The sequence below is a fragment of the Streptosporangium saharense genome, from assembly GCF_014203715.1.
GTDB lineage: Bacteria > Actinomycetota > Actinomycetes > Streptosporangiales > Streptosporangiaceae > Streptosporangium > Streptosporangium saharense.
The window spans coordinates 854746-1316118 of sequence record NZ_JACHJP010000002.1; the positions used below are offsets into that span (position 1 = coordinate 854746).

Annotated in this window: 411 protein-coding genes, 2 tRNA genes, 2 pseudogenes and 5 riboswitches (2 of these 420 cut by a window edge); of the genes and pseudogenes, 174 read left to right on the forward strand and 241 right to left on the reverse strand. The window is 71.2% G+C overall.

Going from position 1 to position 461373, the window contains the following annotated elements:
• The 10 genes from FHS44_RS12780 to FHS44_RS12825 form a co-directional block, all read left to right on the forward strand.
• Nucleotides 1-124, forward strand: the final stretch of a protein-coding gene (locus FHS44_RS12780) for an oxidoreductase (RefSeq protein WP_184714179.1). It extends 758 nt beyond the left edge of the window; only the last 124 of its 882 coding nucleotides appear in the window; its start codon lies beyond the left edge, outside the window; its stop codon occupies nt 122-124.
• A gap of 386 nt (nt 125-510) precedes the next feature.
• Nucleotides 511-647: riboswitch (cyclic di-AMP (ydaO/yuaA leader) on the forward strand.
• Between the two features lie 15 nt (nt 648-662).
• Nucleotides 663-1355, forward strand: a complete 693-nt coding sequence (locus tag FHS44_RS12785; RefSeq protein ID WP_184714180.1) for a CHAP domain-containing protein — start codon at nt 663-665, stop codon at nt 1353-1355.
• A gap of 407 nt (nt 1356-1762) precedes the next feature.
• On the forward strand, nt 1763-3097 hold the full coding sequence (locus FHS44_RS12790) for an ABC transporter substrate-binding protein (RefSeq protein WP_184714181.1): 1335 nt from the start codon (nt 1763-1765) through the stop codon (nt 3095-3097).
• A gap of 69 nt (nt 3098-3166) precedes the next feature.
• Entirely contained in the window at nt 3167-4123 is a 957-nt protein-coding gene (locus FHS44_RS12795; protein WP_184714182.1) for a carbohydrate ABC transporter permease, read from the forward strand.
• The gene (locus FHS44_RS12800; RefSeq protein WP_184714183.1) at nt 4120-4953 is read left to right on the forward strand and encodes a carbohydrate ABC transporter permease; all 834 of its coding nucleotides are present in this window, start codon (nt 4120-4122) and stop codon (nt 4951-4953) included. The genes FHS44_RS12795 and FHS44_RS12800 overlap by 4 nt, the downstream gene beginning before the upstream one ends.
• Nucleotides 4950-6368, forward strand: coding sequence for a GH1 family beta-glucosidase (locus FHS44_RS12805; protein WP_184714184.1), 1419 nt, complete (start codon nt 4950-4952; stop codon nt 6366-6368). The genes FHS44_RS12800 and FHS44_RS12805 overlap by 4 nt, the downstream gene beginning before the upstream one ends.
• Before the next feature lie 32 nt (nt 6369-6400).
• Nucleotides 6401-7408 carry a LacI family DNA-binding transcriptional regulator gene (locus tag FHS44_RS12810; protein WP_184714185.1) on the forward strand — a complete coding sequence of 336 codons (1008 nt, stop codon included), beginning with the start codon at nt 6401-6403 and terminating at the stop codon, nt 7406-7408.
• Between the two features lie 21 nt (nt 7409-7429).
• A complete protein-coding gene (locus tag FHS44_RS12815; RefSeq protein WP_312863631.1) occupies nt 7430-8311 on the forward strand; it encodes an aldose 1-epimerase family protein in 882 nt (293 codons plus the stop codon).
• 83 nt (nt 8312-8394) lie between these two features.
• Nucleotides 8395-9597, forward strand: a complete 1203-nt coding sequence (locus FHS44_RS12820) for an FAD-dependent oxidoreductase (RefSeq protein ID WP_184714186.1) — start codon at nt 8395-8397, stop codon at nt 9595-9597.
• 135 nt (nt 9598-9732) lie between these two features.
• Complete coding sequence (locus FHS44_RS12825; protein WP_184714187.1) at nt 9733-11064, forward strand: class II 3-deoxy-7-phosphoheptulonate synthase; 1332 nt, start codon at nt 9733-9735, stop codon at nt 11062-11064.
• A gap of 89 nt (nt 11065-11153) precedes the next feature.
• Here the strand turns inward: FHS44_RS12825 and trxA are convergent, their stop codons facing one another.
• The gene (trxA, locus tag FHS44_RS12830) at nt 11154-11525 is read right to left on the reverse strand and encodes a thioredoxin (RefSeq protein ID WP_184714188.1); all 372 of its coding nucleotides are present in this window, start codon (nt 11523-11525) and stop codon (nt 11154-11156) included.
• A 339-nt stretch (nt 11526-11864) separates the two neighbouring features.
• Nucleotides 11865-14213 (reverse strand): ExeM/NucH family extracellular endonuclease, encoded by a 2349-nt coding sequence (locus FHS44_RS12835; protein WP_184714189.1) that lies wholly within the window; start codon nt 14211-14213, stop codon nt 11865-11867.
• Between the two features lie 161 nt (nt 14214-14374).
• On the opposite strand from FHS44_RS12835, the gene FHS44_RS12840 reads away from it, so the two are divergent.
• Nucleotides 14375-15799, forward strand: a complete 1425-nt coding sequence (locus FHS44_RS12840) for a pentapeptide repeat-containing protein (RefSeq protein ID WP_184714190.1) — start codon at nt 14375-14377, stop codon at nt 15797-15799.
• Nucleotides 15800-15943: 144 nt separating this feature from the next.
• Nucleotides 15944-16624, forward strand: coding sequence for a permease prefix domain 1-containing protein (locus FHS44_RS12845; RefSeq protein ID WP_184714191.1), 681 nt, complete (start codon nt 15944-15946; stop codon nt 16622-16624).
• 13 nt (nt 16625-16637) lie between these two features.
• Here FHS44_RS12845 and FHS44_RS12850 read toward each other — a convergent pair whose 3' ends face one another.
• Nucleotides 16638-16982 carry a PadR family transcriptional regulator gene (locus tag FHS44_RS12850; RefSeq protein WP_184714192.1) on the reverse strand — a complete coding sequence of 115 codons (345 nt, stop codon included), beginning with the start codon at nt 16980-16982 and terminating at the stop codon, nt 16638-16640.
• A gap of 155 nt (nt 16983-17137) precedes the next feature.
• On the opposite strand from FHS44_RS12850, the gene FHS44_RS12855 reads away from it, so the two are divergent.
• From FHS44_RS12855 to cydC, 4 genes are read left to right on the forward strand one after another with little or no spacing between them, the layout of a single operon-like run.
• Nucleotides 17138-18316 carry a cytochrome ubiquinol oxidase subunit I gene (locus FHS44_RS12855; RefSeq protein ID WP_184714193.1) on the forward strand — a complete coding sequence of 393 codons (1179 nt, stop codon included), beginning with the start codon at nt 17138-17140 and terminating at the stop codon, nt 18314-18316.
• Between the two features lie 29 nt (nt 18317-18345).
• The gene (locus tag FHS44_RS12860; protein ID WP_184714194.1) at nt 18346-19113 is read left to right on the forward strand and encodes a cytochrome d ubiquinol oxidase subunit II; all 768 of its coding nucleotides are present in this window, start codon (nt 18346-18348) and stop codon (nt 19111-19113) included.
• A gap of 16 nt (nt 19114-19129) precedes the next feature.
• Nucleotides 19130-20791, forward strand: a complete 1662-nt coding sequence (gene cydD / locus FHS44_RS12865; RefSeq protein ID WP_184714195.1) for a thiol reductant ABC exporter subunit CydD — start codon at nt 19130-19132, stop codon at nt 20789-20791.
• Nucleotides 20788-22494 (forward strand): thiol reductant ABC exporter subunit CydC, encoded by a 1707-nt coding sequence (cydC, locus tag FHS44_RS12870; protein ID WP_246435411.1) that lies wholly within the window; start codon nt 20788-20790, stop codon nt 22492-22494. Before cydD ends, cydC begins: the two co-directional genes overlap by 4 nt.
• A 316-nt stretch (nt 22495-22810) precedes the next feature.
• Here the strand turns inward: cydC and FHS44_RS12875 are convergent, their stop codons facing one another.
• Entirely contained in the window at nt 22811-24136 is a 1326-nt protein-coding gene (locus tag FHS44_RS12875; RefSeq protein ID WP_184714196.1) for a S1C family serine protease, read from the reverse strand.
• A 359-nt stretch (nt 24137-24495) separates the two neighbouring features.
• Between FHS44_RS12875 and FHS44_RS12880 the strand changes: the two genes are divergently transcribed.
• The 4 genes from FHS44_RS12880 to FHS44_RS12895 all read left to right on the forward strand — a co-directional run bounded on the left by FHS44_RS12880 (nt 24496) and on the right by FHS44_RS12895 (nt 26552).
• Nucleotides 24496-24693: a hypothetical protein gene (locus FHS44_RS12880; RefSeq protein ID WP_184714197.1), complete on the forward strand. Its 198-nt coding sequence runs from the start codon at nt 24496-24498 to the stop codon at nt 24691-24693.
• A 2-nt stretch (nt 24694-24695) separates the two neighbouring features.
• Nucleotides 24696-25214: a DUF6879 family protein gene (locus FHS44_RS12885; protein ID WP_184714198.1), complete on the forward strand. Its 519-nt coding sequence runs from the start codon at nt 24696-24698 to the stop codon at nt 25212-25214.
• A complete protein-coding gene (locus tag FHS44_RS12890; RefSeq protein ID WP_184714199.1) occupies nt 25211-26059 on the forward strand; it encodes a helix-turn-helix domain-containing protein in 849 nt (282 codons plus the stop codon). The genes FHS44_RS12885 and FHS44_RS12890 overlap by 4 nt, the downstream gene beginning before the upstream one ends.
• Before the next feature lie 253 nt (nt 26060-26312).
• Nucleotides 26313-26552 carry a hypothetical protein gene (locus tag FHS44_RS12895; RefSeq protein ID WP_184714200.1) on the forward strand — a complete coding sequence of 80 codons (240 nt, stop codon included), beginning with the start codon at nt 26313-26315 and terminating at the stop codon, nt 26550-26552.
• A 105-nt stretch (nt 26553-26657) separates the two neighbouring features.
• On the opposite strand, the gene FHS44_RS12900 is transcribed toward FHS44_RS12895, so the two are convergent.
• From FHS44_RS12900 to lon, 8 genes are all read right to left on the reverse strand, one after another.
• On the reverse strand, nt 26658-26885 hold the full coding sequence (locus tag FHS44_RS12900; protein ID WP_184714201.1) for a hypothetical protein: 228 nt from the start codon (nt 26883-26885) through the stop codon (nt 26658-26660).
• 119 nt (nt 26886-27004) lie between these two features.
• Complete coding sequence (locus FHS44_RS42315) at nt 27005-27847, reverse strand: DUF732 domain-containing protein (RefSeq protein ID WP_184714202.1); 843 nt, start codon at nt 27845-27847, stop codon at nt 27005-27007.
• 78 nt (nt 27848-27925) lie between these two features.
• Nucleotides 27926-28051 carry a hypothetical protein gene (locus FHS44_RS41720; protein WP_281401376.1) on the reverse strand — a complete coding sequence of 42 codons (126 nt, stop codon included), beginning with the start codon at nt 28049-28051 and terminating at the stop codon, nt 27926-27928.
• Between the two features lie 163 nt (nt 28052-28214).
• Entirely contained in the window at nt 28215-28433 is a 219-nt protein-coding gene (locus FHS44_RS12910) for a hypothetical protein (protein WP_184714203.1), read from the reverse strand.
• An 87-nt stretch (nt 28434-28520) separates the two neighbouring features.
• Nucleotides 28521-29369 (reverse strand): MetQ/NlpA family ABC transporter substrate-binding protein, encoded by an 849-nt coding sequence (locus FHS44_RS12915; protein ID WP_184714204.1) that lies wholly within the window; start codon nt 29367-29369, stop codon nt 28521-28523.
• 71 nt (nt 29370-29440) lie between these two features.
• Nucleotides 29441-30097, reverse strand: coding sequence for a methionine ABC transporter permease (locus FHS44_RS12920; protein ID WP_184714205.1), 657 nt, complete (start codon nt 30095-30097; stop codon nt 29441-29443).
• 46 nt (nt 30098-30143) lie between these two features.
• Nucleotides 30144-31106, reverse strand: a complete 963-nt coding sequence (locus FHS44_RS12925) for a methionine ABC transporter ATP-binding protein (RefSeq protein WP_184714206.1) — start codon at nt 31104-31106, stop codon at nt 30144-30146.
• Between the two features lie 428 nt (nt 31107-31534).
• Nucleotides 31535-33904: an endopeptidase La gene (gene lon / locus FHS44_RS12930; protein ID WP_184714207.1), complete on the reverse strand. Its 2370-nt coding sequence runs from the start codon at nt 33902-33904 to the stop codon at nt 31535-31537.
• A gap of 187 nt (nt 33905-34091) precedes the next feature.
• On the opposite strand from lon, the gene FHS44_RS41725 reads away from it, so the two are divergent.
• The 6 genes from FHS44_RS41725 (at nt 34092) to FHS44_RS12960 (ending at nt 39328) form a co-directional block, all read left to right on the forward strand.
• A complete protein-coding gene (locus FHS44_RS41725; RefSeq protein WP_184714208.1) occupies nt 34092-35369 on the forward strand; it encodes a sensor histidine kinase in 1278 nt (425 codons plus the stop codon).
• Nucleotides 35366-36019 carry a response regulator gene (locus FHS44_RS12940; protein WP_184714209.1) on the forward strand — a complete coding sequence of 218 codons (654 nt, stop codon included), beginning with the start codon at nt 35366-35368 and terminating at the stop codon, nt 36017-36019. The genes FHS44_RS41725 and FHS44_RS12940 overlap by 4 nt, the downstream gene beginning before the upstream one ends.
• Before the next feature lie 105 nt (nt 36020-36124).
• Nucleotides 36125-36865, forward strand: coding sequence for an alpha/beta hydrolase (locus tag FHS44_RS12945; protein WP_184714210.1), 741 nt, complete (start codon nt 36125-36127; stop codon nt 36863-36865).
• Nucleotides 36858-37949, forward strand: a complete 1092-nt coding sequence (locus tag FHS44_RS12950; RefSeq protein ID WP_184714211.1) for an acyltransferase family protein — start codon at nt 36858-36860, stop codon at nt 37947-37949. Before FHS44_RS12945 ends, FHS44_RS12950 begins: the two co-directional genes overlap by 8 nt.
• Before the next feature lie 91 nt (nt 37950-38040).
• Nucleotides 38041-38694: a biliverdin-producing heme oxygenase gene (locus FHS44_RS12955; RefSeq protein WP_184714212.1), complete on the forward strand. Its 654-nt coding sequence runs from the start codon at nt 38041-38043 to the stop codon at nt 38692-38694.
• Between the two features lie 31 nt (nt 38695-38725).
• Nucleotides 38726-39328: a TetR/AcrR family transcriptional regulator gene (locus FHS44_RS12960; protein ID WP_184714213.1), complete on the forward strand. Its 603-nt coding sequence runs from the start codon at nt 38726-38728 to the stop codon at nt 39326-39328.
• Here the strand turns inward: FHS44_RS12960 and FHS44_RS12965 are convergent.
• Complete coding sequence (locus FHS44_RS12965; RefSeq protein WP_184714214.1) at nt 39318-40475, reverse strand: low temperature requirement protein A; 1158 nt, start codon at nt 40473-40475, stop codon at nt 39318-39320. The two genes, FHS44_RS12960 and FHS44_RS12965, sit on opposite strands and share 11 nt — an antisense overlap.
• 106 nt (nt 40476-40581) lie before the next feature.
• Between FHS44_RS12965 and FHS44_RS12970 the strand changes: the two genes are divergently transcribed.
• Both FHS44_RS12970 and FHS44_RS12975 read left to right on the forward strand, forming a co-directional pair.
• The gene (locus tag FHS44_RS12970) at nt 40582-40908 is read left to right on the forward strand and encodes a DUF8820 family protein (protein WP_184714215.1); all 327 of its coding nucleotides are present in this window, start codon (nt 40582-40584) and stop codon (nt 40906-40908) included.
• A gap of 23 nt (nt 40909-40931) precedes the next feature.
• Nucleotides 40932-41978 (forward strand): DUF6745 domain-containing protein, encoded by a 1047-nt coding sequence (locus FHS44_RS12975; protein WP_184714216.1) that lies wholly within the window; start codon nt 40932-40934, stop codon nt 41976-41978.
• On the opposite strand, the gene FHS44_RS12980 is transcribed toward FHS44_RS12975, so the two are convergent.
• From FHS44_RS12980 to FHS44_RS13000, 5 genes are read right to left on the reverse strand one after another with little or no spacing between them, the layout of a single operon-like run.
• A complete protein-coding gene (locus FHS44_RS12980; RefSeq protein ID WP_184714217.1) occupies nt 41954-42829 on the reverse strand; it encodes an STM4011 family radical SAM protein in 876 nt (291 codons plus the stop codon). The genes FHS44_RS12975 and FHS44_RS12980 overlap by 25 nt on opposite strands.
• Complete coding sequence (locus tag FHS44_RS12985) at nt 42826-44133, reverse strand: STM4012 family radical SAM protein (RefSeq protein WP_312863633.1); 1308 nt, start codon at nt 44131-44133, stop codon at nt 42826-42828. The genes FHS44_RS12980 and FHS44_RS12985 overlap by 4 nt, the downstream gene beginning before the upstream one ends.
• Nucleotides 44130-44933, reverse strand: a complete 804-nt coding sequence (locus tag FHS44_RS12990; protein ID WP_184714219.1) for an STM4013/SEN3800 family hydrolase — start codon at nt 44931-44933, stop codon at nt 44130-44132. The genes FHS44_RS12985 and FHS44_RS12990 overlap by 4 nt, the downstream gene beginning before the upstream one ends.
• Before the next feature lies 1 nt (nt 44934).
• Entirely contained in the window at nt 44935-46047 is a 1113-nt protein-coding gene (locus FHS44_RS12995) for an STM4014 family protein (RefSeq protein ID WP_184714220.1), read from the reverse strand.
• Nucleotides 46044-46994, reverse strand: coding sequence for an STM4015 family protein (locus tag FHS44_RS13000; RefSeq protein ID WP_184714221.1), 951 nt, complete (start codon nt 46992-46994; stop codon nt 46044-46046). The genes FHS44_RS12995 and FHS44_RS13000 overlap by 4 nt, the downstream gene beginning before the upstream one ends.
• A 115-nt stretch (nt 46995-47109) precedes the next feature.
• On the opposite strand from FHS44_RS13000, the gene FHS44_RS13005 reads away from it, so the two are divergent.
• Together FHS44_RS13005 and FHS44_RS13010 are read left to right on the forward strand one after the other, a co-directional pair.
• Nucleotides 47110-48543 (forward strand): MFS transporter, encoded by a 1434-nt coding sequence (locus tag FHS44_RS13005; RefSeq protein ID WP_246435412.1) that lies wholly within the window; start codon nt 47110-47112, stop codon nt 48541-48543.
• 263 nt (nt 48544-48806) lie between these two features.
• Nucleotides 48807-49526: a hypothetical protein gene (locus FHS44_RS13010; protein ID WP_184714223.1), complete on the forward strand. Its 720-nt coding sequence runs from the start codon at nt 48807-48809 to the stop codon at nt 49524-49526.
• A gap of 42 nt (nt 49527-49568) precedes the next feature.
• Here FHS44_RS13010 and FHS44_RS13015 read toward each other — a convergent pair whose 3' ends face one another.
• The 4 genes from FHS44_RS13015 to FHS44_RS13030 form a co-directional block, all read right to left on the reverse strand.
• Nucleotides 49569-50798: a cytochrome P450 gene (locus tag FHS44_RS13015; RefSeq protein ID WP_184714224.1), complete on the reverse strand. Its 1230-nt coding sequence runs from the start codon at nt 50796-50798 to the stop codon at nt 49569-49571.
• 87 nt (nt 50799-50885) lie between these two features.
• Nucleotides 50886-51404 carry a hypothetical protein gene (locus tag FHS44_RS13020; RefSeq protein ID WP_184714225.1) on the reverse strand — a complete coding sequence of 173 codons (519 nt, stop codon included), beginning with the start codon at nt 51402-51404 and terminating at the stop codon, nt 50886-50888.
• Between the two features lie 40 nt (nt 51405-51444).
• On the reverse strand, nt 51445-52998 hold the full coding sequence (locus FHS44_RS13025) for an alkaline phosphatase D family protein (RefSeq protein WP_184714226.1): 1554 nt from the start codon (nt 52996-52998) through the stop codon (nt 51445-51447).
• An 87-nt stretch (nt 52999-53085) separates the two neighbouring features.
• On the reverse strand, nt 53086-53922 hold the full coding sequence (locus FHS44_RS13030; RefSeq protein ID WP_184714227.1) for a hypothetical protein: 837 nt from the start codon (nt 53920-53922) through the stop codon (nt 53086-53088).
• A 206-nt stretch (nt 53923-54128) separates the two neighbouring features.
• On the opposite strand from FHS44_RS13030, the gene arfB reads away from it, so the two are divergent.
• Both arfB and FHS44_RS13040 read left to right on the forward strand, forming a co-directional pair.
• Nucleotides 54129-54551 carry an alternative ribosome rescue aminoacyl-tRNA hydrolase ArfB gene (gene arfB, locus FHS44_RS13035; RefSeq protein ID WP_184714228.1) on the forward strand — a complete coding sequence of 141 codons (423 nt, stop codon included), beginning with the start codon at nt 54129-54131 and terminating at the stop codon, nt 54549-54551.
• 31 nt (nt 54552-54582) lie between these two features.
• The gene (locus tag FHS44_RS13040) at nt 54583-55026 is read left to right on the forward strand and encodes an NUDIX hydrolase (protein ID WP_184714229.1); all 444 of its coding nucleotides are present in this window, start codon (nt 54583-54585) and stop codon (nt 55024-55026) included.
• 2 nt (nt 55027-55028) lie between these two features.
• Here the strand turns inward: FHS44_RS13040 and tsaD are convergent, their stop codons facing one another.
• A complete protein-coding gene (gene tsaD / locus FHS44_RS13045) occupies nt 55029-56042 on the reverse strand; it encodes a tRNA (adenosine(37)-N6)-threonylcarbamoyltransferase complex transferase subunit TsaD (RefSeq protein WP_184714230.1) in 1014 nt (337 codons plus the stop codon).
• A gap of 98 nt (nt 56043-56140) precedes the next feature.
• Nucleotides 56141-56319: riboswitch (cobalamin riboswitch) on the forward strand.
• A 129-nt stretch (nt 56320-56448) separates the two neighbouring features.
• Here tsaD and FHS44_RS13050 point away from each other — a divergent pair.
• From FHS44_RS13050 to FHS44_RS13070, 5 genes are read left to right on the forward strand one after another with little or no spacing between them, the layout of a single operon-like run.
• Nucleotides 56449-57948 (forward strand): CoA-acylating methylmalonate-semialdehyde dehydrogenase, encoded by a 1500-nt coding sequence (locus FHS44_RS13050; protein ID WP_184714231.1) that lies wholly within the window; start codon nt 56449-56451, stop codon nt 57946-57948.
• A gap of 5 nt (nt 57949-57953) precedes the next feature.
• Nucleotides 57954-59093, forward strand: a complete 1140-nt coding sequence (locus tag FHS44_RS13055; RefSeq protein WP_221460671.1) for an acyl-CoA dehydrogenase family protein — start codon at nt 57954-57956, stop codon at nt 59091-59093.
• Nucleotides 59093-60151, forward strand: coding sequence for an enoyl-CoA hydratase/isomerase family protein (locus FHS44_RS13060; RefSeq protein WP_184714232.1), 1059 nt, complete (start codon nt 59093-59095; stop codon nt 60149-60151). Before FHS44_RS13055 ends, FHS44_RS13060 begins: the two co-directional genes overlap by 1 nt.
• Nucleotides 60148-61026 carry a 3-hydroxyisobutyrate dehydrogenase gene (mmsB, locus tag FHS44_RS13065; protein ID WP_184714233.1) on the forward strand — a complete coding sequence of 293 codons (879 nt, stop codon included), beginning with the start codon at nt 60148-60150 and terminating at the stop codon, nt 61024-61026. Before FHS44_RS13060 ends, mmsB begins: the two co-directional genes overlap by 4 nt.
• Nucleotides 61023-61799: an enoyl-CoA hydratase gene (locus FHS44_RS13070; protein WP_312863635.1), complete on the forward strand. Its 777-nt coding sequence runs from the start codon at nt 61023-61025 to the stop codon at nt 61797-61799. Before mmsB ends, FHS44_RS13070 begins: the two co-directional genes overlap by 4 nt.
• Here the strand turns inward: FHS44_RS13070 and FHS44_RS13075 are convergent.
• The 3 genes from FHS44_RS13075 to relB form a co-directional block, all read right to left on the reverse strand.
• Nucleotides 61789-62145, reverse strand: a complete 357-nt coding sequence (locus FHS44_RS13075; RefSeq protein ID WP_221460672.1) for a hypothetical protein — start codon at nt 62143-62145, stop codon at nt 61789-61791. The genes FHS44_RS13070 and FHS44_RS13075 overlap by 11 nt on opposite strands.
• Nucleotides 62142-62936 carry a (2Fe-2S)-binding protein gene (locus tag FHS44_RS13080; protein ID WP_184715297.1) on the reverse strand — a complete coding sequence of 265 codons (795 nt, stop codon included), beginning with the start codon at nt 62934-62936 and terminating at the stop codon, nt 62142-62144. The genes FHS44_RS13075 and FHS44_RS13080 overlap by 4 nt, the downstream gene beginning before the upstream one ends.
• Nucleotides 62937-62977: 41 nt before the next feature.
• Nucleotides 62978-63126: riboswitch (cobalamin riboswitch) on the reverse strand.
• Nucleotides 63112-64581, reverse strand: a complete 1470-nt coding sequence (gene relB / locus FHS44_RS13085; protein WP_184714234.1) for a type II toxin-antitoxin system RelB family anti-toxin — start codon at nt 64579-64581, stop codon at nt 63112-63114. (Overlaps the previous riboswitch by 15 nt.)
• A 171-nt stretch (nt 64582-64752) precedes the next feature.
• Between relB and FHS44_RS13090 the strand changes: the two genes are divergently transcribed.
• From FHS44_RS13090 to cobF, 4 genes are read left to right on the forward strand one after another with little or no spacing between them, the layout of a single operon-like run.
• On the forward strand, nt 64753-66279 hold the full coding sequence (locus FHS44_RS13090; RefSeq protein WP_184714235.1) for an MmgE/PrpD family protein: 1527 nt from the start codon (nt 64753-64755) through the stop codon (nt 66277-66279).
• Nucleotides 66280-67185 carry a methylisocitrate lyase gene (gene prpB, locus FHS44_RS13095; protein ID WP_184714236.1) on the forward strand — a complete coding sequence of 302 codons (906 nt, stop codon included), beginning with the start codon at nt 66280-66282 and terminating at the stop codon, nt 67183-67185.
• Between the two features lie 10 nt (nt 67186-67195).
• Entirely contained in the window at nt 67196-68338 is a 1143-nt protein-coding gene (locus tag FHS44_RS13100) for a bifunctional 2-methylcitrate synthase/citrate synthase (protein ID WP_184714237.1), read from the forward strand.
• Entirely contained in the window at nt 68335-69099 is a 765-nt protein-coding gene (gene cobF / locus FHS44_RS13105; RefSeq protein WP_221460674.1) for a precorrin-6A synthase (deacetylating), read from the forward strand. The genes FHS44_RS13100 and cobF overlap by 4 nt, the downstream gene beginning before the upstream one ends.
• 5 nt (nt 69100-69104) lie before the next feature.
• Here the strand turns inward: cobF and FHS44_RS13110 are convergent, their stop codons facing one another.
• The 6 genes from FHS44_RS13110 to FHS44_RS13135 all read right to left on the reverse strand — a co-directional run bounded on the left by FHS44_RS13110 (nt 69105) and on the right by FHS44_RS13135 (nt 73798).
• Entirely contained in the window at nt 69105-70151 is a 1047-nt protein-coding gene (locus tag FHS44_RS13110; RefSeq protein ID WP_184714238.1) for a FecCD family ABC transporter permease, read from the reverse strand.
• Nucleotides 70148-71212: a FecCD family ABC transporter permease gene (locus FHS44_RS13115; protein WP_184714239.1), complete on the reverse strand. Its 1065-nt coding sequence runs from the start codon at nt 71210-71212 to the stop codon at nt 70148-70150. Before FHS44_RS13115 ends, FHS44_RS13110 begins: the two co-directional genes overlap by 4 nt.
• Before the next feature lie 46 nt (nt 71213-71258).
• Nucleotides 71259-72257 (reverse strand): ABC transporter substrate-binding protein, encoded by a 999-nt coding sequence (locus tag FHS44_RS13120; protein WP_184714240.1) that lies wholly within the window; start codon nt 72255-72257, stop codon nt 71259-71261.
• 325 nt (nt 72258-72582) lie between these two features.
• Nucleotides 72583-73128, reverse strand: a complete 546-nt coding sequence (locus tag FHS44_RS13125) for a hypothetical protein (protein WP_184714241.1) — start codon at nt 73126-73128, stop codon at nt 72583-72585.
• Nucleotides 73125-73409, reverse strand: coding sequence for a DUF211 domain-containing protein (locus tag FHS44_RS13130; protein ID WP_184714242.1), 285 nt, complete (start codon nt 73407-73409; stop codon nt 73125-73127). Before FHS44_RS13130 ends, FHS44_RS13125 begins: the two co-directional genes overlap by 4 nt.
• Nucleotides 73406-73798 (reverse strand): putative PII-like signaling protein, encoded by a 393-nt coding sequence (locus FHS44_RS13135; protein WP_184714243.1) that lies wholly within the window; start codon nt 73796-73798, stop codon nt 73406-73408. The genes FHS44_RS13130 and FHS44_RS13135 overlap by 4 nt, the downstream gene beginning before the upstream one ends.
• 399 nt (nt 73799-74197) lie before the next feature.
• Here FHS44_RS13135 and crcB (FHS44_RS13140) point away from each other — a divergent pair, with 399 nt between their 5' ends.
• Genes crcB (FHS44_RS13140) through crcB (FHS44_RS13150) form a run of 3 tightly spaced genes read left to right on the forward strand, consistent with a single transcriptional unit; the run spans nt 74198 to nt 75392 of the window.
• On the forward strand, nt 74198-74677 hold the full coding sequence (gene crcB, locus FHS44_RS13140; RefSeq protein ID WP_312863636.1) for a fluoride efflux transporter CrcB: 480 nt from the start codon (nt 74198-74200) through the stop codon (nt 74675-74677).
• Complete coding sequence (locus FHS44_RS13145; RefSeq protein ID WP_184714245.1) at nt 74674-75021, forward strand: putative PII-like signaling protein; 348 nt, start codon at nt 74674-74676, stop codon at nt 75019-75021. Before crcB (FHS44_RS13140) ends, FHS44_RS13145 begins: the two co-directional genes overlap by 4 nt.
• The gene (gene crcB / locus FHS44_RS13150) at nt 75018-75392 is read left to right on the forward strand and encodes a fluoride efflux transporter CrcB (RefSeq protein ID WP_184714246.1); all 375 of its coding nucleotides are present in this window, start codon (nt 75018-75020) and stop codon (nt 75390-75392) included. Before FHS44_RS13145 ends, crcB (FHS44_RS13150) begins: the two co-directional genes overlap by 4 nt.
• Before the next feature lie 20 nt (nt 75393-75412).
• Here crcB (FHS44_RS13150) and FHS44_RS13155 read toward each other — a convergent pair whose 3' ends face one another.
• Genes FHS44_RS13155 through FHS44_RS13170 form a run of 4 tightly spaced genes read right to left on the reverse strand, consistent with a single transcriptional unit; the run spans nt 75413 to nt 80275 of the window.
• Nucleotides 75413-76093 carry a TetR/AcrR family transcriptional regulator gene (locus FHS44_RS13155; protein WP_184714247.1) on the reverse strand — a complete coding sequence of 227 codons (681 nt, stop codon included), beginning with the start codon at nt 76091-76093 and terminating at the stop codon, nt 75413-75415.
• Between the two features lie 26 nt (nt 76094-76119).
• Nucleotides 76120-77856 (reverse strand): ABC transporter ATP-binding protein, encoded by a 1737-nt coding sequence (locus tag FHS44_RS13160; protein WP_184714248.1) that lies wholly within the window; start codon nt 77854-77856, stop codon nt 76120-76122.
• Nucleotides 77853-79580 carry an ABC transporter ATP-binding protein gene (locus tag FHS44_RS13165; protein ID WP_184714249.1) on the reverse strand — a complete coding sequence of 576 codons (1728 nt, stop codon included), beginning with the start codon at nt 79578-79580 and terminating at the stop codon, nt 77853-77855. The genes FHS44_RS13160 and FHS44_RS13165 overlap by 4 nt, the downstream gene beginning before the upstream one ends.
• Entirely contained in the window at nt 79580-80275 is a 696-nt protein-coding gene (locus FHS44_RS13170) for a siderophore-interacting protein (protein WP_246435526.1), read from the reverse strand. The genes FHS44_RS13165 and FHS44_RS13170 overlap by 1 nt, the downstream gene beginning before the upstream one ends.
• Nucleotides 80276-80592: 317 nt before the next feature.
• Between FHS44_RS13170 and FHS44_RS13175 the strand changes: the two genes are divergently transcribed.
• Together FHS44_RS13175 and FHS44_RS13180 are read left to right on the forward strand one after the other, a co-directional pair.
• Complete coding sequence (locus FHS44_RS13175) at nt 80593-80922, forward strand: hypothetical protein (protein WP_184714251.1); 330 nt, start codon at nt 80593-80595, stop codon at nt 80920-80922.
• A 58-nt stretch (nt 80923-80980) separates the two neighbouring features.
• Entirely contained in the window at nt 80981-81826 is an 846-nt protein-coding gene (locus tag FHS44_RS13180; RefSeq protein WP_184714252.1) for a hypothetical protein, read from the forward strand.
• Nucleotides 81827-81864: 38 nt separating this feature from the next.
• Here the strand turns inward: FHS44_RS13180 and FHS44_RS13185 are convergent, their stop codons facing one another.
• The 3 genes from FHS44_RS13185 to FHS44_RS13195 are packed head-to-tail and all read right to left on the reverse strand — an operon-like array spanning nt 81865 to nt 84088.
• Nucleotides 81865-82656 (reverse strand): neutral zinc metallopeptidase, encoded by a 792-nt coding sequence (locus tag FHS44_RS13185; protein WP_184714253.1) that lies wholly within the window; start codon nt 82654-82656, stop codon nt 81865-81867.
• Nucleotides 82657-82692: 36 nt separating this feature from the next.
• The gene (locus FHS44_RS13190; RefSeq protein WP_184714254.1) at nt 82693-83322 is read right to left on the reverse strand and encodes a CoA transferase subunit B; all 630 of its coding nucleotides are present in this window, start codon (nt 83320-83322) and stop codon (nt 82693-82695) included.
• 16 nt (nt 83323-83338) lie between these two features.
• Nucleotides 83339-84088: a CoA transferase subunit A gene (locus FHS44_RS13195; RefSeq protein ID WP_184714255.1), complete on the reverse strand. Its 750-nt coding sequence runs from the start codon at nt 84086-84088 to the stop codon at nt 83339-83341.
• A 118-nt stretch (nt 84089-84206) separates the two neighbouring features.
• On the opposite strand from FHS44_RS13195, the gene FHS44_RS42320 reads away from it, so the two are divergent.
• On the forward strand, nt 84207-85712 hold the full coding sequence (locus FHS44_RS42320; protein ID WP_184714256.1) for an IclR family transcriptional regulator domain-containing protein: 1506 nt from the start codon (nt 84207-84209) through the stop codon (nt 85710-85712).
• Here the strand turns inward: FHS44_RS42320 and FHS44_RS13205 are convergent.
• Together FHS44_RS13205 and FHS44_RS13210 are read right to left on the reverse strand one after the other, a co-directional pair.
• Nucleotides 85667-86341, reverse strand: a complete 675-nt coding sequence (locus FHS44_RS13205) for a response regulator (protein ID WP_184714257.1) — start codon at nt 86339-86341, stop codon at nt 85667-85669. The two genes, FHS44_RS42320 and FHS44_RS13205, sit on opposite strands and share 46 nt — an antisense overlap.
• Complete coding sequence (locus tag FHS44_RS13210; protein WP_312863637.1) at nt 86338-87519, reverse strand: sensor histidine kinase; 1182 nt, start codon at nt 87517-87519, stop codon at nt 86338-86340. Before FHS44_RS13210 ends, FHS44_RS13205 begins: the two co-directional genes overlap by 4 nt.
• A gap of 366 nt (nt 87520-87885) precedes the next feature.
• On the opposite strand from FHS44_RS13210, the gene FHS44_RS13215 reads away from it, so the two are divergent.
• The gene (locus FHS44_RS13215; RefSeq protein WP_184714258.1) at nt 87886-89121 is read left to right on the forward strand and encodes an alpha/beta hydrolase family protein; all 1236 of its coding nucleotides are present in this window, start codon (nt 87886-87888) and stop codon (nt 89119-89121) included.
• 6 nt (nt 89122-89127) lie between these two features.
• Here FHS44_RS13215 and FHS44_RS13220 read toward each other — a convergent pair whose 3' ends face one another.
• Nucleotides 89128-90018, reverse strand: a complete 891-nt coding sequence (locus tag FHS44_RS13220; RefSeq protein WP_184714259.1) for a hypothetical protein — start codon at nt 90016-90018, stop codon at nt 89128-89130.
• Between the two features lie 2 nt (nt 90019-90020).
• A complete protein-coding gene (locus FHS44_RS13225) occupies nt 90021-92627 on the reverse strand; it encodes a DUF7824 domain-containing protein (RefSeq protein WP_184714260.1) in 2607 nt (868 codons plus the stop codon).
• Between the two features lie 577 nt (nt 92628-93204).
• On the opposite strand from FHS44_RS13225, the gene FHS44_RS13230 reads away from it, so the two are divergent.
• The 11 genes from FHS44_RS13230 to FHS44_RS13280 all read left to right on the forward strand — a co-directional run bounded on the left by FHS44_RS13230 (nt 93205) and on the right by FHS44_RS13280 (nt 107607).
• Complete coding sequence (locus FHS44_RS13230; protein ID WP_184714261.1) at nt 93205-93696, forward strand: hypothetical protein; 492 nt, start codon at nt 93205-93207, stop codon at nt 93694-93696.
• Between the two features lie 407 nt (nt 93697-94103).
• Complete coding sequence (locus FHS44_RS13235) at nt 94104-94688, forward strand: carbonic anhydrase (protein WP_184714262.1); 585 nt, start codon at nt 94104-94106, stop codon at nt 94686-94688.
• A gap of 11 nt (nt 94689-94699) precedes the next feature.
• Nucleotides 94700-96184: a SulP family inorganic anion transporter gene (locus FHS44_RS13240; protein WP_184714263.1), complete on the forward strand. Its 1485-nt coding sequence runs from the start codon at nt 94700-94702 to the stop codon at nt 96182-96184.
• Nucleotides 96185-96255: 71 nt separating this feature from the next.
• Nucleotides 96256-97053 (forward strand): helical backbone metal receptor, encoded by a 798-nt coding sequence (locus FHS44_RS13245; RefSeq protein ID WP_184714264.1) that lies wholly within the window; start codon nt 96256-96258, stop codon nt 97051-97053.
• 119 nt (nt 97054-97172) lie between these two features.
• Entirely contained in the window at nt 97173-97688 is a 516-nt protein-coding gene (locus FHS44_RS13250) for a lytic polysaccharide monooxygenase auxiliary activity family 9 protein (protein WP_184714265.1), read from the forward strand.
• Nucleotides 97689-97962: 274 nt separating this feature from the next.
• A complete protein-coding gene (locus FHS44_RS13255; protein ID WP_184714266.1) occupies nt 97963-101652 on the forward strand; it encodes a nitrate reductase subunit alpha in 3690 nt (1229 codons plus the stop codon).
• Entirely contained in the window at nt 101652-103277 is a 1626-nt protein-coding gene (gene narH / locus FHS44_RS13260; protein WP_184714267.1) for a nitrate reductase subunit beta, read from the forward strand. The genes FHS44_RS13255 and narH overlap by 1 nt, the downstream gene beginning before the upstream one ends.
• Nucleotides 103274-103903: a nitrate reductase molybdenum cofactor assembly chaperone gene (gene narJ, locus FHS44_RS13265; protein ID WP_184714268.1), complete on the forward strand. Its 630-nt coding sequence runs from the start codon at nt 103274-103276 to the stop codon at nt 103901-103903. The genes narH and narJ overlap by 4 nt, the downstream gene beginning before the upstream one ends.
• On the forward strand, nt 103900-104652 hold the full coding sequence (narI, locus tag FHS44_RS13270; RefSeq protein WP_184714269.1) for a respiratory nitrate reductase subunit gamma: 753 nt from the start codon (nt 103900-103902) through the stop codon (nt 104650-104652). Before narJ ends, narI begins: the two co-directional genes overlap by 4 nt.
• Nucleotides 104625-105701, forward strand: coding sequence for a tellurite resistance/C4-dicarboxylate transporter family protein (locus tag FHS44_RS13275; protein ID WP_221460675.1), 1077 nt, complete (start codon nt 104625-104627; stop codon nt 105699-105701). Before narI ends, FHS44_RS13275 begins: the two co-directional genes overlap by 28 nt.
• Nucleotides 105702-106116: 415 nt before the next feature.
• The gene (locus tag FHS44_RS13280) at nt 106117-107607 is read left to right on the forward strand and encodes an alpha/beta fold hydrolase (RefSeq protein WP_221460676.1); all 1491 of its coding nucleotides are present in this window, start codon (nt 106117-106119) and stop codon (nt 107605-107607) included.
• Between the two features lie 5 nt (nt 107608-107612).
• Here the strand turns inward: FHS44_RS13280 and FHS44_RS13285 are convergent, their stop codons facing one another.
• Complete coding sequence (locus tag FHS44_RS13285) at nt 107613-107855, reverse strand: PLDc N-terminal domain-containing protein (RefSeq protein ID WP_184714270.1); 243 nt, start codon at nt 107853-107855, stop codon at nt 107613-107615.
• Between the two features lie 70 nt (nt 107856-107925).
• Nucleotides 107926-108474, reverse strand: coding sequence for a hypothetical protein (locus tag FHS44_RS13290; RefSeq protein WP_184714271.1), 549 nt, complete (start codon nt 108472-108474; stop codon nt 107926-107928).
• A 181-nt stretch (nt 108475-108655) separates the two neighbouring features.
• Here FHS44_RS13290 and FHS44_RS13295 point away from each other — a divergent pair, with 181 nt between their 5' ends.
• Complete coding sequence (locus tag FHS44_RS13295; RefSeq protein ID WP_184714272.1) at nt 108656-109291, forward strand: CBS domain-containing protein; 636 nt, start codon at nt 108656-108658, stop codon at nt 109289-109291.
• Nucleotides 109292-109371: 80 nt separating this feature from the next.
• Nucleotides 109372-111306, forward strand: coding sequence for an ATP-dependent zinc metalloprotease FtsH (gene ftsH / locus FHS44_RS13300; RefSeq protein ID WP_184714273.1), 1935 nt, complete (start codon nt 109372-109374; stop codon nt 111304-111306).
• A gap of 52 nt (nt 111307-111358) precedes the next feature.
• On the opposite strand, the gene FHS44_RS13305 is transcribed toward ftsH, so the two are convergent.
• On the reverse strand, nt 111359-111796 hold the full coding sequence (locus FHS44_RS13305; protein WP_184714274.1) for an Hsp20/alpha crystallin family protein: 438 nt from the start codon (nt 111794-111796) through the stop codon (nt 111359-111361).
• Nucleotides 111797-111949: 153 nt separating this feature from the next.
• Complete coding sequence (locus FHS44_RS13310) at nt 111950-114283, reverse strand: phosphoketolase family protein (protein ID WP_246435532.1); 2334 nt, start codon at nt 114281-114283, stop codon at nt 111950-111952.
• A 309-nt stretch (nt 114284-114592) separates the two neighbouring features.
• Here FHS44_RS13310 and FHS44_RS13315 point away from each other — a divergent pair, with 309 nt between their 5' ends.
• Complete coding sequence (locus FHS44_RS13315; RefSeq protein ID WP_184714276.1) at nt 114593-115264, forward strand: helix-turn-helix domain-containing protein; 672 nt, start codon at nt 114593-114595, stop codon at nt 115262-115264.
• Here the strand turns inward: FHS44_RS13315 and FHS44_RS13320 are convergent.
• From FHS44_RS13320 to FHS44_RS13385, 14 genes are all read right to left on the reverse strand, one after another.
• Complete coding sequence (locus FHS44_RS13320) at nt 115261-116586, reverse strand: condensation domain-containing protein (protein ID WP_184714277.1); 1326 nt, start codon at nt 116584-116586, stop codon at nt 115261-115263. The two genes, FHS44_RS13315 and FHS44_RS13320, sit on opposite strands and share 4 nt — an antisense overlap.
• A complete protein-coding gene (locus FHS44_RS42325; protein ID WP_184714278.1) occupies nt 116583-117044 on the reverse strand; it encodes a PaaI family thioesterase in 462 nt (153 codons plus the stop codon). The genes FHS44_RS13320 and FHS44_RS42325 overlap by 4 nt, the downstream gene beginning before the upstream one ends.
• Nucleotides 117041-118696 (reverse strand): beta-ketoacyl synthase N-terminal-like domain-containing protein, encoded by a 1656-nt coding sequence (locus FHS44_RS13330; RefSeq protein WP_221460677.1) that lies wholly within the window; start codon nt 118694-118696, stop codon nt 117041-117043. Before FHS44_RS13330 ends, FHS44_RS42325 begins: the two co-directional genes overlap by 4 nt.
• Before the next feature lie 2 nt (nt 118697-118698).
• Entirely contained in the window at nt 118699-119784 is a 1086-nt protein-coding gene (locus FHS44_RS13335) for a branched-chain amino acid aminotransferase (protein WP_184714279.1), read from the reverse strand.
• 24 nt (nt 119785-119808) lie between these two features.
• Entirely contained in the window at nt 119809-121056 is a 1248-nt protein-coding gene (locus FHS44_RS13340) for a beta-ketoacyl-[acyl-carrier-protein] synthase family protein (protein ID WP_184714280.1), read from the reverse strand.
• The gene (locus FHS44_RS13345) at nt 121049-123109 is read right to left on the reverse strand and encodes an oxidoreductase (protein ID WP_184714281.1); all 2061 of its coding nucleotides are present in this window, start codon (nt 123107-123109) and stop codon (nt 121049-121051) included. Before FHS44_RS13345 ends, FHS44_RS13340 begins: the two co-directional genes overlap by 8 nt.
• A complete protein-coding gene (locus FHS44_RS13350) occupies nt 123102-123905 on the reverse strand; it encodes an SDR family oxidoreductase (RefSeq protein ID WP_184714282.1) in 804 nt (267 codons plus the stop codon). The genes FHS44_RS13345 and FHS44_RS13350 overlap by 8 nt, the downstream gene beginning before the upstream one ends.
• On the reverse strand, nt 123902-125047 hold the full coding sequence (locus FHS44_RS13355) for an acyl-CoA dehydrogenase family protein (RefSeq protein ID WP_184714283.1): 1146 nt from the start codon (nt 125045-125047) through the stop codon (nt 123902-123904). The genes FHS44_RS13350 and FHS44_RS13355 overlap by 4 nt, the downstream gene beginning before the upstream one ends.
• Nucleotides 125047-128013, reverse strand: a complete 2967-nt coding sequence (gene aroA / locus FHS44_RS13360; RefSeq protein WP_184714284.1) for a 3-phosphoshikimate 1-carboxyvinyltransferase — start codon at nt 128011-128013, stop codon at nt 125047-125049. The genes FHS44_RS13355 and aroA overlap by 1 nt, the downstream gene beginning before the upstream one ends.
• 62 nt (nt 128014-128075) lie before the next feature.
• On the reverse strand, nt 128076-128882 hold the full coding sequence (locus tag FHS44_RS13365; RefSeq protein ID WP_221460678.1) for an SDR family oxidoreductase: 807 nt from the start codon (nt 128880-128882) through the stop codon (nt 128076-128078).
• Between the two features lie 45 nt (nt 128883-128927).
• Entirely contained in the window at nt 128928-129212 is a 285-nt protein-coding gene (locus FHS44_RS13370; RefSeq protein ID WP_184714286.1) for an acyl carrier protein, read from the reverse strand.
• A gap of 19 nt (nt 129213-129231) precedes the next feature.
• The gene (locus tag FHS44_RS13375; RefSeq protein WP_184714287.1) at nt 129232-130380 is read right to left on the reverse strand and encodes a radical SAM family protein; all 1149 of its coding nucleotides are present in this window, start codon (nt 130378-130380) and stop codon (nt 129232-129234) included.
• 2 nt (nt 130381-130382) lie between these two features.
• Nucleotides 130383-131120 (reverse strand): Phenylacetic acid catabolic protein, encoded by a 738-nt coding sequence (locus FHS44_RS42330; RefSeq protein ID WP_221460679.1) that lies wholly within the window; start codon nt 131118-131120, stop codon nt 130383-130385.
• Nucleotides 131121-131504: 384 nt separating this feature from the next.
• Nucleotides 131505-132722 carry a cytochrome P450 gene (locus FHS44_RS13385; protein ID WP_184714288.1) on the reverse strand — a complete coding sequence of 406 codons (1218 nt, stop codon included), beginning with the start codon at nt 132720-132722 and terminating at the stop codon, nt 131505-131507.
• Between the two features lie 338 nt (nt 132723-133060).
• Here FHS44_RS13385 and FHS44_RS13390 point away from each other — a divergent pair, with 338 nt between their 5' ends.
• The gene (locus FHS44_RS13390) at nt 133061-134881 is read left to right on the forward strand and encodes an AMP-binding protein (protein WP_184714289.1); all 1821 of its coding nucleotides are present in this window, start codon (nt 133061-133063) and stop codon (nt 134879-134881) included.
• A gap of 48 nt (nt 134882-134929) precedes the next feature.
• On the opposite strand, the gene metE is transcribed toward FHS44_RS13390, so the two are convergent.
• The gene (gene metE / locus FHS44_RS13395; RefSeq protein WP_184714290.1) at nt 134930-137224 is read right to left on the reverse strand and encodes a 5-methyltetrahydropteroyltriglutamate--homocysteine S-methyltransferase; all 2295 of its coding nucleotides are present in this window, start codon (nt 137222-137224) and stop codon (nt 134930-134932) included.
• Between the two features lie 126 nt (nt 137225-137350).
• Nucleotides 137351-137579: riboswitch (cobalamin riboswitch) on the reverse strand.
• Nucleotides 137580-137952: 373 nt separating this feature from the next.
• Between metE and FHS44_RS13400 the strand changes: the two genes are divergently transcribed.
• The 3 genes from FHS44_RS13400 (at nt 137953) to FHS44_RS13410 (ending at nt 139998) form a co-directional block, all read left to right on the forward strand.
• A complete protein-coding gene (locus tag FHS44_RS13400; RefSeq protein ID WP_184714291.1) occupies nt 137953-138384 on the forward strand; it encodes a hypothetical protein in 432 nt (143 codons plus the stop codon).
• Between the two features lie 195 nt (nt 138385-138579).
• Nucleotides 138580-139182 (forward strand): TetR/AcrR family transcriptional regulator, encoded by a 603-nt coding sequence (locus FHS44_RS13405; RefSeq protein WP_184714292.1) that lies wholly within the window; start codon nt 138580-138582, stop codon nt 139180-139182.
• A 558-nt stretch (nt 139183-139740) separates the two neighbouring features.
• Nucleotides 139741-139998, forward strand: coding sequence for a DUF1876 domain-containing protein (locus FHS44_RS13410; protein WP_184714293.1), 258 nt, complete (start codon nt 139741-139743; stop codon nt 139996-139998).
• 66 nt (nt 139999-140064) lie between these two features.
• On the opposite strand, the gene FHS44_RS13415 is transcribed toward FHS44_RS13410, so the two are convergent.
• Entirely contained in the window at nt 140065-140499 is a 435-nt protein-coding gene (locus tag FHS44_RS13415; RefSeq protein WP_184714294.1) for a CBS domain-containing protein, read from the reverse strand.
• A gap of 136 nt (nt 140500-140635) precedes the next feature.
• Between FHS44_RS13415 and FHS44_RS13420 the strand changes: the two genes are divergently transcribed.
• The 3 genes from FHS44_RS13420 (at nt 140636) to FHS44_RS13430 (ending at nt 143265) form a co-directional block, all read left to right on the forward strand.
• Nucleotides 140636-141184: a hypothetical protein gene (locus FHS44_RS13420; protein ID WP_221460680.1), complete on the forward strand. Its 549-nt coding sequence runs from the start codon at nt 140636-140638 to the stop codon at nt 141182-141184.
• A 313-nt stretch (nt 141185-141497) separates the two neighbouring features.
• A complete protein-coding gene (locus tag FHS44_RS13425) occupies nt 141498-142196 on the forward strand; it encodes a sigma-70 family RNA polymerase sigma factor (RefSeq protein WP_184714296.1) in 699 nt (232 codons plus the stop codon).
• A gap of 250 nt (nt 142197-142446) precedes the next feature.
• Nucleotides 142447-143265 carry a phosphotransferase family protein gene (locus FHS44_RS13430; protein WP_184714297.1) on the forward strand — a complete coding sequence of 273 codons (819 nt, stop codon included), beginning with the start codon at nt 142447-142449 and terminating at the stop codon, nt 143263-143265.
• Nucleotides 143266-143352: 87 nt separating this feature from the next.
• On the opposite strand, the gene FHS44_RS13435 is transcribed toward FHS44_RS13430, so the two are convergent.
• The 12 genes from FHS44_RS13435 to FHS44_RS13490 form a co-directional block, all read right to left on the reverse strand.
• Nucleotides 143353-144432, reverse strand: a complete 1080-nt coding sequence (locus tag FHS44_RS13435) for a FecCD family ABC transporter permease (protein WP_184714298.1) — start codon at nt 144430-144432, stop codon at nt 143353-143355.
• Entirely contained in the window at nt 144429-145493 is a 1065-nt protein-coding gene (locus tag FHS44_RS13440) for a FecCD family ABC transporter permease (RefSeq protein ID WP_246435413.1), read from the reverse strand. The genes FHS44_RS13435 and FHS44_RS13440 overlap by 4 nt, the downstream gene beginning before the upstream one ends.
• Before the next feature lie 73 nt (nt 145494-145566).
• A complete protein-coding gene (locus FHS44_RS13445) occupies nt 145567-146841 on the reverse strand; it encodes a cation:proton antiporter (protein ID WP_184714299.1) in 1275 nt (424 codons plus the stop codon).
• A complete protein-coding gene (locus FHS44_RS13450) occupies nt 146842-147654 on the reverse strand; it encodes a siderophore-interacting protein (RefSeq protein ID WP_184714300.1) in 813 nt (270 codons plus the stop codon). It lies immediately after the preceding gene.
• Between the two features lie 8 nt (nt 147655-147662).
• Nucleotides 147663-148637: an ABC transporter substrate-binding protein gene (locus FHS44_RS13455; protein ID WP_184714301.1), complete on the reverse strand. Its 975-nt coding sequence runs from the start codon at nt 148635-148637 to the stop codon at nt 147663-147665.
• Between the two features lie 262 nt (nt 148638-148899).
• Nucleotides 148900-150576, reverse strand: coding sequence for an ABC transporter ATP-binding protein (locus tag FHS44_RS13460; protein ID WP_184714302.1), 1677 nt, complete (start codon nt 150574-150576; stop codon nt 148900-148902).
• Nucleotides 150569-152224: an ABC transporter ATP-binding protein gene (locus FHS44_RS13465; protein ID WP_221460681.1), complete on the reverse strand. Its 1656-nt coding sequence runs from the start codon at nt 152222-152224 to the stop codon at nt 150569-150571. Before FHS44_RS13465 ends, FHS44_RS13460 begins: the two co-directional genes overlap by 8 nt.
• Before the next feature lie 2 nt (nt 152225-152226).
• Complete coding sequence (locus FHS44_RS13470; RefSeq protein ID WP_184714303.1) at nt 152227-152436, reverse strand: MbtH family protein; 210 nt, start codon at nt 152434-152436, stop codon at nt 152227-152229.
• Nucleotides 152433-167840 (reverse strand): non-ribosomal peptide synthetase, encoded by a 15408-nt coding sequence (locus FHS44_RS40955; RefSeq protein ID WP_184714304.1) that lies wholly within the window; start codon nt 167838-167840, stop codon nt 152433-152435. The genes FHS44_RS13470 and FHS44_RS40955 overlap by 4 nt, the downstream gene beginning before the upstream one ends.
• A gap of 78 nt (nt 167841-167918) precedes the next feature.
• Complete coding sequence (locus tag FHS44_RS13480) at nt 167919-169379, reverse strand: tryptophan 7-halogenase (RefSeq protein ID WP_184714305.1); 1461 nt, start codon at nt 169377-169379, stop codon at nt 167919-167921.
• Nucleotides 169376-169618 (reverse strand): phosphopantetheine-binding protein, encoded by a 243-nt coding sequence (locus FHS44_RS13485; protein ID WP_184714306.1) that lies wholly within the window; start codon nt 169616-169618, stop codon nt 169376-169378. The genes FHS44_RS13480 and FHS44_RS13485 overlap by 4 nt, the downstream gene beginning before the upstream one ends.
• Nucleotides 169619-169659: 41 nt before the next feature.
• Complete coding sequence (locus FHS44_RS13490) at nt 169660-171000, reverse strand: lysine N(6)-hydroxylase/L-ornithine N(5)-oxygenase family protein (protein WP_184714307.1); 1341 nt, start codon at nt 170998-171000, stop codon at nt 169660-169662.
• Nucleotides 171001-171257: 257 nt separating this feature from the next.
• Between FHS44_RS13490 and FHS44_RS13495 the strand changes: the two genes are divergently transcribed.
• Genes FHS44_RS13495 through FHS44_RS13510 form a run of 4 tightly spaced genes read left to right on the forward strand, consistent with a single transcriptional unit; the run spans nt 171258 to nt 175437 of the window.
• Nucleotides 171258-172007, forward strand: a complete 750-nt coding sequence (locus FHS44_RS13495) for a 2,3-dihydro-2,3-dihydroxybenzoate dehydrogenase (protein WP_184714308.1) — start codon at nt 171258-171260, stop codon at nt 172005-172007.
• Nucleotides 172008-172028: 21 nt separating this feature from the next.
• Complete coding sequence (locus tag FHS44_RS13500; RefSeq protein WP_184714309.1) at nt 172029-173177, forward strand: isochorismate synthase; 1149 nt, start codon at nt 172029-172031, stop codon at nt 173175-173177.
• Nucleotides 173178-173188: 11 nt separating this feature from the next.
• Nucleotides 173189-174751, forward strand: a complete 1563-nt coding sequence (locus FHS44_RS13505; RefSeq protein ID WP_184714310.1) for a (2,3-dihydroxybenzoyl)adenylate synthase — start codon at nt 173189-173191, stop codon at nt 174749-174751.
• A 29-nt stretch (nt 174752-174780) separates the two neighbouring features.
• Nucleotides 174781-175437, forward strand: coding sequence for an isochorismatase family protein (locus FHS44_RS13510; protein WP_184715306.1), 657 nt, complete (start codon nt 174781-174783; stop codon nt 175435-175437).
• 81 nt (nt 175438-175518) lie between these two features.
• Here the strand turns inward: FHS44_RS13510 and FHS44_RS13515 are convergent, their stop codons facing one another.
• The 4 genes from FHS44_RS13515 to FHS44_RS13530 form a co-directional block, all read right to left on the reverse strand.
• A complete protein-coding gene (locus FHS44_RS13515) occupies nt 175519-176322 on the reverse strand; it encodes a DUF1028 domain-containing protein (protein ID WP_184714311.1) in 804 nt (267 codons plus the stop codon).
• 64 nt (nt 176323-176386) lie between these two features.
• Nucleotides 176387-177040, reverse strand: coding sequence for a class I SAM-dependent methyltransferase (locus FHS44_RS13520; RefSeq protein WP_184714312.1), 654 nt, complete (start codon nt 177038-177040; stop codon nt 176387-176389).
• A gap of 427 nt (nt 177041-177467) precedes the next feature.
• Nucleotides 177468-178019 carry a hypothetical protein gene (locus tag FHS44_RS13525; protein ID WP_184714313.1) on the reverse strand — a complete coding sequence of 184 codons (552 nt, stop codon included), beginning with the start codon at nt 178017-178019 and terminating at the stop codon, nt 177468-177470.
• A 56-nt stretch (nt 178020-178075) separates the two neighbouring features.
• On the reverse strand, nt 178076-178828 hold the full coding sequence (locus FHS44_RS13530) for a lysophospholipid acyltransferase family protein (RefSeq protein WP_184714314.1): 753 nt from the start codon (nt 178826-178828) through the stop codon (nt 178076-178078).
• 106 nt (nt 178829-178934) lie between these two features.
• On the opposite strand from FHS44_RS13530, the gene dhaK reads away from it, so the two are divergent.
• From dhaK to FHS44_RS13545, 3 genes are read left to right on the forward strand one after another with little or no spacing between them, the layout of a single operon-like run.
• The gene (dhaK, locus tag FHS44_RS13535) at nt 178935-179927 is read left to right on the forward strand and encodes a dihydroxyacetone kinase subunit DhaK (protein ID WP_184715307.1); all 993 of its coding nucleotides are present in this window, start codon (nt 178935-178937) and stop codon (nt 179925-179927) included.
• On the forward strand, nt 179927-180568 hold the full coding sequence (gene dhaL, locus FHS44_RS13540; protein ID WP_184714315.1) for a dihydroxyacetone kinase subunit DhaL: 642 nt from the start codon (nt 179927-179929) through the stop codon (nt 180566-180568). The genes dhaK and dhaL overlap by 1 nt, the downstream gene beginning before the upstream one ends.
• Before the next feature lie 6 nt (nt 180569-180574).
• Nucleotides 180575-180946 carry a PTS-dependent dihydroxyacetone kinase phosphotransferase subunit DhaM gene (locus tag FHS44_RS13545; RefSeq protein WP_184714316.1) on the forward strand — a complete coding sequence of 124 codons (372 nt, stop codon included), beginning with the start codon at nt 180575-180577 and terminating at the stop codon, nt 180944-180946.
• 51 nt (nt 180947-180997) lie between these two features.
• On the opposite strand, the gene FHS44_RS13550 is transcribed toward FHS44_RS13545, so the two are convergent.
• Nucleotides 180998-181489 carry a hypothetical protein gene (locus tag FHS44_RS13550; protein WP_184714317.1) on the reverse strand — a complete coding sequence of 164 codons (492 nt, stop codon included), beginning with the start codon at nt 181487-181489 and terminating at the stop codon, nt 180998-181000.
• A gap of 275 nt (nt 181490-181764) precedes the next feature.
• Between FHS44_RS13550 and FHS44_RS13555 the strand changes: the two genes are divergently transcribed.
• The 3 genes from FHS44_RS13555 (at nt 181765) to FHS44_RS13565 (ending at nt 183677) form a co-directional block, all read left to right on the forward strand.
• A complete protein-coding gene (locus FHS44_RS13555; RefSeq protein ID WP_184714318.1) occupies nt 181765-182721 on the forward strand; it encodes an NAD-dependent epimerase/dehydratase family protein in 957 nt (318 codons plus the stop codon).
• 242 nt (nt 182722-182963) lie between these two features.
• Entirely contained in the window at nt 182964-183362 is a 399-nt protein-coding gene (locus tag FHS44_RS13560) for a DUF6461 domain-containing protein (RefSeq protein ID WP_184714319.1), read from the forward strand.
• Between the two features lie 96 nt (nt 183363-183458).
• A complete protein-coding gene (locus FHS44_RS13565) occupies nt 183459-183677 on the forward strand; it encodes a hypothetical protein (protein ID WP_184714320.1) in 219 nt (72 codons plus the stop codon).
• Between the two features lie 140 nt (nt 183678-183817).
• Here FHS44_RS13565 and FHS44_RS13570 read toward each other — a convergent pair whose 3' ends face one another.
• Nucleotides 183818-184180, reverse strand: a complete 363-nt coding sequence (locus FHS44_RS13570) for a hypothetical protein (protein WP_184714321.1) — start codon at nt 184178-184180, stop codon at nt 183818-183820.
• A 78-nt stretch (nt 184181-184258) separates the two neighbouring features.
• Between FHS44_RS13570 and FHS44_RS13575 the strand changes: the two genes are divergently transcribed.
• The gene (locus FHS44_RS13575; protein WP_184714322.1) at nt 184259-184519 is read left to right on the forward strand and encodes a hypothetical protein; all 261 of its coding nucleotides are present in this window, start codon (nt 184259-184261) and stop codon (nt 184517-184519) included.
• A 5-nt stretch (nt 184520-184524) separates the two neighbouring features.
• Here FHS44_RS13575 and FHS44_RS13580 read toward each other — a convergent pair.
• Nucleotides 184525-184601: transfer RNA gene (locus tag FHS44_RS13580), tRNA-Pro, on the reverse strand.
• Between the two features lie 225 nt (nt 184602-184826).
• Between FHS44_RS13580 and FHS44_RS13585 the strand changes: the two genes are divergently transcribed.
• The 3 genes from FHS44_RS13585 (at nt 184827) to FHS44_RS13595 (ending at nt 187788) form a co-directional block, all read left to right on the forward strand.
• Nucleotides 184827-185306, forward strand: a complete 480-nt coding sequence (locus FHS44_RS13585; protein ID WP_184714323.1) for an RrF2 family transcriptional regulator — start codon at nt 184827-184829, stop codon at nt 185304-185306.
• 65 nt (nt 185307-185371) lie between these two features.
• Nucleotides 185372-186574, forward strand: a complete 1203-nt coding sequence (locus FHS44_RS13590) for an MFS transporter (protein ID WP_184714324.1) — start codon at nt 185372-185374, stop codon at nt 186572-186574.
• Nucleotides 186575-186798: 224 nt separating this feature from the next.
• Complete coding sequence (locus FHS44_RS13595) at nt 186799-187788, forward strand: DUF389 domain-containing protein (RefSeq protein ID WP_184714325.1); 990 nt, start codon at nt 186799-186801, stop codon at nt 187786-187788.
• Between the two features lie 482 nt (nt 187789-188270).
• Here the strand turns inward: FHS44_RS13595 and FHS44_RS13600 are convergent, their stop codons facing one another.
• Nucleotides 188271-188810: a hypothetical protein gene (locus FHS44_RS13600; protein WP_184714326.1), complete on the reverse strand. Its 540-nt coding sequence runs from the start codon at nt 188808-188810 to the stop codon at nt 188271-188273.
• 336 nt (nt 188811-189146) lie between these two features.
• Between FHS44_RS13600 and FHS44_RS13605 the strand changes: the two genes are divergently transcribed.
• Nucleotides 189147-189446, forward strand: coding sequence for an NUDIX hydrolase (locus tag FHS44_RS13605; protein WP_246435415.1), 300 nt, complete (start codon nt 189147-189149; stop codon nt 189444-189446).
• Nucleotides 189447-189449: 3 nt separating this feature from the next.
• On the opposite strand, the gene FHS44_RS13610 is transcribed toward FHS44_RS13605, so the two are convergent.
• Nucleotides 189450-191375: an AfsR/SARP family transcriptional regulator gene (locus FHS44_RS13610; protein ID WP_184714327.1), complete on the reverse strand. Its 1926-nt coding sequence runs from the start codon at nt 191373-191375 to the stop codon at nt 189450-189452.
• A 180-nt stretch (nt 191376-191555) separates the two neighbouring features.
• On the opposite strand from FHS44_RS13610, the gene FHS44_RS13615 reads away from it, so the two are divergent.
• The 14 genes from FHS44_RS13615 to FHS44_RS13680 all read left to right on the forward strand — a co-directional run bounded on the left by FHS44_RS13615 (nt 191556) and on the right by FHS44_RS13680 (nt 209425).
• Nucleotides 191556-193049 carry an amino acid adenylation domain-containing protein gene (locus FHS44_RS13615; protein ID WP_221460683.1) on the forward strand — a complete coding sequence of 498 codons (1494 nt, stop codon included), beginning with the start codon at nt 191556-191558 and terminating at the stop codon, nt 193047-193049.
• Nucleotides 193050-193065: 16 nt separating this feature from the next.
• Complete coding sequence (locus tag FHS44_RS13620) at nt 193066-193284, forward strand: phosphopantetheine-binding protein (RefSeq protein WP_184714329.1); 219 nt, start codon at nt 193066-193068, stop codon at nt 193282-193284.
• Complete coding sequence (locus FHS44_RS13625; protein WP_184714330.1) at nt 193281-194651, forward strand: flavin monoamine oxidase family protein; 1371 nt, start codon at nt 193281-193283, stop codon at nt 194649-194651. The genes FHS44_RS13620 and FHS44_RS13625 overlap by 4 nt, the downstream gene beginning before the upstream one ends.
• On the forward strand, nt 194644-196347 hold the full coding sequence (locus FHS44_RS13630) for a class I adenylate-forming enzyme family protein (protein ID WP_184714331.1): 1704 nt from the start codon (nt 194644-194646) through the stop codon (nt 196345-196347). Before FHS44_RS13625 ends, FHS44_RS13630 begins: the two co-directional genes overlap by 8 nt.
• Before the next feature lie 8 nt (nt 196348-196355).
• Nucleotides 196356-197690, forward strand: coding sequence for a KamA family radical SAM protein (locus FHS44_RS13635; RefSeq protein ID WP_184714332.1), 1335 nt, complete (start codon nt 196356-196358; stop codon nt 197688-197690).
• The gene (locus tag FHS44_RS13640) at nt 197687-198703 is read left to right on the forward strand and encodes an ATP-grasp domain-containing protein (protein WP_184714333.1); all 1017 of its coding nucleotides are present in this window, start codon (nt 197687-197689) and stop codon (nt 198701-198703) included. The genes FHS44_RS13635 and FHS44_RS13640 overlap by 4 nt, the downstream gene beginning before the upstream one ends.
• A gap of 4 nt (nt 198704-198707) precedes the next feature.
• A complete protein-coding gene (locus FHS44_RS13645) occupies nt 198708-199937 on the forward strand; it encodes a phenylacetate--CoA ligase family protein (protein WP_184714334.1) in 1230 nt (409 codons plus the stop codon).
• Nucleotides 199934-201205 carry an MFS transporter gene (locus FHS44_RS13650; RefSeq protein WP_184714335.1) on the forward strand — a complete coding sequence of 424 codons (1272 nt, stop codon included), beginning with the start codon at nt 199934-199936 and terminating at the stop codon, nt 201203-201205. The genes FHS44_RS13645 and FHS44_RS13650 overlap by 4 nt, the downstream gene beginning before the upstream one ends.
• Nucleotides 201202-202077, forward strand: coding sequence for an SDR family NAD(P)-dependent oxidoreductase (locus FHS44_RS13655; RefSeq protein ID WP_184714336.1), 876 nt, complete (start codon nt 201202-201204; stop codon nt 202075-202077). Before FHS44_RS13650 ends, FHS44_RS13655 begins: the two co-directional genes overlap by 4 nt.
• Nucleotides 202074-202529 (forward strand): hydroxyphenylacetyl-CoA thioesterase PaaI, encoded by a 456-nt coding sequence (paaI, locus tag FHS44_RS13660; protein WP_312863642.1) that lies wholly within the window; start codon nt 202074-202076, stop codon nt 202527-202529. The genes FHS44_RS13655 and paaI overlap by 4 nt, the downstream gene beginning before the upstream one ends.
• Complete coding sequence (locus FHS44_RS13665) at nt 202526-204640, forward strand: molybdopterin oxidoreductase family protein (protein WP_376771588.1); 2115 nt, start codon at nt 202526-202528, stop codon at nt 204638-204640. The genes paaI and FHS44_RS13665 overlap by 4 nt, the downstream gene beginning before the upstream one ends.
• 361 nt (nt 204641-205001) lie before the next feature.
• Nucleotides 205002-206450, forward strand: coding sequence for an FAD-dependent oxidoreductase (locus tag FHS44_RS42335; RefSeq protein WP_184714337.1), 1449 nt, complete (start codon nt 205002-205004; stop codon nt 206448-206450).
• Complete coding sequence (locus tag FHS44_RS13675; protein ID WP_184714338.1) at nt 206447-207796, forward strand: MFS transporter; 1350 nt, start codon at nt 206447-206449, stop codon at nt 207794-207796. Before FHS44_RS42335 ends, FHS44_RS13675 begins: the two co-directional genes overlap by 4 nt.
• A gap of 372 nt (nt 207797-208168) precedes the next feature.
• Nucleotides 208169-209425, forward strand: coding sequence for a phenylacetate--CoA ligase family protein (locus tag FHS44_RS13680; RefSeq protein WP_184714339.1), 1257 nt, complete (start codon nt 208169-208171; stop codon nt 209423-209425).
• A 258-nt stretch (nt 209426-209683) separates the two neighbouring features.
• Here FHS44_RS13680 and FHS44_RS13685 read toward each other — a convergent pair whose 3' ends face one another.
• The 6 genes from FHS44_RS13685 to FHS44_RS13710 all read right to left on the reverse strand — a co-directional run bounded on the left by FHS44_RS13685 (nt 209684) and on the right by FHS44_RS13710 (nt 213785).
• Nucleotides 209684-209932, reverse strand: coding sequence for a hypothetical protein (locus FHS44_RS13685; RefSeq protein ID WP_184714340.1), 249 nt, complete (start codon nt 209930-209932; stop codon nt 209684-209686).
• 1138 nt (nt 209933-211070) lie between these two features.
• A complete protein-coding gene (locus FHS44_RS13690; RefSeq protein ID WP_184714341.1) occupies nt 211071-211913 on the reverse strand; it encodes a DUF5753 domain-containing protein in 843 nt (280 codons plus the stop codon).
• Entirely contained in the window at nt 211888-212427 is a 540-nt protein-coding gene (locus FHS44_RS13695; RefSeq protein WP_184714342.1) for a DUF6879 family protein, read from the reverse strand. Before FHS44_RS13695 ends, FHS44_RS13690 begins: the two co-directional genes overlap by 26 nt.
• A 1-nt stretch (nt 212428) precedes the next feature.
• Nucleotides 212429-212629 carry a hypothetical protein gene (locus FHS44_RS13700; protein ID WP_184714343.1) on the reverse strand — a complete coding sequence of 67 codons (201 nt, stop codon included), beginning with the start codon at nt 212627-212629 and terminating at the stop codon, nt 212429-212431.
• Between the two features lie 96 nt (nt 212630-212725).
• On the reverse strand, nt 212726-213166 hold the full coding sequence (locus FHS44_RS13705; RefSeq protein ID WP_184714344.1) for a hypothetical protein: 441 nt from the start codon (nt 213164-213166) through the stop codon (nt 212726-212728).
• 364 nt (nt 213167-213530) lie between these two features.
• Nucleotides 213531-213785 (reverse strand): Smr/MutS family protein, encoded by a 255-nt coding sequence (locus tag FHS44_RS13710; RefSeq protein WP_184714345.1) that lies wholly within the window; start codon nt 213783-213785, stop codon nt 213531-213533.
• A gap of 349 nt (nt 213786-214134) precedes the next feature.
• Between FHS44_RS13710 and FHS44_RS41745 the strand changes: the two genes are divergently transcribed.
• Nucleotides 214135-217479, forward strand: a complete 3345-nt coding sequence (locus FHS44_RS41745; protein WP_281401380.1) for a S8 family serine peptidase — start codon at nt 214135-214137, stop codon at nt 217477-217479.
• Between the two features lie 42 nt (nt 217480-217521).
• Here the strand turns inward: FHS44_RS41745 and FHS44_RS13720 are convergent, their stop codons facing one another.
• Nucleotides 217522-217950, reverse strand: a complete 429-nt coding sequence (locus tag FHS44_RS13720; protein ID WP_184714346.1) for a CBS domain-containing protein — start codon at nt 217948-217950, stop codon at nt 217522-217524.
• Nucleotides 217951-218126: 176 nt separating this feature from the next.
• Between FHS44_RS13720 and FHS44_RS13725 the strand changes: the two genes are divergently transcribed.
• Together FHS44_RS13725 and FHS44_RS13730 are read left to right on the forward strand one after the other, a co-directional pair.
• Nucleotides 218127-219545 carry an aminopeptidase P family protein gene (locus tag FHS44_RS13725; RefSeq protein ID WP_184714347.1) on the forward strand — a complete coding sequence of 473 codons (1419 nt, stop codon included), beginning with the start codon at nt 218127-218129 and terminating at the stop codon, nt 219543-219545.
• Nucleotides 219546-219582: 37 nt separating this feature from the next.
• Nucleotides 219583-220260: a 4'-phosphopantetheinyl transferase family protein gene (locus FHS44_RS13730; protein ID WP_184714348.1), complete on the forward strand. Its 678-nt coding sequence runs from the start codon at nt 219583-219585 to the stop codon at nt 220258-220260.
• Here the strand turns inward: FHS44_RS13730 and FHS44_RS13735 are convergent.
• Entirely contained in the window at nt 220177-221163 is a 987-nt protein-coding gene (locus FHS44_RS13735) for a cation diffusion facilitator family transporter (protein ID WP_312863643.1), read from the reverse strand. The two genes, FHS44_RS13730 and FHS44_RS13735, sit on opposite strands and share 84 nt — an antisense overlap.
• Nucleotides 221164-221291: 128 nt before the next feature.
• On the opposite strand from FHS44_RS13735, the gene FHS44_RS13740 reads away from it, so the two are divergent.
• Nucleotides 221292-221882, forward strand: a complete 591-nt coding sequence (locus FHS44_RS13740) for a malonic semialdehyde reductase (protein WP_184714349.1) — start codon at nt 221292-221294, stop codon at nt 221880-221882.
• 93 nt (nt 221883-221975) lie between these two features.
• On the forward strand, nt 221976-222452 hold the full coding sequence (locus FHS44_RS13745) for a MarR family winged helix-turn-helix transcriptional regulator (RefSeq protein WP_312863644.1): 477 nt from the start codon (nt 221976-221978) through the stop codon (nt 222450-222452).
• A gap of 42 nt (nt 222453-222494) precedes the next feature.
• Here the strand turns inward: FHS44_RS13745 and der are convergent, their stop codons facing one another.
• From der to pyrG, 11 genes are all read right to left on the reverse strand, one after another.
• Entirely contained in the window at nt 222495-223919 is a 1425-nt protein-coding gene (gene der, locus FHS44_RS13750) for a ribosome biogenesis GTPase Der (RefSeq protein WP_184714350.1), read from the reverse strand.
• Nucleotides 223916-224551, reverse strand: coding sequence for a (d)CMP kinase (gene cmk, locus FHS44_RS13755; RefSeq protein WP_184715317.1), 636 nt, complete (start codon nt 224549-224551; stop codon nt 223916-223918). The genes der and cmk overlap by 4 nt, the downstream gene beginning before the upstream one ends.
• 134 nt (nt 224552-224685) lie before the next feature.
• Nucleotides 224686-225795 carry a prephenate dehydrogenase gene (locus FHS44_RS13760; protein ID WP_184714351.1) on the reverse strand — a complete coding sequence of 370 codons (1110 nt, stop codon included), beginning with the start codon at nt 225793-225795 and terminating at the stop codon, nt 224686-224688.
• 7 nt (nt 225796-225802) lie between these two features.
• On the reverse strand, nt 225803-226162 hold the full coding sequence (gene aroH, locus FHS44_RS13765; protein ID WP_184714352.1) for a chorismate mutase: 360 nt from the start codon (nt 226160-226162) through the stop codon (nt 225803-225805).
• Between the two features lie 65 nt (nt 226163-226227).
• On the reverse strand, nt 226228-228147 hold the full coding sequence (locus FHS44_RS42340; protein WP_184714353.1) for a pseudouridine synthase: 1920 nt from the start codon (nt 228145-228147) through the stop codon (nt 226228-226230).
• Nucleotides 228144-228704 (reverse strand): SMC-Scp complex subunit ScpB, encoded by a 561-nt coding sequence (gene scpB / locus FHS44_RS13775; RefSeq protein WP_184714354.1) that lies wholly within the window; start codon nt 228702-228704, stop codon nt 228144-228146. The genes FHS44_RS42340 and scpB overlap by 4 nt, the downstream gene beginning before the upstream one ends.
• On the reverse strand, nt 228694-229521 hold the full coding sequence (locus FHS44_RS13780; RefSeq protein ID WP_184714355.1) for a segregation and condensation protein A: 828 nt from the start codon (nt 229519-229521) through the stop codon (nt 228694-228696). The genes scpB and FHS44_RS13780 overlap by 11 nt, the downstream gene beginning before the upstream one ends.
• A 49-nt stretch (nt 229522-229570) precedes the next feature.
• Entirely contained in the window at nt 229571-230512 is a 942-nt protein-coding gene (locus tag FHS44_RS13785) for a ParA family protein (RefSeq protein ID WP_184714356.1), read from the reverse strand.
• 99 nt (nt 230513-230611) lie between these two features.
• A complete protein-coding gene (locus FHS44_RS13790) occupies nt 230612-231541 on the reverse strand; it encodes a site-specific tyrosine recombinase XerD (RefSeq protein ID WP_184715319.1) in 930 nt (309 codons plus the stop codon).
• A 12-nt stretch (nt 231542-231553) separates the two neighbouring features.
• Nucleotides 231554-232180 carry an NUDIX domain-containing protein gene (locus FHS44_RS13795; protein WP_184714357.1) on the reverse strand — a complete coding sequence of 209 codons (627 nt, stop codon included), beginning with the start codon at nt 232178-232180 and terminating at the stop codon, nt 231554-231556.
• Complete coding sequence (gene pyrG, locus FHS44_RS13800) at nt 232177-233847, reverse strand: CTP synthase (RefSeq protein ID WP_281401383.1); 1671 nt, start codon at nt 233845-233847, stop codon at nt 232177-232179. Before pyrG ends, FHS44_RS13795 begins: the two co-directional genes overlap by 4 nt.
• Before the next feature lie 156 nt (nt 233848-234003).
• Between pyrG and FHS44_RS13805 the strand changes: the two genes are divergently transcribed.
• On the forward strand, nt 234004-234729 hold the full coding sequence (locus FHS44_RS13805; RefSeq protein ID WP_184714359.1) for an acyltransferase: 726 nt from the start codon (nt 234004-234006) through the stop codon (nt 234727-234729).
• Here FHS44_RS13805 and FHS44_RS13810 read toward each other — a convergent pair.
• Genes FHS44_RS13810 through FHS44_RS13820 form a run of 3 tightly spaced genes read right to left on the reverse strand, consistent with a single transcriptional unit; the run spans nt 234689 to nt 236773 of the window.
• Nucleotides 234689-235537 carry an ABC transporter permease gene (locus tag FHS44_RS13810; protein ID WP_184714360.1) on the reverse strand — a complete coding sequence of 283 codons (849 nt, stop codon included), beginning with the start codon at nt 235535-235537 and terminating at the stop codon, nt 234689-234691. The genes FHS44_RS13805 and FHS44_RS13810 overlap by 41 nt on opposite strands.
• A complete protein-coding gene (locus tag FHS44_RS13815; RefSeq protein ID WP_184714361.1) occupies nt 235497-236321 on the reverse strand; it encodes an ABC transporter ATP-binding protein in 825 nt (274 codons plus the stop codon). Before FHS44_RS13815 ends, FHS44_RS13810 begins: the two co-directional genes overlap by 41 nt.
• The gene (locus tag FHS44_RS13820) at nt 236318-236773 is read right to left on the reverse strand and encodes a MarR family winged helix-turn-helix transcriptional regulator (protein WP_184714362.1); all 456 of its coding nucleotides are present in this window, start codon (nt 236771-236773) and stop codon (nt 236318-236320) included. The genes FHS44_RS13815 and FHS44_RS13820 overlap by 4 nt, the downstream gene beginning before the upstream one ends.
• A 272-nt stretch (nt 236774-237045) precedes the next feature.
• Here FHS44_RS13820 and FHS44_RS13825 point away from each other — a divergent pair, with 272 nt between their 5' ends.
• From FHS44_RS13825 to FHS44_RS13835, 3 genes are all read left to right on the forward strand, one after another.
• Entirely contained in the window at nt 237046-238203 is a 1158-nt protein-coding gene (locus FHS44_RS13825) for a ScyD/ScyE family protein (protein ID WP_184714363.1), read from the forward strand.
• Nucleotides 238204-238307: 104 nt separating this feature from the next.
• Nucleotides 238308-238901 (forward strand): DUF4126 domain-containing protein, encoded by a 594-nt coding sequence (locus FHS44_RS13830; protein WP_246435417.1) that lies wholly within the window; start codon nt 238308-238310, stop codon nt 238899-238901.
• A gap of 130 nt (nt 238902-239031) precedes the next feature.
• Entirely contained in the window at nt 239032-239616 is a 585-nt protein-coding gene (locus tag FHS44_RS13835) for a hypothetical protein (RefSeq protein WP_312863646.1), read from the forward strand.
• A 77-nt stretch (nt 239617-239693) separates the two neighbouring features.
• Here the strand turns inward: FHS44_RS13835 and uvrB are convergent, their stop codons facing one another.
• Nucleotides 239694-241805, reverse strand: a complete 2112-nt coding sequence (uvrB, locus tag FHS44_RS13840; RefSeq protein WP_184714365.1) for an excinuclease ABC subunit UvrB — start codon at nt 241803-241805, stop codon at nt 239694-239696.
• Nucleotides 241806-241997: 192 nt separating this feature from the next.
• Between uvrB and FHS44_RS13845 the strand changes: the two genes are divergently transcribed.
• The 3 genes from FHS44_RS13845 to FHS44_RS13855 are packed head-to-tail and all read left to right on the forward strand — an operon-like array spanning nt 241998 to nt 245673.
• Entirely contained in the window at nt 241998-243605 is a 1608-nt protein-coding gene (locus tag FHS44_RS13845) for an SPFH domain-containing protein (RefSeq protein WP_184714366.1), read from the forward strand.
• A 2-nt stretch (nt 243606-243607) separates the two neighbouring features.
• Complete coding sequence (locus FHS44_RS13850; RefSeq protein WP_184714367.1) at nt 243608-244867, forward strand: SPFH domain-containing protein; 1260 nt, start codon at nt 243608-243610, stop codon at nt 244865-244867.
• A 32-nt stretch (nt 244868-244899) separates the two neighbouring features.
• Nucleotides 244900-245673, forward strand: coding sequence for a sporulation protein (locus FHS44_RS13855; RefSeq protein ID WP_184714368.1), 774 nt, complete (start codon nt 244900-244902; stop codon nt 245671-245673).
• Between the two features lie 102 nt (nt 245674-245775).
• Here the strand turns inward: FHS44_RS13855 and FHS44_RS13860 are convergent, their stop codons facing one another.
• The 6 genes from FHS44_RS13860 to polA form a co-directional block, all read right to left on the reverse strand.
• Nucleotides 245776-246642, reverse strand: a complete 867-nt coding sequence (locus FHS44_RS13860; protein ID WP_184714369.1) for a PIG-L family deacetylase — start codon at nt 246640-246642, stop codon at nt 245776-245778.
• A gap of 183 nt (nt 246643-246825) precedes the next feature.
• Entirely contained in the window at nt 246826-247425 is a 600-nt protein-coding gene (gene coaE / locus FHS44_RS13865) for a dephospho-CoA kinase (RefSeq protein ID WP_184714370.1), read from the reverse strand.
• 20 nt (nt 247426-247445) lie between these two features.
• Entirely contained in the window at nt 247446-247901 is a 456-nt protein-coding gene (locus FHS44_RS13870; RefSeq protein ID WP_184714371.1) for a GNAT family N-acetyltransferase, read from the reverse strand.
• Nucleotides 247902-248013: 112 nt separating this feature from the next.
• Nucleotides 248014-249498, reverse strand: a complete 1485-nt coding sequence (rpsA, locus tag FHS44_RS13875) for a 30S ribosomal protein S1 (RefSeq protein ID WP_184714372.1) — start codon at nt 249496-249498, stop codon at nt 248014-248016.
• A 217-nt stretch (nt 249499-249715) separates the two neighbouring features.
• Nucleotides 249716-250831 carry a polysaccharide deacetylase family protein gene (locus FHS44_RS13880; RefSeq protein WP_184714373.1) on the reverse strand — a complete coding sequence of 372 codons (1116 nt, stop codon included), beginning with the start codon at nt 250829-250831 and terminating at the stop codon, nt 249716-249718.
• 209 nt (nt 250832-251040) lie between these two features.
• Entirely contained in the window at nt 251041-253734 is a 2694-nt protein-coding gene (gene polA, locus FHS44_RS13885) for a DNA polymerase I (protein WP_184714374.1), read from the reverse strand.
• 68 nt (nt 253735-253802) lie between these two features.
• On the opposite strand from polA, the gene FHS44_RS13890 reads away from it, so the two are divergent.
• Nucleotides 253803-254222 carry a PaaI family thioesterase gene (locus FHS44_RS13890; protein ID WP_184714375.1) on the forward strand — a complete coding sequence of 140 codons (420 nt, stop codon included), beginning with the start codon at nt 253803-253805 and terminating at the stop codon, nt 254220-254222.
• A gap of 223 nt (nt 254223-254445) precedes the next feature.
• Here FHS44_RS13890 and FHS44_RS13895 read toward each other — a convergent pair whose 3' ends face one another.
• Genes FHS44_RS13895 through FHS44_RS13905 form a run of 3 tightly spaced genes read right to left on the reverse strand, consistent with a single transcriptional unit; the run spans nt 254446 to nt 256916 of the window.
• A complete protein-coding gene (locus FHS44_RS13895; protein ID WP_184714376.1) occupies nt 254446-255219 on the reverse strand; it encodes an amino acid ABC transporter ATP-binding protein in 774 nt (257 codons plus the stop codon).
• Nucleotides 255216-256070, reverse strand: a complete 855-nt coding sequence (locus FHS44_RS13900; protein WP_184714377.1) for an amino acid ABC transporter permease — start codon at nt 256068-256070, stop codon at nt 255216-255218. Before FHS44_RS13900 ends, FHS44_RS13895 begins: the two co-directional genes overlap by 4 nt.
• A gap of 3 nt (nt 256071-256073) precedes the next feature.
• The gene (locus tag FHS44_RS13905; protein WP_184714378.1) at nt 256074-256916 is read right to left on the reverse strand and encodes an ABC transporter substrate-binding protein; all 843 of its coding nucleotides are present in this window, start codon (nt 256914-256916) and stop codon (nt 256074-256076) included.
• 331 nt (nt 256917-257247) lie between these two features.
• On the opposite strand from FHS44_RS13905, the gene FHS44_RS13910 reads away from it, so the two are divergent.
• Complete coding sequence (locus tag FHS44_RS13910) at nt 257248-257796, forward strand: DUF4352 domain-containing protein (protein WP_312863647.1); 549 nt, start codon at nt 257248-257250, stop codon at nt 257794-257796.
• Nucleotides 257797-257841: 45 nt separating this feature from the next.
• On the opposite strand, the gene FHS44_RS13915 is transcribed toward FHS44_RS13910, so the two are convergent.
• From FHS44_RS13915 to FHS44_RS13940, 6 genes are all read right to left on the reverse strand, one after another.
• The gene (locus tag FHS44_RS13915) at nt 257842-258588 is read right to left on the reverse strand and encodes an ABC transporter ATP-binding protein (RefSeq protein WP_184714379.1); all 747 of its coding nucleotides are present in this window, start codon (nt 258586-258588) and stop codon (nt 257842-257844) included.
• Nucleotides 258578-259390, reverse strand: coding sequence for an ABC transporter ATP-binding protein (locus FHS44_RS13920; protein ID WP_221460685.1), 813 nt, complete (start codon nt 259388-259390; stop codon nt 258578-258580). Before FHS44_RS13920 ends, FHS44_RS13915 begins: the two co-directional genes overlap by 11 nt.
• Nucleotides 259387-260532: a branched-chain amino acid ABC transporter permease gene (locus tag FHS44_RS13925; protein WP_184714380.1), complete on the reverse strand. Its 1146-nt coding sequence runs from the start codon at nt 260530-260532 to the stop codon at nt 259387-259389. Before FHS44_RS13925 ends, FHS44_RS13920 begins: the two co-directional genes overlap by 4 nt.
• Nucleotides 260529-261497 (reverse strand): branched-chain amino acid ABC transporter permease, encoded by a 969-nt coding sequence (locus FHS44_RS13930; protein WP_184714381.1) that lies wholly within the window; start codon nt 261495-261497, stop codon nt 260529-260531. The genes FHS44_RS13925 and FHS44_RS13930 overlap by 4 nt, the downstream gene beginning before the upstream one ends.
• Before the next feature lie 160 nt (nt 261498-261657).
• A complete protein-coding gene (locus FHS44_RS13935; RefSeq protein ID WP_184714382.1) occupies nt 261658-262818 on the reverse strand; it encodes a branched-chain amino acid ABC transporter substrate-binding protein in 1161 nt (386 codons plus the stop codon).
• A gap of 375 nt (nt 262819-263193) precedes the next feature.
• Nucleotides 263194-263793: an ANTAR domain-containing response regulator gene (locus FHS44_RS13940; RefSeq protein WP_376771589.1), complete on the reverse strand. Its 600-nt coding sequence runs from the start codon at nt 263791-263793 to the stop codon at nt 263194-263196.
• A 111-nt stretch (nt 263794-263904) separates the two neighbouring features.
• Here FHS44_RS13940 and FHS44_RS13945 point away from each other — a divergent pair.
• From FHS44_RS13945 to FHS44_RS13955, 3 genes are all read left to right on the forward strand, one after another.
• A tRNA-Leu gene (locus FHS44_RS13945) sits at nt 263905-263980 on the forward strand.
• Between the two features lie 60 nt (nt 263981-264040).
• Complete coding sequence (locus FHS44_RS13950; RefSeq protein ID WP_184714383.1) at nt 264041-264811, forward strand: helix-turn-helix domain-containing protein; 771 nt, start codon at nt 264041-264043, stop codon at nt 264809-264811.
• An 80-nt stretch (nt 264812-264891) separates the two neighbouring features.
• Nucleotides 264892-265437 carry a GNAT family N-acetyltransferase gene (locus tag FHS44_RS13955; RefSeq protein WP_184714384.1) on the forward strand — a complete coding sequence of 182 codons (546 nt, stop codon included), beginning with the start codon at nt 264892-264894 and terminating at the stop codon, nt 265435-265437.
• Nucleotides 265438-265501: 64 nt separating this feature from the next.
• Here FHS44_RS13955 and pyk read toward each other — a convergent pair whose 3' ends face one another.
• Nucleotides 265502-266932: a pyruvate kinase gene (pyk, locus tag FHS44_RS13960; RefSeq protein WP_184714385.1), complete on the reverse strand. Its 1431-nt coding sequence runs from the start codon at nt 266930-266932 to the stop codon at nt 265502-265504.
• Between the two features lie 162 nt (nt 266933-267094).
• Here pyk and FHS44_RS13965 point away from each other — a divergent pair, with 162 nt between their 5' ends.
• Nucleotides 267095-268999: an ArnT family glycosyltransferase gene (locus FHS44_RS13965; RefSeq protein WP_184714386.1), complete on the forward strand. Its 1905-nt coding sequence runs from the start codon at nt 267095-267097 to the stop codon at nt 268997-268999.
• Here the strand turns inward: FHS44_RS13965 and FHS44_RS13970 are convergent.
• The 3 genes from FHS44_RS13970 to gltB form a co-directional block, all read right to left on the reverse strand.
• Entirely contained in the window at nt 268989-270626 is a 1638-nt protein-coding gene (locus tag FHS44_RS13970; RefSeq protein WP_184714387.1) for a S8 family peptidase, read from the reverse strand. The two genes, FHS44_RS13965 and FHS44_RS13970, sit on opposite strands and share 11 nt — an antisense overlap.
• A gap of 118 nt (nt 270627-270744) precedes the next feature.
• Entirely contained in the window at nt 270745-272223 is a 1479-nt protein-coding gene (locus tag FHS44_RS13975; RefSeq protein ID WP_184714388.1) for a glutamate synthase subunit beta, read from the reverse strand.
• A gap of 15 nt (nt 272224-272238) precedes the next feature.
• A complete protein-coding gene (gene gltB, locus FHS44_RS13980; RefSeq protein ID WP_184714389.1) occupies nt 272239-276744 on the reverse strand; it encodes a glutamate synthase large subunit in 4506 nt (1501 codons plus the stop codon).
• A gap of 284 nt (nt 276745-277028) precedes the next feature.
• Between gltB and FHS44_RS13985 the strand changes: the two genes are divergently transcribed.
• Nucleotides 277029-278564 (forward strand): bis-aminopropyl spermidine synthase family protein, encoded by a 1536-nt coding sequence (locus FHS44_RS13985; RefSeq protein ID WP_184714390.1) that lies wholly within the window; start codon nt 277029-277031, stop codon nt 278562-278564.
• Between the two features lie 3 nt (nt 278565-278567).
• On the opposite strand, the gene FHS44_RS13990 is transcribed toward FHS44_RS13985, so the two are convergent.
• The 14 genes from FHS44_RS13990 to ppk2 form a co-directional block, all read right to left on the reverse strand.
• A complete protein-coding gene (locus FHS44_RS13990; RefSeq protein ID WP_184714391.1) occupies nt 278568-279182 on the reverse strand; it encodes a hypothetical protein in 615 nt (204 codons plus the stop codon).
• A 26-nt stretch (nt 279183-279208) separates the two neighbouring features.
• Nucleotides 279209-280093, reverse strand: coding sequence for a hypothetical protein (locus FHS44_RS13995; RefSeq protein ID WP_184714392.1), 885 nt, complete (start codon nt 280091-280093; stop codon nt 279209-279211).
• Nucleotides 280090-280809, reverse strand: a complete 720-nt coding sequence (locus FHS44_RS14000) for a VIT1/CCC1 transporter family protein (RefSeq protein ID WP_184714393.1) — start codon at nt 280807-280809, stop codon at nt 280090-280092. Before FHS44_RS14000 ends, FHS44_RS13995 begins: the two co-directional genes overlap by 4 nt.
• A 44-nt stretch (nt 280810-280853) precedes the next feature.
• Complete coding sequence (gene lgt / locus FHS44_RS14005) at nt 280854-281936, reverse strand: prolipoprotein diacylglyceryl transferase (protein WP_184714394.1); 1083 nt, start codon at nt 281934-281936, stop codon at nt 280854-280856.
• A 26-nt stretch (nt 281937-281962) separates the two neighbouring features.
• Nucleotides 281963-282727 (reverse strand): DsbA family protein, encoded by a 765-nt coding sequence (locus FHS44_RS14010; protein ID WP_184714395.1) that lies wholly within the window; start codon nt 282725-282727, stop codon nt 281963-281965.
• Complete coding sequence (locus tag FHS44_RS14015) at nt 282727-283293, reverse strand: DoxX family protein (RefSeq protein WP_312863648.1); 567 nt, start codon at nt 283291-283293, stop codon at nt 282727-282729. Before FHS44_RS14015 ends, FHS44_RS14010 begins: the two co-directional genes overlap by 1 nt.
• 627 nt (nt 283294-283920) lie before the next feature.
• Entirely contained in the window at nt 283921-284715 is a 795-nt protein-coding gene (gene trpA / locus FHS44_RS14020) for a tryptophan synthase subunit alpha (RefSeq protein ID WP_184714396.1), read from the reverse strand.
• Nucleotides 284716-284781: 66 nt separating this feature from the next.
• Nucleotides 284782-286005 (reverse strand): tryptophan synthase subunit beta, encoded by a 1224-nt coding sequence (trpB, locus tag FHS44_RS14025; protein ID WP_312863673.1) that lies wholly within the window; start codon nt 286003-286005, stop codon nt 284782-284784.
• A gap of 22 nt (nt 286006-286027) precedes the next feature.
• Nucleotides 286028-286837, reverse strand: a complete 810-nt coding sequence (gene trpC / locus FHS44_RS14030) for an indole-3-glycerol phosphate synthase TrpC (protein WP_184714398.1) — start codon at nt 286835-286837, stop codon at nt 286028-286030.
• A gap of 168 nt (nt 286838-287005) precedes the next feature.
• Nucleotides 287006-287485 (reverse strand): DUF2752 domain-containing protein, encoded by a 480-nt coding sequence (locus FHS44_RS14035; protein ID WP_312863649.1) that lies wholly within the window; start codon nt 287483-287485, stop codon nt 287006-287008.
• 55 nt (nt 287486-287540) lie between these two features.
• Complete coding sequence (locus FHS44_RS14040) at nt 287541-287927, reverse strand: DUF4190 domain-containing protein (protein ID WP_184714399.1); 387 nt, start codon at nt 287925-287927, stop codon at nt 287541-287543.
• A gap of 105 nt (nt 287928-288032) precedes the next feature.
• On the reverse strand, nt 288033-288629 hold the full coding sequence (locus tag FHS44_RS14045) for a Trp biosynthesis-associated membrane protein (protein ID WP_184714400.1): 597 nt from the start codon (nt 288627-288629) through the stop codon (nt 288033-288035).
• Nucleotides 288626-288973, reverse strand: coding sequence for a phosphoribosyl-AMP cyclohydrolase (gene hisI, locus FHS44_RS14050; RefSeq protein ID WP_184714401.1), 348 nt, complete (start codon nt 288971-288973; stop codon nt 288626-288628). Before hisI ends, FHS44_RS14045 begins: the two co-directional genes overlap by 4 nt.
• A 44-nt stretch (nt 288974-289017) precedes the next feature.
• The gene (ppk2, locus tag FHS44_RS14055) at nt 289018-289929 is read right to left on the reverse strand and encodes a polyphosphate kinase 2 (protein WP_312863650.1); all 912 of its coding nucleotides are present in this window, start codon (nt 289927-289929) and stop codon (nt 289018-289020) included.
• A gap of 480 nt (nt 289930-290409) precedes the next feature.
• Between ppk2 and FHS44_RS14060 the strand changes: the two genes are divergently transcribed.
• Genes FHS44_RS14060 through FHS44_RS14080 form a run of 5 tightly spaced genes read left to right on the forward strand, consistent with a single transcriptional unit; the run spans nt 290410 to nt 294746 of the window.
• On the forward strand, nt 290410-291537 hold the full coding sequence (locus FHS44_RS14060) for an LLM class flavin-dependent oxidoreductase (RefSeq protein ID WP_184714403.1): 1128 nt from the start codon (nt 290410-290412) through the stop codon (nt 291535-291537).
• Nucleotides 291534-292421, forward strand: a complete 888-nt coding sequence (locus FHS44_RS14065) for an amino acid ABC transporter permease (RefSeq protein ID WP_312863651.1) — start codon at nt 291534-291536, stop codon at nt 292419-292421. Before FHS44_RS14060 ends, FHS44_RS14065 begins: the two co-directional genes overlap by 4 nt.
• Nucleotides 292418-293182 (forward strand): amino acid ABC transporter ATP-binding protein, encoded by a 765-nt coding sequence (locus FHS44_RS14070; protein WP_281401391.1) that lies wholly within the window; start codon nt 292418-292420, stop codon nt 293180-293182. Before FHS44_RS14065 ends, FHS44_RS14070 begins: the two co-directional genes overlap by 4 nt.
• A gap of 59 nt (nt 293183-293241) precedes the next feature.
• Entirely contained in the window at nt 293242-294252 is a 1011-nt protein-coding gene (locus FHS44_RS14075; RefSeq protein WP_184714404.1) for an ABC transporter substrate-binding protein, read from the forward strand.
• Entirely contained in the window at nt 294249-294746 is a 498-nt protein-coding gene (locus FHS44_RS14080; RefSeq protein ID WP_184714405.1) for a GNAT family N-acetyltransferase, read from the forward strand. The genes FHS44_RS14075 and FHS44_RS14080 overlap by 4 nt, the downstream gene beginning before the upstream one ends.
• 61 nt (nt 294747-294807) lie before the next feature.
• Here the strand turns inward: FHS44_RS14080 and FHS44_RS14085 are convergent, their stop codons facing one another.
• Nucleotides 294808-296580: an ABC transporter ATP-binding protein gene (locus FHS44_RS14085; RefSeq protein ID WP_184714406.1), complete on the reverse strand. Its 1773-nt coding sequence runs from the start codon at nt 296578-296580 to the stop codon at nt 294808-294810.
• A complete protein-coding gene (locus FHS44_RS14090; RefSeq protein WP_184714407.1) occupies nt 296577-298358 on the reverse strand; it encodes an ABC transporter ATP-binding protein in 1782 nt (593 codons plus the stop codon). The genes FHS44_RS14085 and FHS44_RS14090 overlap by 4 nt, the downstream gene beginning before the upstream one ends.
• 244 nt (nt 298359-298602) lie before the next feature.
• Between FHS44_RS14090 and FHS44_RS14095 the strand changes: the two genes are divergently transcribed.
• On the forward strand, nt 298603-299235 hold the full coding sequence (locus tag FHS44_RS14095; RefSeq protein ID WP_184714408.1) for a TIGR03085 family metal-binding protein: 633 nt from the start codon (nt 298603-298605) through the stop codon (nt 299233-299235).
• Between the two features lie 26 nt (nt 299236-299261).
• On the opposite strand, the gene FHS44_RS14100 is transcribed toward FHS44_RS14095, so the two are convergent.
• Both FHS44_RS14100 and FHS44_RS14105 read right to left on the reverse strand, forming a co-directional pair.
• The gene (locus FHS44_RS14100; protein ID WP_184714409.1) at nt 299262-300173 is read right to left on the reverse strand and encodes a hypothetical protein; all 912 of its coding nucleotides are present in this window, start codon (nt 300171-300173) and stop codon (nt 299262-299264) included.
• 500 nt (nt 300174-300673) lie between these two features.
• A complete protein-coding gene (locus FHS44_RS14105; protein ID WP_221460687.1) occupies nt 300674-301393 on the reverse strand; it encodes a MerR family transcriptional regulator in 720 nt (239 codons plus the stop codon).
• Between the two features lie 87 nt (nt 301394-301480).
• Here FHS44_RS14105 and FHS44_RS14110 point away from each other — a divergent pair, with 87 nt between their 5' ends.
• From FHS44_RS14110 to FHS44_RS14120, 3 genes are all read left to right on the forward strand, one after another.
• Complete coding sequence (locus FHS44_RS14110; RefSeq protein ID WP_184714413.1) at nt 301481-302428, forward strand: hypothetical protein; 948 nt, start codon at nt 301481-301483, stop codon at nt 302426-302428.
• A 319-nt stretch (nt 302429-302747) separates the two neighbouring features.
• Nucleotides 302748-302909, forward strand: a complete 162-nt coding sequence (locus FHS44_RS14115) for a hypothetical protein (RefSeq protein WP_184714415.1) — start codon at nt 302748-302750, stop codon at nt 302907-302909.
• A 139-nt stretch (nt 302910-303048) separates the two neighbouring features.
• Nucleotides 303049-304443: a glutamine synthetase family protein gene (locus FHS44_RS14120; RefSeq protein ID WP_184714417.1), complete on the forward strand. Its 1395-nt coding sequence runs from the start codon at nt 303049-303051 to the stop codon at nt 304441-304443.
• A 4-nt stretch (nt 304444-304447) separates the two neighbouring features.
• On the opposite strand, the gene FHS44_RS14125 is transcribed toward FHS44_RS14120, so the two are convergent.
• Nucleotides 304448-305866 (reverse strand): MFS transporter, encoded by a 1419-nt coding sequence (locus FHS44_RS14125; protein WP_184714419.1) that lies wholly within the window; start codon nt 305864-305866, stop codon nt 304448-304450.
• A 76-nt stretch (nt 305867-305942) separates the two neighbouring features.
• Complete coding sequence (locus FHS44_RS14130) at nt 305943-306431, reverse strand: MarR family winged helix-turn-helix transcriptional regulator (RefSeq protein ID WP_184714421.1); 489 nt, start codon at nt 306429-306431, stop codon at nt 305943-305945.
• Between the two features lie 105 nt (nt 306432-306536).
• Between FHS44_RS14130 and FHS44_RS14135 the strand changes: the two genes are divergently transcribed.
• Nucleotides 306537-306695, forward strand: a complete 159-nt coding sequence (locus tag FHS44_RS14135) for a hypothetical protein (RefSeq protein WP_221460688.1) — start codon at nt 306537-306539, stop codon at nt 306693-306695.
• An 88-nt stretch (nt 306696-306783) separates the two neighbouring features.
• Here the strand turns inward: FHS44_RS14135 and hisF are convergent, their stop codons facing one another.
• The 8 genes from hisF to hisD are packed head-to-tail and all read right to left on the reverse strand — an operon-like array spanning nt 306784 to nt 312407.
• On the reverse strand, nt 306784-307554 hold the full coding sequence (gene hisF / locus FHS44_RS14140) for an imidazole glycerol phosphate synthase subunit HisF (RefSeq protein ID WP_184714422.1): 771 nt from the start codon (nt 307552-307554) through the stop codon (nt 306784-306786).
• Nucleotides 307551-308270: a bifunctional 1-(5-phosphoribosyl)-5-((5-phosphoribosylamino)methylideneamino)imidazole-4-carboxamide isomerase/phosphoribosylanthranilate isomerase PriA gene (gene priA / locus FHS44_RS14145; RefSeq protein ID WP_184714424.1), complete on the reverse strand. Its 720-nt coding sequence runs from the start codon at nt 308268-308270 to the stop codon at nt 307551-307553. The genes hisF and priA overlap by 4 nt, the downstream gene beginning before the upstream one ends.
• Before the next feature lie 4 nt (nt 308271-308274).
• A complete protein-coding gene (locus FHS44_RS14150) occupies nt 308275-308616 on the reverse strand; it encodes a hypothetical protein (RefSeq protein ID WP_184714428.1) in 342 nt (113 codons plus the stop codon).
• A 22-nt stretch (nt 308617-308638) separates the two neighbouring features.
• Nucleotides 308639-309268, reverse strand: coding sequence for an imidazole glycerol phosphate synthase subunit HisH (gene hisH / locus FHS44_RS14155; protein ID WP_221460689.1), 630 nt, complete (start codon nt 309266-309268; stop codon nt 308639-308641).
• A complete protein-coding gene (locus tag FHS44_RS14160) occupies nt 309265-309420 on the reverse strand; it encodes a CG2302 family histidine operon protein (protein ID WP_184714432.1) in 156 nt (51 codons plus the stop codon). Before FHS44_RS14160 ends, hisH begins: the two co-directional genes overlap by 4 nt.
• Nucleotides 309417-310037 carry an imidazoleglycerol-phosphate dehydratase HisB gene (hisB, locus tag FHS44_RS14165; protein ID WP_184714434.1) on the reverse strand — a complete coding sequence of 207 codons (621 nt, stop codon included), beginning with the start codon at nt 310035-310037 and terminating at the stop codon, nt 309417-309419. The genes FHS44_RS14160 and hisB overlap by 4 nt, the downstream gene beginning before the upstream one ends.
• On the reverse strand, nt 310034-311104 hold the full coding sequence (locus FHS44_RS14170; RefSeq protein WP_184714436.1) for a histidinol-phosphate transaminase: 1071 nt from the start codon (nt 311102-311104) through the stop codon (nt 310034-310036). The genes hisB and FHS44_RS14170 overlap by 4 nt, the downstream gene beginning before the upstream one ends.
• Nucleotides 311094-312407, reverse strand: a complete 1314-nt coding sequence (gene hisD, locus FHS44_RS14175; protein ID WP_184714438.1) for a histidinol dehydrogenase — start codon at nt 312405-312407, stop codon at nt 311094-311096. Before hisD ends, FHS44_RS14170 begins: the two co-directional genes overlap by 11 nt.
• Nucleotides 312408-312507: 100 nt before the next feature.
• Here hisD and ybaK point away from each other — a divergent pair, with 100 nt between their 5' ends.
• Together ybaK and FHS44_RS14185 are read left to right on the forward strand one after the other, a co-directional pair.
• Nucleotides 312508-313008 (forward strand): Cys-tRNA(Pro) deacylase, encoded by a 501-nt coding sequence (ybaK, locus tag FHS44_RS14180; protein ID WP_184714440.1) that lies wholly within the window; start codon nt 312508-312510, stop codon nt 313006-313008.
• The gene (locus tag FHS44_RS14185; RefSeq protein ID WP_184714442.1) at nt 313008-314399 is read left to right on the forward strand and encodes an amidase; all 1392 of its coding nucleotides are present in this window, start codon (nt 313008-313010) and stop codon (nt 314397-314399) included. Before ybaK ends, FHS44_RS14185 begins: the two co-directional genes overlap by 1 nt.
• A 9-nt stretch (nt 314400-314408) precedes the next feature.
• Here FHS44_RS14185 and FHS44_RS14190 read toward each other — a convergent pair whose 3' ends face one another.
• A complete protein-coding gene (locus tag FHS44_RS14190; protein WP_184714444.1) occupies nt 314409-314774 on the reverse strand; it encodes a hypothetical protein in 366 nt (121 codons plus the stop codon).
• A gap of 84 nt (nt 314775-314858) precedes the next feature.
• Nucleotides 314859-315407, reverse strand: coding sequence for a hypothetical protein (locus FHS44_RS14195; protein ID WP_184714446.1), 549 nt, complete (start codon nt 315405-315407; stop codon nt 314859-314861).
• A 106-nt stretch (nt 315408-315513) separates the two neighbouring features.
• Between FHS44_RS14195 and murA the strand changes: the two genes are divergently transcribed.
• The gene (murA, locus tag FHS44_RS14200; RefSeq protein WP_184714448.1) at nt 315514-316830 is read left to right on the forward strand and encodes a UDP-N-acetylglucosamine 1-carboxyvinyltransferase; all 1317 of its coding nucleotides are present in this window, start codon (nt 315514-315516) and stop codon (nt 316828-316830) included.
• Between the two features lie 52 nt (nt 316831-316882).
• Nucleotides 316883-319186, forward strand: coding sequence for a transglycosylase domain-containing protein (locus tag FHS44_RS14205; RefSeq protein ID WP_184714450.1), 2304 nt, complete (start codon nt 316883-316885; stop codon nt 319184-319186).
• Nucleotides 319187-319189: 3 nt separating this feature from the next.
• Here the strand turns inward: FHS44_RS14205 and FHS44_RS14210 are convergent, their stop codons facing one another.
• Nucleotides 319190-320446: a serine hydrolase domain-containing protein gene (locus FHS44_RS14210; RefSeq protein WP_312863652.1), complete on the reverse strand. Its 1257-nt coding sequence runs from the start codon at nt 320444-320446 to the stop codon at nt 319190-319192.
• Nucleotides 320447-320605: 159 nt separating this feature from the next.
• On the opposite strand from FHS44_RS14210, the gene FHS44_RS14215 reads away from it, so the two are divergent.
• Complete coding sequence (locus tag FHS44_RS14215; RefSeq protein WP_184714451.1) at nt 320606-321175, forward strand: class IV adenylate cyclase; 570 nt, start codon at nt 320606-320608, stop codon at nt 321173-321175.
• 3 nt (nt 321176-321178) lie between these two features.
• On the opposite strand, the gene dnaE is transcribed toward FHS44_RS14215, so the two are convergent.
• Complete coding sequence (gene dnaE, locus FHS44_RS14220) at nt 321179-324700, reverse strand: DNA polymerase III subunit alpha (protein ID WP_184714453.1); 3522 nt, start codon at nt 324698-324700, stop codon at nt 321179-321181.
• A 148-nt stretch (nt 324701-324848) separates the two neighbouring features.
• On the opposite strand from dnaE, the gene FHS44_RS14225 reads away from it, so the two are divergent.
• Nucleotides 324849-326237 carry an amino acid permease gene (locus tag FHS44_RS14225; RefSeq protein WP_184714455.1) on the forward strand — a complete coding sequence of 463 codons (1389 nt, stop codon included), beginning with the start codon at nt 324849-324851 and terminating at the stop codon, nt 326235-326237.
• 24 nt (nt 326238-326261) lie between these two features.
• Nucleotides 326262-326588 (forward strand): PadR family transcriptional regulator, encoded by a 327-nt coding sequence (locus FHS44_RS14230; protein WP_184714457.1) that lies wholly within the window; start codon nt 326262-326264, stop codon nt 326586-326588.
• A 12-nt stretch (nt 326589-326600) separates the two neighbouring features.
• On the opposite strand, the gene FHS44_RS40975 is transcribed toward FHS44_RS14230, so the two are convergent.
• On the reverse strand, nt 326601-326906 hold the full coding sequence (locus FHS44_RS40975) for a chorismate mutase (protein ID WP_312863674.1): 306 nt from the start codon (nt 326904-326906) through the stop codon (nt 326601-326603).
• A 171-nt stretch (nt 326907-327077) separates the two neighbouring features.
• Nucleotides 327078-327539: pseudogene (locus FHS44_RS40980) on the reverse strand (hypothetical protein); the annotation flags it as partial.
• A gap of 307 nt (nt 327540-327846) precedes the next feature.
• On the opposite strand from FHS44_RS40980, the gene FHS44_RS14240 reads away from it, so the two are divergent.
• The 6 genes from FHS44_RS14240 (at nt 327847) to FHS44_RS14265 (ending at nt 335421) form a co-directional block, all read left to right on the forward strand.
• Nucleotides 327847-329952, forward strand: a complete 2106-nt coding sequence (locus FHS44_RS14240) for a serine/threonine-protein kinase (protein WP_184714459.1) — start codon at nt 327847-327849, stop codon at nt 329950-329952.
• A gap of 51 nt (nt 329953-330003) precedes the next feature.
• The gene (locus tag FHS44_RS14245; protein ID WP_184714461.1) at nt 330004-331971 is read left to right on the forward strand and encodes a serine/threonine-protein kinase; all 1968 of its coding nucleotides are present in this window, start codon (nt 330004-330006) and stop codon (nt 331969-331971) included.
• Nucleotides 331968-332849: an AraC family transcriptional regulator gene (locus FHS44_RS14250; RefSeq protein WP_312863653.1), complete on the forward strand. Its 882-nt coding sequence runs from the start codon at nt 331968-331970 to the stop codon at nt 332847-332849. The genes FHS44_RS14245 and FHS44_RS14250 overlap by 4 nt, the downstream gene beginning before the upstream one ends.
• A gap of 10 nt (nt 332850-332859) precedes the next feature.
• Entirely contained in the window at nt 332860-333540 is a 681-nt protein-coding gene (locus tag FHS44_RS14255) for an AzlC family ABC transporter permease (RefSeq protein WP_184714463.1), read from the forward strand.
• Complete coding sequence (locus FHS44_RS14260) at nt 333537-333851, forward strand: branched-chain amino acid transport AzlD family protein (RefSeq protein ID WP_184714465.1); 315 nt, start codon at nt 333537-333539, stop codon at nt 333849-333851. Before FHS44_RS14255 ends, FHS44_RS14260 begins: the two co-directional genes overlap by 4 nt.
• Before the next feature lie 97 nt (nt 333852-333948).
• Nucleotides 333949-335421 (forward strand): serine/threonine-protein kinase, encoded by a 1473-nt coding sequence (locus tag FHS44_RS14265; RefSeq protein WP_184714467.1) that lies wholly within the window; start codon nt 333949-333951, stop codon nt 335419-335421.
• Between the two features lie 12 nt (nt 335422-335433).
• On the opposite strand, the gene FHS44_RS14270 is transcribed toward FHS44_RS14265, so the two are convergent.
• Genes FHS44_RS14270 through FHS44_RS14280 form a run of 3 tightly spaced genes read right to left on the reverse strand, consistent with a single transcriptional unit; the run spans nt 335434 to nt 337392 of the window.
• Entirely contained in the window at nt 335434-336366 is a 933-nt protein-coding gene (locus FHS44_RS14270; protein WP_184714469.1) for an RluA family pseudouridine synthase, read from the reverse strand.
• Nucleotides 336359-337009 carry a signal peptidase II gene (gene lspA / locus FHS44_RS14275; RefSeq protein ID WP_184714471.1) on the reverse strand — a complete coding sequence of 217 codons (651 nt, stop codon included), beginning with the start codon at nt 337007-337009 and terminating at the stop codon, nt 336359-336361. Before lspA ends, FHS44_RS14270 begins: the two co-directional genes overlap by 8 nt.
• Nucleotides 336973-337392: a TraR/DksA family transcriptional regulator gene (locus FHS44_RS14280; RefSeq protein WP_184714473.1), complete on the reverse strand. Its 420-nt coding sequence runs from the start codon at nt 337390-337392 to the stop codon at nt 336973-336975. Before FHS44_RS14280 ends, lspA begins: the two co-directional genes overlap by 37 nt.
• 472 nt (nt 337393-337864) lie before the next feature.
• Between FHS44_RS14280 and ileS the strand changes: the two genes are divergently transcribed.
• Complete coding sequence (gene ileS, locus FHS44_RS14285; protein ID WP_184714476.1) at nt 337865-341029, forward strand: isoleucine--tRNA ligase; 3165 nt, start codon at nt 337865-337867, stop codon at nt 341027-341029.
• 56 nt (nt 341030-341085) lie between these two features.
• Here ileS and FHS44_RS14290 read toward each other — a convergent pair whose 3' ends face one another.
• Entirely contained in the window at nt 341086-341388 is a 303-nt protein-coding gene (locus FHS44_RS14290; RefSeq protein ID WP_184714478.1) for an ArsR/SmtB family transcription factor, read from the reverse strand.
• 124 nt (nt 341389-341512) lie between these two features.
• Here FHS44_RS14290 and FHS44_RS14295 point away from each other — a divergent pair, with 124 nt between their 5' ends.
• A complete protein-coding gene (locus FHS44_RS14295) occupies nt 341513-342430 on the forward strand; it encodes an alpha/beta fold hydrolase (RefSeq protein ID WP_312863654.1) in 918 nt (305 codons plus the stop codon).
• A 3-nt stretch (nt 342431-342433) separates the two neighbouring features.
• Here FHS44_RS14295 and FHS44_RS14300 read toward each other — a convergent pair whose 3' ends face one another.
• From FHS44_RS14300 to mraZ, 18 genes are all read right to left on the reverse strand, one after another.
• Nucleotides 342434-343828: a hypothetical protein gene (locus FHS44_RS14300; protein ID WP_184714480.1), complete on the reverse strand. Its 1395-nt coding sequence runs from the start codon at nt 343826-343828 to the stop codon at nt 342434-342436.
• A gap of 58 nt (nt 343829-343886) precedes the next feature.
• Complete coding sequence (locus FHS44_RS14305) at nt 343887-344744, reverse strand: DivIVA domain-containing protein (RefSeq protein ID WP_184714482.1); 858 nt, start codon at nt 344742-344744, stop codon at nt 343887-343889.
• Nucleotides 344745-344792: 48 nt separating this feature from the next.
• Nucleotides 344793-345080 carry a YggT family protein gene (locus FHS44_RS14310; protein WP_184714484.1) on the reverse strand — a complete coding sequence of 96 codons (288 nt, stop codon included), beginning with the start codon at nt 345078-345080 and terminating at the stop codon, nt 344793-344795.
• A gap of 85 nt (nt 345081-345165) precedes the next feature.
• The gene (locus FHS44_RS14315) at nt 345166-345669 is read right to left on the reverse strand and encodes a cell division protein SepF (protein ID WP_184714486.1); all 504 of its coding nucleotides are present in this window, start codon (nt 345667-345669) and stop codon (nt 345166-345168) included.
• A 120-nt stretch (nt 345670-345789) separates the two neighbouring features.
• The gene (locus FHS44_RS14320; RefSeq protein WP_184714488.1) at nt 345790-346494 is read right to left on the reverse strand and encodes a YggS family pyridoxal phosphate-dependent enzyme; all 705 of its coding nucleotides are present in this window, start codon (nt 346492-346494) and stop codon (nt 345790-345792) included.
• Nucleotides 346495-346584: 90 nt separating this feature from the next.
• On the reverse strand, nt 346585-348006 hold the full coding sequence (ftsZ, locus tag FHS44_RS14325) for a cell division protein FtsZ (RefSeq protein ID WP_184714490.1): 1422 nt from the start codon (nt 348004-348006) through the stop codon (nt 346585-346587).
• Nucleotides 348007-348229: 223 nt separating this feature from the next.
• Nucleotides 348230-348916 (reverse strand): cell division protein FtsQ/DivIB, encoded by a 687-nt coding sequence (locus FHS44_RS14330; protein ID WP_312863655.1) that lies wholly within the window; start codon nt 348914-348916, stop codon nt 348230-348232.
• A 61-nt stretch (nt 348917-348977) separates the two neighbouring features.
• Nucleotides 348978-350384 (reverse strand): UDP-N-acetylmuramate--L-alanine ligase, encoded by a 1407-nt coding sequence (gene murC, locus FHS44_RS14335; protein ID WP_184714492.1) that lies wholly within the window; start codon nt 350382-350384, stop codon nt 348978-348980.
• Nucleotides 350385-350463: 79 nt separating this feature from the next.
• Nucleotides 350464-351552: an undecaprenyldiphospho-muramoylpentapeptide beta-N-acetylglucosaminyltransferase gene (murG, locus tag FHS44_RS14340; RefSeq protein ID WP_184714494.1), complete on the reverse strand. Its 1089-nt coding sequence runs from the start codon at nt 351550-351552 to the stop codon at nt 350464-350466.
• Nucleotides 351553-351566: 14 nt separating this feature from the next.
• Entirely contained in the window at nt 351567-352877 is a 1311-nt protein-coding gene (gene ftsW, locus FHS44_RS14345) for a putative lipid II flippase FtsW (RefSeq protein WP_312863656.1), read from the reverse strand.
• Nucleotides 352874-354280: a UDP-N-acetylmuramoyl-L-alanine--D-glutamate ligase gene (gene murD / locus FHS44_RS14350; protein WP_184714496.1), complete on the reverse strand. Its 1407-nt coding sequence runs from the start codon at nt 354278-354280 to the stop codon at nt 352874-352876. Before murD ends, ftsW begins: the two co-directional genes overlap by 4 nt.
• A complete protein-coding gene (mraY, locus tag FHS44_RS14355; RefSeq protein WP_184714498.1) occupies nt 354262-355320 on the reverse strand; it encodes a phospho-N-acetylmuramoyl-pentapeptide-transferase in 1059 nt (352 codons plus the stop codon). Before mraY ends, murD begins: the two co-directional genes overlap by 19 nt.
• Nucleotides 355317-356753: a UDP-N-acetylmuramoyl-tripeptide--D-alanyl-D-alanine ligase gene (locus FHS44_RS14360; RefSeq protein WP_184714500.1), complete on the reverse strand. Its 1437-nt coding sequence runs from the start codon at nt 356751-356753 to the stop codon at nt 355317-355319. Before FHS44_RS14360 ends, mraY begins: the two co-directional genes overlap by 4 nt.
• Nucleotides 356754-356765: 12 nt before the next feature.
• Nucleotides 356766-358310 carry a UDP-N-acetylmuramoyl-L-alanyl-D-glutamate--2,6-diaminopimelate ligase gene (locus FHS44_RS14365; RefSeq protein ID WP_184715349.1) on the reverse strand — a complete coding sequence of 515 codons (1545 nt, stop codon included), beginning with the start codon at nt 358308-358310 and terminating at the stop codon, nt 356766-356768.
• Between the two features lie 40 nt (nt 358311-358350).
• Nucleotides 358351-360030 carry a peptidoglycan D,D-transpeptidase FtsI family protein gene (locus FHS44_RS42825; RefSeq protein ID WP_246435563.1) on the reverse strand — a complete coding sequence of 560 codons (1680 nt, stop codon included), beginning with the start codon at nt 360028-360030 and terminating at the stop codon, nt 358351-358353.
• A gap of 902 nt (nt 360031-360932) precedes the next feature.
• Nucleotides 360933-361472 (reverse strand): cell division protein FtsL, encoded by a 540-nt coding sequence (ftsL, locus tag FHS44_RS14375; RefSeq protein ID WP_184714502.1) that lies wholly within the window; start codon nt 361470-361472, stop codon nt 360933-360935.
• On the reverse strand, nt 361450-362442 hold the full coding sequence (gene rsmH, locus FHS44_RS14380; RefSeq protein WP_184714504.1) for a 16S rRNA (cytosine(1402)-N(4))-methyltransferase RsmH: 993 nt from the start codon (nt 362440-362442) through the stop codon (nt 361450-361452). The genes ftsL and rsmH overlap by 23 nt, the downstream gene beginning before the upstream one ends.
• 215 nt (nt 362443-362657) lie before the next feature.
• On the reverse strand, nt 362658-363089 hold the full coding sequence (gene mraZ / locus FHS44_RS14385) for a division/cell wall cluster transcriptional repressor MraZ (protein WP_184715353.1): 432 nt from the start codon (nt 363087-363089) through the stop codon (nt 362658-362660).
• 511 nt (nt 363090-363600) lie between these two features.
• On the opposite strand from mraZ, the gene FHS44_RS14390 reads away from it, so the two are divergent.
• The 3 genes from FHS44_RS14390 to FHS44_RS14400 are packed head-to-tail and all read left to right on the forward strand — an operon-like array spanning nt 363601 to nt 368236.
• Nucleotides 363601-364578, forward strand: coding sequence for an AAA family ATPase (locus tag FHS44_RS14390; protein ID WP_184714506.1), 978 nt, complete (start codon nt 363601-363603; stop codon nt 364576-364578).
• Nucleotides 364575-365831: a DUF58 domain-containing protein gene (locus FHS44_RS14395; protein WP_184714508.1), complete on the forward strand. Its 1257-nt coding sequence runs from the start codon at nt 364575-364577 to the stop codon at nt 365829-365831. The genes FHS44_RS14390 and FHS44_RS14395 overlap by 4 nt, the downstream gene beginning before the upstream one ends.
• The gene (locus FHS44_RS14400; RefSeq protein WP_184714510.1) at nt 365828-368236 is read left to right on the forward strand and encodes a transglutaminase TgpA family protein; all 2409 of its coding nucleotides are present in this window, start codon (nt 365828-365830) and stop codon (nt 368234-368236) included. Before FHS44_RS14395 ends, FHS44_RS14400 begins: the two co-directional genes overlap by 4 nt.
• A gap of 162 nt (nt 368237-368398) precedes the next feature.
• Here the strand turns inward: FHS44_RS14400 and FHS44_RS14405 are convergent, their stop codons facing one another.
• From FHS44_RS14405 to FHS44_RS14440, 8 genes are all read right to left on the reverse strand, one after another.
• Complete coding sequence (locus FHS44_RS14405) at nt 368399-368794, reverse strand: SCO2097 family morphological protein (protein WP_184714527.1); 396 nt, start codon at nt 368792-368794, stop codon at nt 368399-368401.
• Between the two features lie 147 nt (nt 368795-368941).
• Nucleotides 368942-370180, reverse strand: coding sequence for a DNA polymerase IV (locus FHS44_RS14410; RefSeq protein ID WP_376771590.1), 1239 nt, complete (start codon nt 370178-370180; stop codon nt 368942-368944).
• A gap of 46 nt (nt 370181-370226) precedes the next feature.
• On the reverse strand, nt 370227-370985 hold the full coding sequence (locus FHS44_RS14415) for a class I SAM-dependent methyltransferase (RefSeq protein WP_184714529.1): 759 nt from the start codon (nt 370983-370985) through the stop codon (nt 370227-370229).
• Between the two features lie 193 nt (nt 370986-371178).
• Entirely contained in the window at nt 371179-371589 is a 411-nt protein-coding gene (gene nusB / locus FHS44_RS14420) for a transcription antitermination factor NusB (protein WP_184714531.1), read from the reverse strand.
• Entirely contained in the window at nt 371589-372149 is a 561-nt protein-coding gene (gene efp / locus FHS44_RS14425; protein ID WP_184714533.1) for an elongation factor P, read from the reverse strand. Before efp ends, nusB begins: the two co-directional genes overlap by 1 nt.
• A 25-nt stretch (nt 372150-372174) precedes the next feature.
• Entirely contained in the window at nt 372175-373245 is a 1071-nt protein-coding gene (locus FHS44_RS14430; RefSeq protein ID WP_184714535.1) for a M24 family metallopeptidase, read from the reverse strand.
• 84 nt (nt 373246-373329) lie between these two features.
• Nucleotides 373330-374625, reverse strand: coding sequence for a dicarboxylate/amino acid:cation symporter (locus tag FHS44_RS14435; RefSeq protein ID WP_184714537.1), 1296 nt, complete (start codon nt 374623-374625; stop codon nt 373330-373332).
• A gap of 235 nt (nt 374626-374860) precedes the next feature.
• Nucleotides 374861-375901 (reverse strand): LLM class F420-dependent oxidoreductase, encoded by a 1041-nt coding sequence (locus tag FHS44_RS14440; RefSeq protein WP_184714539.1) that lies wholly within the window; start codon nt 375899-375901, stop codon nt 374861-374863.
• Nucleotides 375902-376070: 169 nt separating this feature from the next.
• Between FHS44_RS14440 and FHS44_RS14445 the strand changes: the two genes are divergently transcribed.
• Nucleotides 376071-376967 (forward strand): endonuclease/exonuclease/phosphatase family protein, encoded by an 897-nt coding sequence (locus FHS44_RS14445; RefSeq protein ID WP_312863658.1) that lies wholly within the window; start codon nt 376071-376073, stop codon nt 376965-376967.
• A gap of 1 nt (nt 376968) precedes the next feature.
• Here FHS44_RS14445 and FHS44_RS14450 read toward each other — a convergent pair whose 3' ends face one another.
• Genes FHS44_RS14450 through FHS44_RS14465 form a run of 4 tightly spaced genes read right to left on the reverse strand, consistent with a single transcriptional unit; the run spans nt 376969 to nt 380626 of the window.
• The gene (locus FHS44_RS14450) at nt 376969-377544 is read right to left on the reverse strand and encodes a nucleotidyltransferase family protein (RefSeq protein WP_184714541.1); all 576 of its coding nucleotides are present in this window, start codon (nt 377542-377544) and stop codon (nt 376969-376971) included.
• The gene (locus FHS44_RS14455; protein WP_184714542.1) at nt 377541-378647 is read right to left on the reverse strand and encodes an XdhC family protein; all 1107 of its coding nucleotides are present in this window, start codon (nt 378645-378647) and stop codon (nt 377541-377543) included. The genes FHS44_RS14450 and FHS44_RS14455 overlap by 4 nt, the downstream gene beginning before the upstream one ends.
• Nucleotides 378640-379746 carry a vWA domain-containing protein gene (locus FHS44_RS14460; protein ID WP_184714544.1) on the reverse strand — a complete coding sequence of 369 codons (1107 nt, stop codon included), beginning with the start codon at nt 379744-379746 and terminating at the stop codon, nt 378640-378642. Before FHS44_RS14460 ends, FHS44_RS14455 begins: the two co-directional genes overlap by 8 nt.
• Nucleotides 379739-380626 carry an AAA family ATPase gene (locus tag FHS44_RS14465; RefSeq protein ID WP_184714546.1) on the reverse strand — a complete coding sequence of 296 codons (888 nt, stop codon included), beginning with the start codon at nt 380624-380626 and terminating at the stop codon, nt 379739-379741. Before FHS44_RS14465 ends, FHS44_RS14460 begins: the two co-directional genes overlap by 8 nt.
• A 77-nt stretch (nt 380627-380703) precedes the next feature.
• On the opposite strand from FHS44_RS14465, the gene FHS44_RS14470 reads away from it, so the two are divergent.
• Nucleotides 380704-382044 carry a TrkH family potassium uptake protein gene (locus FHS44_RS14470; protein ID WP_184714548.1) on the forward strand — a complete coding sequence of 447 codons (1341 nt, stop codon included), beginning with the start codon at nt 380704-380706 and terminating at the stop codon, nt 382042-382044.
• The gene (locus tag FHS44_RS14475; RefSeq protein WP_184714550.1) at nt 382037-382705 is read left to right on the forward strand and encodes a potassium channel family protein; all 669 of its coding nucleotides are present in this window, start codon (nt 382037-382039) and stop codon (nt 382703-382705) included. Before FHS44_RS14470 ends, FHS44_RS14475 begins: the two co-directional genes overlap by 8 nt.
• A gap of 1 nt (nt 382706) precedes the next feature.
• Here the strand turns inward: FHS44_RS14475 and FHS44_RS14480 are convergent, their stop codons facing one another.
• The 5 genes from FHS44_RS14480 to FHS44_RS14500 form a co-directional block, all read right to left on the reverse strand.
• Nucleotides 382707-383165 (reverse strand): PH domain-containing protein, encoded by a 459-nt coding sequence (locus FHS44_RS14480; RefSeq protein WP_184714552.1) that lies wholly within the window; start codon nt 383163-383165, stop codon nt 382707-382709.
• An 86-nt stretch (nt 383166-383251) separates the two neighbouring features.
• Nucleotides 383252-383725: a 6,7-dimethyl-8-ribityllumazine synthase gene (gene ribH / locus FHS44_RS14485; protein ID WP_184714555.1), complete on the reverse strand. Its 474-nt coding sequence runs from the start codon at nt 383723-383725 to the stop codon at nt 383252-383254.
• A complete protein-coding gene (locus tag FHS44_RS14490) occupies nt 383722-384936 on the reverse strand; it encodes a bifunctional 3,4-dihydroxy-2-butanone-4-phosphate synthase/GTP cyclohydrolase II (protein WP_184714557.1) in 1215 nt (404 codons plus the stop codon). The genes ribH and FHS44_RS14490 overlap by 4 nt, the downstream gene beginning before the upstream one ends.
• Nucleotides 384933-385595 (reverse strand): nicotinamide mononucleotide transporter family protein, encoded by a 663-nt coding sequence (locus FHS44_RS14495; protein ID WP_184714559.1) that lies wholly within the window; start codon nt 385593-385595, stop codon nt 384933-384935. The genes FHS44_RS14490 and FHS44_RS14495 overlap by 4 nt, the downstream gene beginning before the upstream one ends.
• Nucleotides 385592-386200 (reverse strand): riboflavin synthase, encoded by a 609-nt coding sequence (locus tag FHS44_RS14500; protein ID WP_184714561.1) that lies wholly within the window; start codon nt 386198-386200, stop codon nt 385592-385594. The genes FHS44_RS14495 and FHS44_RS14500 overlap by 4 nt, the downstream gene beginning before the upstream one ends.
• A 346-nt stretch (nt 386201-386546) precedes the next feature.
• A riboswitch (FMN riboswitch) is annotated at nt 386547-386677 on the reverse strand.
• Nucleotides 386678-387181: 504 nt separating this feature from the next.
• On the opposite strand from FHS44_RS14500, the gene FHS44_RS14505 reads away from it, so the two are divergent.
• The 5 genes from FHS44_RS14505 (at nt 387182) to FHS44_RS14525 (ending at nt 393196) form a co-directional block, all read left to right on the forward strand.
• Entirely contained in the window at nt 387182-388183 is a 1002-nt protein-coding gene (locus FHS44_RS14505; protein ID WP_184714563.1) for an ABC transporter permease, read from the forward strand.
• 34 nt (nt 388184-388217) lie between these two features.
• Entirely contained in the window at nt 388218-390005 is a 1788-nt protein-coding gene (locus FHS44_RS14510; RefSeq protein ID WP_184714565.1) for an ABC transporter substrate-binding protein, read from the forward strand.
• 100 nt (nt 390006-390105) lie between these two features.
• A complete protein-coding gene (locus tag FHS44_RS14515) occupies nt 390106-391086 on the forward strand; it encodes an ABC transporter permease (RefSeq protein ID WP_184714567.1) in 981 nt (326 codons plus the stop codon).
• A gap of 12 nt (nt 391087-391098) precedes the next feature.
• Complete coding sequence (locus tag FHS44_RS14520) at nt 391099-392100, forward strand: ABC transporter ATP-binding protein (RefSeq protein ID WP_184714569.1); 1002 nt, start codon at nt 391099-391101, stop codon at nt 392098-392100.
• A gap of 61 nt (nt 392101-392161) precedes the next feature.
• Nucleotides 392162-393196 (forward strand): ABC transporter ATP-binding protein, encoded by a 1035-nt coding sequence (locus FHS44_RS14525; RefSeq protein WP_312863659.1) that lies wholly within the window; start codon nt 392162-392164, stop codon nt 393194-393196.
• A 170-nt stretch (nt 393197-393366) separates the two neighbouring features.
• Here FHS44_RS14525 and rpe read toward each other — a convergent pair whose 3' ends face one another.
• From rpe to pyrR, 24 genes are all read right to left on the reverse strand, one after another.
• Nucleotides 393367-394023: a ribulose-phosphate 3-epimerase gene (rpe, locus tag FHS44_RS14530; protein ID WP_184714579.1), complete on the reverse strand. Its 657-nt coding sequence runs from the start codon at nt 394021-394023 to the stop codon at nt 393367-393369.
• Nucleotides 394024-394079: 56 nt separating this feature from the next.
• Nucleotides 394080-395930: an asparagine synthase (glutamine-hydrolyzing) gene (gene asnB, locus FHS44_RS14535; protein WP_184714581.1), complete on the reverse strand. Its 1851-nt coding sequence runs from the start codon at nt 395928-395930 to the stop codon at nt 394080-394082.
• A gap of 136 nt (nt 395931-396066) precedes the next feature.
• Nucleotides 396067-397527, reverse strand: a complete 1461-nt coding sequence (locus FHS44_RS14540) for an RsmB/NOP family class I SAM-dependent RNA methyltransferase (protein WP_184714583.1) — start codon at nt 397525-397527, stop codon at nt 396067-396069.
• 3 nt (nt 397528-397530) lie between these two features.
• Nucleotides 397531-398460, reverse strand: a complete 930-nt coding sequence (fmt, locus tag FHS44_RS14545; protein WP_184714585.1) for a methionyl-tRNA formyltransferase — start codon at nt 398458-398460, stop codon at nt 397531-397533.
• Nucleotides 398461-398465: 5 nt separating this feature from the next.
• A complete protein-coding gene (def, locus tag FHS44_RS14550; RefSeq protein ID WP_184714587.1) occupies nt 398466-399014 on the reverse strand; it encodes a peptide deformylase in 549 nt (182 codons plus the stop codon).
• Nucleotides 399015-399505: 491 nt separating this feature from the next.
• The gene (locus FHS44_RS14555) at nt 399506-400894 is read right to left on the reverse strand and encodes a hypothetical protein (protein WP_184714589.1); all 1389 of its coding nucleotides are present in this window, start codon (nt 400892-400894) and stop codon (nt 399506-399508) included.
• A 39-nt stretch (nt 400895-400933) separates the two neighbouring features.
• Entirely contained in the window at nt 400934-402613 is a 1680-nt protein-coding gene (locus FHS44_RS14560) for a hypothetical protein (RefSeq protein ID WP_312863660.1), read from the reverse strand.
• A 49-nt stretch (nt 402614-402662) separates the two neighbouring features.
• On the reverse strand, nt 402663-404729 hold the full coding sequence (locus tag FHS44_RS14565; protein ID WP_184714591.1) for a primosomal protein N': 2067 nt from the start codon (nt 404727-404729) through the stop codon (nt 402663-402665).
• Between the two features lie 220 nt (nt 404730-404949).
• On the reverse strand, nt 404950-406203 hold the full coding sequence (locus FHS44_RS14570) for a helix-turn-helix transcriptional regulator (RefSeq protein ID WP_184714593.1): 1254 nt from the start codon (nt 406201-406203) through the stop codon (nt 404950-404952).
• Between the two features lie 208 nt (nt 406204-406411).
• Nucleotides 406412-408682, reverse strand: a complete 2271-nt coding sequence (locus tag FHS44_RS42350; RefSeq protein WP_221460693.1) for an ATP-binding protein — start codon at nt 408680-408682, stop codon at nt 406412-406414.
• Nucleotides 408683-408957: 275 nt separating this feature from the next.
• On the reverse strand, nt 408958-410145 hold the full coding sequence (gene metK / locus FHS44_RS14580; RefSeq protein ID WP_184714595.1) for a methionine adenosyltransferase: 1188 nt from the start codon (nt 410143-410145) through the stop codon (nt 408958-408960).
• Between the two features lie 224 nt (nt 410146-410369).
• Nucleotides 410370-410738, reverse strand: a complete 369-nt coding sequence (locus FHS44_RS14585; RefSeq protein WP_184714597.1) for a hypothetical protein — start codon at nt 410736-410738, stop codon at nt 410370-410372.
• Nucleotides 410739-410818: 80 nt separating this feature from the next.
• Complete coding sequence (gene coaBC / locus FHS44_RS14590; RefSeq protein ID WP_184714599.1) at nt 410819-412099, reverse strand: bifunctional phosphopantothenoylcysteine decarboxylase/phosphopantothenate--cysteine ligase CoaBC; 1281 nt, start codon at nt 412097-412099, stop codon at nt 410819-410821.
• A gap of 8 nt (nt 412100-412107) precedes the next feature.
• Complete coding sequence (gene rpoZ / locus FHS44_RS14595; protein WP_012889517.1) at nt 412108-412371, reverse strand: DNA-directed RNA polymerase subunit omega; 264 nt, start codon at nt 412369-412371, stop codon at nt 412108-412110.
• 13 nt (nt 412372-412384) lie between these two features.
• The gene (gmk, locus tag FHS44_RS14600) at nt 412385-413017 is read right to left on the reverse strand and encodes a guanylate kinase (RefSeq protein WP_184714601.1); all 633 of its coding nucleotides are present in this window, start codon (nt 413015-413017) and stop codon (nt 412385-412387) included.
• A gap of 138 nt (nt 413018-413155) precedes the next feature.
• A complete protein-coding gene (gene mihF / locus FHS44_RS14605) occupies nt 413156-413479 on the reverse strand; it encodes an integration host factor, actinobacterial type (RefSeq protein WP_184714603.1) in 324 nt (107 codons plus the stop codon).
• A gap of 199 nt (nt 413480-413678) precedes the next feature.
• Nucleotides 413679-414392 carry an orotidine-5'-phosphate decarboxylase gene (gene pyrF / locus FHS44_RS14610; RefSeq protein WP_184714605.1) on the reverse strand — a complete coding sequence of 238 codons (714 nt, stop codon included), beginning with the start codon at nt 414390-414392 and terminating at the stop codon, nt 413679-413681.
• A complete protein-coding gene (locus FHS44_RS14615) occupies nt 414389-415363 on the reverse strand; it encodes a dihydroorotate dehydrogenase (protein ID WP_184714607.1) in 975 nt (324 codons plus the stop codon). Before FHS44_RS14615 ends, pyrF begins: the two co-directional genes overlap by 4 nt.
• Entirely contained in the window at nt 415353-416204 is an 852-nt protein-coding gene (locus FHS44_RS14620) for a dihydroorotate dehydrogenase electron transfer subunit (RefSeq protein ID WP_184715363.1), read from the reverse strand. The genes FHS44_RS14615 and FHS44_RS14620 overlap by 11 nt, the downstream gene beginning before the upstream one ends.
• Before the next feature lie 197 nt (nt 416205-416401).
• Complete coding sequence (gene carB / locus FHS44_RS14625) at nt 416402-419695, reverse strand: carbamoyl-phosphate synthase large subunit (protein ID WP_184714609.1); 3294 nt, start codon at nt 419693-419695, stop codon at nt 416402-416404.
• Nucleotides 419688-420824: a glutamine-hydrolyzing carbamoyl-phosphate synthase small subunit gene (carA, locus tag FHS44_RS14630; RefSeq protein ID WP_184714611.1), complete on the reverse strand. Its 1137-nt coding sequence runs from the start codon at nt 420822-420824 to the stop codon at nt 419688-419690. Before carA ends, carB begins: the two co-directional genes overlap by 8 nt.
• A gap of 149 nt (nt 420825-420973) precedes the next feature.
• On the reverse strand, nt 420974-422269 hold the full coding sequence (locus FHS44_RS14635; RefSeq protein ID WP_184714613.1) for a dihydroorotase: 1296 nt from the start codon (nt 422267-422269) through the stop codon (nt 420974-420976).
• On the reverse strand, nt 422266-423198 hold the full coding sequence (locus FHS44_RS14640) for an aspartate carbamoyltransferase catalytic subunit (protein ID WP_184714615.1): 933 nt from the start codon (nt 423196-423198) through the stop codon (nt 422266-422268). The genes FHS44_RS14635 and FHS44_RS14640 overlap by 4 nt, the downstream gene beginning before the upstream one ends.
• Nucleotides 423195-423764: a bifunctional pyr operon transcriptional regulator/uracil phosphoribosyltransferase PyrR gene (gene pyrR / locus FHS44_RS14645; protein ID WP_221460696.1), complete on the reverse strand. Its 570-nt coding sequence runs from the start codon at nt 423762-423764 to the stop codon at nt 423195-423197. Before pyrR ends, FHS44_RS14640 begins: the two co-directional genes overlap by 4 nt.
• Nucleotides 423765-424007: 243 nt before the next feature.
• Between pyrR and FHS44_RS14650 the strand changes: the two genes are divergently transcribed.
• The 10 genes from FHS44_RS14650 (at nt 424008) to FHS44_RS14695 (ending at nt 434528) form a co-directional block, all read left to right on the forward strand.
• Nucleotides 424008-424922, forward strand: a complete 915-nt coding sequence (locus FHS44_RS14650; protein ID WP_184714619.1) for a F0F1 ATP synthase subunit gamma — start codon at nt 424008-424010, stop codon at nt 424920-424922.
• A gap of 93 nt (nt 424923-425015) precedes the next feature.
• A complete protein-coding gene (locus FHS44_RS14655) occupies nt 425016-425291 on the forward strand; it encodes a DUF3040 domain-containing protein (RefSeq protein ID WP_184714621.1) in 276 nt (91 codons plus the stop codon).
• Nucleotides 425292-425377: 86 nt separating this feature from the next.
• Complete coding sequence (locus FHS44_RS14660) at nt 425378-426826, forward strand: amino acid permease (RefSeq protein ID WP_184714623.1); 1449 nt, start codon at nt 425378-425380, stop codon at nt 426824-426826.
• A complete protein-coding gene (locus tag FHS44_RS14665; RefSeq protein ID WP_184714625.1) occupies nt 426823-428067 on the forward strand; it encodes an arginine deiminase in 1245 nt (414 codons plus the stop codon). The genes FHS44_RS14660 and FHS44_RS14665 overlap by 4 nt, the downstream gene beginning before the upstream one ends.
• 21 nt (nt 428068-428088) lie before the next feature.
• A complete protein-coding gene (gene argF, locus FHS44_RS14670) occupies nt 428089-429093 on the forward strand; it encodes an ornithine carbamoyltransferase (RefSeq protein WP_184714627.1) in 1005 nt (334 codons plus the stop codon).
• A gap of 2 nt (nt 429094-429095) precedes the next feature.
• Nucleotides 429096-430031, forward strand: coding sequence for a carbamate kinase (gene arcC / locus FHS44_RS14675; RefSeq protein ID WP_184714629.1), 936 nt, complete (start codon nt 429096-429098; stop codon nt 430029-430031).
• Between the two features lie 24 nt (nt 430032-430055).
• Nucleotides 430056-431480 (forward strand): amino acid permease, encoded by a 1425-nt coding sequence (locus FHS44_RS14680; protein WP_184714631.1) that lies wholly within the window; start codon nt 430056-430058, stop codon nt 431478-431480.
• Entirely contained in the window at nt 431477-432385 is a 909-nt protein-coding gene (locus tag FHS44_RS14685) for a universal stress protein (protein WP_184714633.1), read from the forward strand. The genes FHS44_RS14680 and FHS44_RS14685 overlap by 4 nt, the downstream gene beginning before the upstream one ends.
• A gap of 269 nt (nt 432386-432654) precedes the next feature.
• Complete coding sequence (bldD, locus tag FHS44_RS14690) at nt 432655-433149, forward strand: transcriptional regulator BldD (protein ID WP_184714635.1); 495 nt, start codon at nt 432655-432657, stop codon at nt 433147-433149.
• Nucleotides 433150-433301: 152 nt separating this feature from the next.
• Nucleotides 433302-434528 carry a PP2C family protein-serine/threonine phosphatase gene (locus tag FHS44_RS14695; RefSeq protein WP_184714637.1) on the forward strand — a complete coding sequence of 409 codons (1227 nt, stop codon included), beginning with the start codon at nt 433302-433304 and terminating at the stop codon, nt 434526-434528.
• A gap of 17 nt (nt 434529-434545) precedes the next feature.
• Here FHS44_RS14695 and FHS44_RS14700 read toward each other — a convergent pair whose 3' ends face one another.
• The gene (locus FHS44_RS14700; RefSeq protein ID WP_184714639.1) at nt 434546-434992 is read right to left on the reverse strand and encodes an SAV_6107 family HEPN domain-containing protein; all 447 of its coding nucleotides are present in this window, start codon (nt 434990-434992) and stop codon (nt 434546-434548) included.
• A gap of 666 nt (nt 434993-435658) precedes the next feature.
• Complete coding sequence (locus tag FHS44_RS14705) at nt 435659-436444, reverse strand: L,D-transpeptidase family protein (protein ID WP_246435420.1); 786 nt, start codon at nt 436442-436444, stop codon at nt 435659-435661.
• Nucleotides 436445-436568: 124 nt separating this feature from the next.
• Between FHS44_RS14705 and FHS44_RS14710 the strand changes: the two genes are divergently transcribed.
• Nucleotides 436569-437048 carry a YbaK/EbsC family protein gene (locus tag FHS44_RS14710; RefSeq protein ID WP_184714643.1) on the forward strand — a complete coding sequence of 160 codons (480 nt, stop codon included), beginning with the start codon at nt 436569-436571 and terminating at the stop codon, nt 437046-437048.
• Nucleotides 437049-437123: 75 nt separating this feature from the next.
• Complete coding sequence (locus FHS44_RS14715; protein WP_312863661.1) at nt 437124-437675, forward strand: GNAT family N-acetyltransferase; 552 nt, start codon at nt 437124-437126, stop codon at nt 437673-437675.
• Here FHS44_RS14715 and metF read toward each other — a convergent pair.
• Nucleotides 437672-438604, reverse strand: a complete 933-nt coding sequence (gene metF, locus FHS44_RS14720) for a methylenetetrahydrofolate reductase [NAD(P)H] (RefSeq protein WP_184714645.1) — start codon at nt 438602-438604, stop codon at nt 437672-437674. The genes FHS44_RS14715 and metF overlap by 4 nt on opposite strands.
• A gap of 142 nt (nt 438605-438746) precedes the next feature.
• Between metF and FHS44_RS14725 the strand changes: the two genes are divergently transcribed.
• Entirely contained in the window at nt 438747-439814 is a 1068-nt protein-coding gene (locus tag FHS44_RS14725; RefSeq protein WP_184714647.1) for a polyprenyl synthetase family protein, read from the forward strand.
• A gap of 12 nt (nt 439815-439826) precedes the next feature.
• Here the strand turns inward: FHS44_RS14725 and thiE are convergent, their stop codons facing one another.
• The 3 genes from thiE to FHS44_RS14740 are packed head-to-tail and all read right to left on the reverse strand — an operon-like array spanning nt 439827 to nt 442047.
• Nucleotides 439827-440471, reverse strand: coding sequence for a thiamine phosphate synthase (gene thiE / locus FHS44_RS14730; protein ID WP_184714649.1), 645 nt, complete (start codon nt 440469-440471; stop codon nt 439827-439829).
• Complete coding sequence (locus FHS44_RS14735; protein WP_184714651.1) at nt 440449-440823, reverse strand: Rv2175c family DNA-binding protein; 375 nt, start codon at nt 440821-440823, stop codon at nt 440449-440451. Before FHS44_RS14735 ends, thiE begins: the two co-directional genes overlap by 23 nt.
• 51 nt (nt 440824-440874) lie before the next feature.
• Complete coding sequence (locus tag FHS44_RS14740) at nt 440875-442047, reverse strand: NAD(P)/FAD-dependent oxidoreductase (protein ID WP_184714653.1); 1173 nt, start codon at nt 442045-442047, stop codon at nt 440875-440877.
• 328 nt (nt 442048-442375) lie between these two features.
• On the opposite strand from FHS44_RS14740, the gene thiO reads away from it, so the two are divergent.
• The 4 genes from thiO to pknB all read left to right on the forward strand — a co-directional run bounded on the left by thiO (nt 442376) and on the right by pknB (nt 446561).
• Nucleotides 442376-443509: a glycine oxidase ThiO gene (thiO, locus tag FHS44_RS14745; RefSeq protein WP_184714656.1), complete on the forward strand. Its 1134-nt coding sequence runs from the start codon at nt 442376-442378 to the stop codon at nt 443507-443509.
• Nucleotides 443506-443706, forward strand: a complete 201-nt coding sequence (thiS, locus tag FHS44_RS14750) for a sulfur carrier protein ThiS (RefSeq protein WP_184714658.1) — start codon at nt 443506-443508, stop codon at nt 443704-443706. The genes thiO and thiS overlap by 4 nt, the downstream gene beginning before the upstream one ends.
• A 5-nt stretch (nt 443707-443711) precedes the next feature.
• Complete coding sequence (locus FHS44_RS14755; protein WP_184714660.1) at nt 443712-444494, forward strand: thiazole synthase; 783 nt, start codon at nt 443712-443714, stop codon at nt 444492-444494.
• Nucleotides 444495-444587: 93 nt separating this feature from the next.
• A complete protein-coding gene (gene pknB, locus FHS44_RS14760) occupies nt 444588-446561 on the forward strand; it encodes a Stk1 family PASTA domain-containing Ser/Thr kinase (protein WP_184714663.1) in 1974 nt (657 codons plus the stop codon).
• 116 nt (nt 446562-446677) lie between these two features.
• On the opposite strand, the gene FHS44_RS14765 is transcribed toward pknB, so the two are convergent.
• Nucleotides 446678-447862, reverse strand: coding sequence for a glycerate kinase (locus FHS44_RS14765; protein WP_184714664.1), 1185 nt, complete (start codon nt 447860-447862; stop codon nt 446678-446680).
• Between the two features lie 128 nt (nt 447863-447990).
• Here FHS44_RS14765 and FHS44_RS14770 point away from each other — a divergent pair, with 128 nt between their 5' ends.
• On the forward strand, nt 447991-448860 hold the full coding sequence (locus FHS44_RS14770; RefSeq protein ID WP_184714666.1) for a deoxyribonuclease IV: 870 nt from the start codon (nt 447991-447993) through the stop codon (nt 448858-448860).
• 394 nt (nt 448861-449254) lie between these two features.
• On the opposite strand, the gene FHS44_RS14775 is transcribed toward FHS44_RS14770, so the two are convergent.
• The 7 genes and pseudogenes from FHS44_RS14775 to FHS44_RS14805 form a co-directional block, all read right to left on the reverse strand.
• Complete coding sequence (locus FHS44_RS14775) at nt 449255-450877, reverse strand: SulP family inorganic anion transporter (RefSeq protein ID WP_184715367.1); 1623 nt, start codon at nt 450875-450877, stop codon at nt 449255-449257.
• Nucleotides 450878-450942: 65 nt separating this feature from the next.
• A complete protein-coding gene (locus tag FHS44_RS14780; protein WP_184714668.1) occupies nt 450943-451290 on the reverse strand; it encodes an ArsR/SmtB family transcription factor in 348 nt (115 codons plus the stop codon).
• Complete coding sequence (locus FHS44_RS14785) at nt 451290-451487, reverse strand: hypothetical protein (protein WP_184714670.1); 198 nt, start codon at nt 451485-451487, stop codon at nt 451290-451292. Before FHS44_RS14785 ends, FHS44_RS14780 begins: the two co-directional genes overlap by 1 nt.
• Nucleotides 451488-451880: 393 nt before the next feature.
• A pseudogene (locus tag FHS44_RS40990) lies at nt 451881-452024 on the reverse strand (ClpX C4-type zinc finger protein); the annotation flags it as partial.
• Nucleotides 452025-452108: 84 nt separating this feature from the next.
• Nucleotides 452109-452867, reverse strand: coding sequence for a LytR/AlgR family response regulator transcription factor (locus tag FHS44_RS14795; RefSeq protein ID WP_184714674.1), 759 nt, complete (start codon nt 452865-452867; stop codon nt 452109-452111).
• A 75-nt stretch (nt 452868-452942) separates the two neighbouring features.
• Complete coding sequence (locus tag FHS44_RS14800; RefSeq protein WP_184714676.1) at nt 452943-454136, reverse strand: histidine kinase; 1194 nt, start codon at nt 454134-454136, stop codon at nt 452943-452945.
• A gap of 48 nt (nt 454137-454184) precedes the next feature.
• Nucleotides 454185-454802: a molybdopterin-dependent oxidoreductase gene (locus FHS44_RS14805; RefSeq protein WP_184714678.1), complete on the reverse strand. Its 618-nt coding sequence runs from the start codon at nt 454800-454802 to the stop codon at nt 454185-454187.
• Nucleotides 454803-455205: 403 nt separating this feature from the next.
• Here FHS44_RS14805 and aroF point away from each other — a divergent pair, with 403 nt between their 5' ends.
• Both aroF and FHS44_RS14815 read left to right on the forward strand, forming a co-directional pair.
• Complete coding sequence (aroF, locus tag FHS44_RS14810; protein WP_184714680.1) at nt 455206-456243, forward strand: 3-deoxy-7-phosphoheptulonate synthase; 1038 nt, start codon at nt 455206-455208, stop codon at nt 456241-456243.
• A 113-nt stretch (nt 456244-456356) separates the two neighbouring features.
• A complete protein-coding gene (locus tag FHS44_RS14815; RefSeq protein WP_184714681.1) occupies nt 456357-456641 on the forward strand; it encodes a YiaA/YiaB family inner membrane protein in 285 nt (94 codons plus the stop codon).
• A gap of 3 nt (nt 456642-456644) precedes the next feature.
• Here FHS44_RS14815 and thiI read toward each other — a convergent pair whose 3' ends face one another.
• From thiI to macS, 3 genes are all read right to left on the reverse strand, one after another.
• Entirely contained in the window at nt 456645-457847 is a 1203-nt protein-coding gene (thiI, locus tag FHS44_RS14820) for a tRNA uracil 4-sulfurtransferase ThiI (RefSeq protein WP_184714684.1), read from the reverse strand.
• Nucleotides 457848-457973: 126 nt separating this feature from the next.
• On the reverse strand, nt 457974-458612 hold the full coding sequence (locus FHS44_RS14825; protein WP_221460869.1) for a response regulator: 639 nt from the start codon (nt 458610-458612) through the stop codon (nt 457974-457976).
• 18 nt (nt 458613-458630) lie between these two features.
• Nucleotides 458631-459743 carry a MacS family sensor histidine kinase gene (gene macS, locus FHS44_RS14830; protein ID WP_184714688.1) on the reverse strand — a complete coding sequence of 371 codons (1113 nt, stop codon included), beginning with the start codon at nt 459741-459743 and terminating at the stop codon, nt 458631-458633.
• Nucleotides 459744-459864: 121 nt separating this feature from the next.
• Here macS and FHS44_RS14835 point away from each other — a divergent pair, with 121 nt between their 5' ends.
• The gene (locus FHS44_RS14835) at nt 459865-460743 is read left to right on the forward strand and encodes an MHYT domain-containing protein (RefSeq protein WP_184714690.1); all 879 of its coding nucleotides are present in this window, start codon (nt 459865-459867) and stop codon (nt 460741-460743) included.
• Nucleotides 460744-460911: 168 nt separating this feature from the next.
• Here the strand turns inward: FHS44_RS14835 and FHS44_RS14840 are convergent, their stop codons facing one another.
• Nucleotides 460912-461373 carry the 3' end of a 6-phosphofructokinase gene (locus FHS44_RS14840; RefSeq protein WP_184714692.1) on the reverse strand. The gene runs 564 nt beyond the window's last position, so 462 of the gene's 1026 nt are visible here — the last part of the coding sequence; its start codon lies beyond the right edge, outside the window; the stop codon is at nt 460912-460914.

Consider the following 461373-nt stretch of genomic DNA (forward strand, 5'->3'; position numbering starts at 1 on the left):
CCCCGGCCCCAGGGTGCTGACGCCCGCCGCGCGGGCCCGCGACGAGGACGTGGCGCGGCGGCTGTGGAACGCCTCAGAGGAGCTCACGGGCGTACGGTTCACCGCCCTCGCGGCACGCCCTTGACCGATCCCTGCCCCGGACCGTGAGCACCCCGGCCGGGAGTAAAGGGACCCCCTCTTGACCCGGCAAAGGGCGGGTCGGCCAAAAGATCTACGTTTACCTGGCACGCGGAGCCCGGCTCCTTACCTTTTACATGACCTGTCATGCCGCGATCCCCTTTCCCGCAAGGGTTTGCGTCATCAAAAGGAAGATCGGCGAGGTCGGGTGAGGGCCCAGTCTTCCCCCTCGTTCGGGGTCCATTCCAAAGCCAAGGCAATGTGTCGGACTTGTAATCGTCTGTCCGGTTCACGTACGTTCAACGAATTCGTGGCGAACGCCTAGACCCTCACAGGTCAACGCATTGCCACCACATTGCCCGACCGTGATCCATCAGGTGGATCCCCATCCGATGGACACGGCCGCCGAATCCGCAAGTTTCGCGGAACCGGGGACCCAAGTTTTTGGGGTGAATCAGCGCATAGGCGCTGTAGGACACTTTCCAGTCCGAACCCGTCAGCTAACCCGGTAGGCGGCATGGAAGCGACGCAAGGAGCAATACCCCATGGCCAAGCACCGCCTTACCTCCACCCCCAAGACGCACTACCTGGCCCGTGTCATCCTCGGCACCACCATCGCTCTCAGCGGTGGGGTCATCGCCGCCCCCGCCTTCGCGGACACCCCCGAGCAGACCTCGGCCACCGTCCAGAACGCGAGCGCCGGCACCGCAAAGACCAGCCTCCAGACCGCGGCCGAGCGCCTGCCCAAGGTGTCCGCCCAGCAGATCCTGGACATCGCCTCCCGTCAGATCGGCGTCAGCGAGAACGCCCAGGGCGGCGGCACCAAGTTCCAGTCCTGGTACATGTCCACCGAGCGCGCCAGGGAGACCACGGCCCGCGACGGCGGCCGGATCCAGGACTACGCCAACGCCCCCTGGTGCGCGATGTTCGTCTCCTGGGTCGGCGAGCAGGCCGGCATCCGCCCCACCATGGGCTGGGACGCCTACACCGTCACCCACGCCAAGTGGTTCAAGGAGAACGGTCACTGGGGCACCGCCCCCAAGCCCGGCGCGGTCGTCTACTTCGACTGGCAGGGCAGCAAGGACATCGACGGGATCGACCACGTCGGCTTCGTGAAGCAGGACAACGGCAACGGCACGATCACCACGATCGAGGGCAACACCGGCAACGGCAAGGTCGAGCAGCGCGTCCGTCCGACCTCCCAGGTCGTCGGCTACGGCTACCCGGTCTACAGCTGACCCTCACCCCCTCCCCCGATCTCCCCTGTACGGCCCCCGCCGTACGACACCCCCCTCCGCGGCGGACACCCCGCCCGCCGCGGCGGTTGATCCCCCACATCCGAAAAGGGTCGCGGCTCCCCCGAGCCGCGGCCCTTTCGGCGTTCCGGTTTCCGGTCGTGGTGGGAGCGCTCCCAAAACACTCTGCGCCCGTTATGGGGTTTTTATGCCCATAAATCCTGAGAAAAGCGGGTGACCGTAACGGTTGCATCTCGGCGTATTGACGCCAGGCCCGCCGTGGGCCACGCTTCGTGGGAGCGCTCCCAGCACGCTGAGGAACCGCCTCGTCGCGGAATCGTATCTGTCGGGGACCGTCCGCGGCGACCACCTCCCACCTATTCGGGCGACCAACCTGAGAGGGGTCCGGAATGTTGAACGACAGGCGGCGTGGCAGGCTCGCCGCGGTCACGACGATGACGGCCGTCGCGCTGGCCTTGACCTCGTGCGGCTCCGGCCAGGCGGACGGCCCCGCGTCCACGGCGGCGGAACCGGTCGTCATCACCGTCCACACCTTCGGCGGCGGCGAGAACTTCGGCTACGACAAGGCCGCGGCGACCTGGAACGCCGCCCACCCCGGCATCCAGATCAGGTACCAGAACCTGACCGACCGCTTCGAGGACGTCTACCTGCCCCAGTTGCTCCAGCGGCTGCAGGCGGGCAGCGGCGCGGCCGACGTGGTCGCCCTGGACGAGGGCGCGATGGGCCTGATGAAGGCCCGGCCGCAGTTCTTCACCGATCTCGGGCAGTACGGCCTCGGCAGCCGCAAGGCCGACTTCCCCCCGGCGAAGTGGGACAACGGCGTCAACGCCGAGGGGAAGCTGTTCGCCCTCGGCACCGACATCGGCGGCATGACCATGTGCTACCGCACCGACCTGTTCGAGAAGGCGGGCCTGCCCACGGACCGCGAGGAGGTCGGCAAACTCTGGCCCGACTGGGCGTCCTTCATGGAGGTCGGCAAGAAGTTCCAGGCCGCCAACCCCGGCAAGGACGACCCGCGCTTCCTCGACGGCCCGAACACCCTCTACAACGTGATCCTCGCCCAGGAGGCGCAGAGGAACGGCGACATCACCTACATCGACAAGGCCAACAAGCTCGTCATCGACACCAACCCCGCTGTGAGGACCGCCTTCGACACGGTCAGGAGCTTCAGCGAGGCCGGGCTGACCGCCAAGCTGGCCTCCTTCACCCCGCCGTGGAACGCCGCTATCAAGAAGGGCGGCTTCGCCACGATGGGCTGCCCCGCCTGGATGCTCGGCGTGGTCTCCGGCGCGGCGGGCGACTCGGGCAAGGGGAAGTGGGACGTCGCGACGGTGCCGGGTGGCGCCGGGAACTGGGGTGGTTCCTACCTCGCAGTCACCAAGCAGTCCAAGCATCCCAAGGAGGCCGCCGAGGTGGTGAACTACCTCACCGGCAAGGAGGGGCAGATCATGGCCTTCCAGGAGGCCGCCGCCTTCCCCAGTTCCCTGCCCGCCCAGCGGGACCCGGCGGTCGGCGACCTGAGGAACCCGTTCTTCAACGACGCGCCGACCGGAAAGATCTTCGGCGCGTCGGTCGAGAACCTGCGGCCGGTCTTCCTCGGCGAGAAGCACGCCCAGGTGAAGACCGCGGTCGAGAAGATCCTTGAGGGCATGGACCAGGGCTCGGTCCCCTACGACCAGGCCTGGCAGAGGTTCCTCGACGCCGGGGTCAAGGCCGCGGGCTGACCCCTGTCCCCCACCGGCCCCGGGGGTTCCGGGGCCGGACCCGTCGAAGGTCCGCTGAAAGGCCGGTCAATGACCCTGCACGCCGAAACCCCGGCCAAGACCGGGTCGCGCGCCGTACGGAGACGGGATGGTGCGCTGTTCACCCGGTTCGACCTGCTGGTCACCCCCTATCTCTTTGTCTCGCCGTACTTCGTGTTGTTCGTCCTCTTCGGGGTCTTCCCGCTCGGCTACACCCTCTGGGTCTCCTTGCACGACTGGGAGCTCGCCGGGAGCAGGACCTTCGTGGGGGCGGGCAACTACCTGTCCCTGGTCGCCGACGAGGCGTTCTGGAACGCGGTGGTCAACACGCTCGGGATGTTCGTCCTCTCGACGGTCCCGCAGCTCGTCCTGGCGCTGCTGCTGGCCAACGCCCTCAACAAGCGCATCCGGGGCAGGCTCGCCCTGCGCATGGGGGTGCTGCTGCCGCTGGTCACCTCGGTCGTCGCGGTCGCCGTCGTCTTCACCCAGCTCTACGGGCGCGACTACGGCATGGTCAACTGGTTCCTCGGCCTGTTCGGGGCCGACGCGGTCAACTGGCAGAACGAGAAGTGGTCCGCGTGGATCGCGATCTCCACGATGGTCGACTGGCGCTGGACCGGCTACAACGCGATCATCCTGCTGGCCGCCATGCAGACCATCCCCAGGGACCTGTACGAGGCGGCCGCCCTCGACGGCGCGAGCGCCAGGCGGCAGTTCTGGCGGATCACCGTCCCGATGCTGCGCCCGACGATCGTCTTCGTCGTGTTCGTCTCGACCATCGGCGGCCTGACGCTGTTCACCGAGCCGGTCATGTTCGACGGCAACCCGACGATGAGCGGCGGCGCGACCGGTCAGTACCAGACGGTGGCGATGTTCGTCGTCAAGGAGGCCTTCCGCGACTTCGACCTCGGGTACGCCGCTGCCGCCGCCTGGCTGCTGTTCGTGCTGATCCTGCTCGGCACGCTCGTCAACCACCTGCTCACCCGCCGGATCGGAGGCGCCCGATGAGCCGCCCAGGGGACGCGGGACCGCTGACGAGGGCCACGCTCGCCCTCGCCGTCGTGGTCTCGGCCTTTCCCGTCTACTACATGTTCGTCATGGCCACCCGGACCAACGAGGAGGCGATCGACGTCCCCCCGCCGCTGCTGCCCGGCGGCCACCTGGGGGAGAACGTCGCCCGGCTGCTCTCGACCGAGGACGCCCACTTCCTCACCGGCCTGGTCAACTCGGCAGTCGTCTCGGTCACCGTGACCGTCTCTGTGGTCCTCATCTCCACGCTGGCCGGGTTCGCCTTCGCCAAGCTGCGTTTCCGGGGCGGGCGGGTGCTGCTCGGGCTGGTCCTGGTGACGATGATGGTCCCGCTCCAGCAGATGGGCGTGGTCCCGCTGTACGAGCTCATGGTCGCCCTCGGCTGGACAGGCCAGCTCAGGGCGGTGATCCTGCCCTTCCTGGTCAACGGGTTCGGGGTCTTCATGATGACCCAGTACGTCTCCCAGGCCGTGCCGGACGAGCTGGTCGAGGCCGCCCGCGTGGACGGCGCCTCGACCGTGGGCGTCTACGCCCGGGTGATCCTGCCCGCCCTCAGGCCGGGCATGGCCGTACTGGCCCTGCTGGTCTTCATGCAGACCTGGAACGAGTTCATGTGGCCGCTGATCGTGCTGGACCCGGACAACCCCGTGGTGCAGACCTCGATCGCCGCGCTCAACCAGGCCCACGGCACCGACTACGTCATGTTGTTCACCGGCACGGCGGTCTCGGTCCTGCCTCTCTTCGTTGTTTTCGTCGTGTTCGGCCGTCAGATCGTCGGCGGTCTCATGGAAGGTGCGGTCAAGGCGTGACCACGCAGCAGAAACAGGGTCAGGAGCTGAGGTTCCCCGCGGACTTCGCCTGGGGGGCGGCCACCTCCGCCTACCAGGTCGAGGGCGCCGCCTTCGAGGACGGGCGCGGCACGTCCATCTGGGACACCTTCGCCCGTCAGCCGGGACGGGTGGTGAACGGCGAGAACGCCGACGTCGCCGCCGACCACTACCACCGCTACCGCGACGACGTCGGGCTGATGGCCAGGCTCGGCCTGGGCGCCTACCGCTTCTCCGTCTCCTGGCCGCGTGTCCAGCCCGACGGCGCCGGGGCGGTCAACCGGCGGGGGCTCGACTTCTACAGCAGGCTGGTCGACGAGCTGCTCGGCCAGGGGATCGACCCGTGGGTGACGCTCTACCACTGGGACCTGCCCCAAGCCCTTGAGGACGCGGGTGGCTGGCCCGAGCGGGACACGGCCCTGCGCTTCGCCGACTACGCGGCGGCCGTACACGACGCGCTCGGGGACCGGGTGCGCAACTGGGCCACGGTCAACGAGCCGTGGTGCGCGGCCTTCCTGGGCTACGCCTCCGGGGAGCACGCCCCGGGACGGCGGGAGCCCGCGCTGGCTGTGCGCGCGGCCCACCACCTGCTGCTCGGCCACGGGCTCGCCATGGCGGCCATGCGCGCCCGGCGGCCGGACAGCAGGATCGGCGGCTGCGTCAACCTCTACGCCGTCTCGGCGCTGTCGCGCTCCCCCGAGGACCTGGACGCCGCCCGCCGCGTCGACGGCCTGCAGAACCGCCTGTTCCTGGACGCCCTGCTCAGGGGGGAGTATCCGGCGGACGTCCTGGCCGACCTCGGGGAGCCCGGCGGGCTGGCGGCGGAGGGGGACATGGAGATCATCTCCGCCCCGATGGACATGCTGCTGATCAACTACTACAGCCGGTTCACCGTCTCCGGGACGTCCGGTGGCGCGGTCTCCGCCGCGGCGGCGCCGACGGGCACCGGCTCGCCCTGGGTGGGCAGCGAGCACGTCTCCTTCGCGGAGAGCGGGCGTCCCGTCACCGGCATGGGCTGGGAGATCGACCACGACGGGCTGCGCGAGGTCCTGCTGCGGGTCGCCAGGGACTATCCGGGGATCCCGCTGGTCGTCTCGGAGAACGGCGCCGCCTTCGACGACGCCCCCGACGCCGACGGCTTCGTGCGCGACCCGGAGCGCAGGGACTACATCGAGGCCCACCTGCGCGCCTGCCACGCGGCGATCACGGACGGGGTGCCGCTGGTCGGCTACTTCGCCTGGTCGCTGCTGGACAACTTCGAGTGGGCCTGGGGATACGGCAAGCGGTTCGGGCTGGTGCGCGTCGACTATCCCACGCAACGCAGAGTTCCCAAGGAGAGCGCTCTTTGGTATGCCGAGACAATCAGGCGTGGAGGCCTGACCGGTCCGACAGAATGAAGTCCGGAGAATCTTTCATGGGGGCGAGAAACATGAACGGCGACCGTCGTCCGACCCTTGAGGCGGTCGCGGCCCTGGCCGGGGTCGGACGTGGCACGGTCTCGCGGGTGATCAACGGTTCGCCGAAGGTGAGTGAGAAGGCCCGCGACGCCGTACAGCAGGCGATCAGGGAGCTCGGCTACGTCCCGAACCGGGCGGCCCGCACGCTGGTCACCCGGCGCACGGACACCGTCGCGCTGGTGGTCTCCGAGTCGGAGCTGCGGGTGTTCGACGAGCCCTACTTCGCCGGGACCATCCGCGGCATCGGCTCGGCGCTGTCGGAGACGGGCCTGCAGCTCATCCTGACGATGGCCCAGTCGCGGCAGGACCACGAGCGCCTTGAGCACTACCTGACGGGCCAGCACGTGGACGGGGTGCTGCTGATCTCGCTGCACGGGGCCGACCCGCTGCCCGGCAGGCTTGAGGAGATGGGGGTGCCGACCGTCATCGGCGGCAAGCCCGTCGGGCTCGACCCCTACTGTTACGTGGACGTGGACAACAGGGCCGGGGCCAGGCAGGCGGTGAAGTACCTCCTGGGCAGGGGCCGTGGGCGGATCGCCACCATCGCGGGCCCGCAGGACATGGGGGTCGGTGTCGACCGGCTCGCGGGCTACCGTGACGCGCTGATCGCCACGGGCATGCCGGAGATCGTGGCCTACGGCGACTTCAGCGAGGAGAGCGGCGCGCGGGCCATGCTGGGGCTCCTGGCCGAGCATCCGGAGCTGGACGCGGTCTTCACGGCCTCCGACCCGATGGCGCTCGGCGCGCTGCGGGTGCTGCGGCAGGAGGGCAGGGACGTGCCCGGCGACGTGGCGGTTGTCGGGTTCGACGACTCGCCCGCCGGGGCCCATTCCTCCCCCCCGCTGACCACCGTGCACCAGCCGACCGAGACGATGGGGCGTCAGATGGCCCAGCTCCTGGTCGCCCGCATCAACGGCGAGCACCTCGACCAGCCGGTGGTGATCCTCGACACGCACCTGGTGGAGCGAGCCTCCGCCTGACCCCCCGGCGAAAGGACAGTTGTGTCCCGGCAGTTCATCCTTCGTGGCGGCGACATGTACGCCGAGGTCAGCCAGTTCGCGGCGGCCGTGCGCGTGCTCAGGCACGACGGTCGCGACCTGGTCGCGGGCTGGCCGCCTGAGGGACCCGTCCCCTTCTACAGCGGCACCCTGCTGGCTCCCTGGCCCAACCGGATCGACGGGGCGCGCTACACCTTCGGCGGCGTGACCCACCACCTCACGATGAACGAGGAGGCCAGGGGCAACGCCCTGCACGGGCTGGTCGCCGACGTCAGGTGGCTGCCCGTCGAGATGGGCCCCTCCCACGTACGGCTGGCGCACACGATCACCCCGTCGCCCGGTTACCCGTTCACCCTGGACCTGCGGGTGCTCCACCACCTGACCCCCGAGGGCCTGACCACCACGCTGACCGCGGAGAACACCGGCGAGCGGGCCGCGCCGTACGGCTGCGCGCCGCATCCCTGGCTGTTCGCGGGCGAGGACGTGGAGGACTACGAGCTCCTGATGCCCGCGGACCGGGTGCTGCTGCCCGACGAGCGGATGCTTCCCGCCTCCCTTGAGGACGTCTCCGGCACGCCGTACGACTTCAGGAAACCGAGGCGGCTCGGCGCCGAGGCTGTCGACCACACCTTCACCGGGCTGCGGGCCGAGGAGGACGGGCTGGTCAGGGTGCGGGTGCGCGGTCCCGAGGGCGGGGTCGAGCTGAGCTGGCGGGCCGCCGAGCTGCCGTGGGCGCAGGTGTGCAGCGGCACCGGGTTCGGCTACCGGGGGCTGGCGGTCGAGCCGATGACCTGCCCGCCCGACGCCTTCAACTCGGGCGTCGACCTGGTCGTGCTCAGGCCCGGCGAGACTGCCGAGACCTCCTGGACGCTGGCGCCGCTCTGAACGCCCGGGGATTCCGCACGGGACACGAGGGGACGGTTTCCTTCGGGACCGGCCTGTGCGAGAATTTCATTGGGTGATGAATTATGAGTCAGAACACATGCGTGATCGCGGGGGGCGGCCCCGCCGGGGCCGTGCTCGCGCTGTTGCTGGCCAGGGCGGGCGTCCAGGTGACGCTGCTGGAGAAGCACTCCGACTTCCTGCGCGACTTCAGGGGTGACACCATCCACCCCTCGACGCTGCAGGTCCTGGACGAGATCGGCCTCGCCGAGGAGTTTCTGCGGCTGCCGCACCACAAGGCCCACACCATGGCCATGCACACCGACGAGGGGACGAGGCCGATCGCCGACCTGTCCAAGTTGAGGGGTGAGTATCGCTACATCGCCTTCGTCCCGCAGTGGGACTTCCTCAACCTGGTGACCGGTGCCGCCGCGCGCTACCCCACCTTCCGGCTCATCATGAACGCCGAGGTGCACGACGTGATCCGGGAGGGCGACGCGGTGCGCGGGGTCCGCTACCGCGACCCCGACGGCGAGCACGAACTGCGCGCGACACTGACCGTCGCCGCCGACGGCCGCCACTCGGACGTACGGCGCGCCGCCGGGCTCGTCCCGGTCGAACACGGCGTGCCGATGGACGTGGTGTGGTTCCGGCTGCCGCGCGAGGAGAGCGACCCGGACGAGACGTTCCTGCGTCTTTCGTCCGGCAGGCTCATGGTGGTGATCGACCGGGGAACCTACTGGCAGCTGGCCTACGCCATCCCCAAGGGCGGCTTCGACGCGCTGCGGGCAGACGGCATCGGGACGCTCAGGCGGCAGGTGGCGGAGCTGCTGCCCTTCCTCGCCGACCGCACCGGGCGGCTGACCGGCTTCGAGGACGTCAGCGTGCTCTCGGTCGCGCTCAACCGGCTGCGCCGCTGGCACCGGCCCGGCCTGCTCGTCATCGGGGACGCCGCGCACGCCATGTCGCCGGTCTTCGGCGTCGGCATCAACCTGGCCGTGCAGGACGCGGTCGCCGCGGCGAACCTGCTGGCCGGACCGCTGGCCTCCGGCGCGGAGATCCCCGAGTCACTGCTGGCCAGGGTGCAGCGTCGCCGTACGGTGCCGACCGTGGTGACCCAGTTCGCCCAGCGGGTGGTGCAGAACCGGCTGATCCGGCCCACGCTGGCCGGGCGAGGCGCCCCCGCGGGGCTGCCGCGTGATCTCGCTCACCTTCCCGTGGCCGGCGCCCTGGCCCGCCGTTTCATCGGTCTCGGCGTCCTTCCCGAACACGTCAAGAGCCCCTCGTGAACCCGCAACGGATCTTCGGCCACCTCACGGCCCCTCACTCGCGGGCCCCCTGACACCTTCAGGGGAACAAAGAGGTTCTCAATCTGTGGACGTTGAGGTGGGTTCGTCCACGAGGTTGCAATAGCCTGGTATGTCGTGAGCAACTACCTCGATTCCTGGCGGGAGCTTCCCGCGGCGCAGCAGCCCGAGTGGCCCGACCGCGGCGAGCTGGACAAGGTCGTCGCCGAACTTTCCGTACTTCCTCCCCTCGTCTTCGCGGGGGAATGTGACAACCTCAAGGCCGAGCTGGCGGCGGTGACGCGTGGCGAGGCCTTCGTGCTGCAGGGTGGCGACTGCGCCGAGACGTTCGCCGGGGCCACCGCCGACGGCGTGCGCAACAAGCTGAAGACGCTGCTGCAGATGGCGATCGTGCTCACCTACGCGGGGAGAGTCCCCGTGGTGAAGATCGGCCGGATAGCGGGGCAGTTCGCCAAGCCCCGCTCGAAGGGGACCGAGGTCCGCAACGGTGTCGAGCTGCCCGCCTACCGGGGCGACATGGTCAACGGCTTCGACTTCACCCCCGAGTCCCGCATCCCGAACCCGGAACGGCTGCTTCGCGCCTACCACTCCTCCGCGGTGACGCTGAACCTGGTCCGCGCCTTCACCAAGGGGGGCTACGCCGACCTGCGGCAGGTGCACGCCTGGAACCAGGACTTCGTGAGCGAGTCCCCCGCGGGCAAGCGCTACGAGCGGCTCGCCAGGGAGATCGACCAGGCGCTGGCGTTCATGCACGCCTGCGGGGCCGACCCGGCCGAGTTCCACGGCGTGGAGTTCTACTCCTCGCACGAGGCGCTCATCCTCGACTACGACAGGGCGCTGACCAGGGTCGACTCCAGGACCGGCGAGCCGTACGACGTGTCGGCGCACATGGTCTGGATCGGCGAGCGCACCCGCCAGCTCGACAGCGCGCACGTGGAGTTCTTCTCCCGCATCCGCAACCCGATCGGCGTGAAGCTCGGCCCGACGACGACTGCCGAGGACGCCCTGGCGCTGGTCGACAAGCTCAACCCCGACAACGAGCCTGGCCGCCTGACGTTCATCACCAGGATGGGCGCCTCCAAGATCCGCGAGCACCTGCCCGCCCTGGTGGAGAAGGTCACCGCGAACGGCGCCCAGATCGCCTGGATCTGCGACCCGATGCACGGCAACACCTTCGAGGCCCCCAGCGGCCACAAGACCCGGCGTCTCGACGACGTGCTCGACGAGGTCGCGGGCTTCTTCGAGGTGCACCGGGAGCTCGGCACGCACCCGGGCGGCATCCACATCGAGTTCACCGGCGACGACGTCACCGAGTGTGTGGGTGGCGCCTACGAGATCGCCGAGGACGACCTGGCGCTGCGCTACGAGACGGCCTGCGACCCTCGGCTGAACCGGAGCCAGTCGCTGGACATGGCCTTCCGGGTCGCGGAGCTCTACCGCTCATCCTGATTTTTCGTGCTTTTTCGTGACATACGAGGGTCCCACGCCGGTGGTGCGGGACCCTTCGCGGCCTTTCGTACCCGTTTAATCCGGGAAGCTCAGTCGTTCTGGGCGCGGAGCTCGTTGGCCAGCTCGGCCCTGATCGCCTCCATGTCGAGCGCCCGGACCTGACCGATGAGGTCCTCAAGGGCGGGCTCGGGAAGCACCCCGGGCTGGGCGAAGACGACGATGCCGTCACGGATGGCCATGACCGTGGGGATCGAGGTGATCTCGAAGCCCTGCGCGAGCCCCTGCTCGGCCTCGGTGTCGATCTTCCCGAACTTGATGTCGTTGTGCTTCTCCGAGGACTTCTCGAAAATCGGACCGAACATGCGGCACGGCGCGCACCAGGACGCCCAGAAGTCCAGCAGGACGATGCCCTCGTCGGCGATTTCGTTGAAGTTCTTCTCGGTTACCTCAATAGTCGCCACCTGTGGCTCCTCTTCTTGTCACGTCTTGTACGGCTCGCATAACCACTTCCCTCCCCCGGACATTCCATCCCGCCGACCCCCCGACGGCGCCGAACCCACCCCATCAAAGATGGCCAGGTCCGGCACCGTGAGCACAGAGTTTTGGCTTGAACTCCCCGGCGCCAAGTGTGAAGGGTTTGGGGTACCGGTGCCGTGCGTGAGGAGTTTCGGCTTGGGCGCGTCGGTGAGCTGGACTGAGGAGCGACGGAGCGCAGCGGAGGAGTGACGAGGGAAGTCACCGACTTCAGGCGCCCAAGCCCGCGACGCCGCCAGGCGTCGCAAAGAGACACAGCGCAAAAGCTACAGAATTAGGCCAACCACCAGGGGATCATGATCCGAAGACCGGAACGCGTCCGGCCGGTAGAGCTGGGGCGGGTTGTACTCGGTGTTGTAGTCGAGGATGCGGCTCTCGTCGGAGTTGACGTGCCAGATCGTCGCCCCCGTCACCCTCCTGAGCAGGTCCCGGCCCGCCATGGCGTGGTCGAGTTCCCCGCTGCGGCCGTCGTAGAGGTAGCTGTAGCGCAGCGGCGCCGGGACGAACCGCTTGCTGAGGCTGGTCAGCCCGCCCGTCTCAAGCGTGTCGATCGGGTCCTCCTCGCCGTAGGCGTTGAGGTCGCCGAGCACCAGCGCGTTGGGCAGCCGCAGGCTCTGGACGAGGTCCAGCGTCGCCTTGGCCTGGCGGACACGTTCGCCGTTGTAGCAGCCCTGGCCGTCGCCCTGGTCGGCGTCGGGACCGGTGGCGGCGGTGTCGCAGCCCTTCGACTTGAAGTGGTTGACGACCACCGTGAACGGCTCGCCGCCCCGGACCCTGCGGAAGGTCTGGATCAGCGGGGGCCGCCTGAAGACCGGGTCGGCCGAGGAGCGGGCGGGGCCGACGGGCGTGAGCTTGGCAGGCTTGTAGATCACCGCGACGTGGATCAGGTCGGTGCCCGGGTTGGGGTGGGTCAGCGCCGCGTAGGTGCCCGCGCCAACTTCGGCGTTGAGCGCGTCGACCAGAGCCTGGACGGCGGTCTGGCCGTTGTTCTGGACCTCCATAAGACCGACCGCGTCGGCGTTCAGGCCCTTGAGCGTGGCGACCAGCTTGGTGAGCTGCCGCCGCTGCTCCTCGGCGGTGTTGGCGCCGCGTGAGCCCAGGGTGGTGAACCAGTTGAGGGTGTTGAGGCTGGCCACCCTGACGTTGCCGAGCACCGGCAGCGGCACGGGCAGGCGGGGGTTGGTCCGCAGGAAGGTGACCGGTTTGGTCGGCTGGAGGCGGTAGACGCCGAAGCCGTACCCCAGGACACCGGTGGCGCCGAGCGTGGTGTCACCGAGGCGGACGACGCGCGGGTCCGTGTAGGGGATGACCGGCGGGTTCTCCCTGGTCGAACCGTCGTCGAGGAGCAGGGCGCGGCGCTGGTTGGCGGCCTCGTCGACGCCGGGCCTGTCGGTCGCCTGGAAGAGGCGCCCTCCTGAGGAGAGGGTGAGTTCGCCGTAGCGGCCCAGGTTGTAGTGGTCGGTGACGGTCAGCGGCCCGGTGACGGTGACGAGCATGCTCTCGACCGGTTCGAGGGTCGAGCCCGCGGGGCGCGGCAGGCTCACCCTGGCCGGGGCGACGGCGCCGGTTCCGCAGACGTCGACGGCGGTGACGGGCGACAGCTCGGTCCAGCCGTTGTACTCGACGACCTTGCCGGTGACCAGCACCCGGTCCCCGGCCTTGACGTCCTTGAACGTGTCGCGGCCGTAGGCGAACAGGCCCTCCGAGGTGGCGGGGTCGGCGTCGGGGGCGGTGTCCTGCAGGAAGAAGCCGCCGAGCTGGTCGGCCCGCTGGAAGTCTCCGGTCACCACGCCCTGGACGCGTACGGTCTGACCCGCCAGCGGGCTGACATCCCCGCTGCCCTGCACCTGGGAGATCCGGTGGGTCGCGGGGCTCTGACACGGCTCCCCGGTCGGCGTGACCGTCGGCGAAACCGTGGGAGTGGGCGTGACCGTGGGAGTGGGCGAAGGGGTGCCGCACGGCGCGGCGGCCGTGGCCCCGTTGCGCGGCGCGGGAGGCGCGCTCACCAGGTCGGTGCCGTTGACGTCGGTGTCGGCGCAGCCGTGGTCCCCGCGCAGGGCCGCCGTCGTCGCGGACAGGGCGGGAGCCGGGACGCCCTCGGCGTAGTTGGCGGTGCCGTACCCGACGAGGTCGGCGATGAGGGCGCTCTGCTCGGGTGAGCAGGGGGTCGAGCCGCCGTTGCAGGCCAGGCCCTGGGCGGAGCGGACCAGGACGACCTTGCCCGAGGTGGCGCTCATGTTGGCCGTCCCGGTGGCGTCCGGGGTGGGCAGCGGGGCACCGGTGCTTCCCCCGGCGAGCTGGACCAGGTGGTAGCGGCCGGGCTCCAGCGTGCCGGACAGCGGCACGACGGGGTTGGCGGCGAAGGTGCCGGTGCCGGTCGCGCTGCCGTACTGGACGGACCAGCCGTCAAGCGTGACCGGCGCGGAGCTCCGGTTGAACAGTTCGACGAAGTCGTTGGCGAGGGGTGCGCCGCTGTTGCCGCCCGCGCCGTAGACCTGGCTGATGACGACGGTTCCCGGGTCGGCGAGGGCGGGGGCCGGGGTGAGGGCGGTGACCGTGGCCGCGGCGACGCCGAGGACGGTCAGAGCGGAGAGGGCTCTGGATAAGGCACGCATGAGGCGGAGCGTAGAACCGGTTTGATCTGCCGACACTTACTTGAAAATGGCTAGATGGTGAAATCAGCGAATCTTGACACTAAGTGCTGACTAAAGGCATCAGTTATAGCTTGCTATGACGTAGATCTCGCGCGAGGCTTCGTCTGGGGTATCACTGTTTTATGAGAACTCTGGACGTGGGTTGGATAACCTGCGCCGCCTCCCCTGAGTGCGCGGGATCGGCCCGGCAGCCGTACGGGCGCTGCCTGGCCCATCTGGAGCATCACGAGCTCGACGAGGTCGTCCGCGGCCTGTCCCCCGGCTCCGCGATCGACCTGCGGGGCACCGTCATCGGCAAGGACCTGCTGGACCGGGTCCTCGCCCCCACCCGTGGCCGTCTCGGCAGAGCCAGGTTCGACCTGGCCGTCTTCCCCGACGACGTCAGGTTCTGCGACGTCGAGTTCGGCGGGGACGTCTCCTTCGACCAGGCCCGTTTCCATCGCCTGGCCTCGTTCGTCGGCGCCCGGTTCGCCGGGAACGTCTCCTTCAGGGAGGTCAGGTTCGTCAGGGAGGTCTCCCTGCACGGCGTCCACGTCACCGGGCACGCGGCCTTCGACCGGGTGTCCACGGGCAGGGACGCCCTGTTCGGCGCGGCGAGGTTCGCGCGGACCGTCTCCTTCGAGGGGGCCGAGTTCCACGACTTCGCCACCTTCGACGGCACCCGTTTCCAGGGTGACGTGACCTTCCGCGGCTGCCGGTTCGGCAGGGCGGTCTCCTTCAGGAAGACGGAGTTCGGCGGTCTCGCCGGGTTCGAGGCGACGCGGTTCTGGGCGGGCGGCTACCTGGCCCCGGCCTCGGTCGGCCGGCGGCTGGCCCTGACGGGGGCGTGGGCGGGCAACGGCCTCGACCTGGCGGCCCGCGACTGCCCCGTCGACCTGCGGCGCATCCGGGTGACCGGCCGCCTGAGCGTGCGCCTCGACGGCGCGGTCGCCGACCTGGAGGGGGCGACGCTACGCGGCCAGGCCACGGTCAGCGGGACCGGCACGGCCTCGGTGACCTCCGTGTGCGGGCTTGAGGCCGAGGCGCTCCAGCTCAGCGCCGTCGATCTCAGCGCCTGCCGGTTCACCGGGATCCGCACCCCCGAGCGGCTCAGGCTGACCGGCTGCGCGTTCGCCACGACCCCGCGCGGGGTGCGGTTCGCGCCGCGCTGGCCGCCGCTGCGCTGGTGGACCCCCCGGCGGACGCTGGCCGACGAGCACGCCTGGCGCGGCTGGTCGGACCCCGGGCAGGACGTGCCCGCTCCGCACCGCCTCGCCGTCCTGTACTCGCGGCTGCGCGCCGGGATCGACGACAAGGCGACCGCGGCCGACTTCGCCTTCGGGGCCATGGAGATGCGCCGCGCCACCAGCCGCTCCTCCGGCCGCTGGCTGCTGTCACTGCACTGGATCATCAGCGGGTACGGCCTGCGGATGGGACGGGTCGTCGGCTGGTTCGCCCTGCTGGCGGCGATCACCGTGGGCAGCCTGCTGATGAGCTCGGCCTCGCACGCCTCGCGCCGGGCGAACGCGCCGAGGGTGCCCCCGCTCTCGGTCCAGCTCTCCCCGTAGCGATCCTCGACCCGGAGAAGGCGCTCGTGGGGGCGCGACGCGGCTGCTCCGGGACATGTCCGGGTTGTCCCGGATGCGCTGGGGCCACCTCCACCCCGACGATGTACGGTGATGTCCGCACAGGAGTTCGGGGGTGGAGGTGGCATGGCCGGAGCCATCGACGACTACGTGGCCAGGCTCGGCCGTACGCTCAGTGGGCCGAGGGGCCCGAGGCTCGACATGATCACCGAGGCCCGCGACAGCCTGCTCGACACCGCGGAGGCACTGGAGCTCGACGGGCTCGGCAGGGCCGAGGCCGAGCGGGCGGCGGTCGAGGAGTTCGGCGACGTCGAGGAGATCGCGCCGGGTTACCAGGCGGCGCTGGCGGTCTCTGCGGGGCGGCGGCTCGCGGCGCTGCTGTTCGTCAGCGTGCCGGTGACCATCATGGCCTGGAGCCTGGTGTGGCGTCTTTCCCCCGGCGATCCGGCCGCCTACACGCGGTGGCCCGAGTGGTTCATGCCGGTCTCCCGGGGCCTGGACTATCTACAGTTGGCGGTCGCCCTGCTCGGCGGGGCCGGGCTGTTCGCGCTCGGCCGGGGGCTGCGCAGGATCAGACGGCCCAGGCTCGTCACCCGGTCGCTGGCGGTGCTGGTGTGGACCATGCTGCCGGTCACGGGCGTGCTCGGACTGATGCTGACCCTCGGCGCGCAGCGCGACGACTTCTTCGACCACCCGCTGAACTTCGGCGTCGAGGCGCTGAGCGTCGGGCTGGCGCTGCTGCAGATGTACTGCGCGGCCCGCTGCATGCGGGTCACCCGCAGGCACCTCCACCCGGCCACCGCCTGACCTTCGGCCAGGTCTAGCCCTCGCGACCCAGCCGCTCCCCGACGGGGTCGAGCACGCTGCCGATCACGCCGGTGAACTCCCGCCAGGCGGCGCGTTCCCCGGCCAGCGCCCGGTGGCCCGACGAGGTCAGCCGGTAGGTGCGCCGCCTGCGCCCGCCGACCGTCGCCCACTCGCTGGCGAGGTATCCCGCCTGTTCGAGCCGCCGCAACGCCGGATAGACCGTGCCCGTCGGCACGCTCAGTGAGCCGCCGCTGCGTGCCTGCAGGGCCTCGATGATCGCGTAGCCGTGCAGGGGTTCCCCTTCGAGCACGGACAGCAGCAGGGCGTCCATGTGCCCGCGAAGCGCGTCGGCGTTCACCTCGCGCCCTCCGTCCGCCGTGCGGCGGCGTGACCGTCATGACCCTCGGCTCGATCGTTCACGCCCTCACCCTACCTTTCGTCAGACAGCCTACATGTAGGCGTTCTACATGTAGAGTGCCTATAGGTAGACAGACACAACAACGGAGGTGAACCGTGGACGTGCTCGACCTGGCGCGGACGCAGTTCGCGGTGACGGGAAGCCTTCACTTCCTGTTCGTCGTGCTGACGCTGGGCCTGGCCCCCCTCATCGCGATCACGCACACCCGGCACGCCGTGACGGGCAGGCCCGAACACGAGCGCGCCACCCGCTTCTGGGGTCAGATCTACGTGACCAACTACGCGCTCGGCATCTTCACCGGCCTGGTGATGGAGTTCCAGTTCGGACTGAGCTGGAGCGGTCTGTCCGAGTACGCGGGGGACGTCTTCGGAGCACCTCTGGCGATCGAGACGCTCGGCGCGTTCTTCCTGGAGTCCACCTTCCTCGGACTGTGGATCTTCGGCTGGAACAGGCTGAACCGGTGGGTCCACCTGGCGTGCATCTGGATGGTGACGCTGACCGCCTACGCCTCCGCCTTCTGGATCATGGCCGCCAACTCGTTCCTGCAGAACCCGGCGGGGGCCGTCGAACGCGGCGGCCGCCTGGTCCTGACCGACTTCGGCGCGCTGCTCGGCAACCCGGCGCTGGTCAACTCGCTCCCCCACGTGGTCGGCGCGGGACTGTGGGCCGCGGGCTTCCTCGTCATGGGGGCCTCCGCCTACCAACTGTTCCGGCGGACCACGGAGCGGGAGTTCTTCACCTCCTCCCTGCGCACGGGCCTGCTCGTCGCCTTCGCCGGGTCACTGGTCACGGTCGGCTTCGGCTACGCCCAGTTCGGCACGCTCGCGCTCTACCAGCCGGACAAGTTCGGCAGCCCACTGGCCGGGACCGCCCTGGGCATCATGATCATCGTGGGGCAGCTCGTCCAGCTCCTCCTGCTCCTGCTGGCGCCCCTGGCCTACTGGCTGCCCCGCTGGCGGTGGGCGCAGCCGTTCCTGATGATCCTCACGCCGCTGCCGTTCCTGCTCGCGATCTGCGGCTGGCTGGCCCGCGAGGTCGGCCGCCAGCCGTGGCTGATCAACGGCAGGCTCACCGTCGCCGACGCCATGTCCCCCGGCCTCACCTCCGGCATGGTCACCGTCTCCCTCGTCGGGTTCACCGGGGTGCTCGGCCTGCTGGCCCTCGCCGACTATCTCCTGATCGCCAGGGCCGTACGGCGCGGCCCCACAGCCGTCGCCCTCGGCGCGGAGGACGAGCCCGCCCCCGCCGTCCGCGAGCCCGCGCTCAGCCACTAGCGGCCCCTGGCCACGGAAGGAAGGAACCCATGGACGTCCTCTGGCTGGGTGTGCTCGCCCTGCTGCTGGTCGGATACTTCGCCCTTGAGGGGTTCGACATCGGCCTCGGCATGCTGCTGCCCGTGCTCGGCCGTACCCAGCGGGACCGCGACACTGTCGTCTCGGCCATGGCCCCGTTCGTGCTGGCCAACGAGGTGTGGCTGGTCGCCGTAGCGGGCGTGCTCTTCGGCGCCTTCCCCGAGGTCGAGGGACGGGTGCTGTACGGCCTCTACCCGCTGGTCGTCACCCTGCTGATCTCGTGGATCCTGCGCGACGCGGGCCTGTGGTTCCGCCGCCGTCTCGACGGGACCGGCTGGCGGGCCGCCTGGGACTGGGCGATCTGCATTGGTTCGTACGGCCTGGCGCTGAGCTGGGGCCTGATCCTGGCCGCCATCGCCCAGGGCCTGCCAGAATCGCCGTCCCCGCTGGCCGGGTTCGGCTACGCGGTAGTCGTCGCCGGGGCCCTCGCCCTGCACGGCTGGACCTTCGCCTCCTGGCTGTTGCCGGGGCGGGTGACCGGGAGGGGACGCACCGGTGGGGCGCTGCTGGCCTCCGCGTGCGCCGCCGCCCTGCCCGCCGCCGTGCCGCTGGCCGTACTGGCACCGTGGCTGCTTGAGCACGCCGCGCCCGGGGGCACACTGGGTGTGCTCAGTCTCATAATCCTGCCTTTGACCCCGGTCATGGCGGGTGCGCAAGTATGGACCTGGCGCACGTTCGGTCCCAGGCGTGCTGCCGGTCGGTTGCCGTCGTTCTTCTAGGGTTTCCAGGGTTCACATGCACAAGGATCTCCTGCGGCTGATCCGCGGGGAGCGGGCGGTCCGCCGCCACCTGGCGGTCTGCCTGGCCGCCGCGGTGCTGGCCGGGCTGCTCGTGCTGGTCCAGGCGGAGGTGCTGTCCGGGGTGCTCTCCGGGCGTTTCGCCCCCGCCGCGCTGGCCGTGCTCGCGCTCGTCGTCGGCGTCCGCGCCCTGCTCGGCCTGGTGCAGGGGGTGGCCGCGGGGCGCACGAGCACGGGAGTGAAGACGGCGCTGCGCCACCGGCTGCTGTCGCGGCTGCGGGACCTCGGCCCCGCCGACCTCGCCTCGCGCCGCTCGGGCGAGCTGGTCACGCTGGCCGGTCGCGGCCTCGACGCCCTCGACCCCTACCTGTCCGGTTACCTGCCCGCCGCCGCGGTCGCGGCCGTCGTGCCGCTGGCCGTGCTCGTGCGGCTGTTCGTGGCCGACCTGACCAGCGCGGTGATCGTGCTCGTCACGCTGCCCCTCATCCCGCTGTTCGGCGCGCTGGTGGGGATGCGCACCAAGGAGGTCACCGAACGGCAGTGGCGGGCGCTGGCCCGTCTCGGCGGGCACTTCCTCGACGTGGTCAGGGGCCTGCCCACGCTGCGCGCCTTCGGCAGGGCCCGCTACCAGGCGGAGGTGATCGGCCGGGTCGCCCAGGAGCACCGGGAGGCCACGATGCGCACGCTGCGGGTGGCCTTCCTGTCGTCGCTGGTGCTGGAGCTGGCCGCCTCGCTGTCCCTGGCGCTGGTCGCGGTCCCGGTCGGCCTGCGGCTGCTGTCCGGGTCGATGGAGCTGCCCACGGCGCTGCTGGTGCTGCTGCTGGCGCCCGAGGCCTACCTGCCGCTGCGCACCATGGGCAACAAGTTCCACGCCGCCATGGAGGGGGTCGCCGCCGCCGACGAGGCCTTCGCCGTACTGGACGCCCAGGGGCGGGGCACCGCCGTACAGGACGTCCCCGCGAGTCCGGCCAGGAGCGGCGCGCCGGAGATCCGGCTGGAGAACGTCACCGTGCGCTACCCGGGCCGGGACGAGGCGGCGCTCGACGACGTCTCGCTGACGATCGCACCGGGCGAGCGGGTCGCGCTGGTCGGCGAGAGCGGGGCGGGCAAGAGCACCCTGCTGCACCTGCTGCTCGGCTTCGTCGCCCCGGACAGCGGGCGCGTCCTGATCGACGGCGTCGCGCTCACCGGTGACGACGCCTGGCGGGCGCGGCTGGCGTTCGTGCCGCAGCGCCCCCACCTGTTCGCCACCTCGGTCGCCGACAACATCCGCCTCGGCTTCCCCGAGGCCACCCTCGACGACGTACGGCGGGCGGCGAAGGCGGCGCACGCCGACGAGTTCGTCACGGCGCTGCCGGAGGGCTACGAGACGGCGCTCGGCGAACGCGGCGCGAACCTCTCGGCGGGGCAGCGGCAGCGGGTCGCGCTCGCCCGCGCCTTCTGCCGCCCCGGCACCGACCTGCTGCTCCTCGACGAGCCGACCGCGCGGCTCGACGGCCGCAGCGAGGCGGCGATCGTGGCCGCGACCGGGGAACTGGCCGAGGGACGTACCGCGGTGATCGTGGCACACCGGCCCGCGATGATCGACCTTGCCGACCGGGTGATCCGGCTGGCCGAGGGACGCGTGGTCTCCGCCGAGCTGATCGGAGAGTCCCGATGACTGATATCACCGGCATGACGGGCATTCGAGACATGCGAGGGCGGCTGGCCCTGGCGATCTCCTCGGGCGCGGCTGCCGAGCTGGCCGGGCTCGGGCTGATCGGCTCCGCGGCCTGGCTGATCACCAGGGCCGCCGAGCACCCGCCGCTGGCCGCGCTGAGCGTGGCGATCGTCGGTGTCAGGGCCTTCGCGACCACCAAGGGCGTCTTCAGGTACGGCGAGCGCCTGGCCGGGCACGATGTCGCGCTGCGGGCGCAGGCGACGACCAGGCAGCGGCTCTACCGGGCGCTCATCCCCACGGGACCGCGCGACCGGCGGGGAGCCGATCTGCTCAGCCGGATGGTCGACGACACCGACGCGGCGCAGGACCTGCTGGTCCGCTGCCTGCTGCCCGCCTGCGCCGCGCTGGTCACCGCGATCGCCGCGGTCACGCTGGGGCTGTTCCTGCTTCCCGCCGCCGCGCTCGCGCTGCTGGCCGGACTGCTGGTCGCCGGGGTGCTCATCCCGCTGGGCACGGCCGCCGCCGCCCGGCGCTGGTCGGCGCGGATCGCGCCCGCGCGGGCGGAACTGGCCGCCAGGGTCGCCGACCTGGTGCACGGCGCGGCCGACCTGGCCGCCTACGGGGCGGGCGGGCGCGCACTGGACGCCTGCGCCGAGGCCGACGCCCGCCTCGGCGCGCTGGAGCGCCGCCAGTCCAGGGCGAACGCCGTCGCCGCCGCCCTGGGCACACTCACCCAGGGCCTGACCGTGCTGGCGGTCGTCTGGATCGCCGGGGGCTCGCAGGCGGGCAGGGTCGCCACGGCGGTGCTCGCGCTGGTCTCGCTGGTCGCCTTCGAGCCGGTGCTGCCGATGGCCGCGGCGGCCGAGCGGCTGACCGGGGTGCTCGCCGCCCTGCGCAGACTGCGGGAGGTCGGCGCGACCCCGCCCGCCGTCGCCGAGCCCGCCAAGCCCGCCCCCGTGCCCGAAGGCCCGCCGACCGTGGAGATCCACGACCTGGTCGTACGGCACGGCCCCGGCCTGCCCGCCGCGCTCGACGGCGTCAGCCTGACCCTCACCCCGGGCAGGCGGGTCGCCCTGGTCGGCCCGAGTGGCGCGGGCAAGAGCACCCTGCTGTCGGCCCTGATGCGGCTGGTCGAACCCGAGTCGGGCACGGTCAGGCTGAACGGCACCGACCTCGGGGACCTTGCCTCCGACGACGTCAGACGGGTCATGACGGGGCTGACCCAGGACCCCTACGTGTTCCAGACGACGCTGCGGGACAACCTGCGCCTGGCGGGCCCCGAGGCGGACCAGGAGGAGCTGACCGAGGCCGTACGGCGCGCCAGGCTCGACCGGTGGGTCGAACGGACCGGCTGGGACACCCAGCTCGGGGAGGACGGGCGGACGGTCTCCGGCGGTCAGCTCCAGCGGCTGGCACTGGCCAGGGCGCTGCTGAACGACCCTCCCGTGCTGCTGCTCGACGAGCCCGCCGAGTCGCTGGACGAACCAACCGCGGACGCGCTCATGGCCGACCTGCTCGACGCCACGCGGGGCCGTACGACACTGCTGGTCACCCACCGCCTGCGCGGCCTCGAAGGGGTCGACGAGATCGTCGTGCTGGAAAATGGGGCGGTGGCCCAGCGGGGCACCCACGAGGAACTGGTCGGAACACCCGGCTACTACCGCGACCTGTGGCATTCGGAGGCCCTGACCGCGGGCCGCTGACCTTCGGGCCGGGGGTTGGGGCACTTGGGCGTGGCTTTCGCGGAAGGCCGCGGCGCTCACTGACCGGGGTTGGTCGAGGGTGTTGAGCCCGGCTTCGGCAGGGCGGGTTGTAGCCGGGCGCTCACTGACCAGGGCGTTGATCGAGGAGCTGTAACCGGGTGCTCGCGACCAGAAGTTCTACCGAGCACTCACGGGGAAGGCCATGGCGTTCGCGGCCAGGGACTTGCGACGGGGAATTCGTGGAGGAACCGGGAGAACAGATGTGCCGCCGGGGGTCCGAGCGTTCCCCCCGGCGGCACATCGGCTCCGGTGCGACCTACTGGTCGGTCTTCTCGACGAGCGTCGCGGTCGCGGTCTGGGTCTTGCCGTCGCGGATGTAGGTGATGGTCACCTTGTCCCCCGGCTTGAGGCCCCTGATCGCGCCGACCACCGTCGCGCCGTCGTCGACCTGGGTCTCGTTGATCTTGGTGATCAGGTCGCCCTGCCTGATCCCGGCCTGGGCGGCCGGGCTGCCGTCGGTGACCTGGTTGACCAGGGCCCCGGTCACGTCGCCGCTCGCGTCGGCGAGGCTGACGCCCAGGAAGGCGTGGGTGACCTTGCCCGTGTCGATGAGCTGCTTGGCGACCTGCTTGGCGGTGTTGATCGGGATGGCGAAGCCGACACCGATGTTGCCCTCGCCGCCGTTGGTGGCGATGGCGCTGTTGATGCCGATCACCTCTCCGGCCGCGTTGACCAGGGCGCCGCCCGAGTTGCCGGGGTTGATCGCCGCGTCGGTCTGGATGGCGCCGCCGATGGTCGTCGATCCGCCGCTCTGCTGTTGCTGCTGCATGCCGCCCCAGCCCGGCGGGAGCTGCTGTTGCTGCTGCTCGCTGCCGACGGTCACCGTGCGGTTCAGGGCGCTGACGATGCCCGCGGTGACCGAGCCGGACAGGCCGAGCGGGCTGCCGATGGCGAGCACCGAGTCGCCGACCCTGACCTTGTCGCTGTCGCCGATCGTGGCCTTGGTGAGGTCGGAGACGTTCTCCGCCTTGATGACGGCCAGGTCGGTCGCCGGGTCGGTGCCGACGACCCTGGCGGAGGCGGTCTTGCCGTCGCTGAACTTGACGGTTATCGGGCTGTTCGTCCCTGCCTGGTCGCCCAGCGTGACCACGTGGTTGTTGGTCAGGATGAGGCCGTCGGCCGAGAGCAGAACGCCCGATCCGTCGCCGCTGCCGTTGGCGCCCCTGACCTCGATGGAGACCACCGAGGGCTGGACCGCCTTGGCCACGTCGGCGACCGTGGCGACGTTGCCGACCTGTCGGACCTCGGCCGAGGAGGAGACGGACGAGGCCGCGACCGTACCGGTCCCGGCGATCGAGGTCGCGATGAAGGCCCCCGCGACTCCACCCCCGACGGCCATCGCGGCCAGCGCCAGCCCGGCTCCCAGCTTCTGCCTGCCGGTGAGCGACCCCCGCTGGGCGGGGATGCGCGGGGGCTCCGTCGCGTCCGGAACCGGATGGATCAGCGTCGGCTGCGGCCCGGTGTCCCGGCCATCCGCGTAACCGCCGACGCGCGGCGGAACCTTGCCGAACTGGCTCCATCCTTCGTTCTCGTGGGTCGCCTCGGCCGGGGTGCTTTCCTGCTCATTCTTGTTCGGGTCCATGTCTTCCCCCACGTCCTGCATCCGCTCGTGGACTGTCGGAGCGGCGACCGGTGGTTCCGGTACACCAGAACAATGCCTGACCCCACGTAAGCCCAGCTTAAGAGGATGATCGGCCCCCCTCGCCTCCCCTCACACCCCCTTTATCCACCGTGCTCAGGGGCGATCCGGCAGCGAAAAAATCATGAAGGAACAGGTCCTGAAGGGCCGCGCACAGGTGATTAACCGAATGACCGAGCCCAGGAGGCTCACACGCGGACACCCCTCACTCGATCACGGCAGGCACTTGACTGAGCACCTCAACTGACCGACGCTCATGGGGTGAGACCAAGAAATCCCTAGCAACCTGGAGGACAGGAACCATGCGTCTGCGGCTTCTTGGTACGAACAGTGAGCAGGGCACGTGCCCGGCCGTCTACGTGACGGACCGTGGCACCTTCGTCGTGCAGGGAAAGATCGTCACGGATCCCGAAGCACTCGGGGACGTGGTGAACCTGGCCGACGACGAGACCCTCGTCGAGATCTCGCCGGAACTCGTCCGTTTCTTCGACAGGGAGTGAGTGTGCTGTCCGAGACCGAACTCGGCGACCTCCTGACCGGTTCCGGGCGGGAGGCGTTCCGCTTCGAGCTGCGCGACCGCTACAACAGCGAGGTCGGCAAGGAGCCGTACCGGAGGTGGCGTACGGGCGAGCCGGACGACCACGCATGGCACCGACCATGGATGGAGAGGGTCAGCGCCGACGTGGCCGCGGGCAAGGCGTGGCGGCGGGTGCGGATCGTGTCCGTCCCGGTGTCGGACTACACCCGATACGGCATCGCGATCGGCCGGTTGAGCGTCCAGGCCGGGGAGGACATCCGCTACCTCGACCGCGCGGGCGCCGAACGGCTCGGCCTGGCACCGTACGACGCGTGGCTCCTCGACGAGACACGGCTCGTGCGTCTGCATTTCGACGATGCCGACGACACCTTCACGGGCGCGGAGGTCGTCACCGACCCCGAGACCGTCACCCGGCACCTGAAGTGGCGGGACCTCGCCTGGCGGTGCGCCGAACCACTCGAAACCTTCGCCGCCTCCCTGTGAACCAACCGCTCCTCGGCAAGCAAGCCGTTCAGGCCCTCGGTATCCGCCTGCGTGACATCCGGCGGGACGCGGGTCTGAGCGGCCGTCAGCTGGCCGAGGCGTGCGGGTGGGGACCGCCGAAGGTCTCGAAGGTGGAGCACGGACGTCAGGCGCCGACCGAGACCGACGTCCGGGACTGGTGCATCGCCTGCGGCGCTCCCAGTGAGATCGCCGACCTGGTCGCCGCGGTGCGATCCATCGACACCCAGTACCTGGACTGGCGGCGGTCGCTGGGAACGGGCACGCGGCGGCGACAGCGGGCCAATGTGAGCGCCTACGAGCGCACCACCCTGTTCCGGGTGTGGGAGCCCGCGGTAATGCCCGGACTGGTGCAGACACACGCGTACGCGCACGAGATCCTGGCCACCGTCATCGACTTCCACGGGATCCCCGACGACGTCGAGGCGGGCGTCCAGGCCCGGATGGAGGCGCAGCGCGTCCTCACTCATGGGGACCGCCGGTTCCTGCTGCTGATCGGCGAGGCGGCGCTCCACACGCGGGTGGGGGACGCCGGGGTGATGCGCGAGCAGTTGGGGCGGCTGGTCGAGGTCGCGCGGATGCCACGTGTCAGCCTCGGCGTGGTGTCGCTGTCCGCGCCGTACACGGTGCCGCGCAACAACGGATTCACGATCTACGACGCGAGGATGGTCACCGTGGCCACCTACACGGCCGAGCTCACGCTGCGGGAGCGCCACGAGGTGACCGTGTACGAGAAGGCGTTCGACAGGCTGGCGGCCCTGGCGGTGCACGGCGTGGCGGCGCGGACGTTGATCGACCGCGCCATTTCTGATCTTGAAGAAATCTGAAGCAATCTCCTTCAGACCGCGAACCCGGCGGTCATAGCTTCCTGCCCATGGACGATGACCTCCAGCTCGACCACGAACCTCGTCGGCGACGGCACCGTACGGACACTCTCATCCACAGAAGAGCGGCCCGGAGACCCATGAATTGGCCAGCTGTTTTCGCACCGTGGTCCGGCGTCCTGAGCCTGTGGGACATGCCCGTTCCCTCTCAGGAGCCCACATCGATGTCCGACGTTCGCGTATGGCCGGAACCCTGGTGAGCCATCTCGACCAGGCGACCTGGCAGAGGTTGTGTGGCCCGTACGACCCGGCGCGCTCCTACCGAGCCCACGTCCCCGACGACCTCACCCAGCTGCCGGACGCCAGGGACTGCGCGCGCTGCGGAAGAAGGATCGTGCCGGTCGATTCAGCCTTTGGGCGGTTGTGGGTGACCTCCGGCGCCGACAGCACCTGCCCGAGGGCGACCGACAGGCTCCACCGGCCCGACACCGACTGACCTGGCTCCCGGCTCCTGTCGTCGCTTGCCGGGAACCGGGATCGGCACCCCTGCCTCCCTGTCCGCCGTACTCAGACCACCTGCCGCTCCGCTCCCCCAGGAGACTCACGAATCGGTCGCGCGAGCCTGGGGTGGGGGTGACATTCGCCTGTAGGAGTCAGGGGCGACACCTGGAAGAGGGGCTCGGCTCATGTTCACGTGTACCGAGCCATACATGGTCTCGAACCGCCAAAGCTCGAACTGGTCCAGATCATGTTCGACGAAGCGCCGCAGCAGGGCCAGGAACGTCTGGAACTCCGTGTCCGACAGCGATCCATCGGTGACGTCGCTCATGCGACCACCGTAGCGGCGGCCAGCACGAGCATCTCCACGGACGACCTTCGTCGGCTCGCCGTACAAAACGGCCTGCGAGGCGCCCTCGCTCCTTTCTGGAGGGAGGACGCCTGAGGGGGTCAGCTCGGGAGTTTGGCGCGGTGTTCTGGGCAGAGGAGGACGACGGCCGCGCCCGCGATGTAGCCGGACGTCTCGGCGCCGAACTCGTCGGTGGCCGGGCTGTTCAGGGTGACCTGGATGAGGCTCTTGCCGGTGTCGAGCGCGCTGCAGACGTCCTTGCCGAGCTGCACCAGCCGGCTGTCGGAGGCGCCGTTCAGCTCGCTGCGCTGCCGTACGGTCTTCAGGAACAGCTCCTCCTTCTCGTCCTGGGAGAAGGAGAAGGACGAGGTCGAGGTCGGAGCCGGGGTCGGCTCGTCGGGCTCGTCCGTGGACGGGTCATCCGTGGAGGGTTCGTCCGTGGGCGTGGAGAAGGACGACTCCGAGGGCCGGGGCGACTCGGAGCCCGTCGAGATCAGCGCGACCGACGTGCTGTCACCCCGGTTCAGCAGATAGACCGCGCCACCGGCCACGACGAGCAGGACCGTGACCACCGCGATCACGGCGATCACCACGCCCTTGCCACCGCCCGAAGGGGGCTGCGGCGGGCCCGGCTGCCAGCCGGGAGGGGGCCCGGCGGGGGGAGGCTGCTGCCAGCCCTGCTGAGGGTAGGGCGCCGTCGGCTGCTGGCCGTATGGCGGACCCTGCTGCGGCCCCGGTTGCGGCCCCTGCTGGCCGTACGGCGGGCCCTGCTGGGGTCCTGGCTGGGATCCCTGCTGGGGTCCTGGCTGGGATCCCTGCTGGGGTCCTGGCTGGGATCCCTGCTGGTACGGAGGTTGAGGCGGCGCCGGAGGCCACTGCTGGGGCCCGCCCTGCGGGTAGGGCTGCGGCCCGCCCTGGGGATACGGCTGCTGCGGAGGATGCACTCGCGCACCATACGTCGTCCCCCTGACATTTCGCCGTGGGATATCGGCGATAGATGCACAAAAGAGACAGCGGCCGGGTCAGAAGGTGAAGCCGTCGTTGGTTCTTCCCTGCCCGAGTGCCCTGTCCAGCTCGGCTCCGAGGCCGGGTACAAGCCGTTCGAGGGCCTCGTGCCACTCACGATGGCGTCCCGGGTGTTCCACCATCGCTCCGCATGTCCTGCACGTGGGGGGCTGGGATTGCGTCATGTCGAGCTCCCTCCGGGGTAGACGTCCGACGCCGCAGAACCGTCATCTGCCCTGACAGAGCGATCCGGAACCACGTTCCGTGAACCGCTGTGCCGTGCCGTACGGCATCGCGGGGGTGGGATCAGAGGTCCACGTCCCGGGAGGCGAGCGCCCCGAGCGGCACCTCGCCGACCGGGGTCACCACGACCCTCCTGCCCGGCTCCTCGTAGCCGTGGTCGGTCAGCCACAGCAGGACGCCGGGCCCCAGGTCGTTGAAGGTGACCGGGGAGTCCGGCGAGAAGATGTCCTCGCCCTGCTGCCCGGCGCTCCCCTCGACGATCGACAGGGTGTACGTGGTCATGGTGGCCCCCCGCTGTGATCCGTCCTTTTCCGGATTCATACCCAGACCGGGGGCGGCGGGAGCCAGAGACTCCCGCCGTCGCCCAGGTCAGTTGGCGGGGATGACCGCCCCCTTGTAGGTCTGCTCGATGAACTGCTTCACCTCCGGACCGGCGAGCAGCTTGGCGAGCTTGACCACCTGCGGGTCCTTCTCGTGCCCCTCGGCGACCACCAGGCCGTTGGCGTAGGGGTTGCCCTGGGCCTTCTCCAGCACCAGCGCGTTCTGCGCGGGGTTGAGACCCGCCTCAAGGGCGTAGTTGCCGTTGATGACGGCGGCGTCCACGTCCTCAAGGGAGCGGGGCAGCTGCGCGGCCTCAAGCGGCTGGAACTTCAGGCCCTTGGGGTTGGCGGTGACGTCGCGCTCCGTCGCGGCGGTGCCGACGCCCTCCTTGAGGGTGATCACGCCGTTGTCGGCGAGCAGCTTCAGCGCCCGGCCGAGGTTGGTCGCGTCGTTGGGGACGGCCACGGTCCCGTTCTGCGGCAGGTCGGCGAGCTTGCCGATCTTCTTGGAGTAGAGGCCGAGGGGCTCCAGGTGGACCGGCTGCAGGAAGACCAGCTTGGTGCCCTTGGAGGCGTTGAAGTCGTCCAGGTAGGGCTTGTGCTGGAAGAAGTTGGCGCCGAGCCGTCCCTCGCTGAGCTGCACGTTCGGCTGGACGTAGTCGGTGAACTCGACGATCTCCAGGTTCAGGCCCTCCTTGGCGGCGAGCTTGTCCTTGACGAACTTCAGGATCTGCGCGTGTGGGACAGGGCTGGCGCCGACCTTGAGCACCTCGGCCGCGGGACTGGACTCCTTGCTCCCCGCTGCCCCCGCGCCCGTGGCGGGCGTGGAGGAGCCGCAGGCGGCCAGTGAGACGACCAGGGCCGTGACGGCCGAGGCGATTCCTATGAACTTACGCATCTTGCGCTCCTTATGGGTGTGAGAAACCAGGGCCCCCGCTCGTGGCGGGGTCCCGGGGGGAGGTGGAGGGATCAGCCGCGTTGCAGGCGGCGGGCGACGGTGTCGCCCAGGGTCTGCACGAGCTGGACGATGACGACCAGCACGACGACGGTGATCACCATGAGGGTGGTCTCGAAACGCTGGTACCCGTAGCGGATGGCCAGGTCACCGAGTCCGCCGCCGCCGATCGCCCCGGCCATCGCCGAGTAGGAGATCAGCGCGACCACGGTCACCGTGAGCCCCGCGACCAGGCCGGGCATCGCCTCGGGAAGCAGGACCTTTCCGATGATCGTCGTACGGCTGGCGCCCATCGCGTGGGCCGCCTGCACCTTGTCGGCGCCGACCTCCCGCAGCGAGGTCTCGACCAGCCTGGCGAAGAACGGCGCGGCCCCCAGGGTGAGGGGGACGACGGTCGCGGCGGTGCCGATGGTCGTGCCCACGATCATCCGGGTGAACGGGATCACCGCGATCATCAGGATGATGAACGGCAGCGAGCGCCCGATGTTGACGACCAGCGCGAGCACGCGGTTCAGCGTCCAGGAGGGGAACAGGCCGCCCCGGTCGGTGACGATGAGGGCGACGCCGAGCGGCAGGCCGAGCAGCGCGGTGAACAGGGTCGACCACAGGACCATCTGGGCGGTCTGCCAGGTGTTCTCCCACAGCAGCGGGGCCATCTCGTCCCAGGTCATGCCTTCTCCTCCGGCGTCACGGGCTTCTTCGACGTAACGGGCAGGCTCATCGGCTCTCCTCGACCAGCAGGCCGCGCTCCGCCAGGTGGGTGAGGGCCGCGGCGCGCTGGGTGCCGCTCAGGCGCAGGCGCAGGCGGCCCGCCGACAGCCCGGCGACCTTCTCCAACGCCCCGCCGAGGATGTTGATGTCCACGTCGAAGGTGCGCGCCACCTGGGAGACCACGGGCTCGTCGGCCTGTCCGGTGAAGGTGATCGTGATGTCGCCCGGCTCCGCCGGGGGCAGCGGGAACAGCTCGGCGGCGAGCCTGGAGCCCGGCTTGGCGAGCAGTTCGGGGATGGTCCCCGACTCCTCGATCCTGCCGTCCCGCATGATCGCGGCCGAGTCGCAGATCGACTTGACGACGTTCATCTCGTGGGTGATCAGCAGGATCGTCAGGCCGAGCTCCTGGTTGAGGCGCTTGAGCAGGGCCAGGATCGACTGGGTGGTGCCCGGGTCGAGCGCGGAGGTGGCCTCGTCGGACAGCAGCACGGCCGGGTTGCCCGCCAGGGCCCTGGCGATGCCGACGCGCTGCTTCTGGCCGCCGGAGAGCTGGGCGGGGTGGGCCTTCGCCTTGTCCGCGAGGCCGACCAGTTCGAGCAGCTCGGTCACCCGCCTGGCGCGCTCGGCCCTGCCGGTGCCCATGACCTCAAGGGGGAAGGCGACGTTGCCCGCGACCGTGCGGGAGGACAGCAGGGCGAAGTGCTGGTGGACCATGCCGATCCGCTGCCTGGCCCGGCGCAGCTGGGCCTCCCCGAGGGCGGTCAGCTCCTGCCCGGCGACGGTGACGGTGCCCTCCGTCGGGCGTTCGAGGAGGTTGACGCAGCGCAGCAGGGTGCTCTTCCCGGCACCGCTCTGGCCGAGCACGCCGAAGATCTCGCCCTCGCGGACGTGGAGGTCGACGCGCTCGACGGCGGTCACCTCGCGGCCCCGGTCGCGGTAGACCTTGCGCAGGCCCAAGACATCAATCACAGCTGTTCCCCAACATGAGCGGGTCGTCGAAGGGTTTCCACGGCGAGAAGGGGAGCTAGCGGGTGCCGGGGTCGAAGGGCAGGTGTCCCAGGCGGCGCAGGACGAGATGGTCCGCGGGGCAGGTCATGGTCTCGGGGCCTTCGTGAGGACGGGCGGGGCGGAGCTAGTGCTTGGAGCGCATACAGCTCAGAACACACATGTGGGGCATTTCGCACATGTGCTCGCCAAGGGAGACGCCCCGGCCCTGCGGGGTCGCGTCTGCCTGGTTCGCCACGTTCACGTCTGCCTCAACACGGGGTCGGCCTACCCGGATTCCCGGCATTTCATGTGATCCCTATCACCCCTGTGGGGGAATTCGCCGCCCGGGAACGGCGAACGGCCCGCCCTTCCACGGGGGAAGGACGGGCCGTCAGGGATGACTCCCCAGGTCAGGCGGCCGCCTGCTCGGCGACCTTGGCCGGGGTGAGCGCGATCTCCAGGACCTCCCGGACGTCGCTGACCGTGTGGACGGTGAGCTCGTCACGGACCGCCTGGGGGACGTCATCCAGGTCGGGCTCGTTGCGGGCCGGGATCAGCACCGTGGTGATGCCCGCCCGGTGGGCGGCCAGCAGCTTCTGCTTGACCCCGCCGATCGGGAGCACCCTGCCGGTCAGGGAGATCTCGCCGGTCATGGCCACATCGCTCCTGACCGTACGGCCCGACAGCAGCGAGGCCAGCGCGGTGGTCAGGGTGACACCCGCGGAGGGGCCGTCCTTCGGCACCGCCCCGGCGGGGAAGTGCACGTGGACCGACCGGTCCTTCAGCGCCGTCACCGGCAGTTCCAGCTCCGCGCCGCGCGAGCGCAGGTAGGACAGGGCGATTCTGGCCGACTCCTTCATGACGTCGCCGAGCTGGCCGGTCAGGGTCAGGCCGGTGTCACCGGTCTCCGGGTCTGCCAGGGACGCCTCGACGTACAGCACGTCTCCGCCCGCCCCGGTGACCGCCAGGCCGGTGGCCACGCCGGGCACCGCCGTACGCTGGCTGGACTCGGGAAGCGACGACTCCGGCACGTGGCGCGGGCGGCCCAGATAGGGAACCAGGTCCCCGACCGTCACGGGCAGCTCGGCCTCGCCGAGGGCGACGCCCGCGGTCACCTTGCGCAGGACCCTGGCGATCGAGCGCTCAAGGGAGCGCACGCCCGCCTCGCGGGTGTACTCGCCCGCGAGCCTGCGCAGGGCCTCCTCGTCGATGGTGACGTCCTCGGCGGTGAGGCCCGCCTTGTCGAGCTGCCGCGGCAGCAGGTGGTCACGGGCGATCGCGACCTTCTCGTCCTCGGTGTAGCCGTCGAGCGTGACGACCTCCATCCGGTCGAGCAGCGGCCCGGGGATGGCCTCCAGGACGTTGGCCGTGGCCAGGAAGAGCACGTCGCTCAGGTCGAGCTCGACCTCCAGGTAGTGGTCGCGGAAGGTGTGGTTCTGCGCCGGGTCGAGGACCTCAAGCAGGGCCGCGGTCGGGTCGCCCCGGTAGTCGGAGCCGACCTTGTCCACCTCGTCGAGCAGCACGACCGGGTTCATCGAGCCCGCCTCGCGGATCGCGCGCACGATCCGTCCCGCCTGGGCGCCGACGTAGGTGCGCCGGTGGCCGCGGATCTCGGCCTCGTCGCGGACGCCGCCGAGGGCGACGCGCACGAACGTACGGCCCATGGCCCTGGCGACGGACTCGCCCAGGGAGGTCTTGCCGACCCCGGGAGGGCCGGCCAGCGCGAGCACGGCGCCGCTGCGGCGCCCGCCGACCACGCCGAGGCCCTTCTCGGCCCTGCGTCCGCGCACCGCGAGGTACTCGATGATGCGGTCCTTGACGTCGTCGAGGCCGGTGTGGTCGGCGTCGAGGACGGCGCGGGCCGCGGCGATGTCGTAGGAGTCCTCGGTCCTGTCGTTCCACGGGATGTCGAGGACCGTGTCCAGCCAGGTGCGGATCCAGCCGACCTCGGGAGACTGGTCGGAGGTCCGCTCCAGCTTGTCGACCTCCTTGAGCGCGGCCTCACGCACCTTCTCCGGCAGGTCGGCCGCCTCGACGCGGGCGCGGTAGTCCTCCTCCTCGGTCTCCGGGGAGGAGCCGTTCAGCTCGGCCAGCTCCTTGCGGACCGCGGCGAGCTGCTGGCGGAGCAGGAACTCGCGCTGCTGCTTCTCCATGCCCTCCTGGACGTCCTTGCGGATCGTCTCGGCCACGTCCAGCTCGGCGAGGTGCTCACGGGCCCACTCGACCAGCCGTTCGAGCCGGTCGGCCGGGTCGGCGGTCTGCAGGATCTCGACCTTGCGCTGGGTCGTCAGCCAGGGGGCGTAGCCGGAGTTGTCGGCAAGCAGCGACGGGTCGTCCATCTTGTTGACCGCGTCCACGACCTGCCAGGCGCCCCGCTTCTGCAGGATCGTCGTGGTCAGCGCCTTGTACTCCCTGGCCAGCTCCTCGGCGCGCTCCCCCGCCTCGGGCACGTCCATCACGCTCGCCTGCACCCACAGGGCCGCACCGGGACCCGTGGTGCCCGAGCCCACACGGACCCGGCCGACACCGCGGACCACGGCGGCGGGCTCGCCACCGGGCAGCCTGCCGACCTGCTCGACGACCGCCCTGACACCCACGGGACCGTACTTGCCGTCGATCCGGGGAACGAGCAGCACCTCGGGCTTGTTGTCTGCGAGTGCCCGAGCGGCGTCGATCGCTGCCCGGATCTCGCCCTCGGAAAGGTCCAGCGGGACCACCATGCCCGGCAGCACGACCTCGTCGTCGAGGGGCAGGACCGGGAGGATCAAGCTCTCACTCATCTGCACTCCAAAGGTTGAGTTATACCGACTCAATTAATGGGAGCCCGAGATTGTTCCCGGAGTTGAGTGTGTTCGCTGTGAGCGATCGTAATCGTGTAATTTCGCCGGGCCGTACCCCTCGGGTGTGAGGCCGGGAGTCACCCCGGGGTACGACGACGGCCCGGCGGCGGACACCTAGGCTGGCCGGGTGAAAGCGCCCCCCGGTCTCGTACGGCTCGCCAGGCCCGTGGTCCTGGCGCTGGTCACCGGGCGGGCCGATCCTCCCTTCCCCCGGGCCTCCTTCCTGCGGGTACGGCTCCCCCGAATGCTGGGGCTGCTGCCGTTCCGCACGCTCGACCTCGTGCTCGTGGCCGACCTGCTGGTCTTCTGGCTTCTCCAGTCGCAGAACCTGGACCAGCTCAGGAGGGGCAACGCGACGCTGGCCTTCCCCTTCGACGAGATGTGGATCTATCTCGGCGCCCTGGCCGCCTCGGCGCCCGTGGTCCTGCGTGAGTACTGGCCGCTGGCCTCGTGGCGGATCGCCATGGCGTCGCTGCTGGTCACCGTCCCGATCCACCACATCGGGGACGACCTGTTCGTCACGTTCAACGAGGCCGTCACCCACCTGCTCGTCGTCTACTCCGTGGCGGTCCGCTGCGACCGCAGGGCCACCGCGGGTGTGCTGGGCGTCTCGGCGCTCGTCCTGTTCGTCTCGCCGGGAAGCGTCAACGACACCCTGCTGGCCGTGATCCTGCTGGGGATCACCGCGCTGCTCGGCCACAACGTCCGTGGCAGGCGGCTGACCACCCGGCGCCTGGCCGAGGAGGAGCAACGCAGCGAGCGAGCCCTGGCGGCGCAGGCCACGCTGGAGGAGAGGGCCAGGATCGCCAGGGAGCTGCACGACGTCGTCGCCCACCACATGTCGGTGATCGCCATCCAGGCCGAGGCCGTACCCCTGCGGGCGTCCGGGGACGCCGAGCGCCTTGAGGAGGGGCTGCGGGAGATCCGCGCGCTGTCGCTGTCCGCCATGACCGAGATGCGCCGGGTGATCGGGGTGCTCAGGGACGCCGAGGGACGCGCGGACACCGCGCCGCAGCCGGGCCTCGGCCGCCTTGACGAGCTGGTCGGCAACGCGCGCTCGGCCGGTCTGACCGTGACGCTCTCCCTGAGCGGCGCCCTGACCGGGCTGCCGGAGGCGGTGAGCCTGTCGGCCTACCGGATCACCCAGGAGGCGCTGAGCAACGCCATGCGGCACGCGCCCGGCTCGGCCGTCTCGGTGCGGATCTCCCACTCCGGCGGGGCGCTGAGCGTCAACGTGACCAACGACGCCGGGCGTCCCGGCTCTCCTGAGCGTACGGCGGGCCCTGGGCACGGCCTGGTCGGGATGCGGGAGCGGGTCACCATGCTCGGCGGGAAACTGTGGGCCGGGCCGGCCGGAACGGGCTTCGCGATCACCGCCATACTGCCGGTCGTGGAGGAGACATGACGATCCGGGTGCTCATCGCCGACGACCAGGGCATGGTCAGGACCGGGTTCACCGTGTTCCTCGGCACGCAGCCGGACATCGAGGTGGTCGGCGAGGCGGCGGACGGCCGCGAGGCAGTGACAGAGGCGGCGCGGCTGCGTCCCGACGTGGTGCTGATGGACGTGCGGATGCCGGTCATGGACGGCCTGTCCGCGACCCGGGAGATCATGGCCGCCCAGGAGCCGCCCAAGGTGCTGATCCTGACCACGTTCGACCTCGACGACTACGTCTACGAGGCCCTGCGCGCCGGGGCCAGCGGTTTCCTGCTCAAGGACGCCTCCGCGCGTCAGCTCGCCGAGGCGGTCAGGGTGGTCGCCTCGGGGGAGGCGCTGCTGGCCCCCTCGGTGACCAGGCGGCTGATCGCGGAGTTCGCCAGGGTCGGCCCGCGCCGCCCCCGGGCCAGGCCGGACGGCATCACCGAGCGCGAGACCGAGGTGCTCGTCCTCGTCGCCCAGGGCCGTTCCAACCAGGAGATCGCCGCGGAGCTGGTCCTGTCCGAGCAGACGGTCAAGACGCATCTAGGCCGGATCCTGGCCAAACTGGACCTGCGCGACCGGGCCCAGGCGATCGTCTACGCCTACGAGACGGGTCTGGTCAGACCGGGCGAGTGAACGTCACCCCGTGGTCGGACCCGGAGCTGCCCTCTTCAGGGTGATGTGAGCGACAAATCATGATTTTTAGCCTCTTGCCGGTTCCCACCCGGTCAGGAGGCCCGAATGCCGCGTCGCACGTCCGCCCTCGCCCTCGCCGCCGTCCTCGGCTACGCGCTCGTCCCCGCCCCGCACGGCGACCGCGTCGTCAGGGTCTACGGCGACCTGAGTACGGCAGGACACGTCGCGGTCCTCGTCCCCGGCTCGGGCACGAGCGCCGCGAACTTCGACGGCGGGCCCAGGCCGTACCGCAGACCGGGAGGTGCGGCCAGGGCGCTGGTCGAGCAGGCGCGGGACCTCGACCCCGGCGGGGACGGCCTGGCGGTGGTCGCGTGGCTCGGCTACGACAGCCCGGCGATCGACAGTCTCGGCGTGCTGACCGAGGGGGCGGCGCTGGAGGGGGGCGCGGCGCTGCGCCGCTACCTCGGGGAGACGCTCGGCGGCAGGCGGGTGAGCCTGCTGTGCCACAGCTACGGATCCGTCGTGTGCGCCAAGGCGCTGCCGGGCTCGGGCGTCACGGACCTGGTGGTCTTCGGCAGCCCGGGACTCGGCGTGTCCTCCACTGCCGAACTGGGTGGGACCCGGGTGTGGGCGGGCAGCGGGACCGGCGACTGGATGCGCCGGGTGCCCAAGCTCAGGCTCGGGCCGCTCGGCTTCGGCCCCGACCCGGCCTCGCCCGCCTTCGGCGCCCGCCCGTTCGCGACGGGGGCGGCCGAGCACGGCGACTACCTGAGGCCCGGGGGGACGTCGCTGCGCAACCTCGCCCTCATCGCCCTCGGCAGGACGGACGAGGTGTCGGGTGGCTGAGGGCACGTGGGCCGAGCGGTCGCGCCGGATCGAGGCGGCGACCCCCTCGGACCGGGACCGGTGGATCGACGCGCTGCGCGCGCTGGCGATCCTCGGGGTCGTGCTGGGGCACTGGCTGGTCACCGCCTGGTACGGCGAGCCCGGCGGGGGTGTGCGGATCACCAGCCCGCTGGCCCACCTGGAGGGGCTCACCCCGCTGTCGTGGGTGCTGCAGACGCTGGCGCTGTTCTTCTTCGCCGGGGGCTACGCGGCGGCCAGGAGCCTGCGCTCGGCGGCCGGGGTCCCGGCCAGGCTGGGGCGGCTGCTGCGGCCCGCGGTGGTGCCCGTGCTGGTCTGGGCGGGCCTGGCCCTCGGCGCCGCGCTGCGCGGCGTGCCCGGCGGAACCATCAGGTCGCTGCTGCTGCCCGCGGCCGGGCCGCTGTGGTTCCTTGCGGTGTTCGCGGCGCTCAACGCGCTCACCCCCGCGCTGGCGCGGATCCGGCCCGCCGTCCTGGCCGCCTGCGCGTTCGCGGTCGTGCTCTGCGTCGACCTGCTCAGGTTCTCCGGGACGGGACCCGGCTGGCCGATGTGGGTGAACCTGGGGGCCGGGTGGCTGGTGCCGTACGCGCTGGGGATCCACCGGGCGCGCGGCGGGCTCGTCGCACGCAGGACGGCACTCCTGCTGCTGGTCGGCGGGATGACCGGGGCGGTGTCGCTGGTGACCTGGTTCGGGTATCCCGTGAGCATGGTCGGCGTGACGGGGGCGAGGGTCTCCAACCTCAGCCCGCCCACGCTCGCGGCGGTCTGCTTCGGCCTCGCCCAGGTGGGGGCGGCGCTGCTGGCGCGCGGGCCGCTGGAGCGGCTGACGCGGCGTCCCCGGGTCTGGGCGGCGGTCGTGACGGTCAACCTGGGCGCCATGACGGTCTTCCTGTGGCACCAGGCCGTGCCGACCGTGGCGGTCCTGGCCGCGCTGCGGTTCGGCGTGGTTCCCGGGCTGCTCGGGGTACCTGACGGATTGTCCTGGCTGCTGTGCCGGCTGGGCTGGATCGTGGTGTTCGCCGCCGTCTTCAGCGCGGTGCTGGCCGTACGGCTCCGCGGGAGGTGATTTTGATGACATGGTGTCATCATCATCTTGACGAGGGGCCGTGGCCTTTGTGACACTGTGTCACATAAGACCCCTTCATCACGGAGTGATCATGAGTGAGCCGTCGTTCTCCGAAGCGCTCAGGAACGCCACCTGGAGTGCCCACGAGTCCGCCGAGGGCGAGGGATACCTCAAGGCCCTGATGGCGGGGCGGCTCAGCGCCGAGGCCTACGGCGAGATGGTCGCCCAGCACTACTTCGCCTATGTCGCCCTCGACGGCGTCTCCCGCGCGCTCGCCGGTGACCCGGTGGCGGGTCCCTTCGTCTTCCCCGAGCTCTACCGCGAGGAGGCACTGGTCCGCGACCTGGAGACGATCTACGGCTCCGGCTGGAGGTCGCGGATCGAGCCCTCCGGGCCGACCGAGGAACTGGTGGCCAGGATCGAGCGGACCGTCTCGTGGCCGGGCGGCTACGTCGCCCACCACTACACCCGCTACATGGGCGACCTGTCCGGCGGCCAGTTCATCCGGATGGAGCTGGAGAAGATCTACGGCTACCGCAAGGACGGCGGCGTCGACTTCTACCGCTTCGACGCGGTCGGCAGCCTGCCCCGGTTCAAGAACGACTACCGCTCCCGGCTCGACGCGCTTCCCGTCGACGAGGCGGAGAAGGCGCGGATCATCGAGGAGACCAGGGTCGCCTACCGGCTCAACACCGAGGTCCTGACCGACCTCGGCAGGCTGGTCCGGGCCGAGCCGGTCGCCTGAGGACCGTCGCGGCCTGTGCGACGATGGGTGCATGCCCCGCATTTCGGCCGCGACGATCGGCGAGCACCGCGCCCAGACGCGTGACCGGATCCTGCAGGCGGTCTCCCGCCTGTCGAGGGACCAGGGCATCGACGCCATCTCGATGACCGACGTGGCGAGCGAGGCGGGCATCACCAGGACCGTCCTGTACAACTACTTCCCCGACAAGGCGGCGCTGCTGCTGGCCTTCACCGAGCGGGTGACGGGCTACTTCATCGACAGCTACGAACGGGAGCTGCCGCCGGGCGCCTCTCCCGCCGAGCGGCTCCGGGTGTTCGTCCGTCTCCAGTTGGCCGGGCTGCTCGCCCATCCCCACCCCGGTCCCGCCGACCTGTCGGCCGCGCTCGGCCCCGACGCCTACCAGCGCCTGGCCGACCACGTCGAGCCGATGCAGCGCATCCTGACCGGCATCATCGAGGGCGGGGTCTCCTCCGGGGCCTTCCGCACCCCCGACGTGACCTCCGCCGCCCGGTTCATCCTCGCCGTCATCGGCGCGGAACGGGTGCCGCTGCTCAGCGGGGAGACCACCGCGGAGGACGCCGAGACCGTGGTCTGTGACTTCGTCCTGCGGGCGCTGGAGGCCCTCACGCCCTGACGCGGGCGCTCACCACGACGAGCAGGGCCATCAGGACCGCGATCGACGGCAGCGGGACCGGCGTCAACGGGGTCGCAAGCACGGCCAACGCCACCACCGGGAAGCCCGCGTTCACCCACGGCCCCCTGCGGTGCGGCCTGACGTGCACCAGCCACACGCTGAGCACGAAGACGGCCACCGGCACCGCGACCGCGGCCCCGGCGGCGAGGGCGCCGATGTGGGCGTGATGCGTGTCGTGGTCGATCACGACGCCGAGCCCGGCGCCGACCGCCGCGGCCGAGGAGAAGACCAGATAGTGGCCGTACCCCCAGCGGAAGGCCGCCCTTCCTGAGACGAGGATGCGGTCCGCGGGCTGCGCGAAGTACACCCACCACATCGAGAAGACGATCACGATCCCGCTGAGGGCGACCGACAGCAGGGCCGTCACGACGATCCCCCGTTCGAGCCCGGCCTGGATCGCGTTCACGGCCGCCAGCACCGACTCACCCAGCACGATCAGCGTGAACAGACCGTAGCGCTCGGCGATGTGGCCCGGGTGCCACGCGGTCCGCCTGGCGCGCTCGGCCCACAGCGGCACCGCCAGCTCGGCCAGGACCAGCACCAGGAACCCGGCGAGCCCCGCCTGCCCCGTCAGCGCCAGCCGGGCGATCCATCCGGCCTGCACGAGGGTGACGCCGACCGCGTAACGCCGCGCGCTGGCGCGTCCCGGGGCGTCCTCCCTGGCGGCCCGCACCCAGAGCCCGACCATCGCCAGGCGCATCACCGCGTATCCCAGCGTGACCAGCCCGAAGTCCCGCTCCCCGAACGCCCTGGGCACCCCAGCCGCCAGGATGAGCACGCCGGTGATCTGCGCCAGCACCAGCAGCCGGTACAGCACGTCGTCGGTGTCGTAGGCCGAGGCGAACCAGGTGAAGTTCATCCACGCCCACCAGATGGCGAAGAAGACCATGGCGTAGCCGAGGACCCCGCTGCCCGGATGCCCCTCGGACAGGGCGTGGTGCAGGCTGGCCGCCGCCTGCGCGACGCCGACGACGAAACACAGGTCGAACAGAAGCTCAAGGGGGGTCGAGGCGCGGTGCCCCTGTGCGGGGTCGCGGCCCGCCATGATCCTGCGCCAGGCGGGCCGTTCCAGGTCGGGTTCGCTCATAGGTGCTCCGGTCTAGCACCCCTTGCCTCGCGGCGGCAAAGAGGCGACCCGGGATTGTCGGTGGCGACCGCTAACTTTCGATCATCCCGATCCGAGGAGCTGTGAGATGTACCGTCAGGGAGACATCCTGATCGTGCCCGTCGCCGAGGAGGCCGTCCCCGCCTCCGTCGTCACCTCGCCGTCCGTGCCGCGTGACGCGCGGGGCCGCCTGGTGCTGGCGCTGGGTGAGGCGACCGGGCACGCCCACGCCGTGGTCGGCCAGGGCACCCTGGTCCGCGGGACGCGTCCCGCCGATCCGGCCTTCCTCAACCTCCCGTCAGGGGGACGGGTCGTCCACGAGGAGCACGCCGCGATCTCCCTGCCCAAGGGGTGGTACCGCGTGCTGCGCCAGCGTGAGTACATCCCCGGCGCCTTCCGCGTCGTCGCCGACTAGAAGATCGCCAGGAGCACCCGAGCATGACCGTCACCAACGAACTCGCCGACACGCTGAGCGCCGCCGCACTCCGCTGGGAGGAGGTGGCCCTCAGGACCGGCCCCGCCGACCGCGCCCGCGCCGAGGCGGGGGTACGGCTGGCCTACCGGATCGGTGGTCTGGCCGAGCCCGAACGGATCATCTGGGTCGCCTCCCCCGTGGAGGGCGCCAGGCTCGCCGCCAACAGGGGCGGCGGCGAGCTTGAGATGGGCCGCTGTGTCCGTGACGAGGTGCGCACCCGGCCGTGGGAGCGGGCCAGGACCGAGGCGCTGGCCAGGCTCGGGGCGGAAGGCTGGCCGCTGGTCTGGTCGCTGACCGGGGGCGTTCTGTGGGACCCGGTGAACCGCCTCGTCAACCGGATCCGCGGTGGCGTCGCCGCCGCCGCGGACTCGGAGGAGGCGGGGGCGCTGCTGCGCGCCTCGACGCTGGACGCCGTGCTCGGCCAGCACGACGCGCCGTGGCTCTCGCTGTTCGAGGCGCTGGGGGCGCCCGAGGTCGAGGGCCTGGTCATGGTCGCCGAGTCCGCGGGCTGGTGGTGGCCCTTCGAGCGGGTCGCGCTGGTCTGTGAGCGCCCGGCCGAGCTGCACCGCGACGAGGCGGGCCGCCCGCACCGCGCCGAGGGGCCCGCGCTGTCCTTCCCCGACGGCTTCGCGCTGTACGCCTGGCACGGCATGCCGGTGCCCGCCGAGTTCGGCGCCTCCATGACGGGCCTGACCCCCCAGCGCATCCGCGCCGAGGAGAACGCCGAGCTGCGCCGGGTGATGCTGGAGCACTTCGGCTACGAGCGCTACCTCGCCGAGTCGGGGGCCACGCCGCTGGACCGCGACGAGACCGGCGTGCTGTGGCGCATCGAGCTGCCCGACGACGAGGCGGTCTCGATGGTCGAGGTGGTCAACTCGACCGCCGAGCCCGACGGCACCTTCCGCACCTACTGGCTGCGGGTCCCGCCGTGGACCCGCACCGCCCGCGAGGGCGTCGCCTGGACGTTCGGCCTGACGGCCAGGGACTACCAGCCGCTCAGAGAGACGTGAGGGATGCGTTCGAGGACTCCCCCGGCGAACACGTCGTAGAGCCCGGTCGGCTCCAGGTGGACGTAGCCGATGTGGCAGTCGCACACCGCCAGCGGGCAGCCCCGGGGACGCAGGGCCTGCCGGAAGGAGCCGTCGTAGAGGTTGCCGAGGACCTCGGGCACGAAGTGGCAGCGCCGTACGGTGCCGTCGCCGTCCACGGAGACCACGCTCTCTCCGGTACGGCACGGCAGCCCGGCGCTGCGGTGCGGGGTCCTGCTGTGGTGGAACAGCGGGTCGAGCGCCGCCCAGGGGGCCGCCTCCTCGTCGGTGTAGAGGTGGCCCTCGGCGGCGTTCACCCACAGGTACACCTCCGGGGGCAGGTCCGCGCGCAGGCGCCTGGCGGCCTGGAGGTGCTCGGGCAGGCCGACGACGCCGACGCTGAAGCGGACACCAAGTGCGTGCAGCTCACGGCATCTGGCGAGGAAGCGCTCGTGGGTGACCTGGCCGGGGTGGTAGGTCACCCACAGGGCGAGCGTGTCCAGGTCGGCCTCGGCCAGCCAGCCGGTGCGGCCGCTGAGGTTGGTCTGGATCGCGACCCTGCGGACGTGCGGGAGGCGGCTCAGCTCGACCATCGTCCCGCGGTACCACGAGCGGACCAGCCCCTCCCCCCACGGGGTGAACAGCACCGAGACGGGGTGGCCGCACTCCGCCGTCCACGCCGTGAACCGTTCGAGCGCCGCCCGGTCCCGCCGCAGCCGCTCGGGGCTGTCGCGGCGCTTGGCGAAGGGGCAGTAGGGGCAGTCGTAGTCGCAGCTGGACAGCGGTCCGCGATACAGGATCGTCAGGTGGGGGTTCACCGAGTCGTCTCTCATCGCTGCTCGTATCCCGCCATCAGCTCCCGTACCGGCGCCGAGAACAGCCACGGGCCGATCGCGTCGGAGTGGGCCAGCCCCTCGGAGGTCAGCCGCAGCCAACGCCCCTCGGGACCGTCGAGCCACCCCCGGTCCGTCAGGATCTCCAGTTCGGCGGAGAAGTCCTCCGTCGCCTCGGTGTCGAAGCGCTTACGGTAGGCGTCCAGGTCCAGTCCCTCCGCCTGCGACAGCGACTGCAGGAGGTGGCGGCGGCGCCGTTCCGCCTCGTCCAGGTGGAAGCCGACGTTGGCGAAGGCGAACTCCTCGGCGGGCAGCCGTACGTAGTCGTCGATGATCCCGCGCACCTGGCGGGCGGCGACCGCGTACTCGTGGGAGTAGTGCAGGCCGGAGGTGTAGGAGCGGGCCCCGCAGCCGAGACCCACCATGCCGTCGCTCTGGCAGGTGTACTCGGTCAGGCCACCGGAGCCCGGCAGCCGGAACATCCGCATCGACACCTGTTCGTACCCTTCGGCCAGCAGGTGGTCACGGCCCTGACGGTAGAGGCCGAGCCGGTGGTCGTCCCAGTCGCCCGCGCGACGGCCGAGCCCGGTCAGCGGGCGGACGTACAGCGGGTACAGGTAGAGCTCCTCGGGCCGCCAGGCGAGCGCGGCGTCCAGCGAGTGGCGCCAGGTCCGCCCGGTCTGCCCGTCGATCCCGTAGATCAGGTCGATGTTGAGCGCCTCGAACCCGGTGTCCCTGATCCGGCCGAGCGCTGCCTCGACCTCCGCCCGCCGCTGCGGTCTGACCGCGGCGCGGGCCTCGGCGTCGAGGAAGCTCTGCACCCCGATGGAGATCCTGGTCGTGCCCCGCTCCGCCAGGACGGCGAGCCGGTCGGCCGTCGCCGTCGCGGGTGAGGTCTCCACCGACAGCGGTACGGCCCGCAGATCGACGCCCATGATCCGTTCGGTGAGGTCGAACAGCCTGGTCAGCTCGGCCGCGCTCAGGTAGGTCGGGGTACCGCCCCCGACGGCCGCGAGCACGAACTCCGGCCCGTCCAGGGCGTCCCGCACGGCCCGCGCCTGGCGTTCCAGCGCGTCGAGGTAGGCGGTGACGAGTTCCTCGGGGGCGCCGGTCCTGGTGAACAGGTTGCAGAACCCGCAGCGCATCTCGCAGAACGGGATGTGCAGGTAGAGAAAGAGGCTTTCGAGCGGCTCCCGCTCCCACACCCGCCGCAGCGTGGGCCGGGGGTCCAGCGGCCGGTAGGCCGTCTTGTGGGGATAGGCGTAGACGTATCCCTGGTAGGGACCCGCGTCCAGATCCGTCACCACTGTCCCCTCTCCAGGACGAACTCCCCGTAGGGCACGGTCCAGACGACCTCGTGGCCGATCCGGTGCCCGACGTGGCCGTCCTCCCCGTAGGCGGTGCCGTGGTCGGAGCAGACGATCGCGAAGGCGGGACGCCTGGCGCTCATCAGCGCGAAGAGCCTGCCGAGGTGCCGGTCCACGTACTCCAGCGCGGCGGCGTGGCTGCGCCGGTCGTCGCCGTGCTCACGGGTGGCGCCGGGCAGGTGGAACCAGTTCGGCTGGTGCAGCGCGGAGACGTTGACGAACAGGAACACCGGCCCTTCCGCCCCGGCGACCGCCCGCTCCGCGCACGCGATCTGCGCCTCGAACGAGGTCGGCGAGGTCACGCCGTACTCCGGCTCCCAGTGGCTCTCGGCGAACAGGCCGGGCAGCGTGGAGCCGAGCGGGGTCAGCTTGTTGAAGAAGCCAACTCCCCCGACGCAGATCGTGTGGTAGCCCACCGCCGCCAGCCCGGTGGGCAGGTCGGGGGCGTCAAACGTCCAGGTGCCCGGGGCCGTCGTCTCGCTGCCGGGGAACGTCGCGGCGAACAGCCGGGGATGCGGCCCAGGAGAGGCCGGGGTCGGCAGGAACCCGGCGAGGATCGCGGCGTGCGCGGCGTAGGTGAAGCTCCCCGGGCTGTGGCGCTTCTCCCACCGGCCGCCGGGCAGCGCCCGCGCCAGGGTGGGCAGGCGCCCCTCGGCCAGCGCCTCCTCCGCCACGTCGTATCTCAGCGTGTCGAGCGTCACCAGCAGCAGGTCGTGGCCGCCCACGATCTCGTTCATGTCACGCACCGGCGCCGGCCCCCACGGGAACGTGACGGCGCGCGATGGCCGCCACCTGGGCCCGGTAGGTGTCCAGCCCCTCGGCCGGGGTGCCGGGCAGGCCGGTGAGCCGGGGCAGCAGGTCGCCGAAGGCGTTGACCTCGGCCACCACGACGTCACGCCACCCGGTTCCGACCATGACGTCCACCCCGGTGGCCAGGCTGCCGGGGAAGCACGCCGCCGCCCGCGCGCAGACGTCCAGCAGCCGCGCCCAGCCGTCGGCCCCGAGCCGGGCCCGCACCGCGCCGAGGTCCCCGCGCTCCCCGCCCAGGTGCAGGTTCGTCATGGGCGTACGGCTGGCACGCACGACCGCGTGGGTCGGCGTGCCCTCGACCGTGACCACCCGCAGGTCGATCGCCCTGTCGCCGAGCGTGGCCTTGGGGAACCACCGCTCGACGTGCAGGCCGTCCGGGGCCAGCAGCTCGACGATCGCCGCGACGTCGCGCTCGTCGTCGTAGGCGCGCACCCGCAGCGAGTTGTACAGCGCCCCACCGGTCAGCTCGGCCGAGGTGACGGCCCTGATCCTGCCGGGGGCGACCTGCAGGGCGACAACGCCCGAGGCGGAGGAGCCGTGGGCGGGCTTGACGAACACCCGGTTCCACCCGGCCCCGGCCATCCGCTCGCGCAGTTCGGCGTAGCCGCCGACGGGTCCCGTCAGCGCGGGCGGCACGGGGACCCCGGCCGCCGACAGCCTCGCGTGGCAGCGCCGCTTGTCGAACATCACCGCGATCTCGCCAGGCTCGGCGAGCAGCCTGGCGCCGGGGGTATCCTCGACGGCTTGGCGGACGCGTTCGATCCCGGCCATGAAGGCGGCGTGCCAGGCGGCCCCGCCGCCCACCCGGGACGGCTCCCCCGGGCCGCGCAGCAGCGCGTCGGTCTCGGCGTCCTCGCCCGGTGACTCGATCCGCACGAGCGTGCCCGGCTCGAACCTGACATTTCGGCTTTTTTCCTGATTTTTCAGGATTTGTGTCCATGGCACGACCCGGGGTTCGGGCAGGCCGTGGGCGGCACAGGCGCTCGCGAACAGGGTGACCCTGCGTTCTCCCGGGGTGCCGACGACCGTCAGCGGGATCATTCGGAGACCGCCACGTAACGCCACTCGTCGTCGGGCTCCTCCTGGTCCGACAGGTCGACCTCGACGCCGAAGACCGCGAAGGCCGCCCTGACCCTGTCGGCCATGGGGTCGGTGAGGTAGTGGTGGTGCAGGTCGAGACGCTTCAGGTGGGTCAGCGGCTGACCGGACAGCAGCGCCTCGGCCCCCTCGTCGCCGAGGGCGCCCATCGACAGCGCCAGCGTCTCCAGGCGGGCCACGACCGGCGCGGAGGCCACGGCCGCGGCGATCTCGTCCTGGATCTCGCTGTCCTGCAGGCCGAGGTGGCGCAGCGCGGGCAGCCGCTCACCGCTCAGGATGCCCTCCATGTCGGCCACGGTCGCGTCCCCGCCGTACTCGCTCACGCCGAGCCACAGCTCCAGGCGCTCAAGGGCGGGGAAGGTGCTCTCTCCGATCCCGCGGACCACGCCCGCGGGCAGGCCACCCGACTCGATCGACAGTTCCCTGAGGCTCTCGTGCCTGACCGGACGCAGCACGAGCCCGGAGCCGCCGCGCACGTCCAGCTGTTCGAGCTTCGGGAAGGCGGTCAGCAGCGGGGTGACGTCGCTCTGCTGGATCCACGAGATCTCGGCCTCCTCCCTGGAGATGTCGCCGAAGTACAGCGTGCGCAGGGCGGGCAGGCGCTCGGCGTGCTCGGTCAGCAGCCGTACGGCCTCGCTGGAGTCCCTCTCGTAGGCGCTTCCCCAGTTTCCGATGGTGAGGGCGGTGACCTTCGTCGTGTCCACCTTGCCGACGAAGCGCAGGAAGAGTTCCTCGAACTCCTCGGCGTCCCCGTCCCAGTCCACGCCGATCCGCCAGTTCGCCGCCTCGGGAGCGGGCAGCTCCCGCGTCTCCTCGTCGCTCCCTGGCACCTCCACGATGGGCAGCCTGCCGGAGGGGCTCTGCACGGGCGCGTCGTCGGCGTAGGTCATTCCAGGGCTCCTGTCAGGCGAAATATGGCAGACCACTTCCTACCAGAGATCGCCGACACTTCATGGCTTGTCAGATAAATCCTGACAAAACAGACAGTGGGTCATCATGGGGAGTATGGACAACGGCCATATCCGGTTCAGCTCGGCCAAGGGGCGGTGGATTCTGCTCACCACGGTGCTCGGGTCGGGGATGGCCATGCTGGACGGCACTGTCGTCAACGTGGCGCTGCCCACGCTCGGCGCCGCCCTCAAGGCCGACATGGCGGGCCTGCAGTGGACGGTCAACGCCTACACGCTGACCCTGGCGGGGCTGATCCTGCTGGGCGGCTCGCTCGGCGACCGGTACGGCAGGCGCAGGATCTTCCTCATCGGCGTCGTCTGGTTCGCCGCGGCCTCCGCCCTGTGCGGCCTCGCGCCGAACATCGGGACGCTGATCTCCGCCCGTGCCCTGCAGGGAGTCGGCGGCGCGCTGCTCACCCCGGGCTCGCTGGCCATCATCCAGGCGTCCTTCGACCGCGAGGACCGACCACGAGCCATCGGGGCCTGGTCCGGGCTCGGCGGGGTCGCCGCGGCCGTCGGGCCGCTGCTCGGCGGCTGGCTGGTCGAGACGGCCGGTTGGCGCTGGGTGTTCCTGCTCAACCTGCCGCTGGCCGCGCTGGTGGTCGCGGTCGCCGTACGGCACGTGCCGGAGAGCAGGGACGTCGAGGCGACCGGTCACTTCGACGTGGCGGGCGCGGCGCTGGCCGCGCTCTCCCTGGCCGGGATCACCTACGGGCTGATCGGCCTGCAGGCCGTTCCGCTGGTCGTTGGCGTGGTGCTCGGCGCGGCGTTCGTCTGGCTGGAGATCAGGCGCTCGCCCGCCGCGCTCGTCCCGGTCGGGCTCTTCTCCTCGAAGGTGTTCACCGCGGTGAACGTGGTCACGCTGATCATGTACGCCGCGATGGGCGTGGTGTTCTTCCTGCTGGTCGTCCAGTTGCAGGTCTCCGCGGGCTTCTCCCCGGTGGTCGCCGGGTCGGCGATGATCCCGGTCACGCTGCTGATGCTGCTGCTCTCGGCCAGGGCGGGGGAGCTGGCCAAACGGATCGGCCCCAGGATCCCGATGACGGCGGGCATCCTGGTCTGCGCCGTCGCCCTGGTGCTGATGTCCCGGATCGGCGCGGGCACGCCGTACGCGACGGGGGTGCTTCTGCCTGTCTCCCTGTTCGGTCTGGGCCTGTCGGCGGCGGTCGCGCCGCTGACCGCGACGGTGCTGGCCACCGCGGACGAGCGCTACGCGGGCGTGGCCAGCGGCGTCAACAACGCCGTCGCCAGGACGGGCGGCCTGCTGGCGGTCGCCGCGATCCCGCCGCTCGCCGGTCTGACCGGCGAGGCCTTCCACTCCCCCACGATCTTCACCGCGGGCTTCCACACCACGATGCTCGTCGCCGCCGCGATGATGACGGCCGCCGCCGCGACCACCTTCCTCACCATCAGACAGAACGTCCTGACCACCTCCCCGGCCCCCCACACGAGCTGCCCCGTGGAGGCCCCCCAGCTCGGCGAGAGGTGACCGGCCGTTCGTCCTCCGTGAGCATCGGACGCGGAAAAGAAATGGCGGACCCAGGAAAGGTGTGAAAAGAGAGAAGCATTCTCGGACGTTTCGTTTCCGGGTTCCACGGCGGACTTTCCTGGGAAGATCGGGAAATGAGATGGAGAAGAACATCCGTTGCCGTTGTCGTCGTGTTACTGGGCGTGGTGTCCGCCCTGGCGGTGACGGGGATGCGAAACGCGACGGCCCCCGAGGACAAGGCGTTCCTCACCCATCTGGAGTTCGTGGCGGGAAACGCGTTCGTGGTGGCCAATCCGGCCCATGACATCGTGCTGAGCGCGATGACGAGGGTCACCGACGACCCCGAGTATCTCTCCCTCCCGCTGAGGATATGGCCTCGGGGTACGGACATCACGGTCACCGACTGGGCCAACGGAATTCCGGAGATCCGTTATTTTCCCTCGACCGGGCATCTGGAACTACCCCACCTGAGCGAGTCACGGCTGAGCCGTGTCCTCGCGGAGTTCGGTGAGAGGAGAACGGAGAAGAAGGCCACCGCGGCACTTCTCAGAGGTCTGGGGACGAGGGTCGAGGTAACCGCGGTGGTCGAGTTCGCGCGGCCGATGACGTCCGTGGCTGACGGCGGAGGGCGGGTTCTCCTCTCGCCGGCACGTGTGGGGAAGTTTCCCCTGTACTGGGACGGTGAGCCGTGCGCGGACAGTGAGGGCTGTGGGGATCTCTCCCCGGTCGAGCGGTTCAGGCGGTGGGTGGACGGCCTGCGGGAGGAGGACAGGGGAACGCTCGACGCGTTCGGCCTCGACCTCGCCGAGCTGCGGAAGGCGGCCGGGGAGGGCAAGGTCTACGGGGAGATCGTGGAAGGCGTCACCCCCGCAGAGCTGGAGAAACTCCTGAAGGACCCAGGAGTCAGATCGGTCAGTGTCGCGGAGGTGGGTCTGCGGTGCGCCTCCAGTCTCAGCACCGAGTGCCTCCCGGTCCCGGCCTGACCACCGTTGACCCGCCGTGCGGGACCCGCCCCAAAAGCGATGTCAGAACGTGAAGGGCTGGGTTCTGATGCTGTTGTCGAAGTTGGAGGGGAGGAGTTCGGGTTCGCCCACGGAGCGGATGTCCGGGAGGCGGGTGAGAAGTTCGCGGAACATGGTTCTGATCTCCTGGCGGGCCAGGTTGGCGCCCAGGCAGAAGTGGGGGCCGGGGCCGCCGAAGCCGACGTGGCCCTTGGTCTCGCGGGTGATGTCGAAGCGGTCGGGGTCGGGGAAGACGTCCTCGTCGCGGTTGGCCGAGCCGTAGAACAGCACGACCTTGTCCCCGGCCTTCAGGTGCAGGCCACGCAGGTCGTAGTCCTGGGTGACCGTGCGGCGGAACTGCATGATGGGCGAGACGTAGCGGACCATCTCCTCGATCGCCCCGCCGATGCGGGCGTCGAAGTCCTCGGCCAGCAGGCGGCGCTGCTCGGGATTGTCGGTGAGCAGCTTGATGCCGTGCGCCATGGTGTTGCGGGCCGTCTCGTTGCCCGCGACCAGCAGCAGCGCGAAGAACGAGCCGAGCTCGCGGTCGGTGAGCCGTTCCCCGTCCACGTTGGCGGTGACCAGGGCGGAGACCAGGTCGCCCTCCGGCGCCGTCGCGCGCTGCTTGCCGAGCTGGATCACCATGCGCTGCAGGGCGAGCAGCGCCAGCATGTTCTGCCCGGCCATCCTGAGCGTCTGGGGCAGGCTCGGCCGTACGCCGGTGTAGGCCGTGGAGACGTCGACGTGCCGGTGGACCTGCTCCCGCATCCCGTCGGGGATGCCCATCATGTCGCAGATGACGTGGATGGGAAGGCGGGCGGCGACCTGGTGGACGAAGTCGCCGGGGCCCTCGGCGACCACGTCGTCGACGATCCCGGCGCAGGCCCTGTCGATGCCGTCCTGCAGCCCGGCGAGCATCCTGGGGCTGAAGGCGCGGGAGACGATGCGGCGCAGGCGGGCGTGGCGGGGGTCGTCCATGTTCACCATGGACTCGCCGAACACGTGCTTGACCCAGCCGGGCGGCTCGGGGTTGGTCACCGCGGGCTCGCTGGAGAAGACCTTGGCGTTGCGGCTGGCCTCGACCACGTCGGCGTGCCGTACCAGGGCGTAGAAGCCCTTGCCCGAGCGCAGCAGCGGCACCCGCCGTTCCGGGAAGAAGACCGGCCGGTCCAGCTCCCTCAGCCGGGCGAACGCCTCGTTGCGCTCCTTGAGGGGGCGGCGCCAGAACCCCAGATCGGCCAGGTCGATGTCCATGGTCCAATCCTGGCACGCCCTTGACCCGCCCCGCCCGGTGCCGGGGATCCGCCGGTGACGGACCCCCGGACAGGGACCCTCAGGGGGTCACAGAATCCTCGACCGCGCGCTGAGACGGCTGCGGATCTCCTTGGCGAGCCTCTTGGCGGAGACGTGCGGGTTGCTGGTCACGGCCGCGCCGAAGCGCACGGTCGCGGTGCCCCTGCGCGGGCCGACCCATCCCCTGAGCTTGAAGGACGTCACGTCCCCCTTGTCGAGGGAGGAGATCAGGCACAGTACGGTCCGCCCCTTGACGGAGCACCTCACGCTGCGCGGCTTCGAGACCACCCTGACCGCGCGGAAGTTCGAGGAGAACTCACCGACGAGCGCCACGTAGTGCTGGCCTCTGACCTTGTTGTTGCGCACCTTGACGGTGTAGGTGAGGTTTCCCCCTCGGTAGGTGTACTTGGGGAAGTAGACCTCGTATCGGAAGGGGGCAACCGTGGTCGCCGTGGAGGCCGCGGCCGCGGGGGCCGCGACCGCCGTGGCGGGCTGGACGAGAAGGGTACCGCCGAGCGCGGCGGCGAGGGCCACGGCGGCGAACCTCCGGGGGAAAAGATCACTCATATGCCGATCATCTAACAAATTTCGGTAATTCCTCACGTTTTTAGACCAAGGCGGAGTGTCCGGCGGGGACGGTGAACCGGGCACCGGTCCTCGCCGGGGCGCCCCGGCGGCTGATGTAGTCCAGGGTCCGGAAGTCTGCGCGCAGTTCCTCCGGAGTGATCCGGCAGACGATGTAACCGCGCCGTTGGTCCAGGTAGGAGATGTGCGGGTTCTCCGCGATCGTCTCGGCGACCCTGGCCTCGTCCCGGTAGCCGTCGCCGTCGCTGGCGATGGAGGAGGTCACCAGTTCGACCCCCACCTTGGGCGAGTCGGGGTCGTCGAAGTCGAGCATGAGATCGGCCGCGTGGTGCATGTGCATGTCACCGGTCAGCACGACGGGGTTGGCCGCGCCCGAGTCGCGGAAGCCGGTCAGCAGCCGGGTGCGCTCGGCGGCGTAGCCGTCCCAGGAGTCCATGTTGACCTCGGTGCCCGGCCCGGCCCGGTAGTCGCGCTGGGCCATCAGGATCTGCTGGGCGACCAGGTTCCAGCGCGCCCGCGAGGAGGAGAGCCCGTCGAGCAGCCAGCGCCGCTGGTCCTCCCCCAGCAGGGTGCGCCGGGTGGAGAGCCGGTCACCGCACCCGGCCCTGAGCCCGTCCTCGCAGGCCTGGTCGTCGCGGAACTGCCGGGTGTCGAGCAGGTGGAAACGGGCCAGCGGCCCCCAGTCGACCCTGCGGTGGATCCGGATCGAACCCCCGTTGGGCACGCTCGTCCCGCGCAGCGGCATGTTCTCGTAGTAGGCCTGGAACGCGTTGGCCCTGCGGCGGGCGAAGTCCGGGTCCCCGGTGCTGGAGACGTTCCCCGCCCAGTTGTTCTCGATCTCGTGGTCGTCGAAGGCGACCAGCCACGGCGCGACCGCGTGCGCGGCCCGCAGGTCGGCGTCGCTCTTGTACTGCGCGTGCCGCGTCCGGTAGTCGGCCAGCGTGGCGCACCTGCCCTCGGTGTGCTTGCGTACGGCCCCGCCCATCGCGGTGTAGCCCTTCGGGGCGTACTCGTACATGTAGTCGCCCAGGTGGACGACCAGGTCGGGATCCTGCTCCGCGAGCCTGCGGTAGGCCGTGTAGTAGCCGTGCTCGTAGTGGGCGCAGGCGGCCACGGCCAGCGTCAGCGGGGAGGGCGCCGCGTCGGCGGCGGGGGCGGTGCGGGTACGGCCCGCGGGCGAGAGGTGTCCCTCGGCGCGGAAGCGGTAGAAGTACTCCCGCCCCGGTTCGAGCCCGTCCAGCTCGACGTGGACGCTGTGCGCCCGTTCCCGCCGCGCGGTCTCCACGCCGGTCCGCACCACCCTGGTGAAGCCCTCGTCGTCGGCGAGCTGCCATTCGACCTCGACGTCTCGGGCGGGCATCCCGCCCAGCCCCTGAAGGCCGAGCGGCTCGGGGGCGAGCCTGGTCCACAGCACGACCCCGTCCGGCGACGGGTCCCCCGAGGCGATCCCCAGGGTGAACGGATCACGGCGAAGAGTCCTGGGGGCCGTGGGAATCCCGGCCCCGGTGAGCAACAGGCCGCCCACACCGGCGGCGGCGACGGAAAGAAACACCCTGCGTGACGGCGTCTGCTCCACGCCACCAGTGCAACCCGCGCATCTTGCCCCGTCCTTGCCCCGTCGTGACCTGCGGCGCACGGCGGGGTGAACAACCGTTCGGCCGGGTCAGTGGAGGTAGGGCTTGAGGTGTTCGTTGAGCGCGCCGCAGCCCAGGTAGTTGCGCACGCTGTGGAAGTCGAGCCAGTCGAGGTTCACCAGCGTCTCCTGGTCGATCCCGGTGAAGCTGCGCCGCAGCTCGGCGGGGATCGCCACGATGTCGTCCTTGTCGGCGATGTTGACCCAGCGCCTGACCGACGGCGGTTTCTTCCCCCTGCCGTTGATCGGGGCGGGCAGCAACCGTTCGAAGATCACGTTCTGCATGCCGAGCGGGCTGCCGAGGGTGAGCAGCAGGTCGATCCGCAGGTCGGGATTGGACCACAGCGTCTCGTAGGTCACCACGCTGCCGAGCGAGTGGGCGATGACCACCTTCGGCTGGTTTCGCCTGATCGTCTGCGCCACCGCCGCGCGTGCCTTCTCCCTGGCGCGGCTTCCCGCGGTCATGTAGGCGGCGACCTCCGGGCAGAAGAGTCCCGCGAGGTCGGCCGCGTTGGCCTGGAGGCGGTTGAGCAGCCAGCCCGTCACGGCGTGCAGCGCGCCGGTCAGCCCCTCCCCCATCCTGGGCAGTTGCTTGGCCCAGGCGACGAAGATCTCCTGGGAGGGCACGTCCATGGCCCGCACCGCCCGCGCGGACGGCTCCTGGGGGTGCTCGCACAGCAGGTGGGCGTAGTAGGCGATGTCGGTGACATAGCGCTCCTTGGTGTACGGCACGCCACCGGTCAGCCCCTTGTGCAGGTAGCGGTCCCATTTCTCGCGTACGGCACTGGCCGCGCCCTCGGCCGAGTTCCCCGCGTCACGGTAGTAGTGGTACTTGCCTATCCCGTGCACGCCGACGATCTTGTCCACGCGCCCGCCTCCCTCGTACGGATCCCCGCGGTGCGGTCCTCCCGGGGTCACTTCGGGGCCACTGTGGCGGAAGGCGAACCGCCCCACAAGGCCGAATCCCCCACACTCCTCCACCCAAATAAGCGGATAAATCAGTTGATCAGGGCGTTTGCTCCGTGGATATCCTGGAATCACAGCCCACAAGAACCCGAAGGAGTTGTCGCTCCATGTCCGATCCGCTGGAGATCAGCGGCTCGCTCTCCATCCCGGAGACCGAGCTTCACTGGCGTTTCTCCCGCTCCTCGGGTCCGGGCGGGCAGGGAGTCAACACCACCGACAGCCGGGTGGAGCTGAGCTTCGACCTGGCCGCGACCGAGGCGCTCGTGCCGCCGCTCAAGGACCGCGCGCTCGAACGGCTCGCCCCCCGGCTCGTCGACGGCGTCATCACCATCGCCGCCTCCGAGTTCCGCTCCCAGCTCCGCAACCGCGAGGCCGCGCGGATCCGGCTCGCCCGGCTGCTGCGGGAGGCCGTCGCCCCGCCGCCGAAGCGACGCCGTCCGACCAAGCCGAGCAGGGGCGCCGTCGAACGGCGGATCACCGCCAAGAAGCACCGCTCCGACCTCAAGCGCCTGCGCAGGGGTGACTTCTGAGGACCAGGACACCGGGTGGCAGAATGGGCGAATGCCCCTCGTCCCCAGCGTCCGCGCGGTGCTCCTCGACGACGACCGGCTCGTGCTGTTCCGCCGCACGGTTCCCGGGCAGGACCTCTACTGGTCGATTCCCGGTGGCCACGTCGAGCCGCAGGACGCCTCCCTTGAGCACACCCTCCACCGCGAGGTGCTTGAGGAGCTTGGCGCGGTCGTCTCCGACGTCACCCCGCTGACCACCCTTGAGTGCGTGCGCGACGACGGCGTCAAGACCCAGCACGTGTACGGCTGCCGCCTGGTCTCGATGGACCCCGCCCTGCGCTGCGGTCCCGAGTTCTCCGACCCCGCCAGGGGCGTCTACGAGGTCGTACGGCTGCCGCTCGACCCCGGGGAGATCACGGCCATCAACATCATCCCGCCGGAGCTCGGCAGCTATCTCGCCGACAACATCACCCGGCTGCCCGAACTGATCGCCTGACCTCAGAGGTGGGCGCGGTTCAGCGGGGCCGAGGGGTCGGCCGCCAGGTGGCGTGAGGAGGGCGGGGCGCCCGAGGCGACCAGGAGGTCCCCGACCGCGGCGATCATCGCGCCGTTGTCGGTGCACAGGCTCGGGGGCGGGATCCGCAGCGTGAGGCCCGCCGTACGGCATCGCTCGGCGGCGAGGTCGCGCAGTCTGCGGTTGGCGGCGACGCCACCGACGATCACGAGGGTGTCCACGCCGTGGGCAAGGCAGGCCTCGACGGCCTTGCGGGTCAGCACGTCGGCGACCGCCTCCTGGAAGGAGGCCGCGACGTCCGGCACGGCGAGGGTGCTTCCGGCCCGTTCCACGTGCCTGGCGACGGCGCTCTTGAGGCCGGAGAAGGAGAAGTCGTAGCCCGCGCCGAGCATCGCGCGGGGGAAGACGACAGCCCCGGGGTCGCCGTCGCGGGCGGCCTCGGCGACGGCGGGGCCGCCGGGGTAGGCGAGGCCGAGGAGCCTGGCGACCTTGTCGAAGGCCTCCCCCGCGGCGTCGTCGCGGGTGTCGCCGAGGTGGACGACCGGGTCGCGGGCCAGGTCGCCGAGCAGCAGCAGCGAGGTGTGCCCACCGGAGACGATCAGCGCGACCGAGCGGGACGGCAGCGGGCCGTTCTCCAGGGTGTCGGCGGCCACGTGCCCGGCCAGGTGGTGCACGCCGTACAGGGGGCGGTCCCAGGCCAGGGCGTAGGCCTTGGCGGCGGCGAGGCCGGTCTGCAGCGCGGTGGCCAGGCCGGGGCCGGAGGTGACCGCGACCGCGTCGATCTCCGAGGGGCCGATCCCTGCCTGCTGGAAGGCGGCCCGCACGCAGGGGACGAGCGACTCCAGGTGGGCGCGGGCGGCGATCTCCGGCACCACCCCGCCGAAGCGCGCGTGCTCCTCCATCGAGGAGGCCAGCGCGGCGCCGAGGAGGCGCCCGTCGGAGACGATGCCGACGCCGGTCTCGTCGCACGAGGTCTCGATCCCCAGGACGACCGCCATGCCACCCCCTTGTTGCAAGTAGTTCGCAACTACGAATGATAGGCAGCAACTCTTCCGAGGGCGAACGCCGTACGCTCTGGACTTAGTAGGACGTCCAACTATATTTTCGAGACGAAGGTCCGCGGTGCAGGGAAGCCGGTGTGAGTCCGGCACGGTCCCGCCACTGTGACCGGGGAGTGCGTCATCGCGTGGAAAAGGCCACTGGCGAGAGCTGGGAAGGCCGGGTGACGTGCGCTGATCCGGGAGTCAGGATACCGGCCGTGGGTTTGTCCGTGTTGTCCACGAGGATGGAGCGAACACGCATGGCATCGACACGCGCTCGCGAGCCCGGCGACGTCCAGGCCGTGGGATGTCCCACGCGCTGACGCCCACCCTCGGATCCCCATCTGGCGAAGGCAGGACGTTCATGGTTCGTGAGCTGACACACTTCATCGGCGGCAAACAGGTCCCCGGGACCTCCGGCGAGTACGGCGACGTCCTCGACCCCAACACCGGGCGGGTCCAGGCCCGCGTCCCGCTGGCCAGCCGGGAGGAGGTCGAGGCGGCGCTCGCCGACGCCGAGGCCGCCCAGCGGGAGTGGGCCGGGTGGAACCCGCAGCGCCGCGCCCGGGTGCTGCTGCGCTTCCTGCGCCTGGCCGACGCCGAACGCGACTCCCTGGCCCGGCTGCTGTCCTCCGAGCACGGCAAGACCATCGCCGACGCCGACGGCGACCTGCAGCGCGGCCTTGAGGTCGTCGAGTTCGCCGCGGGCATCCCGCACCTGCTCAAGGGCGACTTCACCGACAGCGCCGGGACCGGCATCGACGTGTACTCGATGCGCCAGCCGCTGGGGGTGATCGCCGGGATCACCCCGTTCAACTTCCCGGCGATGATTCCGCTGTGGCAGGCCGCGCCCGCCCTAGCCTGCGGGAACGCCTTCGTGCTCAAGCCGTCCGAGCGTGACCCCTCGGTGCCGCTGCGCCTGGCCGAGCTGTTCGTCGAGGCGGGCCTGCCGCCCGGCGTGCTGAACGTGGTCAACGGCGACCGGCTGGCCGTCGAGACGCTGCTGACCGACCCGAGGGTCGGCGGGGTCGGCTTCGTCGGCTCGACCGCGGTGGCCGAGCACGTCTACACCGTCGCCTCCGCGAACGGCAAGCGCGCCCAGTGCTTCGGCGGCGCCAAGAACCACCTGATCGTCATGCCCGACGCCGACCTCGACCAGGCCGCCGACGCGCTGATCGGCGCGGGGTACGGCTCGGCGGGCGAGCGCTGCATGGCCATCTCCGTGGCCGTCCCCGTCGGGGAGGAGACCGCCGAGGCCCTGGTCGCCAAGCTGGTCGAGCGGATCGGCGAGCTGCGGGTCGGCCTGTCCGACGACCCCGCCGCCGACTTCGGGCCGCTGGTCGGCGCGGACGCGCTGGAGCGGGTCCGCGGCTACCTCGACGTCGGCGTCGCCGAGGGCGCCCGCCTGGTGGTCGACGGCCGCCAGGCCGAGCTGCCGGGGAACGGGGACGGCTTCTTCGTCGGCGCCTCGCTCTTCGACCACGTCACCCCGGACATGCGCGTCTACCGGGAGGAGATCTTCGGCCCCGTCCTGTCCGTGGTGCGCGCGGCCTCCTACGAGGAGGCGCTGCGCCTGCCGACCGAGCACGAGTACGGCAACGGCGTGGCCATCTTCACCCGTGACGGCGACACCGCCCGCGACTTCACCCGGCGGGTGAACACCGGCATGGTCGGCGTCAACGTCCCCATCCCGGTCCCGGTCGCCTACCACGGCTTCGGCGGCTGGAAGCGGTCGGCGTTCGGCGACCTCAACCAGTTCGGCACGGACTCGATCCGCTTCTGCACCCGCACCAAGACCGTCACCTCGCGCTGGCCCTCCGGGCTCAGGGAAGGCGCGAGCTTCGTTATTCCCACGATGGGCTGACGCCGATGCTCACTCTCACCGACGAGCAGGCGGCGATCGTCGAGGCGGTCCGCGGCTTCGCCGACGAGCACCTGGCGCCCAACGCCGTCGACTGGGACCGCCGCAAGCACTTCCCGGTCGACGTGCTGGCCAAGGCCGCCGACCTCGGGCTCGGCGGTGTCTACGTCGCCGAGGAGATGGGCGGCTCCGGCCTGTCCAGGACCGACGGGGTGCTGGCCTTCGAGGCACTGGCCACCGGCTGTCCCTCCATCGCGGCCTACACCTCCATCCACAACATGGTCGCCTGGATGATCGACCGCTACGGCACCGGCGACCAGCGCGCCCGCTGGCTGCCCGGTCTGTGCTCGATGCGGGACCTGGCCGCCTACTGCCTCACCGAACCGGGCGCCGGATCCGACGCCGCCGCGCTCGGCACCCGGGCGGTCCTCGACGGCGACCACTACGTCCTCGACGGGGTCAAGCAGTTCATCTCCGGCGCCGGGGCCGCCCAGGTGTACGTGGTGATGGCCCGCACCGGAGGTCCCGGCGCCAAGGGCATCTCGGCGTTCGTCGTCGAGCGCGACGACCCCGGCCTGTCCTTCGGCCCCAACGAGGACAAGATGGGCTGGAACGCCCAGCCGACCCGGCAGGTCATCCTGGACGGGGTACGCGTCCCTGCCTCGCGGCTGCTCGGCGAGGAGGGCGGCGGCTTCCGGATCGCGATGAGCGGCCTGAACGGCGGCCGCCTCGGCATCGCCGCCTGCTCCCTGGGCGGCGCGCAGGCCGCCCTCGACGCCTGCACCTCCTACCTCGCCGACCGGGAGGCCTTCGGCGCCAAGCTGCTGCGCGCCCAGGCGCTGCAGTTCTCCCTGGCCGACATGGCGACCGAACTGGAGGCCGCCAGGGCGTTGGTGTGGCGGGCCGCCGCCGCGCTCGACGCGGGCGACCCCAGGGCGGCCGAGCTGTGCGCGATGGCCAAGCGGTTCGCCACCGACACCGGCTTCACCGTCGCCGACCAGGCCCTGCAACTGCACGGCGGGTACGGCTACCTCACCGAGTACGGCATCGAGAAGATCGTCCGCGACCTGCGGGTGCACCGGATCCTGGAAGGAACGAACGAGATCATGCGCGTCATCGTCGCCAGAGGACTGGTTGGAGCCGCCTGATGAACCCACAGCCGGACGCCGAGGTCGAGACGCTGGTCACCGGCCGTCTCGGGCAGGTCGTCCTCAACCGGCCCCGGGCCCTGAACGCCCTGAACCACGACATGATCCGCCGCATCGACGCCGTCCTGCGCGCCTGGGCGGAGGACGACGCCGTGGCCACCGTGCTCATCAGGGGCGCGGGCGAGCGCGGCCTGTGCGCCGGGGGCGACATCCGCTCCATCTACGAGGACGCCAGGGCCGGGGGCGGGAACTCCCCCGCGTTCTGGCGGGACGAGTACCGCCTCAACGCCCTCGTCGCCCGGTACGGCAAGCCGTACGTGGCGCTGATGGACGGCATCGTGATGGGCGGCGGGGTGGGCGTGTCCGCGCACGGCGGGGTGCGGATCGTCACCGAGCGCACCACCCTGGCCATGCCGGAGACCACGATCGGGTTCGTGCCCGACGTGGGCGGCACCTACCTGCTGTCGCGGGCGCCCGGCGAGCTGGGCACCCACCTGGCGCTGACCGCGGCGGCGATCGGCGCGGGCGACGCTATCGCCTGCGGGCTGGCCGACCACTTCGTGCCCTCCGGCGACCTTGAGGCCCTCACAACCGCGCTGGCCTCGCGGGACGTGGCCGGGGCGGTCACCGCCTTCGCCCGTCCCGTGCCGCCCGGCGAGCTGGCCGGTGAGCGCGGGTGGATCGACGCCTGCTACTCCGCCGACACGGTCGAGGAGATCGTGGAGCGGCTGCTCGACAGCGGTGCGGAGGGGGCCAAGCGGGCGGCCGAGCTGATCTCCGCCAAGTCGCCGACCGCGCTGAAGGCCACCCTGCGCTCCCTGCGCCTGGCCAAAGAGCTCGGCTCCCTTGAGGAGGCGCTCGACCAGGAGTACCGCGTCTCCCTCGGGATGCTGGCCGTACCGGACCTGGTGGAGGGCATCCGCGCCCAGGTGATCGACAAGGACCGCTCCCCCCGCTGGTCGCCCGCCCAGCTCGAAGAGGTGGACGAACGGGACATCGACCGCTTCTTCGCGCCCCTCGGGGAGCGCGAACTCGGACTGTCCGGAGGACCGCGATGACGATCGCCTTCATCGGCCTGGGCAACATGGGCGGTCCGATGGCCGCCAACCTGGTCAAGGCGGGCTACGAGGTGACCGGGTTCGACCTGGTTCCCGAGGCGCTCGAACGGGCCGGGGAGAACGGCGTCCGCCTCGCCGCCTCCGCCACGGAGGCCGTGGACGGCGCCGGGACCGTCGTCACGATGCTGCCCAGCGGGCGGCACGTGCTCGGCTGCTACGACCAGGTGCTGGGGGCCGCCGCGCCGGGAACGCTGTTCGCCGACTGCTCGACCATCGACGTCGCCGACGCCCGCGCCGCGGGACAGGCCGCAGTCGCGGCCGGGCACCGCGCGCTCGACGCCCCGGTCTCCGGGGGCGTGGCCGGGGCGACGGCTGCCACGCTGACCTTCATGGTCGGCGCCGGGGAGGACGACTTCGCCGCCGTCTCCCCGCTGCTGTCCACGATGGGCCGCAGGGTCGTGCACTGCGGCGGTCCCGGCGCCGGGCAGGCCGCGAAGATCTGCAACAACATGATCCTCGGCGCCTCGATGATCGCCGTCAGCGAGGCGTTCGTGCTGGGTGAGAGCCTCGGCCTGTCGCACCAGGCGCTGTTCGACGTGGTCTCGACGGCCTCGGGCCAGTGCTGGGCGCTGACCTCCAACTGCCCGGTCCCCGGCCCGGTCCCGGCGAGTCCCGCCAACCGCGACTACCAGCCGGGCTTCGCCGCCGCGCTCATGGCCAAGGACCTGGGCCTGGCCGCCGAGGCCATCAGGGCGGGTGGCGTGGCCGCGGAACTCGGCCTGCGGGCGGCGGAGATCTACGCCGCCTTCGCCGAGGGGCCGGGCGCGGGTCAGGACTTCTCCGCCATCGTCAACGCCATCAGGGAAAAATCGTGACTCAGTATGAGACCATCCTTCTCGACCGCAAGGGCCGTACCGGCCTGATCACCCTCAACCGCCCGAAGGCGCTCAACGCGCTCAACCTGCGGGTCATGGAGGAGGTCATCGACGCGGCGACCACGCTCGACCGTGACCCGGACGTCGGCTGCATCGTCGTCACCGGCTCGGAGCGGGCCTTCGCCGCGGGGGCCGATATCAAGGAGATGCAGCCCAACGACTACATGGACGTCTACCTGGCCGACTGGTTCTCCGCCTGGGACCGGCTCGGCGAGGTCCGCAAGCCCACGGTCGCGGCGGTGGCGGGCTACGCGCTCGGCGGCGGCTGCGAGCTGGCCATGCTCTGCGACGTGCTCATCGCCGCCGACACCGCGGTCTTCGGCCAGCCGGAGATCAAGCTCGGCGTCATCCCCGGCATCGGCGGCTCCCAGCGGCTGACCCGCGCCGTCGGCAAGGCCAAGGCCATGGAGCTGTGCCTGACCGGGCGCACCATGGACGCCGCCGAGGCCGAGCGGGCCGGGCTGGTCTCCCGGATCGTGCCCGCCGCCGACCTGCTGTCCGAGGCCCTGGCCCTCGCGGAGACCATCGCGAACATGTCCACGCCCATCGCGATGATGGTCAAGGAGAGCGTGAACCGGGCGTTCGAGACCACGCTCGCCGAGGGGGTGCGGTTCGAGCGGCGTGTCTTCCACGCCACCTTCGCCACCGCCGACCAGAAGGAGGGCATGGCCGCCTTCACCGAGAAGCGCCCGCCCTCGTTCGTCAACCGCTGAGGTTCCCCGCCCCGCCGGTCCTGCCCGGCGGGGTGATGGTGTGCAGGGTCAGGATGTCGGGCATCGGCGCGAGGCCGGGGCCGCCGTCCCCGATCCAGGCGGCGATGTCCTTCGCGGCGTCCGGGTGGTTGACCAGCCCGAGCCACACGGGCCGCCCGCCCGCCGCGCGTCCCTCCGGCGAAGGCCGTACGACGACCACGTTGGCCTGCTCGCACACGTCGAGGCAGTCGCTGACGCGCACCTCAGCGATCTCCGACAGCCTGCGCAACTGCTCGTCGTGGTCGAGTCCCGGCACCTTGCGGGCGCTGCCGCAGCAGCAGTCCCGGCAGACGGTGATCCCGCTCACGTGTCTCCCCTCTCTCTCGTACGGCTCGCGAGCCTCTCTCTTGTACGGCTCGCGAGCAGCACGCAGTCGCCGCACTTGCCACCGCCGGGCAGCCGGTAGTACAGGCAGCAGCTGTTCCTGGTGAAGGACGGCCGCCCCGGGACGGGCTCGGCCAGCCCACCGGTGTCCCGCAGCGACCCCGTCCCCAGCAGTTCCCGGCCCAGCGCGACGGCCCGCCCGGCCAGCTCGGGGCGCTGGCGGGCCAGGACGCACACGGCGCCCGCCAGCGCGGAGGCGGTGTTGCCCCACAGCAGGGTGGACGAGATGCCGACGATCTCCCGTACGGCCGACGCCAGCGGTTCGAGCAGCCCGGTCACCACCCCGTGGTACATCGGCCCCGCCGCCTCGGCGGGATCGGCGACCTGCCATCCGCCGGGCCGTACGGCACGCAACGGCAGCGGCCCCGTGGGGGCGGGATACCAGTGCACCCGGGTGGGGGCCAGGTCGAGGAGCAGGCCGTGGGCGGCGAAGGCCCCGACGACCGGTGACCACAGGCGGGCCGCGAGCCCCTGGAACTGGATGGAGGCCGCGACCCTGGTCTGGTCGGTGCCCAGGCGGGTGGCGACCTCGGCGACGCGCCGTGCCAGCAGGGCGCGGTCGGTGAGCAGGTCGGTGAGCGGCCGCCAGCCGGGTTCGGCCTCGCCCGCGTCGAGCTCGAAGTAGCCGCCCACCGTGGAGACCTCGGCCAGCACCGCCGAGACGGTCTCCGGACCGGCGGGCACGATCACCGGGGCACGCCGGACGGGGGGCATGACGATCACCGATCCTCTCCCGGGGAGGTCCGCCCCGAACTCGTTGAGGAGGCGACCGCGTGAGTCTCTGGCTCCCTGGGCCGAACCGCGTGTGCGGTTCGCTCCCCGGTCACAGTGGCGGGACCGCGCCGGACTCGCACCGGCTTCCTCTTCCTCGCCGTCGCCTGCGGCGGCATCATCTCACAGGTGACGGGGGGTTCCCTGTGCCGCCAGTGCCCACCTCCCGGTCGCCGGTCTCCTGGTTGAGGACCGGGTAGGGGACGTGGGTGCGGCGGTTCTCGTCGATCTCCAGGCGGCCTCCCGCCGGGGGCCTGGCCCGCTGCACGCAGTCGCGCCGCTCGCAGATGCGGCAGCCGAGACCGATCGGCACGGCGGCCCCCGGGTCGTCGAGGGCCACGCCCTCGGAGTAGACCAGCCGGTGGGCGTGACGCAGCTCGCAGCCCAGGGCGACCGCGAACGCGGCGCGCGGGGCCCGGTGGCCGTACCCGCCCCGGGTGACGGTGCGGGCGGCCCAGAAGTACCGCTTGCCGTCGGGCATCTCGGCCACCTGGGTGAGGATCCTGCCGGGCGCGGAGAAGGCGTCGTAGACCGTCCACAGCGGGCAGGTGCCGCCGAGCCGGGAGAAGTGGAAGTCGGTAGCCGACTGGCGCTTGGAGATGTTGCCCGCCCGGTCCACCCGCAGGAAGGAGAAGGGCACCCCGCGCAGACCGGGCCGCTGCAGGGTGCTGAGCCGGTGGCAGACGGTCTCGAACCCGACGCCGTAGCGGGCCTGCAGCAGCTCGACGTCGTAGCGCAGCTCCTCGGCGTCGGCGTGGAAGGCGGCGTACGGCATCAGCAGCGCGCCCGCGTAGTAGCTGGCCAGGCCGATGCGGGCCAGCGAGGAGGCGGTCCGCGAGCTGAGCGCCGGGTCCTCGGCCAGGGTCGTCAGCAGCTCGCCGTGTTCGAGGACGGCGAGCTGGGCGGCCATCTGGAAGGCCCGCTGCCCGTCGGTCAGCCAGGGCGACAGGAACAGCACGCCCGAGGCGGCGTCGAACCTGCGGGCGTCCCCGGTCTGCGGGGCGTGCGGCGAGGCCCGGACCGTCCTGACGCCGTGCTCGTCGGCCAGCAGGGCGGCGACGGTCTCCGCGGCCCTGCCGGGGCGCAGGCCGACGCGTCCCGCGGTCCGCTCGGCGACCGCCTCAAGCTCGGCGAAGTGGTTGTGGCGGCTGTAGAAGAAGTCCCTGACCTCGTCGTGGGGGTCGGCGACCGGGTAGTCGCCGGGGCTGCCCAGCGCGGCTACCTGTTCGGCGGCGTCGCGGTAGCGGTGGTGCAGGGCGACCAGCGCCCTGGCCACGCCGGGGTGGTCGCGGGTCACCTCGGTCAGCTCCTCCGCCGACAGCGTCAGCCCGCACACCTCGTCCTGCAGCGCCTCGCGCAGGTCGGCGGCCAGGCGCTCCTCCCCCGCGACGGAGAAGAACTCCGCGTCCACGCCGAGCAGCTCGGTGATCCGCAGCAGCACCGGCACGGTCAGCGGGCGCTGGCTGTGCTCGATCTGGTTGAGGTAGCTCGCCGAGATGCCGAGGCGCCTGGCCAGCTCGACCTGGCTCAGGCCGTGCTCACGGCGCAGCCTGCGCAGCCGGGCGTGGGCGTAGACCTTCTTCTCCACTGCGGCCCCTTCTCAGCTCGGGAGACTGCGAAGATAGCATCCGCAAAATTAGCAAATTTCGCATTTTCCCTGCTTTTGCATGTACATACTTCGCTCATTCCGGTCATCGACTCCCGGCGAGGACAGGACGATCCTGGTACGGCCCAGCGTGCCGACGCCCAGAGGAGTCCCATGATCGACCACCACCTGCGGGTCCACCCCAGCGCCGAGACCCCGCCGAGGACGGAGCAACTGGCCTGGAAACTGGCCGAGATCTCCCGTTCGGCCGCCGAGGTCGGCGCCGACGTGGCCGCGATGGCGGTCAACCGGGTCATCGACAACGCCGCGGTCGCCGTCGCCTCCCTGCGCCGCCGTCCCGTGGCCGTCGCCCGCTCCCAGGCCCTGCCGCACACCGCCGCGCCCGGCGCCCCCGGTGCCCCCGGCGCCTCGGTCTTCGGGGCCGATCCGCTGGCGCGGGTGTCGCCGGAGTGGGCGGCCTGGGCCAACGGCACCGCCGTACGGGAACTCGACTTCCACGACACCTTCCTGGCCGCCGACTACTCCCACCCCGGGGACAACATCCCGCCGCTGCTGGCCGTGGCCCAGCACGCGGGCCGCACCGGGGCCGACCTGCTGCGCGGCGTCGTCGTGGCCTACGAGGTGCACGTCGCCCTGGTGAAGGCCGTGTGCCTGCACAGGCACCGCATCGACCACGTCGCGCACCTGAGCGCCGCCACGGCCTGCGGGATCGGCGCGCTGCTCGGCCTGCCGGTCGAGGTCACCTACCAGGCGGTCCAGCAGGCCGTGCACACCACGACCGCCACCCGCCAGTCCCGCAAGGGCGAGATCTCCAGTTGGAAGGCCTTCGCCCCGGCCTTCGCGGGCAAGGCGGCCGTCGAGGCGGTCGACAGGGCGATGCGCGGCGAGGGCGCGCCCTCCCCGATCTACGAGGGCGAGGACGGTTTCGTCGCCTGGATGCTCGACGGCCCCGGCGCCTCCTACACCGTCCGGCTCCCCGAGCCCGGCGAGCCGCCGCGGGCCATCCTGGAGACCTACACCAAGGAGCACTCCGCCGAGTACCAAGCCCAGGCCGTCATCGACCTGGCCCGCTCGCTGCGGGAGAAGATCGACCCCTCGAAGGTGGAGAGCGTCGTCCTGCACACCAGTCACCACACCCACAACGTGATCGGCTCGGGCTCCGGCGACCCGCAGAAGTACGACCCCACGGCCAGCAGGGAGACGCTCGACCACTCGGTGGCCTACATCATGGCCGTGGCCCTGCAGGACGGCGCCTGGCACCACGAGCGCTCCTACGCGCCCGAACGCGCGGCCCGTCCGGACACCGTACGGCTCTGGCACGCGATCAGCACCGTCGAGGACCCGGAGTGGACCCGCCGCTACCACGATCCGGATCCGGCGGCCAAGGCGTTCGGCGGGCGGGCCGTGGTCACCCTCACCGACGGCACCGTCGTCGAGGAGGAGCTGGCCGTCGCCGACGCCCACCCGCGCGGGGCGCGCCCGTTCGGCCGCGACGGCTACGTCGGCAAGTTCCGTACCCTCGCCGAGGGCGTCGTCGCCCCCGCCGACCAGGACCGCTTCCTGGCCGCCGCCGAGGGGCTGGCCGGGCTGTCCGCGTCCGGCCTCGCCGGACTGTTCCCCGCCGTCGACCACCGCGCCCTGGCCGAGGCCGACGCCGTACTCCCGAAGGGGCTGTTCTAGATGCTGCACACCCGCACGACACCCACCGCCCGGCGCCTGGCCCTGCGCGAGGGGCTGGCCTCAGGCCGCCTGCTGCGGATGCCGGGGGCGATCAACCCGCTGAGCGCCGTGCTCGTCCAGGAGAGCGGCTTCGAGGGCGTCTACGTCTCCGGCGCGGTCATGTCGGCCGAGCTGGCTCTGCCCGACATCGGCCTGACCACGCTCACCGAGGTCGCCGGGCGGGCCGGGCAGATCGCCCGCGTCACCGACCTGCCGACCCTGGTGGACGCCGACACCGGCTTCGGCGAGCCGATGAACGCCGCCCGCACCGTCCAGCTCCTTGAGGACGCCGGGCTGGCGGGCTGCCACCTTGAGGACCAGGTCAACCCGAAGCGCTGCGGCCACCTGGACGGCAAGACGATCACCCCGGCCGACGAGATGGTCCGCAGGGTCAAGGCCGCCGTCGAGGCCCGGCGCGACCCCGCGTTCGTCCTGTGCGCCCGCACCGACGCCCGTACCGTCGAGGGACTCGACGCGGCGATCGAGCGCGCCAGGGCCTACGTGGACGCGGGGGCCGACGTGATCTTCCCCGAGGCTCTGAGGGACGAGCGGGAGTTCGAGGCCTTCCGCGCCGCGATCGACGTGCCGCTCATCGCGAACATGACCGAGTTCGGCAAGGGTCCGCTGTTGAAGGCGACCACCCTGGCCTCCCTGGGCTACAACATCGTGATATATCCGGTCACCCTGCTGCGGCTGGCCATGGGCGCCATCGAGGAGGGGCTGCGCGTCATCGCCGAGGACGGCACCCAGGCGCCGCTCGTGGAGCGCATGCAGACCCGCTCGCGGCTGTACGAACTGCTCGACTACTCCGGCTACACGACCTTCGACGGCGACGTCCACACCTTCTCGCTCCCGCCCGGCGCCTGAGAGGCCTGACATGACCCAGATCCATCGCGGCCTGGCCGGTGTCGTGGTCGACACCACCGGCATCTCCACGGTCGTCACCGAGACCAACTCCCTGACCTACCGCGGTTATCCCGTCCAGGACCTGGCGGCGAGCCGCTCCTTCGAGGAGGTCGCCCACCTGCTGTGGTACGGCGAGCTGCCGACGACGACGCAGCTACGGGAGCTTGAGGCACGTGAGCGGGCGCTGCGCCCCCTCGACCGGGCCGCCGCCGAGATCGTCGCCCGGCTGCCCGCCACCTGCCACCCCATGGACGTGCTGCGCACGGTGATCAGTTACCTCGGCACCCAGGACCTCACCGAGGACGACGGGAGCCTCGCGGCCAACCGCGCCAAGTCGCTGGCGCTGCTGGCCAGGCTGCCCACGGTCGTGGCCGCCGACCAGCGCCGCCGCCGGCGTCTCGACCCGATCCCGCCGGACCCGTCGCTCGGCCTGGCCGAGAACTTCTTCCACATGTGCTTCGGCGCCGTGCCCGCGCCCGAGGTGGTGCGCTGCTTCGAGATCTCGCTGATCCTCTACGCCGAGCACAGCTTCAACGCCTCGACCTTCACCGCCCGGGTGGTCACCTCGACCCTGTCGGACCTCTACAGCGCCGTCACCGCCGCCGTCGGCGCCCTCAAGGGCCCGCTGCACGGCGGGGCCAACGAGGCCGTGATGCACACGCTGAACGAGATCGGCGAGCCGGAGCGGGTCGGGGCGTGGCTGGACCGGGCGCTGGCCGAGAAACGGAAGATCATGGGATTCGGGCACCGGGTCTACAAGCACGGCGACTCACGCGTGCCCATCATGAGCCAGGCCCTCGGACGGCTGGTCGCCGTCAGTGACGACCCCCGTGCGGTACGGCTCGCGGAGCTGCACGCAGCCCTCGAAAAAGCCGTGTTCGACCGCAAGGGCATCCACCCGAACCTGGACTATCCGGCCGGGCTCGCCTACCACCTCATGGGCTTCGACATCCCGCTGTTCACCCCCATCTTCGTGATGAGCCGCATCACCGGCTGGACCGCCCACATCGCCGAGCAACTCCAGGCGAACGTGCTCATCCGGCCGCTGGGCACCTACACGGGACCGGCCCAGCGGGACCTGCCCGTGGCGGGGAGGGCAGACTCTTCCCCGTGAAGCGAATCCTCATCATCGGCATCGGCGCGGGCGACCCCGACCATCTCACCCTCCAGGCGGTCAAGGCCATCGGCCGGGCCGACGCCTTCCTGCTGGTCGACAAGGGTGCCGTCAAACACGACCTGGCCGACCTGCGCCGGGACATGATCGAGGCGCACGGGCGGCAGCCGTACCGGGTGGTCGAGGCCCGTGACCCCGAGCGGGACAGGACCACCCCCGCCTACGCCTCGGCGGTCGAGACGTGGCGTTCGCGGCGCGCCGACCTGTACGAGGCGTTCGTCCGCGACGAGTTGGGCGACGGCGAGACGGGGGCGATCCTGGTCTGGGGCGACCCCGGACTCTACGACAGCACGCTGGCCGGGATCGAGGAGGTCATCGAGCGGGGGACGGTCACCTTCGACCACGAGGTCGTCCCGGGCATCACGAGCGTCTCCGCGCTGACCGCCCGGCACCGTACCAACCTGAACCGGGTCGGCCGCCCGGTGCACGTCACCACGGGCCGCCGCCTGGCGCAGGACGGTCCGACGGCCGACGACGTCGTCGTCATGCTCGACGCGCACTGCGCCTTCGCCGACCTGGGAGAGCTGGGCGAGGAGTTCCACATCTACTGGGGCGCCTACCTGGGCACCCCTGACGAGATCCTGGTCTCAGGCCCGGTGCCCGAGGTGGCCGAGCGCATCCGCGCCCTGCGCGCCCAGGCCCGCGACAGCAAGGGCTGGATCATGGACACCTACCTGCTCAGGCGCCTGCCCCTGACGTGAGCCGCTCAGCCCCCGACTCCCCTGCCCGTTCCCGTACGGCCGGCGCGCCACTCGTGGGCCAGCAGCCAGACGAGGTAGCAGCCGCCCATGACGCCGGTCAGCACGCCGACGGGGAGCTGGGTCGGGGCGAGCAGCCGCTGGGCGGCCAGGTCGGCTCCGGTCAGCATGGCCGCGCCGGTCAGCGCGGAGGCGAGGATCCCGGGTCCCGAGGCCCGGGTCAGCCTCCTGGCGACCTGCGGCGCGGCCAGCGCGACGAAGGCGATCGGCCCGGCCGCGGCGGTCGCGGCGGCGGTGAGCGCGACCCCGACCAGCATCACCCCGGCCCTGACCCGTTCGAGCGGCACCCCGAGGCCGGTCGCGACCTCCTCACCCAGTTCGAGCGCCCGCAGCGGCCTGGCCAGGGCGAGCGCGGCGGGCAGCAGTACGGCCAGCGCCGCGAGCAGCGGCCAGACGTGCTCCCAGCCACGGGCGTTCAGGCTGCCGGTCAGCCACACCGCGGCGCTCTGCGCGTCCCCGAAGGACGCCTTGGCCAGCAGGTAGGCGTTGAACGCGGTCAGCAGCGCGCTGACGCCGATGCCGACGAGCACGAGCCGGTAGCCGCGCACGCCGCCGTTCCAGGTCAGCAGGTAGACGGCGGCGGCGGTGAGCGCGCCTCCCGCGACCGCCCCGCCCGCGACGGTGGCCGGGCCCCCGCCGACGACGAGGACGGCCACCAGCGCGCCCGTCGCGGAGCCCGCGGTGAAGCCGATGACGTCGGGACTGCCCAGCGGGTTGCGGGACAGGCTCTGGAACAGGGCACCCGCCGTACCCATGGCCGCCCCGACCAGGACCGCGACCAGGACGCGGGGCAGGCGCACCTGCGTCACGATGTAGCGCTGCGCGCGCCTGCCCGCCCCGCCGAGGATGCCCAGCACCTCCTGGGGCGACAGCGGGTAGTCGCCGCTGGCGAGCGTGTAGCCCGCCACGAGCGTCACGACGACGGCCAGGGCGAGGCAGACGGCCACCGCGCGGCGCACGGCCCTGGCGCGTGACCGGCCCAGCGAGATACTCATAGCTCCGCGAGCTTCCTGCGCCGCACGAGCGCGATGAACAGGGGGGCGCCGAGGAAGGCCGTCACCACGCCCACCTCGAGCTCCTCCGGGCTGATGACCACCCGGCCCACGATGTCGGCGGCCAGCACCGCGACCGCGCCGAGCAGCGCCGAGTAGGGCAGCGTCCAGCGCATGTCGGGGCCGGTGAGGTGCCGGGCGACGTGCGGTACGGCAAGGCCGACGAAGGTGATGGGACCGGCCGCCGCCGTCGAGGCCCCGCACAGCAGCGTGATGGCCAGCAGGCTCAGCGCGGTCGTGCGGGCCGGGTTCGCGCCGAGGGCGCGGGCGGTGTCGGCGCCGAGGTTCATCGTGTTGAGCGGGCGGGCCAGGGCGAGGGCGAGCAGCGTGCCCACCCCCAGGAAGGGGATCACCTGCGCGGTCACGGCGGCGTCGATCCCGCCGAAGGTGCCGATCTGCCAGAAGCGGAACCGGTTGAGGGTCAGCGGGTCGAGCAGGATGAGGCCGCTGACGAACGAGGTGAGCACCGCCGTGATCGCGGTCCCGGCCAGTGCCAGCCGTACCGGCGTCACGCTGGTGCGGCCGACGCCGCCGAGCAGGTAGACGGCGGCGGAGGCGACGACGGCGCCGAGCAGCGCGAACCACACGTAGGCGGAGAAGGTGCGCAGGTCGAGCAGCGAGGTCGCCCCGGCGACCGCGGCGGCGGCGCCGCCGTTGACGCCGAGCAGCCCGGGGTCGGCCAGCGGGTTGCGGGTCAGGGACTGCATGAGGCACCCGGCCAGCCCGAGCGAGACACCGACGGCGATGCCGAGCAGCGTCCTGGGCAGGCGGGAGGTGTGCACGACGATCCAGTTGTCGTCGGCCGGCGCGTAGGTGAACAGGACGCGCAGCACCTCGGCGGGCGCGACGGACTTGGCGCCGATCGCGATGCCCGCCCCGGCGAGCACCACGAGCACGGCCAGGCAGCAGAGCAGGCCGAGCGCGAGCCAGGGCCGCCTGGCGCGTGCCGTGAACGGCCCACCGGGGGCCGCGGGTCCGGCCGCCACGGGAGCGGGCGGGGTCACCCTGCCACGTGCCGTGGACGGCCTGACGGGAGGGGCGGGCGCACGGCTACAGACCCTTCAGGATGGTCTCGACCTGGTTGAGCACGTCGATCGAGGTGCCGTACCTGTCGGCGGTCGCGTAGGTGAGGGGCAGCACCTTGCCGTTCTTCGCGGCCTTGAGGAGCTTCCAGGCGGGCTTCTCCGTGAGGTCGCGGGTCTCCTGCGGCACCTCGCCGGTGGCGGCCGTCCTCGGCACGAGGATCACGTCGGCGTCGGCCAGCACGCTGATCTTCTCGTCGGAGTAGGTGACCTCGTGCTCCTTGTCCTCGGCGGAGGCGGCGGAGAAGGTGGCTCCGGCGTCGACGAGGATCCGGCCGACCCAGGAGGTGCGGGTGTCGACGAGGAACTCGCCGCCGCCGTAGGAGGAGGCGATGGACCACTTCAGCGTGGACAGCCTGTCGGCGTAGGTGCTCTTGATCCGGGCGGTCCCGGCCTCGTAGTCGGCCTTGAGCTTGGCGAACTCGGTGTCCTTGCCGACGGCGGTGGCGATCTTCCGCTGGGCGTCCAGCAGGTCGACCGGCGTCTTGATCCCGAAGTAGAGGGTCGGCGCGACGCCTTCGAGCTTCTTGACGCCCCAGTCGAAGGCGGTGGCGCCCTCGACGATGATGAGGTCGGGGTCGAGCGAGGCGACCTTCTCGATGTTGACCTCGATGCCGGAGCCGATCGACTCGATCTTCCTGGCGGTCTCGACCTGGGAGGGCAGCAGTTCCATCGGGTTGTTCTCGTCGATGGCGCTGGTGCCGACCGGCAGCACGCCGAGGTCGAGCAGGGCGCCGGTGGCGTAGGAGATCGACACGATACGCTCGACGCCGCCGGGGACGGTGACCTTCCCGTTGGTCGCCTCGACGACCCGGTCGGCGGCTGCGGAGGGCGCCGGTCCCGAGGGGTCGGGGGCGGCCTCAGTGGTGCCGGTGGTGCCGGGGCCGGAACCGCACGCGGTCAGGGCGGCGAGCGTGAAGACGGACAGGCTCGTGGCCAGACGGCGACGCAGCGGGGCCGGGGACATACTACTCCTCATTTAGGCAAGCCTTGCCTAAATTGGCGCATGATCCTCGTGATGTCAATTGACAAATGTCACCTTTAGCTCATGAAGCTAGATCTCCCCTCAAAGCACTCATAAGCGCTGTTTTTCGGGATAAATCATCAATCTCTATGAACCAGATCACAGAGTCCCGTCTTGACAGGGCTCGCCGGGACCTCAAAACTAAGCTTAGCCTTACCTAAGTAACCCAAAGGCTCGTCACGTCTGGACGTGGGCCCCAGACGCGGCGTCCGCCGCATCGTGGTCTCACGCTACGGGGAGACCACGATACGGCCCATCACCCGAAATTTCAGGCGATATCCAGATAAAGGCCGACGATGGCGACGGCCACCCCGCCGACGGTCAGCATGAAGGCCCAGCGGATCCCGCTGCCACCGACCGCCCCGCCCAGCGCGAACCCCAGGACGGCCAGCGCCGCCACGGCCAGGACCACCGGCGCCCACCCCGGACCGGGCAGCAGCGCCCCGGCCGCCAACGGGAACAGCGCCCCCAGGAAGCTCGCCGCACTGGCGACCGCCGCCGCGACGGACGCCTCCCGCGCGACCGCGCGCCCCAGCCTGGTCGTCGCCAGGTGCCCCCGCGAGGCGAGGTTGAGCTGCCGGGAGGCGTGGGCGAGCTGTTCGCGCAGCTCGGCGTACTTGGCCACGTAGACGGCGAACGCCGCGGTCACCAGCGCCGCGACGCCGACCCGCACCCCGAGCAGCGCGTCCGCCCCGCGCCCGCCGCGCAGGAGGGCGCCGCCCGCCAGGACCAGGGCGTTGAGGATGCCGTCGGAGAGCCCGAGGGCCAGCGGCAGCGTCAGGCTGCCGCGCCGTACCCGCCGCGCCCTAGTCATCGTGAGCGCCGTATCCCCTCGATGATCCGGGAGCCGGTCGCCACCTGGTCGATGCTGTGCACGACCGCCCCGGTCTCCTCGATGGCGCCGACGAGCCGCCGCACGTCGATGTCGTCGCCCTCGACGGTGATGTCCATGTCCACGGTCTCCATGTCGATCTCGTTGATCGTGATGTTCACCGCCTCGACCCCGGGGACCCGGTCGACGGCCGAGGCCAGCTCGATCAGGTCGGGGCGCTGGGTGGCCTTGTCCACGTCCATGACGACCCTGCGTACGTTCATGATCCCCCAGGTGGGTGCGGGAACGGCTCACCGGTGCCGGTGGCCGCGAGCCGGGCGGAACTGCCGAGATAGTGGATCGCCTCGACCGGTTCCAGTACGGCGAGCCCCTCGGGGACCAGCTCGTCGAGCTCCGGCAGGAAGGCGCGGATGGCCTCCTCGCTGTCGATGAGCGTGATCTCGACGGGCATCTCCTCGGTGAGGGAGAGGATGCGGACGGTGTGGATGCGCGAGGAGGCGCCGTAGCCCTCGATGCCGCGGACCACGCTGGCGCCCGCCAGGCCGAAGCGGTGGGCGCGGTGCACGATCTCGAAGTACAGGGGCCTGTGGTGCCAGGTGTCGCTCTCGCAGACGAAGACCGTCAGCCGTAGTGCCGGACCTTGGAGCCGCATGATGACCGCCTCCTACCAGGATCTCGTCGAGCCGTCACTGGTAGGGACCGTTGACGAGGAAGTGCCCCGTGGTTGTCCCCGCCCTGGAAGCCCTGGGGCGGAGGCGGCGGGCCCCACCGCCGCAAATCCGGAAAAAGCCGGTCTTACCAGCAATTATACCCTTCACCCCTGTCCGGGAACGATCGACGGCGGAGGCAGGTTAGGCTGTGGGGGAACACCCACGCCGGTCCACGGAGTCCGGCCGGGATGTCTCGCGGCGGTGGGGCCCGCCGTACCCGAACCGCGGTGCACGCGCCACCGCCAACGGTCCCTGCTCGTGACAGCTCGCGCCCGCGGAACACCGGGCGCACGCCACGTGTGGGGAGGATCATGAGCCCGGATGAGGTGAGGCTCACAACGGTGACCGAGCCCGTCGACCACGACGTCGATCCCGCCGAGGTACGGCGCCGCCGCCAGGCACGCCGCTCGCAGCTCCGTGTGCTCGGAGCTGTCGCCGTGGGAGGCGCGCTCGGCGCGGGAGCCCGCTACGGGGCGTCGCTGCTGTGGCCGACCCCCGCCGCCGCGTTCCCGTGGACGACGCTCGGCGTCAACGCGCTCGGCTGCCTGGTGATCGGTGTCTTCCTGGTGACGCTGACCGAGGCCTGGACGGCGCCCGTGTGGGTGCGGCCGTTCTTCGCGACCGGCGTGCTGGGCGGGTTCACCACCTTCTCCACCTACTGCGTCGACATCGAACGTCTGGTCTCGGCGGGACGCGCGGGCCCGGCGCTGACCTACATGGCCGTGACGGTCGTGGCCGCCATGGTGGCGGTGACGGCCGGGGCGTGGACCACCCGCCTGTTCCTGGCGGCGGTGCGAAGGAAGGCAGGGAGGACACGATGATCATGTCTGGGCGAGGGCTGCGGCTTACCGTCTTCCTCGACGACACCGACACCTGGAACCACCGTCCGATGTACACCGAGATCGTGCATCGCGCGCACGCCGCGGGGCTGGCCGGGGCGTCGGTCTTCCGCGGCCTTGAGGGCTTCGGCGCCACGAACGTCGTGCACACCACCCGGCTGCTGTCGATGGCCGACGACCTGCCGGTCGCCGTGGTGATCATCGACACCGAGGAGGCCGTCCGTGCCTTCCTGCCCCAGCTCGACGACCTGCTCATCGAGGGCGTGGCCGTACTCGACCAGGTCGAGATCGTCCACCACCGCGGAGCCGGAAGGGAGGAACCGTGAACTGGCTGCTGGTGCTGGCGGGGGCCGCCGTCGGGGCGCCGATGCGCTACTTGACCGACCGGATGGTCCAGGCCCGGCACGACACGGTCTTCCCGTGGGGCACCTTCACGGTCAACGTGTTCGGCTCCTTCGTCCTCGGCCTGCTGGCCGGGGCGGCGCTGTCCGGCGCGGCGGGCGCGAACGTCCAGCTCCTGGTGGGGACCGGGTTCTGCGGGGCGCTGACCACCTACTCGACGTTCTCCTACGAGACGCTGCAACTGGCCGAGAACGGCGCGCGCTTCTACGCGCTGGCCAACGTCGTCGCCTCGGTGGTCGCGGGGCTCGGCGCGGTGTTCGTCGGCATGGCCTTCGCCCAGGCCGCCTTCGCCTGACAGGTTCGCCAGGAGGTTCCCTAGGAGGGGAGCCGGGTCGCGGCGCCGTCGAGGAAAAGGGCGAGCTTGTCGCGGAACCAGTCGTGGGGGTCGCCGTCGATGATCGTGCGCAGCACGGCGGCGAACGGCACCGCCTCGGGCACGGCGTGCTCCCCCGACCAGGACTCGCGCATCTGCTCGATCCCCGTCACCCGCTCCCCCGAGGCGGTCGCCCGCTCGCGGGACAGGCGCTCCCAGCCCACGTAGACGTCGGCCGCCAGGTCGGTGAGGGTGTCCACGACGAGGACGGCGTCCTGCGGGCCGAAGCCGAAACCGGCCAGCTCACGGGCGGTGGCGTAGAAGACCCTGGTCACGCTGGGCGGGGTGCGGGGCAGGTCCTGGATGAGACCGGCCATGCCCGGGTTGGCGGCGAACAGGTTCCAGACGACGTCGGCGGTCTCCTCAAGGTAGGCGCGCCAGTCGCTCCCCGCCTCCGGCCAGTCGGCGCGCCGTACGGCCAGGTCCATGGCGGCGATCACCAGGTCGTCCCGGCTGGGGACGCGCCGGTAGAGCGAGGAGTGCTTGACCCCGAGCCGGTCGGCGACCGCCGCCATGGTGAGGTCGTGGAAGCCCACGGCCAGCGCGGCCTCGGCGATGTCCCCGAGGCTGAAGCTGGGACGGCGCCCGGGACGGAGACCGGGGCGGGCGGGTGTGGCGCTCATACCCCTCATCATCGCGCGGGCGGTGGTCAACTGGGCAACAGGCGCCACCCCGCGGCCCTGGTGCGCTCCCGCCAGAACGCGGCGTATCTCCCGTCACGGCCCAGCAGGCTCGCGTGGTCGCCGGACTCCACGACCCGCCCGCCGTCCAGGACGACGATCTGGTCGGCGGCCACGACGGTCGAGAGCCGGTGGGCGATCACCAGCAGCGTCCTGTCCTCAGTGAGGGCGCGCAGCGCCTCGGTGACGGCGAACTCGTTCTCCGGGTCGAGCGCGGCGGTCGCCTCGTCCAGCAGCACGATGGGGGCGTCCTTCAGGATGGCGCGGGCGATGGAGACGCGCTGGCGCTCACCGCCCGACAGGGTCGCGCCGCTCTCCCCGACCCTGGTCGCCCACCCGTCGGGCAGCCGCTCGACGATCTCGTCGACACGGGCCAGGGCGGCGGCGTGCCGTACCTCCTCGTCCGTGGCGCCGGGACGGCCGAGCCTGATGTTCTCCTCGATGGTGTCGTCGAACAGGTAGACGTCCTGGAAGACCAGCGAGAGCCGCGACATCAGGTCCTCGGTGGTCAGGTCGCGCACGTCGTGGCCGTCCACCCTGACCGTGCCCGAGTCCACGTCGAAGAAGCGGGCGATGAGCCGGGTCACGGTCGTCTTGCCCGACCCGGAGGAGCCGACCAGGGCGGTCATCGTGCGGGGCGGCACCCGCAGCGAGACCTCCCGCAGCACCGGCGAGCCGTCGTAGCCGAAGGTGACGCGCTCCAGCTCGATCGCGGGTGCCTCGGGCACGGCGGGCCGCGCCTTACCCTCCTCCCCTTCCGCCTCGGGCAGGGCCGGGGTGGCGAGGATCTCGGCGAAGCGGTTCAGGTTGTTGCGGCCGATCCGCACCGCGCCGCCCAGCTCGGCGGCCAGGACCAGCGGCTCGGTGAACCGGGTGGCCAGCGCCAGCAGGGCGACCAGTTCGGCAGCTCCGAGCGGGCCGCCCAGGACCAGGTAGGTGCCGAAGGCCAGCAGCACGGTGTAGACGCCCTGTACGGCCATCGCGTTGAGCCCGAGCCCCGGCACGACCTTGGTGACCAGGCGACGGCCCGCGCGGTACTGCCCGGCCAGCGCCTCCTCAAGCTCGGCGTGCGCCGCCCCGGTACGGCCGAAGCCGCGCAGCACGGTCTGGGCCTGGGCGTACTCGACGACCCTGCCGCCCGCCTCGGCCATGGCCGCGTCCACGCCGTGGTCCAGCCGTTCGGTCAGGGTCGCGGTGTAGCGGTAGGTGAGCACCAGAACCGCCCCGCCGACGGCCAGCGCCGTACCCAGTCGCCAGTCGAAGAACAGGCTCGCGGCGACCACGGTGGCCGGGGTGACGTAGGAGGTGACCAACGGCTGCAGCAGGTGCGCCGGAACGCCCATCACCGCCCGCGCGCCCTGGACGACCAGCTGCCCGATCCTGCCGACCCGGTCGGCCTCGAACCAGCCGAGCGGCAGGGTCGCCAGGTGGTCGCCGAGCCGGTGGTAGAGGCTGCGCGACAGGTCGAGGCCCAGGGAGAAGCCCATCACGGCCTGGCGGTACTGCAGGATCCCGCAGACCGCCGCGGCCACGGCCAGCAGCCCGATCCACGGCCAGGCGGCCGAGGCGTCCCCGGCGAACAGCGCCCGCAGCACGGGCACGATCAGCGTGAACGTCAGCCCCTGCGCCACGGCGAAGGCCACGAGCGTGACGAGATAGCCGCGGACCCGGGCCGTCCCGGTGATCGCCGCCAACTGCCTGATCATCGGCTCTCCTCCTTGACGGCGCCGCGCTCCCACAGCCGCCGGTAGACTCCGTCTTCCTTGAGCAGGTCGTCGTGGCCGCCGCGTTGCACGACCGCTCCGTCCTCCAGCACCACGATCTGGTCGGCGCCGGTGATCGTGTGCAGCCGGTGCGCGATGACCAGCACGGTGCGCCCGGCGACCAGCGTCGAGAGCGCGTCCTGGATCGAGGCCTCGGACTCGGGGTCGGCGTAGGCGGTCGCCTCGTCCAGCACCAGCACGGGCGTGTCGGCCAGCAGCGCGCGGGCGATGCTGACCCGCTGCGCCTCTCCCCCCGACAGACTCGCCACAGCGTCGTAGCCGCCGGGCAGCGCGAGGATGCGCTCGTGGACGCACGCCGCCTTCGCCGCCGCCTCGACCTCGGCGTCGGTCGCCTCGGGACGGCCGAGCCTGATGTTGTCGCGCACGCTCATCCGCAGCAGCCGTACGTCCTGGAAGACCGTGCCGACCAGCCGGTACAGCTCGCCGGACGGGATGTCGCGCACGTCGACGCCGCCGATGCGGACCGTGCCCTGGCCGGGGTCCCAGAACCTGGGCAGCAGCCGGGCGAGCGTGGACTTGCCCGACCCGGAGGGGCCGACCAGCGCGGTCACGGTCCCCGGCCGCAGGGTCAGGCTGACCTCGCGCAGGACGTCGCGCTCGCCGTCGTAGGAGAAGGTCACCCGGTCGAACTCCACGACGTGGCCCTCCGGCACGGCAGGCGCCCCCGCGGGCGGCAGTTCCGGTACGGCCAGCAGGCCCGTGACCCTGGCGGCCGCCTCGCGGGCCTCCTGCATGGCACCCATCCCGAACCCGAGGGTGAGGATCGGCTGGCCCATGCCCAGTCCGAGCAGCGCGAACGGCAGCACGTCGACCGGCGCGAGGGACCCCGAGGAGACCAGGAGGGTGCTCGCGGTCAGGACGAGGAGCAGGACGGACACCGGGGCTATCGCGTTCTGCGCCAGGGCCTCGGTCCTGGTCATCGGCTCGACCCAGCGCCGGAACATCGTGGAGAAGTCGTCGGCCGCCTCGGCGAAGCGCCGGTGCGCCCTGCGTGCCTGGCCGAAGGTCTTGACCACGGCGACGCCGTTGACGAACTCCACGGCGGCGGTGTTGATCCGCGCGGTCGCGGCGTTGATCTCGCCCAGTTTGGCCTGGTAGCCGCGCATCATCGCCGCGTAGGCGGCCAGATAGACCGGCAGCCCCACGGCGGTGACCAGCGCCATCCGCCAGTCCACCCACAGCAGGTAGGCGAAGGTCAGCACCGGGGTGACCACGGCCGAGACCAGGTCGAGCACGGCGTGGCCGACGAGGTGGTGCAGGCTGTGCACATCGTCCTGGACGGCCTTCTTGACCTCGCCTGAGCCGTGCCCGCTGAACCAGCCGAGCGGCACCCTGCCGAGTTTGGCGACGATGTCGCGGCGCAGCCGAAGCTGCAGATCGACGTCGGCCAGGTGGGTGACGGTCGCCGCCGCCCCGGACGCGAGCGTCCGCACGAGCAGGCCGACTGCGGCCAGGACGACGATCGTCCACACCCGGCCCTCGTCGGCCCTCGCCGGGTCGAGCAGCTCTCTCGCCAACTCGGCGAGCATGACGTACGGCACCAGCGCGGCGGCGGAGGCGATGGCCTGCAGCACTCCGGCGACGGTCAGACGGGTACGAACCGGGGCGAGCAGCGTCCCCAGCTCCCCCTTCTCTCTCTTCGCCATCACAGGCCCCGCTTCCCGGTGGCCCAGTACGGCTTGGTGACGACGTCCCTGCGCCGCATGCCGACCCCCGGCGCGCAGAGCAGGACGCGCAGCTCCTGGATGGTCTGGGCGTGCCCGGCCAGGCAGGCGGTGCCGGGGCGGGTGGTCACCCGCTCCCCCAGCCAGCGGGCGAGCGCCCTGCCCGGCTGTTCCTCGGCCTGTAGGACGTCGAGGCGGGGCAGCAGCGCCTGGACCGCCGTCACGTCCGGTTCCGGGACCTCGACGGCCCCCGTCACCTCGGCGTCCTGGCCGAGCGCGGTGTCCAGCGCCTCGAACAGCCCGAGGGTGGTCGCGTCCCCCGCGAACAGGTGCGAGGTTCCCGGCCTGAGCCAGGTCCGCGATCCCGGCCCCAGGACGAGGACCTCGTCCCCGACGGCCAGCCGGCCCGCCCACAGGCCACCCGGCCCCCGGTCGTGCAGCTGGAACAGCACCTCGACCCAGCCCTCCTCCGCGTCGAAGGCCGAGGGGGTGTAGTGGCGGAAGTCGCGTTCCGTGACCCGGAACTCGATCTCGCATCCGGGGCGCCAGGCCCGGTCGCGCAGCGCCTGCCCGGAGAACCGCACCCTGGCCAGCCCCGGCGAGAGCCGTACCGCCTCGGTGACGGTTGCCGGACGACCCATCCACCGCGTCATCGGATCCGCCAGCAGGGCGGGCATCGTGGGCACACCAACTCCCTTGGTTAGGTAAGCCTTGCCTATATGCGACAGCATGTTGCAAAAGCAGCCCAACAGTCAAGGGGAACCTTGGCCGGGCCGTACGGCAGGCTCATCGAGCCGGGCCGGAAGCCTGGCCGGGGCCGGATCGGGGGCGGGCCGGAGGCCGGGTCAAGGGCAGGGCGGGGGTGGGTCGCGGGTAAAAAAAGTGAGCATCATCCTGGATCGCGGAAGAACGGGCCTTTTTCCCGTCGTTACCTCTGTGAGCTGCGGCTATGACGCGGTGTATACACAGGGTTCCAACTTTTGGGGTAGTTCATATGTTCGCGGTGCTCGTCGCGGTGCTCGCGGGAGCCTTCATCTCGGTCCTGCTGGTCGTGGTCACCCTGTCGGCCACCCGAGGCAGCCAAGCCCGTGCCCTGTCCTTCGGCGACGCCTGCCGCGGGATCGAGCGCTGCGCCTCGGCCTGCTGTGCCCCTCTGCGACGTCTGGTGACGTCGCGGACCTGGGCGTCCGCGAGCCGATCTCTTCCCTCGACGCCCGTCCGCTCCGCGCCCTCGCTCCTCAGCTCAGAGACCGACGGCGCCCAGGCCGTTCCTCAGTCCAAGCACCGACGCGCCCAAGCCAAAGCTCTTCGTCCCAGGCAGTGATGGGTTTGTGATCAAGGCCGGGCAGGATTTCCCTTCCGTACCCCCGAAAGGAAGTCCTGTGAAGCGACTGATCGCGAGCATCGCCGCGGCCACGATCACCACCTCCCTGCTCGCGGCCCCCGCCGCCTCGGCCCAGACGACCGCGCCCACGGACCCGGTCAAGGCACTGAAGAGCCGCATCGCCCCGGGCAAAGGCGTGAGATTCACCGACGTCGCCGCCCTGGTCTCCTTCACCGGGAAGACACCTCTCCTACGGCGCACCGGCTCCTTCCAGTACGGCAAGACGGACGTCGTCGCCTCCGACGTCACGGCCAGCCGCAGCACCGACGAGGACCTCGGACCCACGGAGTCCTTCGTGCTGAACATGCTCTCCAGACCCGAGCGGACGATCAGGGTCGGCACCACCAGCTACTACTCCGGCGGCCCCTGGGCGCCCCCGAAGGGCAAGACCTGGGTCAGGCATCCGAACGGCCTGAGCGCGGGCTTCAGCGGCTGGTACGGCCAGCTCGTCAACGCCGCCGAACCCGCGACCCTGAAGGCCCTCCTCGCCAAGGGCAGGAAGGCCGGGAACACCTACTCGGGCACGATCAGCTTCGGCGCGCTGAACAGGATCTCTCCCTGGATACGCCACTCCAGCCTGACCGGGATCGACGGGGAGGAGGAGAAGGCCGTGCTGCGCTTCACCCTCACCCTGGGCCCCGACCAGCTCCCCCGGCGGCTGGTCACCGTCTACCCGAAGTCAACCCACTTCGGCGACCGGGGCGACGTCGAGGACAGGCGGTTCAGCGTCGAGACCCGCTACACCGGCTGGGGAAGCCGACTGACGATCAAGGCGCCCCCGGCGAACACGGTCGTCACCATGGGCAAGCGCAAGCGCCTCGACCGCGGTGGTGGACGGGGCTGAACGCCGCGCGCCGTGTTCCTTCGCCGCCCCAAGCAGGGTTAGGCCACCTTGGTCCGGGGGGCGGTGAAGGTGTTGCAGACGGCGGGGGACCGGGCTTCGAAGCCTCGGCGCAGCCAGTAGAGGCGGTTCTTGTTCGTCCCCAGGCCCGGGGTGTCGCCCTCCATGGTGTGCTCGTTGAGGAAGGACTCGACGCCGCGTGCCTTGAGGTTCTCCAGCGACTCCCAGACGCTGCCGACGAAGGCCCCGGTGAAGCAGATGTTCTGCAGGGCCGTCCTGCTGCTCATCGCGAGCGCCGCGGACCTGGACGACCTCCTGATGACCCGGTCCCCCTCGGCGAGAACGCCGATCAGGTTCTGGACGTGGTAGGCGTAGGCGATGGAGAGGCTCTCCAGCATCTCCGACGACTGGATCACGTCGGCCATGCCGTACTCGTTGGCCAGCAGGTAGACGGTCCTGTTGCGGTGGCAGTACAGGCCGAAGACCTCGGTGGGGCGGTAGACGCCGCAGGCGGTCCTGACGCTGTCCCCGTAGCCGACCGCCACCTTCGGCGTGCGGAACGGGATCCCGGCCCGCTTGAGCTGGGCGCTCCAGGCCCGGTTGAGACAGGCCGAGACGTCGTCGGCGTAGGTCTGGAGGGTCTCGACGTCACCGACCCTCATGGCCGGCTCCTCGCAGGTCTGCGAGACGAACTTGCCGGTCTTGTAGACCGGGTTGCGGGTCAGGGCCCCGGGGCCCGAGGGGACGGAGCCGGACGTGCTCGCGTCCGCCGTCCCGGTGAACACCGCGCCGACGAGGACACCGGCCGTCAACGCGGCGAAAAGGGTACGCATGGCGGAGAACCCTACCGAGGAATCCTCACAGAACGATCAAGACAAGACATCCGCGTCCGTACGGCTCCGCAGGTGCTCGATGTCCACGCCGGGGGCGGTCTCGACGAGTCTCAGGCCCTCCGGGGTGACGTCGAGGACGCCGAGGTCGGTGATGATCCGGTTGACGCAGGCCCTGCCGGTGAGGGGCAGGGAGCAGCGCCGTACGAGCTTCGGGGAGCCGTCCTTGGCGGTGTGGTCCATGATCACGATGACCTTGCGGACGCCGTGGACCAGGTCCATCGCCCCGCCCATGCCCTTGACCAGTTTCCCGGGGACCATCCAGTTGGCCAGGTCTCCCTGGGCGGAGACCTGCATCGCCCCGAGCACCGCCACGTCGATGTGGCCGCCACGGATCATGCCGAACGACAGCGCGGAGTCGAAGAAGGACGCGCCGGGCCGTACGGTGACCGTCTCCTTGCCCGCGTTGACCAGGTCCGGGTCCACCTCTTCCTCGGAGGGGTAGGGGCCGACGCCCAGGATGCCGTTCTCCGAGTGCAGGACGACCTCGACGTCCGGCGGGAGGAAGGAGGGGATGCGGGTGGGCAGCCCGATGCCGAGGTTGACATGGTCGCCGTCGCGCAGCTCTGCCGCCGCCCGCGCGACCATCTCGTCACGGGTCCAGCTCATCGGGGCTCCTCGGAGGTCATGACGTGGTTCGTTTCTCGATGGCCTTGTCGGCGGCCTGCTCGGGGGTGAGCACCAGCACGCGCTGGACGAAGACGCCCGGCAGGTGGACCTCGTCGGGGTCGAGCTCGGTCAGCTCCTCGATCTCGGCGATCGTGACGCGCCCGGCCATCGCGGCCAGCGGGTTGAAGTTCCTGGCGGCCTTGCTGAAGACCAGGTTGCCGTGCCTGTCTCCCTTGGCGGCTCTGACCAGCGCGAAGTCGGTGGTGATGCCGCGTTCGAGCACGTACTGCCCGCCGTCGAACTCGCGGACCTCCTTGGGCGGCGAGGCCACGGCGACCGAGCCGTCGGGGGCGTGACGCAGCGGAAGGCCGCCGTCGGCGATCGGGGTGCCGACTCCGGCGGGGGTGTAGAAGGCCGGGATGCCGCTGCCACCCGCGCGCAGCCGTTCGGCCAGGCTGCCCTGCGGGGTCAGTTCGACCTCGATGTCCCCGGCGAGGTACTGCCGGGCGAACTCCTTGTTCTCGCCGATGTAGGAGGCGGTCACCCTGGCGATGCGCCGGGCGGCCAGCAGGAGGCCGAGGCCGCCGCCGTCGACGCCGCAGTTGTTGGACACCACGGAGACGCCGGTCACCCCGGAGTCGTAGAGGGCCCGGATCAGCACGTTCGGGATGCCGCTGAGGCCGAAGCCGCCGACCGCGAACGACGCCCCGTCGCCGACCCCGGCCAGCGCGTCCGCCGCCGTGGCGACCACCTTGTCTCTCCGCACGTGCGTTTCACCCACCCGAGAGTGTTCGCTGAGTGAACTTTAGTTCACTATTGTGTGTCGAGTATGCGGGCCGGAGCAGTTCCTGTCAAAGTGCCTGCGACGGGCGAGGAGGACATCGATGGAACCGGCCGGAACCCTGGAACGAGGGCTCGGGGTGCTGCGCGCGCTGACCGCGGAGCCGTGGCGGCGGACCCGCGCCACCGACCTGGTCCGCGCGACCGGCCTGGCCAGGTCGACTGTCGATCGCGTCCTGGCCACCCTCGTCCACCTGGGCTATCTCAGGGCCGAGGAGCGCGAGGTGCTGCTCGCCCCGCGCCTGATGGAGCTCGGCGAGGCCTATCTCTCCTGCGCGGGCCTGCGCGATGCCCTCGCCCCGCACGCGGAACGGCTCGCCGCGGAGCTGGACGAGTCGGTCTCGCTCGCCGTACCGGACGGGGACGGGGTGCGTTTCTTCGGCCAGTTCTCCCGGCGGCGCGCCGTCTCCGTCTCCTTCCGGGTCGGGGACCTGCTGCCCGCCGACCGCTGCGCGGCGGGGCTCGCCCTCCACGATCCGGCCGCGCCGTGGGCCGAGGATGACCAGCTCATCGAGCCCGGCCTGATCGCGGTCTCGGTCCCCGTCAGGGACGCCGGGGGTAGGTCGGTCTGCGCGCTGAGCGTGGTCAGCCACACCAGCAGGCACACCATGGCCGGGCTGCGCGACCACGCCGTGACCCGGCTGCGGGAGACGGCCGCCAGGATGGAGGCGGCTCTCGCCACGCCCCCGCCCGGCCTGTCCGCGCCGCCTGTCCCGGCCGTTGACGTCTCACGGCCCGCGAAGGAGGAGCTGGGCGCGGTCTATCTTCAGTCGCTCGCCCGGGGCCTGGCCGTGCTCGTGGCGCTCGGCACGATCCCCGGCGGGCTCTCCCCCGCCGACGTCGCCAGGGCGACCGGGCTGCCCAGGGCCACCGTGGGGCGGGCGCTGCAGACCCTGGAGCGGCTGGGATACGCCAGGACCGAGGGCCCCCGCGCCGTCCTGCTGCCCAGAGTCCTTGAGCTCGGCTACGCCCACCTGTCGGGGCTCACCTTCGGCGAGATCGTCCAGCCGCACCTGGCGGACCTGGCCGCCCAGGTCCACGAGTCGACGTCGGTCGCGGTGCTCGACGGCGACGACGTCGTCTACGTGGCCCGGGTGCCCACGACGAAGATCATGCGGGTGGACATCGTGGTCGGCACCCGCTTCCCCGCCTACGCCACCTCGATGGGCCGGGTGCTGCTGGCCGACCTGCCTCCCGAGCGGCTGGCCTCGATCTCCCTGCGCCCGCTGACCCCCGACACGGTCACCTCCCCCGCCGGGTTCGCCGCAGCCGTACGGCGTGCGGCCGAGGACGGTTACGCCCTGGTCGACCAGGAGCTTGAGGAGGGGGTGCGCTCCATCGCCGTCCCCGTGCGCGGCCGGGACGGACGGGTCGTCGCCGCCGTCAACGTCGCCACCCACGTCGACCGCGCCTCCCCCGCCGTCCTGGTCGAGAAGGTGCTGCCCCTGCTCACCGAGACCGCCGCCAGGATGGAGGCCGACCTGGCCTGCGCCAGGGTTCCCGCTCAGGTGCTGTCGAAGGTGGAGGGGCGGACGATGCCGTTCTCGTAGGCGAAGACCACGACCTGCGCGCGGCTGCGCAGCCCGAGCTTCAGCAGGACGCGGCTGAGGTGCGTCTTCACGGTCGCCTCTGCCAGGTGCAGCGCCACGGCGGCCTCGGCGTTGGACAGCCCGCGCGCCACCTGGACCAGCACCTCGTACTCCCGGGAGGTCAGCTCCGCCAGCCGTTCGTCACGCTCGGGCGCGCCCGGGGTGAGCTGGGAGGCGAACCTCTCCAGCAGGCGGCGGGTGACCCTCGGGGACAGTACGGCCTCGCCCGCCGCGACGTTGCGGATGGCCGACAGCAACTCCACAGGGCGGGTGTTCTTCGGCAGGAAGCCCGCGGCCCCGGCCTTCAGCCCGGCGAAGGCGTACTCGTCCAGGTCGAAGGTGGTCAGGATCAGCACGCGTGAGCGGGGGCAGTCCCTGACGATCCTGCGGGTGGCCTCGATGCCGTCGAGACCGGGCATGCGCACGTCCATCAGCACCACGTCGGGACGCAGCCGCCTGGCCATCGCGGCGGCCTCCTCGCCCTCACCCGCCTCACCGGCCACCTCCATGTCCGGTTCGGCCTCCAGGACCATGCGGAAGGCCAGGCGCAGCAGCGACTCGTCGTCGGCGATCAGCAGCCGGATCGTCACGGCGTCTCCTCACCGTCCAGGTTCAGGCTCGCCGCCACCCGCCAGCCTCCGCCGCGCGCGGGCCCGGCGTCCAGGGTCCCGTCGTGTACGGCGACGCGCTCGCGCATCCCGGTCAGGCCCCGCCCCGGACTCGCCTTGGCCGTACGGTCGGGGCGTCCGGGGCGGCCGTCGTCGGTGACCTCCACCTCGGCGCGGCGCGGGGTCAGGTGGACGCGCACCTCGGCCCTCGCGCCCGGCGCGTGCCTGAGCGTGTTCGTCAGCGCCTCCTGGGCCAGCCGGTAGATGGTGAGCTGGGCGGCGGCGGGGACCAGCTCGGGGTCACCGGCCACCCGCAGGCGGGTCGGCAGCCCGGCCGCGCGCATCCGGTCGGCCAGCGGGCCGAGTTGGGCGATCCCCGGCGCCGGGTGGAGCGGGGCGTCGCCGGGTTCGTCCGCGCTGAGTCCACTGGGGCCCTCCGCGTTGAGGGAGCGGCGCATGTCCTCAAGGGCCCGCCGTCCGATGTCGGCGACCTGCTCCATCACGTCGGCCGCCCGTTCGGGGGCGCGGTGCCGTACGTGGGCGGCGCTGTCGGCCAGGGCCACCATGACCGACAGGTTGTGGGTGACGATGTCGTGCATGTCGCGGGTCATTCTGGCGCGCTCCTCGGCGACCGCGAGCCGCGCCCGCTGCTCCCTGTCGTGCTCCAGCGAGGCGACGTGGGCCAGTCGCGCCCGGGTCCACAGGCCCGTGGTGAGGGCCGCGGCGGCCATCGCGGTCAGCGCGGCCACCGAGAACGGGAACTGGCCAGGTGGCGCCCAGCGCGCCGCGGCCAGCACCACCCCGGCCTCCAGGGCGAGGGCCGCCGCCAGCGCGGGGCGCAACGGGCGGTGGGCGCCGACGGTGTAGAGGGCGACCAGCAGCGCGGCGTCCGCGGGAAGCTGCACGTCGGCGGCCCACTGGACCGCCGCCGCGGCACCGACGACGCAGAAGACCGTCAGCGGCGCGCGGCGCCGCCACACCAGCGGCATTGTCAGGGCCACCTGGAGCAGCAACGGCCCCGGCTCTCCCCGTGGCAGCACCTGACCCGGCCCGAGCGTGACGAGAAAGATCACGGCCGCCAGCAACGCGTCCACGGGCAGGGGCGACCACCGGGCCAGACCCATGAGCCCGGCCGCCGGGCGGTCATCGCGGCGCCTCACGCCGCTCATCACGCGGTACCCGCCGCCCGGGTGATCGCCTCGCCCCATGCCGCTCACCGCGCGGTGCCCGCCGTGCCGATGGCCGCCTCGTTTCGTACCGCTCGTCGCGCGATACCCGTCATACCGACGCCCTCGCCGCCCCGGCGACCGTTTCGACCGCTCAGCGCGCGGTGCCGGGTGGTCGGTTTCATGGGGTTCACCCTAGTTGGCCTGCGGGTTCGCTCCCCATCCTTCTCAGGGATGAGCGTTTCGGCGCCTCACCCGAAAGTCGCAGGTGTGGATCAGCCGTATGCCGCTGGGCCGGGGCCGTACGGCGCTGGCAGCCTCGTCGGGCACAGGAATTCACAGCTCACGAGGAGTCCCACCATGTCCTTCGGAAAGATCACCGCGGCGGTCGCCGGGCTGGCGCTGGCCGTCGTCACCGTGAACACCGTGGCCGCCCCGGCCTCCGCCCAGCGGGCCTCCGGGGGGAGCGGCGTCACGGTGACCCTGCCCGCGCCCGCCGGGCCGTACGGCGTCGGCACCTTCGCGGTGCGGCTGGTCGACCGGTCGCGTCCCGACCCGCTGGTCAAGAAGAAGCCCTACCGGGAGCTGATGGTCAGCCTGTGGTACCCGGCCAAGCAGAGCGGTCAGACGGCCCCGCACATGGCGCCGCTGGCCGCGGCCGACTGGGACCGTCACTCCGCGCCGCCCATGGGCATCCCGAAGGGCGCTGTCGACTGGGCCGCGACGCCCACCCACGCCCGGCTCGGCGCGCCGGTCGATCCCCGGGCGGGCAAGCTGCCCGTCGTGCTGTTCGGCTCGGGGGACGGCGGGCCGCGCACGCTCGGCACCGCCGTGGTTGAGGACCTGGCCTCCCAGGGGTATCTGGTCGTCACCGTGGACCACACCTACGAGGCCGACCAGGTGGAGTTCCCGGGTGGGCGGGTCGTGCGCGCCCTGCCGCTGCCCGCGAAGCTGACCCCGCGCGTCATCGCCAGGCTGCTCGACCGGCACTCACGGGCACGCCTCGCGGACATGCGGTTCGTCCTGGACCGGATCACCGCCCTGGGACGCGGCGGCGACCTCGACAACACCGGGGAAAAGAGCACGCGGCTGCCCGAGGGGCTGCGTGGCGCGCCCGACCTGACCCGGATCGGGGCGCTCGGCCAGTCTCTCGGCGGGTCGGTGGCGGCGCAGCTCGTCCACGACGACCCGCGCGTGGACGCGGGTGTCAACCTCGACGGCGGCTACGTCGGCCCGGTCGCGAAGAGCGGCGTGGCGAGGCCGTTCCTGCAGCTCGCGGCCGAGACGCACACCCGGGAGAGCGAGCCGAGCTGGAAGACCTTCTGGAACGCCTCGACCGGCTGGAAGCGGGAGCTGCGGTTCAAGGGGGCGGCGCACGGCTCGTTCACCGACCTGCAGGCGCTGCTGCCGAAGATCGCGGAGACGGTGCCGAAGGTGCCCGTCGCCGACTTCGTCGGCACGATCGATCCGGTCAGGTCCGTCTCCGCCCAGCGGGCCTACGTCACGGCCTTCTTCGACCTGCACCTGCGCAAGAGGACGACCCCGCTGTTCGAGGCCCCCGACGCCCGCTTCCCCGAGGTGTCCATCATCCCCTGACGCCCGTCACAGGCCGCTCAGGTCGGGCGCCGGGGTGACGGCCCGCAGGACGGCGGACAGGGCGGTGCGCAGGTCGCCGACGGTCTCCTCGGGCAGGTCGAGGTGGATCTCGAAGGCGGTCTCGGTCTCCAGCGTGTCGGCCGTGCGCGGGGACAGCTCCAGCCGGAGCGTCCGGTCGTCCAGAGTGACCGCCCGCAGGCCCTCCCCGCTGCCGCGCATGCCGTGGCGCGACATCCAGAAGGTCTTCCTGTGGTGGGAGAACAGCAGGTGCCCCGCCTGTGGGTCTCCCGGCCTCTCCAGCAGGAAGACCGTCGGCTGGCCGTACTCCCAGGAGTGCTCGAAGGCGCGGGCCGTCATGGTGGCCTCGGGGAGGTAGGACAGCTCGCCGGTGATCGGCAGGGAGGGCGGCGGGGGTTCGTTACGGCGCCAGCGGTCGTAGTCGCCGCCGTAGGAGACGGGGAGCCCGAGGGGCGGAGCGGTCGGCAGCGCGTCCAGCAGCCAGCCGGGCGGCTCGTCGCGGGGGAACAGGGTCAGCTCCGTCAGCGCCGCCTCCGCGGGCACGTGCTCGAAGGGCCTCACGTGGGGGTCGACCTGGCCGGTGTAGCCCCTGCTGCCCGGGACGAACGCCAGCTCGCAGGTGAGCCAGGTGCCCTCCCCCGCCCGGTGGGACAGCTCACGCAGCCGCTGGAACGGCGTGGCGAGATCCTCGGCGAGGTCATCCGTGGTGATCTCGTGGCCGTCGCGCAGGACGGTGGTCCGCGTGTGCGCGCCGACCTGGGCGTGGCGGGCGACGAGCCGTGACCAGCCGGGTTCGGCGGCGGCGCGGACGAGGTCGCCGACCGCCGCCCGCATGCCGCGCCCCTCCTCGTGCCGGGAGCGCCAGTGTTCGGATCCCATGATCATTCCTTCTCGGCGGGGCCGACGGTGAGCAGGTCGTGCAGGGCTCGGACCTCGCGGAGCAGGCCGCTGCCGCCCCTGCGGGCCGCCAGGTCGCGCACCTCGGGGATCTCGCCGCGCGCGCCGCACCATCCGGCGACCGTGGCGGCGAGCGTGACGAACCCGGCCAGACCGGTGCGCGAGCGCTCGCCGGGGGCGGGCAGCAGCGTGGGCAGCGCGGCGGCGGCGATCCGCCACACGCTCTCGTGGGCGCCCAGCCTGGCCGCCGTGTCGAGCGTGGCGGTCAGGTCGGCCACCTTGATCCGGCCCGCGGCCACCAGGACCCCGGCCTGACTGCCGATCTCGGCGACGGGCAGCCCGTCCCGCGCGGCGGCCTCGACGAGCACGTCGGCCGCCTCCGACGTGCGAGGATCGCCGAGGGTCCGGGCGAGCACGGTGGAGAAGGCCTCCCCCACCGGCCCCTCCGCCCTGACGAGGTCACGGGCCTGCTCAAGCCTGACGGTCCTGGTGCCCCAGGAGCCCACGAGCGCGTACGGCACGAGGTGCGCGGCGGCGACCTCGCGGTGCGAGGGCAGCGTCGAGGGCCACCAGTCCAGGTGGCCGTCCCCGTCCCGGCGCCGGGAGGCGCGGAACATCAGGTCGGCCAGCGGCAGGCCGGTGGTCGCGGCCGTGATCACCGGCGTCGGGCCCGGCTCGCCCTGCTCCCGCGGCCGGTCGAACGTGACCTCGGCCTCGGGGCGGGTCCACGCGGCGAGGATGGCGCCCGCGGGGGATGTCAGCCTGGCCGCCCGGGCCGCGGCCTCGGAGTCCGGGTCGCGGGGCAGCCGCAGCAGCGCCTGCTGCAGGTCGGCGGCGAGCGGTCTGGCCCCGGCGGCCTCGACGACCTCCATCCGCCTGACCAGCTCGGCCGCCGCCACGTGTCCCGTGTCGTGCGTCGGCGTGGCCAGCAGCAGCGGCGGCAGGGTGTTCTCCCCTACGGCCAGCATGACCTCGGCCGCGCGGTGCAGCAGGAGGCGGTGCGGAGCGGGCAGGTCCGTCGAGGGCATGAGGGTCCGGCAGAAGCCTTTGCCCGAGGCGGCCGTGACCAGCGCGCGGACGGCACCCCAGAGCCACTGGTCGGTCCGCTCCCAGGTCTCCCCCTGGTGGGGCCAGGCGGACTCGCCGAACAGCCAGGGCGGCCGGCTCGCCCGCCGTTCCCAGGTCTCCCCCCGGCTCGGCCAGATAGAGTCGCCGAGCAGCCAGGGGCGCAGCGCCGCCGTCACCGCCTCCCGGTCCTTGACGACGAGGGTGACGAACCCGGCGAGCAGCCGTTCCCACGACTGCCAGGAGTCGTCCCGCCATTCCAGCAGGTCGGCCAGCTCCCCGGCGGAGGCGGGCGGGGGCTGCAGGGCGCGGGAACGTTCCCGTGGCTCGGGCAGCGGCGGCGGCGCGAACACCGCGAACACGGGGGCCTCGCCGTCGCCGGGGGTGTCCCCGAGCGCGGCGACGGCCCGTTCCGCCAGGTGGGGGGCGAGCTGGGCCGCCGCCTCGCGCACGACGGCGCGTCCCTCCTCGCCCATGGCGGCGGCGTGGGCCAGGGCCAGCTCGACGGCCTTGACCTGGATCTCGACGGACTCGGCGGCGAAGGCGCGGGCGAGCGGCGCGGCGATCACGGCGGCCAGGGCGGGGTCGCGCCGTACGGAACGGTCGAGCCACGCCAGCCCGGCGCGCACCAGCGTGCGCTCCTGGCGGAACAGCAGGCAGTCCCACGCCTCGGCGAGGTCGGCGGCGGCGAGGTCGCACCCGCGCAGGCGCCGTACGGCGAGCGTGGCGACCGGTCCTGGGGAGGCTGCGAGCAGGCGCAGGTAGTCGTCAGCGTGGCGGGCGGCCTCCTCGGGCGAGGGGTCGAGCGCCTCGTGCAGGTTGACGAAGAAGCGCAGGTCGTTCGCCGTGCCGCCGAGCAGGAAGCGGCGCAGGCAGCCCTCGACCAGGGTCTCACGCTCCACCCTGCCGGTCTCGGCGAGGCCGGTCAGCGCGGCCAGCCAGCCCTCGCGCGGGTTCCGCTCGCCCCGCAGGGCCCGGCCGACGCCCTGGGCCTCGAAGAGGCGGGGCAGCAGGTGGCCGAGCAGCGGGTCGGCGGCCAGGCGTGCCGGGCGGCGGCTCACCCAGCCCGCGGCCAGCGGGTCGTGCGCCGGTGGCTCGACGCCGGTCTCGCGCAGCAGGGTCAGGGCGAGCGTCATGCCCCGGTCGTCGGCGGCGCGGGTGCGCAGCGCGAGCCGTTCCGCCAGGTCGGCGCGCCAGGCGGCGGGCCGGTCGGCGATCACCGCGAGGACGAGGTTCACGTCGTTGTCGGGACCCGCCCACTGCGGGGCGAAGTCGCGCCGGTAGAGCCAGGAGGCGACGGCCGCGGCGCCGCCGAGGGTGCCCGCGCCCGCGACCCGCAGCGCGCTTCCACGGCGGACCAGGGAGTCGTCCCACCGGTCGGAGCGGCCCCGCAGCTCCTTCAGCAGGCCGGGCAGCCGGGACGCGACCTCCTTGCGGGCCGCCGCGTCCAGCGTCGTGATCCGCCCGGCGATCCGGTCGGCGCGTCTTTCCTCGACCAGTTTCCTGATCTCTTCCCAGTGATCCACGGCGGGGACACTAGCCAGCCCCACCGACACTTTCGCGCCCGGGCCACCCGCCCCCGCCGGAACCACCGGAACCGTCTGACAAAAACACCAAATGCCTCTTTACACGCTTCTCCCTATGGAAGGGCTTAAAAGGCTATAAGTGCTGGTTAAGCGCCATATATGTGCGTCTTTTTCGGGCGGCGTGGTGTGTGATTTCTATCACATGACGCCCGCCGTACCGGGGAAAAGGACGGTGGACGGAGGCCGTCGGGGGAATCACCGGGGAAATGGGCGGCGACAAAGAGGGGGAAGAAGGTGAACAACCGTTGCCCTTCGGGGGGAACTCCCAGGGGGTATGGGGCCGCGAAACGCCGATAGAGATGAGCAGACCTCGTCTTTTATCTCGGACAGTGCCCCACTTCCCCACCCGGACCCCGTTTCCTCCGAACATCCCGGACATTCTTGGTTACGCTCAGCGTAACCAGTCGGTCACGGAATTATGCCTGCGGTGAATCGTGGGAACGCCTCGTTCTGTCGATTAGCATTTGCGGTGAAAGTCGTCTCAGCGGTGATAACGGTAATGTCATGGAGGTTTGTCGTGGCGCGTCACGTGCCCGCCTGGATCATGGCCGTGGTGACCGCCTTCCTGTTGACGAACATCGTCGTCGCTCCTGACGGCGACCGCAGGACGGCGCCGCCGAGTGCCGTGTCCGCCTTCATGACCATCACCGCCTCTGGCGGCACGGCGCGGGCCGTCAGGGCCTCCGCCGCTCCCTCGGCCGCCTCCGCCGTCGTCCCCGCCGCCGCCTCCAGGGCCCCGGGCCGGGAGGCCGAGCCGAACCCCGACCAGGGCGGCACGGAACCGTCCGCCCGCGGCTGCCGCAACCAGGCGCCCGCGCGGTGGAGCGGGGGCACCTGCCCGCAGTGTCTGTCCCCGCACGGCCGACGGCACCCGTGCGCGGCGACGGCCTCGACGCTCCCGGCGACGGGTGCGTCGGCGTCGGCCACCGCCTCCCGTCCGGGAGCAGGGCGGCGCGAAGCCGCCGTCGCGGCTCCCTCACAGGCCCGGCTGCAGGTGTTCCGCTGCTGACAGGGCCCGCCGTCCCGCGCGTGCCCGCCCCACCTTCCTTCCCCGCCGCCGCCCCGTCAGGACGGGCGCGGACGTGTGAGGTGTGAGCCGGGGCCGTGCGAGACGGCGACGCGGTGCGAAACGCCCCGCTCGATCCATCCGGCGAGGAAGGCGGAACCCGTCCCTCGCCCGTTCTCCCCTGCCGTCCTCCGCGCCTGACCGGCCGGAGCGCGTCAGGAGAGCGAGCCCGGTTCCCTCTCCCCTCCGACCGGGCGAGTGAACCGGCCGACGGGCCCGCACCGCCGTTCGCGAGCACCGGACGTCTGTGTGTCCCGCGTGCCCTCGGGCACGCCCGGTTCCCCGGTCCTCGCGACCACCTCCGCTCAACCGACGTGTCCGTAGCTACGACTGTCCGAAAGGCCTTTCGCATGCACGCATTCATCGAGCACGCCCGTTCCTTCCCCGCCCGCGCCGCGGGCTCCGGGGAGCGCCTCGACCGGCACGCCGCCGGTCAGGCCCCGCTCGCGCTGTTCATCACCTGCTCCGACTCCCGTGTCGTCCCGGCCCTGATCACCGGGGCGCGCCCCGGCGAGCTGTTCGAGCTGCGCACCGCGGGCGGCATCGTGCCCCGCTACGACCTCGACCGCCCCTCGGGTGAGGTCGCGACCATCGAGTTCGCGATCGAGACCCTGGGCATCGGCGACGTCGTGGTCTGCGGGCACTCCCACTGCGCCGCGGTCGGCGCCGTGGTCCGCCGTGACGACCTGGCCGCCGTCCCCGCCATGGGCGGCTGGCTGGCCCACGCCGCCGACTCCCTCGGCGACGAGCGGACCGACCTCGGATCGGCGACGAAGCAGCACATCCTGGCCCAGCTCGACCGGCTGCACGCCTACCCCTCGGTGCGGCGGCGGATCGAGGAGGGCGACGTGCGGTTGCACGGCTGGTTCTACGAGGTGCACACGGGCATGGTGTTCGCCCACCGTCCCGGCCACGACACGTTCCTCCCCCTGTGACGGTGACCGACATGCTGCGAAGAAACCTCGCCTTCCCGCCCACACTGCGTCACGACCTCGCCGCCTCCGTCGTCGTCTTCCTCGTCGCCCTGCCGCTGTGCGTCGGCGTCGCCGTCGCCTCCGGCGTGCCCGCCGAGCTGGGACTGATCACCGGGATCGTCGGCGGCCTGGTCACCGGGCTGCTGCCGGGCAGCAGCCTGCAGGTCAGCGGTCCGGCCGCGGGCCTGACCGTCCTGGTCTTCGAGGCGGTGCGGCTGTACGGCCTGCCCGCCCTCGGCACGCTCGTCCTGGCGGCCGGGCTGCTGCAACTGCTGCTCGGGGCGCTGCGCTTCGGCCGCTGGTTCCGCGCCATCTCCATCGCCGTCGTCGAGGGGATGCTCGCCGGGATCGGGCTGACCATCATCGCCGGGCAGCTGTACGCGATGGCCGGGGTCACGGCCCCGGGCTCCGGCCTCGGCAAGCTCGCGGGCCTGCCCGCGCTGGCCGTCGGCTCCCTGGCCTCACCCACCGTCCTGGCCGCCCTGGCCGTCGGCGTGGGCACCGTCGCGCTGCTCGCGCTGTGGCCGCGGCTGCCCGCGAGGGTCAGGGTGGTCCCCGCGCCGCTCGCCGCGGTCGCGCTGGCCACCGCGGCCGTCTGGTTCCTCGGCCTGCCGGTGGCCAGGCTGGAGGTGAACGGCCTGCTCGACGCGGTCAGGGCGCCCGGCCTCGACGACCTGGCGCGGCTCGCCGAACTCGGCTTCCTCGGCACCATCGTGGCGTTCACCCTGATCTCCTCGGCCGAGAGCCTGTTCAGCGCGGCGGCGGTGGACCGCATGCACGACGGTCCCCGCACCGAGTACGACAAGGAGCTGATGGCCCAGGGAGCGGGCAACGCCATCTGTGGCGCGCTCGGGGCGCTGCCGATGACGGCCGTGATCGTGCGCAGCTCGGCCAACGTCCAGGCGGGCGCGCGGACCAAGGCCTCCCGCGTGCTGCACGGGCTGTGGCTGCTGCTGTTCGCCGCCCTGCTGCCCGCGGCCCTTGAGGTCATCCCGCTGGCCGCGCTCGCGGGCGTCCTGGTGCACACCGGCTGGAAGCTCATCCCGAAGGCGCAGCTGCTCTCGCTGTGGCGGCGGCACCGGGGCGAGGCGGTGATCCTGGTGTGCACGGCGGTCGCGGTGGTCACCCTCAACCTGTTCGAGGGGGTGCTGCTCGGGCTGCTCATGGCGGTGGTCAAGACGGCCTGGGAGACCTCCCACGTCCACCTTGAGGTGGACGACGGCGCTCCCGACGGGCCGATCAGGGTCACGCTCAGCGGCAACGCCACCTTCCTGCGGCTGCCCAAGATGCTCGACACCCTGGAGGCGCTGCCCCGCGACCGGCACATCGAGCTGGAACTGTCGGGGCTGCGGCATCTGGACCACGCCTGCCGTACGGCGTTGACCTCCTGGGCTACGAGGCACAACCAGGAGGGGACACCGGCGGTCTCGGTACCCTCGGCCCTGACAGGCACCTGACAGGACGCGCCCGGATCCCGCCTTCCGGGATCCGGGCGCGACTTCCGGTGAGCGCCCTGGAAAGGACCTCCATGACGACCGACGACCTCGGCACCCCCTTCGTGCCGCGCGAGACCGTGCACCGCGTGGTCTCGCTGGTTCCCTCCCTCACCGAGTCGCTCGCCGCGACGGCCCCCGGGCTGCTGGTGGGGGCGACCGCCTGGTGCGAGCGGCCCACGGACCTCGACGTGACGCGGATCGGCGGCACCAAGAACCCCGACGTGGCCGCGATCGTCGCGCTCGGGCCCGACCTGGTGCTGGCCAACGAGGAGGAGAACCGGCCCGCCGACCTGGACGCGCTCCGGGAGGCGGGGGTGCCGGTCTGGGTGACGAGGGTGCGCACGCTCGACGAGGCGTTCGTCTCGCTGCGCCGGATGTTCGCCCTGGCCTGCGGCCTGCCGGAGCCGCCCTGGCTGGCCGAGGCGGAGCGCGCCTGGCGGGCGGTGCCGCCCTCTCCCGTCGTACGGCGGGCGGTCGTGCCCGTCTGGCGCAAGCCCTGGATGGTCCTGGGGCGCGACACCTTCGCCGGGGACCTGCTGCTTCGGCTCGGCGTCGGCAACCTCTACGCCGGGCATCCCGAGCGCTACCCGAGGGTCGGCCTGCCCGAGCTGCTCGCGGCGGGCGCCGACCTCGTGGTGCTGCCCGACGAGCCATACCGTTTCGGTCCTGAGGACGGCCCCGGGTTCTTCCCCGGGGTGCCCACCGCGCTCGTCAGCGGACGCCATCTGACCTGGTACGGACCCTCTCTCGCCGAGGCGCCCGCCGTCCTGGGAAGGGCCCTGGCGGTGAAACAACAAACAAACTTAACTGACAAGAATCTTAACAGTTAGGCATGGATCGAGTTATGCTGCCGACGGCGTCACCGCCCCTGGCGACGCCGTACACCCCCCGAAGGCACCGACGGCGCGCGCCACAACCCCCCGGGCGCGTCGGCTGAAAGGAGCCCAAGATGAGCATCAGGCAGCGCCTGATCACCGCCCTGTCCGTGCTGCTTGCCGTACCCCTGACGGTGGTCCTGACCACCGCGGCCCCGGCGAGCGCCCACGGCTGGATCACCTCCCCGCCCAGCAGGCAGGACATGTGCGCCAGCAGGCGGGTCACCGGATGCGGTGGACTCGAGTACGAGCCGCAGAGCGTCGAGGCCCCCAAGGGCTCGAAGCAGTGCAGCGGCGGCAGCGGATGGCGTGTCCTCGACAACGAGGGCAAGGGCTGGCCCACGACGTCCGTCTCCAGCACGGTCACCTTCCAGTGGCGGCTGACCGCCGCGCACCGGACCAGCACCTGGCAGTACTACGTCGACGGTGCCCTGTTCAAGACCTTCAACCAGGGCAACACCCAGCCGCCGTCGAACATCTCACACACCATCAGCGGTCTTCCCGGCGGTCGCCACAAGATCCTCGCCGTCTGGAACGTCGCCGACACCGTGAACGCCTTCTACAACTGCGTCGACGTCCAGGTCGGCTGACCCGGACCTGACCCCGTGGGAGGGCGTGCGCCCCGCCCTCCCCTCTCCCCGGAAGTGCCTTTCCACACCCGGAGACCACCCATCTTTCCCGGCGGGAAACGCAAAGGCGGCCCCTTCCCAGAGGCGGCCTCTATATCCACATAAAAGCGATATATCCCCAGGTCAGAACCCCTGCGATGACCCCGGCTATTAGAGCAATTTAATCGCCATATTTCACCCAACGAATCAAACGGCATTGCCTTTCCGGCATATCGTTTCAATTCGGGGTGATCTTATGGCAGAACCGGCGGCTCCTCCGCCGCCCGGCGGCAAGCCGGTCGAGGCGCTGCTGCGCGCCGCGCAGTTCTTCACCGCGGGCACGCCCTCGCGGGACCAGCACGACGTGTACCACGCCGACGGCCGGGGCGCCGAGGAGTTCTACCGCGAGCGCTGGCGCCACGACAAGGTGGTGCGCTCGACCCACGGGGTGAACTGCACCGGGTCGTGCTCCTGGAAGGTCTACGTCAAGGACGGGATCATCACCTGGGAGACCCAGCAGACCGACTACCCCTCGACCGGGGCCGACTCCCCCGAGTACGAGCCGCGCGGCTGCCCGAGAGGCGCGGCGTTCTCCTGGTACACCTACTCCCCCTCCCGGGTGCGCTACCCCTACGTGCGCGGACCCCTGCTGGAGCTGTGGCGGCAGGCGCGCGAGCGGCTCGGCGACCCGGTCCTGGCCTGGGCGGAGATCACCGGCGACCCCGAGAAGGCGGCCCGGTACAAACAGGCGCGGGGAAAGGGCGGGTTCGTCCGCTCCACCTGGTCCGAGGTGAACGAGCTGATCGCCGCGGCCCACGTGCACACCATCAAGGAGTACGGTCCCGACCGGATCGCGGGCTTCTCCCCCATCCCCGGGATGTCGCTGGTGTCCTACACGGCCGGGACGCGCTTCCTGTCGCTGGTCGGCGGCACCATCCTGTCGTTCTACGACTGGTACGCCGACCTGCCCATCGCCTCGCCCCAGGTCTTCGGCGACCAGACCGACGTTCCCGAGTCCGGCGACTGGTGGAACTCCTCCTACCTGATGGTCTGGGGGACGAACCTGCCCATCACCCGCACCCCGGACGCGCACTTCATGACCGAGGCGCGCTACCGGGGACAGAAGGTCGTCGTGGTCTCCCCCGACTTCTCCGACCACACCAAGTTCGCCGACGACTGGCTCGCGGCCAAACCGGGAACCGACGGCGCGCTGGCCATGGCCATGGGGCACGTCGTGCTCTCCGAGTTCTTCCGCGACCGCCAGGTGCCCTACTTCACCGACTACGTCAAGACCTACACCGACCTGCCGTTCCTGGTGACGCTGGACGAGCGCGGCGACGCCCACGTGCCCGGCCGCTTCCTGACCGCCGCCGACCTCGGCGACACCGGCGAGGGGGCCGCGCACAAGCAGGTGCTGCTCGACGCGGCGGACGGCGCGCCGAAGGTGCCCAACGGCTCGCTCGGCTTCCGCTTCGGCGAGGCGGGCAAGGGCCGCTGGAACCTCGACCTCGGCGGGATCGACCCCCTGCTGACCCTGTACGGCGGGCACACCGGCGCCGTGGCCGTGGACCTGCCCCGCTTCGACGCCGGGGCTACCGAGGGCGGCACGAGCGTGCGCCGCGGGGTGCCGGTCACCAGGGTCGGCGGCCACCTGGTCACGACGGTCTTCGACCTGGTGATGGCCCACTACGCCGTACGGCGCGACGGCCTTCCCGGGCGGTGGCCCGAGAGTTACGACGACCCCGAGCCGTTCACCCCCGCCTGGCAGGAGCCGATCACCTCGGTGCCCGCCGCCGCGGCGACCAGGGTGGCCAGGGAGTTCGCCCGCAACGCGGAGGTCTCCCGGGGCCGGTCGATGATCTGCATGGGCGGCGGGACCAACCAGTGGTGCAACTCCGACCAGACCTACCGGGCCTTCCTCACGTTGATCATGCTGTGCGGCTGCCAGGGGGTCAACGGCGGCGGCTGGGCCCACTACGTCGGGCAGGAGAAGATCCGCCCGCTCACCGGCTGGACGCAGCTCGCCTTCGCGCTCGACTGGCAGCGCCCGGCCCGGCAGACGGCCGCGACGCCGTACTGGTACCTGCACACCGACCAGTGGCGCTACGAGACGTTCGGCGCGGGGCAGCTTTCCAGCCCGCTCGGGCGCGGGCTGTTCGAGGGCCGCTCCTTCGCCGACTGCGTCGTGCAGGCCCAGCGGCTCGGCTGGACGTCGGCGGCCCCCGCCTTCGACCGCAACCCGCTCGACCTGGCCGACGAGGCCGCGCGGGCCGGGCGGCCTGTCGCCGACCACGTGGTGGACGAGCTGAGGGCGGGGCGGCTGCGCTTCGCCGCCGAGGATCCCGACGACCCGCGCAACTTCCCGCGTGTCCTGACGGTCTGGCGGGCCAACCTGTTCGGCTCCTCGGGCAAGGGCATGGAGTACTTCATGCGTCACCTGCTCGGCACCGAGGACGCGGTCAGGGCCGAGGAGTCGCCGCCCGCCGTACGGCCCGTGGAGGTGACCTGGCGCGAGGAGGCGCCGCGCGGCAAGCTCGACCTGCTCGTCACCGTGGACTTCAGGATGACCGGGACCTGCACCTACTCGGACGTGGTGCTGCCCGCCGCGACGTGGTACGAGAAGCACGACCTGTCGACCACCGACATGCACCCGTTCATCCACTCCTTCAACCCGGCCATCGCCCCGCCGTGGGAGGCGCGCACCGACTTCGAGGTGTTCACGGGATTCGCCGACGAGGTCTCCAGGCTCGGCGCCGTACACCTGGGCGTCCGCACCGACGTGGTGGCCGCGCCGCTCGCCCACGACACCCCGGACGAGCTGGCCCAGCCGGCCGGTCTGGTGCGCGACTGGAAGGCGGGGCAGTGCGAGCCGGTGCCGGGCGTGACGATGCCGAAGCTGGTCACGATCGAGCGGGACTACGGCGCCGTCGGGGAGAAGATGACGGCGCTCGGCCCGCTCGTCAGCACCCTCGGCACCGCGTGCAAGGGCATCTCCTGGGTGCCGACGGTCGCCGTCGAGCAGCTCGGGCGGGACAACGGCCTGGTGCGCGGCGGTCCCGGCGACGGCCGTCCCCGGCTGGACACCGACGTGAACATGGCCGAGGCCATCATGACGCTCTCGTGCAGCACCAACGGACGGCTCGGCGTCCTGGGCTGGAAGGCGCTCCAGGAGCGCACCGGGGTGAGCTTCGCCGACCTGGCCGAGGAGAACGCCGGGCGGCGCATCAGCTTCACCGACACCCAGGTGCAGCCCAGGGCCGTGTTCGTCTCCCCCGAGTGGTCGGGCCTGGAGAACGGCGGGCGGCGCTACTCGCCGTTCACGATGAACGTCGAACGCCTCAAGCCGTGGCACACGCTGACCGGGCGCATGCACTTCTTCCTCGACCACGACTGGCTCGTCGAGTACGGCGAGACCCTGCCGAACTACCGTCCTCCGCTCAACTACGCCCGGTTGTTCGGCCCCCAGGGGCTCGCGGAGGAGGGCCGTCCCGAGGTGACGGTGCGCTACCTCACCCCGCACTCCAAGTGGTCGATCCACTCCGAGTATCAGGACAACCTGCACATGCTGCGGCTCTTCCGCGGCGGCCCTGTCATCTGGATGAGCCACCGCGACGCCGACCGGATCGGGGTCGCGGACAACGACTGGATCGAGGCCTACAACCGCAACGGCGTGGTCGCCTGCCGGGCCGTGGTCTCCCACCGGATGCCGGAGGGGACGGTCTTCATGTACCACGCCAAGGACCGCAACCTGATGACCCCCTACTCGGAGATCTCGGGCTGGCCCGGAGGCGCGGACAACTCGCTGACCAGGGTGCTCGTCAAGCCGACCCACATGATCGGCGGGTACGGCCAGCTCACGTTCGCCTTCAACTACTACGGCCCGGCGGGGTTCCAGCGGGACGAGTTCGTCGTCATCCGCAGACGGTCTCAGGAGGTGCGGTTCTGATGCGCGTCATGGCGCAGGTCGCGATGGTGATGAACCTCGACAAGTGCATCGGCTGTCACACCTGCTCGGTCACCTGCAAGCAGGTCTGGACCAACCGTCCTGGCCTGGAGTACGTCTACTTCAACAACGTCGAGACCAAACCCGGCGTCGGCTATCCCAGGCGCTACGAGGACCAGCGGCAGTGGCGGGGCGGCTGGAAGCTCGACAGGAAGGGACGGCTCACGCTCAAGGCGGGCGGCAGGCTGCGCCGCCTGCTGCAGATGTACTACAACCCCGACCTGCCCTCGATCGACGACTACGGCGAGCCGTGGACCTACGACTACCGCACCGTCATCGACGCGCCGCTGGGCACGGTCAACCCCAGCGCGCACTCCATCTCCACCCTCACCGGCGAGGACATGCGCATCCGGTGGGGCAGCAACTTCGACGACGACCTCGCGGGCGGCCCCGAGCACGCCCCGGACGACCCCGATCTCGAAGGGCTCCAGGAGCGGGTGCGGATGGAGTTCGAGCAGGTCTTCATGTTCTACCTGCCGCGCATCTGCGAGCACTGCCTCAACCCGTCGTGCGTGGCCTCCTGCCCTTCCGGGGCGATGTACAAGCGCGAGGAGGACGGCATCGTCCTGGTGGACCAGAACCGGTGCCGGGGCTGGCGGTTCTGCGTCTCCGGCTGCCCGTACAAGAAGGTGTACTTCAACTACAAGACCGGCAAGGCCGAGAAGTGCACGTTCTGCTTCCCCAGGATCGAGTCGGGCCAGCCGACGATCTGCTCGGAGACGTGCGTGGGACGGCTGCGCTATCTCGGGCTGCTGCTCTACGACGCCGACGCGGTGCTCGCCGCCGCCTCTACGCCCGACCCGCAGGACCTCTACGAGGCGCAGCTCTCGGTGTTCCTCGACCCGGAGGACCCGCACGTCAGGGCGGAGGCCGCGCGCAGCGGCATCGCGGACGACTGGATCGAGGCGGCCAGGCGCTCCCCGGTCCACGCCCTGGCCGTACGGCACCGCGTGGCGCTGCCGCTGCACCCGGAGTTCCGCACGCTGCCCATGGTCTGGTACATCCCGCCGCTGTCGCCGGTCGCCGATGTCGCGCACGCCGAGGGCTACGACCCGGCCGACCCCGACCGGGTCTTCGCCGCCATCGACGCGCTGCGGGTGCCCGTGGAGTATCTCGCCAACCTCTTCACCGCGGGCAAGGCGGAGACCGTGCGCCTGGTGCTGCGCAGGCTCGCCGCGGTCAGGGCCGTCATGCGGGACGTGCAGCTCGGCAGGGACCCCGGGGAGGAGGTGCCGCGCTCGGTCGGCATGAGCCCCGACGACATCGACGACCTGTACCGGCTGCTGGCCATCGCCAAGTACGAGGACCGCTACGTCATCCCGCAGGTCCACGCCGAGGAGGCCGGGGCGCTGACCGCCCAGCACCAGCAGCTCTTCTGCAGCCTCGACGGCGAGGGCGGCCCCGGCATGGGCGGCCAGGGCTACCCGCCGCCCGCGGGGAGGGCCGCCGCCGGGGAACCGCCGATGTTCCAGGGGCAGGACGGGCGGCTGCACGCCAACCTGCTCGGCTGGGACGGCACCGGCGACCCGTCGCGGCTGTTCCCCGACGCCCAGGGGGAGGCGACGTGAACGCGGCAGAGACGGCGTGCAAGCTGGCCTCGGTGCTGCTGCAGTATCCGCACCCGGCGCTGTTCGAGGGGACGGACCGGCTTGAGGAGACCGCCCGCGCCACTCCCAGGGCGTCGCGGGCGGAGTTCGCCGCCTTCCTGGCCTGGCTGCGGGCCGAACCGCCCGGTGAGGTCGTCAGGCACTACGTGGAGACCTTCGACCTGCGGCACCGCTGCACCCTCTACCTGAGCTACCACCGCCACGGCGACACGCGGGGGCGCGGGATGGCGATGCTCGCCTACAAGGCCGCCTACCGGCGCGCGGGGCTGCTGCCCTCGGAGGACGAGCTTCCCGACTTCCTGCCGCTGGTGCTGGAGTTCGCCGCCCTCCACCCGGAGGGGATGGCGCTGCTGCGGCGCCGCCGTACCGACCTCGACCTGCTCAGGCGGTCGCTCGACGCGGCGGGCACGCCGTACACGCGGGTCGTCGAGGGGGTCTGCGCGCTGCTGCCGGGGTTGCGGCGCGCGGAGCTGAGGGCGGTGCGGACGCTGTGGGAGAGCGGCCCGCCCGCGGAGGAGGTCGGGCTCGAACCGTTCGCGCCCCCGGAGTACCTCTCCGGTCTGGCCGGTGGACAGGAGAGACGATGAACGGCGTCGGCGCCACGGACATCTTCTGGTGGGTCGTCCTGCCCTACGTGGCGATGACCGTCTTCGTGGTCGGCCACGTGTGGCGGTGGCGCTACGACAGGTTCGGCTGGGACTGCTACTCGACCGAGCTGCTGGAGCACCGGCTGCTCAAGTGGGGGGCGCCGCTGTTCCACTACGGGGCCTTCGCCGCGATCCTCGGGCACGTCATGGGCGTCCTCGTGCCGATCTCCTTCACCCAGGCCCTCGGCATCCCCGAGGAGGTCTACCGGTGGTTCTCCGCGGTCGGCGGCGCGCTGGCCGCGGTGGTGGTCGTCGTCGGCATCGCGATCCTGGCCAGCCGCAGGATGCTCGTCTCCCGCGTCAGGGCCACCACGGCGAAGATCGACTACGTCGCGCTGGTGCTGCTGTTGATCATCGTGATCACCGGGGTCATCCCCACCATCTGGCTGAACCTGCTGGGGCCGGGTTACAACTACCGGCTCACCGTCGCCCCGTGGTTCCGCGGCCTGTTCACCGGCTCGCCCGACGTCGAGGCCATGGTGAGCGCTCCCGCCGTCTACCAGATCCACGCCACGGCCGCCTGGGTGCTGTGGGCGGTCTGGCCGTTCAGCCGCCTGGTCCACGCCTGGAGCTTCCCGCTGTGGTACCTGTGGCGGCCGTTCGTCGTCTACCGCAGCCGAGGGATCATCATGCCTCCCGAGCCCGGTACGGCGGGCCGCAGGTGGCGCAAGATCGGCGGTCCCGCCTGAGGGCCCCCGAGGCCGTCCGCGACCTGGAGCCCGCCTACTTCGCCATGGTGATGGCGACGGGCATCATCTCGGTGGACACGCGGACCATGGGCCTGAACGTGCCCTCGGCCGTGCTGCTCTGGGTGGGGATCGCGGGCTACGCCGTACTGCTCGCGCTGTCGGGGTGGCGGTTGCTCGGCTGCCGGGCGGAGATGGCGCGTGACCTGGGCGACCCGGCGAAGGCCTTCGGGTTCTTCACCTTCGTCGCGGCGACCAACCTGCTCGGCACCAGGATCGCCCTGGACGGCCACCTGGGGATCGCGGCGGTGTTCTTCGTGGTCGGCGCGCTCTGCTGGCTCGTCATGGCCTATCTCGTCCCCTGGGCGAGCGTGCTGCGGCGCGAGGGCCTCAGGGACCTGGCGCGGGCCAACGGGACCTGGTTCGTCTGGGTGGTCGGCGGGCAGTCCGTGGCGATCCTGGCCGCGACGCTCGAACACGCCGGGGCCGGGCCGAGGGACGCGCTGGCGCTGTTCGCGGTGGCGATCTGGTCGGTCTCCATGTGGCTCTACCTGCTGGTCGGCGTCGTCGTGGCGTTCCGGCTGATGCTGTTCCAGATGGACCCCGGCGAGCTGACGCCGCCCTACTGGGTCGCGATGGGCGCCAACGCGATCAGCGTGGTCGCGGCGGCGAGGATCGCGGGCATGCGGGAGGCTCCGGCCGCCGAGGTGGTCCACGACTTCGCCCTGCACGTGGGGGTGCTCTTCTGGTCGTTCGCGACCTGGGTGTTCGTCGCGCTGCTCCTGGCGGGCTGGTGGCGGCACGTACGGCGTGGCGTCCCGCTGCGCTACGGGCCGGGGCTGTGGAGCCTGGTCTTCCCCCTCGGCACCTACGCCGCCGCCTCCCACGGTCTCGGCGCGGCGACCGGCCTCGGGCTGGTGACGGCCTTCGGCGACGTGGAGGTGTGGTTCGGGCTGCTGGCGTGGGTGCTCACGTTCTGCGCGATGGTGGTGTACCTGACCCGCGCGTTCACCCGCCCCCGGGCCGGGCGGGAGGGCCCCACGCGCCCCTGAACGAACCGGTCGGTGATCTCCAGGCGGCGGCCCGAGCGTTCCGGCCCTCCAGGCAAACACTCAGAGTGGCGATATATCACTCTAAAATGCCACATATCGCACATGACGTTAATCGCCGGTAGCATCCCAAGAGCCAGAAGATCAACAAGAAACAGGCGTCAACGGCCCGCGGACCGCCTCCCCTGGTCCGGAGGGCCACAGCCATCCGGTGACGAGCCGCCAACGCGGTTCGCGCGGACCCTTCGCGGCTCCGCGCGGCCCCGTGCGGCTCCGGCGTGGTCTTCGCGCGGCCCCCGCGGGGCTCCGTGCGGCGCGGCTCTCGCGGGGCTTCTACGACCCCGCCGCCCGGTGCGGCACGGCCCCGGTGGTGCGCCGTGCGAACGGCCCCCGCCGGCCGGTCGATGATTGGAGCGATTTGCGAAAAAGACTTTCCAAGCTCGTCATCGCCCTCGTGGCGACGGCGACCCTCCTGCCCGCCTCGATGGCGGGGGCGGCCTGCGCGGCGGTCTCCGGAGAGGGCAGGGAGACCACCGCGGGACGCGGCATCAACTGGGGGCCGTGCGAGGAGGACCCGGCCGTCGAGTGCGGCACGCTGACAGTCCCGGTCGACTGGGCCAGGCCGTACGGGAGGACGCTCGACCTGGCCTTGGCCCGACGCAAGGCCACCGACCCCTCGGCACGGATCGGGTCCCTCCTCACCAACCCCGGCGGGCCCGGCGGATCGGGCGTGAACGACGTCCTGCGCGCCCCCAGCTTCAGCGACGAGATCCGGCGGCGCTTCGACATCGTCGGCTACGACCCCAGGGGCGTGGCCCGCAGCAACGCGGTGGTCTGCTCGGCGTCGGTGTACAACCGGATGCCGGACCCGATCATGAGGAGCCAGGCCGACCACGACAGGTGGACCGCCTACGCCAGGGAACTGCGCGCGGACTGCAGGCAGCGCACCGGCCCGGTGTACGACCACGTCGACTCGGCCAGCGTGGCGCGTGACATGGACGCCATCCGCGCCGCCCTCGGGGAGCGCAAGCTCACCTCCTACGGGGTCTCCTACGGCACGCTCGCCCAGCAGATGTACGCCGAACTCTTCCCGCAGCGGGTTCGGGCCATGGTGCTGGACAGCAACATGGATCACAGTCTCGGCGTCAGGGAGTTCCAGGAGAGCGAGGCGGCCACCGTCGAGGACTCCTTCGACGAGTTCGCCGCCTGGTGTGACCGGGACGCGGACTGCGCGCTGCACGGGCGCGACGTCCGGCAGGTGTGGCAGGGGCTGATCGGCAGGGCCGAGCGCGGCGAACTCCACTATCCCGGTGTCACGGATCGCCCGCTGAGCGCCCACAACCTCCTCTGGCTCGGCGTGGTCCTCAACGAGGGACCGGCCTGGCGGCAGTTGGCCCGGACGCTCCTCGCCCTGGACGGCGGGCCGGTGCCTCCGGACCTGCCGCCTCCGCCCGGCAACGGGCCGGTGAGCGGGGAACTGGCCGAGCTGCCGACCGCGGTCCTCTGTGAGGACTACGACCTGTCGGTGCGGAGCTACGCGGAGTACGCCGAGCTGATGCGCGGCGTCAACCGCCTCGCCCCGGACATGCGGTACAACCCGATGCCGATGGGGGACATGCCCATCTGCCAGAACCACCCCGTCGGCAACCCGCAGCACCGGCTGCGGTACACGGGCAGTGCTCCGCTGCTGGTCGGCAACTCCCTGCACGACCCCGACACGCCGTACACGTGGTCGGCCAACGTGGCCCGCCAGCTCGGCCCCAAGGCCGTGCTGCTCACCTACGAGGGCTGGGGCCACGGCGTCTACGGCATGACCGAGTGCACCACGAGGGCGATGGACGACTATCTGATCTCGCTGACCGTGCCCGCGCGGGGATCACGCTGCCCGGCGGAGGAGCCTCAGCGGTAGGGGCCTCAGGTCCTGTCACCTGCCCGCCTGCGGCCGAGCAGAAGATAGAGCAGCGGGCCGAACGGCTGCACGAGCAGGACCGGCCACCACAGCCGCCGGTCGCCCCTGACCCGCTCCGCGGGTGCCCGCCACAGGTCAACCGCGGCGGTCGCGGTGAGGGACAGCTCGACCGACGCCACGACCAGGATCGCCGTGCGCTGCCGGTCCGTCAGGTCCCGCCACCGCTTCTGCTGCCTCTGCCTCTTCATCGCGGTCTCCTCAAGACGCGACGGCGCCCGCCCTTGGGTGGGCGGGCGCCGTACTCGTCACTCGTGGGGGTTACTTCAGGGCGGGCAGGGCGCGGACCAGGGGCGTACGGCCCCACCAGGCGCCGATGCCCAGGGTGTCGCCCGCGTTGGCCAGGGCGAGGGCGATCAGGACGACCGCGTAGACCAGATGGTCGTCCATGAAGGGGTTGGTGTCCAGGGGCAGTTCGGCGGCCCACATGAGCAGCAGCATCAGGGTTCCCGCGACGGCGGCGACACGGATGCCCGCGCCGAGGATCAGGGCGGCGCCGATGCCGAGCAGGCCCAGCATGAACAGCCAGTCGACCCAGCCCTGTCCGGCGAGGCCGGTGAACAGGCCGCCGAGGGCGTTCTCTCCGGTGCCCTTGAGGAAGCCGGTCGTGGGGCTGCCTCCCGCGGTCCAGGCCTTCGCGGCCGGAGTCGCGAAGCCCAGGCCGAAGGTCTTGTCCAGGAAGGCCCACAGGAAGATCCAGCCGATGGCGATCCGCGCGACGGCCAGGGCGTAGTCGGCCGGGCGCCTTCCGGTGGCGGCGGGAGCGGTGGTGGGGGTAGGGGTGACGCGCCGTCCTTCGGTGGTGGCCATGTCCGTTCCTCTCTCGGGGGGTGTCTCCATCACACTCCTTCCCGCCGCCGTTGCGCAGAGCCGTACGGCTCGCGCCTCGCGGGACTTTCGGCCTCCACCCCGCCGCTTTTCGGCCCTCCGTGAGGGAACCTCCTAGGTGAGGACCTCCGCCTCTACCCCTGGCCCGCCGTACCGGACTGGGATGGCGGTTGAGAACACGATGGAGGGACGGGTGATGGTCATGCTGGTCCGGGAGGTGATGACCACGGACGTGGTCACGGTCAGCCCCGACGATCCGGTACGGCGGGCGGTACGCGTCCTGTACGGGCACGACGTCACCGCGGCGCCCGTACTGGACGGCGAGGGCCGCCTGGTGGGGGTCATCAGCGAGATGGACCTGCTGCGCGGCGAGTTCGAGCGTGACCCCCGCTCCAGCGCCAGGATCGTCCTGGGGCACTCCGCGCCCGTGCCGTACACCGTGGCCGACGTGATGACCTCGGAGGTCACGACCGTGACGGAGACGACCGACGTCACCGCGGCGATCGACCTGATGATCTGCAAGCGGGTCAAGAGCCTGCCGGTGACCAGGGGGGACCGGGTGGTCGGCATGCTCAGCCGCCGTGACCTGCTCGCCCTGCTGGCCCGTCCCGACGAGGACATCCGCGCCGACGTGCTGACCGCGCTGGACGAGCAGTACCCCACGGGACCCTCCTGGGAGGTGACGGTGCGTGACGGGATGGTCGAGCTGCGCGGCCGCCACGCCGCCAGCGTCGACGACATCGCCGACCTGCTCGCCCGTACCGTCCCCGGGGTGGTCAGGGTCAGACACCTGGGCTGATTGGGGTCTTTCGGCCCTGCCGTCACCCCTCTCACGGACGGAGACTGGCCGTAAGGGTGGACCCGACATGGAGGCCATGGATGATCACCCCGATGCGGTCGCTCGGCCGGCACCTGACGGGCAAGGCGAAGCCGGGTCCCTCAGGTGACCCGCCGCCCCCGGCGAAGCCACCGCCCGCGGGCGGCTGGCGGAGCTGGCTGCTGCCCATCGGCACGCTGATCGTCCTGGCCTGGCTGCTGATACCGCTGATGTTCGGGGGCGGGTCGCCCGCGCCGTACTCCTACAGCGACTTCATGACCAGGGTGGACGCCGGGCAGGTCAAGACCGTCTCGATCGACGACCAGGGCGCGGTGACCGGCACCCTGAAGGACGGCACCCAGTTCACCAGCCAGATCCCCACCGCGCCCAACGCGAACCAGCTTGAGACCCAGCTTCGCGCCAAGAACGTCCAGACCACGGCGACCCAGTCGGGCGGCTTCCTGTGGTCGGCTTTGATCGGCTTCCTGCCGCTGCTGCTGCTCATCGGCCTGTTCGCCTGGACGGGACGGCAGGCGCAGCAGTCCCTGTCCGGCGGCATCGGCGGGTTCGGCGGCTTCGGCCGCTCCAAGGCGAAGATCATCGAGGCCGAGCGCCCGACCACCAGGTTCGCCGACGTCGCCGGGTACGACGGCGTCAAGCAGGAGATCAGCGAGATGATCGACTTCCTGCGGGCCCCCGAACGCTACGCCGCGGCGGGCGCCAAGCCACCCCGGGGCGTGATCATGGTTGGCCCTCCGGGGACCGGCAAGACGCTCATCGCCAGGGCGGTCGCCGGGGAGGCGGACGTGCCGTTCCTGTCCGTCACCGGCTCGGGGTTCGTGGAGATGTTCGTCGGCGTCGGCGCCTCCCGGGTGCGCGACCTGTTCGACGACGCGCGCAAACGCGCCCCCTCGATCGTGTTCATCGACGAGATCGACGCGATCGGGGGCCGTCGCGGCTCGGGGACGATCACCGGGGGCAACGACGAGCGCGAGCAGACCCTCAACCAGTTGCTCGCGGAGATGGACGGCTTCGACCAGGGCAGCGGGATCGTCGTCCTGGCCGCGACCAACCGGCCCGAGACCCTCGACCCGGCCCTGCTGCGTCCCGGCCGTTTCGACCGGCAGGTGACCGTGCCGCTGCCCAACCAGGCGGAGCGGGCGGCGATCCTGGCCGTCCACACGACGGGCAAGCACTTCACCCCGGACGCCGACCTCGGCGTCGTCGCCCGCGCCACCCCCGGCTTCTCCGGAGCCGACCTGGCCAACCTCGTCAACGAGGCCGCGATCAACGCGGTCAGGGCGGGCCGTACCACCATCACCCCCGACGACCTCGGCGCGGCGCGTGACCGGGTGCTGCTGGGCCGCAGGGAGACCACCAACGCCCTGCTGCCCCAGGAGCGGCACGCGGTCGCGGTCCACGAGTCGGGGCACGCCCTGCTCGCGGCGCTGTGCGAGCACGCCGACCCGGTCGCCAAGGTGACGATCCTGCCCGCGGGGATGACCCTCGGCGTCACCGAGCAGCTTCCCGAGGCCGAGCGGCACCTCTACAGCGAGAGCTACCTGGCCGACCTGCTGGCCGTACGGCTCGGCGGCAGGGCGGCGGAGCTGGTCGTCTTCGGCGAGGGCTCGACCGGCGCCGCGAACGACCTGGCGGGCGCCACCCAGATCGCCACCCGCATGGTGCGCGACTTCGGCCTCTCCCCCGCCCTGGGTCCCGTCGGCTACTCCTCGTCAAGTCCCCAGTACCTCGGCGAGGAGGCCGCCTCCCCGCTGCGCAGGCCGTACTCGGAGCGGACCCAGCAGGTCATCGACGAGGAGGTGTCCCGGCTGCTCGCGGAGGCGGAGAAGCGGGCGGTCGGCCTGCTGCGCGCCCACCGGGGCGCCCTCGACCGGCTGGCGGCGATCCTGCTCGAACAGGAGACCGTCGACGGCGAGGTCGTGGGAGGCGTGCTGCGCGCCGAGCACACGAAGGGCCCACGCGCCCGCGCGTCATAACCGTGCGCGCGGGGGCGGACCGTACGGCGACGGCCCGCCCCGGGGTGTGTGGTCAGCTCTTCTTCTGCTGCCGTGACTGGGACTCGATGGGGATGCGCTTGCCCTCCCGCTCACGCCCGGCGCGTCTGACGCTGACCTCCAGGATCCCCTTGTCGTAGGTGGCCTTGATGTCGTTCTCGTCCGATCCCGGCGGCAGGCTGACCGCGCGGGTGAAGGAGCCGTAGGTGAACTCCGACCTGTGCTGGTCGCGGTGTTCGTCGCGCCGTTCCGCGTGCACGGTCAGAACCCCGTTGGACACCGTGATCTCCACGTCCTTCGCGGGGTCGATCCCCGGCAGCTCGGCCCGTAGGACGTAGCGGTCGTCCTTGATGTAGTCCTCGAACTTGATGGGCTGTGCCGCGGGTGGCCGCAGCGCCGCGAAGGGAAGCTCAAGCCAGTCGAACAGCTCCGGGACGAGGCCTCTCTGCTCACGGCGCATCGGTGTGCTCATGGGTTCCTCCCTGTTCTGGATTCTGTCCCCCCTCTCTCATTTCCCGACATAGGTGGACACAGCGGAAAAAATCCCTAAAGCAAGCGTCTTTCCGGACAGAAACGGCGGAGGGCCGGTCGGGGGAGGTTCCCCGACCGGCCCTCAGGGGACGGCTCAGTACGGCCAGGTCCAGTCGCGCACCTCGGGCAGGTCCTCCCCGTGCTCGCGGGTGTGGGCCCGCGCCCGCAGCCGGGTGTCCACCATCCGCTGGCGCAGCGCCGCGGCCCTGACCGCCAGCCCGGGGACCCGATCGATCACGTCGATGACCAGGTGGTAGCGGTCGATGTCGTTGAGCATCGCCATGTCGAAGGGGGTGGTCGTCGTCCCCTCCTCCTTGTAGCCCCGCACGTGCAGCCCGGCGTGGTTGGTGCGCCGGTAGGTCAGCCGGTGGATCAGCCAGGGGTAGCCGTGGAAGTTGAAGATGACCGGCCTGTCCGGGGTGAACAGCGCGTCGAACTCCGCGTCCTTCATGCCGTGCGGGTGCTCGGACGGCTGCTGCAGGCGCATCAGGTCCACCACGTTGACCACCCTGACCCTCAGCTCGGGCAGGTGCTCGCGCAGCAGCGCGGCCGCGGCCAGCGTCTCCAGGGTGGGCACGTCCCCGGCGCAGGCGAGCACCACGTCGGGTCCCGTCGCGGTCTCGTCGCGGGAGAGGTTCTCCGTGCCCGCCCACTCCAGGATGCCCAGGCCCCTGGTGCAGTGCGCGATCGCCTCGTCCATGGTGAACAGGTCGAGCACCGGCTGCTTGCCCGCGACGACCACGTTCACGTAGTCCCGCGAGCGGAGGCAGTGGTCGCCGACCGAGAGCAGCGTGTTGGCGTCCGGCGGCAGGTAGACCCGGACCACCTCGGCCTTCTTGTTCACGACCACGTCGAGGAAGCCCGGGTCCTGGTGGCTGAACCCGTTGTGGTCCTGACGCCACACGTGCGAGGACAGCAGGTAGTTCAGCGAGGCGACCGGCGCCCGCCAGCCGATCTTCTTCGACGACTCCAGCCACTTGGCGTGCTGGTTGAACATCGCGTCCACGATGTGGATGAACGCCTCGTAGCAGTTGAACAGGCCGTGCCTGCCGGTCAGCAGGTATCCCTCAAGCCAGCCCTGGCACAGGTGCTCGCTGAGCACCTCCATCACCCGTCCACCGGCGGCCAGGTGCTCGTCCGTCGGCAGGACCTCGGCGTCCCAGGCGCGGTCGGTGGTCTCGAACACCGCGGAGAGCCGGTTGGAGGCGGTCTCGTCCGGCCCGAGCAGCCGGAAGGTCTCCGGGTTGGCGGCGATCACGTCGCGCAGCCACGTCCCGAGCACCCTGGTCGGCTCGGAGGACTCGGCGGCCGGGGACTTGACCTGCACCGCGTAGTCACGGAAGTCGGGCAGCGCCAGCGGGCGCAGCAGCACCCCACCGTTGGCGTGCGGGCTGGCGCTCATCCGTCGCTCGCCCTCGGGCACCGTGACGGTGATCTCGGCGACCGGGCGGCCGAGCTCGTCGAACAGCTCCTCGGGGCGGTAGGAACGCATCCACTCCTGGAGCATCTCCCGGTGCCCCGCGTCGTCGCGGACCCCGGCCAGCGGCACCTGGTGGGCCCGCCAGGTGCCCTCGATCGGCACCCCGTCCACGACGGCCGGGCCGGTCCAGCCCTTCGGGGAGCGCAGCACGATCATCGGCAGCCTGCCGCCGTCGCCCTCCTTGTAGGCGGCGATCTGGTCGAACACCGTCTCCAGGGTCTCGGCCATCAGCTCGTGCATGGCGGCCGGTTCGTCACCGGAGACCAGGTGGGGGCGGTAGCCGTACCCCTCAAGCAGCTTGACCAGCTCGTCCTCGGGGATCCTGGCCAGGACCGTGGGGTTGGCGATCTTGTAGCCGTTCAGGTGCAGGATCGGCAGCACGACCCCGTCACGGGCGGGGTCGGTGAACTTGTTGGAGTGCCAGCTCGCCGCGAGCGGGCCGGTCTCGGCCTCGCCGTCCCCGATCACACAGGCGACCACCAGGTCGGGGTTGTCGAACGCCGCGCCGTAGGCGTGGGCCAGGCTGTAGCCCAGCTCACCGCCCTCGTGGATCGAACCGGGCGTCTCGGGGGCGACATGACTGGGGATGCCGCCGGGGAAGGAGAACTGGCGGAACAGCTTCCGCATCCCGGCCGCGTCCCTGGTCACCCCGGGGTAGCGCTCGGTGTAGGTGCCCTCAAGCCAGGCGTGGGCCACCGCCGCCGGGCCACCGTGCCCGGGACCGGCGATGTAGATCATCTCCTGGTCCCTGGCGTTGATGACCCGGTTGAGGTGCGCGAAACAGAAGTTCAGCCCGGGGGTCGTGCCCCAGTGGCCGAGCAACCGGGGTTTGATGTGCTCGGGGGTGAGCGGCTCGGTCAGCAAGGGGTTGTCCAGCAGGTAGATCTGCCCGACCGACAGATAGTTCGCCGCCCGCCAGTACATGTCAACTCTCCGCAGCGTGTCCATGTCCATGAGCATTTCCATCCTTCGTGTGGTCGGCCAGGGACCTTGGTCCCGTCTTCGCCGTCCCTCTCCTCTTCACCCTGACTTCGGGACGGTTTCTGACCTTTTTCTGATGCTGTGTCCGGTCCGCGGGCACGGAACAAGGCGCCCCTACCCCGTGCGCCACCGCCTCATCCCCTGCTTCCCCGATGCCGTACGGCCCCGCCCGGAAGGACCCTTCGGCCCTCGCGCCGTCCCCGTCCCCTACGGTGGAATATGGGGCGGGACACACCGTCCCGCGAACCGCCGTCCACCTCTCATCGGGAGACTTCCATGACCGAACGCATGACGACGCCGGGCGACCTGGGCCGCCGACTGGCCAGGCGGCGTGCGGATCTGGGACTGACCCGCGACCAGTTGGCCGGGCGGGCGGGGATCGACCCGCTGTACCTCGCCTACCTTGAGGAGAACCCCGCCGTCCCGCCCGCGGGGACCGTGCGCAGGCTGGCCACCGCCCTGGAGACCGGGGTCACCGAGCTGCTCGGCGGCACCGTCGACCTGCCGCCAGGCCGGGGCCGTGCCGCCGCCTCCCCCCACCTGGACAAGCTCGACCCCGAGGAGTGCCTGCGGCTGATCGCCCCCGGTGGCGTCGGCAGGGTCGCCTTCAACGAGATCGAGGGGCCGCTCGTCCTGCCGGTCAACTACGCCGTGCACAACGGCGCCGTCGTCTTCCGCACCGCCTTCGGCGGCCCGCTCGACGACAACCTGCGCACCGGGGTGCGGGGCGCCGAGTTCAAGGTCGCCTTCGAGGTCGACCGGATCGACGAGGCGGGCAGGGAGGGCTGGAGCGTGCTCATCCGGGGCGGCGCCCACCACGTGGAGACCGGCGAGGAGCGCGAGGACGCCTCGGCCTCCGGCGTCGAGCCCTGGGCGGGCGGCGAGCGCGAGCTGTACGTCACGATCGTCCCCACCGAGATCAGCGGCCGCCGCATCCGGCACGGCTAGAGACGGCCAAGGGGCCTTCCCTGGTCCCAGTCGCGGGCCCAGCCGGTCAGGACGCGTTCCAGGCTGTCGAGGACGAACCCGGCGTCCGCCTCGTCGTGGACGCCCGGGTGGGCCGCGACCGTGAGGGTCAGCGAGGTGCCGTCGATAATCGGCAGCACGTCGAGGTCGGAGATCCTGCTCTTCTCCGCGGCGAGCGGGGCGAGCGGCCACAGCGGGGTGAAGGAGACATCGGTCCCGAAGGGCGCGGCGGGCGTCGACGGGACGGTGAGGCAGTTGAACATCACCGAGTGCGCCGTCGGCGTCCCGTCCGTCCAGAACCGCCGGTTCAGCGCCTCGGCCATCCCCGTGCCGTACGGCAGCGCCAGCACCCGCCGCAGGCTGTAGGGGCCGGTGAGCATGAGCAGCGCCCGCATCGAGTGCCGGTGGACCTCCGCGACGAACCGTCCCGCCGTCATGTCGCCGGGCGCCGTGACCGGCAGGGGGACGCCCCTGGACAGCAGGCCCGCCCAGTCGGCCTGGCCGCGTTCGCGCCCGGCGCTGACGTCCAGGACCCCGAAGGACTCCCGGCCGAAGTAGGCCCGGACCGCCAGGAACGCCGCCGCCATGACGACCTTCGCCGGGGTCGTCCTGAGCCGCCTGGCCAGGCCGTACAGGGCCACGGTGTCGTCGGCGCCGAGCCGCCGCCCGGCGTGGTGGTAGGAGGTCGCGGGCTCGCTGCCGAACGGGCGGCGGGCGGGCAGGACGGGGACGCCGCCCAGCGAGGACAGGAAGAACTCCCGCTGTCTCGGGGTCAGCTCGTCCCCCTGCGCGCGCTGGTGCCGTACGTAGCGGCGGTAGTGGTCCGCGTCCAGGTCGGGGAGCCTCTCGCCGAGGTAGAGCAGCCGCAGGTCGCGGTTGAGGACGCCGACCGACCAGCCGTCCGCCGCCACGTGCCGGACGGCGAACAGGGCCGCGTGGCCGCCGTCGCCGAGCCGCAGCAGCCGCGCGGTCACCGGCCCCTCCTTCGCCAGGTCCCCCGGCTCGGCGAGGACGCCCTCGAAGAGGCGGGTCAGCTCGGCGTCGTCCGGCGCGCCCGGCAGGAAGGACTCCTCAACCACGAAGCCGCCCGGGGTCGCGATGTCCTGACGCGGCTCCCCGTCGTCCAGGAACATGCGCAGCCGCAGGGCCTGGTGCCTGGCGACGACAGCCTCGAACGCCCGCGTCAGCCGTTCGGGGCGCAGCCCGGCGCCGAACCTGGCGGCGAGGACCGGCACGTTCGTCGCCCTGGCGAACCCCGGCGGCATGTTCTCCGCCTGCTGCAGGGACAGCGGAAACGTCGTCATGCCTGGAAGTCGGGGCTGAGCACCTGCCTTGACGGCAGCGCGAACTGCATCGTCGTCACGGCGACCAGGCCGCCCTTGGCGTCGCTGATCCGCCCGTTCGCCACCGCCATCCTGCGGCCCAGCCTGACGACCTCGATGACGACCGTGAGCGGGCCCGGCTCGGCCGCTTCGAGCAGACTGACGCTGCCGTGCGTCAGCACCCCGGTCAGCACCCGGCCCGCGTAGGCGTTTATCGCGAGAAAAGATGACAGGTCGGCCGCCTTGAAGATCGTCGGGCCGGACAGCGTGCCGCCCGGCCTGCACTCAAGTCCCTCGGCGCCCGCCGTGACGACCACCCGGTGCGGTGAGATCTCCTCGACCCACAGCCCGGAGTCCGGCCAGTACTCGGTGACCAGCCCGCGCACCTCGTCGATCGAGAGGCGGGGACACAGCCCCACCCGTTCCTGCGGCTGTGTCACGACGCCTCTCCCCTGTCTCTCTCGACGACATGCCTGACGTGCTGCCAGGGGTAGGACGGCAGCGTCGCGACCGCCCGCACGGCCTCCGCCACGGACCACGGTGGCGGCTCGTCCTCGGCGAGCGGGCGCACGGCCGGATGGCCGACACCGTGCGCGAGCGCCTCGACGGCCTCGCCCGCCGCCGCCACCGAGCCCGCCTCGATCCACACCGTACGGCTCTGCCGCGTCCTGCCGTGGGTCGCGGTGTGGGCGAAGGCCGGGTAGCCGGTCTCGTCGAGGGCCGCGAGGTGCTTGCCGTACCGGGCGGCGAGTTCCCCGAGCGCGGCCGGGGTTCGGGCGGAGACCGTGAACCCGGGCACCGGACCGCTCACAGGTTCGGCGGCGGGCGCGGCGGACAGCACCGCGTAGGCGTTGGTGCCGCTCATGCCGTAGGAGCAGACCGAGGCCCGCTCCCCCGCCTCGGGTCCCCAGGCCGTGGCCTGGCGCGGGATGACGACGCCGGTCCCCGCCAGGTCGATGCGCGGGTTGAGCGTCTCGAAGCGGGCCTGCGGCGGGATGACCCGGTGTTCGAGGCACAGGACGGCCTTGACCAGCCCCATCACCCCGGCGGCCGACTCGGTGTGGCCGAGGTTGGCCTTGACGGAGCCGACGTGGAGGGTGCGCCCGCCGGTGCGCAGCGCCGTGGTCACGGCCCGCATCTCGACCGGGTCGCCGAGCGGGGTGCCGGTGCCGTGCGCCTCGTGGTAGCCGATGTCCGCCCCGGTCAGGCCGATCCTGGCCAGCAGCGACCCGATGAGCCTGGCCTGGGAGTCGCCGTTGGGGGCGGTGAAGGTGGACGAGTGGCCGTCCTGGTTGATCGCGCTGCCGTCGATCACCGCGTGGACGCGGTCGCGGTCGCGCAGCGCGTCGCCCAGCCGTTTGAGGATGACCACCCCGCACGCCTCGCCGCGCACGAACCCGTTGGCCGCCGCGTCGAAGGGCCGGGAACCGCCGTCGGGGGACAGCGCCCCGGTCCTGCCGACCTCCCTGGTGGTGCGGGGTGACAGGACCAGGTTGACCCCGGCCGCCACGGCGAGGTCGCAGTCGCCCGCGCTGAGGGCACGGCAGGCGGTGTGGACCGCGACGAGGGAGGAGGAGCAGGCCGTGTCCATCGCGAAGGCGGGCCCGCCGAGGCCCAGCGTGTGCGCGATCCGCCCGGCCGAGAAGCTGTGCCCGTTGCCGACCGTCCAGTAGGAGTTGGGCTCCCCCGACAGCCAGTGCCGGTAGTCCTGGCCGGTGATGCCGACGAACACGCCGGTCGTCTCCGCCCCGGACTCCGGCGGGATCGCGGCGTCCTCGAACGCCTCCCAGACGACTTCGAGCAGCAGCCGGTGCTGCGGATCGACCGTGCGGGCCTCGCGCGGCGACATGCCGAAGAACCGCGCGTCGAAGTCGAAAGGATTGTCCAGATAACCACCCCGGGTCACCAGGTCATCCCATTCGGTGCCGAAGGCCGCGCGCCGCTCCGCCGGTAAGTCACCGGTCAGGTCGCGGGCCCGCACAATGGCGTCCCAATATGACGCGGTGTCCGTCACCCCGCCGGGGGCGCGTATTCCGATCCCGACGACGGCGACGCGCTCCCCGATCTGTCCGCCCGATAAACCGGCCGGCACCGCTAAATCACCCGGCGCAGCCAGTTGCGGGTGTCGGGGGCCTGGCCGTACTGGATGTTCAGAATGTGGTTTCTCAAATTCGTCGTCACTTCCCCGGGAATTCCCCCGCCGACGGACTGCTCGTATTCCCTTCCCTTGAATCCGAGAATGGGGGTGATGACCGCGGCGGTTCCCGAGGCGAACAGCTCGGTGATCTCCCCGCTGGCGCAGCCCTCGCGCAACTGGGCGAGGCTGACCTGCCGCTGCGCGGGCTTGAGGCCGTGCTCGGCTGCCAGTTCGAGCACGCTGTCCCTGGTCACGCCGTCGAGGATCGTGCCCAGGCCCGGCGTGACCAGCTCGCCGTCGGCGGTGACCAGGAAGAGGTTCATGGTGCCCGACTCCTCCAGGTAGCGTTCCTCGTCGTCGCTGAGGTAGAGCACCTGGTCGCAGCCGTTCTCCTGGGCCTCGACCTGCGCGGCGAGGCTGGAGGCGTAGTTGCCGCCGCACTTGGCGGCACCGGTGCCGCCCTTGCCCGCTCGGGCGTAGTTCTCGCTGACCCACAGCGTGACGCCGCTGAGGCCGGAGGAGAAGTAGGAGGCGGCAGGGGAGGCGATGACGCCGTAGGTGACCTGCGCGGCCGGGCGCACGCCGAGGAAGGCCTCGGAGCCGAACATGAAGGGCCGGAGATACAGGCTCCGCCCGCCCTCGTGCGGCGGCACCCACGCCTCGTCGGCGCGCACGAGCGCCTCGACGCTCTCGACGAAGAGTTCTTCGGAGAGCACGGGAAGGGCCAGTCTCCGCGCCGAGTTCACAAAACGGCGCGCGTTCAGGTCGGGCCGGAAGAGCCAGATGCTCCCGTCGTCGTGCCGGAACGCCTTGAGGCCCTCGAAAATCTCCTGGGCGTAATGCAGAACGGCGGAACCCGGGTGCAGCGAAATGGGTTCGAGAGCGGTTACCCGAAAGTCGTGCCAGCCGCCTTCCTTCGTCCACGTGGCGGAGGCCATGTGGTCGGTGAAGAAACGGCCGAAACCCGGAGCAGCGAGGATTTCCTCCCGCTCGGCGGCGGGAAGGGGATGTGTTGTGGGAAGGAGCTGGAAACCAGCGTTCATGCATGCCTCCTGTCGGGTGTCGACTTATTCTAGGGCGCTGAACACGGCCACGCAGTTCTGGCCCCCGAAGCCGAAGGCGTTGGTGGCCGCGACACGGACGCCTGTCCGGCGCGCCACGCCGGGGACGTAGTCGAGGTCACAGGCGGGGTCGGGAACCTCCAGGTTGATCGTCGGCGGCACGGTCCCGTCGCGGATCGCCATCGCGCACACCATCGCCCCCAGGGAGCCCGCCGCCCCGATGAGGTGGCCGACCATCGACTTGGGGGCGCTGACGGCGACCCGGTCCGCGGCGGGTCCGAGCGCGGCGCGGATGGCCCTGGTCTCGGTGACGTCGTTGGCGGCGGTCGAGGTGCCGTGCGCGCAGACGTAGTCGAGGTCGCCCGGCTGGACGCCCGCGCGCCGCAGCGCCTGACCGATCGCCTCGGCCGCGTGCCCGCCGTACGGGTCGGGGGCGCTGATGTGGAAGGCGTCGCAGGTCAGCGCGCCGCCCGCTATCGCGGCGTACGGCGTGACCCCGCGTCTGGCGGCGTGCTCGGCCGACTCGACGACCATGATCACGGCCCCCTCCCCGAAGACGAACCCGTCCCGGTCGGCGGAGAAGGGCCTGCTGGCGCCCTGAGGGTCGTCGTTGCGCTCCGACATCGCGCCCATGCCGACCAGGCCCGCGAACATCACCGGGGTGATCGCGGCGTCCGTCCCTCCGCAGACGACCGCGTCGGCCTCCCCGGCGAGGATGAGGCGCCGCGCGTCGAGCAGGGCGTACAGGCCGCTGGCGCAGGCCAGCGCGCTGGCGTTGACCGGGCCGTGCGCGCCGAGGTCGATTGCCGTCTCGCAGGCGGGCATGTTGGTGAGCGAGGACGGCACGAAGTAGCTGTTGGGCGTGACCGGCCCCGAGGGATCGAGCAGTCCCCTGGTCGCCGTCTCGACCGTGTCGAACCCGGCGACGGCGGCGTTGACCACCACCCCGATCCTGGCGGCGTTGTCCTGGCCGATCTCCAGTTTGGCGTCGGCGACGGCCTCGCGCGCCGCGGCGACCGCGAACTGGGAGAAGCGCGCCGAGCGGCGGACCCGTTTGGCGTCGAGGTAGGCGGCCGGGTCGAAGCCCCTGACCTCCGCCGCGATCCTGGTCGGCAGCGCGCTCGCGTCGAACGCGGTGACGGGGCCGACGCCGGAGCGTCCGGCCAGCAGGTTGCGCCAGGTCTCCTCCCTGCCGATGCCGACCGGGGTGACCGCGCCGATCCCGGTGATCACCACCTCGTGCCCGTTACCCATTGACAGTCCCTCCACGGTTTCCGAGACCCGCCGGCTCAGGCGCGCCGGGTCCCCGCTCGTCGAACTCGGCCGCGGCGGCGAACCCCTCGGCGAAGGCCCGCACCGCGTCGAGCCCGTCGGCGTCCCTGGCGCCGCCGACGACGCGGTGCCACACCCCCGCCGCCTCCGCGAGCGCGGGCACCGTCCCGTCGGTGACCTGGCCCGCGGCGACGACGACCGTCTCGGCCTCGACGAGCCGTTCCGTGCCGTCCTGGTCGGTGACCCACACCCCCTCGGGGGTGATCCGCCGGTAGGTCACCCCACGCACGATCCGCACGCCCTGCTCGCGCAGTTCGGCGAGCACCGCCCACCGGGTTGACCTGCCGGTGCGCTCCGCGACGCGGGTGCCGCGCTGCAGGAGGGTGACCTCGGCCCGTACGGTGACCGGCACGGGACCGTCCACGAGACCGTGGCGGCGCAGGAACCGTTCGCCCTCCCCGAGCGGGCCGTGGCCCCTGGTGAGCAGGTGGGCCAGGTCGACGGCGACGCCGCCACCCCCGACGATCGCGACCCTCCCTTCCAAAGGGCATGCGAACGCCTCGGGGTAGGTGAGCACGTGCGGCAGGTCGGCGCCGGGAATGTCCACCCGACGTGGGCGGGCCCCGCTGGCGACGATCACCCCGTCGTAGGAGCGCAGCAGGTCGAGGTCGTCGGCGCCGATCGGGTGGCCGAGGTGGACGCGCACCCCGAGGCTGTCGAGTTCGGCGGCGAAGTAGGCGACCGTCTCGCCGTAGTCGGCCTTGCCGGGCACCTTCCGTGCCATGCGGAACTGGCCGCCGAGGGCGTCGGCGGCCTCGTGGAGTTCGACGCGGTGCCCGGCGAGCGCCGCCCTCCTCGCGGCCTGCAGCCCGGCCGGTCCACCGCCGACGACCGCGACGCGGCGGGGCCGTACGGAACGGACGAGTGTGAGCGTCTCGCGGCCCGCCCTGGGGTTGACCATGCACGAGACCTCGCGCTCGGTCAGTGAGTTGTCGATACACGCCTGGTTGCAGGCCAGGCAGACGTTCACCGGGCGGCCCTGCCTGGTGGCGGCGACCAGGTCGGCGTCGGCGAGGAAGGGACGGGCCATGGAGACCAGGTCGATCGGGGTCCCCGCGAGGATCGCCTCTGCGGTCTCCAGGCGGTTGACCCGGTTGCCCGCGATGACGGGCAGGTCGCCGACCGCCTCCTTCACCCGGACGGCGAACGGCGTCCACACCCCCGGCGGCACGACGGCCTGCACGCTGGGCACCGGGGACTCGTGCCAGCCGATCCCGACGTTGAGCGCGTCCGCCCCGGCCCCGGCGAGCGCGCGGGCGAAGGCGAGCACGTCCTCCTGCGGGGTGCCGCCGTCCATCAGGTCGATCCCGGTGAGGCGGAAGACCACCGGGAACCCCTCCCCCGCCGCCGCGCGGACCGCCCGGGTCACCTCCACGCCGAAGCGCGCCCGCCGTACGGCGTCGCCACCCCACTCGTCGTCGCGGAGGTTGGTCAGCGGCGAGAGGAACTGGTCGACGAGGTATCCCTCGGACCCCATCACCTCCACCGCGTCGAACCCGAGATCCCGCGCGAGCGCGGCGCCCCGCGCGAAGTCCTCGACGGTCTCACGGACCTGTCCAGCGGTCATGGCGTACGGCTCGCGGCCGGAGAAGCGGCTGTACACGGCGGAGGGCGCGACCGGGGGCGGGCCGGAGGGCGCGGGCCGCGCGTAACGGCCCGCGTGGAACAGTTGCAGCGCTATCAGGCCGCCCGCCTCGTGCACCCGGTCGGTGACCCGCCGCAGCCTGGCGTGGAAGGCGGCGTCGCCGAGCACGCCGTAGTCAGGACCTCCGGAGCCCTCGGCGTTCACGGCGGCGCCGCCGGTGACCATCAGCCCGGCGCCGCCCCTGGCCCGCTCGGCGTAGAAGGCGGCCAGCGCGGCGCCGCCGTCGTCGCGGGCCTCGAAGCCGAGGTGCATCGCGCCCATGACGACGCGGTGCGGGAGTTCGAGCCGCCCGATCCGCCCCGGGGACAGGACGTGCCGCAGGTCAGTCATCCCAGGCCAGCGGGGGTGTCAGGTCCTCGTGGAAGGGCGGCGCGACCACCGACAGGCCGCCGTCCACCACGAGGGTCTGCCCGGTGACGTACTCGGAGGCGGGCGAGAGCAGGAACGCGACGCAGTCGGCGACCTCCTGCGCGGTTCCCATCCGCGCCTTGGGGACCTTGGACAGCACGCCGGGCAGCGGCGCCATCCCGGGGAGGTTGTAGAAGTACTCCGAGGAGTCGGACTCGATGATGCCGCCGTTGACCGCGTTGACGTTGACGCCCTTCGGCGCGAACTCCACGGCCATGTAGCGCACCCACGCCTCGATCGCCGCCTTGGCGGCCCCGAGGTTGGCGTAGGTCGGGTAGGCGCGGATGCTGCCGTAGCTCGACAGCGCGACGATCCGCCCGCTCCCGGGCATCAGCCGTACGGCGTGCTGGGCGCCGAGCACGAAGGCGCGCACGTTCATCGCGTAGGAGCGGTCGAGGTGGTGCTGCCTGAGGTCGGCGATGTTCTTGAACGCGCTGGCCGCCGCGTTGCAGACGAAGTAGTCGACCCTGCCGAAGGTGTCGCTGACCGTGCCGAAGAGCCTGTCGATCTCCTCGGGCTGCTCGACGTCTGCCTGCACGGCCAGCGCCCTGCCGCCCGCCTGCTCGATCTCCTTGCAGGTCTGCTCGGCCAGGGCGGTGTTCTTCTTGTAGTTGACCACGACCGTGGCGCCGTCCGCCGCGAGGGTGAGCGCCAGGGCCCGCCCGATGCCGCGTGAGCTTCCGGTGATCACGGCGATCCTGTCCCGGTGGTCGCTCATCGGCCCGCCCCCAGCACGTCCCTGGCGATCACGGTCTTCTGGATCTCGTTGGTGCCCTCCTCGAACCTCTGGGCCCGCGCGTCCCGGTAGACCCGTTCGATGGGACTCGACTCCCAGTAGCCGATGCCGCCGTGCACCTGGAGCGCCTTGTCGGTGACCCGGGTGAGCATGTCGACGGCGGTGAGCTTGGCCATCGACGACAGCGTGCCCGCCCGTCCGTCGCCGTCCTCCCACTGCCGGGCCGCGTACAGGGTGAGCTGCCGGGCTGCCTCGATGTCGGCGGCGTTCTCGGCGAGGGCGAACGAGATCGCCTGCCGGGCGGCCAGCGGCTTGCCGAAGGTGTGGCGTTCTGCGGCGTGTTCTACCGCGAGTTCCTGCGCCCTCCTGGCCAGGCCGACGCAGGTCGTCGCGACCGCGATCCTGCTGGGGGTGAGGAACCCGCCGAGCGCGACCTCCAGGCCCTGGCCCTCCTCGCCGAGCCGGTTGGCGACCGGGACCGGGGTCCTGTCGAAGGTCAGCCTGGCGTGGTCGGTGCCGCGCACGCCCATGGTGTCCGGCATGGCCTCGACCGTCACGCCGGGTGAGCCGCGTTCGACAAGCAGCGCGACCGTCCCCTCCTTGCCTGCGGTGCCCTCAAGCCGCGCGAACAGCAGCCAGTAGTCGCAGCTCACGCCGAAGGTGATCAGGTGTTTCCTGCCGGACAGGAAGTAGGTGTCGCCCTCGCGGGTCACCCTGGCGCGCAGGTCGGCGCCGGTGCCCGCGTCGGGTTCTGTCAGCGTGAAGGCGACCCGGAGGTCCCCGGCGACCTGCGGCAGCACGAACTCCTTGCGCTGTTCCTCGGTGGCGAAGCGGTCCATGGACCGCCACACACCGTTGCACACGTGCACGATCATCCGTACCGAGGCGTGCGACATGGAGACCAGTTCGAGGACTTCCAGGTAGCGGGAGAAGGGCACGCCGTGCCCGCCGTACTCGACGGGGGCGGCCAGGCGCAGCAGGCCACGTCCGCGCAGGTCGTCCCAGAGCCTCGCGGGGACGGCGCGGGTCCGTTCGATCTCGGCCGCGTACTCCTCGCCGGGGCCGCGGACGAACGCCTCGACCTCCTTGAGCAGCGCCGGGAAGGCGCTCTCACCGCTCCACATCACCCATGCACCTCACTGTTGTTGATCAATCGCCTCGCCCGTTCACGCAGCAGAAACTTCTGCACCTTGCCCGCGGGGTTGCGGGGCAGCTCCCCGACGAGTTCGAGCCGTTCCGGCCAGTACTGCTTGGCCACCCGGCGTTCGTCGAGGAAGCGCCGCATCCCGGCGAGGTCGAGGTCGCCGGTCGCCACGACGTAGGCGCAGGCCCGCTCGCCGAGCCGTTCGTCGGGCATCGCGACGATCGCCACGTCGGCGACGGCCGGGTGGGTGTGCAGGAGCTGCTCGATCTCGGCGACCGGCACCTTCTCCCCGCCGCGGTTGATGACGTCCTTGACCCGCCCGGTGATGCGGACGAACCCGGCCTCGTCGATCACGGCGAGGTCGCCGCTGCGGTACCACCCGTCGGGCGTCATGGCCTGCGCGGTCTGCTCCGGCTGGTCGAGGTAGCCCTCGAACAGGCACTTGCCGGTGACCTCGAAGTTGCCCTCCTGGCCGGGGCCGAGCACCCGGCCCGCGTCGTCGGTGACGCGGACGCGCACCCCGGTCAGGGCGCGCCCATCCGTGCCCCACACCAGGGCCTCCTCGTCGCCGGGCGCGGCCAGGGTGCCCAGGCCGGTCTCCGTGGTGCCCCACGCCCCGCACACGGTGGCGCCGAGCGCGCGGGTGGCCCGCTCCGCCAGCGCGCGGGGTACGGCGGCGCCGGTCGCCACGAAGATCCGCAGCGCCTCTGGACGCCGTCCCGTCTCCTCGACCGCGCGCAGCAGGTCGCCGAGGAACGGGGTAGCCGCCTGGGTGAAGGTGCACTTCCAGCGGCGCAGCGCCTCAAGGGCGGCCCGGCCGTCCCAGACGGGTTGCAGGACCTGCGGGACGCCCAGCGCCATCGCCAGCCACATGCCGTAGAGGAACCCGGTCTGGTGGGCCAGCGGGGAGGGGACGAAGACCCGGTCGTCCTCGGTGAGGCCCAGGTGCCTGACCTCCATCATGGCGGCCCTGGTCAGCGCGTCCATCCGGTGCAGCACCCCCTTGGGGGCGCCGGAGGTACCCGAGGTGAACAGCAGTTGCGCCAGGGCGGTGGGCTCCGGCCCACGGGCGTCGATCGCGGCCCGTTCCGGGGGGCGCCCCGCCACGGCTTCCTCGAACCGGTGCCACCTGGTGCCTGTTTCCGTGCTGTACGGCCCCGCACCACCGACGACCACGACGTGGTCGAGTTTGGGCGCGTCCGGCAGCGCGAGCAGCCCGGCGACCTCGGCGGCGTGGTCGCGTCCCCGGAAGCGCTCCGCGACGACGAGGACCCGGGCCCGGGAGGCGCCCAGCATGAACGACATCTCCCGCTCACGGAAGATCGGCATGAGCGGACAGCACAGCGCCCCCACGCGGGCCGTGGCCAGGGCCAGGACGGGGAACTCCGCCCAGTTCGGTAGCTGCCAGGCGACCGGCTCGCCCGGTTCCACGCCGAGGTCGAGCAGCAGCGAGGCGGCGGCGTCGGCGCGCTCGTCCAGCTCCCGCCAGGTGACGACGCGCTCGGGACGGCCCTCGGAGGCGGTCTCGACCAGCGCGGTTCCGTACGGCCGCCGCCTGGCCCAGCGCCGTACGAGCGCGCCGACGGGCGTGGCCGCCGTCCTGCCGGGGGCCGTCCCCGGGGTCCGTGCCGTCCGTGCCCCCCGCTCGGGGGCCTGCACCGACATGGACATGCCGACCGCGTTCATCTCGTTGAGGAAGCGCGGATAGGAGATCCGGTAGGCGTTGGGGTAGGTCAGCCTGCTCTCCCCGTCAGCCCTCGACGCGGCGACCGCGAGCGCCATCAGCACCCGGTGGTCGTTGAAGGACGACAGGTCGGCCGCGGCGAGGCTCTCGACGCCGTGGCACACCAGCCGTTCCCCGCGCAGTTCGAGCCGCGCCCCCATCCGGTTGAGCTGGAGCATCGCCGTCACCCGGTCCGACTCTTTGAGCCGCACGTGGGCCACGTTCTCCAGCACCGAGGTGCCCTCGGCGTGGCAGGCCAGGGCGCTCAGCACCGGCAGCGCGTCCGGCACCGTACGGCAGTCGACCGAGACGGGCGCCAGACGCAGCCCGTCGTGACGCACCCGCACGAAGCCGGTCTCCGGGTCGCGCAGCAGCGGCACCCCCATGCGGGTGAGGACGTCCAGCAGGTCCGCCTCCGGGTGGTCGGTCCCGGCGGCGTTTGTCGTGCGCAGGCCGCGCAGCAGCACGTCGGAGGGGTGCAGCGCGGTGGCCGCGATCCCGAACGCGGCAGAGCCGATGTCCGGCGGCAGGGTGACCGTCGCGGGACGCGCCCGCTGGCCCGGCTCGACGGCGAAGGTGCGGCCGTCGTCGCCGACCTCGACGGCCAGCCCGAAGCACCGCATCATCGACACGGTCAGGTCCACGTAGGAGCGCTCGTTGAACGGCCCGGTGACCTCGATGAGGCTGGGGCCCGTCGCGAAGGGCGCCAGGAGCAGCAGGCCGGAGATCCACTGCGACAGCGTGCCCGGCACGCTCACCCGCCCTCCCGAGGGCCGGTGCGGCAGGACCGAGATGGGCGGGCAGCCCGTCGGCGCCTCGGCGGTCACCCCGAGCGCGGCGAGCGCGTCGAGCAGCGGCCCGATCGGCCTGCGCCGGAAGTAGCGCTGCCCGGTGATCGTGACGGGCGCCTCCGCCAGGCAGGCCAGCGGGGTCAGGAAGTACAGGGTGGTGCCCGAGCTGCCGACCGAGACCACGCCGTCTTCAGGCCGATACGGCCCGCCCTCGACGACGAAGGTGTCCCCCTCGGCCCTGATGGAGGTGCCGAGGCTCCGCAGCGCGGCGATGGTGTGGCGGACGTGCCCGGCGTCGGTCAGGCCGTGGATGCGGCTGGTCCCCGGCGCCAGGGAGGCGAGGATGAGAGCGCGGTGCGCGTGGTACTTCGAGACCGGGATGTCCAGCTCCCCGGCGAGCGGTCCGGCCGTTCCCTTGACGAGGAGACGCATGCCGTCCTCCTTCAACCAGTCGTGGCGGCCGGTCGCCGGGGATGTCGGCCCGTGCGCGGCGCTCACCGTGAGGCGGGGTGGGGGGTGCCGACGCCGCCGGTCACCGCGTGCATGCCGCCGTCGGCGTACAGCACCTGGCCGGTCGTGTATCTGGCGAGGTCGGAGAGCAGGAACAGCACCGCGCCGACCACCCGCGACGGGTCGTTGCGGTCCCAGCCGAGCGGCGCCCACCGCTCGTAGTGGTCGGCCAGGGCCCCGAAGCTGCTCACTCCGGAGGCCGAGACGGTCTCGACGGGACCCGCCGCGACCAGGTTCACCCGGATTCCCGAGGGCCCGAGGTAGAGGGCGAGGTACTGGGCGACCGACTCAAGGGCCGTCTTGTAGACGCCCATCCAGTCGTAGCCGGGCAGTGCCCTGCCGGTGTCCACGGTCATCGCGGCGATGGCGCCGCCGTTCTCCGCCTTGGCGAGCACCGGCGCGAACGCCTGGGCGAGCTGCTGCAGCGAGTAGGCGGAGACGCGGAAACCGTCGAGCGCGCTGGTGGCGGGGGTGGTCAGGAAGGCCGCGCCGAGCGCGTCGGCGGGCGCGTGGGCGACGCTGTGCAGCACGCCGTCGAGGCGGTCCCACCGCGCGGCCTCCTCGGCCACGGCCTGGAAGTGGGTGTCGTCGGTCATGTCCAGTTCGAGGACGTCCGCGGGCGACGGCAGCAGGGCCGCCGCCTTGCGGGTGACGCGCAGGGCACGCCCGAAGGAGGTGAGCACGACGTCGGCGCCCTGTGCCTGCAGCGCGGCGGCGACATGCCAGGCGATGGACTCCTCGTTGAGCACTCCGGTGATGAGGTACTTCCTGCCCGTGAAAAGTCCGGACACCTGCATGTCTCCGTTCGGGGGGTCTACGTCCTCACGCGGTGCGGGTCACTCCGCCTCAGTGGCCTCCGTGGCCTCCTGGGCGCCCGCGGCCCGTTCGGAGACGACGCGTTCGACGAGCTGGCCGAGGGTGATCCCGACCAGGTCGCGCCGGGGGATCACGACGCCGTAGTCGCGTTTGATCGAGGTCATCAGGTCGGCGACGTCGAGGGAGTCGATGTCCAGCTCGTCGAACCTGGCGTCGGCGTCGAGCGCGTCCTCCTCGACCCCGAGGTCGATGAGCTCCTTGTTGATGAAGTCCCGGATGGCGGACGGGGCGACCTCACTGGGCATGCTGTCTTTCCCTTCTGTCTCACTCGGCGGTTGCGGATGCGGTACGGCGCGCGAAGTTCGGCGAGTGACGCTGCGACCAGTACCACTGCCGCCAGTAGGCCTCGGCCAGGTCGACCCACGTCTCCAGTTGCTCGGGGCCGTCCAGGAACCGGTTGAGGCTGACGACCAGCCAGGTGTAGACGGCCTGGCTGTCGCGGCAGCCGCCGCAGTCGCCCGAGGTGCAGCAGAACTGCAGCGTCCGGTAGTCGGCGCCGTAGACCGCGAACCCGTCGATGACCGGGTGGCCGTTGGCGACCCGCGCGGCGTGCTCGGGCAGCTCGACGCTGATGCTGGGGCAGACGTCGTAGCCGAACCGGCCTCCCCAGTGGGTGCGCCCGGTGATGAGGGTCTCGATGAAGTAGGGGTGGGAGACCACGGTCTCGGGGAAGAGCTCCCTGACTCGCAGCGCCTCGGCGAGGGTCCTCTTCTCGTTCTCGATGCGCAGCGGGTTGTCGGTGCCGTGCGCGCTGTAGAAGTTGAAGGTGACCTGGTTGCCGTTGTCGGCGATGGCCCGCACGGTCGGCTCGACGTAGTCCAGGCCGTCCTCCGACAGCGCGAAGACGAACGTCACCCGGGGGTCGTCCCGGTAGTGCCCGAGCGCCTTCTCGAAGAGCCCGGTGAACGTCGAGCCGTTGGGCCGGTGCGCGCGCAGGTCGTCGTCGAGCGGGCCGCCGCCGAAGAGGCTGATCGCCACGGCGACGTTCTCGAACCCCTCCTTCGGCAGCGGCCGCAGCCCGTTGGTGGAGATGGTGATGTACGGCAGGCGCTCCACGAACGGCTGGACCCGGTTCAGCACCAGGGTCGGCTCGCCGCCGATCAGCGTGGCCTGGGTCACCCCCGAGGCGTCGAGCCGTTCGACGAACGCCCTGATCAGGCCGAGGTCGGAGGTCTCGGGCACGGCGGCGTCGAAGCCGCCCTCGAAGTACCAGCACCCCTTGCAGCGGATGTTGCAGGTGGTGGTCAGGTGGACCTCGCAGGCGCGGACCCGGCGGCCCATCTCACGGATGGCCTGGACGCGCTCGGCGAGGTCGGGCCGGTCGGCCAGCAGCTGGCGCAGCCGTACCTTGGCGGTGCGCCGGTCCGGCTCCGGCGGGTTGTAGGGGGCGAGGGTGAGCGGAACCGCGGCCATGGTCAGCCCACCTGCGTCGAGGGCACGCGCAGCCCGAGGTTGACCGCGCGGGCGGAGACGGTCTTGATCCACTGGTCGCGGGCCTCGGCGTTGGTCGTCTGGCGCAGGCCGTACCTGATGGCGAGCTGGGCGCGTTTGGAGTTGGGGTTGCCGAAGACGCCGACGAAGGTGGGCCACAGCCGGTCGAGCGCGGCCTGGAGCTGCTCCCTGCCCTCCTCGGTCGTGGCGAGGTTCCTGCACACCCGGGCGCCGTGGGCGATGTGCACCTTCTCGTCGAGGATGATGGTGCGCACCGCCTCGGCCCACGGTTTGTAGCTGCTGTCGGCGAACTCGCGGATCATCAGCAGCGCCGCCTCCTCGCCGATGTAGGAGAACACGCCGCGTTCGGCCCAGGTGGTGCAGGTGTGCAGCCCCTGGTCGGCGAACAGGTTGCGCTCGTCGAGCGACTGCTGCTCCATGTAGGTCGTGTCGACGCCGATGTCGGCGAGGATGCGCTTGCCGATCTTGTAGTGGTCGTACTCCTCGACCGCGCGCTCGGCGCAGACCTGACGCTCCTCGGCGTTCGGCGCCAGGGGGAGGAAGACCATGGTGTAGTCGTCGCCGCCGGACAGCTCACCCTCGGTGTTGATCATGATCTGGCTGATCAGCATCTTCTGGTAGTCGGCGGGCGCGCGATGGAATTCTTCGGGTGTTCGCACCACAAGCAATTCGTCGTCGAGAACCGCGACTTTCCGGGTCACCGTCACCCTCCAATGCCGAACAGGCCTGATGTTTCTCCAGAAGAAGTGCGCGAGCGGTAATTCTTATGACTCTGCAACCGGACCCGTGGTCCCGGTGCGCCCGTCGTCAACGCGATAAAAGAATCTCTGACAGGTCTTTGGTCGCAGGAATGCTAACACACGGTCAAGACCGATACCAGGGACCGTCCATAACCGCAGCGGGGCGTCCCGCTCTTTCGGTAAATCCCGAATTCTGTTCCGCCACTCTGGTAACACGCGTTTCACAGGTAACACGGAAAATAATGTTTGAAATCGTGGACCGGGTTTCGGACGGCTTTTTATCCGGATATCCGGCGCCGCCGATTCCGGACGGCCGGGGGACCGGAATTCTCCTGTCAGGGAATGTCAGGTGAGGCGCAGCGGCAGCCGCGCGACCCCCCTGAAGGTCGGGCTCCGCACCATGACCCGCTCCCCCGCGGCCTCCATGCCGTCGGTGCGTTCGAGCAGCAGCCGCAGAAACGTCGCGGCCTCAAGGCGGACCAGGGGCGCCCCGACGCAGAAGTGGATGCCGCTGCCGAAGGCCAGGTGCCCGTCGGGCGAACGCTCGATCGAGAAGCGGCCCGGGTCGTCCCAGCGGCGCGGGTCCCGGTTGGCCGCGGCGAAGGACAACTGCACCCGGGAGCCTCGGGGAATGCGCCGCCCGCCGATCTCGACGTCGTCCGTGGCGGTGCGGAAGACGCTCTGGACGGGCGGGTCGTACCTCAGCGTCTCCTCGATCGCCGCCTCCGCGAGCTCGGGGCGCTCGCGCAGCAGGCGGTGCTGGTCCGGGTTGTCCAGCAGCGCGGCGCACAGGTTGCCCAGCAGGTGCGTGGTCGTCTCGTTGCCGCCGACGAGCAGGGCCAGGCACAGCCAGACCAGTTCGTCGTCGCGCAGCTGCTCCTCGTTCGCGGCCAGCAGCTTCGAGATCAGGTCGTCGCCGGAGGGCCGTGCCCGCCGCTCGTCCAGGAGGGTGTGGAAGTAGACCGAGATGCTCGCCACGGCGGACAGCGCCCGCCTGGCGGCCAGCCGCCGCTCCGCGTCCCCCTCCTCGCCCGGGCCGGGTTGCGCCTTGAGCCTGGCGTTGGCGTTGAAGCCCTCGATCACCCCCTCCGACCACGTCTTGAACCGCTCGACGTCGTCGCCGGGGATGCCGAGCAGCGCGGCGATGACGCGCACCGGCAGCGGGACGAGCACCCGCCGGACGAGTTCGACCTCCCCCGCCGCCACGGCCTCCGCGACCAGCTCGGCGCAGATCCGCTCGACGAGCGGGCGCCACGTCCCGGCCGCGCGGGGCGTGAAGTCACGGCTGATCAGCCGGCGCAGCCGGGTGTGGTCCGGCGGATCGACGCCGAAGAGGATCGGCAGCCGCGAGCGGTCGTAGGCGATCCCGTCTGCCGAGGAGAAGCGCTCGTGGTCCTTCACCGCGGCGCGGACGTCGTCGTAGCGGGTCACGACCCACATGTCCCGCCGCGGCAGCCGGACCGGTTCCCCGGTGCGCAGGAGGTCGGCGTAGGCGGGATAAGGATCCGCCATGATCTCCGGTGAGAAGGGGTCGAAATCACTGTCGAGCGGTGTCGTGGTCATTACCCTGCCCTCCAGGGTCGAAATGGTCTCCGTGCCGACCGGCGCCCCTGCTCCCCGGCTGTCCCCGGTCCGGTGGATTCCCGGCAGGCAGAATGCCACGATAACCCGGATCGGCGCTGGGGGAACTGTTCTGTCGTTGACAGCGGGCTGTTTCGGGCGCATTCTCCGAGGGCGGTGTGAGGCCGCCGCGAAGAACCGCAACGCGTGGTCCCGCTTATCCGTTGACCGCCGTGGCGTCACTTCTTGCCGTCTACGGGGCGACGGACGAATATCACCGCGAGAAAAAGGGGACCGCACGGCGGCTGAACGGTCCGTGAATTGAACGGAGGCGTTCTTCGGTGTCCACGACCGATCTTGAGGCACAGGTGACGTCCATCTGCGCCAAGGCCCTCAACCGTTCCCGTCTCGGCCCCGACGACGACCTCATGGAAGCCGGGATGGACTCCCTCGTCGCCGTGGAGATCGTCACGCGCCTCGAACTGTCCTTCGGCGCGGACGTCGTCGACGTCATCTTCGAGACCCCCACGGTCAACCACCTCTGCGCCGCCGTACGGCGTGCCCTGCGTGAGGGCTCGGCGCGGCCCGTCACCCCGCCGGAGCCGGGCCCGGCCACCACCGGGTCCTCCCTCCCGGCCGCGACGACCCTGCTCGGCCTCGTCACCGAGGCCGCCGTGCGGTACGGCACGCGCCCCTACCTGCTGCCCGTCGAGCCGGAGAGCCGCGTCGTGACCTTCGCCGACGTGCTGACCTTCACCAGGGGCTGCGCGAGGCTGCTTGAGGAGCGCGGCGTCCCCGAGGGCGCGCGGGTGGCGATGGTCGCGCACAACTCGTCGCTGGCGGCGCTGCTGTTCCTCGGCGTCATCGCCTCGGGGCGGGTGCTCGTGCCGCTGAACCCGAAGGCCGGGGCCGCCGAACTGGAGACGCTCCTGACGCACTGCGGGCCCGCGCTCGTCCTCGGCCGCGAGGCCACGGCCGCCAAACTGCGCGAACGCCCCGAATGGGTCGGCACCGACGACGAGGAGTCCCTGCTGACCGACCTGCTCGCGCGGGGCGAGGCCCACGGCAACCGGCCGCTGCCGTCGAGGGCGGGCACGGCCGACGCCGAGATCGTCTACACCTCCGGCTCCACCGGCACCCCGAAGGGCGTCGTCCTGTCGCACCGCGCCCTGCTGTCCGGCTCCCGGTCCCTGGCCCGGTGGGCGGAGGCCGACTCCGAGGACGTCTTCCTCAACGTGGACCCGCTCTTCCACGCCGGTGGGCAGGTCTTCCCGACGCTGACCCCGCTGTGGTGCGGCGGCCGTACCGTGTGCGTGCGTTCCGAGGCGGCGATGGCGCGGTTCTGGGCCTACGTGGACCGCTACGACCCCACGTGGACTCTCGTGGTCAACGCCTACCTCGCCCATCTGGTCGAACGGCCGGAGCGACCGGCGAGGAACAGCCTCAAGGGCGTCCTCGCCGGGGGCTCGCCGCTCGCCGTCGAGCTCATCCACCGCTTCGAGGCCACCTTCGGCCTGCCCGTCCACCAGGTGTACGGCATGACCGAGATGGCCTCGATCACCACGGTCGAGCCGCGCGGCCGCGAGAGCGGCGAGCGCAGGAGCGCCGGGCTGCCGCTGGACTGCTCCCGGGTCCGCGTGGTCGGTCAGGACGGGCGTGACGTCGCGCCCGGCGAGAGCGGCGAGGTGCTGCTGACCGGGGAGAACATGTTCACCCGCTACGAGGACGCCCCCGGTCTCACCGAGAGACGACTCGACGACGGCTGGATCCGCACCGGCGACCTGGGGCGGCTGGACGAGCGCGGGGAGCTGTCGATCGTCGACCGCCTCGACAGCATGGTCATCGTCAACGGCGAGAACCTCTACCCCTCGGAGATCGAGGGCGTCGTCCCGCACCTTGGGGGCGTCCAGGACGCGGTGCTGGTGACGCTGCCGCACCCGGTGACGGGGGTGGAGCTGGTGCTCGTCTACACGCTGCTGCCCGGCGCGGGCGCCGACGCCGACGGCTGGCGCGCGACGCTGCTGAAGCACGTCAGCACCTTCAAGGTGCCGCGCAGGTTCGTCCCCGTCGGGGACCTCGGCCTCGACGCCTTCCCGAGGACCCCGCTCGGCAAGATCGTGCGGCCGGAGGTGCAGCGGCTGGCGACCGAGCACCTCTCGTGAGCCACGTCTCCTCCGGGCCCGGGCGCGTGCCGGGCCCGGAGGAGAGGGTCAGCCGACCTCCGCCCTGACCACCCTGGCGGCGGCGACCAGGTTGTCCAGGGAGGAACGGACCTCGGGCCAGCCACGGGTCTTCAGGCCGCAGTCGGGGTTGACCCACAGCCGCTCGGCCGGGATGCCGCCGAGCCCCTTGCGCAGCAGGGAGGCGACCTCCTCGACGTCGGGCACCCGCGGGGAGTGGATGTCGTAGACACCCGGACCCACCTCGCGGGGGTATCCGGCCCCGGCCAGCTCGTGCGCGACCTGCATGTGGGAGCGGGCGGCCTCCAGGCTGATCACGTCGGCGTCGAGGTCGTCGATCGCGGCCAGGATCTCGCCGAACTCGGCGTAGCACATGTGGGTGTGGATCTGGGTGTCGGCCCGCACCCCGCTCGTGGCCAGCCGGAAGGCCTCGGTCGCCCAGGCCAGGTAGGCGGGCCGGTCCGCGGCGCGCAGCGGCAGCGTCTCGCGCAGGGCGGGCTCGTCCACCTGAATGACGGCGGTGCCCGCGGCCTCCAGGTCGGCGACCTCGTCGCGCAGGGCGAGGGCGACCTGGCGGGCGGTCTCGGCCTGCGGCTGGTCGTCGCGGACGAAGGACCAGGCGAGCATGGTGACGGGCCCGGTGAGCATGCCCTTGACCGGGCGCTCCGTCTGGGACTGGGCGTAGGTCGTCCAGCGCAGCGTCATCGGCTTCGGACGGGAGACGTCCCCGGCCAGGATCGGCGGGCGCACGTAGCGGGTGCCGTACGACTGCACCCAGCCCTGCTGGGTGGCCAGGTAGCCGTTGAGCTGCTCGGCGAAGTACTGGACCATGTCGTTGCGCTCCGGCTCGCCATGCACCAGCACGTCGATGCCCGCCCGCTCCTGGAAGATCAGGACGGAGCGGATCTCCGAGGCGATCAGCTCGTCGTAGGCGTCCTGGTCGATCCGCCCGGCGCGCAGGTCGGCGCGGGCCGCCCGCAGCTCGGAGGTCTGCGGGAAGGAGCCGATCGTGGTCGAGGGCAGCGTCGGCAGGCCGAGCCTGGCGCGCTGCGCGACCGCCCGCTCGCCGTACGGCTGGGGCCTGCGGGCGTCGTCGGCGGTGACCGCGGCGGTGCGGGCCCTGACCGCGGGGTCGTGGGTGAGCGCGGAGGCCGCACGCGAGGCCAGGTCGGCCCGGTTGGCGGCCAACTGCCCGTCGATGACTTCGGTCCCCTCGCTCAGACCGGTGGCGAGGGTGACGACCTCGGCGACCTTCTGCCTGGCGAAGGCGAGCCAGCGGCCGACCTGCGGGTCGAGGCCGTTCTCAAGCGCGAGGTCGATGGGAACGTGCAGCAGCGAGCAGGAGGCGGCGACGTCCACCCGGTCGGCCAGGCCGAGCAGGGTGGCCAGGGTCGCCAGCGACCTGCCCAGGTCGTTGATCCACACGTTGCGGCCGTCCACGACACCGGCGACCAGGCGCTTGCCGAACAGCCCGCCCGCGCGGGCGAGGTCGTCGAGGTTGGCCGCGGCGGGGCCGGTGAAGTCGAGTCCCAGGCCCTCGACCGGCGCCTGGGCCAGGACGGGCAGCGCCTCACCGAGCCGGTCGAAGTAGCTGGCGACGAGGATCTTCGGCCGGTCGGTCAGGGCGCCAAGCTCGCGGTAGGCGTGGGCGGCGGCGTCGAGCACCGCCCGGTCGCGGTCCTGGACCAGCGCGGGCTCGTCGAGCTGCACCCACTCGGCACCGGCGGCGCGCAGCGCGGCGAGCACCTCGGCGTAGACGGGCAGCAGCCGGTCGAGCAGGCTGATCGGCTCGAAGTCCGGGTCCACGCCGGGGGCGGGCTTGGCCAGCAGCAGGTAGGTGACGGGGCCGACGAGCACGGGACGCGCGGTGTGCCCGAGCGCGAGGGCCTCACCCAGCTCGCCGACCTGCTTGGACGGGTCGGCGGCGAAGACGGTGTCGGGCCCCAGTTCCGGCACCAGGTAGTGGTAGTTGGTGTCGAACCACTTGGTCATCTCCAGCGGCGCGACGTCCTGGGTGCCACGGGCCATGGCGAAGTAGCCCGCCACGGGGTCCTGCGCGGCGGCCCGGTGGCGCGGGGGGATGGCGCCGACCATGACGGTGGTGTCGAGGACGTGGTCGTAGAGCGAGAAGTCACCGGTCGGCACCTCGCGCACCCCGGCCTCCGCCAGGTGGCGCCAGTTGTCGGCGCGCAGCCCGGCCGCGGTCGCCAGCAGGTCCTGGGCGCTCACCCGGCCCGCCCAGTAGCCCTCGATCGCCTTCTTCAGCTCACGGTCCGGCCCCTGACGCGGGTAGCCGTACACGGTCGCCAGTGAGGTCTCGGTCACGGAACTCTCCTTCGCGAGTCACGAAAGACAACGGAGCCCCGAGGGGAAGCGCGAAGGAGCGGCGGGCGCACCACGCCCGTCCCGTGCCGCCGACCCACCCGCGAGGTCACCGAGGTCACCGCGCGCGGTCGCACGCGGGCAGTGGCAGGTCTTCGGACTCGCGGGCGCGCCGGGGCGTTGAATCGCCCTGACACCTACTGGCCGTCGCTTCCCCGACCCGGTCTGCCGGATCCAGTGCGTTTGACGGCGGTCGTTCCCACTCACCGCTGCGGGGCAGTCCCGGAGTCACACCGGGTTCCCTCTTACGACGCTCCTGCCTGGCGGGCAGGGCGAACCGACTGCGCCCCAAGCCTATGCGCATCCGGCTCTCCAGTGACAGCCAGGCCCTGGCGACGGGAGGACCGTCCCCGTCGGCGCCGTCGGCGATCTCCGGGGAATCGTTCTCCCGTCGCCGGGGACGGCCTGAAACCGTACGGGGGAATTCGCGGTCGGCGGGAAAATCTCCGCCGTCCGGATTTCGAGGCCAAGAAGCGTGACCAAGGCCCCATTTCCCACAATTCCACAAAGAAAAGGGCAGGCTATATTAGACCCGGCAAACCCCCCAGCCATCGGAGTTAACCATGTATCGGACTAACCGGTCATCCGCCTATCAAGGGCTTATACCAAGCGCCCTAACCCGTGTCAAGACGCGTGTCGTCGCCATTCTCCACCGGCGATTCCCGGTCATCATGCGGGGGACGCTGGGCCTGGTGTTCCTGTGGTTCGGCGCGCTGAAGGTGGCGAACGTCAGCCCGGTCAGCGCCCTGGTCGCCGACACCCTGTCCTTCGTGCCGCTGCCCGCCTCGTTCGTCGTGCCCGCCCTTGGCGTGTTCGAGATCGCCGTGGCCCTGGCGCTGATCACCGGCCGGTGGCTGCGCCCGTTCCTGCCCGTGCTCCTGCTCCACCTCGTCGGCACGTTCCTGGTCCTGGCGCTCCACCCCAGCGTGGCCTTCAAGGACGGGAACCCGCTGATGCTCACGATGGAGGGCGAGTTCGTCGTCAAGAACGTCGTCCTGATCGCCGGGACGCTGATGGTCGCCGCCACCCTTCCCCCGCGCGGGACCCCCGAGGAACCGTCGCGGGAGTCCCGCCTCCCGGTCTCCGGCACCGCACGGCACTGAGCGGCGCTGAGCTGGAAAAGCCAGCGGGGACGATTACCCGGGGAAACGGGAAACGGGATCGAACCGTTTCCCGTTTTCCGTCCCGGCGGCCATCACCACGGGTTCCGAACGTTCTGCGGGCCGTACACGACACCGGGAAACAATTACCCTTCACCTGTAGAACGACCGACTGACAATCGCGACAGGGGAACCCAGGTGGCCAACCGCCACGGTGCGAGGAACACCGAGGAACTCATCTACCGGGCGGCCGTCGGGCTGATGGCGGCCCGTGGATACCACGGCACCACGCTGCGCGACGTCGCGCGGGCGGTCAGCCTGCAGATGTCCTCGATCTACTACTACTTCCCCAGCAAACAGGAACTGCTTTTGGCCGTCATGCGCAGGACGACGCGTGACCTGCGAGCCGCCGTCGAGCCACCGATCAGCGCCGCCGGGTCCGTGCGGGAGCGGCTCGGCGCGGGCATCCGCGCCCACGTCCTGTTCCACGCCGACCGCCGCCTGGAGACCCTCGTCACGGACTCGGAGATCCGCGCCCTCGAAGGCGAGGGCCGCGAGGAGATCACCGCGCTGCGCGACGCCTACGGCGACCTGTTCCGCGAGGTGCTGGAGACCGGGCTCCAGGAGGGCGTCTTCTCCTTCGAGGACTCCCACGTCGCGACGAACGCGCTGATGACGATGTGCGCGGGCGTGGCCGTCTGGTACCGGCCGGACGGCCACACGAGCCTGTCCCGAATCGCCGACCAGCTCACCCACCTCTACCTCGACGGCGTCACGGCCTCTCCCCCACGGCAGGCGTGACCCGTCTGGACAGGCTTCGAGGGGTACGGCGACGCGCTGACCGGCCTCGGGGACAGGCCCGGCTCGGGCTGTCAGGGCCGGGACTCTGACTCGGGACTCTGACTCAGGGATCGGGCTCGGGACTCTGGCTCAGGGCTCGGGGCCGGGGCGAAACCGTGCTTCCCGCCGCGAAGCCCGTCCGGCGCCGAAGCCACGCTCGGCGACGGACGCGCTCCAATCGGGACCGGCGAGCGGCCAGACGCTCGACCTGATCCCGGGGAGCCGCGTCCCGTCACGGCGACACCGTTCCTGTCGCCGTTCTGACCGACGGGCGCGGCCTCCCGGGTCTCTCTGCTCGCCGGCGGGGCCGTCCCGTCCCCGTCTGGACGGTACGGCCCCGCCGTCCCCGAGATGACCCCATGTTCTCCGGCCGAGCCGTACCTCCAGTAGGGGAGGCCGTCCCCCAAGGGTGGGACCTTCGTCCCTGATGGTCACGCCGTACCGCTCCGACAATGGAGGTGACGGCTCGCGCCCGGTGAGCGGGCGCCGCCACCGTCACGAAGAACGGGGGTTCAGATCATGCGATCCAAGCAGTGGGACGTACAGGTCTCCATCACCGAGGAAGGCGACGAGACCTTCGCCAGGGCGGTCCTGCCCATCGCGGGCGCCGGGGAACTGGCCGGGGTCGGCCGGGCGCGGCGCAACCCGTCCGACGAGCCGGTGGCCGAGATCGGCGACGAGCTCGCCGTCGCCAGGGCGCTGGCGGACCTGTCGGGCAGGCTGATGAACATCACCACGGCCGACATAGCCCAGTTGACCGGCCCGACCTCGTGGTAGGGGGTTCTTCCGCACGGACCGGCCTGCCCGCCATCCCCTCGCGGGATCCGGCGGGCAGGCCCCGGTTCACATCCGTCCGTAGACCTGGTGGACGAACTCGGCGAGCTTGTCGTCGGGCAGGCCCTTCGCCAGGTCGGCCTCGCTGATCATGCCAACGATGCGGTGGTTCTCGATCACGGGCAGACGCTTGATCCGGTGACGCTCCATCTTGGCCAGCGCCTCGTCGACACTGCCCTCGGCGTCGATCCAGATCAGTCCCTGGGCGAGTTCACTCGCCGTCGTCTCGTCGAGGTTGCCGCCCTCGGCGCAACATCTGACCACGATGTCACGGTCGGTGATGATCCCCTTGAGCCGGTCGTCGCTCCCGCAGACCGGCAGCGCGCCCACGTCCAGGTCGCGCATCATCCGCGCGGCCGTCCGCAGACTGTCGTTCTCACCGACGCACCGCGCGTCCGGGTGCATCAGGTCCCGGACCGTCCTGCCTGTCTCCGCTCTCGTCATCGTCACCCCTCCTGACTGGTGGGTTTGTTGGTCTCCATAGGCCTATGCCCCATAAATCCGGAATCAGTGAGGCCGTATGTGAGGATCCGCGATCACGCCCTTCTCGACGGGCCGGACGGCTGTCAGGATGTCGGGTGTGACCCCCGCGGCGGCTGCGCTTCGCGTGCCACGTGCCATCGTCTTCGCGACGCTGTGCACCGTGGTCTCCGCGGGCGGCCACGCCCTGGCGGGGGGCGGTCTCGTTCCCCCCTTCCTCGGGGTCCTCGGCGTCGTCATCGCCTTCTGCGTCGCCTACCCCCTCGGCGGACGTGAACGCGGCCCCGAGGTGGTCCTCACGGCCACCGGCGGCGTGCAGATCCTGCTGCACGAACTGTTCAGCCGGGCCTCGCACGGACCGCACACCACGATCCTCGGCGAACACGGCCACCCCGCCTCCGGCATGACCGCGGTCCACCTGGCCGTCGCGCTAGGCACCGGCTGGTGGCTGTACCGCGGTGAGAGTGCGGTCTGGCTGATGATCCGCCTGTACGGCCGCCGCCTGCCGGTGATCCGGCTCCTCCTCGTCGTCCCCGCCGAGCCGGTCACCCCCGTCTGGCGCCCGGTCACCACCCCCGAGCCCACCCCGTACGGCGGGCGGGACGTCCTCCCCTCCCTACGCCGCCGCGGCCCACCCCTCCCCCGCTGACTGAGACCTCCCCCAACGGCCGAGGTCCCGTCGCCCTGCCCCGCACCGGCTGATCCGTACTCGCCGGGGTCTCACGAGGATCATCGCCGGAGCGCTCCGTGACCGGACGTTCTCCCCCGGTGCCGCAGGGCTGACATCACCTTCCGCCGGGCCAGACCGTGGCCCGGCCTCCTCGTCGTGCCCGGAGTCGTCCCGGCATGTACTCGGACATCTCCGGCCCAGGCCCTGTCATGCCCTCTCGCGCCGTCGATCCCGCCAGGCGAGCACGCCCCAACCTCGCGCCCCGCCTCGCCCCGCGCCAAAGGAATCTTTCATGCCCCCTGCCACTCCTGCGCCCCGCACCGCCTCCTCTCCCCTGGAGCACTCCGGGCTCGCAGACCCCTGTGATCTTCCAAAACCCTCCAACCTCCCCGAACTCCCGGACCACTCGGATCTCGTCGGCTTCTCCGAACTCACGGAATCTCCCAGGCACCTCGGACTCCCCGACGAGCAGGTGACCGCGCTCGCGCTGGCCGCCCGTACCGGAACCCCCACGACCGTCGAAGCCTTCGTCCGCGCCGTCTATCCGGACGTGCGGCGGTTCGTCACCCACCTGGCCGGGCCCCACGCGGCGGAGGACCTGACGCAGGAGACCTTCGTGCGGGTCCTGCTCGCCCTGCCCCGCTTCGCGGGCCGCTCCTCCGCCAGGACCTGGCTGCTGTCCATCGCCAGGCGGGTCGTCATCGACCGCTTCCGCTCCGCCGCCCGCCGCCCGCTCCTCGCCGACCTCGCCGACTGGCAGTCCGCCGCCGAACGCCACCAGCCCCTCGGGCTCCCCGGCCGCGAGGACGGAGTAGCCCTGGCCGACCTGCTGTCCAGGGTCCCGCGCGAGCGCCGCGAGGCCTTCGTCCTGACCCAACTCGCCGGCGTGCCGTACGGCGAGGCCGCCGAACTGATCGGCTGCCCGATCGGCACCGTACGCTCCCGCGTAGCCCGAGCCAGATCCCAACTAATAGCCTCCCTGACCGCCTGACCTTGAACACACGCGGTGGCCTCTCCGCTTCCTGGAGCGGAGAGGCCACCTCAAGGGAAGCCGAGAGGCCCGGCCCTCCCCCTCTCTTGAGGGGCTCCGAGGAGGGTACGGCGCCCGCACGCCGATGCGCTGGTCCACCGTGGTCCGGCTCACCCGAGCGGGACGGCCTCCCATCTGCTGACCAGCACGTGACGGCCACATCCTCAGGTAGTCTCAACCGCCAGAGACGGAGAGGGCGCACAGCAGACGCATGGCCGACCGGTTCAGCACCCACCATCTGGAGCTTGGCGACAGCGTCGTGACCAAGCGATACGCGTCGTGGGACCGAGGAGAGCCGCACCGGGAATGGGCGGCGTTGACGCTCCTGGCCGAACACGCGCCCGGGCTCGCCCCCCTGCCCGTGGAGGCCGCACTCGACGCCGCCCCTCCGACGATCATGATGAGCAGGTTGCCCGGCCATGTCCTGCGTGGAACGCATGCCACCGACGAGCAGATCGGCGCGTTGGCCACAGCCCTGAACCGACTGCACCGGATTCCGGCCGAGGTGGTGGGGACGCTCCAGCCCGCTCCCTGGGGACCCGTCGTGGCCGTGGCCAAGGTCCGCGCCTGGGTCGCCAAAAAGCCCGACCTCGGCGACGACCCCCTCGTGCGGCACGCCTACCGTGAGGGAGTCGACTGGCTGTCCTCGACCACCCCGGACGAACTCACCACGAACCCGTTCCCACCCGTCATCGGGCTGGCGGACGGCAATCATGCGAACTACCTCTGGGACGGCCACGAGCGCCGGATACGGCTGATCGACTGGGAGGACTCAGGACGCAACGACCGGGCCTTCGAGCTCGGCGAGGTGGCCGAGCACATCTCCCGCCTCGACGGCACCCTCGATGCGGAGAAGCTGCTGGCCCACATCGACCTCACCTCGCAGGAGGCCAGGCGGGTGCATGGCTTCCGCCGCCTCATCGCGTTGATGTGGTTCCTCCAGCTCGGCCCCGGAGGACCGGCGACCCCTCACAACCCGCCGGGCACCCTGAGGCGCCAGGCCGAAAGGGTGCTGTACCTGCTCGGCTGACGATCTCGGCCCAATTCGAGGGTTACCTGTACGGCCCGGGCTTTGGACCCCCAGCCCTGGCACGGGCCGTACAGGAGTATTGGGTGGTCAGCGTTTGCGCCAGCCGGAGACCAGGACCCAGACCAGGTAGACGCCGCCGAGGGAGCCCGTCATCACTCCCACGGGAAGTTGGGTCGGGGCCATCAGGCGTTGGGCGGCCATGTCACCGGCGACCAGTAGCAGGGCGCCCATGAGGCATGACAGGACCAGGACGGGAGCCGCGGACCTGGCGAGTCTGCGGGCGAGCTGGGGGGCGGCGAGAGCGACGAACGGGATGGGGCCCGAGGCTACCGTCGCCACGGCGGTGAGGGCGACGCCGAGCAGCATGAGCCAGAGCCGGGAGCTCTCCACCCGCACGCCGAGGGCCGTCGCCAGTTCGTCGCCGAGCTCCATCAGCTTCAGCCTCCTGCCGAGGGCCAGCGTGACGGGGATGAGGATCACGAGCGTGCTGACGAGCAGGTTCACGTGGCCCCAGCCGCGCCCGTTGAGGTTGCCGGTCATCCAGGTCGCGGCGACGTGGGCGTCGGCGAACTCGGCGCGGGCAATCAGGTAGATGTTGGTCGCCACCAGGCCGCCGTTGATGGCGATGCCGACCAGGATCAGCCGGTAGCCCTGCACCCCGTCCCTGAAGGCGAGGAGATAGACCACGAGGGAGGTCACCAGGCCACCGGTCAGGGCGCCGCCCGCGACGGCGGCCATGCCTCCGCCGAGCACGATGATCTGGATGAGCGCGCCGGTCGCGGCGCCCGTGGTGAAGCCGATGATGTCGGGGCTGCCCAGCGGGTTGCGGGTGAGGCTCTGGAAGACCGCGCCCGCCAGGCCGAGGGCCGCGCCGACGAGCAGTCCGGTCAGCACGCGCGGCAGCCTGAGCGTCTCGACGACGAACATGTGGGCGCGCTGGCCGTTGCCCGCCAGGGCGCGCAGCACGTCCGCGGGGGCGATCGGGTACTGCCCGGTCCCGATGGCCAGGACGGTCAGCGCCGCCACGGCCACCGCGAGGACGGTCCCGGTCAGCACCACCCTGAGGCTGACGCGGAAGGAGACGCCACGCCCGGGCAGGGTGACCGTGAACCCGGGCCTGACGCTCTTCTCAGGGCCGGGGCGCCTCGTGGTGTTGAGCGCGTTCACAGCTGGGCGATCCTCCTGCGGCGGACGAGGGCGAGAAAGACCGGCATGCCGATGAAGGCGGTGACCACACCGGCCTCCAACTCGGCGGGCCACAGCACGAGGCGGCCCACGATGTCGGAGACCAGCAACAGCACGGGGCCGAGCAGCGCCGAGTACAGCAGCACCCAGCGGTTGTCCTGGCCGACGGCCAGCCGGGCGGCCTGCGCCACGATCAGGCCGATGAACCCGATGGGCCCGACGGCCGCGGTCGCCGCGCCGCACAGCAGGGTGACGGCGATGACTCCGAGCACGCGGGTACGGCCTGGCCGTACACCAAGGGCGCGTCCCGCGTCGTCGCCGAGCGCCAGCGCGTTCAGGGAGTTGCCCAGCGACATCGCGATGACCAGGCCGATCGCCATGAAGGGGGCCACCCTGATCACGACCGACAGGTCGTGGCCGCTGAGGGCTCCCGTCCCCCAGTAGCGGTACTGGTTGAAGGCCTCGGGGTCGGTCAGCGCGAACGCCTGCGTCGCCGAGGCCAGGGCCGCGCTCACCGCCGTCCCGGCCAGGGCGAGCCGTACCGGGGTGGCGCCGGAGCGTCCACTTGAGCCGATGAGGTAGACGACGACCGCGGCGGCGGCCGAGCCCGCGAAGGAGAACCAGACGAAGTCCCGCAGGTCGTGCAGTCCGAACAGGCCGATGGCCACCGCGATGGCGACGACGGCGCCCGCCTCGACGCCCAGGATGCCGGGGTCGGCCAGCGGGTTGCGGGTGAGCGCCTGCATGAGCGCGCCCGCCAGGGCCAGGCAGGCGCCCACCCCGATACCGAGCAGGGTCCTGGGGACGCGCAGGTCGTGGATGACGTGGGCCGCGTCCGAGTTGTCCGGATGCAGCAGCAGCCTGAGGACGTCCCCCGGGGGAATGGCCTTCGAGCCGATGGCCAGGCTCGCGAACACCGCCAGGACCAGCAGCAGTACGGCCAGCAGCGCACCCGCCGAGCGCAACGCCGTACCGCGCATCCGTCCCGCCCTGGACACGGCCGTGGGAGGCAGCGGGGCCTTGAGGTCCTGACCGACGGTCATAACGACACCCCCGACAGCGTGCCCGCCGTACCGGACACGGCCATGAGAGACGCCGGGACCCTGGTCTGGGTGGTCATGCCGGTACCTCCACGGGGTCGGGGTTCCTGGCCGGGCGGAGGGCTCGTAGGACCGGGGGTGCCATCACCGTGGTGACGAGGGCCATCAGGACGATCGCGGTGTAGGCGGTCGTGCTCAGGACGCCCGCCTGCAGGCCGACGGTGGCGATGACCACCTCGACCGCGCCCCTGGCGTTGAGGCCCGCGGCGATCATCAGGCCGTCGCGGGTGCCGAGCCGGGCCAGGCGGGCGCCGCCCAGGGCCCCGATCACCTTGGTGAGGACCGCGCAGGCGAGCACGGCGCCCGCCCACAGCAGCGCCTCGGTGCTCGCCAGGGCGGTCAGGTCGAGGCGCAGTCCGGCGGTGGCGAAGAACACCGGCGCCAGGATGGTGACGGTGATGGGTTCGATCTGGTTCCTGAGCTGGGCGGGGAAGAACCGGGAGCGGCCGAGCAGCAGCCCGGCCAGGTAGGCGCCGATCACGGCGTCGGACCCGACGAGGTGGGCCAGGGCGGCGAACACGCCGGTGGCGACGACCGCGACGACGAGCCCGCCGTGCTCGGCTCCCCTGTCCCGTACGGCCCGCAGCGCGGCGTCCGTCAGCCGCTGGCCGACGGTCAGGGCCACGACCAGCAGCAGCACGACGCCGCCGAGCAGGGTGGCGACCATCCCCACCGACAGGGTGCCCGCCCCGGCGAGGGCGGTGACCAGGCCGAGGGCGGCCCAGCCCGCGAGGTCGTTCGTCATGGCCACCGCGATGATCACCTGTCCGGCGTCACTGCGGATGAGGCCGAGTTCGGTGAGGATCCTGGCGATCACCGGCAGGGAGGAGATGCTCAGCGCGATGGCGATGAACAGGACGAAGGCCGTCCTGTTCGCGCCGCTCCCGTGGAAGGACTCGGGCATCAGCGTGCCGAGCCCGATACCCGCGGCGAAGGGCAGGCCGAGGGCGCCGACCGCGATGAGGGTGGAGGCCCTGCCGAGCCTGCGTACCGTCGCGAGGTCGGTCTCCAGGCCGGTCAGCACGAGCAGCAGGGCGACGCCGAGCCAGGCGACGGTGTTGAGCGGCGCCGCCGCCAGCCGGTCGTCGGGGATGACGACCGCGGCGGCGGCGGGCCACAGCCAGCCCAGGATGGACGGGCCGAGCAGCACCCCGGCCAGCAGCTCACCGACGACGCCGGGCTGCCCGATCCGCCGGGCGGCCGCGCCGAGCAGCCGCCCGGCCAGCACGATGACGAGCAGCTGGACCCACATCAGGAGGACGGCGTCGGCCTGCAGCGAGGGGAAGCCCACTCAGTCCTCTTCCTCCTCGTGGTGGTCGAGGTTGACCACTCCACGCTTCCAGTAGCCGTCGACGTCGACGCGTTCCCTGGGCAGGCCGAACTCCTCGCGCAGGTAGCGGCGGATGGGTTTGAGCGTGCCCGCCTCACCCGCGACCCAGGCGAACCCCTCCCCCTTGGGTTTGCGCACGCCCCGGATGGCCTTCTCCAGCAGGTCGGAGGTACCCGGTTCGGCGTCGCCGCGGTACAGCCACGTCAGGTTGACGTCGGCGACGCTGGCGATCTCCTGTTCCTCGCGGGTGTCGGCGACCTCGGCGAAGGCGAACACGGTCGCCCCCGCCGGCAGGAGCTCCAGCCAGCGGGCCAGGGCGGGCAGGGCGGTCTCGTCGGCGCCGAGCACGTACCAGTCGAGGTCGAGCGGCACCATGACCGAGCCACGGGGGCCGAGCACGCCGATCCGCTGGCCCGGCTCCACCTGGTCGGCCCAGGTGGAGCCAGGACCGTGGCCGTGGATGACCATGTCGACGTCGATCTCCAGGTCCTGCGGCCGGTGGTAGCGGATGGTGTAGTCGCGGAAGATCGGCCGGGGGGAGCCGGGCGGCGGCGGTTCGAGACCGTCGGGCCCGAGTGTCGGCATCACCGGCAGGTCGGCGCCGGGCTCGGGGAAGCAGAGCTTGACGTGGTCGGCGGGCGCCGCCTCCTGGAACCCTTCGAGGTCGGGACCGGTCAGGGTGACCCGTACGGTCGACGGGCTGATGCGCCGGACCCGGCTGACCTCAAGCAGGCGTGGCCTGAGGGGATACTCGATGATCGTGACGTCGGACATGGCATCCCCTACGCGAGCTTGGCGAGGATGGCGTCGAGCTGGCCGATGATCTCCAGGACGCCCTTGTAGCTGTACTGGTAGCCGTACTTGAGCGGGTAGACGTGCCCGTCCTTGACCGCGGGCAGCAGCTTCCAGGACCCCTGGTCGAGCAGCTTCTGCGTCGCGGGGTCGGCGTTGCCGTCGGGCTGCGCGCCGTACAGCAGGACGGAGGTGTCCTTGAACTGGGAGATCTGCTCGTAGGAGAGGCGCACGCCGCGGTTGGCGCGTTCGTCGGTGGCGACCTTGGAGAACTTCAGGCCGGCCTCCTCCATGAACAGGCCGGGCCAGGAGACCGGGGAGTTGGCGACGAAGCCCTCGGGGCCGCCCTCGACGTAGTCCCAGGTGGTCTTCTCCAGGACGGCGGAGTACTTGGACTTGATCTCGGCGATCTTCGCCTCGTACTCGGCGATCTTTCCGGCCATCGCGTCCTTCTTGCCCAGCGCGTCGGCGATCTCGGGCAGCGCCTTGCGGACGTCGGCCGGGTTCTCCGTCACGAAGAAGGCGGTCGGCGCGATGGCGCTGAGCTTGTCGTAGCCGAAGTCCTCCTCGCGGCGCTGGGTGCTGACGATGAGGTCGGGCTGGAGCTGGGCGAGCTGCTCGTAGTTGATCGACGTCTCGTCGGACCCGATGACGGGGATGGCCTTGACCTTCGCCCAGTCCTCGGGCGAGTAGTCGTTCTCGGCCTCCTGGATGATCGCGACCGGGGTGATGCCCAGTTCGAGGACGGCCGCGGTGGTGTTGAGGAGGGAGACGACCCGCTTGGGCTCCGCGGGGACCTGGATGGCCCCGTGGGCTGTCTGGACGGTCCTTGTGGTGGCCTGTGCCGCCGCGGAGGGGTCACCCGCGGAGCTCGCGGAAGGGGTGGGGGCGGAGGAACCGCACGCGGCGGTGAGGGCCACCAGTCCGGCGGTGAAGAGGCCGAGAACGGCCCTGGTGAGGTGCATCCCGCGTCTCCTGGATCACTATTATTTAGGTAAGGCAAACCTAAGTAAAGAGATAGGTTTCCGTCACGTCAAGTCGACGACGGAGCCCGGGCTTCGACGGTTCCCCACCGGAACATCCCGTGGGAGACCGAAAACGTTCCACAAAAAGTGGATATAACCGGCATGCCCGGGTACCCGCGCGTCCGTCCCGGCCCTCACGGAGTACCGCGAGGGCCGGGACGGTGTGACGACGGGCGGGGCACCCGGGCATGGGCGGCCCCGGTCAGTTGTCGTACCGGGGGTCGAGGGCGCCGTCGCGCAGTCCGACGAGCCGGGGCAGCAGCTCAATGGTCGCGGGGCGGTGGGCGATGACGATGAGCGCGCGCTCGTCGTGCAGCCGGGCGAGCGCGGTCTCCAGGCTGCGGGCGGTGACCGGGTCCACGTCGGCGGTCGCCTCGTCGAGGATGAGCACGGCCGGGTCGGCCAGCACGGCCCTGACCAGCCCGAGGATCTGCCTCTCCCCCGCCGAAAGCTCCCCGGCCGGGGTGTCCAGGCCCTGCGGCAGCCCCCGCAGGAACGCGCCGATCCCCAGGGTCTCGAAGGCCTTCTCCATCTCGGCCTGTCCCGGCTCGCCCCTGGCGAGGGCCAGGTTGTCGGCGATCGAGCCGGAGACCATGTGGACCTCCTGCGGCACGAGCGCGATGCGTCTGCGCACCTCCTCGGGGGAGGCCTCGCCGAGATCGACGCCGCCGAAGGTGACCCGTCCCGAGTCGGGCCGGTAGAGACCGCACAGGAGCTTGGACAGGGTCGTCTTGCCCGAGCCGGTCTCCCCGACGAGCCCGGCGTGGGCGTTCTCGGCGAAGCGCACCGAGACCCCGCGGAGCACCTCGGTCTCGTCCTCGTAGCGGAAGGTGACCTCCTCGGCCAGCAGCTCCCCCCTCGGGGGCAGCGGCCGGTTCCCGCTGGGCTCGGGGGCGCCCGCGGTCAGCAGGTCGAGCAGGCGGGCCAGCCCGGCCCGCACGGTCTGCACCTCCCCGGCGAGCTGGGACAGGTCGCCGAAGCCCTCGAACAGGTTGCGCCCGGCCAGCACGAAGACGACGGCGGTCGCGACGCTCAGGTGCCCTCCCACGGCCAGCCACGCGCCGAAGGCGAGGAGTACGGCCATCGCTGCCCCCTCGACCAGGCTGATCGCGCCGATCCTGTTCTCCACGACGACCGTGCGCCGCTGGGTGAGGAGGGTGGCCAGGTTGTCCCGGTCGAAGCGGGCGAACCAGGCGGACATGCCCCCCGCGGCGCGCAGTTCCTCACGGGCGTCGAGGGTCTCGGTGAAGGTGCCCGCCATGGTCGCCTCGGCCCCGGCGTGCGCGCCGAACGCGGAGCCCGCGTCCTTGGCGAACCACCGGGTGACCAGCAGCGCCGGGGGCAGGAAGACCGCGATGATCACGAGGGTCAGCGGCCAGGAGTAGCCGAGCAGCATGACGGTGGTGAAGGCCAGCGTCGCGGTGACGCCGAGCAGGTTCGGCAGCGCGGTGCGGACGAACATGGACAGCTCGGCGATCTCCCCGGTGGCGCGCTGCAGCAGCGAGCCGTCCCGGTGCGCCTCGATGAAGCGCAGCGGCGCGTCGGTGAGCCGTTCCGCGGCGCGTTCGCGCAGGCTCCTGGTGACCTGCTCGCCCGCGCCCGCCAGCGTGGTCGCGGCGAACCTGGCCAGCAGCGCCTGCGTCACGACGAGCCCGGCCAGCAGCGCGATGGCCGTGAGCAGCCGGTCGCGGTCGCGGGCGAGCAGCGCGTCGGTGGCCAGGCCGATGAACGGCGCCAGGGCCACCAGCGAGGCGCTCTCGGCCAGGCTGAGCAGCAGCGCGAGCCCGATCCTGCCCGAGTGCGGCCGCAGGTACGGCCAGGCACGCCGCAGCAGCCTTTTGGTCGGCGGGTCGTCGGTCAGCATGACGATCTCAGCCATGGGAGACCTCCGCTCCTGTGAGGTCGAGCACGCGGTCGGCGGCGTCGGCGACCGCGGCCCTGTGGGTCACGAAGACGACGGCGGTCCGCGGCGACCAGCGGCGCAGCCGGTCCAGGACATGCGCCTCCGTCGTCTCGTCGAGGGCGGAGGTGACGTCGTCGAGCAGCAGCACGGCCGGGCGGCCGAGCAGGGCGCGGGCGAGCGCGAGCCGTTTCACCTGCCCACCGGACAGGGCGCCGCCGCGCTCGCCGACCTCGGCGTCGAGGGGCAGGTCGATGGCGGCGGTGTGGCAGGCGGCGCGCAGGTCCTCGTCGTCCAGATCACGGCCGAGCCGTAGGTTGTCGGCGACGGTCCCGGAGACCAGGACGGGCCGCTGGGAGACCAGGACCAGGCTGCGGGCCACCTCGTCCTGGTCGGCGGCGCGCAGATCGACCCCGCCGTAGGAGACGGTCCCCTCCGAGGGGTCGGCGCGACGGCACAGCAGCCGCAGCAGCGTCGACTTGCCCGAGCCGCTCGGGCCGGTGACGGCCAGCAGCTCGCCGGGCCGTACCGACAGGGAGAGCGGGCCGAGCACCCGCCGCCCGTCGCGGTCGAACGTCACGTCCTCGCAGGTGAGCGTGGCGTTCTCGGGCAACGGCAGGGGGTCGTCCGGCTGGTCGAGTGCCGGGCGCAGCGCGAGGACCTCGGCGATGCGGCGGGCGGCGACGACGGCCTGTCCCCGGTCGGCGAAGCGCTCGACGGCCACGCTGACGGCCAGGGTGAGCGTCACCATCCACGAGACGAACGCGACGAGGCCGCCGACGGTGAGGTCTCCGGACAGCACCGCCATGCCGCCGAAGGCGATCCCGGCGACCACCGCCAGGCGCGGGATCATCGGGCCCAGCGCCGACCAGGTCGCCGAGATGCGGGCGGCGCGCATGGTCGCCTCGGTGACGCGGGCGCTGTGCGTGTGGTGGCGGCCGAGCAGGACGTCGGCGCCGCCGAGGCCGCGCAGCGCGCCGCCCACGGTCAGCAGGTCCGCGACGGCGTCGGCGCGGGAGGAGTGGGCGTCGGACAGTTCGGCGAGCGCGGGCTCGAACCTGCGCGGGAACACCACGTTGACCAGGACCAGCGGCGGGATCATGGCGAGCGTCACGTACAGCAGGACGGGTTCGAGCGAGGCCAGGGCGGGCAGCACGACCACGAACGTGGTGGCGATGACCGCCCAGGTGGTCAGCCCGTGCACCCAGATGCGCACCAGGTCCACGTCGCGGGTCACGCGCATGGCCAGGTCGCCCCGGCCGCCCTGCCCGGCCTGGTCGTCGTCGCCGAGCGTGGCGACGTGCCGGACGAGCCGGTGACGCAGGCCGACGCCGACGCGGGCGTCGGCCATGTTCGCCCACCACTGCCAGCCGACCAGCCCGGCCCACTGAATGGCGGCGACGACGAGGACGGCCAGCGCCCAGAAGATCGTGACCCGGAGGTCGGAGCGGGCGATGCCGTCGTCGACGGCGCGCTGCACGCACCAGGGGATGGCCAGCAGCGCGACCTGCCTGACGACGGACGCCGTCACGGCGGCGACCAGGGTGCGCCACTGCGCCATCATGCACTGGCGCAGCAGCGAGGTGGGCCGCCGGGAAGGAGACGAGGAGGGATCGGGGACGGGCAAGCTCAGCCGCCCATCTCTGCGACGAGGCTCAGCGGGCGCATGTCGGTCCAGTTGGCCTCGATGTAGGCCAGGCAGTCGGCGCGGGAGGCCGGGCCGTGGACGCCGTCCCAGCCGCCGGGAACGTCGGCGAAGGCGGGCCACAGCGAGTACTGCCCCTCGGCGTTCACCAGCACCAGGTAGCGGGCGTCGGCGTCTTCGAAGGGATTGGTCATCTGGGGGTCTCCTGTGAGGGTGTTGCGGTCTGGATCTCGTTGAGCGCGCGGTTCACGATGGGGCCGATCACGGTGAGCGCCTTCGGGGTGAGCAGTTCCGCGTGGGTGAAGTCCACGTCGTGGTTGACGATCCTGCCGTCCACGTGGGCCGCCCACTGCAGGTGGTCGCCGGTCTCCACGCGGTCCTTCGTCGCGGTGACGACGAGCAGGTCGCCGTCGTAGCGGGCGTAGTCCGCGCCGAGCAGCAGCCCCATGCAGGCGCGGTGGACTGTCGCGATGGCCCGCACGGTCGCGTCGTCGAAGTCGGCGAGCACGCCCGCCGACTCGCGCAGCCCCTGCAGGAACTCCTCGGTCTCGGCCCGGCTGAGCTCGTCCAGTTCTTCTGAGGTACGGCTCGGCTCCTCCCCGGTGTCCATGGGGAAGGTGTCGAGCACGCCGAGGAAGGCGACCTCCTCGCCCCGCTCGCGCAGCGCCGTCGCGATCGCGTAGGCGACCTGTCCGCCGAAGGACCAGCCGAACAGGTGGTACGGCCCGGCGGGCTGGACGGCGGCGATCCGGTCGGCGTAGGCCCGGCCGAGGTCGCGGATGGTCTCCGGGGAGAAGTCCTCCCCGCTCAGCTGGGGCGCCTGGATGCCGTACAGCGGCCTGCGCGAATCGAGGTGCGGCAGCAGCCCGCCGTACAGCCAGGCGAATCCGGCGGGCGGGTGCGCGCAGAACAGCGGCGGCAGGTCGCCGGTCGTCCGCAGCGGCAGGATCACCTCGAATCCGCCCGGCGCTCCCCCCGCCAGCCGTACGGCCAGCTCGGCGGGGGTCGGGGCGGCCATGACGGTGGCCAGCTTGAGCGGGGTCCCCAGCTCGGCCCTGATCCTCGCGGCGAGCCGCATGGCCAGCAGCGAGTGCCCGCCGAGTTCGAAGAAGCTGTCGTCGATGCCGACCCTGGGCAGGCCGAGCACCTCGGCGAAGACCCGGCACAGCGTGGCCTCGCGCTCGTCGCGCGGCTCCCTTGAGGAGACGGCGGAGGCGAAGTCCGGCGCGGGCAGCGCGCGGCGGTCGAGCTTGCCGTTGATGGTCAGCGGCAGCGCCTCCAGGGTGACGAACGCCGAGGGCACCATGTAGCTCGGCAGTTGTTCCCGCAGGGCCGCCGCGAGGTCGCCGGGGCCGTCCCCGGCAGGCACGACGTAGGCGACCAGGCGGGTGACCGGCCCAGGCTGGGCGATGACCGCGACCTGGGCGACGCCGGGTTCGGCGGCGATGACGGCCTCGATCTCGCCGGGTTCGACCCGGAAACCACGGATCTTCACCTGGTCGTCTGCCCTGCCGAGGAAGTCGAGGTTGCCGTCGCCGCGCCAGCGCACGACGTCGCCGGTGCGGTACATGCGCTCGCCGTCCCTGAAGGGGTCGGCGACGAAGCGCTCCGCGGTCAGGGCGGGCCTGCCGAGGTAGCCGCGGGCAAGGCCGATGCCGGAGACGTACAGCTCGCCCGCGACGCCGACGGGGACCGGGCGCAGCCGGTCGTCCAGCACGTAGACGCGGGTGTTCCAGATCGGGCGGCCGACGATGGGGGTGACGCTGTCGCCGGTGCCGCCGCCGAGGGTGTTGATGGTGTACTCGGTCGGGCCGTACAGGTTGTAGCCGAGTGTCCCCTCGGTGGTGCGCAGCGTCTCCCACAGGGCGTGGCCGACGGCCTCGCCACCGAGCAGCACCAGCGGCGGCACGTGTCCTTCGAGCAGGCCGTGTTCGACGAGCTGCTGGGCGTAGGACGGGGTGACGTTCACGACGTCGACGAGGTGGTCGGCGCAGTAGGTGGTGAGCGACTGCGCGTCGCGGCGCATCTCCTCGTCGAGAACGTGCACCTCGTGTCCCTCGACCAGCCACAGCAGTTCCTCCCACGACATGTCGAAGGAGAAGGAGACGGTGTGCGCGATGCGCAGCCGCCGTCCCGCCGAGGCGACGACCGGGTCGAAGATCTCGCTGCGGTGGTTGAACTGCATGTTGGTCAGGCCCGCGTAGGGCACGACGACGCCCTTCGGCTGCCCGGTGGAGCCGGAGGTGTAGATGACGTAGGCCGGGTGGCTCAGCGGGAAGTCGAGGCCCAGGTCGTCGCCGGACAGCTCGTCCAGGCCCTCCAGGTCGCCGGGGCGCAGCACGCACACCGGGGCGGCGTCGGTGATCATGTGCTCGATCCGGTCGGCCGGGTAGTCCAGGTCGAGCGGCAGGTAGGCGGCGCCGGTCTTGAGCACCGCGAACAGCGCGGCCACCATGTCGGCCGAGCGCGGCAGCGCCAGCCCGACGATCCGCTCCGGTCCGGCGCCCCTGCTGACGAGCATCCTCGCGACGCGGTTGGCGCGGGCGTTGAGCTCGGCGTAGGTGTGGCGTGTCTGACCGAAGACCAGCGCGACGGCGTCCGGGGTACGGGCCGCCTGCTCCTCAAGGAGACGGGCGACGGTCTTGTCGGGCAGCGGGTGGTCGGTGGCGTTCCATTCCTGGAGCACCAGGCGCCGCTCGTCGGGCCCGAGCGGGTCGAGACGGCCTACGGGCACCGTCAGATCCCCGGCGATCTGTTCGAGCAGGCGGGTGAAGCGGGCGAGCATCGCCTCGGCGAGCGGCCTGTCGAACACGTCGGGCCGGTAGGCCAGCGACACCTTCAACCGCTCGTCGGGGGTGACGACGAGGGTCAGCGGGTAGTGGGTGCCGTCCACGCTGTCCATCTCGGCGATGCCGTACGAGGCGGTGATCCGCTGGCGCTCGTCCTCGTCGTCGCCGAAGTTGCGCAGCACGTACAGGGTGTCGAAGAGCTGGCCGAGGCCCGCCGCCCGCTGGATCTCGCCGAGCCCGAGGTGCTCGTGGGCCAGTACGGCTGACCGCCCGCGCTGCAGGCGGGTGAGCAGGGCCAGGAGGGTCTCGTCGGCGTCGAGGGTGACGCGCACGGGGACGGTGTTGAGGAACAGGCCGATGGTGGACTCGACGCCGGGGATCTCGGCGGGCCGTCCGGAGACGGTGCTGCCGAACACGACGTCGGAGCGGCCGGTGACCCCGGCCAGGACCATGCCCCAGGCCGCGGTCAGCAGCGTGCTGAGCGTCAGGCCGTGCCGTCTGGCCTGGGCCACCAGGCTCGGCCCGAACCCGTCGGGCAGTTCGGCCATGACGGCCTCGGGCACGACGGCGGTCAGCTCGCCCCCGGTCGGGGCCAGCAGGGTCGGCTCGGCGAGCCCGGCCAGGGCCTGCTTCCAGGCCTCGAACGCGGCGTCGGTGTCCTGTCGTGACAGCCAGGCCAGGTAGTCGCGGTAGGGGGTGACCCGCTCTGGCTCGCGCCCGTCGTACAGGTCGAACAGCTCCCGCAGGAACAGCCCCTCCGACCAGCCGTCCCACAGGATGTGGTGGTGGATCATGACCAGCAGGTGGTGCTCCGGGGCCAGCCTGACCAGGGTGAAGCGCACCAGCGGCGGATCGGTCAGGTCGAAGCGCGCGGCGCGGTCCTCGGTGAGGATCCGCGCGACCGCGTCCCGCTGTGCCGGGTCGGGCAGGAAGGCGAGGTCGATGCCGTCGGCGTGCGCCTCCTCCCCTTCGAGGGGCCGTCCCGCGAGGCCGGTCAGGTCGATCTCGGTCAGCGGCAGCTCCGCCGCCCCGGGCACGAACTGGACGGCCCGGTCGAGGCCGTCGTACCTGAACCCGGCCAGCAGGTTGGGGTGGCGGGCGGTCAGCAGCCGCCAGGCCTCGCGCAGCCGATCGGCGTCCATCGGGCGGCGCAGTTCGAGGAAGTTCTGCACCGTGTAGACGTCGAGCGCGCCCTCGTCCACGCTGGCGTGGAACAGCAGGCCCTCCTGCAGCGGCGCGAGCGGCAGCACGTCGGTCGTGCCCGGGGGCAGCTCGTCGATCTGCTCCTGGGTGAGGGAGACCAGCGGCAGGTCGGAGGGGGTCAGCGCGTCGTCGAGGGCGCCGGGGGCGCCCAGCTCGGCCAGCGCCGCCGCCCAGCGTCCCGCCAGGCCGCTCAGCTCCTCGCCGCCGAGGGCGGCCGAGGTCCAGGTGACCCGCAGCTGCGGGCCCTCCGGCCTGTCGTGGGTGACGGCGTCCACCTCCAGCCCGTACGGCGAGGCGCCGGGCCCGGTGTCGGGGAGCGCCTCGTCGGCGATGCCCCAGTCCTCGGCGCCGCCGACGCCGAACCTGCCCAGGTAGTTGAACAGGATCTCCGGACGGGGTGAGGCGGCGAGGAAGGCGGCCGTCTGCGGGTTGAGGTGGCGCAGCAGGCCGTAGCCGAGGCCGCCGTCGGGCACCGCGGCCAACTGTTCCCTGATCCGCTTGAACGCCGCGACCGTGCTGACGGTGTTCCCCGGGTCGAGGCGCACCGGGTGGACGGCGGTCAGCCAGCCGGCGGTGCGCGACAGGTCGAGTTCGTCGTGCTCGCGGCCGTGTCCTTCGAGATCGACCAGGGTGGGGCCGTCGCCGGGCAGGGCGAGGGCGAGGGCGGTGAGCAGCAGCGCGTTCATCCCGCCCCTGGCGGACAGCAGGCTCCGGGTGAGCGCGGTGTCCAGGACGGTCTCGTGCACGACGGGAACCGTACCGGGCGCCGGGGGAACCGCCGTGAGGCGGGTGGCGCCGGGGGCGACGGTGGCCAGCCAGTGGTCGAGTTCGGCGAGCCTGCGGGGGGCGTTGGCCTCCTCGCTCAGCCGCCGTGACCAGCGGCGCAGCGAGACCGGGACGGGGGCCGGGTCGCGGCCCTCGACGGCGGCGGCCAGGTCGGGCAGCAGGAAGCGCCAGGAGACGCCGTCAACGACGAGGTGGTGGGCGACGACGAGCAGGCGTCCCGGCTCCTCGCCGAGGTCGAACCAGACGGCCTGGACGACCGCGCCGGTCGCCGGGTCGAGCCGTCCGACGGCGGCGCGGTACTCGGCGTCGAGGTCGGCCAGGCCGGTGACCCGGCGCACCTCGACGGGGACCGCCTCCTGGGCGATCTCCGCCGACCAGATCGCGGGGTGCGGCCTGGCCAGGCGCAGCCGCAGCGCGTCGTGGCGGCGCGCGAGGGCGTCGAAGGCTGCGGTGATCCGCTCGACGCCGAGCGCGGGCGGCACCCGCAGCAGCCTGGCCTGGTGCACGTCCTCGACCGGGACGCCCTGCTCGCGCAGCCAGTGCATGACCGGCAGCAGCGGCAGCGGACCGGCCGCCTCCTCCGCAGGTTCTGCGGCCCCCGTGGTGCTGGCGGGCTCGGCGGACCTGGCGACGGCGGCGAGCCCGGCGACGGTCGGGTGTTCGAAGACGTCCTTCGCGGTGATCGTCAGCCCGGCGGCGCGGGCCCTGGCGACCAGGGTGATGGACATGATGCTGTCGCCGCCGAGGCCGAAGAAGTCCTCGTCCACGCCGACCGTGCCCAGGCCGAGGACCTCGGCGAAGGCGGCGGTCAGGGCGTCCTCCCCCGGCCTGCCCGGCCTGGTGACGGCGGGTGCCTCCGGGGCGGCGGGGACGGGCAGCGCGCGGCGGTCGAGCTTGCCGTTGACCGAGAGCGGCAGCGCGTCGATCGGCACGATCACCGAGGGCACGAGCTGGCCGGGGACCCGCGAGGCCAGCTCGGCGCGCAGCGCGGCCGGGTCGGTCGCGGCCTCCGGGGCGCCGACGACGTAGCCGATCAGGCGGCCCTCGACGGCGAGCGCGGCGGCCTGCCGTACGCCGGGAAGGGCGCGCAGCGCGGCCTCGACCTCGCCGAGCTCGACCCGCTGGCCGCGGATCTTCACCTGGTCGTCGGTGCGGCCGAGGAACTCGACGGTGCCGTCGGGACGCCAGCGGGCCAGATCGCCGGTGCGGTACATGCGCTCGCCGTGCTTGAACGGGTCGGCGACGAACCGCTCAGCGGTCAGGCCTGGCCGGTTCAGGTAGCCACGGGCGAGCTGGACCCCCGACAGGTAGAACTCGCCGGGGACGCCGACCGGCACCGGGCGCAGCGCGGCGTCGAGCACGTAGGTCTCGGTGTTCCACACCGGGCGGCCGATCGGGACCGTGGAGATGCCGGGATCGCCGGTGTACTCCTGGTAGGTGACGTCCACGGCCGCCTCTGTCGGGCCGTACAGGTTGTGCAGCCTCGCGCCGAGCGCCCTCCTGAAGTCGGCGGCGAGGTCGGCGGGCAGCGCCTCGCCGGAGCAGACGACGTGGCGCAGGCTCACGCAGCCGGGCACGCCGGGGTCGGTCAGGAAGGCCCGCAGCATGGACGGCACGAAGTGGGCGACCGTGACGGACCGCTCCCGGATGACCTGGACGAGCCTGGCGGGGTCGCGGTGGTCGCCGGGCGCGGCCAGGACCAGGGCGGCTCCCTCCGACAGCGCCCAGAAGAACTCCCACACCGAGACGTCGAACCCGGCCGGGGTCTTCTGCAGCACCCGGTCATCGGGGGTGAGGCCGTACTCGGCCTGCATCCAGGCCAGGCGGTTGACGATGGCCCGGTGCTCGACCACGACGCCCTTGGGCCGTCCCGTCGAGCCGGAGGTGTAGATCACGTAGGCCGGGCCGCCCGGGGCCGAGGCGTCGGGGAAGGGCCGGTCGTCGCCGCCACCCGAGACGACGTCGTCGGCGGTCAGCAGCCGGACGGGCCGGGCGTCGTCGAGCATCAGCTCACGCCGCCGCGCCGGGTAGTCGGGGTCGATCGGCAGGTAGGCCGCCCCGGTCTTGAGCACGGCCAGCAGCGCGACCATCAGCTCCGCCGAGCGGGGGATGGAGATCGCGACGATCGTCTCCGGCCCGGCGCCGCCCTCGGCCAGCTCCCAGGCCAGCCGGTCGGCGCGCCGTTCCAGCTCGGCGTAGGTCAGCTCAAGCCAGCCGTCCCCCTCGGGCGCGGCCACGGCCAGGGCGTCGGGGGTACGGCGGGCCTGGGCGGCGATGCGGCGGCTGAGCGTGCCGGTTGGCACCTCGTGGCCGGTGGCGTTCCACTCCCCGGTGATCCGGTCGCGCTCGGCCGGGGACAGCACCTCGACCGCCCCCACGGTCAGCGCCGGGTCGGCCAGGACCTGGCGCAGCACGTGGACGAGCCGCTCGCCGAGCAGTTCGGCGCTCGCGTCGTCGAACAGGTCGCGGGCGTAGATGACCGACAGGTGGGTGGCCTCGCCGTCGTCAACGGCGTTGAAGGCCAGGTCGAAGCGGGCGTGCACGCTGAGGTCGGGCTCGACCTCGCCCAGCGCGACGGCGGGCTCGGCCCGGTGGTACTGGGTCATGACCTGGAACAGCGGGTGCCTGGCCAGGGACCTGGTCGGGGCGACGATGTCCACGAGCCGCTCGAACGGCAGGTCCTGGTGGGCGAGCGCGGCCAGCTCCGTCTGGCGGACCCGGCCGAGCAGCGTGTCGAACGACGGGTCGCCCGACAGGTCGGCGCGCAGCACGAGCGTGTTGACGAACAGGCCCATGACGTCGTCGAGGGCCTCGTCGGGACGGCCCGCGACGGGCACGCCGAGCGGGATGTCGTTCCCGCCGCCGAGCCTGCCGAGCAGGAGGGCGACGGCGGCCTGGAGCACCATGAAGGGGGTGGCGCCGCCGCTTCCGGCCAGCGCCGCGACGCCCCGGTGAACGTCGTCGGGCAGGCGCAGCCGTACGGTGCCGCCCCGGTGGGACGGGGTGTGCGGCCTGGGCCGGTCGTAGGGCAGCGCCAGCTCGTCGGGAATCCCGGCGAGCGCCTGCCGCCAGTGGCGTTCGTCCTCCTCGGTCGAGGCGTCCTGACGCCAGAGGGTGTAGTCGGCGTACTGCAGGACCTCGGGCCACTCCGGCTCCCGCCCGGCGAGCCTGGCCTCGTAGGCGGTGGCCAGGTCGCGCAGGAACACCCCCTCCGACCACTGGTCGCTGGCGATGTGGTGGAAGACGGCCGACAGGACGAGCCCGCCGTCGCGCAGGGTGAACAGCGTCCCGCGCAGCGGCGGCTCGGTGGGCAGGTCGAAGCCGTGGTTCTCGGCCTCGGCGAGGTCGTCGGCCAGCCGCCCGGTCGTGCTCACCATGGTCGTCAGCGGCGGCAGGGTGTCCAGCACCACCTGGTACGGCGTGCCCTCCGCGTCCGGGTAGACGGTGCGCAGGATCTCGTGGCGTCCGGCCACGTCACGCCAGGCGGCGCGCAGCGCGGCGGCGTCGGTGCCCTCCGCGAGGCGCAGGCGCAACGGGATGTTGTAGACGGGGCTCGGCCCTTCGAGGTGGTGCAGGAACCACAGCCGCCGTTGGGCGGCCGAGAGCAGCACCCGCTCGGGGCGCGCCGCCCTGGTCAGCGGGGCGCGGGAGGCGCCGCCGAGCCTGGGCATGAGCCTGGCGACGGTGCGGGCCTCGAACAGGTCCCTGATCGCCAGGCCGGTGTCGAGGGCGCGCCTGATGCGGTTGACGGCGCGGGCGGCCAGCAGCGAGTGACCGCCGAGGGCGAAGAAGTCGTCGTCGGCACCGATCGCGGGCACACCGAGCAGGTCGGCGAGCACGCCGCGGACGATCTCCTCCCGCTCGTCCCGTGCCGCGCGCCCCGCCGTACGGCTCGCACCGGGGGCGGGCAGGGCGGCGCGGTCGAGCTTGCCGTGGACGTTCATCGGCAGCGCGTCGAGGGTGACGACGGCGGGGACCATGTAGGCGGGCAGGCCGAGTTCGCCGGGATCGACCGGCCCGTCGGCGACGACGTAGGCCACGAGCCTGTCGTCCCTGACGATCACGGCGGCGCGGGAGACGCCGGGCTGTGCGACGAGCGCGGCCTCGACCTCGCCCAGTTCGATGCGGTAGCCGCGTACCTTCACCTGGTCGTCGGTGCGGCCAAGGAACTCCAGGGTGCCGTCACGGCGCCAGCGGGCCAGGTCCCCGGTGCGGTACATGCGCTCGCCGTACGTCAGGGGGTCGGCGACGAACCGCTCGGCGGTCAGCCCTGGGCGGTTCAGGTAGCCGCGGGCCAGACCGGCCCCGGCGATGTACAGCTCCCCGGGGACGCCGGGCGGCACCGGGCGCAGCCTGTGGTCGAGCACGTAGACGCGGGTGTTGGCGATGGGCCGTCCGACGACCGGCGTGGGGCTCTCGGCGAGGTCGGCGCCGAGGGTGTCCACGGTGTCCTCGGTCGGGCCGTAGTAGTTGTGCGCGATCACCCCGGGGGTCTCGCGCATCCGGCGCCACAGCGCCTCGGGTACGGCCTCGCCGCCGAGCAGCACGAGCAGGGGCCGGTGCTCCCCGTCGAGCAGGCCGCAGTCGAGGAGCTGCTCGGCGAAGGTCGGGGTGACGTCGAGGGTGTCGATGCGCCGCTCGGCGACCAGCGCGACGGTCGCCTCGGCGTCGCGGCGGGTCTCCTCGTCGAAGACGTGCAGCTCGTGGCCGCACAGCAGCCACAGCAGTTGCTCCCAGGAGGAGTCGAAGGAGAAGGACGCGGTGTGCCCGGCGCGCAGCCGCCGCCCGCCCGCCGCCTCGACCGCCTTGGCGAAGACCGTGTCGCGGTGGTCGCGGTAGAGGTTCATCAGGCCGTGGTGGGAGATCTGCACGCCCTTGGGGCGGCCGGTCGAGCCGGAGGTGTAGATGACGAAGGCCTGCTGCCTGGGGTCGCGTTCGACGACGGGGTTGGTCTCGGGGCCGTCGTCGGTCTCGGGGAGCTTGGTCAGGACCAGCACGGGACGGGCGTCGGCGAGCATGAGCCGCCGCCGCTCCTCGGGGTAGTCGAGGTCGATCGGCAGGTAGGCGCCCCCGGTCTTGAGGACGGCCAGCAGCGCGACGACCAGGTCGGCCGAGCGGGGCAGCGCGAGCGCGACCAGTGTCTCCCGCCCGGCGCCGAGCCAGGTCAGGGCGTGCGCGAGCCGGTTGACGCGCCGGTTGAGCTGGTCGAACGTCAGGGTGGTCGTGCCGGAGACCACGGCGGTCGCGTCGGGGGTCGCGGCGACCTGCGCCTCGAAGACGTCCACGACGGTCCCGGCCGGGATCTCGGCCTCGGTGGCGATCCAGTCGCCGAGGACCTGCTCGCGTTCGATCAGCACGTCGATCTCGCCGACGACGGCCTCGGCGGTGAGCTGCGCGAGCACCCGGGCGAAGCGGGCGGCCACGGCGGCGGCCTCGTCGTCGTCGAAGGCGTCGGGCCGGTACTCCAGGACGAAGCGGGGTCCGCCGCCGTCGGGGCCGAGCACCGGGTTGCCCGAGGGCAGCACGAGCAGTGTCAGCGGGTAGTGCGTGTGGCCCCGGTTGCCCGCGCCGGTCACGGTGACCTCGCCACCGGGCACGCCCTGCCCCGCCGGGTAGTTCTCGAAGACCAGCAGCGTGTCGAAGAGCGTCCCCGCCCCGGCCAGGGCCTGGATCTCGGCGAGGCCGATGTACTGGTGGTCGAGCAGCCTCGCCTGCTCCGCCTGGAGCCTGGCGAGCGCGGCGGGCGCCGCCTCCTCGGGGTCGAGCCGCACCCGGACGGGGACGGTGTTGCTGAACAGGCCGATCATGTTCTCCACGCCGTCGAGGTCGGCGGGACGGCCGGAGACGGTCGCGCCGAAGACGACGTCGTCGCGTCCGGTGAGCAGGCCGAGCAGGACGGCCCAGGCTCCCTGGACGACGGTGTTGAGGGTCAGGCCGTGCCGCCTGGCGAACGCGCCGAGCCGTTCCCCGACGTCGGCGGGCAGCTCGACGGGCACCTCGCGCGGCGGGACGGGGGCCCTGCCGGGTTCGGCTCCCCTGACAAGGGTCGGCTCGACAGGCCCGGCCAGCGCCTCGCGCCAGGCCATGGCGTCGACCTCGGTGTCCCTGCGGCCCAGCCAGGCCAGATAGTCCCGGTACGGCGGCGCGGGCTCGGCGGTTCCCGAGACCAGCTCGCGCACGATGAGCGGGGTGGACCAGCCGTCGGCCACGAGGTGATGGCCGGTCAGCAGCAGCCGGTGGTGGCCGGGGCCGAGCCGTACGAGCAGGCAGCGCAGCAGCGGCGAGCGGGTGACGTCGAAGCGGTGGGCCAGCTCGGCGCGCTCGACCTCGTCGAGAAGCTCCGGCTCGCCGGACAGGTCGATCTCCCGCCAGGGCAGCTCGGCCCGCGCGGGGATGACCTGGACGGGCCGGTCGAACCCGTCGGACAGGAAGACCGCGCGCAGGCTGTCGTGCCGGGCGAGCAGCCGTTCCATCCGCTCACGCAGCCCGTCCACCGGGCCGTGGAGCTCCAGGTGGGTCAGCGAGGTGTAGACGTCCAGCTCGTCAGTGCTCGCGTGGAAGAGCAGGCCCTCCTGCAGCGGGGACAGCGGCAGCACGTCGGCGGTGTCCCCGGGCAGGCGGTCGACCTCCCGCTGGGTGAGAGCGACCAGCGGCAGGTCGGAGGGGACGAGCGCGCCGGTGGTGGCGGCCAGCTCGTCGACGGCGGCCTCCCAGCGCGTGCCGAACACGTCCAGGTCGAGCACCCCGGGCGGGGTGGACAGGTGCACGGCCAGCGAAGGCCCCTGCGGCGTCTCGTGCAGGAAGGCGTTGACCTCAAGGGCGTACGGCGTGGGCATCGCGGGGTCGTCGGAGGCGGTGAAGGCGGCGCCCGCGGCGAAACGGCCCAGGTAGTTGAACAGGATCTGCGGCCGCGCCAGCTCGTCGAGCTGCCCGCGCAGGTGACGCAGGACCGCGTAGCCGAGCCCGCCACCGGGCACCGACCTGACGGCCTCCTTGACCCTCCTGAGCGTGTCGGCCGGGGTCGTGGCGCCGTCGAGGCGGACCCGGACGGGGTGCTCGACGGTGAACCAGCCGACGGTGCGCGACAGGTCGAGGTCGTCGAGCAGGTCGCGGCCGTGCCCCTCGGTCTGCACCAGCAGCTCGTCCCCGCCGGTCGCCCTGGCCAGGACGGCCATCAGCAGCTCGTCCATCCCGGCGCGGCAGCGCGCCGCGGCGGCAAGCAGCGGTGCGGTACGGCCCGGCGGCACGGTGACGACGGCCCGTACGGCAGTGCCGACGGTGTCGCCGGGTCCCGGCCTGCGCGCGCCGAGCCTCGGGTCGGGCCGGTCGAGCAGCCCGGTCCAGTACGGCAGTTCGCCGGAGACGTCCAGTTCGGCCACGGTCGTCGCCCAGGTGCGCAGCGAGGTGCCGACCGGTTCGAGCTGCCGTCCTTCGAGGGCGGCCCGCAGGTCGGGCAGCAGGATCCGCCAGGAGACGCCGTCCACGACGAGGTGGTGGACGGTGACGGTGAGCCGTCCCGGCTCGCGGGTGAAGGCGACCATCCGCCCGGCGGCCGGGTCGAGGTCGTCCCCGGTGTTGATGACGTCGGCCGCGGCGACCGCGCCGACAGGCCGGACGTCGAGGGTCCAGTCGGGGTTGAGGCGGGCGCGCAGCGCGTCGTGGTGGTCGAGCAGCGTCTGCACCGCCTGGCGCACCCGCTCCTCGGTCACCTCCTCGGGCAGCTCGACGGAGGCAGTGTGCTTAAAAGCAGTGTGCTTGAACGCCGTGGCCGAGCCGCCGAGGTCGCGCAGCCAGGCGACGATCGGCGTGACCGGGACGGTCCCCACCCCGTCGTCGGGGCGCGTCTGCCGTACGGTCCCCGCGGCGGCGGCCAGACCGGCGACGGTCCGCAGTTCGAAGACCTGGCGGGGCGTCACCGCGAGCCCGGCCTTGCGGGCGCGCCCGCAGACCTGGATGGAGGTGATGCTGTCGCCGCCCAGCTCGAAGAAGTTGTCGTCGATGCCCACCTCGGGCAGGCCGAGAACCTCGGCGAAGATCCCGCAGAGCGTCTCCTCGGTCGCGTCGCGCGGCGGGCGGCCCGTGGCGGTGAACTCGGGGGCGGGCAGGGCGCGCCGGTCGAGCTTGCCGTGCCCGGTCAGCGGCAGGGCCGCGAGCACGACGACGGCGGCGGGCACCATGTAGCCGGGCAGTTGCGCGGCCAGCGCCCCCCTGACCCGGGCGGCCTCAAGGCCGTCGCCGACGACGTAGCCGGTCAGCAGCCCGCCGCGCACGGCGGCCGCGGCCTGGGTGACGCCCGGCACGGCCGCGAGGGCGGCCTCGACCTCGCCCAGCTCGACCCGGTGGCCGCGGATCTTGATCTGGTCGTCGGTGCGGCCGTGGAACTCCAGGGTGCCGTCTGGCCGCCAGCGGGCCATGTCCCCGGTGCGGTACATGCGCTCGCCGAAGCGGAACGGGTCGGCGACGAACCGCTCCGCGGTCAGCCCGGGCCGGTTCAGGTAGCCACGGGCCAGGCCGCCGCCCGCGACGTACAGCTCACCGGTCACACCGGGCGGCACCGGGGCGAGGCGGGCGTCGAGCACGTAGGCCCTGGCGCCGCTGACCGGGCGGCCGACGACCGGCTCGTCGCTGTCGTCGAGCCAGGCCCACAGGGCGTCGACGGTGAACTCGGTCGGGCCGTACAGGTTGTGCGCGCGCACGCCGGGGGTCTCGCGCAGCCGCCGCCACAGCGCGGGCGGCACGGCCTCCCCGCCGAGCAGCACGAGACCGGGGTGACCTGGCCGGTCGAGCATGTCCGCGTCGGCGAGCTGCAGGCAGAAGGACGGGGAGACGTCGATGACGTCGATCCCGGTGAAGGAGGCGGGGTCGCGCCGTTCGTGCTCGTCGAGGACGACCAGCTCGTGCCCGGAGACCATCCACAGGAACGGTCCCCACGCCGAGTCGAAGGAGAAGGCGTAGGAGTGCGCGACCTTCCTGCGGGGCCCGGCGTGCAGGGTGACGCGGTGGTGTTCCCACAGGTTGGCGAGGGTGGCGTGGGTGACGGCGACGGCCTTGGGCAGGCCGGTCGAGCCGGAGGTGTAGAGCACGTACGCCAGCGAGCTGGGCCGTACGGTCACCTCGGGGAGGTCCCCGGCCCCTGTCTCGGCCACAGTCTCGGCCTCGGCCAGGGTCTGCGGGGTGACCACGAGCACCGGGTCGGCGTCGGCCAGCAGGAAGGCGCGCCGCTCCTCGGGCAGGTCGGTGGGCAGCACCAGGTGGGCGGCGCCGGACTTCAGGGCGGCGAGCTGGGCGACGATCGTGCCCGCGCCACGGGGCAGTTCGAGGGCGACGGTCCGCTCGGGAATCGCTCCCCGCCCGATCAGCAGCGCGGCCAGCCGGTCGGAGCGGGCGTCCAGCTCGGCGAAGGTGAGACCGGTGCCCAAGGACAGGTCGCGCACCGCGGCGGCCTCAGGGGTCCTGCGCGCCTGGGCGCGGAAGGCCTCCACGACGGTCGCGCCGGTGACGGGCGTCCCGGTGGCGTTCCAGCCGTCGAGGACGAGGTCGCGCTCCCGCGAGGTGATCAGCGGCAGCTCCGCGATCGGCGTCCGCGGCGCGGTGGCCAGCGCCTCGGCGAAGGCGAGGAAGCGCCGCAGATGGGCCCTGAGGGTCTCGGGCGAGCACTTGCCGGGGTTGCCGTCGAGTTCGACGACCAGCACGTCGGCGGGGCTCTTGTAGAAGGAGAACTCCAGGTCGTCCACCGGGCCCGCGGCGAGGTTGCGGGCGACGCCGTCGATCCCGGCGAAGGAGAGCGCGTAGTCGAAGGCCTTGACGTTGACCGAGGGGCCGTACAGCTTTCGTCCCGAACCGACCAGGTCGAGGTCACGCTGCAGGTCCTCGCCCCGGTAGTGCTGGTGGGCGCGGACGGCGACGATCTCGGCCGCGGCCCGCCGTACGAGGTCGGCGAAGGTCGTCTCCGGCTCGGGGGTGACCCTGACCGGCAGGACGTTGACCGCCATGCCGGGCACGCGCATCGACGCCGCGCCGAACCGTCCGGCGAACGGCATGCCGAGGACGACGTCGGGGGCGCCGGTCATCCGCCAGGTGTAGGCGGCGGTGACGGCGGTCACCGCGTCGGCCCAGGTCCCGCCGACCTCCTTGGCGACGGCGAGCAGGGCCTGCCCGGGGAACTCGGCCCGCTCGCGCAGGAAGCCGTACTCCCCGGTCCCCGGGGTGATCTCCGCGGCCTCGGGCCGGTCGGCGAAGTGCTCGCGCCACCAGTCGCGGTCCTGCTCACGGCGCCCCGAGGCGCGGTAGTCGATCTCCTGCCCGACGATCGCGCCGAGCCTCCCGAACGGGCTGTCCCCGTACGGCCTGCCCCCGGCGAGCGCCGTGTAGATCTGCGCGACCCGCCCGGCCAGCAGCGTGAAGCTGTAGCCGTCCATCAGGATGTGGTGGAAGCGCTGGTACCAGAAGTAACGCTGGGGACCGACCTCGTAGAGGACCTCGGCCAGCAGCGGCCCGGTCAGGATGTCCACCGGGTTCGCGAGGTCCGCCCGCATCGCGCGCAGCGCCTCCTCGGGGTCGCAGCGGACGACGTCGAGGTCCCAGCCGGGGGCCTCGCCGATCACCTGCCACGGCCCGTCGGGACCGTCCACGATCCGCACGTTCAGGGCCTGCGTCTCCCCGACCCCGGTCCGTACGGCCTCGCCGAACAGGTCCAGGTCGAGGGGGCCGCACAGCTCGACGTACTGGCCGACGTTGAAGCTCGGATCGGCGGGGTCGAGACGCTGGGCGTACCAGACGCCAAGCTGGGCGCCGGTCAGCGCGAGCACGTCCGCGGGCAAGGGGAACCTCTTTCTCGGATCTCGTCTTTCCATGGCGGGCCCGGGACGCGGGTACGGCCCGGGCCCGCCGAACCTGGTTCAGGCGCCGTTGAACTCGGCCCAGCCGAGACCGTCGTAGGCGGGCACGAGGCCGCCGTCGAGCAGCGGCGTCTCGGGGGTCTCCTCGCCGAGCACCCCCCTGGCCTGGATCTGGTTCATCTCCTGCATGACGTCGGTGACGACCGGGGTGCCGAACAGGTGGAACATGCGCTCACCCGACTCGGTCTGCATGGTCCCGGTGCGCTCGACCGCCTCGGCGAGGTTGCGCGAGGACAGGGCCAGTTCGCGGGAGTGCACGCCGCCGACGAGGGTGGTGAAGGCCTCCAGGTCGGTGACCTGCATGCCGGTGACCTTGCGCGCCTTCCAGAAGTAGTTGTCCTCGCTGCTCTGCATGTCGTAGAAGGCGGACAGGAACTCGTAGAAGACGGCGTACTCGCGGCGGTAGCGGCCCTCGAACTCGGCGAAGGCGCGCTCCTCGCTGAGCGCCCCGGCCAGGACGCTGTTGATGGAGCGCGCGACGAGCAGCCCGGCGTAGGTGGCCAGGTGCACGCCGGTGGAGAAGACCGGGTCGATGAAGCACGCGGCGTCGCCGACCAGGGCCATGCCCGGCCGCCAGAAGCTGCTGTTGGAGTAGGAGTAGTCCTTGCGGGTGCGGATCTCGCCGTAGACGCCCTCGGTGACGCGGGTGGCCTCCGACAGGAAGTCCTTGACGATGGCGCAGCGGCCGATCAGGTCGAGCAGCGCCTTCTCCTGGTCGCCCTGGATGCGGGCGGCGTGCTCGCGGCTGATGACGACGCCGACGCTGGTGAGGGTCTCGCTGAGCGGGATGTACCAGATCCAGCCCTCGTCGAAGGCGGCGCACAGGATGTTGCCCGCGTCGGGGCCCGGCAGGCGCTTGCCGCCCTCGAAGTAGCCGAACAGCGCGATGTTCTGGAAGAAGTCGGAGTAGTGCCGCTCGCCGCCGCCGCTCTTCCAGATGCGGCTGCGGTTGCCCGAGGCGTCCACGACCCAGTTGGCCTCGACGGTGTGCTCGGTGCCCTCCGCGTCGGTGTAGCGCACGCCGGTGACGCGGTCGCCGTCGGTGAGGACGTCGGTGACCGAGGCGTTCTCCCTGACGTCCACGCCGTTCTTGGCCGCGTTCTGCAGCAGGATGTTGTCGAACTTCATCCGCTCGACCTGGTAGGCGTAGGAGGTGGGGCCGGTCAGCTCGGGGGAGATGGCGAACAGGAAGTTCCACGGCTCGGGGTTGGTCCCCCACCGGAAGCTTCCGCCGCGCTTGAGGGTGAAGCCCGCCTTCTCCATCTCCTCGCTGACGCCGAGCAGGCGGCAGATGCCGTGCACGGTCGCCGGGAGCAGCGACTCACCGATCTGGTAGCGCGGGAAGGTCTCCTTCTCCAGGAGGACGACCCGGTGCCCGCGGCGCGCGACGAGGGTCGCGGCGGTAGAGCCGCCGGGGCCACCGCCGACGACCACGACGTCGGCGTTGTGGGTGGAGCTCATCGGTCGTTCTCCTTCATGCGGTCGCTGATCAGCTGCCACCAGGCGGTGACGGTCGGCCTCTCGGCCAGTTCGATGAACGTGGTGTTGACGCCGGCCGCGCGCCAGCGCTCGACGAGGCTCATCACACGGATCGAGTCGAGTCCGCGATCGAGCAGGTTCTCGTCGTCGGAGATCTCGGCTGGTTGTTCTGACAGGACGTCGGCGACGTCCTCCCGGACTCGCTCATGGGTCAGCGACATGGAACGACCGTTGCTTTCTCGTTCGGTGGTGAGGGGGTGGTTCAACTGAGGGCGGCCACGGACGCGGGGTCCACGCCGGGCACGCCGCTGTCACGGGTGCCGCCCGCGATCGAGCGGACGACGTCCCCCGCTCTGACGGCCACGTTGGACAGCAGGGAGGACGACAGACCGTGGGCGTACTCGGTGCCGCCCTGCAGGTAGATCCCGGCCTTGACGGACGGGTCGGTGAGGACGCGGTAGTCGGCGCCGACCAGCAGCCGTCCCTCGTCGTCGAGGCGGCAGTGCCCGGCGAGGTCGCCGAGCAGTTCGGCCGGGTCGACGGGGCGGTAGCCGGTGGCGAAGACGACGGCGTCGCAGTCGAGGACGGTGCTCGCGCCGGTCGCCAGGTGGTCCACGTGCACGCGCACGCCGTCGGTGACCTCGTCGAGGCCGACGACGCGGGAGACGTTGAGGATGCGCAGGCGCTCGCGCCCGACGACCTTCTCCTGGTAGGCGCGCCGGTAGAGCTCCTCGATGAGCTCCAGGTCGACCACGGAGTAGTTGGTGTTGGCGTGGTAGTCCAGCAGGGACCTGCGGACGTCCTCGGGGGCGGCGTGGAACTCGTCCACGGCCTCCGCGTCGAAGATCCGGTTGGCGAACGGGCTGTCGTCCGCGGGGCTGTAGCCGTACCGGGTGAAGATCGAGTAGACCTCGGCCTCGGGGTAGTTGCGGTGCAGGTGGTCGGTGACCTCGGCGGCGCTCTGTCCCGCGCCGACGACGGCGAAGCGCCGCCGGGTGAGCGGGGGCAGGTCGGCCAGCCTGGTCAGCAGGTCGGCGTTGTGCCAGACGCGTTCGGAGACGTGCACGTCCTTGGGCAGTCTCGGCCGCAGGCCGGGGGCCAGCACCAGGTTGCGGGTCCGGTCGAGGACCTCGCCGTCGTCACCGAGGACCTCGATGTGCCCGGCGTCGCCGTGGGCGTCCCAGACGGGGCGGGCGCCGCGCACCGTGGTGCCGTAGGTGACCTGGTGGGCGAAGAGCGCGGCGACCCACTCCAGGTAGTCGTTGAACTCGACCCGGGTCGGGAACAGCGTCTTGTGGTTGACGAAGTCGGCCAGCCTGCCCTTGGCGTGCAGGTAGAACAGGAAGCCGTACTCGCTGGCGGGGTTGCGAAGGGTCGCGAGGTCCTTGAGGAAGGAGACCTGCAGCGTCGCCCCTTCCAGGAGCATTCCCGGATGCCAGCCGAACCGGTCACGGCGCTCGAAGAAGGCCGCCTCCAGGGTCGTGCCCGTCGTGCTGTGCTCTCGCAACGCCACGGCCAGGGCGAGGTTGGCCGGACCGAATCCGACGCCGACCAGGTCGAGGGGCCGCCGAGACCGTGATCTCTCCGCGGGGGATTCCGACATTCCGCTCCTCGTGTCTGGGCATGGCTGAACCCCCCCTCACGAAAAAGGGCATACGTAGAGGAAGGGCTCAAAATCCACCTAAATTACTTAGGTAAGTCTTACCTAAGATCTATCCCGTCAAGAAGGACGTCAAGGGGCAATCACCTGTGAACCAGATCACATCAGGCGATACCTTGACAGATCTTGAAGGGCCATAGAAAGTAAAGTTAGGCTTACCTAAGTTTAGGCTTACCTAAGTTGATCGGTGGGGCAGAGCAATGAACGAGCCCGGTCTCTCGGGTGCCGTGGCACTCGTGACGGGTGCCGCACGAGGTATCGGGTCGGCCGTGACGGCCGCGCTCGCCCGCGCGGGAGCCGTCGTCGCCGGGATCGACCTCCTTCCCGAACCCTGGGAGGACCGGGGCGAGAAGGTGACCCGGCTGGTCGCGGACGTCACCGATCCCGCCCGGATGGAGACGGTCGTCGAGGAGGTGGAGAACCTCCTCGGCCCGATCGGCGTCCTGGTCAACGTGGCGGGCGTCCTGCGCACCGGCGCGGTGACCGACTTCGCCGAGGACGACTGGAACCGGGTGTTCGCGGTGAACACCTCGGGCGTCTTCCACACCTCACGGGCCGTCGCGCGCAGGATGGTCCCCCGCCGCTCCGGGGCGATCATCACCGTGGCGTCGAACGCCGGCGGCGTGCCCCGGATGGGAATGGCGGCCTACGCGGCCTCCAAGGCCGCCTCCGCCATGTTCACCCGCTGCCTCGGGCTCGAACTCGCCGGGTACGGCATCCGCTGCAACGTGGTCTCCCCCGGTTCGACGGAGACCGTGATGCAGGCCGGGCTCGACCGGCGCGCCGTGCTTGAGGGCGACCCGGCCACCTTCAGGGTCGGCATCCCGCTCGGCCGGGTCGCCGACCCCGCCGACATCGCGGACGCCGTGACCTTCCTCGCCTCCGACCGCGCACGGCACATCACCATGCAGGACCTGTACGTGGACGGCGGCGCCACGCTGCGAGCCTGACTTCTGTAGGAAAGGCTAGTTTTGAGCATCGCATACGAGGCGGTCACCGCCTCCGAGCTGCTGCACGGGTACCGTCCCGGGCTCTCCTCTCTCTTCTCCTCCCCCCAGCACACGCTGCTGGGCCAGGGGTGCGCCGACGTGGTGCCTCCCGCGGCGACGCTGCGCGAGCTGACGGACCGCGTGCGGGAGCGGGCGAGCCTCGTCGTGGGCGCCATCCCGTTCGACGAGCCGGGCGCGGCGCACCTCGTCACGCCCGAACGGGCCCGCTGGGCCGACCCGTTCGTCCCCGACGACCCGCCGGAGGCGGAACCCGGCGATCCCTGGCAGATCGTCGCGGTCCCCAGCCCTGCCGACCACCGCAAGGGGGTACGGCGCGCCCTCGACCTCCTGGAGAGGGGCGCCCTGGACAAGATCGTCCTCGCCCGCTCCCTTGAGCTGACCCGCTCCGAGCCGGTCGACGTCGTGACGATGGTGCGCCGCCTGGCGGGCCGCGACCCGCACGGCCACATCTTCGCGGTGCCGCTGCCCGGCGAAAGGACCCTGGTCGGCGCGAGCCCCGAGCTGCTGGTCTCCCGTAGCGGACCGGCCGTGGTCGCCAACCCCCTGGCGGGCTCCGCGCCGCGCAGCGCCGACCCCGAGGAGGACCGCCGCCGCGCGGCGGCCCTGCTCTGCTCCGCCAAGGACCAGCGGGAGCACGCCGTCGTCGTCGAGGCTGTCGCCGAGGCGCTCGCCCCGCACTGCCGCGCGCTCAGCGTGCCCGCCGAGCCCTCGCTTGTCTGCACCGCCACCATGTGGCACCTGTCCACCAGGGTCACCGGCCGCCTGACCGACCCGGCGACGACCTCGCTCGACCTGGCCGTGGCGCTGCACCCGACCCCGGCCGTCTGCGGCACGCCCACCCCGGCGGCCCGCGCGGCCATCGCCGACATCGAGCCGTTCGACCGCGGCTTCTACACCGGCATGGTCGGCTGGTGCGACGCCTCGGGCGACGGCGAGTGGGCCGTCACCATCCGCTGCGCCGAGGTGTCACGGACCGGGGTCCGCCTGTTCGCCGGTGGCGGGATCGTCGCGGGCTCGGTCCCCGAGGCCGAACTCGACGAGACCTCCGCGAAGTTCCGCACCCTCCTGCACGCCCTCGGCCTCGGCGCGCAGGATTCTGCCCACGACTGACAGGAATTTCCATGAGCGTTGTGCCGTACCCGCCGGAGTTCGCCGAGCGGTACCGCGCCGCCGGTTACTGGCGCGGCGAGACCTTCGGCGGCATGCTCCGCGAACGGGCCGCGGCGCACGGCGACCGCGTCGCCCTGGTCGGCGGCGGCGAGCGGGTGACCTACCGCGAGTTGGACGAGCGCGCCGACGGGCTGGCGGCCGGACTGGTCGGCCTCGGGATCGGCGCCGGTGACCGGGTCGTCGTCCAGCTACCCAACCGGATCTCCTTCTACGAGGTCTGCTTCGCGCTGTTCCGCATCGGGGCGCTGCCGGTGTTCGCGCTCCCGGCCCACCGCTCCTCGGAGATCTCCTACTTCTGCGAGTTCACCGAGGCCGCGGCCTACGTCATCCCCGACGTCAACGACGGGTTCGACCACCGGAGGATCGCCGAGGGACTGAAGGTGCCGCACGTGATCGTGGACGGCGACCCCGGCGAGCACGTCTCCCTCGACTCCCTGCGCGGGAAGCCTGCGGACATCCCCGGTCCCGCTCCCTCCGACGTCGCCTTCCTGCAGTTGTCGGGCGGCAGCACCGGGCTGCCCAAACTCATCCCGCGCACCCACGACGACTACATCTACAGCTTCCGCGCCAGCGCCGAGATCTGCGGACTCGACGAGACGAGCGTCTACCTGTGCGCGCTGCCCGCCGGGCACAACTTCCCGATGAGCTCCCCCGGCGTCTTCGGCACCCTGTACGCCGGGGGGCGCGCGGTGCTGGCCCCCCACCCGGGTCCGGACACCTGCTTCCCGCTGATCGAGGCGGAGGGCGTGACGATCACCGGGCTCGTGCCGCCGCTGGCGCTGCTGTGGGTCGAGGCCGCCCGCCGTACCGAACATGACCTGTCGAGCCTGCGCGTGCTGCAGGTCGGCGGGGCGAAGCTGAGCGAGGAGGCGGCCCGCAGGGTGTCCCCCGCCCTCGGCTGCGCCCTGCAGCAGGTCTTCGGCATGGCGGAGGGGCTGGTCAACTACACCCGCTTCGACGACCCCGAGGAAACCGTCGTCACCACGCAGGGCACCCCGATCTCGCCCGACGACGAGATCCTGATCGTCGACGACTCCGGTTCCCCGGTCGCCCCCGGGGAGACCGGTCACCTTCTCACCCGCGGGCCGTACACGATCCGCGGCTACTACCGTGCCGAGGAGCACAACGCGACAGCCTTCACCCCCGACGGCTTCTACCGGACCGGCGACATCGTACGGCGGACGCCGACCGGCCACCTCGTCGTCGAGGGACGGGCGAAGGACCAAATCAACCGGGGTGGCGAGAAGATCGCGGCCGAGGAGGTCGAGAACCACCTGCTCGCCCACCCCGCCGTCCACGACGTGTCGGTCGTGGCGATCCCCGACGCCTATCTCGGCGAACGGTCCTGCGCCCACGTCGTCACCCGCTCCCCCGTCCGCGTGCCGGAACTGAAGGCCTTCCTGCGGGAGCGGGGCCTCGCCGACTACAAGATTCCCGACCGGATCGAGTTCGTCGAGACCCTGCCGACGACCGCCGTCGGCAAGATCAGCAAAGTCAGGCTCAGAGAACGGTGAGCCCGGTGAGAACCGCAGAAAGGAACGACGTGGCCATTCCCGCCATCTCCCCCTACCCCATGCTGGGCGAGGAGGAGCTGCCCACCAACCGGGTGGAGTGGACGCCGGACCCACGGCGTGCACTGCTGCTCGTGCACGACATGCAGAACTACTTCGTCAGCGCGTTCACCCAGGGGGCGTCGCCGATGTCCGACCTGGTCGCGAGCATCTCCTCGCTCCGCGAGACCGCAGGACGGCTCGGCGTCCCCGTCGTCTACTCGGCGCAACCCGGCGGGCAGACCCGCACCCAGCGCGGCCTGCTGCAGGACTTCTGGGGGTCGGGGATCGGCACCGAACCCGGCGCCCAGGAGATCATCCCGGCCCTGGCCCCCGGTGACGACGACATCCACCTCGTGAAGTGGCGCTACAGCGCCTTCCACCGCACCCGGCTGCGCGAGCTGATGACGGAGACCGGCAGGGACCAGCTCATCATCACCGGGATCTACGCCCACATCGGCTGCCTGATGACCGCCTGCGACGCGTTCATGAGCGACACGCAGGCCTTCCTGGTCGCCGACGCCGTCGCCGACTTCTCCGCCGACCACCACAGGATGGCGCTGACCTACGCCGCCGAACGGTGCGCGATGGTCCTCACCACCCGGCGCCTGAACGAGCTGCTCACCGCGACGACGGCCGGGGTGCGCTGACCCGGCCCGTCGCACCCGGCGAGGTCGCCAGGAGGTTCCGGCGCGGGAACCCTCCGGCGGCCTCGCCCTTTTTCCCGGGGCTCAGACCTCGCCCCTGAGGCGGGCCAGGACGATCGGGTCGATCTTCCCCTCGACCAGCCTGCCCTCCAGGTTCTCCACCCCGGCCCACTGGTCGAGGGTGGCGTGTCCCAGCTCCTTCAGACGGGCCTCGATCTCCTCGGCCAGCTCTCCCTCGATCTCAAGCAGACTGTCCGGGTCGGGCCTGCCGAACAGCAGCTCGTGGACGCCGAGCAGCCTGCGCAGCTCGGTCACCGGGTCGGGATGGTCGTCGACGCGCAGGTCACAGGCGACGTCACCCGCGCCCGCGTAGCCCGCGCCCGCCTCGACCACGTAGACCCCGGCGCTCTGCCTTCCCCGGCTGTCGCCGCCCGCCGCGTCTCCCGCCGCGAGCGCGGCCACCAGCCGTTCGGCCAGGGGCAGCTCGGCGGAGGCCAGCCAGGCGGCCTCCATCTCCCGGACCACCTCGGGACCGGTGAGGATGTTGCCCTGGATGGCGTAGCCGTCGCCGACGACGCCGCCCGCCCAGGAGGGGCACTCGTCCCCGGTGTAGGTGGCGCCGTCACCGTCGGCCCCGACCACCCCGAGCTGGCGCTGGGCCCGCCCCGGGTCGGAGGCGACCAGCCCGGCCACCACGTCCTCGGCCCGCACGCCGGTGCGCAGCAGCGCCAGCCCCTGCGGCCCGAAGGCGATGTTGGCCCACGCCTGGGTCGCCAGTGCCCCGGCGCCCGCCTCGGCGGCGGGCACGACAGCCGCCGCGGCCAGGAACTTGCTCGCCACGGCGACCCCGTGGGCGTCACCGACCCTTGCCACGATCGAAAACGTCACGCGCCGACCGTACCGGGACAGGACAGCGAGGTCCATATCACCCCGATACCGCCAATTCTCGGTCTCAACGCCTGATCGCGATCAGGGCCTTCACCAGACCGGCCATCCACTCGTAGTGAATCTCCGAGTCCGGGAAGTAGTGCCGCATCTCGGTCTTGCTGAGCAGCTCGATCTCGGCCACGGACCGTACGGCGCTCGCCCGGTCCGTGGGGCGGGTGTGCACCAGGGGCCAGCGCCGTACGGTCGCCGCGCGCACCGCCATCGGCAGGAACTGCAGGCCGGGGAAGACGTAGTGCGGCTCGACCGGGAAGTAGCGGTAGGGCGTCTGCACCCAGTGCCGCTCGGCCAGGTCGTAGACAGCCTCGGCGAACTTCTCACGCCTGACGTGGCCGCCGACGTGCTCGATGACGGCGTTGGAGAAGACCAGGTCGTAGCGGCCGTGGGTGGCGGAGCGCAGGTCGCAGGCGTCGCCGTTCTCCACGCTCAGCCACGGGGGCAGGTCGGTCGGCGGGGTCGAGAGGTTGACGATGTGCACCCGCGCGGGCCTGATCGGCGAACGGAGCCAGGCGCTGGCCGTACCGCCCAGATCTATGACCGTCATGTCGCCCACATCGGGGAAGATCCGCGCCAGCCACTGCCAGCGACGCGCGCGGGCCTTGGCGCCCAGGGAGTCGGGGGCGTCCACGAACCTGCTACGCAGAGCGGTCAAACGGCTCATCGGCCATCCATTCTCGGAGTCGAACAATTCACCGGAACAACACCTGAACGTCCGCGACACCGCACCGTCATCGACCGACGGTCCCCGAATTCCCCGTTCGCGACCCAACAGGGAGGCACCCCTTGATTCTCATGAACTCCAGGAAAATTTCCAGAGAAGGATGATCTGTCGTTAGTGCATCGTTATAGTGCTCTATCAGGTGACACGAGTGACTCACGAGACTTATAGCGAAATATCATATTTGACGGACATATCATCTGAACATCGCGGTCGGAAGCGCCGATCTTGCGCTTTCCATGGCGATATCCCCATCCTCATATCATGAAATTTCTGGATATTCGGACGGATCCTAACGAGAGTTCCGGGAACGCTCCAAACACAGCCGCCAATAATTTACGGAACACGAATCCCGTAATACGTCGAAATATCAGGAATAGGCGGCGACGACACCGACGACGATGCCCGCGAGAGAGACGGCCGTCAGCAGACACCCGGCCATCAACGCCGGACGGCGGCCACGCCGTACCCGGAAGACATGGAGCAGCACATAGGGCAGGAAGCCCAGCACCCCCACACCGAGGAAGGGCAGGGTCAGGGCGGCCAGGACGCCCGAGGTGCCCGCGGGGACCGCGCGGTCGCCCTCCGGGGTGAGCTGGGCGCGCCTGACGTCGCCGACCGTCGAGTCGGGCGAGGCGGCGACCGCCACCTTCTCACCGGTACGGTCCAGGACGAAGCTGCCCCTGCAGTCGTAGCGGCCCTTGCCCAGCGAGGCGCACGAGACGACCGTCAGCGTTCCCGGGGAGCCGGTCCTTCCCGTGGCGAGCTTGAGGTCCTCGACCGCGAAGACGAAGGGCGCCACACCGAGCACCACCCACAGGATCATCAGGATGGCCATCCCCACCGGCCCCGGAGAGCGGCCGGGGCCCGGCGAGGGCACCGGCTGGAAGGCGTCGGCGAGGTTGTCGAACACGTCGTTCATGGGACCAGCGTGGACCACGTCACTTGTGGCCCACCTGACACCCGCTTGAGCCGGTTTCAGGGAAGGTCGCGGGCCTGTCTCGCCTCAGCCTCCGCGGCGTCCAGCTTGGCTGCCTCCTCCGGGGTCGGGGCGGTGCCGCCGAGGTGGTGGGGCTGCCACCACACACCCGGCGGGATCTCCGGGTAGGTCCGCTGCGCCCGGTCGAGCAGCTCGGTCATCCGCCCGCGCAGCTCCGCGGTGACCGCGTCGTAGTCGTCACCCCGCTTGGGCTCCAACGGCTCGCCGACCAGGACCGTGATCGGCACGTGCCGCTGCGTCAGCCGCCGGGGCTGCCCCTTGGTCCACAGCCGCTGGGTGCCCCACAGGGCCATCGGGATCAGCGGCACCTTCGCGGCCACGGCCATCCTGACCGCGCCGTTCTTGATCTCCTTGACCGTGAAGGACTGGCTGATCGTGGCCTCGGCGAACACCCCGACGACCTCGCCCGACTTGAGCGCCTTCAGCGACGCGCCGAACGCGGCGGCCCCCGCGTTCCTGTCCACCGGGATGTGGTGCATACCGCGCATCAGCGGACCGGAGATCCGGTGGTCGAAGACATCCTTCTTCGCCATGAAACGGACCAGGCGCTTGGCGGGCAGGGCGGCCAGGCCCGCGAAGATGAAGTCCAGATAGCTGATGTGGTTGCTGGCGAGCACCGCGCCGCCGGTCCTCGGGATCCGCTCCGCGCCCTCGATGTGGATCTTGAGGTCCAGCGCGCGGAACAGGGTCTTCGCCAACCCGATGACCGGGGGGTACACGATCTCAGCCATGGCTGAACCGTACCTCAGTCCTCCCCTCTCCCAGCACTCCCGTCCCGGCGAGAGGTTCGACGCCGCCGTGCTTGCCACCACGCGGGAGCGGGAACAGCTAAGAAACGTGAAGAAGCTCATCAACAGCGCAGAAACGGTCGTCACGGACGCGCTGCGCGGGCTGTCCGCCGCACACCCCGGTCTGCGGGTCGATCCCGACGGCCGGACCGTCTCCCGCTCCGGGGGTCCCACCCCGGGCAAGGTCGGGCTGGTCTCCGGCGGGGGCTCCGGTCACGAACCGCTGCACGCGGGCTTCGTCGGGTACGGCATGCTCGACGCGGCCTGCCCCGGCGAGATCTTCACCTCCCCGGTGCCCGGCCAGATGGTCACCGCGACCGCCGCGGCCGACGGCGGCGCGGGCGTGCTCTACGTCGTGAAGAACTACACCGGGGACGTCCTGAACTTCGAGCTGGCCGCCGACCTGTGCGCCGAGGAGGGCGTCGAGATCGCCAGCGTGCTCGTCGACGACGACGTGGCCGTCCGCGACTCCCTGCACACCGCGGGCCGCAGGGGCACCGGGGCCACCGTCTTCGTGGAGAAGATCGCCGGAGCCGCGGCGGAGGGCGGCGCGTCACTGGCCGAGGTCACGCGGGTCGCAGAGGAGGTCAACGCCAGGAGCCGCTCCTTCGGCGTCGCGCTGAGCGCCTGCACGACCCCCGCCTCCGGCAGGCCGACCTTCGAACTGGGCGAGACCGAGATCGAACTGGGCATCGGCATCCACGGCGAGCCGGGGCGCTCCCGCTCCACCATGCGCGACGCCCGCGAGCTGGCCGCCATCGCGCTCGACGCCGTCGACGAGGACATGCCGCTCTCCGGTGACGCCCTGGTCATGGTGAACGGCATGGGCGCCACCCCGCTCATCGAGCTCTACGTCGTCTTCGCCGAGGTCGCGGAGCAACTGGCGGGCAGGGGCGTGCGGGTCGCGCGCAGCCTGGTCGGCGACTACGTCACCAGCCTCGACATGCGGGGGTTCTCGGTCACGGTCTGCCTGCTGGACGAGGACCTCACCCGCCTGTGGGACGCCCCGGTCGAGACCCCGGCCCTGCGCTGGGGCCGCTGATGGACACCGCCTTCCTCACCCGCTGGATCGCCGGGATCGCCGACGCGGTGCGCGCGGAGCGGGACCGGCTCACCGAACTGGACGCCGCGATCGGCGACGCCGACCACGGCGCCAACCTCGACCGGGGCTTCGGCGCCGCCGTACAGGCCCTGGCCGACGATCCCCCGGCCGCTCCCGGCGCCCTGCTGCGCCTGGTGGGCGGCACCCTGATCAGCAGGGTCGGCGGCGCCTCCGGCCCCCTGTACGGCACGGCGTTCCGCGAGGCGGGCAGATCCCTCGGTTCCTCCGGGGAAGCTTCCGAGGTGTCCCTCGCCGACCTGGCCCGCGCGCTCAGGGCCGGGCTCGACGGGGTCACCCGGCTGGGGTCGGCGGCGGAAGGCGACAAGACCATGGTGGACGCGTTCGCCCCGGCCGTCAGGGCGCTGGAGACTGCCGTGAGCGCCGGGGCCGGGGAGCGGGAGGCGTTCGAGGCGGCGGCCTCTGCGGCCCTCGCGGGCGCGGAGGCCACGGTCCCGATGGTGGCCCGCAAGGGCAGGGCCAGCTATCTCGGTCCCCGCAGCGCGGGCCACGAGGACCCCGGCGCCGCCTCCTGCGCCCTCATCTTCGCCGCCCTGTGCACGGCCGACCAGGGACACGGGTAGGCGCCGATGGTCGGCATCGTCCTCATCTCCCACAGCGGGCCGCTCGCCGTGGAGGTCGCGGCGCTGGCCGCCCAGATCTGCGGCACCGCCGTACCCCTGGCTCCCGCGGGCGGCACACCCGACGGCGGCCTGGGCAACAGCACCGAGCTGGTCGCCGAGGCGATCTCCCGGGTGGATCAGGGAGACGGGGTGATCCTCGTCCCCGACCTCGGCGGCTCGGTCCTGACCGCCCGCCTCTTCGAGGCACCCGAGGTCGTGGTCGCCGACGTGCCGTTCGTCGAGGGCGCCGTGGCGGCAGCCGTCTCAGCCAGCACGGGAGCCCCGCTGCGCGCCGTACTGGCCGCGGCGGAGGAGGCCAGAACCTTCCGCAAGCTGTAGGGCTGTCCGGTGAGGTCCCACGTGGGGGAACGGGACCTCACCGGACTTCTCCTACTTGACGAGCTTGCCGAGTGCTCCCTCGTACTCCTGGGCGTCCATCGGCATCAGCTCCTTCGAGACCCGGACCACGACCGGACCCTTCACGTAGCTGTACTCGGCGAGCGTCGGAACCTTCTCCGCGCTCTCCTTCAGCAGGTTGGCCCGCACCTCCGCGTCCCCGGCCGTGGCGAAGACCTCGACGCTGCCGCCGAGGCTCACGTCACCCTGCTTGGCCCCGGGAACCTTGGTGGCGTCGACCCGCTCGTCGGTGAAGGAGGCCTTCGAGGTGTAACCGTTCGGCTTGCCGAGCAGCTTGTTCGGGTCGTTGGAGGCGGTGTAGGTGACCGTGAGGGTCACGGGCAGACCCTGTCTGGCCAACGCCTCGACCATCTGGGTGGCGTTCATGGTGGTGGTCGGGGCGCTCGTGCAACCCGCGATGGTGAAGATCAGCAACCCGGCGGAGACCGCCGTGCCCATTCGTCGCTTCTGGGGGGTTTTGAACATACCCTTATCTTCGTTTGGAGCGCTCCCCTCATTACACGAACGACATCATCGGTTCCAGAACGTGTCCTTCACCGCTCCGGGAGAACGCTCCCTGGACCTCACAGCGTGGCGGATACTCGGTCGAACCGACTTGCGCACGGCCTTGCCGTTCCTGTGCCGACACGACGGAAGAGCGGCACACGGCGGACCCTCTGACCGAGCCGACGCCGGAAAACGTCCATCTCCTGAAGGAACCAACCCGCGGTCTCCCGGGCCCCTTGGTACCGTCCCCAAATATGCGGATTCTTGTCCTCGGCGGCACACGCTTCGTCGGCCACGCCATCGTGGAAGCCGCTCTGCGCTCCGGCGCCGAGGTGACCCTGTTCGGCCGGGGCAGGACCGGGCCCGGCCTGTTCCCCCACCTGACACGGCTCCTCGGCGACCGTGACACCGATGACTACGCGGCGCTGCGCGACGGCACGTGGGACGCGGTCGTGGACGTCAGCGGCTACGTGCCACGCCACGTCGCGGGGGCGATGGACGCGCTCCGGGACCGCGTCGGCCGCTACCTGTTCATCTCGAGCCACGCGGTCTACCGGCGCACGGGCCTGGGACCGGGCTCGGACGAGGACACCCCGCTCCGGCCGCAGGTGCGCGACACCGAGGAACGCGACGACGACACCTACGGCCCGCTCAAAGTGGCATGTGAGAACGACGTGGTGGCCCAGTACGGCTCGCGGGCGACGATCGTGCGACCGGGAAAGGTCGCCGGACCACACGACCCGTCGGACGCGTTCACGTACTGGGTGCGACGCGCCTCACACGGCGGGCCGGTGGCCCTGCCCGCCGACCCCGCGCAACCGGTGCAGATCATCGACTCACGCGACCTGGCCCACCTGGTCGTACGGCTGCTCGCCGACGAACGCCCCGGCGCGTTCAACGCGGTGGGACCCGCCGAGCCGACCACGCTCGGAGCGCTCATCGAGACCTGCGCGCGGGTGGCGGGCACCGAGGTCGAGATCGTCCCGGTGCCACCCGACACCGCGCCCCCGCTGTTTCCCCTGGTGCGACCGAACTGGCCCACCCAGCAACGCAGCTCGACCCGGGCCCGCGCGGCGGGCATGCCCTCGACCCCGCTGGAGGTCACGGCCACCGACGTCCTGACCTGGGACCGCGACCGCGGCCAACCCCCTCTCCAAGCAGGCTTCTCCCCCACAGAGGAACGCGCCCTCCTCACCCAACAGGGCCGGTAACACCGAACACGTGAAGTTGTCGGACCTCGCTGCCATGATCCTCGCGTTCGTCGCTCTCGCGGGAAGGCAGGAGAATGGGCAACGCCACGGCGGCAACCTATGAATGGCTCTGCCAGGAGTTCAGCGACGACGTCGGAGAGACATGGCTCTTCGCTGGTTTCGTCCGCAACCTGTCCCCGGAAAACGCCCTGCGACGCATCGGCGTCACCCCAGGCCCTCTGGGGGAATCCGGATTCGGCGTCATGGCCTATGCGGCCGACGGCGGAACCGTCCTGATCGAGTACGGCTGGGCCGGTGTCGTCTACAACCGCGATACGCCGTTGTCAGAGGGCACGGCCGCGGCAGCGGTGCGGGCGACCGTGAACAACGACGACTTCACCTACTCTGTCGGCGGCCGCCTGGTCACCACGTTCGGTCTGTACTCCTACCGCTTCCGGGAGGGTTCCGGCCCCGACCTGCTCCAGGCCGACCTTCGGGCGCTTGGCATGAACCTCGACGACGAATGCCCCGAGTTCCCGGATGATCCCGTCTCCAGCGCCCTCGCCCTCGCCGAACGGGCCACAGGCGTCCACCTGTCCCGCGCCCACTACGCCGCCCCCGCCCTGATCGGCCCCACCGACCACCTGTATCCCTCCTGGTGAGGCCCCCGCATGACATTCTTCGTTCACCACACCTGGTGAAGCCGAAATCCTCGGCGCTGTAATCTCGGCCCATCTCTCACATGATGAGGAGCCGCCATGTCCTCCGAAGAGTTGGTCATCCTTTTCGGGATTTCCTACAGGCCCATAGCCGCCTTGCTCATGGGCGTTGGCCTCATTGTCCTCAGCCTCGGCGTCATCTCCGCGCTCCTCCTCGTTCTTTTCACCCTGTGCCGCCGACTTCTCGACCTCAGACGAGGACCCCTGTCGAGGAAAAGCCATGAGCGGAAAGACTTCGTGCTTGAGTGGATGAAGTAGAGACCCCGGCCGTCTGATCAGCGGGACGGTAGTCCACCCACCGGTGCGACGGTGTGCGTTCCGTCGCCTTCACAGCGCCATATGACAGTTCCGTTCTCCGTGTCGGCGTGCAGGCCCAGGTCGTGCGTCGGACAGACAGGTCACACCCGCCAGGTCCTCTCCATGACCGCCTCCTGGGTGGCGTCCGCCACGGACCAGAGGGCATCGTCCTCGGGCCTGATGCAGTTGCCCTGGCACGTGCCCTCGAACTCCACCCATGCCATGCCCATGACGTCCCAGTCGGGAAGGACCATCTGAAGCGTCCCGGCGATCCCCGAGGCGCGGACGTCGCGTTCCACGACCTTCAGCGCCTCCTCGAACGGCGCCAGCAGTCCCGGTTCCATGGCGAAGGTCGACCGGAAGCCGGTTTCGTCAAGAAGCGCTTCACCCAGCCTGACCAGGTCGGCGACCGTCAGTTCGACGGCGAGGCGTTCGAAAAGTTCCCGGGTGGCAGAAGTGGACACACCCCGCTCCTCCATCAAGCAGGCCAACTCGACGAGAAGGTCGGCTTCGAGCCCACCGTCACGCAACGCCGTGTAGACATGGGCACCCAACTCGCCAGCAGCCTGGCGGAGTTCGTCGGTCTGCGCATAGGAATGCATTCCGCAGTGTCTCCTGCCCCACGGATCCCGGCAAGCAATATTTCACTCACCATCGACGAATATCCGCTGATCTCCAGCCGAAATCAGAGAGCCAATGCCCCAGAACTCATCCCTGTTTATACGGGTTGCACTTCGAAAATCAGTATCGTAAAACGCGAAAAGGGTGCCTCCCTTATGGAAGACACCCTCACCGACCAGTGAGAATCTGGTCGGGACGACAGGATTTGAACCTGCGACCCCTTGACCCCCAGTCAAGTGCGCTACCAAGCTGCGCTACGTCCCGGTTGGTTATCCTGCAGAATATTGGAAGAAATTCCAGCGGCATTAATGCTGTAAAACAACCGCCATCCCGATCACTCTGCGGACACCGCTGAAGCCTAGCGTAGATCGGGAGTGAGCGCGAAGCGGTATGACCCACCCCCGGCGCCCGGTCCGCATGCCGTACGGCCCGGCATGGACGCGGGAGCCCACGCCGAAGAGGTGAATCGGGATGTGTAGTATCCCGGTTATGGTGATGGGTGAGGGTGTCGAGTGGGGGTTGCACTGCTGTCTGGTCCTGGCGTGGATGGGGGATCAGGGGCCGGTGGCGACGGGGCGGCTGGCGGAGGTGTTCGAGCTGCCGCCGGAGTACCTGAAGAAGCGCCTCCAGCCGTTGGTGCGGGCGGGGATCCTGTCCTCCTCACCGGGGCCACGCGGCGGTTACGCGCTGGCGCGGGTTCCGGAAGAGATCAGCCTCATGGACGTGGTCGCGGCGATCGAAGGGCGGCAGGACGCGTTCCGGTGCACCGAGATCCGGCAGCGCGGCGCCGGGGCCGAGGCACCGGCATCCGAGTTCGCCCGCCCGTGCGGGGTCGCGCAGGCGATGCGCAGGGCGGAGCTGGCGTGGCGGCGGGAACTGGCCGCGCAGACTCTGGCGGACCTGATCGCGGTGAGCCCCGCGACGGCCCCGGCACGGGTACGCCGTTTCTGCGGGAGCCCCTCCCGCTGACCACATGAATGTCCGCATGAAAACGCCCGGCCGGTCAGCCGGGCTCTCTTGGAGGGTAAATCGGGATGTCTGATGTCTCGATATCGCGGTCGGCCAGCGGAACAGGCACCGGTGGCCTGGGCCAGACCTGGGTCCTGGCGCTGGGGACGTTCTCGGTGGGCACGGACGCGTTCGTGCTGGCCGGGTTCCTGCCGGACGTCGCGGCCTCGTTGCACGTCTCGACGTCGGGCGCGGGGCAGGCGGTGACGGTGTTCGCCGCGACCTACGCGCTCGCGGCGCCCGTGGTGGCCACCGTGACGGCACGGCTGCCGCGCAGGGCGCTGCTGGTGGCGGCGCTGGTGTTGCTCGCGGTGGCGAACGCGGGCTCCGCGCTGGCGCCGGACCTGCCGCTGCTGCTGGTCACCCGGATACTCGCGGCGATCGGCGCGGCGGCCTACACCCCGACCGCCGGGGCGGTCTCGGCGGCGCTGGTCCGTCCTGAGCTTCGAGCCAGGGCGCTGGCCGTGGTCGTCGGCGGGCTGACGGTGGCGACCGCGCTCGGCGTGCCGCTCGGCGGCGCGATCGGGGCGGTGATGGGCTGGCGGACCGCCCTGGGACTGGTGGCGGCGCTGTGCCTGGTGACCGCGCTGGCCGCGGGTGCGTTGACGCCGTCCCTCCCCGGGGCCGCCCCGGTGCCGTTGCGGACCAGGCTGGCGGCGCTGCGTCAGCCGGGGGTGGTCACGGTGCTGCCGCTGACGGCCCTGGGCATGGCCGCCGCCTACACCGCCTACGCCTTCGTCGTCCCGGCGCTGCGCGCCCTGGGTGTCACCGGCTCGGGCACCGTGTGGATGCTGTCCGCCTACGGCCTCGGGGCCGTCGCGGGGAACCTGGCCGCGGGCGTCGCCGCCGACCGGGTCGGCCCGGTCAGGACGTTGACCGTCGGCTACACGTTGATGGCCGTGACCATGGCGGCCTTCGCGCTGCTGGCCGTGACCGGTGCGAGGACGCCCGTGGTGGTCGCGCTGCTGGCGGCGGCGTGGGGCGCGGCGAGCTGGTGCCAGACCCCGCCGCAGCAGCACCGGCTGATCGAGGCGGCGACGGCGCAGGCACCGCTGCTGGTGGCGCTGAACTCCTCGGCCATCTATCTCGGCATCAGCGCGGGTACGGCGGTCGGCGGACTGACCATGCCGATCGGGACGGGGACGACGTTCGTCGTCGCCACGGCGCTGACGTTGGCCGCGCTCACCTGGCTGGCCGTATCTCCACCGTCGCCCACGCCCGCCCGGTGACCTCGCGCATGGGTTCTGGTGCTCGTCCGGCCGGTCTCCAGCCGGGGGATCACTGCCCATGCATAGCTGCAAGAAACGACAAAACTCGGCCCGTGGGCCCGGTCCAGACCTGACCACGGGTCTCGTACGCAGCAGCATGGCCTCCTGACCTTTGGAGGCGTCATGGCAGACCTGGACCCACGGGCCAGGGGCCGTCACCGCGCGGCGATCCCTGGGACGTCCCGATGGTGCTGAGGAAGCGCCTGATCCCGGTGGCGCAGCGCCGCACGATGGAGGAGCTCACCACCGACCTCGACCTCCGTGCGGGTGATCGCCCCTCCGCGTACTCGGCGTTCTGGACGATGCTCGTCCTGTCGTCGGTGATCGCCGCCGCCGGGGTGGTGTCCGACTCCACCGCCACGGTGATCGGGGCCATGGTCATCGCTCCGTTGTCGACGCCCATCATGGGGTTGGCGCTGGGCCTGGTGAAACGGTCGGGCAACGGAGCGGGCTGGTTCGTCCTGGGCGGGGTCTGTGTCGTCGTCACCGTCGGACTGCTGACCTCGCTGGCCGTACCGGACTCCTATGACCTGCTGTCCAACGGTCAGATCTCCGGCCGGACCTCGCCGGGTCTGGCCGACCTGTTCGCCGCGATGGCGGCGGGGCTGGCCGGGGCGATCGCGCTCGCCCGCCGGGACATGGCGGCGGTGCTGCCGGGGGTGGCGATCGCGCTCTCCCTGGTCCCGCCGCTCGTCGTGGTGGGTGTGTGCCTGGGTGACGGGGCCTTCGTCCTCGCGCTCGGCGCGCTGGTGCTCTTCCTGTCCAACCTGGTGTCGCTCGTGTTCGCCGGGACGTTCGTGTTCACCGTTCTCGGTTACACCGAACGCCCTGTCGCGGACAGGGCGCGTACCCGCTCGATCGCCGCGTTCGGTGGGCTCGGTGTGCTGCTCGCGGTGGTGCTGGCCCTGAGCACCGCCCTGCACTACCGCGTCGCCTCCTGGAAGGACCAGGTGGGAAGGCGCGCGGCCGAGTGGCTGACCGCCGCGCCGGGGGCGACGGTCATCGGGGTCCGGCTTGAGTCCACGACCTTCTGGATCGACGTCCGCGCTCCCGGCGACCTGCCACCCGTCGCGGACCTGCGCGCCCGTCTGCGCGGCGCCGTACCCGACGGCTTCCCCGTCGTCGTCGAGGTCACCAGAGGCCGCAGGATCGACGTCGGACGGGTGGGCTCCTGAGATTCCCCGGCGCTCTCAGGCCAGCAGTACGGCGCGGCCACCACCGTGAAGACCAGCCAGAGGAGAGGCTCGCGGCATCGGCCAGCGGTTCCCCAAGCACCCCGCCCGTGCCGCTCCCCCGGTTACGCCTGGCGTACCCTCTTCGAACTGGGATGACGCTTGGGGATCTCGCGGGTCACCCTGGCCACCGACCGGTCGTCAGCGCGATCCGCGACGCGTGGAGCGTCCCGCCGCGGCACCACCGGACGATTCGTTCCAAGTGATGGTCGCGGTGGCCGGAGCGGTGGAGGGAGGTCCAGGCAGCCTCGTACCGCGTCGGCGCTCGAGCTTCTGGTGCCTGAGCTGGCTGGCCGACCTGGAACGCCTGGTGCCGCAGGCGGGGCTCGTAGGTGTCCTGGGCGCTGGCCGTACAGGTGGAATCTCCGGCGGGCGCGGGCAGAGCAGCGGTGAGGGCGGCCGGGAGAACGGGCGAGGTACGGGCTTCATACGGAGGTGATCTCCAGGGTGACCAGGGAGTTGATGCTGGAGACCGTGCCCAGGCCGAGGGTGCACAGTGTGATGTCGGCGGACGGGCCGGTCACGGTCTGCAGTACGGCGTCACCGGCGAACAGGCCGGAGGTGACGGTGCCGGTGAAGGTCACCACCAGGGCGGCGCCGACCACGTTGACGATCTTGCTGACCGAGACGGTGCTGGTCTGGCCGGTGTTCCAGGTGATGGTGAAGGTCTCGGTCCCGGTGGAGAGCAGGCTCAGGCACGAGCGGCTTCCGGTGCCCTGGAAGGTGCGCGACCCGGAGGTCAGGCCAGGCACACCGGCCGAGACGCAGGGTCCGTAGGTGGTGGTGGCGGTGATGGCGACGTTCCGCGGGGTCACGGTCAGCGCGGGGTCGTAGGTGACCAGGTCGCTGCTGGGCGGCACGCAGGTGACGTCCAGGACGACGGCCGACGCGGGCACGGAGACGAACAGGGCGACCAGCAGGACGAGGCTGGAGGGTACGGCCAGCAGACGGGACATTCTCGGCACCAAACGCTCCTTTCGGGGGCGGCGGCATCGGGCCATGACGACATCCCGGGGCCTCCGTCGTCGTTGACACGGCAGACACAACGTCTCCCGGCCGTCACGAAGAGTCAAGGGACGGTCACGGTGAAGAACCGCTGGAAAGACGAACGAGCATGATGACCGTGAACGCGGACCCGCCTGGATTCGGAGAGGGACCGGTGTTGGCTTCGGGGCGCTCATTCTCCTGTGCCGTGGAAAGGACGCGTGTGAGTCAGCAGCCTGGGCAGTCCTCATTTCGGTCCAGGGCGTCGTCCTCGACCCCGAGCGGCGGGTGCTGCTGTTGAAGAACGAGCGCGACGAGTGGGAGAGCTGCCCGGTGGGAGGCTCGAAGTCTCCGAGACCCCGCAGGAGCGGGTGGAGACCGAGATCCACGAGGAGGCGGGGTGGCGGGAGAGCGCCGGGCCGCTGCTGGACACGTGGGTGTACGAACCCCTCCCCGACCGCCGGGTCTTCATCGTCACCTACGGCTGCACCGCCACCGACGCCCACCACCCTCCGGTGATCAGTCACGAACGCAAGGAGATCGACGCGCTCGTGATGCCGCAGGGCTACAAGGACTCCATCGCCCACTGGTACGAGCTCACCGAGGAGACCGCCTGAGTCTCAGGTGACGGCGGTCATGGGTATCGGTATGGCGTCCGTGTGGCAGGCTTCCTCGTCTGCTTCGCGGACGGCGTGGAGGTACCACGTCAGCAGGGCGTCCAGGGCGCGGGCTCGGGAGGGGCCCGGCTCCTCGGCCCAGGCGCGGTCCAGGGCGTACTCGCGGACCAGGTCGTGCAGGACGTAGCGGCCGGGTTCGGTCTCCTCGACGAGCCTGGCGGCGGCGAGGCCGCACAGCAGGCGGTCGGTCTCGCCGGGGGTCGTGCCCGCGAGGGCGGCGGCGGCCTCCAGGGCGAAGACGGGGCCGGGGAGCATGCCGAGCAGCCGGAACAGTCGCCGTGACGGTGGGTCGAGGTGGCGGTAGGACCGGTCGAGCGCGCCCCGCGCCGCCTCGCAGGACTCCCCAGCCGTGCCAAGGGTGGGCATGGACCGCCGGGTGTCGGCGAGCCGACGCGCCCGGCCCGCCGTGTCCCCCGCCGGTCCGCCCGCGATGTCGGCGGCGGCGACGCGCAGCGCGAGCGGCAGGTAGCCGCAGGACCTGGCCAGGTCCCTGGCGGCCTCCGGCTCGGCGGACAGCCGTTCGCCACCCAGCAGTTTGCCGAACAGGGTGACCGCCTCCTCCGAGGCGAGCGCGCCGAGCGGGACCGGGACGGCGCCGTCCCGCACGACGAGGCCCGCCAGGCGTTCCCGGCTGGTGACCACGGTGGCGCAGCGCCTGCCGCCGGGCAGGAGGGGACGGACCTGCTCCACACTGCCCGCGTTGTCCAGCACGACCAGCACCCGGCGGTCGGCGAGCAGGCTGCGGTAGACCGCGCCCGCCTCCTCGACGGTGTCGGGGACCCGGTCCGCGGGGACGCCCAGCGCGCGCAGGAACCGTCCGAGGGCCTCGATCGGGCGCAGTGGCCGTTGGGGTGAGCCGCCGCGCAGGTTGACGTAGAGCTGGCCGTCGGGGAAGCGGGAGCGGATCCGGTGCGCCCAGTGGACGGCCAGGGCCGTCTTGCCGACGCCGCCCGCGCCGGTCACCAGCGAGATCGCCACCGTGTCGCCACGGGTCGCGACCGAGTCGAGCAGGCGCAGTTCGGCGGCGCGGCCGGTGAACTGGCCGGGCTCGGCGGGCAGTTGGGCGGGGACCGTGACCGTCTCCACGGGTGAGGAGAGAACGGTCCCGGCGGCGCGTACGGTGCCGCGCAGGATCCGCTGGTGCAGTTGCCGCAGCTCAGGGCCGGGGTCGAGGCCGAGTTCCTCGACGAGGCGGCGCCGGGTGCGTTCGTATCGCTCCAACGCGTCGGCCCGGCGGCCCGCCCGGCACAGCGCCAGCATGAGCAGGCCGACCAGGCCCTCCCTGAAGGGGTGTTCGGCCACGAGCGCGATCAGTTCGGGGATCAGCACCGTGTCGCGGCCCGCGCGGGTCTCGGTGTTCAGGCACTCCTCGATGACGGAGAGCCGTTCCTCGGCGAGGGTCTCACGCAGCCGGTCGAGCAGTTCCCCGCCCGAGACGCCGCTCAGGGGCTCGCCCCGCCACAGCGCGATGGCGTGTCGCAGGGCGACGGCCCTGGCCTCGTCGGTGTCGAGAGAGCGTGCTCTCGTGACCGAAATCCGGAACTCGTGGACGTCCACCTGCTCGGACGCCAGTTCCAGCAGGTAGCCCTGTGGCGCGTAGGCGATCGTGACGCCCACCCCGGCCAGGGCTGGCCGCAGCCGTGAGACGTATCCCTGGACCAGTCCTCGCGCTCCCGCCGGTGCCCGTTCGCCCCATAAACCTCTGATCAGCCGTTCCATCGGGACCGTACGGCCGGCCTCCAGCGCGAGCAGGGCAAGCACCGCTCGCTGGCGCGGCGGGCCGAGGGGGATCTCCCGGCATTCGCAGCGCGCCTGGACCGCTCCGAGCAGCCCGATTTTCAGAACGTGCTCCAGGCACCTTTCTGACATTTTCGCTCTCCGTCTGTCACGTCGTTGTCACAGGCAGCCATGCGAGAAACACGAGATGTAGTCCAGCCGAAATCCAGGCCGCATCAAGCCCACATCCAGTGCTCCTCGACAGCATGAACGCGATCCCCCCGAATTCACTGCAAAACACCATTTGGCGTGCTAACTCAGAAAGAGGCAAGAGTGCCCTATTCGCACCCTGACGTGATAAGGGCCTTCGCGGACGCGGCCAATCGGCACCCCGATCGGCTCGCCACAGCGGACAACGGCCACCTCCTCACCTACGCCGAACTCGCCGCGTGGGTCCACGCGACAGCCGTACGGCTCGGCCCCCGTCCCGGGACGGTGGGGGTGGTCACCTCGCGCTCGGCGGCGACCGTGGCCGCCCTGCTCGGCGTCCTGGCCGCCGGTGGCACGTACTGCCCCGTCGATCCCGCGCACCCGGAGCCCAGGCGGCGGGCGCTGCTCGCGGCCAGTGGTGCCCGCCTGCTGCTCACCCCCGACCCGGACACTCCCACATCATCCGGGGCAAAAACGCTCCCCATCCCGAAACCTGGCGAAGCCGTACCGGAAGCGGGGAACGACCCGGCGTACATCCTGTTCACCTCCGGCTCAACCGGGGCGCCCAAGCCCGTGGTGACCCCGCGCGGGGCCATCTCCACCGTGACCGGCGAGCTGCGGACCCTGTTCGGGCTGACCCCCGAGGACCGGGTGCTGCAGTTCGCGTCGCTGAACTGGGACACCTGCCTGGAGGAGATCCTCCCCACGCTCACCACGGGGGCGGCGCTGGTCTTCGACGAGCGGGCCCACTCGGGCTCCTTCCCCCGCCTGCTGCGGATGATCGAGACCGAGCGGATCACCCTGCTCGACCTGCCCTCGGCGTTCTGGCACGAGCTGGTGCGCCACCTGACCGAGGAGCGGGCCACGCTGCCCGCGTCCGTGCGGACCGTCGTCGTCGGCGGGGAGGCGGTCAGTCCGGTACGGCTGGCCGACTGGTGCGCGCTCGGCACCGACGAGGTTCGCCTGGTCAACACCTACGGGTGCACGGAGACCACGCTCATCACCCACGCCGTCGACCTGCACGGCCCGCTCGCGCCCCGCAGGACGGAGCCGTGGACGGCCGGGGAGCGGGTGCCGATCGGGCGCCCCCTGCCGCACGTCCGCCAGCACGTCAGCGAGGAGGGCGAGCTGCTCGTCGGTGGCCCGTCGCTGGCGCTGGGCTACCGGGACCTGCCTGAGGCCACCGCGGAGCGGTTCGTCGAGGTGGACCTGGGAGACGGCCCCGAGCGCTGCTTCCGTACCGGCGACCGGGTGAGCCTGGCCCGGGACGGGAGCCTCGTCCACGAGGGGCGGCTCGACCACGAGCTCAAGGTCCGCGGGGTCCGGGTCGATCCGGGCGAGGTGGAGGCCCAGATCTCCGGTCACCCGAGGGTGGGTGCGGTGGCGGTCGCGGGCGCGACCGTCGCCGACCACACGACGCTCGCCGCCTACGTCGTGCCCCGCTCCCCTGCCGACGCCCCGACGCTCGCCGGGGACGTCCTCGACTATCTGCGCGACCGGGTGCCGGGTCATCTGGTGCCCAGCCGAATCACCGTCGTTCCCGAACTCGCCTACACGGCCAGCGGAAAGGTCGATCGGGCGGGTTCGCACCGGCGATACGTGTCCTCTTCCCATTGAAGGAGCAGTGCATTCCATGAACGTAGACGCCGTATCCGACATATTCCGACGCGTGCTGGAAAATGACGAAGTAAGGGCCGATTCTGACTTTTTCGTCATGGGCGGTGACTCCCTTCTCGCCACCCGTGTTCTGAGCGCGGTCGCCCGTTCCTGGGGGGTCGAGCTGGACTTCGACGACTTCATGACCTCCCCCACGCCGGACGCCCTGGCCAAGAAGATCGCGAGCATGGCATGAGCGTCGTCGTGGTCGGGGCGGGCCTGGCCGGGCTCACCGCCGCGACCGACCTGGCCGCGCGGGGCGTCGAGGTCACCGTGGTCGAGGCGCGCGAGCGGGTCGGCGGCCGTCTCCACGGCATCGAGGTCGCGCCGGGAAGCTGGGTGGACGCCGGCGCCGCCTACCTGGGTGAGCGGCACACCGCGCTGACCGCCCTGATGGCCGAGCTGGGCCTGCGGACCACGCCGACCACCATGACCGGCGACAGCCGCTTCGCCCTCCATGGGAACGGCGAAGGCCGTACCAGACCGGGCAGGTTTCCTCCGCTGTCGGCGGTCGCGCTGGGTGAGCTGTTCGACGCGCTGGACGAGCTGACCCGCGCCGTGCGCGCCGACGCGCCCTGGCTGTCGGAGCGGGCCGTACGGCTGGACGCGCTGACCGCCGACGAGTGGGCGCGTGAGCACCTGCGCCACCCCGACGCGCGGCTGTTCTTCCCGCTGTTCCTCGGGGAGATGATGGCCGCCGACCCCCGGGACGTCTCGGTCCTGCACATGGGGTTCTACCTGACCTCCGGCGGCGGGGTCCGCTACCTGAACGCCTTCGCCGGGGGCGCGCAGGAGGACAGGGTCGCCGGTGGCGCGCACCGGCTGTGCGAGCTGCTGGCCGTACGGCTCGGCGGGCGGGTGCGGCTGGGCGAGCCGGTGCGGGCGATCCACCAGGACGGCGAGGGCGTGACCGTGACGACCTCGGCCGGTTCGCTGCGGGCCGACGCCGTGGTGGTCGCGGTGCCGCCGTCGCTCGCCGACGCCATCGACCACCGGCCCGGGCTGCCGGTTCCTCGCTCGGGAGGGCGTACGGCGCCGGGCTGCGCGGTGAAGGTGCACCTGATCTACCCGAGCCCGGCCTGGCGTGAGCAGGGGCTGTCGGGCTGGTCGGTCAACGCGCGGGGGCCGCTGCTGTCCACCGTGGACGACTCGCCGCCCGACGGCGCGGTGGGCGTGCTGACCGGGTTCGTGACCGGCAGGGAGGCGCACGCGTTCGCCCGCCTGTCCCCCGGCGAGCAGCGCGAGCGGGCGTTCGAGCAGGCCGCGCTGCTGTTCCCCGGGCTGCCGGAGCCGACCGCCTTCCACGTGACCGACTGGGTCAACGAGGACTACAGCCGGGGCTGCTACGCGGCCCTGTTCGGCCCCGGGGACTGGACGCGGCTCGGGCCGCACCTGGTCGCCCCGCACGGGCGGGTGCACTGGGCCGGCACCGAGACCAGCACGGAGTTCTTCGGCCTGATGGAGGGCGCCATCCGGTCGGGCCACCGCGTCGCCGCGGAAGTGGCCAAGCGAACGACAACGGAAGTGACCACGACTCACGAAAGGAGAGACGAGCATGTCTGAGACCACCTCGATCGCCCCCCTTGAGGTCAGGCGGCGGCTGATGACCGAGCCGGGACTCGGCGCGGGCAACTTCCTCGACCACGCCCTGGCCGCCAACCCCAACCGGGACGTCCCCTTCGTCTACAGCCACCACAACGACCACCTCGGCCGGGTGGTGCTGCGCGGCCACAGCCTGACCGACCTGGCGGCGCTGCGGGACCGCTACGCCACGTGGTACCGGGCCAACGGCGTACGGCCCGGCGAGCCGGTCGGCGTCGTGGTCGGCGAGGGGCTCGAACCGCTGATCCACTTCCTGGCGCTCACCGCGCTCGGCGCCATCCCGGCGATGGTCAACGACGCCATGCGGCCCGACGTCATGGTCCGCTACCTGGAGCACGTGGGGGCCGTGGGCATCGTCGCCGACGACACGACCCGGCTGCAGGCGGCCTACCGGAGCAACCCGCGCAACCGGCCCCGCTTCCTCGCCCTGTCCTCCGAGGTGCGGGCCCACGACGCCGACCCGGCCGTGCTCGCCGGGGACTACCCCTACCGGCACTCCCCCGACGACGTCGTGGCGCTGATCCACTCCTCCGGCACCACCGGCATCCCCAAGTCGACGATCCTGGGCCACCTGCAGTTCTGGGACGGCAAGCAGCCGAGGATGACGCGTTTCCCGGCCGAGCCGTACGACAGGCTGATGTCGCTCATGCCGCACACGCACGCGGGCGGGCTGAGCTACTTCCTGACCGCGGTGCTGCTGGGGCTGCCGACCGTCGTCATGGCCGACTGGCGGCGCGTGGCCGTCGAGCCGGTCATGGAGGTCTTCCAGCCGACCATGGTGGCCTCCTTTCCCAGGACGTTCGTCGAGCTGGCCACCGGCGACCTGCCCGTCAAGGGCGCGGCGAAGGTGCACTCCTGGTTCAACACCGGCGACAGCGCCCACCACGGGCACATCAGGCGGCTGGTCCAGCTCGGCGAGCGGCCCGCCGGGCTGATCAAGCCGTGGCTGCTGCCCAGCGGCGCCGCCTCCGACGGGCCGCTGCCCGGCTCCCAGTTCGTGGACGGCCTGGGCTCCTCGGAGATGGGGATGGCGCTGTTCGGGCAGGTCACGACGCCGGAGACGCCGAGGAACGACCGCTGCGTGGGCAAGGCGCAGGAGGTGGTGACCCGGGCCGCGGTGCTGGACGAGGACGGCAACGAGGTGCCCGACGGAACCGTCGGCCTGCTGGGCGTCGTCACGCCCTCAAGGACGCCCGGCTACTGGAACGACCCGAGGCTGACCAGCAGCTTCGAGCTCAACGGCTACTGGCTGACCGGGGACGTGGCCCGCAGGGACGGCGAGGGCAACTTCTACCACCTCGACCGGACCGTGGACGTCATCGACACCGCGCAGGGACCGGTCTACAGCCTGCCGATCGAGGAGGTCCTCATCGCCGACTGCGCCGACCTCGTCCAGGACTGCTCGGTCGTCGGCGTGCCGGGACGGCCCGGCGAGGGACAGCGCCCGGTCGCCGTGGTCCTGCCGCAGGCGGAGGCGGCGGGCGTCACCGACGACGAGGCGCTGGAGAGGGCGAACAAGGCCCTGGCCGACGCGGGCCTGACCACGCTCGCCGCGGTGGTCGTCGCCCGGGACGAGGCGGACCTGCCGCTCGGCCCGACCGGCAAGGTCCTCAAGCGCGAGCTGCGCACCCGGCACGCGACACTGCTGGCCGGGTGAGCCTCCGCATGAACGGCGAGGCCTCCCCCGGGCCGTACGCCTACGCGCGGCGGCCGCTCGTGGAACCCGACTGGCGGCGGCTGCCCGGCTGGAGCGGGATCGGCGACGACCGGTGGCGCGACGCCCAGTGGCAGCGCGCCCACTGCGTGAAGAACGCCGCGCAGTTGCGCGCGGTCGTCGGCGACCTGCTCCGGGAGTCCTTCTACGCCGACCTGGCCGCCGACGCCGAACGTTTCGCCACCATGTCCACGCTGCTCACGCCGCAGCTGCTCAACGTGATGGCGCCGGACGCCGTGGACGACCCCGTCTCCTTCACCGAGGCGTTCCTGGCCAACCCGGTCCGCCGCTACATGCTGCCCGTCGCCTCCGACCGGCACCCCGAGTGGCCGAGTCACCCGCTCGCGCAGCGCGACTCGCTGCACGAGGCGGAGATGTGGGCCGTGGAGGGCCTGACCCACCGCTACCCGACCAAGGTGCTGGCCGAGCTGCTGTCCACCTGCCCGCAGTACTGCGGGCACTGCACCCGGATGGACCTGGTCGGCACCTCGACCCCGCAGGTCGTCAAGGCCAAGCTCGCCCTCAGGCCGGTCGACCGGCAGGAGCTGATGCTGGACTACCTCAAGCGCACGCCCGGCGTGCGGGACGTGGTGGTCTCCGGCGGCGACGTGGCCAACGTGCCCTGGCCCCGGCTTGAGGCGTTCCTGCTGCGGCTGCTCGAACTGGAGTCGGTGCGGGACATCCGGCTGGCGACCAAGGCGCTGGTCGGGCTGCCGCAGCACTGGCTCCAGGGGGACGTGGTCGAGGGGGTGGGCCGGGTGGCCGCCGTCGCCCGTGCCCGCGGGGTGAACCTGGCCGTGCACACCCACGCCAACCACGTGCGGTCGGTGACGCCGCTGGTGGCCGAGGCGGCCCGCGCCCTGCTCGACGCGGGGGTGCGGGACGTGCGCAACCAGGGCGTGCTGCTGCGCGGGGTGAACGACACCCAGGCCGACCTGCTCGACCTGTGCTTCGCGCTGCAGGGCGAGGCGGGCGTCCTGCCGTACTACTTCTACCTCTGCGACATGATCCCCAACGCCGAGCACTGGCGGACCCCGCTGCACCAGGCGCGGCGGCTCCAGGAGTCCATCATGGGCTACCTGCCGGGCTACGCGACGCCGCGGATCGTGTGTGACGTGCCCTACCTCGGCAAACGCTGGGTGCACCAGGTCGCCGAGTACGACCGGGAGCGCGGCGTCTCCCACTGGGACGGCGGCGAAGGACGCCGCCTCCCCTTCTACGACCCGATCGACACCTTGCCCGAGCCGGGCCGCCTGTGGTGGGCCCGCGGAGAGGGACGACCATGACCCGACCCCCCGAGAGCACGCTGCGCCGCATGTGCTGGATCTTCCCCGACCGGGAGTCCAGCGGGACGGGCGCGATGTGGCGCCACTACTTCTGGGACATGTACGCCGAGGTCGCCGAGGAGCTCGGCCTGAGCTGGACCAGGCACGCCCCCGAGGCGGTGACCGTGGACGGCCTCGAACCCGGCAAGCCACGTGTCTACGTGGACGACGAGCTCGTCACCCCGCAGGACACGCTCTTCATCACCGCGCTGTACTCGCTGCCCTACCAGGACATGGACGTCTTCAACCAGTACGGCCTGTACGCGGTGCTGGAGCGGGCCGGGTTCTACCTGCCGTTCCCGCCGTGGCTCTCGCCCGTCGCCAACGACAAGCTGGCCACCGTCCTGCACCTGCACGACTCCCCCGTCCCGCCGATCCCCACGATCCGCGTCGGCACCGGGCGGGACGTGGGCAAGCACCGGTACGAGGTGGCGCTGGAGAACCTCACCTACCCGGCCATCGTCAAGCCCGCCGGGTGGTGCGGCGGTGGCGGGGTCAACCTGGCCCGCAGCGCCGAGGACGTCAGGGGCCTGGCCAGCCTGGCGCAGGGCGGCGACACGACCCTCGTGCTCCAGCCCTACCTGGGCGACGGCACGATCGACTACCGGGTCTACGTCGTGGACGGCCGGCCGTACGCCGTGCTGAAGCGGACCCCCGAGGCCGGGTCGCCGGTCGCCAACGCCAGCCGGGGCGGCGCCATGGAGTTCGCGGCCGTGCCGCAGGAGCTGGCGGAGGCGACTGCCTACTTCCACCGCAAACTGCCCATCCCGTTCTTCTGCGTGGACTTCCTGTTCGACGGCGAGCGGTTCTGGTTCTCCGAGCTCGAACCCGACGGGGTGATCGCCCCCGACTTCGACGACCCGGGCCGCGCGGTGCAGCGGGACGTCACCAGGGCGCGCTGGACGGCCTACCGGGACGCCCACACCCGCTGGATGACGCGGGACTCCTCCACGACGACCCACGAAAGCTGGTGACGACATGACCGGATCGTTCTCCCTGCCGCCGGAGGCCGCCGAACCGCGCCTCGACGTCGCGCGACGCTCCCTGGAACGGCTCAGGAGCGTGCCCGCGCTGGCGGAGCGCTACGCCGGGCACGGCAAGGTGCTCACGCTCGACGACCTCGCCGCACTGCCCGCGCTCGTCAAGGACGACCTCAACGTGGCCCTTGCGCACCTGAGGCCCAGGGCGGAGCACGGCGCCACCTGGCTCTTCCAGAGCGGCGGCAGCACCGGCGAGCCCAAGGTCGGCCACGCCCCGACCGGGTTCTACATGGGCGGCGTCCACGAGCGGTGGCAGCCGCTCGGACGCGACGACGTCTTCGTCAACGCCTGGGGCGCGGGCCGGATGTGGGGCGCCCACTTCCTGGCCGCCGCCTTCGCCGACCTGTCCGGCTGCGAGGTCATCGCGCTCGGCTCGGTCTCCGCGCAGGAGTACGGCGACTGGCTGTCGTTCTTCACCGCCAGGGGCGTGACCGCGTTCGGCGGCACCCCGAGCGTGCTGCGGCTGTGGTTCGCGCACGCCAGACAGGCCGGGATCCGCCTGCCCGCGCTGCGCAAGGTGCTCTGGCTCGGCGAGGCCTGGCACCCGCAGCTCGACGACGACCTGGCCGAGGTCGCGCCCAACGCCCGCCGCTGGGGCATGTTCGGCAGCACCGAGACCTGGGTCGCGGGCACCAACACCCCCGACTGCCCCGCCGACGTCTTCCACCTGCTTCCCGAACAGCTCGTCCACGCCGACCAGGACGAACTGCTGGACTTCACCACCCTCAACCCGGACATGCTCAACCCGGTGCTGCGCTACCGGACCGGCGACGCCGGGCGGTTCGTGTCATGCGAGTGCGGCAGGCCCGACCGGGCGCTGCGCGTCCTGGGCCGCCGCGACTCGGTGGTCCAGGTGCGCGGGCTCGGGCTGCACGTGGACGACATCGTCGCTCGGGCCGAACGGGAGCCCGGCGTCCTGCGGGCGCAGGTCCTGGTCAACGAACGGCAGGGCCGCGTCTCCTCGGTCGAGGTGCTGCTGCTCGCCGCCCCCGACGCCCCGCAGGGCCTGGCCGTACGGCTGCGCGAGGACCTGATGGCCTCGACCTTCACCATCAGCACGGCCTTCCAGCACGACCCGCAGTCCTTCGGGGTGACCGTCGCCGACGCGCTGGTCAGCAACGAGCGCACCGGCAAGACCGCCTCCTTCGTGGTGCGGGAGGAGCCGTGAGGCTGAAGGGCTCCCTCGGCCGGGAGTTCAACCTGTTCTGGGGCGGCCAGACGGTCAGCCTCGTCGGGGACCGGATCACGGTGTTCGTCGTGCCCACCCTGATGATCTTCGCGTTGCACGCCACGCCGTTCGAGGTGGGCGTGGTCGCCATGGCGCAGTACCTCGGCATCCCCCTGCTCGGGCCGGTCGCGGGCGTGCTCGTCGACCGCTGGGACCGGCGCAGGACCCTGGTCGCCTGCGACCTCGTACGGCTGGCCGCCGTGGCGGCCATGCCGATCTCCTACTGGCTCGGCGTGCTGTCCACCCCGGTGCTGTTCGTCTGCGTGGCGCTGGTCAGCGGGGCGACGATCTTCTTCAACGTCGGCTATCTCGTCGCGGTGCCCACCACGGTCTCCGAGGACAAGCTGGTCAGGGCCTACTCCAGGCTTGAGGGCAGCAGGACGGTCTCCGAGGTCGCGGGCCCGTCGGTCGCCGCCGGGCTGTACCACGCGCTCGGGGTCGCGGCGCTGCTCGTGGACGCGGCCACCTACCTGATCTCGGCCGCCTGTTTCCGCACCATGCGGCCCTGGGGGGCGGGAACCGTCCAGCCGGGCTCCGTGTGGTCACGTCTGGTCCTGGGGTTCCGGCTCAACTGGTCGGACCCGGTGCTGCGCCGGGTGGTGATCGCCGCGGTGACGCTGAACTCCGGCGGCCCCATCTTCGTCACGGTGCTGCCGGTGCTGGCCTACCAGGGTCTCGGCGTGCCGGTCGGCGTGTTCGGCGCGGCGATGTCGGCCGCCGCCGCGGGCGCGGTGCTCGGCGCGATCGTCGCCCCCAGGATCGGCGCCAGGCTCGGCCTCGGCCGTACGCTCGCCTGGTCGCTGCTGCTGCACTGCCTGGTCGGCCTGGGCATCCTCGCCGCGCCCGCCCTGCCCGCCGCGCCCGTCATCGGGGTGACGTTCGGCTGCTACGGCTTCTTCATGTCGTGCATCAACGTCTGCAGCGCCCCGATCCGCCAGTCGCGGATGACGGCCGACAACCAGGGCGTGACGCACGCGGCCTTCCGCACCGCGACGTGGGGGGTGATCCCGCTGGCCGCGCTCGTGGGCGGCCTGGCGGTCACCCTGCTCACCGACGACCTGGGCGTGCTCAACGCGGCCAAGGTGGTCATGGTCGGCGGCACCCTGCTCGCCGCGCTGTCCTTCGTGCCCGCCGCCGGGGTCCAGTCGCTGCTCGACCGGGCCGCCAGGCAGCAGGAGGAGCCGCAGCTTTCCGGGAGCGCGTCGTGACGCCCCCGCGCGGAGTCCTGCTGGTCACGGGGACCTCGTCGGGCATCGGCCTGGCGACCGCGGTGACCGCGGCGCGGGCCGGGTTCACCGTGGTCGCCACGATGCGCGACCTGAGCCGGGCCGACGAGCTGGACGAGGCCGCCGCCCAGGCGGGCGTCACGCTGGACGTGCGGCGCCTCGACGTCACCGACGCCGACTCCGTCGCCGCCTGCCTGGGTGAGGTACGGCGGGCACACGGCCGCCTGGACGCGCTGGTCAACAACGCCGGGATCTCCAACTCCGACCCGACCATGGAGATGTCCACCCTGGAGGCGCTGCGGGCCAACCTGGAGGTGAACTTCTTCGGCGTCGTCGCCGTCAGCCGGGTCGCGATGCCGCTGCTGCGCGCCAGCAGGGGGCGTCTGCTGACCGTCGGCAGCGTGCACGGCGTCGTCGGCCAGCCCTTCAACGAGGCCTACGCGGCGTCCAAGGCGGCCGTCGAGGGCTTCATGGAGAGCCTGGCCCCGGTCGCCGCCAGGCACGGGGTCCGGGTCGGCGTGGTCGTGCCCGGTTTCGTGCCGGGCACCCGGTTCGGGATCTTCCCCGGCGTCAACAGGGAGACCGTCCGCGCGGCCTCGGGACCGTACGCGGAGACCTTCTCCGACTATCTGGCCTGGGTGACCGGCCAGGGGTGGGAGGGGGCGGGCCAGTCCCGCTGGGAGGTGGCCGAGGTCGTGGTGCGGGCGCTGACCGACGAGGCGCCGCCGTTCCGCATCCCCACCGGCGACTGGGTCACCGCCTACCTGTCCCACAAACTCGCCGACCCGGACGGCTCCGCCGTACAGAAACTGGCCGGAACCTGGGTCGCGGGCCGGGACGGAGCGGCATCGTGAACGCCGGAGACGCCGTGTGCCGGTCCCTGGGCATCGCCGTCGAGGAGGTCGCCGAGGGGCGGGCCAGGCTGCGGATGCGGATCTCCGAGGACATGCTGAACGGCCACGGCCTGGCCCACGGGGGCTACCTGTTCCTGCTGGCCGACGCCGCCTTCGCCCACGCCAGCAACGCCCGTGGCCCGGTCACGCTGGCGCAGAGCGCGCAGGTCACGTTCCTGCGCCCGGCCGAGGCCGGTGAGGAACTGCTGGCCGAGGCCACCGAGCGCGTCCGGTACGGCAGGCACGGCGTCTACGACGTGACCGTACGACGCCCCTGTGGCGAGATCGTCGCCGAGTTCCGCGGCCAGAGCATCACGGTCTCCGGCAGACCGGGATTCTCCGACAGACCGGGCAGACCGGACGGCACGAATTCCGGCAGGCCAGTCTCCAGCGGACCGGGTGGGGCGTCGTGACGAGCGCGGGCACCGGCCCCCGCAGCGGGGTCGGCACCGGGACGCACTGCCCCTACTGCGCGTTGCAGTGCGGGATGACCCTGACCCCGCGTCCCCCCGGGGGCGCGCGGGTCGGTCCCAGGGACTTCCCGGTGAACGAGGGCGCGCTGTGCCAGAAGGGGTGGACGGCGGCGGCTCTGCTCGACACCCCCGACCGGCTCACCCACCCGCTCGTCCGGCACCGCAGGGACGAGCCGCTCCGCCCCGCGACCTGGGAGGAGGCTCTCGACCTGGTCGCCGGGCGGCTGCGGGAGCTGCGCGAACGGCACGGGCCGGACGCGGTCGCCGTCTTCGGCGGCGGTGGCCTCACCAACGAGAAGGCCTACCTGCTGGGCAAGTTCGCCAGGGTCGCCCTGCGCACCTCGCAGATCGACTACAACGGCCGGTTCTGCATGTCGTCGGCCGCGGCGGCGGGCATCCGGGCCTTCGGCCTCGACCGGGGGCTGCCGTTCCCGGTCACCGACCTTCGCGGGGCGGACGCGGTCATGCTGGTCGGGGCCAACGTCGCCGAGACGATGCCGCCGTTCGTCCGGCACCTGCGCCGGGCCAGGGACCGTGGCGGTCTCGTCGTGGTCGATCCCCGGCGCACGGCCACGGCGGAGCTGGCCTCGCTGCACCTGGCGCCGAGACCGGGCACGGACCTGGCGCTGGCACTCGGCATGCTGCACGCGGCCGTCACCGGGGGCCATCTGCGGCGCGACTACGTCGGTACGCGGACCGACGGGTTCACCGAGGCGTGGCGGATCGCCGCGCGCTGGCGTCCCGAGGAGGCCGAACGGGTCACCGGGGTCGCGGGCGCCGACCAGCGCGCCGCCGTCGAACTGCTCGCCGGGGCCCGCGACGCCTACATCCTGACCGGCCGGGGAACCGAGCAGCACTCCCGTGGCGTGGACACGGTCTCCGGCTGGATCAACCTGGCGCTCGCCCTCGGGCTGCCGGGCCGTACGGGGTCCGGGTACGGGTGCCTGACCGGGCAGGGCAACGGGCAGGGCGGGCGCGAGCACGGGCAGAAGGCCGACCAGCTTCCCGGCTACCGGCGTCTCGACGACGAGGCGGCGCGGCGGCACGTGGCCTCCGTGTGGGGCGTCGCCCCCGAGGAGCTGCCGGGGCCCGGCCGCTCCGCCTACGAGCTGCTGGACGCGCTGGGCACCGCGACCGGACCAAGGGCACTGCTGCTGTTCGGCAGCAACCCGGTCGTCTCGGCGCCCAACGCCGCCCACGTGACGCGCAGGCTCGCCGCCCTCGACCTGCTGGTCGTCGCCGACGTCGTCCCCTCGGAGACCGCGCTGCTGGCCGACGTGGTGCTGCCGGTCACCCAGTGGGCCGAGGAGGAGGGCACGATGACGAACCTGGAGGGCCGGGTGCTGCTGCGCCGCCGTGCCGTACCGCCCCCCGAGGGGGTCCGCGGCGACCTGACCGTCCTGCGTGAGCTGGCCGTACGGCTCGGGCAGCCCGCCGAGCGCTTCCCCGACGATCCCGAGGAGGTGTTCGCGGAGCTGGGCCTGGCCTCGCGTGGGGGCGCGGCCGACTACGCGGGGATCAGCCATCGGCGGCTGCGGGCGGGTGAGGCGCTGCACTGGCCCTGCCCCGAGCCCGGCCATCCGGGGACGCCCCGCCTGTTCCTGGACGGCTTCGCCCACCCCGGCGGCCGGGCGCGCTTCACCCCCGTCGAGCACCGGGGACCCGCCGAACCGGCCGACGCCGCCTATCCACTGGTCGCCACGACCGGCCGGACGCTCGCCCACTACCAGTCCGGCGCCCAGACCCGCCGCGTCGCCGAACTGGTCAGGGCGGTGCCCGCGCCGTACGTGGAGGTCCACCCCGACACGGCGCGGCGGGCGGGGCTGGCCGACGGCGACCTGGCACGCGTCGTCTCGCGGCGGGGCACGGTCGAGGCCGAGGTGCGCTGCGTGCCGGGAATCAGGCCGGACACGGTTTTCGTCCCCTTCCACTTCCCCGACACGGGACGAGCCAACCTGATCAGCAACCCGGCCCTCGACCCGATCAGCGGAATGCCCGAATTCAAGGCATGCGCCGTACGGCTCACCCCGGCTAACGAGGAGGGGTCATGAGTCCCTTCAGGGCGATCACCGTCGGCTACGACATGGCCACCGTCGCGTCGGCGGCACAGCTCACCCCGACCCACAAGGAGGGGCCATGAGCCCCCTCAAGGCGATCATCGTCGGCTACGGCAGGCCGACCGCCACAAAAGCACGGCGCGGCTCGCCCCACGAGGAGACGCCGTGAGCCACCTCAAGGTGGTCATCGTCGGCTACGACATGACCGCCATCGCAAAAGCGCGCGCCGTACGGCACATCCCAGCCCACGAGGAGGCGCCGTGAACCCCCTCAGGGTGATCATCGTCGGCTACGACATGGCCACCGCCACAAAGGCACGCGCGGCACGGCTCGCCTCAGCCCACGAGGAGGGACCGTGAACCCCCTCAAGGTGGTGATCGTCGGCTACGGCATGGCCGGAGCCCGGCTGGCCGAGCTGGTCAGGGAGCGCGATCCGGAGGGCGAGCGGGTCGAGCTGACCGTCGTGGGCGCCGAGTCCCGTCCCGCCTACAACCGGGTGCTGCTGTCCGGCGTGCTCGACGGCACGATGACCGCCGACGACATCGCCCTGCACGGACGACAGTGGGCGCGCGACAACCAAGTCAGACTGCTGCTCGGGGCCACCGCCGTACGGCTGGACCGGGTGGCGCGCGTGATCCACCTCGCGGACGGCTCCTCGGTCGGTTACGACGTCCTGGTGCTGGCGACCGGCAGCAGGCCGTGGCTGCCGCCGGTCGGCGGGCTGGCCGACGAGCGGGGCGCGCCCGCGCGGGGCGTGGCCACCCTGCGCGGCCTGGACGACTGCGCCCGGATCGCCGCCCTGACCGGTCCCGGCGTCCCCGTGGCCGTGCTCGGCGGCGGGGTGCTCGGGGTGGAGACCGCGCTCGCGCTGGCCAGGCGCGGCGCGGGGGTCACGCTGGTCCATCCCGCGCCCCACCTGATGGAACGCCACCTGGACCCGACGGCGGGGATGATCCTGGCCGGTCTGTGCCGCGCGGCGGGGGTGCGGGTCGTGACCGGCCTGGCCGCGGTCAGGCACTACCCGGACGAGGGCGTCAAGCTGGAGGACGGCGCGTTCGTCCCCGCCGCGCTGACGGTGGTGACCGCCGGAGTGCGGCCGGAGACGGACCTGGCCGTCGCGGCCGGACTGGGCTCGGCGGAGGGCGTCCCGGTCGACGACCGGCTGCGTACCACCGACCCGCGCGTCCACGCCCTCGGCGACTGCGCCCGGGTCGGTGACGCGCCGTCCGGGCTGCTGCGGCCCGCCTGGGAGCAGGCGGCGGTGCTGGCCGACCTGCTCACCGGCGCGGACCGTACGGCACGCTACCGCCCGAGCCCGGCGGTCACCCGGCTGCGCGCCGGGAACATCGACCTCACCGCGTTCGGCGCCGCACACCTCGGGCTGGACAGCCGGGAGGCCGAGGTGCTCAGCTACGCCGACCCCGCGAGGGGGACCTACGCCAAGGTGGCGCTCGACGGCGACCAGGTGGCCGGGGCTATCGTGCTCGGCCTGCCCGACGCCGGGGCGGCGCTGACCCAGCTGTACGACACCGGACGGCCCGCGCCCACCGACCGGCCCGCCCTGCTGCTCGGCAGGGCGCTGCCCCGGGCCGTCGAGGACGACCCCGCCCACCTGCCCGACTCCACGGTGATCTGCCGCTGCAACTCGGTGACCAAGGCCGACCTGACCCGCGCGGCCCGCGTCACAGGCGGCGGCGTGACCGCTCTGGTCCGCGCGACCAGGGCGAGCACGGGGTGCGGGGACTGCCTGCCGAGAGTACGGCGCCTGGCCGGCCCACACGACACGACAGGGACCCAGACATGACCGACAGAAACCTCAGACCCCGCAGGACCGGGCGTTGGATCGACCACTGGGAGCCGGAGGACCCCGGCTTCTGGGCGGCGACAGGACGCCGCGTCGCCACCAGGAACCTCGTCTTCTCCATCGTCGTCGAACACCTCGGCTTCACGGTGTGGCTGCTGTGGAGCGCCGTCGTCGTCCTGCTGCCCGCCGCGGGCTTCCCCTTCGACGTGGACCAGCTCTTCTGGCTCGTCGCGGTGCCCAACCTGGTCGGGGCCGCGCTGCGGCTGCCGTACACCTTCGCGGTCTCCGCCTTCGGCGGGCGCAACTGGAACGTGGCCAGCGCGCTGCTGCTGCTCGTCCCGGCCGGACTGCTGGCCTGGATGGTCTCCGACCCGCGCACGCCGTACTGGATGTTCCTGGTGGCCGCGGCGACGGCCGGGCTCGGCGGCGGGAACTTCGCCTCCTCGATGGCCAACGTCTCCTACTTCTATCCGGAGCGGAGCAAGGGCTTCGCGCTGGGTGTGAACGCGGCGGGCGGCAATCTCGGGGTGGCCGTGGTGCAGTTGGTGGTCCCGCTCGTCGCGGCCCTCGGCCTGGCCAACGCCGGGCTCGTGTGGGTGGTGCCGATCCTGGCGGCGGCCCTGTGCGCCTACCTGTTCATGGACAACCTGGCCGTGGTGAGGGCCGACTTCGCCTCGCAGAGCAGGGCCTTCCGCCGTGGACACACGTGGATCATGTCCTTCCTCTACATCGGCACCTTCGGCTCCTTCATCGGCTACTCGGCGGCGTTCCCGCTGCTGGTCAGGGCGACGTTCCCGGAGGCCGCGGCCACCTACTCCGCCTTCCTCGGCGCCCTGGTCGGCTCGCTGGCCCGTCCCTTCGGCGGCTGGCTGGCCGACCGCCACGGCGGGGCCAGGGTCACCGCGTGGTCCTTCACCACCATGGCGGCCGGGGTCGTCGGCGCCCTCGCCGGACTCGGCACGCACAGCTTCCCGCTCTTCCTCGGCGCGTTCATGGTGCTGTTCGTCGCCTCGGGGACGGGCAACGGCTCCACCTACCGCATGATCCCGGCGATCTTCACAGCCCAGGCCGAACGCGACGTCGCCGACGGCGTGGGACACGAACAGGCCAGGCTGCGCGCCAGGCGGGAGGCCGCGGCCGCCATCGGCATCGCCTCCGCGATCGGTGCCTTCGGCGGCTTCCTCATCCCCCGCGGCTTCGCCGTCTCCCTCGCCCGGACCGGCTCCGTGGACGTAGCGCTCTACCTGTTCCTGGCCGCCTACGGCGTGTTCCTCGCGACGAACTGGTGGTTCTACCGCCGCCGCGTGCTGGCCCGCATCCCGAGCCTGGCGAACGCCCTGATCTGACCCTCTGTCCGGGCGGTTCCACCACCACCGCCCACGCCCCGAGCCTGCCCTGAGTGCTTCTCCCACCCCCACGCACTTGCCGAACCCCCCGACCCGATCCCTCAGCCCCCACGTCCCGAGCCTGGCCAACGCCCTGCCCTGCTCTCCTCCTGGGTGCCGCGCTCGCCAACCTCCTGACCTGCCCCCGGTCCTGGGTACTTCTCCTCCTCCGCCCACTCGCCGACCCCCTGGGGACCGCGTACTCGCCACCCCCCTGGGGACCGCGTGCTTGTCGGAACCCCAGCCTGACCACCTCCCCGACCTGACGGCACTTCTCCCACCCCCACGCGTCCACCGGCCCCAACCCGAACCCCTGTCCCGGAAGGAGCGGCAATGCCCGCCAAGCCACTGCGTGACCTGATCGACTTCGCCAGGCGCAACTCCCCCTTCTACGCCGACCTGTACCGCGACGTGCCGCACGGCGTCGAGGACCTCACCCTGCTGCCGGTCATCGACCAGACAGCCTTCTGGGCCGCCAACACCTGGCCGGACAACCGCCTGCTGACCGGGCCGCTGACCGACGCCGGGGTCTACACCTCCGGAGGCACCACCGGCGCGCCGAAGTTCTCCCCCTGGACCCGTACCGAGCACACCGACTCCGTCAGCGCCTTCGGGGCGGGCATGGTCAGGTCGGGCCTGCGCCCCGGCCACCGGGTGGCGAACCTGTTCTTCGCCGGTGAGCTGTACGGCGGCTTCCTCTACATCGACAACGCCCTCTACCACGCCCCGGTCGAGAACGTCCGGCTGCCCGTGGCGGGCTCGGCCCCCGACGACTACATCGCCGACCTGATCGCGGCCTTCGACGTCGAGGTGCTCGCGGGACCGCCGATGAAGCTCAGTGGGGTCGCCGACGCCATGAACGCCAGGGGCCTGACGACCGAGTCGGTCGAACTGCTGCTGTTCGGCGGCGACCTCCTCTTCGACGACCTGCGCCCGCACCTGGCCAAGGCCTTCCCCCGCGCGGTGATCGCCTCCCTCGGATACGCCTCCGTGGACGCCGGGCTGGTCGGCGCCCCGGTCCCCGGCCACGACGTACGGGTGCACGAGGCCTTTCCCAACAGGACCCTGGTCGAGCTGGTCGACGAGGTGACCGGCGAGCCGATCACGGTGCCCGGCGTGCCCGGCCGGGTGCTGGTCACCAACCTGTTCCGCACCCTGATGCCGATCATCCGCTACCCGGTCGGCGACCGGGCGGAGTGGGTGGACGACGAGTGCCGCCGCTTCCGGCTGGTCGGCAGGACCACGGAGGGCGCCAGGGTGGCGATGGTGACGATGCGCACCGAGGACGTCCGCGAGGTGATCGTCGCGGCGGACACCGAGCGGGTGCTGGCCGGGATGCAGCTCGTGCAGCGCCGCTGGGACAACAAGGACGGCCTAGTCCTGCGCCTCGCCTACACCGAGGACCCGTCCGAGGCCCTGACCAGGCACTTCATCGAGGCCGTCCACGAGGCCCGCCCGATGTACCCCGAATACGCCGCCAAGGGCTTCGTCCACCCCCTGAGCGTCGAGTGGGTACGGCCCGCAGACCTGGCCACCAACCCCAGAACCGGCAAACTCATCCCCCTCGTGGACGAACGCTCCCACACCTGAGCCGACGCCTTTACAATGTAGATCAAGAACGGCCCCGGCGTCCCCTCTCCAGGACGCACGGGGCCACATCTGCCTAGAAAGGCAAGCCCTCGAACCCGGCGAGACTCAGCGCGACGTGCGAGTCCACCCCCACGGTCCGAGGAGCGGCCTCCAAGGGACGCCATGCCGTACGGCCCGCACGCGAAGCCGGTTCAGACCGTGACCGGCCTGTGGTCGGCGCGCGACGCAGCCGGTCACACACTTGGACGCGCTACGACGTCATGATCCGGTCGCGTCGGTGTGCTCCGCCTGAGCCGCCTCGCGCAGTCCGAGCCCCACCTCGATGACCTCCTCGGTCTCCGCGAGCGGCCGCAGGGAGAGGAGCACCTCGGCGTCCGTCACCTCGCGCCCGAAGATCAGGTAACTGTCATAGCCCGTGGGAACGACCCTGACGGCCTGGCCGTCGGAAGGGGCGTCGAGCTGCCCGCTGTTGGCCACATGGAGCAACAGCCCTCGCGGTACCTCCACGATGGACGGGTTCGTGGTCCTCCACCCCCGCACGAGGTAGGTACCACGATCCGTGTCATACAGCCCCAGACATTCGTCGTCCCGACTCTCCGGATCCTTGCCAAGGAACGTGGCCTTCATGTGACGCCTCCCGAACCGAGCGAAACCTACCCCCGCGAGCATTCCACGCCCCCACCACACGAGGCACAGGATTCACCAAGCGCCTTCTCGTACGGCTACGCGCCCCTCGGCCGACCTCCTCCCGGTCAGGACGTCTCCCCAAGAGAGACTTCCTGGAGGATGAAAGTTCTCCGGGGTCACGGCCCACGCCTACGACCTCATCACCACCCTGCCGGACTTCTTCGTCCGCCCAAGGGGCCGCGTCCACGACGCCGGACGCTCGACCGGCGCCCTCACCGAGCGCCTGCCCCCGCGTCGCCCGGCCACCGAGGTGACCGGGCTGAACATGACCGAGGTCGCCAACGTGGAGGTGGCCGACGCCGCCTCGTACGGCTGACCTGGTCGTGGGGTACCTCGCCTTCCAGTTCACCCCCGTCGAGCAGCGGAGCGCTGATCGTCAAGGCGTTCTCGGGTCCCCCCCTCCAAGAAGACCCGAGAACGCCACCCGGCTCCTGGCAAGCGACGACAGGAGGCCGGGAGTCAGGAGTCAGTCAGCGGGTTGGTGTCCCCCGTCCGGCGACTCCGGGCAGGAGGCCACCGCGTGGGCGCCAACCCACAACCGCCCCCATCCGGAGTCGAACGGCACGACGCGTTTCCCGCAGTGCTTGCGGTCCCGGACACCCGGCACCTTCGCGAGGTCGTCAGGCACAGGAATCCGGAAGCGGGCCGATGGGTCGTACGGGCCACACAGCCTCTGCCACGTCGCCCGATCGAAGCCGCTCACCGGGGCTCGCCCGGCGGCGCGGACTCCCGGGGATGGGGATGGACCGGACCACGGCGCGAAGATGGTCGGCCACCTCTGGCCGTCCGGGAACGTTGCGAGGTCGTGTGTACGGTGTCGACGCCGATGAGTTTTCTGGAGGTCGTCGCCCATGGTCAGGACGCTACGGGTGGGAGTTGACCAGTCTGAAGAACGGTGCAGGAAGATGTGCCCAGAGCCTACGCTTCCGCCGAACCGAGCACATCCACGCACCTTCAATCACTCAGCGGGCGTCAACTCGTCCAATGCCCGCTCGATCACCTCCCGGGCCTGCCGCCCGTGGACGGCCACCTCAGCCAACCGCGCGAAGGTCCTCAGGTAGGTGCCGACCTCGGACGGCTGGGTGACGGCCAGGCTGGCGGTGATGGTCTCCGCCGCGACGTGCCGGTCGTCGAAGAGGTGGAAGCCGTGCACCGGCGCGACCGGGTAGACAACCTCGAAGGGGATGACGCCGAACCGGATGGTGCGCATCGTCGAGGCCACCGCCAGCTTCTCCAACTGGGCGGCCAGCACCTCGGGCGGGCACAGCCGAAGGCGCAGTACGGATTCAGTGATGACGAAGTGGAAGCGCCGACCGGGCGTGTAGAGGACCTGCTGACGCAGCATGCGCGCCGCGACGGCCTCGGTCAGGTCGTCGGCGGCGCCGTCGTACGTGATCGCCTCGGCGAGCCGGTGGCGGGCGTACTCGGCCGTCTGCAGCAGGCCCGGGACGAAACAGGTCTCGAAGTTGCGGACGAAGACCGCCTCGGCCTCGTACTCGGCGAACGTCCGCTGCTGGGAGGCCATCCCGGTGCGGAACATGCGCCGGTACTCGACGTGGTGGCCCTCCAGGGAGTGCAGCGCGGCGACCAGTTCGGGAAGCAGCGTGGGCACCCCGCAGGAGGCCGCCCACGCCTCCAGGTCAGCGACAGACGGCGTCTGCCGCCCTGCTTCGATCTTGGGGATCTTCGTGCGGTGCCATCCGTGGGCCGCGGCGAGTTGCGCGCCGGTCAGGCGTGCCTCTCGCCGCAGCTCACGCAGCCGCAGCCCAAGGGCTTCACGGGCCTTCTGGTAGGTGGACACGGGTGCTGTACTCACTCCAGGGGACGGCGTGGTGACAGGCCACGTCCCGGTAGTAGCAGTGACGGACCACCACGGCAGGATCGGTGACGACATCCGCCCCGAGCAGGATGTCGTCCTCGCCGAACCGCAGCAGGAGCAGGGTCGTGGAGTCGATCAGCCAGAAGTCGTGATCCGGCAGACCAGCGACGACCGGGTGATGGCGGGGCAGGTAGCGGATGTCCTCACCCGCTGCGGTGTTGTACTCGGCGAGCGCGAGTCCGAACCTGGTGTAGTCGCTGTGCGGCTCGGACACCACCCTGACCCGCCCCATCCACTGCCCTTCGGCGATCCGGGGACCGAGTTCCTCCACCCAGTCGGCCATGTAGAAGCCGTCGAGCTCCCCGGTGTCGAGGAAGTGGCGCACGACCTCCGCCTCGGAGGGCTCGTTGTAGCGGTCACGCGCTTCCAGCCGGAACGCGGTGTGCCGGAAGGCGAGGACCAGGTCGGCGAACTCGGAGGGATCGACGAAGGTCACCTCATTCGGGCTTCGGGGCGAGGTCGAACAGGTCGGCGGGAACCTCGACGTAGAACTCGTCGTCTCGCAGGTCGACCAGGTCGGCGATGGCCTCGGGGTCGGTCACATACTTGCCCTGAACGACGAAGGTCCCACGGTCAGTGGCGTACAGAGCGGGACAGCCGGTCTTCCCACTGGAGGTGCCGAGCAGGGTGAGTCTCATGATGGTGCGCCTTCCGTGAGGTTGGTGCGATCGACTTGATGCTCAGTGCTGCTTGAATATGCGTCAAGCTGCATCGCGGTGACAGTGCCAAACGCGTCACTCCACGATCTTGCCGAGCGCCGCCTCGTACGGCTGCGCGTCCGTCGGCGTCAGCTCCCTCGACACCCGGACCAAGACCGAACCCTTCACGTAGTCGTACTCGCCCAGCATCGGCAACTTCTTGCCGATCTCGCCGATGTAGGCGGCCCTCGCCTCCGCCTCATCAGCTGAGGCGAACACCTCGACGCTCCCGCCGAGTTCGACGTCTCCCGGCTTCGCCGCTGACGTCTTCGACGGGTCGACGCGCCGGTCGGTGAACGACGCCTTGGAGGTGTAGCCGTTGGGGCGGCCGAGCAGCTTGTTCGGGTCGTTGGAAGCGTCGTAGGTGACGGTGAGCGTGACGGGCATGCCCTGCTTGGCCAGCGCCTGGATCACACCGGCGGCGTCCAGGTCGGTGGTGGGCACGCCGCAGGCGGTGAGAGCAGAAGCCAGCGTCACAGCCGCGACGAGGGGGACAAGGCGCACAGTAGGCCCTTCATGTGAGGGGGTTGAGGTGCCTGTGGGACGGCTGAGTACGCCTTCTGGTTGCCCAGCCTTCTCCCCTCACACGTTGTCGTACGCGCAACCGCTCGCCCCCGGATGTCTTGGCTGGCGTTCCGGGGGCGGCCCTGAAGGTCAGGCTTGAGCGAGCCGACCGAGGTAGGTCCGAATCCAGGCGGCGCGCGACTGCCGACCTTCAGTTCCCTTTTGATGCGGGAAAAGGGGGCACCCGAGGGCACATCACACCGAGACCAAACGAGACAAGAAATCCCGGTTCAGACCGGGCAATGGCAGATTCCCTCAGGTGGGGAGTCTGCCCTTCTCACTTGTGCCTGAAGTAGACGAACAGGCGGCCGTGGTTCTTGGAGTCCTTGTCTATGCGGTGGTAGAGGGCCTTGATCTCCTTCTGTTCCAGGAAGCGCAGGACCTTCTTCTTGAGCTGACCGGATCCCTTGCCGGGGATGATCTCGACCTCGGTCGCACGCTTTCTGATGGCCTCGTCGATGATGTCGCGCAGTGCACGGTCGATCTCACCGCCGCGGTTGAAGATCGGGTGGAGGTCCAGCTTCAGCTTCACGGGTCCAGCCTCTCATCTCACACGATCGCGGACGAGCCCGCCCGGGACCCGGGCCAGCCATTCCGATGATTGCCGAAATTTCCGTATCTAGGCAAACAAAGGGGCTCTGGCTAGGCTCCCTTCCATGATCAGCCGTCCGTATCGGGCGGCCGTTCCCTCGTTACCCGGTGGGGAGGGCCGAGGCCTCCTCAGCCGTGCCCGGACATGGCGGGTGACCAGGCGTTTCCCGATGGTGTGACGCATCCGCGCCGCCCCCAAGCACGTCCCAAACCCCTCAAGCACATCCCCCGAAAGAAACACGCCCCCACAAGCACATCCCCAGTGCAACGTCCCAGAAGGAGGCCCCCCGTTGTCAAGCACGTCTCCCCCGTCACGGGTACGGCGCCTGGTCGCCGCCGTCGCGGGCGCCGGGCTCGTCGCGGTCATGGTCCCGCCCGCACACGCGGACCCGACCCCCGGTCAGGAGAGCCGGCAGAGATGGACGGCGACCCCGCTGACCGGTGGCGAACCGATGCAGGGCGCGAGGTCGGAGACCGGCAGACTCGCCAGGAGTGACCAGGCGTTGCTGCGCTCCACCTCGGAGGCGGCCGTCAACGTGATGGTCAAGCTCGACTACGACTCCTACGCCGCCTACCGGGGTGGGCTCGACGGCCTGCCCGCGACGAGTCCCGCGGAGACGGGCAGGGCCCTCGACGTCCGGGGCGCCGAGGCCAGGAAGTACGCCGGGCACATCGAGCGGGTCGAGGACGCCTTCCTGACCGCGCTGGCCAGGGAGGTCCCCGGCGCCAGGGCCGGGCAGCGGCTGCGGACCGTCTACGGCGGGATCGCGCTGCGTATCCCGGCCAGCAAGGCGGCCCTCGTCGCCAGGCTCCCCGGGGTCGCCGCCGTGCAGGAGGACAGGCCCGAGCGGCTGCTGACCGACTCAAGCGCCTCCTTCATCGGGGCGCCCACGATCTACGGCAAGCTGGGCGGTGCCCCCTCCTCGGGCAAGGGTGTCATCGTCGGCGTCCTTGACTCCGGCGCCTGGCCCGAGCACCCCCAGTTCGCCGACCCCGGCACGCTGCCCGCCGTACCGCCGACCAAGGACGGGACGCCGCGCGTCTGCGCGTTCGGGGACAATCCGCTGACGCCGCAGGCCGACCCGTTCGCCTGCGACCGCAAGCTGATCGGCGGCGCGGCCTTCCTGGACACCTACAACTCCTCCTATCCCGGGGAGAAGTATCCGGACAGCGCCCGCGACTCCAACGGGCACGGCACGCACACCGCGACCACCGCGGCGGGCGGCCCGGTCGCCGACGCGACCCTGCTCGGCATCAGCCGTGGCCCGCTGCACGGCGTCGCCCCGGCCGCGCACGTGTCGGTCTACAAGGTCTGCGGTCAGCAGGGTTGTTTCCCCTCCGACGCCGCGCAGGCCGTCGGCAGGGCGATCCTCGACGGCGTCCAGGTGATCAACTACTCCGTCTCCGGCGGTGCCTCCCCCTACAGCGACCCGGTCGAGCTGGCCTTCCTCGACGCCTACGCGGCGGGGGTGTTCGTCGCGGCCTCGGCGGGCAACTCGGGGCCGAAGGCGGGGACCGTCAACCACGTCGGCCCGTGGGTGACCACGGTCGCGGCCTCGACGCAGAGCCGTACGTTCCAGTCGGCGATCACGCTGGCGGGGGCGGGCGGGGCGAGCACGACGCTCAAGGGCCAGTCCGTCACGACGGGCCTCGCCTCCCCGTTGCCGGTCGTGCTCGCCTCCGCGCCGCCGTACTCGAACGCCGTGTGCTCGGCTCCCGCGCCCGCGGGCCTGTTCACCGGGAAGATCGTCGCCTGTGAGAGCGTCGGCGACCGGATCGCCAAGGGTTACAACGTACGGCGGGGCGGCGCGGCGGGCCTGATCCTCTACGACGCCAGGGCGCTCGACGCGATGGCCGACAACCACTGGCTCCCGGCGATCCATCTCGGCAAGCCGGAGGCCGACACGATGCTGGCCTTCCTGTCCGCCAACCCCGGCGCGACCGCGACGTTCGCCCAGGGAGCCAAGGCCACCGGGCAGGGCGACGTGATGACCTCCTTCTCCTCGCGGGGTCCCGGCGGCGACTTCCTCAAGCCCGACGTCAGCGCGCCCGGCCTGCACATCCTGGCCGGTCAGACGCCGGTGCTGGAGAGCCCGTCCGGCGGTCCGCCCGGCAACCTGTACCAGGTCATGGCGGGCTCGTCGATGGCGGCGCCGCACGTGGCGGGGGCGGCGGCCCTGCTGTTCGCGCTGCACCCGGGCTGGACGCCGGGGCAGGTCAAGTCGGCGCTGTCGACCACGGCGAGGACGTCGGTCACCAAGCAGGACCGGCTCACCCCTGCCGACCCCTTCGACGTGGGCGCCGGCCGTATCGACCTGACCAGGGCCGGTGATCCCGGGCTGACCATGAGCGAGAGCGCGAGCAACTTCGCCGCCGCGGCGGCCGACGAGCTGAACCGCGCCGACCTGAACCTGCCGTCGGTGAACGCCCCGGTCATGCCGGGTGTCCTCACGGTCAGGCGTACGGTCACCAACGTCACGAACAGGACCCTCCTCTACCGGGCGACGGGCACGACGGTGAGCGGGGCGAGCGTCACGGTGCTGCCGCCGCTTCTGACCGTCGCCCCGGGGAAGAGCGCGAAGCTCAGCGTCGTGATCGCCGCTCCCGAGCTGCCCGACGGCCAGTACTTCGGCCGGGTTGACCTCAAGGAGGTCGGCGGCAGCCGTGACCTGCACCTGCCGGTGGCGTTCTTCCGCAGGCAGGGGGCCGTCCCGGTCGAGCAGAACTGCGCGCCCTCGGACATCAGGCGTGGCACCGACGAGGCCGTCTGCACGGTCACCGTACGCAACGGCACCTTCGCCAGGACCGAGGTGACGGCGGTCAGCACGCTGGACGGCAGGCTGCGCCTGAACGGCGTGAGCGGCGCCACGAAGATCGGCACGCAGATCGCCACGGCCAAGGCGACCCTGGCCGCCAGGCAGCCCGACAGGCCGGGGGTGGCTCCGGGGACCGGGCCCGCGCCGTACATCCCGCTGGACGCCCTCGGGGTACGGCCGACGCCGATCGGCGACGAGCAGGCGCTGAACTTCACAGTCCCGGCGTTCACCTACGCGGGCAGGACCTACACCAGGCTCGGTGTCGTCTCCAACGGCTACACGGTCGCGGGGGGCACCTCGGACCCGGCCGACATCAGTCCCACGCCGCAGGCGCTGCCCGACCCGGCGGCTCCGAACAACGTGCTCGCGCCCTACTGGACCGACCTGGACGGCACGGACGCGCCCGGCGTCTACGTCGGCACGCTGGCCGACGGCCCCAACAGGTGGCTGGTGGTCGAGTGGCGGCTCAACGTCCGCGGCACCTCGGACACCAAGGTCTTCCAGCAGTGGATCGGGCTCAACGGCACCGAGGACATCACCTACACCTACGACCCGGGCAGGCTGCCCGGCTCTCCGTCCGGTGATCTCGGCCTGACCGTGGGCGCGGAGAACGCGGACGGTACGGCGGGCGGCAAGCTCTCAGGGCCGCCTACCGGGGACCTGAGGGTCACCAGCACGCCCGGGGCACCCGGTGGAAGCCTGACCTACACGCTGAGGGTCAAGGGGGTCACCCCGGGGACCGGGACCGTGACGACGGGCACCTCGACGCCGCAGGTCAAGGGCCTGACCGTCGAGGTCGGCAAGGTGACCGTGCGATAGCGGCCGGGGGTGGGGTCCGCTGCGGACCCCACCCCGAAGGGATCAGCGGTGAAGGTAGTCGACGAGGTGGGCCCGCTCGGTCTCCAGCGACTCGATGGAGCTCTTGACCACGTCGCCGATGCTGACGAGCCCGACGAGCCGTCCGCCCGTGACCACCGGGACGTGCCGGATGCGGTGTGTCGTCATGGTCTGGCGCAGGTCGTCGGCGTTGGCGTCCGGCGCGCAGGTGCGGACCTCGGTGGTCATGATGGACGAGACCGGCGCCTGCAGCACGCCGGGCCCACGCTCGTGCAACTGCCGTACGACGTCACGCTCGGACACGATGCCGGCGATCGAGAACCCGTCCTCGGACACCACCGCGGCGCCGATGTTGTGCTCGGCGAGCAGTCCGAGCAGGTCTTTCACCGTCGCCCCGGGGCTGACTGTCGTCACCGCGGATCCCTTGGCCTGCAGAATCTTCCCGATCAGCATGGAAACCACCTCGGTTCGGCCTGGCTGGGGTATCCCTGGGTTTTGCCCTGCCCGGGCCCGCCCTAAGCATGGACCGCGCGGTCCCCGCGACCGTGGTGTCACACACGGTCGCGAGGTGCGCGTCCCACCTCCGATTAGTAACGTGTGAAATACCACAATCTCACCACGGGGAAACGATGACCGAGAAGCTCAACACCGGCAGCCACGACCTGCCGGTCTCCGAGGCCCTCGCCGCGTTCATGGGCACCGGCTGGGCCGACACCCACCGGGACGACCTGACCGCCCTGCCGCAGGCGGCCTACACCGCCAAGCGCCGTGCCGCGCTGGCCGCGCGCTTCCCCGGCGAACGGCTGGTCGTCCCGTCCGGCACGCTCAAGGTCCGCAGCAACGACAGCGACTACCGGTTCAGGGCGCACAGCGCCTTCGCCTACCTGACCGGGGACCAGGAGCCGGACGACATCCTGGTCGTCGAGCCCTCCGGGACCGCCACGCTGTTCCTGCGTCCCCGCTCGCCGCGCTCGGCCCCGGGCCAGGCGGGGCAGGAGTTCTACCGCGACCGCCGCTACGGCGAGTTCTGGGTGGGCAGGCGCCCCGACCTCGCGGAGGCCGAGTCGCTCTACCTGATCGACTGCGCGCCGATCGACAGGCTCGGCGACGCGCTCACCGGGCCCGCCAGGGTGCTGCGCGGGATCGACGCCTCGGTGGACGCCCTGGTCTCCCCGCACGAGGGCGACGCGGAGCTTGAGACGTTCCTGTCCGAGATGCGGCTGACCAAGGACGAGTGGGAGGTCGCCGAGCTCCAGTTCTCCGTCGAGGCGACCGTCCGCGGGTTCGAGGACGTGGTCAGGGCGATCCCCCAGGCGATGACGCACCGGCGTGGCGAACGCTACCTGGAGGGCGTCTTCGGGCTGCGCTCCCGCCTTGAGGGCAACGCCGTCGGCTACGACAGCATCGTGGCCTCCGGCGCGCACGCGTGCGTCCTGCACTGGATCCGCAACGACGGCGCCCTGAACGGCGACGACCTGCTGCTGCTCGACGCGGGGGTCGAGACCGACGCCCTCTACACCGCCGACGTCACCAGGACGCTGCCACTCTCGGGCCGCTTCAGCCCGGTCCAGCGGCAGGTCTACGAGCTGGTCTACCGGGCGCAGGAGGCGGCCATCGCCACGCTGCGTCCCGGCGCCAGGTTCCGTGACTTCCACCTGGCGGCCATGCGGGTCATCGCCGAGGGACTGCACGACTGGGGAGTGCTGAAGATCGGCGCCGACGAGGCGATGGAGCCCGGCAGCGGCCTGTACCGCCGTTACACGCTGTGCAGCAGCGGCCACATGCTCGGCCTCGACGTGCACGACTGCGCGAAGGCCCGTGCCGAGGCCTACCTCGACGGCGTGCTTGAGGAGGGGCAGGTGCTCACGGTCGAGCCCGGCCTCTACCTCCAGCCCGACGACCTGACCCTGCCGCCCGAGCTGCGCGGCATCGGCGTGCGCATCGAGGACGACCTCGTCATCACGACCGACGGCGCCCGTCTGATGTCGTCGGGGCTGCCCCGTCACCCGGACGAGGTCGAGGCGTGGATGGCCCGGCTGCTCCCCTGATCGACATCGAGCGGAGGGATCAGCCTAATCTGGGCGAATGCGTGATTGCCTGGTGCTGGCCGGTCCCACCGACGAGATCTACTCCCCCGCCGCGCTCGACCTGCTCACCGACGTGGAGCGGGAGCGGGCCGCGCGCTTCCTCCACGAGTCCCACCGCCGTGACTTCGTCGCCGCCCACCTTCTCGTACGGCGCTGCGCCGCCCGGCTGACCGGGGTGCCCGAGGACAGGCTGACGCTGCTGCAGCACTGCGACCGCTGCGGTCCCGGGCACGGCAGGCCGTACCTCGCGGAGATCCCGAAGCTCGGCGTCAGCCTCTCCCACACCGGGGGTTACGTGTGCGCGGCGGCGGGTCCGGGTCGGGTCGGGGTGGACGCGGAACGGGTGCCCGGCGGCCCGTTCGAGGAGGCCATCGCGGCGCAGGCGCTGGCCCCCGCGGAGCGGCCCCTGGTGACCGACAACGAGGCGCTGATCCGCCTGTGGGTCCGCAAGGAGGCGCTCATCAAGCGCGGGGAGCTCGCCATGGAGGGGTTGCGCTCGACCGACCTGTCCGCGCTCCCGCTCGACGGCGGCGGGGACGGGCAGCGGCACCTTGAGTGGGAGGGCAGGCACCTGCTGGAGTGGCGCACCGCCTCAGACGTCGCGGTCAGCGTCGTCACCGACCACCCGGCCACGCTTGGCCGCCTCCCCGGGAGTCGGGTCGAGGAAGACCTGTGAGATGGCGGGGAAGCGCTCGACGAGGGTGCGTTCGACCCGGTCAGCGGCGCGTTCGAGGGCGCCTGCCGTGCTCTCGTCGACGAAGTCCACCCGGGCGGCGACCATGATCTCGTCGGGGCCCAGCATCATCGTCAGCAGTTCGACGACCGCCTCGACCTCGGGCATCGCGAGCAGTTCGGCCCTGATCTCCCGCTCGATCCGCACCGGCGCCGCCTGGCCGATCAGCAGGGAGGCGTTGGCACGGATGAGGTTGAGCGCGACGCCGAGGAGCAGCAGGCCGATCACCACGGAGGCGGCGCCGTCCCACCGGGAGTCGCCGGTCGCCTGGTAGGCCAGCAGCCCCGCCGCGGCGACCAGCAGGCCGATCAGCGCGGCGCCGTCCTCGAAGAGCACGGCCTTGAGCGCGGTGTCCGGGGTTCTGGAGACGTAGCGCTGCGGGCTCACCTTCAGCTTCCTCGCCTGCCCGCGCACCTGCGACAGGGCCTTGAGGAAGGAGATCCCCTCGACGACGAACGCGACCGCGAGGACCACGTAGGAGAGCGTCAGGTCGGCCAGTTCCTCGCCGTAGGCGATCTCGTGCACGCCGTGGGTGATCGAGAACCCGGCGCCGCCGATGAGGGTGGCGAAGGCGGCCATCAGCGCCCAGAAGAAGCCCGCCATGCCGTACCCGAAAGGATGACGGGCGTCGGCGGGACGCCCCGCCCTGCGCACCGCGACGAACAGCAGGACCTCGGTGACCGTGTCCGCGGCCGAGTGCATGGCCTCGGACAGCATCGCCGAGGAGCCGCTGACGAGTCCGGCGACGAGCTTGGCGAGGGCGATGACGAGGTTGGCCACCCCCGCGACGATCACCGTGCCGAGGCTCTCCGGCTTGTCCTCCGCCCGTTCCGTCCGGTCGTTCACCCTTTGCCCCCTGCCCTGTCACCCGGTCGTGACGCACGTCTCCTGCCCACCCCGGAATAGTTGAATCTTCATCCATGTTGACAGAGGCAATCCCGAAAAAGGCACAAACGACTCACAAGAGGTGAAAAATGGCACTCACGCTCTCTCCGGAAGCCCAGGACCTGCTCTTCCGCGAGGCTCGTACGGCCAACACCTTCACCACGGAACCGGTGAGCGACGAACAGGTGAGGGCGATCTACGACCTGATCAAGTACGCCCCGACCGCGATGAACCAGCAGCCGCTGCGGATCGTCCTGGTGCGCTCCCTAGAAGCCCGCGAACGCCTGGTCCGCCTGATGTCACCGGGCAACCAGGCCAAGACCGCCGCCGCCCCGCTGGTCGCCATCCTCGCCACCGACCTCGACTTCCACGAGGAGCTGTCCAGGGTCTTCCCGCACCGGCCGGGAGCCAGGGACGCCTTCGACGCCGACGAGGCGCTGCGCACCCGCACCGCGAAGTTCAACGCGGCCCTGCAGGTCGGCTACTTCATCCTCGGGGTGCGCGCGGCGGGCCTCGCCGCGGGCCCGATGGGGGGCTACGACGCCGACGGCATCGACAAGGAGTTCCTCGACGACGCCCACACCGTGCTGGCGGTCGTCAACATCGGCAGGCCCGGCCCGGACGCCTGGTTCGAGCGCCTTCCCCGTCTGGCCTACGAAGAAGTCGTGACCACCGTCTGAGGTAGGTTCTGCTCTATGAGCCAGGAGCGATCGCGGCACGGCGGGCGAAACGGCCAATCCGTGGCGGCCTCCAGCACGACGAGCGAGGAACGGGTGATAGCAGCAGTGAACGACGAGGAGCCCCGCTGGCTCTCCACGATGGAACAGCGGGCATGGCGTGCTCATCTGACCGCGCACAAACTTCTTGAGCACCGCCTCGATCGTGACCTGCAGACCTTCGGACTCTCGGTGAACGACTACGAGATCCTGGTCAACCTCTCGGAGAGCGCCGAGCATCGCATGCGCATGAGCGACCTCGCCGACGCCACGATCCAGTCCCGCAGCCGCCTGTCCCACCAGATCTCCCGGATGGAGGCGGCCGGGCTTGTCGCCAGGGAGACCTGCGTCGACGACAGGCGCGGCACCTTCGCGGTGCTCACCGAGCACGGCTGGGCCACGATCCAGCAGGTCGCCCCGCACCACGTGGCCAGCGTCCGGCAGCACTTCATCGACCTGCTGACCGACGACCAGCTCCGCGAGCTTGAGGCCGCCTACAGCCCGGTGGTCACCCACCTCAAGAGCCTGCGCTGAGCCCCTGCCACCGGTACGGCACCGCCGTACCGGTGGATCGGGTCACTTCTTCTTCTGGCTCTGACGCTTCTCTCTGATCTTCATCGTGACCTCGATCGGGGAGCCCGCGAAGCCGAAGTCCTCGCGGATCCTGCGCTCGATGAAGCGCCGGTAGGTCTCCTCAAGGAAGCCCGAGGTGAACAGCACGAACCTGGGCGGCTCGGTCGTCGCCTGGGTGGCGAAGAGGATCTTGGGCTGCTTGCCGCCCCTGACCGGGGGCGGGGTCGCCGCGACCAGCTCGGTGAGGAAGGCGTTGAGCCGGGCGGTCGGCACCCGGGTCGACCAGGACTCAAGTGCCTTCTCCAGGGCCGGGACAAGCCTGTCCACGTGCCAGCCGGTCTTGGCGGAGATGTTGACCCGCAGCGCCCACGGAACGCGGACGAGCTGACGGTCGATCTCCTTCTCCAGGTAGTAGCGGCGGTCCTCGTCGACCAGGTCCCACTTGTTGAACGCCACGACCATGGCCCGGCCCGACTCGATCACCAGGGAGATGATCCGCAGGTCCTGCTCGGTCAGCGTCTCGCTGGCGTCGATGAGCACGACCGCGATCTCGGAGCGCTCCAGCGCCGACCTGGTCCGCATGCTGGCGTAGAAGTCGGCGCCCTTCAGCTCACGGTCGCGCCTGCGGATGCCCGCGGTGTCCACGAACCGCCAGGTCTTGCCGCCGAGCTGGATCAGCTCGTCGACCGGGTCACGGGTGGTGCCCGCCATCGGGTCCACCAGGACGCGCTCCTCGCCCGCCAGCTTGTTCAGCAGCGAGGACTTGCCCACGTTCGGCTTGCCCAGCAGGGCCACCCTGCGCGGCCCCCGCTCCTCGCCGAAACGCTGCGGCGGCGTCTCCGGCAGGCTGTCGAGGACCACGTCCAGCAGGTCACCGCTCGACCGGCCGTGCAGGGCCGAGACCGGCTGGGGCTCGCCGAGACCCAGCGACCACAGCGCCGCGGCCTCAAGCTCCATCTGCTGGTTGTCGACCTTGTTCGCGGCGAGGATCACCGGCTTGCCGGAGGAGCGCAGCACGTGCCCGACGATCTCGTCGGCGTCGGTGACACCGACCGTCGCGTCGACCACGAACAGGATCACGTCGGCCAGCTCGGCCGCCACCTGCGCCTGCTCGGCGATCTTCAACGCCATGCCGGTCGCGTCCGGGTCCCAGCCGCCGGTGTCGACGACCGTGAAACGCCGCCCACGCCAGGTGGCGTCGTAGGTGACCCGGTCCCGGGTCACACCCGGGACGTCCTCGACGACCGCCTCCCGGCGGCCGATGATCCGGTTGACCAACGTGGACTTGCCCACGTTCGGACGGCCGACCACGGCGACGACCGGCTGAGGGCCGGAATCCTCCCAGCCCTCCCCTGAGCCTTCCCCGGTACCTGCATCGACCGGCCCCGCGTCGATCCAGCCGCTGTCTTCTTCGTATTCCCCGGTCACGTCTTTTCCTTAATCAAACGCAGAATCTCGGCGACGACCTCGTCGAGGTTGAGCGCCGTTGTGTCGAGTTCGACGGCGTCTGCCGCCATCGCGAGCGGGTCCGCCTTGCGGGTGGAGTCCAGGCTGTCGCGCCTGGCCATCGCGGCCTTCTGCGCCTGCACCGTGGTGCCGGCCAGCTCAGCCGTACGGCGCAGCGCCCTGGCGTCGGCGCTCGCGGTCAGATAGATCTTGACTGGGGCGTCGGGGGCGACGACGGTGCCGATGTCACGGCCCTCGACGACGATGCCCCCCGCCCCGATGATCTCGCGCTGCTCGGCCACCAGCCTGCGCCGCACCTCGGGCACCGCGCTGACCGCGGAGACGGCCGCGGTGACCTCGGTGGTGCGGATGGGGCCCGCGGCGTCGGTGCCGTCCACGGCGACCGAGGGGGCGTCCGGGTCGGTGCCGATCGTCAGCACCGGTTCGAGCGCCCTTACGGCGATCGCCTCCTGGTCGGAGAGATCGACGCCCCGCTGGAGCATCCACCACGTGATCGCCCGGTACATCGCCCCGGTGTCGAGATAACGCAGCCCGAGCGCCCGTGCGACCCCGCGCGACGCGCTCGACTTGCCCGACCCCGAAGGACCGTCCATGGCGACGACCAGTCCGGTCACGACGCCTCTCCCTTGCAGCCCGCTTCAGTTGTCCGTACGAGGCTACCGGGAACGGCGAGGCGATCGCGCATCGAACAACCCACGGCCCGCCGTGACGGGCCGTGGGGCTCGCGCTAGGGGAGCTGCCAGCCGCCCGTCCGCAGGGCCTCCGTCAGGGCCGGTACGGCCTCCGGCTGGACCTGCAGCTCGGCGGCGCCAAGCGGCAGCCCCGGGGTGTGCTCAAGGCGGACGTCCTCGATGTTGACACCGGCCGCCTCGGCCACCTGGAACAGCCGGGCCAGCTCTCCGGGACGGTCGCCGATGACGACCTGGACGCTCGCGTAGGCACGCGCGGGCCCACCGTGCTTGCCGGGGATCCTGGTGGTGCCCACGACGCCGCGGCGCAGCAGGCCGGTGACACCGTCCATCCCGGCGGTCCCGTCCTCAGGAGCCGCCGAAGCCCGCAGCGCGGCGGCGGCCGTGGCCAGGTCGTCCGCGATCGCCTCCAGCACGTCGGCGACCGGCAGCGCGTTGCCCGACAGGATGCCGGTCCACAGCGCCGGATCGCCCGCCGCGATGCGGGTGACGTCACGGACCCCCTGACCGGCCAGGCCAAGCGCGGTCCCCGAGGCCTCGGCGAGCCTGGCGGCCACCGCGGAGGCGGCCACGTGCGGGGCGTGCGAGACGACCGCCACGGCCCTGTCGTGCTCGTCAGCGCCGACCTCGACGGCCTCGCCGCCGCAGAGCTTGACCAGGCCGCGCAGGACCTCGACCGCGTCGGGCGAGGTCTCCTCCGTCGGGCACAGCGCCCACGGCCTGCCCAGGAACAGGTCGGCCCTGGCCGCCGCGGGCCCGGAGCGCTCCCGGCCCGCCAGGGGGTGGCCGGGCACGTAGGCGCCCAGGTCGCAGCCGAGGGCCGCGGCCTGCTCGATCGGCAGCCGCTTGACGCTGGCCACGTCGGTGTAGAAACGCGCCGCGCCCTCCCGCTGCAGGCGGGCGATCTGTTCGGCGACGAGATGCGGCGGGACCGCGACGACCGCGAGGCCGACCCGCCGCCCGTCCCACTCGACGCCCGCGCCAAGCTCCCGCGCCAGCCGTACGGCTCCCGCGTCGCGGTCGGCCAGGTGGACGGGGACGTCGTGCCCACGCAGGGCCAAGGCGACCGAGGTGCCGATCAGACCCGTGCCGACGACGAGGACACTCTCAAGGCCGTTCACACGCGCTCCTCCGGCGTGATGATCCATGACAGGATCACTGGGCGATGTCGACCCGCAGGGCCGCGGCGCCGTGCAGGTAGACGTGGTGGATCTCCTGACGCGGCCTGTCGGTCTCCACGTGCGCCATCAGCCGTACGACCAGGGGCAGCGCGCCCGGGACGTCGATCTCCGAGGCGCAGATCAGCGGGACGTCGTGAAAGCCGAGCTTGCGGGCCGCCAGGGCGGGGAACTCGGCGTTCAGGTCGGGCGTCGCAGTGAAGATCACACTGATCACGTCGTCGGTGGTGAGCCTGTTACGTCCCATCACCTCGGTGACCAGCTCGGTCACCCCGGCCAGGATGGCGTCCCTGTCGTTCGCCTCGACCTGGACCGCACCGCGGATCGCCCGCACCATCGTCGTTCCTCCGTGTCCTGAGGGTGTCCTGAAGGTATGTGTTCGGGAAGGTTACCGGCCCCAGGTCACAGACCGACGGCGGCGTAGAGCTCCCCGACCTCCTTGAGGGTCAGCGCGCGGACCGTCCCCGGCTTGAGCCTGCCGAGCTTGACCGGGCCGAACTCGATGCGGGCCAGGTCGATGACCGGGTGCCCGACCTCCTCCAGCATGCGCCGGACGATGTGCTTGCGTCCCTCGTGCAGGACGATCTCCACCAAGGCCTGCTGCCCGTGCTCCTGGACGATGCTGAAGGAGTCGGCCTTGGCCAGGCCGTCCTCAAGCTCGACGCCCTTCTTCAGGCGGCGGCTCAGGTCACGCTCGATCCTGCCCGGCACCTTCGCCCAGTACTTCTTCTGCACGCCGTAGCTCGGGTGGGTGAGCCGGTTGGCCAGTTCCCCGTCGTTGGTGAGCAGGATGAGACCCTCGGTCTCGGTGTCGAGACGGCCCACGTGGAAGAGCCGCTCGGTGCGGTCGGCCACGTAGTCGGCCAGCGAGGGACGGCCGTCGGGGTCGGACATGGTGCTGACGACGCCGAGCGGCTTGTTGATGGCGAGGTAGACGAGGTCCGGCATCGTCGGAAGACGCTTGCCGTCCACGTGGATGACCTGCTTGGCGGGATCGACCCTGGCGCCGAAACGGCGGACGACCTGGCCGTCGACAGTCACCCTGCCCTCGCCGATCATCTCCTCGCACGCCCTGCGGCTGGCCACGCCCGCCTGGGCGAGGACCTTCTGCAGCCGCACGCCGCCCGGCACCTCGGTGGTGTCGCGCTCGTCCACGTAGTCGGCGTCGTAGAAGTCGGCGTCACGCTTGGGCTGGCGGGCGGTCTTGAACCGGTCGTTCGCGATCGCGCCGGGCCGCAGAGCGGCCTTCTGCCCCTGCTGGCCCCTCTGGCCCTTCGCCGAGGCGTCACGGGCGGGCCCGGTACGGCGCTCGCCGTAGGAGTCGGCCCTGCCGCCACTGATCGTGCGGACCTCGGCGCCGCGGTCGTTCCTGCCGTAGCGGCCCCGGGAGCCACCGGCGCCCCGGTTGTCACGCGAGCCGCCCTCCGGCCTGCCGTACCGGCCGCGTGACCCACCACGCTCGGCGCGGAAGCCGTCCCGCTCGGGCCGGGAGCCGTCTCGCTCGTCGCGGCGCGGACCCTCTGAGCGGAAACCACCGCGATCGTCACGACGCGGCGCCTCGGAACGGAAGCCACCGCGCTCCTCGCGGCGCGGGCCATCATTGCGGAAGCCACCACGGTCATCACGACGCGGGCCGTCGGCACGGAAACCACCGCGGTCGTCACGACGCGGGCCGTCTGCACGGAAACCACCGCGGTCGTCACGACGCGGGCCGTCACCGCGGAAGCCGTCGCGCTCTCCCGGGCGGGAAGGTCCGGAACGGAAGCCACGATCGTCGCGGCGAGGCCCCTCAGAGCGGAAACCACCCCGCTCCTCACGGCGCGGCCCATCATTGCGGAAGCCGCCCCGGTCATCGCGGCGCGGCGCCTCAGAACGGAAGCCGCCCCGGTCATCGCGGCGCGGCGCGTCGGAGCGGAAGCCACCGCGCTCCTCATGGCGCGGGCCGTCGTTGCGGAAGCCGCCCTCCGGCCTGCCGTACCGGCCGCGCGATCCACCGCGCTCGGCGCGGAAGTCGCCGCCCTCGCGACGGGGAGACTCCTGCCGGGAGCCGCCTTCCGGCCTGCCGTACTGGCCGCGCGACCCGCCGCGCTCCGCGCGGAAGCCGCCACGGTCGTCCCGGGCACCGCCACGGTCGGCGCGGAAGCCGCCGCGGTCGTCACCCCTGGGACCGCCGCGAGAGGCGCCACGAGAGGGGTCGGAGCGGAAACCGCCCTGCGATCCGCCTCTGGAGTCGCCGCTCCCGCGGAAGTTGCCACCGTGCGGGGCGCCGCCACGGCCTCGACCGCGTCCATCACCGGACGGGGTACTACGCCTGCTGTTCACTGCTTCTGCTCCTCTAGGTTTTCCACGTCGTCTGGCAGGAAGGGCGCGAGTTCGGGAAGCTCTCCGAGCTCCCGCAGGCCCATCCGCTCAAGGAAATATGAAGTCGTCCGGTAGAGCAAAGCCTGCCCCTCCGGATCGGTACCGGCCTCCTCGACCAGCCCCCTGGCCACCAGCGTGCGCATGACGCCGTCGCTGTTGACCCCTCTGATGGCCGCCACCCTGGCCCGGCTGACCGGCTGACGGTAGGCGACCACGGCCAGCGTCTCGAGCGCCGCCTGGGTGAGCCGCGCCTGCTGGCCGTCACGGACGAACCGTTCGACGAGGGTCGCGCACTCGGCCCGCGTGTAGAACCGCCAGCCGCCCGCGACCTCTCTGAGGTCAAAACCCCGTCCCTGCGCCGTGTATTCCGCCGCCAGCTCACGAAGCGCGGCGGAGACCTCGGGAACGGGCCGTTCCAGCACCTGGGCGAGGGAGGTCTCGGCGACCGGCTCGTCGATCACGAGCAGGATCGCCTCAAGTCCCGCGCGCAGGCCGGGGCCGGACGCCTCATCGGTCATCGGAGGGCTCCTTAGGCGCGCTCTCGTCGTAGTCGTCGGCGACGGTCACGTCACCGTCGTCGCTGCCGGTCCAAGTCACATGCAGCTCACCGAGGGGCTCGACCTGCTCGAAGGAGACGGCCGCCTCCCGGTAGAGCTCCAGGACGGCCAGGAAACGAGCGACGACCTCGAAGGTGCCCGCGCAGTCGGAGGTGAGGGCGCGGAAGGTCGCCCGGCGCATGCGCCGAAGCCGCTGGACAAGGATAGCCGCCTGTTCGCGGACATTGGCGAGCGGTTGGTAGATGTGGGCGACGGAGACCGAGGGGGGAACCCTGGGGGCGAAGGCTCGCCGGGCCAGCTCCGCCAGCCGTTCGGGGCCGATTCCGAGGACCAGGGTGGGCAGCAGGTTGGCGAACTCCGCCTCCATCGGCACGATCCTGGGGAAGCGCAGGGCCTCCTCGGCCATCCGCGTCGAGAAGACCTTCACGACCTCCTTGTAGGCGCGGTACTGCAGGAGGCGAGCGAACAGCAGGTCGCGGGCCTCAAGGAGGGCGAGGTCCTCCTCGTCGTCAACCTCTCCCGAGGGCAGCAGCCTGGCCGCCTTGAGGTCGAGCAGGGTCGCGGCGACGAGCAGGAAGTGGCTGGTCTGGTCGAGGTCCCACTCGGGTCCCCTGGCCCGGATGTAGGCGATGAACTCGTCGGTGACCTTGCTGAGCGAGACCTCGGTGATGTCCAGTTTGTGCTTGGAGATCAGACCGAGCAGCAGGTCGAAGGGGCCCTCGAAGACCTCCAGGTGCACTCTGAAGGTGTCGTCGGCCACCTGTGGCTGCTCGGTCATCCCGTCATTGTCCCGCACCGGGACCCCGGTCACCGCCGGTGAGGGGCGGTTACTGGACGTTCCACCTGGCGAGGACCTCGCGGGCCAGCTCCCGGTAGGCGCTGGCGCCGAGCGAGGAGGAGTCGAAGCTGGTGATGGGCTCGCCCGCGACGGTGGCGTCGGGGAAACGGACCGTCCGGTTGATCACCGTGTGATACACCTTGTCGTCGAACGCCTCGACCACCCGGGCGAGCACCTCGCGGCCGTGCAGGGTGCGGGCGTCGTACATGGTGGCGAGGAGGCCCTCGATGACGAGGTCCTCGTTGATGCGCTGCTGGACCTTGATGATGGTGTCCATCAGCAGCGCGACGCCGCGCAGCGCGAAGAACTCGCACTCCAGCGGCACCATGACGCCGTGCGCGCAGGCCAGCGCGTTGATCGTGAGCAGGCCCAGGGAGGGCTGGCAGTCGATCAGGCAGACGTCGTACTCGGGCAGCAGGGGTTTGATCACCCGGCCGAGCACCTGCTCGCGGGCGACCTCGGTGACGAGCTGGACCTCGGCCGCCGACAGGTCGATGTTGCTCGGCAGCAGGTCCATGCCCTCGACGCCGGTCTCCATCAGCACGTCCCTGGCGGTGATCTGCCGCTCCATGAGGAGGTTGTAGACCGTCAGGTCGAGCTGGTGGGGGTTGATGCCGAGGCCGACGGACAGGGCGCCCTGCGGGTCGAAGTCGACGAGCAGCACCTTCAGTCCGGCCTCGGCCAGGGCCGCGCCCAGGTTGATGGTCGTCGTCGTCTTGCCGACGCCGCCCTTCTGGTTGACCATGGCCACGACGCGTGCCGGTCCGTGCACCGTACGAGGGGGTGGGTCGGGGAACACCGGGCGGGGTCGCCCGGTCGGGCCGAGAACGCCCCCGCTCCGAGGGGTGCCGGTGGTCTTGGTGTCCCCCCATGGATTCTCGGGGTTTCCAGGGGCCGTCCCCCGGACAGAACCGTCGGTGGTCACAGTCACCAGTCGAACCTCCCTGACGGCCTCGAACCGGACCGTCCGGACGGACACTATGGCGTCAACACGTATGCGGCAAGGCGGCACGCCCGGACACGACAAAGGTCAATGCCGCGCGCGCGGACGCGCTGCGGCATAGGCCTCACGGAGTTTGTCGACCGTGACCAGGGTGTACACCTGGGTGGTGGTCACCGAGGCGTGGCCGAGTAGTTCCTGAACCACCCTAACGTCCGCACCCCCGTCCAGGAGGTGTGTTGCGAACGAATGTCGCAAGATATGGGGTGAGATTCCCGCCAGCCCTCCCCGTTCCGCCGCGGCCTGCAGGACCTCCCAGGCGCCCTGCCGGGTGAGCCTTCCGCCCCTGGCGTTGAGGAAGAGCCCCGAGCTGCCGCCCCTGCCCTGGGCGGCGATGCCGGGGCGGCCGCGGGCGAGATAGACCCTGAGCGCCTCCCTGGCGAACCGGCCGAGCGGCACCAGGCGGGCCCGTTCGCCCTTGCCCCTCAGCCGGACCCGCTGACCGGCCGGGCTCAGGTCGACGTCCTCGACCGCGAGCCCGACCGCCTCGGAGATGCGGGCGCCCGTGCCGTACAGCAGTTCGAGCAGGGCCCGGTTGCGCATCGTGAGCGGTGAGCCCTCCGGGCCCGAGGCGGCGATCAGGCGTTCCACCTCGTCCACGCTGATCGCCTTGGGCAGGCGCCTGAGCTGGCGCGGCGGGCGGACCCTGCGGGTCGGGTCGTGGTCGCAGACGCCCTGGCGCAGGGCGAAGCGGTGCAGGCCCCGCACCGAGGAGACCGCCCGCGCCGTCGAGCTGGCCACCAGGGCCCGGTGGACCTCGTCGCCCTCCCTCAGTGCGGTGAGGAAGGCGGCGACGTCGGCCTCCGCGACCTCGTCGAAGGCGACGCGGCCGCGGTTTCTCAGGTGCTCCAGGTACCGGAGGAGGTCACGGCGATAGGAGGCCAGGGTGTTGGCTGCCAGGCCCCGCTCCACCGCCAGATGGGCGAGGTAGCTGGCCAGGACGGCCTCCGTCTCGCTCAGGGTCTCCTCCTGTCATGCCTCCGGTGCGTCGGCGGGCCGCAGCGAGGCGAAAGCATCCGCCGAAGCGGCGTATGCGGCGAGAATACCGGCCACGGCTTGGGAATTGTGGATCATTCCCGCCAGGGCACGGCGAACCGCGTCGGACAGGGGAATCCAGACCACCGGCATGTCGGATTCCTCGTGTCGCCTGACGAAGTCGAGCTCCTCCTCGGGGATGACGCTGAGGTCCCTGGCCAGGAAGATCCTGGTCCGCTCCCCCGTCATCCCGGGCGAGGTGAAGGCGTCGACCAGCGTGTGCCAGGTCCGTGCCCGGTAGCCCGCCTCCTCGGCCAGTTCCCTGGCCGCCGTCGCCTGCAGCGGCTCGTCCTCGACGTCCCGCAGGCCCGCGGGCAGCTCCCACAGCAGGTGCCTGGCGGCGTGGCGGTACTGCCTGAGCATCAGCACGCGGTCCTGGTCGTCGAGCGCGAGCACCGCAACGGAGCCGGGGTGGATCGCGTAGTCGCGGTTGACGACCTCCTCGTCCGGCATGAGGACGGCGTCGGTCACCACGGTGATGACGCGTCCGCTGAAGTGCGTGGCCGAGGAGACGACCTTCCACTCCTCGGGGACGTCCACGACGTCCAGAGTGATGTCGCTCACTTGCTCCTGCCCGCCTTGGCCGCGGTGCCGCGAATGTCGGCGTAGGTCAGGGCCGCCCCGATCAGGCCCTTGAACAGCGGGTGCGGACGGGTGGGACGGGAGCGGAACTCGGGGTGCGCCTGGGTGCCGATGAAGAACGGGTGCACGTCAGCGGGCAGCTCGGCGTACTCGACGAGACGGCCGTCGGGCGAGAGACCGGAGAAGACCATGCCGATCTTCTCTAGCTGGTCGCGGTAGGAGTTGTTGACCTCGTAGCGGTGGCGGTGGCGCTCCTCGACCTTGGCCATGCCGTACAGCTGGCGGGCGAGGGAGCCCTCGGTGAGCTTGGCGGGGTAGAGGCCCAGGCGCATCGTGCCGCCCATGTCGCGCTCGCCGGAGACGACGTCCTCCTGGTCGGCCATGGTGGAGATGACCGGGTGGGTGGTCTCCGGGTCGAACTCGGTGCTGCCCGCGTCCTCGACGTCCGCCAGGTTGCGGGCGGCCTCGATGACCATGCACTGCATGCCCAGACAGATGCCGAGCAGCGGGATCTTGGTCTCCCTGGCGTGCCGTACGGCGCCGAGCTTGCCCTCGATGCCGCGCACGCCGAACCCGCCGGGGATCAGCACGCCGTCGACGCCGTCCAGCTCGCGGGCCGCGCCCTCGGGGGTCTCGCAGTCGTCGCTCTTGACCCAGCGGATGTTGACGCGGGCGTCGTTGGCGAAGCCGCCCGCGCGCAGCGCCTCGGTGACGGACAGGTAGGCGTCGGGCAGGTCGATGTACTTGCCGACGAGCGCGATCGTGACCTCCTTGGCCGGGCGGTGCACCCGGCGCAGGAGCTGCTCCCACTCCTTCCAGTCCACGTCGCGGAAGGGCAGGCCGAGGCGGCGCACCACGTAGGCGTCCAGGCCCTCCGAGTGCAGCACCCTGGGGATGTCGTAGATGCTCGCCGCGTCCACGGCGGAGACGACCGCGTCCTCGTCCACGTCGCACATGAGGCTGATCTTGCGCTTGAGGGAGTTGGTGATCGGCCGGTCGGAGCGGCACACGATCGCGTCGGGCTGGATGCCGATGCTGCGCAGCGCGGCCACCGAGTGCTGCGTCGGCTTGGTCTTCAGCTCGCCGCTCGGCCCGATGTACGGCAGCAGCGACACGTGCAGGAAGAAGACGTTGTCCCTGCCGACCTCGTGGCGGACCTGGCGCACGGCCTCAAGGAAGGGCAGCGACTCGATGTCGCCGACGGTGCCGCCGACCTCGGTGATGACCACGTCCACGTCGGGACCGGCCATGGACCGGATGCGGTCCTTGATCTCGTTGGTGATGTGCGGGATGACCTGGACGGTGTCGCCGAGGTACTCGCCGCGGCGCTCCTTGGCGATGACGTTGGAGTAGACCTGGCCGGTGGTGACGTTGGCCGAGCCGTGCAGCTCGGTGTCGAGGAAGCGCTCGTAGTGGCCGATGTCGAGGTCGGTCTCGGCGCCGTCGTCGGTGACGAAGACCTCGCCGTGCTGGAACGGGTTCATCGTCCCGGGGTCAACGTTGAGGTAGGGGTCGAGCTTCTGCATGGTGACCCGCAGGCCCCGCAGCTTCAGGAGGCGGCCGAGGCTTGAGGCTGTCAGGCCCTTGCCGAGGCTGGAGGCGACGCCGCCGGTGACGAACAGATGCTTGGTGTGTGCGGCGCTGCGCAAGGAGTCTCCCGTGGTCGTCATAGATCAGTCGGCGCGTCCTGCTGACGGCCTACATGTCCACGGGCTCTCAGAATATCAAACGGTTACCGTGATCGGCCCGTACATCCCCTGACCCGCATTTCGCCGTCATATGACCTGACGGTAGCTTGGGCCGCTATGTCACTTCGTGGTGCGGTACGGCGTGCCCTGGGCAGCCTTGTGCACCGTGTCTGGTCCGCGGTCCGCGCCGCGGGCGCGGTGAGCGCCACCAGCCCCGCGGGTTACCGCTTCCGCCGTCTCGGCGAGGGTGCTTGCCTGGCCTTCCCCGTGGGGGCCGTCTTCGGCGAGGCCTGGATCGAGATCGGCGCCCACACCCTGGTCGGCGAGCGGGTGTCGATCTCCGCGGGCATGGGCCCCGGCGTCGATCTCGGCCCCACCTCGATCGTGCGGATCGGCGAGAGCTGCTCGATCGGCAGGGGAAGCCACATCGTGGGGCACCAGTCGATCGACATCGGTGACCACGTCTTCACCGGCCCCTACGTCTACATCACCGACCAGAACCACGTCTACGACGACCCGGAGACGCCGATCGGCCGTCAGTGGCCGCGCAACAACCCGGTGGTCATCGGCTCTGGCTCCTGGCTCGGCACCGGCGCGATCATCCTGCCGGGGACCAGGATCGGCAGGCAGTGCGTGGTCGCGGGCGGGGCCGTGGTCCGCGGCGAGTTCCCCGACCACAGCGTGATCGCCGGGGTGCCCGCCCGGGTCGTGCGCCACCACGTGCCGGGGCAGGGGTGGCTGCCGCCCCACCTGGGCGGCGGCCGTACCGAACCCGTGTCGGAGCGCCCGGTGGACCGGGCGGTCACCGCGCCAGCCGCCCCAGCAGGCTCGACGCCGCAGTGATGCCCGCCCCGGCCGCCAGGACGAGGACCGCGAAGTCCAGTGGCAGGTGGGCGGGGGTGCCGAGCAGCAGCCCGCGCAGCGCGTCCACCTGGTAGCTGAGGGGGTTGACCGCGCTGACGGCCCGCAGCCAGTCGGGCATGACGGCCACCGGGTAGAGCGCGTTGGAACCGAAGAAGAGCGGCATCGTGATCGCCTGCCCGATGCCCATCAACCGGTCGCGGGTCAGGACGATCCCGGCGATCGTCACCGACAGGCAGGCGAAGAACGCCGAGCCGAAGATCACCGCGGCGGCCACGCCGAGCAGGCGCAGCGGGTTCCAGGTCATGGCGACGCCGAGCAGCGCGGCGATGACGATGACGACGACCGCCTGGATCAGCGCCTTGATCCCGGCCGCGAACGCCTTGCCGGTGACCAGCGCGGCGCGTGGGGTCGGGGTGACCAGCAGCTTGGTGAGAACGCCGGAGTCGCGTTCCCAGATGATCTGGATGCCGTAGAAGATGGCGATGAACATCGCGGACTGGGCGATGATCCCGGGGGCGAGATAGTCGATGTAGGGGACGCCCCCGGTCGGGATCGCCCTGATGCGGGTGAACGTCTCACCGAAGATCAACAGCCACAGGGCGGGCTGGATCGCCCTGGTGTAGAGCTCGGTGCGGTCGTGGCGCAGTTTCTGCAGTTCGACGGCGCACATGGCGACGATCCTGGCGGGCAGCACGCGCCAGCCCGCGCGGTCCCGTGGCGGGGTTGGCAGCGGGGCTCGCGCGCCGTCAGCCGACGCGGGTGGCGGTGCTGCGGGTACGGCGGACATCGCGGAACTCCCCTCCGTCCTCGACGAGGCCGCTTCCCGCGACCTCCCTGAAGACGTCCTCCAGTGTCGGCGCCGACCCGTCGGCGCGCCGGGCGCGCAGGTCGGCCCTGAGGCTCTCCGGGGTGCCGAGCGCCCGGACCCGTCCCTGGTGCATCAGCGCGACCCGGTCGCAGTACTGGTCGGCCTCGTCCATGTAGTGCGTGGTGACCAGGACCGTCATCCCGGTCGCGGCCCTGACGGCCATGATGTGCTCCCAGACCCCGGTGCGGGCGATGGGGTCGAGTCCGATCGTCGGCTCGTCGAGGATGAGCAGGCGGGGCGCGCTGACCAGCGCCTGGGCGAGTTCGAGGCGGCGCACCATGCCCCCGGAGTACGTCCCGGCCATCCGGTCGGCGGCGTCGGTCAGGCCGACCGCGTCGAGTGCCTGGGCGACGCGCTCCCGGCGCTCGCGGCGGGGGACGTCGAAGACCCGGGCGAACAGCGCGACGTTCTCCCGCGCGGTGAGGCCGGAGTCGGCGGAAAGCTGCTGGGGGACGTAGCCGAGCAGGCGGCGCACGGCCATCCGCTCGGTGGCCGCGTCCCGGCCGAAGACCCGCACCGTGCCCGGCGGGACCGGAAGCAGCGTCGTCACGCAGCGGATGGCCGTGGTCTTGCCCGCGCCGTTCGGGCCGAGCAGGCCGAAGACCTCACCGGAGACGACCGAGAGGTCGAGGCTGTCCACGGCCACGGTGTCCCCGAAGGAGTAACGCAGCCCCTCGCAGACGACGGCTTGCTCGTCGCTCATGCCCCCTCCACCTCCTCGTGCAGGCCCTCGGCGAGCCTGCGCAGCACCGGGAGCGCGGCGGCCAGCGCCGCCCTGTCGTCCTCGCCGAGCCGTTCGACCTGTTCGCGGACGAGCGCGGCGCGCCGCTCCTGCCACAGGCGCAGCCGTTCCCGTGCCTCATCGGTCGGCAGCAGCCGCGCGGACCTGCGGTCGTCCTGGCCGATCTCGCGGCGCAGCAGCCCGGCCTTCGTGAGCTGGTTGACCAGCGTGGACACCGAGTTGCCCGCGAGATAAAGCTCCTTGGCCGCGGCGGAGACGCCGATCCCCGGTCTGGCCACGACCAGGCGCAACAGCTCGACCTGGGCTCCGCGCAGCCGCGGTCCCGTCATGCCGTGGCGCAGCCTGCGCCGGACGAGCCGCTGGACGCCCGCCAGGACGTCGGCCAGAGCCTCGGAGAAGTCCACCTCGCTCATACCGAAATATTAGCTCTTACTACGAGGTAAACAAGTAGACACCCATTTATCGGGATAAATCCAGGCGCTGCGGCAGCCGTACGGCATGGCGGAGGGCTACGGGCGGGGGCGTCCGCCGGGAGGGGGAGGGGCGGTCACCCGCCGGGCGGAAATCGCCGCCGAGCAGGGTGGATTGTGGCCGTTTTCCATTGTGGGCGGCGCGAGGCGGCTCGTAGCTTTCCGGGTGTTCGCCCCCGCCTGACCGACACGGCGGGGATCTGGAGGGGATTGCGTTGAGCGGAGTTCGTATCGGCCGCAGGCTGCTCGCTGCTGCCACAGGAGGGGTCGCGGTGCTGGCCGTGACGGCGGGCCCGGTGTCGGCGGCACGGGCGGACGTCGCCGCGCCCGAGATCGTCGCCAAGGGGCTCGACAGCCCGCGCGGGATCTCCTTCGGCCCCGACGGCGCCCTGTACATCGCCGAGTCCGGCCACGGCGGCAAGGTCAAGTGCGCCACGCCCCCGGCCGCCAAGGGCGAGAAGCCGGAGAAGATGTGCCTCGGCATGACCGGGCGGATCAGCGTCCTCAAGGACGGCAAGACCTCCGTGCTGATCGACCACCTGCCGTCGGCGGCCAGCGGCCCGTTCGCACTCGGCCCGCACGACGTGGCGTTCACCGCCAAGGGCGACCTGCTGGTGACCATCGGCTTCTCCGGTGACACCGCCTTCCGCGCCAAGCTCGGCCCGAAGGCCAGGACCCTGGGCACGCTGCTGACGCTCTCCGCCAAGGGCAGGAGCCTGTCCTTCGCCGACCTCGTCGCCTACGAGACCAGGCACAACCCCGACCGCAAGGACAAGGGCAGCGCCGTGGACTCCTACCCGTTCGGCGTCGCCCCGCTGGCCGGCGGCGGCGCGCTGGTCGCCGACACCGGGGGCAACTCCGTGCTGCGGATCAGCCGCAAGGGGAAGATCAGCACCGAGGCGGTCCTGCACGCCAGGTCCGTCGCCGCTCCCCCGGCGCTCAAGATGCCCAAGGGCAGCAAGATCCCGATGCAGTCGGTGCCGATGGGCATCGCCAAGGGCCCCGACGGCGCCTACTACGTCGCCGAGCACGGCGGCTTCCCCAACCCCGAGGGGGCGGCCCGGGTGCTCCGCGTCAAGAACGGCAAGGTCACCACCGCCGCGCGCGGCTTCACCACGATGGCCGACGTCGCCTTCGACGCCAAGGGACGGCTGATCGTCCTGGGCTCCGTGGGACCGCTGCCCGCCGACGGCATGAGCAAGACCACCGTCTACCGCATCGAGACTGACGGCACCCGTACCGAGCTTCTCAAGCCCGGCACGCTGACGACCCCCCTCGGCGTGGCCGTGGGCCCCGACGGCGCCGTCTACGTGGCTGACAAGGCCATGGCGCCGGGCAAGGGCGAGATCCTCCGGGTCCCCGTCCCGGAGTAGCCCGTGGGAACGGCGGGGGCGCGTCCGTCAAGGGCGCGCCCCCGCTCGGGATCCATCCGTGGCCCCAAGGACGTTGAATGGGGGGATCTGGACACCACGGAGGCATGATGCTCGCGGCACTGACAGGCCTTGGACTCTCCACCGCGGCGGGGCTGAACGCCTACATACCGCTGCTGGTCGTCGGCCTGCTCGCCAACTTCACCGACCAGGTACGGTTGCAGCAGGAGTTCGCCTGGCTGGCCAACGGCTGGGTGCTGGCCATCATCGCCGTGCTGCTGGTGGCCGAGTTCGTCCTGGACAAGGTCCCGGTGGTCGACAGCGTCAACGACATGATCCAGACCGTGATCCGCCCGCTGTCCGGTGGCGTGGTCTTCAGCGCGACCGAGGCCGCGGCCAGGATCGACGGCTCCGACTGGATGGCCCACAACCCCTGGGTCGGCTGGGTGCTCGGCATCGGCATCGCGCTCGCGGTGCACGTGATGAAGGCGACCGCCAGGCCCGTGGTCAACGCCACGACAGCCGGGGTCGGGGCCCCGGTGGTGAGCACGATGGAGGACGCGGGCTCGCTCGCCATGGCCCTGGTCGCGATCTTCCTGCCGGTGCTGGTCGTGGTCGCGGTCGCCGCGCTGGCGGTGCTCGCCTGGTGGACGATCCGTCGCGTACGGCGCCGCCGCGCCCTGCGGCGAAGTCCCGCCTGAGGCACCCCTGGGCTTAGGGAACGAAGCCCGCGCACCTCGCGAACCCCCGTATACACGGGCAGGCGGGCTATGCTCGAAGCACCTGTTTCCCCGCCGGGAGGTGATCGCGATCGGCACTTTCCTCACCATCGTGCTGGTGCTTCTGCTGCTGTTCCTCCTCACCGCGGGCACGGCCGTCTACTTCCTGGTCAAGGTCGGCAGGAAGGCCACGAAGAAGGCCCGCAAGGTGACCGAGCGGGTGGCCTCCCAGATGGCGGCGATGGACCCCGGCCAGGCGGGTGAGACCGAGCGGATGCGCCTGGACCTGCGCAAGGAGGTCTCCCTGACCCGGCAGGCCGTGGACCAGGCGCTGCAGGCCGGTTGGGGGCTCGGCGACCTGCCGAGGCTGGTGGCCGAGATCAGCGTGCACGCCGACCACCTGGACGGCCAGCTCGCGCTCTACGCCCGGCACAGCCGAAGCTCCACCTACGTGGACCACGCCTCCCTCGGCCGGCTGCGCGAGAACCACGCCAAGCTGACCACGTCGTGCGCCAGGATCCGCGCCGACCTGCTCAACGACCAGATGACGCACTCCGCGAACGGCATCGACGACATCCAGAGCCGGACCGACCTGGAGATCGAGGCGCGCCGCCGCGCCCCCGACCCCCTGGACGAGATCGACGAGCTCTACCGGCGCACCGCGGTGCCCCGCTCCCCCCACGACGACCGCCACTGAGGCCGCCGCCCGCCCTCGTGCTCACGCCCGCGGACCGAGCAGCCCCGGGGCAGGCGGGATCTCAGGTAGGGCCTGGGTCAGGAGACCCCCGCCTCACGCATGTCGCGGACCTCGCGCTTGAGCTCCTTGATCTCGTCGCGCAGCCGGGCGGCCACCTCGAACTGCAGGTCGGCCGCCGCCTGGTGCATCTGCTCGGTGAGCGACTCGACCAGGGACTCGAGCTGCGCCCTGGGCATCTCCCCCGCGATCGCCTTGGCGTGCTGACCGGCCTGCCTGGCCGCGAAGCCGGGGACCGGGGCCTTGCCGCGCGACTGCTGACGGCCGCTGCCCCCGAGGAGCTGGGCGGTGTCGGCGTCCTCCCTGTTCAGCGAGTCGAGGATGTCGGCGATCTTCTTGCGGAGCGGCTGGGGGTCGATGCCGTTTGCCTCGTTGTAGGCCATCTGCTTGACCCGGCGCCGGTTGGTCTCCTCGATCGCCCGCTCCATGGAGGGGGTGATCCGGTCGGCGTACATGTGGACCTGGCCGGAGACGTTACGGGCCGCGCGGCCGATGGTCTGGATCAGCGAGGTCTCCGAGCGCAGGAAGCCCTCCTTGTCGGCGTCGAGGATCGCCACCAGCGAGACCTCGGGCAGGTCGAGGCCCTCCCGGAGCAGGTTGATGCCGACCAGCACGTCGAACTCGCCCATCCGCAGCTCGCGCAACAACTCGATGCGGCGCAGCGTGTCGACCTCGCTGTGCAGGTAGCGGACCCTGATGCCCAGTTCGAGCAGGTAGTCGGTGAGGTCCTCCGACATCTTCTTGGTCAGCGTCGTGACCAGGACCCGTTCGTCCTTCTCGGCGCGGGTCCTGATCTCGTGGACCAGGTCGTCGATCTGCGACTTCGTCGGCTTGACGATCACCTCGGGGTCGACCAGACCGGTCGGCCTGATCACCTGCTCGACCACGTCGCCACCGGAGCGGCCGAGCTCGTAGCTGCCGGGGGTCGCCGAGAGGTAGACCGTCTGGTCGATCCGCTCCAGGAACTCCTCCCACTTCAGCGGGCGGTTGTCCATGGCGGAGGGCAGCCGGAAGCCGTGCTCGACGAGCGTGCGCTTGCGGGAGGCGTCCCCCTCGTACATCGCGCCGATCTGCGGGACCGTCTGGTGCGACTCGTCCAGCACCAGCAGGAAGTCCTCGGGGAAGTAGTCGAGCAGGGTGTTGGGCGCGCTGCCGGGGGCGCGGCCGTCCATGTGCCGCGAGTAGTTCTCGATGCCGGAGCAGGTGCCGATCTGGCGCATCATCTCCAGGTCGTAGGTGGTGCGCATGCGCAGCCGCTGGGCCTCAAGGAGCTTGCCCTGGCGCTCCATCCGCTGCAGGCTCTCGGCCAGCTCCGCCTCGATGTCCCGCACGGCCCGGTCCATCCGCTCGGGGCCCGCCACGTAGTGGGAGGCGGGGAAGATGTAGAGCTCCTCGTCCTCGGTGATCACCTCACCGGTCAGCGGGTGCATGGTGGAGAGCTTCTCGATCTCGTCGCCGAACATCTCGATGCGGACGGCGAGCTCCTCGTACTTCGGGATGATCTCGATCGTGTCGCCGCGCACCCGGAAGGTGCCCCTGGTGAAGGCCAGGTCGTTGCGGGTGTAGTGCATGTCGACCAGGCGCCGCAGCAGCGTGTCGCGCTCGATCTCCTGGCCGACCTTGAGCGCGGTCATGCGGTCCACGTACTCCTGGGGGGTGCCCAGGCCGTAGATGCACGAGACCGAGGCCACCACGACCGTGTCGCGGCGGGTCAGCAGCGAGTTGGTCGCCGAGTGCCGCAGCCGCTCGACCTCCTCGTTGATGGAGGAGTCCTTCTCGATGTAGGTGTCGCTTTGCGGGACGTACGCCTCGGGCTGGTAGTAGTCGTAGTAGGAGACGAAATATTCGACCGCGTTGTTGGGCAGCATCTCCCTCAGCTCGTTGGCGAACTGCGCGGCGAGGGTCTTGTTGGGCTGGATGACCAGGGTCGGCCGCTGCAGCCGCTCGATCAGCCAGGCGACCGTGGCCGTCTTGCCCGTGCCCGTCGCGCCCAGCAGGACGTTGTCCTTGTCGCCCGCCCTCACGCGTCGCTCAAGCTCGGCGATCGCGGTCGGCTGGTCGCCGGAGGGGGTCATGTCGGTGACGACCTCGAAGGGGGCCACCTTGCGCTGCAAATCTGTTACCGGCCTCACCTGACCCACTGTAGGACGCCCCACCGACATTCCCGGACCCCGCGTGGCCCGCCGTACGGCACGGCGTTCAATCGTCTGTCAAGCCAACCGCAAGCCACATGTTATTTACTGTTATCGCGTGCAAGTGATCACAAAGCGTGATATATCGGGCTTTCGGAAAAAAGACCAGGAAAAAGGACCCACGGAGGTGTGATGTCGCGGCCAAGAGAGGCCATGCAGGCGGCGGTCGCTGCCGCCCAGGCGTACGGCCAGGGCGGGGACCTGCGCCAGATCGCCGGGCAGGTCGCGGGCCAGCTCACCGGCCAGGCGCAGGGACAGGGCCAAGGCCAGAGCCAGGGCCAGGGCCAGGCGGGAGAACCGGGCTTCGCCCTCAACCCCACCGACTTCCTCGCCGCGCGTGAACAGGGCACGTCCGTCGGCACGCTGATCGAGGCCCGCAGCGCCTCACTGAACGAGGCCGGGGAGATCGTCAACCGCAGCTTCTCCGGCAGCGGCCCGCAGGGCGAGACCGTCCACGTCATCTCCCCCGTGGTGATCCCCAAGGGCACCACGGCCCGGGTCGTCGTTCCCCTTGTCGTCCTGGCGGTGCTCGGCCTGGTCGGACTGGTCGCGACGGGCCTGCCCGAGGGCGCGCGGGTGCTGTTCGGCCCGCACTACTGGGCCGTCCTGGTGCTGGCCGCGGCGTTCCTGTGGTGGCGGCGCAGCGTCGTCATGGTCCCCGAGGGCTGCAAGGCGCTGATCACCAAGTTCGGCAAGCTCGTCCAGATCGCCGAACCCGGCCGGGTGACGCTGCTCAACCCGTGGAAGCGGGTCAGCTACATCGTCAACACCACCCGGGAGTATCCCTTCAACGCCCCCATCCGCGAGGCCCCGACCCAGCAGGGCGTCAAGGCGAGCGTGGACCTCTTCCTGCAGTTCAGGATCGAGGACCCGGCCGAGTTCATCTTCGTCCTCGGCTCGGTCGGCGGTTTCCAGGCCAAGCTGCAGAACGCGATCAGCGAGGTGACCCGCTCCCTCATCTACGCCCAGCGCGCCGAGGACATCTACGACCTGGTCGGCGAGAGCACCCTGGGCATGCTGGACAACCTCAACCAGCAGTTCCTGCCCGCTGTACGGCTCACCGACGTGAACATCACCCACGCCGAGCCCTCCAGCCAGGAGTACCGGATGGACCTGGCGGCGCCGGAGATGATCCGGGTCGCCAAGGAGGCCTACACCTACGAGTACGAGCTTCAGCTGCGCAAGGAGCAGAACGAGGGCGACCTCGTCAAGGAGCTGGCCGGGCTGCAGGAGCAACTGTCGGCCATCCAGGCGGAGATCGCGAGCTACCAGGCGCGGATGGACACCGCGCTCGAACGCGCCTCCCACCAGGCCAAGGCCCAGGCCAGTCAGCGGCTGGTCGAGGCGGAGTCGACCGCCAAGGCCAACGCGGCGCTGCTCGAAGCCCAGGCGCTGGACATCAGGGCGCTGAGCGCGGCCCAGGCGCCGGAGATCCTGGACCACCGCTTCCAGCAGGACCTGCTCGACAGGCTCGAATCCGTCGCCTCCCACCTGCCCCGCGTGGTGCAGGTCGGTGAGAACACGGACATCGACCTGCTGGCCCTGGCCAGGCAACTGGTCGGCGGCGGTGAGGCCCGGCTGTTCTCCGAGGCGGACACCGCCGCGATCCGGGCCAGGATCACCGAGATCAGCCGCCGCGTCGAGGACCGGGAGGCCGAGATCGCCGTCCTACTAGGCCAGAACACCGGCCAGGCCGCCCAGGAGCACGCCGTACCGCCCGCCGCGCAGGAAGACGCCTGAAGATGAGCAGAGAGTTCTCCAAGATCAAGGAATCGCTGGCCTCCTGGTCGGAGATCCGCCAGCTGCTGCGCGGCGGCGAGTCCGGCCAGATCGTCCCCGTCGTGATCCCCAAGGACCGCAGGGGCTTCGCCTGGGTCGCCCTGCTGTTGCTGGCGCTCTACCTCGTGGGCACCGCGCTGCTCGGCGGCGGCGTCCTGTCCCTCCTGGCCGCCGCGGGCGCGGTGTTCTTCCTGCTGACCGCCCTGGTCTGGCTGTGGCGCAGGGCCATCGTCGAGATCGAGGAGGGCACCACCGGCGTGCGCAGCCGGTGGGGGGCGATCGTCGGCACCCTGGCTCCCGGCCGTCACTACCTGTGGCTGCCCTGGGACCGGGTGGACGCGGTCGTGGACACCTCGACCGAGATCCCCTACTCGGCGCCGATCGCGGCCTGCCCGACCGCCGAGAACGTGCCGCTGAAGTCGATCGAGTTCTTCCTGAAGTTCCGCATCGTCGATCCCGTCGCCTTCGTCAGGACGATCGGGGCGGGCAACTTCGACCTCGTGCTCAGCAGCGCCGTACAGGACGCCATCCGTCAGCGCAGCCGCAGGGTCCACACCGAGCGGGCCTACGACCTGCGCGGCTCCGACGTGGGTGACATGCAGGAGCTGCTGACCCGCCAGCTCGGCAGGTACGGCGTGCGCATCACCGGCGCGAACATCCCCGACGTGCAGCTTCCCGACCAGTACCAGCAGCACCTGGCGACGCGGGAGAAGGTCGCCAAGGAGCTGTCGGCCTTCGAGCGGGAGTGGGAGCTGACCCGCAAGCGGCGCATCGACACCCTGCTCATGGAGATCGAGCGGGCCAAGAAGACCAGGGACGCCCGTATCGTCGAGGTCAGGGCCGCCGCGAACACCGCGCGCAAGGACGTCGCCCGCATGCTTGAGGAGCACGAGACGCAGGCCCAGCGGGTGCGCTGGGAGATCGAGGCCAAGGGCAGGGCCGAGCTGACCTCGGCGGAGAACGAGGCCAAGGGACTGCGCAGGCTCGCCGACTCCTACCGCGACAACCGCGCCGTGCTCCAGTACGAGCTGGCCCGCCGCCGTCTCGACGTGGGCGCCAGGCTCGCGGAGAACGCCCCCCGCCCGGTCGTGGTGCGCACCGGCGGCGCCTCGGGAGAGACCTCCCCCCTGGCCACCCTGCTTCTCGCCCAGCTCCTGCCGCAGCTCGCCGCGGAGCACAGCACCGGGAACGGCCAGGTCAGGCCGTCCGTCGAACCTAACTAGAACCCTTTCACAACCCCCGGGAGAGTCCCCCAATGGTGTTCCGTAAACTCATGGCCGCCTTCGGCGCCGGCGTCGAGGTCGACACGGTGCTGCTGAACTCCAACGTCCGCCCCGGCGAGACCCTGCGCGGGCAGGTCAACTTCCGCGGCGGCGGCTCCGACTACCGGGTCGAGGGCATCTTCATCGACTTCACCGCGGTCGTCGAGGTCGAGAGCGGCGACAACGAGTACAAGACCACCTACAGCTTCCTGCGCCAGCAGATCACCGGCTCCTTCCACCTGGCCGCGGGCGCGCCGCAGTCGGCCCCGTTCGAGATCCCCGTCCCGTGGGAGACCCCGATCAGCGCCATCGGCGGCCACCCGCTGCGCGGCATGCAGCTGGGTGTGTCGACCGAGCTGGCGCTGGCCGGGGCGCTGGACAAGGGCGACCTCGACGCGCTGTTCGTCAACCCGCTGCCCGCCCAGGACCACGTGCTGGGCGCGCTCGACCACATGGGCTTCCGCTTCAAGAAGGCCGACCTGGAGCGCGGCACGCTGCGCGGCTCCCGCATGCCGTTCTTCCAGGAGATCGAGTACTACGTGGGCCCCGAGTACTCCCGGCACTTCAGCGAGCTCGAACTGACCTTCATCGCGGGCCCGAGGTCGGTGGACGTCATCCTGGAGGCCGACAAGCGCGGCGGCTTCCTGACCTCAAGCCACGACACCTACAACCGCTTCACGGTCCACTACGACGACCACCCCGGCCAGGTGGAGCAGTCGCTGCGCGCGGGCCTGCACTCCATGGCCCAGCACCGCGGCTGGTTCTAGCCGTTTTTTACGGCCAGGCCCCGGTTGGCGCCTCCCGCCGACCGGGGCCGCTCCCCCGCCCCCCACGCCCCCCGAGCGCCCCACCCCCCGCCGTCACGTCCCTCACGGCGAGCCCCGGTACATCCGCTGGAGCCAGGCGTCGTAGCGGCGCCCCGGGCCCGCCCGGTAGTCGTGGCGCCGGTAGACGGCGAAGGCCTCCCGTTTGGCCTCGTGTTCGGCGGCGGTGAGGTTGGGCGGCAGGGGCAGCGTGGGGTAGCCCCGGTAGACGACCACCCTGACGCCCCTCGGGGCGGCCGCCGCGGCGAAGCGGGCCGCGGCGACGTGGTCGGGATGGTCGGCGACGCCCGGGGGCGGGTCCGGGTCGAGGGTGTTGAGCACCGAGGGCCGGAAGGTCCGCATCAGCACGCGCAGCGCGTCCAGGACGTCGGAGTGGGTCAGGCAGACCGTGGGCCTGGTGAAGGGACGCACACAGGTCGGCCCGCCGGGATCGGCCCACAGGCGGCTCAGGGCGCCGCGTCCGCCGTCCGCCCTGGGGTCGCCGCCGTCGGGCAGCCCGGCGAAGACCAGCTGGACGCGCGGCAGGTCCGTCAGCGTGTCGACCTCGACCCGGGCCCGGCCCACGGTCATGAGGCTGCGCCGCCACCGGTCGCGGACCCCCGCCGCCCAGGCGTAGGCGGCCCTGACCCCCTGCTGCCTGTCGATGCTGTAGCGCCTCGGCGGGTGCCCGTCGCGCAGCCCCGCCACCCCCTCCCCCGCGGTCAGGTAGACCGTGACGGTGCGCGCGCCGCGCGCGAGCAGCCTCAGCAGGTCGGGGCTCATGAACAGCAGGTCGTCGTCCGGGTGGGCGGCGATCTGGAGATAGGCCCCCTCGGGCGCCCCGCCGGACGCCAGGGCCGCGAGCCCGGGCAGGCCGGGTCGCGGCAGCAGCAGGGGCGCGAGGAGAAGGACGACACCCGTCACGGCCGCCATGAATCCGCCCACGCCTCGTACGCCCCGCACGCCGTCCCCCGCCACCGCCGATGAAAGTATCTCGACGGTAGAGGCGCGGACCCCCCGGCCACCTGGGCCGATCGGATGATTTCCTGGGAGACGGCCTCATACGTAAGGCTCGTCCTGTCTCGTCCCCGTGGCGGAGCCTGACGCCCCCGGGGCTCAGGCCTTGGCGCGGGCGGCCAGGTCGGCCCAGAGGGCGTCCACCCGGCCCTCAAGCTCCTCCAGGGGCCCTTCGTTGGGCACCACGATGTCGGCGGCCCTCAGCCGCTCCTCACGGCTCGCCTGGGCGGCGAGCCTGGTCCTGACGTCGGCCTCGGTCATGCCGCGCAGCCTGACCAGCCGTCCGACGCGTGTCTCGTCGGCCGCGTCCACGACGATGACCACGTCGTACATCGGGGCGAGGTTGTTCTCCACCAGCAGCGGCACGTCGTAGACGACGATGGCGTCCTCGTCGGCCTGGCTCTGCAGCTCGGCGACCCGCGCCGCGACCAGCGGGTGCACGATGGCGTTGAGGGAGGCCAGTTTCTCCGAGTCGGCGAAGACGATCGAGCCGAGTTTTCCCCGGTCGAGTGAGCCGTCCTCGCGCAGGATCTCGGGCCCGAACAGGGCGACGATCCGTTCCAGCCCCTCGGTTCCCGGTTCGACCACCTCGCGGGCGATCCTGTCGGCGTCGATCACCACGGCGCCCCTGGCGGCCAGCCGCCGCGACACCTCGCTCTTGCCGGATCCGATTCCTCCGGTGAGCCCCACCTTCAACATGGTCCGCAGAATACGTGCCGCTACAGCTGCCTGCGCAGGTGGACCAGGGTCAGGTGGTCGCTCATCCGCTCCCTGTGGGTCTCGCGGTAGCCGTGGCGCCGGTAGAGCCGCAGGTTGCCCTCCGACAGGTGCCCGGTGAACAGGTCGAACGCCAGGGCCGTGTCCATCTCCCCGTGGAGGCCGTCCAGCAGGGCGCCGCCGACACCCCTGCCCTGCAGGTCGGGTGCGACGACCAGGCGTCCGACCAGGCAGGTGGTGCCCGACAGCCGGCCGCGGACCGCCCCGGCGATCCGCTCGCCCTGCCTGGCGACGAGCACGACGCCCGTCCTTATCGCCCTGTCCACCTGCTCGGCGGACTCGACCAGGGGCGGGATGAACGGGTCGCCGTAGAGCTGGGCCTCGCTCACGTAGGCGGCCCGCTGGACGGTGAGGATCTCGCCCGCGTCCGCGGGGGCCGCCCGCTCGATCTCGGTCACCCGGCAACCCTAGCGCGGGCCGCGGACCCGAGGGTGGGCGCGAAAAAGGGCCCCGCCTTCGGCGGAGCCCTTCCTCGGATCCTCAGATCGCCACATCAACTACCGGGAGAGGTCAGCTCTGACCGCCCGCGAGCTTCTCCCGCAGAGCGGCGAGAGCCTCGTCGGAGGCCAGGGCGCCCGCCGCCGGAGCGGAGGAGCTGGAGCCACCGGCGGCCGGGGTCTCGCCCGAGTAGGAGGTGGGGGCAGCCTCGCCCGCCTCCGCCTCGGCCTTGCGGGCCTCTTCGATCTGACGCCTGTGCGCCTCGAAGCGGGTCTGGGCCTCGGCGTACTGCCGCTCCCACTCCTCGCGCTGGCGGTCGAAGCCCTCAAGCCACTCGCCGGTCTCGGAGTCGAAGCCCTCGGGGTAGATGTAGTTGCCCGAGTCGTCGTAGGTCGCCGCCATGCCGTACAGCGTGGGGTCGAACTCGACGTCGGCGCCCGCGGCGCTCTCGTTGGCCTGCTTGAGCGACAGCGAGATCCTGCGGCGGTCGAGGTCGATGTCGATGATCTTCACGAAGATCTCGTCGCCGACCTGGACGACCTGCTCGGGGATCTCGACGTGGCGCTCGGCCAGCTCGGAGATGTGGACCAGGCCCTCGATGCCCTCCTCGACGCGGACGAACGCGCCGAACGGCACCAGCTTGGTGACGCGGCCCGGCACGACCTGGCCGATCTGGTGGGTGCGGGCGAACTGCTGCCAGGGGTCCTCCTGCGTCGCCTTGAGCGACAGCGAGACCCGCTCGCGCTCCATGTCGACGTCGAGAACCTCGACGGTGACCTCCTGGCCGACCTCGACGACCTCGGAGGGGTGGTCGATGTGCTTCCAGGACAGCTCGGAGACGTGGACGAGTCCGTCGACGCCACCCAGGTCCACGAAGGCACCGAAGTTGACGATCGAGGACACGACGCCCTTGCGGACCTGGCCCTTCTGGAGGGTGTTGAGGAACGTCTGGCGAACCTCGGACTGGGTCTGCTCCAGCCAGGCACGGCGGGACAGGACCACGTTGTTGCGGTTCTTGTCCAGCTCGATGATCTTGGCCTCGAGCTCGCGGCCCACGTAGGGCTGCAGGTCGCGGACCCGGCGCATCTCGACCAGCGACGCGGGCAGGAAGCCGCGCAGACCGATGTCGAGGATCAGGCCGCCCTTGACGACCTCGATGACGGTGCCGGTGACGATGCCGTCCTCGTCCTTGATCTTCTCGATCGTGCCCCAGGCGCGCTCGTACTGGGCGCGCTTCTTGGACAGGATGAGCCGACCCTCCTTGTCCTCCTTCTGGAGAACCAGGGCCTCGACGTGCTCGCCAACCTCGACGACGTCCGCCGGGTCGACATCATGCTTGATCGAGAGCTCACGCGAGGGGATCACACCCTCGGTCTTGTAGCCGATGTCGAGCAAAACTTCGTCTCGATCGACCTTGACGACGGTGCCCTCGACGATGTCGCCGTCGTTGAAGTACTTGATGGTCAGGTCGATCGCTGCGAGGAACTCTTCCTCGGAGCCGATGTCGTTGACCGCTACCTGCGGGGTGCTCGAGGTGGCCTCAGTGCTGCTCGTCATGTGTGGAATTGCTCCGAACGCGGACAGATGTCGATGTGGCGAACACGCGGCAGGCCTCTTATCGTTCAGCCGGGAATCCACCGGCCTGATCGAGCGCGAGCCCACTCCGTCCGAGACACGCGCGAGCCCACAGCGCAGCGATCAGCATATGAGAACAGACGAGCCTGGTCAATCCGGTAGCACGACACACCGATGGTTGAGCCATGGGTCAACGCCGTCAGTAGGCATTGATCCGCTGCTTCCACTGCGGGCTGATATTACCCCGAAGTTCCCGTGGAACGGAGATGCGTTCGGGATCGCCGTCCGCCGTGTATCGCCGGTCGGGGTGCTTGCCCAGCCACTCCAGCCAGTACTGCGAGCACCACTTGCGGCATTCGCCCTTCTTGCCGTTGCTCTGGACCCGCTGGATCGCCCGCCAGTCGTAGCCCTTGGTGAACGGCGAGTCCGACGGCTGCGCACCGGCCAGGAAGACGCCCTTGAAGGCGAAGGACGTGCCGTCCCACTTGCCCGACTGGACGGTCGAGCGCTTGCGCGGCATGGCGCCGAACGGCAGCGCCAGCGTGTCCGGGGTGCCCGCGCCGTACTTGGTCAGCATCCGCTGGACGCGGACGAGCTGCTCGGCGATCTTCTTCTTCGACAGGCCCGGCAGATAGGGGTGGTCCCAGGTGTGGTTGGCCACCTCGAAGCCGTGCGTGGTCAGCCACCGCACCGCGTTCTCCTGGGCGTGCGCGTCCCGGAGTCCGAAAGGCTGATGATTTACCCAAAATGTCGCGACTGGCCGAAACTCTGGGTATTTCTTGGCCACCTGATAGATGATCCCGACCGCGGTGTCCTTGGCCGGGGCACCGGCCTTGTCGAGCGCGAAGTGGCTCGGATGGCCGTCGTCGAAGGTCAGCACGACCGGGTGTTTGCCCGCGGGGATGCGGATGTCGCCGGTGACGAACTCGTGTGCGGTGACCGGCACGTAGCCGTTCCTGGCCAGCTTCTCCATCTCCTGGCGCACCTGGGACGGGGTCCTGTCGATGGAGGCCAGCCGCTTCTTCAAGATCCGGTGGTACATCAGCACCGGGACCATCCCGGCCTCGTTGGCCTTGACCTGCTTGGCGAACTCCGGCGAGGCCACCACCGGCGGCGGCAGCTCGGCGGAGGGCAGCGCGACCACGGGAGAGGGGCCGGGGGACGGTGTGACGGAGGGAGTCTGTGTGGGCGGCGGTGTCGGTGGTGTGCTGATCGGCGACGCCGTACCCGCCAGTGAGACGGAGGTCGGCGACGCCTCGGGGCGCACCAGGAGCACGGTCACCGCGGTGATCACGACCACCACGTTCGCGAGCATGATGATCTGTGTCAGTGGCGCTGAACTCCGCACAAAACTCCCGTATCCATCGAGATATCGACTGGATTACCAACCCTAGAACAGACTCGGGCAGGCCGGGCAAACAACCAAGGATCTACCAGGTCACCACTGCGTGTCTTGAGGGGAACCACAGCGTGACGGCACCCGCCCCGCGGAACATCGCGGGGCGGGTGGTACGAAAGGGGGCCTCAGTGGCCCGCGTCCTCCCAGGTGCGGCCGACGCCGACGGAGACCTCAAGGGGGACGCGCAGCGAGTAGGCCGCGTTCATCCGGTCGACGACCAGCTCACGCAGGGTCTCCAGCTCTCCGGGCGCCACCTCGAACACCAGCTCGTCGTGGACCTGGAGCAGCATCCGCGAGCGCAGCGCCGCCTCCTTGACCGCCTCGTGCACGCCGAGCATGGCGACCTTGATGATGTCGGCCGCGGAGCCCTGGATCGGCGCGTTGAGGGCCATCCGCTCGGCCATCTCCCTGCGCTGCCTGTTGTCGCTGTTGAGGTCGGGCAGGTAGCGGCGCCTGCCCATGATGGTCTCGGTGTAGCCGTCCTGCCTGGCCTGGGTGACGATCGCGTTGAGGAAGTCGCGGACGCCGCCGAACTCCTCGAAGTACTCGTCCTTGAGGGCCCTGGCCTCCTGCACCGGGATGCCGAGCTGCCCGGAGAGCCCGAAGTCGGACAGGCCGTAGGCGAGGCCGTAGTTCATCGCCTTGATCTTGGCCCGCATCTCCCCGTTGACCTGCTGGGGCTCGATGTCGAAGACCCGCGCCGCGGTCGCCTGGTGGAAGTCGTGCCCGGACTCGAAGGCCGCGATCAGTGACGCGTCGCCGGACAGGTGGGCCATGATCCGCAGCTCGATCTGGCTGTAGTCGGCGGTCAGCAGGGTCTCGTAGCCGGGGCCGACCACGAAGCCCTGGCGGATCCTGCGCCCCTCCGCGGTGCGGATCGGGATGTTCTGCAGGTTGGGCTTCTCGGAGCTGAGCCGCCCGGTGGCCGCCATGATCTGGTTGAACGTGGTGTGGATGCGGCCGTCGTCGGCGATCTCCTTGATCAGCCCCTCGACCGTGACGCGCAGCTTGGCCTGGTCGCGGTGCCTGAGCATGATGGCGGGCAGCTCGTGGTCGGTCTGCGTGGCCAGCCACGCCAGCTGCTCGGCGTCGGTGCTGTAACCGGTCTTGATCTTCTTGGTCTTGGGCAGGCCGAGCCTGACGAACAGGATCTCCTGCAGCTGCTTGGGCGAGCCCAGGTTGAACTGCTCCCCCACGGCGGCGTGCGCGGCGTCCACGGCCTGCTTGACCGCGGCGGCGAACTCGGCCTCAAGACCGCTGAGGTAGGGGCCGTCCGCGGCGATCCCGGCCCGTTCGAGCTCGGCCAGGACCGTCACCAGGGGCAGCTCGACGTCGCCCATCAGGTGGGTGCCGCCCTGCGGCTCCAGGAAGGCCTCAAGGGCGTCGGCCAGCTCACGAACGGCCATGGCCCGCAGCCCGAGGTCGTGGGCGGCGTCGGCCTCCTGGTCGTCGAACAGGCTGGCCTGGCCGCCGTTGTCCTCCTCGCCGCGCAGCTCCCTGCTCAGGTAGACCCGCACGAGGTCCTCAAGCGGGAAGGAGCGCTGACCGGGCATCGCCAGGTAGGCCGCCAGCGCCGTGTCGCAGGTCAGGCCGCGCAGGTCGAGCCCCTGGGCCCACAGCGCGAGGATCAGCCCCTTGGCGTCGTGCACGGCCTTCGGCCGGGAGGCGTCGCACAGCCACTCGCGCAGCGCCGCCTCGTCGGCCTCGGTGAGCGTCGTCTGGTCGACGAAGGCCGCGCCCGCGTCGCCGGGCGCGGCGATCGCGATGCTGTCGACCCGCCCGGTGCCGCTGCCGTGGGAGCCCTTGAAGGCCAGGCCCGCCCTGCCCTCGGGCATGGCCCGCAGCCACGGCCCGACCTCGTCGGGGCCGAGCACGACCGTCTCGACCTCGAAGCCCTCGCCCACCTCGGGCTCGGCCGAGGAGAGGGTCTTGAACAGCCGGTCGCGCAGCTCGCCCCTGAACTCCAGCGTGTCGAGGATCTTGTCGATCTCGGCGCGGTCGCCCTGGCCGACCGTCAGCGCCGTGACCTCGACCTCAAGCGGGACGTCACGGGTGAGCTGGGTGAGGCGGCGGTTCAGCAGGACCTGGTCGAGGTGGTCGCGCAGCTTGTCGCCGACCTTGCCCTTGACCTCGTCGACCCGGTTGACCAGCTCCTCAAGCGAGCCGAACTCGCGGATCCACTTGGCGGCGGTCTTCTCGCCGACACCGGGGATGTTCCTGAGGTTGTCGCTGGTGTCGCCCCTGATGGCCGCGAAGTCGGGGTACTGGGTGGGGGTCAGCTCGTACTTCTCCTGCACGGCCTCCGGCGTGAACCTGGTCATGTTGCTGATGCCAACCCTGGTCATCAGCACCGTGACGCGCTCGTCGACCAGCTGGAGGGCGTCGCGGTCGCCGGTGACGACCAGCACGTTCATGCCCTGCGCGGAGGCGCGGGTGGCGAGCGTGGCGATCAGGTCGTCGGCCTCGTATCCGGACAGCGACAGGTGCGGCACACGCAGGGCGTCGAGCATCTCGTGGATGAGGCTCATCTGGCTGCGGAAGCTGTCCGGGCTCGCGCTGCGGTTGGCCTTGTACTCGGGGTACTCCACGTGCCGGAACGTCGGCTCCGACCGGTCGAAACAGACGGCCACGTGCGTGGGCCGCTCGTCACGCAGCACGTTGACCAGCATCGAGGTGAACCCGAAGACGGCGTTTGTCGTCTGTCCCGTCGTGGTGGAGAAGTTCTCCTCGGGCAGGGCATAGAAAGCCCGGTATGCCAGGGAGTGTCCATCCAGCAGGAGCAGGCACGGACGCGAGGGGGTCGCTTCGTTCTTCGGCACAGGGGAAGCCTAGTCTCCTGGTGCGACAGAAAACGCTGGTCCCGCGACAAGGAGACGTCCCCTTGACCATGACAGACCCACAGGAAGTCGCCAGGATCGTCGAGGAGGTCCTCGGCGGCAACGGGGGCGCGCTCGTCGAGCGGATGGGCATCGAGCTGACCGGCGTCTCCGCCGAGCGCGTCACGGGCCGCATGCCCGTCGAGGGCAACACCCAGCCGTACGGCCTGCTGCACGGCGGCGCCTCGTGCGTGCTGGCCGAGACCCTGGGCTCGGTCGGAGCCGTGCTGCACGCGGGCCCCGGGCGGATCGCGGTCGGCATCGAGATCAGCGCCACCCACCACCGCGCCGTCAGCTCCGGCCACGTCGTGGGCGTCGCGACCCTGGTGCACGGCGGCAGGAGCGTGGCGACCTACGAGATCGAGATCACCGACGAGCGGGACCGCAGGGTGTGCAGCTCACGCCTGACCTGCATGCTGCGGGACGCCTGATCCGGAACTCACCTGTTTTCGATCATTAGCCGACCTCCCCTTTTTGCACTCTTGCCACAGGAGTCGCTACGGTGGGTGACATCGATGCCCGTGGGGGGACCGAGTAGAAAACGCGCAGGGTCGGGGAAGTCCTGTGCGGCGCCAAAGGTCTCCCCCGGGCTCGTGTCCTCTCCCCTCAGACGCCCGTACGGCCCGCGGGTGCGGGCCGTACGTCTCGGCGGATTCAGACGTCGGTGTGGGTCGGGTCGAGCACCCTGCGCAGGAAGCTCCTGGTCCGTTCGTGTCTCGGGGAGCCGATCACCTGGTCCGGGGGGCCGTCCTCGACAATCACTCCGCCGTCCATGAAGACCACGCGGTCGGCGACGTCCCTGGCGAAGGCCATCTCGTGGGTGACCACGAGCATCGTCATGCCCTCCTCGGCCAGTTTGCGCATGACCGTGAGCACGTCCCCGACCAGTTCGGGGTCGAGCGCGGAGGTCGGCTCGTCGAAGAGCATCAGCGCGGGGCTCATGGCCAGCGCCCTGGCGATGGCGACCCGCTGCTGCTGGCCGCCGGACAGCTGGGCGGGGTAGAAGGACGCCTTCTCCAGGACGCCGACCTTGGCCAGGTGCTCCCTGGCGATCCGCTCGGCCTCTGAGGCGCGGCGCCTGAGCACCCGCCGCTGGGCGATCATCACGTTCTGCAGCGCCGTCATGTGCGGGAAGAGGTTGAACTGCTGGAAGACCATGCCGACGCGGCGGCGGGCGGCGTCGATGTCGACGTCGGGGTCGGTCAGCTCGACGCCTTCGAGGACGACGCGGCCCGAGGTCGGCTGCTCCAGCAGGTTCACGCAGCGCAGCAGCGTCGACTTGCCCGACCCCGAGGGGCCGATGACGCACACCACCTGGCCGGGATCGACGGCGAAGTCGATGCCCCTGAGCACCTCCAGCCTGCCGAAGCGCTTGTGCAGGTCCCTGATCTCGACCGCGTGCGCCACGGGGGCCACCGGATCCTTCATCGCCGTCCCCTCCCCTGACGCCTCTCCAGCCGGTTCGCGAGATAGCCGAGCGGGATCGTGACGAGCAGGTACGTGATGCCGACGACCAGGATGGGCGTGGCGTTTGCGTGCGTGGAGGCCAGGTCGTTGCCGAACTTGGTGAGTTCGACGTACTCGCTGGTCACCCCGAGGAACAGCACCAGCGAGGAGTCCTTGAGCAGGGAGACGAACTGGTTGGTCGTCGGCGGGATGACGATCCTGACGGCCTGCGGGATGACGATGCTGATCATGGCCCGCGAGTGGGACATGCCCAGCGACCGCGCCGCCTCCGCCTGGCCCTTGGGTACGGCCTGCAGTCCGGCGCGCAGCGTCTCGGCCATGTAGGCGGACCCGACGACCGTCAGGCCCAGGATGCCCTGCCCGTAGGTGTCGCCGGGCACCTGGAAGCCGGGCAGCGCCTGCGGCAGGAACAGGATGAGCAGGAAGATCAACAGCGCGGGCAGCCCACGGAAGATCTCGATGTAGGCGACCGCGAGCCACCGGTAGGGCGGCACCGACGACATCCTCATCAGGGCGAGCAGCAGACCGAACAGGAAGGCGAAGACGAAGCCGCCGACCGAGTAGATGATCGTGTTCTTCAACGCGACCGTGATCACCTCGGGCCAGGCCTCCGCGGCGACCTCCGGCTTGGCGAAGTTCTGCGCCAGGCTGTTCCAGTCGATGCGCAGCACCAGGAACACGGCCACGGCCACCAGCAGGAGGTACTGGAGGGCGCGGCTGACGCGCTGTCTCTTTCGCGGGCTGAGCCGGGTCCTGCGGGCGCGCGGCCCCGCGGGACCCGGCTTCTCAGCCGTCGTTGACTGGTCGGCCATGGGTCAGCCGAGCTCTCCGGGCTTCTTGCCGAACCACTTGACGTAGAGCTTCTCGTAGGTGCCGTCGGCCTTGGCCGTGGTGATCGCCTCGTCGATGGCCTTGAGCAGCGCCGGGTCGGCGTTCTTCTTCAGGCCGATGCCGTACTGCTCACCGGTGTCCAGGCTGGCGAGCAGCTCGAACTTGTCGGCGACCTCCGGCTTCTTCAGCCAGGCCAGCACGACGGGCAGGTCCTGGACGATCACGTCGACCTGACCGGACTGCAGGCCGAGCAGCTCCTTGGGCGAGTCGGCGAACTCCTTGGGGTCGAAGCCCTGCTTCCTGACGTAGTCGAGCCCCGTGGTCGAGGCCTGCGCGCCCAGGCGCAGGTTCTTCGTCTTGACCTCTTCGAGGCTCTTGATGCCGATCCCCTTCTTGCCCAGCAGCGCCTGGGTCGCGTCGAAGTAGGGGACGGAGAAGTCGATGTTGGCCTTGCGCTCCGGCGTGATGGTCATGCCGGCCGCCGCCACGTCGCACTTGCCCGCGGCCATCGCCGCGCCGCTCTTGATGACCGCGAAGTCGATGTCCACGACGTCCTGTGTCAGGCCGAGCTTCTTGGCCGCCAGGTCGACGATGTCGACGTCGAAGCCGACGATCTTGTCCCCCTCCTTGAACTCGAAGGGCTCGTAGGGAAGGTTCGTGCAGGTCGTCAGCTTGCCCGGGTGGACCACCCGTACACCGCCCTCGGAGGGGGCGCTCGCGGAGGAACCGCCGCCGTTGTCGGTGCCGCAGGCCGCGAGGCCGAGCGTGCCGGCGACCACCACCGCCCCCGCCGCGAGCACACGACGGGAAACAAAACTCAGGCCCACAAGGCCTCCTTCGGTCAAAGTCACATCGCGGGCAGTTACCTCCGGGTAATACTGCCCACCTGTACGGACGTATTGATCACCGCTGCAACACGATTCGGACAACAAGCCCTTTCGGCGCAACCATGATCGGTATCATGCCCCACGCGGCTTCTGACACCTTCGGACGCCGGGCGGTCAACTCCCTCCACCGACCAGGGAACCATCAAGCCCCAAAACGGTGCAAATATTCTATATTCGCACTTCAGATGGGGTAAAGGCCGACGCGGAACTCCCGGCGTGGACGGGGACGAGGCATTGAGGAACGGCCCGCCTCTCGGTTACGTTGCCCGATGTGCGCAACCTCCCAAAGCCGTTCACCGGTGCCGCCCTGGCCGCCGCGCTCCTCACCGCCTGCTCGGCGCAACCCTCCCCCGCGCCCGCGGCTCCCACCCCCACCTACCAGCTCACGCCCCGCCCGGTACGGCCCGGCGAACGCCCGGTCACCGCGGCGCCCGTGACGGACGGTGACACCCGTTTCCAGGTGATCGGCCTGCAGACCGGTCTGAGCGAGTTCGTCGGCAGCCACGGCGAGTGGCGGGCGAAGGGCCAGTACGTGGTCGTGCGGATCGTCGCCGACAACCCGGGCCGCACCAACTCCCGCTTCGTCGCGGGCCGCCAGCGGCTGCTCACCGCCGACGGCGCGGCCCACGCCGTGGACAGGTTCGCCCAGGCCATCAAGCGCCAGCCGGACACCATCCCGCTCGGCGCCGAGGTCAGGATCGAGATGGACCTGTGGTTCGACATCCCCAGGGACGCCAAGGTCACCGGCGTCCGCCTGTACGGCGACCCGCCCCTCGGCGTCGGCGGCACCACCCAGGGCGCGACCGTCCCCCTGGCCTGAGCGGGTGTCCCCGCCACGCGGACGCGGCGGGGACACCCGGGACGGCTACTCCGCTGCGGGGGTCTCCTCCGCGGCCTCCTCGTGCCCGAGACCGCCGCCCAGATAGGCGGCCTGCACGTCGGGGTCGTTGAGCAGGTCGGCGGCGGGGGCGCTCTTGACCACCTTGCCGGTCTCCAGGACGTAGGCCCGGTGCGCCAGCTTCAGCGCCTGCTGGGCGTTCTGCTCGACCAGCAGCACCGTGGTCCCGCGACGATTGATCTCCTCGATGATCGAGAAGATCTGCTGCACCATCAGCGGCGCCAGCCCCATCGACGGCTCGTCCAGCAGCAGCACCTTCGGCTTGGCCATCAGCGCGCGCCCGATGGCCAGCATCTGCTGCTCACCGCCGGACATCGTGCCGCCCATCTGCGTCCTGCGCTCGGCCAGCCTCGGGAACAGCTCGTAGACCTCGGCCAGGTCCGCGCCGAAGTCACCGGAACGGGTGTAGGCGCCCATGAGCAGGTTGTCGTGCACCGTCATGCCGGGGAAGACACCCCGGCCCTCCGGCGCCTGCCCGAGACCCGCGATGACCCGCCGGTGACCCGGCAGCTTGCTGATGTCCTGGCCGTTGAAAACGATCTTCCCCGACGTCAGGCCACGCAGACCGGAGATCGTCTTCAGGGTCGTCGTCTTGCCCGCGCCGTTCGCGCCGATGAGCGTGACGATCTCACCCTCGTTCACCTCGACCGAGATGCCCTTGATCGCCGCGATCTTTCCGTAGTGGACGTGGATGTCCTTGACCTCAAGAAGCATCTGCGGGAGCCCCCAAATACGCCTCGACGACCCGGGGGTCGTTCCGCACCTCGTCGGGCAGGCCGTCGGCGATCTTCTGACCGAAGTCAAGCACCGCGATCCGGTCGCTGATGCCCATGATGAGGCTCATGTCGTGTTCGATGATGAGAATCGTCCGGCCCGCGTCACGGATGTCGCGGATCAGCTGCTGCAGGGCGACCTTCTCCGCCGGGTTCATACCGGCGGCGGGCTCGTCGAGCAGCAGCAGCTTCGGGTTGGTCGCCAGCGCCCTGGCGATCTCCAGCCTGCGCTGGTCACCGTAGGGCAGGTTCTTGGCGTGGTCGTTCGCCCGGTGCGAGACCCCGACGAAGTCGAGCAGCTCCATCGCCAGCGCACGGCCCTCACGCTCCGCCTTGCGGTGCGCAGGAAGCCCAAGCGCCACGCTCAGCATGCCCGAGCGGTGGTGCGCGTCCGCGCCCACCATGACGTTCTCGATGGCCGTCATGTTGTGGAACAGCCGGATGTTCTGGAACGTACGGGCGATGCCCCGCTTGGTGATCCTGAAGCGTTTGACGCCGCTGATCCGCTCGCCCTGGAAGAGAACCTGCCCCTCCGTCGGCTGGTAGACCCCGGTCACCACGTTGAAGACCGTGGTCTTGCCCGCGCCGTTCGGGCCGATGAGAGCGAAGATCTCCCCCTCGCCGATGGTCAGGTCGACCTCGCGCAGCGCCGTGACGCCGCCGAACCGCATGACGAGACCCTGCAGTTCCAACAACGCGCGGCCAGTGCGCCCATCGACCGTCCCGCTCACCTCGGTGCTCATCGGGAGGCCACCTCCTCACCCTGCGACTCGGGACCGGGCACCTCAGCGCCGAGGGTTCCCATCCCTCCCGATCCCTCTTGCAGCTCCGCCTTACGCTGGCGCGAGGGCAACAACCCCTCGGGCCGGAAGATCATCAGAGCGACCAGCACCGCGCCGAAGATCAGCATGCGGTAGTCCTGCAGACCACGGAAACGCTCGGGCAGCCACGCCACGACGAACGCGCCCAGGATGACACCCGGCAGGTTGCCTGCACCGCCCATGACCACCGCGGCCAGGATCGTCGCCGACAGCAGGAACTGGAAGTCGTTCGGGTTGATCGAGATCGCCTTCGCCGCCCACAGCACGCCCATCGCGCCGCCGATCGAGGCGCCGATCGCGAAGGCGAGCATCTTGAAGCGGAACGTCGGCACACCCATGACCTCGGCCGCGTCCTCGTCCTCACGGATCGCCGCCCAGGCCCGTCCGACCCTGCTCTTCTCCCACCGCTTCACCAGGACGATCACAATGACCGCCAGCGCGACCAGCAGGTAGTAGTAGGGGCGCGGGTCGAGCACGCCGTACTTGAAGATCTGCACACCGAACAGTTCGATGTCGGGCAGGCTCGGCGGGTGCGGGATGCCGCGGACACCGTTCGGGCCGCCGATCGCGTCGGTGTTACGCGCCGTGATCCGGATGATCTCACCGAAACCCAGCGTGACGATCGCCAGATAGTCACCACGCAACCGCAGCGTCGGGGCGCCCAGCGTGATGCCCGACAGCGCGCACAACCCGATACCGACCACCAGGATCAGCCAGAAGTTCCAGCCGAGCCTGGTGCCGAGCAACGCCATCGCGTAGCCGCCCACCGCGTAGAACGCGACGAACCCCAGGTCGAGCAGGCCCGCCTGACCGACGACCACGTTGAGCCCGATGGCCAGCACCACGTAGGTGCCGATCGGGAAGAACAGGATGCTCGCCCAGTCCGTGTAGGGCGACATGAACGAGCCGATGCTCTCCGAGGGCAGCAGCAGCGCCGCGACGATCAGGACCACATAGACGATCCAGCGCTGCCAGCCCGGCGTGTTCAGCCAGCGTTCGTGTACGGCGTCGCCGTACTGGCTGAACCGATGACGGAAACCTTCCACGGAATTCTTCTGGTTCATGCGCGCGCCTGCTGGAGTGATTCACCGAGGATTCCGGTGGGGCGGAACATCAGGACCAAGACGAGGATGCTGAAGGAGATCACGTGCTTCCAGTCGGAGCCCGCGAAGATCGCCCCGTAGTTCTCCACGAGGCCGAGCACCACACCGCCGACCAGGGCACCGCGCAGGTTGCCGATGCCGCCCAGGACCGCCGCGGTGAACGCCTTGATCCCGAAGAGGAAGCCGATGTAGTAGTACGTGTTCTCGTACGAGATCAGGTACAGCGCCCCGGCCACACCGGCCATGCCGCCGCCGATCAGGAACGTCATCCTGACGATCTTGTTGATGTCGACGCCCATGAGGACCGCCGCCTCGGGATCCTGCGCGGTGGCGCGGATACCACGGCCGATCTTCGTACGGTTGACGAGGGCGTCCAGCGCGATCATCATGCCGACCGCCGCCACGATCACGAGCACCTGGTCCACCCGGACCGAGTGACCGAAGATGGAGAACAGCTCGGTCCGCTCCATCAACCGGGGAAGGCCCATCTGGATGCGGCCCTGCTGCGGACGGTTGAAGACGTTCGGGATCACCAGGAGCGCGAACAGCTCCTGCAGGAAGATCGAGGCGCCGATGGCCGAGATGAGCGCCGCGAGGCGGGAGGCCCCGCGCTTGCGCAACGGCCGGTACGCGATCCGCTCAAGCGCCACCGCGGTCCCCGCGGAGGCGAGCATCCCGGCCACGACCATCAGCAGAATCACTCCGGCCAGCGCGATGCCGGTCAGCGGAGAACTGATGCCGAACACGAACGGGACGAACATCGCACCGAAGGTTCCGATCATGAACACTTCGGAGTGCGCGAAGTTGATCAGACGCAGCACGCCGTACACCATGGTGTAGCCGAGCGCTATGAGGGCGTAGATCGAACCGAAGGCCAGGCCGTCGATTGTGGCCGGCCAGAACTGATTGATGAAGTCATTGAGCACTAGGGTTTACCACTTCTAGCGGGGGTCGCCTGCACTGCCGGTAGCACACCGCTTCCAGCAGAACCTCGTGGACTCTGGTGGAAGTACACGGAAAGCGGGACCGCGCTTCGGCGATCCCGCTCCCCGTGCGCCAACTACCTTCTCTTCTCGCGGTCCGTCCCTAGCCCAGCTTGGCCTCGGTGGCCTTGCCCAGCAGCGTGATGGCGCCGCCCTTCACCTGGTAGATGTAGATGTCCTTGGCGACGACCTCACCGTTGTCGCCGAACTTCACCTGCTTGGAGACACCGGCCAGGTCAACGGTCTTGATGAACTCGTTGATCTTGTCGGTGGTGGTGTTGCCCGCCTTGACCGCCTCGACGAAGACCGTCGCCGCGTCGTAACCCTCGGAGGCGTAGATCGCCGGGTCGGCGTTGAACTTCGCCTTGTAGGAGTCGGCGAAGTTCTTCACCTTCGGGTCGGTGACGTCGGGGGTGGCGATGTAGCAGGGGCAGCCGACGAGGGCACCCTCGGCGTTCTGCGCGCCGGCGCCGTCGATGAGGCCCTTGTCCAGCGAGCCGTCACCGGAGAAGAACTTCGCGTCCTTCACACCCTTGTCACGCAGCTGCTTGAGCAGGTTGCCGCCCGCGGCGTAGTAACCGCCGAAGAAGATCGCGTCGGGCTTGGCCGCCACGACCTTGTTCACCACCGAGGAGAAGTCACTCTCGGCCGGGTCGAGCGAGTCGTTGGTCAGCTTCACACCCTTGGTGCCCAGCTGCCCGCGGACCGCGTCGGCCAGTGGCTTGCCGTACTCCGACTTGTCATCGATGACGAAGACGTTCTTCGCGCCCGCCGCACCCGCGATGAAGTCCGCGATACCGGGGCCCTGGACGCTGTCGTTCGGCAGCACGCGGTGCCAGAACTTCCAGCCGTTCTCGGCGAGCTTGGTGTTCGTCGCCGAGGCCGTGATGCTGGGAATACCCGCCTCTTCGAGCACCGGGGCGACCTGCGCCGACTCACCGGAGAAGGCCGGGCCGATCAGGCCGACGACCTTGTCGTTCTTGATGGCCTGCTGGGCCAGCGCGACGGCCTTGGAGGCGTCACCCTGGCTGTCGTACTTGACCAGCTCGATCTTCGTGGCCGGGTTGGTCTTGTTGTACTCGTCAACGACGAGGTTCGCGCCGTTCCACGGCGGAATGACGATACCCGCGTTGGCGCCGGTCAGGTCACCCATGAAACCGATTTTGACGGTGCTGGCAGCGGGGGTGTCGCTGGCGCCGCCGTCCGACGACTGGGCCTCAGTGCCACCGTTACCACAGGCAGCGAGACCGAGGGTGAGTGCCATACCGGCAGCGAGCACTCCACCGAGGCGAGCAGTCTTGGGCCGCAAGGTTGCCTTCCTTTCGCCCGACCCCTCATAGGGAGCGGGTTCACAGATGCCCTCCCTGGCGGAGTGGCCAGGGGGTTGTGTCGGTTAGTACAGCCAGCGGATGTCACGGGTCGATACAGGACAGGCCACCGTAACTGTTTCGTTATTACACCGATCCTTTTCAGCTATAACCGACAAAAGTCATGGTCACCGCCTGCATCACCACCCTCACATAGATCACTTCAAACACGCAAAAGCCCGCGTCAGACCCGGAACACCGGAGCCGACGCGGGCTCAACAAACAGGAAACCTTCCTAAAGGAAAGAGGGACCCGGCGACCGGGCCCACCCCTCAGCCCTCCTGCGCACCCCCCGCCCCCGACACCCCGTCAACCACGACCTGCGCCACCTGACGCATACTCAACCGGCGATCCATCGACGCCTTCTGAATCCACCGGAACGCCTGCGGCTCACTCCACCCGTGCTCCGCCATCAACAACCCCTTCGCCCGCTCAACCAGCTTGCGCGTCTCCAGCCGATCCGAGAGCGACCCCACCTCCCGCTCAAGCGCCACGATCTCCTCGTGCCTGCTCACCGCCATCTCGATCGCGGGCACCAGATCCGACTTCGTGAACGGCTTCACCAAATACGCCATCGCCCCGGCGTCCCGCGCCCGCTCAACAAGATCACGCTGCGAGAACGCGGTGAGGATCAGACACGGGGCGATCCGCCGCGACACGATCTGCTCGGCGGCGGAGATGCCGTCCAGGATGGGCATCTTCACATCCAGGATCACCAGATCGGGCCGGTGCTCGGCCGCCAGCGCGACAGCGGACTCCCCATCCCCCGCCTCCGCGACGACGGCGTACCCGTCCTCCTCCAGCATCTCCTTGAGGTCGAGGCGGATCAGAGCCTCGTCTTCCGCGATCACCACTCGCCGCTGCGTACTCACGAGCAAGAGAGTACCGATGTCCGCTAGATTAGGACCACGCCGGTGTCCACAGCTGATCCAGTTCTGGGTAAGCTCACCACCGACACGCAATCCGGACAAGTCCGGAAATATGCCCTGATATCCCAACGGCAGAGGAAATGGTCTCAAACACCATCTAGTGTGGGTTCGAATCCCACTCAGGGCACCAAAGGCAGTTCCCGCCGAAGCACCACGCGTTTCTGTCGTACCCTCCTGCGACACTCTCCGCATGTACGACCTCACCGTCCGTCAAAGGGTGCTCCGGCTTCTCGGCTCCGGCCAGACCGTCAGCGCGGTCAGCCGCCAGACAGGCGTCTCGCGGGCGACGGTCAGGCAGTGGCGGGACAATCCCGACCACCTCTCCTCACGGGTGGCCTCCTGCCCCCGGTGCCAGGAGATCCCGCAGCCACCCGCCCCCGGCGACGTCTACGCCTACCTTCTGGGCCTCTATCTCGGGGACGGCTGCATCAGCACCGTCGGAGACCCCGCGAAGCAGGTCTGGTCCCTGCGGATCATGTGCGCGGACGCCTGGCCCGGTCTCCAGGAGGAGTGCGCCCAGGCGCTGGCCGCCCTCAGACCGGGCAACAAGGTCCGCAGGCTCCCCCGCCAGGGGTGCACGGAGATCAACTGCTTCTCCAAACACTGGCCCCACCTCCTCCCCCAGCACGGGCCGGGAAAGAAACACGAACGCCCGATAAAGCTGGAGAACTGGCAACGGAAGATCGTCGAGGCCAATCCCGGCAGCCTCGCCCGCGGCCTGTTCCACTCCGACGGGTGCAGGCTGACCAACCGGGTCCGGCGAGAGTTCGACGGCCGGTCGCAGTTGTACGAATATCCGCGTTATCTCTTCGTGAACGAGTCCCGCGACATTCTCGCCCTCTGCGGGGAAACCCTCGACATGCTCGGTGTCGCCTGGCGACTGCCCAAGCCGAACACCATCTCCGTCGCGCGCCGCGAGGCCGTCGAGCGGCTGGACGAGTTCGTCGGCCCGAAGTACTGACGGCGGGTGGGGCGATTTGCCGCTGGAGGGAAGGATCGGGAAGAGTCGGCGCATCCGGCTCTTCGATCTGAGAGGCAGTCATGACTGGTGGCGTCGTCCCTGGGGAGCTCCGTCTGAGCGGGCACGGCCTGGTGTTGCGTGAGTGGGAGGACGACGACCTGGAGACGATGGTCGGTCTGTTCGACGATCCTCAGGTGGCCTACTGGACGCCGCTGGTCTCCCCGTTCGACCTGGAGGCGGCCCGGCTCTATCTGAAGCGTGCGCGGGAGAGGCGTTCGGCGGGGCAGGCGGTCCAGTTGGCCATCACCGAGGGCGCGGGGGCGGCGCTGGGTGAGGTGCTGCTGATGTGGAGTGAGCCCGGTTCGGAGGTCGCGGAGATCGGTTACAGCGTGGGGGCTGCTCACCGGGGGCGGGGGCTGGCGGTGCGGGCGGTGCGGGTGATGACGGAGTTCGCACGCGGCACGCTGGGGATCGACCGGTTGTTGCTGGAGATCGAGGCGGAGAACGTCGCGAGTGCGGCGGTGGCGGGTGCCGCGGGTTACTCCCTGACGGAGGCGCCGCCGATCCCCGGTGAGGAGAAGGGCAGGAGGCTGCTCCTGCGGACGTGGGAGTTCGACGGGCGTTGACTTTCGGTGCCGGTACGGCGGGCGTCGTGGGCGCCGCCGTACCGGATGGGGTGGGTGGGCCGCGTCAGGCGGGGTGGGAGACGGCGGCGCCGATGGTGTGGACGCGCAGGGCGTTGGTCGAGCCCGCGGTGCCGGGAGGGGATCCGGCGACGATGACGACCTTGTCGCCCTTCTCCAGGCGGGCGTTGGCCAGCAGGGAGGCCTCGACCTGGCGGACCATGTCGTCGGTGTGGTGGACGAAGGGGACCTCGAAGGTCTCCACGCCCCAGGTGAGGGCGAGCTGGTTGCGGACGTGGGGTGCGGAGGTGAAGGCGAGCAGCGGGATGGGTGAGCGGTAGCGGGCCAGGCGGCGGGCGGTCTCGCCGGACATGGTGAAGGCGACGAGGGCCTTGGCGCCGACGATGGCGCCGACCTCGGCCGCGGCGCGGGCGATGGCGCCACCGGTGGTCTCGGGCAGCCGGTCGAGGCTGTGGGTGGCCTGCAGCCAGGTCTTCTCCGCGGTGCCCGCGATGCGGCTCATGGTCTGGACGGTCTCGATGGGGTAGTTGCCGACGGAGGTCTCGCCGGAGAGCATGACGGCGTCGGCGCCTTCCATGACGGCGTAGGCGACGTCGGAGGCCTCGGCGCGGGTGGGCCGGGGGGCGGAGATCATGGAGTCGAGCATCTGGGTGGCGACGATGACCGGTCTGGCCTTCTCGCGGCAGAGTTCGATGGCGCGTTTCTGGACGATCGGCACCTCTTCGAGGGGGAGCTCGACGCCGAGGTCGCCGCGGGCGACCATGATGCCGTCGAAGGCCTCGATGATCTCGGGGAGCCGTTCGACGGCCTGGGGCTTCTCGATCTTGGCGAGCAGCGGGAGGCGGACGGCCTCCTGCTCCATGATGTTGCGGACGACGTCGGCGTCGGAGGGGCGCCGGACGAAGGACAGGGCGATGAGGTCGAAGCCGGTGCGCAGGGCCCAGCGGAGGTCGGCCTCGTCCTTGTCGGTGAGGGCGGGGGCGCTGACGTTGACGCCGGGCAGGTTGAGGCCCTTGTTGTCGGAGATCATGCCGCCGATGATCACGCGTGTGGTCACGCGGGGGCCGTCGATGCGGGTGACCTCCAGGTGGACGCGTCCGTCGTCGACGAGGATGCTGTCGCCGGGGCGGACGTCCTTGTGGAGGCCGAGGTAGGTGGTCGAGACCTGTTCGCGGTCGCCGGGGACGTCTTCCGTGGTGATGGTGAAGACGTCTCCGAAGCCGAGGCGGACCGGGCCCTCCTCGAACTTTCCGACGCGGATCTTGGGGCCCTGCAGGTCGGCGAGCACGCCCACACCGCGGCCGAGTTCGGCGGCGGCCTCCCTCACCCTGTCGTAGACCTCCTTGTGCAGTTCCTGGCTGCCGTGGCTGAGGTTGAAACGAGCCACGTCCATGCCTGCGGCGATGAGTTCGCGGAGGCGTTCAGGGGAGGAGGTGGCGGGGCCGAGGGTACAGACGATTTTTGCGCGACGAGTCACGGGTCCCACCCTAATTGGTACAGACCACTTGGTCGTTACGTTGGCCGGAGCAGGGGTGAAAAACTCGATGACATCGTGTCACCGGCGTGGATCCGGGGGTTCTCATTGGATCCTCATGGGGTGTCAAGGGGTTGTTGAGCCGGCGGCCCGAGGTTGTGGCGCATGGATGTGCGCGGGGAACCACGGTGGTCGAGGTGGTCGCTGGTCGCGGTGTGCGCGGTGGCGGCGGTTCTGTACGGCTGGGCGCCGGGGTCGCTCGGGTACGGCAACTCCTACTACGCGGCGGCCGTCCGGTCGATGGGGGTGAGCTGGTCGAACTTCTTCTTCGGGGCGTTCGATCCGCTGGGGGTCGCCACGGTGGACAAGCCGCCGGGGGCGTTGTGGGTGCAGGCGTTGTCGGCGCGGGTCTTCGGTTATCACGGGTGGGCGTTGATCCTGCCGCAGGTGGTCGAGGGGGTGCTCGCGGTTGTCGTGCTGCATCGGGCGGTGCTGCGCTGGGCGGGTCCGGTGGCGGCGTCGGTCGCGGCGGTCGTGCTGGCGTTGACGCCGATCACGGTGGCGGTGAACCGTAATGACAATCCGGACACGTTGCTGGTTCTGACGTTGGTGTGCGCGGCGTACGCGGTGACGCGGGCGGTGCGGGAGGATCGGGCGCGTTGGCTGGTGGCCGGGGGTGTGTTCGTCGGGCTGGCGTTCACGGTGAAGATGCTGCAGGCGTGGGTGGTCGCTCCGGCGCTGCTGGGGTCGTGGCTGGTGGCGGGGGTCTCGTGGCGGCGGGTGCGGGCGTTGGCGGTCGCGGGCGCGGCGATGGTGGTGACGTCGCTGGCGTGGGTGGTCGCGGTCGAGGTGTGGCCGGGGGCCAGGCCGTACGTGGGGGGCAGCAGGGACGGCGGCGCGTGGGATCTGGTGGTCGGTTACAACGGGTTTGGCCGGTTGCTGGGGACGCGTGACGGGGCGGGGACGGGGCTGGGGAACGCGGGGCCGAGCATGGGCGGTGATCCGGGGTTCGGCCGGTTGTTCAACGACCAGGTGGCGGGGCAGATCAGCTGGTTGTTGCCGTTCTGCGTGGTGGGGGCGGTCGCGGCGGCCGTGACGCTGGCGGCGCGGCGCGGGGAGGCCGCCCGGTCCGGGGAGGTCGCCGGTTGGGTGGTGTGGGGTGGCTGGCTGGTGTCGTGCTGGGCGGTCTTCGGTTTCGCCGAGGGGATCTTCCATCCGTACTACACGACGCAGCTGGCTCCCGCGGTGGCGGCGGTCGCGGGTGCGGGGGCGGTGGCGATGTGGCGGCTGTACCGGCGTCCCGGGGGTTGGGCGTGGGCGCTGCTTCCCGTCGCGGTCTGCGGGTCGGCGCTGTGGGCGCTCGTCGTGGTACGGCGGACGCCCGACTGGTTGCCGTGGCTGGCGCCGTCGGTGGGGGTGGCGGGGGTGCTGGGGGTCGTGGGTCTGCTGGTGGGGCGGTTGTGGGGCAGACCGGGGAGGGTTCTCGCGGTGGTGTTCTCGGTGGTCGCGGTGCTGCTCGCGCCCGCCGCGTGGTCGGTGGCGGAGCCGTTGGAGGGGCCGGGCGGGACGGGCGGGGTGAACCCTGCCGCGGGCCCGGAAACAGGGTCCGGCGGCGGCGCCCGGAGCCGTGGTCCCCGAGGCGGCGGTCCCGGCGGTGGCCCCAACCGGGGGCGGATGAACGGGGGTGGGTTGTCGACGTGGGGGGTGGCGACGGGGACGTTGACGGACGGGCAGCGCCGGGTGCTGGAGTACGTCACCGCCCGGCGGGACGGTGCCAGGATCCTGCTGGCGACGCTGTCGGCCAGCGGGGCGGCGCCGTACATCATCGCGACGGGTGGGGATGTGGTGGCGATGGGCGGCTACAACGCCACGGACCAGGCGGTGGGGCTCGACGAGCTCAAGCGTCTGGTCGCGGCGGGTGACCTGCGGTTCGTCCAGTTGTCGGGGTTCACGGGGCAGGGGGCGGACGCCGATCCGCGGCTGGCGTGGATCGAGGCGAACTGCTCCCCCGTCGCCCTTGAGGGCGTCACCGACCTGCGCCGGTGTGACGCCCTGGACGTCAGGGGGTGATGGTCGCGGCCCTGGCCGCGTCGACGATGCCGTGGCCGTAGAAGCCGTTGTGGGCCTTGGAACCCTGGCAGGTGTGGGCGTTGTCCCCGGTGAAGCCCTGGTAGACGTAGCGCCGGGGGCTCGGGCAGGAGGTCTGGGAGGCGCTGGCGTAGAGCAGTCGTTCGACGTCGGCGGGCCGCATGGTGACGCCGTCCTTGGCGGGCTTGCCGAAGCGGCTGATGATGATGGCGGCGACGCCGGTCACGTGCGGGGCGGCCATGGAGCTGCCCGCGAGGTACTGGTAGTAGGCGCAGGTTCCGCCCTGGCAGTCGCGGACGACGGAGTCGGTGCGCGGTTTGCCGTCGGCGTCGATGAGGCGCCCGGCGCGGAGCACGTTCTCGGGGACCGCGGCGAGGACGGTCCTGGTGATGTCCTGGCCGCCCTTGCCGTCGGGTGAGTCGGCGGCGTCGCCGCCGGGGGCCGCCAGGTCGGTCTGCTCGACGCCGTAGTCGGAGTAGGAGGCCTTGCGCTTGCTGGGGCCGACTGCGGAGACCGAGATGACACCGTTGGACTCGGCGGGGACGCTGAGGCAGGAGTTGTCGATCTCGCGGTTGCGCTGGGTGTCGAGGGGATAGTCGGGGCTGATGGGGTCGATCTTCGGGCTGCCGAGGTCGGTGGCCTCGTTGCCGATGGCGCTGATCAGGGTGACGCCGTGGTCGCGGGCGTAGTCGAGGGCGCGCTGCATGCCGGTGATGACGCCGCGCTGTTCGAGCTGTTCGGCCTTGGAGTCGCTGGGGTTGGCGGTGCAGTTGAACAGCCACGGGTCGATGTAGTAGCTCATGTTGACCACGTCGATGCCGTGGTCGGCGGCGTAGGTGAGGGCGTCGAGGCTGGGTTTGAGGAAGAACACCCCGGAGTCCTGGCCGGCGCGGAGGTTGATGAGGGAGACGCCGGGGGCGACGCCCGCGACGCCCAGCCCGTTGACCGGGGAGGCGATGGTACTGGCCACGTGGGTTCCGTGGCCGTCGTCGTCCCAGTCGGCGGGGTCCTTGCAGCCTTCGAACTCGCAGGGGCCGTCGAGGTCCTTGCCGTTGGGGTCCTTGGGGATGTCGGTGACGAAGTTGCGGCTGAGGTCGCGGTTGAAGTTCGGGGCGATGTCGGGGTGTTTGCCGTCGATGCCGGTGTCGATGACGCCGACCAGCACCTTTTTGTCGCCGGGGGCGGTGAGGTGGGATCCGCCCGCGGTCGCGCCGATCATCTTCATGTCCCACTGCCGGTCGGCGAGGGGCTCGCCTCCGGCGACGGTGAGGCTGCGGATGTCGGAGGCGCTGACGCCGGTCACGGGGACCGAGGCGGCGCGGCCGATCCTGTGGTCGCTGGAGATCCCGGCGACGGAGGGGTCCGTGGCGAGGCTCTCCACGAAGCGGGTCGCGGGGCCCCTGGCGATGACGTATCCGAGCTTGGGCTCGGTGGAGACCGGGGTTCCCCCGGCCGCCTCGATGGCGTCGACGGCTCCGGTGCGCGCGCCGTCGGCGTAGAAGACGAGGTAGTCGCGCGTCGCGGCGGCCTGGTTCACCGGGGTCACGGCGGTGAGGCTCGCGACCACGGCGGCGGTCGCCCCTGCCAGGCGTGTGCGCCAGCGGTTCATCGATCCTCCACATCCGTCAGGGCCAGGAGAATCATCCTCAAGCCATCCAACCCGCAAAGCAAACCGGTGTTCCCGGTACGGCTGGCGGGCAGCCGTACCGGGAACACCGGGTTCGTGGTCAGACCAGCGGCCTGGCGGTCGGCGGGATCGCCACCGGGAGGGCGGTCTGCCCGGTGAGGTGGCGGTCGACGGCGGCCGCGGCGGAGCGGCCCTCGGCGATCGCCCAGACGATCAGCGACTGGCCGCGTCCCATGTCTCCGGCGACGAAGACGCCTTCGACGGAGGTCTGGTAGCCCTTGTCCCTGGCGACGTTGCCGCGGGCGTCGAAGAACTCGCCGTCGGCGCTCTCGGCGAGGTCGTCGAGCAGTCCGGCCTTCTCCGGGCCGACGAAGCCCATGGAGAGGGTGACGAGGTCGGCGGGGATCTCCCGCTCGGTGCCGGGGATGGGCTTGAAGCCGTTGGCGGGGCCCTCGACCTCGACGAGGCGCAGTGCCCTGACGTTGCCATTGGCGTCGCCGACGAACTCGGTGGTCGAGACGGCGTAGACGCGGTCGCCGCCGCCCTCGGCCAGTTCCTCGTGGGCGCTCTCCATCTTGAACAGGATGGGGAAGGTGGGCCAGGGCTGGCTGCCGGGGCGTTCCGCCGGGGGCTGGGGCATGATCTCCAGCTGGGTGACGGAGGCGGCTCCCTGGCGGATGGCGGTGCCGATGCAGTCGGCTCCGGTGTCGCCGCCGCCGATGACGACGACGTGCTTGCCGTTGGCGTCGATCTGCGGGGTGGCGCGGTCGCCCTCCTGGACCTTGTTGGCCAGGGGGAGATACTCCATCGCCTGGTGGACGCCCTTCAGGTCGCGTCCGGCGACCGGCAGGTCACGCCACTTGGTGGCGCCTCCGGCCAGGACGACGGCGTCGAACTGTTCGCGGAGCTGGGCGGCGGTGATGTCGACGCCGACGTTGACGCCGGTGCGGAACTCGGTGCCCTCGGCGCGCATCTGGGCGAGCCTGCGGTCGATGTGCCGCTTCTCCATCTTGAACTCGGGGATGCCGTAGCGCAGCAGGCCGCCGACGCGGTCGGCGCGTTCGAACACGACGACGTCGTGTCCCGCCCTGGTGAGCTGCTGGGCGGCGGCGAGGCCCGCGGGTCCCGAGCCGACGACGGCGACCTTCCTGCCGGTCCTGGCGGTGGGGATCTGGGGGGTGACCCAGCCCTCGTCGAAGGCGCGGTCGATGATCTCGACCTCGACGCGCTTGATCGCCACCGGGTCGGAGTTGATGCCCAGCACGCAGGCGGCCTCGCAGGGCGCCGGGCACAGGCGGCCGGTGAACTCGGGGAAGTTGTTGGTCGCGTGCAGGCGTTCGATGGCCTCGCGCCAGTCGTCGCGGTAGACCAGGTCGTTCCACTCGGGGATGAGGTTGCCCAGGGGGCAGCCGTTGTGGCAGAACGGGATGCCGCAGTCCATGCAGCGGGAGGCCTGCTTGGTCAGGGCGGCCTTGGGGAAGTCCTGGTAGACCTCCTTCCAGTCGCGGATGCGCACGTCGACGGGACGGCGGGCGGGAAGCTCGCGTCCGTGAGTGAGGAAACCCTTCGGGTCAGCCATCGGTGTGTACCCCCCTTATCCCTGCACCGCGGCCGTCATGACCGCCTCGTCGATGTCCCTGCCCTCGCGTCTGGCGGCCTCGGCCGCGCGGAGCACGCGCTTGTAGTCGGTCGGCATGATCTTGCGGAAGCGGGACGGGTCCCAGTCGGCGAGGAGTTCCCTGGCGACGGCCGAACCGGTCTCCGCCAGGTGGGTCTCGACGATCTCCCGCAGCGCGTCGGCGTCGGTCTCGTCCAGGTCCTCGATCTCGACCATCTCGCGGTTGATCCGCGCGGTGTCGGGGTCGAGGAGGTAGGCGACGCCGCCGGACATGCCCGCGGCGAAGTTGCGGCCCGTGGGGCCGAGGACGACGGCCCTGCCGCCGGTCATGTACTCGCAGCCGTGGTCGCCGACGCCCTCGACGACGGCGGTGGCCCCGGAGTTGCGGACGCAGAAGCGTTCGCCGACGACACCGCGGATGTAGGCCTCGCCGGAGGTGGCGCCGTACAGGCCGACGTTTCCGGCGATGATGTGGCCGTCGAGGGGGGCCTCCTCGTAGGGCCTGACGGTGATCCGGCCGCCGGACAGGCCCTTGCCGAGGTAGTCGTTGGCGTCGCCGGTCAGGCGCAGGGTGACGCCCCTGGGCACGAAGGCGCCGAAGGAGTTGCCCGCGGAGCCGGTGAAGCGGACGTCGATGGTGTTGTCGGGCAGGCCCGCGCCGCCGTACCGCTTGGTCACCTCGTGGCCGAGCATGGTGCCGACCGTACGGTTGACGTTGCGGATGGGCAGGTCGAGCGTGACCCTGGTGCCGTTGGCCAGGGCGCCCTCGGCGAGCTGGATCAGGGTGTGGTCCAGGGCCCGCTCCAGGCCGTGGTCCTGCTCGGTGACGCGGCGCAGCGCGGTTCCCTCGGGCAGTTCTGGGCGGTGCAGGATCGGCGTGAGGTCGAGGCCGGACGCCTTCCAGTGCTGCTCGGCGGAGACGGTGTCGAGCAGTTCGGCGTGGCCGATGGCCTCCTCGATGCTGCGGAAGCCGAGGGCGGCGAGATACTCGCGGATCTCCTCGGCGATGAACTCGAAGAAGTTGACGACGAACTCGGGCTTGCCGCTGAAGCGCCTGCGCAGCTCAGGGTTCTGGGTGGCGACGCCGACCGGGCAGGTGTCCAGGTGGCACACGCGCATCATCACGCAGCCGGAGACGACCAGCGGGGCGGTGGCGAAGCCGTACTCCTCGGCGCCGAGCAGGGCGGCGATGACCACGTCGCGGCCGGTCTTGAGCTGGCCGTCCACCTGCACGACGATGCGGTCGCGCAGGCCGTTGAGCAGCAGCGTCTGCTGGGTCTCGGCCAGGCCGAGCTCCCAGGGGGCGCCGGCGTGCTTGAGGGAGGTCAGCGGGGAGGCGCCGGTGCCGCCATCGTGGCCGGAGATGAGCACGACGTCGGCGTGGGCCTTGGACACGCCCGCCGCGACCGTGCCGACGCCGACCTCGGCCACGAGCTTGACGTGCACGCGGGCGGCCGGGTTGGCGTTCTTCAGGTCATGGATGAGCTGGGCGAGGTCCTCGATGGAGTAGATGTCGTGGTGCGGCGGCGGCGAGATGAGGCCGACGCCGGGGGTCGAGTGCCTGGTCTTGGCGATCCAGGGGTAGACCTTGTGGCCGGGAAGCTGGCCGCCCTCGCCGGGCTTGGCGCCCTGGGCCATCTTGATCTGCAGGTCGTCGGCGTTGACGAGGTACTCGGAGGTGACGCCGAAGCGGCCCGAGGCGACCTGCTTGATGGCCGAGCGGCGGGCGGGGTCGTGCAGCCGCTCCGGGTCCTCACCGCCCTCGCCGGTGTTGGACTTGCCGCCGAGGCGGTTCATCGCGATGGCGAGGGTCTCGTGCGCCTCCATCGAGATGGAGCCGTAGGACATGGCGCCGGTCGAGAAGCGCTTGACGATCTCGCTGACCGGCTCGACCTCGTCGATCGGGACGGGCTCGCGCACTCCCTCGCGGAGGGTGAACAGGCCGCGCAGGGTCATGAGCCGCTCGGCCTGGGAGTCGACGAGGGAGGTGTACTCCTTGAAGATCTCGTAGCGGCGGGAACGGGTGGCGTGCTGGAGCTTGAAGACGGTCTCGGGGTTGAACAGGTGCGGTTCGCCCTCGCGGCGCCACTGGTACTCGCCGCCGACCTCAAGGCGGCGGTGGGCGTTCTCGGCCCTGGGGTAGGCGCGGGCGTGGCGCAGCGCGGTCTCCCTGGCCAGGACGTCGAAGCCGACGCCGCCGAGGCGGGAGGTGGTGCCGGTGAAGCAGGTGGCGATGACGTCCTCGCCGAGGCCGAGCGCCTCGAAGATCTGGGCGCCGGTGTAGGAGGCGACTGTGGACACGCCCATCTTGGACATGACCTTCAGGACGCCCTTGCCATACGCCTTGATGAGGTTGCGCACGGCCTTGTCGCGCTCGACCTTCAGGACGCCGGAGGCGATCATGTCCTCGACGGTCTCGATGGCGAGGTAGGGGTTGACCGCTCCGGCGCCGTAGCCGATGAGCAGCGCCATGTGGTGGGCCTCACGCGCCTCGCCGGTCTCGATGACCAGGCCGACCCGGGTGCGGGTCTTCTCGGCGATGAGGTGGTGGTGGACCGCGCCGGTGAGCATCAGCGACGGGATGGGCGCCAGGACGTCGGAGGAGCCCCGGTCGGACAGCACGATGATCCGCGCCCCGCCCTCGATCGCGGCCGAGACCTCGGCGCGGATCTCCTCGATGCGGTGGAGCAGGGCCTCGCCGCCGCCGCGGACCTCGTAGAGGCCGGAGACGACGTGCGGCCGGAAGCCGGGCAGCGCGCCCTCGTCGTTGATGTGGATGATCTTGGCGAGCTCGTCGTTGTCGATCACCGGGTAGGGCAGCACGAGCTGGCGGCAGGAGGAGGGCTCAGGGACGAGCAGGTTGCCCTCCGGGCCGAGCGTGCTGGCCAGGGAGGTGACGAGCTCCTCGCGGATGGCGTCCAGCGGCGGGTTGGTGACCTGCGCGAACAGCTGGCTGAAGTAGTCGAACAGCAGCCTGGGCCGGTCGCTGAGGACGGCGACGGGCGTGTCGGTGCCCATGGAGCCGATGGGCTCGGCGCCCGCGCGGGCCATGGGCGCCAGGATGATCCGCAGTTCTTCCTCGGTGTAGCCGAAGGTCTGCTGCCGCCGGATCAGGGCCTCGTGGGTGGGGATCTCCCGCGAACGGGCGGGCAGTTCCTCGAAGCGGACCAGGCCGGCGTGCAGCCAGTCGCCGTAGGGCAGTTCTGCGGCGAGCTGGGCCTTGATCTCGTCGTCCTCGATGATCTTGCCGCGGGCGGTGTCGACCAGGAACATCCTGCCGGGCTGCAGGCGGCCCTTGCGGACCACGTCCTGCGCGGGGATGTCCAGGACGCCCGCCTCGGAGGCGAGCACGACGAGGCCGTCGGTGGTGACCCAGAACCGGCCGGGACGCAGGCCGTTGCGGTCGAGGACGGCGCCGACGAGGGTGCCGTCGGAGAAGGTGATCGAGGCGGGGCCGTCCCAGGCCTCCATGAGAGTGGAGTGGAACTCGTAGAAGGCCCGCCGCGCGGGGTCCATCTCGGTGTTGTTCTCCCACGCCTCGGGGATCATCATCAGCACGGCGTGGGGCAGTTCGCGTCCGGCGAGGTGGAGCAGTTCGAGCGTCTCGTCGAAGGAGGCGGTGTCGGAGCCCTCGGGGTCGCAGATGGGGAACAGCCGCGACAGGTCGCCGGGCAGGGCGGCGGTGTCCAGCATGGCCTCGCGGGCGCGCATCCAGTTGCGGTTGCCCTTGACCGTGTTGATCTCGCCGTTGTGGGCGACGTAGCGGTAGGGGTGCGCCAGCGGCCAGGAGGGGAAGGTGTTGGTCGAGAAGCGCGAGTGGACCAGCGAGATCGCGCTCTCGTAGCGCTCGTCGCTCAGGTCGGGGAAGAACGGCTCGACCTGGCCGGGGGTGAGCATGCCCTTGTAGACGATCGTCCGCGAGCTGAGCGAGGGGAAGTAGACCTTCGCCTCGTGCTCGGCCCGCTTGCGCAGGCAGAAGGCGAGCCTGTCCAGTTCGAGGCCGCTCTCGCCGCCGGGGGAGCTGACGAACAGTTGCGCGAAGTGCGGCATCGTCGCGCGGGCGCTCGGGCCGGGCAGCGTCGGGTCGGTCGGGACCTCGCGCCAGCCGAGAACCGTCAGGCCCTCCTCGTCCGCGATCCGCTCGATCAGCCGTACCGCGTCGCCGCGGGCCTCGGCGTCGGCGGGCAGGAAGGCCGTACCGGCGGCGTAGGAGCCCGCGTCGGGGAGCGGGAAGCCCGCTTCTGCGCGGAGGAAGGTGTCGGGGATCTGCGTGAGGATTCCGGCACCGTCACCGGTGTCCGGCTCGCTTCCCTGGGCCCCCCGGTGGTCGAGGTTGCACAGGGCCGTCAGCGCCTTCGTGACGATGTCGTGGCTGCGGCGTCCCGCGACGTCGGCGACCATGGCGACGCCACAGGCGTCGTGCTCGTTCGAAGGGTGGTACAGGCCCTGAGGCTCGGGAAAACCGAGGTGGGCAGCAGGCATCGAATCCCTCCCGTCGTCTCACTGCTCTGGATCAAGCCAGGGACGACGTTGGCCCTGCTGCGTGGTGGGTAGACATTACCGTACCCTGCCGGAAACCTACCTACCCGGTCCGCATAGCGACCATTTAGCATAGGTTTGCCCATCTCAACCAACATTCCTGTACGGCCCGGCATTCCCCCTGCCAGTCCCGCCGTCCCCGCCGCGAGAACGCCCGCGTCCACCACGCGGCCCCGGCGCTTCCCAGCACGGCGAAGGTCCCGGCGAACACGCCCTAAGGTTGGCGCATGGACGCGATCGCGGATCTCCTCACCCGGGCGGGAGTCGACGGCAGGAGGCCGAGGGCGGTGCTGGCCGCGCTGGGCGAGGGCCGCTGGTGGACCCTCGCGGACCTGGTCAGGCAGACCGCGACCTCGCGGCGGACGGTGGAGTCCCTGCTGCGCGAGCTGGACCTCGAACGTTCCGGCGAGCGTTTCCGGCTCAGGGCCCCGCTGCCGGAGGTGTCCCCGACCCGCGCGCCCGCCGACCCGGTGGCGCACCTGCTGCCCGCCCACGCCGACCTGGTCGCCACGATGGAGCGCCTGATCGCCGGGGCTCCCCGGGGGCGTCACACGCTCGACCACGTGTCGGCGACCGCGGAGACCGTGGTCAGGCGGGCCCTGCTGCTCGACGCCAGGTTCTGGCTCGACGGCGCCCGGCTGCTGTGCGTCGGCGACCACGACCTGACCTCGCTGGCCGCCGCGGCGCTGCACCCCGGCCTTGAGGTGACCGTCGCCGACATCGACGAGCGCATCCTCGGCTACATCGCCGAGCAGGCCGACCGCCTGAACCTGCCGGTGCGCACCCGCTGGGCCGACCTGCGCCTCGGCCTGCCCGCCTCCACGCGTGGCTGGGCCGACCTGGCGATCACCGACCCGCCCTACACGCCCGAGGGCGTCGGGCTGTTCGTCGCCCGCGCCGCGGAGGGCCTGCGCGACCGCGACCAGGGCCGTCTCCTGCTGGCGTACGGCGCCAGCGAGCGGACTCCCGCGCTGGCGCTGAAGGTGCAGAACGCCCTGGCGGCCCTCAACCTGGTCAGTGAGGCGATCTACCCCGACTTCAACCGCTATCTCGGCGCGGAGGCCATCGGCTCGGCCGCCGACCTGTACGTCCTGCGGCCGACCACGAAGACCTGGCCCGCCGTCGCCGCCCGCGTCGAGGGCCTCAGCGCCGCCATCTACACCCAGGGCCCCCAGGCTGTCGAGTCGGCCGCCTCCCCCGCTCCCCCGGCCCTGCTCGACGGGACGCCGGAGGTGCTGGTCGGCGACTGGCCCGCCCAGTTGCTGCCCCGCGTCCCCAGGGCCCGCCTGACGACCTGGCTGGCCAAGCCGTACGCCACCGATCCCGCCGAGGTCGCCATCGCGGTGCCCGCGGGGCTTGAGGCCGCGCTGTCCCGGCTGCTGCTGGCCACCCGCGCCCGCCGCGTCCAGGTCACGCTCGCCGAGCCACCCGCGAGCCCGCCCGCCGAACTGTCCGCCGTCTACGAACTGACCGTCCACGGCAACACCATCCACGCCGTACGGCTGCCGCCCCCGTCAACCGACGAGGGGCGCGTCCTGCGGCGCGTCCTGGACAACGCCCACGGCAAGGTCGCCAACACCTGGCGGGAGGCTCTCATCTCGGTCAGGGGTGAGCTGACCAAGAGGCAGGCCAGGGCACTCGTCGCGGAGAGCGCGCCGTGGGCGCGGGACGTCACCGTGCTGGAGCTGCCCGCGCACCGGCTGCGGGAGCTCGGGGACGCGGTCGCGCGCTCCCTGACCGCGCCCGTCCCGGCCTCGGACTAGGTCTCAGCGCACCAGGCGGTGCTGGATCAGCAGGCTGGGGCTGTCCACGGCCACCTGCGGGAAGGTCAGGTCCACCTTGCCCGCGTCCGGCGCGGGGGCGACCCAGCTGACGGTGACGTAGTGGCCCAGGGCGCGGGCCTGCGCCCAGCCCGTGCTCCCCTGGAAACCGTCGGCGGCGGGCCGTACGAAACCGCCGTGGCCCAGCGCGTCGACGAGCCGGTCGGCGGCGGCGGAGTCGGCCAGGTTGAAGATGACGAACTGCCCGAGGACCAGGCCGTCGCCGGTGGCGTAGCGGGCGCGCAACGCCTGGGTGCACCCCGCGACGGCCTCCCGCGCCGTGCCCCACACCGCCGAGGCGCAGTCGGTGAGCTCCTCGGTGCCCTGGCTCGCGAGCGTCGTGCCGCCCGCGCTCACCGAGCCGGTGGGGAAGATCTCCGCGACGGTCAGCGGGTCGGGGTCGGCGGCCCGGGTGGCGATGGGCTCGTAGTGCGCCGTGGTCCGCTCGGCCCTGAACGTGGCCGGGCGCTGGGTGTCCTCCTCCGCCCGCGACCACAGGAACGCCGCCGCTCCCCCGGCGGCGAGGAGCACGACGACGGCGGCGACGATCCACTTGCGCATGGGCGATGAGCTTACTGTCCGTGAGGTCACGAGGGGGGCGGAGTGGGACTCACCGCGACGACACGGCGGAACACGGCCTTCTCGGCGTCCCTGACCGCCAGCGACAGGGAGACGAAGTCGTCCTTGGGGCCGGGTTCGGCGCCGTCGGTGCGGCCGATCCAGACCAGGGCCGCGTAGTGCCCCATGGCGTGACCGCTGGCCTCGCTGTGACCGGTCGAGGAGAAGACCGTCCTGCCGCCCTGCGTGAGCGGCTGCGCCCAGCCTCCCCGGTAGCCCGCGGTCAGGGACTGGACCAGCGCGTTGGCCGCGGCGGTGTCACGCAGGTTGAACAGGGTGTACTGCGCGGCGTAACGGCCGTCGGCGCTGGTGTAGGCGCCGCGCAGCGCCTGGGTGCAGCCCGCCCCGGTGAGCTGACCGGCCAGCTCCTGGCCCCAGACCGCCGCCGAGCAGGTCGTGTCGAGCTTGGTCGCGCCCAGCCGCAGCGTGATCGCGCCCTCCTTGAGGGTCCTGACGGCGAAGATCTCCTTGAGGGTGAGCGGCGCCGGGTCGGCGGTGTTGCGCTCGATGGGCGCGAACAGCTTCGGCGAGTTCCATCCCTTGTAGGCGTCGGGCCTCGGCTGGGTCACGATGGCCGCGGCGGTGGCCCGCTCGGGCACGAAGTCGTTGCCGAGCGCGGAGATCACGAAGGCGAGGACGACCGCGGCGACGACCACTCCCACGACGGAGCCGCCGATCACCAGCAGCCGCTGCTGCAGGGGGCTCAGGCCGAGCTCCTGCAGCCTGGTGCCGTCGGTTGGCTGCGTGGCCTTGGACGCCCGGGACGGCTTGGTGGTCCTGGCGGGGCTGCGGCGGCGCCTGCGAGGCGGCGGGGCCTGCGGGCCCGGTGAACTCTGTGGGGTCTGCGCGTTCACAGGCCGTTCCCTCCCAGCAGGTGGCCGAGGCCGAAGGTCAGCAGCGCGGCGAGCGCGCCGACGCCGAGCTGGCGCAGCCCGCTGTACCACCAGCTGCGCGCGGTGACCCTGGAGACCAGGGCGCCCGCCCCGAACAGCGCCAGGCACGAGACGATCGCGGAGCCGACCAGGCTGGTCACCCCGAGGAGGTACGGCAGCAGCGGCAGGACGGCGCCGACGCTGAAGGACAGGAACGAGGAGACCGCGGCGATCTTGGGTGAGGGCAGGTCCTTGGGGGTGACGCCGAGTTCGGCGCTGGTGTGCACCTCAAGCGCCTTGTCCAGGTCGAGGGAGATCTGCCTGGCCACCTCCGCCGCCAGCTCGGGTTCGACGCCGCGCGACTCGTAGAGCTGGGCCAGCTCGTACCGCTCGGCCTCGGGGTTGCGCTCCAGCTCACGCCGCTCGACGCCGATCTCGGCGACGGCGAGCTCCCGCTGGCTGGCGACCGAGACGTACTCGCCGCCCGCCATGGAGAACGCGCCCGCCGCCAGGCCCGCGATACCGGCCAGCACGACGACCCGGGTGCTCGTCGTGCCGCCCGCGACACCGGCGATCAGCGCGAAGTTCGACACGAGCCCGTCCATCGCCCCGAAGACGGAGGGCCGCAGCCAGCCGCCGGTGACGTCCCGGTGGGCGTGGTGGATCTCGGCGCGCTCCTGGGCGCCGCCCTGACTCATCGTTCCTCTTTCTTCGCCTGGTTCCTCCGCAGGGGGGACACGGCTCACGCCGTGCCGCCCTCCCCGGTGGTGCCGCGCTCGCTCTTGACCGCGCTCCTGCCCGCTGCCGTCTCGGCCTCGTCGGCCTGGTCGGCGGCGTGGGCGGGATCGGCCTCTCCGCCCGTCTGGGCGAAGGTGGACACGAGCGCTGTCTCCCCATCCTGCCCCTCGGCCTCGCCGGCGTCCGCCTGTGACCCCTGTGACACGGTCTCGTGGTCGTCGGCCTGGTCGGCCTCGTGGGCGGGGTCAGCCGGGTGGCCGTCCTGCGGCTCCGTGACGACCCGCTCCTCGCCGGTCTTGTTCCTGGAGAGCCAGAACCACACCAGCGCCGCGACGAACAGCACGACGGAGGTCCACTGGTTGAGCCGCAGCCCGAGGATGTGGTGGGCGCTGTCGATGCGCAGCCCCTCGATCCAGAACCGGCCCAGGGTGTAGCCCGCGACGTAGAGCATGAACACCCGGCCGTGCCTGAGGGCGAACTTGCGGCCCGCCCAGACCAGCACGAGGGCCAGGCCCAGGTCCCACAGCAGCTCGTACAGGAACGCGGGGTGGTAGGTGGAGATCCCCGGCAGCGTGCCCGGCTTGTCGGGGTCGATCTCCAGGGCCCACGGCAGGTTCGTCGGGCTACCGAACAGCTCCTGGTTGAAGTAGTTGCCCAGGCGGCCGATGGCCTGGCCGACCGCGATGGCGGGGGCCGCGACGTCGGCGACCGCGGAGATCGAGATGCCCCGGCTCCGGCAGCCGAACCAGACGCCGAGCGCGCCGAGCGCGACGGCCCCCCAGATGCCCAGCCCACCGTTCCAGACGTAGAGCGCCTCGATCGGCGTGTGGATGGCGTCGGGCCCGAAGTAGAGCTGCCAGTCGGTGATGACGTGGTAGAGACGCCCGCCGACCAGGCCGAACGGCACGGCCCAGACGGCGAGGTCGACGATGGTGCCCGGCGTTCCCCCACGGGCGCGCCAGCGGCGCTCGCCGATGGCGACGGCGACGATGACGCCGAGCACGATGCACAGCGCGTAGGCCCTGATGGGGATTACACCGAGGTACCAGACCCCCTGCGAGGGGCTGGGAATCGAGGCGAGGGGCATGTCAAGTGACGTTACCGTGTCGCGGGCTACTTGGCGGCATCGAGAACGGCTTTACGGAGATCCGCGGGCTTGAACGCGACGTCGTTGCCGATCTCGGTGCCGTTGATCTTCAGCGTCGGAGTGCCGCTGAGCTTGGCCGACTGCACGATCCTGGTGCTGTAGTCGAGCTGCTCCTGCGCCTTCTGCTGGCTCGTCACGCAGGTGGCGAACGCCGAGCCGGTGACCCCGGCCTCCCTGCCCCACTCGACCAGGTCGTCGATCTTGAAGCCCTCGACGGTCTCCGGCGGCTGCTCCTTGAAGAGCCTGTCGTGGAACTTCGACCACGGCGTCCCGCCGGGGATGCACCGGGAGGCGGCCCCCGCTCGCAGGGAGTTGCCCCTGGTGATGCCCTGGTTCATGTCCTGCGAGAAGATCGTGATGGGGTGGTAGACCACCTTGACCTTGCCCTCGGCGGCCAGGTTCTTGATCGTGGGCCCGCTGGTCTGCTCCATCGCCCGGCAGGCCGGGCACTGGAAGTCCTCGTAGACGTCGAGCACCGGCTTCTCCACGCCCGCGACGGACATCACGACGGAGCCGTCCGGGGAGGCGGTGATCGGCGCGAGCGCCTGGGTGACCTCCTCCGGCTTGCTGCCGTTGGCGGCGTACCACCATCCGGCGCCGATGGCGCCGAGCGCGACGATCACCACGGTCGTCACCGTGGCGACGCGCTTGAGCCGGTCCTTCTGCCGCTGCTCCTCCCGCTGTGCCTTGATCCGCTCACGCACCGACTGCTCTCGCGCGGACTTGCCCATCAGTTGTCCTCCTCTTCCCGTGGCTCCTCCTCGCCGTCCATCTCGTCGTACGGCTCCCGCTCCGGGGCCAGCCCGAGCGCGGAGTCAAGCGCGAGTCGTCCCGGACCGAACCGGGCGACGAGCACACCGAGGACGAAGAGACCGGAGTCCCGCAGGATGTCGACGAGGTAGTCGGGCTCGATCCCCGGTTTGAGCTGGCCGCCGCCGCCGAAGCAGCCGCAGTCGATCCGCAGGCCGCGCGCCCACACGGAGGCGATGCCGATGACGAACGCCAGCATGAGCAGCGCGGAGATGCCGCCCACGACACGGGTGAGCAGTCCGACAACCAGCAACACCCCTATGACGATCTCCAGGATGGGCAGCCCGTAGCCGACCACCGTGGCAAGCGAGTCTGGAAGCAGTTCGTACGCCTTGACCGACTGGACGGAAAGCACAGGCGTGCCGATCTTGCCCCAACCTGCGACAATGAGCACCCCCGCCAGCACCAACCGCGAGACGGTCGTTACCCAGGGTAGCGTTGAACTCGCTGTGCGCGACCTCGGGGGGGCCTGCTTTTCAGAAGTCACGAGCATCATCGTCTCCCATTCCGGACCTGCGTCGCGGCCGACGTCGGCGGCTACACGCGTTCCTGAGGAACCCCATCACGTGCTGGATAAGCGTCGGGTAAGTCAATCGGCGGGCCGTAACCCGCTCCACGACGGTCCCAAATCGCCGGTGTCCCGGTTTCCGGGTGTCCGGCCGGGCGTGGCGCGACGCGGAGGCGGCAGTGAAGGCGACAGTGGAGGCGGCGACCGCGTGAGCGCCGTCCCGCCTCGTCCGCCACCGGCACACGCCCTCCAGGTCCGATGACCGTCCCGGTCTCTCCCATGTCCCCCCGCCTGTGTGATCGGCGGGCAGAGCCTGTCTGAACTGGGAAATCGTAGCCGAGGTACGGCCCGCGCGGCGTTTTCAGATCAATGAGGGGAGCGTTCGGACTGAACCGGGAGCGAAGTGACACGCCCCCGGGGCCGATGCGCCGCTTTCTGCGGACGCATCTCCAGGGTACGCCGTGGCCTTTCCCGCAGGTCGCCGGGCATGGCGGGGCTCGCCGTACGGGAACGGGAGCGTGAGAAAACGCGGCCGTCCCGGGTGGGGCGGCCGCGTCGTGTGAGATCTCAGGCGTGTCCCGGGCAAGCCGGGTCTTCAGGGGTGAATCAGGCGCGCACGCCGGCCGCCATCTCGGCCCCGAGCTTCCTGACCGCGGCCAGGCCCGAGGCCTCGTCCTGGGCGTCGAGCAGGCGCCGGATGAACGCCGAGCCGACGATGACGCCGTCGGCGTAGCGGGCGACCTGGGCCGCCTGCGCGCCGGTGCCAACCCCGAGGCCGACGCAGACCGGCAGCGAGGTCTGCTTGCGGGTGCGCTCGACCAGGCCCTCGGCGGCCTCGCTGACCGTCTCGCGCGCCCCGGTGACACCCATCAGGGAGGCGGCGTAGACGAAGCCCGTGCAGCACTCGGCGACGGCCTTGATGCGCGTCTCGGGAGAGCTGGGCGCGACGAGGAATACGGTGTCGATACCGGCCTGCGCGCTGGCCTCCCGCCACGGCCCCGACTCCTCGGGGGTCAGGTCGGGGGTGATGGTCCCCGTCCCGCCCGCGTTGGCCAGGTCACGGGCGAACCGGTCGGCACCGTAGCGGTCGATCGGGTTCCAGTAGGTCATGACCAGCGTGGCGGCGCCCGTCTTGGCCACCCCCTCGACCGTGCGCAGCACGTCGGCGATGCGGGTGCCGTTGACCAGCGACCGGTGCACGGCGTCCTGGATGGTCGGGCCGTCCATGAGCGGATCGGAGTACGGCAGGCCGATCTCGATCACGTCGCAGCCGGACTCGACCATGGCGGTCGCGGCCGCGATCGCTCCGTCCTTCGTGGGGAATCCCGCGGGGAGATATCCGATGAGGGCGGCGCGATCGTCCGCCTTCGCCTTGGCGAACACCGTCTGAAGAGTCGTCATCGTTGGTTCCGTTGTCGGTCGTGGCCTCCGTCCCCTCCGCGGGGCGGAGGGGAAGCAAGTCGGTCGTCAGAGGTTGAAGTACTTCATGGCGGTGCCCATGTCCTTGTCACCCCGGCCGGAGAGGTTGACCAGGAGGAGCGCCTCGGGGCCGAGCTCACGGCCGAGCTTGAGGGCTCCGGCGAGCGCGTGCGAGGACTCGATGGCCGGGATGATGCCCTCGGTCCTGGCGAGCAGGGCGAAGGCGTCCATGGCCTCGGCGTCGGTGATGCCGTGGTAGGTGGCGCGCCCGGTGTCCTTGAGCCAGGCGTGCTCGGGGCCGACACCGGGGTAGTCGAGGCCCGCGGAGATCGAGTGGGACTCGATCGTCTGGCCCTCGTCGTCCTGCAGGACGTAGGTGCGCGACCCGTGCAGGACCCCGATGGAGCCCTCGGTGAGGGTCAGGGCGTGCTCGCCGTTCTCCTTGCCGCGTCCGCCCGCCTCGTAGCCGTGCAGTTGGACGCCCTGGTCCTCGATGAAGGCGTGGAAGATGCCGATGGCGTTGGAACCGCCGCCGACGGCCGCGGCGACCGCGTCGGGCAGGCGGCCCGCGAGTTCGAGGATCTGGCGGCGGGCCTCGACGCCGATGATGCGGGCGAAGTCGCGGACGATCTCGGGGAAGGGGTGCGGTCCCGCGATGGTGCCGAACAGGTAGTGCGTGTGGTCGACGTTGGCGACCCAGTCGCGGAAGGCCTCGTTGATGGCGTCCTTGAGGGTCTGGCTGCCGTTGGTGACCGGGACGACACTGGCGCCGAGCAGCTTCATGCGGGCGACGTTGAGCGCCTGGCGCTCGCAGTCGACGGCCCCCATGTAGATGACGCACTCCAGGCCCATCAGGGCGGCGGCGGTCGCCGTCGCGACGCCGTGCTGGCCCGCGCCCGTCTCGGCGATCAGGCGGTTCTTGCCGAGCCGCTTGGTGAGCAGGGCCTGGCCGAGCACGTTGTTGATCTTGTGGGCGCCGGTGTGGGTCAGGTCCTCACGCTTGAGGACGATCCGGGCGCCGCCCGCGTGCTCGGAGAAGCGGGGCACGTCGGTGAGGGTGGTCGGCCGGCCCGCGTAGGTGCGCAGCAGGTGGTCGAACTCCCCGATGAAGGCGGGGTCGTTCCTCGCCTTGTCGTACTCGGCCGCCACCTCGTCCAGCGCGGGGATCAGCGCCTCGGGGACGTAACGCCCACCGAAGACGCCGAACTTGCCGTCGGTGTCCGGGTCGTCGCCGTGGACGCCGTGGCCCGCGAGGTCCGCGGAGGTGAGGATGCCGTCTGTCACTGTCACGTGCTCACTGTCCCTCTGGTCGGGATGCGGGGTGGGCTCCGGCGGTGACCAGGTCGACCACGGCGGCCCTGGGGTCCTTGCCGGTCACCAGGCTCTCGCCGACGAGGACGGCGTCGGCCCCCGCCCTGGCGTAGGCGAGCAGGTCGTGCGGGCCGCGCACACCCGACTCGGCGATCTTGATGACGCCGTCCGGGATCTTCGGGGCGAGCTTGGCGAACACCTCGCGGTCGACCTCAAGGGTCTTGAGGTTGCGCGCGTTGACACCGATGATCTTCGCTCCGGCGGCGAGCGCCCGGTCGAGCTCCTCCTCGGTGTGCACCTCGACCAGCGGGGCCAGCCCGATCGACTCGGCCCGCTCGATGAGCGAGACCAGCGCGTTCTGCTCAAGCGCGGCCACGATCAGCAGCACCAGGTCGGCGCCGTAGGCGCGGGCCTCCCACAGCTGGTAGGCGGTGACGACGAAGTCCTTGCGCAGCACCGGGATGTCGACGACGGCGCGGACGGCGGCCAGGTCCTCCAGGCTGCCGCCGAAGCGGCGGCGCTCGGTCAGGACGCTGATGACGTGGGCGCCACCCGACTCGTAGTCACCGGCGAGCGCGGCGGGGTCGGCGATGGCGGCCAGCGCGCCCTTCGACGGGCTTGAGCGCTTCACCTCCGCGATGACCGCCACCTGGTCGCCGCCGAGGGCGGCGTAGGCGTCGCGGGGGGCGGGTGCCCGCTCCGCGCGTTCCTTGAGCTGCGCCAGCGACACCGTCTGCTGCCGGTCGGCCAGGTCCGCGCGGACCCCTTCGAGGATCTCCTCCAGCACGCTCACCTGTCCTCCTCGCGAAACTCGGAGGTCATGTCGGCGAACGCTGCCGTGCGCATGGTCCGCTCACTCCACTCGCTCACGAGTAAGGCCCCTCCCGATCGATTGCCTTGTCCCGCCGATGCTATCGGCCTTGCCGTGGTCGCCCCGCCACCGGGTGACGCCTATAGGTGACTATGGAGCCAAGAATTCCCCAAAGGGAACATTCCGCACTATCCAAAAAACGATCATTAAACCAAGAAATGCCCATATATAGGCAGGGTTTATAGCTTTTCCGACATCTCGTCTCCCCTGCCAGGAGAACAGCGTCCAACGCCCCCACAGCAGGACCACCACGGGAATCATGACCACGACCAGCGGATTGAACCCCAGCGCGGTGATCGGGTCACCGTGGGTGAGCGCGTGCACCGCCCGCAGTCCCCCGCAGCCCGGGCAGTACAGACCGGTGAGCGCCAGGAAGGGGCAGGTGGGATAGTGTCCCGGCTCTCCGGGGTCGACCAGCGCCACCAGGAGGGTCCCGGCGCCCGCCGCCACGGCCACGGCCAGCGGTGCCAGTACGGCCCGCGCCCGCCGTACCCTCGGCTCTCTCGCCCTCGCGGCCCCGCCGGTCACCATCGGCCCGTCCGCACCCCTTCTTCCTGCGACGACTGTCACCGGCAACGATACTCAAGGTGGCACGAAATGACCGGCGACGCCCCGGACGGGGCTCTCAGTAGCCGTAGGTGGCCGAACCCGCCAGAACGCCTATCGCGACCAGCCAGATCACCAGCACGACCAGCCAGCAGGCGACGCCGAAGTAGGACATGACCAGGCCCGCGATGGCCATGCCCCGTCCCTCCTCGCCGGTGCGCTTGATCTGGCCCAGCGAGATGTGGCCGAGCACGATGCCCACGATGGAGGTCACGCCGCAGATGAAGAGCCCGGCGATGCCCATGATGAGGGTGGCGATGGCCATGCCGTTGTTGCCGCGGGGCGGCGGGGCGCCGTAGCCATAGGGATCGTAACCGCCCCCGGGCGGCGTGCCGTAACCGCCCGGCGGCCCGTAGCCACCCGGCGGTGGCCCGCCGTACCCACCGGGCTGATTCCCATAGCTCATGAATTACTCCCTCTGCACACGTTGCGGGCGAAATCCTAGCGAAATCAGATCACCGCGGCGGGGCGCCGCCGGGTCCGTGGGCAAGTTGTGACCGTGTGCCCCGCTTCAGTGCCCGTCCTGCCGGGGATCGGTGTGATCGACTGTGGGATCGGCACCCAGGTCGATGGCGTCCCACATGGCCCGCTCGCTGCCCGCGACCCCCGCGCGCACGGGGGTCTCGCGGCCCCTGCGCTCGTAGCGCTCCGACATGCCGGGCCAGTGCCCGCCCCACAGCGCGGCGGCGACTCCCCCGGCGAGCAGCGTCAGCCCGCCAACCCCGGCGAGCACCGGCCACAGGAGCGGGGCCGCGACCCGCACGGCGTCGGCGGCGGCGACCAGAGGCGCGTGCTCGGCCGCGGCGGCGAGCCCCGCGTCGGGACGGCCGCCGGTCACCGCGGCGGCGATCACCCCGGCGCCGCACAGCGCCATCACGACGCCGACGACCCTGCGCCACACACCCCCGGTGGCGAGCACCGCGACCACCGCGGCCAGCCCCGCCCACGCGGCGGGCGCCAGGGCGGGGGCCAGTTCCGTCGCGGAGACGGGTACGGCGCGCGTGCCGTACGTCACCGTGACCCAGTCGCGGCCGGCGGCCAGCAGCACCAGGCCCGCGCCCGCCGCGCAGGCGGCGACCCAGGTCCACAGGGCGCGGCCCGCCCTCACGCCGGGGTCACCGCCAGCCGGTCGGCGTCGAAGCAGGTCCGGTCGCCGGTGTGGCAGGCGGCGCCCACCTGGTCGACCCTCAGCAGGATCGTGTCGCCGTCGCAGTCGAGGGCGACGGACCTGACGTGCTGGACGTTGCCCGAGGTCTCGCCCTTGACCCAGTAGGAGCCGCGGCTGCGCGACCAGTAGGTGGCGCGGCCCGTGGTGAGCGTGCGGTGCAGCGCCTCGTCGTCCATCCAGGCGAGCATGAGCACCTCGCCGGTGTCGTGCTGCTGGACCACGGCGGGCACCAGCCCGTCGGCGGTGCGCTTCAGTCGGGCCGCGATGGCGGGGTCAAGGGGCATGGGGCAATTGTGCCGCACCCCGGTGGAGGTCCCGTGTCCGGTGGTCAGCGGGTGCGGTCGTCGTCGAACAGGTCGGCCGCGTGCACGACGATCCTGGGGTCGGGCTCACCGACGATCTCGTGGTCCTTGTTGGTGTAGTCGAACCGGCTCAGGAGGTGGCGCATGGCCTCGACCCTGGCGCGCTTCTTGTCGTTGCTCTTGATCACCGTCCACGGGGCCTCCTCCGTGTCGGTGTGCAGGAACATGTCCTCCTTGGCCTGGGTGTAGTCGTCCCACTTGTCCAGCGACTCCAGGTCCATCGGCGACAGCTTCCACTGCCGCACCGGATCGACCTGGCGGATGATGAAGCGGGTGCGCTGCTCGGAGCGGGACACCGAGAACCAGAACTTCACCAGGTGGATGCCGTCGCGGACGAGCATGCGCTCGAAGGCGGGCGCCTGCTCCATGAACTCCATGTACTCCCCCGGCGTGGCGAAGCCCATCACGCGCTCGACCCCGGCGCGGTTGTACCAGGAGCGGTCGAAGAAGACCATCTCCCCCGCGGCGGGCAGGTGGGAGATGTAGCGCTGGAAGTACCACTGGGTGCTCTCGCGCTCGCTGGGCTTCTCCAGCGCGACCACGCTCGCCCCGCGCGGGTTGAGGTGCTCCATGAAGCGCTTGATCGTGCCGCCCTTGCCCGCGGCGTCGCGGCCCTCGAACAGGATCACCAGCCGCCCGCCGGTGTCCTTGATCCAGTACTGCAGCTTGAGGAGCTCGATCTGGAGCAGCCGCTTGGTCCTGTCGTAGTCCGCGCGGTCCATCCGCTCCGGGTAGGGGTACTTCTCCCGCCAGGTGTCCACCGGGGTGCCGTCCAGCCGTACGAGAACCGGGTCGTCATCGTCGTCGTCGAGGACCCGCAGGTTCGGCAGCTCGTCGAGCAGGTCACTGCGGGCCGCCGCGGAACGCGTGTCGAGCACGGGGTAGCTCCTACCCTGTACGGGTTCCTCACCCACAAGACCTGTCATGGACATCCTTCCCCCGGAGAGAACCCTGGGAGGCGCCCCTGAGCGGCGGCCCCCGGCTCTCCCTCTACCTCCATGTCAGCACGTTAATCCCCGACATAAGCCCACCAACAGCCCATTTGGCGTCTTGTAGGCCACTGTTCACCCCTCCCCACTTCCGACATGACAAAAAACCCACTAAACAAGTAGGTCTTGACGGGATTGGGTTCCTGTGTTGAAGTGAGGCCATGCAGGCCGAGCTCCCATCGGCGATCCGCGGCCACCTCGCGCCGTGCCGCGCGCTGTCCTGTCCCTGTCGCCCCTGACCCCGCGCCCTCAGTCCCGCGCGCCCGCCCCCCGGGCACCGCAGCACATACGCCGCACATCCGCCGCGCACCCGCCGTGGCGCCGCAACGCCCCCCGCCGCCCAGACGACCTGCCAGAAAGGCCTCAGTCATGCCCGTCGAGTTCCTAGGCATAGGTGCCACGAACGACGGATCGGAGACGACGTCCCGCTCCGGGCCCGCGTTCGACAGACAGTTCACGCTACGGCTGGCGCGGGCCCACCACGAGCACGGCTGGGACCGGGTCCTGTTCGCCTACGGCTCGGGCTCGCCGGACCCCGCGCAGGTCGCGGCCTACGTCGCCGGGCGGGTCGAGGGGCTCCAGATCCTGCTCGCCCACCGGCCCAACGTCTCCTACCCGACGTTCGCCCTGAAGACCTTCGCCACGCTCGACCAGATCAGCGACGGCAGGCTGACGGTGCACTTCATCACCGGGGGCAACGGCCACGAGCAGGCCCGCGAGGGCGACTTCCTGTCCAAGGACCAGCGCTACGCGCGCACCCGGGAATACATCCAGATCGTCAAGAAGGGCTGGACGTCCAGGACCCCCTTCTCCCACGAGGGCGAGCACTACCGCTTCGAGGACTTCCTGTCCGACGTCTTCCCCGTGCAGCAGCCCCGGCCCCGGGTCTCCTTCGGCGGCTCCTCCCCCGCGGCCTACGCGGCGGGCGGCGCCGAGGCCGACATCTACTGCCTGTGGGGCGAGCCGCTGGCCCAGACCGCAGAGCAGATCGCCGCGGTCAGGAGCGCGGCGCTCGCCTCGGGACGCAGGGACCTGCCCAGGTTCCAGGTGGCCTTCCGGCCCATCATCGCGCCGACCGAGGAGCGGGCCTGGGAGAAGGCGGCCCGCACGCTTGAGGCGATCAGGGCGCGCGGCACCTCCTCCCGGCGTCTTCCTCCCGGCCGCGCCCCGGAGAACGCGGGCTCGCAGCGGCTCGTCGCGATCGCGGCCGGAGGCGACAGGTACGACCGGGCGCTGTGGACCCCGACCGCGGCGGCCACCGGCGGGGCGGGCAACTCCACAGCCCTGGTCGGCACCCCGGAGACCGTGGCCCAGGCGCTGCTCGACTACTACGACCTCGGCGTCGAGATCCTCTCCGCCCGCGGCTACGACCTGCTTGAGGACGCCGTCGACTTCGGCCGTCACGTCATCCCCATCGTCCGCGAGGAGGTGGCCAAGCGGGACCGTGAGCGCGAGGCCGCCGAGGCCGGACAGCAGACCAGTCTGGTCGGCCGGTGACCCGCCCCGCGGTCGAGACGAGGCCGCAGGACAGCGAGGCCGTCGAAACGGCGGAGGCCCCGCCCACACTGAAGGTCGTCACCACCAAGCATCCGGGCCGGTGGGTGGCCGCGGCCGGGGTCGGCGTGCTGCTGGCCATGGCCGCCAGCGCGCTGATCACCAACCCCGCCTGGGACTGGAACGTCGTCGGGGAGTATCTCTTCGCGCCCTCGGTGCTGCACGCGGTGCTGTTCACCCTGCAGCTGACCGTGCTCGGCATCGGCATCGGCTTCCTGCTCGGCACCGTGATCGCGATCATGCGGCTGTCCAGGAACCCGCTGCTGTCGTCGGTCGCCTGGGGCTACGTCGCGCTGTTCCGGTCGATCCCGCTCATCCTGCAGCTACTGTTCTGGTACAACCTGGCGCTGCTGTACCAGCGGATCTCCTTCGGCGTCCCGTTCGGCCCCGCCTTCTTCGACATCGGGACCATGGACCTGATCAGCCCGGTCACCGCCGCCGTGCTGGGGCTCGGGCTGCACCAGGCCGCCTACTGCTCCGAGATCGTCAGGGCGGGCCTGCTCTCCGTCGACCCGGGCCAGCGTGAGGCCGCCGCGGCGCTGGGCATCCCCTGGAGAAGGCAGCTTTTCAGGATCATCCTTCCGCAGGCGATGCGCTCGATCGTGCCCACCGCGGGCAACGAGATCATCGGCCTGGTCAAGGGCACCTCGGTGGTCTACATCATGGCGCTGCCCGAGCTCTTCTACCAGATCCAGGTGATCTACAGCCGCAACGGCAGGGTCATCGCGCTGCTGCTGGTCGCGACCGTCTGGTACCTGATCATCACCTCCGTGCTGTCCGTGGCGCAGCACTACGTCGAACGTCACTACGCCAGGGGTCGCAGATGAGCGCCGCGATGGTCGATCTGCGGGACGTACACAAGAGCTTCGGCTCCCTGAAAGTCCTGCGCGGCGTCGATCTGCGGGTCGCCAGGGGCGAGGTCACCGTGATCCTCGGCCCCTCGGGCTCGGGCAAGTCGACCCTGCTGCGCACCGTCAACCACCTGGAGAAGGTGGACAGCGGATCGGTGCGCGTGGACGGCGAGCTGGTCGGCTACCGGCAGTCCGGCGACAGGCTCTACGAGCTGCGCGAGCGCGAGATCCTGCGGCAGCGGACCCGGATCGGGTTCGTCTTCCAGCACTTCAACCTCTTCCCGCACCTGACGGCGCTGGAGAACGTCGTCGAGGCGCCGCTGTCGGCGCAGCGCAGGCCAAAGGCCGAGGTGCACCGGCTGGCCGTACGGCTGCTCGACCGGGTGGGCCTGGCCGACAAGAAGGACGTCTACCCCGGCCAGCTGTCCGGCGGGCAGCAGCAGCGGGTCGCCATCGCCCGCGCGCTCGCCCTGGAACCGAAGGTCATCCTCTTCGACGAGCCGACCTCCGCGCTCGACCCCGAACTGGTCGGCGAGGTGCTCGACGTGGTGAAGGACCTCGCCAGGAGCGGCACCACCATGATCGTCGTCACCCACGAGGTCGGGTTCGCCCGTGAGGTGGCCGACACCGTCGTCTTCATGGACGACGGGCGCGTCGTCGAGCAGGGGCCACCCGCCCAGGTTCTCGACGCCCCCAGGCACGAGCGGACCCGTGTCTTCCTCAGCAAGGTCCTCTGAAAACCGACAAATCCGAGCAGAACACCCCTCCACTGAAATCCCAGAAAAACAGGACTGAAATGTCGTTCCTCTCCAGGTTCACGCCCGCCCTTCTCGCCGCGCCGCTTCTGCTCGCCGCCGCCTGCAGCTCGACCACGACCACCTCGGCGGCGCCGCAGGACAGCGCCAAGCCCGCGGACCAGGCGTCCGCCCCCGCGGAGGCCGGTGGCTCGAAGATCAACACCTCTCCGCAGCAGAACCGGATCCAGGCGGAGAAGGTCGACGCGATCGCCGCCCTGGTGCCCGAGGCGATCCGCTCGAAGGGCGAGCTGGTCGTCGGTTTCAGCGGTGACGGCGCGCCGCCGCTGACCTTCCTTGCCGACGACGACCGCACCATCATCGGCGTGGAGACCGACCTCGCCCACATCGTGGCCGACGTCCTCGGCCTGAAGGCCAAGGACGAGGTCACCTCCTGGGAGAACCTGTTCCTCTCGGTGAAGTCCGGCAAGTACGACGTGGCCTTCAACAACGTCACCGTGACCGAGGAGCGCAAGGACATCTACGACTTCGCCACCTACCGGGTCGACCAGCTCGCCTGGCAGACGGCGAAGAACAACCCGATCACCTCGATCAAGCAGCCCTCCGACATCGCGGGCCGCAGGGTCGCGGTCGGCTCCGGCACCAACCAGGAGAAGATCCTGGTCGACTGGGACGCGCAGAACCAGAAGGCGGGTCTGAAGCCCGCGCAGATCCAGAACTACCAGAAGTACGTCGACGCCCTGCTCTCCCTGAAGTCGGGCCGCATCGAGGCCTACTTCGGCCCCAACCCCTCCCTCGCCTACCAGGACGCCGTCGGCGGTGACACCAAGATCGTCGGTACGGTCTCCGGCGCCGGTCCCGACCTGCAGGGCCTGATCGCGGCCATGACCAAGAAGGACAACGGCCTCGTCAAGCCGCTCAGCGCCGCGATCAACGAGCTGATCAAGAACGGCAAGTACGGCGAGGTGCTCAAGCGCTGGAACCTCACCAACGAGGCCATCCCCGAGTCGCTGGTCAACCCGCCCGGCCTGCCCAGGCAGACGGCGAAGTGACGACGGAGGCCGTCCAGGTCCGCCACGTCACGGTCCGCGACCCGCGGGTCAGGCCGCTGCTCGACGACCTGCACCTGGAGTACACCAGCCGCTACGGCCCGAACGACGAGCTCAACAGCTATCCCGACGACGAGTTCACCGCTCCCCGGGGCGGGGCGTTCCTGATCCTCGTCGAGGACGGTCTGACGGTCGCCGGGGGCGCGCTGCGCCACCACGACGAGCGGACCGCCGAGTTCAAGCGGATCTGGACGCACCCCGGTCACCGGCGGCGCGGTCTCGGAGCCGCCGTCGTGCGCGAGCTGGAGCACACGGCCGTACGGCGGGGCTACCGGAGGGTCTACCTGACCACGGGACCCCGGCAGCCGGAGGCCACGGCTCTCTACCTGGCCGCCGGATACACCCCGCTCTACGACCTGGGCGCCGATCCCGAGGCCGTCGGGCCGCATCCCTTCGAGAAGGATCTCGGGCCGCTGGCCCAGGAGATCCACGGATAGCTCCCGGGCGGCGCGCCATCCTCGTGCCGCGCGCCGCCCGGGTCCCCTCTGTACCGGGGTGTCAGGACCTCGCGGCCGAGACCCAGGAGGCGTGCAGGCCCGCGTAGACGCCCGGCTCGCCGACCAGCTCCGCGTGCGGGCCGCGCTGGACGACGCGGCCCGCGTCGAAGACCAGCACCTCGTCCGCGGCCTCCGCGGTGGACAGGCGGTGGGCGATGGAGACGGCGGTACGGCCCCGCGTCACCCCGTCCAGCGCGCGGGCCAGCCGTACCTCGGTGGCCGGGTCGACCGCGGAGGTGGCCTCGTCGAGCAGCAGGAGGTCCGGGTCGGCCAGGTAGGCGCGGACCAGGGCGACGAGCTGGCGCTCCCCCGCCGACAGGGACTCACCCCGCTGGCCGACCGGGGTGTCCAGGCCCTCCGGCAGCCCTTCGAGCCAGTCGGCCAGCCCCAGCTCGGTCAGGGCCAGCAGGATCTCCTCGCGCGTCGCGGAGGGACGGCCGAAGCGGATGTTCTCCTCCAGGGTGCCGTCGAACAGGAAGCCGTCCTGCGGCACCATGACGATGCGCTCGCGCAGCGAGGAGAAACGGACCCCCCGCAGGTCGTGCCCGTCCACGGTGACCCGTCCCGAGACCGGGTCCATCAGGCGGGTCAGCAGCTTGGCGAAGGTCGTCTTGCCGGAGCCGGTCTCCCCGACGACCGCGATCCGCGAGCGCGGCGGGATGTCGAGCGTGACGTCGGTCAGCACCGGAGCGCCGCCCGGGTAGGCGAAGCCGACCTCCTCGAAGGAGACGGAGATGGGGCCGCGCGGCAGCTCGACGCCGTCCTCGCCGGGGTCGGCGACGTCCGGCGGCGTGTCGAGCACGCCGAGGATGCGGCGCCAGCCCGCGATGGCGTTCTGCGCCTCGTTGAGCATCTCGGTCGCGGTCTGCATCGGCGAGACGAACAGCGTGATCAGGAACAGGAAGGCGATCAGGCGTCCCGCGGTGATGTCCCCGGCGACGCCGAGCCGGACCCCGATCAGCACGACCGCGGTCGTGGCCAGCGCCGCGACGATCTCGGTCACCGGGAAGACCGTGGCCACGATGCGCTGGGTGCGGGCCTGGGCCGCCTTGTTCGCCTCGATGGCCACGTCCAGCCGCTCGGCGGTACGGGCCTCCGAGCCGTGGGCCCTGATCACCGCGGCCCCGACGACCGACTCGCCGACCGCGGCGAGCAGGTCGCCCGCGCGCTCGCGCACCTGCGTGTAGGCGCTGGACAGCCAGCGCTGGAAGCGCGGCAGCACGACCAGCAGCGGCAGGAAGCACACCCAGACCGTCAGGGCGAGCTGCCAGGAGTAGACGAACATCAGCACGGTCGCGACGAGGAGCTGGCCCATGGCGATGATGATCATCAGCCCGCCCCACTGCATGAAGACGCTGATCTGGTCCACGTCCCCGGTGACCCTGGAGACCAGGGCGCCGCGCCGCTCGGAGTTCTGGGTGAGCACGGACAGGTCGTGCACGTGCCGGAAGCCGCGTGTCCTGAGCGTGGCGAGGGAGGCCTCGGTCGCCCGGTACAGGCGCACGTTCATCAAATAGGCGCACAGCGCGGTGAGCACGACGGCCGCCGCGCACAGCAGCACGGCGGTGCGGATGTAGGGCAGGTCGGGGATCGAGCCCTTCAGTCCCCTGTCGATGGTCTGCTGGACGGCGATCGGGACGATGACCTTGCCGACCGTCGCCAGCACGGCGAGGGCAAGCGTCCCGACCATCCCCTTGCGAAACTCCGGTGTCAGCGACAGGCCGTGCCGTACGGTGGCCAGCGCCGACCTTTCGACTCCGTGGAGCGAGCTCACGCGCTGACCTCTTCCTCTTCCTCGGCGTCGAGCGCCTCGCGCTCGGCCTCCTCGCGTTCGTAGGCGGTGACCAGGTTGCGGTAGCCCCGGCACCGCAGGAGCAGTTCCCCGTGTGGCCCCCGGTCGGCGACCCTGCCGTGGTCGAGGTAGACGACCTCGTCGGCCAGGGCGATGGTGGCCATCCGGTAGGCGACGACGACCACGGTCGAGGCCTGGGAGGCGTCCCGCAGTCCCTGCAGGATCTTGGCCTCGACCTGGGGGTCGACGCTGGAGGTCGCGTCGTCCAGGACGAGCAGCCTGGGGCGGCGCACCAGCGCGCGGGCCAGGGCCAGGCGCTGGCGCTGGCCACCGGACAGGGAGGTGCCCCGCTCGCCGACCTTGGTGTCGAGTCCCTCTGGCAGGGCGCTGACGAAGCCGTCCGCCTGGGCCAGGCGCAGCGCCGCCCAGACGTCCTCGTCGCCGACGGGCAGGCCGAGGGTGACGTTGCCGCGTACGGTGTCGTCGAACAGGAAGGTCTGCTGCGGCACCAGCGCGACCGTCTCGCTGACCCCGCCGCGGACGACCTCGCGCAGGTCGACGCCGTCGATCATGACGGCCCCCCGTGCCGGGTCGACCAGGCGGACGAAGGTCTGGGCGAGGGTGGACTTGCCCGAACCGGTCGGCCCGACCAGCGCGACCGTACGGCCTGGCGGAACGTCGAGATCGACCTCGTGCAGCACCGCGGAGTCGCCGTAGGCGTAGCCGAGGCCGCGCACCCGCAGGCTCGCGGGGCTCTCCCCGGTCAGGTTCGCCGAGCCGTACTCCATGGAGCCCGTCGTGTCGAGCACGGAGCGCACCCGCTCGTAGCCGACGACGGCGCGGGGCAGTTCGGCAAGGACCCAGCCGAGGGCCCGGATGGGGAAGGCCAGCAGGGTGAACAGGTAGGCGACCTGGACCAGCACGCCCGGGGTGATCGCCCCGCCCTCCAGGCGCCCGGCCCCGGCCAGCAGTACGGCGAGCACGCCCAGCGTGGGCAGTGCCTCAAGAAGGGGGTCGAACAGGCCGCGCACCCGGCCGACGGCGATGTTGGCGTCGCGCAGTTCCTCGGCCCTGGCGCGGAACCTGGCGGCCTCCTCGTCCTCGCGGCCGAGGGTCTTGACGACGAGGGCGCCGTCGAAGCTCTCGTGCGCGATCTCGCTCACCTCGGCGCGCAACTGCTGCGCCTTGGTGGCCAGCGGACTGAGTTTGCGCTGGTAGACGAAGTTGAGCACGGCGATGGCCGGGAAGATCAGGAAGCCGACCAGCGCGAGGACCGGGTCGGTGGCGACCAGCGCGAAGGCCGCGGTGATCAGCATGACGACCACGCCGACCGCCATCGGCAGCGGGGCGAGCGGCCCCCACGCGGCCTCGGCGTCGGCGCTGGCGTTGGACAGCAACTGGCCGGTCGGGTGCTTGTGGTGCCAGGCGAGGGGAAGTTTGAGGTACTGGCGGGTGACCTCTCTTCGGGAGCGGGCCTGCATCCGGTACTGCATGACGCCGGCGAAGTAGCGTCGTCCGGCGACGCCGAGCGCCTTGAGCAGCGCGACGCCGAGGATGAGGAGGACGGTCGCGGTCAGCGCGCCTGTCGCGATCCGGCCTTCGGAGAGGGAGGGAAGTACGAGATTCTGGGTGGCCCAGCCGAGAGCCCACGCGGAGGCTACGGTCATGACGCCGTAGACGGCGCTGGACAGGACCGCGACGGCGAAGACCCCTCTCTCGGCCCGGATGGCGACCCCCAGAACGCGGAACCCTTGACGCATGACGGCGGAGGTCACCTTGCTCGCCACTCGGGGGGTGTCCTTTCGATGAGACTGTCACTACTTATGTGACTATCACTCTCAATCAAGCGCTTATTCCCCCATGCCCCTGAATCCGGTGTTTTCGTGGCGCGGAGCCACGTCCTGGGCGCGAAGGTTGTCCGGTTCGACCACCCCCTAGGGCGATTTCACATAGTGCCGGATATATCACTCTACGTCATGCGAGGGGCGTTGTTAGGATCGTCGGATGACCCATGCCAGCGCCGAGCGCGCCGCGCTCGCCGACCTGCTCGACCGGCTCGGCCAGGGCGCCCCGACCCTCTGCGAGGGCTGGACCACCTTCGACCTCGCCGCCCACCTCGTGCTGCGGGAGAGGCGCCTGGACGCCGCGGGCGGCATCGCGTTCGCCCCGCTGGCCGGGCGCACCGCCGCGGTTCAGGAGTCCCTGAAGGTGAGGTACGGCCACGCGGGCCTGACCGAGCTGGTCCGCACCGGCCCCGCGGGCGTCTACGGCCTGGTCCCCGGGCTGGACGAACTGGTCAACACCCTGGAGTTCTTCGTCCACCACGAGGACGTCCGGCGCGCCCAGCCTGACTGGGAGCCGCGCGAGCTTCCTCCCGGCCTCGACGAGATCCTCTGGAAACGGCTGCGGATCCTGGGACGTGTGCAACTGCGCAGATCCCCGGTCGGCGTCGTGCTGCACCGCACCGGCGGCGGCGTCGTGCTCGGCGGCCCCAGGGACGGCGGCAGGGTCGAGGTGCGGGGCACCGCGGGCGAGCTGACGCTGTTCTGCCTCGGCCGCCAGCGGCACGCCAGGGTCGAGACGGTCGGCTCCGGCGAGGCCGTCTCCCGGCTGCTGGGCACGTCCCTGGGCCTGTGACCGAGCGGCCCTGAGACGGGCCCCGGTCAGCCGCACAGGCGCAGCAGCGGGCGGTGCGGGTCGGAGTAGTGGTCCAGGACGCCGTCGCAGAAGCCCGCGTACGTCTCCATGAACAGGTGCGCCTTGGCCTGCCAGCTCCGCTCGGTCTCCTCGTCGATCCCGGGCATCCTGGCGAACAGCGCGCGGCTGAGCGCCCCGTGGCGGCGGGCCGCCCCGGCCCTGGCGTGCGCGCGCATCGGCTCGACGAAGCCGGGGGTCAGCCCGACCGTCTCGCAGGCGGCCAGGAAGGGGCAGCGGGCGACGGGCTCCTCGTTGTCCGCCTCAAGGCGCTCCTCGATGACGCCGAGCGTGGCGACGAAGAACAGCGGGTCGGTCCGCGCCCACCAGGACAGCATCTTGATCAGGGCCGCGGTCGTCGGCAGCGGGCGGGCACGCAGCAGGTCGCCGCGGGTGGCGCCGAGGGACCTGAAGGCGCGCACCGCGACGTCGTCGTGACGGCTCCCCCTGCGGTCGAAGTCGTCGAGCGCCTGCCTGAGGTCGGCGTTCTCCGCCAGGGTCTGTACGGCCGAGCCGAGCCCGCTCTCCCTGGAGAGCAGGAACCAGTTCTCAAGGCCGAAGCCGAAGAAGACGTTGGGGTGCAGCCGCTGCGGGCGCTCCAGGATGCGCCGCCAGAACGGGCCGGTGAGGACCAGGTCCTCAAGGAGGTCGTTGAGCAGGCCCTCAAGACGGGCCAGGGCGGCCGTTCCCGGGGAGACGACGGGCACGGCGCCCTCGTCGATCAGCCCCCACCCCACGGCGGGCTCGACGACCTCGCGCACCACCTCGCCGTCGAGGCCGGTCTCGCGCTCCAGGTCCTCAATGGTCCTGCTGCCGTCGAGGCGCCCAAGCAGGTCGAGGAAACCGTCCCTGCTCACGCCATCGGGGACGTCGACCTCCACAATCCCTGAGGGGGTATGCAATTCCGCCTCGCCCTTCTCGCCGATGCGAAGGGAGGCTCGCAGACAAGGCTTCACCGGGAGGGAGTTCACAGCCAATGTCAATTTCCTTTGATGTCGGAGAACGCGCGAAGCGAGATGACACACGGGAGGAAGGCCCGTAGCCAGGACACCGACCCCCCTGGTCGGTCACGGCCGGTCACATCATCGGTGAGCGGCAGAAACGGCGGTCACCCCGGCACAACGCTTGATCCGCACGGCACACCCCCTCGTCTCCCCGTAGATCGCAGAAACTGCCCCGCCGTACATACTGGCAGATTTACCAGCATGCTCCGATCAATGTCAGACATTAAAGCTGTTACATACGCCCGTCAACCCTGACATACTCAGTTGACATGAATCCCAATTTTCAGTTGATGTCACTATGAGGCGTTACTTGAAGTGATTTTTCGTACTAAGGCACTACACGGCGGAGTACGTCCGGGTTCATCGCGCCGGGGCACCTACCCCTCCCCGGTAGCCGCCCCCTCGGGCCCCGCCGGGGCCGCGCCTTGGCGCCGCACGTCCTCCCAGTCCACGTTCTCCCACTGGGCGCTCTTCCAGTCGTCGCCGAACAGGCGGGCGGAGACGTTGGCCTGGGCGATCCGGCGCAGCGCCGCGACCAGCGCGTCCCCCAGCGAGGTCCCGACGACGACGATCTCGATCATGCGCTCCAGGTTCGGCTCCTCGGCCATGCCCGCGACGTCGGCCCCGGCGATCACACCCGCCGCCTCGGCGTAGTCGTCGAGCCGGGCGAGGATGCCGTCGTAGCCGAGCCCGCGCAGGGTGAGCAGCACCCCGGCCACACTCCGCATCGGCGGGCTGTCGGGATGGTGCCGCCAGCCGTGCCTGGCGATCAGGTCCTCGGCCTCGCGCATCGCCGCGGCCCACTCCTCGCCCTCCCCCGGCTCACGCCGGGTCGTGATGCTCGTCTGGGCGTGGCCGAGACGGTCGTGCAGGCCGTGCGAGGGATCGTCGAGGTGGCCGAGCACCTCGCGGATCGCGGCGATCGACAGGCCCGCGTAGTCGGCCATCGCCCGCACCAGCCGGATCCGCCGTACATGCTCCTGGCCGTATTTCGCCTGGTTGGGGCTGGTCCGCTCCCCGCTGGGAAGCAGCCCCTCCCGCAGGTAGAACTTGATCATCGGGACCGAGACACCCGTCGCCCGACTCAGGTCCGCCATCCGCACCGCAGCCACCTCCTCTTGTGATCACGCCTAAGTTTAGCTATAGATAACGGATAAATCCGTTATCTATATGAAGGACCTTGGATGACCCGCTGGCACCGCCCGCTCCTCCTGATGTCCGCGATCATGGCCGTCCTGGCCGTCATCTCCCTGTTCGGCGTCTTCCTCGACCATCGCGTCCTTGACGGCCTGCCCATCTGGCTCAAGCCCCTGAAATTCACCCTCTCCTTCGTCGCCTACGGCCTGACCTGGGCCTGGCTACTGTCCCTGCGGCGTACGGCACAGCGCCTGAGCTGGCTGCTCGGCAGCGTGATGGCGATCGCGTGCGTCGTCGAGATCACGGTGATCATCAGCCAGGTCATCCGGGGACGGCACAGCCACTTCAACTTCTCCACGGCGCTGGACTCGTCCCTGTACGCCCTGATGGGCACGACCGTCATGGTCCTCATGCTGACCAACCTGGCCGCGGCCTTCCTGGTGCTGTTCGAGCGTCAGGCGACCCCGGCCGACACCTGGGCGATCCGCATCGGCCTCGTCGTCTCGGCGGCCGGTCTCGCCGTGGCCATCCTGATGCTCCCGCCGACCTCCGCCCAGCTCGCCGACACCACCGCCGCCGTCCTCGGCGCGCACAGCGTCGGCGTCCCCGACGGCGGCCCCGGCCTGTCCCTGCTCGGCTGGAGCACGACCGGCGGCGACCTGCGCGTGCCGCACTTCTTCGGCATGCACGCCCTGCAGGTGCTGCCGCTGCTGGCCCTGCTCACCCGGGGCATCCGCGACCAGGTTGTACGGCTGCGCCTCATCCTGATCGCCGGAGCCGGTTACACCGGCCTGGTGGCGCTGGTGACCTGGCAGGCGCTGCGCGGCCAGCCCCTGGTGCGGCCCGACGCCCTCACCCTGGGCGTGGCGGGTCTGCTCGTGGCCGGGATGGCCGTCGCCGTACCGCTGTGCCTGCTGCCGCGGCGCGGGCGTGTGAGCCCCGTCACCGTGGAGCCCGTCGCAGACGTGCGGGAGAGCGCGACGGTCGAGGCGTAGGGCGGTCACGGCAGAAAACCGGAAAACCAACCGTGACCGGCGCGAGGGGCCGGTCCGCTGGTCACAGCCCGTGCCCCGGTCCCAACGATCTTCGGACCGCCCTAACGCCAGCGGTATACCTGGCATTCGGGATTGGACAGAACCGCTTCGCCACCGCACCATTGCGGAGGTGACTCATGCCAATCTAACGATCTGGCCATGGATTCCCACCGCTCAACAGGTATGATCATCAAAATCCGGGAGCCACCCGGGCCGAAGATGCCAAAGATCATTAAAATCCGGGTATAACGGCTGGGACTGGAGCAGCAGGAGGCCCCCCATGCAGGTCAAGAAGGTCGCCACCTATGTCGCGGTGGCGTTCGTGGCCTTTTATCTGTTCACCAGGCCCGCCGACGCGGCGAACGCGGTGAACGGAGTCTTCGACGGGATCGTGAGGGCGGCGGACCAACTGTCGCTGTTCTTCACACGTGTGTTGAGCTGACCGACGGTGGGGGTTCTCCCCACCCCTGACCTGTTTCTCAGGCGCTTCCGCACGCCCCACGCGGAAGCGCGTACCCCGTGACGCCGCGTCGCCACGCGATGTGCTTCCACTGCCCTTCGGGACGTGTTACCCAGGGAGCATGGCAGAGCGCTACAGCGTCACCGGGGTCCATCCACCCGATCCCGCGGAGCGGCGCGTCCTCGAACGCGTCGAAACGGAGGGCATCGAGCTGGTCCGTTTCCTGTACGCCGACCACGGCGGGGTGATCCGCGGCAAGGCCGCCTCCCGCTCCCGGCTCGCGGAACGGCTCGGCTCGGGCATCGGGCACACCGTGGCGATGATGGCGATGAACATGCTCGACCAGCTCCAGGAGGTCGAGGGGCTCGGCCCGGTCGGTGAGGTCCGTCTGGTGCCTGATCCGTCCACCTTCGTCGCCCTCCCCTACGCCCCCGGCGCCGCGGCCATGCTGGCGGACCTGCGTCAGATCGACGGCTCCCCGTGGGCGGCGTGCCCGCGCACCTTCCTCCGCGAGGCCGTCGCCACCCTGGCGAAGGAGGGGCTCGTCGCGGTCGCCGCCTTCGAGCCCGAGTTCACCCTGGGCCGCCGCGTCCCCGGCGCCGACGGCGAGCCGGACAGGCTCGTCCCGCTGGACGACAGCCTCTGCTACGCCACCTCCGGTTTCGACCTGGCCCACGACTACGCCATGCGCCTGGTGCGCGCCCTGCAGGCGCAGGGGCTGCGGGTCGAGCACTACCACCCCGAGCTCGGCCACGGTCAGCAGGAGCTGTCCGTCCGGCACGCCCAGGCCATGCGCGCCGCCGACAACCAGGTCATCTACCGGGAGACCGCCAGGGGCGTAGCCTTCGGCATGTCGCTGTGGGCCTCCCTCGCCCCGAAGCCGATCGCCGACCAGGCGGGTAACGGGGCGCACCTGCACCTGTCCCTGTGGGATCCCGAGCTGCGCGCCAACGCCTTCGGCGACCCCGCCGACCGGTACGGCGCCTCGGCGATCGCCTACCGGTTCATCGGCGGCCTCCTCGCGCACCTTCCCGCGCTCACCGCCCTGACCTGCGGCTCGGTGAACAGCTTCCGGCGTCTGGGGCCGAGGATGTGGTCGAGCGCCTACGCCTGCTACGGCATGGACAACAGGGAGGCCGCGGTGCGGATCTGCTCCCCCATGCGCGGGGCGGCCGAGGCGTCGGCCAATCTGGAGATCAAGCCCTCCGACTCCTCGGCCAACCCCTACCTGTCGCTCGGCGCCGTCATCCACGCGGGCCTGGACGGCATCCGCAGGGGGCTCGACCCCGGCGAGGCCGTCGACGTCGATCCCGCCACGCTCCCCGAGGGCAGCCTCCCCCGGCTGCCGCGCTCGCTGGAGGAGGCCCTGGACGCCCTTGAGGCCGACGAACTGCTGATGAACGCCCTCGGTCCGCTCCGGGCCTCCGCCTATCTGGCCGTCAAGCGCTCCGAGGCCCGTGCCTTCGCGGCCGAGGACGTCCCCTACGAACTGTTCAACCACTTCCGCGCCTTCTGAGAACTCACCTCCGGCGCGGCTCGCGCAGCACGAGGAGGGCGACGGCGAGGGCGGCGAGGAGAAGTCCCGTGCCGACGGTGAAGGCCAGACGGTAGCCACCGGTCAGCGCCACGGCCTGGCTCGCGCCGCCGGTGAGCAGGTCCCCGGTGCGGGAGGCCGCCAGGGTCGAGAGCACCGCGACACCCAGGGCCATGCCGATCTGCTGCGTGGTGTTGAACAGCCCGGAGGCGAGCCCGGCGTCGCCCTCCCCCGCGCCGGACATGCCGAGCGTGGTCAGCGCCGGGAGGGCGAGGCCGAAGCCCGCCGCGAGCAGCATCACCGGGAGCAGGTCGGTGACGTAGTCGGCACGCACCGGAAGGCGGACGAGCAGCCCGAGGAGCACGACCAGGAGCACCAGCCCCGCCAGCAGCACCCTGCGCTCCCCGAAGCGGACGTTGAGCCTGGCGGAGACTCCCAGGGAGACCACGCCGATGACCACGGCGGCGGGGAGCATCGCGAAGCCGGTCCGTGCCGCGCCGTACCCGAGGACCCGCTGCAGGTAGAGGGCCAGGAGGATCTGGAAGGAGAACAGCGCCGCCACCATCAGGACCTGGACCAGGTTGGCCCCGGAGACACCGCGTGACCTGAGGATCCGCAGCGGCATGAGGGGGGTCCGCGCGGTGGCCTGGCGGAGGAGGAACCCGGCGAGCAGGGCGAGGGACAGGGCGCCGAGGCCGAGGGTGCGCGCCGAGAGCCAGCCGTGCTCCCCGGTGCCGACGACGGTGTAGATGCCGAGCATCAGACCGGCGGTGACCAGGAGGGCGCCGAGCGCGTCGGCCCCCGCGGCGAGGCCGAGCCCACGGTCGGTGGGCAGCGCGGGTACGGCCACCGCCAGCGCCGCGAGCCCGATCGGCAGGTTGATGAAGAAGATCCAGTGCCAGGAGAGGGCGTCGGTGAGGAGGCCGCCGAGCACCTGGCCGATCGAGGCGCCCGCGGCTCCGGTGAAGCTGAAGACGGCGATCGCCCTGGCGCGCTCCCGGGGGTCGGTGAACAGCGTCACCAGGATGCCCAGGCCGACCGCGGAGGCCGCGGCGCTGCCGACCCCCTGCAGGAAGCGGGCGACGATCAGCGTCTCGGCGGTGGTGGACACCCCGGCCAGCACGGAGGCCGCGACGAAGACCACGGTCCCCGCCAGGAAGACGCGTTTGCGGCCGACCAGGTCGCCGAGCCGTCCGGCCAGCAGCAGGAGGCTGCCGAACGCGATCAGGTAGGCGTTGACCACCCAGCTCAGTCCGGCCGGGGAGAATCCCAGGTCGTTCTGGATGGCCGGCATCGCCACGGTCACGATGCTGCCGTCGAGGATGGTCATCAGCAGGCTCGTGGCGATGGCCCCGAGGGCGGTCCAGCGGGACCGTGACATGGGAGGGGCGGAGACGAGGGACATGGATTCTCTCCTGTCGGACGAGGACGACAGGAGAGACCGTAGCAGATAGTTTTGTAGTAGACGATTTCTTTCGGGACTAGCTTGTCCGCTGGCGGGCGCGCCGTACCGGCTGGGGGTTCTCCGCGGGGGTGGCCAGGTGGCCGGTCGCCAGGCGCCCGAGCGCCCGCAGGAGGATCTCCCGCTCCTCCTCGGGGAGCGCCGCGAGCGCCTCCCGGTGCACGCGGTCGACGATCTCCTGGCTCCGCTCGGCGATCCGCGCGCCGTCCTCGGTGACCGCGATGATCCTGGCCCGCCGGTCCGTGCTGGACGGGCGGCGCTCGGCGAGACCGGCCTGCTCCAGGGCGTCCACCGTCACCACCATCGTGGTCTTGTCCATGTCACCGATCTCGGCGAGCTGGATCTGGGTGCGCTCCTCCTCAAGGGCGTGCACCAGCACACAGTGCATGCGGGCCGTGAGCCCCAGCTCGGCGAGCGCGGCGGCCATCCGGGTCCGCAGGACATGGCCGGTGTGGTCCAGCAGGAACGACAGGTCGGGCGCTGTGCTGGTCGGTGCCATGGCGGTCATGCCCACCAGCATAGTCACCGGTTCCGTAGCGGATCATCCGGCGAGAATCCACCCCGACCGGCAGCGCGGCGAGCCGCCCCCGGCGGGGGACTTCGCCTGGAGACGGTGTTGGGCGCGCTGCGCATCCGGATCGTGCGCGAACTGCTGGTCGAGCGGGAACGGTTCGGCCTCGACCGCCCCAAGTCGTCGCTTTCACCACTTCAGAGGCCGGGCTCATCAGGCGGCGTCAGTACGGCCTGGAGCGTCGCGGTCACGTGCGCGTGACCGATCTGGAGGCCCGCTTCCCCGGCCTGCTGGACCTGATCGTCGCCCGGACCCCCGGCTGAGCCGCGCGGAGGCCCGGCGAGTCACCTCAGCGGACGGGATGCCCCGCCGCGCGCAGGGCGTCCTTCACCTCGCCGATCCTGAGCTGGCCGAAGTGGAAAACCGAGGCCGCCAGGACCGCGTCCGCCCCCGCCTCGACGGCCGGGGGGAAGTCCTCAAGCGCCCCGGCCCCGCCGCTGGCGATCACCGGCACCGAGACCACCGCCCGCACCGCGCGGATCATCTCCAGGTCGTAGCCCTGCTTGGTGCCGTCCCCGTCCATGGAGTTGAGCAGGATCTCCCCCGCGCCGAGCTCCTCGGCCCTGCGGGCCCACTCGACCGCGTCGAGCCCGGTGCCCCGGCGCCCTCCGTGGGTGGTGACCTCGAACCCCGAGGGGGTCGGCGGGCCGTCCACGACGCGGCGGGCGTCGACGGACAGCACGATGCACTGCGCGCCGTACCGCTGGGACGCCTCCGTCAGCAGTTCGGGCCTGGCGATGGCGGCCGTGTTCAGCCCGACCTTGTCGGCGCCCGCCCGCAGCAGCCTGTCCACGTCCTCGACGGAGCGCACTCCCCCGCCGACGGTCAGCGGGATGAAGACCTGCTCGGCCGTCCTGCGCACCACGTCGTAGGTCGTGGAACGGTCGGAGCTCGACGCCGTGATGTCCAGGAACGTCAGCTCGTCGGCCCCCTCCGCGTCGTAACGGCGGGCCAGCTCGACCGGGTCCCCCGCGTCGCGGAGGTTCTCGAAGTTGACTCCCTTGACCACCCGCCCGGCGTCCACGTCCAGGCAGGGGATCACACGTACCGCGACGGTCATCCGACAGCCGCCAGGGCGTCCTCCAGGGTGAACGCCTGGGCGTAGAGCGCCTTGCCGACGATCGCGCCCTCGACGCCGAGCGGGACCAGCTCGGCCAGGGCCCGCAGGTCGTCCAGGGAGGAGACGCCGCCGCTGGCGACCACGGGCCTTTCCGTGCGGGAGCAGACCTCGCGGAGCAGGTCCAGGTTGGGGCCGCGCAGCGTGCCGTCCTTGGTGACGTCGGTGACGACGTAGCGGGGGCAGCCGTCGCGCTCAAGGCGTTCGAGCACCTCCCACAGGTCGCCGCCCTCCTCGGTCCAGCCCCGGGCGGCCAGGGTGGTGCCGCGCACGTCCAGGCCGATCGCGATGCGGTCGCCGTACTCAGCGATGATCTTGGAGCACCAGACGGGGTTCTCCAGGGCGGCGGTGCCGATGTTGACGCGGCGGCAGCCGGTGGCCAGCGCCGCCTCAAGGGAGGCGTCGTCGCGGATGCCGCCGGACATCTCGACCTTCACGTCGAGCGCGCCGACCACGGAGGCGAGCAGCTCACGGTTGGAGCCCCGGCCGAAGGCCGCGTCGAGGTCGACCAGATGGATCCACTCGGCGCCCGCCTCCTGCCAGGCGAGTGCGGCGGACAGCGGGTCGCCGTACGAGGTCTCGGTGCCCGCCGCCCCCTGGACCAGGCGGACCGCCTGGCCGTCTGCGACGTCCACGGCGGGCAGCAACTCTAGCGACATCTGATCAGGACCTCCGGTCGAAGACGAGAGTGATAAAAACCGGTACAAGCAGAATAGAAAGGACAAACACCCCGAACCGTGCGGCCCACGAGGACCACAGCAGCCAGGCGATGACCTGCGCGATGAGGAACAGCACCGCCACGAGGCCGTTCTGCGCCCTGCGGCGGCGGGCCTTGATGCCGCGCTGGGCGGCGATCCTGACGGGCCTGCGGGGCAGCAGGGCGGTGACCCGGCCCGCCAGCTCACGCCGCCGCGCGAGCCTGGCCTCCCGTACGGCGCGCAGGGCGGCCTGCTTCGCCTGCTCGGCCTCGCGTTCCGCCCTGCGCCTGGCCCGCTCCCTGCTCACGGGAGCCTCGACGGCGAGGACATCACCCGAGGCTGTCGAGCCAGTTGGTGAGCAGTTGCGCCCCCGCGTCGCCCGACTTCTCCGGATGGAACTGGGTAGCCGTCAGCGGGCCGTTCTCCACCGCCGCGACGAACGGCACCCCGTGCTCCGACCAGGTGACCAGGGGGTCGGTGAACCCCGGCCCCGCCTTGAGCTCCCAGTCGCGCACGCCGTAGGAGTGCACGAAGTAGAAGCGCGTCTGCGGGTCGAGCCCGGCGAACAGCACGCTGCCCTCGGGAGCGTTGACGGTGTTCCACCCCATGTGGGGCAGGACCGGGGCCTCCAGCCGCTCGACGGTGCCCGGCCACTCGCCGCAGCCCTCGGTCGTGACACCGTGCTCGATGCCCGTCTCGAAGAGGATCTGCATGCCGACGCAGATGCCCAGCACCGGCCTGCCCGCGGACAGGCGGCGGTCGATGATGCGCTCCCCCCGCACGGCCCGCAGCCCCGCCATGCAGGCCGCGAAGGCACCGACGCCGGGAACGACCAGCCCGTCGGCCTCCATCGCCTGGTCGTAGTCGGAGCTGACCGTGACGGTCGCGCCGACCCTGGCCAGCGCCCGCTCGGCCGAGCGGAGGTTGCCCGAGCCGTAGTCCAGAACCGTGATCCTCATCGCCACAGCACCGCCGCGGTGACCGCCATGGCCGCGAGCGCGCCCAGCAGCAGCGCGCCCTTCTTCAGGCCCTGCTTGAGGAAGGACACGACCCCGCCCACCAGGAACAGGGCGAGGAAGGCAAAGGCGACGGTCGTCCAGTTGTCGATCACAGGACGCCCTTGGTGCTGGGCACCCCGGTCGCCCTGGGGTCGAGCTCACTGGCCTCCCGCAGCGCCCTGGCCAGCGCCTTGAACTGCGCCTCGACGATGTGGTGGGCGTTGCGGCCGTAGGGCACGTGGACGTGCAGGCAGATCGCGGCCTGCGCGACGAACGACTCCAGGATGTGCCGGGTCATCGTCGTGTCGTAGGCGGAGCCGATCATCGGGGCCATGCCCTCCGGCTCGCTGTGCACGAGGTACGGCCTGCCCGACAGATCGACCGTGACCTGCGCGAGGGCCTCGTCCAGCGGGCACGACGCGTTGCCGTACCGTCTGATGCCCGACTTGTCGCCCAGCGCCTCACGGAAGGCGGCGCCCAGCGCGAGCGCGGTGTCCTCGATCGTGTGGTGCGAGTCGATGTGCAGGTCGCCCTCGGTCTTCACGGTCAGGTCGAACAGACCGTGCTTGCCGAGCTGGTTCAGCATGTGGTCGTAGAAACCGACCCCGGTGGACACGTCGACGTATCCGGTGCCGTCGAGATCGACCTCGACCAGCACGGACGTCTCCTTGGTCGCGCGTTCGACGCGGCCGAGGCGCCGGGTGGGCTCGGCTCCGGCAGGACTGCTCACAGGGTTCCCTCCAGGGCGGCGCGGAAGGCCGCCATCTCCTCGGTCGTTCCGATGGACACGCGCAGCCACCCGGGCGGGCCGACCTCGCGGATCAGCACCCCGCGGTCGAGCATGTCCCGCCAGACGGTGCGCCTGTCGGGGAAACGGCCGAACAACACGAAGTTGGCGTCGGAGTCGGCCACCTCAAGCCCCTTGGAGCGCAGCCAGCCGACCGTCGCGTCACGCTCGGCGCGCAACGTGTCGACGGTGCCGAGCAGCTCCTCGCGGTGGGCGAGCGCGACGCGCGCCGCCGCCTGGGTGAGCGACGACAGGTGGTACGGCAGCCGCACCAGCAGCAGCGCCTCGATCACCGCCGGGTGGGCGGCGAGATAGCCGAGCCGGGTTCCGGCCATGGCGAACGCCTTGGACATGGTCCGCGTCACGATGAGCCGGGGGTTGGCCGGCAGCAGCGTCAGCGCCGACGGCGTCCCGGTGCGGGCGAACTCGAAGTAGGCCTCGTCCACGACGACCATGCCGGGCGCCGCCTCGACGACCCTGGCGATGACCTCGGGGTCGAGGGCGGTGCCGGTCGGGTTGTTCGGCGAGGTCAGGAACACGACCGCGGGCCGGTGCTCCTCGATCGCGGCGACGGCCTTGTCCGGGTCGATCCCGAAGTCGTCCTCCCGCGCCCCGGCGATCCACTCGGTCGAGGCGCCGGTGGTGATGATCGGGTGCATCGAGTAGGACGGCTCGAACCCGAGCGCCGAGCGCCCGGGGCCGCCGAAGGCCTGCAGGATCTGCTGGATCACCTCGTTGGAGCCGTTGGCCGCCCAGACCCGCTCGTGGGTCAGGCCGTGCCCGAGGTAGGCCGCCAGGTCCTCGCGCAGCGCGACCGCGTCCCGGTCGGGATAGCGGTTGAGCTCACCCGCCTGGGACCGTACGGCCTCGGCCAGGTCGGCGACCAGGGCCTCGGAGGGGCCGTAGGGGTTCTCGTTGGTGTTCAGCCGCACCGGGACGTCGATCTGCGGCGCGCCGTACGGCGTGCGTCCTCGCAGGTCGTCACGGATGGGCAGGTCCTCAAGCCTCATCGGGGATCTCCCATCCGAACCGGGCGCGCACGGCGGCGCCGTGCGCGGGCAGGTCCTCGGCGTCGGCCAGCACGCACACGTGCGCGGCCGAGCACGCCAGCGCCTCACGGGTGTAGTCCACGACGTGGATGCCACGCAGGAACGTCTGCACGGACAGGCCTGAGGAGTGACAGGCGCAGCCGCCGGTCGGCAGCACGTGGTTGGAACCGGCGAGGTAGTCGCCGAGCGAGACCGGCGCGTGGGCGCCGACGAAGATCGCACCCGCGTTGCGCACCCGGGCGGCGAGCGCGGCGGCGTCGGCGGTCTGGATCTCCAGGTGCTCGGCGGCGTAGGCGTCCACCACCCGCAGCCCCGCCTCCATGTCGTCGACGAGCAGGATGCCCGACTGACGCCCGGACAGGGCCTCGGTGACGCGCTCGCCGTGCTTGGTCGCCGCCACCTGGCCGGGCAGCTCGCGCTCCACGGCGTCGGCCAGCTCGACGGAGTCGGTGACCAGCACCGAGGCGGCGATCACGTCGTGCTCGGCCTGGCTGATCAGGTCGGCGGCCACGTGCACCGGGTCGGCGGTGGCGTCGGCGAGGATCGCGATCTCGGTGGGACCCGCCTCCGAGTCGATGCCGATGACGCCCTTGAGCAGCCGCTTGGCCGCCGCGACCCAGATGTTGCCCGGGCCGGTGACCATGGTGACCGGCTCGCACTCCTCGGTGCCGTAGGCGAACATCGCGACCGCCTGGGCGCCGCCGACGGCGTAGACCTCCTCGACCCCGAGCAGCGCGCACGCGGCCAGGATCGTCGGGTGCGGCAGCCCGCCGAACTCCTTCTGGGCGGGCGAGGTGACGGCCAGCGAGGGCACGCCCGCCTCCTGGGCGGGGACGACGTTCATCACGACGCTCGACGGGTAGACCGCCCTGCCGCCCGGCACGTAGAGGCCGACCCGCTCGACGGGGACCCAGCGCTCGGTGACGGTGCCGCCCGGCACGACCTGGGTCGTGACGTCGGTGCGGCGCTGGTCGCGGTGGACCAGGCGGGCCCTGCGGATCGACTCCTCAAGGGCGGCCCTGACCCTGGGGTCGAGGTTCTCCAGCGCCTTGGTGATCTCCGCCGCGGGCACCCGGGTCGAGGCCAGCTCGACGCCGTCGAACCTCGCGGTGAGCTCCCGTACCGCCTCGGCGCCGCGATGATGCACGTCCTCGCAGATCGGCCTGACCGCCTCAAGGGCGGCTTCGACGTCGAGCTCGGCACGGGGCAGCACGACGCGGAGGTCCCTCGGCAGGGACCCGCGCAGGTCGGTACGAGAAATCACCCGTCTAGTCTACGGAGGTCCGGCACCCGGTCTTGTTCCGTACCATCATCCGGACACGCCCTTTACATTGTAGATTTTTCTGGGTGGTTAGACTCCCTCCGTGAGCAAGAGCAGGAGCAAGGGCGGTCAGGGCACCCCGGCGACGGTCGCGCTGACCCAGGCCAAGGTCGGCTTCACCCTCCACCCCTACGAGCACGACGCGAACTCCCAGGCCTACGGCGAGGAGGCGGCCGACGCGCTCGGCGTGCCGTACGAGCGGATCTTCAAGACGCTGGTCGCCGAGGTCGAGGGCGGGCTTGCCGTCGCGGTGGTGCCCGTGGCGGGCAAACTCGACCTCAAGGCGTTCGCCGCGGCGCTCGGCGGCAAGAAGGCCGCCATGGCGGAGGCCGCCAAGGTCGAGCGGGTCACCGGCTACGTGGTCGGCGGCATCAGCCCGCTCGGCCAGCGCAGGGCGTTGCCGACCGTGGTCGACGCCTCCGCCCTGGAGTTCGACACGATCTACTTCTCCGCCGGGCGCAGGGGCCTGCAGATCGAGACGGCCCCCGCCGAGCTGGTACGGCTGACGCGGGCGACCACCGCCCCCATCGGCAAGACGGACTGATGTTCTACCTGACCGCCCTGGAGATGCTGGAGCTGCTGCGGACCCGGCAGGTGGGGGCCGTGGAGCTGCTGCGGGCGCACCTGCGCAGGATCGAGGAGGTCAACCCGCGCGTCAACGCGATCGTCACGCTGACGGCCGAGCGCGCCCTCGCCGAGGCCGAGCAGGCCGACCGCGACCTGGCGCGCGGCGAGTGGCGCGGCCCGCTGCACGGCCTGCCGGTCGCGCACAAGGACCTGACCGAGACGGCGGGCATCCGCACCACGTACGGCTCGCCGCTGTTCGCCGACCACGTCCCGCCGCGCGACTCCCTCCTCGTACGGCGGATGCGCGAGGCCGGGGCGATCACCCTCGGCAAGACCAACACCCCCGAGTTCGGCACCGGCTCCCACACGGTCAACGAGCTGTTCGGCGTGACCCGCAACCCCTACGACCTGTCACGCTCGGCGGGCGGCAGCAGCGGCGGGGCGGCGGCGGCGCTCGCGGCCGGGATGGTCCCGCTGGCCGACGGCTCCGACATGGGCGGCTCGCTGCGCAACCCGGCCTCCTTCTGCAACGTGGTCGGGCTGCGGCCGACGCCGGGACGGGTGCCCGCCCCCTCCCCCACGGCGGCGTGGTTCACCCTCGGCGTGCCGGGGCCGATGGCCCGCACCGTGACGGACCTGGCGCTGCTGATGAGCGTGATCTCCGGTTTCGACGCCTCCTCCCCGCTTTCGGTCACCGAGAGCGGCGCGGCGTTCGCCGGGTCGCTGGAGACCGACCCCGCGCGGCTGCGGATCGCCTGGAGCCCCGACCTCGGGGGCCTGCCGGTCGATCCGGAGACCGCCAGGGTCACCGCGCTCGCCCCCCGGGTCCTCGAAGGTCTCGGCGCCAGGGTCGAGCAGGTCAGGCTCGACCTGTCCGACGCCGAGGAGGCCTTCCGCGTCTATCGGGCGTGGTACTACGCGCTGTCCTACGGCGGCATGCCCGCCGAGCGGCTCGGGGCCAACGTGCGCTGGAACGTCGAGCAGGGCCTGAAGGTCACCGGGGCCGACCTGGCCAGGGCCGAACGGCTGCGCAGCGGCCTGTACCGGCGGATGAGCCGTTTCTTCGGCGACCACGACTTCCTGGTCGCGCCGGTCAGTCAGGTGCCGCCGTTCCCGGTCGGCGAGCCGTACGTCTCGGAGATCGCCGGGGAGCCGATGCCCGACTATCTGGCGTGGATGCGCTCGGCCTACTGGGTCAGCGTGCTGCACGCCCCGGCGATCTCGGTGCCCTGCGGCTTCACCGGGGACGGGCTGCCGGTCGGCGTGCAGATCGTCGGGCGGCCCTTCGACGACCTGGGCGTGCTGCGCCTGGCCCACGTCTTCGAGCGGGCGACCGGCCACGGCGCACGCAGACCCGCCCTGCGCTGAGCGGCCCCCTCAGACCCGCTGCCGCCTCGATCCGCGTACGGCGGGCAGGAGCAGGATCAGGCACCCGGCCAGGCTGGCGGAGGCCCCGGCGCCCAGGAGCACGGCGGCCGTGTGGCGGGAGCCGTACTCCTCCTCGTCCGCGGCGGCGAAGCCGCTGTAGCGGGCCGCCTCCCCCGCCAGCTCGTCGTGGCGGACCTGGTCGGTCTCCTTGACGCCGTCCGCCTCGGCGAGCAGCTCCGCCACCTTCCGCCGCTGCCCGTCGAGCCTCTCCCGCGTCTCCTCGGCCCGCAGGAACGTCAGGGTGCTCAGTCCAGCCAGGACCAGGGCCAGGGCCACCAGGGCCACCCCGATCCATCTGCGTCTCGCCGTCGTCATGGCAGGCGACGGTAGCCGGGCGCCGTGGACACCCGAACCCGCCGCCAGGGGGACCCCGCCTCCCCCTGCCGGATGACCGGGAGGCTAACGCCCGCTGATGTCGTAGCCGGACAGCGGGCCGTAGGGGTCCTGGCCGCCGAAGGGCGTGCGCAGCGGCGAGTCCCGGTAGCCCGCGATGCCCTCAAGCGCGAAGAACAGGCCGACCGCCAGCGTGGGCCAGGCGAACATGAACCCCTTGGCGGTCAGCGCGAGCGGCCCGGGGAACAGCGAGACGGAGTTGCCCGAGGCCATGACCGGGGCCGGGGCGAGGTTGATCGTCCCGCCGATGAGGGTCGCCAGGTAGGCCCCGAGCAGGCCCCCCGTGGCCAGGCCGACCACGATCGCCAGCGGCCTGCCCCGGCGCGAGAGGGTGTAGCCGACGGCGCCGCAGGCCAGCCCGATCACCCCGGTGACCAGGGCGTACAGCCCGTCTCCCGCGATCAGCGCCTGCGTCGAGGGATCGGCCAGCAGCGGCCCCTGCCCGGTCATCACGTACGGCGGGCGTGGCGCGAGCATCGACCACAGGACACCGGCCACCACCCCGAGGACCCCCAGGACCAGCACGGTGACGGCGAAGTCGCGCGCATGCCGCAAAGTCTCCCCCTACCCGCTGTACTGATGTCTGTACTGATGTGCCCGATGTTACCGATCCCGGGTCGTGTTCCCGGAGAGTCAGGGCGAATCCCGTTACGCTGTCCGGGTGAACGAAGAGGTGTGGCTGATCGAGCCTTCCGGACCGCTCCGCGGCGACGTCGAGGTCCGCGGCTCGAAGAACGGCGTGTCCAAGCACATGGTCGCCGCGATGCTGGGCGCGGGGGAGAGCACGATTCACAACGCCCCCGACGTGGGCGAGGTCGGCATCACCGCGCAGATGCTGCGGGCGCTCGGCATCGACGTCGAGATCACCCCCAGGGAGATCAGGGTCGCCAGGAGCGAGCGGATCAACCCGCACGTCCCCGCGGCGTTCACCGGTCTCAACCGCATCCCCATCCTGATGCTCGGCCCGCTGCTGCACCTGGCCGGTGAGGCGTTCGTGCCGCTGGTCGGCGGCGACCCGATCGGGCGCAGGCCCGTGGACTTCCACGTCGAGGCGCTGCGCGCGATGGGCGCCGAGGTCGAGGTGAGCGACACCGGGGTCTACGCCAAGGCCAGGCGGCTGCGCGGCACCCGGATCGAGCTGCCCTACCCCAGTGTGGGCGCGACCGAGACGATCCTGATGTCGGCGGTGCTCGCCGAGGGCAAGACGGTCCTCAAGGGCGCCGCCATGGAGCCTGAGGTGGTGGAGCTCGCCCTGTTCCTGCAGCGCATGGGCGCGCGCATCGAGCTGAGCCCGGACCGGCGCATCGTGATCGAGGGCGTCAGGAGGCTGCGTGGCGCCTCGACCTGGCTGAACGGCGACCGCATCGAGGCCTTCTCCTACCTCGCGGCGGGCCTGATCACCGGGGGCGAGGTCAGGGTGCACGGCTGCCCGCAGGACCGCCTGGTGACCGCCATCACCACCCTCGCCAGGATGGGCGCGGAGATGGACATCACCGACGACTACGTCTCGGCCTCGGCACCCGAGGGACTGCGGGCCGCCGCGGTGCAGACCGACACGCACCCGGGGTTCATGACCGACTGGCAGACACCGCTGATGGTGCTGTTCACCCAGGCCCAGGGCATGTCGGTGCTGCACGAGACGGTCTTCGAGAACCGGCTGGTCTACGTGCCCGCGCTGCAGAAGATGGGCTGCGAGATCGAGGTCTTCGACGTGTGCCTCGGCGGCCCCGCCTGCCGCTACCACGACACCAACGCCAAGCACTCCGCGGTCGTGCGGGGCGTGTCGAAGCTGCGCGGCGCCGACGTGACGCTGCCCGACATCCGGGCCGGGTTCTCCGCCGTCCTGGCCGCCGCCGCGGCCGAGGGCACCTCGACGCTGCGGGGCGTGCACCACATCGAGCGGGGCTACCACCGCCCGTTCGAGCAGTTCGCCTCCCTGGGCCTGCGGGTCAGCAGGGAAGCGGTCGTGGAAGAGTAAAGATTCACGGTCGGGCGTTTGCCCCCGCCCCCATGGCCGCACGTTACTGTCTGTGACATTGCGATCATCCGAGGTGAGGCGCGGGCTCGCCGCGTGCCTGTGGGGCCTGACGGCCTGCGGCGTGCTCGGCGGGCTCCTGGTCGCGGCCATCGCCCTGCCGACGGTCGGCGGCGCGGGCATCACCACCAACACGGTCACACGCCTGTTCACCGACCTGCCCCCCAGCCCGAGGGAGGACCCGCTTCCCGAGCGGACGGTGCTCCTGGACAGGAACGGCAAGCAGTTCGCCCAGTTCTACACGGAGAACCGGAAGATCGTGAAGCTCGACCAGATCGCCCCGGCCATGCGCCAGGCGATCGTGGCGATCGAGGACTCCCGCTTCTACGAGCACGCGGGCCTGGACATCAAGGGAACGCTGCGGGCCCTGGTCACCAACACCCAGGCCGGTGGCGTACGGCAGGGCGGCTCCTCCCTCACCCAGCAGCTCGTCAAGAACATCCTGGTCGAGGGCGCCGAGACCGAGGCCGAACGCGACAGGGCCCGCGAGCCGAGCCTCAGACGCAAGATCACCGAGCTGCGCTACGCGCTGGCCATGGAGAACAAGTACTCCAAGCCCGAGATCCTGGAGCGCTATCTCAACATCGCCTACTTCGGCGCCGGGGCGTTCGGGGTCGAGGCGGCCGCCCAGCGGTTCTTCTCCGTCTCGGCCGCCGACCTGACCCTGAAGCAGGCGGCGACCCTGGCCGGGGCGGTGCGCACGCCGTACGCGACGGATCCCTCGCTCGGGCCGCAGCGCAGGCACCGGCTGCGGGAGCGCAGGGACATCGTGCTCGACCGGATGGCCCAGCTCGGCAACGTCCCGGCGGCGCAGGCCAAGGCGGTCAAACGCACCCCGCTGGACATCCACATGCGGCCCGAGCCCGGTGGGTGCGCGGGAAGCGCCTATCCCTACTTCTGCCTCTACGTGCACAAGGAGCTGGTGAACAACCCCGCCTTCGGCCACACCAGGGCGGCTCGGGAGCGGCTGCTGGCCAGGGGCGGCATCGTGCTGCGCACCACCCTCGACCCGAAGGCCCAGCGGGCCGCGCAGCGCGCCATCACCTCGCGCGTCTCGGCGAAGGACACCGAGGTCGCCGCGGAGGCGATGATCGAGCCGGGGACCGGCAGGATCAGGGCGATGGCGGCCAGCAAGAAGTACGGCGTCAACTCGGGCAACGCGAAGAACGGCCCGAGCACCACCTACAACCTGCCCGCGGACATGGCGCACGGCGGCGGGCAGGGCTTCCAGGCCGGGTCCACGTTCAAGGCGTTCACCCTGGCGACCGCGCTCGGCAGGGGCTGGCGTTTCGACGACGGCTTCATGACGCCGGGCAGTTTCGTGCCCTCCGGGGGCTACTTCGACTGCCACGGTCACCGGGTGAACGACCCGAACACCCAGATCTTCAACGCCAGCGGCGAGGGCAGCGGCGGGCCGCACAGCATCTCGACCGGCACCTGGAAGTCGGTGAACATCTTCTACATGATGCTGGAGCGCCGGGTCGGCCTGTGCCAGGTGGTCAAGACCGCCAAGGCGCTCGGCGTGGTCCGCGCCGACGGCACCCCGCTGCGCGAGGTGCCGACCTTCACCCTCGGCGTCAACGAGATGGACCCGGTGACGGTCGCCGCGGCCTTCGCCGCGTTCGCCGCCCGGGGCCGCTACTGCAGGCCGATGGCCATCGTGGACATCGTGGAGCGGGACGGCACACACGTGCCGGTGCCGCCGAGCTGCGTTCAGGCGATCGAGCGGGACGTGGCCGACGCGGTCAACCACGTGCTGTCCGGGGTGTTCACCAAGGGGACCATGACGGGGCAGGGCATCGGGCGTGACGCGGCGGGCAAGACCGGCACGAACAACGGCTACACCTCCGCCTGGTTCGCCGGTTACACCCCCGACCTGGCCGCCGCGGTCAGCGTCGGCGACATCAGGGGCGCCTACCGCTACCCGCTGCGTGACGTGACGATCGGCGGCGAGTACTACGGGCAGGTGCAGGGCGCCTCCCTGCCGGGTCCCATCTGGGTCTCCTCCATGGAGGGCGCCCTGGGTGACGTCGAGGAGTCCTCCTTCCACCATCCGGACATGTCACGCTTCGGCGGCGGCTACACCCCGGGCCTGGAGAAGGAGGACAAAAAGCGCGACGGCAACGGGGACGACCGCGCGGACGGGCAGGACGCCGACGCTCCCGACGAGCGGCGCAGCCTCGGCGCGGACCGTGGCTACCGGGGTGGCAGGACCCGCTGGAAGAAGCACAAGCACCAGCAACAGCAGCGCCAGCAGCAACGGCACCGCCAGCCCCGCCTGCGGCCCCCGGCCCGCTGACGCCTACCGCTTGACCAGGACCTGCTGGGTCGGGAAGGGCGTCAGGGTCGTCCCCCTGGCCAGGGCCGTACCGGGACCGCACAGTGCCCGCAGCAGGTGGTCGCCGAGCGCGTAGTCGATCGGGTGCGGCTGCAGGACGCCGTTGTCGTCGAAACGCTGGTACTTCATCAGGTTGATCCCCAGGGAGATCTGACGGCGGCCGTCCTGGCTGGACAGGGAGAAGGTGCCCATGCCGAAGACCCCTCCGTCGTGGCCCCAGAACCGGCCGCAGGGCAGGTCCTGGGCGTAGATGCCCAGGCCGTAGTTCATCAGGACGTTGCCCTGGGCGTCGGTGACCGGCACCGTGGTCCGCATCTGGGCCAGTTGTGCCCTGGGCAGCAGCCCGCCGCCGAGCAGCACCCGGTAGAACCGGTCGAGGTCGTCGGTCGTCGAGACGATGGCGCCCGCGGTGTGGGCCCACGACATGTCGTAGACGCTGTAGTCACGCGGTGGGTCGATGAGCCCGTAGAGCGACTCGTAGGCCTTGGAGTGCGGCCCGGGGATGACCGGCGTGCGCGGGAAGGAGGTCTCGCGCAGCCCGGCCCGCTGGATGACCTCCCGGGTGATGTACCGCTGCGCCGACTCGCCCGTCACCTTCTCCAGCAGCAGCCCGGCGATGACGTAGTTGGTGTTCGAGTAGGACCAGTTCTGCCCCGGCTCCCCCGTCCTGGGCGCCGCGACGCCGAGCCGCACCAGTTCCTCCGGGCGGATCGTACGGAAACGTCCCTCGTCCAGGCTCGCGGCCGAGCCCTGGGCCAGCGAGGGGAAGGCGCCGACGACGTAGTCGCCGATCCCGCTGGTGTGGTTGAGCAGCGTCCGCACGGTGACCTTCCGCCCGAGGTCGGCGGGCAGCAGCCTCGGCAGGTAGCGCGCGACGGGCGCGTCCAGGTCGACGCGGCCCTTCCCGGCCTGCTGGAGGATCGCGACCGCGGTGAAGGTCTTGGTGATGCTGCCGACCCGGTGGCGCATGCCGGGCCGTACCGGTCTGCCCGTCTCCACGTCGGCGACCCCCGCCGCGCCGTCCCACTCCTGCCGGCCGTCCCGGACGCTGGAGTAGACGCCGTACATGCCCGCGTCGCGGATCGCGGCGAGGGTCTCCTCAAGTCCTGCGCGGTCGAGCGTCCCCTCCTGCGGTTCCGCCGCCTGCGCGGGCAGGGTGGCGCCCGCCACGAGCGCGGCGCTCAGTCCAAGTCCGACGATCACAACCCCACGACGCCCCACGAAGGTCACTCCTCGAAGCCGGGAACACGACCTCATCATGATCGCGAATCCGCCGCCCCCGAACCTCCCCTTTCCGGACGATCCGGCATTCGTCCCCAGGGGGGACAGCACGGTTGAATGATCACGAGGAAGGATGACCGACACCGGAAGAAGGAGAGTATGGAGCACGAGTACGAGGCCACGTTCCTGTCCGTCGACGTCACCGCCCTGCGGGCCGGGCTGACCTCCCTGGGGGCCGTCCAGGTGTTCCCCCGGACCCTCATGACCAGGAGGATCTTCGAGAGCGACGCCTTCGACGACGGCCAGTGGCTCCGGCTGCGTGACGAGGCGGGCCGTACGACCCTCACGCTCAAGCAGGTCACCGACGCCACAGTCATCGACGGCACCACCGAGATCGAGACCGAGGTCGGCGACTCGCGCGCCATGGCCGAGATCCTGCGGCGGCTCGGCCTGCGAGAGGCCCGCTACCAGGAGAACTACCGGGAGGAGTGGCGGCTCGGCGAGGTCGTCTTCGACATCGACACCTGGCCGGACCTGCCGACCTTCGTCGAGATCGAGGGACCCGACGAGGCCTCGGTCCGCGAAGCCTCGGCCCTGCTCGGGTTCGACTACGCCACGGCCCGCTTCGGCAGCGTGGACAAGATCTACCGCGGCGAGACGGGCCGCGACATCCTCGCCGAGCCCACGCTCCTGTTCTCCCGGCCTTCCCAGGCTTCCCGGACGGAGTGAGCGTCAGGCGCCCAGGCAGGCCGGGCCGAGGAGCTGTTTCAGGTCGCCCATCAGGGCCGGGGAGAGCGCGACGCGCAGGCGGTCGTCGAGGCGCACGACCGTGGTCTTCGGCCCGTTGTGCACCTGGAGGTGGACCTCGGTCTTGCCTGGGTGGGCGATCAGCACCTCCTTGAGGCGGCCGATCAGCGGCGGGGTGCAGCGGGCCAGCGGGAGGCTGACCGGCAGCGGGCCGCCTCCCTCCCCGGTGAGGTCGGGGGCGGTGACCTCCATGGCGATGATCTTGCCGACGTCCTCGCGCTTGTCCAGGCGGCCCTTGACGAAGACGATGGCGTCCTCGGCCAGGACTGTCGAGCAGAGCTGGTAGGCCGAGGGGAAGATCATCACCTCGATGGCGCCCTCCAGGTCCTCCAGCATGGTCAGGACCCAGGTGTCGCCCTTCTTGGTGACCTTGCGCTGCACGCCGGACAGGATGCCGCCGACGGTGACGATCTGGCCGTCGGGACGGGTCTCGTCCTGCAGGGCGGCGACCGAGCAGTCGGCGCCCGCGGACAGGATGTGCTCGACGCCGAAGAGCGGGTGGTCGGAGACGTACAGGCCGAGCATCTCGCGCTCGAACTGCAGCACGGTGTTCTTGTCCCACTCCCCCGCCGGGATCCGCACGTCGAACGTCTGGTCCTCGGCTCCCTCGACGGCGCCGAACAGCGAGTCCTGCCCCTGCGCCTCGTTCTTCTTGATGCCGATGACGCTGTCCACGGCCTGCTCGTGGATCAGGACCAGGCCCTTGCGCTCGTGCGCGAAGGAGTCGAAGGCACCCGCCTTGATCAGCGACTCGATGACCCGCTTGTTGCAGACGATCATGGGGACCTTGCGCAGGAAGTCCTTGAAGTCGGCGAAGCGGCCCTTCTCCCTGCGCGCCGAGATGATGCCGTCGACCACGTTGCCGCCGACGTTGCGGATGGCCGAGAGGCCGAACCTGACGTCGCTGCCGCGCGGGGTGAAGTCGAAGTCGGAGTCGTTGACGTCCGGCGGGAGCACCTTGATGCCCATGCGGCGGCACTCGTTGAGGTAGAGCGCGGACTTGTCCTTGTCGTCCTTGACCGAGGTCAGCAGGGCGGCCATGTACTCGGCCGGGTAGTTGGCCTTGAGGTAGGCGGTCCAGTAGGAGACCAGTCCGTAGGCGGCGCTGTGCGCCTTGTTGAAGGCGTAGTCGGAGAAGGGGAGCAGGATGTCCCAGAGGGTCTTGATCGCCGCGGCCGAGTAGCCGTTGGCCTTCATGCCCTGCTCGAAGGACTCGAACTGCCTGTCCAGCTCGGCCTTCTTCTTCTTGCCCATCGCGCGGCGCAGCAGGTCCGCCTTGCCGAGCGAGAACCCGGCGACCTTCTGCGCGATGGCCATGACCTGCTCCTGATAGACGATCAGGCCGTAGGTCGTGCCGAGGATGTCGGCCAGGGGCTCCCTGAACTCCTCGTGGATCGGGACGATCTCCTGCTGGCCGTTCTTGCGCAGCGCGTAGTTGGTGTGCGAGTTGGCGCCCATCGGTCCCGGGCGGTACAGCGCGCCGACGGCGGAGATGTCCTCGAAGTTGTCGGGGCGCATCAGCCGCAGCAGCGAGCGCATGCCGCCGCCGTCCAGCTGGAACACGCCCAGGGTGTCGCCCCTGCCGAGCAGCTCGTAGGTCCTGCGGTCGTCCAGCGGCAGCTTGAGCAGGTCGATCGCGGTGCCGGTGTTGGCCTCGATCATCTTCAGGCAGTCGTCGATGATCGTGAGGTTGCGCAGGCCAAGGAAGTCCATCTTCAGCAGGCCGAGCGTCTCGCAGGTCGGGTAGTCGAACTGCGTGATGATCGCGCCGTCGGAGTCGCGGCGCATGATCGGGATGTAGTCGGTCAGCACCTCCGACGACATGATGACGCCCGCGGCGTGCACACCGGTCTGCCGGATCAGGCCCTCAAGACCCCTGCCGAGGTCGATGGCCGACTTGACGTCGACGTCCTCCTCGTACAGCCTGCGCAGCTCACCGGCCTCGTTGTAGCGGGGGTGGTCCCTGTCGAAGATGCCCGAGAGCGGGATGTCCTTGCCCATCACCGCGGGCGGGAAGGCCTTGGACACCCTGTCGCCGAGCGCGTACGGATATCCAAGGACGCGAGCCGCGTCCTTGATGGCCGCCTTCGCCTTGATGGTGCCGAAGGTGGCGATCATGGCGACCTTGTCGGCGCCGTACTTCTCCGTCACGTAACGGATCACGTCACCGCGCCGACGCTCGTCGAAGTCGATGTCGACGTCGGGCATGGAGACGCGGTCGGGGTTGAGGAACCGCTCGAAGATCAGGCCGTGCGGCAGCGGGTCGAGGTCGGTGATGCCCAGCGCGTAGGCCGCCAGCGAGCCCGCGGCCGAACCACGCCCAGGGCCGACACGGATGCCGTTGTTCTTGGCCCACATGATGAAGTCGGCGACCACGAGGAAGTACGAGGGGAACCCCATCTGGAGGATGATGTCCATCTCGTAGTCGATCTGCCTGCGGTGGACCTCGTCCACGCCCTCGGGGTAGCGCCGCCGCATGCCCCGCTCGATCTCCTTGCGGAACCAGCTCTCCTCGGTCTCCCCCTCGGGCACGGGGAAGGTCGGCATCAGGTTCCTGAAGCCGAACATGCCGGTGGGATCGACCCGCTCGGCGACCAGCAGCGTGTTCCTGCACCCCTCGGCCCACAGGTCCGAGGTGTCGACAGCCCGCATCTCGTCGGCGGTCTTGATGTAGTAGCCGCTGCCGTCGAAGCGGAACCGGTCGGGGTCGGCCAGTTGCTTGCCGGTCTGGATGCACAGCAGCGCGTCGTGGGAGGTCGCGTCCGACTCGTAGGTGTAGTGGGAGTCGTTGGTGACCAGCGGCGGGATGTTCAGCTTCCTGGAGATCTCGGTCAGGCCCTCGCGGACCCGGCGCTCGATGTCGAGCCCGTGGTCCATGATCTCCAGGAAGTAGTTGTCCCTGCCGAACAGCTCCTGGTACTTGGCCGCCGCGGCGAGCGCCTCGTCGAACTGCCCCAGCCGCAGCCGGGTCTGGACCTCGCCCGACGGGCAGCCGGTCGTGGCCATCAGGCCTTCCGAGTGCTCGGCCAGGATCTCGGCGTCCATCCTCGCCCACTTGCGGACGAAGCCCTCGGTGTAGGCGCGCGAGGAGAGCTTCATCAGGTTCTTCAGGCCGCGCTCGTCGCGCGCCCAGATCGTCATGTGGGTGTAGTAGCCACCCGCGGAGACGTCGTCGCGCCGCTGGTGCGGCTCACCCCACAGCACCGGCTTCTTCCGGTGCCGGGAGCCGGGCGCGACGTAGGCCTCGATGCCGATGATCGGCTTGATGCCGGCGCCGGTCGCCTGCCGGTAGAAGTCGTAGGCGCCGTGCATGTTGCCGTGGTCGGTCATCGCGATCGCCGGCATGCCCAGGTCACCGACCTGTTTGAACATCTGCTTCAGACGGGCGGCTCCATCGAGCATGGAGTACTCCGTGTGAACGTGAAGATGCACAAACGAGTCGGACATAAGGCCTCTTTCCTCCCCTGGTCGCGTGTCCGCGTGGGAAGCCTACGCCGTTCTCCGCTCTTCGGGGGCACCCGACGCCGCACACTCAGAGCGACGATTGGATACTGTCCGTAACGTTGTTTCCGGGGTGGTGCTGACGGGGGGACCCATGAAGACGGACGAGGGCGGCGAGGGCTACGTCCACGCGCTCGGCAACCGCCAGGTGCAGATGATCGCGATCGGTGGCGCGATCGGCGTCGGCCTGTTCCTCGGGGCGGGCGGGCGGCTGCACGCGGCCGGTCCCGCCCTCGTGCTGTCGTACGCCGCCGCCGGGCTCGCCGCCTTCTTCGTCATGCGGGCCCTGGGCGAGCTGGTCCTCTACAAACCGACCTCGGGGTCGTTCGTCGAGTACGCCGGTGACTTCCTCGGCCCGTGGGCCGCCTTCGCCAGCGGCTGGATGTACTGGGTCAACTGGGCCTTCACCGGCATCGCCGAACTGACCGCCATCTCCACCTATGTAGGGATGTGGGCGCCGCACTTCCCCCGCTGGGTGACCGCGCTCATCGCGCTGGCGTCCGTGCTGGTCGTCAACCTCCTGTCGGTGCGGCTCTTCGGCGAGCTGGAGTTCTGGTTCGCCATGCTCAAGGTCCTGGCCATCTGCGCCTTCCTGGTGGTCGCCCTGGCGCTGGTCGCCTTCGGCACCTCACTCGGCGGGAGTACGGCGGGCCTGGGCAACCTCGTCGCGCACGGGGGCTTCTTCCCCAACGGCTTCCCCGTGGTCCTGATGAGCATGCAGTCGGTGATCTTCGCCTACTCCGCGATCGAGCTGGTCGGCATCGCCGCGGGCGAGACGAAGAACCCCAGGCAGGTCATCCCGAGGGCGATCAACGGCGTGATCTGGCGGATCGCGATCTTCTACGTCGGCTCGGTGCTGCTGCTGGCCATGGTCCTGCCGTGGACGGCGTACGGCCCCGGCCAGTCGCCGTTCGTCACGGTCTTCGCCGCTCTCGGCGCCCCCTGGGCTGCCGACGTCATGAACCTCATCGTGATCACGGCGGCCATGTCGTCGTGCAACTCCGGCCTGTACTCCACCGGGCGCATCCTGCGGGCCATGGCCGTCAAGGGCGAGGCCCCGGCGTTCGCGGGGAAGATCGGCTCCCGTCACGTCCCCTACGGCGGCATCCTCATCACGGCGGGCGTGTTCGTGGCCGGGGTCGTCCTCTACTACTTCGTGCCCGAGCGCGCCTTCAACATCGCGACCGCGGTCGCCTCCCTCGGGGTCGTCACGACCTGGGGAACCCTGCTGATGTGCCAGATCCGGCTGCGTGAGGCGGCGGACAAGGGTCTGCTCGTCCGCCCCTCGTTCCGGATGCCCGGCGCGCCGTACACCGGCTGGGGCAGCCTGGCCTTCCTCGGCCTCGTGGTGTTCCTGATGCCGTTCGCCGACGACGACCAGCGCGTGGCCTTCTTCTGCATCCCGCTGCTGGTCGCCGGGATCGTCGCCGGGTGGCGGATCGTCGGCTCACGCCGTTCGACCGGAACACCCCTTGATCAATAGTACGTTGCACGATATATATCGACCGTGGGCTTACGCGAGCAGAGTTACCTGATCCTGCTGGCCCTTTCCGAGGGCCCCCTGCACGGATACGGCGTGACCAAAACCGTGCGGGAGCTGTCCGAGGATCGGGTACGGCTCGGCGCGGGCACGCTGTACGGCGCCCTGGACCGGCTGGCCACCGACGGCCTGGTGACCGTGGCGGGCGAGGAGGTCGTCGAGGGCCGCCACCGCCGCTACTACGACCTGACGGAGCACGGCCGCGAGGTCCTCACCGAGGAGACCGCCCGCCTGTCCCGTCTCACCGCGACCGCCCGCCGCCGCCTCGCCCTCCGCCCCGCGCCGGAGCCGTGAGCCTTCCGAAGGTCAGTCGAGGCCCGAGGCGCGCTCCTCGGCGAGATGGAGCCCGGCCTCGATGACGGCGTTCATGATGGGGGCCAGGCGCTCCTCACCGAGGGTGGGGGCGCGGCGGGCCATCTCGGCGACCAGGCGGCGCTCACGGTCCATGTCGCGGCCCGCGAAACCGCCGACGGGCTTGAGCCGCTGGATGGTGCCCGCCAGCTCCGCGCGGCGCTCCAGCAGCACGGCCAGGACCGCGTCCACCCGGTCGATGGCGCCGCGGGCCTCGGGCACCGAACCCGGCCTCTCCCAGCGGACGACCACGCCGACGATCCTGGCGACCTCACCGGCGTCCAGCGCGGCCTGCTCGGTCGCCCCGGGGGCGAGCAGGAGGCCGTCGGCCCCCGCGGCGACCGCCGCCGCGGCCAGCGTGGGGTCCTCACCGAGATCGACCAGCACCGGCCTGCCCGAGCTCCGCCGCGCCTCCCGCATCAGGGCCAGGTCCAGGGGGTGCGTACGGCTGCCGCTCTCGCACAGCACCACCTGGTCGTTGCCCTCCGCCACGCAGTAGTCGGCGATGGCCAGCCACTCCTGAAGCGTCGCGGCGGGACCGCGCTGCACGACGACCGGAAGCCCGAGCCTGGCGACCGCCCTGACCAACTGGAAGTCCTGCATCCAGGCCGCGCCGATCACGACCCCGTCGGCGTTGGCCGCGATCTCCCGCAGGTCGGCGGCGGAGAACGGCTCGACCAGCAGGGGCCCCGACCATCCGGCGCGGGCCTCGGCGACGGCCCTGGCAGCGGGTATCCGCCCATGGTGGTCACGCAGGCTGATCCAGCGGGCCTGCGCCCCCTCGCCGCCGATCACCACGGCCGGTCCCGCTCCCACCGCGAGCGTCCCCACCCGTACGGCTCCGCGTTCCAGGTGGCGCTCCAGGTCTGCGGTCAACGACATCTCGGCTCCCATACTCAGCCGGCACGCATTCCCATGGGCCGGCGAATCGTAAGAAACAAAAAAGGCAGAGACCCTGTCTCTGCCTTGTGCCGGCTCCGAACGGTCGCTACATCACGCTTTCACGACCGGCTCCCCGGAGCCGGCTCGGTAAACACGAAGTAGAACGTCATGAAAAAGACGATAGGGCATCCTCGTCCCAGGCGCCACTCGCAGGCCAGCGCACTGCGAGGGGTAGGGAGATCCAGATCTCCGGAGAGTCGATCACCCTCCTCGGCCTATGAGAGTATTCGGTGGTTCCAGAAAGGGGGAGGTGCGATCGATGGCCGAAGCACAGCCTGAGGGACGTCGCGTCGCCTCCCGTTACCACCTGCTCGAACCCATCGGCCGGGGCGGGATGGGCATCGTCTGGCGGGCGCACGACGAGTTCCTCGACCGTGAGGTCGCCGTCAAGGAGGTCCGCTACGCCGACATGCTCGGCGAGGACAGCCAGGAGGACTTCAACCGCCGCACCAAGCGCGAGGCGCGGGCGGCGGGGCGGCTGACGCACCCCAACGTGGTCGTCGTCCACGACGTGGTCGAGGAGGACGGCAGGCCCTGGATCGTCATGCAGCTGGTCGAGTCCCGCTCGCTCGGCAAGGTGATTCGCCAGGAGGGGCCGCTGCCGTACCGGCGGGTGGCGGAGATCGGGTCGCAGGTCCTTGAGGCACTGCGCGCCGCCCACGCCCAGGGGGTGCTGCACCGTGACGTCAAGCCGGAGAACGTGCTGCTGGCCGACGACGGCCGGGTGGTGCTGACCGACTTCGGCATCGCGACGCTGGAGACCGAGACCGCGCTGACCATGACGGGGATCGCGGGCACGCCCGCGTTCATCCCGCCGGAGCGGATCAAGACCGGGACCGCGCAGCGCGAGTCCGACCTGTGGTCCCTTGGGGCGACGCTGTACGCGGCCGTCGAGGGCAAGCCCCCGCACGACCGGGGCGGGGCGCTGCCGACCATGCACGCCGTACTGAACGACGAGCCCGAACCGCCCGTCCACGCCGGACCGCTGGCGCCCGTGCTCGAAGGGCTGCTGCGCAAGGACCCCGACCTGCGGATGTCCTACGACGAGGCGGCCCGGCTGCTGCGCCAGGTGGCGGAGAGCCCCCAGGAACGGCGCCAGCCCGCCAGGACGGCCGTCATGCCCGCCGTCGCGGGCGAGGCGAGCGCCGAGACCGACCCGGGCGTCCAGTACCGCCCGGAGGCCGTGCCCGCGACGGGAGTGAAGCTGGGCTCCTCCACGGCCGAGGAGCCCCAGGCGCGCGGAGACCGGCCCCCGGCCGCCCCCGTCTCCGGGGCGGCGAACCGGCCCGCCGCGAAGCCCCCGTCGAAACCGCCGTCGAAACCGGCCGCCAAGCCCGCCCAGCAGGCCGTACAGAAGAGCCCGCAGGCCGCACCGCAGCCGGTGACGCGCAAGGTCACGCCGAGGCCCGCCGCCAAGCCGGTGCCGCCGCGCCCCGTGAGTCCCCCCAGACCCGCCGAGCCCGCGGTCAGGCGTGAGCCCGCCCCATCGGTACGGCCTCCGGTGCCCGTCTCGCGTCCCGAGACCAGGTCCGTCCCCCCGGCGCCGTCCGTTCCCCCGGCCGTGGAGTTCTTCCCCACGTCGCCCTCGGGGGGCGGAAAGTCTCCCTGGAACTGGGACTCCATGCCGCCGCTACGGCGGTGGCTGCTGCTGCTCGTGCCCGTGCTGGTGCTCATCATGCTGGTCGCGGGCTATCTCGGGATGCGCTCCGGAAGGGCGGGCGGTCTGCCCGAGCCCAGGCCGAGCGGATCAAGCGAGTCGAGCGAGGCGGGCGGGTCGGGTGACTCCGTCGGGGCCGCCGACAAGCCCGCGGAGACGGCCACGGAGCCGGTCTCCGAGAACTCCACCGAGCCCGCGGAGAGCCCCAGTCCCAGTCCCACGGAGAGCACCCCCACGGACAAGGACGAAGAGAAGGAGAAGGAGTCCGGGCTGCCCGAGGGCTGGCGCACGCACAAGGACTCCAACGGGTTCTCCGTCGGCCTGCCCAAGGGGTGGGACGTCGACCGTCGTTCCGGCCCCTCGGTGTGGTTCCGCGGTCCCGACCGGGTGAGCTACCTGCTGATCGAGTACACCAACACTCCCAACTCCGACCCGAAGAAGGACTGGGAGGACCAGGAGCGCTACAGCAGGGGCAACTTCCCCGGCTACAAGCGCATCCAGATCGAGAAGGTCGACTACATGAAGAAGGCCGCCGACTGGGAGTTCACCTGGAACACGAGTTCCGGCAAGGCGCGCGTGATCGACCGGGGCTTCGTGACCGAGGGTGGCAGGGGCTACGCGATCTACTGGCACACCATGGCCGACGAGTGGGACAAGAACCTCGCCCTCTTCAAGGGATTCACGGCGACCTTCTCCTCCAAAAAGTAGGCGAGCCTCCCAACCGGCTACGATGCGTGGGTTTGGGAGGGGCTGGAGAGAATGACCGAACGGAAGGTCGCGGGCCGGTACCGCCTGCTCGAACCCATCGGCGAAGGCGGAATGGGCGTCGTCTGGCGTTCCCACGACGAGCTTCTCGACCGGGTCGTGGCGGTCAAGGAGGTCCGTTACCGCGGGATCGACGAGGCCGCGCGGGCCGACCTGAACCGGCGGACGATCCGGGAGGCCAGGAGCGCCGGACGGCTCGACCACCCCTCCGTGATCATCGTGCACGACGTGGTCGAGGAGGAGGGGCGGCCCTGGATCGTCATGCAGCTGGTCCGCTCGCGCTCCCTCGGCGAGGTGGTGCGCCGGGGCGGGCCGCTGCCCCCGGCGCGGGTCGCCGCGGTCGGGCTGCAGGTGCTCGGCGCGCTGCGGGCCGCGCACACGGCCGGGGTGCTGCACCGTGACGTCAAGCCGGAGAACGTACTGCTGGCCGACGACGGCCGGGTGGTGCTGACCGACTTCGGCATCGCCTCCATGACGCAGGAGACCGGGATCACCCGCACCGGGGGGATGGTCGGCACCCCGGCGTTCCTGCCTCCCGAGCGGCTGCACGGCATGCCCGCGACCCCCGAGTCGGACCTGTGGTCGCTGGGGGCGACGCTGTACGCGGCCCTTGAGGGGCGTCCGCCGTTCGAACGGCCGACGGCCGCGGCGACCATGATGGCCGTCCTGAACGGCGAGCCGAGCCCCATGTCCCACACCGGCTCCCTCGTCTCGGCGATCCTCGGCCTGATGGCCAGGGAGCCCGCCGCCCGGCTGAGCGCGGACGCGGCCGAGACGCTGCTCACCCGCGCCTGCACCGAGACGGCGGGGGCCGCGGGAGCCTCCCGGCACGGCCGTCCCGCCTCCCCTCTGGACGACCCTCTGAGCGACCCCCTCCCTCCCGCTCCGCCGTATCCGAGCGAGGCACCGTACGCGGACCCCCGCCACGGCGGTGAGGCCTGGCGGCAGCCGACCCCCCAGCCGGGGATCCCCCCGCAGAACGCCGCCCCGTGGCACCCCGGCCTGTCCGGGACGCCCCACGACCCGTCGGCCGCCGGGCAGACGCCGTACCCGCAGATCCGCGACGGCGGGACCCGGGCCGGGCAGCCCGCCTACCCCAACGACCCCTTCCAGGCCTACCATCCGGGTGGCCAGGCGCCTCCCGGCGAGCCCGCCCAGGCGGGTTTCCATCCCCAGGGGGGGTATCCACTGTCCGCCGACCCGTTCGGCGGGCACCATCCCGCGTCGTCCCACGGCACCGAGCCGTCGTACCGGAGGTCCGGTGGGCGGCGGGGCAGGCGTGCCGCGCCCGGTGAGCCGGTGACCTCGCGGCGGACGGCCGTACGGCGGACGGCCCTGATCGTGGGGATACCGGTGCTGGTCGCGGGGCTCGGCGCCGGAGGGTGGTTCCTCGTGGACAACCTCGGTGACGGCCGGACCGTGACCCCTCCCGCGACATCCGCCCCGCCGAGCCCGTCCGCCAAGCCGTCGAAGAGCCCGCGCCCGTCCCCCACGGCCTCTCCCACGGCGCGCCCGGCCAGGCTGCCCGAGGGCTGGCAGTACTACAAGGACCCGGTGATGGGCTTCACCGTGGCCCTGCCGCGCGGCTGGGCGAGCAAGCGCTTCCCCGGGCGTGACCGGGTGGAGTTCAGGAAGGCCGGTTCGTCCGCCCTGCTGTGGATCGAGTCGACCGACGACCCGGAGAAGGACCCGGTCAGGCACTGGGAGAAGCTTGAGAAGGACCGCGTGGTCGAGAAGCTGTGGCCGGGCTACGAGCGGATCGGCATCACACCGCTGCGCTACCGTGGTGTGGAGGCGGCCGACTGGGAGTTCACCTACCTGAAGAACGGCGTCCGGACACACGTCCTGGACCGGGGGTTCCACACGATCACGGGCCGTCCCTACGCGATCTACTGGGAGAGTCCCGAGTCCGAGTGGGACCGGGCGTTCTTCGACAGGTTCACCGAGACCTTCCGTCCGTGACCGGCCGGGGGTCGGGCCTGGAGAGACCACTGGAGACGAAGGAGACTGCGCACTTCTGGCGCAATCCGGCGCTGCCCGGGGTCGATCTGCTCAAGGCGAGATACGTGACCCACTGGTTCACCCGGCACGCCCACGCGGGCTACGCGATCGGGGTGATCCTGTCCGGGGTCGAGGAGTTCGACTACCGGGGGTCGCGGCACCGCGCGGGCGCGGGGAGCGTGGTCCTGGTCGATCCCGACCAGGCGCACAACGGGCACGCGGGCGAGCCGGGAGGCTGGGCGTACCGGATGCTCTACCCCTCCGTCGAGGTGCTGACCGAGATCGCCGAGGAGCTGCTCGCCGGGCGGGGCACGCCGTACTTCCCCGAGCCCGTCGTCTCCAGCGCGCGGGGCGCCGCGCTGCTCAGGAAGGCGCACGACGCGGCCGAGCACGGTGACAGCCTGGCCTCCTCGACGCTGGCCCGCGCTGCCTTCGGCACGCTGCTGCGCCTGCACGCCGCCCGCCTTCCCCAGGAGAGCACCCATCCGGGCGACAACGACCTCGCCGTACGGCTCGCGCGGGAGATCCTGCACGAGCGGCTCGTCGATCCGCCGACGATCGAGGACCTGGCGCTGGCCGTGAGGGCGAAGCCGTTCGCCCTGATCAGGGCCTTCAAGGCGGCGACCGGGCTGCCCCCGCACGCCTACCTGAACACGCTGCGGGTCGCCAGGGCGCGTGGCCTGCTCACCGCGGGAGTGCCCGCCGCCCAGGTCGCCGCGGACGTCGGCTTCACCGACCAGGCCCATCTGACCAGGCACTTCAAGCGGATCGTCGGTGTCCCCCCGGCCGCGTACCAACGTGCAGGAACGTACAAGACCGAGCCGGAAAGCTCCACATAACCTCACCAACATGGAAATATCCACTCGTTCCTCAGCGACAAGGGACGGACTGGGGGTGGGGATCGCCGTCGGACTGTCCGGCGTCGCGTTCGGCGCCAGCGCGGTCACCGCGGGACTGAGCGTCGCCCAGGCGTGCGTGCTGAGCCTGTTCGCCTTCACCGGAGCCTCACAGTTCGCCCTGGCGGGCGTCATCGCGGGCGGCGGGAACCTCCTCGCGGGCACCGCGGGCGCCCTGCTGCTGGGAGCCCGCAACAGCCTGTACGGCCTGCGCATGGCCGACGTGCTCGGCGCCAGGGGAAAAGCCAGGTTCCTCACCGCCCACGGCGTGATCGACGAGACGACGGCGGTCGCCCTGGCCCAGCCCGACGAGGAGTCGGCCAGGAGGGGGTTCCTCGTCACGTTCGCCAGCCTCTACCTGACCTGGAACCTCACCACCCTGCTCGGCGCGGTCGGCACCTCGTGGGTCGCCGATCCCGCGACGCTCGGCCTGGACGTGGTCGGGCCCGCGACCTTCCTGGCGATCCTGTGGCCCAGGCTCACCGGTGACGGCCCCGAGAAGGGCGCGCTGCGGCTGGTCGCGGGGGCCGGCGCCGCGATCGCGCTGGCCGTGACCCCGTTCACCCCTCCCGGGGTGCCCGTGCTGGTCGCCTCGGTGGCCGTACTCGCCGTGACCCTGAGGAGGCCCCGATGAGCGCCGCGTGGTGGGCCGTGATCGTCACCTGTGCCGGGTGCTACGCGCTGAAGCTGGCCGGGATCTCCGCGCCGCGCAGGCTGCTCGACCACCCCCGGGTGCAGCGCTTCGCCGCGCTGGTCCCGGTCGCGCTGCTCGCCGCGCTGATCGCGGTGCAGATGTTCGCGCACGGTCAGTCGCTGCACCTGGACTGGCCGCGTACGGCGGGGCTCGGCGCCGCCGTCGTCGCGCTGCTGCTGCGCGCCCCCTTCCTCGTGGTGCTCGCCAGCGCCGCCGTCGTCACCGCGGCGCTGCGCTGGCTGGTTGGCTGAGCGGGGATGACCGGGCTTCATGACCGGACGCCAACTGTTGCGGTGATCTGCGTAGTTCATCCTGAATACCGGGACGTATCACGGGTAGACGAGGCCCATGTCCGACTCTGGAGAGGTCATCGGCGCCCGTTACCGGCTGCTCGAGCACATCGGCCGTGGGGGCATGGGCACGGTCTGGCGGGCGAAGGACGAGGTGCTCGGCCGCGATGTCGCGGTCAAGGAGGTCATCCCCTCTCCGGACCTGACGGGCCCGGAGCGTGAGGTCTTCACCGTCAGAACGCTCAGGGAGGCGCGGGCCGCAGGCAGGATCGGCCATCCGGGCGTCGCGACGGTCTACGACGTGATCGAGGAACGCGGGCGTCCGTGGATCGTCATGCAACTCGTCGAGTCCAGGACGCTCGGGGCGGTGGTCCGCGAGGACGGGCCGCTGCCCGCCGACCGGGCGGCCCGCGTCGGGCTCGACGTGCTCAGCGCGCTGGTGGCCGCCCACCACGCGGGCGTGCTGCACCGCGACGTCAAACCGGACAACGTACTGCTGGCCAGGGACGGCCGGGCCGTACTGACCGACTTCGGCATCGCCGTGCTTGAGGGCGACTCGTCGGTCACCAGGACCGGAGCCCTCATCGGCACCCCGGCGTTCATCGCGCCCGAGCGGGCGGGCGGAGGACCGGCGGAGTTCGCCTCCGACCTGTGGTCGCTGGGGGTGACGCTCTACGTCGCGGTCGAGGGGCGCTCCCCCTTCGAGCGCGCCCACCCGCTGGCCACGCTCAGCGCGGTCATGCACGAGGAACCGGCCCCCATGAAGCTCGCCGGACCGCTGGGACCGGTGATCCACGGGCTGCTCCGTAAGGACCCCGCGCAGCGCATGGCCGCCCAGGACGTGCAGGTCCGCCTGCGCTCCATCGTGAACGGCATCGCCCCGCAGGAGACCATGCCGATCGACCTGCCCTCCCCACCGGCGACGGGGCCTGTGGGCGTGGTCGCCGCGAACGAGGCCGTGAACGAGGCCGTGGCCGTGGCCGGGCGGACTGTCGCCTCCGGCTCCCCGGCCCCTCGACGACGGCGGCGGGGTGTGGCCGCTGTCGCCGTCGCCGCGCTCGCGGTCACCGCGACCGCGAGCGCGGCGGCCTGGGTCGCCATGAGCTCCGCTCCCCCAGCCCTGCGGGGGCCGGTCACCCCGGCGGGGGTCTCTCCGAGCGAGCGCACCCCCGCGACGAAGCCGGAGCAGGCACGGCTGCCCGCGAAGAAGGACCCCGCCCCAGAGCGGAAGCAGGAGAGCGGCGAGAGCCGTACCACCCCGGAGACCCCGCAGAACAAGCCCGAGAAGCCGGCGGAACCCGAGAAGACCGGGAAGCCGGAGGCGAGCGAGTCTCCCGCTCCCCCGAAGAAGGAGAAGCCCCCCAAGGACGACAAGCCAGACAAGAGCCAGGACGAGGAGCAGGACCCCGGTCCGGCCGAGGACGGCGGCGAGGACATCCCCGAACAGGCCCCCGAGGACGACCAGGAGCAGGAGCCGGTCGGCGAGGTGGCCCCGGCCGACGCCCTGAACGCCCTCGCCGAGCTCTCCTGACGCCCTACCGGATTACCAGGACTCCTCGCCGACGACCTTCAGCGCGTGGGCGAGGTCGTCGGGATAGTCGGTGGTGAAGGTCATCCACTCGCCCGTCACGGGGTGCTCGAAGGCCAGGGAGACCGCGTGCAGCCACTGGCGGGAGACGCCGAGCCGCGCGGCCAGCGTGGGGTCGGCGCCGTACATCATGTCGCCGACGCACGGGTGGCGCAACGCCGACATGTGGACCCTGATCTGGTGGGTCCTGCCGGTCTCCAGCTTGATGTCGAGCAGTGAGGCGGCGCGGAAGGCCTCGATCGTGTCGTAGTGGGTGACCGAGTCCTTGCCGCCCGCGACGACCGCGAACCGGCCGTCCCCCGAGGGATGGCGGTCGATCGGCGCGTCCACGGTGCCGCGCAGCGGGTCGGGGTGCCCCTGGACCAGCGCGTGGTAGCGCTTCTCCACGGTGCGCTCCTTGAAGGCCCGCTTCAGCCGCGAGTAGGCGTGCTCGCTCTTGGCCACGACCATCGCGCCGGTGGTGTTGGCGTCCAGGCGGTGCACGATGCCCTGGCGCTCGGCGGCGCCGCTGGTCGCGACCCGGTGCCCGGTGCCGAGCAGGCCGCCGATCACGGTCGGGCCGGTCCAGCCCGTGGTCGGGTGGGCGGCCACCCCGATCGGCTTGTTGACGACGACGATGTCGTCGTCCTCGTGGACGATCGTCATGCCGGGGACAGGTTCGGCGACCGGGGTCGGCGCGCTCGGCGGGGGCGGCAGGGTGACGTCCAGCCACGCGCCCGCGTGGACCCGGTCGGACTTGGCCGCGGGCGAGCCGTCGACCAGCACGTCCCCGTCCACGATCAGCTCCGCCGCCCGGGTCCGCGAGAACCCGAACAGCCGGGACAGGGCCGCGTCGAGCCGTTCGCCCTCAAGCCCGTCGGGGACGGGGAGACTCCGCTGCTCAGCCATCGTTCCTGCTCTCCGCCCTGTCGATGGAACCTTCCTCGTCCTGGATCTCCGGCTCCTGCTCGTCGTGGGCGCCGTCACGGGTGCCGTCGAGCTGGTAGCCGCGCCAGGCCAGGTAGACGGCCAGGATTCCGCCGCAGACGATCGCCGAGTCGGCGACGTTGAACACCGGGAAGTGGCTGGGGAAGACCTCGACGAAGTCGACGACGTGCCCCTGGAACCCGCCCGGAGCCCGAAAGAGCCGGTCGGTCAGGTTGCCCAGCGCCCCGCCGAGCATCAGGCCGAGCGTGATGGCCCACGGAAGGCTGCGCAGCTTGCGCGCGGTACGCAGGATGGCGACCACGACGCTGGCCGCGATGATCGTGAACACGATGGTCATGCCCGTGCCGATACTGAAGGCGGCCCCCGCGTTGAAGATCACCCGGAACTGGAGCAGCCCGGGGATCAGCACGAGCGGGTCCTTGCCCTCCAGGGTCCTCAGCACGGCCGTCTTCGTCGCCAGATCAAGGCCGTAGACGACCACCGCGAGCGCGGCCAGCAGCGCGACACGCCTCCTGCGCGGAGATCTCCGCGGGTCCCCGCCGGGACCCTCCACGGTCGTCTCTCCGGTCAGCGCCGCTCCTCCCGCTGCTTGCAGGCCACGCACAGCGTCGCCCTCGGGAACGCCTGGAGGCGCTCCTTTCCGATCGGCTTGTGGCACGATTCGCACACTCCGTAGGTCCCTGCGTCGATCCGGGCGATCGCCCGTTCGTTCTGCGCGACCAGGTCGCGCGAATTCAGGGTAAGGGCGATCTCGCGTTCCCGCTCATACGTCCGGGCACCCGCGTCGGCCTGATCGTCCCCGGCTCCGTCCGTGACGTCACCCGAGGCGATCTCGCTCTCGGCCTTGAGGATCTCCTGGTTCAGCTCGTCGATCTCCGCGGTCAGCCTCTCGCGGACCTCGGCGAGTTCCTCGGCCGTCCAGGTGACGGTGCCGCCGTTCCCCGACGGGGCTACCGCGCTCTCGTCCGCGCGTACGGTCGCGGCCATGGCGGCCTCCTTGCTCGATCGGACCGTATCCGGTGTGGTAAACGGTGCGGGCAGCTTAGGTCCCCCATAACAGAACGGCAAACGACCCGCCGTGATGTTTACCACTCCCGTAACATCCGGCCCCCCTCCCCGGATTCCGCCCGAGCCTTGACATCGCCGGGGAAAATCGGGAAGTTTCGCGCGTGCCCGTACGTTAGGGTGTGAGCCTGCAAGGCGTTGATGGGGACGAGTACCTCCGAGCCCCTCGCACGAGCGACCCGGGGACGGTGCGAGCCCGGGGCGATGCCCGGAGAGAAGATCACCCCTGAGCCGCCGGAGGAACGGCCGCGCGAACGGCGCCGCCCAGTAGAACCGGCAGCAGACCCGAAGGAAGAGGGCCTTCTCGCGAAGGTCAAGGAGGGTGGTACCGCGGGGCCGTACGGTCTCGTCCCTCCACGCCACTGCCAGCGCCAGCGTGGAGGTCCAGCCCGTCATGTCCGCCTATTTCCGCTCTCTTCCCGCGCAGGTCGATCTTCCTGCGCTCGAACACGAGGTGCTCGGCCGCTGGCGGGACGGCAAGGTCTTCGAGCGCTCGGTCGAGCAGAACGCCGACGGCCCCAACTGGGTCTTCTACGAGGGCCCGCCGACCGCCAACGGCATGCCCGGCGTGCACCACGTCGAGGCCCGCGTCTTCAAGGACGTCTTCCCCCGCTACCGCTCCATGCTCGGCTACAACGTCCCCCGCAAGGCGGGCTGGGACTGTCACGGCCTGCCCGTCGAGGTCGGCGTCGAGAAGGAACTCGGCCTGTCCGGCAAGAAGGACATCGAGGCGTACGGCATCGCCGAGTTCAACGCCCGGTGCCGCGAGTCGGTGCTGCGGCACGTGGACGCCTTCGAAGAGCTGACCGAGCGCATGGGCTACTGGATCGACCTGTCCCAGGCCTACCGCACGATGGACCCCTCCTACGTGGAGTCGGTCTGGTGGTCGCTCAAGGTCATCTTCGACAAGGGCCTCCTCAGCCGTGACTTCCGGATCACGCCGTACTGCCCGCGCTGCGGCACCGGCCTGTCCGACCACGAGCTGGGCCAGCCCGGCGGCTACGAGACCGTGACCAGCCCGTCGGTCTACGTCCGGATGCCCGCGACCTCGGGCCCGCTGGCCGATCTCGGCGCCTCGCTGCTGATCTGGACCACCACCCCGTGGACGCTGGTGTCCAACACGGCCGTGGCCGTGCACCCCGAGGTGACCTACGTCGCGGCGCGCCCGGCGGGCTCCGACGAGGTGCTGGTCGTCGCCGAGCCGCTGCTGGTCTCCGCCCTCGGTGAGGGCGCCGAGGTGCTGGCCACCTTCCTGGGCAGCGACCTTGAGCACACCACCTACTCGCGGCCCTTCGACCTGGTGGACATCCCCGGCGCGCACTATGTGGTGCTCGGCACCTACGTCACCACCGAGGACGGCACCGGCCTGGTCCACCAGGCTCCCGCCTTCGGCGCCGACGACATGACCACCTGCAAGCGGTACGGCCTGCCCGTGGTCAACCCGATCGGCCCCGACGGGCGCTTCCTCGACGACGTGCCCCAGGTGGGCGGCCAGTTCTTCAAGGACGCCGACGAGGGCCTGACCGCCGACCTGCGGGACCGCGGCCTGCTGTACCGGGGCGACCACTTCGAGCACAGCTACCCGCACTGCTGGCGCTGCCACACGGCGCTGCTGTACTACGCGCTGCCCGCGTGGTACATCCGCACCACCGCGGTCAAGGACCAGATGCTCGCCGAGAACGAGAAGACCAACTGGTTCCCCGAGACGATCAAGTGGGGCCGCTTCGGCGAGTGGCTGCGCAACAACGTGGACTGGTCGCTGTCCCGCTCGCGCTACTGGGGCACCCCGCTGCCGCTGTGGGTCTGCTCGGCGGACGACTCCCACGTCACCTGCGTCGGCTCTCTTGAGGAGCTCGGCGGCCTGGCGGGCCAGGACGTCTCGGCCCTCGACCCGCACCGCCCCTACGTGGACGACGTGACGCTGCCCTGTCCCACCTGCGGCGCCGAGGCGCGCCGGGTGCCGGACGTGATCGACGCCTGGTACGACTCGGGCTCCATGCCCTTCGCCCAGTGGGGCGCGCCGTACCTCAACGAGGACGTCTTCGCCAAGGCCTATCCCGCGCAGTTCATCTGTGAGGCGACCGACCAGACGCGTGGCTGGTTCTACTCGCTGATGGCGGTCGGCACGCTGGTCTTCGGCAGGTCGTCCTACGAGAACGTGCTCTGCCTGGGCCTGATCCTCGCCGAGGACGGCCGCAAGATGAGCAAGCACCTGGGCAACGTGCTGCAGCCGATCCCGCTGATGGACAAGCACGGCGCCGACGCGCTGCGCTGGTACATGGCCTGCTCCGGCTCCCCGTGGGCCGCCCGCAGGGTCGGGCACGCCGCCCTTGAGGAGATCGTCCGCAAGGTCCTGCTGACCTACTGGAACACGACCTCCTTCTTCACCCTCTACGCCAACGCCGAGTCCTGGTCGCCGGCCCAGCTCGCCGAGGCCCCGCCGTACGACGAGCGGCCGCTGATCGACCGCTGGGCACTCGCCGAGCTGCACCGTACGGTGGCCGAGGTCACGGCGTCGATGGAGGAGTTCGACACCGCGAAGGTCGGGCGGCGCCTCGCCGACTTCCTCGACGACCTGTCCAACTGGTACGTGCGCCGCTCCCGGCGCCGGTTCTGGTCCGGCGACACCTCGGCGTTCGCCACGCTGTACGAGTGCCTGGAGACCGTCACCCGCCTGATGGCCCCGGTGACGCCGTTCCTGACCGACTACGTCTGGGACGTGCTCCGCGACACCGGTGCCCCCTCCTCGGTACACCTGACCACCTGGCCCACGGTGAAGGAGGAGCTGCTCAACCGTGAGCTTTCAGAGCAGATGGCGCTGGTGCGCCGCCTGGTCGAGCTTGGCCGCTCCGCCCGCGCCTCCTCCGGCGTGAAGACCCGGCAGCCCCTCGGCCGCGCGCTGGTCGGGGCCAGGGGCTGGGGCGCGCTCTCCCAGGAGCTGCGCGACCTGATCGCCGAGGAGCTGAACGTGCAGCGGCTTGAGAACCTCGGCGGCGTCGAGGCCGACCTGGTCTCCTTCACGGTCAAGCCCAACTTCCGCGCCCTGGGCAGGCGGTTCGGCTCGCAGACCAAGCTGGTCGCCTCCGCCGTCGGCGCGGCCGACGCCGCCGGGCTGGCCCGCGCGCTGCGCTCGGGGTCGGCCGTCGCGGTCGAGGCGGGTGAGCTGGGCACGGTCGAGCTGACCGCCGAGGAGGTCATCGTCACCGAGCAGCCGAAGACCGGCTGGGCTGTGGAGACCGGGGCGATCGACACCGGCACCGGTGAGACGGTCGCGCTCGACCTGGCCATCACCGACGAGCTGCGCAGGGCGGGTCTGACCCGCGACGCCATCCGCCTGCTCCAGGACGCCCGCAAGTCCACCGGCCTGGCCATCACCGACCGGATCGAGGTGTGGTGGTCGGCCGCCGACGCCGACCTGGCCGAGGCCCTGCGCGCCCAGGGCTCGGTGATCGCCGCCGAGATCCTCGCCGACTCCCTCACCGAGGGCTCGGCGGAGGACCTGCCCGTCCACCACGACGCCGACCTGGGGCTGACCTTCCAGCTCCGCCGTACCGTCTGACCGGCTCCTGACCCCGAGGGGGCGGGTGGCACCACGCCGCCCGCCCCCTCGCCCGTTCACGCGGGAGGTTTCAGCACCAGGTCGAGCAGGCCGGGGAAGCGGGTCTCCAGGTCGTCGCGGCGCAGCGTGAGATAAAGCCTGCGGCCCTCCCTGCGCTGGCGGATCACCCCGCTCTCACGCAGGGCCCGCCAGTGGTGGGTCATGCTCGACTTGGGAAGGTCGGGCATGATCTCGCCACAGAACCGCTCCTCCCCCGATGCCAGGGCTCGCGCGATGTCCAGGCGCACGGGATGCCCGAGCGCGGCGAGCACGTCGACCAGCTCGATCTCCCCGGCGGCGGGATGGTGCAGTACGGCCACGCCAACACTGTACGGGATTCTCGTACAACCGCTTCCCCCAACTTGACACCCTCGATTCGACTGTACGAACATCTCGTACCGTCATAGTACGAAATTACCGTACAGTCGAACCAAAAGGAACGCCGTGAACACGTCCCTGCACGACGCCGCGCTCGCACACTCGCTCGAAGGGTCCTTCTCCAGCCGCCACGCGCGGGTGAACGGGGTCGGCCTGCACTATGTCGAGGGCGGCGAAGGCGAGCCGCTGCTCCTGCTCGGCGGCTGGCCGCAGACCTGGTGGCAGTGGCACAAGGTCATGCCCGCGCTGGCCCGCCGGCACCGGGTGATCGCCGTTGACCTGCGAGGAATGGGCGGCTCTGACAAGCCCGATGACGGCTACGACAAGAGGACCATGGCCGAGGACATCCACGCGCTCGTCCGCCACCTGGGCCTGGAGACCGTCAGCGTCGTGGGTCACGACATCGGCGCCATGGTCGCCTACGCCTTCGCGGCCAACCACCCCGAGGCGGTCGACAGGATCGCACTGCTGGACGTCGCCCACCCCGACGAGACCTGGACCTCCTTCGGCCTGCTCCCCGGCCCCGACCAGCACGTCGGCTCGGTCATCGAGGCCGGAGCCCGCCCCTACCTGTGGTGGTTCGCCTTCAACCAGGTTCGCGGCCTGCCGGAACAGTTGCTCGACGGCCGCAGCCGGCTGCTCGTCGACTGGCTGTTCGACCGCCAGGCCAAGGACCCGGCCACCATCGACGAGCACTCCCGGCGGGTGTACGCCCACGCCTACTCGACGGCCGACGCCGTACGCGCGGGCAACGGCTGGTACCAGACCTTCAACCGCGACATCGAGGACGAACGGACCTACGGCCGGGTGAAGACGCCGATGCTCGTCCTCGGTGGCGACGAGAGCAACCACGCCTACCTGAGCGAGCTGATGCCCTCGAAGGGCACCGACGTGACGGTCGTGGAGGTCGCGGCCTGTGGCCACTACGTCCCCGAGGAGCAACCCCAGGCCGTCATCGACGCCCTGACCGCCTTCCTCTACTGAGGCTCAGGTGGCCGGTCGGCAGACGGAGCAGCTGCGCATGCCCGCGGCCTCGGCGTCGGCCAGGGGGAGGGTCTCCAGGCCGCTGCCGACGCTCTTCATGACGTCCAGGCCCCTGATCAGGGGACAGGTGGGGCTGTGGAAGCGGCGGGTGCCGACGATGATCTTGACCATCTCGGGCTCGTCCGTCTCAGACTTCTCCTCGGCCGCGTCACCTTCGACGGCGGCCTTCTTCCCGGCCTCCGGCTTCACGGCATCCGGTACGGCGGGCCGCTCGGGGTCCGTGGAGGTGGAGCCGACCGGCACCGGTCGCCCGGCGCGCCCGGGTCCGGTCTCGGCCGGCTCCACCGGCTCGGTGCCCTCCGCCGTGCCCGGCGTGGGAGCGGGTTCGGCCGTCTTGTCCGAGGACTCCTCCGCGGGGGCGGCGTCCTTCTTCTCCTGTCCGGCCTTCTCCTGACCGGCCGCGGACGCGTCATCGGGCACGAGATGCCGGACGATGTCACGGCTGAACCAGCTTGTGGCGTTGGGGTCCTCCGCCTTCCCGGGCTCGGGGGCCTGCGCGGAAGGCTGGGGAGGAACGGGTGACTCGGCGGCGCGCAGCGGGGGCGTGGTCCGCTCCTCGGTCCGCGGACGCTCCTGGCCCGGCGGGCGGGCGGGCTGTTCCGCGGCGGGCGGCCGTCCCGCGCCCTGATCCGTCCTGCGGGCCTGCTCGGGAGGGAGCGAGGGGCCCTGGACGTAGGGGCGGGTCACCGGGGTGTCGGGGGCGCCGGGCGAGACCGGCGTGCGGGAGGTGGGTCCCGCGACGTCCTTCCGGTCGGAGGAGCCCGGCCCCTGGGGGGAAGGGGACACGGGTTCCCGGGTCTCCGGCGGGGCTTCCTGCTGGAGTCCCGCGGTGAACTCGGGCAGGCACGTGGTGCAGGGCGTGAAGCCCTCCTCCCGCGCCTCCTCGTGAGTGAGTTCCTCATGATCCCGGCCGGCCAGCTGACGGCATCCGGCGACGTGGTAGCGCTTACGTCCGGGAATCACCAGGACGAGCGCCTCGTCGCCGAGGGAACCCCGCCTCGCGGCCGCCGTACGGCCCGGCCCCGGCTGGGGCACGACGGGGGTCGGCTGCCTGACGCCGTGCGGCACCGTGGGCAACGGCGCCTGCAGGACGGGCTGGTTCGGCACGGGCGGCCCCGGCGGAACCGTCCCCTTGCGCGGAGGCGGCGGAGCTGCCCCGCCGCGTCCGCCAGCGGGGAACAACTCGTGGCGGCGTAGCAACGCACCGATCACCAGGAAGACCGCGGACAGCACACTGACCGCGATCGACCACATGACCAGGAATGGCTGGGACATCACGAATCCCGCGATGAGCAGGACGATGGCCGTGAGCACCAGACCAGCGCTGATAAGGATCACAGAGGAACTCCTGGATACGGGTCAGACGGATGACCCGAAACCCTAGCGGCGGCGGTCGTCAGCGGCGGTCGTTGTGCGGGCCGTCGACTCCCTGGAAGGCACCGGAGTGCTGCGTGGGCTCGCCGCCGAAAGGACCGGCCGCGGCCTGGATGGACGGCTGGCCGCCCGGAGCGACGGCGTGGGACATCGCGGGCGGGCCGCCCACGATCGGGAACCCACCGCTGCCCTCGGCGGCGACGGTCAGCTCGGCGAGCTGGTTCTCCAGGTAGAGCTTCAGGCGGCTGCGGTACTCCCGCTCGAAGCTGCGCAGCTCCTCGACCTTGCGCTCCAGCTCGTCACGGGTCTGCACCAGCGACCCCATGGCCTGGCGGTGACGCTCCTGGGCGTCGCGCTCAAGCGTCTCGGCGCGGGCACGGGCGTCGCCGATGACCTGCTCGGCCTGGCGGCGCGCCTTCCCGAGGATGTCGTCGGCCTCACGGCGGGCCCTGGTCACCGTCTCGTCCGCCTCCCGGCGGGCGTCGGCGATCGCCTGGTCGGCGGTCTGCTGGGCGAGGGCGAGGACACGGGCCGCGGTGTCCATGTTGTCCTCGGCGGGGGGCATGCCCATCGCGACGGGGACGGGCTGCTGGTGCGGCACCGGCTCGGGGGGCCTGATCGGCTCAGGCTGCTGCATCATCATCTCGGGTTTGGGCTCGGCCACCGGAGCGGGCGCCATGGACATGCCCATTCCGCCGGGCACCTTGCCCCTGAGGCACTCCGCCAGCTTGGCGCGGAGCTCCTCGTTCTCCTGGATGAGGCGGTCGAGCTCCGACTCGACCTCGTCGAGGAAGGCGTCAACCTCCTCCTCGTCGTATCCCGGCCTCAGCCGGGTCGTACTGAATTGCTTGTTCCGCACATCAGCGGGCGTCAGCGGCATTTCGGTCTCCTTGGCGCGCTTGGAGTCTGTCCGGAGGACGGTACCCGATCAACGAAGCGCGGACACGAGTTGGATCAAGCCCAAGACCCCAATGAACAGCAGGGTGAAGCTTAGGTCAAAGGCCACCGTACCCAACCGGAGTGGTGGAATGAAACGTCGGAGGAACTTGAGAGGTGGGTCGGTCAGTGTGTACACGACCTCCGCCAGGACCAGGACGATCCCGGTGGGGCGCCACTGGCGTGCGAACGACTGCACCATCTCAAGCACGATCCTGCCGATCAGCAGAATCAGGTAGAGGGACAGGACGGCGACCACGATCTCACTAACGATCCCCACGGCCTGCGCCCGCCTCCACTCCGCTGTTCCGCCGCCCCCGGTCTCGTAGTGACCCGTCCGGCCGGTAACTGTTCATGGTGGAACTCTAGCTCTGGTTGAAGAACCCGCGTTCCGCGATTCGAGCCTTGTCCTCGGCGGTCACCTCGACATTGGCAGGGGACAACAGGAACACCTTGTTGGTAACACGTTCAATGCTGCCATGTAGGCCAAAGACAAGACCTGCCGCGAAATCCACAAGACGCTTCGCGTCACTGTCAACCATCTCGGTCAAATTCATGATGACCGGAGTACCGTCGCGGAAATGCTCACCGATCGTACGGGCCTCGTTGTAGGTCCGAGGGTGAAGTGTGGTGATACGCGCCAGATCGGTCGTACGACGCTCCAGAACAGCCGTCGAGGGCCTCGGGGCGGGCACCCCCGGGTCGGTCTCGTCCTCACGGTCGTGGACCGTGCCAGACCTCTCGTCGCCGGGTCGGCGCGCGTCCTCGAAATCCTCGTACTCGTCGTCGGGATAGCTGTCGTATCTCTCGTAACGGTCGTCCTCGACAAGACCGAGGTAGACCGCCATCTTGCGCATCGCGCCGGCCATCGCTACTTCTTCCTCCGCCTTACCTCGACCTGTCTGGGGCGGTAGCCGTACCCCCTTGGAGCTCACCACCGAACGACCTCTGTATGTGTATGTGGACGCCAAGGTCCACTTGAAGGGACATTACCTGACGAAGGGCTTTCTGCGACCGAGCAACGCCGTACCGACACGCAGGTGTGTCGCGCCGTTCTCGACGGCCTCGGCCAGATCACCGCTCATCCCCGCGGAGATGACGTCCGCCTCCGGATGGTCCGCCCGTACGGCTCGCGCGATCTCCCTCAGCCGCGCGAACGCCCTGCCGGGCTCCTCCCCGAGCGGCGCCACGGCCATCACCCCGCCGAGCCGCAGGCCCTCGGCCTCGGCAATCGCGTCCGCGAGCGCCTTGACCTGGGCGGGAACGACCCCGCCCCGCCCCGGATCGTCGTCCAGGGCCACCTGCACCAGACACGTGATCTCCCTGCCCGCCCGGACCGCCTCGTGGCTGAGCGCGGTCACCAGGCGCGGGCGGTCGACCGAGTGGACGACGTCCGCGTATCCGACCACGGAACGGACCTTGTTGGTCTGCAACTGACCGATGAAGTGCCAGGTGAGCCCCAGGTCCGCGCACTCGCGGGCCTTGACGGAGGCCTCCTGGTCACGGTTCTCCCCCACGTCCCGCACCCCGAGCGAGGCCAGCAGGCGCACGTCGGAGGCGGGGTAGGTCTTGCTCACCGCGACGAGTGTCAGCTCCTCGCGTGTACGGCCCGCGGCCCGGCAGGCCTCGGCGATGGTCGCCTCGACCCCGGCCAGACCGGCCGCGATCTCGTCACGTCGTGTTGTCTCCGTCACATCTCCGCCGCTCGCACGCTGGGGAATTGGCGGAGCCCATTCTTCCCGCCACGGCCAGGTGGTCCGTCGCCCGCCCGGCCGTGAGCAATGTCACTTCAGGAAGTCGGGAACGTCGAGCTCCTCCTCCTGCTCCTCGAAGACCACCCGAGGCCGCCTGGCGGGGTCGGGGACCCTCGCGGAGATCGGGGTCGGCTGCGGCGGCTCGGGGGCCGGGCGCGGGATCGACACCGGCGGGGCGGCGGGCTCCTCCGCCCTGTGCGGCTCGGTCTGCTCGGCCGCGGGCGGCGTGTGCGGGACGGGCGGCGCCGGGGAGACGTGGTGGAACGGCTGGGGCGCGGGCTGCGGGGTCTCGACCACGGGCGGCGGAGGCGGCGTGCTGACCACCGGCCTGACCGGGGCGGCGGGCTGCTCGGCCCTCGGCTCGACCCTGGGCTCGACCTTCACCGTCGGCGCGGGCGGGCGCATCTGCACACCGACCGAGGGGGGCGGCGAGACCTGCGCGGGACGCGCCGCGGGCTGCTGGCGCGGCGGCGGCTGCGCCGCCACCTCCTTCTTCTCCGCCACCTCGGGCTCGTCGAACCCGGCCGCGATCACCGTGACCCGCACCTCGTCGCCCAGCGCGTCGTCGATGACCGTGCCGAAGATGATGTTGGCGTCGGGCGCCGCCGCGTTCGAGACGAGCTGGGCGGCCTCGTTGATCTCGAAGAGCCCGAGGTCGGAACCACCCGCGATCGACAGCAGCACGCCGTGCGCGCCGTCGATGCTGGCCTCAAGCAGCGGGCTGGAGACGGCCATCTCGGCCGCCGCGACCGACCGGTCGTCGCCGCGCGCGTGCCCGATGCCCATCAGGGCCGAGCCCGCCCCGGACATGACCGACTTCACGTCGGCGAAGTCGAGGTTGATCAGACCGGGAGTGGTGATCAGGTCGGTGATGCCCTGGACACCCGAGAGCAGCACCTGGTCGGCCGCCTTGAAGGCGTCGAGCACGCTCACCTGCCGGTCGGAGATCGACAGCAGCCGGTCGTTGGGAATCACGATGAGGGTGTCGACCTCCTCGCGGAGCGTCTCGATGCCGGCCTCGGCCTGCATCGCCCGGCGCCTGCCCTCGAAGCTGAAGGGCCGGGTCACCACGCCGATGGTCAGCGCGCCGAGGGAGCGCGCGATGTTGGCCACGACCGGCGCGCCGCCCGTGCCCGTGCCACCGCCCTCTCCGGCGGTGACGAACACCATGTCGGCGCCCTTGATGACCTCTTCGATCTCCTCACGGTGGTCCTCGGCCGCCTTGCGCCCGACTTCGGGGTTGGCCCCCGCGCCGAGGCCGCGGGTGAGTTCACGCCCCACGTCGAGCTTGACGTCGGCGTCACTCATCAGCAGCGCCTGGGCGTCGGTATTGATGGCGATGAACTCGACGCCCTTGAGTCCCTCCTCGATCATCCGGTTGACGGCGTTGACTCCGCCTCCGCCGATTCCTACAACCTTGATGACCGCGAGGTAGTTCTGCGGTGCTGCCACGACGAGGGGCCTTTCCGCTCGTTGACTTGCAATTTCATGCGGCACGGGGCCCGTGCCGTCGTTTCCAAAACCCTCACCCTCAAGTTGAGATTTAGATTTATGTCAACCTGAGGAGTGATACGGACAGTAGGAGTTGCCTCCAGGTGGGTCAACTAACCGCGCCGCAAGCGTGCCCGGCGTGTCGCGGGCCGTCCCTTTCCGGGAACGCCCGCCGAGCCGTCGATCACTTCACCGTCACGACGTCGGGCGAACTCACGTCGTAACTGTCGGCCGGACGTTTCAGCAGCGTGGCGAGGATGCCCGCCTTGTCGGCAGGCCTGTCGGGACCACCCCACACGACCTCCCGGCCGTCCTTGAGGCGCAGGGAGACCGTCTCCGGCGAGGGAGCGCGGACCTCGGCCACCTTCGGGACCAGGCTCCGCGGCAGCGCGCCTATGACGGTCAGCGCCGCGACCGTGGCGGGATCACCCGTCTGCGGGTGATCGACCCGCAGCAGCGGAAGCATCGGCGGCGCCGTGGCCGCCACCTCGGTGACCACGCCGTGCCGGTCGACGACCGCGAACTTCCCGCCGACCGGGATCGCGGCGACCGCCTCACGCTCGACCACCTTCACCCGCAGGGTGCCCGGCCAGTCGCGGCTGACCGCGACCGACTCGACCTGCCTGATCCGCCTGAGCCTGTCCGCGACCTCCGCGACGTCCACGGTGGCCAGCGGCGCGCCGTCGGCCACCCCCGTCGCCTGCCGGATCTGCTCGGCGGGGAGGGTGAGGTTGCCCACCACCTGGATGTCCCGCACCCCCAGCACCGAGGAGAAGAACACCAGCCACGCGGCACTGCCGACCACCCCCGCGGTCAGCAGCGCCAGGAAGGCGGGCCGCCACGCCCCGTTCATCGCCTCACCCCGTCCCACGCCTCCACCCCGTGACCCCTGCGGCCCCGACGCCCGTGCCCCGTGGCGTCCGCGGCCAGGGTCACCGTACGGCCAGCTCCGCCACGATCAGGGGACCGAGTTCGGTCACGTCACCCGCGCCCATGGTGAGCACGATGTCGCCCGGCCTGGCGCGCCCGGCGACCAGGGCCGGGACGCTCTCCCGCTGCGGCGCGTAGACCACCCGCTCCCCGGGCAGCGGCACCCTGTCGGCGACCATGGCGCCGGAGACCCCCGGCTCCGGGTCCTCGCGGGCGCCGTAGACGTCCAAGACGACGGCCTCGTCGGCCAGGCCGAGGGCGACGCCGAACTCGTCGGCGAAGAACCTGGTGCGCGAGTAGAGGTGCGGCTGGAAGACCGCGATCACCCGGCCGGAGCCGGAGAAGGACGCCACCACGTCGCGGGCCGCCCGCAGGTCGGCGGCCAGCTCGGTCGGGTGGTGGGCGTAGCTGTCGAAGACCGCCACTCCCCCCGCCTCGCCCTTGGCCTCGAAGCGGCGCTTGGCCCCGGTGAAGGCGGCCAGCCCGTCGCGGATCTCGTCGAAGGAGACCCCCAGCTCCGCCGCGACCGCGACCGCCGCGGCGGCGTTGAGCGCGTTGTGGCGGCCGGGGACCGAGAGCCTGACCTCCCCGTGGCCGACGACCGTGAAGCACACGCCCAGGCCGTCGGGGACGATCTCGGTGATCCTGAGGTCGGCCCCCTCCGCCTCGCCGTACGTCGTCACCTTCAGGCCGCGCGCCCTGGCGATCGGGATCAGGGCCGCGGAACCGGGGTCGTCGGCGCAGGCGATCAGCGTCTGCCCGATCCGCTCGGCGAACCTGGCGAAGCTGTCGTAGACCGCCCGGGGATCACCGTAGTTGTCCAGGTGGTCCGGCTCGACGTTGGTCACCACCGCTATGTCGGGGGCCAGCATGAGGAAGGAGCCGTCGCTCTCGTCGGCCTCCGCGACGAAGACCCCGCCCGCGCCCTCGTCGGCGCCGAGACCGGTGGTCACCAGCTGGCCACCGACGCAGTAGGACGGGTCGGCCCCGCACTTCTGCAGCGCGACCGTGAGCATCGAGGTCGTGGTGGTCTTGCCGTGGGTCCCCGCGACGGCGATCCCGGTACGGCCCGCCATGACGGAGGCCAGCGCGGCGGCCCTGGGAATCACCCGCAGCCCCTGCCGCAGCGCCTCGCCCAGCTCGGGGTTGGAGTCGCGGATCGCGGTCGAGACCACGACCGTGTCGACGTTCTTGATGTGCGAGGCGGCGTGGCCGATGTGGATCCTGCCGCCCAGCTCCCGCAGCTCGTTCACCAGCTCCGAGCCGCGCGAGTCGCTGCCGGACACGGGAACGCCGCGCTTGAGCAGGATGCGGGCGATGCCCGACATTCCGGCGCCGCCGATCCCGATGAAGTGCACCCGGCCGAGCTCCTCGGCCGCGACCGGATCGACCAGCTTGACCAGACTCATCGCCCGTCCACCCCTCCCCGGCCTTCGAGGACCCGTCTCCCGGCCATGAACCGCTCCCCCCGCTCGCTCAACCCGCTGTTCATCGTCTCGCCTCGGCCGCGATCTGCAGCACCCTGCGGGCGAGCGTCACGTCGGCGTCCTTGCGGCCCATCCTGACCGCGGCCTCCGACATGGCGACCACGCGGTTGGGGTCGGACAGGATGGGCAGCACGTTCTGGATGATCCACTCCGGTGACAGGTCCGCGTCGTCGACCATGAGGCCGCCGCCCGCCTGCACGATCGGCTCGGCGTTGAGCCGTTGCTCGCCGTTGCCGTGCGGAAGCGGGATGTAGGCCGCGGGCAGGCCCACGGCGGTCAGCTCCGCGCAGGTCATGGCGCCGCTGCGGCACAGGGCGAAGTCGGCCGCCGCGTAGGCCAGGTCCATCCGGTCCACGTACTGCAGCACGACGTACTGCGGGTCGCCCGGGGGCGGCTCCACCTCAAGGGTGTTCTTCGGGCCGATGACGTGCAGCACCTGCACCCCGGCCCTGCGCAGCGCGGCGGCGGCACCCAGGGCCGCCCCGTTGAGCGAGCGCGCGCCCTGCGAGCCGCCGGTGACCAGCAGCGTCGGCAGGTCGGCCTCAAGCCCGAACCAGGAACGCGCCTTGTCTCCCATGGAGAGCCGGTCCAGCCCCACGATCTCGCGGCGGAGCGGGATGCCCACGTACTGCGCCTTGGGCAGCGGCGTGTTCGGATGACCGGTGAACACGTGGTCGGTGAGCCGGGCGCCGAGCCGGTTGGCCAGGCCCGGCCTCGGGTTGGCCTCGTGGACCACGATCGGCACACCCCGCCTGCGCGCCCCCAGGTAGGCGGGGGTCGCCACGTAACCGCCGAAGCCGACCAGCACGTCGGCCTGGACCCGCTCCATGATGCCCGCGGCCGTGTTGATGGCCCCGGCCAGGCGTCCCGGCACGGTGAGCAGCTGGGGCGTGAGGGCCCTGGGCAGCGGGACGGCGGGCACGAGCTGTAGCTCGTAGCCCCGGGCCGGCACCAGCCTGGTCTCCAGGCCGCGCTCGGTACCGAGGCAGGTGATCCCGATGTTCGGGTCCAGTTGGCGCAGCGCGTCGGCCAGAGCCAGCGCCGGCTCGATGTGTCCGGCCGTCCCGCCGCCTGCGAGGACCACCCTCATGTCGGTCCTTTCACTTATCGTCTCTCTCGGGCCGGCCGTCGTTTCCGCGCCGGACCACCCAGGCCAAGCCAGCTTAGGCCCCGCGCAACCGGTCCGGGGCCACGCAGGGCGAGAGCCTCGCGCGCTCCCGGCTCCTGTTTGGCGAAGGAGAGCAGCATGCCGAGGGCGGCCAGGGTCGGCAGGAGGGCCGACCCTCCGTAGGACACCAGGGGCAACGGGATGCCGGTGATGGGCAGCACCCCGATGACCGCCCCGATGTTCACGATCGCCTGCCCTGCGATCCAGGCGACGGCGGAGGCGGAGGCCAGGCGGACGAAGGGGTCCTTGACCCTGGTCGCCACCCGCAGGCCCGCGTAGCCGAGCAGGCCGAACAGGGCGATCACCACCAGGGTGCCCATCAGGCCGAGCTCCTCACCGAGGATGGAGAAGATGAAGTCGCTCTCCGCGTGCGGGAGCCTGCCCCACTTCGCCCTGCTCGATCCGAGTCCCAGCCCGAACCAGCCGCCGCTGCCGATCGCGATCTGCCCCTGGACGGCCTGGTAGCCGGTCGTCTGGGCGTTGGCCCACGGGTTGAGCCAGCCCTCGATGCGGTCGGAGCGGTAGCCCTCTGTGCTGATCATGATGATGGTCGCGAGCATGGCGACCGCCAGGACGCCGCCGAACAGCCGCAGCGGGGCTCCTACCACCCACAGCAGCGACAGGAAGATCAGCAGCAGCACCAGCGTGGTGCCGAGGTCGCGTCCCAGCATGACCATGACGGCAACGATCACGGTGCCCGGCATCAGCGGGATGAACAGGTTGCGCCACTCGATCAGCCCGCCCCGCGCCTTGCGGGCCAGCAGGTCGGCGCCCCACAGCAGCAGCCCGAGCTTGGCGGGCTCCGAGGGCTGCAGGTAGATGGGCCCCAGGTCGATCCAGCGCTGCGCGCCAAGCTGGGAGGTGCCGACGAACAGCACCAGGACCAGCGCGAGCACGGACAGGACCATCAGCGGGTATCCGGCGAGCCTGAAGAACCGCTGGGGCAGCATCGAGCAGATCCACATGAGCGGGATGCCGAGCCCGACGGAGACCGACTGCTTGAAGAACCAGTAGAACGGGTTCCCCTTCTCCTGCAGGGCCTCGATGCTCGACGCGGAGAGCACCATCATCAGGCCCAGGGCCAGCAGCAGCGCGCTGCAGCCGAGGATCAGGTAGTAGGAGGTCAGGGGGCGGTTGAGCAGCTCACGGAAGGCGGCCAGCTGGTCGTGCACCCTCGTGCCCCCGGCCCGCGTCTCAGGCGCCGCCGGCCTGCGGCGCCCGACGCCCTCCTGCGCCGTGGTGCTCACTCGGGCCCGCCGTCACGTCCGTCCGCGAGCCGGTGTACGGCCCGCGCGAACGCCTCCCCCCTCGCTGGATAACCGGCGAACATGTCCAGGGAGGCTCCCGCGGGGGCCAGCAGCACGGTGTCCCCGGGGGCTGCGAGCCTTGCGGCTTCGGTGACGACACGGTCCATGACCCCAGTGTCTTGCCCCGCCACCTCAACCACAGGAACATTCTCGGCGTGTCGCGCCAGAGCCTGACGAATTCGCGCACGGTCGGCGCCGAGCAACACTGCGCCACGCAGGCGTGGGGCGGCCCGCCGTACCAGGTCGTCCACCTCGGCGCCCTTGAGCTGTCCTCCGGCGACCCAGACGATCGACGGGTAGGCGGCCAGGGAGGCCGCGGCGGCGTGCGGGTTTGTCGCCTTCGAGTCGTCAACGTAGTCGACCTCGCCCACCCTGGCGACGTGCGCGATCCGGTGCGGGTCGGGGACGAAGTCGAGCAGGCCACGCCGTACGGCCTCCGCGGGCACCCCGTAGGACCTGGCCAGCGCCGCGGCGGCCAGGGCGTTGGCCACGTTGTGCGGCGCGAAGGGCCTGACGTCGGACAGGGAGGCGAGCTCCTCGGCCTCGCGGACCGGGTCGGCCACGAAGGCCCGGTCGACGAGCAGGTCCTCGACTACCCCGACCTGCCCGGGCCCCGGCACCCCGAGGGTGAACCCGACCGCCCGCCCTTCTTCGAGGTACGGCAGCGCCAGCCGGGTCGGCCACTCGTCGTCGGCGTTGTAGACGACAGTCCCCGCCCTGACGAAGATCTCCCCCTTGACCCTGGCGTACTCCTCAAGGGAGCCGTGCCAGTCGATGTGGTCGGGGGCGACGTTGAGCAGGGCCGCGGCGTGCGGGGCTATGCCCGGCGAGCGGTGCAGCTGGAAGCTGGACAGCTCGACGGCCAGCACGTCCCAGGGGCCGGTGACCGCCTCGACGACGGGGGTGCCGACGTTGCCGACGGCCAGCGCCCTGTGCCCCGCGGCGTTCAGCATCGAGGTGAGCATCCGGACCGCGGTGGTCTTGCCGTTGGTCCCGGTCAGCGCCAGCCACGGCGCGGCGCCCTCGGGACGCAGCCGCCAGGCCAGCTCGACCTCGCTGACGACCTCGACCTCCGCCCGCGCCGCGGCGCGCATCAGCGGGTGGCTCGGCGGCCAGCCGGTGGTGACCACCAGGCCGGTGCCGTCGGGCAGCTCCTCGACGGAGGCGCCGAGGCGGACCTCGACGCCCGCCTCGGTCAGCTCGGCGGCGCTCCGCCGGATGCGGTCGCCGTCGCCGCTCTCGACGACGACCACCTTCTCTCCCCTGGCGGCCATGGCACGGGCGGCCGCGGCGCCGGAGACGCCCAGACCGGCGACGCAGATCATCACTGCTTCGGCATCCATTCGACGTAGAACAGTCCGAGCCCGGCCGCGGCGCACAGGGCCGCGATGAGCCAGAAGCGGACCACGATGGTCGTCTCCGCCCAGCCTGACAGCTCGAAGTGGTGCTGCAGTGGCGCCATCCTGAAGACGCGTTTGCCCGTCATCTTGAACGACCCGACCTGGATGATCACCGAGAGGGTGATGACCACGCACATACCGGCCAGGATGATCAGCAGGAGCTGGGTGCGGGTGGTGATGGCCAGGCCCGCGATCACGCCGCCCAGCGCCAGCGACCCGGTGTCGCCCATGAAGATCTTGGCGGGCGGGGCGTTCCACCACAGGAAGCCGAGCAGCGCCCCGAGCACGGCCGCGGCGACCACCGCCAGATCGAGGGGGTCGCGGACCCAGTAGCAGTTGGGGCCGAGCTGGGTGCTGCAGTTGTTGCGCAGTTGCCAGTTGCCGATCAGGACGTAGGAGGCGAGCACGACGCCGGTCGCGCCACTGGCCAGGCCGTCCAGGCCGTCGGTGAGGTTCACCGCGTTCGAGAAGCCCACGATCATGATGAGCACCCAGATCGTGAACCCGACGATGCCGATGGAGGGCCCGAAGTCCCGCAGGAACGACAGGCGGGTGTCGGCCGGGGTGACCAGGTAGGCGTTCGGGAAGCGCGTCACCAGGATCGCGAAGACGGCGCCGACGACGAGCTGGCCCAGGGCCTTGGCACCGCTGCGCAGACCGAGGCTGCGCTGCTTGTAGATCTTGATGAAGTCGTCGAGGAAGCCGACCGCGCCCAGGCCCGTCATCAGGAACAGCACCAGGCTCGCCGAGGGGGTCGGCGGGGTCCCGCTGTAGAGGTGGGCGCAGGCGAAGCCGAGCAGCGCCGCGATCACGATGACGGTGCCGCCCATGGTCGGCGTGCCGCGCTTGTCGTGGTGGCCGGAGGGGCCCTCCTCACGGATGCTCTGGCCGTAGCCCCGCCGGGAGAACAGGCGGATCGCCAGCGGAGTGCCGAACATCGACAGCAGCAGTCCGACCGCCGCCGCGATGAGGATCTCCATCATTGGCGCTCACCCCCGGTCAGGGCCTGCGCGACGCGTTCGAGACCGGTGGCGCGCGGTCCCTTGACCAGCACCACGTCTCCGGGGGCGAGCAGCGCCGCCAGCCCGGCCGCGGCCTCCTCGACGTCGGCCACGTGCACGACCCTCGTCCGGGAGGAGGCTCCCGGTGGCGGCCCCGGTGGCGGTCCCACCTCGGGGGCCTCGCCGGTGGCGGACGCGGCGCCCGCCAGGACCGGGTCGGCGTCGGGGCCGACCACGAACAGGGCCTCCAGGCCCGAGCTCGCGGCCATGTGCCCGACCTCGGCGTTCAGCGCGTCGCCGTCCTCGCCGAGCTCCCGCAGGGCGGCGATGACCGCGAACCTGCGCCTGCCGCCCGCGAGGGCGTCCAGGGCGCCGAAGGCCGCGCGCATGGAGTCGGGGTTGGCGTTGTAGGCGTCGTTGATCACGGTGACGCCGTCCGGCCTGTCGGTGACCGCCATCCGCCAGCGGCTGCGCGGCTCGGCCTCCGACAGCTCCTCGGCGATGACGGCGACCGGCAGGCCGAGCTCGTAGGCGACGGCGGCGGCGGCCAGCGCGTTCTCCACGGCGTGCTCGCCGTACAGGCGCAGGGTGACCGGCGCGACCCCCGAGGGGGTGCGCAGGACGAAGCGGGCGCGGCCCCGCTCGTCGAGGGTCACCTCCTCGGCCCGCACGACCGCCTGCGGCCCCCTGCCGAACCAGGTGACGCGGGCGGCGGTGCGCCCGGCCATCCCGGCGACCAGCGGGTCGTCGGCGTTCAGTACGGCCACGCCGTCCGGGGGCAGTGCCTCGACCAGCTCGCCCTTGGCCTGCGCGATCGCCTCCTTGCCGCCGAAGACGCCCAGGTGGGCGGTTCCGACGTTGAGGACGACGCCGATCTTCGGCGGCGCGATGCGGGCGAGGTCGGCGATGTGGCCCGCGTGCCTGGCACTGAGTTCGAGCACCAGGTAACGCGTGTCCTCGTCGGCCCGCATGACGGTCAGGGGGTGGCCGATCTCGTTGTTGAACGACTCGACGGGGGCGATCGTCGGGCCCAGCCTGGCGGCGAGCCTGGCCAGCAGGTCCTTGGTCGTGGTCTTGCCCGCGGAGCCGGTCACCCCGATGACCGTAGCCTGCGGCAGTTCGGCGGCCACGGCGGTGGCCAGCGCGGCGAGGGCCGCCAGGACGTCGCCGACGACGACCGCGGGGGCGTCCACGGGCCTGGAGGCCAGGACCGCGACGGCTCCCGCCTCGACGGCCCCGGCGGCGAAGTCGTGCCCGTCCGACCGCGTGCCCTTGATGGCCACGAACAGCGACCCCGGCTCCACGGCTCGGGAGTCGATGACGACCGGGCCGCGCACGACGGCACGGGGATCGGCCATGCCGGCGAGGGCTCCCGAGGTGATCTCGGCGATCCTGGCCAGCGGCAACGGGATCATGATGAGTCTTCCCTACTCTCCATACGTGCTTGTGTGCTGGGGCCGGTCGCCTCGCCTGGCGATCGCGTCGGCGACGACCTGCCTGTCGTCGAACGGGAGCACCCGGTCCCCGACGTACTGGCCCTGTTCGTGCCCCTTGCCCGCCACGACGACGACGTCGCCGTGGCCCGCCCTCGCGACGGCGAGGTCGACGGCGGCGGCACGGTCCGGCTCAATGATCACATGTGCGCGTTCGTCCTGGGGCACGGCGAGGACCCCGTCCAGCATCTCGGCGAGGATCCGCAGCGGGTCCTCCGAGCGTGGATTGTCACTGGTGAGGACGGCCACGTCCGCGAGCCTGGCCGCGGCCTCCCCCATCATGGGGCGTTTCCCCTTGTCACGGTCGCCGCCACAGCCGAGCACCACGGTCAGCCTGCCCTCGGTGACCGCGCGCAGGGCGTTCAGCACCGACTCGACGGCGCCGGGTTTGTGCGAGTAGTCGACGACCACCTGGAAGCCGTCGCCGCCCGGCACCCGTTCCATCCGGCCGGGCACCCCGGCCAGCGTCGCGACGCCCGCGACCGCGACGCGCAGCGGCACCCCGGCCTCGACGAGGGAGACGATCGCGCCCAGCGCGTTGGCGACGTTGAACGGGCCCGGCAGGGCCACGCTCGCCTCCTCCTCGACGCCTCCCGGACCCGCCACGCGGAAGGAGCTGCCCTCGGCGCCCAGGCGGACCTCGACGGCCCGCCAGTCGGCCTCGGCCGCGCCCGTCGCCGAGAAGGTGGTCATCGGGATCTTGCCGATGCCGAGGAGCTCACGCCCGTGGGCGTCGTCGAGGTTGACGACGCCCATCCGGCTCATCTCCGGGGTGAAGAGCCTGGCCTTCGCCGAGAAGTAGTCGTCGAGGTCGCGGTGGAAGTCGAGGTGGTCCTGCGACAGGTTCGTGAACAGCGCGACGTCGTAGAAGACCCCGTCGACGCGGCCCAGCGCCAGGGCGTGGCTGGAGACCTCCATCGCCGCGGCCGTCACGCCCTGCTCCCGCATGAGGGCGAGCAGCCCCTGCAGGTCGCTCGCCTCCGGCGTGGTGAGCTTCGGGGTGACGCGCAGGTCGCCCGCGTGGATCTCGACGCCGCCGATCAGGCCCGTACGGTGCCCGGCGGCCCGCAGCCCGGCCTCCAGCATGAAGGCGATCGTCGACTTGCCGCTGGTCCCGGTGACGCCGATGAGCATCACGGCCTCGGCGGGCCTGCCGTACACCCAGGCGGCGACCTTGCCGAGCACGGCGCGCGGGTCGGGCACGACGAGGACCGGCAGGCCGGTCGCGACGGCGGCCGCACGCCCCGCCGGGTCGGTCAGGACCGCGCAGGCCCCCGCCGCCAGGGCTTGGGCGGAGAAGTCGGCGCCGTGGGAGGTGCTTCCCGGCAGGGCGACGTAGAGATCGCCGCGCCGGACCTGGCGCGAGTCGATGGTGACCCCGGAGATCGGGGCCAGCGGCGCCCGTGACGTGCCCGAGGGCGCGCCGAGCAGGCTCGCCAGTCCCGAGAGCGGGCGGGGTGAATTGTTCGAAGGTCGCATGGACGACGGGGAACGCACGGCGAGAGCGTACCTTCCCTCCTCATTCCCCGGCGCGTATCCGCACCGCGGGCGGCCGGGTTCCGGTTGGCGGGATCTTCTTGCTCTTCAACGCGAACGTCATCACTTTCTTGAAGACGGGAGCGGCGATCTCCCCACCGTAGTATCCCCGGTGGGGGTCCTGGACCACCGCGAGGACGACCAGGCGGGGCTTGTCCGCGGGGGCGAAGCCAACGAATGTCGCAGTGTATCCGCAGTAGCCCTGGCACCTGGCGTCGTAGCGCATCGCGGTGCCGGTCTTGCCCGCCACGCGGTAGCCGTCGATGGCGGCGAGGTTGCCGGTGCCCTCCGCGCTCACGGCGGCCTCCAGCATGTTCGAGATCTGCGTCGCGGTGTTCTGCCCGATCACGCGGGTCCGCGCCGCAGGCGCCGAGGGGGTGAAGTCGCCCTCCCCGTTGGTCGTCCCCGCCACGATCTGCGGGGTGACGCGCACGCCGCCGTTGGCGATGGTCTGGTAGACGCTCGCGGTCTGCAGCGCGGTCACCGAGACACCCTGGCCGTAGGCGACCGTGCAGCGCTGGCTGCCCGACCACTTGCGCCAGTCGGGCAGCAGCCCCGCCTCCTCGCCCGGCAGCCCGGTGCCCGGCTTGGCACCGAAGCCGAAGCGCTGCAGCATCTCGTAGAGCTTCTGGTCGCCGACCTTCTGCGCCGCCAGGATCGTGCCGACGTTGCTCGACGTCGCCACGACGCCGGAGAAGGTCAGCCGCTCGACCGGGTGCGGGTGGGAGTCCCTGAGCACCTGGTCGGCGCAGCGGATGTTGTCCCTGACCGAGAAGACGCTGTCGGGACTGACCGCCCCCGACTCCAGGGCGGCCGCGGCCGTGATGACCTTGTTGGTGCTGCCCGGCTCGAACACGTCCGTCACCGAGCGGTTGACCCAGTCCTCGGGGGCGGTCTTCTGCCAGTTCTTCAGGTCGAGCTCGGGCGCGTTGGCCATGGCGAGCACGTGCCCGCTCTGGACGTCCAGGACGATGGCGCTGCCGGTGCGCGCACCGACGGCCTTGACCTGGTCGGTGATGGCCTTCTGCGTGGCCCACTGGATGTCGCGGTTGATGGTCAGGCGCACGCTTCCGCCGTTGACCGGTGTCTGCAGCGTGTTGCCGGTCATCGGGATGCGCTGTCCCTCGATGCCCGTCTCGACGAGCTGCTCCCCGTCGCGGCCCGCGAGCAGCTTGTTGTAGGTGCTCTCCAGGCCGCTCAGGCCGCTGCCGTCGGCGCCGACGAAGCCCAGCAGGGTGCCCGCGAGGTTGCCGCCGGGGTAGTCGCGCCGGTAGCGGTGCTTGCTGCCGACACCCTTGAAGTCGCGGTCCATGATCCGCTGGGCGATGACGGGATCGACCGCCGCCGCCACCTGCTGGTAGCGGCCGCCCGCGGCGAACTTGGCCATGATCTGCTCTTTGGGCACGCCCAGCTCCGTGGCCAGGGCCGTGGCCACCCGGTCACGCTGCTGCGGGGTGGTCACCACGCCGGGATCGACGAAGATCTCGCGCGCCTCAAGGGTCAGCGCGAGTTCGTGGCCGTTGACGTCGGTGATCGCCCCGCGCCGCGCGGGCAGCTTCTCCGGCCTGATCCGTTGCTCTGCCGCCTTGGCCGCGTAGACCTTGGAGTCGAGTCCCTGGAGCTGGATCAGCCGCCCGGCGAAGATGGACAGCACGAAGGTCATCCCGATCAGGCCGATGCTGATGCGCCGCCCGGGATTGCCCAGGCGCAGTACGGCGGGCGGCCTGGACGGCGGCCCCGGACGGAACCTGCCGGGCTCACCCGTCCCGGTGCCGGGCCGGACCTCCCGCAGCATCTGGGCGAAGGGCGCGTGCCACGGGTTCCTGGGGCCTCGCGGCGCGCCAGGTCCGCGCCGGGTGGGGTTCCCCTGCGAGGGGCCGGACGCCGGCGCCTGGCGGGGCCGTCCCCGGGGAGGCGGGGCCTCGGCCCGTGATCCGGTCGTCCTCGGTCCCGTCGGCCTGCCGGTGTTCCGTGTGGAGCCGTCCTGGGAGGCTCCCTGACGGGGACGGCCCGACTGCCCGCCACCCCTGCCGGTCGTCCGTTCCTGGCGCGGCCTGCCCGTCCCCTGGGACCCGGCGCCCGTCCCCTGGGAGCTCCCCTTGGAGCCGCCCTGCCTGCCCTGGGCGCCCGAGCCACTCTGCTTCCCTGCGCCACCCGGCTTGCCCGAGCCGCCCTGCTTGCCTGAACCGCCCTGCCTGCCCGAGGTGCCCGGTTTGCCGGACGTGCCCTCCGGGCGTGCCTGCCTGCCCGAGCCGCCGCCCTGGGCCGCCTGCCTGCCCGGCCGTGCCGTACCGCCCGATCTGCCGCCCGCGCCGTCCTGGCGTGGCCTGCCCGCGCCGTCGCGGCCCGAGCCCTGCTGCCTGCCGTCCCCGCCCTGTCCCTCGGGACGCCGGGGACGGCCAGGCTCGCCGGACCCGTCCTGGCGGGAGGGGCGGCCCGTGCCGTCCTGGCCCGGGGGTCTTCCGGTACGGCTCGGCCCGCCCGGACCCCTGCGGCCCGGGTTTCCGGCGGGTCCGCCGCCCGAGCCGCCCCTTCCGGGGCCCGGGCCCCGTCCGCCGGCGTCCCTCACCGGCCCGTGCCCGGCGCTCGCTCCTGCCCCGTGGGCCTCTCGTCACTCCCGGTGGTGCCCGTGGAGGCACCGTCCTGGGCCGTTCCCGCGGCGGGACGGTCGGGGACCATGACGTTCGGGTTGTCCCAGTCGGGCGCAAGCCCCTGCTTCTCGACGTTGCCCGCCAGCCACTCCGGGGTGTCCATGAGGGCGTTCTGGTGCTTGAGCGACTCCTTCTTCTGACGGAGCTCGTTGTTGCCGTTGCGCAGCTCGTTGGCCCTGAAGGAGTCCTGGTTGAGGATCGTGTTCAGCACCAGGAGGCTGACCAGACCGCCACAGAGCAGGCCGACGACGAGCAGCACGAACGGCGTGCGCGGCGCCTTGCGCCCACGGGACGCCGACGCGGAGGCCGCGGCGGGCCTGGCCGCCCCGGCCGCTCCCGCGGCGGGAACGTTCCTGGCCGGGCGCGTCCTGCGCACCTGGGGTGTCGTGCGGGGCCGTCCGCCGCGAACCGGCGTGCTGCGGACGTCTTGCTCACTCCTCGTCAACTGCCTCACGGATCCTCTCTGCCGCCCGGCACCGGGCGGAGGCCGCCCGCGGGTTGCGGGCGATCTCCTCTTCGCTCGGGAGCTCGGCTCCCCTTGTCAGGAGGGCGAACCTCGGCTGGTGAGCCGGCAGCGGGACGGGCAGCCCGGGGGGGCCCGTCTCCTTGGTTCGCGCCGCGAGGACCCGCTTGGTCAGCCGGTCCTCAAGGGAGTGGTAGGCGAGCACGACCACGCGCCCGCCGAGCGTCAGCGCGTCGAGCGCCGCGGGGAGGGCGCGTTCCAGTGCCGTCAACTCCCCGTTCACCTCGATCCGCAACGCTTGGAAAGTCCTTTTGGCCGGGTTGCCCCCGGTTCGTCGAGTGGCGGCGGGGATGGCCTCACGGACAATCTCCGCAAGCCGCTTAGTCGACGTTATGGCCTCCTTGGCCCGTTCCTTGCCGATTAGGTGCGCGACACGCGGGGCGAATCGCTCCTCGCCGTAATCCCTGAGGATCCGGATCAGGTCGGGGACCGGGTAGGTGTTGACCACGATCTCCGCGGTCAGCTCCTGCTCCCCGTCCATCCGCATGTCCAGCGGCGCGTCGTAGGAGTAGGCGAAGCCCCGCTCGGCCTCGTCGAGCTGGGGCGAGGAGACGCCCAGGTCGAACAGCACCCCGTTGACCCGGGGGCGCCCGGCCTCGGCCAGCACCTCGGTCAGCTCGTCGGAGACGGCCTTGACCAGCGTGATCCTGTCGGCGTACGGCGCGAGCCTGGCCGTGGAGCGCTCGATGGCGGTCGGGTCCCGGTCGATGCCGACCAGGTGCAGCGCGGGGTGGGCCGCGAGCAGTGCCTCGGCGTGGCCTCCCAGACCGAGGTTGGCGTCGACCACGACGGGAGCGGGCCCGGAGAGCGCGGGTGCGAGGAGCTCAAGGACCCGGTCGAGCATCACGGGAACATGGCCACCCCGGCCCTGGGAATCTCTCTTGTCGTCTTCGGCGCGCATGAAGCGCCAACCCCCTCTCGCCGCGTCTCCCGCGGCGGACGCTCACCGGTGTCTTTCTCCTGGCTCCCACCCCCGGGGGCCGTCCGGCCAGGTCCCCATCCGCCCCCGCGTTCCGCCGCCACCTGACACCGGGGAAGGTGCATCAGCTGGCGGACATGTGGTTGCGGGTGGAGACCTCGCCGAACGACGTTTTCACCGATGAGTCGACCGTGCAGTCACAGAATCCCTGGCAGCACCTCCTCCGACAGATCGGAGAAGGCCTGCTCCTGGTCGGCCAGGTACTTGTCCCAGGCCTGGGCGTCCCAGATCTCCAGCCGGGTGTTGGCGCCGATCACGGCGCAGTCACGGCTGAGTCCGGCGTACTCGCGCAGGGCCTGTGGGACGGTGACCCGGCCCTGTTTGTCGGCGACCTCGTCGGAGGCGCTCGCGAAGAAGACACGGCTGTAGTCGCGGACCGCCTTGGCGGTCACCGGCGCTGTGCGCAGAGCCTCGGTGATGCGCTGGAACTCCTCTACGGGGAAAACGTAGAGGCAGCGCTCCTGGCCTTTGGTGATCACCAGACCCTCCGCCAGCTCCTCACGGTACTTCGCCGGCAGGAACAGCCGTCCCTTGTCATCGAGGCGCGGGTAATGAGTGCCGAGGAACACCGGCCTCACCTCCCGTGCCTAGCGGAGCACCTGGCGCTGTGGCCCCTGCCCTCCACTGCGCACCACCATACTCCACTTCTCCCCACCGTCAACTGATTCCGTGGCTCTTAGCGAGGGGTTTCGCCGTTATTTCCCCAGCTCAGAACAGGTGGGGCGGAGTGGAGGGGGTAAGGCGCCCCCCGCTATGTCACGGGCGTGTCGGGAAGGTAAGCGATAGCCGGACAATCGAGGAATGAACCAATCGACGGCGGCGCGGGAGGAAAGTGGAGCGCGCGACCGTCGGAAGGCCTTGCCCCACGGCCCGTCACGAGATCCGGACACACCCTCCACATGAACGGAACGCTCAGCTCACACACTGTGGCTGTCCATCCAGAAACAGCCCTAATACCCACATAGAGTCGCTCTGGAACCTCGGGCGTCGTAGTGTCGGTACGCACAATGGAAAAGGGCCTATAAAGTCCCCCAAATACCAACCCCCGGCGTGAAACCGCCGCAGCTTCATGGAGGCCTGGTGGCAGTAACCCATGACATCTCCCCCCGGCTCGATGATCTGGTCGTCACGGCGCACCGCATCCGCCAGGCGATCGAGTCGGTGATCGAGGGCAAGGGGGACGCCGTCCGCCTGACCTTGACCGTTCTTCTGGCGGAGGGGCACCTGCTCATCGAGGACGTGCCCGGTGTCGGCAAGACCATGCTCGCCAAGGCCCTGGCCCGCTCCATCGACTGCCCGGTCCGCCGTATCCAGTTCACTCCCGACCTGCTGCCGAGCGACATCACCGGGGTCAGCGCCTACAACCAGCAGACCAGGGAGTTCGAGTTCAAGCCCGGCCCGGTCTTCGCCAGCATCGTGGTCGGCGACGAGATCAACCGCGCCTCGCCGAAGACCCAGTCCGCGCTGCTGGAGTGCATGGAGGAGCACCAGGTCACCGTGGACGGCGCGACCTACGCGCTGGAGAGCCCCTTCATGGTGATCGCGACGCAGAACCCCATCGAGATGGAGGGCACCTATCCCCTCCCCGAGGCGCAGCGCGACCGCTTCACCGCCAGGATCGCGATGGGCTACCCCGAGGCGAGCGCCGAGTTGGAGATGCTCGACGTGCACGGGGCGGCCTCACCGCTGGACAAGCTGGAGCCGGTCGCCACGACCGCGGAGGTGCGGACCCTCATCGAGGCGGTGCGCGCGGTCTACGTCTCACAGCCGATCAAGAAGTACGCCGTCGACCTGGTGACCGCGACCCGGCAGAGCCCCGAGCTGCGCCTGGGCGCCTCGCCGCGATCGACCCTGCAGTTGGTCAGGGCGGCCAGGGCGCACGCCGCGCTGGCCGGGCGCGACTACGTCATCCCCGACGACCTGCAGGACCTGTGCGTGCCGGTGCTGGCCCACCGGCTGCTGCCCAGCGTCGAGGCCCAGGGCCAGCGGCGCATGCCGGAACAGGTGGTGGCAGACCTGGTCCGCCGGGTGCCCGTGCCCGAGGTCCAGACGAAGTGACCTCGGGCCTCAGAGCGCTCACCGCCCGCGGCTGGTCCTTCCTCGCCTCCGGCACCGCGGCGCTGCTGTGCGCCTTCTTTCTCGGCGAGCACGACCTGCTCAGGATCGGGGTGCTGATCATCTCGCTGCCGCTGCTCGCGGCGATGGTGGTCAGCCGTACCCGCTACCGGCTGAGCTGCGCGCGCCGTCTGGACCCGCCCCGGGTCCCGGTCGGCGGCGAGGCCACCGTGACGCTGCGCCTTGAGAACGTCACCAGGCTGCCGACCGGCCTGCTGATGATCGAGGACACCGTCCCCTACGCCCTGGGCGCCCGCCCCAGGTTCGTCCTGGACCGGGTCGAGGCGCTGGGGGTCCGCGAGATCGACTACCGGGTCAGGTCCGACCTGCGCGGCCGCTTCGGCATCGGCCCGCTCACGGTGCGGATCACCGACCCGTTCGGTCTGGTCGAGCTGACGAGGTCCTTCACCATCAGCGACACGCTCGTGGTGACGCCCCAGGTCGTGGCGCTGCCCCGGGTCCGTCTCTCCGGGGAGCTGGCCGGCGGGGGCGAGAGCCGTACCAGGAGTGTGGCGGCGGCGGGTGACGACGACGTCGCGCCGCGCGAGTACCGGCAGGGCGACGACCTGCGGCGGGTGCACTGGCGCTCGACCGCGAGGTACGGCGAGCTGATGGTGCGGCGCGAGGAGCAGCAGTGGCAGAGCAGGGGCGCGCTGCTGCTGGACACCCGCAGGTACGCCCACCGGGGTGAGGGGCCCCGTTCCTCCTTCGAGGTCGCGGTCTCGGCGGCGGCCTCCATCGGCGTCCACCTGGCCCACGAGGGGCTCGGCCTGCGCCTGGTGACCGACCAGGGCGCGGAACGGCTCCCGGAGACCGGATTGAGCTGGGCGCTGCTCGACACCCTCGCCGAGATGCGCACCAGCTCGGCCCGCTCCCTGGAGTACGGCACGGCCGCCCTGCGGCAGGGCGGCGGCGAGGGCCTGATCGTCGCCGTGCTCGGCGCGCTCGACGTCGAGCAGGCCCAGGCGCTGGCCAGGATCAGGCACGGCAACATGACCGGGGTGGCCGTGACGCTGGACATCGCGGGCTGGGACCGGCCCGAGTCGGGCGAGGACGAGGGTCAGCTGGCGGCCCAGGCGGTGCTGGCCGGGGCGGGGTGGCGCGTCGTGCCGCTGCCCTCAAGCACGACGATCGCGAACGTGTGGCCGAAGGCCGCCCAGGGCGGGCGGTTCGCATTCAGTGGGGGCGGCTCATGAGACTTCCGATCGCGGCGGGCGCGGCGACCATGGCGGTCACCATCGCGCTGTATCCCCTCTTCCAGGGCGGCGCCTGGTTCTGGGCGAGCCTGGGGGCCGTGGCCGTGGTGACGGCGGTCGGCGTGCCCGTCAGCCGCTACAGTCTGCCTCCCTGGCTGGCACCGCTCGGCCAGGCCGTGGCGATCTGGATCTACCTGACCGCCGTCTTCTCCCCGGAGAAGGCGTGGGCCAGGGTGGTCCCGACCAGGGAGTCGGCCGTGGGACTGGCCAAGATGCTGGTCACCGGCTTCGCCGACATCCAGCGCTTCGCGGCGCCCGTGCCCGCCAAGCCCGCCATCACCCTGCTGACCTGCGCGGGCGTCGCGCTGATCGCCATCGTGGTGGACGTGCTCGCCTCCCGGACGCGCAGGGCGGCGCTGTGCGGGCTGCCGCTGCTGGCGCTGTTCACGGTCCCCGCGGCGGTGGCCACCGAGCCGATCAGCTGGCCCGCGTTCATCCTCGCGGCCGTCGGCTATCTCGGGCTGCTGGTCGCCGACGGCAGGGAGCGAGTAGGCCACTGGGGCAGGGCGGTGCTGGTGCGCCGCTCCTCGGTGACGTCGCGGGCGGTCGCCGACGTCGGCCCCCTGCGCCTGTCGGGCAAGCGCATCGGGCTCACCGCGGTCGTGCTCGCGATCCTGCTGCCCGCGCTGCTGCCCACGCTCGAACCCTCCCCGCTGTTCGGCTTCGGTGTCGGCAACGGCAGGGGGAAGGGCACCAACTCGATCAGCATCTCGAACCCGATCGTCAGCCTGCGGGGCGAACTCTCGCTGCCGAACAACTCCGAGGTGCTCAGCTACACCACGACGGACAACCTTCCGCGCTACCTGCGGATGTACGCGCTGGACATCTTCGACGGCCAGCAGTGGACGATGACGGGGTCGAGCGGCCTGCCCGAGGACCGGATCTCGCAGGAGCCGCTGCCCCCGCCGCCCGGCCAGAGCCGTCAGGTGCCCGCCGTGACGGTGACGACGAAGATCACGGTGAGCCCCGCCATCAGGGGCATGGAGTTCCTGCCGCTGCCGTACCCGCCGAGCCGCGTCCAGGTCGAGGGCGACTGGCGCCCCGACCGCGACACCCTGATGGTCTTCTCGACCGAGGACACCGCGGGAGGGCTGACCTACACGGTCGTCAGCGACGAGCCCAAGCCGACCGCCGAGGCGCTGAGGTCGGCCGCTGCGGCGCCCAGGGAGATCGCCGAACGCTACCTGCAGTTGCCCAGGGACCTGCCCAGGGAGGTCAGGGACCTGGCGGTGCGCGAGACCGCGGGTGAGACGAACCCCTACGAGCGGGCGATCAAGCTCCAGGAGTTCTTCACCAGCAAGGGCGGCTTCACCTACACCCTGGCCGCCCAGGGGCACGACGAGCAGGCGCTGACGGACTTCCTGATCCGCAACAGGGCTGGATACTGCGAGCAGTTCGCGGCCTCGATGGCGGTGCTGGCCAGGGTGCTCGGCATCCCCGCCAGGGTCGCCGTCGGCTACACCGGGGGCGCCAAACTCGGTGAGCGCTGGCAGGTGCGCACGCACGACTCCCACGCCTGGCCCGAGCTCTACTTCGAGGGGACGGGCTGGCTGCGCTTCGAGCCGACCCCCGCCGGCCTCACCGGACAGGGCAGCGCCACGGTCCCCGCCTACAGCCGCGCGCGGGCCGCGGACGCGCCCGACGACCAGCCCTCCGCCGCTCCGGCGACCGGTTCGGACTCCTCCGACCCGGCCAGCGGGTCGGCGAGCAACCCCCGCAACCGCAGGCCCGACCTCGAGTACGGCGGCAGCGGGCCCATCGTGGTCGAGGAGGGCACGCCCCTGGCGGCCAGGATCGGTCTCGGCGTGGTGGCCGCGGCGCTGGTCGCGCTGATCCCGGCGATGCTCCGCTGGCAGCTGCGCGCCCGCCGCCGCAGGGTCTCCTCCCGCGCGGCCCGGCCCGCCGTCGTCGTGGCGGAGGCGCCGGGCGCCGTCACGGTCAGGACGAGCCTGTGGCACCAGGCGACGACGGCCACCTGGGCGGAGCTCTGCGACACCCTGTACGACCACGGCGTCTCACGCGGCCCGAGCGAGAGCCCCAGGGCGCTGGCCGTACGGCTGGCGGCGCAGCACGGGTTCGACGCGCCGGCCGAGGAGGCCGTAACGCGGATCGCCACCTCCGCCGAGCGGATGCTCTTCGCCAGGACCCCCGGCGAGAACGGCCCCACGCGTGAGGACCTCCGGGTGGTACGGCGGGCACTGGCGGCCTCCGTGCCCCGGGGCAGGAGGATCCGCGCCGTGCTGCTGCCGCCCTCGACGCTCGCCAGGGCGCGGGCCGTCGGCACCGGGCTGCTGGACGTCTTCGACCGGCTGGAGAACCTCCGCCTCACCGGCAGGAAGGCCTGACCCGTCCGCCCGCGCCTCGGGGGATCCGTGGCGCGGGCACGGCCTGACCGGGGCTCCTGGCGGGGGCTCCGGTCGGGGGCGTGGTTGGACCGGACGGGGCGAGGACTCTGTCTCTCAGGGACCGCGCCGTCTTCTGGACCGTCTCACCGGGGCCGTGGGGGCTCAGCGCTCGTCGTGGCGACGGCGCCAGCGCTCCTCCATCCGCTCCATGAAACTCGGCCGGGGACCGCCTCTGCGACCCGGCCTGCCCGCCTGGCGGGAGGGCCCGGCCCCGGCGGTCTCGCCGAAGCCGTTCATACGCTTCCAACTGGACAGACCCCACAGACACGCGGCGAGCATGACCACGAAACCGCCGACTCCGAGCGGGATGTAGTTCACGACGCCGACCATCAACAGGACGACACCCAGGACGAAGCCGATGGAGGCCTTCACCAGGCGGCGCTTGTAGTGGCTGCGTGGATCACTGATCCTTACGGTATTGGCCCACTTCGGGTCCTCGGCGTAGAGGGCCTGCTCGATCTGGTCGAGCAAGCGCTGCTCGTGCTCAGAGAGCGGCACGGCGCCTCCCAAGGACAGCCCCAGTACGGGGAAGACGGTGACGGACGACACGGGGTGTCCGAACCTCGCGGTCGGTTATCCCCAGAATACGAGGCTGTAGACGTAGACGAAAGAAAACGTCCAACGTAGTCCAAACCGGAGGCGGTGTCATAGATCTATTTCACCAAACGACGGGCGAACAAGCGACGCCGGGAGCACCGCATCGGGACCGAACCTGCGGGCCGCCCTGTCCATCGCCTGCTCGGCCTCCCGCCAGCCCGTCTCACGCTCTCCCAGGCCGAGTTGCCTGGTCATCCCGGCCGCGGGGACGAGGTTCTCCACCCGCACCCCGACCAGGCGCAGCCGTACCCCCTCAAGGCCCGCCGCGCCGTACAGGTCGCGGGCCGTGGAGTAGAGCACCTGGGCGACGTCGGTCGGCTCCCTGAGGGTGCGGGACCTGGAGATGGTGCTGAAGTCGGCCCTGCGGAGCTTGACGCTGACCGTCCTGCCCGCGTGGCCCCCCTGCCTGAGCCTGGCCGCGACCCGCTCGGACAGCCGCAGCAGCTCCCGGTGGATCCGCTCGGGGTCGTTGACGTCTGTGGCGAATGTCTCCTCGGCGCCGATGCTCTTGTCGGGGGTGTGCGGGGTCACCCTGCGCTCGTCACGGCCCCAGGCGAGCGCGGCCAGGTGTGCTCCGACGGCCTGGCCGAGCTCGTGCTGGAGCGTCTCGACGGGGATCCTGGCGAGGTCACCGACCGTCCTGACCCCCAGGCGCGCCAGGGACTGCTCGGTGCGCTCCCCGACCCCCCACAGCGCCGCGATGGGCAGCGGGTGCAGGAAGGCGACGACCTGGTCGGCGGGGACGACCATCAGGCCGTCCGGCTTGCAGTGCTGTGAGGCGAGCTTGGCCACGAACTTGCTGTTGGCCACCCCGACGGAGCAGGTGATCTCGTGCTCACGGGCGACCCGCTCGCGGATCATGGCGGCGATCACGGCGGGCGGGCCGAGTCTCCTGCGTGCCCCGGCGACGTCCAGGAAGGCCTCGTCGGAGGCGATCGGCTCGACCTCGGGGGTGAAGGTTCGGAAGATCTCCATCACGCCCCTGGAGACCTCGGAGTACTTTCCCCGGCTCGGCGGGATGATCACGGCCCGGGGGCACAGCCGTCTGGCGCGGGTCATGGGCATGGCCGAGTGCACCCCGAACCGCCTGGCCTCGTAGGTGGCGCTGAGCACCACCCCGCGCGGGCCGGGGGCGCCGACGATGACGGGCAGGCCGCGCAGCTCGGGACGCTCACGCAGCTCGACGCTGGCGTAGAAGGCGTCCATGTCGACGTGGAGGATCGGACAGCCGGTGTCGTCCATGCCCAGCGCGGAGACCGGACGGGGCACCTGCTGTTTCCTCGACACGAGGCCATTGTACGAGACGCATGGGAACACACGTTCGGCGAAAGGCTCACTTTCTGCCGAGGACGTGGAGCTGGGTGGCGATGTCCCTGAGCACGGGGTGGGCGGCGGCTGCCTGTTCGAGGGCGACCAGGGCACGCGCGGCCCCCGGCTCCCCGTCGAGCAGGCGGCTGGGCACCAGGTCGGCGAAGATCCGCACCCCGTGGACCTCGCCGGGGGTGAACCCGGCGGCGGACAGGAGCATGGCCAGGGCCTCGCGGGTGAAACGCCGCGGCGTGGGGTCGCGCTCGCCCCAGCGGCCCTCGGGGTCGTCCAGGACCTGCAGGGCCTCGTCGAAACGGCCCGCGATGGAGCGGTGCAGCGCGGCGGCGAGCGGGTTGGCGGCCAGCACGCTGATGGCGCCCCCCTCGCGCAGCAGGCCCGCGATGGCGCTCAGCGCGCCCGCGGGGTCCTCCACGTACTCCAGGACGCTGTGGCAGAGCACCAGGTCCGCCCCGTCGGTGGGGAGGATCTCCTTCAGGTCGGCGGCGTCCCCCTGCAGGGCGCGCACCCCGACCCCGGCCTCGGCGGCCCTGCGTTCGAGGGCGGCCAGCGAGTCGGGACTGGGATCGACGACGGTGACGGCGTGCCCGAGCCCGGCCAGCGGTACGGCGAAGCCGCCCGTGCCCCCTCCGGCGTCGACGATGTCGAGCCGATCCCTGCCGGTCGCGGTCACCCGGTCGGCGAGCACTGCCCGCAGCACGTCCCACACGACGGCGGTGCGAACCGCCGGGGTGGCTGACGGGCGTGAGATGCCTACGGCGCGCAACTTCAGATCGCCTCCTCTTTCGCGGTACGAGCCCCAGCCTACGCCGGGCCGTACCCGGTGCCGTCCGGGAGGAACCGATCCCGGCACGGGCGGGCGCGCGTGGTTCAGGAAGGCGTTATTCAAGCAAACAGATCAGGAAAAATCCGTATAAGCCCACCCGCGGAGAGTCTCCACGGGTGGGCCTGGAACGTCCCTAGAGCGCCAGGGAGGGCTTGAGCTGCTTGAAGCGGGCCATCAGGCCGTTGACGAACTGCGGGGACTCGTCGGTCGACAGCTCAGAGGCCAGCCCGACCCACTCGCTGATCACGACGCCCTCGGGCACGTCGGGCATCCACAGCAGTTCGTAGGTGCCGCCGCGCAGGAGGTTGCGGTCAACCGCGGGCATGCGGTCGAGCGTCCATCCCTCGGCGTAGGTGGTGATCAGCTCGTCGATGCGCGCGCGGTGCCTGCACACGCCCTCGACGATGGTCGTGGTGTACTCGTTGACGGGCGGCTCCGCCCTTTCGAGACGCTCGGCCAGGACGGCGAGCGGGTCCTGGCTGCGCGCCTCGGCCTCAAAGAGGATGTCCAGCGCGCGCCTGCGCGCCTTACCCCGTGCCGACATCAGGCGCGGCCGAGGTATTCGCCGGTGCGGGTGTCGACCTTGACCTTCTCGCCGGTCGTGATGAACAGCGGCACCTTGATCTCGGCGCCGGTCTCCAGCTTGGCGGGCTTGGTGCCACCGGTGGAGCGGTCGCCCTGCAGACCGGGCTCGGTCTCGGCGATGATCAGGTCGACGGCCGCGGGAAGCTCGATGTAGAGCACGTTGCCCTCGTTGACCGCGACGGTGGCGAGCATGTTCTCCAGCAGGTAGTTGGCGGTCTCGCCGACGGCCTCGCGGGAGACGTTGAGCATGTCGTAGGTCTCGGTGTCCATGAAGACGAACTCGTCGCCGTCCATGTAGGAGAACTGCATCTCGCGCTTGTCGACGTTGGCCACCTCGACCTTGACGCCCGCGTTGAAGGTCCTGTCGACGACCTTGCCCGACCGGATGTTCTTCAGCTTGGTGCGGACGAACGCACCGCCCTTACCAGGCTTGACGTGCTGGAACTCCACAACGGTCCAGAGCTCACCGCCGTCGAGCTTGAGCACCAGGCCGTTTTTGAGGTCGTTCGTCGTCGCCACTAGTTTCTCCTGCGTACGGCCGCTCTTATAGGACAAGCAGCTCTTTGGTCGTCCGTGTGAGAAGCTCCGGTCCGTCATCACGCGTCACGAGCGTGTCCTCGATGCGGACGCCGCCCATACCCGGCAGGTAGACACCAGGCTCGACGGTGACCGGAACTCGATCCTCTAGTCTAGCGTGCTCGGCATCGCTGTCTGGCTTCGGCGGAGCCAGGAACGGCACCTCGTGGATCTCCAGTCCGACCCCGTGTCCCAGGCCGTGCCCGAAGCAGTCGCCGTGCCCGGCCGCGGTGATCAGGTCGCGCGCCGCGGCGTCCACCTCGTGGGTGAGCGCGCCTGGCCGTACGGCGTGGCGGCCGGCCCGCTGGGCGGCCCTGACCAGGTCGTAGAGCTCCCGCTGCCAGGCGGCGGGCTCCCCGATCGCCACCGTCCTGGTCATGTCGGCGTGGTAGCCGCCGTACAGCGCCCCGAAGTCCATGGTCACGAGGTCTCCCCCGCGCAGGGGGCGGTCCGTTGGCGAGTGGTGCGGGATCGAACCGTTCGGGCCGGAGGCGACGATCGAGTCGAAGGCGGGCTTGTCGGCGCCGAGCTCGATCATCCGGGTCTCCAGCGCCCTGGCGACCTCCCGCTCCGTAATGCCGGGCCGCAGCCTGGGCAGCACCTCGGCGAAGGCCTGGTCGGTGAGCGCGCACGCGGTGCGGATGAGGTCGATCTCCTCCTCGTCCTTGACCCTGCGCACCGACTCGACAAGCCCGCTCACCCTGGGCAGGTCCCCGCCGAGGCGGAAGTAGTCGGCCACGGACATGTGGTGCGCCTCGACGGCGGTCCTGCCCGTGGAGCGCGCGGCCAGGCTCGCCGCGACGTCGCGTTCCTGGAGCACCTCGACGTCCGAGCACAGGCGCCTCGCGGTCTCGGTGTAGCGGGAGTCGGTGGCCAGCGTGGCCGTGCCGTCCGCCGTGACCAGCACCGCGGCGTTCGAGCTGGCCAGGCCGGTCAGGTAGCGCACGTTCACGTCCCGGGTGACCAGGACGGCGTCCACCTCGTGGGCGGGCAGCAGTGCCGCGAGACGCTCACGGCGCAGGGCGTGGGTGGAGGTCATGCTTCGCATGCTATTGACCCCGTCCGCCCGTGTCTCCACCCCGGGCGGTGGCGGGTCCGGGAAGGGACCCGCCACCGCCGGGCGTCAGGCGGGAGCGGGGGCTCCCCCGGTGACCAGCGGCCTGGTGGACACGTCGTCCAGGGGGACGGGCGGGGCGTTCAGCACCGCCTCGTCGAGACGGCCCTCCGAGCGGGCGACGAGCACCGGCACCACGATCTGCCCCGCCACGTTCGTCGCGGTGCGGATCATGTCGAGGATCGGGTCGATGGCCAGGAGCAGGCCGACGCCCTCAAGGGGCAGACCGAGCGTGCTCAGGGTGAGGGTGAGCATCACGATCGCGCCGGTCAGGCCCGCGGTCGCGGCGGAGCCGACCACGGAGACGAACGCGATCAGCAGGTACTGGCCGAGGCCGAGCGGCACGTCGTACACCTGGGCCACGAAGATCGCGGCCAGGGCGGGATAGATCGCGGCGCAGCCGTCCATCTTGGTGGTCGCCCCGAAGGGCACCGCGAAGGAGGCGTAGTCGCGGTCGACGCCCAGGCGCTCGACGGTGACCCGCTGGGTCAGCGGCAGGGTCCCGATCGAGGAGCGGGAGACGAAGGCCAGCTCGATCGCGGGCCAGGCGTTGCGGTAGAAGGTGAGCGGGCTGACCTTGCCGACGAGGGCGAGCAGCGCCGGGTAGCTCACCAGCAGCACCAGCAGGCAGCCGATGTAGACGCCCGCGCCGAGCTTGGCCAGCGGGGCGAGCAGGTCCCAGCCGTAGGCGGCCACGGACTTGCCGATCAGGCCCGCGGTGCCGATCGGGGCCAGCCTGATGACCCACCACAGGGCTTTCTGCACCAGTTCGAGCACCGAGCGGCTGAGCGTGAGGAACGGCTCGGCCGCCTCGCCGACCGCCAGGGCCGCCGCGCCGAGGACGACCCCGATGAAGACGATCTGCAGGACGTTGAGCTCGGTGAAGGCGGTGACGAGGTTGGTGGGGATGATCCCGGTCACGAAGTCGAGCCAGGTTCCCGCGCCTTCGAGGTCGGGTGCCTTGGCCCCCGCCGTGGAGATCGTGACGCCCTCGCCGGGGTTGATGACCAGGCCGAGGCCGAGTCCGATGGCCACCGCGATCAGCGAGGTGACCAGGAACCACAGCAGGGTCTTGCCGGCGAGCCTGGCGGCCCCGCCGACGTTGCGCAGGTTGGCGACGCTGACCACGACGGCGGTGAGGACCAGCGGCGGGACGGCGAGTTTGAGGAGTTGGACGAAGATCCTGCCGATCTCGGTCAGGGTCGTGGTGAGCCAGGCGATCTCGCCCGCGCGGGCGAGGAACCCGAGGGCGGCGCCGATCACCAGACCGAGCAGCAGCTGCAGGGAGAAGGAGATTTTCTTCATGAACGCGACTCCGGCGTGAGAACGTGCCCGCGCGGGGCGGGAGGGGAGCGGGAAATGCGTTCAGTGACAGAGCTGGCCGTTCAGGCGGCACAGGTCGATGTACGGCCGCCCGACGAGCAGGGGGGTCACCGGGGAGAACCTCACAGGGCGTGAAACCACCTATTCTGGTAGGAAATTTCGCCTCCAACTGTGATCCATATCATGTTCTCCCCGGGCAGAGAAGGCCCGGCCAGGCTCAGGAGGCCAGTTCCCTGATCTTCTCGACGAGCCGGACGCGCTCGGCATGGGTACGGCCCAGTGGGGTGACGTTGACGGTCGTGACGCCGGAGTCGCGCATCGCCTGCAGACGGTCACGCACGTGTCCCTCGGGCCCGATCAGCGAGACCGCCTCAAGCAGTTGCCTGGGGACCAGCGCCGCCGCCTCGTCCTTCTTGCCCGCGAGGTAGAGGTCCTGAATCTCCTCGGCCTCCTTCTCGTAGCCGTAGCGGCGGGCCAGGTCGTTGTAGAAGTTCCTGCCCCTGGCCCCCATGCCGCCGATGTAGAGGGCCGCGACGGGACGGCCGAGGTCGACCAGGCCGGAGACGTCGTCGCCGATGGCCAGCGGGGCCTGGGCGATGACGTCGAGGGCGCCCAGGGAGGGGTCACGCCTGGCCGTGCCCGAGGCCAGGGAGGGGCCCCAGACCTCCGCGGCCTTCTCCGGCATGTAGAAGATCGGCTCCCAGCCCTCGGCCAGCTCGGCGCACAGCTCGACGTTCTTGGGGCCGATGGCGGCGATCACGATGGGGACGCGCTCGCGGACGGGGTGGTTGATGAGCTTGAGGGCCTTGCCCAGGCCGGTCCCCCGCTCCCCGGGCAGCGGCAGGGTGTAGTGCCTGCCCTCGTACTCCAGGCGCTCGCGCCGCCACACCTGCCTGCAGATCTCCACGACCTCCCGGGTCCTGCCCAGCGGCGCGGTGTACGGCACGCCGTGGAAGCCCTCGATCACCTGGGGCCCGGAGGCGCCGAGGCCCAGGGTGAAGCGGCCCCCCGAGACGTAGTCCATGCCAGCGGCGGTCATGGCCAGCAGGGCGGGCGTGCGCGAGTAGATGGGCAGGATGCCGGAGGCGATCTCCAGCCGCTCGGTCCTGGCCGCGATGTAGCCCATCTGGCTGACCGCGTCGAAGCTGTAGGCCTCGGCGACGAAGACGATGTCCAGCCCGGCCCTCTCGTAGTCGGCCAGCTCGTCCACGGTCTCCTTGAAGCCCTCCGAGTAGCTCAGGGCCATACCGATACGCATCGTCAGGATCGTCCTTCCCGCGCCACAGGAACCGAATGTTATTCCGTTCTCTCTGCGCAGAAGGCTATCGACTCCCTCCGGTCCGCTCCAAGCCCCGCACCGCCCGTACGGGGCCGGTAGCGTACGGATCTCGGGTGCGGGAAGCCCACAAGCACGGACGGGGAGCGGTGTGCTGAGGCGGTCGATCATGGTGGTCGCGGGGGTGCTGGCCCTCGTTCTCGGCGGCCACGGGCTCCTGCCCGACCTCGGCGGGTTCACCCCGGTGCTGGAGAGCCTGCTGCCCTGGCTCGGCGTCACCGTGCCGTTCCTGCTGGCCGCCGCCCTGTTCACCCGGTCGTGGCCGGTGGTCGTCGCGGCGCTGCTGCCCGCGACCGTCTGGGGGGTCATGTTCGGCCCCACGCTGCTGCGCTCCCCGCCCGGCGGCCCGAGCGACGTCTCGGTCGCCACGATCAACGTGGGGGCGACCAACGGCGACTCGGCGCAGGCCGTACGGAACGTCTCCGGCGGGCGGGACCTGGTCGCCGTGCAGGAGCTGACCGAGGGCGGCCCAGCGGCCAAGGAGCTCGACGCCCGCTTCCCGCACCGCTACCAGGTGAACACGGTCGGCCTGTGGAGCAGGTTCCCGATCCGGCAGGCCCGCAGGGTGGACATCGGCCTCGGCTGGGCCAGGGCGCTGCGGGCGGTCGTCGAGACGCCGAAGGGCAAACTGACCGTCTACGTGATGCACCTGGCCTCGGCCCGTCCCGGCCAGACCAGCCAGCGGGACGAGACCCTCACCCAGGCGGGCAAACTCGTCGAGCGTGACCGCAGCGAGCACCTGCTGCTGCTCGGCGACCTCAACACGGCCACGACCGACCGCAAGCGCTCCGGCCTGGTGCCGCCGCTGCTGGACGCCCAGCAGGAGGCCGGGTCCGGCTTCGGCTTCACCTGGCCCGCGTCCTTCCCGGTGACCAGGCCCGACCACATCCTCTACCGGGGCCTCACCGCGACCACCGCGGGCGTCGAGGCGGCGGCGGGCAGCGACCACCGCGCCGCCGTCGCCTCCTTCCGCCTGGCGCCCTCCTGAGTCACGCCCGCCGCCAGGCCTCCAGGTCAGCGGGGGTGTCGATGTCGGCGGGATCGCCCACGTCGTCGCAGGGCACCTCGACGACCAGCTCGGGACGGGCCCGCAGGAAGGCCCTGGCGCCCACGTCGCCGACCGCGAGGGCGGCGGCTTCGGCGAAGTGCTCCCTGGCGACCAGCACCGGGTTCCTCCGCCTGCCCGCGTAGGTCGCCACGGCGACCGAGGCCCCGCCGCGCGCCGCCTCGACCAGCCGCAGCACGGCCTCGGGCCGGACGGACGGCTGGTCGGCCAGGGCGATCACCACCCGCTCCGCGTCGCCGGGAAGCGCCGCGAGGCCGACCCGCAGCGAGGAGCCCATGCCGGTGCGCCAGTCCGGGTTGTGCACGACGACCGCCCCGCGCACCTGCGCGTCCGCGGCCCCGAGCACGACGATTACCGGGTGGCAGCCGCCCTCGCGCAGCAGCCTGACCCCGCGGTCGACCAGCCGCTCGCCGTCCAGCTCGACCAGCGCCTTGGGCTCGCCGAGCCGGGAGCCGCCCCCGGCCGCCAGCAGCAGCCCCGCGCTCTCCGCCCGCGTCATGTCCGGTGGCCCGGCGCGTGGATGCGGCCGGAGCCGCCGCTCAGCGGCTGTCCCGAGCCGCCCCAGCGGAGCTGGATCAGCTCGGCGGCGATGGAGACCGCGGTCTCCTCGGGGGTCCGCGCGCCCAGGTCGAGGCCGATCGGCGAGCGCAGCCGCCCCAGCTCCTCCTCCCCCAGGCCCGCCTCGCGCAGCCGTGCCAGCCGGTCCTCGTGCGTACGGCGTGAGCCCATCGCCCCGACGTAGCCCGCCGGGGTGCGCAGTGCCACCTCAAGCAGCGGGACGTCGAAGCGGGGGTCGTGGGTGAGCACGCAGATCGCGGTCCGCTCGTCCACGGTGACCGAGCTGAGGTAGTCGTGCGGCCACTTGACGACCACCTCGTCGGCCTCGGGGAAGCGCCTTGCCGTGGCGAAGACCGGGCGGGCGTCGCACACCACCACGTGGTAGCCGAGGAACTTGCCGATCCTGGCGACCGCGGCGGCGAAGTCGATGGCGCCGAAGACCAGCATCCTGGGCGGCGGCGTGAAGGAGTGCACGAAGACCGCCAGGTCGTCCAGGCGCCGCTCGCCGTGCGGGCCGTACCTCCTGATGCCCGTGAGCCCCTGGGCGAGCATGCCCCGGGCGTCGTCGTCAACCGCGTCGTCCAGCCTGGCCAGGCCGAGTGAGCCCGAGGCGCGCTCGGGGCCGACCACCCGGCGTGCCCCGACGGCGCCGGAACCGGACAGCACGGTCGCGACCGCGACAGGCCCGTGCTCCCTGACCGTCTCGGCGACCTCCCCGAGCTGGGGGAACATCTCGCGCGAGACCGGCTCGACGAAGACATCGAGGACGCCCCCGCAGGTCAGCCCGACGGAGAAGGCGTCGTCGTCGCTCACCCCGTACCGCTGCAGCACCGGGGTCCCCGAGGCGGCCACCTCCCGGGCCAGCTCGTAGACGGCGCCCTCCACGCAGCCCCCGGAGACGCTGCCGACCGCCTCCTCCCCGAGGACCGCCATCGCGGCGCCCGGCGGGCGGGGCGCGCTGCGGAAGGTCTCGACGACCGTGGCCAGGCCGAACGTCTCGCCCGCCTCCCACCAGCGCACGATCTGCGAGAGGATGTCACGCACGGCGCCCTCCCAGCAGCCGGGCCAGCGCCTCGAAGGCCGCCAGGCTGTGCCCCGCCACGAAGTCGTCCACGTACGGCAGCGCCGCCCGCATCCCGGCGGTGAGCGGGAGATAGCCCTCCTGCCCCTTGTGCGGGTTCACCCAGACCACCCGGTAGGCCGTCCTGGACAGCCTGGCCATCTGCGCGCCGAGCAGCGCGGCGTCACCCCGCTCCCAGCCGTCGGAGGCGATGACGACGGTCGCGCCCGCCGCGTCGTGCAGCCGCAGGAAGCTCCGCAGCTCCTCACCGAGGCGGGTGCCGCCGCTCCAGTCGGGGATGGCGGCGGAGACGGCCTCCATCGCGGCGGCCGGGTCGCGGCGGCGCAGTTCGGCGGTGATCCTGGTCAGGCGGGTGCCCACGCTGAACACCTCGGTGGCCCTCGGCTCGGCGCGGACCACGGCGTGCCCCAGGCGCAGCAGCGTGTCGGCGTAGGGGCTCATGGAGCCGCTGACGTCGACGAGCAGCACGACCCCGCGGGGCCTGGTCCGGTGGGCGCGGTGGCGCAGCCGTACGGTCTGGCCGCCGTGCCGCAGGGTCTCGCGGATCGTCGCCCCGCCGTCGAGGCGGCCCCTGCGGGAGGGGCCGAACCGCCGCGACCTGCGCCGTTCGCGGCCGACCCGCAGCAGGGCGAGCAGGCGCCGTACCTCGGCCAGTTCCGCGGCGGTCATCGCGGCCACGTCCCTGGTGCGCAGGACCTCGGCCGGGCTGGCGGCCGCCGCCCGATCCTCCCGCTCCCTTTCCTGTCCCGGGATGCCGGACAGGGTCGTGACGCTCCGGGTGACGGTGACCATGGGCGGGGACGCGGGGCGCGGACGGGTGCCGCCGAAGTAGGCGTCGAAGACCCGGTCGTAGCGGGGCAGGTCGTCGGCGGAGGCGCACAGGGTGAGCCTGCCCGCCCAGTAGACCCCGCGCGGGCTGTCCGCGCCGAGGACGGTCAGCGCGCGCAGCAGGGCCTGGGTCCGCTCGTGGTCGGCGGGCACCCCGGCGGCGCGCAGCGTCCTGGCGAAGCCGGTCATGACCGCCACCAGGTCACGCTCGCCACCGTGGGCTCCCTCAGCCATCGGGAAACCCCCTCCCGAGGACCGTCTCGTGGTCCTCGCGGTGCTTGAGCAGGGCGCCGAGGGTCGCCGCGGCCAGGCCGGGGTCCAGCTCGCGGGCGCCGAGGGTCAGCAGGGCCTCGGCCCAGTCGATGCTCTCCGCGACACCGGGCGGCTTGACCAGACCGGCGCCGCGCAGCCGTCCCACGGCCCCGGCCACCTGCTCGGCCAGGGTCCGCGAGCAGCCGGGGAGCCTGCGCAGCAGGATCGCCACCTCCCGTTCGAAGGAGGGGTGTTCGAGCCAGTGGTAGAGGCAGCGGCGCCTGAGCGCGTCGTGCAGCTCACGGGTGCGGTTGGAGGTCAGCACGACGACCGGCGGGCTCTGCGCGCGGACCGTGCCCAGCTCGGGGATGGAGATCGCGAAGTCGGAGAGCACCTCAAGCAGGATCGCCTCGAACTCCACGTCGGCCCGGTCGACCTCGTCCACGAGCAGCACGCTCGGCTGGGTCTCCACCGCCCTGAGCAGCGGCCTGGCGATCAGGAAGCGCCGGTCGTAGACCTCGCCCTCAAGGCGTGCCGCGTCGGTGGCCCCGCTCGCCTCGGCTGCCTTGAGGTGCAGAAGCTGGCGGGCGAAGTCCCAGTCGTAGAGCACCTGGGGCCCGTCGAGCCCTTCGTAGCACTGCAGCCGGATCAGTGGCGCGCCCAGCACCGTGGCGAGCGTCCTGGCCAGCTCGGTCTTGCCGACCCCGGCCTCACCTTCGAGCAGCAGCGGGCGGCCCATCCGCAGCGCCAGGAACGCCGCCGTGGCCAGCCCCTCGTCGGCGAGGTAGGCACACCGGTCGAGGAGTTCTCCGAGGTGTCCCGGGGACTCCACGTCCGAGGCCTTGACCGTCCCCCTCAGCATCACCTCAGGCTACGCCCGCACGGGCCGCCCACGCCCCAACGGCACGGAATGGTGGACCGGGCGTATTCTCACCCCTCGTGAAGAACGTTCTGCGGCGGATCAACACGCCGTCGAGAGTCGTCGTGGCCGCCTTCCTGGTCGTGGTCGTGGTGGGCTCGACGCTGCTGTCGCTGCCCGTCGCGGTCGAGGCCGGGCAGCGGGCCTCGTGGACGTCCGCGCTCTTCACCGCGACGTCCGCGGTCTGCGTGACCGGCCTGGCCGTACAGGACACCGCGACGCACTGGACGCTCTTCGGTGAGCTGGTGATCCTGGCGCTGATGCAGATCGGCGGGTTCGGGATCATGACGCTGGCCTCCATCCTGGCGCTGGTCGTCTCCGGCAAGCTCGGCCTGCGCGCCAGGCTCAACGCCCAGGCCGAGACCAGGACCCTGGGCCCCGGCGAGGTGCGCAGGCTGATCGCGGGCGTCGCCAAGGTGACACTGGCCGCCGAGGCGCTGACCACCGCCGTGCTCGCCGCCCGCTTCTTCCTCGGGTACGGCGAGCCGCCCGGCCGTGCCCTCTACCAGGGGCTCTTCCACGCGGTCTCCTCCTTCACCAACGCCGGGTTCGCCCTGTGGCCGGACAGCATGATGCGTTTCGTCCACGACCCGTGGATCTGCCTGCCGCTGGTGGTCTCCGTGGTGGTCGGGGGGCTCGGCTTCCCGGTCTACACCGCGCTGCGCCGGGGCCCGTTCCATCCGGGGCGCTGGTCGCTGCACGCCAGGGTCACCGTGGGGATGACCGCGGTCCTGCTGTTCGGCGGGACGCTGGCCGTACTCCTCACCGAGTGGGACAATCCCGGCACCTTCGGACCGCTGCCGCCCGGGCAGCGGATCATGGCCGCCCTCTTCCACAGCGCCATGACCCGCAGCGGCGGCATGAACTCCGTGGACGTCTCGCAGATGCACGAGAACACCTGGCTGATCAGCGACGTGCTGATGTTCGTCGGGGCGGGCAGCGCGAGCACCGGCGGCGGAATCAAGGTGACGACGTTCGCGCTGCTCGGCTACGTCATCCTGGCCGAGCTGCGCGGTGAGCCCGACGTCACGGTCGGCCGCCGCCGCCTGCCCGAGCAGCTCCAGCGGCAGGCGCTGACCATCGCCCTGCTCAGTGTGGCCTCGGTGGTCGCGGGCACGTTCGTGCTGATGATGCTGACGCCGTTCAAGCTCGACCAGGTGCTGTTCGAGGTGGTCTCCGCGTTCGGCACGGTCGGCCTGTCCACCGGGATCACCGGCGACGTCGGCACCGCGGGGCACCTGGCGCTGACGGTCCTGATGTTCGTCGGCAGACTTGGACCCGCGACACTCGGCGCGGCGCTGGCACTGCACGTCCAGACCCGCAGGTTCCGTTACCCGGAGGAGGGCCCCCTCGTTGGCTGACAGGAAGGACCGCGGCGACGCGGTCGCGGTGATCGGTCTCGGCAGGTTCGGCAGCGCGCTCGCGCTCGAACTGGCCGACCGCGGCGTCGAGGTGCTCGGCGTGGACAACGACTCGAAGAACGTGCAGCAACTGTCCGGGCAGCTCACCCACGTGGCCTGCGCCGACTCCACCGACCCGGACGCGCTGACCCAGCTCGGCGTCGAGGAGTTCGGCAGGGCCGTGGTCGGCATCGGCAACGACATCGAGGCGAGCATCCTGACCACCTCGATCCTGGCCGACTTCGGCGTGCCCGACATCTGGGCCAAGTCGATCAGCCGCCAGCACAGCAGGATCCTGCAGCGGGTCGGCGCGCACCACGTGGTGCAGCCCGAGCACGACATGGGAGAGCGCGTCGCGCACCTGGTGACGGGACGGATGCTCGACTACGTGGAGATCGACGAGGACTACGCCCTGGTCAAGACCAAGGCGCCCGGCTGGGCGGTGGGAAAGACGCTGGGCGAGCTGGGCATCCGCACGAAGTACGGCGTGACCGTGGTCGGGATCAAGAGCCCGGGAGGCAGGTTCACCTACGCCACCTCCGAGACCACCATCCACGGGCACACCGTGCTGCTGGTCGCGGGTGAGACGGGCATGGCCGAGCGCTTCGCCGAGGAGACCTGACTCAGCGACCTTCCCCCGCCTCGCCGCGCTCTTTGATGAGCGCGGCGAGCTGGCGGACCTGCTGGACCGTCCGCTCCTTCTCCGAGCCCTGCAGCCCCATGGCGCCGATCGTCGCGCCGTCGGTGAAGTCGATCTTCGCCCAGGGCTCGCTGTCGGTCAGCGTCACCGCGAGCACCTCGGGCCACTCGTAGCGGTGCACCCGCAGCGCGTTGACCAGGGTGATGCCCGTCTCGTCCGCCTCGACCCGGCAGCGGCCGAGCAGGTGCAGCACCCCGGCGATGGCGGCGCCGAGCACCACCATCGCGATCTTGTCGACCAGGGTGAACGGCGGCGGCAGGAAGATCGCCAGGATGACGGCTCCCACGATGACCAGCCCGGCGAAGCCGTACGCCACGACGCGTCCCTTCCGCGGCCGCCACACGACGGGCAGCGGGGGGGCCGGGACGTTCTCTGGACTCACCTGACGATCACGTTCCTTCGGGAAACCACCGGTCACAGCGATACGCAACCTACCGCACGGCCAGGGCGCCCCCGCTTCCGAGGACCTCAGGCGTCCCTGAGGTCGCGCAGCAGCAGCGCCGTCTCCAGGGCGGCGACGGTGGCCTCGTAACCCTTGTCCTCGTGGCTGCCGGGCAGGCCCGAGCGGTCGAGGGCCTGGTCAAGGGAGTCACACGTCAGCACCCCGTTGCCGACCGGCGTCCCCTCGTCGAGCGAGACGCGGGTGAGCCCCGAGGTGACCGACTCGCAGACGTAGTCGAAGTGGGCGGTCTCCCCGCGGATCACCGCGCCCAGGGCGACCACGGCGTCGCAGCGCCTGGCCAGGGCTTGGGCGACGACCGGGATCTCCAGGGACCCGGCGACGCGGATCACCGTCGCGCTTGCCCCGCTGTCGGCGCTGGCCAGCACCGCCCGCGCGACGAGCTGGTCGGTGATCTTCTCGTGCCAGCGGGCGGCCACGATGCCGACGGTCAGTCCGCCCGCCTCGACGGCCTCCGCCTGGGGACGTCCCGCTCCGCTCATGTGCTCTCCTCGTGGATCTCGTGACCGAGGCGGTCACGTTTGGCCGTCAGGTACTTCTGGTTGTGGGGGTTCATCGCCACCGGCATCGGCTCCCGGCCGAGGACCTTGACGCCGTAGCCGTCCATGCCCCGCAGCTTGGCCGGGTTGTTCGTCAGCAGCCTGATCGACTTCACGCCCAGGTCGGCGAGGATCTGACCGGCGTTGGAGAACTCCCTGGCGTCAACGGGAAGGCCCAGCTCCAGGTTGGCGTCCACGGTGTCGCTGCCCGCGTCCTGCAGGCTGTAGGCCCGCAGCTTGGCCAGCAGGCCGATGCCGCGGCCCTCGTGCCCGCGCAGGTAGACCACGACGCCGCGGCCCTCGGCGGAGATCTCCGCCATCGCGTGGTCGAGCTGGACCCCGCAGTCGCACCGCAGGGAGCCGAACACGTCCCCGGTAAGGCACTCCGAATGCGCCCTGACCAGGATGTTCTCCCCGTCCTCCAGGTCGCCGTAGACCAGGGCGACGTGCTCGCCGCCGTCCAGGGCGCTGGCGTAGCCGTAGGCGCGCCACATCCCGTACACGTTGGGCAGACGCGTTTCGGCGACCCTGCTCACCATCCGCTCGGTGCGGCGCCTGAACTCGACGAGCTGCTCGATGGAGACCAGCGCCAGGTCGTGCTCGTCGCAGAACTCGCGCAGCTCGGGCAGCCGCTTCATGGTGCCGTCGTCGTTGACGACCTCGGCGAGCGCGCCGGAGGGCCGCAGCCCCGCCAGCCTGGCCAGGTCCACGGCCGCCTCGGTGTGGCCGCGCCTGACCAGCACACCGCCCTCGCGGTAGCGCAGCGGGAAGACGTGGCCGGGCCGTACCAGCTCGAAGGGTTCGGTGGCGGAGTCGCACAGGGTGCGGATGGTCCTGGCGCGGTCGGCGGCGGAGATGCCGGTGGTCACCCCGTCGCGGGCGTCGACGCTGATCGTGTAGGCGGTGCGCAGGCGCTCCCTGTTCTCGCGCACCATCAGCGGCAGGCCGAGCCGGTCGAGGTCCTCGCCAGGCAGCGAGACGCAGATCACGCCGCTGGTGTGCCTGATGGTGAAGGCGAGCAGCTCCGGCGTCGCCTTGGCCGAGGCGAAGATGATGTCGCCCTCGTTCTCGCGGTTCTCGTCGTCGACCACCACGACGGGCCTGCCCTCGCGAATGTCGGCGATCGCCCGCTCTATGGGGTCAAGCGCGGTCACACAGCCTCCTTGGGAACGAGCACGGTCCTGGACCGGTACTCCTTGAGCCAGTTGAAGAATCCGATGAGGACGAGGACGAAGAAGACCCCGTAGACGGCCCCGGAGACGACGAGACCGGAGCTGAAGGCCAGGGGCACGCCGACCAGGTCCACGGCCACCCAGATGATCCAGAAGTCCACCAGCGCGCGTCCCTGGGCCCAGGTGGCCACGGCGCTGCCGACGAAGATGTAGGCGTCGGCGGCGACCAGCAGGTAGCCCTGCGGCGGCGGCACGAGCGCGCCCCAGGAGAGTTTGGCGACGAAGAACAGCACGCCGACGGCGGCGGTGCCCAGCAGCATCGTGCCGGCCATCGCGAGCCGTTCCCGCCCGGTCGCGGGCCGTACGGCGAGGGCCTGGCCTGACCGGGTCCCGCGGGTCCAGCGCCACCAGCCGTAGACGGCCAGCGCGCCGAACATGAGCTGCTTGAGGGCGTTTCCGGTGATGTGGGCGCTGAGGGAGGTGACGAACAGCAGGACCGCGGCGGTGAGCTGCACCGGCCAGGTCCAGATCGACCTGCGGATCGCCAGGAGCACGGTGGCCAGCGCGGCCACGTTGCCGACCAGGTCGGTCCACAGGACCTTGACCCCGAGGAGCTGGAAGCCCTCGTTGACCCAGTTCATGACCCGTTCCCCGAGGTGTAGGCGCTGACGAGCCGCTCCACGTGCTTGGCGATCACGTCGACTTCGAGGTTCATCGGGTCGCCGGGCTGCTTGGCGCCGAGGGTGGTCAGGCGCAGCGTGGTGGGGATGAGGCTGACGGAGAAGCCCTCGTCGTCCACGCCGACCACGGTCAGGCTGACGCCGTCCACGGCGATCGAGCCCTTCTCGACGACGTAGCGGCCCAGCCCGGCGGGCAGCGAGATCCGGACGACCTCCCAGTGCTCGTCCGGCTCGCGGGCGAGCAGCACGCCGGTGCCGTCCACGTGGCCCTGCACGATGTGGCCGCCGAGGCGCTGGTCGGCGCGGACCGCGCGCTCCAGGTTGACCCTGGAGCCGGGACGCAGGGCGCCGAGGCTGCTGCGGTCGAGGGTCTCCTTCATCACGTCGGCGGTGAAGACCTCCCCCTCGACGTCGACCACGGTCAGGCAGACCCCGTTGACGGCGATCGAGTCGCCGTGCCCGGCGTCGGCGGTGACGACCTCGCCGCGGATCGACAGCCTGGCGGCGTCGCGCAGCGTCTCGATCTCCGCGATCTCGCCGAGCTCCTCAACGATTCCGGTGAACATTCACAGCTCCTTCGCAGGGGGCGCGTAGGTGACATCGGGAGTGAACCCGCGCGGGGCCGCCTGTCTTCCTGATCCGGCCGGGATTCCCGGGTTTCCCGGCGGGTTTCCTGCAACGGACAGGCGGGCACGGCGGAGGACCGCGGGACCACACGCGGCGAGAAGGGAGAGGGGACCGGCGGCGCCGCGACCACGCGCGGGCAGGCCGATCGGTTGGCGCGGGTGCGCCCGACCAGACATCCGGGACTCCTACTCGCCGGTAGCGTTCTGCCACGGCGGGCCCCGGGGGATCACAGGCACGTACACCCATCGGCGGCCGGGTCACCCCCGAAGGGGACGTCCCTGCCGCCCGCGCGCTTCCTCCCATCCGGACTTTGACCGTCGGTCCTGGAGTTTCACCAGGTCAACCGGTCGATGGCTTCGACCGGGTCGCGGACTTTAACCGCCGGCTCGGAATTTCACCGACCCCGGAGCACGCTGCTCTCCCCCCAGTGTGCCACGTCCGGCAAATGAGACGAGTCCCCCTCCCACCAGATGGAACAACCGGACGCTTGCTCGGATGCCGTACGGCACGGCGTCCCACGCTTCGAACAACCCTTCGCACGGGGGTGGGGCCGGTGGTACGAAAGAGGGAGGGGGCTCAGGACGCCGGAACGTGACCTTCGCGGGTCGCCCTTTCCCCGCGCCCGGGCGGGCGACGCCCTACCCTGCCTGCGGACATACGCGCGGCGAGGGGTGACACGACGACCGCACAGACCGTCATGGTCGTGTCATAGGTATGTCACAAATCCGTGAATAACAGACGGTGGGGAATCTCATCATTCCATCTGACCCCCCACCCAGGTCAATGGAATTGCAGCTACAACCTGATCTATATTGCACAACAAAAAAACAAGTAACAGCTAGGCCATTGATTTGCCCCTGACTGTTTTGCAATGGTTCCCCCAGATCCCGCTCAGTCATGCCGTTGGGGGCTCCCGCACGATGACCATCCCTGCACCTGCCGCGACCACCGCCGACGAGGCGCCCGTGGTGAAGGCACCGGAAACGGTGGGCCGCTCACCAGGGCAGCTGATGTGGCTCCGCTTCCGCCGTGACCGGACCGGGGTCGCCTCCGCCATCGTGGTGATTTTCTTCATCCTGGTAGCGATACTCGCGCCGGTGATCTCCTGGCTGTACGGCAAGGACCCGTACACTCTCTACGGCCAGGACACCCCGGGCCTGCTCAACGACTTCGGCTATCCGATCGCCCCGAACGGCGGCATCAGCTCGCAGTTCTGGTTCGGCATCGAGCCCAATCTCGGCCGTGACGTGTTCACGCAGCTCGTCTACGGAATCAGGACCTCGCTGCTGATCGCGCTCGTCACGACCATCCTCACCACGCTGATCGGCATCGTGATCGGCATCGTGGCCGGATACGCCGGTGGCAAGACGGACTATTTCATCGGTCGTGTGATCGACACGGTGCTGTCCTTCCCGTCGGTGCTGTTCATCATCGCCTTCATGCCGGTCGTGGAGAACCTCTTCGTCAGTGCTGACGAGGAGACGCCGGTCTGGCTGCGCGCGGTGACGCTGGTGCTCGTGCTGACGCTGTTCGGCTGGGCAGGTCTGGCCCGTCTGCTGCGAGGCCAGGTCCTCACGCTCCGCGAACGCGAGTTCATCGAGGCCGCCCGGGTCACCGGCGCCTCGCCCGCGCGGATCGTGTTCAAGGAACTGCTGCCGAACCTGTGGACGCCGATCCTGATCCAGGCGACGCTCCTGCTGCCCGCCCTGGTGACCGCGGAGGCCGCCCTGTCCTTCCTCGGTGTCGGCATGATCGAGCCGATCCCCGACTGGGGCCGCATGTTCCGGCGCGGCACCGAGGTCTACACCAACGACATCACGTACCTGATCTTCCCCGGCGTCGCACTGGTGATCTTCGTGATCGCCTTCAACCTGCTCGGGGACTCGGTCCGCGACGCCTTCGACCCCAAGCTCAAGCGCTAGCCCCCAGCTCAAGCGCTGGACAGATAGGAGAGAGATGCGAGTTAGAAAGCGTTCGGCGGTGGCCGTCCTGGCCATCGGCGTGCTGGCGGTCACCAGCGCATGTGCCGAGGGCAACTCGGGGGCGCCCGCCGCGTCGTCCGGCAGCTCCAACGGGGCCTCCGCGGCCCCCTCCGCGGCCTACAAGCCCGCGGTCATCACCCTCGGCACCGCGGAGGACTCGAAGGGTCCCGCGATCCCGCCGGAGGGCGTCGTCAAGGGCGGAACGGTCACGATGATCGACCGTGACGACTTCTCCCACCTCGACCCGGCGCAGGTCTACGTCAACACCGAGGGCAACTTCTTCCGGCTGATCGGCCGTACCCTGACGGGCTACAAGCGCGTCGCCAAGGGTGAGTTCAAGCTGGTCGGTGACCTCGCGACCGACACCGGCACCCAGTCCGACGGCGGCAAGACCTGGAAGTTCACGCTGAAGGACGGCGTGAAGTGGCAGGACGGCTCGCCGATCACCTCCGCCGACGTCAAGTGGAGCATGGAGCGGACCTTCGCTCCGTTCGTCACCCAGGGCCCCACCTACATCCAGCAGTGGCTGACCGACGTCGACTACAAGAAGGCCTACGCCGGTCCGTACGACGGCAAGGAACTCGACGCGATCGAGACGCCGGACGACAAGACGATCATCTACAAGTTCAAGACGCCGCACGCCGACGCGAGCTACGCCTTCGCCATGGCCGGGTACGGCATCGTGCCCAAGGCCAAGGACACGAAGGAGCAGTACGACAAGGAGCCCTTCTCCAGCGGGCCGTACATCATCAAGTCGCACGTGGTCGACAAGACCATGGACCTGGAGCGCAACCCGCACTGGGACCCGGCGACCGACCCGATCCGCGGCGCCTACCCGGACAAGTGGCACCTTGAGTTCGGCTTCGAGGCCCTGCAGGTGACCGACCGCCTCATGGCGGACTCCGGCGCCGACCAGACCGCCTTCACCTTCTACGGCTCCACTCCCCCGGAGCGGCTGCAGCAGGTGCTCGGCGACGCCAACCTGGCCAACCGCCGGATGAACAGCCCGTCGCCGTACGGCAACTACTACTACTTCAACCTCGACCGGGTGAAGGACATCAAGATCCGCCAGGCCATCAACTACGCCTGGCCGTCCAAGCAGATCCAGCAGGTTCTGGGTGGCCCGGCCGCCGCGGCGCTGCCGACCACGATCCTCAACGAGAACACCACGGTCGGCTACGAGTCCTACGACCTGTTCGGCAAGAAGACCAAGCCCGACGGTGACGTCGAGAAGGCCAAGGAGCTGCTCGCCCAGTCGAGCAACCCGACGCCGACCATCGTCTACGCCTACAACCAGACGCCGGTCCAGGAGCAGGTCACCGTCGCGATCAAGAGCGCCCTGGCGAAGGCCGGCATCAACGTCGTCGCCAAGCCGCTCGACCGCAAGACCTACTACGACTCGATCGGCAAGCTCAAGAACGAGTTCGACATGTACTGGGGCGGCTGGGGCGCCGACTGGCCGTCCGGTTCCACGGTGCTCCCGATCATCTTCGGGCCGGTCGCCGACGGTGCGCCCAACTACTCGCACCTGAAGGACCCGGCTCTCACCGCCGAGATGGACAAGATCACCGCCGAGACGGACATCGACGCGGCCAACACCGCGTGGATGGCCCTGGACAAGAAGATCCAGGAGACGATCACCCCGCTGGTCGTCGCGGAGAACCGGATCGCCACCATGCTCCACGGTTCCAAGGTCGGCGGCGCCGAGATCGACCCGCAGATGTGGATCGTTCAGCCGGACACCATCTTCGTGAAGCCGTAGAGACGGCAAAGGCCGTGGTTCCGCGTCAGCGCGGGGCCACGGCCCGCGGGGGCCTCACGGCCCCCGCGGCGGTCTCCCAGCAACCGTCGGGAAACAGGCAATGTTTCGATTCATCACTCGCCGCACCCTGGGCGCCGTGGTCACCCTGCTGATCATCGCCGCGTGCACGTTCTTCCTCTTCTTCGCCGTTCCGGCCGACCCCGCCCGGCTCGCCTGCGGCAAGGTCTGCCCGCCCGAGCTGCTGGAGCAGGCACGGCACAACCTGGGCCTGGACCAGCCGCTGTTCGTCCAGTTCCTGACCTGGGTCGGCGGCATCTTCCTCGGTCGTGACTACGAGGGCCTGGGGTACTGCTCCGCGCCCTGCCTGGGCTTCTCCTTCGTCAACAAGGCCCCGGTGCTGGACACGATCCTCGACCGCATGCCGCTCACGATCTCGCTGACGCTCGGCGCGGCCGTCGTCTTCCTCTTCTTCGGTGTGGCGACGGGCATCGTCGCGGCGCTGAAGCAGGGCAAGGCGCTGGACAAAATCGCCAGTGTGTCCTCCCTGATCGGCGCCTCGCTGCAGATCTACTTCATCGGCACGCTGGCGCTGTACTTCCTGGTCTACAAGAACCACATCCTGCGGCAGCCGGGCTACGTCCCCTTCACCGAGAATCCGCTGAACTGGGCGGCCGGGCTGATGCTGCCCTGGGTGGTGCTGGCGATCATCTTCACCGCCAACTACACCCGTATGACCCGTTCGACGATGGTGGAGCAGCTCACCGAGGACTACGTCAGGACGGCACGGGCCAAGGGCATGGCGAACCGCTCGGTCGTGATGAGGTTCGCGCTGCGCGGCACCCTGATCACCATCGTCACCATCCTCGGCGTCGACCTGGGCACCCTCATCGGCGGCGCGATCATCACCGAGCAGACCTTCGGCCTGCAGGGAATCGGACAGCTGTCCATCAGGGCCGTCTGGAGCTCCGACCTGCCGATGCTGATGGCGACGGTCCTGGTGGCCGCGGGTGCGATCGTCGTGTTCAACATCATCGTGGACGTTCTGTACGCCGTCATCGACCCCCGCGTACGGCTGAGCTAGGAGCTGGAAGAAGTGTCGAACCCGTTCCTGTCGGTCCGTGACCTGACCGTCGACTTCCACACCGAGGACGGCCTCGTCCACGCGGTGGACGGGCTCTCCTTCGACGTGGAGAAGGGCACCACCCTGGGGATCGTCGGCGAGTCGGGTTCCGGCAAGTCGGTGACCAACCTGACCGTACTCGGCCTGCACAACCCGGAGACCACCAAGATCAGTGGTGAGATCCACCTGGACGGCCAGGAGCTGATCGGCGCCTCCCGGTCCACCATGGAGAAGCTCCGCGGTAACAAGATCGCGATGATCTTCCAGGACCCGCTGACCGCGCTCTCGCCGTACCACACGATCGGCAGGCAGATCGGCGAGGTCTACCGCAAGCACACCGGCGCGAGCAAGAGCGAGGCCAGGGCCCGCGCGGTCGAGATGCTGACCAGGGTCGGCATCCCGCAGCCGAAGACCCGGGTGGACGACTACCCGCACCAGTTCTCCGGCGGTATGCGGCAGCGCGCGATGATCGCCATGGCCCTGGTCTGCGACCCGGACCTGCTGATCGCCGACGAGCCGACCACCGCGCTGGACGTGACCGTGCAGGCCCAGATCCTGGACCTGCTCAAGGAGCTCCAGGACCAGACCGGCACCTCCATCATCATGATCACGCACGACCTCGGCGTGGTCGCGAACACCGCGCACAACGTGCTGGTGATGTACGCGGGCCGGGCCGTCGAGCGCGGCACGGTCAAGGAGGTCCTCAACACCCCGCGCCACCCCTACACCTGGGGTCTGCTCGGCTCGATGCCCCGGCTGAGCTCCTCGGTCGACATCCCGCTCAAGCCGGTCCGCGGCACCCCGCCGAGCCTGCTCAACGTCCCCTCCGGCTGCCCGTTCCACCCCCGGTGCGACTACATGGACCTGGCGGGACCCGAGCTGTGCAAGGGCGAGCGGCCCGAACTGTCCCCGCACCGCGGCCACGGCGACGCGTGCTACCTGACCCTCGCCCAGAAGCGGGAGATCCACAAGTGAAGCAAGGACGGCCAGTGAACGGGCGTTGCGGCTCGCGGACGCCGTCTGCGAGGGAGGACGCGTGAGCGAGGAACTGCTGGAGCTGTCCGGGCTGGAGAAGCACTTCCCGGTGACGGGCGGACTGCTCTTCAAGCGACAGGTCGGCAAGGTGCACGCGGTCGACGGGGTCGACCTGACCGTGCACGCCGGCGAGGCCCTCGGCCTCGTCGGCGAGTCCGGCTGCGGCAAGTCGACAACGGGACGGCTCGCCGCCCGGCTGCTCGAACCCACCGGGGGCACCATCCGCTACCGGGGTCGCGACATCACGCACTCCGGCCGCAAGGAGCTCAAGCCGATCAGGTCCGAGATCCAGATGATCTTCCAGGACCCCTACTCGTCGCTCAACCCCCGCCACACCGTGGGCACGATCATCAGCGGCCCGATGGAGATCAACGACATCGAGCCGCCCGGTGGCAGGGAGAAGCGCGTCAAGGAACTGCTGGAGATCGTCGGTCTCAACCCCGAGCACTACAACCGCTTCCCGCACGAGTTCTCCGGCGGCCAGCGTCAGCGCATCGGGGTGGCCCGCGCCCTAGCCCTCAACCCCAAGCTGATCGTCGCCGACGAGCCGGTCTCCGCGCTGGACGTCTCGATCCAGGCGCAGGTCGTCAACCTGCTCCAGCAGCTCCAGCGGGACCTGGGGATCGCGTTCCTGTTCATCGCGCACGACCTGGCCATCGTCAGGCACTTCTCGCAGCGGGTCGCGGTCATGTATCTCGGCAAGATCGTCGAGATAGCGGACCGGACCTCCCTCTACGAGCGCCCGCGGCACCCCTACACCCACGCGCTGCTGTCCGCGGTGCCCGAGGCGACCACGGAGGAGGGGTCCCGCGAGCGCATCCGCCTGGCCGGTGACGTGCCCTCCCCCATCGACCCGCCGTCCGGCTGCCGCTTCCGCACCCGCTGCTGGAAGGCCCAGGACAAGTGCGCGACCGAGGAGCCGCCGCTGACCCGGCTGGAGGGCAACAGGGAGGGGCACCTGACCGCCTGCCACTTCCCCGAGGAGCCGACCGTGCACGGTGAGGACGTCGTCCTCGACCCGGCGCTGCTGGGCTGAGGCTCCGCCTCCACGAGGCCTCCACGAGGCCTCCACGAGGCCTCCGCGAGGCCTCCACGAGGCCTCCGCGAGGCTTTCGAGGCCCCGAGGTGCCCCACGGCACCCCGGGGCCTTACTCATCCTGGGGTACGGCTCGGCGCAATGTCACCCATGACAGTGCGCGAGCGGGGTCAGACCTTCTCGGCCGTCGCCCGCAGCCTGTCGATCGCGCGGGCCGGGTCCTCGGCGTCGTAGACGGCGCTGCCCGCGACGAACACGTCGGCCCCCGCCGCCGCGCAGCGCTCGATCGTCTCGTCGGAGACGCCGCCGTCCACCTGCAGCCAGACCTGGCCGCCGCGTCCGTCGAGCAGCGCCCTGGCCCTGCGGATCTTGGGCAGCACGATGTCCAGGAAACGCTGCCCGCCGAACCCGGGCTCGACGGTCATCAGCAGCAGCATGTCGATCTCGCCGAGCAGGTCCTCGTACGGCTCGACCGCCGTGGCGGGGTTCAGCGCGAGCCCGGCGCGGGCGCCCGCGGCGCGGATCTGCCGCAGGGTGCGCACCGGCGCCCTGGCGGCCTCCACGTGGATCGTCACGCTGCCCACCCCGGCCTCCGCGTAGGCGGGCGCCCAGCGGTCCGGATCGTCGATCATCAGGTGGCAGTCGAGCGGCGTCGAGGTCGCCTTGAGCAGCGACTCGACGACCGGCAGACCGAAGGTCAGGTTGGGCACGAAATGGTTGTCCATGACGTCCACGTGCAGCCAGTCGGCGTTGGGAACCATCGCGGCCGCCTCCGCGAGACGGGCGAAGTCGGCGGACAGGATGCTGGGTGAGATCTGTACGGCCATAGTGCGGCCGAGTCTATTGCGCCCCGCCGATCGTGCGCCGGGCGGGCGGAGCCCACTCAGAGTTTGAGCCGCACGCCGTACTCCTCAAGCCAGGCGTTGAGCCCGGCGAAGCCGTCCAGCGCCGCCCTGGTCCCCCGGTCCGGCTGGTCCTGCGGCTGGTCGAGGAGGGCCCGCACCTTGCCCAGGTCGGCCAGTTGCGCCGCGGCGACCTCGCCGTGGTCCAGCAGCCCGGCCACCTGCTTCCTGAGGGCGTGCCCGTAGGCGGGGTCCTGCGTCGAGGGATAGGGGCTCTTGCGGCGTTCGAGCACCGACCTGGGCAGCAGGTCCGCCGCCGCGGCCCGCAGCACGCTCTTCTCCCGCCCGTCGAAGCTCTTGATCGCCCAGGGGATGTTGAAGACGTACTCGACCAGCCGGTGGTCGCAGAACGGCACCCGGACCTCAAGCCCGACGGCCATGCTCATCCGGTCCTTGCGGTCCAGGAGGTTCTGCACGAACCGGGTCAGGTTCAGGTAACTGACCTCCCGCATCCGCCGCTCAAGACCGCTCTCGCCCGGCAGCCTGGGCACCTCGTCCAGCGCCTCCCGGTAGCGCCTGGCACGGTAGGCGGGCAGGTCCAGCTCCCGCAGCAGGTCGTCGCCGAGAATCCCGACCACCCCGTTGAACTGCTCGATGCCCGGCGTCGCCAGCCACGGGAAGGTGTCGCTGTTGACCGCGACCGGCTCGTGGAACCACCGGTAGCCGCCGAAGACCTCGTCGGCGGACTCGCCGGAGAGCGCGACCGTCGAGTGCTCCCTGATCGCCCTGAACAGCAGGTAGAGCGAGGTGTCCATGTCGCCGAGCCCCAGCGGCAGGTCCCTGGCCCGCAGTACGGCCGCGCGGGCCGCGGGGTCCATGAGGTCTGCCGAGTCCAGGACGATCGAGGTGTGGTCGGCGCCGACGTGCCGGACGACGTCGAGGACGTACGGCGTGTCCGGGGTGGAGCGCATCGAGTCCGGGGTGAAGTGCTCGTTGTATCCGGCGAAGTCCACGGAGAAGGAGCGGACGTCCGCCCCGCCCTCCCGCCGCAGCCGTTCCATGGCCAGCGCGGTGACGGTGCTGGAGTCGAGGCCGCCGGACAGCAGGCTGCACAGCGGCACGTCGGAGACGAGCTGGCGCCCGACGATGTCCTCAAGCAGCTCACGCACCCGCTTCACGGTCGTCGCGACGTCGTCGGGGTGCTCGCGGGCCTCAAGACGCCAGTAGAGGCGCCGGCGCAGGCCCGCGCGGCTCACCCGGATCACCTCGCCGGGCCGTACCTCGTGCATCCCCCGGTAGATGGCGTGCCCGGGTGTCTTGCTGAAGGCGTAGACCTCCCGGATGCCGTCGAGATCGACCACGGCGGGCTGGGCGAGCGGGTTGGCGAGGATCGCCTTCGGCTCGGAGCCGAACAGCACCCCCGAGGAGGTCGGGTGGTAGTACAGCGGTTTGACGCCCATCCGGTCGCGCGCCAGCAGCAGCTCCTGACGCCGGACGTCCCAGATCGCGAAGGCGAACATGCCGTTCAGCCGGTCGAGGAGGTCCTCGCCCCACTCCAGGTAGGCCCGCAGCAGGACCTCGGTGTCGCTCCGGGTGCGGAAGCGGTGGCCCCGCGCGGCCAGCTCGGCGCGCAGCTCGGGGAAGTTGTACAGCTCCCCGCTGTAGACCAGGACCGCGAGCGGCTCACCGTCCTGGTCGGCCACCATCGGCTGGCGGCCGCCCTCGACGTCGATCACCGCGAGCCTGCGGTGGCCGAGCGCGGCGTGCGGGGACGTCCACAGCCCCTCGTCGTCGGGCCCCCGGCAGGCCATCGTGTCCGTCATGGCCTGCGCGACGTCCCGGGACGGCCCGAGGTCACTCTCGAAGTCCACCCACCCGGAGATTCCACACATCAGTAAATCCCCACGTCCTATCGGCGATTTCCTGCATTGTCCGCAGAACCGATATTCATCTCAACGTGGTGCCTGGATCCGGGCTTCCGTAACTCATCTTCACAAAGGGTTCAAATCCCCGTTACCGGAAGAGGACTCACCGACGGCGCAGCAGGGCGAGGAACATCGCGTCCGTGCCGTGGCGGTGCGGCCAGAACTGCGCGTACGGCCCCTCCCCCAGCCCCTCGACCTCCGGCAGGAAGGACCGGGCGTCCAGTGCCTCCACGTCCGTACGGCGCCGCAGCGCGTCACCCACGACGGTCACGGTCTCGGCCAGATGCGGCGAACACGTCACATAGGCGACGACTCCCCCCGGCCGGACGGCCTCCAGCGCCTGGGAGAGCAGCTCGCGCTGGAGCGCACCCAGCTCGGGGAGGCTACGGGGATCACGGCGCCAGCGGGCCTCGGGACGGCGGCGCAGCGCGCCAAGCCCGGTGCAGGGCGCGTCCACCATGACCCGGTCGAACACCCCCGGCCGCCAGGCGGGCACCGTACCGTCGGCGGCGACCACCGCGGCCTGACGGGTGGCCTGCCTGACCAGGCGGGCGCGGTGATACTGCAGCTCCGCCGCCAGCAACCTCGCCCCGCCCTGTACGGCCAGCGCGTCCAGCAGCCCCGCCTTCCCCCCGGGCCCGGCGCACACGTCGAGCCAGCTCTCCCGCCCGCCCTCGACCGGGACCCGCGTCAGCGCGAGCGCCACCAGCTGACTCGCCTCGTCCTGTACGGCGGCACGCCCCTCAGCCACCGCCAGGATGGAACCGGGATCGCCCTCCCGCAGATAGGCCGCGTACGGGGAGTACTCGCCCGGCTCCGCGCCCGAGGAGAGAAGCTCCTCGACCGAGGACCGCCCGGGGCGGGCGACCAGGGTGACGCGGGGACGCTCGTTGTCCGCGGCCAGCAGCGCGGCGGTCTCGTCGAAGTCACCGCCGACGGCGTCGCGCAGCGCGGTGACGATCCACCGGGGGTGGCTGTGGGCGACCGCCAGATGGCCGACGGGGTCCCGCTCCGCCTCGGGGGCCACGATCGGGATCCACTGGTCGAGCGAGCGGTTCGCGACCTTCCTCAGCACCGCGTTGGCGTACTTCGACGCCCCGGTCCCCACCCGCAGCCGCACCAGGTCGACGGTGGTGCCGACGGCGGCGTGCGGCGGGACGCGCGTCTTGAGCAGCTGGTGCACGCCGAGCCGGATCGCGTCGAGCAGCGGCGGGTCGATATCTTCGGGGGCGCGGTCGCTGCAGGCCGCGATGACCTCGTCGTAGGTGCCGAGCCCGCGCAGCGTCCCGTAGGCCAGCTCGGTCGCCAGGCCCGCGTCGCGCCCGGAGAGACGGCGCTCCCGCAGCAGCGCGGGCATCAGCAGGTTCGCGTAGGCGTCCCGCTCGTCCACGGCGCGCAACAGGTCGTAGGCGACGTTCCTCGCCTCGTCGCGGACCGGCTTCGGCGGCCGGGGCCGCTTGTTCCCCCGGCCCGCCCCCCGTCGCTCCCCGCCACCGGGTGAGGCGGCGTGGTCGTCCCGTGAGTGGCCCGCCGCGCGGCGGCCACCGCTCCCCCGCTCGTTCATGTCCTAGCCCAGCCGATCGTCTTCTGTGAGCCGCACACCGCGGGCCCACTCCCCCGCGCTCATCGCGCGCTTGCCCTGCGGCCGCACCTCACCCAGCTCGACCGGGTGCGTGGCGGTGCCGACCAGCACCGTGTTCTTCGAGGCCGCGATCCGCCCGGGGGCGAGCGCGGGCGCCTCGGGCGCGAGCCGTACCGGACCGAGCTTGACCCGCAGGTCACGAAACTCCGTCCAGGCGCCGGGCGCGGGGGCGCAGGCCCGGATCAGCCGGTCCACCCGCATGGCGGGCGCCGACCAGTCGACCCTGGCGTCGTCCACGGTGATCTTCGGGGCTACGCTCACCCCCTCGGCAGGCTGGGGCACCGCCTCCAGCGTGCCGTCCTCGATGCCGTCGAGGGTCGCGGCCAGCAGCCCGGCACCCGACTCGGCGAGCCTGGCGAGCAGCTCCCCGCTGGTGTCGCCCGGCCTGACCTTCTCGGTGACCACCCCGAAGACCGGCCCCGCGTCCAGCTCCTTGACGATCTGGAAGGTGGCCGCCCCGGTGATCTCGTCACCGTGCAGTACGGCGTGCTGCACGGGCGCGGCACCACGCCAGGCGGGCAGCAGCGAGAAGTGGAGGTTGACCCACCCGTGCGCGGGGATGTCCAGCGCGCTCTGCGGCAGCAGCGCCCCGTAGGCCACCACGGGACAGCAGTCGGGGGTGATCAGCCGCAGCCGGTCGAGGAACTCGGGGTCCCCCGCCCTGGCAGGTCTGAGAATCTCGATCCCCGCCTCCTGCGCCAGCTCGGCGACGGGACTCGGCTGGAGCTTACGGCCCCGGCCCGACTGGGCGTCGGGGCGGGTGACGACGGCGGCGACCTCGTGGCGCGGCGAGTCGAGCAGGGCCCTCAACGAGGGCAGAGCGGTTTCCGGAGTTCCGGCGAAGACCAGACGCAAGGTTCCTACAGAGCCTTCCCATGGGTCGCGTGCGGGGAGAACTTGAACGCGGGGGCGGACAGACCACTCCACTCGGCCGCGCGGATCTCCCGCATCGCGAGTTTGCGCTGCTTGAGGTCCATCCGGTCGATGAAGAGCACCCCGTCGAGATGGTCGGTCTCGTGCTGGAAACACCGCGCCATGAGATCGGTGCCCTCAAGCGTGACGGGGTCACCGTACATGTTGAAGCCCGTCGCCACCGCCCTGATCGCCCTGGGCGTCGGGAACGACAGCCCCGGGAAGGACAGGCAGCCCTCCTCCCCCTCCTCGTCCCTCTCCTCGGACAGGTCGAGGTCGGGATTGATCAGGTGGCCGAGCTGCTTGTCGACGTAGTAGGTGAAGACCCGCAGGCCGACCCCGATCTGCGGCGCCGCGAGCCCCGCCCCCGGCGCGTCCATCATCGTGTCCGTGAGGTCCTTGACGAGCCTGCGAAGCTCCTTGTCGAAGTCCTTCACCGGCTCCGCCGGCGTACGCAACACCGGGTCGCCGAAAAGCCGGATCGGCTGAATGGCCAACAGGGATCTCCTCGTACTTTCTAGGGAGTCCAGTGTATCTTTGCGCCGCCTGGCGGCGGCGCGAGGCTTGGCTGTGCTTGCTTTTGCGGCGCCTGGCGGCGCCGCGGGCTTGGGCGCCCCAGGTCGGTGACTTCCCTCGTCGCTCCTCCGCTTCGCTCCGTCGCTCCTCAGTCCAGCTCACCGACGCGCCCAAGCCGGACACTCCTCACTCACGGCGCCGGTACCCCCAAACCAAAACCCCTCACGCCTGACACCGGTAGGCCTAGGCGCCCTCACTGTCGGAAGTGAGGAGTTTGTCTGGGCTTTACCGGTGCCAGGTGTGGAGAGTTTGGCTTGGTCGCGCCGACGCTTGGACTGAGGAGAGAGGGAGCGAAGCGGACGAACGACGAGGGAAAGCGTTGGCCTCAGGCGACCAAGCCCGCGACGCCGCCAGGCGTCGCAAAAAGGCACTGCCTCGCGGCGCCGAAGGCGCCGCAAAAGCAAGCACAGCACTAGCGTGAGCGAGACTTCATTGCCGCCTTGCGGGCCGACTTCGCGACCGTGGGGTCCGGGTGGCGGGAGCCCAGGAGGTCGAGGACGGTGATGGTGTCGGGGTGGTCGGCGGCGGCCATCTCCTCGACCAGTCTGACCAGGTCCTCGCCGGGTTCGAGGGCGTCGAACTCGCGGATCGCCTCGGCCGTCCTGCCCAGCTGGGCCAGGGAGGCGAGTGTGTCCACGGCGATCCAGGTGCGGTCCTCCTGGGCGAGGGCCGGGGCGGGAAGGTCGCGGATGTGCAGCCAGGAGGCGGCGTAGCGCCACAGGGACGGCTCCTGGAGCGCCTCCCTGAGCGGGGTCTCCGCCTCGGGGCCAAGCTCCTCCAGGATCGTGCCGACGGTGCCACGCTGGCCCGCCGTACCCGAGGAGGCGACCCTGACCAGCTCGCGGGCGGCGGTCTCCGGGGTGCGGGACTCCAGCCAGACGGTGACGGCGCTGGGGGCCGCGGAGCGCTTGATGATGGCGTCGACCAGCTCGGTGGCGCCCAGGTCGGCGAAGACGGCGACCTCGGCCCCGGTCGGGGCGTCGTGGCCCTCGCGGATCAGGTCCTGGCGGACCGCCCAGACGCCGAGGGGGGTGAGTCTCGGCCTGCCCGCCTCGGACGGCTCGATGAGGCCGCAGTAGCCGAGCAGGGTCAGCGCCGTGTCCAGTTCGCCGGGCAGGGAGGCGCTCAGCGCCCGCATCTCCGTGGGGCGGGCCTGGCAGGCCACCTCGTGCGACTGGAGGATGCCCTTGACGAGGGTGGCGGCGGACAGGCCGTCACTCACGGCGTACATCGTGGCGAGCATCTCCGCCAGGTGGTCGTCGACGACCGCGGAGCCGGTCAGGCCCTCGTCGGCGCGGTCGAGCACGTCCATGACCACGCCGTCCCAGAACTCCAGCATCGCCCGGTGCGGCAGGTCGGCCGACAGCGCCAGCGGGCCCGCCGTCGCCACACCCCTGGAGATGCGGAGCATGCCCGTGTTGACCGCGACGACCCACAGCAGGTGCAGTCGGGTGGGGCTGGGCAGGCCGAGTTCGGCGCACGCCAGGAAGGGGTCGGGCAGCAGGCCCTCGGGGGTCACCTGCCGGGTGCCGGTCCAGGTGGCCAGCCGCTGGGCGTCCAGCACCAGGGGGACCCGCAGCACGGCCTCGGCCAGCTCGTCGTCGGCGGCCAGCTCGACCGGTGGGAAGCTCAGCACCTCGGTGCCGCAGTCGGAGCAGTCGCAGTCGCCGTCCGCCTCGGTGGCGCCGGCCGCGTCGAGCACGGCCGCGCGCAGCTCTCCGGGTGCCGCCCCGAGCTCACCGACGAGCCTGCGCAGCTCGCCGAGGTCGAAGACGTTGCCCGTGTTCCCGCTCTTTGCCACTCGTGAAACTTACTGCACTTGAGCCCCACGGGTGTACGGCTAGCCGATCGCGCGCGATCTGGCCTTGAAGGCCGCCTTGCGTGCCGCCTTGGCCACGTTCTGGTCGTGCAGGGAGCGTCCGAGCAGCTCCAGCACCTGCACGACGTCGGGGTGATCTACCCGCCACATCTCGTCGATCATGTGGGCGGGCGGTCCCGAGGCCGCCATGTTCTCGGCGAACGTCTCGGGGTCGTCCTCGGCGGCGGTGATCGCCAGGGCGAGGGTGTCCACGCTCATCCACAGGACCTCCTCCTGGGTGAGCGCGGGGGCGGGAAGGCCGCGTGCCGCCAGCCAGTGGATGACGTGGGGCCGCAGCTCCGCCTCCTGCAGGTGCCCCCTGACCGCCCGTTCCGCGTCGGGGCCGAGCCTGTCGACGATCGTCACGGCGATGCCCCTGGCGACGGAGGGGGCGCCGGAGACGGCGCCGAGGAGGTCGGCGGCGGCGTCGATCTCGCTCCTGCTGCGCAGCCACTCCTCGATCTCGGCCTCGGCCAGCTCGGTGGGGATGCCGGACAGCAGCCCCTCGATGAGCTCGGAGGCGTCGACGGTGGACAGGGCGGCGGCCTCCGGGGCGTCGAGGCCCAGGCCGGTGTAGAGCTCCCGCAGGGCCCACACGGCGTGCGGGGTGAGAGCGAGCTCCTCCCGCTCGGGTTCGAGGACGCCGCAGTAGGCCAGGCGCACGAGAATCTCGTCGGTGTCGAACTCGGCCTCGTCGGTCAGCCCGGCCTCCTGGGCGTACTCCAGCAGCAGCGGCACCGGCATCGGCGACTGCAGCCGGTAGAGCACGTCGCACAGGCCGTAGAGCTCCTCGTCGAGAGCCGGGTTGCCGGAGACGGCGCCGCCGGTCTCCTTCTCCACGACGAACTCGACCACCGAGGCCCACACGTCGAGCGGATCGGCGTCGTCGGCGTCGAAGACGGCGGTGCCCTCGACCTCCACCAGCCCGGCGTAGACCGCGAGGTCCCACAGCAGGGCGGGTTCGGCGACCGCGAGCTGGGCGGTGGCCTCTGCGGCGTCGCGGACCCGCAGGCGGCCCTTGACGGTCGGGGTGCGGCCCCCGGCGAGCATCCACTGCACCAGCCGCCGCGCGTCGGTCACCATCGGGACCCGCAGCGCCGCCTCGGCGAGCGCCTCACGGGCGGCCAGCCGTACGGGGGGCAGGGGGGCGCATCCCGGGCAGTCGCACGGCCCGTCGGCGCTCTCGTCCTGCTCGTCCCGTTCCTGCCGCTGTGCCGCGGACCGCTCGGTCGCGGACAGGGAGAAGCCCTGTTCGAGGGCTTCGGCGCCCATCGCGCTGAACAGACTCTTGGCCATGCCGAACCGGGAGGTGTCGGCGAGCGCGATCGGCATCTCCGGCTCGATCCGGTCAAGCACGGCCCGCATCCTGGTCGCCATCTTGCCGCCGATCTCCTCGGTGGCGAGGAGGAAGTCGACGAGGGTCCGGGCGGCGGCGACGGTCTCGGGGGCGCTCTCCGGCGGGGCGATGACCTTTCGCGGGTAGATGTTGAGCAGCAGTTCCTCGAAGGTGCCCGGGGTGAAGTCGCCCAGCTCGTTCACGTCCAGGTAGTCGCTCGCGTAGTCGCAGAGCAGACGCACCTCGTCCACGTCAACGGCCAGGCCGTGCGCACGCCCCCACGCGCGCAGATCGTCTACGGCCTGATTCACCCATTCGATCGACACAGAGGAAAATTAACGGCTTACTGTCAGCACCGCGAATCGGGGAAACACCTCAAATGACGTCCAGGGGGTCAATGCACACTCGGACCACCTCCGGGGACTTACGGGCCGAGCGCACTCCCGCCGCCCCCTTCAGCGCCGCCGCCAGCGCCGTTCCCGCCGCCTGTGGGACCCGCACCATGGCACGTTCCCGCACCTGGTCGCCCCTTGGCGCGTCGAGGGGGACCGGGCCGAGAACCTGCGCCTCCCCGGGCAGCTCGACGTCGCCGAGCATTTCCCGCACCGCGGCGGGAGACCCGGTGAGGGTCGCGATCCTTACCGCGGGGGGAAAACGGAGTTCTGTCCTCTCCGCCAGTTCACGCTCGGCGTGGGTGACCGGATCCCAGCGCAGCAGCGCCTGTACGGCGGGCAGCGAGGAGTCGGCGAGCACCACCAGCTCGGCCCCCGGCCGCAGCAGCGCCGCCGCGTTCATCCACCGGCGCAGCGTCTCCTCCGCGGCCCGCAGGTCCGGCCTGCCCAGCAGCGCCCAGCCGTCCAGCAGCACCGCCGCCGCGTAGCCGCCCTCCGCGACGGGCTCGGCCCCCGGGGTCGCCACGACCAGGGCCCGCGCGTCGCCGACCGCGGCGAGCACCCCGTCCCTGCCCGAGGTCCTGACCGGCACCGAGGCGAAGGCCCTGCCCAGCTCCTCGGCCGTACGGCGGGCGCCGACCACCTGCGCCCGCATCCGTGCCGCGCCGCAGGCCGCGCAGCGCCACTGCCCCGCGATCCGGCCGCACCAGCGGCAGTACGGCATGGCGTGCCCCCCGCGCAGCGCGAGCGGCCCCCTGCAGTGCCCGCACCTGGCCGTCGTCCGGCAGCTCTGGCAGGCCAGGCCGGGCAGGTATCCCCTGCGGGGGACCTGGACCAGCACCGGCCCGGCCTCCAGGCCCGTGCGCAGCGCCCGCCAGGCGAGGCTGGGCAGCCTGGCGGCCCGTGCCGCCTCGTCCCTGGCCAGCTCGGCGTCGTCCCCGGCGGGGCGGACCCTGGGGGCCCTGGCCCTGACGGTCTCGCGGGCCGCGACGATGGGACCCGCCCAGCCGGTCGCGACGAGCCTGGTGGCCTCCGCCGTACGGGCGTGGCCGCCGATGAGCAGGCCCGCCCTGCCGTGGTGGGCGCGCAGCGCGAGGACCTCCCTGGCGTGCGGGTATGGCGCCAGCCGCTCGGCGTGCAGGTCGTCGCCGTCGTCCCAGATCACCGCCAGGCCCAGGTCCCTGACCGGGGCGAAGACGGCGGCCCTGGTGCCCACGGCGACCCGCACGTGTCCCCTTCGCACGCGCAGCCAGCGCCGGTAGCGCTCGGCTGGCCCCAGGTCCGAGGTGAGCGCGACGTGCCTGCCGGGGCCGAGGGCGGCGCTCAGGGCGGCGTCGGCGAGCGCGACGTCCTTGCCGTCGGGCAGGACGACGAGGGCGCCCCTGTCCCCGTTGAGCGTCTCCCGCACGGCAACCGCGACCGCCCGGGGCCATTCGAGGCCGTCCTGTCCGGTCCCGGGCAGCGCGCTCCACACCGCGCGGGGTGAGCTCCCCTCGGCCAGGGCCGCCAGGAACGCCTCCCCCTCCGGGTAGTCCGCCCACGGCCCCGGCCCGCCCGACGCCGCGTCCTCGCCCGGCTCCGGCTCCTGTGGCTTCTCGGCCTCGACCCTGGCGTGACGTGGGGGGACGGCGAGCCTGAGCACGTCGGCCATGGTCCCCGCGTAGCGGTCGGCCACGATCCTGGCCAGCGCGGCGATCTCGGGGGTGAGCACCGGCTCCGGCGAGACGACCCGCTCCAGCCTGGCCAGGCCGCCCTCGTGCTCGGTGTCCTCGGCCCGTTCGAGCAGGAAGCCGTCGACCAGCTTGCCCGCGAACCTGACCCTGACCCGGACGCCGGGCACCGCCTCGGCGTCCATGGGGGCGGGCACGAGATAGTCGAACGGCCGGTCAAGGTGCGGCAGCGGCGTGTCCACGACGACCCGGGCGACCGGCAGTGTCGCGGCCGGCTCGGGCACCCCCCTGGGCGACCTGGCGGCGGGGACGGGCCCACGGCGCACGGCGTCGAGCGGCAGCAGGGCGTCGTCGTCCGCGGGGAGGCTGGTGTGGGTCACCCACTTGTCCTACCAGATGCGCGGGGACCGTCCCGCCAGACGCGGGAGGGGTTCGGCCAGTGGGTCACGCCCGACACAGGGAAAACCCCAACATACTTCAGGTGGAAGGGGACCCCTCCCTCAAGACCACCCGACGCTGCGGAACGCTGGAGCACACGGTGTCCCACTGGCCACCTCCATGATGACCGCTCCCACACCCCTCCCGCATCGGGCGATGTGCCTATGTCGAGGACTGATAATCGCTTTCCGCGACCCACGCGGCGACCTGGGTGCGGGAGGCGAGGCCGCCCTTGGCGAGGATGTTGCGGACGTGCGCGTCCACGGTGCGTTTGGCGATGTCCAGCCGTACGGCGATCTCGGGGTTCGAGAGTCCCTCGGTGATCAGTTTGGCCACCTGGAGCTCCCTGGCGCTCAGCGTGCCCGCGGGCCTGGCCGTCCCGCCTGGCTGGCGGGGGGAGGGCAGCCGTCCCCCGCCCCGCAGCGGGCGCTGTACGGCGGGCCGCCACGGGCCGCCCGACGGTTCGAGGCCGACCCTGCGGTAGGTCTCCAGCATCCGGTAGCGCTCACCGGGCTCGCGGAGCACGATCGACCCCTCGACCAGCTTCGCCAGGACCGGCGCGACCCGCTCCCGGGGCAGGTGCCCCTGGCACGCCGTACGCGCGTCCGCCAGGTCGAAGGAGCCCGCGAGCGCCGCCAGCAGCGCCCACAGCGCTCGCTGCTCACTGTCGCAGAGGTCGTAGCTCCACATGACCGCGGCCCGCAGGTCGCGGTGGCGCGGCAGCACGGTCCTGCTGACCCCGGTGAGCAGGGTGAAGCGGTGCTTCAGCTCCTCCAGCAGGTCCCTGGCCAGCATGGAGCGCACCAGGGTCGCGGCCAGCTCGATCGCCAGCGGCAGCCCGTCGAGCCTGCCGCAGATCTCCGCGACGACCGGCGACGTGGCGGGCGTCAGCGCGAAGCGGGGATCGACCGCCATGGCCCGGTCCTCGAACAGCCGCACGGCCGAGGTGAGCGGCAGCGGCGCGAGCTGGAGCACCCGCTCCCCCGGCAGGCCGAGCGGCCTGCGCCCGGTGACGACGATCGCGGTCCTGGGCGCCTCGGCCAGCAGGTCCTCGGCCAGCGCGGCGACCTCGCCGGGGATGTGCTCGCAGGTGTCGAGGACGACGAGCGGGCGCCGCTCGCGCAGGGCGGCCCCGATCTCCCGCGCGGACAGCGACCTGGGCAGTTCGAGCGCCTCGGCCAGCGCGGTCACCGGGTCGGCGGTGCCGGACAGCTCCGCCCGCCAGGTCCCGCCCGCGAAGCGGCGGCGCAGCCTGGCGGCCAGGCGCAGGGCCGTGCGGGTCTTGCCGACGCCCGCGGGACCCGTGACGGTCATGATCCTGGCCTCCGTGAGGTGGCGCAGGCCCTCGGCCAGTTCCTCCGCCCGTCCCACAAAGCTGGACAGGTCAACCGGCAGGTTTCCCGGCCCCCGCGCCATGTTCGTCCTCCGCTTCGGTCGGTGCGGTCCTCGATGAGGGACAGCCGTGCACTCGTGGAACATCCGCCCACGGCAAAAAATTCACGCCAATCAGAACATTCACGTCCGACGAAATCGCCTGCCCTCACGACCTGCCCGTACACGCGGGGGATTCATGGCCGTCTGGGTGAGTTGTCCGTTCAGTCGCCGCTCGTACGGCCGGCACGCCTCACACGTGTCCCCTGCGCTGCCTGATCGCCCAGGCCGCGATCTGGGTGCGCGCGGAGAAGCCGAGCTTGGCGAGGATGTGCTCGACGTGGGAGTCGACCGTGCGCTGGACGACCACGAGCCGGTGGGCGATCTGCCGGTTGGTCAGCCCCTCCGCGACCAGCTCGGCGACCTCACGCTCCCTGCGGGTCAGCGGCGCCCAGCGTGAGTCCCGTACGGCGGGCCCCCCGGCCAGCTCCTCGCCGAGCGCGTAGGCGATCGCCCGCTCCGAGCCGAGCGCGGCGCCCTCCCTGACCGCCTGTTCGGCCTCCCTGCGCGGCAGTTCCTTGGCGACCCGCTCGGCGCAGCGGGCGCTCTCCTCGATCACCACCGGGTAGCCCTGCTCGATCAGTCCCTTGTCGAGCCGTTCGGCGCGGGCCGCGGCGAACAGCCGCCCGGCCCTGGCGAGGTCGCCCTGGTCCGCCGCGGCGCAGGCCAGCAGTTCGAAGCAGGAGACGACACCCATGGTGTCGGAGAAACGCGTCTTGACCCGCAGGGAGTCGCGGGCGTGCCCGACCGCCCTGGCGGCGTCGCCCTCGGCCCTGGCCACCAGGCCGAGGACGTAGTCGGCCTGCGCGTTCGACCAGACCTCCCCCAGCTCGTCGCACAGCTCACGGCATTCGAGCAGGACCCGGCCCGCCGGCTCCGGCTCGCCGCCGAGCACCAGGCAGGTGCCCAGCTCGACCATCGCGGGCAGGAGCACCTCGGGCAGCTCCCGGTTGGGGCGCAGCCGTTCGATCACCGTGCCGAGCATGCTCTCCGCGGCCCGAGGGTCACCCTCGACCGAGGCCAGCGTGCCGTTCATCTTGAGCTGGACCAGCTCGACCAGCTCGGCGCCGGGCGTCCCCGGCGGGCTGTGCAGCCTGCACCGTTCCAGCAGCAGCCGCGCCTCGTCCAGGTCGCCCCTGGCGTTGGCGATGTAGACGAGGGTGAGCAGCCCCCAGGACCAGGCCTGGCTGTCGGGCAGGGGCTGGGCGAGCAGCCGTTCGAGCTGGTCGCGGCCCTCCCTGAGCATCCCGCAGGCCACCCAGAGGTACCACAGGCCCGCCGCCATCATCAGGCCGGTCTCACGCAGCTCGGGGTCGTCGACGCACAGGTCGAGGGCGGCGCGGATGTTGGGCCACTGCCTGCGGACGCGGCTCCACGACTCGACCTGGTCACCGTGGCGGCCCGACTCCTTGCCCCTGAGGGCCAGCTCGAAGTGGTAGCGCAGGTGCCTGCGGCGCAGCCACCCCTCGTCCCCGCTCTCGGCCAGCCTGGCCGCGCCGTACTCCCTGATGATGTCCAGGAGCCGGTAGGCCGTGCCCTCCTCGCGCTTGACCGGGATCACGATCGACTTGTCCACCAGGCCGAGCAGGGTCGGCAGGATCCGCTCGGCGGGCAGCGCCTCGTCGGCGCAGACGCCCTCAGCGGCGGCGGCGTCGAAGTCGGAGACGAAGACCGGCAGCCGTGACCACAGCAGCCGCTCGTCGGGGGTGCACAGGTCGTGGCTCCAGTCGACGGTCGCGCCGACCGTGGGGTGCCTGCTGGCCGTCACCCGCCCGGAGAGCAGCCAGAGCCGGTCGTCGAGCAGGTCGCGGACCCGGCCCAGGGTGAAGGCGCGCATCCGCACGGCGACCAGTTCGATGGCCAGCGGGATGCCGTCGAGCTTGGTGCAGATCTCCGCGATCTCCTCGGCGTTCTCCCCGGTGAGGGCGTAGTTCGGCCTGACCGCGGCGACCCGTTCGAGGAACAGCGTGACCGACTCGCACCGGGAGAGCGCGCCGACGGACTTCATGGCGCGCGGCCCCGGCAGGGCCATCGGCGGCAGGGCGACGATGTGCTCGCCGGGCACGCCGAGCGACTGCCTGCTGGTGGCCAGGATCCGCAGGTTGGGGCTGTTCTCCAGCAGGGTCTGGGCGAGCCTGGCGCAGGCGTCCACGAGGTGCTCGCAGGTGTCGAGGACCAGGAGCATCTGCCGGTCGCGGAGATGCTCGACCAGGACCTCGGTGTCCGGCCGCACGGACAGGTCGACCAGTTCGAGCGCGTACGCCACGGCCTGTTCGAGACGGCCCGGGTCGCTCACCCCGGCCAGTTCGACGAACTTGACGCCGTCGGCGAAGGTTCCCAGCACCTCGGCGGCCGCCCTGACCGCGACCCGGGTCTTGCCGATGCCGGCGACCCCGGTGACGGTGACCAGCCGAGAGACCTGGAGCAGTCGCCGTACCTGGCGAAGCTCCTCCTTGCGTCCCACGAAGCTTGTCGCCTCCATGGGCAGTTCGCCTGTCCCAAACCGCCTGATCACGTCTCTCCCCCAAGATCTCCAAAAGAGAAGTTACACAGAATTCGACGGTTCAGGGGGCACAGTTGGTGGTCAGGCTCCATATGTGAGTTCCTGACCCGTGATGGGCGGGGGATTCCGGCACCGTACGGCGGGCCAGAGGGAGCCCCTGGAAGGCCGTGGAAGGCGCGGGAGGAAACGGCACGGCCCCCGCGAGAAGGTGTCTCGCGGGGGCCGTGTCAGGGCGGTCAGAGACCGGCGGCCCTGCGCAGGGCGTCGGCGCGGTCGGTGGCCTCCCAGGAGAACTCGGGGCGGCCGAAGTGACCGTAGGCGGAGGTCGCCGAGTAGATCGGGCGGAGCAGGTCGAGGTCGCGGATGATCGCGGCCGGGCGCAGGTCGAAGACGCTGAGCACGGCCTCCTGGATCTTCGTGACCGGGACCTTCTCGGTGCCGAAGGTCTCGACGAACACGCCGACCGGGTGCGCCTTGCCGATGGCGTAGGCGACCTGGACCTCGGCGCGGTCCGCCAGGTCGGCGGCCACGATGTTCTTGGCGACCCAGCGCATGGCGTAGGCGGCCGAGCGGTCCACCTTGGACGGGTCCTTGCCGGAGAAGGCGCCGCCACCGTGGCGGGCCATGCCACCGTAGGTGTCAACGATGATCTTGCGGCCGGTCAGACCGGCGTCGCCCATCGGGCCACCGATCTCGAAGCGGCCGGTGGGGTTGACCAGCAGCCGGTAGCCCTCGGTCGCGATCTCGAGCCCGGCGAGCACCGGGTCGACCACGTGCTCCTTGATGTCCGGGGCCAGCATCTCCTTGAGGTCGATCTCGGCCGCGTGCTGGGTGGAGACGACCACGGTGTCGAGGCGGACCGGCTTGTCGCCGTCGTACTCGATGGTGACCTGGGTCTTGCCGTCGGGACGGAGGTAGGGGACGGTGCCGTTCTTGCGGACCTCCGACAGGCGCTCGGCCAGGCGGTGGGCAAGCTGGATCGGCAGCGGCATCAGCTCGGGGGTCTCGCGCGAGGCGTAGCCGAACATCAGGCCCTGGTCGCCCGCGCCTTGGCGGTCGAGCTCGTCGGAGCCCTCGCCCTCGCGGGCCTCGTAGGCGGCGTCCACACCCTGGGCGATGTCGGGCGACTGCGCGCCGATGGACACCGAGACGCCACAGGAGGCGCCGTCGAAGCCCTTGTGCGAGGCGTCGTAACCGATTTCGAGGATCTTCTCCCGGATGAGACCGGGAATGTCGACGTAGGTCTCCGTCGTCACCTCTCCGGCGACGTGGACCTGACCGGTGGTGATCAGCGTCTCGACCGCGACACGGCTCCTGGGGTCTCCCTTGAGCATGGCGTCGAGAATCGCGTCACTGATCTGGTCGGCGATCTTGTCCGGGTGGCCCTCTGTGACCGACTCGGAGGTGAACAGGCGACGGGACAAGTCAGTGGCTCCTCATGCAGCGGCTGCTGGCGTCTGGGACTTCGGGGCACGCGGCACCGAAGCGCTCGCCGAATTCTAGCCCCACCAGGTACGGCGCCGCGAAATCACCCCTAATCCGGCGTGCCCGAATCTTGGTGCTCCACCGTCCAACTGGCCCGAAATCACACCAAACCGACCGCTTTACCCTGATATTTCGTTACAAACTGTCTCGTGGGAGAGAAGGGTCACAGGTCGGGCAGCGGGTCGGGAGGCAGCGTCTCCGGCGCGAAGACCTCGGCGTCCGCCGCGCACACCACCGCCGCGTACTCCTCGTCGATCTCGAAGACCATCCCGCCGAACTCGATGGCCGCGCCCGAGGAGAACTCGACCGGCCCGAGCCGGGTACGGCGCGCGTGCGTCGCGTAGACCGAGCTGGGCATGTCACGGTCGAAGAACTTGGTGGACATCACCAGGATCGACCGGTCGGTGACCACGATGATGAAGGCCGCCGTACCCGGCGAGCTGACGGAGAGGGCGGGAAGGACGTAGCTGATGTCCTCCCCCGGCGGGAGCAGGGCGCGGCAGCGCGCCCTGACGGCGGCGGAGACCGGCATGGTCGCAAAACCTTCCGGGCGGGACGTTCCAGGTCGTTCCGGACGCAGTATCCGTCCCCGGAGGATCTCCGGCAAGGGAGTCAGGCCAGGCGTTCGGCGACGAGGTCCCAGACCACGTCCGCCAGGGCCTCCTTGGGACCGAGCGGGATCTCGACCTGGTCACCGTCGGCGGCCAGCACGACCGCCGCGTTGTCCGGGGTCCCGAAGGCGAGGTTCTCTCCGACCTGGTTGACGACCAGCAGGTCACAGCCCTTGCGGGCGAGCTTGGCGCGTCCGTTGGCGAGCACGTCGTCGGTCTCGGCGGCGAACCCCACGATGACGCGCGGACCCAGCCCCTCCCCCTGTCGCCTGCGCTCCCCCAGCTCAGCAAGGATGTCCGGATTTTTCACCAAATAGATAGGGTCGGGGTCGGCCGAGGTCTTCTTGACCTTCGACCCGCTCCGCCGCGCGGGCCTGAAGTCGGCGACGGCCGCGGCCATGACCACGGCGTCCGCCTCCTTGGCGGCCTTGAGCACGGCCTCGCGCAGTTCGAGTGCGGACTCGACCCGGACGACCGTCGCCCCCGCGGGGTCGGGCAGGGAGACGTTGGCGGCGACCAGGGTGACCCGCGCGCCGCGGGCCAGGGCCGTACGGGCGAGAGCGTAGCCCTGCAGGCCCGAGGAGCGGTTGCCCAGGAAGCGGACCGGGTCGATGGCTTCGCGGGTGCCCCCGGCCGAGATCACCAGCCTGCGGCCCCCAAGGTCGGCGGGCCGTCCGGCGAGCACTCCCCGGCAGAACTCGAAGATCTCCACGGGGTCCGGCAGCCGCCCCCTGCCCGTGTCGGCGCCGGTGAGACGGCCGACGGCGGGCTCGACGACGAGCGTGCCGCGCTCGCGGAGGGTCGCGACGTTCGCCCGGGTCGCGGGGTGCTCCCACATCTCGGTGTGCATCGCGGGCGCCAGGACCACCGGGCAGCGCGCGGTGAGCAGCGTGTTGGTCAGCAGGTCGTCGGCCAGCCCGTGGGCGGCCCTGGCCAGCAGGTCCGCGGTCGCGGGAGCGACGACGACCAGGTCGGCGCCCTGGCCGATCCTGACGTGGGGCACCTCGTGCACCGACTCCCAGACGTCGGCGGCGACGGGGTTGCCGGAGAGGGCTGCCCAGGTGGGCTCGCCGACGAAACGCAGAGCCTGCCTGGTGGGGACGACACGCACGTCGTGGCCCGACTCGGTGAACAGGCGCAGCAGCTCACAGGCCTTGTAGGCGGCGATGCCGCCACCCACCCCGAGGACGACAGACGGCCTGCGGCGCGGGCCGGGGAGCGCCTGTTCCGCAGCGGCTGGAGAGGAGGGGAAGGCGGTCTCGCCCTCGCCAGGCGTCCGCATCGGCGGGACTAGCCCTCGATCGGCTCTGAGGTCAGCAGACCCTCGCTGACCTCGCGCAGCGCGATGGACAGCGGCTTCTCCTGGGCGTGGGTCTCCACGAGCGGCCCGACGTACTCCAGCAGGCCCTCGCCGAGCTGGGAGTAGTAGGCGTTGATCTGGCGGGCGCGCTTCGAACCGAAGATCACCAGACTGTACTTGCTGTCGACGATGTCCAGCAGGGCGTCGATCGACGGGTTGGTGATGCCTTCGGAGTAGGCCGCGTTCGTTGCCACGTTGTGTTTTCCCCTAGCTAGGTGAACGTCCGGGGCTCGAAGCCTCGGGAGCATCAGCCAACAAGGCTATCAGCCTGTGGCATACCTCCTGGACCGACGTGTTCACCAGCGTGAGGTCGAACTCCTGCTCGGCGGCCATCTCGATCCGGCCCGCGGCCAGGCGCCGGGCGATGACGTCCTCGGGCTCGGTTCCCCTGCCGCGCAGGCGCTTCTCCAGCTCCTGCCAGCTCGGCGGGGCGAGGAAGACCAGCAGGGCCTCCGGCATGCTGGCCCTGACCTGGCGTGCCCCCTGGAGGTCGATCTCCAGGAGCGTGGGCACCCCGGCCGTGAGCTTGGCGAGCACGGGGGCGCGCGGCGTGCCGTACCGGTTGCCGGCGAACTCCGCCCACTCCAGCAGCTCGCCGGAGGCGGCCAGGCGGTCGAACTCCGCGTCGTCGACGAAGAAGTACTCGACGCCGTGGGTCTCCCCAGGGCGCGGTTTCCTGGTGGTCACCGAGACCGACAGCCACACCTGGGGGTGTGCCCGCCGAAGCTCGGCGACGACCGTGGACTTACCAACGCCTGACGGCCCTGAGAGGACCGTCAGGCGGTTGCCGGTCGGCCCGGGGAAGGCTCGTGCCCCCTCCGGACCTTCGACCGGGGACACGGAGCCACCGGACCCGCTCTCAGCGGTCTTCCCCGGAGCCCGACTCCCGTCGGACCACGATGTTCCGGTCAACTCCACAACCCCCCGTGATGCCGTTCCCGCGCAGGGCGCGGATGAGCGTGTCGTACCGGACCGAGACTAGCCCTCGGCCCCGCCGAACTCACGCTCAAGGGACGCCCGCTGGTTGGCGCCCAGGCCCCGCACGCGGCGGGACTCTGCGATGCCAAGCCGCTCCATCAGCTGCTTGGCGCGGACCTTGCCCACGCCGGGGAGCGACTCCAGAAGAGCCGACACCTTCATCTTGCCGATGACGTCGTCAGCCTGCCCGTCTTTGAGCACCTCAGCCAGAGAGATAGCGCCGTGCTTCAGGCGGTTCTTAACCTCGGCACGCTCTCGGCGGGCCTTGGCAGCCTTCTCTAGGGCTGCGGCGCGCTGCTCAGGGGTAAGGGGAGGAAGAGCCACGCCGGGTCACCTCGAATTTCCTGTCGATGTACTCGGACGGGAAGGGAAACTAGCTGGTCATGGCGCTTCAAGCAACGTCAAGACCAGTTTCTTCCCTTAGAAAATCTACTTCGTCACTTTGTGTAGCGAGAAAGTCGCCGAGCGTCGATGAAACGACGCTCAACTCCGTGTTTTGCGGCGACGTGGATCACATCATGGATCAGGCGTCCCGGCCGGTCGAGGTGAGGGCCCGGCGGAGCGCGGCGGCGATTCCCGCGGCGGCCGCGCCGGGGTCGGCGGCGCCGGTGATCGGGCGGCCGATCACCAGAAGATCGGCCCCGTCGGCCAAAGCCCTCTCCGGAGTCGCTACTCTTGCCTGGTCCTGAGTCGCGGAACCGGCGGGGCGGACGCCGGGCGTGATCAGGGTGATGTCCGGGCCGACCTCTGCCCGCACCGCGGCGACCTCGCGGGGCGAGCACACGAGGGCCTGCGCGCCCGCGCCGACGGCCAGCGTGGCCAGGCGGCGCACGGCGTCGTCGGGAGAGCCCTCCAGGCCGATGCCGTGCAGGTCGGCCGCCGACAGCGACGTGAGCACCGTCACGGCCGCGATCCGGGTGTCCGGCAGCGCCTCGACGGCCGCCCTGATCATGGCGGGGCCTCCGGCCGCGTGGACGGTCAGGATGGCCGGCCTGAGCCGTGCCACGGCCCTGGCCGCGCCCGCGACCGTGTTGGGGATGTCGTGGAGCTTGAGGTCGAGGAAGACCTGGACGCCGCTGGCGCCCCTGACCGAGGCGATCACCTCGGGACCGTAACGGAGATAGAGTTCGAGCCCGACCTTCACGGTGCTGACGTGTGGGGTGACCACGCTCGCCCAGTGGGCTGCGGTCTCCAGGTCGGGCGCGTCCAGGGCTACGGCGATGGGTGCGGACGTCACAGGGAACTCTCCTCCAGGTCTATTCGGTGCCGGGTCGAGGTCCCCGGCGGACGATGGGCCAGCCCGACCGCGTCGGCGAGGCGGTGGAAGCCGCGCGCCGCCAGGAGCTCCTCAAGCTCCCTCAGGACGCGCAGGCAGGCGTAGGGGTCGTGGAACAGGGCGGTGCCCACGGCGACGACGCAGGCGCCCGCCAGGATGAGCTCGAAGGCGTCCCTGCCGGTCAGCACGCCGCCCATGCCGATGATGGGCACGCTGGGCAGTGCCGCGTGCACCTGCCACACGCAGCGTACGGCCAGCGGCCTGATCGCCGGTCCCGACAGACCGCCGGTGACCGCGGCCAGGGAGGGCCGCATGGCCTCGGTGTCGATGCTCATGCCGATGGGGCTGTTGATCATCGAGAGGGCGTCGGCGCCGCCGTCCACGCACGCCCTGGCCACGCTCACGATGTCCATCACGTCCGGCGAGAGCTTGGCCACCACCGGGACGTCGTAGCGCATGACCGAGCGCACCGAGGCGACCACCTCGGCGGAGGCGGCCCCGTCGCGGGCGAAGACCCTGCCCCGGTCCTCGATGTTCGGGCACGACAGGTTGACCTCGACGGCGGTCACCCCGGGGGCGTCGGTGAGCCTGCGGGCCAGCGCGGTGTACTCGGCGACGGTGCCGCCCCCGATGGAGACCACGGTCCTTATCCCCCGCTGGGCCAGCCAGGGCAGCTCGCGCTCCAGGAAGGCGTCCACGCCGGGCCCCTGCAGGCCCACGGCGTTGAGCAGCCCCGAGGGCGTCTCGGCGACCCTGGGGGTCGGCCTGCCCGCCCTGGGGGCCATGGTGATCGATCTGGTGGTCAGGGCGCCGATCCTGGCCAGGTCGAAGAACTGGGCCAGCTCCGCGCCCGAGGCGGCGCACCCGGCGGCCGTGGTGATCGGGTTGCCCAGCTCCACGTGCCCCAGGTAGGTCCGCATGTCAACCGACATTCCGTGTTCCCCCACCCGGCGCTCCCAGCGCGTCGAACGGGATCGTCCCCACGTCGTCGAAGCGGACGCGCTCGCCTCTGAAGACCGGTCCTTCGACGCACGAGCGCACCATCCGGGTGACGCCGTCGTCTCCGATGACCGGGAGCACGCACGTCATGCACACGCCGATGCCGCAGGCCATCCGCTCCTCGACGGCCACCTGCACCGGGATGTCGAACTCGACCGCGACGGCGGTGACGCCGCGCAGCGTGTCCATGGGGCCGCACGCGTAGACCGCGTCCGCCCTGACGTCGGCGATCACGCCGGGGAGCACGTCGGCCACCCTGCCGCGCATGCCGAGGGATCCGTCCTCGGTGGTCAGGGTGGTCGTCTCCCCCATCCTTCTGGCGCGCAGCGCGCCGAAGACCCGGTCGGCGGAGGCGGCGCCGAGCACGAAGTCGACGCGGCAGCCGCGCTGCTGGAGGGCGTCCGCCACGGTGAACAGCGTCGCCGAGCCGTACTCCGCGCCGACCAGGACGCAGGTCGCGGGGTCGCGGGGCAGCGGGAACGGCCTGCCGAGCGGGCCGACCAGGTCGAGGGTGTCGCGGGCGCGGCGCTCGGCGAGCCAGGCAGTGCCCGGTCCCCTGCCGGTGAAGACGAACTCGACCGTGCCTCCGTAGTCGGGCTTGACGTCGTGGACGAAGAAGACACGGCGCGTCAGCATCGACGTCTGCGGCCCGCCGACGGCGACCGAGACGAAGTGGCCCGGCCTGAACCGCTCGGCGACGCCGGGGGCGACCACGGTCAGCGCATGGTAGGCGTCGACCCGGCGCGTCGTCAGCACCGTGCCCGTCACCTGCACCGGAGTAACAGCCGTCTCTCTCACCTCCGCCTGGGGGCAACCCCGCAGGGGTTCTCGTCCTCGTGGCGTCCGGTCCCTCGCTCGACCCCGTCCTCCCCGGCCGGACGCGCCCACGGTCGCGTCCGGCTCCTCATTCTCCACGCCCACGGCCGGTCCCCGCCCGTCACGGGGGTCGCCGGGGCCGTTCCTCGGCGGGCTCAGCCCCGCAGCCGCCGCGCGTGCTCCTGCAGGGAGCGCACGCCGACGTCGCCGCGGACGATGGCCTGGATGCCCTGTACGGCCGCCGCCAGTCCCTGGACGGTGGTGATGCAGGGCACGCCCCGCAGCACCGCGGCGGTGCGGATCTCGTAGCCGTCCAGCCGCGGCCCGGACTGGCCGGGGCTGCCGAAGGGCGTGTTCACGATGAGGTCCACCTCGCCGTCCAGGATGCGCCCGCCGATGGTCGGCTCCCCGTCGGGACCCGGGCCCTCGCTCTGCTTGCGCACGATCTTGGCATGGACGCCGTTGCGGCGCAGCACCTCGGCGGTGCCCTCGGTCGCCAGGATCTCGAAGCCGAGGTCGGCCAGCGCCTTGACCGGGAAGATCATCGCGCGCTTGTCACGGTTGGCTACCGAGACGAACGCCCGCCCCTTGGTCGGCAGCGAGCCGTAGGCGGCGGCCTGCGACTTGGCGTAGGCGGTGCCGAAGAACTCGTCGATGCCCATGACCTCGCCGGTCGAGCGCATCTCGGGGCCGAGCACGGTGTCCACGCCCCGGAAGCGGTTGAACGGCAGCACGGCCTCCTTGACCGCGATGGGCGCGTCGAGCGGCAGCGTGCCGCCGTCGCCCTCGGCCGGGAGCATGCCCTCTGCCCGCAGCTCGGCCACGGTCGCGCCCATCATCACCCTGGCCGCCGCCTTGGCCAGCGGGACCGCGGTCGCCTTGGAGACGAACGGCACCGTACGGCTGGCCCTGGGGTTGGCCTCAAGGACGTACAGGATGTTGGCCGACATCGCGTACTGCACGTTCAGCAGCCCCCGCACGCCCACTCCCCTGGCGATGGCCTCGGTCGCGGCGCGGATGCGCTTGATGTCGTGGCTGCCGAGCGTCATGGGGGGCAGCGAGCAGGCCGAGTCGCCGGAGTGGATGCCGGCCTCCTCGATGTGCTCCATCACGCCGCCGAGGTAGAGCTCCTCGCCGTCGAACAGGGCGTCCACGTCGATCTCGACGGCCTCGTCGAGGAACTTGTCCACCAGGACCGGGTGGTCGCTGGCCGCGCCCGCCCTTGCCATGTAGGTGCTCAGCGTCCTGTCGTCGTAGACGATGGCCATGCCCGCACCGCCCAGGACGTAGGAGGGCCGCACCAGCACCGGGTAGCCGATCTCCTCGGCGATCTCCAGCGCCTCCTCGACCGTGACGGCGGTGCCGTGCTTGGGCGCGGGCAGCTCGGCCTCGGCCAGGACCCGGCCGAACGCGCCGCGCTCCTCTGCGAGGTGGATCGACTCGGGCGAGGTGCCCACGATCGGCACCCCGGCGTCCTTGAGCGCCTGGGCCAGGCCGAGCGGGGTCTGGCCGCCGAGCTGGACGATGACGCCCGCGACGGGGCCGCTCTGCTGCTCGGCGTGGACGACCTCAAGGACGTCCTCCAGGGTGAGCGGCTCGAAGTAGAGCCGGTCGGAGGTGTCGTAGTCGGTCGAGACGGTCTCCGGGTTGCAGTTGACCATGACGGTCTCGTATCCGGCGGCCGACAGCTCGAACGAGGCGTGCACGCAGGCGTAGTCGAACTCGATGCCCTGGCCGATGCGGTTGGGGCCCGAGCCGAGGATGAGGACCTTGGGACGCTCGCCCTGCGGGACCTCGGTCTCCTCGTCGTAGGTGGAGTAGAGGTAGGGCGTCTGGGCGGCGAACTCGGCGGCGCAGGTGTCCACGGTGTTGTAGACGGGCCGCACGCCCAGCGTGTGCCGCAGGGCGCGGATCTCCGGCTCCGACGTGCCGCGCAGCTCGGCGATCTGGATGTCGCTGAAGCCGTACCGCTTGGCCGTGGTGAGGACCTCGGCGGTGAGGGCCTCGGCGTCGCGCAGCTCGGCGGCGACCTCGTCGATCGCGTAGAGCTGGTCGAGGAACCACGGGTCCACCGAGGTCGCCTCGAACAGCTCCTCCGCCGTCGCGCCCGCGCGGATGGCCTGCTGCATCGTGCGCAGCCTGCCGTCATGCGGTGTACGGCAGGCGTCGAGCAGCGCGTCCTTGTCGCCGGGCTCCCCGGCCCAGGTGAAGGTCGCGTCCTTCTTCTCCAGGGAGCGCAGGGCCTTCTGCAGGGCCTCGGGGAAGGACCTGCCGATGGCCATGGCCTCGCCGACCGACTTCATGTGGGTCGTCAGGGTCTGGTCGGCCCCGGCGAACTTCTCGAAGGCGAAACGCGGGACCTTGACCACGATGTAGTCGAGCGAGGGCTCGAAGGAGGCCGGGGTCTCCCTGGTGATGTCGTTGGGGATCTCGTCCAGGGTGTAGCCGATGGCCAGCTTGGCGGCGATCTTGGCGATCGGGAAGCCGGTGGCCTTGGAGGCCAGGGCGCTGGAGCGGGAGACGCGGGGGTTCATCTCGATGACGATCATGCGCCCGGTCTCCGGGTTCACCGCGAACTGGATGTTGCAGCCGCCGGTGTCCACGCCGACCTCGCGGATGACCGCGATGGCGACGTCACGCATGTTCTGGTACTCGCGGTCGGTGAGGGTCAGCGCGGGGGCCACGGTGACGCTGTCGCCGGTGTGCACGCCCATCGGGTCGAGGTTCTCGATGGAGCAGACGATGACGACGTTGTCGGCCTTGTCGCGCATGACCTCCAGCTCGTACTCCTTCCAGCCGAGGATGGACTCCTCAAGGAGCACCTCGGTGGTCGGCGAGGCGTCCAGGCCCGCTCCGGCGATCCGGCGCAGCCCCTCCTCGTCGTGGGCGAAGCCCGAGCCGACGCCGCCCATGGTGAAGGAGGGCCGCACGACCAGCGGGTAGCCCAGCTCGCCCGCCGCGGCCACGCACTCGTCCATGGTGTGGCAGACGAACGAGCGGGCCGACTCGGCGTTGAGGCCGCGCTCGGCGGCGACCTTGGCCACGATGTCCTTGAACATCTCGCGGTTCTCGCCCGCCTGGATGGCGTCCACGTCCGCGCCGATCAGCTCGACGTCGTACTTGGCCAGGACCCCGGCCTCGTGCAGGGCGATCGCGGTGTTGAGCGCGGTCTGCCCGCCCAGGGTGGGCAGCAGCGCGTCGGGGCGCTCCTTGGCGATGATCTTCTCGACGATCTCCGGGGTGATCGGCTCGACGTAGGTCGCGTCGGCGAACTCGGGGTCCGTCATGATCGTCGCCGGGTTGCTGTTGACGAGGATCACGCGGAAGCCCTCGGCCCGCAGCACGCGGCAGGCCTGGGTGCCCGAGTAGTCGAACTCGCAGGCCTGTCCGATCACGATCGGCCCCGAGCCGATCACCATGACCGACTGGATGTCCGTGCGCTTAGGCACCCTTGTTCCCCCCCGTCGTGTTCCCTGTCTCTTCCATCAGCGCGCAGAAGCTGTCGAACAGCCCGGCGGAGTCGTGCGGGCCCGCCGCGGCCTCCGGGTGGTACTGGACGCTGAAGGCGGGCCGGTCGACCAGCCGCAGCCCCTCGACGCAGTCGTCGTTGAGGTTGACGTGGCTGACCTCCGCCGGGCCGTACGGCGTGTCGAAGGTGCCCTCAAGCGGGGCCCGTACGGCGAAGCCGTGGTTGTGCGCGGAGATCTCCACCTTGCCGGTGCGGCGGTCCTGGACGGGCTGGTTGACCCCGCGGTGGCCGTAGCGCAGCTTGTAGGTGCCGAGCCCGAGGGCGCGGCCGAAGATCTGGTTGCCGAAGCAGATGCCGAAGAACGGCTTGCCCGCTTCGAGCACGCCGCGCAGCGCCTCGACCTGGTGGTCGGCGGTCGCCGGGTCGCCGGGGCCGTTGGAGAAGAACACCCCGTCGGGGTCGAGGGCGAGGATGTCCTCGACGGTGCTGGAGGCGGGCAGGACGTGCACCTCGCAGCCGCGCTCGGCCATCCGGTGCGGGGTCATCGCCTTGATGCCGAGGTCCACGGCCGCGACGGTGAAGCGCTTCTCCCCGACGGCGGGCACGACGTACGGCTCGGCGGTCGAGACCGCCTCGGCGAGGTCGGCGCCCTCCATGGCGGGGCTGTTCCTGACCCTGGCGAGGAGCTCCTCCACCGGCGCGAGGGCCTCGCCGGAGAAGACGCCCGCGCGCATGGCGCCGCGCTCGCGCAGGTGGCGGGTGAGGGCACGGGTGCCGGGGATGGCGATGCCGACGACGCCCTGGTCCTTCAGGTAGTCGTCGAGGGAGCGCCTCGATCGCCAGTTGGAGGGGACGCGGGCGGGTTCGCGGACCACGTAGCCGGAGACCCAGACGCGGGAGGACTCGGGGTCCTCGTCGTTGACCCCCGTGTTGCCGATGTGCGGCGCGGTCATCGCGACGATCTGACGGTGGTAGGAGGGGTCGGTGAGGGTCTCCTGGTAGCCGGTCATCCCGGTGTTGAAGACCATCTCGCCGAAGGTCTCCCCCTGGGCCCCGTACGGGGTTCCGTGGAAGACACGGCCGTCTTCCAGCACTAGCACTGCGGTCACTCAAACACCCCGATCATCTCGGTCATTGCTCCGCAAAGTATGAAATATCTGGCACACCTGAGGGGTGTCTCTCCATGATGTGGGACGGCTCCGTCCCGGACGGGGACGCCCCACCGCCGGGGACGTCCGCGCGCCGCGGGTGAGAGGCGTCAGGCGAGCTTTCCGTCCAGGACGGTCGGCCTGCCGCGCAGGAAGGTCGCCACGACCCGTCCCGGCAGGGCCCTGCCCTGGTAGGGGGTGTTGCGGCTCTTGGAGGCGTATCCAGCCGGGTCCACCTCGGCGCGCACGGCCGGGTCGTAGAGGGTGACGTTGGCCGGGGCCCCCACCTCGATCGGCCGGCCGTGGTCAGCGACCCTGCCGATCCTGGCCGGGGCGAAGGACATGCGCTCGGCGACACCGGCCCAGTCGAGCAGCCCGGTCTCGACCATGGCCTCCTGCACGACCGAGAGCGCGGTCTCCAGGCCGATCATGCCCATGGCCGCGGCGGCCCACTCGGTCTCCTTGTCCTCGACCGGGTGCGGGGCGTGGTCGGTGGCGACGCAGTCGATCGTGCCGTCGGCCAGGGCGGCGCGCAGCGCCTCGACGTCGGCGCGGGTGCGCAGCGGCGGGTTCACCTTGTAGATGGGGTTGTAGGAGCCGACCGGGGAGTCCTCGACGAGGTCGTCGGTCAGGAGCAGGTGGTGCGGGGTCACCTCCGCGGTGACGTCCCAGCCCTTCGACTTGGCCCAGCGGACGATCTCGACGGAGCCCGCGGTGGACAGGTGGCACACGTGCAGGCGGGAGCCGACGTGCGCGGCCAGCAGGCAGTCTCGGGCGATGATCGCCTCCTCGGCGACCGCGGGCCAGCCGTTCAGGCCGAGCCTGCCGGAGACCGCGCCCTCGTTCATCTGCGCGTCCTTGGTCAGGCGCGGCTCCTGGGCGTGCTGGGCGACCACGCCGTCGAAGGCCTTGACGTACTCCAGGGCGCGGCGCATGAGCACCGCGTCGGAGACGCATTTGCCGTCGTCGGAGAAGACGCGGACCCGGGCGGCCGAGTCGGCCATCGCGCCGAGCTCGGCCAGGCGCTCGCCGTCGAGCCCGACGGTGACGGCGCCGACCGGGCGCACGTCGCAGTGCCCTGCCTCCTGGCCGAGGCGCCAGACCTGCTCGACGACGCCCGCGGTGTCGGCGACCGGGTCGGTGTTGGCCATGGCGTGGACCGCGGTGTAGCCGCCGAGCGCGGCGGCGCGGGTGCCGGTCTCCACGGTCTCGGCGTCCTCGCGGCCGGGCTCGCGCAGGTGGGTGTGCAGGTCGACCAGGCCGGGCAGCGCGACGAGCCCGGTGGCGTCGATCGTCTCGTCCCCGCTCAGGTCCTGGCCGATCTCGGCGAAGACGCCGTCGCGGATCAAGATGTCGGCGGGCTCGCCGCCGAGGATCCTGGCGCCCTTGATGACGATGGTCTTCACTGGATCTCTCCTCCGAGGTCGGCGCCGCCGAGCAGCAGGTAAAGGACGGCCATGCGGGTGGTCACACCGTTGGCGACCTGTTCGACGATCGTCGAGCGGGGCGAGTCGGCCACCTCGGCGGCGATCTCCATGCCCCGGTTCATCGGGCCGGGGTGCATCACGATGGCCTCGTCGTGCAGCCGGGCGACGCGCTCGCGGTCGAGGCCGTAGCGGCGGCTGTACTCGCGCTCGGTGGGGAAGAAGGCGGCGTTCATCCGCTCGCGCTGCACGCGCAGCATCATCACCACGTCGGACTTGGGCAGCACGGCGTCCAGGTCGTAGGAGACCTCGCACGGCCAGGAGCCGACGCTCACCGGCAGCAGGGTCGGCGGGGCGACCAGGGTCACCTCGGCGCCGAGGGTGGACAGCAGAAGCACGTTGGAGCGTGCGACCCGGCTGTGCAGGACGTCGCCGACGATGGTGATCTTCCTGCCGTCGAGCGGGCCGAGGCGGCGGCGCATGGTGAAGGCGTCGAGCAGGGCCTGGGTCGGGTGCTCGTGGGTGCCGTCCCCGGCGTTGACGACGCTGCCGCGCACCCAGTTCGCCAGGCGGTGCGGGGCGCCCGAGGCGCCGTGCCTGATGACGACGGCGTCGGCGCCCATGGCCTCAAGGGTCAGCGCGGTGTCCTTCAGCGACTCGCCCTTGGAGACGCTCGACCCCTTGGCGGAGAAGTTGATGACGTCGGCGGACAGGCGCTTGGCCGCGGCCTCGAAGGAGATGCGGGTGCGGGTGGAGTCCTCGAAGAAGAGGTTGACGACCGTACGGCCCCGCAGGGTGGGCAGTTTCTTGATGGACCGTTCCGAGATCTTCGCCAGTTCGTCGGCGGTGTCCAGGATCAGCAGGGCGTCGTCACGGCTCAGGTCGGCCGCCGAGATCAGGTGCCGCTTCACTTGTCGTCTTCCTTCAGCAGCAGGACGGCGTCGCGGCCGTCGTTCTCCTCCAGGCAGACCTTGACGATCTCGGACTTGGAGGTGGGGAGGTTCTTGCCCACGTAGTCGGCCCTGATCGGCAGCTCCCTGTGGCCCCGGTCCACCAGGGCGGCGAGCTGGACGACCTGGGGGCGGCCCAGGTCGTTGAGGGCGTCGAGGGCGGAGCGGACCGTGCGGCCCGAGTAGAGGACGTCGTCGACGAGGACCACGGTCCTGCCGTCGATGCCGTCGGCGGGCAGCTCGGTGCGGCCGAGCGCGCGGGCGGGACGCAGGCGCAGGTCGTCGCGGTACATGGTGACGTCGAGGGAGCCGACCGGCACGGAGCGGCCCTCGAACTGCCTGATGTAGGCGGCCAGGCGGCGGGCGAGGTAGACGCCCCTGGTGGGGATCCCGAGCAGGACGATGTCCTGGGCACCCTTGGTGCGTTCGAGGATCTCGTGGGAGATGCGGATCAGCGCGCGGTTGATGTCGGGTCCTTCGAGGACCGCGTGCGCGCCCCCGCGGGCATGCGAAACGGAATCAGCCAATGAGAACACCACCTTTCCCGCCTCACGGGACGGGTCTTAAAGGAAGCTGACGGTTTCACGTTAGCAGCCGCCCGGCGATGCCCCTGAACCACCCCCTTGACTCCCTGACCACTACAAAGAAGACATATAACTCGCATGACCCGGACGGCCCGCCGATTGGCGAAACCTGGCCCTCCTCCGGCCATAGCCGCAGACCACGCCGGGCAGTCCCCTTCCAACCGGCCGTGGACCAGGGAGGGGGTCATGGGAGCCGAACTCCGCGCGATCCGCGCGCGCATCCGGTCCGTCACCTCGACGTCCAAGATCACCCGTGCCCAGGAGCTCATCGCCTCCTCGCGGATCCCCGAGGCCCGTAGACGCCTTGAGGCGGCCAGGCCGTACGCGAAGGAGATCACCGGGGTGGCCTCGATCCTGGTCAGTCATGGGCTCCACATGAACCACGCGCTGCTCAACCGGCGGCCGGACACCTCGCGGGTGGCCGTGCTGGTGCTGACCTCGGACCGGGGCTTCTGTGGCGCGTTCAACGGCAACGCGCTGCGTCAGGGCGACGCGCTGGCCGCCTACCTGCGCGAGCGGGACAGGGAGCCCGTGTTCTACCTGTACGGCCGCAGGGCGGCTGACTTCTACCGCTTCAGGCGCAGGAGCACGGAACGGGAGTGGACCGGCCTGTCCGCCCGCCCGACCTACGAGGCCGCAGCGGAGATCGGGCAGACGCTCGTCGAGGCCTTCGACAGGCCGACCAGGGAGGGCGGGGTCGGCGAGGTGCACGTGGTGTTCACCGAGTTCGTCTCCATGCTGACCCAGCGGACCAGGGTGCACAGGATCCTGCCCATCGAGGTCGAGGAGCGCGAGGCAGAGGGAGACGAGGATCTGCCTCCGCCTCCGCCGTACACCTTCGAGCCCTCCGCCGCGGTCGTGCTGGACCTGCTGCTGCGGCAGTACGTCAGGGCGCGGATCTGGCGCATGCTGCTGGAGTCGAGCGCCGCCGAGCACGCCGCGCGGCGTCAGGCGATGACGTCGGCGACGGACAACGCCCGCGAGATCCTCGCGTTGCTGACCCGGCGGGCCAACTCCGCGCGCCAGGCGGAGATCACCACGGAGCTGACCGAGATCACCGGCGGGGCCGAGGCGCTGGCCCACCCCGAGGGCATCCGGTAGGAACGAAGATCTACACTCCCCAACTTGGCAAAACCCGACAAAGTGGCATTAAAATCCTTCGGGTCATCGTCAGCCACCGGGGGATCGAGAACCATGGGCCTGTCCGCTCGCGAAAAGCGCGCCCTTGACGGAATCGCCGACCGGCTCTACGTCGAGGACCCGCTCCTGGCCGAGACGCTGTCGTCGTTCGCGACCGGCGCGGTCACCGCCGAGCCGCTACCCGTCCGCCGCAGCCCCTTCCCCGGCGTCCTGATTCCCGTCGCCCTGCTGGCCGCGATCATGGCGATCATGGCCGTGGTGCTTCCCCCGATCTCGGGCTCGACGGCCGAGGTCGCCCCCTCCCCCACCCACGCGCTGACCCGCGGCTGATCGCACCGTCCGCCCTGGTAGGGCGGGTTTCGCCCCTTCCTCCCCTGGGGACCCATTGGGTATTGGCACCGTGCCGGGGGGCGTGGATGGGAGATTCCTTCGGCGACCGTCCGCGAGGGCGCACCGCCGCAGAGAACGCCGCCGCTGAAGAAGCGGTGATCCGCGACAGGGCGGCCGAGGAGATCGCCGAGGAACACGGCAAACTCGGTCTCCCCGCGGCGATCTCCCTGATCGTGGGCAACATCGTGGGCACGGGCGTGTTCCTGCTTCCCGCCTCGCTGGCCGCCTACGGCACCGTCAGTCTCCTGGCCATGGCCCTGGTGTCGGTCGGCGCCATCGCGCTCGCCGTGGTCTTCGGCAGGCTCGGCGCGCGCCTGCCCGCGGGCGGCGGGCCGTACGCCTACGCCAAGGACGCCTTCGGGGAGTTCTCCGGCTTCTGGAACGCCTGGTCGTTCTGGCTGACCGCCTGGATCGGCAACGCCGCCATCGCCGTCGTCTGGGTCAACTACGTCAACTACTTCCTGCGCTGGGAGTCCCCGGCCGCCCAGATCGCCCTGGCGCTCGTCGCCCTGTGGATCCCGGCGCTGATCAACCTGAGCGGGGTGCGCAACATCGGCGCCTTCGCGGTGGTCACCACGGTGCTGAAGTTCATCCCGCTGCTCTTCGTCGCGGTGGTCGGCCTGTTCTTCATGCGGGGCGCCAACTTCGGCCCCTTCGTGGCGACCGGCGGCTCCTGGATCGCCGCGCTGTCCACCGCGGGCGCGCTCGCGCTGTTCATCTACTCGGGTGTGGAGAGCGTCACCATCGTCGCCGAACGGGTCAGGGACCCGGCCCGCAACATCGGCAGGGCCAGCGTCTACGGCGTGCTGATCTGCGCCGCGATGTACATGCTCAGCACGGTCGCCATCTTCGGCACCGTCCCGCACGAGGCGCTCGCCAACTCCACAGCCCCCTTCGCCGACGCGATCAACGGCATGTTCGGCGGGAGCGTCGGCGGCGGCATCATGGCGGCCTGCGCGATCGTCTCCGGCATCGGCGCCATCAACGGCTGGACCATGCTGGTCGCGGAGATGCCGATGGCCGCCGCCAGGGACGGCCTGTTCCCCTCGGTCTTCGCCGCCCGGTCACGCCGGGGCGTGCCCTGGTTCGGCATCGTCGCCGGGACCGCGCTGACCTCGCTTGTCGTGTTCTACAACTACCTCGGCTCGGAGGGCGGCTTCGACAGGATCCTGCTGATCGCCACCTTCACCACGGTCATCCCCTACTTCTTCTCCGCGTGCGCCCAGCTTTTCTGGCTGGTCACCGGGGCCCGCAGGGTCGAGGGGGTCAGGCTCGGCCGCGACCTGACCGTCACCGCGGTCGCCATCCTGTTCGCCTTCTGGATGACGTACGGCGCCGGCACCCAGGCCATCTTCGTGGGCTTCCTGATGCTCCTGGTGGGCATTCCTGTCTACATCTGGACAAAAGCCAAACGCGGCGAGTACGGCCCCGCCGACGAGGTACCCGGCCGGTCCACCATGGAGGAAGAGAAATGAGCTTTCACGTCGACTCCGAAGTCGGACGGCTCCACAAGGTCCTGCTCCACAGGCCCGAGCTGTCCCTGAAACGGCTCACCCCGTCGAACAAGGACGACTTCCTCTTCGACGACGTGCTGTGGGTGCAGCGCGCGGTCGAGGAGCACGAGGAGTTCCAGCGGGTGCTGACCGAGCGCGGGGTCACCGTCTACCTGCTGGGCGACCTGCTGCGCGAGACGATCGACATCCCCGAGGCCCGCAAGTACATCCTCGACCACGTCATCGAGGAGCGCTTCTTCGGCCCGATGGCCGTCGACGCCCTGCGCAACGCGCTGGACGCGATGCACTCCGACGACCTGCAGCTCTACCTCACCGGCGGGATCACCAAGCAGGAGCTCGTCGACCGGGGCACCGACCCCAAGAGCCTGGCCTTCCACACCCTCGGCCCCGACGACTTCGTGCTGCCGCCGCTGCCCAACCACCTGTTCACCCGCGACACCTCCTGCTGGATCTACGACGGCGTCTCCATCAACGCCATGCGCAAGAAGGCCCGCCAGCGCGAGACCGTGAACTACGAGGCGATCTACCGCTTCCACCCGATGTTCGCCCGGGGCTTCGACAGGCCGGACGAGGGCGGCTTCAACCTGTGGATGCCGGGCCTGGCCGCCGCCCCGGCCACCATCGAGGGCGGTGACGTGCTGGTGATCGGGCGCGGCGCCGTACTCGTCGGGATGAGTGAGCGCACCCAGCCGCAGGCTGTCGAGATGCTCGCGCGCAGCCTGTTCGCCAAGGGGGCCGCGCGGAAGATCGTCGCCCTGAACATGCCGAAGGCGCGGGCCTTCATGCACCTGGACACCGTGATGACCAGCGTGGACGTGGGGGTGTTCACCAAGTTCGCCGGGCTGGGCATGCTGCCCTCCTACACCGTCGAGCCCGGCGACACCGAGAAGGAACTCAAGATCACCGACCACGCGCCCGAGGACATGCACCGGGCCATCGCCCACGCCATGGGCCTGGACGAGGTCAGAATCCTCACCCCGACCCAGGACGTCTACGCGGCCGAGCGGGAGCAGTGGGACGACGGCTGCAATGTGCTCGCGCTCAGCCCCGGCGTCGTCGTCGCCTACGAGCGCAACACCACCACCAACAACTACCTGCGCGCCAACGGCGTCGAGGTGATCACCATCAGGGGCAGCGAGCTGGGCAGGGGCAGGGGCGGCCCCCGCTGCATGAGCTGTCCCCTCGAACGCGACGGCATCTGACCTCTCACCAGGGACACGCACATGGCATTCAACCTGCGCAACCGCAGCTTCCTCAAGGAGCTCGACTTCACCCCTGAGGAGTTCGGATTCCTCGTCACCCTCGCGGCCGAGCTCAAGGCGGCCAAGTACGCGGGCAACGAGAGGCCGCGCCTGAAGGGCAAGAACATCGCCCTGATCTTCGAGAAGTCCTCGACCCGCACCCGGTGCGCCTTCGAGGTCGGCGCGCACGACCAGGGGGCGCACGTCACCTACCTCGACCCCAGCGGCTCCCAGATGGGCCACAAGGAGTCGGTGCGCGACACCGCCAGGGTGCTCGGCAGGATGTTCGACGGCATCGAGTACCGGGGCAGCAAGCAGGCCTACGTCGAGGAGCTGGCCGCCTGCTCGGGAGTCCCGGTCTGGAACGGCCTCACCGACGAGTGGCACCCCACCCAGATGCTCGCCGACCTGCTCACCATGCGGGAGCACAGCGACAAGCCGCTGCGGAAGATCTCCTACGCCTACCTCGGCGACGCCCGCAACAACATGGGCCACTCGCTGCTGGTCACCGGCGCGCTGATGGGGATGGACGTGCGGATCGTGGCCCCCAGGGAGCTGTGGCCCGAGGAGGCCACGGTCGCCAAACCGGCCAGGGACCTCGCCGAGAGGACCGGCGCCAGGATCACCGTCACCGACGACGTCGCCGAGGGCGTCAGGGGCGTGGACTTCCTCTACACCGACGTGTGGGTGTCCATGGGCGAGCCGAAGGAGGTGTGGGACCAGCGCGTCAAGCTGCTCATGCCGTACCAGGTGAACGCCTCGGTCGTCGAGGCGACCGGCAACCCCGGGGTGAGGTTCATGCACTGCCTGCCCGCCTTCCACAACCGGGAGACGAAGGTCGGTGAGGAGCTGTACGAGAAGACCGGCCACGACGCCCTTGAGGTCACCGACGAGGTCTTCGAGTCGCCGATCTCGATCGTCTTCGACCAGGCGGAGAACCGCCTGCACACCATCAAGGCCGTCATGGTCGCCACCCTGGGAGACTGAGGATGCGGGTTCTGGTCGCCCTCGGGGGCAACGCGCTGCTGCGCAGGGGGCAGAGCCCCGACGCGCTGACCCAGCGGGAGAACGTCCAGGTCGTCGCCGCCTCACTGGCGAGGCTCGCCGAGCGGCACGAGCTGATCATCACGCACGGGAACGGCCCCCAGGTCGGCGTGCTGGCGCTGGAGAGCGCCAACGACCCCAACCTGGCCAGGCCGTACCCGCTGGACACCATCGGCGCCGAGACGCAGGGCATGATCGGCTACTGGATGCTCCAGGCCCTGCAGAACGCGCTTCCGGGGCGGCAGGTGGCCGCCACGATCAACCAGACGCTCGTCTCGGCGGTCGATCCCGCCTTCGACGACCCGACGAAGTTCGTCGGCCAGGTCTACGAGCGGGCCGAGGCGGAGAAACTGGCCGGGGAGTACGGCTGGACCGTCAAGCCGGACGGTCAGTACTGGCGCCGCGTCGTGCCCTCCCCCGCCCCGCAGCGGGTCGTGGAGACCCGGCTGCTGCGCCGCCTGGTCCGCGACGGCGTCGTGGTGGTCTGCGCGGGCGGCGGCGGGATCCCGGTCATCCGCAACGACAGGGGCCAGCTCCAGGGCGTCGAGGCCGTCATCGACAAGGACCTGACCGCCTCGGTGCTCGCCGAGGCCCTTGAGGCCGACGTCCTGATGATCCTCACCGACGTGTCGCGGGTCGCCAGGCACTTCGGGACGCCGCGGCAGGAGGAGATCACCCACACCACGCCGCACCAGCTTCGCGCCGAGCGCTTCCCCGCGGGCTCCATGGGCCCCAAGGTCGAGGCCGCCTGCCGCTTCGTCGAGACCACCGGCGACATGGCCGCGATCGGGAAGCTGGACGAGGCGGAGCTGATCCTGGAGGGCGAGGCGGGCACCATCGTCACCCCCAACGCCACCTGGCCGCTGGCCAGCACCCTTTGACGGTCTCTTCGAGGAGGGCAACACGTGGACTCCGTGGTACGGCGGCTCCTGCGCACCAAACCCGCCGAGCAGATCGTCGCCGAGGGCGGTCACGGCGAGGGCGGCGAGCTGCGCCGGACCATGACCCTGTGGCAGCTCACCCTCTTCAGCGTGGGTGCCACCCTCGGCACGGGCATCTTCGTCATCCTCGGCCAGGCCGTGCCGAAGGCGGGACCCGCGGTGATCCTCGCCTTCGTCCTGGCGGCCGTCACGGCGCTGTTCTCCGCGCTGTCCTACGCCGAGCTGGCCGGGACCATCCCGGTCTCCGGCTCCTCCTACTCCTACGCCTACGCGACGCTGGGCGAGCTGGTCGCCTGGGTGTGCGGCTGGTGCCTGATGCTGGAGTACGCCGTCTCCGTGGCGGCGGTCGCGGTCGGCTGGGGGGAGTACCTCAACCACTTCTTCCGCGACCTGTTCGGCTGGCAGCTTCCCGCCGCCATCACCCACTCCCCCGGCGACCAGGGCGGCGTGATCAACGTCACCGCGATCCTGATCGTCCTGCTGGCCACCTGGCTGCTGCTGCGCGGCGCCTCGGAGAGCGCGACCGCGAACGCGATCTTCGTGCTGATCAAGATCGCGGTGCTGGTGTTCTTCTGCGTCGTGGCCTTCACCGCCTTCGAGAGCGGCAACCTGACCCCCTTCGTCCCGATGGGCGTCGCCGGCATCACCGCGGCCGCCTCGCAGGTCTTCTTCTCCTACATCGGCTTCGACGCCGCCTCGACCGCCGGTGAGGAGGCCAGGAACCCCAAGCGCGACCTGCCGCTGGCGATCCTGCTGTCGCTGGTCATCGTCACTGTCGTCTACGTGCTGGTCGCGCTGGCCGCCGTCGGCGCCATGCCCTGGCAGCAGTTCGACCCGGAGACCACCGAGGCCAGCCTCGCCCTGATCGCCGACCGCGCGACCGGCTCGACCTGGGCGGGCCTGATCATCTCCTTCGGCGCGGTCATCGCCATCGCCAGCGTCGTGCTGACCGTGCTGTACGGCCAGACCCGCATCCTGTTCGCGATGTCCCGCGACGGCCTGCTGCCGAGGATCTTCGAGCGGATCGACCCGCGCCGCCAGGTCCCGGTCGCCAACACGCTCATCGTCGCCACGTTCGTCTCCGTGCTGGCCGGGTTCATCCCGCTCGGCCAGCTCGCCGAGGCCACCAGCATCGGGACCCTGTTCGCCTTCGCCATCGTCAACGTCGGCGTGCTGGTGCTGCGCCGTACCCAGCCGGACCTGCCGCGCAGCTTCAGGACCCCGCTCTTCCCGCTGACCCCGATCCTCGGGGTGATCTTCTGCGTGGTGGTCATGCTGGGCCTGGCCGGGGTCACCTGGCTCGCCTTCGCCATCTGGATGGCCGTCGGCCTGCTCGCCTACTTCCTGTACGGCTTCCGCCACTCACGCCTCAGCAGGAGCGTCCGATGAAGATCGAGCACATCCTCGCCGGATTCGTCCCCGGAAGCCGGGGACAGGACGGGCTGACGCTGGCCGTACTGCTGGCCCGCCAGGCCGGGGCCCGGCTGACCGTCGCCCACGTCCACGTGCCCGCCTGGCCCACGCCGGGGCCGGGGAAGATCGACGCCGAGTGGCGGGCCTACGTGACGGCGCAGGCGAAGGCCGTCCTGGACCAGGCCCGCGAGCTGCTGGCCGACGTGCGGGACGTGCCGGTCGAGTTCGTCTCCCACGGCCACCGGGGCAGCGGCAGGGGGCTGGTCCAGCTCGCCAAACAGGTCGAGGCCGACGCGGTGGTCATCGGCTCGGCCCCCGGCGGCGGCAGGGGCCGTATCCGGGTCGGCAGCACCGCCGACCAGCTCCTGCACACCTCCCCCGTGCCCGTCGCCCTGGCCCCCAGGGGATACACCGAGACCCACCCGCCCGGCCTGCGGCGGCTGACCGTCGCCTACCGCCGCGACCCCGCCTCCGACGAGGCAGTACGGCAGGCCTTCGTGCTCGCCGAGCGGATGGACGTCCCGCTGCGCCTGGTCACCCTCGTGCTGAGCGGGGGACGGCGGGGCAGGATCGAGACCGAGATGCTCGGCAGGCTCAGGGAGAAGGTCACCGCCGACCTTGAGGAGATCATCCGGGGGCACGACGACGTCCGGGTGGACGTGGAGGTGCTGGAGGGCAGGGACGTGACGGCCGCGCTGGCCGGAACCGACTGCGAGGCGACGATGGTGATCTGCGCGTCGAGCGAGACCGGGCCCGTGCGGCGGGTCTTTCTCGGCGACGTCTCGCTGAAGATCATACGTTCGGCGCCCTGTCCGGTGATGATGGTGCCCAGGACCCCCTCCGGGAAGCCAGGGTCCGCCGCACAGCGGGGGAAGCGGTGATGATTCACTATCCGCGATGGGACAAGCACGGCGTTTGAGGCGGACCACATCGGATCGGATTCGACATCTTTTTTCCAATCAGCTTGACCTTAGGCGCCCACAGCTTTACCGTCACTGTCCGTAACCACACCTCGCGGCGTTATCGGGTAAACCCCGACGCATCAGTCACCGAAGGTGCCTACCCCAGGCCAACCCGGTGGTTGGGGCATAAGTTGCGAGGGAGGACAATCAACTGAAAGCAGTACATAACCGAGCCGGGGGGCCACACGATGCCGTCTGAATACGCCAAGTCGCTGGGTGCAAGACTCCGCGCGATTCGCACTCAGCAGGGCCTGTCCCTGCACGGAGTCGAAGAGAAGTCCCGCGGCCGTTGGAAGGCCGTTGTCGTCGGCTCCTACGAGCGTGGGGACCGTGCGGTCACGGTGCAGAAGCTGGCCGAGCTGGCCGACTTCTACGGTGTTCCGGTCAATGAGCTCCTGCCAGGGGGCAGCGCTCCGAGCCCGCTGGGCCCCACGCCGAAGCTTGTGATCGACCTTGAGCGTCTTGCCCAGCTACCCAAGGAGAAGGCGGGTGCGCTGGCGCGTTACGCGGCCACCATCCAGAGCCAGCGTGGTGACTACAACGGCAAGGTGCTGTCCATCCGTCAGGAGGACCTGCGCTCCCTGGCCGTGATCTACGACAAGTCCCCCAGCGAGCTCACCGAGGAGCTCATCAACTGGGGTGTGCTCGACCCGGAGGCCCGCAGGGCCGTCGAGTCCTTCTGACGACCCGTCCGGTCGCGGGCCCCCCGCGGCCGGGCGTGCCCGGCGAGCCGTAAGTCTTCCTCTCTCGTTAGAACATGGCCCGCACGCCGCCACGGATCACGATCGCTGTGGTAGGAAAAGGCAAACATGGCATTTAACGAGATGTGGTGGACATGGCCCGGGGAGAGGATCGTCACGATCCCTCTCGACCGCGCCCGAAAAGCCGTCTCGCCTCCCTCAAGGCCGCGCTCGGGTCCACCAAGACCCGGGCGTTCCTGCGGCTGCTGACCTCCGTCGGGGCGACCAGGACCCAGGAGACGCTCAGGCTGCTGCCGTTCGTCGTCATGGGCCTGGTCGCGCTGATCGACTTCGGCTCGGGGCCGACCTCGGGGCTGCTGCCGCTGCTCGCCCTCGGTCCGGCCTTCGCCAGTGTGGCCTGCGGCCTGGCCAGGACCACGGTCGCGGGCCTCATCGCGCTGACGCTGTGCGTGGCCCTCGGCGTCTACAACGACATCCTGTGGACCTCCCGCACCAACATCACCATGGCCGCCATCCTCGGTGTCACGGTGGCCAGCGTGCTGGCCAGCGCGGGACGGCTCAGGCACGAGCGTCAGCTCGCCGACGTCCGTTCCGTCGCCGAGGCCGCCCAGCGGGTGCTGCTGCGGCCCGTGCCGCGCAGGGCGGGCCCCGGCATCGGCGTGGCCGTCTCCTACACCTCGGCCACGGCCGAGGCCCGCATCGGCGGCGACCTGTACGAGGTGGTGACCACCCCGCACGGGGTGCGGATCATCGTGGGGGACGTCCAGGGAAAGGGCCTGGAGGCCGTCGAGACGGCCGCCGTGGTGCTCGGCGCCTTCAGGGAGGCCGCCCACGACGAGGCCAAGCTACAGGGCGTTGTGGCGCGCCTGGAGAACGCCCTGTCGCGGGAGCTGTCGGGCGAGCAGTTCGTCACCGCCATCCTGTCCGAGATCACCGACCTGACCGATCTCGGCGAGGCGCAGGAGGGGACCTCCATCACCGTCATCAACTGCGGCCACCCGCCGCCCATGGTGCTGGCGGCCGACGGCAGCCGCTCCTTCGCCGAGCCTCCCGACGAGGCCCTTCCGCTGGGCATGGCGTCGCTGAAGGGAGGCGAGGCGGTGCCGCACCAGATCCGCTTCGAGCCCGGCGACCAGGTGCTCTTCTACACCGACGGGGTCATCGAGGCGCGCGATGGAACGGGCCAGTTCTATCCGCTGGCCTCCAGGGCGCACCTGCTGAGCGGCTCGGACCCGCAGCTCGCCCTCGACGCGCTCCGCGCCGACCTGCTGCGTCACGTGGGCAGGCCGCTGAGCGACGACGCCGCCATGCTCCTGCTGCGCCACCGCACCGCCCGCCCGCTGACCTCCTCCGCGGCCTGATCGGGAGGTACGGCCTGCTAGCCCGCCATGGGGACGCGGGCCGGGAGGGTGGTCTGGGCGGGCAGGCCGAGGAGGGTCTCCACGGTGACGACGAACCGCTCGGCCTCGGAGATGAGCTCCTCGGCGTCCCGCGCGGAGACCATGCGGGTCATGCCCGCCTCGGCCGCGGCCCGCTTGGTCGCGCTGATCTCGAAGTAGGGCGCCCACTCGGCGAGCCTGGGCTCGGCCTCGGGCAGCAGCTCCCAGGCGCTGCGCAGGCGGCGCCTGCGGCCGTCCATGGGGCGGGGCCGTGCGGCCAGGATGGCCGCGGCCGCCCGCAGGGCCGCCAGGTGGGCGGCGACGTATCGGGTGGCGGGGGTCCTGGCGGCACTGGCCTCCTCAAGGCAGTCGCGTGCGTCGGCCAGGTGCGCCCGCACCGTGGATGAGAGCCGGGGCCCATCGGAATCGCTGAGCCGAGGGGTCATGTGCTTCAGCCTCCTTGGTCGCAAGCGGCTCCCGGCGAATCCGCCGGTCAGGTCAACACTCGCAGACCCCACCGACAAATCCTCCGGGCGGCCGGACGAGGAGCTTCCCCTCTCCCCGTCCGCCCCGGCCTCGCCCTGCCCGCCGTGGCCGACGGTCCTGACGAGGGCCAGCCACCTGGACGTGGGCCGCGAGCCCCACGTCATCACATCGAACATAAATTCGATCACAGGTAGTGTCAAGTAAACGCACGAACAAAAGTTCGACACCACGAGGCAGCCGGGACCCTCACGAACCATCCGCCCCCGGCGCCCCGCTCCTCGCCGTGGGTCGCGCCGGGACAAGCGAGGGCGGTCACGGACAAGGGGTTTCGGACACCCTCCGGAGCCCCCTTCACACGGCGGGTGTACGGCGGCAGCCGCATCCTTTTCCCCATCCCATCGACTGATTTATAGGCATATGCCTGCTTTAAATGTTCAAGGTGGGCTTTGGAGGGTTGTGCGGTTTTCCATAGCCCCCGAGAGACCCGGGACATGGAGGCCGTGCCGTTCCGTATGGCGGGAAAGCGGCACGGGACCGGTGTTCACAACGGAGGCAAACACCCGTCAAGACGACCGTGCCCCCGGCCCTTCCCAGGACCGGGGGCACGAGGAACCACAATCACATCGTCAGCGGACGAACTTCCCCCGAACGTGCACCGGGACCCCGGTGCCGAGCAGGCCGGGCAGGACCGCGGCGACGTTCATCGGCAGCCGTACGCAGCCGTGCGAGGCCGGGGCCAGCGGCACGGAGAGCGCGCCGTGCAGGGCGATGCCGCCGTTGAAGAAGATCGGGTTGTAGAGCTGCCCGAGGTAGGACCTGTGCCAGCCGCTCCTGCGCCAGGTCGTCTTGTAGTCACCCGTGGGCGTGCGGGCGTTGCCGCAGAACCGCTGGGTCTTGCCCTCCCAGGTGGCCGTCTCGCAGTACGGGATGCCGCTGCCCGAGGAGATGTGGCTGATCAGCTTCACCCTGCCGTTGAGGTACAGCACCATCACCTGCTGGGTGAGGTTGACCTCGACCCTGGTCGGCCTGCCGTTGGGCACCAGCACCCTCGGCGCCCTGGGGTTCTGTAGAGCGTTCCAGGTCTTCCTGGTCACGGTGCTGGTCGGCGCGATGCCGTTGATCTTCTGGAAGGCCCAGAGCGCGGTCAGGGTCGTGCCGCCGTAGCGCCCGTCCACCGTGCCCGGCAGGTAGCCCAGCTCCCTCAGCCTGGTCTGGAGCGCCTTGACCGCCGTCCCCTTCGCGCCGAGCTTCAGCGTCTGGCCGGGGGCGACGAAACCCGGCGCCGCAGCCGTGACCGCGGTCGCCGCGGAGGTGGCGACCTGGGCGTCGGCGACGCCGGGCGAGGCCGACAGCACCGTCCCCGTCGTCACCAGCGCCGTCACCAGCGCGGCCACTCCGAACCGTCCTCCCATCCCCATCACCATCATCCCCTCCTGTAAGTCAAGTCCGAACAACGGACCATAGCGCACGAACCACCTACTCCCCGACAACGGTTATGAAGAGGTAATGGATGGTCAACCCGTTTAGAGTGGCCGGGTGCCAGAAAAGTTGCATCCCAACGTCGAGAAGGTCGCCGCCGCCCTGCGGGAGCACGGCGTCACCGGGGAGATCGTCGTCTTCGACGAGGCGACGCCGACCGCCGCGACCGCGGCGGCGCAGCTCGGCTGCGAGGTCGGCGCCATCGCCAACAGCCTGATCTTCGACGCCGACGGCGCGCCGCTCCTCGTGCTGACCAGCGGCGCCCACCGAGTGGACACCGACCTGATCGCCGAGACGGTCGGCGCGGTGAGGGTACGGCGGGCCGCCCCCGACTTCGTCCGCGCGGCGACCGGTCAGGTCATCGGCGGCGTCGCCCCGCTCGGGCACCCCGCCCCGATCAGGACGCTGGTCGACGTCTGGCTCGACAGGCACGAGGTGGTCTGGGCGGCGGCCGGACACCCGCACACGGTCTTCCCGACCTCCTTCGCCGAACTGGTCCGCGTCACCGGCGGAACCCCGGCCGAGGTCGAGCGCTGACCACCGGCTCACCCGCAGGTCACTTTGGTACCTTCGAGCGGTCCTCATGTTGATTGTCCTGCTAGGGTGCGTTGCGTGATCGAACTGCGACGGGTCGACCCCGAGGAGTTCACCGCGAAACTCGACGCGGTTCTCGACGTCTACACCGCGGCGATGCTCCCGCCCGCCGACCAGCTCACCGGGCGAAGGGCGATCATCAGGGGCCACGCCTCCTACACCGGGTTCACCTGTCTGCTCGCCGAGCGCGCCGACGGCAGGACGGTCGGCGTCGCCTACGGCTTCCACGGCGAGCCCGGCCAGTGGTGGCACGGCGTCGTCCGTCAGGCGCTCACCGAGCACGACGGGCAGGCCAGGACGGGCGAGTGGCTCGACGACGCCTTCGAACTGGCCGAGATCCACGTCCACCCCGACTATCAGGGCAAGGGCGTGGGCAGGGCCATGGTCACCGGCCTGTGCGCGGGGCGCCTGGAGCGCACCGCCGTACTGTCGACCCGTGACCAGGAGACCGCGGCCCGTCACCTCTACCGCAGCCTCGGCTTCGGCGACCTGCTGACCGGGTTCGTCTTCCCCGGCGGCCAGGAGCGCTACGCGATCCTCGGCACCCGGCTCCCCCTGGCCGGTTCCTAGACCGCCAGCGGGGCCGCCCCGGTCCTGACGTCGAGGGCCTGGAAGACCTCCCGGGTCGCGCTCGACCGGTTGAAGGTGATGAAGTGGATGCCGGGCGCGCCCTCGTCGAGCAGCGTCTGACACAGCTCGGCGGCGTGCTCGATGCCCAGGCTGCGCACCGCTGCGGGGTCGTGCGCGACGGCCTCGAACCTGGCGGCGACCTCGGGCGGGAACGGCGCCCCGGAAAGCTGCTCCGAGCGGGCGATCGTGCTCATCTGGGTGACGGGCATGATGCCGGGAATGATCGGGGTCTCGCATCCGCGGGCGGTCACCCGGTCACGCAGCCTCAGATAGTCCTCCGCGCGGAAGAACATCTGCGTGATCGCGTAGTCGGCGCCAGAGCGGCACTTGCGCACGAAGTGCTCGGTGTCGGCCTCGACCGAGACGGACCTGGGGTGCTTGTAGGGGAAGGCGGCCACGCCGACGCAGAAGTCGCCGGACTGGCGGATGAGCCTGACCAGCTCCTCGGCGTACTGCACCCCCTCGGGGTGGCGGATCCACTCTCCCGTCACGTCGCCGGGCGGGTCGCCCCGCACGGCGAGGATGTTGCGCACGCCCGCCCCGGCGAACCTGCCGACCAGGTGACGCAGCTCACGCAGGGAGTGGTTGACGGCGGTGAAGTGGGCGACCGGGGTCAGCGTCGTCTCGTGGGCGAGCCGCTCCACGATCTCGACCGTCCGGTCGCGGGTGCCGCCACCGGCGCCGTAGGTGACCGAGACGAACGTGGGCCGCAGGGCCTCAAGCTCCCTGATGGCTCGCCAGAGCTGCCGCTCCCCCTCGTCGGTCTTCGGAGGGAAGAACTCGAACGAGAACGACCGGCCACCGGTGGCGAGAAGCTCGCGGACGGTGGGCACGCGTTCGGGAAAGACTGACGAGCGACCCAGAGCCATGCTCCTAGGGTACTGGCCGCCCGACCGGCCGCCACAATCGTGATCGCCCCAATGTCCTTGCCGCTCCCCCTGATCTCCGTGGTGGGCCTCCACAGGACACCGCGGACATAACCCCACATCTCCGGGCCGATAATCTCGGTGCATGACCCCTTCCGCGGCCGCCCTCGACACCATCCGTTCCGAAGTGGATCGCTCCCTGCGGGAGTTCGTCGACCGGCAGCGCCCCCTGGTCGGCGCGCCCGAGCTGGCCCCGCTGGTCGCCGCGGCCGAGGAGTTCCTCGCGGGCGGCAAGCGGCTGCGGCCCGCCTTCTGTTACTGGGGCTGGCACGGCGCGGGCGGGGACGACGACCCGGCGCTGTTCACCGCCGCCGCCTCCCTTGAGCTGCTCCAGGCGAGCGCCCTGGTGCACGACGACGTGATGGACGCCAGTGACCTGCGCAGGGGCATGCCGTCGGCGCACCGCAGGTTCCAGGCGATGCACGAGAAGTCGGGCTGGCGCGGCTCGGCGGAGCAGTTCGGCGAGGGAGCCGCCATCCTGCTCGGCAACCTGCTGCTCATCTGGTCCGGGGAGATGTGGCGCAACAGCGGGCTGCCCGCCGAGTCGCTGGCCGCCGCCCAGCGGATCCACGACCACATGCGCACCGAGCTGATGTGCGGGCAGTACCTCGACCTGCTTGAGCAGGCGCACGAGGAGAACACCTTCGACAGCGCGCTGCGCGTCGCCCTCTTCAAGAGCGGCAAGTACTCCGTCGAGCAGCCGCTCAGGCTCGGCCTGGTGCTGGCCGCGCGGGGGCGCGAGCCGTGGATCGACCGGCTCTGCGAGGAGTACGGCCGCCACGTCGGCATCGCCTTCCAGCTCCGCGACGACATCCTCGGCGTGTTCGGCGACCCTGCGGAGACGGGCAAGCCCGCCGGGGACGACCTCCGGGAGGGCAAGCGGACGATGCTCGTCGCCCGTGCCCTGGCCGCGGCGACCCCGTCGCAGGCCAGGACGGTCGAGGAGACGCTCGGCGACCCCGACCTGGACGCGGCCGGGGTGGCCGGGCTGCGTCAGATCATCGAGGAGACCGGGGCCCTCGCGGCGTGCGAGAACATGATCAAGGAGTATCTCGACCATGCCCTCGCCTCGCTTGAGGGCGCCCCGATCACCCCTGAGTCCCGTACGGCGCTGGCCGACCTGGCCGTCGCCGCCACGTCACGGCGTACCTGACGGGGAACACGATCAGGGGAGTCCGGCGGTCAGGCGCCTCCTGAACTCCCCCGCCGCGGCCTTCGGGTCGTCCGCCTCGGTGATGGCCCGCACGACCACCACCCGGCGTACGCCGTACGACATGACCTCGTCGAGGTTGGACAGGTCGATGCCGCCGATGCCGAACCAGGGCCGGTCCGTCTCCAGCGCCGCGGCGTGCCTGAGCAGCTCGGGGCCGGGGGCGTGCCTGCCCGGTTTGGTGGGTGTCGGCCAGATGGGGCCGCAGCAGAAATAGTCGACTCCCGGCTCGACGGCCGCGGCGGAGGCCTCCTGCGGGGCGTGAGTGGAACGCCCGATGAGGAGGTCGTCGCCGAGGATGTCGCGGGCGACCCGTACGGGAAGGTCGTCCTGGCCGAGATGGAGCACGTCGGGGCGGGCGGCGTGGGCGATGTCGGCCCTGTCGTTGACCGCGAGCAGTTTGCCGTGGCGGTCACAGGCCTCGCGGAAGACCTCAAGGAGGGCGAGTTCCTCGCGCGCCTCAAGGCCCTTCTCACGGAGCTGGACGATGTCGACCCCACCGGCGAGGGCGGCGTCGAGGAAGTCGGCCAGGTCACCGCGGTCGCGGCGCCCGTCGGTGCAGAGATAGAGGCGGGCGTCAGAAAGCAAGCGCCTGGGCACGTCTCTTGACCTCGGTGTGGCGGCCCGCGACGATCGCGTCCACCGGGGACCCGGGAAGGGTCTCGTCTGGGGTGAAGAGCCACCGGAGCGACTCGACGTCGTCGTATCCGGCGTCGAGCAGCACGGTGAGCGTGCCCGGCAGTCCCTTGACGACGTCGCCGTCGGCGAGGAAGGCGGCGGGAACCTGTGGCTCGCCACCGCCCCTTCGCACTCCGATGAGTTTGCGGTCCTTGAGAAGTTGCTTCGCGCGACCGGTGCTGAGGTTGAGTCTCCTGGCGACCTCGGTCAGGGTGAGCCACTCGCCCACCAACTGGTCTGTTTCCCGGTCGATCTGCGCAACAGAAAGCGTCACGAATCCACCACTACCACATCGAGCCTTCCGCCAAACACCCCGGTGAGGAGGTCAGGCTACCGTGCAGTCGCGCAGCGCCACCGCGGGATCGGCCAGACGCCGAGCGTCGAGCCGCTGACCGCCCTCGATGAGGCGGCGCCCCTGCAGGAGGTCGCGGGGGCGGTTCACCGCCAGGACCGCGGCCAGCCTGCCGTCCTCGCGGACCCAGCAGGCCCCCCACCTGGGGTCGGTCGCCGGATCGCCGCGCAGGACGAGGAGCTCGTCGTCGTGGTGACCGGCGTACTGCACCATGTGCCCGAACTGCTCCGACCAGAAGTAGGGCACCGGGTCGTAGACCGCGTCGCCACCCATGAGCGCGGCCACCGCGACCTCGGGGGCGCCGAGCGCGGTGTCCCAGTGCTCGACGCGCAGGCGGCGGCCGTACCGGCGCGACCACCAGGCGGCGCAGTCGCCGACGGCGACCACCCCGGGCAGCGAGGTGCGCAGGTGCTCGTCGGTGACGACGCCGTTGTCCAGCTCGACGCCGGAACCGGCCAGCCACTCGACGGCGGGCCGTACGCCGACGCCGGTGACGACCACGTCGGCCCTGACCCGTGAGCCGTCGGCCAGGGTGAGCCCGTCATGGTCGACGGAGGCGACCTGGACGCCCAGGCGCAGCTCGACACCCGCCTGTTCGTACCAGCGGGCGGTGTGCGCGCCGACGGGCCCCAGGGCCTGGGAGAGCGGCAGGTCGGCCGCCTCGACGACGGTCACCGCGCAGTTCGCCCTGGCGGCGGCGGTCGCGACCTCGGCGCCGATCCAGCCCGCCCCGATGACGGCGACCCTCGTGCCCGCGACGAGCCGCTCGCGCAGGGCGAGCGCGTCGTCGATGGTGCGCAGCACGTGCTGCTCACCGTCGCCGCGCAACCGGACGGGACGGGCACCGGTGGCGATGACCAGCCCGTCGTAGGCGACCTCGCCCTCGGTGGTCTCCACCACGCCCGGCCGCAGCCCCTTGGCGGCCACCCCCGCGCGGAAGTCGACCTCAAGGGCGTCGAGATCGGAGTCGACGACCGTGGAGTCCGTCTCCCCCAGCAGGACGGACTTCGACAGCGGGGGACGGTCGTAGGGGCGGTGCGCCTCCTCGCCCATCAACGTGATCGTGCCGGCGAACCCTCGGGCTCGTAACGCCTCGACACTGCGTACGCCGGCCAGCCCGGCGCCAACCACCACGACATGATTCACAACTCACGAGCCTAAGCGCCCTGCCCGACCCTCTGCCATTAGCTGTTTGATAACGAAAACGGTATTTAGCTCACATCCAACGCAGTGAGGGCGTCACCACAGCCCTTAAGGTGGAAGCGAACAGACGCGCGGGAGCCCGGGGCGTACCGGGCTGAGAGGAGGGCTACGGAGCGACGCGGACCGTCGAAAGCCCGCTGACGTGCTGATACACCGTGCCGGGCGCACGGGTCACACGGACGGCGGCGACGATCCAGGCGCGACCGTCAGCGGCCCTCGACCGCCAGGAACCTGATCCGGGTCATGCCGGCGAAGGGAGCGGGGGGTACGGATGTCACACCACTTCGACGTGCTCGTCATCGGCGGAGGCGTCGCGGGGCTCTCGGTGGCCTGGCGCGCGGCCAGGAGGGGATCGCGGGTGGCCGTGGCCGACCCCGACCCCGGTTCCGGCGCCTCGCACGCGGCGGCGGGCATGCTGGCGCCGGTCAGCGAGGTGACCTACACCGAGGAGCCCCTGCTGCGCCTCGGCCTGGCCTCCCTGGCCAGGTGGCCCGCCTTCGCCGCCGAGCTGACCGAGGACGGCGGCCTCGACCTGGACTACCGCGCGGAGGGGACGCTCGACGTCGCCTTCGGCTCCGACGACCTGACCGCGCTCGACGAGCTGGCCGCCTTCGTCGACAAGCTCGGCCTGCCCGCCGAGCGGCTCACGGGCCGCGAGTGCCGCCGCCTCGAACCGATGCTCGCCCCCTCGGTGCGCGGCGGCCTGCTGGCCGGCGGCGACTCCTGGGTCGATCCGCGAAGGGTCGTCAAGGCGCTGCTGACGGCGCTGCAGCGGCGGGGCGGCGCGCTGGTCCGCTCCCGCGTCGCGGGCCTCACCGCCGACGCCTCCGAGCGGATCACCGGCGTACGGCTGGCCTCCGGCGAGACGATCGGCGCGGACCTGACGGTCCTGGCCATGGGCGCCTGGTCGGGCGACCTGGACGGGCTGCCGCCCGAGGCGGTTCCGCCGGTACGGCCGGTCAAGGGGCAGATCATGCGGCTGCACTCCCCCGCCCCGATCCTGGGGCGGTGCGTGCGCGGCGTGGTGCACGGCTCCTCCGTCTATCTGGTGCCGCGCGGCGACGGGGAGCTGGTCGTCGGGGCGACCCAGGAGGAGATGGGCTTCGACACCCGGGTGACGGCGGGAGGGCTGTGGGAGCTGCTGCGTGACGCGCGGGAGCTCGTCCCCGGCGTCACCGAACTCCAGGTCCGTGACGTGGTCGCCGGACTTCGCCCGGGCACCCCGGACAATCTGCCGCTGGTCGGGCCCTCGGCCGTGGCCGGGCTCTCGCTGGCCACCGGCCACCACAGGGGAGGCGTGCTGCTCGCCCCGCTCACCGCCGACCTTCTCCTCCAACCCCCGTCAGGCGAGGTGGACGAGCTGCGGACGATCTGCTCTCCACTGCGTTTCCAGGAGCACCGATGAACGTGACGATCAACGGAACCGCCCACGAACTGCCCCAGGGGGCGACCGTGGCGCTGGCCGTACGGCGGCTGACCGAGACCATGAGCGGCGTGGCCGTGGCGGTGAACGACGAGGTGGTCTCGCGCGGCGCGTGGGACTCGACCCCGCTCGCCGAGGCCGACCGGGTCGAGGTGCTCACCGCGGTGCAGGGAGGCTGAGGAACATGATCCAGGACACACTGACGGACGCGGGCGACGACCTGGTCCTCGGCGGGGAGAAGTTCTCCTCTCGGCTCATCATGGGCACCGGGGGCGCGCCCTCGCTTGAGGTCCTCGAACAGGCGCTGGTCGCCTCGGGCACCGAGCTGACCACGGTCGCGATGCGGCGCCTCGACCCCGCGGCGCGGGGCTCGGTGCTCGACGTGCTGCGCGGGCGCGGCATCAAGGTCCTGCCGAACACCGCGGGCTGCTTCACCGCCGGGGAGGCGGTGCTGACCGCGCGGCTGGCCAGGGAGGCGCTGGAGACGAACTGGGTGAAGCTGGAGGTCATCTCCGACGAGCGCACCCTGCTGCCCGACCCCATCGAGACCTTCGACGCCGCCGAACGGCTGGTCGCCGACGGCTTCGTCGTGCTGCCCTACATCGGCGACGACCCGGCCCTGGCGCGCAGGCTCGAACAGGCCGGGTGCGCGGCGGTGATGCCGCTCGGCGCCCCGATCGGCTCGGGGCTGGGCATCAGGAACCCGCACAACATCGAGCTGATCGTGGAGGCCTCGGGCGTCCCGGTGATCCTCGACGCCGGGATCGGCACCGCGAGCGACGCGGCGCTGGCGATGGAGCTCGGCTGTGACGCGGTCCTGCTCGCCACCGCCGTGACCAGGGCGCGCCGTCCCGACCTGATGGCCGGGGCCATGCGGCAGGCGGTCGTCGCGGGCCGCATGGCCAGGGCGGCGGGCCGCATCCCGCGCCGCAGGTACGCCGAGGCGTCCTCCCCCATGACTCCCTAGAGACCATGACTCCTTAGAGATCGGTCAACTTCTCCGCATCGGTTTCGAACACGCCGACCCTGTGGGCGCCAAATCGCCCGTAAACTCTGCCGGGTGGACACGACGCTTACGGACCCCCTGGTCGGGAAACTCCTCGACGGGCGTTACCGCGTCGAGTCCCGGATCGCCCGGGGCGGGATGGCGACCGTATACCTGGCTCTGGACGTCCGGCTCGACCGCACGGTCGCCGTGAAGGTGATGCACCGCAACCTCGCCGAGGACCCCGCCTTCGTGCGCAGGTTCATCGGCGAGGCCAAGTCGGTGGCGAGTCTGTCGCACCCCAACGTGGTGCACGTGTTCGACCAGGGGACGGACGGGGGCAACGTCTACCTGTCGATGGAGTACGTCCCCGGGCGCACCCTGCGCGACGTGCTCCGCGAGCGGGGCAGACTGCCCGCCCGCGAGGCCCTGGAGGTCATGATCCCGGTCCTGGCCGCGCTGGGGGCCGCCCACCAGGCCGGGATGATCCACCGGGACGTCAAGCCGGAGAACGTGCTGCTCGCCGACGACGGGCGGGTCAAGGTCGTGGACTTCGGCCTGGCCCGCGCGATCGAGGCGACGAACCAGACGCGCACGGGCGTCATGATCGGCACCATCGGCTACATGTCGCCGGAGCAGGTGACGGCGGGCTCCGCCGACGCCCGCAGCGACGTCTACGCCGCGGGGATCATGCTGTTCGAGCTGGTCACCGGGCGTCAGCCGTACGAGGGCGAGACGCCGATGTCGGTGGCCTACCGGCACGTCCACGACACCGTGCCGCCGCCCTCCTCGCTGCTGCCGGACATCTCACCGCTGATCGACACGCTGGTGGCCCAGGCGACGGCGCGCGATCCCGCGATGCGTCCGGTGGACGCGACCGCGCTGCTGGTCGCCGCGGTCGAGGCGCACAGGACGCTGCCCAGGGACAGCGGCCCCGCACCGGCCGGTGCCACGGGACAGGCGACGGGTCCCACGGGCGGGCACGCCGCCGCGGGGTTCCGTCAGCCCCCCGCCCCACAGGCCGGTGTCAACCACACGCTGATCCAGCCCAGGGGCGACCTGCTCACCGGCCCCGCGGCCGACCTGCAACCGCCCGCCCCGGCGCGCAGGAGGTTCCGGCCGAACTGGTACCTCGTCGCGCTGGCCGTGGTGATGGTGGTCGCGGTCGGGGTGACCGGCTGGCTGTTCTCCCAGAACAGCACGATCGTCGTCCCGGTCCTCACCGGCAAGAACGTCAACGTCGCCGAGAGCGAGGCCAGGGCCCGCGGCTTCCTCGTCGAGATCGGCAAGCCGGAGAACAACGAGAAGGTGCCGAAGGGCAACGTCATCAGGACCGAGCCGGTCGCGGGCGCCGAGGTGGACAAGCAGACCAAGCTCGTGCTGTTCCCCTCCGACGGTCCCAAGCGGGTCGCGGTGCCCAACGTGGTCGGCATGACCGAGGCGCAGGCGCGGTCGGACCTGGCCAAGGTGGCGCTGACCGTCGACGAGGTCAAGAAGCAGCCCAGCGACACCGTGCCGCGCGGGCAGGTCATGCGGACCGTCCCCGCCGTGGGCAACCGGGTCAGGGAGGGCACCAAGGTCGATCTGCTGGTGAGCGCGGGCGTGGTCGCGCCCGACGTCAAGGGCATGCCCCGTGACCAGGCGGACGCCTTCCTGCGCGGCGCCGGGTTCGTGCCCGAGTTCGTCGAGCAGACCGACGCCGCCCAGCCCTGCACGGTCATCGCCCAGGACCCGCAGCCGAACGCGGAGATCGACAGGGGCGCGACCATCAGGCTCACCCTGTCGCTGTGCAACAACCCCCAGTGGCACTGGCCCTGGGAGATCAACAACAACTCCGTGCCCGGCGACAACGGCGCCCAGCAGGGCCAGCCCCTGGTGGTCGTCCCCAACGTGATGTTCAAGGACGTCAAGGCGGCCCGTGAGGAGCTGCGCGTCGCGGGGATGAAGGTGTCCGTGCGCAGGGGGATGGGCAGGGGCAGGGTCCTGGCGCAGCGCCCGCCCGGCGGCCAGCAGGTCCCCCCGGGCACCGAGGTGACCCTCTGGCACTGAGCCCGCTGGCCACTGAGCCTTCCGGTGCCTTCCGGTGCCTTCCAGGGGCTTTCGGTGCCAGGGGCTCCAGTGCTGAGGGCTCTGGTGCCGAGCCTTCCCGGCCCCGCCCCGGTGGGTCACAGGTGCTGGCGCGCCACGGTCTCCGCGAGCCGTTCGAGTAGCGGGCCCGCCTCGGCCAGGCACACGGCCCGGTCGGGTTCGAGGTCGGTGAGCGGGTAGGCGGCCGTGATGCCCGCCGCGTTCAGTTCCTCCTCGTCCAGGTCACACCGGCCGCACACCGCCACGACCGGCACCCCCGCCTTCGCCGCCGCCGAGGCGACCCCGGCCGGGGCCTTGCCGCGCAGGGTCTGCCCGTCGAGCGCACCCTCGCCGGTGATGACGAGGCGGGCGCCTTCGAGCCGCCGGTCGAAGCCGAGCAGGTCGAGCATGTACTCGATGCCGGGGCTGAAGGTGGCCCGCAGGAAGGCCAGGGCGGCGAAGCCCGTCCCTCCCGCCGCGCCCGCGCCCGGCATCCCCGCCACGCCCATGGCACGGACGACGCCGTCGTGCTCGACGGCACCGGCAAGGCCGTGGGTGTGCGTGGCGACGGCGGCGAGCCTGGCCAGGGCCCTTTCCAGTATCTCGACCTCCTCGGGGCTGGCGCCCTTCTGCGGGCCGTAGACGGCGGCGGCGCCGTACGGGCCGAGCAGGGGGTTGTCCACGTCGCAGGCGACGACGAACTCGACGCCGTCGAGGGGCAGGGTTCCCGAGGTGTCGATCCTGTCGAGCAGGCGCAGGGCGCCGCCGCCGTCGGGCAGTTCCTTCCCCTCGGCGTCCAGGAAGCGCACGCCGAGCGCCCGCATCATGCCCGTGCCGCCGTCGGTCGAGGCGCTGCCCCCGATGCCGAGCACGATCCTGCGCGCGCCGCGCCACAGGGCGTCGGCGACCAGTTCGCCGGTGCCACGGGTGGTCGCGGTCAGCGGGGCGCCCGCGCCGGGGCCTCCCGGCAGCCTGCGCAGCCCGGAGGCCTCGGCCAGCTCGACGACCGCCGTCGGCCCCGCCTCTCCCTCGGTGGCCTCACGCCAGGCGTAGGCGGCCCGCACCGGCTCTCCCGTCGGGCCGGTGACCTGGGCCTCGACGCGGGTGAACCCGGCCGCGACGGCGGCCTCGACGGTGCCGTCACCGCCGTCGGCGACCGGCAGCGCTACCACGGTGACGCCGGGGCCGAGCCCCCTGGCCACGTGCGCGGCGACCTCGGCCGCGCTCAGCGACCCCTTGAACTTGTCCGGGGCGACGACGACATGGCCCGGCGACTGAGACAACCCTGCTCCCTGGGGCGAAGAACGGGCGGACGACGGCACGCGCCGCCCTCCGCTTGACGAACGCCCATCATCACACCACGCCCATGCCGTACGGCGGGGCCCGAGGGTCCCCCTAGACTGGCTCCGTCATGAATCACGTGTCCCTCATCGGCGGACACGTCTCCGTCGCCGGTGGCCTGGCCACGGGCGGCCTGCGGGCGGCCTCGGAGATCGGCGCCGAGGTGATCCAGGTGTTCGTCACCAACCCGCGTGGCTGGGCGCTCGCCGAGGGCGACCCCGCCGAGGACGCCCTGCTGCGCGAGTCCGGCATGCCGTGTTTCGTGCACGCGCCGTACCTCGTCAACCTGGGTTCCCCTAACCCGGAGACCCTGGACAGGTCGGCGGCGACCGTACGGCACTGCCTCAGGCGCGCCCACGCGATCGGCGCCAGGGGGGTTGTCGTCCACACAGGGTCCGCGGTGACCGACACCCGCGAGAAGGCCATGGGCAGGCTGCGTGAGCGGCTGCTCCCGCTGCTCGACGAGGTCCCGGACGACGGCCCCGACCTGCTGCTCGAACCGATGGCGGGGCAGGGCGCGATGCTCTGCGCGACAGTCCAGGACCTGGAGCCCTACCTCGCGGCCCTCGACTGGCATCCGAGGGCGCGTGTCTGCCTGGACACCTGTCACACCTTCGCGGCCGGTCACGACATCTCGACCGAGGCCGGGGTCGCCGAAACCCTCGACGCCCTGCACGCGCTGGCCCCCGGGCGGCTCGGGCTGGTCCACGCAAACGACTCCAAGGACGTGTGCGGCTCGAAGAAGGACCGGCACGCGAACATCGGCACCGGCCACATCGGCGTGCGGGCCTTCGGTCACCTGCTGCGGCATCCGGTGGTCGTGGGGGTGCCGGTCTGCGTCGAGACCCCCGGCTCCGCCGCCCGCGCGGACATCGAGACGCTCAAGGGGCTCCGTCCGGCGGTCCGCCGTTCCCGGGTGACCGCGGGAACGACACTCTAGACCATCGGTTTCCGGGTGTGACGGGACGCCCGCGGCCCGCAATCCGGCCGCCCCCGCGTGGCCGGATCGCTCGGACCCGCCCCCGCAGGTCGGCGCGGGCGTCCCGTCACACCGGAGGCCGCCGGGCCCCCTCCCCCGATTGGGGCCCGGCAATGGGTGACCACGTGCTGGGTGTCACCCGGGGTTCCGCGGACCAGGAACTTCGAGCCTTCCGGCTCTGTCCCCCTCTCTGGCGCCGCGGGTTTGGCTCTCCGATGTACGGAACACTAGAGGGGACGCTCCGGGGACGACTCACCATTTTTTGACCAGCACGATTAACGGTGTGTAGCCGTCGATGTACGGAGCGTTCTCAGACGACGAGCGGCAGAGCGTGGACGACGAGCGGTCGCCCCCGTCAGGTCCGGTCCGCGGTCAGGACCCCGGTGCGGTGGAGGTGGTCGCGGGCCGCCGCGATGGCCTGCGGCGTGGTGGCGAAGACGTGCCCCTCCTCGTCGAGGCGGGCGATGACGCCCAGGGCGTTCAGCGGCTGGTGGTGACCGTCACGGATGCCGGAGACGTAGACGGTGATGCCGCGCCGCCGCAGCCGCCCGATGGCGTCGGCCAGGACCAGGGCGCCGCTGGCGTCCACGGTGGTGACCCTGGACATGCGCAGGACGACCACCGAGACGTCGGCCACCTGCGAAAGCTGCAGCAGGAAGCGGTGGGCCGCGGCGAAGAACAGCGGCCCGTCCAGGCGGTAGGCGACGATGTGCTCGGCCAGCAGGGCGTGTTCCTCGTCGGTGTGGTCACCGGGCAGGTCGGGGCGGAGCGACACGGCCTCAAGGCGGGCGTCGCGGGCGACGGCCCGCAGCGCCAGCGCCCCGGCCACGACCAGGCCGAGGATGACGGCCTGGACCAGGTCGAGCGCCAGGGTCGCGACGGCGGTCAGCGCCAGCACGACGGCGTCGCCGCGGGTCGAGCGCAGCATGGCGGCGACCGAGCCGACCTCGACCATCCGGATCGCGGTGGCCAGCAGCACCCCGGCGAGCGCGGCCAGCGGGATCCTCGCGACCAGCCCGGCGGCGGTGAACACGATCAGGCCCAGGATCACGGCGTGCGCGAGCGCGGCCAGCCGTGACTGGGCGCCCGAGCGGACGTTGACGGCGGTGCGGGCGATCGCGCCGGTCGCCGGGACGCCGCCGAACAGCGGGGCGACCATGTTGGCCAGCCCCTGCCCGAACAGCTCCCGGTCGGGGTCGTGCCGGTGGTTGACGCTCATGCCGTCGGCGACGGCGGCCGACAGCAGCGACTCAAGCCCGGCCAGCGCGGCCACCGCGACGGCGGGGGCCAGGAGCGAGCCCAGGGCGGTGAGATCGAGGAAGGACAGCGAGGGGGCAGGCAGCCCCGAGGGCAGCTCGCCGATCCGGCCCGCCTCGATCCCGGTCAGCTCGACCACGACGGTCGCGCCCACCACGGCCAGCAGGGAGAAGGGGATGGTCGGCCGCCACCGGGCGCCGACGAGCATCGTCGCGGCCACCCCGAGCGCGATCACCGGCGCCCATCCGCCGGGGTGGGCGGCGAAGTCCAGCACGGCCCGCCAGGCCACGACCGTGACCTTGTCCCCCTCCGGGGTCGCGACGCCGAGGGCGGCGGGGATCTGCTGGAGGCCGATCACGCAGGCGATGCCGAGGGTGAAGCCCTCGACCACCGGGGCGGGCACCAGCGCCATGTACCGTCCGGCGCGGGCCAGTGCGAGCGCGACCAGCAGCACCCCGGCCATCACGCCGACGGTCAGCACCCCCGAGGCGCCGTACTCGTGCACGATCGGCACCAGCACCACCGTCATCGCCCCGGTCGGGCCGGACACCTGGAGGCCGGAGCCGCCGAAGAACGCGGCGACCGTGCCCGCGATCACCGCGGTGGCCAGCCCGGCGGCGGCGCCGAGGCCGGAGGAGATGCCGAACCCGAGGGCCAGCGGCAGCGCGACGATCGCCACAGTCAGCCCGGCGAGCAGGTCCCTGCCGGGGCGGCGGCCCATCGCGGCCAGGTCCGCCCGTCCTGGCAGGAGCGCGCGCAGGCGGCCGCCCGGTGAAGCCACCGTGTTCACGAGGTGCCGCTCCCCGTACTGTCCTGCAGCAGCTCGTCGAGCAGCTCGTTCTGCCCGGTCAGCTTCTCCGTCAGCAGTTCTCGTGCCGCCCGCAGCAGGCCCGCGACGCGTCCACCGGCCAGCGCGTAGACCACGGTGCTGCCCTCGCGCTGCGCGGTGACCAGGCCGGAGCGGCGCAGCACCGCCAGGTGCTGGGACAGGCCGGTCGGCTCGACCTCGATCGCGGCCAGCAGTTGCCGTACCGGCCTCGGGCCGTCCTGCAGCAGCTCCAGCACGCGGATCCGCACCGGGTGCCCCAGCAGGCGGAACAGCTCGGCCTTGGCCTCGTACAACGGCACCGACATCACGAGTCCAGCTCCTCGGGGGAAAGGGGGCCGACGTCCAGGCTCACCCCGTGTTCACGGGCGAGGCGCTGGACGTCCTCCCACTCGTTACTGGCCGCCAGACCGGCGTGCGCGTCATCGTCCTCACGGGCCTCCTGCAGGGCCCGCCATGCCTGGCGTGCCCGCTCCCTGACCGCCGCGGTGAAAGCCGTACTCACGTCACCCCTCGCTGTCGCGGCGCGGCCCGGGGGGACACACCTACGTAATTGCGAACTTTCGCAATTACGATACCTCGTGACCGGGGTGGTTCCGCGACCGCCCCTCCCGGGCCCGCGGCGAAGGGGTCACTCCTCGCCGGAGAAGCGCTCCCAGGCCGACTGGCGCGTCATGTCCAGGGCGGCGCCGATCCTGGCCCAGGTGACCCCGCGGCCGCGCAGTTGCTCGACCCAGGCCTTCAGGTCGGCCTCGACCCTGGCGCTGGCCGCCGCGACGCGGGGCAGGTGGGAGAGGATCTCCTCGTCGGTCATGCCGTCGGGCCAGGGGATGTCGGGGACCCGCTCCTTCTCGGGGGCCGACTCGTCCGGCGACGGCCGCTCGGTGGCGACCCGCGTCTCGGCGAGGATCGCGACGCAGAGATCGACGCACTCGTTGCAGATGTAGACGCCGGGACCGGCGATCACCTTCTCGACCTTGGACTTGGACTTGGCGCAGAAGGAGCAGAGGATGTCCTGCTCGGTGAAGGATGACGCGGGCATGCGGCCCTCCAAGGCACACGGCTGTCAGGCCCACCCTGACAAGCATCACCGTGAGCCTATAGCGTCAGGCCGAGCCTGACAACGTCAGTCGAGTGCCCCCTGGGCGGGGGGACGGTCCTGGAGCTGGCGGACGAGCCGCTCCCTGACCCGCCGGGTGTGGCGGCGGCTGACCGGCAGCGTCTCGGCGCCCACCCGCAGCGTCACCTTGCCGCCGTCGAAGTGCAGCTCGCTCACGTGCCGGGCCGAGACCAGCGTGCTGCGGTGCACGCGGATGAAGCCGGAGGAGGCCCAGCGGCGCTCAAGCGCGGCCAGCGACATGCGCACCAGGTAGTTGCCGTCGACGGTGTGCAGCCGCACGTAGTCGCCCTTCGCCTTGGCGAACCTGACCGCCTGCTGGGCGACGAACCTGGTCTTGCCCCCCAGCTCGACCGGGATCACGTCGTCGATCTCGGGCTCGCCCGGCGCCTGCGTGGCGCTTTCGAGGCGTCGTACGGCCTCGGCCAGCCGGTCGGGTCTGACGGGCTTGAGAAGGTAGTCGACAGCCTCAAGCTCGAAGGCCTGGACCGCGCAGTCCTCGTGGGCCGTGACGAAGACCAGCCGGGGAGGGTTGGGGAAGCCCCCGATGAGACGTGCCATGTCGAGGCCGTCGAGACCGGGCATCCTGATGTCGAGGAAGACGCCGTCGAGCCGCTCGCCCGCCCCGATCATCTGGACCATGTCCTGCAGCGCGTTCACCCCTCCGGAGGCGGTGAAGACGTGCTCGATGCGGGGGTCCTGACGCAGGAGGTAGGCCAGCTCCTCCAGCGCGGGGACCTCGTCGTCGACAGCCAGGACTCTCAACATGGCCCCACGCTGCCCGCTGTGGCCGCCCGCCGCAAGGGGGGTGACAACTTAGCGTAACGAGATGACTACAATTAGCTATGCCCGGCAGGAGATCTTGGGAAGGCGCAGCCGCACCTTGGTCCCCGCGCCCGGCGCGGTCTCGACCACCAGCCCGTAGTCCTCGCCGTAGATGTGGCGCAGCCGTACGTCCACATTGGCCAGGCCGATGCCGCCCTCGCCCCGCTCGCCGCGCGAGTCGTCGCCGAGCAGCAGCCTGGCCCGCTCGGGGTCCATGCCGAGGCCGTCGTCCTCCACGCTGACGTGCGCCTCGGAGCCCGCGTCGGAGACCAGCACCCGCACCTCGCCGCAGCCCCCGGTCGTGGCCATGCCGTGCTTGATGGCGTTCTCGACGAGCGGCTGCAGGCACAGGAACGGCACCGGGACCGAGAGCACCTCGGGGGCGACCCTGACCGTGAAGCGCAACCTCTCGCCGAACCTGGCACGTTCCAGCAGCAGGTAGCGGTCCACGCAGTGCAGCTCGTCGGCGAGGGTGGTGAAGTCACGCTCGCGGCGCAGGGCGTATCTCGTGAAGTCGGCGAAGTCCATCAGCAGTTCGCGGGCCCGCTCGGGGTCGGTGCGGACGAACGAGGCGATGGTCGTCAGCGAGTTGTAGATGAAGTGCGGGGAGATCTGCGCGCGCAGCGCCCTGGTCTCCGCCTCCATCGCCCGCCGCCGCGAGGAGTCGAGCTCGGCCAGTTCGAGCTGGCACGAGACCCAGCGGGCGACCTCGGTGACGGTCCTGACCAGCGCGGGGCCCACCGCCGAGTCGTAGGCGGCCAGCGCGCCGACGACCCGCCTGTCCACGGTGAGCGGCACGACGACCGCCCCCCTGATCGCGCACCCCGGCAGGCCGCAGGCCAGGGCGTGCCCGGTCACCACGCGCGGCCTGCCGGTGGCGAGGACCGCGCGGGCGTGGCCCGGGGCGTGCTCGCGCTGGCAGTCCGCCTCGCCGTCCCAGGCGAGCACGCCGTCCACGTCCGTCACCGCGATGGCGCCCGCGCCCAGCAGGGCGTGCAGGTGGCGGATCGCCTTGCGGGCCGAGTCGCGCGTCAGGCCAGCACGCAGGGACGGGGCCGCCAGCGCGGCGACGTGCAGGGTCGCGAAGGTGGCCTCGTCCGGTGAGCCGCCCGCGCGGCGGGAGAAGACGGGGGTGACGGGAGTACGGCCTGGCACAACGAATCCCAGGAGAGTCCTGACGGCGCAGAGCAGCGCCCAGACACTGGTCGACATGCGGGAAACCGTAGTCAAACCCGCCTGTCAATCAGGCAAGAACGCCGATCACGGCGGCCCTTCACCCGGTTCCTCCTGATAGGAGTAGCGCTGCTCCCGCCACGGATCGGCGACGTTGTGGTAACCGCGCTCCTCCCAGAAGCCACGCCTGTCCTCGACGAGATACTCGACGGCGCGCACCCACTTGACGCTCTTCCAGGCGTAGAGGTGGGGCACCACGGCGCGGACGGGGAAGCCGCGCTCCGGGGCGATCGGCTTCTCGTCCAGTTCGAGGGCGAACAGCGTGTGGTCGTGGGCGAAGTCGCTCATCCGCACGTTGGCGCTGTAGCCGTACTCCGCCCAGATCATGACGTGCCTGACCTCGGGGGCCGGGGGGACCAGCTCCATCAGCGTGGCGGCCGAGACGCCGCACCACTCGTTGCCCATGATCGAGAACTTGGTGACGCAGTGGAAGTCCGCGATGACGCTGGTGCGGGGCAGCTCGGAGAACTGGGGCCAGGTGAAGCTGTGCGGCTCCCCCGAGGCGGTCGCCCCCATGACCTGCAGCCGCCAGGAGGCGGGCCGGAAGGTGGGCACCCTCCCGTAGTGGATCACCGGATGTCCCCGGGGGACGTACTGCCCGGGAGGCAGGCGCGCGTCCTCCCCCGCAGGTTCGGGCTGCTCCACCGTCACTCCCTCGTCACTCCCCTCGCCGTCGCGCCCCCGTCACACGGGGCGATGCCGTCGCGCCCCGGTCACACGGGGCAATCCTGCCACCGCGCACGTGTCGCTCCTACGGCGGCCACCCGCTAACGCTCCCCGACGTCACCCGGCGTTCACGGGTCCGCCATGGTCACCCGCCCGCCCGTCAGGGTGTTCCGGCGGTGCGCTACTATTGCCCGCGATGCGTACTGCGTTCTGGTTTTGGTATGGCGACGGACCCGTGGGTTGGACCGTTCGCCTCCAGATGCTGCGCTAGACAGCCTGGCGAACGTGAAGGCCCCGGGTCCGGACAACGGACCCGGGGCCTTTCGTCTTTCCCGGCTCTTCCACCTGATCGGCGAATCCCCCGGATCAACGAAGGAGAGAAATGGTCATCGTCATGGGCCCCGAGGCGACACAGGGCGACATCGAGGCGATCGTGGAGATCATCGGCAGCGCGGGCGGCGACGCCTTCGTCAGCCGTGGCGTCAGCCGTACGATCATCGGCCTCGTCGGGGACGTGGAGCAGTTCGGCACGCTCAACCTGAAGGGCATGCGCGGGGTCGCCGAGGTGATGAGGGTGACGGCCCCCTACAAGCTCGTCAGCCGGGACAACCACCCCGAGCGCTCCACGGTCAGGGTCGGCGGGGTGCCGATCGGCCCGGGTCTGGTCACCCTGATCGCGGGCCCGTGCGCGGTCGAGACGCCGCAGCAGACGCTCGACGCCGCGTTGATGGCCAAGGCCGCGGGGGCGACCCTGCTGCGGGGCGGCGCCTACAAGCCCCGCACCTCCCCCTACGCCTTCCAGGGGCTGGGCGAGGCGGGCCTGCGCATCCTGGCCGACGTGCGTGAGGAGACCGGGCTGCCCATCGTGACCGAGGTCGTGGACGCCCACGACGTGGAGCTCGTCGCCTCCTACGCGGACATGCTGCAGGTCGGCACCCGCAACGCGCAGAACTTCGCGCTGCTGCAGGCGGTCGGCGGGATCGGCAAGCCGGTCATGCTCAAGCGCGGCATGAACGCCACCATCGAGGAGTGGCTGATGGCGGCCGAGTACATCGCCCAGCGCGGCAACCTCGACATCGTGCTGTGCGAACGGGGCATCCGCACCTTCGAGACGGCCACCCGCAACACCCTCGACGTCTCCGCGGTGCCGATGGCCCAGCGCCTTTCCCACCTGCCGGTCATCATCGACCCGTCCCACTCGGGCGGACGGCGTGACCTGGTGCTCCCGCTGACCAGGGCGGCCATCGCCGTCGGCGCGGACGGTGTGATCATCGACGTCCACCCGCAGCCCGAACTGGCCCTGTGTGACGGCCCGCAGGCGCTGGTCCAGGGGGACCTCGACGAGCTGTCCGAGGTGATGCGCCGCCTGCCTCCGCTGCTCGGCAAGACCGCAACCGGCGACGCCCTCGCCACCGCCTGACGATCATCGACGGGTACGGCCCGCGGGCCGTACCCGTCAGTAGCATCGTACTCACCGGTAACTGAGTAGGAACGCCCACGCGCGGCGCCCCCCGAGGCCGGGATCGTGGAGACATGACCAAGACGATCCAGCCCCGGCACACCGGCGCCTTCTACATCCAGTCGGTCCTGTCCTTCTGCGTCTCCGTCTCGGCGGTCGCCATCGGCGTCGCCTATCTCCCGGTCGAGGCCTGGGTCCGCGCCTTCCTCGGCATCGGCGTCCTGTACGTCGTCACCTCGGCCTTCACCCTGGCCAAGTGCGTGCGCGACCGCCAGGAGCTGACCGACGTCACCAGCCGCGTCGACCGGGCACGGCTGGAGAAGCTCCTGACCGAGCACGACCCCTTCAAGCCCGTCTGAGCCTCACACCTGCAGCTTGTACTCCTGCAGGGACCCGGCAAGCTGTACGGCCAGCTCCTCGGCGTCCAGGCGTCGCTCGATCTGCTTCAGATCGGCGATCTTGGCGGCGGTCTCCGCCCTGCGGGGCGCCAGGAGCGTGCAGCAGTCCTCGTCGGGCAGCTCGGAGATCTGCAGGGTGCCGATCCGGCGGGCCTCCGCCATGATCTCGGTCTTGTCGAGGCCGATGAGCGGGCGCAGGATCGGCATGTCGACCGCGTCGTCCTGGGCGGTGATGTTCTGCAGCGTCTGGGAGGAGACCTGCCCCAGCGAGTCGCCGGTGATCAGCGCCCCGGCCCTGAGGCGGCGGGCGACCTCCTCTGCGGTCTTGAGCATCAGGCGCCGCTGGGAGATGACCGCGAGCCGGTCCTGGCCGGAGGCCTTGATGGACTGCTGGGCCTTGCCGAAGGGCACGACCCACAGCCGGGACCCGCCCTGGAACTTGTCCAGCGCCCTGGCCAGGGCGTACGCCTTGTAGATCGACTCCGAGGTGGTGAAGGGGATGCCGGAGAAGTGCAGGAAGTCCACCCGCAGGCCCCGGCGCATCATCCGGTAGGCCGCGACCGGGGAGTCGATGCCGCCGGACATCAGCACCAGCCCCCTGCCGCTGGTGCCGACAGGAAGGCCGCCCTGGCCCGGCTGCCCGCCGGTGAAGACGAAGATCTCGTCGCGGTCGACCTCGATGGAGACCACGAGCTGCGGGTTCTTCAGGTCGACCGGCAGGCCGTAGATGTCGTTCAGCTCGCCGCCGACGGACCGGTCGAGCTGCATCGAGGTCAGCGGGAAGCGCTTGTCGCGGCGGCGCGAGCGGACCGCGAAGGAGACGCCCCGCCGTACGTCCTCGCGGTCGGCGAGCAGTTCGATGGCCGCCTTGGTGACCGCGGCGGGGTCCTTGGCGACCCGCCACGCGCGGTGGATCCAGACCAGGCCGGGCACGTTCGAGACGCGTTCGGCGACCACGTCGGCGCGTTCGACCCCCGAGCCCTCCGGCAGGAAGAGCGCGATGACCCCGTGGCGCTGCCGCAGGTCCACCTTGAAGTCCAGGTCCTTGACCGAGGCCTTGATGTTGCTCTGCAGGCGGCGTTCGAAGAGCTCGCGGTTGTTTCCCTTGAGGACGACCTCGCCCAGTTTGAGCAGAACGCAGGGCTCGCCCAAGGCCGACATCGTCATGGCGCAACCTCCGGTGGAACTTCGAGGGGAAACATGGGTGCACGGCACCGCCGTCACGCGGCGGGAACCCTCGGGACCACGCCACAACGCCAAGTGTCGCGCGTTCCCCGATAAAGACAACTCACTTTAGTCGCCCCCGGGACCGTCGAGCCCCTGCTCGATGGCGTAGCGGATCAGCTGTGCCCGGTTGTGCAGCTGAAGCTTGTTCAGCGTGTTCTGGACGTGGTTCTGCACGGTTCTGTGCGACAGGACCAGACGCTCGGCGATCTGCCGGTAGGACAGTCCCTTGGCGACCAGGCGGAGCACCTGCGTCTCCCGCTCGGTCAGGCGGGGACCGTCTGCGGGGACCGGCTGGGCGGCCAGCCTGCGGTACTCCCCTAGCACGAGCCCGGCCAGGCCGGGGGTGAACACCGCGTCGCCCTGCGCGGTACGGCGGACCGCGTCCAGGAACTCCTGCCGACTCGCCGATTTCAGCAAATATCCGGATGCGCCTGCCTTGACGGCCTCAAGCACGTCCTCCTGCTCGCCGCTGGCCGACAGCACCAGGATCCGGGGCTGGGGGTCGTGGGCCGCGAGCCTTCTGGCCACCTCCACCCCGGACAGGTCGGGCAGCCGCAGGTCGAGGACGACCAGCTCCGGCCTGACCGCGGCCGCGGCCCGAAGGGCCTGCCCTCCCTCGCCTACCGTCGCCACGACCTCGTATCCCGCCTCGGTGAGGTCCCTGGCCACCCCGTCCCGCCACATCGGGTGGTCGTCAACCACCATCACGCGCATCCGCCCACCTTAGACGGGAACGGACATCTCGATCTCGGTCCCCTCGCCCGGTGACGACATGATCGTGACCGTGCCGCCGAGGTCGGCGAGGCGGCCCCTGATGGACTGGGCGACGCCGAGCCGCCCGGCCGCCGCGGCCTCCTCAAGGCGTCCCTCGGGGATGCCCGGCCCCTCGTCCCTGACGGTGACGGTGACCAGGCCGTCGTCGCTCTCGGCGAAGACCCAGGCGGGGGCGTGCGGGCCGCAGTGCCCGGCCACGTTGTCCAGGGCGGCGCCGACCGCGGCGGCCAACTGCCGGGCGACGGCCTCGGGCAGGGTCAGCGGGGTCGCGGGGACGGAGACGGTCACCGAGGCCGAGCCGTACGCCTGGAGCAGGGCGCGCAGGTCGGCGACGCCGTCGCGGGGCGGCTCTGGGCGGAGCCTGACCAGCTCGCGCAGCGCGGCCTCCTGCTCGCCCGCGAGCCTGCCCAGCTCGGCCGCCTCTCCCCCGATCTCCTGGCCCCTACGCTGGACCAGCGCGAGCACCTGCAGCACCGAGTCGTGGATGTCCCTGGCGATCCTGTCGCGCTCGCGTCCGGCCGCCTCGATCTCGATGGCCCGTTGCAGGCGCGCCTCGGCCCGTCTGGCGAGCTGGGCGACGTGGCCGACCAGGACCCCGGCGAGGAAGAGCAGCACGCTTCCGTTGATCGGCAGGTTCTCGAATCCGACGCCCGGTCCGCCCAGGTCGTGCAGCCACAGGTCGGCCATCGAGACGACCAGCGCGGCCACGGCCCCGGCGCGGCGCCCGCCGTACACGCCCCACGCCAGCACCGCGCCGCCCATCCAGGTGCCGGTGACCGGCAGGCTGCCCGTCCGGTAGACGCCCTGGACCAACGGGGTGGCCAGCAGGCAGACGAGCGTCACGAGCATGTCGACGGCCAGGAGCGTACGGCCGCGCAGCTCGGGCGAGGAGTAGGCGTAGGTCGTGGCCGCGGTCCACAGCGCCATGAGGCCGATCACCAGCCAGCCGGTCATCGGGTGGGCGTAACCGCCCGCGCGCAGCAGCAGGACGATCGCGTAGACCAGGGACGCGACGCGGAAGACCGCGATGACCCGCCAGAACGGACCCTCGATCCCCGTCACGCCCCCGACCCTACCGCCCCGTACGTCCCGCTCTTTCCCTCCTAGAAAACCCCCCTTTTACGCACAACGACCATCAACTGTCATAATCCAACAAATCACCCACTGACTCAGAAATTGGAACATGTCCCACGTAGACCACTTCTCATATGGCCTGGTCACCCCCATCGCGGCCTACATCGTCTCGACCATCGGGTGCATGCTGGGCCTGGCGCTCACCGCCAGGGCACGGGCGACAACCGGTCCCGCGCGGGCGCGCTGGCTGGTCGGCGGCGCCCTCTCCATCGGGGGCACCGGTATCTGGGTCATGCACTTCGTCGCCATGATGGGCTTCACGGTCGGCGGCAACCCCATCCGCTACGACGTGCTCCTGACGACCGGCTCCATGCTGCTGGCGGTCGTGGTCGTCGGCGTCGGCCTCTTCCTGGTCTCCTCAAGGGGCGACAGGCCCGCCTGGCTGCTGCTCAGCGGCACGATCACCGGCCTCGGTGTGGCCGGGATGCACTATCTCGGGGTGTTCGCGATGAACATGTCGGCGGCCGTCTACTACGACGTGACGCTGATCGCCCTGTCGGTCGTCATCGCGATCGTCGCCTCGACCGTGGCGCTGTGGTTCAGCCTCAGGACGGGTGGGACGCTCGCCACGGCGGGCGCGGCCCTCATCATGGGTATCGCGGTGTGCGGCATGCACTACGTCGGGATGTTCGCGATGGAGGTGCACCCCCGCATCTCCCTGACGCCCGTCGAGGGGGCCCGCGGCATCGACTTCATGCTGCCGATCCTGGCGGTGGTCAGCCTGCTGACCCTCGGTCTGCTGCTCGCCGCCATCCTGGCGCCCTCGGAGCAGGAGATGCGCGCCGACGCCGAGCTGCTGGCCCACCTGGAGAACCGCCGCACCGCCGCGCGCCACGCCGCGACCTCCGCCACCCCCGCCGCTCCCACCGCGCCGCCCGCCTCCGCGGAGCGGCGGCCCCCCTCGCTGTTCGACGCCCGCGAGAGGTGATGTACGGCTTGCGCCCGGTCAGGCCGCCGCTGAGGCGCAAGCCGCACATGGAGGGGTGACGGATCGTCGCTCATCCGCGACCCCACGTTACGGCCCGGGGGTTGCAGAACGTTTGCAAGCAGATACAGGGCGTCGGCGGCACCCGGCCGCCGACGCCTGTCCGGCCTGTCAGCCGAAGAAGACCTCGGCCTCCTCGTAACGACTGACCGGCACGGTCTTCAGCTCCTTGGTGGCCTCGTCGAGGCCGACCGTGACGACGTCCGTGCCGCGCAGCGCGACCATGGTCCCGAAGCGGCCCTCGTTCACCGCGTCGATGGCGTGCAGCCCGAACCGGGTCGCCAGCACCCGGTCGAAGGCCGTCGGCGTGCCGCCGCGCTGGATGTGGCCGAGGACCGTGGTCCTGGCCTCCTTGCCGGTGCGCTTCTCGATCTCCTTGGCCAGCGTCTCGCCAATGCCGCCGAGGCGGACGTGCCCGAAGGCGTCGAGCTCACCGGCCTGCAGGGCCATCTGTCCCTCGATCGGGTGCGCCCCCTCGGCGACCACGATGATCGGCGCGTAGCGGGTCTTGAACCGTGACTCCACGTAGGCGCAGACCCGGTCGATGTCGAAGGGCTTCTCCGGGATGAGGAT

What these genes read in the sequence shown, in the direction of transcription:
- FHS44_RS12785 (WP_184714180.1), top strand. Translation starts at nt 663, where the DNA reads ATGGCCAAGCACCGCCTTACCTCCACCCCCAAGACGCACTACCTGGCC.
- FHS44_RS12790 (WP_184714181.1), top strand. Translation starts at nt 1,763, where the DNA reads ATGTTGAACGACAGGCGGCGTGGCAGGCTCGCCGCGGTCACGACGATG.
- FHS44_RS12795 (WP_184714182.1), top strand. Translation starts at nt 3,167, where the DNA reads ATGACCCTGCACGCCGAAACCCCGGCCAAGACCGGGTCGCGCGCCGTA.
- FHS44_RS12800 (WP_184714183.1), top strand. Translation starts at nt 4,120, where the DNA reads ATGAGCCGCCCAGGGGACGCGGGACCGCTGACGAGGGCCACGCTCGCC.
- FHS44_RS12810 (WP_184714185.1), top strand. Translation starts at nt 6,401, where the DNA reads ATGAACGGCGACCGTCGTCCGACCCTTGAGGCGGTCGCGGCCCTGGCC.
- FHS44_RS12820 (WP_184714186.1), top strand. Translation starts at nt 8,395, where the DNA reads ATGAGTCAGAACACATGCGTGATCGCGGGGGGCGGCCCCGCCGGGGCC.
- FHS44_RS12835 (WP_184714189.1), bottom strand. Translation starts at nt 14,213, where the DNA reads ATGCGTGCCTTATCCAGAGCCCTCTCCGCTCTGACCGTCCTCGGCGTC.
- FHS44_RS12840 (WP_184714190.1), top strand. Translation starts at nt 14,375, where the DNA reads ATGAGAACTCTGGACGTGGGTTGGATAACCTGCGCCGCCTCCCCTGAG.
- FHS44_RS12845 (WP_184714191.1), top strand. Translation starts at nt 15,944, where the DNA reads ATGGCCGGAGCCATCGACGACTACGTGGCCAGGCTCGGCCGTACGCTC.
- FHS44_RS12860 (WP_184714194.1), top strand. Translation starts at nt 18,346, where the DNA reads ATGGACGTCCTCTGGCTGGGTGTGCTCGCCCTGCTGCTGGTCGGATAC.
- cydD (WP_184714195.1), top strand. Translation starts at nt 19,130, where the DNA reads ATGCACAAGGATCTCCTGCGGCTGATCCGCGGGGAGCGGGCGGTCCGC.
- cydC (WP_246435411.1), top strand. Translation starts at nt 20,788, where the DNA reads ATGACTGATATCACCGGCATGACGGGCATTCGAGACATGCGAGGGCGG.
- FHS44_RS12875 (WP_184714196.1), bottom strand. Translation starts at nt 24,136, where the DNA reads ATGGACCCGAACAAGAATGAGCAGGAAAGCACCCCGGCCGAGGCGACC.
- FHS44_RS12880 (WP_184714197.1), top strand. Translation starts at nt 24,496, where the DNA reads ATGCGTCTGCGGCTTCTTGGTACGAACAGTGAGCAGGGCACGTGCCCG.
- FHS44_RS12900 (WP_184714201.1), bottom strand. Translation starts at nt 26,885, where the DNA reads ATGAGCGACGTCACCGATGGATCGCTGTCGGACACGGAGTTCCAGACG.
- FHS44_RS41720 (WP_281401376.1), bottom strand. Translation starts at nt 28,051, where the DNA reads ATGGTGGAACACCCGGGACGCCATCGTGAGTGGCACGAGGCCCTCGAA.
- FHS44_RS12910 (WP_184714203.1), bottom strand. Translation starts at nt 28,433, where the DNA reads ATGACCACGTACACCCTGTCGATCGTCGAGGGGAGCGCCGGGCAGCAG.
- FHS44_RS12915 (WP_184714204.1), bottom strand. Translation starts at nt 29,369, where the DNA reads ATGCGTAAGTTCATAGGAATCGCCTCGGCCGTCACGGCCCTGGTCGTC.
- FHS44_RS12920 (WP_184714205.1), bottom strand. Translation starts at nt 30,097, where the DNA reads ATGACCTGGGACGAGATGGCCCCGCTGCTGTGGGAGAACACCTGGCAG.
- lon (WP_184714207.1), bottom strand. Translation starts at nt 33,904, where the DNA reads ATGAGTGAGAGCTTGATCCTCCCGGTCCTGCCCCTCGACGACGAGGTC.
- FHS44_RS12940 (WP_184714209.1), top strand. Translation starts at nt 35,366, where the DNA reads ATGACGATCCGGGTGCTCATCGCCGACGACCAGGGCATGGTCAGGACC.
- FHS44_RS12945 (WP_184714210.1), top strand. Translation starts at nt 36,125, where the DNA reads ATGCCGCGTCGCACGTCCGCCCTCGCCCTCGCCGCCGTCCTCGGCTAC.
- FHS44_RS12955 (WP_184714212.1), top strand. Translation starts at nt 38,041, where the DNA reads ATGAGTGAGCCGTCGTTCTCCGAAGCGCTCAGGAACGCCACCTGGAGT.
- FHS44_RS12960 (WP_184714213.1), top strand. Translation starts at nt 38,726, where the DNA reads ATGCCCCGCATTTCGGCCGCGACGATCGGCGAGCACCGCGCCCAGACG.
- FHS44_RS12965 (WP_184714214.1), bottom strand. Translation starts at nt 40,475, where the DNA reads ATGAGCGAACCCGACCTGGAACGGCCCGCCTGGCGCAGGATCATGGCG.
- FHS44_RS12970 (WP_184714215.1), top strand. Translation starts at nt 40,582, where the DNA reads ATGTACCGTCAGGGAGACATCCTGATCGTGCCCGTCGCCGAGGAGGCC.
- FHS44_RS12975 (WP_184714216.1), top strand. Translation starts at nt 40,932, where the DNA reads ATGACCGTCACCAACGAACTCGCCGACACGCTGAGCGCCGCCGCACTC.
- FHS44_RS12980 (WP_184714217.1), bottom strand. Translation starts at nt 42,829, where the DNA reads ATGAGAGACGACTCGGTGAACCCCCACCTGACGATCCTGTATCGCGGA.
- FHS44_RS12990 (WP_184714219.1), bottom strand. Translation starts at nt 44,933, where the DNA reads ATGAACGAGATCGTGGGCGGCCACGACCTGCTGCTGGTGACGCTCGAC.
- FHS44_RS12995 (WP_184714220.1), bottom strand. Translation starts at nt 46,047, where the DNA reads ATGATCCCGCTGACGGTCGTCGGCACCCCGGGAGAACGCAGGGTCACC.
- FHS44_RS13000 (WP_184714221.1), bottom strand. Translation starts at nt 46,994, where the DNA reads ATGACCTACGCCGACGACGCGCCCGTGCAGAGCCCCTCCGGCAGGCTG.
- FHS44_RS13005 (WP_246435412.1), top strand. Translation starts at nt 47,110, where the DNA reads ATGGACAACGGCCATATCCGGTTCAGCTCGGCCAAGGGGCGGTGGATT.
- FHS44_RS13015 (WP_184714224.1), bottom strand. Translation starts at nt 50,798, where the DNA reads ATGGACATCGACCTGGCCGATCTGGGGTTCTGGCGCCGCCCCCTCAAG.
- FHS44_RS13020 (WP_184714225.1), bottom strand. Translation starts at nt 51,404, where the DNA reads ATGAGTGATCTTTTCCCCCGGAGGTTCGCCGCCGTGGCCCTCGCCGCC.
- arfB (WP_184714228.1), top strand. Translation starts at nt 54,129, where the DNA reads ATGTCCGATCCGCTGGAGATCAGCGGCTCGCTCTCCATCCCGGAGACC.
- FHS44_RS13040 (WP_184714229.1), top strand. Translation starts at nt 54,583, where the DNA reads ATGCCCCTCGTCCCCAGCGTCCGCGCGGTGCTCCTCGACGACGACCGG.
- tsaD (WP_184714230.1), bottom strand. Translation starts at nt 56,042, where the DNA reads ATGGCGGTCGTCCTGGGGATCGAGACCTCGTGCGACGAGACCGGCGTC.
- FHS44_RS13050 (WP_184714231.1), top strand. Translation starts at nt 56,449, where the DNA reads ATGGTTCGTGAGCTGACACACTTCATCGGCGGCAAACAGGTCCCCGGG.
- FHS44_RS13055 (WP_221460671.1), top strand. Translation starts at nt 57,954, where the DNA reads ATGCTCACTCTCACCGACGAGCAGGCGGCGATCGTCGAGGCGGTCCGC.
- FHS44_RS13060 (WP_184714232.1), top strand. Translation starts at nt 59,093, where the DNA reads ATGAACCCACAGCCGGACGCCGAGGTCGAGACGCTGGTCACCGGCCGT.
- mmsB (WP_184714233.1), top strand. Translation starts at nt 60,148, where the DNA reads ATGACGATCGCCTTCATCGGCCTGGGCAACATGGGCGGTCCGATGGCC.
- FHS44_RS13080 (WP_184715297.1), bottom strand. Translation starts at nt 62,936, where the DNA reads ATGCCCCCCGTCCGGCGTGCCCCGGTGATCGTGCCCGCCGGTCCGGAG.
- FHS44_RS13090 (WP_184714235.1), top strand. Translation starts at nt 64,753, where the DNA reads ATGATCGACCACCACCTGCGGGTCCACCCCAGCGCCGAGACCCCGCCG.
- prpB (WP_184714236.1), top strand. Translation starts at nt 66,280, where the DNA reads ATGCTGCACACCCGCACGACACCCACCGCCCGGCGCCTGGCCCTGCGC.
- FHS44_RS13100 (WP_184714237.1), top strand. Translation starts at nt 67,196, where the DNA reads ATGACCCAGATCCATCGCGGCCTGGCCGGTGTCGTGGTCGACACCACC.
- FHS44_RS13110 (WP_184714238.1), bottom strand. Translation starts at nt 70,151, where the DNA reads ATGAGTATCTCGCTGGGCCGGTCACGCGCCAGGGCCGTGCGCCGCGCG.
- FHS44_RS13120 (WP_184714240.1), bottom strand. Translation starts at nt 72,257, where the DNA reads ATGTCCCCGGCCCCGCTGCGTCGCCGTCTGGCCACGAGCCTGTCCGTC.
- FHS44_RS13125 (WP_184714241.1), bottom strand. Translation starts at nt 73,128, where the DNA reads ATGACTAGGGCGCGGCGGGTACGGCGCGGCAGCCTGACGCTGCCGCTG.
- FHS44_RS13130 (WP_184714242.1), bottom strand. Translation starts at nt 73,409, where the DNA reads ATGAACGTACGCAGGGTCGTCATGGACGTGGACAAGGCCACCCAGCGC.
- FHS44_RS13135 (WP_184714243.1), bottom strand. Translation starts at nt 73,798, where the DNA reads ATGCGGCTCCAAGGTCCGGCACTACGGCTGACGGTCTTCGTCTGCGAG.
- FHS44_RS13145 (WP_184714245.1), top strand. Translation starts at nt 74,674, where the DNA reads ATGATCATGTCTGGGCGAGGGCTGCGGCTTACCGTCTTCCTCGACGAC.
- FHS44_RS13155 (WP_184714247.1), bottom strand. Translation starts at nt 76,093, where the DNA reads ATGAGCGCCACACCCGCCCGCCCCGGTCTCCGTCCCGGGCGCCGTCCC.
- FHS44_RS13160 (WP_184714248.1), bottom strand. Translation starts at nt 77,856, where the DNA reads ATGATCAGGCAGTTGGCGGCGATCACCGGGACGGCCCGGGTCCGCGGC.
- FHS44_RS13165 (WP_184714249.1), bottom strand. Translation starts at nt 79,580, where the DNA reads ATGGCGAAGAGAGAGAAGGGGGAGCTGGGGACGCTGCTCGCCCCGGTT.
- FHS44_RS13170 (WP_246435526.1), bottom strand. Translation starts at nt 80,275, where the DNA reads ATGCCCGCCCTGCTGGCGGATCCGATGACGCGGTGGATGGGTCGTCCG.
- FHS44_RS13175 (WP_184714251.1), top strand. Translation starts at nt 80,593, where the DNA reads ATGTTCGCGGTGCTCGTCGCGGTGCTCGCGGGAGCCTTCATCTCGGTC.
- FHS44_RS13185 (WP_184714253.1), bottom strand. Translation starts at nt 82,656, where the DNA reads ATGCGTACCCTTTTCGCCGCGTTGACGGCCGGTGTCCTCGTCGGCGCG.
- FHS44_RS13190 (WP_184714254.1), bottom strand. Translation starts at nt 83,322, where the DNA reads ATGAGCTGGACCCGTGACGAGATGGTCGCGCGGGCGGCGGCAGAGCTG.
- FHS44_RS42320 (WP_184714256.1), top strand. Translation starts at nt 84,207, where the DNA reads ATGGAACCGGCCGGAACCCTGGAACGAGGGCTCGGGGTGCTGCGCGCG.
- FHS44_RS13215 (WP_184714258.1), top strand. Translation starts at nt 87,886, where the DNA reads ATGTCCTTCGGAAAGATCACCGCGGCGGTCGCCGGGCTGGCGCTGGCC.
- FHS44_RS13220 (WP_184714259.1), bottom strand. Translation starts at nt 90,018, where the DNA reads ATGGGATCCGAACACTGGCGCTCCCGGCACGAGGAGGGGCGCGGCATG.
- FHS44_RS13235 (WP_184714262.1), top strand. Translation starts at nt 94,104, where the DNA reads ATGCACGCATTCATCGAGCACGCCCGTTCCTTCCCCGCCCGCGCCGCG.
- FHS44_RS13240 (WP_184714263.1), top strand. Translation starts at nt 94,700, where the DNA reads ATGCTGCGAAGAAACCTCGCCTTCCCGCCCACACTGCGTCACGACCTC.
- FHS44_RS13245 (WP_184714264.1), top strand. Translation starts at nt 96,256, where the DNA reads ATGACGACCGACGACCTCGGCACCCCCTTCGTGCCGCGCGAGACCGTG.
- FHS44_RS13250 (WP_184714265.1), top strand. Translation starts at nt 97,173, where the DNA reads ATGAGCATCAGGCAGCGCCTGATCACCGCCCTGTCCGTGCTGCTTGCC.
- FHS44_RS13255 (WP_184714266.1), top strand. Translation starts at nt 97,963, where the DNA reads ATGGCAGAACCGGCGGCTCCTCCGCCGCCCGGCGGCAAGCCGGTCGAG.
- narH (WP_184714267.1), top strand. Translation starts at nt 101,652, where the DNA reads ATGCGCGTCATGGCGCAGGTCGCGATGGTGATGAACCTCGACAAGTGC.
- narI (WP_184714269.1), top strand. Translation starts at nt 103,900, where the DNA reads ATGAACGGCGTCGGCGCCACGGACATCTTCTGGTGGGTCGTCCTGCCC.
- FHS44_RS13285 (WP_184714270.1), bottom strand. Translation starts at nt 107,855, where the DNA reads ATGAAGAGGCAGAGGCAGCAGAAGCGGTGGCGGGACCTGACGGACCGG.
- FHS44_RS13290 (WP_184714271.1), bottom strand. Translation starts at nt 108,474, where the DNA reads ATGGCCACCACCGAAGGACGGCGCGTCACCCCTACCCCCACCACCGCT.
- FHS44_RS13295 (WP_184714272.1), top strand. Translation starts at nt 108,656, where the DNA reads ATGGCGGTTGAGAACACGATGGAGGGACGGGTGATGGTCATGCTGGTC.
- ftsH (WP_184714273.1), top strand. Translation starts at nt 109,372, where the DNA reads ATGATCACCCCGATGCGGTCGCTCGGCCGGCACCTGACGGGCAAGGCG.
- FHS44_RS13305 (WP_184714274.1), bottom strand. Translation starts at nt 111,796, where the DNA reads ATGAGCACACCGATGCGCCGTGAGCAGAGAGGCCTCGTCCCGGAGCTG.
- FHS44_RS13310 (WP_246435532.1), bottom strand. Translation starts at nt 114,283, where the DNA reads ATGGACACGCTGCGGAGAGTTGACATGTACTGGCGGGCGGCGAACTAT.
- FHS44_RS13315 (WP_184714276.1), top strand. Translation starts at nt 114,593, where the DNA reads ATGACCGAACGCATGACGACGCCGGGCGACCTGGGCCGCCGACTGGCC.
- FHS44_RS13320 (WP_184714277.1), bottom strand. Translation starts at nt 116,586, where the DNA reads ATGACGACGTTTCCGCTGTCCCTGCAGCAGGCGGAGAACATGCCGCCG.
- FHS44_RS13335 (WP_184714279.1), bottom strand. Translation starts at nt 119,784, where the DNA reads ATGAACGCTGGTTTCCAGCTCCTTCCCACAACACATCCCCTTCCCGCC.
- FHS44_RS13340 (WP_184714280.1), bottom strand. Translation starts at nt 121,056, where the DNA reads ATGGGTAACGGGCACGAGGTGGTGATCACCGGGATCGGCGCGGTCACC.
- FHS44_RS13345 (WP_184714281.1), bottom strand. Translation starts at nt 123,109, where the DNA reads ATGACTGACCTGCGGCACGTCCTGTCCCCGGGGCGGATCGGGCGGCTC.
- FHS44_RS13350 (WP_184714282.1), bottom strand. Translation starts at nt 123,905, where the DNA reads ATGAGCGACCACCGGGACAGGATCGCCGTGATCACCGGAAGCTCACGC.
- FHS44_RS13355 (WP_184714283.1), bottom strand. Translation starts at nt 125,047, where the DNA reads ATGTGGAGCGGTGAGAGCGCCTTCCCGGCGCTGCTCAAGGAGGTCGAG.
- aroA (WP_184714284.1), bottom strand. Translation starts at nt 128,013, where the DNA reads ATGCGTCTCCTCGTCAAGGGAACGGCCGGACCGCTCGCCGGGGAGCTG.
- FHS44_RS13370 (WP_184714286.1), bottom strand. Translation starts at nt 129,212, where the DNA reads ATGCCCAGTGAGGTCGCCCCGTCCGCCATCCGGGACTTCATCAACAAG.
- FHS44_RS13375 (WP_184714287.1), bottom strand. Translation starts at nt 130,380, where the DNA reads ATGGCCGCGGTTCCGCTCACCCTCGCCCCCTACAACCCGCCGGAGCCG.
- FHS44_RS13385 (WP_184714288.1), bottom strand. Translation starts at nt 132,722, where the DNA reads ATGACCACGACACCGCTCGACAGTGATTTCGACCCCTTCTCACCGGAG.
- FHS44_RS13400 (WP_184714291.1), top strand. Translation starts at nt 137,953, where the DNA reads ATGCGGGGGACGCTGGGCCTGGTGTTCCTGTGGTTCGGCGCGCTGAAG.
- FHS44_RS13410 (WP_184714293.1), top strand. Translation starts at nt 139,741, where the DNA reads ATGCGATCCAAGCAGTGGGACGTACAGGTCTCCATCACCGAGGAAGGC.
- FHS44_RS13415 (WP_184714294.1), bottom strand. Translation starts at nt 140,499, where the DNA reads ATGACGAGAGCGGAGACAGGCAGGACGGTCCGGGACCTGATGCACCCG.
- FHS44_RS13425 (WP_184714296.1), top strand. Translation starts at nt 141,498, where the DNA reads ATGCCCCCTGCCACTCCTGCGCCCCGCACCGCCTCCTCTCCCCTGGAG.
- FHS44_RS13430 (WP_184714297.1), top strand. Translation starts at nt 142,447, where the DNA reads ATGGCCGACCGGTTCAGCACCCACCATCTGGAGCTTGGCGACAGCGTC.
- FHS44_RS13440 (WP_246435413.1), bottom strand. Translation starts at nt 145,493, where the DNA reads ATGACCGTCGGTCAGGACCTCAAGGCCCCGCTGCCTCCCACGGCCGTG.
- FHS44_RS13450 (WP_184714300.1), bottom strand. Translation starts at nt 147,654, where the DNA reads ATGTCCGACGTCACGATCATCGAGTATCCCCTCAGGCCACGCCTGCTT.
- FHS44_RS13455 (WP_184714301.1), bottom strand. Translation starts at nt 148,637, where the DNA reads ATGCACCTCACCAGGGCCGTTCTCGGCCTCTTCACCGCCGGACTGGTG.
- FHS44_RS13460 (WP_184714302.1), bottom strand. Translation starts at nt 150,576, where the DNA reads ATGGCTGAGATCGTCATGCTGACCGACGACCCGCCGACCAAAAGGCTG.
- FHS44_RS13470 (WP_184714303.1), bottom strand. Translation starts at nt 152,436, where the DNA reads ATGACCAATCCCTTCGAAGACGCCGACGCCCGCTACCTGGTGCTGGTG.
- FHS44_RS13480 (WP_184714305.1), bottom strand. Translation starts at nt 169,379, where the DNA reads ATGAGCTCCACCCACAACGCCGACGTCGTGGTCGTCGGCGGTGGCCCC.
- FHS44_RS13485 (WP_184714306.1), bottom strand. Translation starts at nt 169,618, where the DNA reads ATGTCGCTGACCCATGAGCGAGTCCGGGAGGACGTCGCCGACGTCCTG.
- FHS44_RS13490 (WP_184714307.1), bottom strand. Translation starts at nt 171,000, where the DNA reads ATGTCGGAATCCCCCGCGGAGAGATCACGGTCTCGGCGGCCCCTCGAC.
- FHS44_RS13495 (WP_184714308.1), top strand. Translation starts at nt 171,258, where the DNA reads ATGAACGAGCCCGGTCTCTCGGGTGCCGTGGCACTCGTGACGGGTGCC.
- FHS44_RS13505 (WP_184714310.1), top strand. Translation starts at nt 173,189, where the DNA reads ATGAGCGTTGTGCCGTACCCGCCGGAGTTCGCCGAGCGGTACCGCGCC.
- FHS44_RS13520 (WP_184714312.1), bottom strand. Translation starts at nt 177,040, where the DNA reads ATGAGCCGTTTGACCGCTCTGCGTAGCAGGTTCGTGGACGCCCCCGAC.
- FHS44_RS13525 (WP_184714313.1), bottom strand. Translation starts at nt 178,019, where the DNA reads ATGAACGACGTGTTCGACAACCTCGCCGACGCCTTCCAGCCGGTGCCC.
- FHS44_RS13530 (WP_184714314.1), bottom strand. Translation starts at nt 178,828, where the DNA reads ATGGCTGAGATCGTGTACCCCCCGGTCATCGGGTTGGCGAAGACCCTG.
- dhaL (WP_184714315.1), top strand. Translation starts at nt 179,927, where the DNA reads ATGGACACCGCCTTCCTCACCCGCTGGATCGCCGGGATCGCCGACGCG.
- FHS44_RS13545 (WP_184714316.1), top strand. Translation starts at nt 180,575, where the DNA reads ATGGTCGGCATCGTCCTCATCTCCCACAGCGGGCCGCTCGCCGTGGAG.
- FHS44_RS13550 (WP_184714317.1), bottom strand. Translation starts at nt 181,489, where the DNA reads ATGTTCAAAACCCCCCAGAAGCGACGAATGGGCACGGCGGTCTCCGCC.
- FHS44_RS13555 (WP_184714318.1), top strand. Translation starts at nt 181,765, where the DNA reads ATGCGGATTCTTGTCCTCGGCGGCACACGCTTCGTCGGCCACGCCATC.
- FHS44_RS13560 (WP_184714319.1), top strand. Translation starts at nt 182,964, where the DNA reads ATGGCCTATGCGGCCGACGGCGGAACCGTCCTGATCGAGTACGGCTGG.
- FHS44_RS13565 (WP_184714320.1), top strand. Translation starts at nt 183,459, where the DNA reads ATGTCCTCCGAAGAGTTGGTCATCCTTTTCGGGATTTCCTACAGGCCC.
- FHS44_RS13575 (WP_184714322.1), top strand. Translation starts at nt 184,259, where the DNA reads ATGGGCACCCAACTCGCCAGCAGCCTGGCGGAGTTCGTCGGTCTGCGC.
- FHS44_RS13585 (WP_184714323.1), top strand. Translation starts at nt 184,827, where the DNA reads ATGGTGATGGGTGAGGGTGTCGAGTGGGGGTTGCACTGCTGTCTGGTC.
- FHS44_RS13590 (WP_184714324.1), top strand. Translation starts at nt 185,372, where the DNA reads ATGTCTGATGTCTCGATATCGCGGTCGGCCAGCGGAACAGGCACCGGT.
- FHS44_RS13595 (WP_184714325.1), top strand. Translation starts at nt 186,799, where the DNA reads ATGGTGCTGAGGAAGCGCCTGATCCCGGTGGCGCAGCGCCGCACGATG.
- FHS44_RS13610 (WP_184714327.1), bottom strand. Translation starts at nt 191,375, where the DNA reads ATGTCAGAAAGGTGCCTGGAGCACGTTCTGAAAATCGGGCTGCTCGGA.
- FHS44_RS13620 (WP_184714329.1), top strand. Translation starts at nt 193,066, where the DNA reads ATGAACGTAGACGCCGTATCCGACATATTCCGACGCGTGCTGGAAAAT.
- FHS44_RS13625 (WP_184714330.1), top strand. Translation starts at nt 193,281, where the DNA reads ATGAGCGTCGTCGTGGTCGGGGCGGGCCTGGCCGGGCTCACCGCCGCG.
- FHS44_RS13630 (WP_184714331.1), top strand. Translation starts at nt 194,644, where the DNA reads ATGTCTGAGACCACCTCGATCGCCCCCCTTGAGGTCAGGCGGCGGCTG.
- FHS44_RS13635 (WP_184714332.1), top strand. Translation starts at nt 196,356, where the DNA reads ATGAACGGCGAGGCCTCCCCCGGGCCGTACGCCTACGCGCGGCGGCCG.
- FHS44_RS13640 (WP_184714333.1), top strand. Translation starts at nt 197,687, where the DNA reads ATGACCCGACCCCCCGAGAGCACGCTGCGCCGCATGTGCTGGATCTTC.
- FHS44_RS13645 (WP_184714334.1), top strand. Translation starts at nt 198,708, where the DNA reads ATGACCGGATCGTTCTCCCTGCCGCCGGAGGCCGCCGAACCGCGCCTC.
- FHS44_RS13675 (WP_184714338.1), top strand. Translation starts at nt 206,447, where the DNA reads ATGACCGACAGAAACCTCAGACCCCGCAGGACCGGGCGTTGGATCGAC.
- FHS44_RS13680 (WP_184714339.1), top strand. Translation starts at nt 208,169, where the DNA reads ATGCCCGCCAAGCCACTGCGTGACCTGATCGACTTCGCCAGGCGCAAC.
- FHS44_RS13700 (WP_184714343.1), bottom strand. Translation starts at nt 212,629, where the DNA reads ATGAGACTCACCCTGCTCGGCACCTCCAGTGGGAAGACCGGCTGTCCC.
- FHS44_RS13720 (WP_184714346.1), bottom strand. Translation starts at nt 217,950, where the DNA reads ATGCTGATCGGGAAGATTCTGCAGGCCAAGGGATCCGCGGTGACGACA.
- FHS44_RS13725 (WP_184714347.1), top strand. Translation starts at nt 218,127, where the DNA reads ATGACCGAGAAGCTCAACACCGGCAGCCACGACCTGCCGGTCTCCGAG.
- FHS44_RS13730 (WP_184714348.1), top strand. Translation starts at nt 219,583, where the DNA reads ATGCGTGATTGCCTGGTGCTGGCCGGTCCCACCGACGAGATCTACTCC.
- FHS44_RS13740 (WP_184714349.1), top strand. Translation starts at nt 221,292, where the DNA reads ATGGCACTCACGCTCTCTCCGGAAGCCCAGGACCTGCTCTTCCGCGAG.
- cmk (WP_184715317.1), bottom strand. Translation starts at nt 224,551, where the DNA reads ATGGACGGTCCTTCGGGGTCGGGCAAGTCGAGCGCGTCGCGCGGGGTC.
- FHS44_RS13760 (WP_184714351.1), bottom strand. Translation starts at nt 225,795, where the DNA reads ATGGATCATCACGCCGGAGGAGCGCGTGTGAACGGCCTTGAGAGTGTC.
- aroH (WP_184714352.1), bottom strand. Translation starts at nt 226,162, where the DNA reads ATGGTGCGGGCGATCCGCGGTGCGGTCCAGGTCGAGGCGAACGACAGG.
- scpB (WP_184714354.1), bottom strand. Translation starts at nt 228,704, where the DNA reads ATGACCGATGAGGCGTCCGGCCCCGGCCTGCGCGCGGGACTTGAGGCG.
- FHS44_RS13780 (WP_184714355.1), bottom strand. Translation starts at nt 229,521, where the DNA reads ATGACCGAGCAGCCACAGGTGGCCGACGACACCTTCAGAGTGCACCTG.
- FHS44_RS13805 (WP_184714359.1), top strand. Translation starts at nt 234,004, where the DNA reads ATGTCACTTCGTGGTGCGGTACGGCGTGCCCTGGGCAGCCTTGTGCAC.
- FHS44_RS13810 (WP_184714360.1), bottom strand. Translation starts at nt 235,537, where the DNA reads ATGTCCGCCGTACCCGCAGCACCGCCACCCGCGTCGGCTGACGGCGCG.
- FHS44_RS13815 (WP_184714361.1), bottom strand. Translation starts at nt 236,321, where the DNA reads ATGAGCGACGAGCAAGCCGTCGTCTGCGAGGGGCTGCGTTACTCCTTC.
- FHS44_RS13820 (WP_184714362.1), bottom strand. Translation starts at nt 236,773, where the DNA reads ATGAGCGAGGTGGACTTCTCCGAGGCTCTGGCCGACGTCCTGGCGGGC.
- FHS44_RS13830 (WP_246435417.1), top strand. Translation starts at nt 238,308, where the DNA reads ATGATGCTCGCGGCACTGACAGGCCTTGGACTCTCCACCGCGGCGGGG.
- FHS44_RS13845 (WP_184714366.1), top strand. Translation starts at nt 241,998, where the DNA reads ATGTCGCGGCCAAGAGAGGCCATGCAGGCGGCGGTCGCTGCCGCCCAG.
- FHS44_RS13850 (WP_184714367.1), top strand. Translation starts at nt 243,608, where the DNA reads ATGAGCAGAGAGTTCTCCAAGATCAAGGAATCGCTGGCCTCCTGGTCG.
- FHS44_RS13855 (WP_184714368.1), top strand. Translation starts at nt 244,900, where the DNA reads ATGGTGTTCCGTAAACTCATGGCCGCCTTCGGCGCCGGCGTCGAGGTC.
- FHS44_RS13860 (WP_184714369.1), bottom strand. Translation starts at nt 246,642, where the DNA reads ATGGCGGCCGTGACGGGTGTCGTCCTTCTCCTCGCGCCCCTGCTGCTG.
- coaE (WP_184714370.1), bottom strand. Translation starts at nt 247,425, where the DNA reads ATGTTGAAGGTGGGGCTCACCGGAGGAATCGGATCCGGCAAGAGCGAG.
- rpsA (WP_184714372.1), bottom strand. Translation starts at nt 249,498, where the DNA reads ATGACGAGCAGCACTGAGGCCACCTCGAGCACCCCGCAGGTAGCGGTC.
- FHS44_RS13880 (WP_184714373.1), bottom strand. Translation starts at nt 250,831, where the DNA reads ATGCTCGCGAACGTGGTGGTCGTGATCACCGCGGTGACCGTGCTCCTG.
- FHS44_RS13890 (WP_184714375.1), top strand. Translation starts at nt 253,803, where the DNA reads ATGACAGACCCACAGGAAGTCGCCAGGATCGTCGAGGAGGTCCTCGGC.
- FHS44_RS13895 (WP_184714376.1), bottom strand. Translation starts at nt 255,219, where the DNA reads ATGAAGGATCCGGTGGCCCCCGTGGCGCACGCGGTCGAGATCAGGGAC.
- FHS44_RS13900 (WP_184714377.1), bottom strand. Translation starts at nt 256,070, where the DNA reads ATGGCCGACCAGTCAACGACGGCTGAGAAGCCGGGTCCCGCGGGGCCG.
- FHS44_RS13915 (WP_184714379.1), bottom strand. Translation starts at nt 258,588, where the DNA reads ATGCTTCTTGAGGTCAAGGACATCCACGTCCACTACGGAAAGATCGCG.
- FHS44_RS13920 (WP_221460685.1), bottom strand. Translation starts at nt 259,390, where the DNA reads ATGAGCACCGAGGTGAGCGGGACGGTCGATGGGCGCACTGGCCGCGCG.
- FHS44_RS13925 (WP_184714380.1), bottom strand. Translation starts at nt 260,532, where the DNA reads ATGAACCAGAAGAATTCCGTGGAAGGTTTCCGTCATCGGTTCAGCCAG.
- FHS44_RS13935 (WP_184714382.1), bottom strand. Translation starts at nt 262,818, where the DNA reads ATGGCACTCACCCTCGGTCTCGCTGCCTGTGGTAACGGTGGCACTGAG.
- FHS44_RS13950 (WP_184714383.1), top strand. Translation starts at nt 264,041, where the DNA reads ATGTACGACCTCACCGTCCGTCAAAGGGTGCTCCGGCTTCTCGGCTCC.
- FHS44_RS13955 (WP_184714384.1), top strand. Translation starts at nt 264,892, where the DNA reads ATGACTGGTGGCGTCGTCCCTGGGGAGCTCCGTCTGAGCGGGCACGGC.
- FHS44_RS13965 (WP_184714386.1), top strand. Translation starts at nt 267,095, where the DNA reads ATGGATGTGCGCGGGGAACCACGGTGGTCGAGGTGGTCGCTGGTCGCG.
- FHS44_RS13970 (WP_184714387.1), bottom strand. Translation starts at nt 270,626, where the DNA reads ATGAACCGCTGGCGCACACGCCTGGCAGGGGCGACCGCCGCCGTGGTC.
- FHS44_RS13975 (WP_184714388.1), bottom strand. Translation starts at nt 272,223, where the DNA reads ATGGCTGACCCGAAGGGTTTCCTCACTCACGGACGCGAGCTTCCCGCC.
- gltB (WP_184714389.1), bottom strand. Translation starts at nt 276,744, where the DNA reads ATGCCTGCTGCCCACCTCGGTTTTCCCGAGCCTCAGGGCCTGTACCAC.
- FHS44_RS13985 (WP_184714390.1), top strand. Translation starts at nt 277,029, where the DNA reads ATGGACGCGATCGCGGATCTCCTCACCCGGGCGGGAGTCGACGGCAGG.
- FHS44_RS13990 (WP_184714391.1), bottom strand. Translation starts at nt 279,182, where the DNA reads ATGCGCAAGTGGATCGTCGCCGCCGTCGTCGTGCTCCTCGCCGCCGGG.
- FHS44_RS14000 (WP_184714393.1), bottom strand. Translation starts at nt 280,809, where the DNA reads ATGAGTCAGGGCGGCGCCCAGGAGCGCGCCGAGATCCACCACGCCCAC.
- lgt (WP_184714394.1), bottom strand. Translation starts at nt 281,936, where the DNA reads ATGCCCCTCGCCTCGATTCCCAGCCCCTCGCAGGGGGTCTGGTACCTC.
- FHS44_RS14010 (WP_184714395.1), bottom strand. Translation starts at nt 282,727, where the DNA reads ATGGGCAAGTCCGCGCGAGAGCAGTCGGTGCGTGAGCGGATCAAGGCA.
- trpA (WP_184714396.1), bottom strand. Translation starts at nt 284,715, where the DNA reads ATGACGACTCTTCAGACGGTGTTCGCCAAGGCGAAGGCGGACGATCGC.
- FHS44_RS14040 (WP_184714399.1), bottom strand. Translation starts at nt 287,927, where the DNA reads ATGAGCTATGGGAATCAGCCCGGTGGGTACGGCGGGCCACCGCCGGGT.
- hisI (WP_184714401.1), bottom strand. Translation starts at nt 288,973, where the DNA reads ATGCCCCTTGACCCCGCCATCGCGGCCCGACTGAAGCGCACCGCCGAC.
- FHS44_RS14060 (WP_184714403.1), top strand. Translation starts at nt 290,410, where the DNA reads ATGCCCGTCGAGTTCCTAGGCATAGGTGCCACGAACGACGGATCGGAG.
- FHS44_RS14070 (WP_281401391.1), top strand. Translation starts at nt 292,418, where the DNA reads ATGAGCGCCGCGATGGTCGATCTGCGGGACGTACACAAGAGCTTCGGC.
- FHS44_RS14075 (WP_184714404.1), top strand. Translation starts at nt 293,242, where the DNA reads ATGTCGTTCCTCTCCAGGTTCACGCCCGCCCTTCTCGCCGCGCCGCTT.
- FHS44_RS14090 (WP_184714407.1), bottom strand. Translation starts at nt 298,358, where the DNA reads ATGCGTCAAGGGTTCCGCGTTCTGGGGGTCGCCATCCGGGCCGAGAGA.
- FHS44_RS14095 (WP_184714408.1), top strand. Translation starts at nt 298,603, where the DNA reads ATGACCCATGCCAGCGCCGAGCGCGCCGCGCTCGCCGACCTGCTCGAC.
- FHS44_RS14105 (WP_221460687.1), bottom strand. Translation starts at nt 301,393, where the DNA reads ATGGCGGACCTGAGTCGGGCGACGGGTGTCTCGGTCCCGATGATCAAG.
- FHS44_RS14110 (WP_184714413.1), top strand. Translation starts at nt 301,481, where the DNA reads ATGACCCGCTGGCACCGCCCGCTCCTCCTGATGTCCGCGATCATGGCC.
- FHS44_RS14115 (WP_184714415.1), top strand. Translation starts at nt 302,748, where the DNA reads ATGCAGGTCAAGAAGGTCGCCACCTATGTCGCGGTGGCGTTCGTGGCC.
- FHS44_RS14120 (WP_184714417.1), top strand. Translation starts at nt 303,049, where the DNA reads ATGGCAGAGCGCTACAGCGTCACCGGGGTCCATCCACCCGATCCCGCG.
- FHS44_RS14125 (WP_184714419.1), bottom strand. Translation starts at nt 305,866, where the DNA reads ATGTCCCTCGTCTCCGCCCCTCCCATGTCACGGTCCCGCTGGACCGCC.
- FHS44_RS14130 (WP_184714421.1), bottom strand. Translation starts at nt 306,431, where the DNA reads ATGACCGCCATGGCACCGACCAGCACAGCGCCCGACCTGTCGTTCCTG.
- hisF (WP_184714422.1), bottom strand. Translation starts at nt 307,554, where the DNA reads ATGACCGTCGCGGTACGTGTGATCCCCTGCCTGGACGTGGACGCCGGG.
- priA (WP_184714424.1), bottom strand. Translation starts at nt 308,270, where the DNA reads ATGTCGCTAGAGTTGCTGCCCGCCGTGGACGTCGCAGACGGCCAGGCG.
- hisH (WP_221460689.1), bottom strand. Translation starts at nt 309,268, where the DNA reads ATGAGGATCACGGTTCTGGACTACGGCTCGGGCAACCTCCGCTCGGCC.
- FHS44_RS14170 (WP_184714436.1), bottom strand. Translation starts at nt 311,104, where the DNA reads ATGAGGCTTGAGGACCTGCCCATCCGTGACGACCTGCGAGGACGCACG.
- FHS44_RS14185 (WP_184714442.1), top strand. Translation starts at nt 313,008, where the DNA reads ATGTTCTACCTGACCGCCCTGGAGATGCTGGAGCTGCTGCGGACCCGG.
- FHS44_RS14190 (WP_184714444.1), bottom strand. Translation starts at nt 314,774, where the DNA reads ATGACGACGGCGAGACGCAGATGGATCGGGGTGGCCCTGGTGGCCCTG.
- FHS44_RS14215 (WP_184714451.1), top strand. Translation starts at nt 320,606, where the DNA reads ATGGAGCACGAGTACGAGGCCACGTTCCTGTCCGTCGACGTCACCGCC.
- dnaE (WP_184714453.1), bottom strand. Translation starts at nt 324,700, where the DNA reads ATGTCCGACTCGTTTGTGCATCTTCACGTTCACACGGAGTACTCCATG.
- FHS44_RS14225 (WP_184714455.1), top strand. Translation starts at nt 324,849, where the DNA reads ATGAAGACGGACGAGGGCGGCGAGGGCTACGTCCACGCGCTCGGCAAC.
- FHS44_RS14240 (WP_184714459.1), top strand. Translation starts at nt 327,847, where the DNA reads ATGGCCGAAGCACAGCCTGAGGGACGTCGCGTCGCCTCCCGTTACCAC.
- FHS44_RS14245 (WP_184714461.1), top strand. Translation starts at nt 330,004, where the DNA reads ATGACCGAACGGAAGGTCGCGGGCCGGTACCGCCTGCTCGAACCCATC.
- FHS44_RS14255 (WP_184714463.1), top strand. Translation starts at nt 332,860, where the DNA reads ATGGAAATATCCACTCGTTCCTCAGCGACAAGGGACGGACTGGGGGTG.
- FHS44_RS14260 (WP_184714465.1), top strand. Translation starts at nt 333,537, where the DNA reads ATGAGCGCCGCGTGGTGGGCCGTGATCGTCACCTGTGCCGGGTGCTAC.
- FHS44_RS14265 (WP_184714467.1), top strand. Translation starts at nt 333,949, where the DNA reads ATGTCCGACTCTGGAGAGGTCATCGGCGCCCGTTACCGGCTGCTCGAG.
- FHS44_RS14270 (WP_184714469.1), bottom strand. Translation starts at nt 336,366, where the DNA reads ATGGCTGAGCAGCGGAGTCTCCCCGTCCCCGACGGGCTTGAGGGCGAA.
- FHS44_RS14280 (WP_184714473.1), bottom strand. Translation starts at nt 337,392, where the DNA reads ATGGCCGCGACCGTACGCGCGGACGAGAGCGCGGTAGCCCCGTCGGGG.
- ileS (WP_184714476.1), top strand. Translation starts at nt 337,865, where the DNA reads ATGTCCGCCTATTTCCGCTCTCTTCCCGCGCAGGTCGATCTTCCTGCG.
- FHS44_RS14305 (WP_184714482.1), bottom strand. Translation starts at nt 344,744, where the DNA reads ATGCCGCTGACGCCCGCTGATGTGCGGAACAAGCAATTCAGTACGACC.
- FHS44_RS14315 (WP_184714486.1), bottom strand. Translation starts at nt 345,669, where the DNA reads ATGGCCGGCGCGATGCGCAAGATGGCGGTCTACCTCGGTCTTGTCGAG.
- murC (WP_184714492.1), bottom strand. Translation starts at nt 350,384, where the DNA reads ATGAGTCTGGTCAAGCTGGTCGATCCGGTCGCGGCCGAGGAGCTCGGC.
- murG (WP_184714494.1), bottom strand. Translation starts at nt 351,552, where the DNA reads ATGAGGGTGGTCCTCGCAGGCGGCGGGACGGCCGGACACATCGAGCCG.
- murD (WP_184714496.1), bottom strand. Translation starts at nt 354,280, where the DNA reads ATGGATGCCGAAGCAGTGATGATCTGCGTCGCCGGTCTGGGCGTCTCC.
- mraY (WP_184714498.1), bottom strand. Translation starts at nt 355,320, where the DNA reads ATGATGGAGATCCTCATCGCGGCGGCGGTCGGACTGCTGCTGTCGATG.
- FHS44_RS14360 (WP_184714500.1), bottom strand. Translation starts at nt 356,753, where the DNA reads ATGATCCCGTTGCCGCTGGCCAGGATCGCCGAGATCACCTCGGGAGCC.
- FHS44_RS14365 (WP_184715349.1), bottom strand. Translation starts at nt 358,310, where the DNA reads ATGCGACCTTCGAACAATTCACCCCGCCCGCTCTCGGGACTGGCGAGC.
- FHS44_RS42825 (WP_246435563.1), bottom strand. Translation starts at nt 360,030, where the DNA reads ATGACCTTCGTGCTGTCCATCTTCGCCGGGCGGCTGATCCAGCTCCAG.
- rsmH (WP_184714504.1), bottom strand. Translation starts at nt 362,442, where the DNA reads ATGCGCGCCGAAGACGACAAGAGAGATTCCCAGGGCCGGGGTGGCCAT.
- FHS44_RS14400 (WP_184714510.1), top strand. Translation starts at nt 365,828, where the DNA reads ATGAGACTTCCGATCGCGGCGGGCGCGGCGACCATGGCGGTCACCATC.
- nusB (WP_184714531.1), bottom strand. Translation starts at nt 371,589, where the DNA reads ATGTCGGCACGGGGTAAGGCGCGCAGGCGCGCGCTGGACATCCTCTTT.
- FHS44_RS14430 (WP_184714535.1), bottom strand. Translation starts at nt 373,245, where the DNA reads ATGACCTCCACCCACGCCCTGCGCCGTGAGCGTCTCGCGGCACTGCTG.
- FHS44_RS14435 (WP_184714537.1), bottom strand. Translation starts at nt 374,625, where the DNA reads ATGAAGAAAATCTCCTTCTCCCTGCAGCTGCTGCTCGGTCTGGTGATC.
- FHS44_RS14440 (WP_184714539.1), bottom strand. Translation starts at nt 375,901, where the DNA reads ATGCGTATCGGTATGGCCCTGAGCTACTCGGAGGGCTTCAAGGAGACC.
- FHS44_RS14450 (WP_184714541.1), bottom strand. Translation starts at nt 377,544, where the DNA reads ATGACGCGGGCGGAGAGCGCGGGGCTGCTGCTGGCGGCCGGGGGCGGC.
- FHS44_RS14460 (WP_184714544.1), bottom strand. Translation starts at nt 379,746, where the DNA reads ATGGCTGAGGGAGCCCACGGTGGCGAGCGTGACCTGGTGGCGGTCATG.
- FHS44_RS14465 (WP_184714546.1), bottom strand. Translation starts at nt 380,626, where the DNA reads ATGCTGAGGGGGACGGTCAAGGCCTCGGACGTGGAGTCCCCGGGACAC.
- ribH (WP_184714555.1), bottom strand. Translation starts at nt 383,725, where the DNA reads ATGAGCGGAGCGGGACGTCCCCAGGCGGAGGCCGTCGAGGCGGGCGGA.
- FHS44_RS14495 (WP_184714559.1), bottom strand. Translation starts at nt 385,595, where the DNA reads ATGAACTGGGTCAACGAGGGCTTCCAGCTCCTCGGGGTCAAGGTCCTG.
- FHS44_RS14500 (WP_184714561.1), bottom strand. Translation starts at nt 386,200, where the DNA reads ATGTTCACCGGAATCGTTGAGGAGCTCGGCGAGATCGCGGAGATCGAG.
- FHS44_RS14505 (WP_184714563.1), top strand. Translation starts at nt 387,182, where the DNA reads ATGACCATCCCTGCACCTGCCGCGACCACCGCCGACGAGGCGCCCGTG.
- FHS44_RS14510 (WP_184714565.1), top strand. Translation starts at nt 388,218, where the DNA reads ATGCGAGTTAGAAAGCGTTCGGCGGTGGCCGTCCTGGCCATCGGCGTG.
- FHS44_RS14515 (WP_184714567.1), top strand. Translation starts at nt 390,106, where the DNA reads ATGTTTCGATTCATCACTCGCCGCACCCTGGGCGCCGTGGTCACCCTG.
- rpe (WP_184714579.1), bottom strand. Translation starts at nt 394,023, where the DNA reads ATGGCCGTACAGATCTCACCCAGCATCCTGTCCGCCGACTTCGCCCGT.
- asnB (WP_184714581.1), bottom strand. Translation starts at nt 395,930, where the DNA reads ATGTGTGGAATCTCCGGGTGGGTGGACTTCGAGAGTGACCTCGGGCCG.
- FHS44_RS14540 (WP_184714583.1), bottom strand. Translation starts at nt 397,527, where the DNA reads ATGAACGAGCGGGGGAGCGGTGGCCGCCGCGCGGCGGGCCACTCACGG.
- FHS44_RS14570 (WP_184714593.1), bottom strand. Translation starts at nt 406,203, where the DNA reads ATGGCGCGGGGGCCGGGAAACCTGCCGGTTGACCTGTCCAGCTTTGTG.
- FHS44_RS14585 (WP_184714597.1), bottom strand. Translation starts at nt 410,738, where the DNA reads ATGCCGGTCTCCGCCGCCGTCAGGGCGCGCTGCCGCGCCCTGCTCCCG.
- coaBC (WP_184714599.1), bottom strand. Translation starts at nt 412,099, where the DNA reads ATGCGGACGCCTGGCGAGGGCGAGACCGCCTTCCCCTCCTCTCCAGCC.
- FHS44_RS14615 (WP_184714607.1), bottom strand. Translation starts at nt 415,363, where the DNA reads ATGTCGGTTGACATGCGGACCTACCTGGGGCACGTGGAGCTGGGCAAC.
- FHS44_RS14650 (WP_184714619.1), top strand. Translation starts at nt 424,008, where the DNA reads ATGGGAGCCGAACTCCGCGCGATCCGCGCGCGCATCCGGTCCGTCACC.
- FHS44_RS14655 (WP_184714621.1), top strand. Translation starts at nt 425,016, where the DNA reads ATGGGCCTGTCCGCTCGCGAAAAGCGCGCCCTTGACGGAATCGCCGAC.
- FHS44_RS14660 (WP_184714623.1), top strand. Translation starts at nt 425,378, where the DNA reads ATGGGAGATTCCTTCGGCGACCGTCCGCGAGGGCGCACCGCCGCAGAG.
- FHS44_RS14665 (WP_184714625.1), top strand. Translation starts at nt 426,823, where the DNA reads ATGAGCTTTCACGTCGACTCCGAAGTCGGACGGCTCCACAAGGTCCTG.
- argF (WP_184714627.1), top strand. Translation starts at nt 428,089, where the DNA reads ATGGCATTCAACCTGCGCAACCGCAGCTTCCTCAAGGAGCTCGACTTC.
- arcC (WP_184714629.1), top strand. Translation starts at nt 429,096, where the DNA reads ATGCGGGTTCTGGTCGCCCTCGGGGGCAACGCGCTGCTGCGCAGGGGG.
- FHS44_RS14685 (WP_184714633.1), top strand. Translation starts at nt 431,477, where the DNA reads ATGAAGATCGAGCACATCCTCGCCGGATTCGTCCCCGGAAGCCGGGGA.
- bldD (WP_184714635.1), top strand. Translation starts at nt 432,655, where the DNA reads ATGCCGTCTGAATACGCCAAGTCGCTGGGTGCAAGACTCCGCGCGATT.
- FHS44_RS14695 (WP_184714637.1), top strand. Translation starts at nt 433,302, where the DNA reads ATGGCCCGGGGAGAGGATCGTCACGATCCCTCTCGACCGCGCCCGAAA.
- FHS44_RS14700 (WP_184714639.1), bottom strand. Translation starts at nt 434,992, where the DNA reads ATGACCCCTCGGCTCAGCGATTCCGATGGGCCCCGGCTCTCATCCACG.
- FHS44_RS14705 (WP_246435420.1), bottom strand. Translation starts at nt 436,444, where the DNA reads ATGGGAGGACGGTTCGGAGTGGCCGCGCTGGTGACGGCGCTGGTGACG.
- metF (WP_184714645.1), bottom strand. Translation starts at nt 438,604, where the DNA reads ATGGCTCTGGGTCGCTCGTCAGTCTTTCCCGAACGCGTGCCCACCGTC.
- FHS44_RS14725 (WP_184714647.1), top strand. Translation starts at nt 438,747, where the DNA reads ATGACCCCTTCCGCGGCCGCCCTCGACACCATCCGTTCCGAAGTGGAT.
- thiO (WP_184714656.1), top strand. Translation starts at nt 442,376, where the DNA reads ATGTCACACCACTTCGACGTGCTCGTCATCGGCGGAGGCGTCGCGGGG.
- thiS (WP_184714658.1), top strand. Translation starts at nt 443,506, where the DNA reads ATGAACGTGACGATCAACGGAACCGCCCACGAACTGCCCCAGGGGGCG.
- FHS44_RS14755 (WP_184714660.1), top strand. Translation starts at nt 443,712, where the DNA reads ATGATCCAGGACACACTGACGGACGCGGGCGACGACCTGGTCCTCGGC.
- FHS44_RS14770 (WP_184714666.1), top strand. Translation starts at nt 447,991, where the DNA reads ATGAATCACGTGTCCCTCATCGGCGGACACGTCTCCGTCGCCGGTGGC.
- FHS44_RS14775 (WP_184715367.1), bottom strand. Translation starts at nt 450,877, where the DNA reads ATGGGCCGCCGCCCCGGCAGGGACCTGCTCGCCGGGCTGACTGTGGCG.
- FHS44_RS14780 (WP_184714668.1), bottom strand. Translation starts at nt 451,290, where the DNA reads ATGTCGGTGCCGTTGTACGAGGCCAAGGCCGAGCTGTTCCGCCTGCTG.
- FHS44_RS14795 (WP_184714674.1), bottom strand. Translation starts at nt 452,867, where the DNA reads ATGTTGAGAGTCCTGGCTGTCGACGACGAGGTCCCCGCGCTGGAGGAG.
- FHS44_RS14800 (WP_184714676.1), bottom strand. Translation starts at nt 454,136, where the DNA reads ATGTCGACCAGTGTCTGGGCGCTGCTCTGCGCCGTCAGGACTCTCCTG.
- aroF (WP_184714680.1), top strand. Translation starts at nt 455,206, where the DNA reads ATGGTCATCGTCATGGGCCCCGAGGCGACACAGGGCGACATCGAGGCG.
- FHS44_RS14815 (WP_184714681.1), top strand. Translation starts at nt 456,357, where the DNA reads ATGACCAAGACGATCCAGCCCCGGCACACCGGCGCCTTCTACATCCAG.
- thiI (WP_184714684.1), bottom strand. Translation starts at nt 457,847, where the DNA reads ATGACGATGTCGGCCTTGGGCGAGCCCTGCGTTCTGCTCAAACTGGGC.
- FHS44_RS14825 (WP_221460869.1), bottom strand. Translation starts at nt 458,612, where the DNA reads ATGGTGGTTGACGACCACCCGATGTGGCGGGACGGGGTGGCCAGGGAC.
- FHS44_RS14835 (WP_184714690.1), top strand. Translation starts at nt 459,865, where the DNA reads ATGTCCCACGTAGACCACTTCTCATATGGCCTGGTCACCCCCATCGCG.